This is a genomic window from Dysgonomonas sp. GY617 (assembly GCF_015233815.1).
Taxonomy (GTDB): Bacteria; Bacteroidota; Bacteroidia; order Bacteroidales; family Dysgonomonadaceae; genus Dysgonomonas_A.
This window is the reverse complement of record NZ_JADCLR010000029.1, coordinates 1-461,373: the sequence shown is the minus strand read 5'-3', so window position 1 is coordinate 461,373 and position 461,373 is coordinate 1. Positions and strand designations below refer to the sequence as shown.

Genomic DNA, 461,373 nt, shown 5'->3' with positions numbered 1-461,373 from the left:
TAAAAATATTTTCTGACCTCTTTGATGTTTAGATCAGAACAAAAACTATAATCTTTTAGAACAAGAAAACTGTTCATTTAAATACTTTCATCTACCGATTAACTCTTTTAAGATAAAAAATACAGTCTTTATAGTTATTTCTTTACCTTTGTGATACTAAAAAAACATATAATATGAAGAAACTTTTTGTAGCATCCGTTGCTCTATTGATAGCTGTATCAGCATGGGCACAAAACGATAACACGGGCTCATCCGGTTATCAGTTTTCTGTAGTAAAAGAAAACCCAATCACTTCTATAAAAAATCAGGGAAGTAGTGGCACATGTTGGTCATTTTCAGGCGTTGGCTTTTTAGAGTCAGAGCTATTGAAAATGGGAAAAGGAGAACAAGATATTTCCGAAATGTATATTGTACGTCGCAACTATGAAGACAAAGCTGTAAAATATATCCGTTTGAACGGAAGCCTAAACTTTGCACAAGGAGGTTCGTTTGCCGATGTTATCGAAACACTGAACGAATATGGAGTTGTACCCGAAGAAGCTATGCCTGGGCTTAGCTATGGCGAAACCGGACACAAGCATGGCGAAATGGCTGATGGTCTTACAGGATACATCAACGGTATCATGAAGAATGGTAACAGAAAGCTTTCAACTGCTTGGTACAATGGATTCACTGGAATACTTGATGCTTTTTTAGGACAAAAGCCTGAAAATTTCACATACAAGGGTAAAAGCTATACACCACAAAGTTTTGCTAAAGAGCTTGGCTTAAACAGCAATAACTATGCATCATTTACCTCTTTTACACATCACCCATTTTATACACCTTTTGCAGTAGAGGTTCCAGACAACTGGCGTTGGGCATTGTCGTACAATGTTCCTTTGGACGATATGATAAAGGTAATGGATAGTGCTATCGAAAAAGGATATACTATTGCTTGGGCTTCGGATGTAAGCGAAGTAGGCTTCTCTCGTAATGGAATTGCAGTAGTTCCAGATGATAGTGCTCCCGAAAATGTAGGTTCAGACCAAGCTCATTGGCTAGGATTATCTGCAACTGAAAAGACTTCAACCATAAAAAAGAAAATAGAGCAAGGTCCTGTTAAAGAACTTGTAATTACTCAAGAGATGCGCCAAAAAGGATATGATAACTATGAAACAACTGACGATCATGGTATGCAGATTTTTGGTATAGTAAAAGATCAAAACGGCACTAAATACTATTTAGTGAAAAACTCTTGGGGCGAAGCAGGAGCATACAAAGGTATCTGGTATGCATCAGAGGCTTTCGTAAAATACAAAACAATAAGTTTTGTTGTAAACAAAGAAGCTGTTCCTAAAGACATTGCAGGCAAATTAAATCTTAAATAAGCCATAACGTAGGACAATATATAAAAAGACCCTTTCTTTTAAAGATTGGGTCTTTCTTATTGTTCAATAAACTGCATATATTCTCTTCTTTTTCATCCATATTGTCTGTAAAGAAATGACTAAAGGTCATCTAAGATGGATGTATACACACACAATTTAACAAATAGGCTTTCCTGATAAATAAATCATTAATTTATGATAAAAATCTTTTTTTAGCAATATTGAAATTAAAAGATAGTTATTTGCCGAGCACCTTAGTCTAGTATTGATATTTTTTGCGTATTTTTGTAGCCGTTTTTTCAATTTATTCTATACATATTATGAGTTCAAAAGTTAGGGTGCGCTTTGCTCCCAGTCCTACAGGTCCATTGCATATCGGAGGAGTGCGTACTGCATTATATAATTACCTTTTTGCTAAACAACAAGGTGGAGATTTCATTCTTCGAATTGAGGATACAGACTCGCAACGCTTTGTGCCGGGTGCTGAGGAATATATCATTGAAGCACTTACATGGTTAGGTCTTAACTTTGATGAAGGAACTCATGTTGGTGGTCAATACGGCCCATACAGACAATCAGACAGAAAACATATTTATAAAGAATACGTTGATATTCTTCTCAACAAAGATGCTGCTTATATGGCATTCGACACTCCTGCTGAGTTAGATGCTAAAAGAGCTGAAATTGAGAACTTTCAATATGATGCTTCTACAAGAGGACTCATGAAAAACTCTCTGACTCTTTCGAAAGAAGAAGTTCAGGCATTAATTGACAAAGGCGATAATTACGTTGTCCGCTTCAAGATAGAGCCTAATGAGGACATTACAGTAGACGACCTTATCAGAGGAAAAGTAGTTATCAACTCATCTGAGCTTGACGACAAGGTATTATTCAAATCAGCAGATAATTTACCAACATATCATCTTGCAAATATTGTAGATGATCATTTAATGGAAATATCACATGTAATAAGAGGCGAAGAATGGCTACCATCTGCTCCTCTGCATGTTTTATTATACAGAGCTTTTGGATGGACAGACACCATGCCAAAATTCACCCACTTAGCACTTCTTTTGAAACCGGATGGCAAAGGTAAACTAAGTAAACGCGATGGTGACCGTTTAGGCTTCCCTGTATTTCCTTTGCTTTGGACTGATCCTAAGACTCAAGAAGTATCTTCGGGATATAGAGAAAGCGGATATTTACCAAGTGCAGTTGTTAACTTCTTAGCTCTGTTAGGATGGAATCCGGGCAACGATCAGGAGATTATGTCAATGGAGGAGTTGATCAAACTTTTCTCAATCGAAAGATGTAGCAAAAGTGGTGCAAAATTTGACTTCGAAAAAGGAAAATGGTTCAACCATCAATATATTCAAGCTACATCAAATCAAGAATTAGCAAAATTATTCGAACCAATCCTTCAAAAAGAAGGGGTTAATGCTAAAATTGAATATACTGAAACGGTTGTAGGTCTTATAAAAGAACGTGCTAACTTAATTCCTGACTTATGGGATCAATCTTCTTTCTTCTTCAAAGCTCCCGATAGCTATGATGAGAAAGTAGTAAAAAAACGTTGGAAAGAAGATTCGTCTGCTCAGATATCTGAACTGTCTGATGTATTGAATGCAATCTCTGATTTCTCAGCACATAACCAAGAAGAAATTGTAAAACAATGGATCGAAGATAAAGGATACCATCTGGGCAATATAATGAATGCTTTTCGACTGGCAATTGTTGGCGAATCGAAAGGACCTCATATGTTTGACATCACAGCAACAATCGGAAAAGAAGAGACTCTTAATCGACTAAAAACTGCTATTTCTAAAATTGAATACAAAGCTTAAGCATGTATAATTTCATCATAGGTCTTTACGCTTTTATTGTATATATCATATCGCCTTTTCACAAAAAAGCCAGATTGATAGTTAAAGGACACAGAGATGTGTTCAAAAAACTTGAGTCAGAAATAGATCCAAATGCTAAATATATTTGGTTACACGCCGCTTCATTAGGTGAATTTGAGCAAGGAAGACCAATTATTGAAAACATAAAGGAGAATCACCCATCCTACAAAATACTATTAACATTCTTCTCCCCTTCAGGCTACGAAGTACGTAAAGATTATGAGTTGGCTGATATAGTATGTTACCTACCTTTCGATAGAAAGAGTAAAGTAAAACGCTTCTTGAATCTGGCAAACCCTCATATGGCGATTTTCATAAAGTACGAATTCTGGTACAATTATGTAAACCAATTGCACAAGAGACAAATTCCGACCTATATGGTATCGGCTATTTTCCGTCCCAATCAGATATTCTTTAGATGGTACGGAAAATTTTACCAAAAGATGCTTCATTTTTACTCTTGTATTTGTGTACAAGATGAAAACTCGAAGCAACTACTCAACAATATTGGAGTAAATAATGTAGAAGTTTGTGGTGATACTCGCTTCGATCGGGTTTTAGATATTAAAGCCGGAGCTAAAACGCTTCCTATTGCAGAAGCATTTACCAAAAACGAAAAAGGCGAAAAACAGATAACGCTTGTAGCCGGAAGCTCATGGCCTAAAGATGAAGATATATTTATAAAATACTTCAATGGCAATCCAGACCTTAAACTTATAATAGCACCCCACGAAATACACGAAGCACACTTAAGCTACATAGAGAGTATATTGAAACGTCCTTCTATTCGCTATTCGAAGGCAACAGTAGAAAACATACAACAATACGACTGTCTTATAGTCGATTCTTTCGGCTTATTGTCTTCCCTTTACGAGTATGGCGAAATAGCTTATGTAGGTGGTGGATTTGGAGTCGGCATTCACAATATTCTTGAAGCTGCTGTATATGGTATCCCTGTATTCTTTGGACCAAATTTCAAGAAGTTCAGAGAGGCGCATCAACTCATCGAAGAAGGTGGTGGATATCCGATACAAGATGACGAAAACTTCTGGAGTCTTATGAATGAGTTTTTAGAATACCCTCAAGTACTAAGTTCTGCGGGTAATCTTGCAGGAGAATATGTAAGAAACAATGCAGGTGTAGTAGATAAAGTAATGCAGATTATTGATTTGAAGTAAAGGAGCCGAGTTAGAAGTTAAAGCATTTACTCGTTTATCATTAACTTTCCAATAATCTCTATTGCTTTAACAACAGCCTCATTCAAATTAAAAATGCTTTTCCCTGTTTTCCTTATAGGATTCTCCCAATCTTGATTATAGATTATAGAAACGATAAATCCTTCACTTGCACCATACCAACCAACATCTAACAAATAGCCTTTCGGATAAATAACCTGCAACATATCTTCACGTAAACTGTCTCGGGAAAAATCAGTTTCAATATGGGTTACACATCCATCTTTAAAATCAATATTTTCAAAAGGGTTAGATGGCATTCTCTCTTCGATTGGAGCTAAATTCTCATCCTGTTGTTCATGCCAGTTCAGTATCGCTCGAACATTATGAGTAGAAATAAATTCGTCCGCTATTGGTGAGAAGAAGCAATATAATCCTTTTTTCAATCTATTACTTTGCAGAACACTGATTTTCGGATGTATAAACTCATCACTGATTTGATTCACTCGATAGGCCAGACACAGCCGCCTGTCATCCGAAATGATATGCAAATAAGGTATACCATAATCTTCATCTAATTTCACAAACCAATAAAACAATTGATCGTTATAGATAAGCTTGCGTTTTCCTCTTTCACTTATCATGCTCTACATCTATTAAGAATGAAGTTGCTTGAAGAAATCCCATATTACAATTCCCGTAGTTACGGCTACATTCAGAGAATGCTTTGTTCCATATTGAGGAATCTCAATGCAGCCATCGCAAGCATCAACAACGGCTTGTTGTACACCTTTCACTTCGTTACCCATAACAATTGCATATTTCTTATTAGAATCGAGCTGTAAATCATCCAGCATAACACTGTTTTCTACTTGTTCGATAGCAAAAACAGTATAGTTATTTTCTTGCAATTTCTCCACAGCTTTTACCGTATCTTCAAAATATTGCCATGTTACAGAATGTTCTGCACCCAATGCAGTCTTATGTATCTCTGGATTAGGAGGAGTTGCAGTTATTCCGCACAAATAGATTGCTTCTACCAAAAAAGCATCCGAAGTTCGGAATACAGATCCTACATTATTCAGACTTCTAATATTATCTAACACAACCACTAAGGGTATTTTCTCTGTCTCTTTAAATTCTTCTGTCGAAATTCTATTCAATTCCGTTATTTTCAGTTTTCTCATGACATTTCAATCTATAATCACCACACTAGCAAACTCGACTTGTCCTCCTACGGGAGGGTTTCTCTTCGAGATTTTCAGCTCTACTTTCTCGATTTTGGAAAACTCGCTTTTTAACGCTCTAACGATCCTGCCAGCTACATGTTCTAGCAACTTGGACGGTATCATCATTTCTCTTTTTACAACATCATAAACCGAAGCATAACTTAGAGTTTCATCCAGATCATCCGATACGGAGGCTTTCTCAAAATTAACGTTTAGCTTAAGATTTATAACGAAATGATTTCCAACCAGAGTCTCTTGAGCAAACACTCCGTGATTGCCATATATCTCGACATTTTCAAGTAATATGTATGTTTCCATAACCTGTGATATACATTAGTAGAAAAATAGAGCTGCAAAGCTAAGTTTTTTTTTTACATTTGTTATCTGAATAAACTCAATTATAATTTGACATATGCTAAATCGTAAGGAAGTCGCACCAGCCCCAAGTGGCATGCATAATGTATTATCGACAGGAACCGTCCTGACAGGAAATCTAGTCACGCAAGATGATATTCGAATCGATGGAGTTATTGAAGGAAATATTATCAGCCAAGGAAAAATAATCATCGGTAATAACGGTCACGTTTCGGGTGATGTAGAATGTCAAAATCTTGATTTACTTGGAAAAGTTTCAGGCAACGTGTTGTGCGAAGACACGATAATACTTAGAGTTACAGCAAATCTGATTGGAGATATTACTACTCAAATCATAGAGATAGAACCGGGAGCCCGTTTTACTGGATCCTGCAAAATGAAAAGTTAAATAGAGTCCCCAACTACTACGCCGGACTCTTATAGTTTCACCATACTTAAATATTGCACGTCATGGCAAACACAATACAGCGCCATCTGGGAGCACTAAGAAAGTTTCTGGAAGAAAAACAATTACATGCGTTTATAATCCCCAGCACCGATCCTCATCTGAGTGAGTATCCTGCTGCACATTGGGCTTCGAGAGAATGGATTAGCGGATTCACCGGATCTGCCGGTACTGTGGTTGTTACACGAGATAAAGCCGGTTTATGGACCGACTCACGATACTTTCTTCAAGCTGCAAAGCAGTTAGAGAATACAAATATCGATCTTTTCAGAGAAGGCTTGCCTACTACCCCAACTATTGAAGAATGGCTGATTTCTGAATTATCCGAAGGTAATACTGTGGGCATTGATGGAAACGTATATGCAGCAAACGAAGCTTTTCAGCTAAATGTTAGATTGAATCTGAACGGATTACATCTAATAACTGATTACGACCCTTTTGCTGAGATATGGAAAGATAGACCTCAGATACCTTTGAATCCTATTTTTGAACTGCCCGTTAAATATAGCGGACTTGAAGCTTCTAAAAAGATTTCACAAATCTGTACTATTATAGACAAGCATGGTGCCGACTCGCTATTAGTAGCATCGTTAGATACCATTGCGTGGCTCTTCAATATCAGAGGAAACGATGTTCAGTGTAATCCCGTAGCAGTTTGCTTTGCTTATATTTCTAAAAAAGAAACTGTAGTGTTTATCAATCCTAAGAAGCTGACTCAAGAGATGGGTCAATACTTCAAACAGGAAAATATACAAGTAGCCGATTATGATAAGATATTTGATTATGTAAGTTCAATTCCTGCTCAAACCCGAATTTGCTTACAAAGCTCAAAAGTGTCTTTTACCCTGCATAATAAGATACCAAAGACTTGCCGCATCATAGATATTCCTTCTCCTGCTGATCTCATGAAAAGCAAAAAGAATGAAACTGAACAAGAAGGCTTCCGCAATGCAATGCAACGCGATGGTGTTGCTTTAGTAAAATTCCTTATGTGGTTTGAAAAAGCTGTACCAACCGGTGAAGTAGAAGAAATGACAATTGTAGAAAAACTAACCGAATACAGAAGTCAACAAGACCTTTATGTAGGAGAAAGTTTCGCTACAATAGCAGGTTATGGACCTAATGGAGCAATTGTTCACTATCATGTAACACCCGAAAGCTCAGCCAAAGTGATACCCGAAGGGCTTCAACTAATAGATTCGGGCGCTCAATATTTTGATGGTACTACCGACATTACACGTACTGTTGCTGTAGGACCTCTTACCGAGCAAATGAAAAAGGATTATACTATGGTACTCAAAGGTCACATAGGTATAGCAACATGCAAATATCCAGAAGGAACACGAGGCAGCCAGATAGATATCTTGGCTAGAAAAGCTTTATGGGATAATGGACTTAATTATCTGCATGGAACTGGGCATGGTATCGGTCATTTTCTCAATGTACACGAAGGTCCTCAAAATATACGGATGAACGAAAATCCGACTACATTACAACCGGGAATGGTAACATCTAACGAACCGGGACTTTATCGAGCTAATCAATACGGTATCCGTATCGAGAATCTGATCTTAACAAAAGAAGATTGTGTAACAGAGTTTGGAGCTTTCTATTCTTTCGAAACACTTACTCTTTGCCCGATAGATACAACCCCAATCGTAAAGGAAATGCTTACCGAAGACGAAATTTCATGGTTCAACAATTATCATCAATATGTATATGATAGATTGTCACCAAGCCTTTCGGCAGAAGAAAAAGAATGGTTGAAAGATAAGACTAAAGCAATTTAAGGCTATAACCTTTTTTGCAGCTCTTCGTATTACTTTATATTATATAGAAAAAGAACAATGGCTTTAATAAAAGAAGTTAGAGGTTTTACACCTCAAATAGGAAAAAATGCTTTTTTAGCGGACAATGCAACAATAATAGGAGATGTAATCATGGGTGATGATTGCAGCGTTTGGTTTAATGCTGTACTTCGTGGTGATGTAAATTCAATACGTATAGGCAACCGTGTGAATATTCAAGACGGTACTGTTTTACATACACTTTATCAAAAATCGACCGTTGAGATAGGCGACGATGTTTCGGTAGGTCACAATGTAGTAATACATGGGGCTAAAATCGAAAGCGGAGCTTTAATCGGCATGGGAGCAATAGTACTCGATCATGCAGTAGTAGGCGAAGGCTCTATTGTTGCTGCCGGATCGGTAGTACTCAGTGGAACAATTATAGAACCCGGAAGCATATACGCCGGAGTACCTGCCAAATTCGTAAAGAAAGTGGATGCTGAACAAGCTAAAGAAATGAATCAAAAGATAGCAAAGAACTATTTAATGTATTCAGGTTGGTTCAAAGATGAAGAATAAGGTTGCTAATCTTATTGTTAACTTTTACTTTCTTAAATAAAAGATAAACAATAATAAATCATCTCTAAAACATAAATACAAAACGAGGCTTTTTTATTAAATTGGCTTCGTTTTTATTTTAAACAAAACACTAAACTGATAAATAATGAAAACTAAACTTTTACTACTACTTTGCCTAGTGAGCTGTTCGTTTTTTGCGAATGCTCAGAAAATAACTGTTGCAACATACAACATTCGTAACGACAATGCGGATGATGTGAAAAACGGTAATGGCTGGCAGCAACGTCTACCCGTAGTATGTAACCTGATTAAGTATCATAATTTTGATATTTTTGGGACACAGGAAGGATTATATAATCAATTAGAAAATATAAAAGAACAATTACCCGAACTCAACTATATTGGAGTTGGGCGCGACGATGCTAAACAAGCTGGAGAATACTCTGCCATATTTTATAAAAAGGATAAGTTTAAATTGCTCGATTCGGGTAATTTCTGGTTAGCAAACAACTCTTCTAAACCTAATTTGGGATGGGATGCCGTTTGCATCCGTATCTGCACATGGGGTAAATTTAAAGAAAAAGCATCCGGAAAAGAATTCTACTTCTTTAATTTACATGCTGATCATGTTGGTGTAAAAGCACGTAAAGAAGGGGCAAAACTGGTTCTTGAAAAAATTAAAAAGATAGCAGGAAAACAATCAGCTATATTGACCGGCGACTTCAATGTTGATCAGCATAACGAAAGTTATTTATTTTTAGATACATCCGGTCTGTTAAGAGACTCTTACGACTTATCACCTATTAAGTATGCCAATAACGGGACATTCAATGCATTCAATTTGACGCGTGTTACAGATGAACGTATAGATCATATTTTTCTTACTAAGAAGTTCAGAGTTTCACGTTATGGCATCTTAACCGATATTTATTGGGATAAGAATGGAGTTCCACGCATACCTTCCGACCACTATCCGGTAGTTGCCGAAGTTGAATTTACGAAATAAAGGTCTCAGACCTCTATTTACTTTTGACAAGCATAACAAACATAAATGCTATAGCTCCAAAAACATATTATCAAATACTTTAATTTACTCAAAGTTATAGCCATAATGAAAGAAATTATCAAAGAGTGGAAAAACAGATATAAGAATGCCAAACTTAAATACAAAATAGCGATTCCTTTGTGCAGTATTTTAGTTATCTGGTATATATTCTGTCTACCTTCGCCACTTTTTGATGTTCCATATAGTACGGTGGTCTCCGATAGAGAAAACGAATTATTGGGGGCACGTATTGCTAACGATCAGCAATGGCGTTTTCCTTCCGTTGATTCTGTTCCCGAAAAATACAGAGTATGTGTTACTCAGTTCGAAGATCAGTATTTCAGTTATCACTGGGGTATAAATCCTATCTCGCTCTTTAGAGCTATTAAACAGAATATCTCTCAGAAGCGAATTGTAAGTGGGGCTAGTACCATTACCATGCAAACCATCCGTTTATCGAGAAAAGAAAAGCGGACTTTCGGAGAGAAGTTTATTGAAATGATTTTAGCTACACGGCTCGAATTCTCTTATTCGAAAGATGAAATTATAAATCTATATGCTTCGCATGCACCAATGGGCGGTAATGTTGTAGGAATAGAAGCCGCCTCATGGCGATATTTCGGGCATCAATCATCTACTCTATCTTGGGCAGAAGCTGCAACGTTGGCTGTACTCCCTAATTCTCCTGCCATTATGCACTTTGGGCGTAACAGAGAGAAACTTTTAAATAAACGAAACAACCTACTCAAGCGTCTGCAAGAAAAAGGTATTATTGATGAGATAGATTACGAGCTTTCGATAGCCGAGCCCCTACCCTTCGAGCCCTATGCATTACCTCAAGTTGCACCTCACCTTGTAACCAAGATATACATGGAACAGGGCGGAAAACATATACATTCGACTATTGACAAACGCCGACAATTACTGGTCGAGAATATATTATCGAGATGGAATGCCGAATTTGCACAGAATGAAATAAAGAACATCGCAGCGGTAGTTATTGATATAGAAAAGAACGAGGTTGTTGCTTACTGCGGAAATGTCAATTTCGACAAAAGTGTATCAGCCAATCAGGTAGATGTTATTCAAGCACCTCGAAGTACGGGAAGTATACTGAAACCTTTCCTTTATTGTGCCATGCTTCAAGATGGACAATTACTGCCCAATCAGTTACTGGCAGATATACCGATCAATATAAACGGTTTCAGTCCTAAAAATTTTAGTCTCAATTACGATGGTGCAGCTCCTGCTTCCGAAGCATTGGCACGATCTCTCAATATTCCCTTTGTGGTTTCACTCCGAAAATATGGAATACCTAAATTCTACTCCCTTTTGAAAGAAGCAGGCATGACAACTTTGTCACGTTCGCCCGATACTTACGGGCTTTCGCTTATTCTTGGAGGAGCTGAAGGTAAATTGTGGGACATCACGTCGATGTACGCACATATGGCACAATCTTTGAACGATTATAACAACGAACAACGTTACTGGAAACACAAACCGATCTCGTATATCTACAACGAGGATAATAACGAACCCATTGAGCGTATTAGGAGACCTTTATTTGAAGCTGGTGCTATCTGGCTAACCTTTGATGCTCTGACGAATGTAAATCGTCCTGAAGAGATCGATTGGAGGTCTATCCCATCCATACAAAAGATTGCATGGAAAACAGGCACAAGCTTTGGTTTCCGCGACGGTTGGGCAGTGGGTGTTAGCCCCAAATATGCAGTGGGCGTATGGGTTGGAAATTCAGACGGAGAAGGTCGCCCCGGATTGACGGGTGCTAGAACTGCGGGAATGGTAATGTTCGACATCTTCAATTCGCTACCCTCCTCTAAATGGTTTACAGCTCCTACGAGCGATCTTGTACGAGCTGAAACTTGTAGGGAAAGCGGAATGTTGACGGGTATAAATTGCCCTGAAACATCTATTGATACAACATGGATTACAAAAAAAGGTATGGAGACTAATGCCTGCGATTTTCATATAAGGATAAATGTATCCGAAGATTTCAAATACAGAGTGTATGAAAACTGCGCAGGAAGCAGAGGTATAATACAAACTTCGTGGTTTGTTTTACCGCCTTCGTGGGAATGGTTTTACAAAGAACAACATCCGTCTTATAAGATGTTACCTCCATTCTCGCCCGAATGTATGAACGAAGATCAAACCAAAACAATGGAATTCATATATCCGTTTGCAAATGGGGTTGTAAGCATTCCGAAGCAATTGGACGGATCGCCCGGAAAGGTAATCTTTGATTTAGCTCACCGCAATCCACAGACAAAAGTCTACTGGCATTTAGATGACACTTATGTGGGAGAAACTCAAAACTTTCACAAGAAAGAGTTAGCTCCTGCTGCGGGTAAACACCGATTGACTGTGGTGGATGAAACGGGCAACTCATTAGTTCTTAACTTTACTGTAAAGTAATTGGATAAACACCTTTTGTTACCTTTTGGAGTGAACGAATAAGTAGAATAAAGTGTTAATAACATACGGGTTTATACAGATTAAAAATGCATGGGTGTATTACGTATACTCCATAAGCAACAGAAAACCCTATAAATGGACGTATTTAATATGTCTATACAAGGAAAACAAGTTGTAAGAAAAATCGATAATCAGTACAAACTCTATAAACTAAATAAAATATGGCATTTATTGATTATTATAGCGTACTTGGGCTAAAGAAGGATGCCTCTGCCGACGATATCAAAAAGGCATATCGAAGATTAGCCAGAAAATATCATCCTGATTTGAATCCGGATGACAAGGAGTCACATCAAAAATTTCAGCAGATTAATGAAGCGAATGAGGTTTTGAGTGATCCCGAAAAAAGAAAAAAATACGATACATATGGCGAACATTGGCAACATGGCGAAGAATACGAAAAAGCCCGTCAACAACAATCTCAAAGTAGAGGTTTTGGAGGAGGCTTCGGCGGATTTGGAGGCGATGCCAGTTATAGCTACTCTAGTGACGACAGCGAATTTTCAGACTTCTTTGAATCCTTATTCGGAAACAGAGGAGGTAGAGGTTCGCGTTCCGGCAGATCGCATGGTTTCAAAGGGCAAGACTATACTGCCGAATTACATCTCAGCTTAAAAGATGCATCGGAAACACATAAGCAAACTCTTGCCGTTAATGGTAAAAATATACGTATAACCGTTCCCGCGGGTATTGCCGACGGACAAGTTATCAAACTACCCAAACAAGGAGGACCGGGAGTAAACGGAGGTCCTGACGGTGATCTGTATATCACATTTGTAATTGCAGAAGACCCTATATTCAAAAGATTAGGAGACGACCTATATGTAAATGAGTCGTTAGACTTATACACGGCAGTATTGGGTGGTGAGACTATGATAGATACTCTCTCGGGAAAAGTAAAATTGAAAGTAAAACCCGAAACTCAAAACGGAACTAAAGTTCGGTTAAAAGGCAAGGGATTTCCTGTATATAAAAAAGACGGACAGTTTGGTGACCTATACATCACCTATTCCGTGAAGGTACCAACAGGTTTGAATGATGAGCAAAAAGACCTCTTCAGAAAACTTGCAAGTTATCAATCCAAAGTCTAATATCTATTTATTACTTTAGTAAGTATAAGTACAATAAGCTGATATTATTGAATAATATTGTATTTAATATTTACTGTTACTTAAAGAATATCGTTATGAAAACAGGACTAATTATAATAGAAGAATACTGTAACAGTTCGCAAGTAGAACCATCTTTCATCGATCTGTTAGAGAACGAAGGATTGATAGAAATAGAGATAGTTGAAGGGGAACATTATATAAGAGAATCTCAATTGCAAGATCTCGAGCGTTTTGCTAATTGGTATTACGATCTTTCTATTAACATAGAGGGTATTGATGTAATACAAAATTTATTGCAGAAAGTGCAGAGCCTGGAACAAGAGCTATACTCGTTACGAAAACTAAAATCGCTCCATCATAAGGACTTGTGGGAAGAGATAGACGAATAAGAAAAGAGACATCAATACTGATGTCTCTTTTTATTTTAGAGAGAAGTATTTATTAAAAGGCAACCATTAACTATATTTTATTTTATTTACTAATGACTATTTAGTACATTTATACCTTATTGTTGTAAGACAGTTTATTACGAAATACTATAATAACCAATCTTTTTAGATGCTATGAAAAAAAACTTGATTTTGGCAAGAAACTTAATCTGCCTAATAATACTTTGCGGAATATCTGCAAGTTGTGAACAGAAAAGACCCATAAAAACGTGTGACACTTTTGCTGAAATGGCTGATCCGACAGCAGATACTCTGTCGAACTGGAGCCAGACACCTCCGGGGCTTAATGCTTCTTTTGTCAGCATAGACAATAAATATCCTAGGTCGGTAATGCCCGAAATTACAAATAGTCAATCATATACGGTAACCGGATGGAAAGGTGAAAAACTTTCGGGACAACTATTGCTTTGGAGTGCTGAAGATATTCAACAAGTAGAATGCGAATTCAGCGATTTTACTTCTCCCAACGGAAAACTATCTTCTGATATAGCTCAAGCCAGATTTGTTCGTTATGTTATGACCGATATATTCGAGCCGGGTTGCGGCTATCGTAAACCCGAGGATTTCCCTTCGTCACTAGCTGCCGATATGCTCGATAATTTGGAGTGCTTTAACATCGAAGCTAAAACGGTACGCCCAGTATGGCTTAGTATAAACATTCCTCAATCGGCAACAGCAGGAACTTATAATGGTAAGCTTAAAGTTTATGCAAGAGATCAAAAGACTCAGGAATTTGAGATAAGCATAGAGGTTCAAGACCGCACTTTGCCTTCTCCTTCCCAATGGACTTATCACCTTGATTTGTGGCAACATCCTTCGGCTGTGGCTCGTGTTCAGAACCTAGAAATGTGGAGCGACAAACACTTTGAAGCCCTTAAACCTCAAATGAAAATGCTTGCCGATGCTGGACAGAAGGTTATTACTGCAAACATCAACAAAGAACCTTGGAACAACCAATGCTTCGACCCATATGCAGATATGATTATATGGACTAAAAACACAGATGGAACATGGTCTTATGACTATACCATATTCGACAAGTGGGTACAACTAATGATGGATTTAGGAATCAATAAAATGATCAATTGTTACTCTATGATTCCTTGGAATAACGAGATACATTATACTGATGCTGCCTCTAAAGAGATTATAAACGTGAAGGCTGATCCGGGAACAAAAATATTCGCTGATATGTGGACTCCGTTTTTAACCGATTTCACCAAACATCTGAAAGAAAAGGGCTGGTTAGAGATAACTAATATTGCTATGGACGAGCGTTCGCCCGAAGCTATGAAAGCAACAGTAGACCTTCTACAAAAAGTAGCACCCGAGTTAGGAATATCATTGGCTGATAATCACAAAAGCTATAAAAAATACCCATTCATAAAAGATATGTGTGTAGCTGCCGGTGCAAAAGTAGATTCGGCTGACATAGCTATGCGTCGCGAAAAAGGTTTGATAACCACGTATTACGTTTGCTGTTCTGACAAATTCCCCAATATGTTTACATTCTCCAACTCAGCAGAGTCTGTTTATGCCAGTTGGTATGCTATTGCTGCCGATTTCGACGGTTTCTTGCGTTGGGCATACAACTCATGGGTAGAAAACCCATTGACCGATTCTCGATTCAAAACATGGCCAGCCGGTGATACATATATTGTATATCCTGAGGCACGCAGCTCTATACGCTTCGAACGTTTGATAGAAGGTATCCAAGATTTTGAAAAGATTCGCATTCTAAGAGAAGACTTGAAGAAAGCCAACACTCCCGAATCTTTAAGCAAGTTAGAAAAACTGAATGCCGAAGTTGCTAAATTCAAGACAATTGAACCAACAGAGCCTATTAATGATATGTTGAAAAAAGCGAAGATGACGATTAACGAAATCTCTAAGTAAAGAGAACGAGAAATAGAAAAGAGGCGATGTTTGAAATCAAACATCGCCTCTTTTTATTTTAGAACAAATTTGTTTAAGCTTTTTCTGCAAAATACTGCTTGATCTTATCTTCTAAGAATAGAATAGCAATTATGGCACTGAATATAATCAAAGTACCAACACTATATTCTTTGGAAATTACAAAACTAGCAATCCATGAAGCAACTACTGCTACAATTAAAAGGATTCGGCCGATTACTTTACCTTTCAATAATAACAATCCTGATATCAAGATTAGCGGACCTGCCACAAAATTTTCAATTATCACCTGAGTAATCAAATTAGGATTTTCAGCAAGAAAAGCTTGCAATCCTATAAGTCCCAATATTCCCGCAACTATTCTTATAATACCTAATACTATCAATACAATACTTACAACCCTTAAAGGTTTTGGCATATCCATTTTTTCAGAAAATTTAGTGTGTTTAATTTTATATCGAAGCTTTTTCTTCTGCCTCTTCTATGTTCTTTTCTGCCTCCTTCGATAATTCTGGATAGGCAATACGAGAATGGTATATAGTCATCAACTTCTCTTTGAATATATTCTTTGCAATCTCAATATCCCTAAAGGTAATAGGTGCATTCCTCAGTAATCCGTCATGCATTTGAGTATCAATTAGCTTATTTACCAATTGAGATATAGATTCTTCCGTATATTCTTTTAAGCTTCTCGATGCAGCTTCTACTGTATCTGCCATCATAAGAATCGCTGTTTCTTTTGTAAACGGATTTGGACCCGGATACGAAAAGTCAGCCTCATCTACAACCTCATCTGCATGCTCATTTTTATAAGAATTGTAGAAATATTTCACTTTTCCCGTTCCATGATGAGTAGCTATAAAGTCGATAATCTGTTGAGGTAGATTGTATTTTCGAGCAATCTTAATTCCTTCGGGTACATGGTTTATAATTATGCGTGCACTTTCTTTATATGAAAGGCCTATATGAGGATTCATTCCCGGAATCTGATTTTCGGTAAAATAAGCAGGGTTAGTCATCTTTCCAATATCATGGTACAATGCTCCGGTACGAACCAGCGGTGCATTTGCTCCAATACGTGTAGCTACCGCTGCCGCCAAATTAGAGACCTGCATCGAGTGCTGAAATGTACCCGGTGCAACCTCCGACAGTTGCTGTAATAAAGGTTTGTTGATATTCGATAATTCGATCATACTCACTCCCGATATAAAACCGAACACCTTTTCGCACATATACACCAATAGGTATGCAAACATTACAAACATAAAGTTGATCGCAAAATAAAGGAACATCAAAGGGTCAATCTGTTTGATATCGCCTTTCAGAGCCAATGTTACACCAATATAAAGAGATGTATAGGTAAGTAAGATAAAGAATGACGATTTTATAAGTTGAGATCTTTCCGACAAATCTTTCAAACTAAAGATACACATAAAGCCTACGGGTATCTGTAACAGAAGAAACTCCTGAGGAAACGGTACCATCAGCGAACAGATTATAGCCGTTATAAGATGTGTAAGCATGGCTGTACGAGAATCGATAAACGTACGTACCATAACCGTTGCCATAGCATAAGGGATTATATAGACATTGAATCCCAGCTTTACAAACAGTCCTGTAAGTACACACAGTACAACAATCATCATCAGCATGAAGACGACATTGCGACGGTCATAATATTCTCTTGGACGGAAAAATATCAAGTAAGTCATAAATGCCATAATAAGGGCGGTTATCAAAATAATATCCCCCACTATCATCCAATTTTTACGCGTACCCGACCCTTCTTTCTGTTCGGTTATTTTCTGTAAAGAGTTGAGTATATGCACTGTTTTTGCAGTTACAATTTCTCCTCTATCGATAATTTTTTGTCCTGCTAAAACATTCCCCTCCGCAAAAGGAACCCTCATCAATAATTCATCTTTTGCTTTCTTCGACAGTTCGCTATCTAAGATTATATTATCGTACAAGTAATTATTCAAGTTGAGAGACTGAATAACATACAATTGCAAATTTTCGGGCAGATCATTTATCAACTTCTCATAAGCAAGCTTCGAAGTATAGAATGAATTGATATTCCGGATAGAAGCCACATTATCCCCATTAATTAGGTAAAGCTGTTTCAAGGAGCTTTCCTCTATCTTATCATAATCAGTCGCAGCAATTAATCCTGCCTGATAAATTTCGTGCATTTTTCGCTGTACATACTGAATATATCCTTTAGGAATTTCAGCTGCCTGAGCATCATTGGTGAAGAGAGTTATTGCCCGTTCCGATCTGAATTTATCCAAGCTATAATAAGGGATATATTCCTTTAAAATACTATCCCTTTCCTGCTCTAACTGTGCTTCTGGCTTATAGATAGGAAAGTCCATAGGGGCTGTCACAAGTCCATACCGCCAAGGCTTACCTTCGCTTTCATTGTAACTTACAGTAGTCTCACGTGGAGCAAAGTAAGCTATCAGAATAATCGCAAATATAAAAAAGGTAGGGGTTGGTATTTTTATTTTCTTATTTAAATATCCCATAGTTATATAATTAAGGTCGCAGACCTCTTTACTTGTTTAATAGTATTTGTCGGAAGAAGAGTTTAAATCTGATCAATCCAATGATAAACACACATCGAAAAGATTGTCTCTACAATAACAACATGGCACTAAAACAGTTTAGTGTTACTCAACATATTAACTATTGAGCAATGACTTTAGTTCAAATTCACCAAGAAATTGAAATCATCTTTAGAAGTCAATTCGTATGGCTCTTTTCCGAATTTAAATATACGTGCAGAGCGATCTCCAATCAACGACAATTTTCCATTCTCAAAATGCAGAATAGTTGATTCTCTCAGACCCACTACATAAATATCTGGATTTTCGATCACAAATTCATTTATTCTCATTTCTCTGGTTTCTCCACCATGATTATCAGGATGAGCATCCAGATAATGTGGGTTCAACTGAAAAGGAACTAAATTGAGTGTTTCGAAACTCAAAGGAGCCACAATAGGCATATCATTTGTAGTTCTCAATGTTGGGCATGCCACATTAGAACCTGCACTCCATCCAATATAAGGTGTACCTGTATTTACTTTCTCGCGAATAAGATCTATTAAATCGTTTTCTTGAAGAGTTCGGGTCAATTTCCAAGTATTACCACCACCAATCATTATAGCATCTGCTGTGCGTATAGCTTCTTTGGGGTCTACAAATGTATGTATTCCTTTTACCTGAATACCCACTTCCTGCAAGCTATCGTTTACTTTCCCCGCATATTCGTCATACGAAAAAGTTACTGCTGCATAAGGTATAAACACTATATTGAGGGGTTTATCTCCTAAAAAAGATTTTATTGTTTGTTTAGGATAACCTAAATACGACTCACCCGGATTAGTTGAATTGCTCAGTAATAATAATTTCATCATTCTAATTATTGGTAATTTCTATACAAATTTAAGTATAATATGATTGATGCAGTGCATATTGCAAAACAAAGTTTAGATAAGTATTCCTATTTTAGAGATCATTGGGTCTTAAAACTCGTCAGAAAGGCTACTCTTAATAGTGGTTTTTTCTATATATTTGCTTACGAATAAATAACAAGTAAGTATTTAATGTTGCATTATTTAATTCTAAACATTGTGCATCTAATACTTTCAAAAAAACAATTACACCATGGTTAAACATATTGTGTTCTGGAAGCTCAAAGAAGAAGCTCATGGAAATGATAAGGCTACAAACGCTTTGCTAATCAAAGAAAAACTAGAAGCTCTTAACGGAAAAATAGATGGCCTGCTTAAAGTTGAAGTAGGTATCAATTTTCTTGATTCGGCTGCTAATTACGATGTAGCTCTTTATTCCGAAGTGGCATCTAAGGAAGCATTGGACTTTTATCAAAATCACCCATTACACCAAGCTGTATTACCTTTTGTAAAAGAAGCCGTAAATAGCCGAGTAGCTGTTGACTACGAGATTTAAGAACACATATCTATTTGTGCTCTATCTAAATATACATCAACTGCCGGTTACACTCTTGTAATACGGCATTAAGGTTGCAAGCCTTATTTACTGCTTTGCCATGCACACAACTAGAAATAGTTAGAGTGATAGAACATTGCATTAAGTATTAGCATTACTTACATACTTTCAGTTACTAAAATGATGCAGGAAGAAATTATAAAAGATATTCGCAAGCGATGCCGAATGACAATGAATGGTGTTGCTTCTGCGAGTATGAGAGGTTATGGGCTTAATTACAAGCTCAATTTTGGCGTATCTATACAAAAGATTAAAGAGATTGCCTCTCGTTATGAATCGGATAAAGATCTGGCTGAAACTCTTTGGTTAGACGGAACTCGTGAATTAAAGATATTGGCAACATTGTTATACCCTGCTGATCAGTTTTCAAAAGAAACGGCTAATGAGTGGGTGTCGCAAGTTCCTAATCAGGAAATAAGGGAACAGGTTTGTGTAAATCTTTTTCAGGTTCTCGACTTTTCTGATCAAATAGCTTTAGAGTGGATAAACGAAGAGGATGAGAATGTACGAGCAACAGGATATTGGCTTATTGTAAGACTTTTACTCGCGAAAAAATTTGCAGGAACGATAGAAATAGATACATTTCAGTATATATGGAAAGATATTGTTTCCGAAAACGTATCTCTACGCAATGCCGCCGTTTTGTTTCTGAAAAATGCAGGTAAGTTCTCCCCCACATTGGCTGAGAAAATTTTAGAAAAGGTGACAATATTCAAAGATTCGGAAGATCCGTTACTAAAAGAAATTTATGACAGCCTTTCTTTTGATTTCGAATTTTTCTACGATAACTAAAGAGATAAACAATTCTAAAAGAAATACTTTAGAGAATATATTTGATCTCTTTAAAGGCGAATTTTCGGATCATACCCGATTCGAGTTTTAAGACCAACAAGCCTGAATCTTCAACATCGTAAATCTGGGCAAGAAAAGTTGCCTCATTGTCAGTAAATAGATGAAACCCCTCTTTTCTGAATAAAGAGGCTTTATATTCAGCTTTTATTATTTCCGGAGAGTCTAGTTTTGCATAGTAAAAAAGCAGACGCTCTATTATTTGAGTCAGTATATCCTCTACATTATATGAATCGCCCGTAATCTGTTTCAACGATACAGGATTAGGGGCGTTACTCGTAAAAGTATCTTGATTAAGATTAAGCCCTACCCCTATAATCATTCGGTTGACTTCGTCTCCCATAATATCGTTTTCGATAAGAATACCCGTTATCTTCTTCTCGTTCCAATAAATATCATTCGGCCATTTGATAGAGATACCCAAGGTATAGTTATCCAACACATCTTTTATTGCAAGAGATATAATTTGAGATATAATAAACGGACGATCGGCTTTTAGTCCCTTGGGATATAAGATAGTACTGAACATGAGGTTCTCGCCTTTTGCCGACTCCCACGAATTGCCTCTTTGACCTCGCCCAGCACTTTGAAAATCAACATATACAGATGTTCCATCTCCCAAAGACTTTATGTCACTAAGGTTTTTCAGATAAGAATTGGTAGATGTTACTTCTTCCAAATGAATAAACAATGGCTTCTTCATATATTTCGATCCTCCATAACAGCATATTCCGCTTGTCTTTTTTTAGGCAATTTCTTGATTACTTCTTCTACCGAATGCATAATAAGCTCTTTTATTAAATCATCTGGAACATCACTCTCCAGATAAATAGAGTTCCATGTTAAGGTTTTAGTATGCTGACCATTTACAACGCCTTCATATTTTTCTCTCAACTCTACCGACCTTTCGGGATAACACTTCATACTCACTCTGAACATTGCATCTTTAGGTTCGATATTCACATAAGCAAACATTTTATCCATTACTTTAAATACCAATATTCTATCATCAAAGAATGGAAACGATTCACTCGCTCCTTTTACAGACATACAGAACTCTCTCAGGTCTTCAATATTCATAGAGTTTCTTTTTATAGAGAGTCCGACTTCATTTCAGCATATTCTGCCTGTTGTTTCTTGGGTAGTTTTTTAATGACTTCTTCGACTGAATGGTTAATCCAGTATTTAAGTTCGTCATCCGGCATATTTTGCTCAATAAAAATAGAGTTCCAATATTTCTTATTGGAATGGTAACCGGGAATAACACACTCATATTTTTCTCTAAGTTCTATTGCCTTTTCGGGATCACATTTCAGGTTTAACATAAAACCATCATCGCGCCTTTCTAACCCCATATAGGCAAACATTTTACCCATTACCTTAAATACAATTGTAGTTTCATCAAAAGGAAAACATTCTTCCGCTCCTTTTACCGAAAGGCAATATTCTCTTACATCTTCTATATTCATATCACTTAAGTAATGCTAAGTATTTATTTAATCCTATTCTCAACTATAATAAACTCTCGTAGCTCAATTTACCGGTGCAAAAAAAGCATCTTCTATATGATCTATTTCCTGCGTTTTCTTATTTATAACGATAGCTATTACATCAAATCGGGCAGGAGTTTCGATATTATGTTCTTTAAGATAAAAATCGGCAGCCTCCACTATTCGTTTGATTTTTGTTTTCGACACAGCCTCTTCCGGATTTCCCCAGTGATTGGATGTGCGGGTTTTCACTTCCACAAAAACAATAAATTCGGTGTTAGATGCAATTATATCTATTTCATATTTCCCGACACCCCAATTACATTCTATAATCTGATAACCATTCTTACGAAGATAGTCTTCGGCAAGATCTTCACCTTTTTTCCCCAGATCGTTGTGTTCTGCCATCTTCTTAGATTAGTTTGGTTATTAAGTATTACAAATATATGATTTATACTCTTCTTTATTAATAACCTTCTAAAAGAATTCTTCTAATTGAGGCTCGTAACAAATTGTTATTTTTATAATAATTAGCAGCTTTGATATTCACATTGGCTTGATTGTAACAAAAATTATTTAGTTTTGTATTTATTATTGTATAAATATTTAAGGTCTTGTACCTATTTAATATTTTGGCAAGTATAACAGATATAGTCTGTTATTACCCTAAGATGTATCACTAAATACTTTTATCTACTTAATAAATGGCAAAATATAAGCGAGTACTACTCAAACTTAGCGGCGAATCTCTCATGGGAGATAAACAATATGGCATCGACGAAAAACGTTTGTCGGAATATGCAACCCAAATTAAAGAAATTGCAGAAATGGGTGTGCAGGTCGGAATAGTTATCGGAGGTGGAAATATTTTTCGCGGACTGAGTGGTGCATCGAAAGGATATGACCGCGTAAAAGGCGACCAGATGGGTATGCTGGCAACTGTAATCAATAGCTTGGGACTCAGTTCGGCTTTGACTGCTATCGGACAGAAATCTCGTGTATTGACAGCCATACGAATGGAACCTATTGGCGAGTTGTATTCTAAATGGAAAGCTATAGAAGCATTGGAGAACGGCGAAGTTGTTGTTATCTCATGCGGAACGGGCAATCCATTCTTCACGACCGATACAGGTTCGGCACTTCGAGGTATTGAGATAGAAGCCGATGTTATGCTAAAGGGTACTCGTGTAGATGGTATTTATACCGCCGATCCTGAAAAAGACCCTACTGCAACCAAATTTGAGAATATATCTTACGACGATGTATACAACAAAGGGCTTAAGGTTATGGACTTAACTGCAACTACGATGTGCAAAGAAAACAATCTTCCGATCGTTGTTTTCGATATGGACACTGTTGGCAATCTGGCGAAGGTGATGAGAGGCGAAAACATTGGTACTTACGTTCACGCATAAGAGGTCGCAGACTTTTTTATGGCTTCGCTTGATATAATAAGCAGATAAGCTGCTAATGATACGCTCCATACAACCATATTTAATAAATAGAAAGAATAAACATATTTGTAATTTTCACAACAAATGACAGACATTAAAGACTTCGAAAAGAAAGCTGAAGCCAAAATGCAATCAACAATTGAGTTTTTAGAAGAAACTTTGGCTCACATACGTGCAGGAAAAGCAAATCCTCGTATTTTGGATGGTATCAAATTAGACTATTACGGAAATATTACTCCTCTTACAGGTGTTGCTTCTGTTAATACTCCTGATGCTAGAACTATCGTTATCCAACCTTGGGAAAAAAATATGTTAAGCGAAATAGAAAAAGCTATTATCAACTCCGATCTTGGATTAAACCCTGATAACAATGGAGAGATGATTCGTTTATCTATTCCTCCTCTTACCGAAGAACGCCGTAAAGCACTCGTAAAACAATCGAAACAAGAAGCCGAAGATGCTAAAATAAGCGTTCGTAATGCTCGTCGCGACGTTATAGATGCTGCAAAAAAATCAGTAAAAGAAGGTACTCCCGAAGACGTTGCTAAAGATGCAGAAGCTTCTATTCAAAAAATTCACGACAAGTATATCAAACAAATAGATGACTTGTTTGCTGCTAAGGAAAAAGAGATTATGACTGTATAAGTTTCAGTCTTTTCTTAAAAAGAAATAGGGAGTAAAGAATTTAGAGGTATAAAGCTCTTTATTCTTTACTCTTTTGCTATCTTACACACTTTATCAAATTGTCATACCTTATTAAAAACAGTAACAGCCAAAGGGTATTCTAAAATATATCCTTAAATAATTTAGATCAACTTAATACGCTTACAGGAAATAAAGAAACCTTTTATCCATTCCACTTAAAACACATCTCTTATGGCTACAATTAAACCATTTAAAGGCTTACGCCCTCCTAAAAGTATCATCAAAGAAGTAGCATCACGCCCCTATGATGTATTGAATTCTCTTGAAGCCAGACTTGAAGCAGAAGGTAACGAAAAGTCGTTGTACCGAATAATTAAACCCGAAATTGATTTTGAAACAGAAATAGACGAGCATCACCCCGAGGTCTATGAGCGTGCTGTGAAAAACTTTCACAAATTTCAGGAAAGAGGATGGCTTGTACAAGATGAGCAGGAAAATTACTATGTATACGCTCAAACAATGAATGGAAAAACTCAGTACGGTTTAGTAGTTTGCTCTCATGTTGACGATTACATGACGGGGAAAATAAAGAAGCACGAACTGACCCGAAAAGACAAAGAAGAAGATCGCATGTTACATGTTAGTGTGAATGATGCTAATATAGAGCCTGTTTTCTTTGCATACCCTGACAATGAAGAATTAAATATAATCATAAAGCGAGTTATAGCATCGCCTGCCGAATATGATTTTACGACTCCCGATAATGTAGGGCATCATTTCTGGATAATAAATGATAAAAAGGATATAAATAATATAACCGATCTCTTTGCTCGAATACCCTATTTATATATTGCAGATGGGCATCACCGATCGGCAGCCGCCGCATTAGTATGTGCTGAAAAGGCTCAGAAGAACCCCAATCACACAGGAAGCGAAGAGTATAATTACTTTATGGCGGTATGTTTTTCGGCAAGCCAGCTCAACATTATTGATTATAATCGTTTGGTAAAAGACCTCAATGAACTAACTCCCTCTGAGTTTCTAAAAAAGCTAGAAGCCTCTTTCGTAATTGAAGAAAAAGGATCGGATATAATCCGCCCAATAGGATTACACAACTTCTCTATTTATTTAGATCACAAATGCTATAGTTTAACTGCTAAAGAAAATACTTATAACGATGATGATCCTATAGATGTACTTGATGTAACCATTTCATCTAAATATATTCTCGACGACATTCTTGGTATCAAAGATTTGCGTACCGACAAGAGAATTGATTTTGTTGGAGGAATAAGAGGCTTAAATGAATTGAAGCAACGTGTTGACAGTGGTGAAATGGCTCTGGCAATAGTTCTCCATCCTGTTACTATGGAGCAATTGATGAGAATCTCAGATTCAAACAATATTATGCCTCCCAAAACTACTTGGTTTGAACCAAAGCTTCGATCAGGATTAGTTATTCACAAGCTAAATTGAGGTATGCATTCTTAAATCGCACAAGAATAAATCATTATTAGCACTTAATTTATACCTTTACAGACGAAAGAAAAGTAGAGGTATAACGTTATACACCTACGAAAGATTAATTAATATCAAAAAGGTCTAAGACCTTAAGAATTAGAAAACAATGAAAAAAGCTTGATGAGAGGATTGGTTATAAAAAATACAGGAAGCTGGTATCTTGTACGAACAGATGAGAACAAAGATGTTGAGTGCAAAATAAGAGGCAGTTTTAGGCTTAAAGATATCAGAAGTACCAACCCGATAACGGTAGGAGACAGAGTATCTATTGTTATGAACGAAGATAACACTGGCGTTATTACTGAAATTGAAACCCGTAAGAACTACATCATCAGACGATCGTCTAACCTATCGAAGCAATCTCATATCATAGCTTCTAATCTCGATCTGTGCTTTCTCATTGTCACCGTTTCAAAGCCTGTGACTACGACAGTCTTTATAGATCGTTTTCTAGCCTCAGCCGAAGCATATCGTATTCCAGTCAATCTACTATTCAACAAGATAGACATTTGTGATGAAGAGGAAATAGAATATATGGAAGCGCTGATAAACTTATATGAGTATATAGGTTATCCATGCTTCAAAATTTCAGCAAGAAACAGCACCGGACTAGATATTCTGAATGATAAGCTAAAAGACCAGATAACTTTATTCTCAGGACATTCGGGAGTTGGAAAATCAACTCTTATCAATGCCATAGTGCCCAATGCTACTTTGCGGACAGGTGATATTTCTAATTATCACGGAAAGGGAATGCATACAACGACGTTCTCCGAAATGCTCGAACTACCACAAGGAGGCTTCATTATAGATACTCCCGGTATTAAAGGCTTCGGAACAGTAGATATGAGTCCCGAAGAAATAAGCCACTACTTCCCCGAGATATTTAAATTCTCGCACAATTGCCGCTTCAACAATTGCATGCACACCAATGAACCGGGATGCGCTGTTAGAGAAGCCGTAGAGAATCATTATATAAGCGAAACCAGATATAAATCATATATCAATATTTTAGAAGACGAAACCAATGACAAATACAGAAAGTAAGGTCGCTATAAAATTTAGATTCGATCTTAAATCTTTTTTATGTTTTTTACTTATATTTGTTATTGAGGTTATTATAGCTTTATTTGTAAAAGATAGTATTATCCGACCCTATGGAGGCGATGTACTGGTTGTTATTTTGATGTACTATTTTTTCAAGACCTTTGTAAAGATGAATCCCTTACCTTTGGCTATCGGAGTTTTATTCTTTGCATACGCTGTAGAAATTGGACAATATTTCAACTTAGTTGAAGTTTTAAATATGCAGGACAATCGAATTATGCGAATCGTAATAGGTTCGTCATTTAGTTGGGGCGATATGCTTTGCTATACATTAGGAGCAATTATCTGTCTATTTTTAGATAGAAAAGAAATGAAAGCAATCACACAATAAGAGCACTAACCTTTTTATTGATAAGGTTAGTCTAATAAAAACAGTTAGTTATCGTTATCAAAAATAGCACTAAACAGTTGAAATTACTTACATGATTCAGCAAAGAAAAAAAGATTATTTACAACGACTTATCGAAGACTTTTTCAGCAAGCTACACGAACTGATAAATCAGGATAAGAATTTAGAATCTGTCACTACCGAGAAAAAACAGATTCTGCGTGAATGCTTTACTCTTTTTGATAATGATTTCAACATCAGCCAAGAAGATTCGGCAGAGACTATTATGATAAAAATAGGCGACAACGACCTGATTGAGCAATACGCCAAACTCTTGCTAACTAAGTACGAAATAAGTGATATAAAGGAAGTGTATCAACTGCATAGAGCTCTCGACCTGGTAGAGTATATCGAAGCTACAGACAAAACATATTCGTGGAACAGAACTATCTTAAAAGAAGATATACTTAGACTACTCGATGTATGAATAATATAATGGAAATCTTTTCGGCAAATAACTTCATTTTAGTATTCCAATTGCTATATGTACTTACAGCAATAGGAGTCGTAATAGTTGTTATTTCCGAGAATAGAAATCCATTAAAAACAATAGCATGGGTATTAGTGCTTCTGCTGCTGCCCTTAGTCGGGCTTATTTTTTATTACTTCTTTGGAGAAGATCACCGTAAACAAAGGTTGATCTCTCGTAAGATGCACAAAAAGATAAACCGAAAAACTCTTGAACGAATAGAATTACTAGAGACTCTAAATCCACCCATAGAGTACAAAGGATTAATCAATCTGCTCAACAAACAAAAAGATACACCACTTTACGGAGGCAACAAGATTACCTTTTATACAAATGGTATTGATAAATTTGACGCCCTTTTCGAAGAAATAAGAAAGGCGAAGAAATACATCCACCTCCAATATTACATCTTTATGGATGATGTTATTGGCAATCAGGTGAAGAGTCTTTTGATAGAAAAAGCACAAGAGGGTGTCGAAGTTAGAGTCTTATACGACGACGTAGGCTCTTGGACTGCCAAAAGAAAATTCTATAAAGAGATGGCAAAAGCAGGAATACAAGTTACCCCATTCCTTAAAGTTGCATTCCCCTTATTAACCAGCCGTGTAAACTATCGTAATCACCGTAAAGTTGTGGTTATTGATGGCGAAGTCGGTTTCATGGGAGGAATGAATATTGCTGACCGATACATCAATGGTGTTAAGGGTGGAGTATGGCGAGACAGCCACTTTAAACTCGAAGGGAAAGCGGTGCATGCCCTACAAACCTCTTTTGTTATAGACTGGTATGCCTCTCGTTCTGAATTTTTGGTAGCTAATAAATACTTCCCTCCCCTCTCTGCTAAAGGTGATAATCTGATGCAGATTGCAACAAGTGGTCCCGTTGGAGAATTTAAAGAGATACATCAAGGCATATTTCAGGCAATAACCAATGCAAAGGAATATGTTTATATACAAACTCCGTATCTGATACCTACCGATGCCATTATGTTGGCCATACAAACGGCTGCTATGAGTGGTGTAGATGTACGGATTATGATACCTAAAAAATCAGATACTACATTTGTGAATATCGCATCCCAATCGTTTATCAAGAACTTTTTAGACACCAAGGTTAAGATTTATTTCTTTACAGGAGGATTCATTCACTCTAAGATGATAGTTATAGATGATGCCCTCACCATAACCGGATCAGCAAATATGGATGTGAGAAGCTTTGAACATAATTTTGAGATTGATGCCTTTATCTACAACCAAGATACTGCATTGACTGCTAAAAATATATTTCTGGATGATATGGAATCTTCTGAGCTAGTCGACCCCGAAGAGTGGGACAAAAGACCTAGACACAGACGATTCTTCGAATCAATTTTCAGACTATTTACACCTCTCTTATAAAATGAACTATCAAGAAACTCTAGAATATCTATATAGCCAGTTACCCGTTTATCAGCATGTTGGCGGAAGCGCTTACAAGGAAGGCTTAGACAATAGTTTGGCATTAGACAAATACTTTAACCATCCTCATAAAAAGTATAAAACAATACACGTTGGAGGTACTAATGGTAAAGGCTCAACATCGCACTTGCTTGCGGCTATACTTCAACAAGCAGGACATAAGGTAGGACTCTACACGTCGCCTCATCTGGTAGATTTCAGAGAACGAATACGTGTAAATGGCAAGAAAATATCGGAACAATACGTAGTCGATTTTGTAGCTAATCACAAGAAACATTTCGAGCCTATACACCCATCGTTTTTCGAACTGACGATGATGATGTCTTTCTGCTATTTTGCAGAGCAAGAAGTAGATATTGCTATAATTGAAGTAGGTCTTGGCGGACGCTTAGACAGTACAAATATTATAACTCCCGAGCTATCGGTTATCACAAATATAAGCCTCGATCACACTCAATTTTTAGGAGATACACTCGAAAAGATAGCCTATGAAAAAGCAGGTATTATAAAACCCCATATTCCCGTAGTTATAGGCGAAGCCGAGGGAGAGGTACGCAAAATATTTGAATCGAAAGCTCAATCGGTTGATGCTCCTATTATATTTGCAGAAGATGAGAATCTTATATATGCAGCCGATAAATTGGACAACGGCTCGTGGCTGTTCCAGACAAATGCTTACCCTAATCTGAAAGGCGAATTGGGTGGTTTACCTCAGATCAAGAATGCGGCAACTGTACTTTGCGCTGTTGATGCCCTTCGTAAAAGAGGAATCCACACCACTATGCAATCGGTTTACACAGGCTTTTCGCTGGTAACAGAAATTACAGGCCTTATGGGCAGATGGCAGATAATCCAACAAGCTAACCCTAAAATAATTTGCGATACTGGTCATAATGTTGGAGGCATAAAATATGTCTCAGAGCAACTGCTTTCCGAGAAATACGACCGTTTGCACATTGTTATAGGAATGGTAAACGATAAAGATATTAGTCATGTATTAGCTCTCCTTCCCAAAGGAGCTATCTATTACTTCACAAGAGCAACAATATCGCGTGCATTGGACGAAAAAGAACTTGCTGATAAAGGTTCGGCTTTTGATCTGAAAGGAAATACATTTCACACTGTAAAAGAAGCTGTTGAAGCAGCTCTCACCAATGCCAAGCCCGATGATCTTATATTTATAGGAGGAAGCAACTTTGTTGTGGCAGAAGCTTTAGAATGCTTTTAAACTTACCTTATTGACTCTTAATTAAATCTTCGTAAGATAAAAACGGCTCCGAAATCTCGGAGCATATTTTTGTTGCAAATTTACATTTGTTACAACGAGAATCTTATGACTACTATTGGAAACTACCACATAAACTATAACCTTTAACTATAGTAATATCAGATAAATTAGAAACAAAACCCCTCAGTATCTGTTTATAATAATATAGAGTTCAGTTTGCAGGAAAACAAACAACTATTTAATGATGTATTCTCATATTACAGCTTTATATCGTTGTTTTACATGCCAAAGCGATAACACGGTCTTATATCTTAACTATATTCTTAACCATTTCGTAACATTTCCTTGACACCATTGTTGCAATTCTCCTCTAATATTGCAACAGATAAAAGTAACTAAAGAAAACGAAAATATGAAAAAATTACTATTCATTCTAGCAGCAGCTATCTCGCTGACAGCCTGTAACTCTAACAAAGGTGAAACAGCAAAACTATCGGGTGCAGGAGCCACATTTCCTGCTCCATTTTATAATATAGTATTCAAAAAGTTTGGAGAATCATCTGGTAACAATGTTACATACGGTGCTATTGGCAGCGGTGGCGGAATACGAAGCTTAAAAGACAAAACTGTGGACTTTGGAGCAACTGATGTCTTTTTATCAGATACAGAGCTTAAAGAAATGGGATCAGATGTAATACATATACCAACAGCACTTGGCGCAGTAGTTTTATCTTACAACCTGCCAGGAGTAACTGATTTGAAGCTGAATTCTGAAATTATCTCAGATATTTTCAGAGGTAAGATTACAAACTGGAATGATACTAAAATCAAAGCTATCAACCCAAACATTACATTCCCAAACAAAGAAATAACAGCTGTTTATCGTTCGGATGGCAGTGGTACAACCTCAGTATTCTCTGAATATATGGCTAAAACCAACGAAGCTTGGAAAAACGAAATAGGCAGTGGAAAATCGTTGAAATTCCCCGTGGGAGTTGCAGCAAAAGGTAATCCGGGTGTAGCTGGTATTATTTCGGGAACAGAAGGTTCTATCGGATATATTGGTTCTGAATATGCATTGGCACTGAATATTGCATCAGCATCACTACAAAACAGTTCGGGTAACTTTATCGCAGCTAATGATAAAAGTATCTCGGCATCAGCCGAAGCTGACCTTCCCGATGATACAAGACAAATCATTACCAACTCATCTAATCCTGAAGCTTATCCTATCAGTACTTTTACTTGGATTATTGCCTACAAAGATCAAGGCTACAACAAGAAAACCGAAGTTCAGGCTAAAGCATTAGTGGCATTGTTCGACTACATTATAAGCAAAGAAGGACAAGAGATTGCAGTGAAAACTCACTACGCTCCCCTACCTGCTAAAGCTTTAGAAAAAACAGAAGCTATCATCAGATCAATCACATTTAATGGTCAAGCAATAGAGGTTACTAAACCTATTGCTGCACCTCAGAATTAAATAATAAATAGATCTGCAACCTAAAGAAAGAAAAAAGACATTAATTAGTCGGAATGAAAGACAAGATTTTCAAATCAATATTATTCATAGCGTCATGCCTTATCTTGGTTCTGACAGCAGGGGTTATTTATGCTCTGGTCACCCAGAGCATAAGTGCTTTTTCTGCCTTTGGCTTATTCAACTTTATAAGTTCAACCAATTGGGATTCTGTCAATAACGATTTCGGCGCTCTCCCTTTCATTACAGGTACACTTATTACAGCACTCTTGGCATTGTTTTTTTGTATACCCTTTTCATTATCAATTGCATTGTTTAATGGAGAGTATTTCAAACAAACCAAAATAGCAACCATAGTCAGTTCCATAGTAGACCTCCTAGCAGGAATACCTTCTATTGTATTTGGTCTATGGGGATTCTATGTTTTACGTCCCATTCTTATAGATATGGGTGTAAGCGCTCAGGGATTTGGTGTATTGTTGGCTTCAATTGTTCTTGCGATAATGATTATTCCTTACGCATCATCGCTAAGTACAGAGTTTATTTCAATGGTTCCCAACGAGCTGAAAGAAGCTGCTTATAGCTTGGGTGCTACCAAAATGGAAGTCATAAAAACGGTTAGCTTACCCGTATCTCTATCGGGTATCTTTGCCGCATATATATTGGCATTAGGTAGAGCATTAGGCGAAACAATGGCGGTAACGATGCTTATAGGAAACACCAATAACATACCAACTCATATATCGGATACAGGAAATACAATGGCGAGTATCATAGCCAACCAATTTGGTGAAGCTGATGGCTTGAAGCTAAGTTCGCTTATGGCTATCGGATTATTATTATTCCTGATAACAGCAACGATTAACTTTATAGCCAAGTATATATTGAAACTTGTAAATAAATGAAAAAGACAATATTCTCAACATCCCGATACAGACAATTCAAAAGTAAATTGTTCTTTTACGCTGTTTGTACCTTCTGCGGAATCACAATGATTCCACTATTCCTCATCTTGTGGGAACTGGTGAAGAAAGGATATAAACAATTCAATCTAAGTTTATTTACCGAAGTATCGCCTTCGTCAATGGATGCCATGCTTGCCAAAATAAGCGACGAGGCTATTCCCGGAGGTATATTAAACGGACTGACAGGTACACTACTTATTCTTTTATTGGCTATGATTATAGCTATTCCAGTAGGGATTCTTACCGGAATATATCTTGCCGAAAATCAAAAGAAAACTTTCACTAAACTCATAAGAAGCCTTTCCGATCTCTTGCAAGGTATTCCTTCTATCGTAATAGGTATTATAGTATATGTATGGGTAGTAAAACCAATGCACAGCTATTCGGCACTTGCCGGTAGTATTGCACTTGCTATTATGATGTTACCCATGATTATCCGATCCACCGAAGAGAGTATTAAGATGCTGCCCACTTCGCTCAAAGAAGCAGGTTTAGCATTGGGAGGCTCATACACATCCGTAGTATTACAAATACTTGTACCGTCGGCTTTTGGAGGATTATTTACAGGTTCGCTGCTCGCAGTATCAAGGGTTATGGGAGAAACAGCCCCTCTGCTCGTTACCGTTTTAGGTGCATCTACTGTAAACTGGCATATAACCGAACCCACAAGTGCAATATCTTTACTAATCTGGGAATTTTACAACGACCCCAATCTTGCACCGCTTGTATGGTCTTCATCACTATTACTTTTGTTAGTTGTATTAGGTATAAATATATTTGCTAAAAGCATTGCTAAAAAATGGAAAATTCAATAAATAACGATAAATATATTCTGGAGCTTAAAGATGTTTCGGTATCTTACAACCCAGAAAAGAAAGCGATAAAAGACGTTAATGCAACTATTAAGGAGCATACAGTGACTGCAATTATGGGACCTTCAGGGTGTGGAAAGAGTACCCTTCTGAGAGCCATAAACAGAATGCACGAATTATATCCTGATATTAAAACAACGGGAGAAATTCTGCTTAAGGGCGAAAACATTTTCGATATGAACCCCATGCGCGTAAGACGTTTGGCGGGTATGGTATTCCAACGTCCCAACCCTTTTCCAACCATGAGTATTTATGATAATGTTTTGGCAGGGTACAAGCTGAACAATATTGGACTCAACAAAGCTGAAAAGGACGAAATTGTAGAAAACAGTTTAAAGAGTGTTGCTCTTTGGGATGAGGTAAAAGACTCGATGACTCAAAAAGGAAGTTTCCTTTCGGGAGGACAGCAACAACGTTTATGTATTGCTCGCGCCATTGCTCTGAAACCTGAAATATTATTGATGGACGAACCTACATCGGCACTTGACCCTATCTCGACAAACAGAGTTGAAGATCTAATTCTTGAACTGAAAAAGGAATATACGATAGTAATTGTTACGCACAATATGTCGCAAGCGGCTCGTATATCAGACAATTCGATGTTTATGTATCTAGGAGAACTGATAGAATATGGTACAACAAAACAAATGTTTACCAAACCTAAGGATAAACGCACCGAAGATTACTTAACAGGAGTATTCGGATAAGATTGCAGACCTTATTCATCTACAAATGGCTATAATATAAACGAGTTACAACTGAATACAATACAAATATGACAACCAATATAAAACTAAAACAGCTTAAGGTATTACTTAATGATTTTGAGTTACTCTCGCGAACAGCTTTGTTGCAAATGCAAATTGCTGAAAAAGTATTACAGGACCAGAGTTTAGTAGCACTTTATGAGGAAGCCGAAGCAAATGAGATAATCATGGACAGGCTCGAAATAAAGATACGTGAAGAAGTCGTTTTCTCTATCTTTCAGTTTTCGCCAAAGGCTGCCGATCTAAGATTAATCATTACCTATCAGGATATAACAACCAATCTCGAGAGAGTTGGCGATATGTTATTGAATGTGATTCATTACACAAAAACGACTTATCAAAATCAACCAGAATTTGAGGAAGAGAAGAAGCAAATATACAAGATGCTGAAATCGGTAGATGAGATGCTTCGCAATGCAATATTCTCATTTTCGAATGAAGATACACGTCTTGCTTATCAGGTGATAAAAGACGATGACAAGGTAGACCACCTTTTCTATCAAATAAGCGAATCGTTACAAAGTTCTTTTGCAAACAAGAGTTTAACGAAAGAGCAGATCATGAATATTATGAATACAAGCGCAATAGCTCAGAATCTCGAACGTATTGGAGACAGTGCTACGAATATTGCCGAAGCAACAATTTATCTAACAGAAGGTAAAGACATTAGACATGGAAACAACGAATAAAGATATTTCGATCTTAATTGTCGACGATGAAGTCGACATTAGGGAGATTCTACAATTCAACCTCGAAAATGAAGGTTATAAAATAGATTTGGCGGAATCTGCCGAAGAGGCTATAAAGAAGTTAACGCCCGATCATAAATTGATACTGCTTGATGTGATGATGGGTGGAATATCAGGATTCAAGATGGCAGATCAATTAAGAAAATCGGGAAATTATACACCTATCATATTTCTGACTGCCAAAGATACCGAAAATGATATGCTCACAGGATTCTCTATCGGTGGCGACGATTATATATCTAAACCTTTTTCGATAAAGGAAGTTATTGCCCGTGTTAAAACTGTATTGAAGCGTACAGCATTGCCTGTACAAACCAATCAAGGAGATACCTTAAGTATCGGCAGCTTAAATATAGACATGGATATGAAAACCGTTTCGGTAAGTGGTAAACCAATAGAACTGACTAAAACGGAATTTAATATACTTACTCTTTTAGTGAAAAATACGGGAAAAGTATTTTCACGATCCGATATCTTAGCTAAAGCTTGGGAGGGAGACGGCATCGTATTAGAAAGAACAGTAGATGTGCATATAGCCCGTTTGAGAAAAAAAATAGGAGTATATGGCGATCATATTGTGAATAGAACAGGCTATGGATATAACTTCGTCTCTGAATAATAAAACCTGATAACATATCTATCAAAAACAGCGATACTATATGAAACTAAATTATAAGCAACGGATATTCGGATTCATGCTAATCCTTTTTGCTATCTTCTCAATATGTATCATTATATCAGAACAAAAGCAGGAGAAAAAATACAGGACGGAAGCTCTTGAGTCGAAACTCGATGGCTATGTAGAAATTATCCACCAATATATTGCTCTGAACCAATCGGGCGATGGCAACTTGGCACATGTAGATGAATTGATTAAAATTCTACCTCAAGATATAAGGGTTACTATTATCAATGGAGAGGGAAATGTTCTTTATGACAAAGACGTTTCAGACCTTAAGACCCTAGATAACCACCTCAGCCGTCCCGAAGTAAGAAAAGCTCAATATCAAGATTTCGGAACCAATATCCGCATGTCGTCTTCCACACAACATGAATACTTGTATTATGCAAAATACTTTCAAACATATTTTATTCGTGTAGCTTTACCTTATAATGTAGAAACTCAAAGTTCACTTCAAGCTGATAACTTATTTATATACATCGTAATAATACTATTTATTATTATATTGATATTAGTAAATATAGCTGCTACCCGCTTCGAAAATTCTATCACTAAACTGAAAGACTTCACGTCACGAATCAAAACGGGAAAACCTCTTCCTGAGGATACTAAGTTTCCGGATGATGAGCTGGGAGACATAAGCAAAGAGTTGGTACATATATTCAACGAAATAGAGAATAGTAAACGAAATGTAGAAATAGAACGCGAAAAGCTAATTCAACATTTCCAATATTCGGAAGTTGGACTGTGTATATTCACCTCCGATTTTCAGAAAATATATGCCAATACACATTTCATTCAATTTCTGAATCTGATAGCAAATCGTCCTACATTCGATGTAAATTCGTTATTCGAAAATGAGGCGTTTAAACCCGTATTGCAATTTTTAAACACCAGAAGAAAAGATCAAAACTATTCGGCATCACAATACGAAGTCGGCGGAAAAATTCTTTCGATACAAGTTATTGTTTTTGATGACAAATCGTTCGAGATCACGATCAGAGATATAACCAGAATAGAGAAAAATCGTCTTTTGAAACAAGAAATGACCAATAACATTGCACACGAGTTAAGAACTCCTGTTACAAGTTTACGTGGCTATCTTGAGACTTTAAACGAACAGCATCTACCCGAAGACAAGCAAGCCTTCTTCATTAGTCGAGCTTATCTGCAATCGATACGCTTATCAAATCTGATAGAAGACGTAAGCCTTATCAGCAAGATAGAGGAAGCTCCTGCACAATTTGTGATGGAACAAGTAAACCTTTCTCTCTTATTGGACGAGCTGAGAATAGACATGGCCAGCAAGCTTAAAGACAATAACATTGCTCTTTCTATTTCAGTAGATAAAGATTTGGTTATACATGGTAATTACACTTTGCTATATTCTATATTTCGTAATCTTATGGATAACTCCGTAAATTATGCAGGAGCCAATATAGAGATTCATATCAACAATTATATGCAAGATGACAAGTACGTGTATTTCTCATTCTACGATACAGGAGTTGGTGTAGGCGAACAGTATCTAGGACGTTTATTCGAAAGATTCTATCGTGTAAATGAGGGTCGCACCCGAGATTCGGGAGGCTCAGGTCTTGGCTTGTCTATTGTGAAAAATGCCGTACTGCTTCACAAAGGAGAGATACAAGTAAAGAACAGATTGGATGGAGGCTTAGAATTTCTGTTCTCGTTGATGAAATGATAATTATCATTTATTAACACCTAAAGAACTTACTTATACGTTTCTGCTTAGATAAAATGTGTATTTTTATAATTGAGTTATATATGAATACACACCTTTAAATCTAATTAAGTATGAAACTTAGAAGTAAGTTCTTTTGGCTATTTTTGTGCATTATAGCCTTCTCTTCGACGGCACAAATACCCCTCGTCAGGGACGGAAAGCCACATTCTCGCATTATTGTAGACCCAAGTGACAGCATAGATATGCAAGCCGCCATATTGATGCAGGATTTTGTGAAACGAATATCAAATGCAGAACTACCTATTATTACAGATAGCCGTCAAATAAAAAAAGGCGATATTCTTCTTGGTAATTTTCAACTACCCATCCAAGGATTAGACCCTACAAAACTCACCGAAGATGGTTTTTACCTCTCCACCAAAGATGGCTATATAAGAATTGTCAAAAGAAAAGGAAAGGGTACAATCTATGGTATAGTCACACTTTTGGAAGACTATTTCGGCGTACGATATTATGCAGCCAATACGGCAGTATTTAAGTCTGATAAGAATTTGACCTTAGCGGAAAACATCACGCGCATAGATAATCCCTCCTTTCGTTATCGCCAAACACAGGCATACAGCACAAAAGATCCCATTTATAAAATGTGGCATCGTCTCGAAGAACCTTCTGAAGTATTTGCAGATCACTTATGGGTACATACCTTCGATAGAATATTACCATCCAAAGAATTCGGAAAGTCACATCCCGAATATTATGCACTCATCAATGGCGAGCATCGCCCCGGATGGGCCAGCCAATGGTGCTTGACCAATCCTGAGGTTTTTGATATTGTGGCTCATCGGGTAGACTCTATATTCAAAGCCAATCCCGACAAAAATATGATTTCGATCAGTCAGAATGATGGTCATGACACCTATTGTACTTGCGAGAATTGTACTGCAATCAACGAATACGAAGGGAGTTTATCGGGTAGTATCATTCATTTCCTGAATAAGCTAGCAGCTCGGTTTCCAGATAAAGAGTTCTCAACATTGGCATACATGTATTCGGTTGCACCACCTAAACACGTGAAACCGTTATCCAATGTAAACATCATGTTATGTAATATTGAATGTACACGTGAAGTTACGTTACCCGAAAATGAGATTGGACAAAAGTTCGTAAGCGATATGGAAGGATGGGCTAAAATAACTGATAATATTTTCGTTTGGGATTATGGCATTGACTTTGATAACTACCTCTCGCCTTTTCCTAATTTCCATGTATTACAACCAAACATGAAGCTGTTTAAAGACAATAAAACAACCATGCATTTCTCTCAGATTGCAGGAAGTAAGGGTGGTGACTTTTCTGAATTACGCTCATACGTAGTCTCTCAACTAATGTGGGATACATCGCTAAACTCTGATTCTTTAGTTGTAGAGTTCTTAGAAGGCTATTATGGAAAGCCTGCCTCACCTTACCTTTACGAATATATCAAACTGAGACAAGGTGCATTAATTGGTAGCAACATTCCTCTTAAATTGTACGATACTCCTGTATCTCATAAAACAGGAATGCTCAACCAACCGATGCTAACTATTTATAAGAACCTTCTTGAGAAAGCAGAGCAAGTATCAAAAGATGATCCAACTTTTTATAAAAGAGTAAAGGAAGCACACCTTCCCATACAATATTCAGAATTAGAGATAGCGCATACCAATAAAATAAACAACCCAAGAGAGTTAGAACGCAAACTTAACTTTTTCAGGCAGCGTGCTAATGAACTTAATGTTACTGATTTGAACGAGCAGAGTAGTAAAATAAAAGACTACTGTGATCTCTATAAAGAAAGGTATCTTACTAACAGAGATAACAACTTAGCCTTAGGAGCTAAAGTCAGTTATATTACAACACCCAATGCCCCTTACAATCATCTACCCGAGAGGACTCTCACTGATGGTATATTAGGAGCAGCGGCACCGAGTGAAGAATGGATAGGTTGGCAAGGGCAAGACGGAGAGTTGGTAATTGATCTGGGAGAGACAAAGAGTATCCAAACTATCCATTTCGATTTTTTGCAACGCCTTGGTTCTTGGGCTATATTACCCAAAAATGTAACAAGTTATACATCCGTTGACAATACTAGTTTCACAGAGATGGGCCGCAAAGATATTCCCGAAGATCGCGATATAAAAGCTAAGTTTGTGAATGTAGAAATACAATCGAAAGAAAAAGTTAAAGCCAGATATGTCAAGATAAAAATTGAAAATATCGGATTATGCCCTTCGTGGCATTTAGCAGTAGGACATCCTGCCTGGTTCCTCATCGACGAAGTCTTTATATACTAAGAAAACAACTTAGATAGATATTGTTTCCCAACAGATTTAAATTGTTAATTACCCAGGGGAACAATATCTATTTATAATCGTTGTATATTTGTATATATTTCAGAAAAAAAGAAAGCTCTATGATAATAACTATTTCTCCAGCCAAGATATTAGATTTTGAAACTCCTCCAACAATTGAGAAAAAAACAAAACCTGTTTTCGAAAAAGATGCGCATTATTTAAATGAAATTCTGAAAGATTTATCAGCAAATGAGATTGGTACACTAATGAATATCAATCCAAAGATAACTCTTGATGTTTATCAGTATGTGCAATCTTTCGGCATTGGCAGAGCTCCAAAGAAACAAGCAGCCTTGGCTTATAATGGAATGGTGTATCTGGGATTGGATAGTAAAACATTCTCCGAAGACGATTGGGATTTTGCGCAAAAGCATCTTACTATCTTATCGGGATTGTATGGAGCTTTGAAACCTTTCGATATAATACATCCCTACCGTTTAGAGATGCACACCAAAGTTGCTAACGACAGAGGTGTAGACTTGTATGCTTATTGGAGAAAGACTTTAACTGAATATCTTTCTAAACAACTTAAAGCTAATGGGAATATCTGGCTCAATCTAGCATCGAATGAATACAGCAAAGCAATCGATAAGAAAGCTCTGGATAAAAAGGTACGTATAATAACACCTTCATTCAAACAAGACACTCCTAAAGGCTACAAGCAAATAGTAGTATATGCTAAAAAGGCTAGAGGATTGATGAGTCGTTTTGTAATCCAGAATCAGATTACAACCATTGATGGTTTAAAAGAATTCGATACTGAAGGATATTCTTTCTCTCCTTCTTTATCAAATGGTGATGACTGGGTATTTATAAGATAGATGCTCGCAGAGCCTTTTGTAGTTCCGGACTATAAACCAAACTTAATAAAATGATTTTTGTGTCCTAACGTTTGCTCTTGAAGAAGTCTTGCATCAGTTGGGCACATTCTTGTTCTAACACTCCTGAAGCAATAGTTGTTTTAGGATGCAATGATTTTGGAGAAACCATCGAGTAACCTCTTTTCTGATCAGTAGCTCCATATACAATTTTTGTAATCTGAGCCCAACCTAAAGCACCTGCACACATAGGGCAAGGCTCTACTGTTACATACAAGGTGCAATCAATCAGATATTTTCCGCCTAACACATTTGCCGCAGCTGTTATAGCTTGCATTTCGGCATGGGCAGTTACATCATTCAATGTTTCGGTGAGATTATGTGCTCGGGCTATAATTCGGTTCTGACACACAACTACCGCACCAATAGGCACTTCGTCTTTTTCGTATGCATATTTAGCCTCATTAAGAGCCTGACGCATAAAAAACTCATCGTTAAGTATAGGTGTTGTCATCGGCGCATTTCGTTTTCGCCAAAAAGGGTAGGATAATCCAGTTCGAGATTCTTTAGGACATGAGCTAATACAGTCTCTCTCAACCACCGCGATTTATTCGATATTTTATACTTCTTCATGTATAAAGATATCAGATTGTACTCTTCATCACTCAATGAAAAGTTTGCTTGTTTGGTGCGAATCGCAGCCGTCAGTTTCGGTTTTGGCTTCATTGGTGCAAAAATAACTTGCTTTGAGCGAATATAAAAATAAATTGTTGTTTTTATACCACTAAGCCAGCTATATACTTAGCAAATATAAGAATGAGCTTATATAAACAGAAATATGTTTACCTTTATATCCTCAGTATGTCACTAACAGAAATCTTCTTTATGCGTTTTTCATTTAGCCATATCACTAAAGACCAAAGCTCTATAATAAAAGCAATAGCAATTATAATGATAGTGCTCCATAATTTTTTGCATTGGTCGAATAATATAGGCGAAAACGAATTAGACTTAGATCCTAATAAAATAAATCTGTTCATCAGTTCAATATACAACAGCCCTCTGATGATCTTTAATTCCATCTTTTCTTATTTCGGACACTATGGTGTACAATTATTTATATTCATAAGTGGCTATGGATTGGCTAAGCAGTATTCGCAAAAAAGCAAGATCTCATATTATAATTATATTGTACCTAAGCTGGTCAAAATTTATTCTTTGCTTATATTCGGAATAATCGTTTACTTTCTGCTTTTCTTCTATTCGATGGATATGCACTACGCTATATCTTTTGTCTCATCCACATTATTGATGTTCAACAATTTATATTCTTCGCGAATTTTCAGATTTGTGGGTCCATGGTGGTATTTTAGCTTAGCGATACAACTCTATCTTATCTTCCCCTTCTTATATAAATTCATAAACCGAAAAGAAAACACATCCAGGTATTTCGTTATATCTCTAATAGTTACTTATATTGTAATCTATTTGTTATTCCCGACAACACAAAAATATAACATCCCCATATTTGGCAATTTCATCGGACACCTTCCTGAATTCTTATTAGGTATATTTCTTGCAATATCGCCTAAAACAATATTATCGTGGAAAGTAATCCTTCCAACTTTGTTTATATTCGTCCTATCAAATAAAATCATATATCTTTTCCCCTTTAGCTTTTTATGTATTACCATATTATTGCTAGTAATATGCTATTACATATACACTTACTCAAAAATATTTATTTTGAAACTCCTGCTCTTCATTGGTTCTATTAGCATGATGATATTTGTAATTAATGGACCTTTAAGATATATATCCATACCTATTTTAGAAGGCACTTCTTTTTTAGATGGTCCTTTGAAGTTTATAAAAACGCCCTATTTTGAGGGAATACCTCCACTTGTAATTTTAGGCTTTTCATTTCTGCATTTAGCATTTGTAATAATAGTATCATTTATTCTTCAAAAAATTTATAACAAGTTCGTAACTCCCAATACTATAAAAGTCACAAACTTGCTTATTAATAAAAAGAATAAATAATATATACATACTTTAGTAGTCTCAAAGTTTTCTCTCATCTATTAAAATATTGGATACTTATATATAAAACCATTTTGGTAATGGAAAAAGCGATACTAAAACCCTTCTGGCGAAGCTTCCTTACATACAATTGGAAATTTGGCATTCTACTGATACTTCTATTCGGTATACCCCGATTCATCATAGTTCTTCAAGCTAACGTTTCAGGGAGTTACGGTTGGGTATCTATCATATTCATGCTTATGTGGATTACTCCGTTTATTCTTCTGAATAAAGACGGACGAAGATATATTGGCATAAAGAAGCCCCAGAGTTATAGATGGTTACTATATTCTTTTCTGATCGGGGTAGCTTTTTGTTCCTTTATGTTTATAAGTGCGAATCTATTATTTGGAGACTCCTTAAACAATAGCTTTATATACATTTCCAAATCATACACCCTTCCGGCAGGTGAACTAACAGCAACTAATAAGCTGATATTATTTCTTACATTCTCACTTACGGGCATGACTTTTAGTCCCATTGGTGAAGAGTTTTTATATAGAGGACTAATCCATGGCAGCTTTGTCGAGACATACGGTGAACAAAAAGCTTCAATATTTGATAGTTTGGCATTCGCTCTGACACATTTAGCCCATTTTGGAATTATTTACAACCTAGGTAAATGGGACTTCTTATTTATCCCTGCCCTACTTTGGGTATTGGGTATGTTTATTCTTAGTCAGTTATTCTTTAGATGCAAACAAATGACTGGATCAATATGGGGAGCAGTAGTCTCTCATGCTGGTTATAACTTTGGAATGATGTATTGGATATTTTATCATATATTTTAAGCCGATGAAAAGAGGACATGCCGATCTTCCCCTCCACTACGGAACTGTACCACCTTGGCTCGCACAACGCATGAGTCATCTGGGGGGAGCTATTGTAGAGGCTATTGTTATCGAATATGGACGTACTGCCTTGTTACAGAAATTGAGCGATCCGTTCTGGTTTCAGTCCTTAGGTTGTGTCTTAGGTATGGACTGGCACTCTTCGGGTATCACAACATCAGTGATGAATGCTTTAAAGAAAGCCATTAATGTACGTTCAGCCGAATTAGGCGTATATATTTGCGGTGGACGAGGAAAAGCATCGCGGCAAACCCCTACCGAATTATTAGCAGTTGCCAATAGAACAGGGCTAAACGGAGCTGAACTTGTTACTGCCAGCCGACTATCTGCTAAAGTAGATAATACAGCAATACAAGACGGTTTTCAACTGTATCTTCACTCATTTGTAGTTACCGTTGAAGGCGAATGGGCAGTTATACAACAAGGTATGAACCCTAATGAGAAAATGGCACGCCGCTATCACTGGATGTCGGAGAATGTAAAGTCATTTACTGAAGAACCTCATTCCTATATTTATGGGAAGAATCAAGGGCTAATTCTGAATCTCACAGACAAAGATGCTCAACCTCTAAAAACGGGTATACTCGATTTGACCAAAGAAAACCCAGATAAGTTAATGCGTGAAATATCGTTGATAATGCCTCGACACCACGAGGTGAAAGCAAAAGACGTTAACTTGAAACGTTTGGGGGCTGCGCTAGCATTGGCTCACGAAACAAACGTACAAGACATAGAATCATTGCTACTTTTGGAAGGTGTAGGACCTCGTACAGTACAATCTCTAACATTGGTGAGTGAAGTTATACATGGTTCGCCGTCACGATTTTCAGACCCTGCCCGATTTAGTTTTGCCCATGGCGGCAAAGACGGGCATCCGTTTCCCGTTCCATTGACTATTTATGACGAAACTATTGAGATATTCGATAAGGCTGTTCATCTTTCCAGTTTAGGCGAAAAAGATAAGTCGGATGCTCTTAAAAACTTATCAAAAATTGCTCAGGAGATGGAGCGCGGATTTACTCCAAACAATAATTTTGATGCAATTATTCAAAAGGAGAGAGATGAATCGTACCTCTACAAAGGAAAAACAGTCTTTGGAGATGCTAAAAAGCCCGATAAACCCAAAGGAAATATTCAACTCAACTTGTTTGATTGATCTGAGTAACAGCCCTTACCCATCGCCAACGAAAAGGATATTCGTTTTTGATGATTTTTTTCGGGTAAACATCTTGTTTGAGTAAAAAAAATATATATCTTTGCACCGCAAACAAAATGGTGATTGTAGCTCAGTTGGTTAGAGCGCCTGATTGTGGTTCAGGAGGTCGCGGGTTCGAGCCCCGTCTTTCACCCTTAAGCATAGAAGCATTCTTGATTCATTTCAAGAATGCTTTTTTATTTCACTATTTTTACATACGTTTGTAATCATTAAACCTTATAACTAAGGTTGTACACGTTTTTATAATTCTGATAAGTCTCAACTATAAGACCAGAGATGATTATAAAAACAATACTCAATGTCACTAAAAATTACACAACATATGACTAGAAAATTATTAAATCTGTCTAAAATAGCATTGCTAGTATTCTCAATTTCATTTTTATTTGGTTCATGTACAAAGGAAAATACTTATTTTGTAGATCCTCAAGGAGACTTTGCTATAGTACTTAATGAATTTGTTAATATCAAAAGAAGTGACTGGAATTGGAATGCTAATAATAATAGATATGAAGCTATTGTTAGTTATCCAGAGCTTAGTGCCGAAGAATTCAATGATGGCGCATTAGTTGCGGGTGTATTTATTCCCGTAGGTAGCTCTACCACTGAAAGACTGGAGTCTTTACCTTATGTAAAAACATGGTATGTTGACAGTGATGTTTTTACAGAAACTATATCATGTGCTTTAGAATATCCAACCAAATCTATTATTTTCTCAATACAAGCATCCGATCTAGCTAAAGACGATGATGCTCGTCAAGACTATGAGTTTAAAGTTGCTATTATAAAAAACTTCACTTATTAATTTAAGAATATATCGATTAAAGTCAAAAGAGCTCCTGTAAGGTTACAGGAGCTCTTTTGACTTTAATCGAATACCTTAACTTAAAATAGATTCTTATCTTAAATCTATTTGAATACATTTGCATTATATTAAATTTTTAACACAAACTATATGAAACATCTATTTTTTCTACTATTATCTATTTTTCTATTTGCATCATGCTCGAACGATGATGAGATTGTTGGTACTAATGATATCAGTAATCCATCTAGTAATCTCAATCAGGAGATAAAAACAATAGAATTTAGCTACAAAGGCAAACTCTATTCTTCTAAATACTATATGGAAGGAGACTCCACTGTTATTTTAGATGAAGAAATGCAAGAGGTTTACAATAAACTTCAGATGAATCACAATAAGTTATTGGTTGTTAATGACAACAACGAAATAACATACTTTGACAGTGAATCGGAATATCTAGGAAAATTAAAACTTCAATTGAGAAATACAGACGACGGTAGTCCTTATATGAAAGTCGTTGTAAGACTTGCCCATAATTTCAATATCCCTTTTGATCTAGGGTATGGAGCTCCAACTACCTTATTAATCGAGATTACTTTAAATCGCCGATCAATAGGAGTGTTTTCAGACCAGGATCCTATGCTAACATTGAATGGAATTCCTGATTTAAAACCTTACAACCATGATGATAATATATCTCATGCTTCAATATCTTTATACCTAGGTAATATGAGTCCAGAGTTCAACTATCGAGGAATTGCCGTGTTATCAATGTATGAACATCCAAATTATCAAGGAGAGTCAATAGGATGTTCTGCTGTAACAGCTTGGTACGAATCTTTTGCGATGAAGCCAGGTGAGGAGAGGGGGAACTCAGAAAAAATGCCACTCTCAGGGGGGAGATATAAAAAATCAAATGGTCAGAGTTTTAATGATATTATATCATCTCTAAAGATTGAAATTGTAACTCATAATATGAATTCAGAGACAGGAAGAACTTCCTCTGGAGGGAGAACGGACAATTCTTCTTCTAGCAATAATAGAGGAGGTGGGGAGACTACTCGAGAAGAAAGACAGGAAATACTAGGTATTACACTGATCGATGGTTCTGAGAGACCCAGTAGTGGTCAGAGATAAAAAACCTCTATTGAAAAAAGTAATATAGGTAATGGTATTCGCTGATAAATCGACAAATATTATTTTCTAAGACTTCAATACAAGAATTCGAAACCGAAAGATTTGCTTATAATCTCAAAGAAGTCCTCTTTTTCGAAAGAGGACTTTTTTATTTCAATACCATTTCTAATCCAATTCTAATGTTACCTTAACAAACTTCTAATACAACTCAAAAACGCCTCTAATCTTAGGACAATATATTTGTAAAATAAAATATTGACTCCTAAAGATGAAAAAATATCTATTACTTCTGCTGAGTATTTTCAGCCTGACAAATATCAAAGCACAAGAACCACAAGTGTTACAACTATCAGCCGAACAGGTTGAAGCATTATTCCTAAAACAAAATCTACAACTTATAGCCGAGCACCTGAATATAGATATTGCAGATGCTGCCATTGTACAAGCTAAATTATGGGACAACCCCGAAATATCTGTCGGGCAAATTAACCTCTGGAGTACTGACAGACAACGTGAAGGTGAGAAAGAGGCTATTCCTCCCTTATTCGGGTCTTTTGCCCGAAATACCCAATTCTCTGTCGAGCTTAGTCAACTAATCCAAACAGCAGGAAAAAGAGGTAAACTTGTAAAGCAAGAGAAAATATCGAAAGAAATAGCCATTCAAGAATTTGAAGAAGTATTCAGAGGACTTAAAGTTGAACTCAGAAAATCAATCAACGAAATAGTTTATCTACAAGCCTACCAAAAAGTTTTAGTACAACAAGAAGAATCTTTAGGGCAATTAACTGTTGCCTATCAAAAGCAAGTAGCACAGGGCAATATTGCCAAAAGCGAATTACTCAGATTACAATCGGCCTTGCTTGAATTGGAAAATGAATCTAATGACACTCAAATAGATATAAATGAACAGCAGAAAGAGCTTAAAACTCTGCTAAATGTTCCCCCTTCGATTATTATCGAAATAATAGATAATACAAAAAAGGTTCAAGATCCTACTAACTTATCATTAGCTAAACTGTTAGCTATGGCTTCGGAGTATCGTCCTGATGTAAAAGCATCCAGATTACAAACTCAATATCACGAAAAGTCATTAGCTTATGAAAAAGCGCAGCGCATTCCCGATCTTACAGTAAATGCAAACTACGACCGATATGGTGGTGTATGGAAAGACTTTGTTGGTTTTGGAGTTAGTTTCGATATACCCTTTTTCAATCGTAATCAAGGAAACATAAAAGCTGCCCGTATAAACAGAGACCAAAGTATTCATTTGGCAGAATTACAACAAAATCAAGCACAGCACGAAGTTGCTGAAGCATTCGGAAATTATGCTTTAGCATATCGATTTTATAAACGTGTAAGTGAAAATAGTTTACTATCGGAACTAGACGGAATGCTCACCATATACACAAAGAATCTATTAAATAAAAACATAAGTATGCTTGAATATATAGACTTTATGGATTCTTATAAGACAAACAAAGAAACCCTTCTTTCGGCACGCAAGAAAGTTGATACACAATTTGAGGAACTACAATACACAGTGGGCTCTGAAGTTAAATAAGATTACAACAAATAGAAAGAACTAAAATATATGATAAAGAGACAGATTACATTTACGATTGCTGCTTTACAAATTCTGCTTCTTGCTTCTTGCGGAAGTAAATCAAATGCAGATAACGCAGACGGAAAACCTGAGATCAAGCAAGCTTTTCTTCAGAATGTAAAAACAACCAAAGCCCTATTAAGCAACCAAGAAGAAGAGTTGACTTTGACAGGTAAGGTAGAATATGATCCTGACAAAGTAATCAACTATGTACCTATGGTTGGGGGGATTATAGAGCGTTCTTATTTTTCTCTTGGTGATAAAGTACAGAAAGGACAGACATTACTTGATATCAGAAGTACAGAGTTAAGCTCCCTACAATCGGAACGGGTTGGATTAGAATCGGATGTTAAGATTGCCGAGCGTGAATTAAAGACTGCTCAAACGATGTTCGATGATAATATGCTCTCCGAAAAAGAACTGATGGAAGCTGTAGCCAAACTGAGCCAAGCAAAAGCCGCATACAGTAAAATACAAACTGATATGGCAGTATTTGGGTCAGACAAAGGGAATGGAACATTTTCGATTAAAGCCCCTATGAGCGGATATATTGTTAGCAAAAATGCCTCATCAGGAAGCACCGTATCAGCCGATAGCGATCCTCTGTTTATTATTGCAGATTTGAGTACTGTGTGGATTACAGCAAATGTATATGCTAGTAATCTGCTGTTTGTAAAAGAGGGGCAAGATGTTAAAATCACTACCCTATCCTATCCTGGTGAAATATTTCAGGGTAAGATAAATTCTCTGTCACAAGTATTCGATCCCGAAGAAAAAGTACTTAAGGCTCGCATTGTAATGCCTAATAAAGACTTACGCCTAAAGCCTGAAATGTCTGCCGTGATCAGATTAAAAAATGAGACTCACAATAAATTGGTATCAGTACCATCAGAAGCTTTAGTTTTTGATAACGATCGCTATTATGTTGTAGTCGAAGAATCGCCAGATAATTTCAAATCGAAAGAAGTCACTCTCAGCGGACACCATAACAATGTAACCTATATAACCTCAGGGGTATCGGAAGGAGAGAATATTGTTATAAAGAATCAATTACTGATACACTCAGGTCTAAAAGATTAAGGTTTCATTCCTTTTTCACTATTCTGGTAAGCACAATAACAACAGACTGTTATAGCTTTTAAATATATCATTTAATATTACTAGTTATCTATATAGTATGCACAAGTTTGTCGAAAAAATAATAGCATTTGCCTTACGCAATCATATACTTGTACTATTTCTTACCGGTATACTCTTTATTGCAGGTATCATATGCTACATACATACGCCCATTGAGGCCTATCCGGATGTAACCAACACCCGAGTCAGAATTATTACACAATGGCAGGGACGGAGTGCCGAAGAAGTCGAAAAGTTTATAACCCTCCCCATTATGCGGGAAATGAACACTATTCCCCGTAAAGCAGATGTGCGCTCTACTTCACTTTTCGGTTTATCTGTAGTTACAGTAATATTCGAAGATGATGTTGACGATTTCTTTGCACAGCAATATGCTTCGAATCGTATGCAAGGGTTGGATTTGCCCGATGGAGCCGATCCTTCGATTGAACCACCTTCAGGAGCAACGGGCGAAATTTATCGCTATGTTCTCAAAAGTGACCTGCCAATCAGAGAAGTAGCAGCCATCAACGAATGGGTTGTGGAACGCGAGTTATTATCCGTACCCGGTGTAGCTAGTATCGCCAGCTTTGGAGGTGAAGAAAAGATGTTCGAGATAAAAGTGAACCCTGCTGAACTCAACAATTACGATTTGTCTCCTTTGGAAGTATTCGAAGCCGTATCGAATAGCAACATCAACGTTGGTGGAGATATAATACAGAAAGGTAGTCAGGCATTTGTTGTAAGAGGTGTAGGATTACTCGAAAGTGTAGAAGATATAGAGAATATACTTATCGAAGTGAAAGGTGGTACACCCATCCGAGTAAAACAGGTAGCATCGGTTAATGTTTCATCTAAACCGCGATTGGGACAAGTAGGTCTTGATGACGATGACGATGTGGTTCAAGGTATTGTTATAATGCTTCGTGGACAAAATCCGAGCGACGTAATTGTGAACCTCAAAGAAAAAATAACCGAACTTAATGAGAGAATATTACCCGAAAATGTCAAAATAGAACCATTTCTCGATCGTACAACTTTAGTGGATTCTACTGTGCATACAGTTATCAGAAACTTGCTGGAAGGCATCATCTTGGTTTCTATTGTAGTATTCATTTTCCTATTCAACTGGCGAACAACTTTAATTGTAGCCACAGTGATTCCACTATCGTTTTTATTCGCCATTGTAATGCTGCGTATCCAAGGGTTACCCGCCAATCTTATTTCGATGGGGGCACTCGATTTTGGATTGCTTCTGGAAGGGACTCTGGTCATAGTGGAGATTGTTTTTGTGGAGATGGAAAAACGATCCGTCTTACTTCAAGGCAGGTATGAAAACACGCTCAAGAGCGGACTTATCAAAAAGAGTGCAGGAACTGTTGCCTCACACATTTTCTTCGCCCAATTGATTTTGGTTGTAGCCCTATTCCCTATTTTCTCGTTCCAAAAAGTCGAAGGAAAGATGTTCTCTCCTTTAGCATTTACACTAGGATACGCGCTTTTGGGATCACTTATCCTTAGTTTAACTTATGTGCCTGTAATGTGTAAGGTTCTACTGACAAAACCTTTGAAAGAAAGAACTAATTTCATCAGCCGATTCTTTACATCAACATTGTATAAGATATATGAATTGAGTACACGATACCGTAAAGGAACTATTATTGCTTTCTGTATCTTATTATCGCTGTGTGTTGCCAGATTCTGTTATTGGGGTACCGAGTTTATACCCAGTATGAACGAAGGGGCTATTTATATTCGTGCCACTCTACCGAATAGTGTAAATCTGGAAGAGTCGGTAAAAATAACCAAACAGATGAAGAAGAAACTGAGAAATTTCGGCGAAGTTGAATTTGTTTTATCACAAACAGGTCGACCCAATGATGGCACCGACCCAACGGGATTTTTCAACATAGAATTTCACACTCAGTTAAAACCTGAAAAAGAATGGGATCGTAAGATCACCAAAGATGATCTTATAAACGAAATCAAAGATTCGCTCGATATATATCCCGGTGTAATCTTCGGCTTCAGCCAACCCATACAGGATAATGTTGAAGAATATGTAGCAGGAGTAAAAAGCTCATTGGTTATCAAAATATTCGGAAACGATCTGCATCAATTAGAAGACCTTGCCAATCAAACAGCAGCTTCCATTAAAGGTATTAAAGGCATCGAAGATGTAAACGTTTTTAAGAGTATAGGTCTTCCCGAATTACAAATCAAATTAGATGAAACCCGAATGGCTCGCTACGCAGTATCTATGGCGGATGCACAAGCCGTAGTAGAAATGGCAATCGGAGGAAAATCGGCAACTAAGTTTTATGAAGAAGAACGAACCTTTGACGTAAATATCCGTTTCCAAAAAGAATATCGAGACAATGAAGATAAAATTGGAAATATACTGATACCTACAATGGATGGTAAGCAAGTACCTTTAAAAGAGATTGCTGATATAACATTCATCACAGGACCCACATTTATTTACCGAGACGGAAACAGCCGATACATTGGTATAGGATTCAGCATACGCGATCGAGATTTAGGATCTACTATTGCCGAAGCACAGAAGAAGGTAGCTGACAATGTTCAATTGAAACCCGAAAACAAGATGCAATGGGCAGGCGAATTCGAAAGCCAACAACGAGCCACTAAACGTTTGATGGTTATTGTTCCTGCTGCGTTACTTCTTATATTGTTCCTTCTTTATATGAATTTTGGAACTATAAAAGATACTCTTATTGCAGCCAGTGCCATGCCTTATGCCTTTATCGGAGGATTTATATCTCTATGGATAACGAATACAACTTTCGGTATATCGGCAGGAATCGGCTTTATTATCTTATTCGGTATAACGGCAATTGACAGTATTCTGCTTATCGCATTAATGAAAAATAAAATGCAGAGGAGCCATAATCTTCGGTTAGCGATCGACGAAGCAGTACACAATAGAGTACGCCCAGTATTGATGATTGCCCTTATGGGATCGATGGGGTTATTTCCGGCAGCTATGTCAACAGGAATGGGTTCTGAAATACAAAGACCACTGGCAATTATGATTGTAGGGGGGATATTAATTTGTATGCTCTTATCATTTACCGTTTTGCCTCAAGTATTTTACTTTGCTTACAGACGTGACAAAAGGCTGAGATAACAGATCGTTTTATTGACACACCCAATATAATACCCAATGTAGGGTCAGCCCTATGTACCTATTCAGAGAAAAGGGGCGAACAAGCAGGTTCGCCCCTACCTCGAAATACATCATTAATTTTTATTGATTACTCAAAAGAGATTAAGCTCAATAAAAATTATTATTTTTAGATTTTAAACTAATATAAACCGCTTACTATTGTATTCTATAGTTAGAACTATCTTTATCTAGTATACAATAAAAGGTCTTCGACCTTAATCAAATGATTGTTCTTATGGAGCTACTTCTTGTTGAAGATAACATACGCATTAGTGAGTTCATGGTTAAAGGACTTACCGAAAGTGGATTTTCAGTTGTTCTGGCTGAAAATGGCACGGATGCACGAAGTTTGATAAGCCAACGGGAATGGGATCTGATTTTACTTGATATTATGTTACCCGATATTGACGGGATAGAGCTTCTACAATACACCCGTTACAAGAAGATAAACACCCCCATCCTAGTAGTCAGTGCTTTAGGAGAACCCGATGATAAAGTAAAGGCTTTAGATTATGGAGCTGACGATTATTTAGCAAAACCTTTTCATTTCAAAGAATTGATTGCGCGCATCAATGCTTTGACTCGTAGAGCTAAGCTGAATTACAATACACCTTCGGAAATTCTGGAATGTGATGATCTTAAACTCTACATAGATGAGCATCGCATAGAAAGAGGTAATACTGAAATAAAACTAACTCTTCAAGAATTTAAGCTGCTTAAAATCTTAATGGAAAATAAGAATAAAGTTCTTCCCCGTAGCCAAATTCTTGATTCGGTATGGGGTATCAACTACGATTCGAGTACCAATGTGGTAGATGTATATATATCATATCTGCGTAACAAAGTAGATCTTGAAGGCCATACCAAACTCATAGAAACTATTAAAGGAAGAGGGTATATGATAAGAACACATAACGAATGAGATTATGAAAGTTCAGACCCGTTTAAGCCTATTTTGTTCTATTGTATTTGGAGTGATATTTGCAATCTTATCTTTCCTTATATACGCTTTGTATTACAATAATCTAGAGAAATCGATCTATCAGGGCTTGCAAAAAACGGTTCAGATCACAGCTCTTTTTTATCTGGAAGAAGACGAGCTAAACAGTAAAGACTTTGCCAAGATCAGGAAGCAATTCGAAGAGGCAGTTTCAGATTCTCACTATCAAATATACAACGAAGAAAATAAAGTTAGCTATGGAGCTAAGCCCGCAAACATTCCGATTGACATACTCGATCGTATACGTAAAGAGAGACAATTGTCGTTTTCGACCGACGAGTTTCTCTGCACTGGTATCTTCTACGAAGATAATCAAGGAGACTTTGTGGTTATCACTAAAAAGAAAAAAGAATACCTCAACGAGCAGATGAATCAGCTTCTATGGGTTCTTCTGGCAGCTTTTATAATAGGATTGTTAACCATCATAGCATTGAGCCGATGGGTATCGCATATGGCATATCGTCCATTTAGAAGGATAATAAATCAGGTGAATAATATATCCACCAAAAATTTAGATGTTCAGATAGAGTCTCCTCAAACCAAAGACGAACTGCAAGACCTAACAGATACCTTCAATGTACTTTTAGATAAACTTTCAGAAACCTTTATCATACAAAAGAATTTTGTAAATTATGTATCTCATGAGTTTAAAACACCTCTTGCGTCAATACTTGGTAATCTGGAAGTATTTTCGATAAAAGACCGTACAGCAGAAGAATACAAACAATTATCTGATAAACTTATTCAACAGATTTATCAACTGGAAGAAATACTCAATATCCTGATTGTTATTTCCGATCTGAGAGAAGACTCAGATATTAGGGCACAGATACGGATTGACGACTTGATATGGGAAATAATAAGTAAGATATCCGATCGTTATCCCGACTCTAAAATAAAAGTCAATGTCGATATTTTACCAGAAGATGAGCAACTGCTATCTGTAAGCAAAGACAAAACTCAATTACTCATGGCGATGTTCAACCTCATAGAAAATGCGGTAAAATACTCTCAGGGAAATACTGTGGATATTCATTTATCTAAAAAAGGGGGCAATCTATCAATGTCAATTACAGACAAAGGTATAGGAATACCTTCCGACCAATTAGCCAATATAAGCAAACCTTTTTATCGGGCAGATAATACAAATAAAATACAAGGTAGTGGCATAGGCTTATCTATCGCTCTGCGCATTCTTGAAAAAAATAATATCAACTACGAAATAATCTCAGAAGAGAATAAAGGCACTACAATAATACTCACATTACCCAAAGCCTGATTTCGTCTTACATGGACCTCACATTAGACGATTTATGATAGAGATGACCGAGTTATTGATTTTAAAGGAAGACTTATTTATAAAGTCATCTTATCTATTGAACACAAATACTATCTAAGAAAAGCTGATGGGAAATAATTTAGTTTTCCATAAATATATGTTCTATCTTTAATGCTTAAATCTATCAAAACCGAATAAATAAATACTAATATCTATGAAGAAAATCTTTTCTCTATTGCTAGCTATGTGCTCTATTTTAGGGCTCCTTGCCCAGCAAAGCAATAATAACGAAGCAATATTAGCAGCAAAACACGAGCGTTTATCGTTAGATAAAGGGTGGCGCTTTCATCTGGGAGATATTCCCTTTCCAATAATCAAAGGTCATAATGCAACCTATAGCAGCACCAAAGCAGCTCGTGCTACAGGCGCAGCAGCTCCCGGCTATGATGATAAAGGGTGGCGCGAACTTGACTTACCACACGATTGGGCAGTAGAAATGCCTTTCGACTCTACTGAAAACCTGTCGCAAGGCTATAAGCAAAGAGGTTACGGATGGTATCGTCGTCACTTCAAACTAGATAATTCTGACAGAGGCAAACACCTCGAACTTCAATTTGATGGTATTGCAACACATGCTACTATTTGGGTGAATGGCACAGTTGTACATCGCAATTGGTGTGGCTATACCTCATCATACATTGACGTATCTCCTCTTGTAAAATATGGCGATGAAATAAATACAATCGCTATTCGGGTAGACGCAGTAGCACAAGAAGGATGGTGGTACGAGGGTGCAGGCATTTATCGCCACACATGGCTGGTAAAGCGTTCGCCTCTTCATATTATTACCGATGGAGTATATGCCAACCCTGTAAAAACAGTAAGCGGTAGCTGGGAGATTCCTGCCGAAATAACATTACAGAATTCAGGAAAAGGTGATGCCTCAAATATAGAAGTAGAGGTAAGTTTATTTGACAAGTCGGGAAAGCAAGTTGCACAGAACGCAACCAAAACCTCAGTTAAGCTTTTCGATCAGGCAGTGGCATCATTGTCTATACCCGTAAGCAATCCGCATTTATGGTCAGTAGATGATCCTTACTTATATACTGTAGAAACCAAGGTGAAACAAAATGGAAAACTATTGGATGAAGCTACAACTAAATGTGGTTTTCGCACCATCCGTTTTGATAAAGACACTGGCTTTTATCTGAACGACCAGCCTATGAAACTTAAAGGAACATGTAATCACATAGATCATGCAGGTGTAGGAGTTGCTATGCCTAATTCTCTTTGGGAATTTCGTTTACGTAAGCTGAAAGAGATGGGATCAAACGCTTATCGTTGTGCCCATAATCCGCCATCGCGCGAATTTCTGCAAGTGTGTGATAGTATAGGTATCATGGTTATGGATGAAAACCGTAACTTCAATTCTTCGCCCGAATATATACGCCAATTACAGTGGCTAATACAGCGCGACCGTAATCACCCCAGCGTTATCCTATGGTCGGTTTTCAATGAAGAACCTATGCAAGGAACCGAAATCGGTTACGAAATGGTGCGACGTATGTCGACCGAGGTAAAGAAATTAGATACAACACGTCCCGTTACTGCTGCAATGAATGGAGGACTATTTTCTGAAATAAATGTATCGCAAGCCGCGGATGTTGTAGGCTTCAACTACCAATCATACGCTTATGATGATTTCCGAAAAGCAAACCCACACATGTGTCTCACCAGTTCGGAAGATGTATCGTGCGTAATGCAACGAGGACAATACGTGACAGATCATAGTAAAAATCTATTAGATTCGTACGATACACAGCACCCAGATTGGGGCACAACTCACCGTAAATCGTGGAAAGATATTAATGAACGCCCGTTTCTGGCAGGTTGTTTCGTCTGGACAGGTTTCGACTACAAAGGAGAGCCTACCCCATTTGCATGGCCAACAGTAAGTTCTAATTTTGGAATCATGGATTTATGCGGATTCCCAAAATCGGCTTATTATATCTATCAGGCTTTCTGGTTAGATCGTCCGATTCTTCATCTGGAACCCCATTGGAACTGGCCTGCTGACAGTATTGGCAAGAATATAAAAGTAATGGCTATCAGCAATGTTGATAAAGTTAAGCTTATAGTGAATGGTAAAACAATAGCGGAAGAAGATGTAGATAAATACAATTTCAATTCGTGGGATATACCTTATCAACCCGGAAAACTAGAAGCTATCGGTTACCGAAATGGCAAAGAAGTAATTCGTACGAAAATAGAAACTACGGATGAACCCGTAAGCATTCAGTTAATTGCAGATCGCCCTTCTATAGACGGAGACGGATGGGATGCCATGCCCATCACCGTACAAGCTTTAGACAAAAAGGGAAGACCCGTACCTACAGCAAATATGCTTATTGAATTTGAAGTATCGGGAGATGGTAAACTGATTGGTGTTGGTAACGGAGATCCAAACTCACATGAATTAGATAAAGCTTCCACAAGAAGTCTTTACCATGGGTTAGCTCAGGCAATAATTCAAAGTAACGAGAATACAAATGACAAAGTGATAGTGACAGCTAAGAGCAAAGGTCTAAAATCGGCAACAATAAGTATTCCCGTCACACAAGTTACACAGATTCCCTTCGTAACAAGAGTATCACCTACTCTAGTACTAGATAAATGGCTCTTGTCTCCTAGTACAACATCACGACCCGATCCAAATCTAAAACTTTCGGATAATGATATGAATAGTTGGGAACCCATCCGTAATGGTCAGTTACAGACTTTGGAAAAAGGAAAGTATCAGGTTTACCGATCAACATTTACACCATACAAACTTCAACAAACCGAAGGAGGCAGAATTCTTTTCAAAAACCTAACTGGCAAAGCTGAGATCTGGCTTAATGGACAACTCATCGGAACCAAAAATAAAGCGGAGGCTTCTGATTTTGTTGCTGAATTCCCTCCATTAGCAGGAGACTATCAGCTTAATGTTCTTATCGAAGGAAATATAAGTGATAAAGTGGGATTAGGAGGAATGGTTTCTATTCTCGATAAAGCTACAATTACTAAATAGAAAATAACTTTTTAAAAATTTTCTATTAATTCAATTATAGAAAAAATAAAAAACGTCAGATTACATCTGGCGTTTTTTTTAGTTTAGAGTTGAGCCCTTATTTATAACTCCAGAATATGAATATTTTGAAAAACTTTACATCGTTTTCCTTTGTTTAGTATAAGGCTTCTAAATCGGAAGCCACAACAAAAGTGACCACTATTCAAATGAACATTATGAAATCTATTTTAATCTTAGCAGCCTTTTTTCTATTGGTAGTTTCTAACTCATTGGCACAAAGTTCAACACAGAATGATTCGGTTGAAAATATAATTCCATATGGCAAAATGCTGAAAATGTCACATGAAGAATTATTGAATCAAAAATTCAAGTATAATAGCGATAAGAACCAATATACCCTGAGAAAGAAAAACGGTCTGATGGTTGCCGCCAGCATCTTGGGAGCTCTCGCTGATAATCCGACTAACTATATTCCCGATGTCAATGACTATGAAGTTATTATTCAGAAGGGAGAAACAGGCGTGGCATCTATTGAAGTCATATTCTATGACCCAGAGTTATATCACAAAATAATGACATTCGCCAAAGATAATGGAGAGGCTCAACTCGAGACCAATTCCGGACTATTAAATAAGATGCAGTTTAATTACGACAAGTATTCGTTTGCATTGACCTATACTACAAGATCACAATCATCTACTCAATCCACAACACAAGATACCAGCACCAAATGGTCTCCAGCCAAAGAACAAACTAAATCTGCATCTCACGATGAATCTTATAATGTTTATACCTTTACACTTTACACAGGAATAGAACCAACTTCTAATTACATAAAAAAGTATCAGGATAAAGAAAGGAAAAGAGATGAAAAAGGTAAGAAGAAAAATAGTGCAGCCGATTTGATGTAATAACAATATGGACTAATAGAATTTTGACCTAATTTCATTTAGAATCGCTATATCTGCAGATTAGTTTTGTAGGTTTTTCAATAGGAAATACAATGAAGAAAAAAAGGAGAAAATTCAATTATTTGAGTTTTCTCCTTTTTAGCACTTTTAGTCCTTCTATTCTCAAACGAGTTAGAGATTTAGATCTCATTTCTGAACTGAGATAGCATACTCCTAAATCAAATATTGCATATATTTGTAAGAGAGAATTACTATGAAAAGACATATCCTTTAAGAATAAACATAATTCTTGTATTATAACTTCGTTAAGGTTTTTGTGTAGATAATCTTTTAGAATATAGACATCTCCTCAATACAAATAACAAATAGAAATAAAATGGAAAATAAAAATGGAGTTCCTATAATTGGAATAAACGTTGTGATAGATTGTGCTGATGCAAGCATTATGGCTGCTTTTTACAGTAAATTGATGAGTTGGGAATGGACGCATCCTCGTGCTAATGAAGGTTGGGCGGCAATTACTTCTCCAACAGGAATGATCTTTATATTTCAGGAAATCGAAGGATACCAACCACCTGTGTGGCCATGGCAAGAAGGAAAACAAGCGCAAATGCTGCATCTCGATTTATTTGTCAATAATCTCGAAGAAGGAGTGGAGCATGCGATCAAATGTGGAGCAAAAATAACAGATGAACAATATTTCAAAACATCAAAAACAATGATCGATCCGGCAGGTCATCCATTCTGCATTGGTACATACACACATGAACCCGTATAATATTTATCCATGACTTTCATCTATATAAAGTAATCTATAACAGTAAACGAAGCTTGTCTTAGTATTTTATGTAAAGAAGAGGAATTGCAAGCTGAATACTATCAATTGAAGCCAGTCGCCATTATTTTAATAATAGATGAAAGACGAACGACAGATACGTAAATACTACATAAAACAAAAATCTGACAGGTTTCTCTATCTATTTTCTTTAAGTACCCTTAGGCGTTCTATTCTCTGACCAAATTCTTGAAAATTGAGACTTAATTTTTGAAGTGAGGTAATGAATACCGAAACCGTAAATTACATATATTTGTATATAAAAAAGCGACATAAGTATGGAAAATATACTCATAAAAAAAGTAACTCTAAATAATATTAATCAATTACAAGAAATTGGTAGACGAACTTTTCATGAAACATTCTCATCAACAAATACAGAAGAGAATATGACGAACTATTTAGAAGAGAAATTTTCGATAGAAAAATTAACCACTGAACTTAGTAATAGTGATTCCTTACTTTATTTCGCAATCATTAACGATGACATAATCGGCTATTTAAAAATAAATTGGGGGCAAGCTCAGACGGAAATAAAAGATGAGCAAGGACTGGAGATTGAACGGATTTATGTTCTTCAAAAATTTCAAGGGAAATATGCAGGACAGTTACTTTATGAAAAAGCAATAGAAAAGGCAAAACAGAAAAACATCGACTACGTCTGGCTAGGAGTTTGGGAAGAGAACCCAAAAGCCATAGCTTTTTATAAGAAAAATGGTTTTATCGAGTTTGATAAACATATTTTCAAATTAGGTGATGATGAACAGACAGATATAATGATGAAACTACAATTAGCTAACAAAAATAAATCCTGACAGATTTCTCTATCAGGATTTCTTAGTACCCAGACCCGAAGTTCGCTATAATTACCTATTATGTGCGAAATAGGTAATTAAAAGAACGTTTGGCGATATCTTGTATTTTAAATTACCTATTTTTGCAATAATAAGGAACTTGTTTGTTCCGTAAAATGTTCCGTAAAATGAAAGTTGGATTCTACCTAGATAACGCAAAGAAAGACACATCTGCTCTTCGTGCTATAGTACGAAACAAAGGACAAAGATATACATTCTCTATTGGTGAGAGTGTAATCACTAAATATTGGAATGAGAATAAATATAGATGCCGGACATCAAGAGAATACCCAGAAGCATCACATATAAATATCCGGCTTGATGATTGGGTTAATCTAATTGAAGAAGCAATTAATAGTTTTGGTTTAATTATTCCTACTCAAAAAATGGTAAGGGATAAAGTTGATAGAATCTTTAGAAACCGAAGCATTGAAGCTGGTGGGGTTATCGAAAATGAAGATCAACAATATCTAGTTTCTTTTGCTCTCAAATATAAAGAGGAATCAAACAAAAGCCACAACACAAAGAAAAGCTACCAAACAACAATAAACAAGCTTATAGAGTTTGAGAAAGCAAATAAGATAAAGCTTCGATTTATTGATATTGATATTGATTTTTACAATAGGTTCAATAATTGGTTGTTGAATAGTACATACACCAAAGGTGAAGATGAAATAAACTACACTAAAAACTATATCGGAACTGTATTCAAAAATATATCCAAATTTATGACTGTTTCACAAGGTAAGGAACACGAATTTACAGGACATAAAGATGCAGAATTTAAAGTTCAATCCGAAGAAACAGATTCTATATATCTAACACAAGAAGAAATTCAAAGGATATATGATCTTGTAATAACGGAAGATTTACTTAAAATCAATGAATACAAAAACAAAAATCTAAAAGTTACTATAAAATCATTGAACGAAGAAAGAGATAGGTTTCTTTTTGGATGCTTTACAGCCCTTAGACATTCGGATTATTCCCGGTTAGATGCGTTGCATTTCAAAGATGATATTGTTCGTATATGGACACAGAAGAAGGATAAAAAGGTATATATCCCCATGCACCACCAACTAAGAGAATTATTAAAAAGAAGAAATAATATACTTCCTTTACCTATATCGGACCAGAAGCACAATAAGCAAATCAAAGCAATTGGCAAATTGGCGGGGATAAACGAAGATGTTATACTTGCTAAGACTAGAGGTGGAAAGCGAGTTGAGGTTGTAAAGAAAAAATGGGAATTCATTACTACCCACACAGCCCGGCGATCTGGTGCAACAAATATGTATCTAGCTGGAATAGATTTGAAATTCATCCAAGATATACTTGGACACTCAAAAGTAGAACAAACAATAAAATATATTAAGGTTACGGCAGAAGATAACGCTAAGCGTTTGATAAATCATCCGTATTTTAGTGGTAAATAACCGAAAGAAGATAAAACAAAGGATGCCTTGCTATCACAGCAAAGCACCCTTAAAAGTAAACTATAAATAAATTGAAGTATTTTTAATCCCTAATACTTATATATTCAGCATTGAGTATTTTAGTATTAGGGTTTTTAGATAATATCTCTTGTTTTCGCTCTTTAATTCCCCATTTGAAGAATAAGAACTTTTTAGGAACTATATGTTCTATATAAATTAAGCTATCCCTGCTTTCAAACGAGCCCGAAAAGTCGTTATTTCGGTTACTGCATCCTTTCAGATCGAACCAAGTATTATGAATAGTAATACATTTGAGAGTATCAATAATGTAATTATCCCGATAAATTAAACTATCCCTTACCGAACCTTTTAATTCATAAATAGTTTGTATTTGAGTTGAGGTTATTTGTTCCAATCTCTTTTTATCCACATTCAAACTGTTTATAAGCTTCAAATCATCCGAACGATATTTCTTATATTCTGATAACTTTAATTCCAACACACCAACCGAAACAACATTTAAACTATCCTTTGTTTGGTATGTTTCTATCTTATCCATCAAAACCGATGTGTTTTTTTTATACAGTTCTTTTTCTTCTTTCTCCTTTTTTAGTTGGTTTGATAGAAAAACAGTTGAACCGAAAAGTAAAGCAATAATACTTCCTATAATGAGATACACTTTTAAACTATTCATCTTTTATTTTTTAGTAGGCGTTTATATTCGGGTTCTGCATCAAAGCAGGGACAAGCTTTCAGCCATTCAAACGACTCAATAATCCCGTTTCCGTTTAAATCCGGTGAATAATCTCTATGCCCTTTTATTTCTTGGATGCTTGGATATTTTTCAATTAAGTTTTTCAATGTATCTTCAATTCCATCCTTTTGTCCTTCGGTTCGTGTATCCTTAGGTTTGCTATTGGTATCTAAACCTCCTATATAGCATATGCCAATTGAATCGGTATTATGCCCGGCACAATGTGCTCCAATTTGTTCAATAGGTCTACCAACCTCAACACTACCATCAAGTAACACAATGAAATGGTATCCTATATCTTTCCAACCATTGCCGCCTTGTGCTTTCGGGGTGGTGTGCCATTTCCTAATATCTTTCTCTGTGTAGTTTACACCTTCCTTTGTTGCACTACAATGGATAATCACCTTGTTAATCTTTCTCATTTTCTATTCCTTTTTCTGTTTGTTCAATTGCTTTATTTACACTTTCGGGCATCATCTTTGCAAATTGGAAGCTGAATAAATAATATACCACCACTATCCACTTTATCTTTGGGTACGCCTTTGATAAGTTTCTCAAACTATTCCTCACATAGAAATACAATGCCAACCAGACTAATATTTGCACCACATACACCGATTTTTCGTTGTGGTGCATCAAGTCCATAAGCATTTTTAGAAAGTAAGTAACTAATACAATTAGTAATAGTTCCTTTAAACTATCTTTAAACTTGTGACCGTCAAAATTGACAAGCCGCCACATCTGAAACTTTACCTCATCAGCCATTAACCCGGCTAAAATATTAAATGAGAATGCCAGAAACAGAGCAATCATAAATGTATAAGTACTATCGAAGTAGGCAGCAAATAGAGTAGAAACACCGATAAGTGGGGCTTGTATATCTTTCAAGAAGGGAAGTTTGTTCAATATTCTGTGCATGATATAGATAAATTACTATTTATATCATATATCATTTTGTGTATTATTTGGGGGTAAATTGTATATTTGTGGATACAAGTAAACTATACAATTATGAAACACTTAGTTATTATTCTGTTATTTTCGACAGGAATACTATTAAGTTCCTGCAAACAGGAATATAAATATGAAATTTTCGCAGGTCATACTAAAGTTAGTGACGAAATTATAAAAGCTTCTAATGATTCAGTAGCTTTTTGTGATGCACATCGTAGGTTTCTTATCTTAATGCAACTCCGATTTGATATGAAAACAGAGTTGCATCCCGAAATATATCATTATACACTAATTTCTCCAGAAGGAAAAGATATATCACTTGGTGAGTTTTTAAACGATCCAAATAAAATAATAAAAGAAAATTTAAATGTGTTTCTAAGTGATGAGTTTAAGACATATATAGCAAATGTGAAAAGATAAACTATACAATTATGAAAAAAATACTTACACTCCTTTTATTGACTGCTTTATTTATCGGTTGTTCATCCGATGATGATAAAGATGAAATCAATATTATCAACCCCAATGCTGAATTAATATTTAATGAGCCGCTTATTATGTTTGGCAAAACACTTGATGAAGTACGTGCTGCCGAAAAAAGGGAACTTGTTGAAGGCACAACTTCTACATACAAGGAAGTAAAAGGGGATTTACAATATATGATTATATATGGAACTACAAATGGAAAAGTAGATGAAATACAAGTGACTATTGAAAATCAACCTATAGATAGATATGATGAAACAGTTGCATCATTATCTAAGAAATATAGAAAAAACGAAAACAAGGATCAGTTTAACGCTGATACTTATTATATATATCCTCAAAAATATGGCGTTATAAATACAATATGGTTTTATTTTCCAAGAAATAAATAAAATAAATAGAGGGGTTGTTTATTCCCCTCTATTTATGTTTACAGACTCACCATCCATATACATTTCGGTAGCAAAAGAATCTTCATGACTTTGCGGTAAAGAATCCGCATCTATCCAAATCTTACTAGTTGCAACATCAGCACCAAAGAAACGTTTGGGTAATCCATTTTCTAAGAACCTATTGATAAGAATTGCTTCACCTGTTATTCTCACTTGACGTAATTTTTTATTTGTACTAGTATCCCAAAGATTAAATTCCATTTCGGGACCCACAAAGAAACCATTCACAAAGAAGTTTAGTTTGAATACTTCAAGCTCTTTATGAAATAGCGTTAAACTTCGGGTGACAGGATCAATAACAATTCTATTATCATCATCATTACTTTCAAATCTTCCTCTAGTTAGCAGATTACCCAAGGTATCCCACAAAATATTTCCTTTTGCCAATTGCCCCGATCCATCCATACGGAAAAGAATATTAGAAAGGCTATTAATAGCATCTTGAAAAGTACCACCAGCCCAAAACGCCGGATCGGCGTCACTTTCATAGATACCACTTATCCCAGCATGTTCCTCCCAATTATTCCCAGCTTTTGCTCCCATCCTCAACAAGGTTGTAAGTATCATCCCGTTATCTATTACCGTTTCATTCTCCATTGCAGTACGTAGATAGTTTAGGGCTTGTATGCTTTTACTTGTTTCCCGATATTGAACATCAATCAGCTTTTTTGTTTTATTCATGTTATCATCCACCTTTCGGGTAAGCGATGGGTTTGCCACATCACCCACAATGTAGGTACAGATGTATTTGTTGAATAAACTTTTTGTAAATCCAAATATCCGGCTGGTTCTGCTTCCATCCATAAATATGGGGCTAACCATTTGCACCTTTTGCCCTATATCTAAATCAATGTTATTTTGGTAGCAATAGCCCGGTACATTGGGACATGTATAAGTTGCGTTATCTTCCGTTATGCTTTTTAAGTATTTTGTAGATTCTTGTAGAAGTTCGGCTTCTGCATCCGGTATATATTGATTGCTTACAAGTGCAATATCAAAATTATATAGTACATACTGATCGCCCAAACTTGGTTTTAATATTTCGTTGGGGATTGTCATATCCGGATTGCTGGTATCATTGATTATTTCGAATTCGCCCGAAGAATCACTATATCCTACTTCGAAATCACGACCCTGTAATCTTCCACTTTCAAAAGCTATCATTAATGTTTCACCCGGAAGAATATACTCTTTTTTAAATTCGAGCCCCGAATCTTTGAAGAAATAAACAATAAAAGGATTGTTTGCCTCAACCGTACGGTCTACATTTCTTATTTCGGTGATTGTGCCAATACGTCTAGGAAAAACATTTTCAAAGATCATTACCTTTTCCAATATTTCACTTTGTACCATGTTGGGGATGGCATCAATAAAATCACCGTTAGTTGCTGGTAATCTTAATCGTTGTTGTACAATGGCATCCACTGCTTCACCACTTCCGGTACTTCTATAGTTTTTGGGTATATTTCGTGTTGATCCAAATGCAAACAAACGTGTACAAAAGTCCTCATTATTATCATTAGACCGGGTTATATCTCCCACAGAAACTTCACTCTCCAGAACTACAGGTTCACCAAACGAATGCCTTGAAACTAGATTTATAGTTTTTCCGGATACATACCATTCACAATCGAAAGTTTCGGAAATGGTGGTTAATGCATCAAATACATTGTCACCATTGAATGAAATATTCAGTATCTCGGTATCCTCAATCGTGCCAAGTATCCAAGAAGGATCATTTAAACACCGTTTAATATTTTCTAGGGCAATAGTCATAAAATCACGAGCACTAGAGGTCAACGTCCATTCCGATTCCTTCAATCCCTGCATGGTGTAAAACATAATAAAATCTTGAAAAAGCATATCAACACCCTCAAATATCAATTCGTAGTGATATTCATATAAACTTACCTCATCCGGTTGGTGGGGCTTCCTCAACATATATTTTTCACCTTCATACATTAAGTAATCACCCCGAACAAAATCACACACAACATTTAAGTTGAATTGAATTGAGATACTATTATCTTTCATCAATTCCTTTTTATGTTCAAAGTTTTCGGATATTCCTAGTGAAATTTTTGCTCTACCCAAAGCATTGTATATTATTAAATCATTTCCTATTGAAATCATAATCTTTATTCATTTATCTTATTACTCGATATTCTATAGTCTCAACATCTGCCATCATCTTTTGCGTCAAACCTGTTGGATCACTGTGAGGATGATAGCCATCTGGCATCACACATTGAATTTGAGTTAAATCACCTGTAACGGGATCAGCACCGTAACGTGGAAAAGAAGGATGTAGTCCGGATGTGCCTGCTACCCATTGGTTCGATAACCCCGTCTTTTCATAAAATTTAAAAACAGGCACACCCATATAATCAGCCACCATCTCTTGTGCCTCACATATTTCCTTAGCTGAAAATACGGTCATAGTGTTATCATAATGCGTTTGAATCATTATTCGCATTCTATAATCTACGTTTCTGATAATGTCGATCAAAGCAGCCATAGCACCCACAAACGTATCTTTGTTTCTATTTTGCAGATCAGTAAGAGTTCCTAATGCCAATCGGTCATTAAAGCCATGCTCGATAATTATTAAATCTACTTTATTAACTCCCGATAGATAAGGAAGTACTTTTATTTCGTATGATGTTGTTTTAGCCCATGCTAATTGTTCAGGAGTACATAGTCCAGACCATATTGAAGCTTTTTCAGCCTGTGTTTCTATAAGGCTTGACATTCTATGTCGGTTCGTATTATCAGCTAGTATAGGCGTTGTTGGGTTTTGCTCCCCACGTTTTATAAAGGATGCTCCCAATGCTTCATTATTAAGCGTTGCATTTACGGCTAATGCTGCGGCTTCATGATAGTCACCTCCAGCAGGGATTGAATTTCCAACTACTAAAATCTTCTTTCCGAACAACCATAGACTTTGTACTTTGAGGTTCAACGAGTCGATTTCAGAGGGGAAATTGTAGACGGGTACTATTCCTTTGCGTTTGATAGTAAGGTCGTAGCCTGTGCGTCCGTTTACCATAATCCAGAAGGCATTTGCAGGGGCTGTATAAGGGTAATCCTTGAATGTGCGCCCTGTGTTTCCGCTTTCTTTCAGTTCTAAAACCGTTCCGTTGATATCGGTAACTATAATGAGCGATACACTCCCCGTTAATGTTGAACTGATAAGAAATTGTTCCCCTGCAAAGGTTCTTTTTTTTGTGGCTGATTGTGCGGCGTAATCACCTGTTTGAAGTATACCGTTATTAGCATAGTAAGATGATACGGTTCTTACAATTGTTTGTTTATTGTAATCGGTCAACTGAGTGTTCAGATAGTCGGAAAGGCGACCGTTCGCGAATACTTTCAATCTTCCGTTAGATTTTTGACCGTTTAAAAAAACTTCAACGGCATCTTTTGGTATTGTCAGATTATAGAAGTTGTGATCGGTTCGGGTTAATCCTCCTTCGTAATCGAGTACATTACCACTTGCATCTTTATATACAGCTAAGGAAGCCCCAGCCGCAACCAATTTTGAGCTTATGGTTATAACATCAGATTGCTTACATGCTAGTTTTAGATAACACATATCAGCTACATCAGTAGAATTAACCGTTCCGTTATTTTGCATATACGCGGCATCTACATAGGCTGAAACGGGTATGTCCAATTGATTTAATGCAAACTCTGAGCTTTCGGTATTTTCAATCCATAGTGACATTTCTTCGCCTGTTTGCCCGTTGATGCCTACAAAGGCAGCCTTTGACATAGATGGGGTTAAGGGTACTTCTTTGTTAGCATATGCAGAACCGTCTTTGTAGTATTCGATAAACTGCATAGCTGCATTGAAGAATACGAGTGCAGGAACATCACCGCTTAGCATTGTGGTAATTTTCAGACGGTTGATGTTTCCACTAATCGGATAGATCGCACTTTTTTGCGCTGCATAATCACCCGTCGTACGTACGCCTGTGTAGTTGTAATAGTATCTTCTGTAATATTCTAGTACAGCTCTTGTATATAAGCCTGTTCTTACCTCTACTTTGAACGGTTTTACGTATATCTTTTTATTTTGATTTTCTTGCAAATAGGTAATGTCGGGTGATGGGTTATAACCTCCATACAATGCCATGTCAATGGAAAATTCTATATATCCTGCCCCATCGGTCAGATAAACTCTGTGAAGTGTATTTGATTGGATGTATTTTAAATCGATAGCATTGGCTAATAGGGTGTTTGGAGTAACTACTGTGCGTGTAGCTCCGACCATCTTTCCAACTCGAAATAAGGGTACTCCATTTGAGAACGCCCAGTTATATAGTCCGTATATGAAGTATTCGTTATTCTCATAGCCTTTAAACAGGACTAAGCGAAATGTTTTAAAGGCTTTTAAACCTGTAAGCATTTGGGTAGTTATAGTGTCGCTTTTCAATACATCTATTGGAAAGGCTCGGGATATGGATTGTTCATCTACTTGGAGTATCGTTTTTGGTGAACCGCCTGTTATGACAGCTAAGGCATCAAACACTGCTTTATTAGCTGGTATTGTTGATGAATCTTCGGTTATCAATTGGGTGATATCCGATTGTGAAAGCACATCACTAGGAAAAGCAGTTAATTTTGTATTATTCCATTGTACGGTAGTAACACCAGCCGTTGTTACTATTACAGCCGCATAAATATAACTTAATCCGGATACGGGGTCTTTTGAGTTTGTCACTATATATGCGTATCCCGTTTTAACCCCATTGGGGTCGGTGGTTGCATCAAATGGGGTAGTTGGTAAATCGGATACATTTGTTACCGATCCTTGGGGCAACATGCCGCTAACGAGATTGGATAGATCACTTTTAAATGCAAAATTATCCGATGCTGTTTTTACTGTTCGCCCACTTTTAACACCGAATACATCTATTCCATTAGGTGAACTTTCTCTAGGTAATAATGAACCCGGAACACTTTGTGTTTCTATATTTGTTGCCATCTTCTGTTTAAATTAAAATTGTTTTTCCTTCTTCTGTTAATAATAAGCTGCTTGTTTCAGTTGCTAAAGCTTCAAAAATGACCGGAACACTATTTGGCTCATTGAAACGAACTGATAGTTTCCCAAATTTTTCATAATATCCAAGACTTAAGAAACTAGCAACGGTTAATTTGAATGAATCTTCAAGGAATGATATTTTTAATGTCACCACCCCATTAAGTAATTCTTCCACAAAATTCTTGTAAGCAACCAAAAATTCTTGTCTGGTTTGTTTTAGTATGCAAAATTCGATTTGTACATCCCTTTCATCTATTCGAGGGCTGGCAATAAATACTTGTTTCCCATTCTGGCTTCTGAAATTATTTTCGGTGTATGCTTTGGGTGAGGCTGGGAGAAGAAGATTATCTATAGAATCCATAATCAAAAAAGCATTCCATGTTACCCAAGCATCTTTTCCATTTATTAATAATTGACCTGTCATAATTTGCTTGTATTTTTTTCTACTTTAGTTATCTGTTCTTCAATTCTTTTCATTGATTTTCCTGTACCTTCTATCTCATGAAAAGTGTTTAATTGGATGGTACGCATTTCATTAAAAATAGAAGTATGTTTTTTCAATTCATTGTCAATAGAAATATTTGTATTCAAAAGATTGCTAGAGGATAGTGATAAAGAAGAAAGAAACCCTTCCATCCTCAACCCAGACATTTGCACGGCTGATAATCGACCATCCAATCTACTCCCAGTATCTTCTGTTATAGTTTGAGATACACCCGTTGAAGCTTTTTGTGTTTTGCTGTTTTCAAAATCTAAACCAAGTGATTTATAAACGGCTTCTAACTTATCTGAATATTCCTTTGTAAGGTTTTCCAGATCAACACCCCATTGGCTTACATCTGTAGGATCAAGTGTATCTTCGCGGAACATATTAGCAAGCCTGTCATACATAGGTTTTAATGCATCTGCTAAAACCTTGTATTTAAAAGAACTCAGAACGGCATTTTTCAAAGTTTCCTCTGTGAAATCTCCCAAATCAGACACCCCCGATTTTAGATTGGTAAGTGCTGTCATTGTACTATCAAGAAAGCCATCAAGGTCCGTTCCCGTTACAAATTGATCCATCTGTTTAGATAGCTCAACCATTGAATCAGTCCATTTGTCGGTTTCCTCTTTTGCTCTATCAATTTGTTCGGCTATATCGGTTAATCCTTTATAACCCCTAGCTCCTAATCTCTTTAATGCTTCCTCTGTAGTCGTTATTCCATTCTTCCAATCTTCAATATCTTTTAGAAACCCTTTGTCTAGTCTCCCCAAACCTGCCCTATCATCGTACATAGATGATAATACTTTTTCACCATCACCGAAAATAGCATCATAAGACCTTCTAGCCGCATCTACATTTTTAGAAGCTGTTTTTGCATGATTTTCTAATTCTTCCCATACTGAGAAATCAGTATCAGACACAAAACCCTTTTCGATCAACCAGTGCAACGCTTCCATATTATCCTTGAAAGCACGTGCATAATCAATCGAGCTTATCAGATCGTAGTTTTGTTGACGTAAAGCAATATCATAGTCTTGTTGTAATTTTAATATTTCTCTTTGAATTTGGGCTTGTCGTTCCATCTTTCCGATAATACCAGATACAACCGTTGAAACAATACCTAATCCACTTGATGCAGCCCCCATAAAATCACCATTGGCAAACGAAGCAATACCACTTACAGCATTAGAAAGCATGCTAAAATCAAGCCCGGAAATATCCCCTAATGTTCCCACTATTTGGTTAAACAAGCCACTTATCTCCATAAGTTTTTGGGCTGGTGTTCGGGCAAACTCGTTATTGAATCCTTGCTGTTCTTGTTTTGCTCTTTTTATAGCATAAATCAAATCTGGGTAAGCCTTTGTTAAGTTGCTTAATGTAACCTCATCCAGCACATCAAAATTTAATCCGGTTAAAACCTTTAATTCTTTTTTAAGCGAGTCAATGTATTTTTGATTACTCTCAATTCGTTGTCTTAGTAGTGCTGAATCTTTGTCAGACTGAAAGAAGAATAATTCGCTAGTTAGTTCCACAGCTTTTTCTTTATACTCATTTTCCATTTGAATGAGTTTTGTGTTATGCTGTGACTTTATTGATTCAAGGGCTTTTGATTCAAGACTAAGCAATTCAAAATAATCATCCGAACCCTTTTTTACTAATCGCCTACGTTCATTAAAATAGTTTTCTGTATCATAAATCTTTTGCTCCATTTCGGATGCAAACTGTAATCTTTCCTCAATGATTGACTTTGAAATCTCGATATTTATCTGATCCAACCCCTTTTTATTGGCTTCCTTTGCACTCGCATATAAGGCATTAATTTGCTTTGTTACATCTTCCGGTCTTAAGCCTTCCGGCATTATTTTTGAAAGATCAGCTTTTGCATAGTAATCTTCAAAACCTGTACTAGTCCCAGAAGTACTTACATATTTGGTTTTGGCATAATCAAGTTGATCCTTTGCCGCTTTTTGTGCAAATTCTTTTATTGCTTGATCTTCTTTATCTGAATTCAATTTTAGTTGGCCGATACGCTTATCGTATCCCTCAACCATTCCATCTATTTCTTTTTGTCTTATCTCATTGTCAAAAGCTAATTTTTCAGTTTGTCTTTTTTGATCGGCTTCATCCAGCTTTCTCAATGCTTCAAGTCTTTTTTCGGCGGCAGCCTTTGCCCCTTTATCTGTCAAATTATTATCACCTGATGTGGTGGTAGAAGTAGCTTGATTAATTAAGCCACCATCCAATATCGCTTGTTCTAATTTTGCATTGGCATCTACTCTTACTTTATTGAGTTGATGAATCTCTTTTTGAAGGTTTTCCACTGTATCCATCCCCAGCCCCCCTACGATTCCATCTCCCAGAATACTTTTAGCTAATGATATCCCTGTTTTATTAGATTTATACTTATTCTTTTCAAGATCAGCTTTCTTTTTTTCAAGACTTTCAATTTTATCTTCCATTTCAACGATCTTAGGAGTATAAAATTCAACTTTAGCTTGTGCCTTAAGAAGCCCAAGCCTCTCTTCTATTTTCTTGTTTATATCACCTTGAATAAGTAATGATTTTGAATCAATAGTGTAGTTTGTCTTCAGTATTCCATTCAAGACATCTAATGCTGTTTGCCTATCTTTTAATGATTTATTTACATCCGTTGAAATAGATTTTAATTTTTCAAGTTGTGTTATTTCTATTGAATGTGTTATTTTTTCCGCTTCGTTTTTGTAATCTGTAAATATATTTCTAACCCTTTTTGCCTCATCATATACATTTTTCATATAACCTAGTAGTGCTATTATTGCTGATATGACAATAGCAGGTCCAAAAGAAGCCCACATTGACTTCAAAGCGTTGCCCAGACTCTTTATACTTCCGGATATGGCGGCATAAGCTGTAAGCCATGCCCCTCTTGATCTAATTGCAGCGGCTTGTGCGGCGGCTGCCTTTGCAGTCTCATGTGCTGCATTAACGGCTGTAGTTCTTGCACTTAGTAATTGTTTCGCCTTTTCCACTTCACGGGCAATAGCAATTTGTTGCTTACCACTAGCCTGTAAATATCTTAATTTGGCATTTTCTAACGCAATTTCGGCTTCAACCCTTGCAGCAATGGTTGCTCTTAATTTATTGTGAGTGGTTGTGGCATTAGCTACAATTTGCTGACCATTTGCAGCATAGCCCCGATAAACTTTAGTAAGAGAATTGGTTATGATGAATACTATTGTGGCAACAATACCGACAATGATATTTTTTATATTTTCCGTTGCTGATTTTATCAACTTAGTCAACCCGTCAACAAGGGCTTTATATTTATCTTGAAACCCGGTTGCATTAGTAAATTCACCGAATACATTTTCTAGTCTACCTAAAGAGGATTCTAAGTTATCAGTGCTTATTTCGGGAATCATTTCATTCAAAGCATCTGCAAACTTGGGTAAAATATCCGCACTCATTAACTTTCCTTGTTGAAGAAGCTTTTCAAGTCCAGCCATTGACACGCCTGCGGCTTTTGCCATTGCTTGCATAGCAACGGGCAACTTTTCCCCCATCTGTTTCCGCAGTTCTTCCGAACTAATCTTTCCCTTACCCATCATCTGAGAAAGAGCCAGCATTACCCCTTTATTCTCATCTGCTGTAAGACCAAAAGCAGTGGAAGCACGTGAAAGGGATTCAAATATTTTCTTCTGGTTATCCATTGACATCCCTGCTTGGGTTGCCGATGCTGTGAATTTTGTGAAACTGTCTGTTAAACCATTAACCTCAATACCGTACTTATCCGCAAGTTGATTAAGAAACCTTAAGTTATCAGCAAAACCTTGTGTACCACCGGATACATTTTTAAGAGCAGTAAGCACCCGGTTTGTTTCCCTAGCAACGTCTTTTAACCTAGAAATTAGACCAATTAACCCCATGCCTCCCACCCCAAGAGCGGCGGCAAAAGTCACAATCTGCATTTGAATGGATCGCAAAGAATTCTGAATGGTATTTGCTCCCTTTCTGAAATTCTCAGTTAATAAATTAACTGCTATGCTGAATGATAATCTTTTTCCCATGTCTTATTTATTTCTTGATTGGGTAAATACTTTGAATATTTCCCTTCCTTTTTTCAATTCTTCTTCGGAAATTTCCTTATCGGCTTCTATTTCCCAACTGAAAGGATATATATCTTTTGGAGATTTTATTTTCTTTGATAAGTGTGGGGATATTTGAATGAAAGTCCACAGCCGTTCAGATTCTAAGCGATTCTTAACTCTTTGATCGTGTGCATTTAGGAATATAGGCAATTCATAAATTTGCATCTCATTCAGTGCAAAATGAACATCAAGTCCATTCATTACCAAAGAGGATACAATGTCTTTGATATATATAGGCTCTGAATTATTTCTTTCATCACTACTATCTTCTTTTTCTTTGGTTGTATGAATTGGTTGAAATTGAGAAGCGAGATATGTTTGTCTCTCAAATTCATTACTCATTTCCTCCATTCCTTTATCGGATATATCTTTTTTAAATTCCTCTAAGGAAATATTCACCTCATCCGATAAGCTACATGTATAAAAAAAGGATACAATATCATCTATATTGCCATAATCTAATTTCGAGAATGGTTTTTGATTCAATTGTTCCCATCGAATGATTGCCCTTATAGTTAATTTCATAAATAGCCCCTTTTATAGATTGACATTATCTCCCGTTTTTGGGGGTAAAAAAAAGAGCCTGCTCGAATTGAACAGACTCTTTGTCATTTATAAAATAGTGAAAGCTTAAGTGGTAGGGGTGACAATACCCGGAGTCAATGCACCAACACCAGCAAAAGAAGCACTACAGGTTGCAATATCATTCACTGTTGACTTAAGATCAAGAGAGGTAATCATCACAGTACCTGTGTAATGTTTTTTCGTTTTGTCTATCTCAAATTTACCCCCCGTTGGTGTTTGCTCTGTGACTTTTGCAGACCCTAAGACGAATTCAAATGTCTGATCTGCTATTTGCATAGCTAACAATTTATCATAGCTATATTCGCCTTCTGTCTGCGTCAAAAATGATTCGCTAGAAATTGAAAAGCTTTTTTGTCCGGGCAAAGAAGCCTTCCAATTTCCAGACATCATTTTATTACTTATATCTACCTCATCGGTGGATGTGTTTAAAGATGCATCCGTTGCAAAAGCAACCGGATTGTCACCTATAAATAAAAACAACTGATCTCTAAATATGTCAGTGTTTGAATCATGTTTTATTGCTGCCATAATTTTTTAATTATTAAATTATTTCAAATAATAGAGTTTGTATATATTTTGCGTCCTCAAAATCTTCTGTAGAATCAAGAAGTCTAATTGTCATTTGAGGATTACTAAAAGTTCCTTTAAGGCATTCATTAATTTGATAGGCTAATTCCTGAGAAATACCATATTTATCCGATATAGCACTAATGTACACCTTGCATGATTGTTCATGAATACCCATTTTATTGTAAGATATTGAATATTCATCCCGGCGGTAAATAATAAAACTACCCGGTGTATCCTTTGGTGCTACGACCGGAAATATTTGGTCGCCAATAATTATTGTGATCTTTGGTTCACCAAGAAGTATATCCCGAATCTCTGTTGTAATCTTAAATTTACTATTTGCGCTCATTGCCTATTGTTTATTCGGTTAACAGCCCTTTCTATTCCATCATACAACGTCTCTAATGCTTTAGGATAGTCTTGTTCCTCGGTATCAGTCCAAAAATGATTCGCCTTTACCTTACCCACATATTTATGACTTTTCGTTTTCCAATATCTATCGGTGGTACCCATATCCACTAAATGAGCGTGTGATCCACCATCTTTTCCTTGCTTAAAACCGACTAAGACCCCCGGTTTGCTTTTCTTTACCCTCACATTGAAACTTCTAAGTAAATTACCCGTAACACCACGGCTTCCGCTTTTCATGCTTCTTTTCAATCTACCTTTGCCGCCTTTTTCAAACACTTTTCCAGCATCGCCAAGACCTTTTTTTATAGCCTTATCTTTACCAAAATCATCAAGATTACGAACTAAATAGTTTATAGTTCCACGATCTATTTGTTTTATTTCGATAACATTATTCATTATTTTTTGAGGCTGTTATTAAGTAAGTATTATCCCTTTGTTTATCGAGTAGAACTATCGAATAGAATCTATTGCCAAATTTGATATGCATATCTTCATTTAAGAAAGAATACACCCTTGTTTGAAAAACTATAGTATTGGCAATAAATTCCTCACTTGCATTTATACCACTACCCACCGATGCCGATAATTTTTTTCGATAGGCTTTGATGGTTCGTGTTTTAAAATACTCTTTACTAACTTCACCTGTAGGTAATGTTATTTTTCGAGGTTCATATATATCAATAGTTTCTGTCAACAATCCGGCTCTCATACTCAGGTGTATTTTATATAAGGTTGGATTAAGAATTTCAAAGTAAAGGGAACCGGCTTTACATCAGCGTATGCAACCGCTTCCCTGTTAGCATAAAGAGTTCCACCAAAGATTAATATGGCAGCTACCAACGAAGGATCAAGTTTCCCATCAGCATCCACAAATTCGGTGAATGGTTGATTGATTTCTTTTTCTATTCGGCTTTCACTTGCATCTAGTAATAGTTGCAAATAAGCTTCATCCCCGGTTTCTAAATAATCTATTTCAAGATGCTTTTGAAATTGCCCTAAGTTGGTGTATGCCGCCATATCAATATTTATGTAGTTGGTGTTTCTTTCGATAAAATACCAAATGCTTCCGTACGAAGTGTAAGCATATCGAAGTCAGTATTAAATACAAAATACACAAGGTTTCTTTTTGCACCTGTGTATGGATCAACGATCATACGCATTTGCCCGAATTGTCCTAGCATCTGATAGCTAAATATACCAAAACCAAGTGCATCATTTCCAATATGTTCCGTAATAAAAACGGGATAACCATTCATTAAACCATTTTCAATCAACATTAAACCTGATCCGGCATCTTTTGGGGTAGACTTCAAAGCGGCGTATGTTTTCCCCGAACAAACATAAGCCCCGGTACCATCAATAATCGCCCCGGTTGATATAACACCACCTTCCAAAGCAACCACATCTCTCCATGCAATATCCGTAGAATAGGTTAGTTTTGTTGTTGGATTTACAAAACAACCTTCCGATGCTTTGACCGTTATTTTTGTTCTTGAAAACATCCAACGGTTCAATAAACGTGTAACAGATAGTGACATTTGAGTTTTCACAATAGCGAGTATAACGTTATTGCTCTGATCAATGGCACGGTTTGATACAGGGATAGAAATAGCCACACGGCGTGGTGTTGGGTTAATTTTTGAAATGTCTATGGTAGTATCTGAGATTTCTACGTTCTCATCTTCCAATGTCGCTTCAACACCAGCCACTACCGGAAATTGCCACGCCCCGGTCATTCCATATTGCATTTTTAAACCAACCTTATTTAATATCAAACCTTGTTCCAAAGGTTCAATAATATCACCTATTGTTAAGGGGATAACGGGTTGAACTGATTCCGTATCTTGAATATCTCTATTCATAGGGATTGCCAAGCCTAGAACACCTTTATCTTCCACAATCAATGATCTGCATTCTTCCGGAACTTCACGATTAGTCATTAATCCCGACACTATTTGTGTAAATGCACGTTCGTTGGAAATTTCTTGAACAGGAAGTGTTCCTTGTTCGTCTTGTAATAGCCTTAGTTGAAGAAGGTCTTTTTCAACACTTATGGCGTCACGTTCATCGGCTTCTTCTTTAGACAATTTTCTTTCTTCTTTTGCTAAAGTATCCGCTAATTCCCCAATGCGATCATTGATTTCCATCATACGTGCACGCATTCTTTTTTTATCCGCTTTCTTTAATTTCATATCAAAAATTATTATTAATTAAACTTCTTAATTCTGCAATATCTTCTTTGTAACTCTCATCTTTCGGGGGTTCATCAAAAAACACATCAAGACTACGCACATTAACCTCTGTTCCAAAATAAGCGGGATCAGTTACTATTGATATATCAAATATTCGGTGTAATCGCTTCACCTTTCTGAGTAATACCCCATCTTCCTTTTTTCGGTAACTTACATTTTCCTTTTCATTGGCTTTGTATGCGAAGGATGAGCCAAAAAGGTCTTTTCGCCTAATCATTTCAACCGCATTATCGCCCTCTGTAGTCTTAGGGGCTTCAAAGCTATACTTAAGCCCATAATCATCAATGGTAAGTTTTAAAGTACCAACACCATTGAAGCTACGAGCCAATAACCTTGATGAATCATGTTCCGCTAGTGCTTTTATATCCCAAGTTTTCAAATCATCTTCTGTTACGGCACCTCTTTTGATTATTTCGGTAAAATATCGCCGCTTTTGAGGATCGAACATTAACCGACTCTCTTTTTCAAATACAATTGCATAGCCTTCAATGGTGCGTTCATCTACTATTGTAGGCATTGCCCTTTCTTCACAAAATGATCTTATTTCCATACAGCTTTTTATTATTATTGTTTTATTCGTTTTTTGGGGGTAAATTTTTATCCTCACCTCTTATTTTTGTTGAATTGATTGGGGCAACATTGCAAGAAATAAATAATTCATCACCACCTTCTTTTGGTAACTGTCCTTTCTTTTCTCTCCAATAATTAGGTGTATAAACCCCATTTTGCACGGTTTTTTCAATATAATTTGCTTGTTGTTCAAGGCTGGTTAACAGCAATGATTCAATATCAAATTCTATTTTCATCTTAGGTATCAAACTTTTGGGAATAAGTTTTGATCTGTATTCGGTTTCTATCTTCACTAACCTAGATTGTAGTGTATCTGAAAGATAAGATTCATTACTAACCGCCGAAGCTTTATAGTTTTGGCTTTGTCCGGCAAAAACTTTGTCCGGGTGGACTCCAAAGAAGCGGCATACATCCAGAATACCAAACTTTCTTGTTTCCAATAGTTGTAAATCAGTATATGGAATGGATAATTGACTAAACTTGGCAGCACCGGGTACTCGGAATATTCCTTTGCCGCTATTAACCTCATTGGTTATTCTCTTTTCAACATCTTCTAGTTGACTATCTTGCATTTCACCAAAACCTTTAACTCCGGCATCCCGATCCCCGGAAATAAAACCTTTTAATGTTTTACCCGGCTTGAAAGAATCCAGTGTTCTTTCATCTGCATTGGCTGAAATACCCAATACCCTAGCGGCATATTGAATTGTACTTACACCCGTATAACCACCATCTAATGAAATATTTCTTAAATGGATTATTTCGTCTGAATCATACTCATCTATTACTCCATTAATCATATCGTTAACATAATAACTATTCATTATTACATTATACGTTGTTGTGTTGGGGCTAAGAAGTATCAATTCATTCAATTCTCCAGACAAAGTATATACAGGAAGAATATAGGCATTTCCATACAAAACCATTTGGATAATAGCATTTTGCATCATATCAAAAGCATTTTGCCTTTGATTTGCCTTTACCGTTAACAAGTAATTAAGAGTGTTATTTTCTGCAATCTGAAAAACCCCTTCTTTTTTCACCTTCAATTGTAAAGGAAGGGAAGCAATGCTTCCCGAAAGAATATCAACACACCTGTAAACGGCTGAAATTTTCATTGCTAAGTTTGGACTTGTAACGTTAATTTCTCTGGAATCACCACCATTAACCCATTCGGTAACTAGATTATCCGCAGAATTTACAGTTTCGAAATATCCCTTGGGTGACGTGGGTTCGGGTGGGCTTACTGTGTTCCTTTCCCATATTTTATACCATTTTTTCATCGTACATAATTGTTAAATAGGTGAAAATTCATTGTATTTGTTATTGTGCAATCTATTTTATCATTTTCTGCTTTTTTGATAGGCTTTCGATTGCCAAGCCTATCTTCATCTATCATTGCATTTCCGAAGCAATACCAGATTATGGGGTTATTATTAAAAATTATACTACTTGTTTTAATAGCATATTCAATGCTTTCCACAGGAGATGTAAAAGAACCGTAAGTCTGACTTACGGGTTCGATATTTTCTTTTCCACCCAGTGCTATTACTGTATTTACAAAAGTTGCAGCTTTATATGGATCATAGCCAATTTTTAATATTCTTAAATGGCTTCCTCGCTTCATTATATCATTTGCTATTAACTTGTAATCTATCACATTGCCTTTTATAACCTTAAGGTGACCTTCTTTTACCCATTTTTTATATAATTCCTTGTTAGGATGATTTTCAATGGTGACTTCTGGTAAATAGAATTCATTATGAGAAAAAAAGGATCGACTATCTTCGTTATGTATAGTATATGTTACTGTGCTAAAATCATCAAATACCGATAAGTCCACAGATACCATGCATGGGTACTTTTTATCTATGGAATCAATAGTTATATTTCTGGCTAATGCTGATATCTCATCTTGGCTAAACCATTGTTTTGCTGTGTTTTGAACAAAAATATTAAGTAATTTGGTTCTAAAAGTCAACATATCATCACTAGTTAGTTGGGCTTTCTTCCATTCTTCTTCATAATAATCGCTTTGAACGGTTATACCAAAGTGTGGTTGTACCTTTTTCCATGTTGCCGGATCATCTTCGGCATCATCAACATCGGGTTCAAATATGTGTGCAAAAACGGCATCATTATCTAATTCACCCCTTAGTATTGTTTTGTAAGCTGTAAGTAATTCAACACATGGAGAATTCAGTTTTTCGGATGCTGTAGTAATTATTATAGTCAATGGATTTTCACGTGTTCCCATCGAAGATGTAAGTACATTCTTTAATTCGGCACTATCAGCTTGGGAATATTCATCTACTAATACTAAACTAGCCATCAATCCATCCAATGTATCCGCAGCCGATGCCAAACATTCAGCAAAAGAAGGTTGCCCCCTCCTTAAATTGTGAACTACCTCTCTATTTATTTTGAAATGCCTTAATTTTCGATCATGGGCTTTTAAGATTTCTTTTATAATTTTGAAGCATATTTGAGCTTGTTTGTAACTATTAGCAGCTACATACGCTTGTGCATTTCTATCACCGAAAAGAAGATCATAAATAGCAATTGCGGCAACGAATGTTGTTTTAGAAAACTTCCGAGGAACAAAAAGCAATACATCTCTTGTTACTCGTTTTCCATTTTCTTTGTAAAAAGCAAAAATATTTGCAATCTGGAATGTTTGCACCGGGGTTAGTTTATATCTTGTCAACCCCTTTGCTCCGGTAAATTTTAGCTTCTCATAAAAAACTACAAACTTTTTTACCTCGACTGATCTAAATTCATATTTATCGAGAAATTGAAAAAAACGTTTTATAGATAATTGTTCGTATATATTGTGTGCTTCGGGGTTATTGATAACAGAAAAGACATAAGTATTTAAACGTTCATCCGTATCTTTCAACCGATAGGATAAAACATCAATATCCTTCAATTCCCCAGATACTTTTAGTTTTAAATCTCTTAGTTCTTGTTTATCTATATTCATTTTACATTGTTCACCTCATCTATCAAATCGGTTAAATCATCTATTCCCATACCTTCGGCAGTGGCAATAGTCAATCTTAATTCCCTAAGTTGCTTTCTTACATTTTCACCTTGATCTCTAAGTGTTTTTATTGCAGGATGTTCTACTCTTTTTATGTTTTCTTCCCTTGTTTTTTCTTCAATGAATGAACTCGCTAAGGCTTCAACATCTCTACGTGCTAAATAGTAAGCATATAGATTTCCGGCAGTTATTTCGATGAGTGTATCAATTCCTTCGTTATAACTTCCTTGATTTTCTAATGTCTTTTTTAACCGTTTTTCTATTGAATTTATGCTTGTTATTTTCTTTGCCATTCATATTGATGCTTTATGCTATGGCATTTTGCTGTATTTTTGGGGGTAAAAATTTCTTCCCCCCGGAGATATATTTTTTTCGTGAATAAAAAAGGGGGAAGGAGTGGGTTTCAGTGATGGATGGGGGTATTCAAAAAACGACCGCCCCGGCTTTGCTTTTTTAACATTCAAAAAGCGATGTTTTAACATTTAATGTTTGGATATTTGAAAAGGTGATTCATCGCAAACCACCTTGATTTTCAAGCAATTTTAACATATTATCGGTACGGATATATCCGGCGTTGTAATTGAAGCATGGCATCTTGGGCTATGATTCCGATTACACACATAAGATCATTATAGGTAACTTGATTACGATCTAATATAATACCAAGTCCATCATTGCACTTGATGCTTAGTATAGCTCTAAGCACCTTGGATATTGGCAAACCTTGACGTTCTAACTGCAATACTTCTTGGGTTTGCAGCACTCCTTTAGCCCGGCATTGTTCTATGGCAATCTTCACTTGGTTATGGTCTGATCCAAGGTATGCACTAATATCTTCAATAAGTTTTTCAGCAATCATAATATATTATTTAGTTTATAAATACTTATCAATAAATCTTTTGGTTCGCTTTTCGTTTGCCTTCTTCACATTTACTTTTGAATGGGAAAACATTTCTTGATGAATCTTCACATGGCATTCATGGCTTACCGACATTAAGTTCTTGAAGGCAAACATCAAGGTTTCCATTTGTTCTATGTTATTAACTGATTCAACCGGAACAATATGATGCACTTCTGTAGCTGGTGTGATCTTCTCATTGGCTGTGCATTCGTCACACTCACATAGTGGTTGGGCTTGTAGCTTCTTAAGCCGTAATTGTCGCCAACGGGTGGTGTTTATTAGTTTGATATAGTTTGCATCTTTACTCATTTGCTTCCCTCCTTCTCTTTTTTTAGTTCGGTTACCATTCTACTCTTGTCATTGTTACTCCCATAGGGTCTGTGAATTTTGAGACTCTATACCCTAGTTCGAAAAGTCGCTGAAGGGTGTCGGGATTCATATTGTCATAAAAAACACTACTAGCTCCTCTTTCTTCTTGTTTCTTTATTTGATCTAAAACCTCGGTCAATGATACTCCGTATTGTTCTGTTATTTTTCTTGCTTCACTTGCTTTCATATTCTCTTTATTTAAAATGATTTATTAACTCGGTTACAGTGGCTTTGCGTAAATTATGATTCTCTATATACCACCTATTAAAATCGCTGCTATCACATATAATCCATTTCTCACTATCGGTGTATACCTGCATATAGTCGCTATCATCTCTCAAAGCTGCAATAGCTAGAAAGAGAGCTTCGTTTTCGGAGCAGTCGATACTTCTCTCTTTTATTATTAAATTATAGCTAGGATAATCGACGTTAGTTTCGTGGATAAATTCATCATTCACAAACAGTACTTGATTACCATATGAATGCTGATATCTCATACTATACCCTAACCCCTCTAGCTTATCCCTTAATTCGGGAGTGTTCTTTCTTATAAAACATGGTGTTGTAAACATAATTATTTAGTTTAATTTAGATTTCCCCTTTGCCCCAATCATAAAATGAAATACTGTTGGAGCAAATCGCTTTAATGGAATATTAAATAATTCACTAAGATTCCATACAATAGAAGCCAAGAATGATAAAGGCGTTTTAAAATTCCATATTTTCATATTAGTCCTTTTTCTTCCAACAAATTGCGAAGTTCTTTTTTCAATTTTTCTTTTGGAACTTCTATCCATGACCAGTGCATTGATCTGTTTAATATAGTTGTGCCAAAAGCACGAAGAAAAACCTTTCCGTCCTCAATTTTTACGAGGACTCCATTATATTCAATAGTTGTACTTATTGTTTTCATATCTTCTATTTATTAATTTGGTATAGGCATCCATTCGATGTAATTTTCTGCTAGTACATGAATATGTGAATGGCTCTGAATCTCTTGTGTATTATATTTTTTCTTAGCTTTATTTCGTACAGTTACTATTTGACCTATTTTAGGTAAATCGTCTGTAGCGAAACTTCTCCATCTAAAGAGAGATAGGGCTATTTGGAATCCAGATGAGAAATCAGCCTTTAAAGCAGGAATATCATGTAAGTCTTTTGGGCAAATCCTGTTTATCTGATCAATGTACTTTTCGACTTCCCTCTCAATGAGGGCTTTTATTTCTTCGTTCATAATTCTATTTGTTTTTATATCATTATACAATGTCCCAAAAGGTATCATATATGAGTGATGAAAAATCACTATCTAGTGGTTTACTATGATTACTGATCGATTTTTCAGATTCTCTTAATATCCATGCTATCTCTTCCTCTCTTGTGAGGTTGTCAGGTCGATTTTTTGCTTCTTCTCTTCACCATCCCGTACATTGAAATAACGATTCTTTTGTTTTATGGGTAACTGTTCCAGATTTGACGGTTAAGATGTTTCCTAATAGAGTTTTAATTATATCTCCTTCGTATATCTATTTTCCATTCTTATCGATTAGTCCTGTGAACTGACCTACTGTTTCGGATATTACGTCAAAAAAATCGAATATGAGTTCATACATATTTCCTCGAATTGGAGCAAATTCTGACTCTTTGCGTAATTTCAAGATAAGAGAGCCTCCACTATTTTGGAATAGAGCACCGAATACCCATCCATTAGTCGGCTGCTTTCCTTTTCCTCTAAACTTTATTTCTCTCATAGCTATTTTTTTTAATAAGCCTTCCCATGTTTATAGGGTCGGCTTTGGTTGATACTCTACTTTGTTTTTAAGACTCAGTGTGTGATATTCGGTATTTTCGACAGCTCCCCATTCTGAACAACCGAAGGATGAACACAGACCATTGAGAGTCCAATACATTTGCCTACGGGTCTTAGAATAGCCATTCGAGAAACATACTAAAACATCACTAGGATGATATAACTTTCCTTTGATCTTGATATATCCACTTTGAGTAAATATGCGATTCCAGAATAGTTTTTGTTCTCTGTATTCTTCCTTCTTGATTAACGCCTCTATCATATCATACCATTTAGAAGTGAGATTCAAATGAAGGATAGGCATATCTGCAAAATCTTTAGAGAGGGTGTTTAGATTGGGTCTATTCATGAAATGAAAAGTTTAGTTTGTATAAGCTCTGCTTTATTCTCTAATCTTATAATACCATGACATTCCTCTGCAAAATATTTCTCTTGATCTAAATAGATATCCTCGTCTATCTCTGTCGCATAGAAATCAAATCCAAGTTTATAGGCTGCACTTCTATTAGTTCCTGAGCCTAAATGAGTATCTAGTATTATCCATCCTTCCTTAGCGAATGTATTATATATCCACCCGTATAGAACCTCAGGTTTTTGTGTTACATGTCGCTTAATATATTTTCTAGCAAGCCTATCATTATTTGCTACTTTATTACCTATCAGAGCGCGACTGCAGCTAAACACTTTAGTACTAATATTAAATGAGGTATATGCTAGTTCAGCCATCGCGAATGACACACCCTCTGGCTGTTTCTTGTCCCAAATTATCCAGCATTTCGATGGGGGTAGATAGTTTGAGAAATAATTCCCTCCCCAGATAATTTGATTTTTCGAAACTCGAAATAGCTCTTTAAAGTATTCTTCCGAAGGGGGCTTACTATCCCAATCTTTTGACTTGTATTTTGTAAGTTTGCCTTGTCCCTTTTTTTGTCCTATGCTGCCTCTCCTTTTTGCGATTCCAATCCCATATTCAGGATCGACGATAGCTAAGTCAAAATAATTATCAGGCTTTGTTTTCATAAACGCTATACAATCCATATTAAAAACTTCGCTGATTGGTTCTTTCATATTCCTAGTGCTTTGTTTACAGTTTCTTTTGCTTTCTTGATTAATACCTCCAAATCTTCTATATCTATATTGCAATCATGATAATATGAAGCTCCACGTGCAGACTCTATTACAAATTCGCTATCTTTTATTATATCTATCAAAAGCTCTAGCAATTCGGGTGCTGTAGCTATGAGTTGAGCGTTGGCTAATGGTTCATCGGCACATCTATCTCTACCTCCAGTATAAGCACAAGCAACATAATGAGATTGACCACATCCGATCTGAACACCTATTCCCCCATGCTGACCTATATGCCACTCTCCTTGCGTTCCTTTAAATTGTTTCTTTTCCATGTTCTTTGTTTTATTTTAAATCATCCGGAGTTTTAATTTTTCTTTGATCTGGCTTTTGATATACTGTCATTCCTTCGGAGCTTCGCCAATCGGAATTTGTTTCAAACATATCTTTTATCTCATCTGCCATTTTTAAGCCTTGTTCGTTTATTATCACTTTACGTGTCCGTTTAGACACATATTCACCAAAAGGGATTAGAAGTTGAATTTCGAGCTTCTTCGAGTTTTTATTATTCTTCACTATCCTTTTTATCCTGCGATACTCACGAGGTGAAATAAACATTTCTTCGATAGCATGTGGAACGGGATTATTATTATCATCATTGGCAGGATCAGCGACACGAAGAAAACAATCCACCAAGTATTTCAATAGCTGGTATGTGCTACTAAAACCATATTCTTTGCATATCAACCCCAAACGGTTAATATCTTTTAGAGAAACATAAGTATCTATCTTTTGCTTCTTATATGTTGGTGATTTGGGTTGATTTTTCATGTCCTCTTATTTTAAATGATCTATATAAAACATTGGGTTATCATACCCTAAACGATAATCGTGGAATACATACACACCCTGCATAATTGCTAACTTTCCACCATTCGCTCTTACCTTATCGGTGAATTCTGAATCAAAACGAAGGCTATTGTCTGAAAATCTATATTTTTCCCATGTTTTCTTTTGGAAGATCATCAAGAACCCGGCGATGTTTAAATCTGTTTCTCTAACCATTGTATAATGATCCTGTGCGATCTTTGCATTTCTTTTGTGGGTCATTATATCAGTTTCATAAAACAAATCCGGAACGCCAAACCTTTGATGATGGGATGCTATTCTGTTTGTAAGGCATCCAAATACTTGGTAATCGTTTCCATGTCTAATAATCGTATCATGTATTTGCTTTTTGGTATCTGGGAGAAGAAATAATACATCTGAATCTGTGATACAAATCCAATCCTCCGAGTTTGGCACTATCTCGCAATGCTGGTTGTGCGATCTGCCAATATTTTTTTCTGAATCGAAGGGGGCAAAGTAGTATATTCTAATCTCCTTACTTTTATCATTATTATTGAGGGATTCCTTTTGTTTTTGAATTTCCAAAGCAGATCTTAAGGATACACCACACCAATCTAAATTTGCACCTTGCATTATTCCACGGTGAACCCAATTATCTTCATTCCATAGTGTTGTCCATCCTTTGCTAAAGAGATAATCTCTTTTTTCTTTTTCTGTCATGTCTTCCATATCCGTAACTATTTATGTTTAAACCAACTTACATTATTTGCTTTATCATCTTTGAAAACTGTATTTACTTGTGTACCATGTACCAACCGATCGGAGAAATGGGTACGTGCTATGTAGTTGAATAATCCCATATCATATATTCCACAATCTGGGCGATTTTCGTTAAAATGGCTATCACTAACAGATTGAAAATAGAATGCTAGGAACTTATTGATAAAAGAGATTACGACATCAACACTACCACCCAAAAGACCAGCATTAAGCAATACTTTATTTGCATTCTTATTGATAAACTTTTGTATCAAAGTATGTTGGTGATATTCAAATAGCCATTTACATCCGGTTCTTTCAGCTTCATCGCCAACATATATAACCCCATCTTGCATAGTGTCAAATGGATTATTCAACATTTGTACATCCGTACCATCCACAATAAATACTTGATTAATATTTTCTTTGTTGGCAAGAAGATATTGGTAGTAATTAACCCAACGTTGGAAATAAATATTGTTTAGCGATGTTTCAACATTAATATATTGAGTAGTACCTTCAATTTCATTGTCAAAGCAGTCTGTTATTACAACTAATTTTTGCCCCTTCATGGAATCAATAAGAGGATAAAGCAATTTTTTATTTGCTTGCATGGGCTGTTCACTCTCTCTTTGGTAATCTCTAAGTTTTGTAAAGAAGCAAGTAAGGATAATATTTTTCTTTTCTCTGAATTCTACATATTCAGTTATATCTTTTCTTGAATCGTAAATCTTACTATTTGCCTCTATACATGCTTTCCTGTCATTTCCTTGTACTGTAGAATTAGCATTTCCGGTGTGTTCATCTATAGAGCAAATGAGTTTGCCACTATCCGGCACATCCATGTATCGGAACGAAGTAAGTCCGGCATTGTAGATTCTATTGGATAGATCGGGGTGTTCAAATCCCCATTTCCCAAATAAGGGTGACATTCCACCACACACATCTAAGCAAATGCGTTTATAGTAACACATGCAGCCCCTAGCGTGGGAATAAGCTTTGATATTACTATTTGAATATAGAAGAAGTGTGTCATTCAACATGGGTTTATTATGACCTTTGAATTCTTCAAATATGTAGTTCAAATGTGGTTCTTGGCTTTCAATGTATGGTTTATGCCAATCTGCAACTACAGGATGGCAATCATCATCAAATAAGAAGAAGTGTTCACACCCGGCATTGTATAATAATTCAAAACATTTATTCTTTGCTTTTGCTATCCCTACATTCTGATTGAATCTATAAGTAGCTTCTGAAACGGGTTTTTCACTAGCATCATCAACTATAACTATTTTTGTATTTGCTGGGGCAAAATATTGTATTTGTACTAATGTTGAGGCGAACACTTCGTAACGGTTATGAGTAGTAATACCAATACCGATTATGGGTTGATTTGTATTTGTCAAATCTTCGGCTTTAATGGTTAGCTCACTAAATAGTGACCCTAGCTCTTTTATTCTTTCAACAAGTTCTTTACTCATGGTTTTGTGCTGTTATAATTTCAAACTCAAAATATTCTTTTCCTTTTTTCACTATTTCGGTTTCCACAATGGCTTTTCGAATAAGTTTGTCATTGAATCCGTATTTCTTACTCAAAATATCTTGGGTGGGTTTTACCGGATTATCCCAATCAGAAAGCGAGTTACTAAAACCGAACTTAAAATGAATCTCGTATGGTGGTAATGGTATTTCAATTTTCGGAAGAAGCCAAAGCAATGTGTTTTGATAGGTTAGATACTTTTCAGTTTTATATCTTCTTCCCTGCCATGCTTCATTTACGGATAAGGGTTTTATCTCAATTCGTATCATCTTCTTTTCCCCCTTCTATATTTAGGCACATTGTAATAAAATGGCTCGTTGATTGAAGCCCTTTTAAATTCTGGTAATGGAATTTCCTTTAATGATGAAAGTGCTTTATTAAGATTTTCAGTATCAATAGTAGCTTTATTGAATTGTTGGGTAGCTTGAATTATTGCTAGTTCAATTTGTTCCAACGAAATACCGGGCAATGATGCTTGAATAGCTGCTATAGCTTTTGCCGTTGAATATCTGTCTTCATTTCCAACTATTATTATTTTTGATTTGCTTAAATCTGTCATAGCCTTGTTATTTTACTTTTTCGTAAACCTTTCTACCCAAATAAGCATCATAAGCGGCACTATGTAGTTTTGATTCGTCTACCTCAATATCTAAATACTTGGCAACGGGGGCAAGGCTGAAACTTTCCATGAACGGGCGTTCATCAATCAAATGTTGAGTAGCCAATGTTTTTACGTCAATAGGGTTAGACCAGAAAAAAGAATCAAATGTTCCAAGCGAACTATTACGATCGAAAAATGCTTTCAAAAACTTAACATCAAATTCGGGGGCACGCCAACCAACTAAATAAAACTTGTCGTTATTATTGGAATAAGACTTATAATCCAACAATAGATTAGTTAGCATATAGAGAACTTGAAATTCTTGATTGTACTTCCTAAAATCCAAGACATTCGTGTGTGACACGTTTAATGCTTCGTTATCAATTTTGCAACCTTTAAATGGATTGATACGATAATCAAACTTTGCGACTACTTCACCATCTATTACTATTTCCCCGGCTAATTGATGCATACCATGCAGGTAGGGATCAATCCCGGTTGTTTCTGTATCAAAGAATATTAGTTTTGTTCTATGCTGACGATATTTAAGTTTTGCTAAGAGAGATATAGCTTTAATACTAGCTTCATTTGTACATCTTTCACAAATTCCATTCTTAGCACTTGTTTTTGAAAAGCAACCCTTGTTTCTGCATTTCTTTGTAAATCGTTCCATCTTCTTATCCTTTTATTTCTATTCCGTAAATCTTAGCTATCTGATATTCTGCATTGCAGCCTTTGGAGTGAACCCAACCCGGTGACATGTAAATCACATCACATTCAAGTAAGGCTTCTATGTCTTTACCCATGTAGTGTGAGTAGGGTTTGTTTTGTTCGGGGCATATATCAAACGGGGTAATCACTTCATACTTCTTACTCCATATGTTTCTATAAAATTCCGCTTGCTTCTTTACCTCATCTATCGGAAGCCCTGTAATGGGTAAACTGATATATAATTTCTTCTTTGCCATATTCTATTTATTTTTTATTCTTCGTTTTTTGACTTCCCTCTTAAAGTCCTTCGGACTTCCTATTCGGGAAGTATAAGACAAGTAACCAAGTAATATATAGGCACTATATAGTTGCCGCTTTGGATATACTTTTGTATCCATTTATACCCATTTGCATTCTCACCACACTCTAACATATTGATATATAATAAATTACCTACATTTTACTATTTGTTGATTTCATCATGTTTTAGAATAGTATGATTTACTTGTAATAATTGCCTAAATTCCTTTTCTTCTTCGCTCTGTATAAAAGTGATATACTTCTTCACCTCATCCCATTCCTTAGTGACAAACTCTCGAATGTTTCTATGTTCCCAATCGGTTAACGATCCGGTGTTGTGTCTGTCTTTAGCTTGCTTTAGCACCTCATGCTTGCCCTTATTCATTATTTCTAAGCAAAGCATTTGTTTAGCCCTTCCCGTGCCTTTGGGGGTGATGATGTCCTGTTGAAATTGAATAGTTCGCCAATCCCGGAAGAAAGCTTCTACCATTTTGTGTAAATTATCCGGGGAAAAGAAGTCAATAATCGAACAGTTGCTTAAACGTCTGTTTACCGTTTCTATCCTCAGTATATTGCCTTCCGGCATCACCTTTCTTTTCTTATCCATAGATTCAAAAACTTTATCGTACACCTTGAAATATTTGCGGATATTGGTATGAAATTCAGTAACCTTCATTCTTTCGTTTTTAAACTTTGGGTTGTTCCATAATACTTTTTCATTGCCCATAGCTCCGATGCTTTTAATCTTATCTAAGAAGGTGCGGCAATCCTTCGATAGATTGAGGTTTAAACCAATTTCATAGCTGTAAATACGTGCATCTTCTGATCCTATCCCTTTGTCATATAATAAGCTATCAATAGTCGCTTTAGCTTGTGACATAGAGAACATGTTATAATTGTTTCTATCGTTCCCTGATATTTCATTGTGATACTTGTGAAGGCTACCTTCTGCTTTCAACCTTCTGTTTGTTTCAATCTTTACATATATCCCCTTTTGCTGCTTTAGGTTCTTGGTATCTATGTTATCATAGAAAACAGCACCATCCCTTGAATTTGTTTGTAAACCATTACGCCAAACGATGTAATCAATCTTGTCATCTGTCAATGGTGGGGTTACTATTGTGATTAAATCAAACATCTATATTTTCCCTTCTGCTATTAATCTTTCAATCTCGGAACGTAGCACATATGCTTTTCCCTTTATCTTTTTTTGCTCGAATACCTTATGATCTAAATAGCGTATATATGTACTTTTTCCAATGTTTAGCAGTTTTTGGACTTCTTTTGGACTTAATGTTTCCTTTTGCTTCTCTGAAACTAAATAAGATACTTTTTCATCCAACTTTAAAATTTGGCTTTTAAGTTCGTTCCACTCCTTTGCTGGTATTGTTATTTCTGTCATGATCTTTTGTTATGGTAATTGGTCCAACTCTTTTTCCTTCTTTTTCCTCTCTAGCTCTTTTTTTTCGAATTCCATTTTCTTCACCTCATCCAATACAAAAGAGCCTTTACCGAGAAACAGAGCTTTACAATATTGAGGTTCTTCTTTTTCGGAATGCTTTCTTTTATAGCCGAATGAAACACAATACCCAAGTTCCTTACAATGCCACATGAATCTAAATTGCATATCTTCACCAGCATTATGTTTGCAATACTCGCATTTGGGTATTATTGCCATAATCTGTTTAGCTTAGATGGTGATTATTTTTTTAGCTTCGCCACTATATGGGAATACATCCATGATTTTGGTTTCTGCTAATGCTTCAACTTCATAGTCTGCCAAAGTTCCTTCCATGCCTTTATTAATTACTTTCTTAGCCTCATCAATATCACATGCTTGTGCTAACATTAAAACAGAAGTTTTCCTTTCCTTACCTGCTTTTACATCAATAGTTATGAAGTTTACTTTTGCTTTGAAATAGCGATCCCCATTTTCATTGAAGAATATTTCGGATAGTTTTGCCCTCTTAATTGCTGTGATTGTAAAATCACCCGATATAAAGGGTTTTAATTCTTCGATTGTCCGGGCTTCTGCTTCCGTAAAGGATAGAGCATCTACCAAATAAGGTTCTGTTACTTTCTTTGATGTTCCACTCTCCATTGTTTTATCGTACGAAACTTTACTTTCAAAATAATTATGCATAATGTGATTTTTTAATATGAATAAAATGTAACCTTTAAACCACGTCTCAACTTTCGTTCGAACTTATCAAGTCCTTTGGAAAAAGCTTTTTCTATCATGGTATTTACTTGATCGTTATCATCTACAATTTTTATTAAGCCATCCATCCCTACCAAAGAGTCAATCATTTTTCCATCATTGATTCCATATACTTTGATTTTGAATTGTTGGTTAACTTCTTTAGTGCTGTAGTTGATGCCTTCGTAGTATATACCTTGATAATCTGCCATGATTCTTATTTTAAGGAGTTTTTCGATTTACGGACGTTTTGCTCTATCCACGTGTCTTTGTGTAGGAATAAAATAATGATGCTTAAATAGCCTTTTAAATAGCTTAATCTTTTAATAGCCGCGGTTCTTTGCTCGTAGCTGTTTTTGCAAGTCTTTAAAGTCAAGTGCTAGGGCATAACTCAACCGGAATACATGGTGATCTTTTTCGCCAAGTTTCACCTCCGGTACTATCAAGCCATCATTTATGTAGTTCATTATAGTCCTAGGGTTTACACAATGCATATTGGCTATTTCATTAGTGCCAACAAGCACATTATCAAATCGACTAAGGAAGGCTTGCAACTTTGCGTTTCCTATTTCTTCATTTACAAGCATCTGCAAATCTTTGTATGATGCCATGATTAATGTATTTGATTGACTTATACCCATGATCTATATTTTTATGCTGTGTAATCGTTTCTTCTAGCAACTATTGTCCTGCCAGCTCTTGTTTCTGCATTTCTGTTTTCTCGCATTTGAAGATGATCGAAAGGAATGTAAAGGAGGAAGATCAACAATAGACATGATGCCATTACTCTTTTTTTTACCTCATCCATATCAGCACCAACCAGATTGCACCAAAAATGTGCTGTAACCTCTTTGTCCTTTTGTAAGTCAAGTTTTATTTTAATATTCTTCATATGGCTTTTTGCTGTTTCGTAGGCTATTCCCATTTTTTCGGCAATTTCCTTGATTTGAAAACCAAGACCATTGAGATTATAAAACTTATTCTCAGTAAGGGTTAAGGGTATTATTGTTTTATCCATTGGTATGTTGCTTTATTCTATTTTCTCTTTTCTGTTTTCTTTCATCCAGAACTACAATATGTTGTGATAATACTTCGAACTCTGAATCTGTCAAATCATCAATTGTTTCTCTTTTCATTGCATTATCATAAGTAGTTTCTGAAACGGAGGCTTTTTGATAAGCCTTTTTCTTGTCGCCGTGCTTTGATTCTTTTTGAATCCTTTCTTTCCAAATATGAAGAAGATCGTTTGCCATAATTTTGTATGTATGATGTTTTATATATTGCTTACATGTGGTATCCAAAATCGTAATCTGAGGCTAAACCGCTATTAATCTCATGCAACAATCTTGCTTCTAGGCATATTCTAGCATGCCTCATATTAAGTGCCTCAACCATCTTAATACGGTTCGGGTTTTCTATATTTATAAATACATATGTTGTCATTTTCTTGTAGGTATTAAGATTGTTTCTTCATCTAGTTTATATGAAGTATAGTGGCTTACTTCACTTGTAGGAGGATAGGACTTTTCGACTTTTTTGTATCGGTAATTATCGTACATTACCAATGCGAAAAATAAAGCTAGACCGAATCCGGATAATAGAGAATAGGGTTTTATCTTCTTCTCAATTGTGTTATTTATCGTTTTACCTTTCATAACTGTATGATTTAATTAAATAGAGAAATCAACTTTTTATAATAATGTCTTAATGAAAGCCATGTTCCTAAGAATTCTATATCTCTCAAATCTTTAGAGATACGCAGTTCAGATTTAATTACTCGATCTATGCCGCTTAACTCATTAAGCATTGCTTCTTTGGTGAATCTCTTGTTAAACTGAGGATTAGCGATGTATTTATTAAAAACTTCAATCGCCTTCTTTCTGTGATCTTCTGCTTTCATATCCTTATTATTTTTTAGCGTCTCCCCCTTTTTGGGGATTTTATTTGCTATATTTGTTAGTTTACTTTGCATTTGCTTTCCCTTTTATGGGTGAAGCACGATGCAAATATAACGTTATATATTCCGATACATCAACTATTATTCGGTATATATTTATGTTATTAGGTTTATTTAACAGTATATAACGTTTTATATAATGAGAAACTTCGACTTAAAGAGATTTAGAAAGGATAATAATCTAAAACAGAGTGATCTTCAAGAAATGTTGGGGGTGGCTCAGAGCTTTATATCTAAAGTTGAAAATGGGAAAGAAGCTTTTCCTCCACTTCATTATAAAACTCTTAAAGAAAAGTATGGTGAGGATATTGTGAAGAAGTATAAAATTGAAGATAGAAAGTTCAACAATCGGTTGGATATTATTGGTGATGGAAATATTGCCAATGCTGGAAATATCGGGGGTGATGCAATTTTCTCAATAAAGAAAGAAGGCAATGATAGTTTTGTCCTCTCATTTGAAGATGAAGATTTCGTAATACCGGAAGGTCTTCCTAGTAGTGTACATCAAAAAATAATACAAATTATTGCTCGCACAAATAGAATACAGGAGGAAAACGAGCAATTAAAAAAAGACAAGACGATTTTACAAGAATTCATAACTATGTTACAAAGCAAAAACAAAAACTAATTGACATCATATAGCATTCATTTATCTATACTTAAATAGATTGCTATGTCAGAAATCAATATCAAAGGGGATAGAAATATCTTTAACACCGGAACAATACAAGGTGATTATATAATTGACAATACAATTATTCACCGTTACGAAATTACGATATCAGACTTATTAAAAACATTTACCATGAGTAATGAAGATAAAGAACAAAGCTTGGTTAATATGACAGATGCCCAAAAGAAATTGGCAGAAGCAATAGATAAATTTTCACAAGCTGAATTGGTAAGAGCAGAATCCGGGAAGATTAGGGATGAAACTGATAAGTTGAGAGCAGAAGCAGACAAAAACAATTCTATTGCTAACCTCAACTACTCTAAAATCATGTTAGAAGATCGAGAGATAATAAAAATAATGCTGGATAAATTGAACTAAAAATTAAAAATACAAATAACATAAACTATGAAGAAATTAATATTTCCGATAATCGCAATGTGCTTGATGTTTTCATGTACTCCGAAGGTCTATATGAATAGCTATTCGGTTGATTTATCCAAACACTATGCAAGTGGAATGTTTATTACTGAAAGTAATTCAGTTGCATTTGATTATGAACCGATAGGACTTGTCGGAATTGAGGGTGGTGGTAAAGAATATAAAGAATCGAAGGTTGTAAAGCTAACACTAGATGATGTTTTCAATCAATTTGTAGATAACTGCAAGAAACTTGGAGCTAATGCAGTTATAAATATCAAAATCGAACAGATACACAATACCGGAGGAAACACTTATTACATATCTGGTATGGCAGTAAAGAAAAAATGATTTAATAGAAGTACCTGCCAAACGTTCCGCAATTTGTTCCGCAAAAGAAAAAACCCTTTGAAAATCTAGTGATAATCAAAGGGTTCTAAAAACAATCTGTACCCAGACCCGGGATCGAACCGGGATGGAAGTGAATCCACTGGTGTTTGAGACCAGCGCGTCTACCAATTCCGCCATCTGGGCATTTTTTGTGAGTGCAAAGATAGATATATTTTCGAGATTACCATACATCTGCTCTTTTTTTTGAAAAAAGAAGTATTTTTTTTTCTATGCATAAAATATATTACATTTGTTTACGTCTTAATAATGTTAGACGAACATATAAATATAAATTCATACCATATTTTAAACCATGGACAATAAAAACAGTTATTGTGTAATTATGAGTGGCGGAATTGGCAGCCGTTTTTGGCCTTTCAGCCGAGAAGCTCGTCCTAAACAATTTCTTGATTTCTTCGGTACAGGTCGTTCTCTCTTACAGATGACAGTAGATCGATTCAAAAAGATTCTGCCTCTTGAAAATATATTTATTGTGACTAATGAGAGTTATGCAGAACTTACAATGCAAGAAGTTCCTGAATTATCTCCCAGCCAAATACTTTTAGAGCCTCTGAGAAGAAACACTGCCCCTTGTGTTGCTTATGCTAGTTATCACATAAATTCGATAAACCCTAATGCCAATATAGTAGTAGCACCTTCTGATCACCTTATACTTAAAGAGGATGAGTTTGCTGCTGTAATAAACAAAGCACTGAGTTTTGTAGATAACCATGAAATTCTTTTGACTTTGGGTATTAAACCCAATAGACCAGAGACAGGATATGGATACATCCAAATTGACGAAGCAACTGTTGGAGATATCAACAAAGTAAAAGTTTTTACAGAAAAGCCAAATCTTGATTTAGCTAAAATTTTCTACGAAAGTGGGGAGTTTCTTTGGAATTCGGGACTATTTATATGGAATGTAAAAACAATAATAAAAGCCTTCAATGATAATCTACCTGAAGTAGCTACTATTTTCAACCAAGGAAAAGAAATATACAGAACCGATAAAGAACATGCTTTTATAAAAGAACAGTACTCTTATTGTCCTAGTATCTCTATTGATTATGGAGTTATGGAAAAAGCCAATAATGTATGTGTGATAATGGCAGATTTTGGATGGTCAGATCTTGGAACATGGGGTTCACTACACGACATCTCTGACAAAGACAAAGATGCAAATGTGTCACTTAAATGCGAAACTCTATTTTATGACAGTTCAGAAAACATAGTTGCTTTACCTGATGGAAAATTAGCTGTAATTCAAGGACTAAACAATTATATTGTGGCTGAGGTAGACGATATTCTTTTAATTTGTCAGAAAGAAGAAGAGCAACGTATCAAACAATTTGTAGCCGACACCAAGTTAAAATATGGTGATAGTTATATTTAATATATTAAAAGACTTATCGATATATAAAAAGTGGCATTATCTGTCACTTTTTTTCTTTAATTTTGTCGACAATGAATAAGATATCCATCATAACAGTAAACAGGAATAATGCTGAGGGTCTAGAAAACACGATCAAAAGCGTTATCGAACAAACTTATAGCAACTATGAGTTTATTATTATTGATGGAGATTCAACAGACAATAGTATAGAAGTTATTAAGCGTTATTCTTCCAAGGTATCTTTTTGGGTTAGCGAAAAAGATACCGGCATCTTTAATGCAATGAATAAAGGAATCGCACGCGCCACGGGAGACTATTGCTATTTTCTTAATTCGGCTGACAGATTTGCGTCTAAGAATGTTTTAACTAAGATTTTCAATAACCAAAGATATAAAGCTCCGTTTATTAATGGTCACCAAATTAATGACTTTGGAAGCTATACACAAAAGGTTCCCTGCCTAAACAGAAAACTAACTTTATTTGATTTCTATTGGGGAACTATAAAGCATCAAGCAACTTTCATCCGCAGAGACTTATTCGTAACCTATGGTCTTTATGACGAAAGCTTAAAAATAACTTCTGACTGGAAGTTTTTCCTTCAAACAATCGGATTACATAATGAGCAGCCTCTATTTATAGATGTAGATATTGTTCTTTTCGAATGGAATGGTCTAAGCACCAATCCTCAATTAACTGCAGCGCATGCAGAAGAAAGAACACATGTTCTCAACGAATGTATTCCAACATCAATACAGAGTGATTATGAACACTTTCACGAAATGAGCGATTATCAATACATCGTTAGAGTGATGAAAAAAAGCCGCATATTTAGATTCCTTGTAAAAGGGCTAGTGAAAGTATTCAAATAAAAAAACAACTAAAGCTATAAGTATCAAAGTATCTGCTTTAGATATCTAAGCAACGACACAATATAATACTTACACTCTCTACCCTTAAGATTTTAACTGAGTACTATCTATAATACACTTTTCTTCGATAGAGATACCAAACAAAGCAAAATCATACTTCACAGGATCATTAGCATCAAACAATCTTAGATTATCAGTCAACTCTATTGCAGCAGCCCAATCGGGCTTATCACGAGACAATATCCCTATTTTTTTAGCAGTACGCTCCACATGTAAATCTAAAGGGCATATCAAATCTTTTGGTTGAATTGTTTTCCACAAACCAAAATCAACACCTTGCTCATCGTTCCTCACCATCCAACGCAAATACATATTTAATCGTTTACATGCCGATTTTCGGGTAGGATTAGGAATATGTTTACGAGTACGGGAAGGTGCATCCGGTGCATTAAAAAAATACTCTTGAAAATGATTCAAACCCTGTTCTACAGTCATACCCTCATTCGGAAAGAATGCACTTTCCAAAGTAGCATATTTAGAATAATGTCTCTTGAAAAAATCGATACAATACAATAGGTCTGTATCATTAAACGTGCGATGCTTAAAGCCGAGTAATTGCTTTAAATCGTTGTCCTTATGTTGTGTTATAAACTCATAAGGAGCATTATCCATTCGTTGAGATAATTCTTTACATTTTTTTATGATAGTTGGACGTTGTCCCCACGCAAAAATAGCAGCAAAAAATCCCATAATTTCTATATCTTCGCATTTACAATAAGCATGCGGAATACAAATAGGATCATTTTCTATGAATTGTGGACGATTATATAGTAAGACCTTCTGATCTAAAAAATCTTTTAGGTATTCGAAATTAATTACAGCCATTATTATAGATTAATATATTTCTTCGTATCTTTAGTAAACAAGTAATGTATATGATACGTTATTAATAAATATGAACTAAAATTAATTATAAAAAAACAAAAGACATGAAAAACAAGGTTGAAATTCTCTTTCGGTCTACTATGATTGCATTATTTGCTGTCATATTAGTGTCGTGTAGTAGCAAATTAACACCCCTCTCTCCTTCACTTTTCAGTGTAACACCTAGCCCATTAGAAGTTCAAGGCTCTAAAATCCCTGCAACAGTTAATGGCAAATTCCCTGAAAAATGGTTCAATAAAAATGCAGAAATAACTATTACACCTGTATTGAAATGGGGTATTTCGGAACAGTTAGGAACAGCCGTTACTTATCAAGGCGAAAATATAGCGGGAAATGGTATTGTTGTCCTTCAAAAACAAGGTGCGCCTTTCACAATCAAATCTGAGTTCGACTATGACCCAGAGATGGCTAATCCTGCACTCTATCTACGATTTACAACTCTTGTAAAAAACAAACCTGTAACTCTTCCTGATGTAAAAATTTCAGAGGGACTTATTACTACGGCTGCATTAGCAAATGCTTTAACAAACACTCCAGCAGATGCTCCTGATGATTTCCAAAAATTGATAAAAGACGCTTATGATGCGAATATTCTTTTCCTTATTCAACAAGCAGAACTTAGATCAAGCGAATTGAACTCTAATAATCTTGCAGCTTGGAAGAGCTTAGTAAAAAGTGCAGATAACAACCCAAGACAAAATGTAAATGTAGAGGTTCTTGCTTATGCATCTCCTGACGGTGGTTATGAGTTAAACTCAAAATTAGCAGCACAACGTGAAAAAAACACGACTGGTTATTTGAATAAAGAATTCAAAAAAGACAACGTAAACACAAATGTATATGCTAATTATACAGCTCAGGACTGGGAAGGTTTCAAGAAACTGGTAGAGGCTTCAAGCTTACAAGACAAAGACTTAGTATTGCGTGTACTTTCTATGTATACTGACCCTGCGGACAGAGAGCGTGAGATTAAAAATATATCTGTAATCTACAAAGATCTTGCAGAAACTATCTTGCCTCAATTGAGACGTTCACGTTTAGTTGCTAATGTTGAAACAGTAGGAAGAACTGACAATGAGTTGATACAAGCATTCAACACAAATCCATCTTCTCTTACTGCAAACGAATTGCTATATACTGCAACATTACAAGGTACACCTCAAGAAAGAATATATACTGTGGTTACTCAAAGATTCCCTGCTGATTATAGAGGATGGAATAATTTAGGAGCTTTCTATTTTGCAAACGGTCAAATAGATGCTGCTCAAAAAGCATTCTTGAAAGCTCAACAAATAAATAACAAAGCTCCTGAGCCAAACATGAATCTAGGTTTATTAGCTATGGCAGACGGAGATATTGCTAAAGCTGAGCAACTAATTGCTAATGGATCGCAAGCAAACACTTCTAACGAAGCTCTAGGCTTGTTGTACCTAAAAAAAGGTGATTACAACAAAGCCATTCAAGCTTTTGGTGATACAAAATCGAACAATGCTGCTTTAGCTCAAATATTGACTAAAAACTATAATCAGGCAGAACAAACTTTAAATAGCATCAGCAACAAAGATGGTATGACTCATTATCTTGAAGCAATAGTAGCTGCACGTACAAACGATGCAACGGGTGTTGCTCACCATCTTGGAGCGGCTTTTGAAGCTGATCCTAATTTGAAACAAAATGCGATATATGATTTAGAGTTTGCTAAGTTTGCAAACAATACAACTGTATCTTTCCTTTTTAAATAATATAGAACAACCATTCTATACTATTATTAAGTAAGACTATAAAATAAATAAGGCTACCCAAGGGTAGCCTTATTTATTTTTGCAATCATTATTAGCATATCACATCGTGATTTCTCTTCCTTGATAGAAGTCTAATATCTTACTTCTGAATACAAAATCGTATTTAGCTTGTATCTGTTCCGATTTACTGCTTATCAATCTGGTTTGAGCCTCATTATATTCAAACACACTTGTTTTACCTATCTGATAACGTTCTTCGGCATATTTGAATGACTCTGCGGCTGCCTCATACGCTTTCTCTGTAGATATAAACTTAGCTTGCGATGCCGTAGCATTCTGATAGGCTTGTTGTATTTCCTTAAAGAGTGCCAATTTCACATTCTCCAGTATCAACTCTTGATTTTCGATACTTAAACGAGCCTGACGTACCTTATTGCGAGTTTGAAATCTATCAAAAATAGGAATACTTAAGTTTAAGCCCATTGCTATACGATAGTTATCTCTCAACTGATGAGCTATTCCTGCATTAGGAAATGCCTCATCTGCTCCGTAAACATGACTAAAACTATTATCATACGAAGCTCCAAAGCTAAGCGTTGGCCAATAACCTGCTTGAGCAACTTTGAGTGCTTTCTTTGTGCTTTCCACATTAAATTCAGCCTCTTTTACATGAGGTCTCGTTTGTACTGCTTGATCATATACAACATCAGGCTTTACCAAACCTGCAAGTACATCCTCCACCATCAAAGTTTCGGTCAATTTAGGAGCTTCAATATCAAACCCATCAAAAGTGGGTAGATTAAGTGCTTGAGATAAATCCAACAAACTAAGTTGAAGTTCATTTTCTGATGTAGTTACATTCAGCTCGTCTTTAGCAAGTTGTGCTTTTATATCATACAATTGAGATTCGGCAACCTTACCTGTCTCTACAAGAATAGAAGTCCTATCAACTTGCTTTTGAGTTAAAGATACCTGCTCTTTATACACTCTCAGTATTTCTTTTTTAAATAGAACCTCTAGAAAATAGGAGGTGACTTGTAACTCCATATTTTCTTTAGCCTTATTCAATCCTGCCATAGCAGCAAGCAAACTCAACTCATCCGCTTTTATCTGATTTTGTATCTGAAATCCGGTAAAAATCGGAACGTTAGTAGCAACTGAAAAGCTTGTAAGTGAAGCCGTTTTTGCTTCAAAAACACCAGTAGATGCATTAGGTGAGCGCCCGAAGTTAAAGCTTTGACCCGCCCCTCCCGTTAAATCAGGGAGACGTTGATTCTTGCTTGTATTTACGTCTACCTCAGCACCTTTTACCTTCAAGTCTTGCTGTTTTATTTCTATATTGTTTTTTATTGCATAATCAATACATTGCCTCAAATCCCAAGCCGATTGGCTTTGCATACTAAAGCTCAATAATAAACAACCTACAGCTATAATATATTTTTTCATAGAGTTATATCGTATTTTATAAGTAAAGTCTCAGACCTATTTATCATTTAGGTTGTTGTGGCATATCTGCCTTCTCATCTCTTTCGTTACCTCTTACTTTCTGACCTTTGGTTAAACCTGATTTAACTTCGATATTGATACCATTTGATAGTCCAACTTTTATAAATTGTTTATCAAATACCTGTTTGGGTGTTTCTTGTTTAAGTATATACACAAATGCAGAATCGTTACTGAAAGATACTGTACTCTCTGGTATTGTTAATACACCTTTTGCATTTGCTACAATAATTTGAGCATTGGCACTATATCCTGCACGTATATTTATAGTATCAGTAATCTGAGCAGCAGCTTTTATCTCGAAAAGGATTGCTCCATTCTCTTCAACACCTTTAGGAGCAACATACTCAAGTGATGCGTCAAATTTCTTATTATCAATAGCTCCGATCGACAATTTAATAGGCATTCCGGTATGGATACGTCCTACTTCTGTTTCATCTACTTTACCGATGAAGATCATATCGTTCATGTTTGCAACAGTAGCAATAGTAGTTCCCTCGTTGAAGTTATTAGATTGAATTACCGAGTTACCCACTTTTACAGGTATATCTAAGATCATACCATCTATAGTAGAACGGATCTGAGTATTACTGTATTTAGCGGTTTTCTTAGAGACCCCTGTCCGTATAATATCCAGATTATCTTTTGCATTTTCAGCATCTTCTTGTGCCTTTCTATAATCAGCTTCGGCTTTGTCCATTTCCTCTTTAGCTATTACACCCTTTTCAAATAATTGCTTTTGACGGTTATAATCAGCATTAGATAAATTCTGATTAATTTTAGCAATATTCAATTGAGATTCGGCAGCACTCAACGATGCAGATTCGGGAACAACTTGTATGGTAGCAATTACTTCTCCCGCTTTCACATAGTCACCAGCTTCTTTAAGAACCGTTTCTATAATACCTGCAATTTGCGGCTTAATAAGAACTTCGTCACGAGGAGAGACTTTTCCTGTAGCAACAGTAGCATTCTCAATATCCCCTTCTACAACCTCTACTATTTCATAAATAACCTCCTTCGGTTGGCTCTTTTGCCAAAGGAAAACAAAGATGCCAACAACTACAACTGCGATAAGAACTACTCCAAGTATACTGAAGATTTTCTTCACAGGACTTTTCTTTTTTGCGCTACTTTCCATATTTATTTGATGTTTATTTTTTTGCTTTTAAGGTTGTAAACCTGCTTCTTTTTATTTTATATATCCGTATTATATTGTACTTATCTATTCTTCTCGAATTGCATCGATTGCCTTAATATTCAGAGCTCGTAAAGCAGGTATCAATCCGGCAAACAAACCCGAAACAATAAGTATTGTCATCGAAATGATAGCTGTTCCGAAGGATATAAACGGAGGTATAAAGAACATATCGTCACTAGCTCCTCCCCTCATTGCTGTACTTATCATTTCCAAGATAACCACGCCCCAAAACAAGCCTCCAAATCCCGCAATGAAAGTGAGAACAAAACTCTCACTTACAATTTGAGATACAATTGCAACAGGTTTTGCTCCCAATGCACGACGCACCCCAATCTCTCGGGTTCGCTCACGTACAGTAACCAGCATAATATTACTTACACCAATAATACCCGAAAGTAAAGACCCTAACCCGACAATCCAGATAAGGGATCTTATGCCCAGAAATAAGTTGGCAAAAGTTTTAAACTCCTTTTCTATATTAAAGCTTCGCACAGCTTTCTCATCATTAGGAGCAATATTATGATTCGTTTTCAAAATTGTTTTAATTTGATCTTCCAAAACCGAAACTGCCATTCCGGGTTTAGCCGTAGCCCCTAGAAAGTGGATAACATCCCCTTGGTTAAAAGCTTTTTGCATAGTAGAGAATGGTATAAAAACCGAAGTTTCGGCATCTCCTCCAATCTGAGCCTTCGAGTTGGGACGAATTACCCCCACTACTTGAAAATATATACCATTCACCCGAATATACGCTCCAATAGGATCTTGACCACTATCGAACAAGTTTTCAGCAACTGTTTTACCAATCAAGGCAACCTTACTGACATTACGAATATCTAAATCATTAAATAATCGCCCTTTCAATATAGTCTGAGTTTGTATTTTGAATTGATCGGGGTAAACGCCCATTACCTGAGCCGATGTTGATTTACGACCAATTACCACATTCTTCGAAGAGCTTTCGCCAAATAACATTGGCGAGATATATTCAAGAGCCGTAGCCTTTTGTTTAATAATTTCGAGATCTCTATTATTCATATTCCACCAACGCCCCTTGCGAAAACCTTTGTAAGGCTCGCTTGTTACATTCGTAAAAAAGAAGCCCGAGTTAGTTGCAAAACCTTTTACGTTTTTCGCCATACCTCCCTCTAGAGCATTACCTGCACCTATAAGAATGACTAACATTAAGATCCCCCAAAAAACTCCAAAGCCGGTCATCACACTTCGCATTTTGTTTGCGGTGATGGTATTCCATATTTCCTGCCACTTATCTAAATCGAACATAGTCTACTATTTCTTTTTTATTTTTATTCGGAACGCATAGCTTCGATAGGACTAATACTAACAGCCCTTTTAGCAGGAATATAGCCTGCAAATACTCCAGAGACAATCAATACGGCAGTTGCTGCTAAAACAATACCCAGATCGACAGTAGGATCTTTGAAAATACTAGGTCCTCCATCCCCAGAAGCAGGAGCCATCTCCATTCCCTCACTAATCAACTCGGTAAGTCCGACACCAAATACCATTCCTATATAACCAAATGAGGTGGTTATGATTATCGACTCCAATAATACGAGTTTCAATATAGAATAGGGATTTGCTCCGATTGCTTTTCTAATACCAAATTCGCGAGTACGCTCCTTTACTGTTATAAGCATAATATTACCTACGCCTACAATACCTGCAATAAGAGAGGCAATACCCACAATCCAAATAAACATGGTTATTCCACCAAATATAGCCTCGGTTTGCACTGCATCTTCTGCAGTATTCCAAATCCAGATGGCAGATTTATCTTCGGGATCGAAATTATGCAGAGCGCCTAATTTTTCTCTTAATCTTTTAATGAAAGCTTCGTTCTCGGGCATTGTATTAAGCCCTTTTACTGTAAAATCGAGCCTATCTACATTGTAGCCTTTTCCGTAAAGACTTTGAGCTGTAGAAAATGGGACATAAGAGGGAACATTGGTACGTCCCGTTTCATCTTTATATACACCTACTACTTGATAAGCAATTCCATCGGAAGTTACATACTTGCCCAATGGATCTTCATCTTTAAAAAGAACTTGCTGCATCTCGGTATTAATGACGATAACCTTGCGTCTCTGATCCATATCTATCTGATTGATAAATCGACCTGTTCCTGTAGACATATCAATATTACTAATATAAGCAGCATCAGGATATACACCATTCATTCCCCAAGAACCATATTCTTTTTCAAATGAAATAGTTGATCTTCGTTCGATCTGAGCCGACACATAATCTATCTCAGGAATTTTATTTCGTAGTAAGTCGTAGTCTTTATTATCAAATTTAACTTGTCTATCAACAGGCAAACCTTTATAAGGCATCGAAACATATCCTGTTCCAACACTTACTGCATTTTTTGCCCGACTCGAAAAGTTAGCCGTTATTCCGTTTTTCAACCCATTGCCTGCTCCAAGCAAAACAATAAGCATGAAGATACCCCATGCAATAGAAAATCCCGTCAAAAAAGTACGGAGCTTATTCTTATTGATCGTGGCACCAATTTCTCTTAATGAATCAAAATCAAACATAGATTATTTTTTATTTATCTCGATCGATCCTATTATACCATCTTTTATATGTATCACACGATCGGTAGCATCAGCCACACCCTGCTCGTGAGTTACAATAATCATAGTCATGCCATCAATCTCATTGATTTCGCGAAGCAAACGCATCACATCTTCCGAAGTCTTACTATCTAATGCTCCCGTGGGCTCATCCGCCAGAATAATCTGAGGCTGAGCAATCAAAGCACGAGCTATAGCTACACGCTGTTTTTGTCCTCCCGACAATTCGTTAGGTAAATGTGTAGCATGACTGGCCAACCCCATTTTATCGAGATATTCCATTGCCATTATATTTCTCTTTTTGCGGCTCACCCCTTGATAATATAGCGGAAGAGCTACGTTTTCCAACGCGTTCTTAAATGTTATCAAGTTAAAGGATTGAAAGATAAAACCAATCTTACGATTACGTAGTTCTGCAGCCTTCGACTCACTAAGGTCTTTTATGAGGACATTGTCTAAATAATAGTCGCCGGTATCATAAGTATCCAATATTCCAAGAATATTTAACAAGGTGGACTTACCAGATCCTGAGGCTCCCATTATAGATAGAAACTCGCCTTTATCAACACTCATATCTATACCTTTGAGCACGTGCAAAGGTGAGCCTCCATAGTACGTTTTATTGAGATTTCTTATTTGTATCACTTTAAGTCTGTTTATATGTTTTTAGTAAGCCACACTTCTCTATTAGTATCATTTCGAAAGGAAATATCACAAAGTTCTAAATTATTTTTATTAAGCAAGCTTTTTAAGATTTTTTTTATTACAATAGCTTCTAAAAACTATATTTAATAGTCAAAATAGATGTTTTTAACCTCTCACTACATTGCTCAACATACATAAGACTCCATATTTTATTATTGGTTACAGAAAAATGTTAGTTTTTTTCATGACATCTCTTTTTTATCATATTTAAAATTATTCTTACTTTTTTTCATCCAAAATTCGCTGTATATTTGTAGTATCTTTTTAAAAGTATTAAAAGAACATTTCCACCTTAGAAAACTGTAATGACAGAAGCATTAAAGCACGAATGCGGGATCGCAATGATCCGTCTTTTAAAACCACTTGAATACTATCAGGAAAAGTATGGTACATGGAGGCACGGTCTTAACAAACTGTACCTGCTTATGGAAAAACAACATAACCGAGGACAAGAGGGAGCCGGACTAGCTGTTGTAAAGTTAGACGCACAGCCGGGTACTGAATTTATTTTCAGAGAAAGAGCAACAGGGTCGAGTGCCATTTCCGAAATATTCGGCAATGTACACAACCACTTTGGCAAAATCTCTTCTGAAAACCTCGAAGATCCTCTTTATGCAAAGGAGAACCTCCCTTTTGCCGGAGAACTATTTCTTGGACACCTAAGATATAGCACTACGGGAAAAACTGGATTATCTTATGTACACCCTTTCCTTAGACGTAACAATTGGGCTTCACGCAATCTGGCTCTTGCCGGAAACTTCAACATGACTAATGTTGACGAGTTATTCAACGATTTGGTAAAAGAAGGACAACATCCGCGTGATTATGCTGATACCTTTGTTCTATTAGAATCATTAGGTCATCATCTTGATCGTGAGGTGCAATTTCAATACGACAAATACGGTAAAGACAAAACTGTAAAAGGTACCGATCTTAATAAGCTTATCGAAGAGAATCTAGATATACCATTTATGCTACGTACAGCGAGCGAGAAATGGGATGGAGGATTTGTTATTGGTGGACTTATAGGTTGTGGCGACTCTTTTGTATTCCGTGATCCATGGGGAATTCGTCCAGCATACTATTATATGGATGATGAGATTGTGGTTGTTGCATCGGAACGCCCGGTTATCCAAACAACAATGAATTTAGATGTATCTGATATCAAAGAGCTGGAAGCGGGACAGGCTATCGTTGTAAAAAAAGACGGTCGTGTTATGTTCCCTCAGATATTAGAAAAGAAAGAATCATTTGCACCTTGCTCCTTCGAACGTATTTACTTCTCGAGAGGGTCTGACTCAGATATCTACAGAGAAAGAAAAGAGCTTGGAAAACTGTTACTTCCACGTATCCTAAAATCTATTGATTCGGATCTTCGCAATACTGTATTTTCATTTATTCCAAACACAGCCGAAGTTGCATTTTATGGTATGACCCAAGGCTTGGAAGAATATATGCAGGAAGTAAGATTCAAAAAGATCAGAGAAAAAGGTGAACATGCAACCAATGACGATCTTAAACGAATATTAGCAATGAAAGTTCGCACCGAAAAGGTGGCGATTAAAGATATCAAACTAAGAACTTTTATTTCCGAAGATAAAGGACGTAACGATCTGGCGGCACACGTATACGATGTAACCTACGAGTCGATCCGTCCATACAAAGACAATCTTGTTGTTATAGATGACAGTATAGTTAGGGGAACAACTCTTCAACAAAGTATTATCAAAATGCTAGATAGACTACACCCTAAGAAAATTGTAGTATTGTCTTCATCTCCTCAAATTAGATATCCCGATTGTTATGGTATAGACATGTCTAGGATGAGCGAATTTGCTGCTTTCAGAGCAACAATACAACTTCTAAAAGACAGAAATCTAGAACACATTATTGACGAAGTTTATCAAAAATCGGCAGCACAACGCAATAAGCCGAAAGAAGAAATAGTTAACTATGTAAAGGAAATATATGCACCCTTCACCGAAGAAGAAATATCTTCAAAAATAGCAGAAATGCTAACACCCGAAGGTACAGAAGCAAAAGTAGAAATTGTATTCCAAAGCATTGATAATCTTCACAAAGCATGTCCAAATAACAATGGAGACTGGTACTTCTCGGGTAACTATCCTACTCCGGGAGGAAACCGCATGGTAAACACAGCCTTCCTTAACTATGTTGAAGGTTTAGAAAAAAGATCATACTAATGTAGTAAACTTTAGATAGTACAATTCTATAAAAAAAGCGACAGATTATTCTTCAAGAATACGACTGTTGCTTTTTTTCGTATTAACACATTCTAATTTTGCATAAAACTGCATCTATTTAGTATTTAATACACAAAAAATTGTCTATCTTTGTATGATTATTTCTCAGCAATCACTTTGTATAGCTAAAACACTATTATACATGAAGATATTGGTAATAAACGGACCTAATTTAAACTTATTAGGAAAACGTGAACCTTCAATATATGGCAATACTACATTTGACATGTATTTTGCCGAATTGGTTTCATTATATACTGATAGTTGCAAATTATTCTATTACCAATCTAATCACGAAGGCGATCTGATAGATAAAATACATGAAGTCGGATTTGAATATGATGGTATTGTAATGAATGCGGGAGCATACACCCATACCTCAATAGCACTGCATGATGCAATAAAAGCGGTAACCACTCCGGTTATAGAGGTGCATATCTCTAACATACATGCAAGAGAAGAGTTTCGTCACAAATCGATGATAGCACCAGCCTGCAAAGGGGCAGTAGTCGGACTGGGACTCGAATCCTACAAATTAGCGATTGAATACATTATTAGAAATACAAAATAATTATTATAATTAAAAACTACTTTTATGTTTAAGAAAACGAAAATTGTTGCAACAATTTCAGACATGCGTTGTGATGTTGATTTCATCCAGTCGTTGTACAACGAAGGGATCAACGTAGTTAGAATGAACTCGGCTCACATGACAGAAGAAGGATTCGTTCAAGTAATCAGCAACGTACGTGCAGTATCAAAGACTATTGGTCTTATGATGGACACTAAAGGTCCTGAGATCCGTACAACTGCAACTGAGTCTGGTGAGAAGATTGTTGTAAAAACAGGTGATAGACTGAAAGTTATCGGAGACATCAATGTAAAATCTACTCCAGAACAAGTAGCTGTATCATACCCAAGTATCGTAAAAGATGTTCCTGTAGGAAATCTTCTTCTTATCGACGATGGTGAAACTGCTCTTAAAGTAATCGAAAAAGGAAATGACTATCTTCTTGTAGAAGTTCAAAATAACGGAACAATTGGTAGCCGTAAAAGCGTAAACATCCCTGGTGTAAGCGTAAACTTACCTTCAATCACTGAGAAAGATAAAAAATGTATTGAAATCGCTATCAAATACGGAGCTGACTTCATTGCACACTCTTTCGTAAGACATAAAGAAGACGTTCTTGACGTTCAAAAAATATTAGATGCTCACAACAGTGACATTAAGATCATTGCAAAAATCGAAAATCAAGAAGGTGTTGATAACATCGACGAAATTTACGAACATGCTTATGGTGTAATGGTTGCTCGTGGAGACTTAGGTATCGAAGTTCCTCAAGAAAACATCCCAGGAATCCAACGTTTGTTGATCCGTAAAGCAATCGAATATAAAAAACCGGTTATCGTTGCGACTCAAATGTTGCACACTATGATCGAAAACCCACGTCCAACACGTGCTGAAGTTGCCGATATTGCAAATGCAGTATATTACGGAACTGACGCTGTGATGTTGAGTGGTGAGACTGCTTATGGTAAATATCCAGTTGAAGCTGTTCGCACAATGGCTCAAGTAGCTCGTGCTGCTGAAATCTCTAAATTAGAAGAGAACATTATTCCTGTTCCATTCAAAGATTCAGAATACGATAATACTTCATTCCTTGCTAAACAAGCTGTTAAATCAGTAAACCAACTTGGTGTTAAAGCAATTATTACTGATAGTGTAACTGGACGTACTGCACGTACATTAGCTGCTTTCCGTAGCAAAAACCCAGTATTCGCAATCTGTAACAAAGAAGAAGTAGCTCGTTACCTTTCTGTTTGCTATGGTGTTGATGCTCGTTTCCAAGAGGATACCGGTTATACAACTAACAAACACAAACAATATTTCTTGAAAGCATTAAAAAATCTTACTGAAGCTAAATCTGTTAGCAAAGAAGATACTGTTGCATATTTAAGCGGAAGCTTCACTGAAGGTGGAGGTACATCTTTCCTTGAAATCAACAACGTAGGAAAAGTGCTTGAAGCTGGTGACAAATATGACGTTCCAGTAGAATAATATTGCAACTTTGTATAGAAACAAAATAGCATAACTGCAACTGATGAGATAATAGCGATATAACAATCGCCTATTATCTCATTCGTTTTTAGTATCCCATTCACATGCAAATAAGAGAATATATTCCGGAAGATTCTTCCTACTTGACTAAAATATTATATCTGGCAGTACATAATATCCCCACCGATATATATACTAGTGAGCAGCAAAATGCATGGGCACCCATTTCAATTCTTGAGCAGAATCTCAATCTGACTAAAACTTGGGTCTGCCTTATTGATGATACAATCGCAGGATTTATAGATTTCATCCTTTCAAAGGGACACATCAATTATTTATATACTCACCCCGATTATCAACGTAAAGGAGTTGCGTCTTTATTATATAAAAAAGTAGAGGCTGAAGCCATGAAACTGCAAATAGAAAAACTGACAACAGATGCTTCGAAAGTAGCACTTCCATTTTTCTTACATAAAGGATTTACTTTAGAAAGAGAAAACATTGTAGAACGAAAAGGCGTAGAAATGATTAATTTTACCGTCAGTAAGATTATCATATAAAAAGTATGGAGCAAGACAATATAGAACAATACATCCTATCGCATATAGATGAAGAGGGCGAATTATTGAGAAATCTCAACCGAGATGCTCATGTAAACTTGCTTCGTCCACGTATGATATCGGGACATCTGCAAGGAAGACTTTTGAAAATGTTTTGTAGAATTGTACAACCTAAATATATTCTGGAAATAGGAACATACACTGCATATGCAACCCTATGTTTGGCAGAGGGAGCTGATGATAATGCAGAAATCCATACGATAGAAGTTAATGATGAATTGGAGGATTTCATCATGAAACACCTACATAAATCGAAACTCAAAGACAAGATACACTTACATATTGGCGATGCAATACAAATAATCCCAACAATAGATTGTATCTTTGACCTTGTATTTATAGATGCCAACAAGCGGCATTACTGCGAATATTATGATTTGATATTCGACAAAGTACGTTCGGGAGGTTTAATCATAGCCGATAATACCCTTTGGGATGGGAAAGTTTTAGAAACCCCTCACCCCACCGACAAACAAACAATAGGCATACAAGCATTTAATGACATGCTTGAAAAAGATAACAGAGTGGAGAAAGTTATATTACCAATTCGGGATGGACTGACTCTAATTTGGAAAAAATAAGGTCTCAGACCTTTTTATCACTTTGGCGAAAAAGACAGCCAAACACAATTATAATTATAAAATGTAGTAATAGAATTGAGTATTACTGAACTAGGAAACATTCAAGATATACATAAAAAAAATGGAAACAACCAGACAACAAAAAATAAACAGACTGATCCAAAAAGAATTGGGTGAAATTTTCTTATTACAAACTAAAGCTATGCCCGGAATATTGGTATCGGTTAGTGGTGTAAGAATTAGTTCTGATTTAAGTGTAGCAAAAGCTTACTTAAGTATTTTCCCTTCTGAGAAAGGACCCGAATTATTAGTAAACATCAAGACTAATGTGAAAGCAATACGCTACGATTTGGGACAACGCTTAGGGAAACAACTACGCATTATTCCTTCACTGGTATTTTACATAGATGATTCATTGGATTATCTGGAGAATATCGACAGATTATTAAAACCTGAAGATAAGAAAGAAACCGAAGAGTGAATCTATCTTTTTACATAGCACGCCGATATTTATTCTCCAAGAAATCGCATAATGCAATTAATGTGATTTCGATGATTTCGGTGTGCGGAATAGCTATTGCTACTTTGGCAATGGTATGTACTCTTTCTATATTTAACGGGTTTACTCAACTCGTATCGAACTCTTTTAGTGTGATTGATCCTACTTTGCAAATTTCTCCTGCAAAAGGAAAAGTATTTGACCCCTCCGATCCTAATATTCAAATAATAAAGCAGCTACCCGAAATAGAAGTCATATCCGAGACTATTGAAGAACATGCCTTAGTGAGGTATGGAGAGAGACAAGACCCGGTTTTAATAAAAGGAGTGTCGGACAACTTCAAAAAAATGGCAGATATAAACCGAATTACAATAAATGGTGTTTTTGCCCTGAAAGAAGGCGATGTAGATTATTGTGTGGCGGGAGTTGGACTGGCTATGAATTTGGGATTAAGAGCAGATAATATCACCCCACTAGAGATATACTCTCCCAAGCGAGATGTAAAAATACAATTAGCTAATCCTTCAAGTGCATTCACACAAGTATATGCTTACCCTTCGGGAATCTTTTCTCTTAATCAGGCTAAGTACGATGAACAAATGTTGATTGTATCACTTAGTCTGGCACGACAACTTTTCAGATACGACAAAGAAGTTACATCATTAGACCTAAAACTAAAGGATGATGCTTCGGTGGATAACGTACAAAGTAAAATTCAAAATATACTTGGTGATAGCTTTATTGTAAAAAATAGGTTTGAGCAACAGGCAGACTCATTCCGAATGGTGAATATCGAAAAGTGGGTAACATTCCTTATACTTGCTTTTATCCTCATTATTGCAGTCTTTAATGTTGTGGGATCATTATCTATGCTGATAGTAGACAAGCACGATGACATTAAAATACTACAAAATATGGGAGCAAATAACAAACTGATCTCACGAATTTTCCTAATAGAAGGATGGCTTATTTCGATGACAGGGGCTATCATCGGGCTCATCCTAGGGCTTACACTTTGTCTTTTACAAGAGCATTTAGGTCTACTTAAACTAGGACAAACTCCTGGCACCTTTGTAGTTGATGCCTACCCCGTCTCAGTTTTGGCTTCCGATATATTATTTATATTCGTCACAGTTAGTCTTATAGGATTTTTAATTGTTCTATATCCCGTAAACACTTTGAAGAAGAAATTAAATACATATTCTTAACTGACAAGTAAATAGATTATCACAATGTTCAAATTGTTCACTTTTTAATGTTAAAAAAAGGTTAACTTTTTATTTTTTTACTATATCTTTGCACCAAAATATTCAAACCGAGTATCTAGACTTACAGGTTAAATAAACATATGAAGAATAACTTATTCGACAGATTTGTTCCAAAAGAAAACAAATTCTTTCCACTACTCAGTCAAATGGCTGATGTTATCCTAACGGCTTCTGATTTAATCATTGGATGTGTACAAGCAAAAAACCATGAAGAAGCAGTTGAGTTATACAAAAAAGTAAAAGATCAGGAACGTCGCGGAGATAAACTCCAAGCGAAGATTTTTGAAGAGTTAAACAACACGTTTATTACTCCATTCGACAGAGAAGATATCAACACACTGTCGAGCAGGCTGGATGACGTAATTGATCACATCAATAGTTGTGCTAAAAGAATCATGCTGTACAGCCCGAAAGTGATGCCCGAGAGTGCTAAATTACTAGCTCTATTGGTTCGTGAATCGGCTGAATACTTGACTAAAGCTATTGACGAGCTTGATGTTTTAAAGAAAAACCCTACAAAGGTTAGAGAGTATTGTAATAAATTACATGAAATAGAATCTAAAGCGGACGATGTGTATGAGCATTTCCTCATCGATCTTTTCGAGAATGAAAAAGATGCTATTGAAGTAATAAAGTTGAAGGATATCCTACATGAGCTTGAAAAAGCAACTGACACTCAAGAGGCTGTTGGTAAAATAATAAAGACTATCATCGTCAAATACTCATAAAATAAAGCAAATCAATGACGCTATTAATTATTATTATTGTTCTTGCTATTATTTTTGATTACATAAATGGTTTTCACGATGCTGCAAACTCTATTGCAACCGTAGTGTCAACTAAGGTCCTTACCCCTACTCAAGCTGTTATCTGGGCAGCATTCTTTAATTTCGTTGCCTATTTTATTGCGAAACATATTATTGGAGGATTCGGTATAGCAAACACAGTTGCAAAAACAGTAGATTTGTCTAATATCGCATCGCCTTCGCATGTTATCATAGCAGGATTGGTTGCAGCAATTACATGGAACCTTATCACTTGGTGGCTTGGTATTCCTTCCTCATCTTCGCATACTCTTATCGGAGGATTTGCGGGTGCTGCTATTGCAGGAGGTGGACTTAAAGCTGTTCATTTAGATACAGTTGGTGTAATAGCATTATTCATCGTCGTTGCTCCTTTAATAGGTATGATCGGTGGTAATATTATTACAATAATTACCCTTCATGCAATGAAGAAAGTAAAACCGGGCAAAGCCGACAGATGGTTTAAAGGATTGCAACTTATATCATCAGCTTTACTTAGTATTGGGCACGGACTGAATGATTCTCAAAAAGTAATGGGTATTATAGCTGCGGCACTTATTGCCAATCAGGGTATACCTGAACTTCCTCATTGGATGGCTATGTCTGACATGAACGAAATGCATGATTGGATTCCGTTGGTTTGTTTCTCTGCTATTGCAGTAGGTACTATGTCAGGAGGATGGAAAATCATGAAGACTATGGGTAACCGTATCACTAAGATAACTCCTGTTGAAGGCTTTTGTGCACAAACTGCAGGTTCTATTACTCTATTCATTTCTGAAATGTTACACATTCCGGTAAGTACTACTCACGTTATCACAGGTAGTATCATGGGTGTAGGAGCAGTTAAGCGACTATCAGCAGTTAGATGGGGTGTAACCAAAGATCTATTGGTTGCGTGGATTATAACTATTCCGGTAAGTGCTCTTATGGCTGGATTCGTATATTGGATATTGACTCTTTTCTTCTAATACTAGAGTTCTTATTTCTAAGAAGGAAACTTAAAGATATACCGAAAAGGGGAGATTTTACAATCTTCCCTTTTTAATTTTAAATAGCGTGATACAGTTCATTTAGATATGATAATGCTTCATCCTATTTGATGATTCTTTCTCTTATAACATCAAATGGTTGCCTTTAAAGTCATATCAAACCAACGCTCCATACCTTTATGCCAATTAAAATACAGATCTTGATTCATACAGACACAAAAAAAACGGTTTCAATTGATTGAATTGAAACCGTTTTATATTTTGTTCTATGGCTATTTCACTAACCATTTTTAGACTATCTACCTTTTAGTTCTCTGTTGTTTCTGTCCCCGGACTTCTCAGATCTGGATTTGCTAGAAACATACATCCTCTGGCATTGGTGTGATAATACAAAACATAAGGACCACAAGTAGCATCTGTTATCGTAAGACGCATATATCTGCGCGAAGGATTCGCTTGTGTACTTGTAAATACATAAGTTGTGGAAGTGGATTTAAATATCGGATTTGTCTCTCCAGCGATATCGTACCAAACTCCTGTACCTAAATTACTACTATTATATGCCCATTGGTATGTAAAGTTTTCACTTCCTCCGGTAGCAGCCTCTCCTAGCATAATTGCCTGATAGACACAGAATGTTGCTTCTTGAGTTTTTCCATGCAGATCGGCAACACTTACAGGGTCATACACTGAAATATCGATAGTATCTTTAACTGTTACACCACATGTTGTACTGGTAATTTCTACTATATACAATCCCTCTTCTTGGGGTGACGCATTAGGTATTACAGGATTTTTTTCCGTTGAGGTAAATCCATTCGGACCTGTCCACTTATATGTTGCATTAGTAACTGTAAATCCATTGAGACTAATAGGGCTACCATAACATACCGGAGTTTGCCCGTAAGCTAAGGCTGTTCTGTCTAATGAAACAAGTGTAACTTGCTGATTAAAAGCATTTCCACATCCATCTGAAATACGCACTGTATACGTCTCGTTGGCTATACCAAAATTACCGAGATCAATTTCATGGTCAGAAGTCATAGGTTCTGTCAGTCGTATTGTATTTGTCTCATCATAAACCGTATAAGTATACGGTAATACTCCGTTGGTAGCCTTTAGGGTTAGATACCCGGTATCACCCGAAGGACAAGAGTATGCACTTGTTCTGTCTCTGTCTAAAGCCAACGGCACTGGATTATAGACTATAGTATCTAACTTTATGGTACACCCTGAAATACTGTTTGATGTCATCATCCCCAGAATATAGGTACCTGCTGTAGTAAGCAAGAAAGAGTCATTGCTTGCACTGGATATCACTTTGGTGTTGGCTGCACTTCCGGACGGCACCTGAGTCATGCGGAAATAAACGGTACTCAAAGGGTTTCCATTATTAGAAATGACACCTGTAGGAAAGAGATTCATACCCATACAATCCCGCACGGTGGTATAAGTCAGTTTATCTCCAGTATACCCTCCTGCAATATTATTTCGTACCGTAAAAGTTTCACCACAAGATACAATTGTAGCAGTATACTCACCTGCAGGCATATAGGCTTCAGGAGTATAGTGGTAAGCACCATCAACATTATATGGATAAGTATAAGAATACCCTGCATACCCAGCCGGACCTGTAATTGTTATTGTTGTACCAGCTTTAAAACTTCTAGCACGAGCTCCGGTAGAGATAGATAATTGCCCTCTATTATCGAAACATGTAGAAGTCGCGTATTTTGTCATTGTGAAAGCGATAGGAAGAACATCTGCTCTATTCTGAAATGTAGTAGTAGAAACTGTACGATTATCCCAATTAGGGAAAACAACAGTAACTGTATATGTTACTCCGTACTGGAAATTATCAATTGTTCCACTTGTTCCAGTTGTCACCGTATCCGATTTAATTACATTTCCAGAGCCATCAGTTACCGTCAGATAGTGGGGTGAGAGCGATTGCCCATCACATGGAGTACCACCTAGAGAATAAACTCTTTTGTAACTGTCGCAGCTATTGTATTCAGGCCAAGTAGCTATAGAATTAAGCGAGATTGTTGGCAACGCAGACGTTGGAGTAGCACCGGTCATCGGATAATTAGTTTGTATTTTATATCCGGAAGCATCGGTTATATTCAAGTACTGGTCGTCTCCTGGGTTACAATCCCATGAGAAATTTGGATCTGTAAATAAATAATTAGCATTAGAATATTTTACATCTCCAGTCACCCTGTCAGTTATAGTAATAGTTAATGGATAACACCATACATGGTAGTAAGGATAGCTACTTTTCGAATAATTAAAAAAATAGTTTCTAACTCCTGAACATATATTCGTAGTCGAAGTTACACTTGTATTATTCTGATTGTTTGTAACATACGATACTATAGCAGAGGGGCAACTTTTTATCCTTGTATATACAGTTAAAGAATTTGCAGTGTAAAAGTCGGATACTTTCCTCGGACTAAGATCAACTAAATCTCGATATGTAGCACTAGAGCCAGAAAAGTATCTTACTCGAAACCAATTTTCCTCTTTTGGCATTTCTCCCACTGGTGCTACCCCGTACTCTAAAAGTCCATCATACATGTACCGATACCAGTCTGGATAAGAAGCCACAGGTGTATAATAATAATATGGCTGGGCATAAATTTTTGAGCAGTCCGTTCCATCTCCATATACATTAAAGAGATTAGAACTATTTGATCCGGAAGGAACAGCCGTAAGTTCTTCTATTATAAATGATGTAGCAGCAGTGTAACAACCATCGTTAACAGCCACCGTATATGTACCGGCAGGCCAGGTACCATCTAGTAAGTAACGCCAGCCGGCAGCAGCTGAACCACTGGTTGCCTTGGTAGCACCTACTGTTTGTGGTACTGTTACTCCTGTGGGAGCTGATGTGATCGTAAAAGTAGGCATATCAGTCTGATTACCGTTTTCAAGATTTACTACTATCAGTCCGGTACTACAACCTATATATGATTTACGTGAAGTCATCACAGATGCTGTATTAGCACTAGTACCTTGAGCAACAAACGACAACCGTGGTTCTTGATAAGAACCTGTAACTACAACATTATTAATAGTACGCACAATGCTTTCGCCGGTTATACTATTACAGAAACCTGCAGCTTCGAGATTATAGTTTCCCGGAGGCAGGTTCGTAAATACATTAGTGCTAACAGGTCCTATAGAAAGGCTTCCTGTTGTTGATCTCAGTGAGTATTGTTTATTTACCAGTTTATCTGCCGACGCACCGGCGAAGTTAATCGTGATAGTTCCGTTACTCTGACAAGTAGAAGGAGTCACAACAGCAGAGGCTGTAACATCGTTACAATCCTGAGCATATATGCTGGGAATGAAGAGTGTAAAACTCAAAAATAGATAAAGTAACTTTTTCATTGCTGATTTTCTGCTTTTAAGGTTTTACATAAATCATTTCGCACTTTCCTACCAGTGTTTGTCCCGGATAGTTAGAAGAGCCGTAAATAATCTGGTCGAAAGTCATTGTCAATTGATTACCCGATTGTCGGATGGTATATTCCGGAATATGAGATCCACTGATTGTCTCGGTAGCCTTCTTTTCGTCTAGGAAAAATCCTACGATTTCCTCCTTTTCGGGTAAAGCTTCCGATAGCGTCAATACATTAGATTCAGTATCTAGATTATACCTATTACCATTATCTAAAAGTTCTACCGACGTAATTCTATCACCTTCTAACATCACTGATTTAAAAACCGGTATTAGAGGAAAATTCCATTCATAAGAAACAATCTGTGCAGAATCATTTAGACTCTTCTCTAAAACCAAAGCCTTAGAATCATAATCGCGAATGTTCAATACTACTTTGTCTAAACTATAAACATCCTGCGAATACACAGCCGAAGTTGCTAGACAAACTATAATAAATATCAATAGTTTTTTCATTTTTCTTTCAACATTATATTCATAAATGTTTTCTCTGATACACTATAATCTGCAACAATGCTATAACTTAACACTCCTGCCGTAGATACAGAGACAGAAGTATATACTGAGGGATCATAGTAAAGAATAAAGTAATCGAGTGCAGAAGCTGCCGCTGCCACAGATAAAGCAGCCGAAGAAATACTCTTAGCCACTGGAGTACCATACTGATTTTTATAAAGGTTGAACAGATTAACTGTAAAAACTCCATTAGAGTATGTGTAGTATGTAGTATTGGGCAAAGCATCGCCTTTAATAGGTAGGACTACCGAGGGCATATAAAATTGCGGTTTTTTAACTCCCGAAAGAGGAATCCACAAACCCGAATTTGCTCCTGCTCCATTATTTGCTGCAGCATCGTAATAGTAGTACCCGGATGCTGTTATATTCAAAGTTTTACCGGCAGGCGCTGTAGCCGCATCTGTAACATATACGATAGCTCCATTTTGTGCCGCTACGTATAGTGCGTTTTTATCCGCCAACTGGTCTCCTGTCAATCGGGGTGCGATAAATCCTTCGGCAGTAGTAGCACCTGTGCTTCCTGCTACCACATCGAGAGTAGCTACAGGATTATCAGTATTTATTCCCACCTGCGCAAACATAAAACTGTTCACACAAAAAAGTGAGATTAGCGATAAATATAGTCTTAACCTTTTCATTGTTAGCTGAGTTTTTATTGTTGTTGTTTTTATTTTTCTCTGAATACTATATTCATAAATGTTTTTTCCGTTGGGGTATATCCAGTTAGAAGATAGTATGTCAATATACCAGCTGCACTTACTGAAACCGAATAATACACAGTAGTGTCGTAATAGAGTACAAAGTAATAGTAGTCACTTGCTGCTGTTCCTGTTCGCAAAGAAGATATGGGATTACTTGAAGCTTTAGGACTACCCAATTGCTCTTTATAAAGATTATACAAATTAACAGTGAACCTATTGGTTGACGGGGCTGTATAATTCACATTATCGGGCAATGTATACATATCAGTAGGTAAAAGAGTCGTCTGAATGTAAAACTGTTCTTTACTCGGGTCAGCAAATGGCACCCATAAACCTACCCCACTTTCGGCCGTAGCATCATAAAAATAATACCCAATGGTTTTCACATTCTTAGTCTTGCCCGTAGTAGCACTCGCTACCTCTGTAACGTATACGAAAGTTGCATTTTGAGCTACCCCATACTGTGCATTTTTGGCTGTTAGTTGATTCCCTGTCAATCGGGGTGCGATAAAACCTTCCACTGTTGAGCCATCGGTAGCAATTGCTGTTACATCTAACGTGGCAGATGAAGTAGTCTTACCTATCCCTACTTGGCTGTATATCGCCATCGAGAATAGAGAGAGTACAATCGAAAAAAACAATTTAACTTTCATCCTAATTTTCATTTATAATTAAACAAACTTTTCTCTAGGTTTGTTGCTAGTGTTATATCCTAATATTGGGGACTTTTATTTCTTAACGTATATAAATACATCCAAGACATTGCCGCAGGCTTCATTTTAACCATTTATATTACATATATTTATCATCGACATACTTTTATTGCCTAGAGAAGAGAGTCACACTAAAAAGTCGAAAAAAAAATCTCGTCCTCATAGTTTCTTTATCTGAAATCCATCCCCAATCTTTCAATTACAGATACTTATGTTGTTGTCTTTAGACTTATTAATATGCAAGAATAGACCTTAATTGTTAAATCAAAGTCTACACAATTGTTATATAGTAAATAAGTTGTTGTCATTCAAGTACTCTAAAGTCCCCCAGACTCCAGTAACACAAAACTAGTATAAATTTATTAAATGACAAAAAAAGCCTAAACCGAATTATGAATTATTGTGCTCTTTCTATAAAAATCTTTACAAAAAGCCTTTTTTCCTCATATTCCGCATCCATTTACGCAAAATACTCTCACAATTATGAATTATTAAAGCAACAGAATGTGTTAAAAGAAAATAGAGGTAAACAGTTTTTTTTCTCAATACCTAGTACGTCTTTTAATACATTTCACTCTTTCGTTTTTATTTATAACTATCTTTGTAAGATATCATTTATATCTATTATGGATTTCAAGATTACCTCAGCATATAAACCCACCGGAGACCAGCCCACAGCCATAAAAGCGTTAGTGGAAGGTATCAATGGTGAGATTCCTCATCAAACACTCTTAGGAGTTACGGGATCAGGAAAAACTTTTACAATAGCTAATGTTATACAAGAGGTTCAAAAACCGACATTAATACTTAGCCACAATAAAACTCTGGCAGCTCAGCTATATAGCGAGTTCAAAGGTTTTTTTCCTGAGAATTCTGTGGAATATTTTGTATCGTACTACGATTACTATCAACCCGAAGCATACATTCCTTCAACCAATACATACATAGAAAAAGACCTCTCTATTAATGACGAAATAGAGAAATTACGATTGGCCACCACATCTGCCCTACTATCGGGACGAAAGGATGTAATCGTTATATCGTCTGTATCTTGTTTGTATGGTATGGGAAATCCGGAGGATTTTGCGAATAACACTATACTTATCGAGAAAGGCAAAAAACTAGTTAGAGATAAATTCTTACGAGATTTAGTTGCTTGTTTATACTCAAGAAATGAAGTAGAGTTTTCGCATGGTAACTTTAGGGTAAAAGGTGACACTGTTGATATATTTCTGGCATATGCCGAAATAATTATTCGTGTTATGTTTTGGGACGATGAAATCGAAAGTATTGAAAGCATCGACCCTCTGACAGGAGCCAGAATAGAACGATTTGAAGAATACCGTATCTATCCTGCTAACCTGTTCGTTACAACAAAGGAAAGAATACACAGGGCAATAGATGAAATATCAATAGACCTTGGTAAACAAGTTGATTTCTTTCAATCGATAGGTAAACCTTTGGAGGCTAAACGTCTTTACGAAAGGGTAACCTACGATTTAGAAATGATTCGCGAAATAGGACACTGCTCCGGAATAGAAAACTATTCGCGCTATTTTGACAATCGTCCTCCCGGTACACGTCCTTTCTGCCTTTTAGACTTCTTCCCCGACGATTATCTGGTAGTAATAGACGAAAGTCACGTTACACTACCTCAGATACGTGCCATGTATGGAGGCGACCATTCGCGAAAAGAAAATCTAGTCGAATATGGTTTTCGTTTACCTGCTGCTATTGATAACAGACCTTTGAAATTTGAAGAATTTGAATCGCTTGTAAAACAGATTATATATGTAAGTGCAACTCCTGCCGACTACGAATTGATTCAATCGGAAGGCGTAGTTGTTGAACAGTTGATACGCCCTACGGGATTATTAGATCCGCCAATTGATATTCGTCCAAGTCTCAATCAGATTGATGATTTAATGGAAGAGATACAGATACGGGTAGATAAGGACGAACGTACGTTGGTAACAACACTTACTAAACGCATGGCCGAAGAGCTTACTACTTATCTGGCTAACAACGGTGTAAAATGTAACTATATCCACTCGGATGTAGACACCTTAGATCGTGTTCAGATTATGGACGATCTCCGCAGCGGAGTATTCGATGTGCTGATAGGTGTCAACTTGCTTCGTGAAGGGCTCGATCTACCTGAAGTTTCGCTTGTAGCCATTTTGGATGCAGATAAGGAAGGTTTTCTTCGATCGCATAGATCTTTAACTCAGACAGTGGGACGTGCTGCCCGTAATGTGAATGGAAAGGTTATTTTTTATGCTGACAAGATTACGAATAGCATGCAGCTAACGATAGATGAAACAAATCGTCGTCGAGAGATTCAGCTGGCTTACAATGAAAAGCATGGAATCACTCCACAGCAAATCAAAAAAGCAAGAGGATCAGCATTGGGAGGCAAAGGAACAGACAACGAGCCTAAACCATATATTGAACCAACTCATATGAATATCGCAGCAGAAGCAAAAGCCGGCTATATATCAGAAACCGATCTGAAGGCTGCTATTGCTAAAACAAAAAAGCACATGACAGAAGCTGCTAAAAAGCTAGACTTCCTCGAAGCTGCTCAATATAGAGATGAAATTATTCAGTTAGAAGATTTACTAAAATCTCACAGCAAGAAATAAAGCATATTTCCAGAAGACATTTTAAAGAGGCTATCCAAAAGGATGCAGCCTCTTTTTTGTGCTATTATCATTTAATGGTAATCTCTAAAACCAAAAAGTGACTATACCTTTTATTAGTATAGTCACTTTATATTTCTTTGCGTATTTATACGTCAAAATTACTTATTCAGCATCTTCATGCACTTTCACTTCATAGCCTAATTTTTCGATCGCTTTTTGAAGCTTCTCCTGATCGGTTTTGTTTGCCTGATAAACAACCATCACCGTTTTTCCAGGAAGATCTACTTTCATATCGCTGACACCTTTTTCGAAAGCAATATTTTTTTCAATCTTTTTCTTGCAGTTATCGCACGTCATAGACACATCAAATGTGATCTCTTTCTTCTCATTCTTCTTCTCTTTCTTATCCTGAGCATAAGTACTGAAGCTCAGAGATACCAGACACAACATAACGATTAAAACAATTTTTGATTTCATATTTCTAAGGATATTTATGTTAAACAATTATTTACCAATAGTATATCTAAATCCAAGATAAAAGCGGCGTCCTTGTGTTGGCCCCCATGCCATAGTAGCATCAAAATCGGGACTGAATGGGTTGTCTGCCGAAATTATCGGATTGTCCTGAATAAAATCTGTAAGATTCTCACCACCTAGGTACACACTCCAAGTTCGGAAAAATTTTGTAACCTGAGCATTCATTATCACAAAAGATTTGAATCTCTTGTCCCAAAGTGGAGTCTCTGCATCAGGTAAAGGCATTCTACCTCCCCCATTGAATTGCGATGTTAGATCAAATTGCCATTTTCTCAATGGAGTTTCGTAAGAAGCGGTTAGCAAAGCTTTATAATCACTCACTAAAGGCTTTTGCATTTCTATCCCTCCATAATTCACTTTAGTATTCATCCATCGGTACGAAGCTAATACATTAAATCCTCTGAACACGGGATATGTAGCTTCAAGCTGAATTACATGTGCATGCGATTTCCCATCCAGATTATAGAAACTAACAGCACGTGGATCAGAATCCATATCCATTACCACTTGTCGCGAAAAATCGGTATAGAACCATTCAGCCGAAAGAGTAAGTTCTTCGCCTTTAATCGGGATATGATACGTTCCACTTACACCATAATTCCATGCACTTTCTTGTTTCAAGTTATCCGCAATATTCAACGTTCTGCTACTAGCCAGCAGGTAACTATTTTCCGCTAAAGCAAATACCGAGCGATATCCTTTCCCTGCTGAAACTCTAAAATAAAGAGAAGAGTTCAGGTCATACTTCACATGTAGACGAGGTGTAACAAACCAATCATGAAGCGAGCTATAATCAGCCCTTAATCCGGCTAATACCGTAAACTTATCGTAATTGAATGTGTATTGGCCGTAAGCTCCCGAGACTGCTTCCCTATCAGGCTGCTTACCCGAAACTAACTGAGGAATATCATAAGATTGTCCAAAATTATCCCAATTGTAACTCAAACCTGTACTGATCTTATGCATAGGCGAAAAATCTTTCTCATACATCAACGATGCATAAGCATTACTCTCATAAAGATTGTAAATACTTTTGGCATAACGCGATTTTTGATCGTGATAAGATCCCGAAACGATTAGTGCTATACTTTCGTTTTTATCTGGATTTAAGACATAACCGTTTTTTGTAAAAAACTCAGCTCGGTTGGTAAAAATAGAAATCTTATACGGATCATGCATACTTTCGCTATTCATTGTATGGTCATCCTGTCCACTAAAACGCTCATCATTCAGAAACTTAATTCCTGTTTGAGAAATCAGTCTATCCTTTTGATAATGCCATCTATTCATCATATTGAATTGATGCTTCTTTGGCATATCAAGGAAACCATCATTATTGACATCATGACTTGTTTTCTCATTCGAATAGTGAAGAAAAATTCCCGTAGACAGATTCTCGTTTACTGTGATGGCTGCATCTGCATTACCCTCAACACGCCCCACATCTCCCAAGAATAAATTAAGACTCAAAGGATCAGCTGTTGTAGGTTTCTTATAATCTACGTTTACCTGCCCCGATATAGATTCAAATCCATTCTTAACAGAGGCTGCTCCTTTGGATATTTGGACTCCTTCCATCCAAGGACCAGGTATATAATCGAGACCATATACTTTAGCTGCTCCTCTGAAGTTAGGGAAATTCTCTGTCATTATCTGAACATACTGACCCGATATACCGAGTAATTGAATTTGCTTAGCTCCTGTAACGGCATCACTAAAAACGACATCCACAGATGGATTAGTTTCGAAACTCTCACCCAGATTACAACACGCTGCACGAGTCAATTCCTTTACTGTCAACTTCTCGGTCTTGAGCAAATCAGTACGCGAGCTTATACGCCCCGATACAGATTTGGTAACTACTACCTCACCCAATTCAGTATTTTCTTTTAGAATTATATTTTGAAGATCTGTGAAGCTATTTATATGAGTCACATTTTCGGCATACCCAATATAAGCGATATGCAACATATGATCTTTATGAGGTGTACCATCTATTTCGAAATAGCCATTCTCGTCCGTAACAACACCTTTCTTTGCATTCTCCCAATGCACTTGGGCCCCTATAATCGGGCTGTTATCTGTTGCATACACATATCCTTTGAGCTTTTGAGCTGCAAAAGTAAAAATCGGTATCAAGAATAATAATATTATAAGTTTAAACTTTCCCATTAAATTTTCATTTATTTGATAGGGTCTCAGACCCTTTTTATTGTTTTGATAAGTAAAACAACCATAATTGGTTATGATACAAAATAGCGGCAGTACGAGATAACTGAGTTATCTGTACAACAAAATTTTGCTTTACAAACAATAAAATCAAATAATGAGAACTCTGATCAGACTCAGATAGTTTCGGGGAGGGATAGGTATAGGATCTCGTGCTTCTGCAATCAGCAAAGGCTCGTTATTATCAGCTATTAAAAGAAAGTTGCTGATAAAAGAAGGAACCAATGTCCAAACCATTGAATGTAGAAGATTCGCTTGCTTTACTGTATAATTGATGTCAATAGAGACGCGTTTAGCTTCGCAGCATTTATCTGTATGCTCGCTTACTCCCAATGTAGCATCCTCTGAATGATTGTAATGCGAACAGCATGAAGGAGCTTCCGCCTTCATTTCTGTTTTCATACAATCGCCTTTATGAACATTAAGAGACATAACCTGCTCGATACATCTCGAACAGCAAAGATCTACAACAGTTACTCCAGCTCCAACAAAAAATACAATTGCAGCCAGAAACAAAACTAATATGTTACGATATTTCATCTCCATATTCCATTACAAATATATGGATTCGCTCCTATATAACAAAAGAATAGTAATTGTTTAGTATTTTTTATTCATATATTTGCAAAAAATATTTACACTTAGATAGCCATATATTATGAAGGTCTTCCAGAATTTATTTGCCATTTTTATTTTGTGTGCCCTTGTATCGTGTTCTGATAAAGGACCCAAATTTGTTATTGAGGGAAAGATATCTGACACAGCAGATACAACAATGCTTTATTTAGAAAAGCGTGAATTGAGCCAGATAACTCTACTCGATTCTGTGAAACTTGGCACTAAAGGTGAATTCAAATTTAAAGGGACATCTACTCCCTACCCCGAGTTTTATGTACTACGTCTCAACGGACAAGTTATTAATTTGGTTATCGATTCAACTGAAACTATTAAAGTAAATGCTTCGGCGGGAACCTTCGGAACTGAATATACCGTAGAAGGTTCTGAATATAATTTACAATTAAAAGCTATCACCTTAGCTCAATACAAAGCGACTCAGGCACTGGACGATCTTCAAAAAAGATTTGCTAATAAAGAAATTCAGGAACAAGAATACTTCGATCAAATACAGATTATAGCTTCTGAATATAAAGATACTGCCTTGAAGATTATATTTGCAGACACTAAAAATCCTGCATCTTACTTTGCTTTGTTCCAAAAGGTAAGAGGTTATTTATTTTTCGATCCTTACGATAAGTCAGATTATAAGCCTTTTGCAGCAGTAGCAACAGCATGGGATATGTATTATCCTAATTCGCCACGAGCTAAACATCTTCACGACTATACTTTGAATGCTATAAAAGTACGCAGACAAAGCGAAAAGCAACCTTTTGACATAAATAATGCTAACGAGATTGATGCTGCTAAATATTACAACATAGAATTACCTGATGTAAACGGTACTCTTGTAAGTTTAACTTCACTCAAAGGAAAAGTGGTTTTACTAGACTTCACAGTATACCAATCTGAAAAGTCACCCGAACATAATATTGTATTAAACAGATTATACAATAAATTCAAACCGAATCTCGAAATATATCAAGTTTCGTTCGATACCGATGTTCATGTATGGAAAAATTCAGCACTCAATATACCTTGGGTTGCTGTACACGAAAAAAACTCTTTAAACTCCGATCTGGTTGCCAGATTCAACATACAAGCATTACCTGCCTTACTATTAATTAATCGTAATGGTGAAATTGTAAAACGCTTAGTACCAGGAGAAAATATAGAAACTGAAATCCAAAAATTATTATAATTATGTGATAGGATTTTGTTTTGTCCGAAATTTAAGTATATATTTGCATCAAGCATAAAAAGAAAAGGAGTTCTGGTCTATACGACAAGGATTCTTTTTCTTTTTATCTCTTATAAAAAGTACTAATCTTTAATTAACATTTTGCTATGGCTGTTACTTACATGACCGCAGAAGGTTACGACAAGTTGAGAGAAGACATCAACTTATTGGAAACAGTGGAAAGACCTAAAATCTCAAAACAAATTGGAGAGGCTCGCGATAAAGGCGATCTTTCCGAAAATGCTGAATACGATGCAGCAAAAGAAGCTCAAGGTTTACTTGAGGCTAAAATAGGACAACTTAAAAATCTATTGGCTAACGCTAGACTAATAGACAAGAGTTCTATTGGCATAGACTCTGTACAGATTCTAAATAAGGTTACAATAAAAAACACAAAAAACAATCAGCAAATGACATATATGCTGGTTGCAGAAAGTGAAGCTAATCTTAAGGAAAATAAAATTGCTATAAACACACCGATAGCTCAAGGTTTAATGGGCAAAAAAGTAGGTGAGATTGCAGAAATAAAAGTTCCTAATGGGATAGTATCTTTTGAAATTATTGATATATCTATTTAAAAAAGAAGAAAGATGTCGACTATTTTCAGTAAAATAATAAAAGGAGAGATACCATGTTATAAGATTGCCGAAAACGACAATTTCTTTGCTTTTTTAGACATCAGACCGATGGCTAAAGGACATGTATTGGTTATACCGAAACATGAAACAGATTATTTATTCGATTTGGACGATCAGATATTATCTGAAATGATTGTATACAGCAAAAAAATTGCCAAAGCCATACAAAAGGCTGTGCCTTGTAAACGAATAGGACTTATGGTTATAGGAATGGAAGTTCCCCATGCACACGTACATTTAATACCGATCAATGCCGAAAAGGATATGAATCTGTCTAATCCAAGACTAAAGTTATCGGAAGACGAATTCCAACAAATCACTAAAGACATTACATCTGAATTGGAAAATATCTAGGTCAGAAATTTGCACAAATAACTAGAGAGTAAGCACAAGTGCCTACTCTTTTTTCTTTTATAACCAGTTCAATACTACTCATCCGGAATAGACACTCCTTCCTTATCTGTAAATATCTTTAACTGAAACTGTATAATTATTTTACACTCTATACATACATTCTCATCATAGAGTACTATTAACCAATAGACTATATCTTTGGCACGGGTTTAGTAGACTTTTCAATGAACGTTTTTATCCAAAAATATCATGAAAGCTATATTCCGCAATTTTCTGCATGTTATAAAACGCTTTAAGACAGCATCAGTATTGAATATACTGGGATTATCTGCCGCGCTTGTAGTATTTACTATTTGTGCGATACAGACCTATTATGACTTGACGTTTAACCATAGTCTAAAAAATGGGAACAGGCTATATCAACTTTCAATTTATCAAGATACTAACTATGGAAGATGGTCAAATTTTGATATGTATTATAAGTACTCGGAAATTATTAGGCTCAATCAACCAATGTTTAATACTTCTAATATGGTGAGGGTTCTCAATGCTTCCGACTTAAGTGTAAAGTATAAAAAGAATGGGGAACAATTTAATACAAAAGTATCTGTAACCAATGTAGAACCACAGTTTTTAGATATTATTGGATTGGATATTATTGAGGGGGATGGTTATAGTGCATTGGCAGATATAAACAAGGTACTTATCAGCGAGAAAACAGCTAAACTACTTTTTGGGGAGAAGAGTCCTATAGGTGAACTTATATCTATTTCAATGGCTAGAACTCATATCACAGAAGAAGGGGTAAGCAGTTCACGCGAAGATGTAGTAATGCCTGTATCTGCGGTTTACAAAGATTTTCCAACAAATACAAGCTTCGACAATGGAATATTTACTCGTCTGGAGCCAAACAGATTCGAGTTATTTACCTCCGAAGGTGGTAGTATTCAAATGGATGGCAACTTTGCAACATTCTATTTATTAGATAACAATCAAGAATTAGCCGATCTGGAAAATATTTTAACCGATAAAAGGCTGCTTGATTTGATTTACTTAAATCCTCCCCGAAAAGAAGAAATCAAAAATGCGGAAGGACAAGGTGAACTCGAAGTTATAAAAAAAGGCTTAAACCTCACTCCTTTATCTAACATACATATAAGTAACCCTGAAACAGTACCACAAAAAGCTAAAAGTTGGTCGAGTATTCTGTCACTCATAGCCATAGGCATAACAACATTGTTAATAGCCTATATCAACTTTATGAATTTTATTACAGCAATGGCTCCTATGCGGATACGATCTATTAATATTCAGAAAATATTAGGAGCAAGACGTGTTACACTTGGTATTTCAATTCTCTTAGAAACTTTGATATTTACATTCTTTTCTTTTGCTATAGCACTGCTGGTGATTTACTATATTAACAGCAGTATTATTGCAGAGTTTTTCACCGCCAGTTTGTTACTCAAAGATAATGTGGGTATCCTTGTTGCACTAGGTGTTATTCTTACGATAGTAAGTACGCTAGTAGCACTTTATCCATCGTTCTATTTGACTTCCTTTAACCCTGTAGCCAGCTATGGAGGTGCAGGAGTAGGAAAGGATGGTAAACGATTAAGGAATGTACTAACTACTATACAATTTGTAGCTGCAAGCATACTAATACTAGTTACACTATTTATAAAATTGCAACACGAATATTTCAAGTCATATAATTTAGGTCTAAATACTGAGAATATATTAGTTGTCAATAATAGCAATTTAGATCTGGAGCCTTTATTAAATGATGTTTATCCTTATATGGACGCAACTACAGGAGTAAACGGAATTGTAAATAGTACAGCCAGCAGTTTTCGTTTAGGTTTGGGAGTCCCGAGGTATGGACTAATGGTAGAAGATAAACAAGTCATGTATTCTGTTATTGAAGGGTCAAAAAACTTCTTAGACTTCTTTGGCGTAGACATAGTAGAGGGAAAGAAAAATCTCGATAATAAGGATAAAGAGAAAATAGAGGTAGTAAATCAAAAAATGATGAATCAATATGGAAGTGAGATTGTTGAAAACCATGTAACCAAGGGAAGTTCTGTTGTAGTCAGTGATTTTAATTTTATGCCTCTCCGCGAAGATATATCCTCTTTAAATATCGTATTGTACGATAATTCTAAATATTCGAATATATACTTTAAGGTAAACAGTAAGGGTATAGATCAATCTATCAAACATCTGGAAACTACGTGGAAGAAATACACTACAGCTCCTTTCGAATATTATTTTATGGATGAGTTAGTAGATGGTCTTTACAAACAGGAAAGTAATTTGGCATCCCTACTATCTATATTCTCTGTAACCGCAATCCTTATAGCTATCATGGGTGTTTATGGCCTGGTCTCCTTCAATTCAAAATACAGAGCCAAAGAAATAGCTATCCGAAAAGTACAGGGCTCTACTATTCAGCAGATCATGCTATTGCTAAACAAAGGTATGTTAACACAATTTGTTATAGCATTCGTCATTGCCATGCCAATAGCCTATTACATTGTTAATAAATGGCTTGAGCAGTTTGCGTATAAGACTCCGATATATTGGTGGGTGTTTCTGCTAGGAGCATTGATTGTACTACTGATAACTGTTTTGACAGTAAGTGTACAAAGCTATCGTGCCGCCAGTTCAAACCCAATCGGAGCTTTGAAAAATGAGTAAAAAAAGTCTAATCTACAATGAAAGCACAAAAGAGTAAGCATTACTGCCTACTCTTTTTTCTTTCTCCTATCAGAAGTCGCATATTGCTCTCGCATGAAAATTATAGCTCTTATCCTGCGGAAAACGTTCTCCATTTCCAAAATGTAAAACTAATGCTTTCGACTCGTCATACTCAGTTGATGAGACATATACCCCACTCCCCAGATTGTCACTTCGGAGCATAGTAGATAATACATGATTCAAAATTTCTTTTTGCTTATATATCATAAACAACTCATTAATAGCCGGAAGATACCAACCTTTACCCTTATTTAAACACCAACTGAGAGCTTTATATTGAGATAAAGAGCTAACTTTTTTACTTAAAATGACTTTATTACTAGCACCACTTATTCTACTTTTTGCTCCCGTTTCGAAGAAAGGTCCCCATTCCAGATCAATAGCCTCATCTAGTGATACCATTTTGCCATGTACTCCTTTATTATCGATGATGCTAAATACAACACCGATAGCCGACAGAGGGTCATCTGGAATGGGATAATAATCGCCCACTTTATAGATCCTTTCAGATACTGCAGCCATATTATCCGCTCCGCAATTTTTAGTTCTCGGATATTCTTCTGCTTCTACATGTAAGCCCGAATTATCAACAACTATATTGCACGTATACTGCATGCTAACCTCTACATTAACATCATACTTTGTTAGATAAGAATACTCCTTCGTTCCTATCCTTAATTTAAAAATAGGTGTATTACCCAGTATAGTTTGGGGGATCAGTATAGCTTCTAAGGTATAATTAAATCCAGAAGGCACTTTCTTCTTTCTTATAGGTTTTATATTACTTATATCATCAGATCCGAATAAAACTCCGGTACGTAGATTTATATTTGTAGAGGTTGCGACATTGGTGATTTCAAAATCAATATTCTCGGAATTCAAAAATCCAAATGTTTTTATATTAATTACAATTTTTGAAAACTTTGTCTTAAACGGAAGATTTATCTCATTTGAAGATGTTCCCTTACTATTGGTATTTGCATATAAAAAGTCACTAGCAATATAATTAGCCGAGTCTCTTTGATCCGAAGAAACTATTATATGATGATTAGTGAGGCTTGACTTAATATCTTTCCGATATGGAGCATAGGCATATATACTTACATTTTGGTTCTCCAGATCTTTGTGGCAGATCTCACTTGAATCAGCGAGTAAATACAAGCCTTCTTTATTTTCGTACTTCAGATTAATACACGATGTTGAAGAACTTTCGCTCTCCATATACACACCTATGGGCATAGAGTCACCCTCTTCATCCGGGAAATCAGCTTTAAAATGAGCTAAAGAAGCCAATTGTTGTAAACTCATTTGTTTTCTACTTTCGCAAGCCGCAGATAGTAAAATAAGTAGGAACACAGCAATACAAGAATAATAAATCGTAATGTTTTTCATATAGGCACACCAATTAGCACAAAGTTTATTTAAAACTCAATATTTAATATTCAACAATTTTATTCAATATAAATTGCTAGCTAATGTGCTTCAAAAGTGAGGGATAAACTTATTTTCGGCTTAATGCATTATTTTAAACAATAATTCGCGTAGAAGTTCTCCATCTGGAGTCGAGGGATTATCTACACCCTTGCATTTTGCATCATAAGTTCTTAAAAGTGACATGATTTCCATAGTCTTAAATGCATTGTAGCTCTTAAGCGCCAATACATAATCTTTCGCTTGATAACTGTTTCTAAAACCTAATTCGGCAGCAATACCATTCTCCGATTTGTCTTTTGCCCAATAACAAATCATCAGATTACTAAAGAAATTAAATAATACTACAAGCGTAACAATCAAAGGATTGTTCTTTGGATTCTTCTCGAAATAGTCTGCGATCTGATTCGCTTTAAACGTATTCTTTTCGACAACTGCTTTCAGTAATTCATAATTATTGAAATCCTTACTTATTCCAATATTATACTCAATCAGCTCTGCAGTAATACGTTTTTCGGAAGGAGGTATTGATAACAATAACTTTTCGATCTCATTTACAACCTTACTCAGGTCGTTTCCTAGATAATCGGTCAACATCTGAGCCGATTTCTGATCTATACCCAAACCTTTTGTACTTATAAAGGAGGTTATAAAAGCAGGCATTTTATAATCGGGAATCTTTTTTGATTCAAAGACAACTCCACATTTCTCTATACCTGCATAGAGTTTTTTACGTTTGTCTATCGTTCCATTTTTATAATTCAATACCAATATGGTACTACTCAAGGGATTTTTTAGATATATCTCCAAATCCTCGATCTTTTTTAGCGACTGTGCCTCTTTGACTACAATTAGTTGATGATCGGACATCATAGGAAAACTACGAGCCAACGTTATTACTGTTGCCACATCGGTTTCTGATCCGTATAATATGGTTTGATTAAAATCGCGTTCCGTCTCTGGGATTACTTTATCCAACAGACAGTTCGTGAGATCATCAATGTAATAAGATTCATCACCCATCAATAGGTAGATGGGGTGAAACTTACGTGATACTATATCTTTTTTTATTTGCTCGAATGACATCTTTTATCAAAAATCTTCGAAACGAAGATGTTTTACTGTAGAACCGTTATTTATTAATGTAGTCAAAGCTTTGATTCCGATCATTACATGCTCGTTCACAAAATTTTGAGTAACTACACTGTCACTTTTCTCAGTTTTTACTCCGTCCGAAATCATGGGCTGGTCAGACACCAAAAGTAAAGCCCCTGTGGGTATTCCATTTGCAAAACCGCAAGTAAATAGTGTTGCAGTTTCCATATCTACAGCCATAGCTCTTATCGAACGCAGATATTCTTTGAATTTATCATCATGCTCCCATACACGGCGATTGGTAGTATATACTGTTCCTGTCCAATAATCTTTATTGAAATCGCGAATATTAGATGATAGTGAACGAAGCAAATTAAATGCTGGTAATGAAGGAACTTCGGGTGGAAAGTAGTCGTTAGATGTACCTTCTCCTCTGATAGCTGCAATAGGTAGAATATAATCTCCTAATTGATTGTGCTTTTTCAAACCTCCACATTTGCCGAGAAACAATACTGCTTTGGGTTCTACTGCACTTAACAAATCCATCACCGTTGCAGCATTGGCACTCCCCATACCAAAATTAATAATCGTAATTCCATTTGCCGAAGCATTAGGCATATTACCATCTAATCCTAATATAGGAACATTAAAGTGATTGGCGAATATCTCAACATACTTCGAGAAATTAGTCAATAAAATATGTTTTGTGAACTGTTCTAACGGGCGTTTAGTGTACCGAGGTAACCAATTATCTACAATTTCTTGTTTAGTCTTCATAATAAACCTATTTTTGTTTTATACAAAGAAGCCTTATTTCCTCTTCGGAAACCATTTCTTCTTCTGGTGTTATTACTAAACAAAGATAGCAAAAATGTTAGAACTAAATTTACCTCAATATAATCCAAAAATAAAAAAAACGGATAAATTATATATATGGGATCAAATTCGTTCTAAGTATGTGGCTCTTACACCTGAAGAATGGGTGAGGCAACATTTTATTAACTATTTGATAACAGAAAAACAATATCCATCTTCTCTCATTGCTAATGAAACTCAGATATCTCTCAACAATCAGCGTAAAAGATGCGACTCGGTGGTTTATGATAATCATTTGAATCCTTTAGTGATTGTAGAGTATAAATCTCCTAATGTAAAGATTACCCAAGAGGTGTTTGATCAGATTGCCCGATACAACATTGTTCTCAGAGTGAAATACCTTATCATATCAAACGGATTGGAGCATTATTGTTGCTGTATAGATTATGAGAATCTCGGTTATGAGTACCTCCCCGATATTCCGTTGTATTCAGCATTAAATAAGAACGGTTAATAACAAAAATGAGGATAGTCATTGTTTATGGCTACCCTCATAGTATATATCCAATTTTGAATGGCTTAATCTAGAGGAAGTAGTGTACTCACCCCTATTCTATTCCACGCATTAATAGTCACAATTGCCATAATTACTTCAGCTAATTTTTCTTTGCCTAGCAATGCTTCTGCTTGTTGATATGTTTCCTCAGAAACTCCGCCTTCACTTATTAAAGTTATCTCCTCTGTTAGAGTCAGAATAATTCTTTCTGTTTCTGTATATAACTCCGTTTCATGCCAAACGTTTAACAGGTAGATACGTTGTTCTGTTTCGCCAAGCTTACGAGCATCCCTTGTATGCATATTGAGACAAAAGGCACACCCATTGAGTTGAGATGCACGAATCTTAATCAACTCTTTCTCGATAGGAGATAAAGTTGTTGTGTGCAAATATGCCTCTAATTTTAGCATTACTTTGTATGCTTCGGGAGCTACTTCGTGTATTTTTATTCTTTTCGATTCCATAATTCTTTGTTTATTAATGATAAACAAAGCTACATCAATTATGTTTCAATAAAATTAAACTGGTTTAAGAAAATCTCATAGCATAAGCTTTTAATAACCAACAAAAAAGAGGCTACCCTAAAAGGTAACCTCTTTTTATTTTTAGATAGAAAATCTATTTCTTATTTAACTGAAACCGGTCTGTCAGCTTTATCTACGCCAAAAGTTTTTGAAGGTTGAGGACCCATTTCAAATTCCAAAGTACCACCTGCAATTACATCTCTGTGATTGATATACGATTTAGTATAAGGTTTGCCATTCAGCTTAGCACTTTGAATGTATTTATTCTCTGCATTATTGTTTTTAGCAATCACTGTAAATGTTTTGCCTCCACCCAATTTTATGGTTGCTTCTTTCATCTGTGGGCTGCCAAATATATAGTCGCCGCCAGCAGGAGCCATAGGATAGAATCCAAGTGCCGAAAGGATATACCATGATGACATTTGACCAACATCTTCGTTTCCACTGATTCCAGCAGGTTTGTCAAAGTAGAGAGTAGTCAATACCTCACGTACCTTCTCAGCAGTTTTCCATTGTTGTCCTACAAATGGGTACAGATATAGAACATGGTGACTAGGCTCATTTCCATGTGCGTATTGTCCAATAAGACCGCTAATATCAGGAGACGCTTCTGCTCCTAGATCACCTTCGATAGTAAATAATGAATCAAGTTTTGTAATGAAAGCTTCTTCGCTTCCAAACAAACTAATAAGACCATTTACATCGTGAGGAACCAACCAGGTATATTGCCAAGCATTACCTTCTGTATAATCATCCTCGCGGTGAGTAGAATGCAATGGATCGAATGGCACACGGAATGTTCCGGTAGAAGAAAGACCTCTCATAAACTGAGTTTCTTTGTCAAAGTAATGTTTGTATGACTCGCTTCTTTTGATGAAATAATCATAATCTTCGGTCTTACCCATTTCTTTTGCAACCTGAGCAACACACCAGTCTGCTATTGCATATTCAAGACCTTTAGCTACCGATTCGAAAGTTTTTTCCTTATCGTAAGGTATATAGCCGTATTCTTTCAACCAATTAAGACCTCTTTCGTCTAACATAGCAGAAGTTTTCATAGCTTCGAAAGCTGCTTCTTTATCAGCATCAGCAACAAAACCTTTTAAGAACAAATCTCCCATAACAATGATACCTGGGTTACCCACCATACAGTCGGTTTCGTTAGACATCAAGTGCCATACAGGTAGTTTTCCTTGTTGTTTAAAGATTTGTAAGAAAGTTTTAGCTACATCTGTTGCCAACTCAGGATGGATAATTGTTTGCAATGGTTGAGCTGCACGATATGTATCCCATAACGAGAAGGTTGTATAGTTTGTGAAGTCGTTATTTGTATGAACTTTCTTGTCCGTTCCCCAATAGTCGCCATTTACATCAGCAAATACCGATGGTGCTACCATAGAGTGGTACATAGCTGTATAGAAGTTACGAAGATCGGTTTTGCTATCCGACTTCACGACTATCTTATTCAACTCTTCATTCCATGCTTTATCTGCATTTGCAACTGTTTGATCAAAATCCCATCCAGTAAGCTCAGCTTCCATGTTTTTCTTTGCGTTTTCAACACTTACAGGAGATAGAGCCACTTTAGCGTACACTTTTTCTCCGGCTTTTGTTTCATCAAAAAATACTTGACCATAGATTTTACGCATTGGAGTTTTTGAACCTTCGTATACAGCGGTAGTATCCGAGATTGTAAACTTAGATATTGGTTTTGAGAATACTGCTGTAAAATAGATACGTTGGTCGCTTGCCCATCCTTTAGAAAAACGGTAACCCGAAATTACGCTATCATTTTCTTGAACCAAAGCACCATCAACAGGCATATCCCATCCGATACCATGTTCTAAATCAATGATAACTTTAGGGTCTGTTGATTCGGGGAATGTATATCTATGGAAACCTACTCGTTTAGTAGCTGTCAATTCTACATCAATATTGAATCTATCTAAATGGACAGAATAATATCCTGCTTTTGCAGTTTCTTTATCGTGAGAGAAGTAAGAGTAAATACCCGTAGATTCGTCAGGTAATGTACCTCTCGTTAATTTAACATCTCCTGTTGCAGGCATAAATGAAATATCGCCCAAATCGCCGATACCTGTTCCGCTAAGATGCATATGTCCGAAGCCAATGATAGTAGAATCGGAGATGTGATATCCCGAACACCAGTCCCAACCCTGACTATGTTGTGTTGGTCCTAGTTGAACCAATCCGAAAGGAACATTTGCTCCCATAAATACGTGTCCATGATCACCGGTTCCGATGTAAGGATCAACATATTGAGTCAGATTCTCTAGTTCTGCATCTTTCTGCCCTTTGTCGCTACAAGCAATTGCACCGAGCATCAAACCCGTACAAAGACTCAAACCTAGAGCGTTTCTCATGATTTTTTTTGTTACCATACTTTAGTTAACTTATTTAAGATTTATGACAATGAAGGCCTTAGACCTATTTATTACATTGGTAAGTATAAGCATTACTGCCAGTTTTTACTGAATAGTATTGGATTAAATACTCACTGTTAATTATAATATTTGTTTTTGTGTTGTTAGTCATAAAAATGGCAGTTAAGCACCACTCTTTACTACTTCGTGTAAAAATAGCAATAATTTCTCAAAAGAGAATTACATATAATAGCCTCTCTTGAACTGAATCCTTAATTAAACTTTAGATTTAGGACTACTATCTCCGATATAGTACCTATACGATATTGAGGTCCTGCAAGTCCCAGCCCCGAAGTAACATAGATATGTGTGTTCTCTTTTTTCTTATATCCATGTCCCACTTCATATATTAGACTCATTATTAAATTATTTGGAAATAATTGTCCGTTATGTGTATGTCCATAAACTGCCAGATCTGCTTGCTCTGTCGATTCTTCCGATAATTGTTTAGGCTCGTGATTCATTACAATTACAGGTAATTGTTTATCTACATGCTGCATTATATCCGATAATGACTTTCTTTTTGTAGCATGATCGTCCTCTCTACCTACAATATAGAATTTGTCTGCCACCTTTATGGCAGTATCTCTCAGCATGGTCATGCCTGTTTCAGAACCCAACCAAGCTATTTTTTCTTCACCATTCAATCGGTACTCATGATTGCCTGTCGATACATACACCCCATAAGGAGCTTTCAATCGACGAAACTCTTCATCCATCTTTTGATCTATTAGTGGGGGAAGATCGTAATCTATAATATCACCAACCAAAAGGATAACATCTGGCTTTTGCTCCATGATCTTATCCACATACATGCTTAAAACTTTTTTATCAATCAGATGACCTGCATGAACATCAGCAACCATCACTACCCGTAGGCTCTTAAGCCCATCCACTTTTTTGTCTACTTTCAGATCGAGTTCCGTTACAACAGGATGCCAGAAACGATAGTGACCATATGTCATAGATGAGATAATGACTATCAACGATATTATAATGTATCTTCTTTTTACGGACCCCCTTTGCAAATTCAATTTCTGAATTTTATCAAACTTCCGTCTCAGAAATTTTATAAGATCATAAATAAGTAAAAGAGCCGTAGTATATCCTATAAACACCATCCACGATGTACCAATCAATAAAATTGGTTTTAGTATCGCAGCCGGTAAGCTGACATTAAAAATGAGTCCTATCAAATACACTATAAGCTCTACTATAAACAATAAAGCATAAGGTATTCTATATGCGTTTTTCTTTGGCAAAACCTGCCATCCTCGTATAAATACATATATATTCAGTATAATATGTACTATAAGTGCTTGATAGAAAAAAACTTTCATTTCGTTTTCACTTTAATTACTGTATATTCGGACTGTGTACCGATACGGAATTTTCCGCCCCAAAGCCCCATCCCCGAACTTACATAGACATTTGTATTCCCTTTCTTCAAATAACCATACGAATCTTCATAGATCATATCTGTTATAAGCGAAACAGGCCATATCTGTCCACGATGAGTATGTCCCGAGAATTGAATATCTACTCCATTATTTTCGGCTTCTTCCAGATTATAGGGTTGATGATCTAATAGAATAATCGGCTTCGACTTATCTAATGAATTGGTCAAAGCAGCCAATGGTTTACGATTAGGGTTTGACTTATCATCACGTCCCACCACATAAAACGTACTATCAATTAAAACAGCAGAATCTCTAATTAGTTTAATACCTGATTCTTCTATAAATTTAGCAGATGCCGCAGCGCCGCTTATATATTCATGATTGCCCATAACAGCATAGACTCCATACTTCGATCTTATCTTCCTCAAGTCCTCCGACATATTCTGAGCAATCAAAGGTCTTAGGCTACTATCTATAATATCTCCTGCAATCAGAACAATATCTGGATTCTCTTTATTTATAAGTTGCACCCATTGTTGAAGTTCGCTTTTTCCGATTCCATAACCTAAGTGCATATCACTAAGAGCTACTATTGTTAGAGAATCTCCGTCACCTATATTTTTAGCTATCTCAATAGGTAAGTCTACACGCTCCTTTATTCGATATTTTAGGTATCCGCATAACATCAACAAACCGATAAAGCCCACTGTAAGACCGAAGCTCAACCAATTATCTTTCGTATATTGATTCAATGTATCTCTTGGTACAAGACGAGATGCACGTATCAAATCGGTTAGCAAATTGAATATCAAAAAATAAAGGAATATAAAGAACCATGATGTTCCGATTGTATATAATACCGAAGTTACCGAAACTGGAAAATGTTCTCCAGCCAGGAACAACAAGAAAATAGATCCGATTAATATTACAGCTATTCCGATTAGTAATGAGCGTGTTATTATATTCAGGGGAATAACAGTCCAAGCCCTATAAAAAACATAATAATTACCTGCTAAGAAAAGCAAAATAAAAACAATAAAAAAAAGATACCTCATAACTATTCTGAGCTTGGTTTTTAAAGTGAAATCCTATCTATAAGTGTGAATGTGTTATCTAAAACTATTTCAACCTAAAAGGCGTTTAATTAAAATGTAAAAAAAAGAGTAACTATAAGGTTACTCTTTCTATTTTAGAGGGAATAAGGATTATCTCCTACTCCCCAATGCGATAAAGATATAATATATAAGAGTTGCCAAAGAACCTAAAGCAGCTACAACATAAGTGTATGCAGCCCATTTCAGAGCATCTTTCGCTTTATCTTTATTAGAATCTCTTACAATACCCGCTGTATTAAGCCATACTAATGCACGATTACTTGCGTCTATTTCGACTGGCAATGTTACAAAACTAAAGATTGTAGTCATTGCAAACAAAGCTATACCTATCCATATTAATATAGGAAAAGTATTGATCATAAATATACCTGCCAATAATACCCACATAACCCATTTAGATGCAAAACTAACTGTTGGCACTAAAGCCGATCTTAATGTCAAAGGTCCATATGCCTTTGCATGCTGCACCGCATGACCACATTCGTGAGCTGCAACTGCTGCCGCTGCTACACTATTGCTATGATATACACCTTCACTCAGATTGACAGTCTTATTACCCGGATTGTAATTATCAGTCAACATTCCTTGTGTAGAAACTACTTGCACATCATATATTCCATTATCATGTAACATCTTCAATGCAACATCTCTACCAGTCAAACCGCTATCTAATGGTACTTTTGAGTATTTTTTAAATTTGCTTTGTAAAGTAGCCGAAACAATCCAGCCTCCTAAAGCAATTATACCGAATAAAATCCATCCGAAATACATAATCTTACTATTTTAATTAATAACCTTTTCTACCTTATAATTATCTTTATCAAAAGATATGCCAAAGATATACATATTAATTGTTTGTAAATTTGATAATTACTTAAAAAAGGCTAATCACGGATTACACGAAATACTGACGTTTAATAGTCTGATCGCGATCAGGACCTACTGACACTATGCTGATAGTAACATCTAATTCTTCTTCTAAGAAATTGACGTACTCTATGAACTCCTGAGGAAATTCTTCCTCACTCTGCATTTTTGTCATGTCAATATTCCAACCCGGAAGTTCTTTGTATATAGGTTTTACATTATCTCCAATTTCGAAAGGAAATTCTGTTGTTTGTTTACCATCAATTTCATAAGCCACACATGCCTTGATCGTTTTAAACGTATCAAGAACATCACTTTTCATCATGATCAACTGAGTTACCCCGTTTATCATAATAGCATAACGAAGTGCAACCAAGTCAATCCAGCCACAACGACGAGGACGTCCTGTAACCGAACCAAACTCAAAACCTAATTTACGAAGTTCATCGCCTGTTTCGTCAAACAACTCCGTTGGAAAAGGACCACTTCCTACTCTTGTACAGTATGCTTTAAAGATACCAAACACCTCTCCAATATTACTAGGAGAAATACCCAAGCCAATACAAGCTCCAGAAGATATTGTATTAGAAGAGGTAACAAATGGATAAGAACCAAAGTCAATATCCAACATAGTACCTTGAGCACCTTCTGCTAATACCGATTTATTTTTTGACAATGCATCATTTATATAATACTCACTGTCTACAAATGTAAATTCTTTTAATTTTTCGACACCACTAAACCATTCTTTCTCAACTTCAGCTAAAGAACTACAATCGAAATTATATTGATTCAAAATATCTAAATGTCGAGTTCTGACTTGTTGGTATTTCTCATCGAAACCACACAAAAGATCTCCGACTCTCAGACCTCCACGACCTACCTTTTCGGTATATGTAGGACCAATGCCTTTACCTGTTGTACCTATCTTTGAATCACCTTTTGCTTTTTCATAACAAGCATCTAATAAACGATGTGTTGGTAAAATAAGATGAGCTTTTTTAGATATCAGCAAACGTTTAGTCAGATCGTGTCCTGATTTCTCCAAAGATTCAACTTCTCCTTTGAACAATGCAGGATCAAGAACAACACCATTACCTATGATATTGACTTTATCTCCTTGAAAGATTCCTGAAGGAACCGATCTTAAAACATACTTCTCTCCTTCGAATTCGAGCGTATGCCCAGCATTAGGTCCTCCCTGAAAACGGGCTACCACTTCATACTTCGGAGTCAATACGTCCACTATTTTGCCTTTACCTTCGTCACCCCATTGTAACCCCAGTAGTACATCTGCTTTCATTTCTTCTTATTGGTATTTATTTTATTTTCTTCTGTCTTTTTACTTTTCTTCTCCGCTTGCTGCCTCTCCTTTAAACACTTTGCACATGTACCATATATATACATACTATAATAAGCAATCTTAAACCTGGCAAACCTTTTTTGCTGAGTCTGAGTAAATGGATTGGCATTCTTATATTCTTTTACTTTTCCACAAGTTGTACAAATCAGGTGATCATGATTTTCGGCGCCGTATATACGTTCGTATTGAGAAATATTTTCTCCAAACTGATGCTTTACAAGCAAGCCACAGTCCAAAAGTAATTCGATTGTATTATACAACGTTGCTCTACTAACCCTGATACTCTGGGTGTTCATCGTTTGAAAAAGTGAGTCGACGTCAAAATGTCCTTTTGTGGAATAGATATGATCAAGTATGGCAAAACGTTCGGGTGTCTTGCGATGTTTATGCTGATTGAGGTATTCAGTAAACTTATTTAATACTTGTTCTTTTATCTTCTGATTATCCATTTTACCAGATCAAGAATAGCAAATATACGTTTTTTTTAAGTACGGAGCAATTTGAAACTTTATTATTGAGATTAATTAAAGGCATAAAAAAACACGAAGAGCAATTTCTTCGTGTTTTTACTATGTATGATATTTTTTATTAATATCCAGGATTTTGTTGTTCTCTGATTAATGGATTTGCTCTTACCTCATTATCAGGAATAGGCAATATCACTCTAAAGTAGTTAACATCAAACTTTCTAGATTCTGCTGATAGAGGCAAATGCCATCCCATATCTGCATCATTAGTATAACGTAGCACTTCTTTTCCATTTCTCATTAAGTCGAAGAAACGGTGTCCTTCACCAACGAACTCAATACGATTTTCTTGTAGAATTCTATCCAGAGTTGCTTCAGATGCAGAAACTGGTGTTGCATCAGGATTTCCTCTTAGAACAATTGCATTTAAGTATTTAGCAGCATTAGCTCCATCTGAAAGTTTTGCTGCAGCTTCGGCCGCAATCAAATAAACTTCTGACAATCTGAGTATAGAGATATTATTCACACGAATATCATCAAAACCTTCTCGTCCAGGATATTTATTTACAAAAACTTTATTCAAACCCCAAGGTTCTTTTTTTGCATCAGCATCAGGAAGATTGCTACGCAACATTACTCCTTGACGAACATCTTTTGAGTATTTAGCTCCTACTAAATCCACAAAAGCTTTAGTCATCAAAGCATCTGCATAACCATCTTCTGCATATAAGTAACCAATAGACTCTCTATCAACCCAGTCATCTGTATCATAGTTTATGATTTCGAATAAAACCTCAGAAGTACCGGCTTTCGCCCAAACTGATGTATATTCTTCATTTTTCCACAAAGAATAAGGACTATTATTTATAACATCTAAAGCTGTTTTATATGCATTTTCATTATCTCCTTTATAAAGATAAACTCTGGCCAAAAGAGCTTTCGCTGCCCATGTATTAAAGTAACCTAATGATTTAGCACTTTTCATTAAAGAAATTGACTCTGTAAGATCTTTTATAACTTGGGTATAAACTTCTTCAATTGAATTACGCCCTGCAACAAAGTCATACGATTCAGCTCTTAGCACAATAGGAATACCAAAACCTGCACCTTTTGTTACATAATATGGTAGTGAATATACTCTAACTAAATCAAAATGTGCCAAAGCTCTAATTGCTAAAGCTTGTCCTTTCAGATCATTTTGGTCAGCTTGAGCTGCATCACTAACTCTACCTTCATCAATAGCAGTTATTAGATTATTTGCTCTGCGAATAAGACGATAAGGAGCAAGCCATATCTGAGGCTCTCCTGTTATAGTATAATTCATTACATAAGAAGGACCGGTACGACCTGTAGCTTCTCTAGCTTGCATATCATCACCTCTCACATCTCCAAAATAAATCATTCTCGCTCCATAATATGAAGGTCCCTGAGTATTAGCATCACTATTTCCTTGAATAGCATCATAAACCCCTGTAAGAGCAACCTTAGCATCTGCTAGATTGTTTATGGCTTGGTCTTTAGGAAGTCCATCGCTGGGGGAAACATCTAACCAGTCACTTGAGCATGAATAAGACGTGGTTAAAAATAAAACTGTTAATATCCTAATTATATTTCTCATATCTTCATTTTTTTAAAAAGTAACTTCGATACCAAATGTAACTGTTTTCAATGGTGGAGTTTGGAATGTTACCACACCGATAGTTCTACTTGCAGGATTTGGATCTACAGGTAATTCTGGATCTACAATTAAATCACTTGATTTTATAGTAAACAAGTTGACAGCAGAAGCATATACTCTGGCATTACCTAAGCTCAATTTTCTAAGAACATTTTGAGGCAGTGTATATCCAAAAGTAACATTTTTTAATCGAACGTGGTCTGTTGAGTGCATCCATCGTGAAGATGGTGTATTAACATTACCTAATACAAACTGAGGTAGTCTTGCATTATCTCCTGGATTTTGCCACATTTCTCCTAGTTTGTTATATTCAGGAACGTTATAGTTAAAAGATCCACCATTAGAATTGATCCATGTTGCATTATCATACAGATTTCCTCCAAATGAATATGTAAATGTAAATCCTAAATCAAAGGCTTTATATCTAAAATTATTAGTAAGTCCACCCATTACATCTGGATCCACTTTACCTATAATAACTTGTTTTGCTTCTGCAGAGTTAGTAGTAGTTTCACGCTCGTGACCTTTTGTGTTTTTATAAAACATTTCTTTACCAGTAGCTGGATCTACTCCTGCATACTCATAAGCATATAAAGAATTAAAAGGCTGTCCTGTTCTATGTAGTAAACGAGTACTATTAGTTGTAAACTCACTTAAAACTCCATCAATTTTAGTCAACTCATTTTTATTATGAGCAATATTGAAGGATGTAGACCAGTCAAAATCTCTATTTGAAATATTAACAGTCTTTATTTCAAGCTCAATACCTTTATTGGTCAATTCTCCAATATTCATAAATGTTGAACTAAACCCTGTAAGCATTGAAACTCTTCTATCCAAAAGTAGATCTTTAGAAGTCTTATTATAAACATCTAATGTTACATTAATACGGTCTATAAATGTAAGATCTAAACCAATATTTAAAGATTTACTTTTCTCCCATCTTAGATCTGTATAAGCTAAGCTCGACTCAGCCGACCCTGGACTGCCATTATATTTATAGCCAAAACTAAAGACACTTAAATGTTCGTAATATTTCACTGGCATATTACCATTAGTACCATAAGAAAAACGGATTTTACCATCTGTAAGAACACTCTTTATAGGGTCTACAAACTGCTCCTGAGTAAATCTCCAAGATCCTGACACAGACCAGAAATCTCCCCATCTATTATTTTTACTAAATTTAGATGAACCATCACGTCTTAAGCTTCCACTTAAGTAGTATTTGTTATCATAATTATAGTTTGCTGTAACCAAATAAGATATCATACGACTCTCGTCGAAGTGACTAGAAGAACTTGTTGTTGCAGCATTTTCGATTTCAGGTTTAGAATAAGTTGGATAACCGGTACCACTAGCATATATGTAGTCATATTTAAACTTCTCTATTTCATAACCAGCCAAAGCATCAAAGCTATGTAACTTATCAAATGTTTTATTAAACATCAAGTGAGTTTGAGAAGTTAATGTTTTCTGATTACTTAATACTCTTTGGAAAACACCACCTGCAGTTAAACCATCATTAGATCTTGGATCCCACCATACTCGACTATTTGTATTTACAAAGTCATAAGTGAAAGTCTCTTTCAAAAACAAATTATCTAAAATATCAAATTGTCCATTCACAGATCCTAAGAAACGATTCAAATCATTCTTATTATAATTAAGTTCAGCTGTATACAATGGATTCGCCAAAGGCTTTCCTAATGCAGGGAACTTCTTAGTTAAATTAAAAGAACCATCAGGGTTAAATGCAAAATCCTGAGGAGTTGCACTCATCGAAATAGCCATAATGGGACTAGAATAAGAAGTACCTTCACTATTCACATTTTGTTTTGTATTTGAATAAGTTACATTAGCGCCAAAAGTAAATCGATCCATTTTATGGGTCAAATTTAAACGCCCTGTTATTCTTTGGAAATCAGACTGAAGAGTAATACCCTCCATGTCCATGTAAGTAAGAGATGAATAAAACTTCGTTTTATCATTACCTCCTTGCATATTCACTTCATAATTCTGCTGCTTACCTGTACGAAGTAAACGATCACGCCAATCTTCCCAACCTGTAGCTGGTTTTTCGGCATATCTGTCTATATTTTTATCTGCAAAAGCTGTAGCTGCTTCAGAAGTAGCACCTGCATTATTATTGTTATACTGATTTATCAAACCTTGATACATCAGTTCGCGTCTATCATCACCGCCTAATGTTGGGCGATAATTTATTGCCATATCAGAGAATCCCCAATTAGATCTTAAACTCACAAGAGTTTTACCAGCCTTTCCGCTCTTCGTTGTAATTACAATCACACCATTAGATGCACGTGAACCATATAATGAAGCTGCAGCAGCATCCTTTATAATAGTAATAGACTCGATATCATTTGTATTCAATGTAGACAAAACACTTGTTCCTGATTTTGAATAAGTGAATTCTGACATATTATTAGCTGACATAGGAACTCCATCTATTACATACAAAGGCTCGATTGATCCATTCACTGAACCTAGACCTCTAATACGAACAGATTCTACAGCACCAGGAGTACCCGAAGCAGCTCCAGCCTGAATACCAGCTGCAGCTCCAGCCAACTTAGCCTCCAATGATATAGCAGGTACATTTTCTAATTTACCTGTAGAAAGAACGGAGGCAGATCCTGTAAAACTAGCTTTCTTTATGTTTCCATAACCAGTCACAACAACTTCATCCATTAATCTAGAATCGTTTTCCATAACAATTCTCAAATTTGTTCCAGCAGCAACCTCTTTGGTTTTCATACCAATAAGAGAAATTACTAGTATTTTTCTATCTGATGGAATATTCAAAGAGAAATTTCCATCCACATCGGTTACTGTTCCAACAGTTGTACCTTTAGCTACGACCGAAGCTCCAATCACAGTTTCACCAGTATCATCTAAGACTGTACCTGAAACATGTGTAGTTTGAGCTACTGATAACCCGACACTTGCCAGCACGCAAGCCAAAATCATTATCAATTTTTTCATAAACACTACTTTAAATTACTCAATTATATTAATATCAATCAATTACCTAACAAACCAAGGGAAGCTATTTACATTCTTTCACAATGGGAGAGGCAAATGTATGTTTTTTTCACAAAATATACAAAACATGGGACGTTAAATGTTAGTTTTTCTTTATTTAAAAAAGATATTAGATATGAAGATAGAACTATTAAACATCTTTTAAGGTTCAAAAATTCAAAATAAACATCAATTTGTCAATAAAATCTCATTTGTATATTTATGCAAAGAAAAAACCGCCAGTCAAAAGACCAACGGTTTATATAATAAGTGCTTATCCGGAAAGTAGCTATAATAAACGCTTCTAGATGTTAATATAAGACAATATACAGTTCTAATACTTAATATTTTTATACAACAACCGACATTCATATGCCTCATTTAATCGGAGTAACAATGATTCTCGATTTGGTGTATCTGAGATGTCATTTGGATAAAAAACAGAGAAAATAGAAAACAGCGATTCATCATCGAAAGATTCAATACTAGTCTGAAATTTTTCTTTATCCCCATTTTCCATATACAATAACGCTAATTTTTCATGAGCACCAGCTGATTCTGTCATTTCAAACAATCGCTGTTGGCATTCAATAGCATTTAGCAACTCGTCTTTACGAAGATATACAGATACCAACTTCTCTAAAACCTCCTCAGCCTCATCTTCTCTTAGAGAAAGAGCCTTTTTATAGAAAATTTCAGCACCGGATGGAATATTCAGCTTTAAATACACCTCACCAGCAATCATATTGACATCGAAAGAGTCTGAATCTGCATTTAGAGCTTTATCTATAAACTCCACGGATTCATCAATCTTACCTTGAAGTAAATAAACATGTGCTTTTTTCGCCATAGACTCAGGGGTTTCCCCTGCATGCTCTTCATATGATAATATTGCTTTCAGCACATCTCCATACTTCTCTAAACTCATATAACATTCTGCTAAAGAAAGATACAAAAGGCTTTCGTCCGGAGACATCAAAAGACATTCTTGCAACATCTCAACAGCTTCTTCCGATCGCTCTGACAATAACAAACAATGAGCCTTTAACTTTAATATATTGATATTCGTTTCATCTAGAGCTAGAGCAAAATCAAAAGCATCGATTGCTTTCTCAAAATCCTCTTCTAATGAATATAATTTACCAAGCATAATCCAGCTATCTACTGAATAAGGATCAAGATCCAAAATCTGATTACAAACTATTATGGCAGAGGCAAAATCAGATCTCACTTCATAAGCGTATGCAAGATCATTCAAGACCTCCATATTACTAGGATCGTACTCAAGACTTTTTTCAAAATAAAGGATCGCCTCATCATAATATTCGGCTTCTACGTAAAGAAAACCTAACTCTGATAAAATCACATCTAAATCGGTATCTTCATCCCTAAGAATTTCAGCAGTCAACTCATATGCTTCCGCATACAAATCAAGATTCAGTAGACATTCTATCTTTAGCAGATAAAGCTCAAAGTCATACGACGAGAAACGAGAGTTCAAGTAATGTAACGCTGTGGTATATTTAGCATCATATACGAGATATTTGCCATATCTCAACATTAACGATTCGTTATCAGGATGAATACTTAGCCCAAGATCAACTATTTCTCTGGCTATTTCAATATCATCCAATTTATCATAGTACTCCGCCAAGTCGTCGTATTCGTCGGCATCAAAGTACACACTCTTTCCCGTCAAGAGCATCTGCTCATAACGAGAAAGTAAATCAGAGATATTTCGTTCTTCCATAAGACAATTTGTTATTATTTATATAAATACAAACAAATATTGTGCTACATTTTACAAAACAACAGGTTTTATCATACCTGCTATATATAATAAGGTGTAAACCTTATTTATCTTTCATTTTACTCCATGAATCTTTTAATGTAACTGTTCGGTTAAACACTAAATGATCTGGCGTAGAATCGGGATCAAGATTAAAATAACCGATACGTTGAAATTGAAAATGATCATACGCTTTAGCCTCTTTCAAGTACGATTCAGCTTTACAACCTGTTTTCACTATCAAAGATTCCGGATTCAGTAAATCTCTAAAATCCCCTTCTTTTTCGTCCGCTGGATTTTCCGACACAAAAAGGCGATCATATAAACGAACTTCTACATCAATAGCATCACTTGTAGATACCCAATGGATTGTACCCTTTACTTTTCGGTTACTTTCTGCCATACCACTTTTGGTCAAAGGATCATACTCAGCATATACCTCTATAACATTTCCAGCTTCGTCATGTTTACAGCCCGTACATTTTATTATATAACCATGCTTCAAACGAACTTCTTGTCCGGGAGTTAAACGGAAATATTTTTTAGGAGCATCTTCCATGAAATCGTCTCTTTCAATATATAACTCGCGAGAGAAAATAACAGAGTGACTTCCTGAATTTTCATCTTCCGGATTATTTTGAGCAGTAAGAACTTCTGTTTGTCCTTCGGGATAATTTGTCAGGATCAATTTTATAGGATCAATAACAGCCGAAACACGCGTTGCTCTTTTATTAAGATCTTCACGAATTGCATATTCCAACAGGGCAAAATCTATCATACCATCATATTTGGTATATCCAATACGATCGATAAAATTATGTATTGCCTCTGGTGTATATCCTCTTCTTCTAAATCCACTAATAGTAGGCATACGAGGATCGTCCCATCCGTTTACAAAACCTTCTTTTACCAATTGTAATAGTTTTCGCTTACTCATCATTGTATAAGTAAGGTTCAAACGATTAAATTCGTATTGAGCTGGTCTGTACTCGTTTGTAGCCAATTGATCTATAAACCAATCATACAATGGACGGTGAACCACAAACTCTAATGTACAAATAGAGTGAGTTACTCCCTCAAAATAGTCACATTGCCCGTGTGCAAAATCATACATCGGATAGGCATACCATTGGTTTCCTGTACGATGATGAGCTTGTTTAATTATTCTATATATAATAGGGTCTCTAAAGTGCATATTAGATGAAGCCATATCTATTTTGGCTCTTAACACCATGCTTCCTTCTTCGAAAACTCCTTGATTCATTTTTTCAAACAAATCCAGATTTTCCTCTATCGGACGATTCCTATATGGACTTTCGATTCCGGCTTGAGTAGGTGTACCTTTTTGTTTTGCAATTTCCTCTGCAGATTGCTCATCAATATAGGCTTTACCTTCTTTAATCAATTGAACGGCAAAATCCCATAGCTTAGGAAAATAATCGGATGCATAATATACATTTGCCCAATCGAAACCTAGCCATTTAATATCTTCCATTATAGCATCAACATACTCTACATCCTCTTTCACAGGATTAGTGTCATCAAAGCGTAGGTTACAAATGCCATTGTATTTCTGCGCCAAACCAAAATCTAAACAAATTGCTTTTGCATGTCCTATATGCAAATACCCATTTGGCTCTGGTGGGAAACGTGTCTGAATGCGTCCTCCATCTTTTCCCTCTTTTAAGTCTTTCTCAACTATTACTTCTATAAAGTTTAGACTTTTTTTGTCTTCTGCTGGCGTTATTTCTGACATTGCTTATGTTGATTATATTCTGTTTTTAATTATTGAGGAGTTGATTCCGATCCGGAAGACATAGACTTTTGATCATCCATCACTGCACTTTCTTCCAGATAGCTATTATATAGTTGATAAAACTCTTCAAATTTACCATTCTCTCTGTATTTATTCATTATTGTCTGGACTTCATTATACAGTTTTCCGGCATTACTCAAATCATTATCCATAGCTGAAGCATTTGACAATCTTGACAACTCAGCAGCTTTATGTGCGTCGTCCTGTATGCTTGGTTCTGAACAAGCCAGAAAGAACAAACTAAAAAAGAGACTAAACACTAAAATTAACCTAGATCCGTTCATTTTTATATTTTCTTTTTTACAAAGATAAATATTTTCAATAATAAACTACCTAGAATAACATTAGGGAAGTTACAATTATGCATATCAGCATACTTTTCAAACAACCAAACTTACCCATTAATAGAAATTATTTATCGCCAATACCTAGATTAAGCTATAATTTAGATAGAATATCATTATTTATGGTGATTGACTCTAAGGTCTCGAATCTTGAACTTTGCAACTCTTTTCTAATTTATATCAATTTTAACTAAACAATAAATAAAACCATGTTCAAAAAAGTCTATTTTTCACTCCTGTTGCTTTTCATATGTGCAACATATGCTTCAGCACAAAGGGTGAGAGGAAATGTTTATGACGAGAACGGAGCGCCGCTCGTCTCAGCAACAATCGTGATTGAAGGAACTAATTATTCGACTCTTACAAACGACGAAGGCGAATTCAAATTCAGAAATCTACCTAAAGGTACATTTACAATAGCTGCAAGTTTTATTGGATACAATTCACAAAGACAAGAAATTGCAGTAACAGAACATTCTCAACAAACGCTTCGCTATGACCTGAAAGTAAGTAATACTCTTAACGAAGTGGAAGTTTTTGGTGAGCGTTTTAAACAACCCGAAAAATTGGAATTGATCACTCGTATGCCATTGCGTCCAAGTGAGCAAATACAAACAATATCTGTAATTTCAGAAAAAGTAATAGCTGAACAAGGAGCTTTAACCATTACTGATGCATTAAGAAACGTACCGGGGGTAACCCTTTTCGGATCATACGGTGGTGTGAAAGAAAGTATGTCGGCTCGTGGATTCCGTGGTATTCCTGTTCTAAAGAATGGAGTACGTATAGACTCTCAGTTTCAAACAGCAGCCGGCGTGGCAGACATGCAAGGTGTAGAAAGCATACAGATGATAAAAGGTTCTGCAGCCGTTACACAAGGTGTTATTTCGGATCTAGGTAATGCTGGGGGTGTTATCAATGTAGTAACTAAAACACCTAAGTTCATCAATGCCGGTCAAGTTGACTTAAGAGCAGGCAGCTGGGGACAATTCCGTCCAACATTTGATGTACAATCTGTGCTAAACAAAAGCAAAACAGCAGCATTCCGTATAAACGGAGCATACGAGAGAGCGGACAACTACAGACCTGTAGTATCTATGAGCAGAGTTTATATAAACCCTTCTTTCGAATGGCGTCCTGACAGCAAGACAGTAATCAACCTTGAACTTGACTACTTAAACGAAAACAGAACTCCTGTTACTAGTACTGTCAATTTAGCACCAGATAGCATTGAAGCTCTATATGATATGCCTCACGACAAGTTCCTAGGCTTAAAAAATGACAATGTAAATACAGAAGTAACTACATATTCAGCTCGACTAAATCGTCAATTAACCGACAATCTAAGCATCAGAGCTGCTTATTTCGGATCTTCATACAATGTAGATAATACAAGTACAGGACTTGCGAATGCAAGTAAAACAGATTACAACAAAAGAAAAAGAACTCTTACTCGTAATCTTCGTGACGATAACAACTCTACATTCCAGTTAGATTTCATCGGAAAAGATGTTTATACCGGAACTATTAAGCATACATTCCAACTAGGATTTGACTATAGAATAGCAGAAGCTACTACCAGAAATCTTGGTTCTGCTGTAATCGATACAATAGATGTAACAGCAAATCGCATCGACAATTCAAGAAAAAACATTTCGTTTAAAAACCCAGAAAGTGTAACTCCTGCCATCAACAAATATACCACATACGGGTTTATGGCACAAGAAGTAATGACCATCAACAAATACCTTAAAGCTATTTTGGGGGCACGTTACAGCAGTATATCTACTATAAACGCTGTAGCAGCAGGAACTTCTGATGCAGGACCAACTATTGAAGATGCATGGGATCCAATGTTAGGAGTTATGATTACCCCTATTAAGAATGTAAATGTTTTCGGTTCATATACTACTAGTACAAGTTTGAGAAATGCAGGGTATATATTAACAGATAGTGTTACCAGAGCTGGAGCATCTAAAACTAAACAATTTGAAGTTGGTATTAAATCAGATTGGTTAAATAATAGATTACGCTTTAATTTCACTTACTTCAACATCCTTACTGACAACTTAGTAAATGCTTATTACCTAGAAGGAGCAACTGTACCTACAGATTTCTACCGTAAAGCTGGAAACCTAAGAAGAGACGGGGTTGAGGTAGAATTAAACGGTCGTGTGCTAGAAAATCTACAAGTAATGTTAGGATATGCGTACCTAAACGCTAGATACCAAGATAGCCCTTCTTACAAAAATGGTTCGGCACCAATGAATACTCCTAAGCATACAGCTAATGCGTGGGCACAATATACAGTTAACAGAGGAGTCCTAAAAGGATTCGCAATAGGAGCCGGAGCGTATTATGTAGGAGAACGTCCTGTAAATGATTTCTCTTTAAGTCCTGATGGACATGGATCTCTAATTGGAGCTAGACCATTCGATATGCCTGCTTTTACAACAGTAGATGTACAGCTATCTTATACTTATGGACCTGTAACCACTCGTGTATTCTTCAACAATGTATTTGATGAATTAGGTTACAATTCATATTACCGTGGTGGATACATAAATCAGGTTGACCCTCGCAACTTTTCAGCTATCGTATCTTATCAATTCTAAAAGAAAGAGAGATAAGCTATATTAATAAACAAAAAGAGTCCGCTGTAATTAGCAGACTCTTTTTTATTTCTATCACTATTAATAGTGATTAAGATGATAGAAATTCATCATTTCTTGCGATTGCCCCATAATGCGTTTAGACCTAACTTTGTCAATGTTATAATATAAATATACGACTTTAAATATAACTTACTGACTTAATGACAAAGTGTATCCGATGTTTTGAATAACCATTCATAACATCGGTTCATTTTTTTACGGTCACATACCATTTTATAACTCTGGCTATGAGCCCAATTAAAGCTCATATATCCAATTTTAATTTTTACTTAAACCCAATGACAACCAGAAAATTCTTCAAAAAAGTACACTTATGGCTTTCTTTGCCCGTAGGTTTAATTATTACAATAATCTGTATAACAGGAGCTATCCTTTCATTTGAAACAGAAATACTCGAATCATATTATCCTGAACGCTATTTCGTAAAAGAAATAAAAGAGACAAAAATACCCGTAGACCAACTTATACCAATTGTCAACGCACAACTCAAAGACAATACAGTGGCAAGCATAAAAGTAAGCTCAAACCCTGAAAGAACTTACATAGCATCACTTTCCGAAGGATTCCGCATCTCAGCTTTTGTAGATCCATACACAGGCGACTTGAAGGGAACATATAGTTTCAGAGACAGCTTTTTCTTTACCATGATGTCATTACATAGATGGCTTATGGATGGATCACGTACATGGGGCAAATACACTGTTGGCATTACAACCATATTATTTGTATTCATACTTATAAGTGGTCTTGTCTGGTGGTTTCCGACGGATAAAAAGAAACTGAAAAGCAGATTTAAGATCAAAACCAAATCGGGACTAAAACGATTCCTACACGATATTCATGTAAGCCTCGGTATATATGTATGTATATTCCTCCTAATATCGGCACTAACGGGACTAATGTGGTCTTTTGAATGGTACAGAAATGGAGTATGTAAACTCTTTGGGGTAGAAGTTCCTGCCGAGAAAGAAGGTAAAGGTGGAGGAGGCAAGGGTAATAAAGAAAGCAAAGGTCCTAAAGAAATAAACTACCAATCGTGGCAAGCTGCCTTGGATAACTTAACGAAACAAGTACCAAATAACGAATACATTACAATATCAGACGGGTCGGCAACTATTCTAGATAAGTCTGCACCGCATCTAAGAGCTACAGATAAATACTCTCTGGACAATACCTCTGGTGAAGTCTTGAAAACTGAGCTTTTTGCCGATCAAAAATCGGTATCTAAAATAATGTCATGGGCATATGCACTCCATGTAGGCGCATTCGGAGGTATTATTGTCCGTATCCTTACTTGCATAGCTTGTATTATAGGTGGGACATTACCTCTTACTGGATATTATATGTTTTATAGAAAAAGCCTGAAGAAATCAAAAAAGAAGAGACCCATCCCTTCTGCATCGTAAACAACGATAAAAAATATATCTGGCAGATACAGTAATATCCCAAAAAGATATTAGACTATTTGTAAATATTCCTTCTATATCCTAGAGGGAATATTTACATTTGCAGCGAACTTCAAAACAAACACTAATTAACAGCAATCGAAATGAAGAAATTATTTATTTTATTATTCGTAGCAACATCAGTTATACTTACATCGTGCGGAGACACAAAAAAAGCTGAAAAGACCGAAACTGAAAGTGCAGAGAAAGTATCGACCGAAGATTCAGGACAATCATCCGATAAGGAAGCGCTGGCAGTATTAGTGAAATTTGAAGAACAATTAGACAAAATGGCTCCTTTCGTTGAAAAAGCAAAAGCAGGAGATAAAGATGCAATTGCAGAAAGAACTAGAATAGGTCTGGAAATAACAACATTTCTACGAGAAGAAGGTACTATAATGTATAAGCTCTCTGATGCTGACACAAAAAAATATCAGGAACTAGGAGATAAATTCATTTCTTTTGTGGAATAAGTAACTCTAAACAGCACACCCTATTTTAACAGTGCTATAAAAACAATCATTACCATAAAAAGAACAGCAACAATTGCTGTTTTTCTTATTCATTTGGCTCAGTCTATCTTAAAGATAAACCACTAAAGTCTACGAGATAACGATTCCAACTCTCTATACAATTTCAAGGAAAAGGTATTAAGACCAAATAAAAAAAGAATAAGGTACACTCTCCTTATCCTAAGCTTTTATAAAAGTGAATCAATCTTTTGTGATATTTGATTGTTTTTGATTACTTTCGCACGGTTAAAACATCAATCGACAAATCGATTTTTATTTATGTTTTTAAGACTATATGAGTAAACAGGAAAAGAAAAAAGGGAAAAATACAAGTAATAAGTCCAATAAGATTGTTAAATTACTGTGGATAATATTCATAGCAATAATACTATTTACTGCTTCAATCTTCACCCTTATTGCCACAGGCACCATAGGCTACACGCCACCCATCGAAGATCTGGAAAACCCTATCGACAAATACGCCTCTCAGGTATACTCTACCGATGGTGAATTATTGGGAACATACTCTCAAAGTAAAGAAAACAGAATCTATTCGAGCTACGATGAACTATCTCCTTATTTAGTGGAGGCTTTAGTTGCAACCGAAGATGCCCGTTTCTATGGACACTCGGGAATAGACGTATATGCTGTAGGACGTGCTGTTGTTAAACGTGTTATTTTCCAGCAGGAAAGTGGCGGCGGTGGTAGTACCATTTCTCAACAACTAGCAAAACAACTATACTCTCCACCCGTTGATGATGTTATTGACAGAGTTCTGCAAAAACCAATAGAATGGGTTATTGCTGTACAATTGGAGAGAAACTATACTAAAGAAGAAATTATCAATTTGTATCTTAACAAATTTGACTTCCTAAATAATGCAGTAGGTATTCAATCGGCAGCAAAAGTCTACTTTAATAAAAAGCCTAAAGATCTTACAATAGAGGAGGCTGCAACACTTATAGGAATGTGTAAGAATCCTTCGCATTTCAACCCTAAAAGAAGACCTGATGCTACAAAAGGGCGTAGAAATGTGGTATTGGAGCAAATGTACAAATCGAACTACATTACTAAAGCCGAGTTAGATTCGTTAAAACAATTACCACTCACGCTTGATTATGTAAGAGTAGATCATAAAGATGGATTAGCACCTTATTTCCGCGAATACTTACGTCAGGTAATGACTGCAAAAAAACCCGATCCGGATAATTATGCTGCATGGCAAAAAAATCAATTTAGCCAGGATTCTCTTTCATGGGAAACAGATCCTCTCTACGGATGGTGTAACAAAAACAAAAAAGCAGACGGAAAACCTTACAGTTTATATACTGATGGCCTGAAAATATATGCAACCATAGACTCTAAAATGCAAACCTATGCTGAAGAAGCTATGAAGGAGCATTTAAGCAAAGATTTACAACCTTTATTTGACAAAGAAAAGAAAGGACGATCTTATGCGCCATTCTCTTCGAGTGTTGCAAAACAAGCTGATTCTTTGATTTACAAATCGATGAAAGTATCGGATCGTTACCGCAACATGAAGAAGGAAGGATATTCTGAGAGTGAAATACTCAGAGCCTTTAAACAACCTACTGACATGAAAGTATTTTCATGGTCGGGAGATGTAGATACAACGATGACCCCTTGGGATTCGATACGCTACCACAAGAGCTATCTTCGCGCCGGATTTATGGCTATGGAGCCAAGTAACGGACAGGTTAAAGCTTATGTAGGAGGAATAGATTTCAAATTCTTCCAATACGACATGGTGAATATCGGACGCAGACAAATCGGTTCTACCATAAAACCATTCCTATATACTTTGGCTATGGAAGAAGGTATGACTCCTTGCGACCAAATGCTACACGTACAGCAAGTACTTATTACTGAGGATGGAAAAGAATGGATTCCCCGTAATGCCAACTCTGCTAAAATAGGAGAGATGGTATCTATCAAATGGGGATTGCAGAATTCTGATAACTGGGTAACGGCTTATCTAATGAAGCAAACATCACCCTACTCTTTTGTACGCACACTGCACTCTTTCGGTATTACCGGAAAAATAGACCCTGTGGTATCGTTAGCATTAGGTACACCCGATGTATCTGTTGCTGAAATGGCAGGAGCTTACACTGCATTCGTTAACAAAGGAATAAGATCTCTCCCTACATATGTAACTCGTATCGAAGATACTCACGGAAATATTATTGCTAATTTCGAACCTCGAATGAGGGAAGTATTTAACGAATTAACTTCTGTCAAGATGCTTGATATGCTACGTGCAGTAATGGATGGAGGTACCGGTGGTAGAATAAGATGGAGATACAACCTACGAGCTCCTATGGGAGGAAAAACAGGTACTACTCAAAACAACTCCGATGGTTGGTTTATGGCATTTACCCCCAAATTAGTCACTGCAACATGGGTAGGTGGCGAAGACCGTTCAATACACTTCGATAGAACTGCTCAAGGACAAGGCGCAAGTATGGCACTTCCTATTTTCGGATTGTTTATGCAAAAAGTATATGCTGATCCAACATTGGGCTACTCTGCGGATGACCAATTCAGCAAAGTATCAGGAAACCCTAATCCATGTGCCGGAGCAACAACAGAAGAAGCTCTGATGAATGCAGCAGACATTCAGCAAGGAAGTGGAGGTATTGACGATATATTCAATTAAGATAAGGTATTGCTTTGATGAATGAGATCGCTATTTTAATTATAGCTCATAAGAATCAGGAACAATTAGAATTATTGATAAATAATCTGGTTAGTGATTTTGATCTCTACATTCATATTGATACTAAATCGACAATAAACAAAGAGGAACTTATCTCTAAATATCCGAATGTAAAGTTCTACTCTAAATACAATATTATTTGGAGCGGCTATACACAGATACTTTGTCCTCTTTTTCTATTTAGAGAAGCATCTAAAAGCAAATACCAGTATTACATATTAATCAGTGCACAAGACATACCTCTAATTTCGAATGAGGCTATCAAGCGCAGATTAAAGGAAGAAGATACAAGCTATGTTGTTTCAGACAAGCTCCCTCTTCCTCAATGGAAATTCAATGGAGGGTTTGACAGAGTTCAACTCTTTTGGGAGTCCGATGTAGTAGGAAATAGCCTTTGGGACAAACTGAAACGTAAGGTTATATGCAACATAAAAAAGAATCAACGAAAGTATAATTTACGCAGACCTTTATATAAAGGTGTAGAATATTACGGAGGTTCAACTTGGGTTATCTTGCGATATGATGCAATGGAATATCTTCTGAACTTCATAGATAAGAACCCGAAATATCTGAAGACATTCAAATACTCGTATTGTGCTGATGAACTGTGGTTGCAAACAATATTGGGAACGTCTGATTGTAAAACTAAAAATGAGCACATCACCTATCTAGACTGGTTTACAGGACCTGAATATCCCCGAACTCTCAGAATAGATGACTACGATGCCATAATAAACAGTCCACATTTTTTTGCCCGTAAATTTGACATTGACGTAGACAAAGAAGTTGTTCACAAAATACTGGAAAGAAGAAATTCAACAATATAAAAATAAAAGGCGATAATAGAATTCTATTATCGCCTTTTATTTTTATCAGCATATCTTTAATTTACGGGTTTTAGGCTCAGAGCCTCCGCCTTATCAACCAGATATTTATAAGCAGCATCGTATTCGTTAGGTATTACCCCATCGAGGATAGCATCTTTTATGGATGATTTTAAGCGACCAACTGTTGCCCCTTGAGGAATATTAAATATCTGCATAATCTCCTCACCCGATATAGGCGGCTGAAAATTACGAACATGATCTTTCTCCTCAATATCTTTCATCTTCTGACGTACAATCTCGAAATTTTTCAAGAAACGACGTACTCTATCAGGATTTTTTGAAGTTATATCAGCCTCACACAAAGTCATAAGATCTTCAATATCATCTCCGGCCTCAAACAATAGTCTTCTGACAGCCGAATCTGAAACTACATCTTCCACCAATGCAATTGGACGCATATGCAATCCTACAAGCTTTTGTACATACTTCATTTTCTCATTCAACGGCAATTTCATTTGGCGAAATATACCATGTGTCATTTTCGCTCCTACAAAGTTGTGATTGTGGAAAGTCCATCCCAATTTAGGATCCCAACGTTTTGTTGCAGGCTTAGCAATATCATGTAGAATAGCCGCCCAACGTAACCATAAATCGTCTGTCTTTCTCGATATATTATCAAGTACGGCAAGTGTATGATAGAAGTTATCTTTGTGCCCTATCCCATCCTTAGTTTCAGCACCTTTTAGCGCAACTAATTCGGGAAATATCAATTCGAGCAACCCTGTTTTATCCAATTGAATAAAACCGATTGAGGGCTTAGGTGATAGCACAATCTTATTCAGTTCATCAATAATACGCTCTTGCGAAACAATACTGATTCGTTCTCTATTTTTACTTATCGCATCAAATGTTTTACTTTCGATATCAAAACCCAATTGACTAGAAAAACGAATGCCACGCATCATTCTCAAAGGATCGTCACTGAAAGTTATATCCGGATCAAGAGGCGTACGGATAATACAATTTTCCATATCTTCCAATCCTCCAAAAGGATCGAGAAGCTCACCATATCTATTTTTGTTCAAACAGATAGCTAAAGCATTAATTGTAAAATCGCGTCGATTCTGATCGTCTTCCAAAGTACCATCTTCTACAAAAGGTTTACGCGATCCTCTTTCGTACGATTCTTTTCGGGCACCTACAAATTCTACTTCAATATCTTTATGCTTAACCTGTGCAGTCCCAAAGCTCTGAAAAACGGACAGTTTTGTAGGTCTTCCCAATCGTTTAGCAACAGCAGCTGCCAAATCGATACCTTTACCTACTGTTACAATATCTATATCTTTCGATTTTCGATGCAGGAATATATCTCTTACGTATCCTCCGATAGCGTAACACTCTAATCCCATCTCATCGGCACATTCGCTTATTATATCAAATATCTTCCCCGAAAAATGCTTATCTATATATTCTTTATCTAAATGCATCAAGTAACGTTAAATATTTAGTTCTCTATACTTTAATTTTGGGTAAGATGAACTGTTCCCTATACTAAAATAATAAAAAGGTCTGCGACCTTCGCTGCAAAATTACAACAATAAGACGTACTTGCCGCAAAATAATATTATTTTTGTAAAAAACACATCGGTTATGAAAAAGTCTATATATGCCTTTATACTATCTGCAATGATTCTGACAGTAGTTTCATGTGGAGATAAAAAAGATCCGCAAGCAATTCAGTATCTTGACAATATACGTGCCTTGTATGAACAAGGAGAATACAATACTGCTCTTCAACAAATAGATAGTATTCAAGTTTTATTCCCGAAAGCTTTTCAGGAAATAAAGGACGCCTTGGCTTTAAAGCAGGAAGTACGAAGAGCTTCGGACGAAAGACAAATAACCAGCTGCGATTCATTAATCGTTATATATCAGCCTAAGATTGATTCTATAAAGAAATTGTTTATTTACAGAAAAGAAAAAGACGATGACTATGGAGTCTATATACCTAAAACAGTTTCGAGCAACACTCCAACATCAATGATGTTACGATCAGGAGTTAACGACAATGGTTCCATGTACATAGAAAGTGTATATATAGGAGGACAACTACATAACACAATAAGAGTGAGCACCAAAGATGGTAACTTTGCAGAAAGCTTATCAATAGAAGGAGACGGTTTTGTATTCAGATTTAGCCATATGGGTAAGCAATATGAAATAATACAGGCAACCTCTATTCATGACAATGGTCTGGCCAATTTTATTTCCACAAATATAGATGCGCCGCTTACTGTTACCTTGAAAGGGAAGAATACAACAACGTTCTCTCTGCCCAATATTCAGAAGAAAGCTATCAAAGATTCTTATCAGCTTTCCAGACTAATGCTGCAACGCGATAGTTTAGCCACAGCAAAAGACAAAGCTCAGATGCGTATAAAATATCTGGATGCTAAAAGAGACAGTATACCAGTGGTGCTGCCTAATTCATTGAAGCAAGAGGAGTGATTTAACTTTCGCAACCTTATCGTCATCGAACAAAGTGGCATCTATCCAATGTATATGAAGTCCTCGTTTTTCCATACCCCTAAACCAAGTCATCTGTCGCTTGGCAAACTGATGTATGGCAATTTCGAGTTCTGAATACATCTGATTATAAGAGATTTCTTTTAGAAGATATTGAGTCACAAATTTATATTCCAAGCCATAATACAGAATATCATCAGGGGCAATACCTGCATCAAGCAGCGATTGCACTTCTTCGATCATCCCCTCTTCGAGTCTCGCTTTTAGTCGCATCGAAATCCGTTGCCGCCTGAGTTCCCTATCAATATCAACACCTACAATCAAACTGTTTAAGGGAGGATATTCATTACAATCAGCATTGTTTATTTTCTTATACTCTTCTATTTCAATTGCTCTTATTGCTCGCTGAGCCGTATCTACATCTGTATTATTATGCAAAGACTTATAAGAAGCTAATATGTCTGTCAATTCTGTCAACGATTTGCCTTCCAGTTGTTGACGCAGGTCTTTATTTTCAGGTACATTAATTAAGTTATACCCTTTCAGCACAGACTCAATATACAGACCCGATCCTCCACACAAAACGGGAATCTTATTACGTTCTTTTATAGAAGTATATGCTTGATAAAAGTCATGCTGATATTCGAAGATATTGTATTTATATCCTGCATCACGAATATCTATCAAATGATATGGTATTGGCTTACCATCAACAATATAGTCCGAGAGGTCTTTCCCTGTTCCAATATCCATTCCTCTATACACCTGACGCGAATCGCCACTAATGATTTCTGTATTCAAATCATCAGCTAGTTTACAGGCAAAAGAGGTTTTTCCCGATGCAGTCGGACCCACTATTGTTATTAAATCGAATGAACTCATACTTAACTAAACTATATTTTGATAAATCAAAGGTATCTATTTTACCCCAGATCATAAAAGTACTACAAAAAACAAACACAAAAGATTCGATGAAGCAACAAATAGCAACGAAAAGATTATAAATTACACACTCGCCAGCATCTACATAAATCTCTAATTATTAAACAACAATAGATAAAAAGACTACAAGAGTAACAACAGATATATTCAACTCTCACCATTAATTTAATCAGTGTCTTTTTCACTAAAACACAGAAACTGACCACACCCTTAAATCGCTCCGATATACCAAACTGATAAATACCCCTCATCTATCGCCTTTTGTAAACTTGTAACTGATTGCATCCATAGTATATAGATAAATGAAGCCTTGACTCGCATTAATAAAAAAAACAGTTATATTTGTATCCTATTAGGTCTCCGATCTATAAATTGCTATTTAGAGTATAACATATTCAAATTGTTATACTTGAAAATTACAGCATTAAAATTAAAACAATTGATCCTCAAATAATGAATGACGTAAAAAATTTAGTTAATCACATAATTGCTGCTTGTCAGGAAAAAAAAGCTAAAAACATTGTAACTATCGACTTATCCGAACTTCCGGGTGCTATCTGTAAATATTTTGTAATCTGTGACGGAAATACTCCGATGCAGGTTTCAGCTATTTCGGACGAAATTATTAGCAGTGTTAAAAAGAAAGTACAGGACAGACCTATTACTACAGACGGCTTGCGTGAAGCAAGATGGGTAGGAATTGATTATGGCACAGTTATTGTTCATGTATTTATACCAGAATTGAGAGATTTTTATGACTTGGAACATCTATGGGCTGACGCAAAGCTTGAAAGAATTCCGGACATAGATTAATCTCGACGAATGAACAATCATTTTTTTAGATGTTATTCATACACGGAACAGAACATCTAAAAAACATAAACAATTAGTTAGTTCCTGATTATACTATATGGAAAAGAAAGATAACAAAAATTTACTTCAGAAGGGCGGAAAAGGACCTAAAATTCCTGTATCAAGCTACTGGATATATATTATTGCATTAGCGTCTATCATAGGAATATACTTCTTCTCACAAGATGCTGTAGTGAAAAAAGTTGGTTGGTCTGACTTTCAAAAATACACTGAACAAAACTATGTAGAAAAAATTGTTGTATTCAACAAGAAAAATGAACTTCAGGCATATATACGCCCTGATTCTGCACAACATATTTTTCAGGAAGGTGCTGCAAAGATGGGGAAAAACCCTTCTATAATAGTTAGTATTCCTTCGGCTGACAAATTTTCTGATTTCTATGACAAAGTAATTGCAAACAGTTCTAATAAAATTGATGTAAGTTACGAAACAGGAAGCGATTTCACCGATATTCTAGTCGGATTACTCCCCTTTGTATTACTTATAGGTCTTTGGATTTATATTATGCGTCGTATGTCGGGAGGAGGTTCCGGAGGTAGTGGTGGAGTATTCAGTGTAGGAAAATCAAAAGCTCAGCTATACGATAAAGGTTCGCCCGATGCCAAAACTACATTTAAAGATGTAGCTGGATTGGCAGGAGCTAAGGAAGAACTCGAAGAAATGGTAGAATTCCTTAGAAACCCAACAAAATATACCGAAATTGGAGCAAAGATACCTAAAGGTGCACTACTTGTAGGCCCTCCGGGAACAGGAAAAACATTACTAGCGAAAGCCGTAGCCGGCGAAGCCGATGTACCTTTCTTCTCTATGTCGGGATCTGACTTTGTTGAAATGTTTGTGGGAGTAGGAGCTTCTCGTGTGAGAGACCTATTTAAACAAGCCAAAGAAAAAGCACCTTGTATCATCTTTATTGATGAGATAGATGCCATAGGTCGTGCCAGAGGTAAAAACCCTAACATGGGTTCTAACGATGAACGCGAAAACACATTGAATCAGTTATTGACAGAAATGGATGGTTTCGGAACAAACAGTGGAGTTATCGTACTTGCTGCAACTAACCGTGCCGACATTCTCGATAAAGCTCTGCTTCGTGCAGGACGTTTCGATCGTCAAATTTATGTTGATCTACCAGATATTAATGATAGAAAACAAATATTCAAAGTTCACCTTCGTCCTATCAAAATAGACGATTCGGTTGATTTGGAATTCCTTTCTCGTCAAACACCTGGTTTTTCGGGAGCTGACATAGCCAACGTTTGTAACGAAGCCGCCTTGATAGCTGCTCGTAACGGGAAGAAAGTGGTTACAGAAGGAGACTTCACAAGTGCTATTGACCGTATAGTTGGAGGACTTGAAAAGAAAAGCAAAATAACAACTCTCAACGAGAGAAGAACTATTGCTATTCACGAAGCAGGTCATGCCACATTAAGTTGGTTCCTTGAACATGCCGATCCTTTAGTGAAAGTAACAATCGTACCACGAGGTAAAGCCTTGGGTGCTGCTTGGTATCTTCCTGAGGAAAGACAAATCACAACCAAAGAGCAAATGCTTGACGAATTGTGTGCATTACTTGGAGGACGTGCTGCAGAAGAGGTTTTCATCGGACACATATCTTCGGGTGCAATGAACGATTTGGAACGTGTTACAAAACAAGCTTATGCCATGATTTCATACATGGGTATGAGTGATGCACTTCCTAACATTTGCTACTACGATTCTTCGGGTCAAGGTTATGGCTTTACAAAACCATATAGCGAAGAAACATCGTTATTGATTGACAAAGAAGTACAAGCGATGATCAACAGTCAATACGAAAGAGCAAAACAGCTTTTGAGAGAACATACTGAAGGTCATAATAAATTGGCTGATTTGTTACTCGAGAAAGAAGTTATTTTTGCGACCGACCTAAAAGACATATTTGGTACACGTCCATGGATATCTCGTTCAGAAGAAATCCAAAAGGAAGTAGAACATAATACTGCTAAAGCAGAAGAAAAAGAGAAACAAGAAAAAGAAACACAGACCGAAACAGAAGTCAGCTCTCCTCCGGGAATAATTGCTGAAGAGAACCAGTCCGAGTAACTTTTTAAAATAAACAAAGAAGGTATAGTTTTCACGAGCTATACCTTTTTTATTATATTTGCACTCATAATGCTCAAATCTTGAATCTTATATTGCTCAAAAGCATAATATACAGGACTAAGAGAGATAAAAGCATAGCATAATATTATTTTGTAATCTAATTACATATCACAAAAACTATCAAATAAGTGTTGAATATAAAGAATCTAGGAGTCCGTATTGCCACAGGCATCGTATTTATAGCCGTCCTAATGGGAGGCATCTTATATAATCAATACTCCTTTTTGATAGTATTTTCTCTAATCACAGCACTTGCTCTATATGAATTCTACGGATTGCTTTGTAAAACCCAAAATGCAGAGTTAAGCAGAATTCTAAATACTTTAGGTGGTTTATTCCTATTTATTGGTGGATACTTTTTCTTTTCATCTACTGAAAAATCTCTCATAACATTAGTTCCTTATGGAATTTATGTTCTATCATTATTCATTTCAGAACTATACTTAAAACGTACCAACCCTATTCAATCACTGGCATATGCGGTGTTGGGGCAGATATATTTAGCCATTCCCCTTTCATTACTCAGTTATCTCGCTTTTGGCTACGATATGGATAACGGAGGCTATCACTATGCATTCTTACTGGCTTTGCTTGTCTTCATATGGGTAAACGATTCGTTTGCATATCTTACAGGTTCGTTGTTCGGCAAGCATCGTATGTTCGAACGCATATCTCCCAAGAAATCATGGGAAGGCTTTTTCGGAGGTGCAATATTCTCTATTGGTGCGTCTGTTATATTTGCAAACTATTTCACACAACTTCCTCTATGGGGATGGATTGGATTCGCTCTTGTTATGATCACCTTTGGTACATTAGGCGATTTAATAGAATCTCTTTTCAAGAGAACTCTAAATGTTAAAGATTCGGGAAATATTCTCCCTGGACATGGAGGCATTCTCGATCGTTTCGATAGCGTTATCTTCTCGATACCTGCTCTATTTATATATATCGAGATTGTATCGTTCTTCATTTATAAGTAAGACATGAAAAAAATTACGTTACTGCCAATTCTTGCAGTATTTGCTATATCCTTGTTTTTTATTTCCTGCTCTAACTCTTCAAAAAATAGCAGCAGTCCCCAAACTCTTAATTTAGGAGTAATGTCATCGATGGATTATTTGCCATTGGCAGTTGCACAAAGAGAAGGATACTTCGAAAAAGTAGGTCTGGATATTAAATTGCACAAGTTTTATTCGGCGAATGATCGCGATGCTGCTTTTCAAAGCGAAAATATAGATGGTTGCATTATAGATTATACGGGAGCTATTCTGCAAAAAGCGGGAGGTATTGATCTAAAGCTAACCTCAAAATGCGATGCGCCTTTCTATATTGTTGCATCAAATAAAAGTAACATCAATACTCTCAGCAATCTAAAGGACAAACAAATTGCCGTATCAAAGAACACTGTCATTGATTTTATTACAGATATGGCTTTAAACTCAGTGGGTCTTACCGATTCGGATGTAAAGAAAGTTGAAATAAATAAAATTCCTGTACGATTCGAGATGTTACGCAATAACAAGATTGATGCAACAGGCTTACCTAATCCCTTTGCTTTGATGGCTCAAAATGCAGGTGATAAAATCCTAACATCAAATGACAGCTTAGGATTCAGCATCACAGGTATTGTATTTCATAAGAAAGCAATAACAGACAAATCGGCTTTAATTACAAAAATGTACGAAGCATATAACATGGGGGTTGAATATCTTAAAAATCATTCAGCTGAAAATGTTAAAGACATACTTAGTAAAGAACTCGGCTTTCCTGAGGAGATTATCAAAGAAACTCAACTTCCTGATTATTCGCCTACTCAACTTCCAGCAGATAAAGAAATAGTATCAACTATTGACTGGCTAAAGAATAAAGGTTTGATTAAATCAGACTTTGATCAATCATCTTTATTAGATGCACAATTTATAAGGAAGTAAGACAACTAATCACTCTCCATGATTTCAATAAATAACCTTTCAGCATCGTATGGAAAAACAAAAGTATTGGATAACTTTTGTTTGAATTTAGATGATGGAGAAGGTTATGCACTCATAGGACCATCAGGTTGTGGGAAATCTACCCTTTTGAAGATATTAAGTGGAATACATAAAGAGTATTCCGGAGATATTATTTACAATAATCAACCATTCTTTTCTCAAAAAATTTCCATCGGATATGTACCTCAATCTTATGGTTTGCTTGATTGGAAAACAGTAAAGGAAAATATTCTCTTACCCATAAAACTCAATAAGTCTAAAAGCTATAATAAGACAGAGGCAGAAGATATTATTGAAACTTTAGAAATTGAAGATTTACTGAACAGGTATCCTATTCAGCTAAGTGGAGGGCAACGACAAAGGGTTGCTTTGGCTCGTGCTTTTATATACAAACCCGATCTCCTTTTGATGGATGAACCTTTTTCATCTTTAGATTCCTTTACCTCCATGCGTTCACAAAAGCTATATTTAGAGTTATGGAGGAAGTATAATATTACAACCTTGTTTATTACCCACAATATATTTGAAGCCACAGCCACTTGTAAACACATATTATTGATGGATAAACAATCGGGAACGATAGTGGAACAAATAGAAAATAATACGCTAGGTGAAACAGATAATATCCAACAAATGCAATTGGCTAGCCACATATTAAACCTTTTTGAAGAAAGAGTGATAGAATGAAACAACAAACAAAAAACATTCTCCGTTATATGGGGTTCTTGGCACTTGGCTTTATATTGTTCCACGCAATATGGTATATAGCATCTATATATTTAGACTTAAAAGCCCTCCCCTCTCCTTTCGAGGTATATAAGTCGTACGAAATTGCTTTGGAAAATGGAATCTTAGATCATATTCTGGCAAGCCTGCGACGTATAGCAATAGCATTGGGAGTTTCTTTACTCATTGCTCTTACAATTGGTATTGTTATGGGATACAACCGAACAATTAATAAGATACTAAGCCCTTTGGTTTACTTTTCGTATCCACTGCCTAAGCTTGCTATTCTACCCGTTATTATGATATTATTCGGAATAGAAGATACTTCCAAAATCATTATCATAGTACTAATCATTGTTTTTCAGCTTACTATCAACATTCGTGATGCAGTGCGCAATATTCCCAAGGAAGATTATGACATACTAACGTCATTACATTCTACTAGCCTACAAAAAATAATACATATCACACTACCTGCCATATTACCCGAAACATTTTCATCTCTACGGGTCGCTTTAGGCATTGCTCTGTCAGCATTATTTTTTACTGAAACATTCGGCACAGATAAAGGTCTGGGTTTCTACATTACCGATTCGTGGATGAGAATTGATTATATCCAGATGTTTTTCGGAATACTTACACTTTCTTTTATGGGGTTAATTCTCTTTATCCTCCTAGACATTGCTGATCAATTGATCTGCAAATGGAGAAAATTGTAAGAAAATCAGATAAAATATTAAAAATCTAAAAAAAAGATAATAGATACTTCCTATATATCATAGACAATAAAAAAAGATAATAGTACTTTTGTACGTTCGCACACTTATTCATCTCATACCATACGATCATGAAAAAACTATTCATCATCTCATTCCTACTCCTGGCATTTACGACTATATATGCTCAGGATGCAGACACAACCTTACTTCGAAAACTAGTAGAAAAGCAAGTACTTACTCAGCAGGAGGCTGATGAGATTATACTAAAAAATCAGCCCAAAGAAGTAAAAAGTGAAACAGGATTAATTCCCCAAAAGATAAGAGAGGCTTTTAATACTCCTTACTTGAATTTTGGAGGTTATGCCCTTTTAATGTATAAGTATAGTGATGTTTCGCACATAAAGCATGACTTAAATCCCAGACTTGTTTTTATTAGTATGAACGGTAAATTATATAACAATATTGGATATACTGTTTTAGCTGACTTCGTAAATCCTTTAGTTCACGAGCTTTATGGTATCTGGTCTCCATCTAATGCATTCAACCTTAAGGTAGGACAAATGAAAGTTCCTTTCACTATAGAGAATCAATTTTCATTAACTCAACTTGAAACAGTTTATAACACAAGATCTATTTCGAGTCTTGCCAGTATGGCAGACGATGTTATGAAACTACAAAACGGAAGAAACAACGGAGGTCGTGATATAGGTATCAATGCGTCGGGTAGTTTAATCAATATGAAAGGTTATGACCTGCTGGAATACGGTATCGGAGTATTTCAGGGTTCGGGTATATCTTCTCCTGAAAAAGACAACAAGAAAGACTTTTCGGCACAAGTAATTTTACAACCTATAAAGGGATTCCGCTTTGGAGGTAGTGTTTATTTCGGATCTGCAACTTATACGCTGGATGAAAAGATAGCACCTGCGGCTACCCATACAAGAGACCGCTGGGCGTTGAGTACCGAATATCGTGGAAACAGATTTTATGGTCGAGCAGAATGGTTACATGGAAACGACGGAGGCATCAAAAAAGAAGGCTTATATGGAACAGTACTTTATAATGTTGTTCCCAATAAAGTGAATGTAACATGCAAGGTTGATTATTACAACAAAAATAAAGATACCAACGCAGAGGTTATTGATTATACAGTAGGTGCTAATTACTATTTCTTCCCACAATGTAGAGTACAATTAAATTATACATACTCTGACTATTCTTGCCAATGGGGAGCACGCAATTCTAACGTTGTATATTCTCAGCTACAATTCTTATTCTAAGAAGAGAAGAATCTAAGATTTAATATAAAGAGAAACCTGTACCCCTATAAACTGGAGATACAGATTTCTCTTTTTCACCTTTTATTCAAATAGTAAAATCACATTAAAATCAGGGATAATTTGCTACTTTTGCAATTCAATTATATCATTTATTTTCTGTTAAGGTTTCAGACCTTTTAATCTTCGGGTAGGTATATAACAATAGGTTGTAACAGCTCGAAAACAGATCATTAAATACTTTTGGTTACTTAATAGTTTAAGCCAGCAATGAAGAGATTCTGGAAATGGGTTCGCAATATTATTATCAGTCTTTTTATACTCAGCATACTACAAGTTGTAGTATTTAAATTTGTGCCCGTATACTACACTCCATATATGGTCTCTAATAATATAAGCCAGCTATTTACAGAAGGAAAGATAGAATGCGAGCACACATGGGTTCCTCTCGATAAGATCTCACAAAAGCTACCCTTGGCGGTGGTAGCCTCAGAGGATAATCTGTTTATGGATCATTCGGGGTTCGATTTTAAGCAAATAGAAAAAGCTCAGGACGAAGCCGAAAAAGGGAAACGTGTACGTGGAGCCAGTACCATCACTCAACAGACTGCTAAGAATGCTTTCCTTTGGCATGGGAAATCGTATATAAGAAAAGGACTCGAAGCCTATTACACAGTCTTGATAGAATTTATATGGGGTAAGAAACGAATAATGGAGGTGTATCTTAATTCCATAGAGATGGGAGAAAACATATATGGAGCAGAAGCCGTTGCCCAAAAACATTTCAACAAATCGGCAAGTAAACTTACAGCAGGAGAATGTGCTCTTATAGCAGCCACATTACCCAATCCGAAGAAATTTAACTCTGCAAAGCCATCCAATTATATCCAAAAGAGAAAAGCAAAGATACTAAGCCTTATGAGCAAGGTTCCTCCTGTAAATTTTGATTGAATGATGCGCTAATCTTTCTATATAGGAAAGCTTGCATTATACCCCGCATCCCTAAATAAACAATAAAGGCAAACCACAGAGCATTGTTTCCCCAATTATCGTACAACGAATAATAAATTGCAAAAAAGCAAGCAGCAGCTACAAACATAGAGTTTCGCATTTGCTTGGAAGCCGTTGCTCCAATAAAGATACCATCCCAAAGGAATGCCGAAAATCCTGCAATAGGTATTAGCAATACCCATATCTGATATTCTTTACAAGCTGCAATCACATCGGTCTTATTTGTCAGTAGCTGTAATATTTCGTCCGTAAACAATCCATACATAACGGTAAAGAACACAGCCAGTAATGCACCCCAAGCAAAAAGTCTTTTGACTAACGTCTTCAATACATCGTGCCTTTTTGCACCTATATATCTCCCTGTCAGAGCCTCTGCCGAATACGCAAAGCCATCCATAATATACGAGAATAGAGTAAACATTTGCATCAATAAAGCATTGGCAGCCAAAGTGATATTACCCATCTTAGCCGACGAAGAAGTAAAGAATGTAGTTACAATAATAAGCAACAGGGTACGCAGAAAAATATCTGTATTTACCCGAAAGAAGGGTATAAACGCCGCAACATTTTTCAATCGATGAAAATCGATATTAATTCTTACAACTTTGTATTTGAAGTACCAGATAGTAAATGCAATAAGAAAGCCCATAATTTGCGCAATAGTTGACCCTAAAGCAACACCTTCGATATTCATATTCAACACATATACAAATACCAGACTCAGACTTATGTTGATTATATTAACGGCTATTGCAATATACATGGGAGTTCGGGCATCTTGCATCCCCACAAACCAACCCGAAAAAGCATACATTCCCAATACAGCGGGTGAAGCCCACACATAAATATGAAAATAATTACCTGCATACAATCGAACATTGCTACTTGCTTTGATAACCTTAAAGGCTACATCAAAAATAATATTCTGGAAGAGTATGATTAATAATCCTGCTACAAAAGCTATCAACAACGAGCGTAACAATATAGTAGCCATCTCTTTATTATTCTCTGCACCATATGCCTGAGCCGTAAAGCCACTAGTGCCCATTCTGAGAAAAGAAAAACTCCAATACATAAAATTGAAGATGATACTAACTGTTGCAATAGCTCCAATATACACATCAAGGCTTAAATGACCTACAATAGACATATCTACCATACTCAACAGAGGTACTGTTATATTCGATATAATATTGGGTATTGCAAGTCTCAGTATATTCTTATTCATTTCTATAAAAGTAAGTTCTGCAAAAGTAAACAATATAAAATAGTTTTTTGACATATACTTCATCACTCACCTACTATTGCCTCCATTCTTACTAAGGTAAAAAAACGGTAACCCTAATATTTAGAAATGATCTTTCAATTTGTTAAAAATTAAGATTCATTCAAATAGCTTATATCTTAATACTGAAAAGATTTCAGAAAATCTTAATATCTTTGCAGTTAGATAAACCTGTTTAATTGTTATCTACCCTAAATTTTATGAATATAATTAAATTCGTTTCCACACTTATTATTATTTTGTCTTGTCATACAGCTTACGGACAGTCAGCAACTGATCCTGTATTGATGCGAATCAACGGAGAACAAATTACTGTATCTGATTTTAAATATGCTTACAACAAAGCCGATAATAATAACTCTACGAAAGGACAATCAATCGATCAGTTTTTAGAATCGTTTATTAACTTCAAGCTAAAAGTCGCAGAGGCCAAAAATCTGCGATTAAACGAAGATCAATCGTTCAAAAAGGAGTATTCCACATACCTAGATCAAACCCAAAAACTATACACAACAGATACAATATCTACGAATACAATTGCCCGAAAAATCTATGACAGATTAGGTCAAAATATTCAGATAAGTCAGTTATTTATAGCTTTTCCAAAAGGAAATATCTTACCAAAAGATACTCTTGAAGCATACAATAAGATTGTATCTATAAGAGAATCAGCGATCGATGGAGGTGATGAAAAATTTGAAGAGTTAGTTCTCCAATTTTCGAACGACAGCGTTAGCACAAACTCTAGCATACCGGGATATCTAGGGTGGAAGACAGCCTTAATGTTACAACAAGATATAGAAGAAGCTATATACAATGCAGACCTAAATACAATATCGCAACCCATAAGAACTAATGATGGATATTACCTAATAAAGGTATTCAACAAGAGAAAAGATTTAGGACAGTTACACCTTGCTCATATATTTTTACCTTATCCTTATGAGGATTCGGATCAAAATCAGAAAGACAGTGTTCGTAATCAAGCCCTCGAAGTATATAATAAATTAATATCCGGAGCTGATTTTGACCAGACGGTTTTTAGATACTCTGCTGATAAACAGACCGCCGATCGGGGTGGTGTATTAGGATGGTTTGGTGTAAGCAACCCAATACCCACAGTTTTTGAAGCTCCTCTTTTCAACCTCAATATAGGCGAGGTATCACCTCCTTTGGAAATGGATTATGGCTTTCATATTTTCAAAAATCTAAACAAAGTAGCTTTACTACCTTGGGAAGAGATGAAAAAAGACATTACAAAATCTGTCACGCAAACCGATAGAAACGAATTTGTAAAGAAATTGCAGAGAGAAAGATTATCACAAGAATATCCGTATATCGTAAATTCGCTTGTATATAATCAACTTCAATCAATAGCAAACAACTTTCACATTGCCGATTCTGCTTATTTTGAAAAGATTGCTTATCTGGATAATCAGGTTTTATTATCAATTGGTTCTCAAAACTACACAGTAGTTGACTTTATCGACTTTTTAGTAGAAGACCCAGAGACCAATTTTACATTGTCAACAGATATTTTATCATACAAAGTGAACGATTTTATTCTGGCTAAACAGCAAGAAGTTCAAAAATCAACGCTTGCGGATAGATACCCTGAATTTCGCCATCTTACCCAAGAGTATTATGAGGGAATTTTGCTATTTAATGTAATGAATCAGGAAGTATGGGAGAAAGCTCAAAATGATACAGAGGCATTACAAGAGTTATTCGATAAAGACCCGATGAAATACAAATGGGATTCGCCAAAGTATAAAGGATATGTAATTCATGCAAGAGATAAAGCCACCATACAAAAGGCTGAAAACTTGATAAAAGAGCATAAAGGTTCTCCCGATTTACAACAAATCTTAACCAAGAACCTGAATATAAATAAAGAGCCATCTGTTTATATTGAAAAAGGGTTATGGGGCAAGGGCGACAACGGGTTTATTGACAGGACTATTTTCAAAACAAAGAACAATAGAGAGATAATAGGCTATCCTAAATTTATAGTAGAAGGAAGATTAATAAATGCTCCTGAAACTTTAGATGATGCCAGAGGGCAAGTTGTTGCAGATTATCAATCTATGATTGAGAAAGAATGGATAAAGAATCTCCACAATAAATATAAAGTAGAGATTAACAAAGATGTGCTACAAAGTATAAAATAAGGTATATTTCTTACATCAGAAATATGTATCATACCATAAAAAACGGCAAAATGATTAAACAGAAAAGAAAATCAGAAGTTTATGTTATACTGATAATATCAGTCATAACATCAGTATTTGCTGCCTGCTCCTCTAAATCGGAGGCAAACCCAGACAAGGCAAACCATCCGATAGTTTCCGTTAATCAAAAAACGTTGTATCAAGCTGATATAGAAACTGCTATACCTGAGGGGCTAAGTGCTGCCGATAGTACTACTGCTGCTGATGCTTATATAAAAATGTGGATTAATGATGAGTTGATTTACGAAAAGGCTAAGCAGAATGTGACCGATCAGGACAGAATAAACGAACTTGTGGAGAATTACCGTCAATCGCTGACTGTCTTTACATATCTTGAACAATTACTGAAAGAGGAACTATCGAAAAAAATATCGGAAAGCGAATTGAAGGATTATTACGACAAACATCCTGAAAGCTTCGAATTAGAATCGAGTCTTGTTAAAGGATTATTCCTGAAAATTCCCCGCTCATCTAATGAGGTGAACAATTTCAGACAATGGTATCAGTCGAAATCAGAAAGTGCTAAAGAAAAAATAGAGAAAGCTTCATTCCAGAATGCTGTTATCTATGATTATTTTTACGATCGTTGGGTCAATTTTGATGATATTGCAACCAACATTCCTACTCCGATAAGTAATGTAGATCAGTTTGTGAAGACAAATAAGAATTTCGAGACACAAGACTCTCTATATGTTTATCTTCTCCATATCGAAGAATTTGCTCCATCGGGAACAACAGCTCCTTATGAATATGCCAAACCTCAAATAACCGATATTTTGATCAATAAACATAGAGAATCTTTCCTGAAACAGATCGAAACAGATTTGTATAAGAAAGCTACGGATGCAGATGAGATAAAATTCTATCAAAAAAAGGAGAATAACACCAAGAAATAGTAGGCTGACAAAGGCTTATAACTTCTTTTAATATATTCCAAATATAACTTCAACCTATTATTGCTATATTTACGCCTCTTTTAATAATATACAAGGATGACCGTTTTAAAGAAAGCATTACTGTTTTTTAGCTTAATAAGCTCTATTTCATTTAATTTGAAAGCCCAAGACAATGTTATTGATCAGGTGGTTTGGGTAATTGGAGACGAGGCCCTTCTCAAATCCGATATCGAAGGAGTAAAATTGCAAATGCAACTTGAAAAAGAGCATTTTGATGGTGATCCATATTGTATAATACCTGAGCAATTGGCAGTTCAAAAACTATTTCTGCATCAAGCCAAATTAGACAGTATTGAAATTAGCGCAGGCGATGTTTCAAGGATGGTAGAAAGAGAAGTAAACAGAAGGATAGCAATTGTTGGCTCACAAGAAAAACTCGAAGAGTATTCGCATAAAACGATAAGCGAATTGCGCGAAGAGCTAAGAGAGCCAATGCGCGATAATCAAATCATACAGGAAGTTAAGCAAAAAATAGTTGGTAATATAAAACTAACTCCATCTGAGATTAGAAATTATTATACAGAATTACCACAAGATAGTTTACCATTTATTCCAACAACAGTACAAGTTGAAATCATCACGATGCTTCCGACTATACCTGTTGCTGAAATAGATGCTGTAAAAAATCGATTGAGAGAGTTTACCGATAGAGTAAATAAAAAAGAATCGAGCTTTTCAACATTAGCTTTATTATATTCTGAAGATGTGGAATCGGCTAAAAGAGGTGGTGAACTTGGATATATGGGACGTGCACAACTTGTTCCCGAATATGCCAATGCTGCATTTATGCTAAATGACCCTCAGAAAGTATCAAATATTGTAGAGTCTGAGTACGGTTTTCACATCATACAGCTTATCGATAAAAGAGGTGACCGTATAAATACACGTCATATTTTATTAAGTCCTAAAGTTCCTGCTGAAGAATTAAAAAAGACTACAACTCGTATGGACTCCCTTCTTATGGACCTTCAGGCTAAGAAATTTACTTTCGAAGAAGCCGCTACACACATTTCGGCAGACAAAGACTCACGTAACAACAAGGGTCTTATGGTAAATAAGAACGACTACAGTAATTATGGAGGAACATCACACTTCGAGATGCAAGATCTACCATTACAAGTATCTAAAGTTGTAGATAAAATGGCAGTAGGCGAAATGTCTAAACCCTTCACTATGCTTAACAACAATGGAAAAGAAGTTGTTGCAATTGTAAGACTAAAAGGTAGAATTGATGCTCACAAAGCCAACCTTTCGGATGACTATCAGGTAATGAAATCGATTGTTGAAGGCAGAAAAAGAGATGATGTTCTTAAGAAATGGGTACAAGATAAAATTAAGACAACCTACGTAAGAATTAACGATGATTGGAAAAACTGTGACTTCCAATACTCGGGTTGGATTAAATAAATCAGTACCACAACTTATTACTTGCGAGTAATAGAAATCCTGAGATTTATTTTGTAGGACTTAAACAATTTACATCTTTGCTACATAAGAATAAACTTCTTGATAGCAAGTACAAAAAAGATGAACAACGATATAAAGAATTCTCCAAGAAACAGGCGCAAAATGCACATAGCAGCTATTTTGTGCCTGCTTGTTCTATATACCTCGGCTCAAGCTTGGGTACAACAGCAGAAGCCTCAACATCCTATAACCCCTCAAACGGCAGCCTCGGCAGCTAACAAGAAGGTTATACAACTAATTCAGGCAGAAACCCTAAATAAAAGAATTGGCTTCGACCCTCAAATCTTAATAGACAATGTAGTTCTGTATCACGATGGAGCTTTTATGTATTGTGACAGTGCTTATCTGGATGAAGCCACTAACCAATTTGAAGCATTCGGGACAGTACGTGTCGAACAAGGAGATACACTCTTTCTTTATGGCAGTTATCTTCAATATGATGGAAATACCCAATTGTTACGAGTAAGAAACAATGTGCGTCTGGTAAACAGAGACATAACATTATTTACCGATAGTTTAGATTATGACAGACTAAGCAACATTGGCTATTACTTTGATGGAGGTATGCTAGTAGATTCTTTAAATGAACTGACTTCATTTTGGGGACAATATGAACCGACTAAACAGCTTGCATTATTTAGAGACAGTGTGAAGCTTACAAATGATAAGTTTGTGATGTTTACCGATACTTTGTTGTATAATACAAACAGTAAAGTTGCTACCATACTGGGTCCTACACGAATAGAATCGGATAGTGCAACCATATATTCAACCAGAGGTTGGTATGATACCACCAATGAGCTTTCTCTACTTTTGGATCAATCACGTATTATCAACAAAGAAGGAAACAGAATACTCATAGGCGACTCTATCTCTTATCATAAAAAGGACGGATACGGAGAAGTATTCGGAAATATGTTCCTGCAAGATACCATAAAGAAGATAATACTTACAGGAAATTATGGTTACTATAACGAAATCACGAATTATGCAATGGCAACCGACTCAGCTCGAGCCATTGAATACTCACAACCTGATAGTTTGTTTCTTCATGGGGATACCCTTAAACTTATAACAGATTCGATATTTAGGGAAATAAAAGCCTATCATAATGTAAGGTTCTTCCGTACCGACTTGCAAGGAGTATGCGACTCATTGTTATTCAAAACAAAAGATTCGATTCTCTACATGTATAAGAATCCTGTTCTATGGAATGAAAATAATCAGATATTAGGAGACTCCATCAGTATATTCTTCAATGACAGTACTATTGACAGGGCTCACGTAAGACCTAACGCTTTTTCAATAGAACAGAAAGATTCCATACACTTCAATCAGTTGAAGGGGCGGAGTCTGAAAGCATTCTTTGACAATAAACAAATTAAGCATATTCTGGTAGAAGGAAATGCCGAGTCGATATTCTATCCCGAAGAAAAAGATCAATCTATGATGGGAATGAATCAGACCGAGAGCAGTTACTTGTCTATTGACTTTAAAGATAAAAAGATAGAAAAACTCAAACTCTGGCCTAAAGCAACGGGAAAGATGATTCCTCTCTCAGACTTAAAACCTGATCAGGGCAGATTACCGGACTTCGAATGGCTCGATTATTTACGCCCTCTTGATAGGGATGATGTATTCAGAAAAGTGAAGCGAAAAGGCGGATTCGATCCTCGTAAGCCAAGATCAAACGTACCTGCTCCACCTGCGAACTAGAAGAATACCTATATTTGCACTAGGTAAGCAGAATACACAATTACAGAAAGACTCTTACAGTTTTTTTGCAGAATCTTAGATAAAAGCAAACTCAACGACTAAAGCAATGAATGATATTATACATTTACTTCCCGATTCAATAGCCAACCAAATAGCTGCCGGTGAAGTTGTACAACGCCCGGCATCTATAGTCAAAGAGCTTCTCGAAAATTCGATTGATGCAGGAGCTACAAGCATACAACTTATAATAAAGGATGCAGGACGTACATTAATACAAGTCATAGACAATGGCAAAGGTATGTCGAGTACCGATGCACGATTGGCTTTCGAGAGACATGCAACCTCTAAAATCCGTACTGCAGAAGACTTATTCGCCTTACGCACCATGGGATTCCGTGGAGAAGCTTTGCCATCTATTGCTGCTGTGGCACATGTTGAGCTAAAAACAAAACGTAAAGAAGATCAAGTAGGTACACATCTTGTTATTGCAGGATCTACCGTAGAGAAACAAGAAGAAATTGTTTGTGCAGACGGAAGTAACTTTGCTATCAAGAATATTTTCTTCAATGTTCCTGCACGCCGTAAGTTCTTAAAATCGAACGAAACCGAACGTAAAAATATACTTACCGAACTCGAAAGGGTTGCTATGGTAAACTCCGAGATTGAATTTTCGTTTATCGAAAATGATATTGAAGTTATAAAATATCCTGCCTCTAATCTCAAACAACGCATTATCAATGTAATTGGTAAAAACTTCAATCAACAATTAATATCAATTGAGATAGAAACCACCATTGCTAAAATATATGGTTTTGTAGGCAAGCCCGAATCGGCTCGCAAAGCCCGTGCTCAACAATACTTCTTTGTGAATGGCAGATACATGCGTCATCCATATTTTGCAAAAGCTATAACATCAGCATTTGCACCACTAATACCCGTTGGAGAGAATCCTAACTTTTTTATTTATATAGAAGTTAGTCCTGATACTATTGATGTAAACATACATCCAACGAAAACAGAGATTAAGTTCGAAAACGAACAACCAATCTGGCAAATACTAGCAGCAACAGTTAAAGAGGCATTAGGCAAATTCAACGAAGTGCCTACTATTGATTTTGACACACTGGATGCTATTGATATACCAATACATACACCGGGAGTTACGAATGCTGCACGACCACAGGTTAACGTAAATCCTGCCTATAATCCTTTTAAATCAGCCTCATCGGGTGGTAACAACCAAGGAGGAGGAAGTAGCTATCAACGTCCTAATTTTGATTGGGAAAGCTTATATAAAGGTTTCGAAACAGACACCAATATAGATAGTTCGGAAGCAGGAGAAGCAATAGAAATAAGATCATCTGAATCTGATCTGTTTGAAGAAAGCTCAAACTCCCTACATTATCAATACAAAAACAGATATATACTTACCTCTGTTAAGTCGGGATTGATGATGATAGATCAGCGTAAGGCTCATGTACGCATACTCTTCGATCAGTTTCTACAAAATATAAAACTTAAAAGAGGTATCTCACAACGAACTCTATTTCCTGAAATAGTAGAATTTTCAGCTTCGGAGGCTGCCATGATTCCTTATTTGTTAGATGATATAGAAGCCGTAGGTTTCGATCTTAGTAATCTGGGGAATAACTCATACGCCATAAATGGTGTTCCTTCAGAGATTGATAAGATCAACTCGGTAGAATTGATTCACAATATGGTCACCAAAAGTATTGAAACCGGTAGTGATGTGAAAGACGAAATACAAGAAGCTTTAGCATTATCACTAGCCTATGCTGCTGCCATACCATACGGACACAGATTAACTAATGACGAGACTAGTGATATCGTAAATCGTTTATTGGCTTCACCATCGCACAAATACACACCTGATGGCAAACTCATAATTTCAATCTTTGATGATTCGGAGATTGATAGAAGATTTAAATAACTCAGCCTTTCTCATATAAAACAATAGCCTTACATAAAACCCTTTACACTTCCACTTATAGAAGTATAAAGGGTTTATTTTAACTAAAAAAACGTAAATATTTATTTCTTTTAGGTACTTTTGTATTCCAATACATACACAACTAACAATTTATGAAAAAATCATTCTTTTTTATTCTATTAAGCTGCTTTATTATTCTTGGATATTCTTGTAGTAGCGATGACAACAACGTTGTAGGCACTCAGTCCGAAAATGAATTGAGGGAAGTCTCATTTAACATTAGCAACTTTTCTTCTGAGACCTCAGAAATATCCACTAGATCGAGTTTAGCCGATAATAAGATAAAATACCTCCGCTATGTAGTATTTAATAGAGATCCAGCTCACCCAGAGATAGAAGGTGAAGTCGTTGAAAGCAATACGCTAGAGGGTTCTGATCTTGGTTCAGTCTTTAAACTTAAAATAAAGAAAGGTAGTTACAGAATTGCTATTTTTGCTTCTGAGTTACCAATAAGATCCGAGAAAGTCAATCCAAACGGAGGATCACTGGGATCTTCTGAACCTATTGAAGCAACTATTATTGAGGATATTACAAATCCTAATAAATTTCATGGATCAACAGATTTTGAAGTAAGCAATACTGATATACAAGAGACTGTCAAACTAAAAAGGTCTGTAGGTAAAATTACACTAGCAATATCTGATTTAGATAAAGCTCCAAGCGATGTACAAACAATCATACCCATCTTGTGTGTTACAGATAAGAATGCTCCACAACCATATGCTACGTATTTCCAACCTTCTTATAATCTGATGTATAATGGCGCTAGTGTTTTTTCTGGGGTCGATCCAGATCATTCACATCTATACTCTAGTATTTATATTGACAGAAATAAATTCAGCTCAATAAATGAAGAGAATCCTTTCAGTTTTTATATGCTGCAAAATATTAATATTAATTATAGTGTTGTTGGAATGTATCCAAGTGCTCCTTTAAGCTATGATTTGTATCTCCAAGGATCGAGAACGAATAAAATAGAAAGACAATATCTTATAGATCCTACCAGACCAGGAGAAGATGTGAAAAATATGGATGTAGTTTTTATGATCCGTATCAAGGAAGGCATTGTTATAAATCCAAATGAACAAATAACAATAAAAGGATTGTTATTTAAGAATAATCAAGGCTTTGACATTACTGTTGATCACGAATGGGGAAACAATACTGACGAAATAATAGACCAACTATTATAAAAAATCTCTTAAGTACTCACTTATAAAAAAGTGGGGTTATTCACTAATAACGAATAACCCCACTTTTTTTTATTATACCTAACTAATTATTCGCACCATTAAAATCTTTTACATTCACCACCGTAGCATAGAAATAATTTAACGCAGCAAGAAATGCATTATGTACATTTTCTCCACTAACCGTTTTTCCATTAATCTCTAAATTAGGAGCGGCACAAGCATCTCCTATAACTGTACAATTATAGCCAAAATCTTTAGCTGCACGAGTAGTTGCATCTACACACATACTTGTCATCATTCCACAAATAACAAGATCAGATATACCTAACTCTTTTAGATAATCCTGAAGTTCTGTTTCTCTAAAACTATTAGGAAAATGCTTTACAATTACCTTCTCTTTATTTAGAGGAGCTACCTCCGAATGAATCTCTACTCCTGGTGTTCCTGGCACAAAAAATGTAGCACCCGGACGATCTGATACATGTTGTATATGTATAACCGGAAGACCTTCGTTCCTAAATTGTTCTAAAACCAGCTTGGCATTTAAAACGGCTTCATCACTACGCACAAGAGGCATATTTCCTCCTGCAAAGTAATCATTTTGTATATCAATTATAACTAATGCTTTTTGTTGTGCATTCATCGTTAATGAGAAAATTAGTAATAGAATAAAACTTATTGTTTTCATCTTAAATAAATAATAGCATTTAATGGCATACGCAACCTTACAAACTGAAGTTGTTATGTTTACCAAAGCAACAAAAGTCTAAGACCTTAATCTATACCAAGTGTTAGTTTGCAGATTTCGATCTCACGCTCATTACCCGTATTCTTACCCATTACATCCGAAAGCTTAACTGCTTGAAGAAACTCACCCTTCGGATTAGCTTTTATTGCTGATAATTTAATTACAATATTCAGAGGCTTTACACCTACATCATTTGTAAAATAAGTTCCAATTCCATAAGTATCATGAACGCGATTACCTACGAAATCCTTTATACGTTTTACTTCTCCAAGATTCAACGAATCACTGTAAACTATTGTTTTAGATGCAGGGTCAATGCGATTTTCTTTGTAAAACTGGATAGCTTTTTCAGTAAACTCAATAACATCACCACTATCACAACGCACTCCGTCAAACAATTTAGCTTGTTTCAAACTAAATGACTTGAAGAAAGAGTCTGTTGTATATGTATCAGTAAGAGTAATACCTAGACTTCCTTGAAACACCTCTACCCAAGCTTCGAGAGCTTTAATATTTGCAGCACGATAGCCAAATAATGCCCCATGATACATAAACCACTCGTGCGGCATAGTACCGATAGGCGTAGTATTGTGTTTCATTGCCAGATATACATTACTTGTACCTTTGAAATGATCGCCTGAACTGTCACGAAGAGTACCTACTACTTCGTCATGTACATCGAATGAGAAACGGCGACGAGTACCAAAGTCCGAATAATCGGCTTCCATCTCAACTAGAGCTTTCGCCTTTTGTAATGTCTTTTCCTTTACTCCTTGAGGCGATTCTCCAACCATAATAAAATACAACTCAGAGATTATTGCCATAAGTGGCACTTCCCAAAGTACTGTACGATACCAATGACCTTCTATCACCACCTTAAGGTCGCCACCTTGTTGTGTTATCTGAACTTCTTCTGGATTATATTGATAACCTTCAAGAAAATCTATAAATGCAGGATCGAAGAAATAACAACGTCTTTCTATATACTTCTTTTCCTCTTTGGTCATTTTCAATTGAGTCATGGCTTGCACCTCTTGTTCAAGGCGTTCAGCAAACCCTTCAGGAAATTCGGTATGACCTCTGTTTATGAATTCATATCTTACATACGAACGTGGATATAACTTCTGTATAGCAAGCATTACAGAAAACTTATATAGATCGTTGTCCGTAAAATGTTTTATAATCATAATCGGTTGTGTTTGTTTATCAATGCAGAATCAAATTTCACTGATTCATATATTTAAAGGTCATCGACCTCTTTACTCTACATAAATAACACCGAAAATACGAAATTGTTATTTCTTAATCAATAAAACTACATTCTCAACATGATGTGTATGAGGAAACATATCCACTGGCTGAACTTTCTCCACCTTATATTTAGCATCAAGCAGATTCAAATCTCTGGCCTGTGTAGCAGGATTACAGCTCACATAAACCACTTTTTCGGGCTCAGCAAATAATATTGCTTCAATTACATTGTCGTGCATACCTGCACGGGGAGGATCAGTTATAATAACATCGGGCTTACCATGTTCATTGATAAAGTCTTGAGTTAAAATATCCTTCATATCACCTGCATAAAACAAGGTGTTTTCGATTTTATTGTTTTGAGAATTGAATTTTGCATCTTCAATTGCATCTTCTACATATTCTATACCTACTACCTTACGAGCATTGCGAGCCACAAAATTGGCAATAGTTCCCGTTCCTGTATATAAATCATATACCAGCTCATCACCTGTCAATCCTGCAAAATCACGGGTTATTTTATATAAGTTGTAAGCTTGCTCGCTATTGGTTTGATAAAATGATTTCGGTCCGATCTTAAATTTAAGACCTTCCATCTCTTCATATATATAGTCATTACCTTTCCAAGTTAAGACCTCTTGATCGGTTATCGTATCATTGGCTTTCTGATTGATGATATACAATAAAGATGTAATCTGAGGGAATTTTTCGGCAATAGCATTCAATACATCTTCATGCTTTTCTTTGTCATCGTCATAAAATACCACGATCACCATTAACTCTCCTGTACTTGATGTACGAATAATTAAGGTACGCATCAATCCTCCTCTATTTCTCAGATCGAAAAATGTATATTCTTTTTCATAACAATAATCACGGATGAAATTTCGAAGCTGATTCGACACATCTTCCTGCAACCAACATTTATTGATTTCTAATACCTTGTCAAAACAACCAGGAATATGAAAACCAAGTGCATTCATATTATCGAATGTCTCGCCTGATTTAACCTGATCCCAAGTCAGCCATTTTTTATTGGAGAAAGTATATTCTAGTTTATTTCTGTAGAATGTAGTCTTTTCTGAACCTAGAATCGGTTTTATCTCGGGTAAATCTATTTTACCGATACGAGTAAGGTTATCCTCTACTTGTTTTTGCTTATATCTTAATTGTTCCTCGTAAGGTAAGATTTGCCATTTGCAACCACCACATACCCCAAAGTGTTCACAAAAAGCTTCGGTACGTATATCCGAATACTTTTCGAAGCGAATAGGTTTACCTTCGGCATAATTCTTTTTCTTACGGCTTAATTGTAGGTCTACAATATCACCGGGAACTACGAAAGGGATAAACACGATCATATTATCGATCTTTGCAATAGCCTTACCTTCGGCTGCAATATCTACTATTTCGACCGAAGGATATATCGGTTGTGGTTTTCTATCTTTTCTCATTTCTATTTAGGTCGCAGACCTCTTTATTATTTTTGTAGTTGACATTAACAAGCCTTACCAAATAAACAATATAGCAACAGACTGTTATCTTCTATATACTTGTGCTGCAAAAGTAATATAAAAAATTAAGCCCATAAATCAATATTGATTCAATGGGCTAATTATTCTAAAAAATAAGTTATTATTATTTCTCGACTTCCTTATCACAAAAAAGTCCCCAAGTTTTTTACTTGAGGACTTTTCTTATATTAAATATAGTTCCTTATGCCATTTCTGCTTTCTCTGCTTCTAATTCAGCTTTCTTTGCATCCATCTTCCGAGTTATCTTTCCATAAATAACAAGGGCAATAGCCGAAACCAATCCTATACCAAAGAAGAATACCCAGATATAGTGCGCATTCTCAGTAGCCGCAGCATAGGCTTCGGGCGTTGAGAATCCTTTTGGATCGGGACAATATTTTTGCAAAAGGAATCCTGAAATACCAAATGCAAGCAACGAAGATACGAACGAATGCAAGTGACTAAAGCCAAGATAAAGCCCTTCTTCACCCTTAGGAGCTTGAAGAGAAAAATATTCCAAGAAACGAGGAGATATAAAACATTCAGCCAATGCTTGAAATGCAATACCCACAATCATCATGAAAGTCACAGGATGAATAGTACCAAAGAGCAAGTCATTTCCCATAAGAGAACCTCCAGCCATGATACATGCCGATATTGGGATAATAAACATACCAACAGTCATAGATGCCAAAGCCGAACGTTTTTGCATCACTGTAGTCACTAGGTTAACCAGAAGAAATACAACCAACGGATTTACGTTTGCAATCCATCCAGGAGATGCTTCTTGTCCTACCAAACGAATAACGTATTTAGGCATAGTAGCATACATCTGTTGTTGTACCATCCAGAAACCACTTACGATAAGGATAAGAGCAATTAAACGTCCGTTCTTACAAACTTTCACTAAAGCTTTAAATATATCTGAAAAGGTTTTTCCTTGTCCCGAAACATTCGATGATTGATAGAAGAAATAAACAGCAACTAAAGCTAGTAACGTCATAGATGCAGAAAAGTAATTTAGATATACTAAACCTATATCGCCTAAACTTTTACGAAGTGGATCTACCACAGTTTTACCCGTGAAAGCTCCAATATTCACCATCATATAGAATATAGCAAATCCACGTGCGCGTGTACTCTCTGTAGTTTCACGTGCTACCGTTCCCGATATTACAGATTTAATAAATGCTCCACCTATAACAATCAATAAGAGAATAGGAACAATAGACCAACGTTGAGAACTATCTAAAAGCCCAGTAAATTCGGTATCATATCCGAAAGTAACAAGCCCTCTCTCTTGAAAAAATGAAGAAAACATCCCTTCTCCCGTTCCAGCACCATAACTAACCAGTCCTGCATTTTCGAACATAGTTGGGAATATACCCAAACCAAAGTATCCGATTGTAAGAAGTGCAAAAGCTATAATAATAGATGTTCTGAAACCTATTTTATCAGCATAAGCACCAACAAAAGTAGGCAGAAGATAAAGTAATGCAGAGAATGTACCCGAGATCAATCCCGATTCAACATCAGAAAAGCCCCATACATTGGATAAATAAATAGTAAGAACGATAAAGACGGCATAATATGCCAACCTTTCCAATAATTCGACGGAATTGGCAACCCAAAAGGCTTTAGAGAATTTAGTCATAATAGTCTAGAGTCTGTTTTTATATTTAAGAATAGTAATATATTTAATAGTTAAACGGACATGGTACTTATGCAAATATTCTATATATCTGCATTTAGAAAGGTTTCATATAATAAGTTATAGCGGCCGACATAACTCGGTTGGCAGATCTCGAAAACGGATCTGTTTTATGGCTTTTGTAAATATCAGAAAAGCCCATATAATAACGTCCTTCTATTGTAAAATTACCTGCACCTGTACGAAGTTCAAACCCCATACCCGCAACTAGTCCATAATCAAATTTATTTTGAACCTCGAGGTCATATTGAGCTGACACCTTATCATCATTATAATCGGTATTTAATAGATGTTTTATTTTTCGGTCTGCCAATAAAAAACTAATCTGAGGTCCTAAATTAACAAAGACACGTCCTTTTCTTCCAAAATAAATATGGGTCAAGAAAGGTATCTGTAAATAAGCTAGTTCATGTATATATTTAGAGTTTGTTTCACCCTCAAACTTCTGCTCATATCCTTGTTGGCTGTAATTTAATTCTGCAATAAACCCTAAACGGTTTTCAGTAATATATCGAACAGATACTCCACCTTTATATTGTTGCAACATTTTTGTGTTTAACTCAAATCCTGGGGCTGTCGTAACAAAGCTCATTGTTGAGAATGTAGGACCGAAGTTTACCCCAAAATTCCATTCGGGAGTAAATTCGGATTGAGAATATCCTTTGATGCAAGCCAAAGCAAGCAATAAAACGGTGAGAGCTTTTTTTATCATTTGCCGTATTCTATTTTATCGACACTACCATCTATCTTATAATGAACTATATAAAATCCATTATTCATATAACCACCTGCCGAATTTACCTTACTAAAGGAAATGGGGGTTTGCAAAGTCGATACTGATATTGAATTTATATTAGATTCGAAGTTCTTTCCATATTTTAATAATCCTCTCAGAAAATAGATACCTGTATCATAACCTAAAGCTCCGTATTTAGGATAAGTATTAATCAAAGACTTATCGTTATACCATCTCTGATAATTGGAGATAAATTGCTTAGTCTTATAGTCATCATCCGACATATAGAATGGAGTATATATATACGTATCATTTTTATGAAAATTGGCAAAGAACTGAGGATAGGTTTGCCACTCTGGATGTCCAAATAAAGCCAAGTCAATATTAGGCTCTTCTTCTTTGATCAAATTTAATACCGGTAGCAAAGTCTCCAGTAACTGAGCAGAACCCGAAGCTGCAACTATTATATTTTTTCGATTCAGGTCTAATGCCGAAGCCAAATTAGTAACCAAGTTATCATTCAGTGCAATACTACTGGCACGCATTCCTCTTTGATTTAACTGACCATTCAAAGTTGTAACAAACTCTTTCTTGCTATTATTTCCATTCTCCATTATGTAGATAATGTTATCATTCCCAAAGAAATCAGCAAGAACTTGGGCAGTGTTATCATACAAAACATCAGAAGGAGCATTCAATTGCAATACCTGCGTATTTTTCTGTGCTTCGTTTGTTTTTGTAGGAAAAGGTATTACATACTTTATCCCTTCTTTCTTCGCAAAATTAGAAAGCACATCTACTTGTTCGGGAGAAAAGCCACCAATAATCAGATCCAGATCCCTCATTTCAGTGGTTTCTAATAAGCTCTCTAATTTAGTAGTTCCTTCTTCGGAACCCATATCAAAAACATATACATTGGCTGAAAAACCTTTAGCCTTCATCTCCTCCAATGCCAATAAAAAGCCTTCGTAATACTCTATAAAACGTGCACTTTTCCCCTCTGATTTATTTACAAAAGGAAGCACTACACCTACTTTTATTGCATCTACATCCTGCAAATTCCATTCGGGAGCAGACTCCGTTTGAGAATACCCATTAATGCAAGCCACAGCAAGCATCAAGAAAGCCAAGGTTCTTTTTATCATTTGCCGTATTCTATTTTATCGACACTACCATTTGTTTTATAATGCACTATATAAAATCCATTATTCATATATCCACCTGATCCACTTATTCTATTAAAAGAGATTGGTGTTTGCAAAGCTGGTACTGATATTGAATTTATACTAGATTCGAAATTCTTTCCGTGTTTAAATAATCCAGTCAGAAAATAAATACCTGTATCATAACCTAAAGCTCCATATTTGGGGTAAGTATTTATCAATGATTTATTATTATACCATTTTTTATAATTCGAGAGGAATTGTTTGGTCTTATAATCGTCATCCGACATATAAAATGGCGTATATATATAAGTGTCGTTTTTGTAAAAATCAGTAAAGAACTGAGGATAGGTTTGCCATTCAGTATGTCCGAATAGAGACATATTAGTATTAGGCTGTTTCTCTCTTATCGAACTTAAAACAGGCAACAAACTCTGTAATAACTGAGCAGAACCCGAAGCTGCAACTATCACATTTCTGCGATTTGCATCTAAAGCCAATGCCAGATTAGCAGATAAATTCTGATTTGCAGCAACACTCGTTGCACGCATTCCTCTTTGACTTAACTGAGCGTTTAAAGCTGTAATAAATTCTTTTTTGTCATTATTACCGTTTTCAGTAATATAGATCACATTGGCATTACCAAATAGGGTAGAAAGAGTTCTTGTTGTATTATCGTACAATATTTCATGAGGAGCATTTAACTGAAACACCTCATTATTTTTTTGAGTCTCATTTGTTTTAGTCGGAAAAGGTATTGCATATTTTATCCCCTGCTTCTTTGCAAAATTAGAAAGCACGTCTACTTGATCTGACGAGAAACCTCCGATAATAAGATCTAAGCTTTTCATTTCAGACGTTTCCAATAAGCTTTTCAATTTGGCTGTTCCTGTTTCAGAACCCATATCGAAAACATATACATTAGCCGAAAGACCTTTTGCTTTCATCTCTTCTAATGCTAATAAGAAGCCCTCGTAATACTCTATAAAACGAGCACTTTTCCCTTGTGATTTATTGAGGAAGGGAAGCACAACTCCTACTTTTATAGCATCTATATCCTGCAAAGTACTCACCGGAACTTGCCCACTTGGGTAAGAAGAACCAGCACTTTGAAGCGAAGGTATTAGAATAGTCATACCTTGCTTTAACCCATCCTTTAATATAGGATTAAAGTCAATCAAAGCTTCAGGAGTAGTGTTATATTGTCTGGCAATTCCATAAAGAGTTTCTTTTGGAACCACCTGATGTTCTATGAAACGACTCTTTGCCTGAGCAATGGATTGTGGGACTGGAGTATTTGAAACATTATTAGAAGAACGACCTCCTGATGATGGTATTAACAATGATTGCCCTTCACTTAATGGCTTTAACTTTAATTCGGGATTAGCGTTTATCAAATCGTCTACTTTCAGATCAAATTGTTTCGCTATCGAATATAATGTTTCCTTTGCTTTTACTATATAAGACCGTACATTTGAGTTTGCTGTTTGATTTAGTGAAGTATTACTCGTAGGTATTTTGATCTGCTCACCCAACTTCAAGCCTTTTTCGGCCTTTGGATTCAGAGCATAAATATCACTAACCGAAATATTATATAAGCGAGCTATCGAATAAGCAGTTTCTCCTTTTGCAACTGTATGTGTTGTAAATTTACCATTGCCTTGCAAAATTTCGACTTTGAGAGCCGATGCAGATACTCCTTCTGTCGCCGACAAAGAAAGAGTAGTTGCTAAAGCGAGATAACAACCTGCAAGAATGGATTTAACGTATTTAAAATTCATTTGAGTGTGTATTTATTATTCTAAACAAAGGTATAAAAATTAGTGGTATTTTTTATAAATATCGAGGTTTGTTCCTCAAAACACTATTTGTATTTATCCCAAAGTTGCGATTCTATGACTTCATGCGTTCTCTTTATCAAATCAGGGATATCAAGCTCGGTAAGCCCCTCAGTAGATATAGGATCATGCACTATTATTTCCATCTCTTTACCAAAACTCATTACTCTCGAATGTATTTTCAATATATCATAAGGTCCATTCAATGTTATCGGCACAATAGGCAACTTCATCTGGGTTGCAATTATATATGCACCTTTTTTGAATCGCCCCATTTTTCCGGTATAAGTACGTTGACCTTCAGGAAATATAGCCATAGAAACTCCTTTTTCGAGTTCATCCTCAGCCTTCTCTATTGTTTGTGCCAATGCTCTTGTATTTGAACTGTCTACAAATACATGACCAGCAATTTCGGATGCTTTACCTACAAATGGAATTTTACGCAACTCATGCTTTTGCACCCATTTAATATTATGCCCCAGATAACCATAGGTCAAGAAAATGTCAAATGCTCCTTGATGGTTTGCTATAAAGATATAAGACCCATTGGGATCTAACTTATCATTCTGTTTCACCCTAATCTTACATAAAGCAGCTCTACAAACTATTTTCGACCAATACTCTGGAGGAGTATATCCCCAGAATTTACGATTTCCGATCGAACAGCCTAGCATCACAAGGATTGCTGTAACTATACTAGTCACAACAAGAATAGGAATAAAAATAAGCCATTGGTACAAGAAAGAAAGAATACCCTTCATCTTATTCTAATATAGTTTTTCGGTTCAGATAAACAAAAATACATTTTTTTGTTCTCTTCTGAAACAAATGCTACACTTTAAGATAATGATGTACCGCTGCTATACTTTATAAAGGGTAAGGAAAAAGTTTTTAAAGCAGTAAAATAAAGTTGCAAATTAAATAATGGAAAACATTATTCTATTTTTTATTACAACATGCTGTCCTATCATAAAGGCTTAAATGCTTACATTTGTCTACTCGATGTTAATAGCAGATATGGAAGAAGATTTAAGAGAATATACCCCTGAAGGTTCAGACTTGAGAAAGCTACAACTCAAAATGTTTGAAATACTCCAAGTAGTAACCTCAATTGCAGACAAACACAGCATCCCCTATTGGTTAAGCGGAGGTACTCTGCTAGGCGCTGCCCGACATGGAGGCTTTATACCTTGGGATGATGATATTGATATTGAACTGCTTCTACCCGATTATAAGATACTACTTAAAATTCTGGAAAAGGAATTGCCATCGGATCTTTATTTACAAACGCCCAAAGACAAAGGCTATCGTCTGCTATTCTCCAAAGTAAGAGACAAGCATTCGGTTGTAGTTGAAGAAGATGACTTAATGGATAATTATTCGGAAAAAGGAATATACATAGATATATTTCCGGAAGAGAGAAGTTATAAGCCATTAAAGGATGTAGTTGATTTTTTTTATGGTAGATCGTTTCGCCGACTCAAACGAGGAAAGCCATTTCATTCTCTAAAATACTTTTACGAATATACATTATCTCTCCTACTCTACCCTATTGGCATTTCATTGATCTGGTTTGCCAGAGGATTATGTGCCATCACCCATCCTAATAATATACTGCATAGCTATGGTATTGGTAATACAACCAATCATAATGCGAGCTACATGTTTCCATTAAGTACAATCGAATTTGAAGGAAAAACATTCTCTGCTCCGGGTAATACCAAAGCTTATCTTACAAAACAGTATGGTGATTATATGAAAATTCCACCAAAAGATAAAAGAGCAACTCACTTTTTGAAAGTGAATTATAAGTAAAAGATTATTAAGGAAATAATATTACTGATTTTAAATTGTAAACTTATCTGAAATTTTAAATATTAATACATTTTTAAATATATATTTACTCTACCAAATCTTACACTTAACATCAACAACTAGACTTAAATAAAGGCTTTGAATTTCGTTCAGCTTTTCATAAAAAGGAGCTGAAGTTTCATCTACTATACTAATATCACTTAAAATAAACGAACAATACACAATAAGAGAGTGTTCAAGTTTAGTATTTTGATTCGGATTACTAATTTTGCACCCATTATAGAATTAAACATTTTCGAAATAACGATACTATTTATCTCAAGAAGGGAAATTTTATCACCCCTTGCTTGACTATGTTTCGCTTTATGTAATCAATGTCTCTTTATGAAAAATATCAGACCTATCCTTTTTATCTCTTCTCTATGCATACTGCTATTAGGCGCATGCAAAAAAAATGAAACACAGCCTCCTATTGTAGAAGTAGAAAATGTGAAAGTTGATAATATCCAAATCTTCGGAGACTATGTTGGTCTTATCAAAGCTGCCCGTAATGTAGAGATACGTGCACGGGTCGAAGGCTTCCTGGAAAGAATGACATTCGTAGAAGGTAAAAAAGTTTCAACAGATGAGCCTCTATTTTACATCAACAATGCAACCTATAAAGCCAGAGTAGAAAAAGCAAAAGCTCAACTAAAAAAAGATGAAGCTATGGCTGCCAAATCTAAAAGAGATGTAGAAAGGTTACGCCCTCTATATATGCAAAATGCAGCCAGTCAGCTAGACCTAGACAATGCCGAAGCGGCTCTCGACATGGCAAACGCCAGTGTATTGATGAGTCAAGCCGATTTAGCACAGGCTGAACTTCAATTGAGTTATACAATAGTAAGATCGCCCCTATCAGGCTATATAAGCGAACGTTATGTAGATATAGGAACACTAGTAGGCACATCTGGAACTTCGTTGCTGGCAACAATAGTTCAACGAGATACAGTCTTAGTCGATTTCAAACTAACATCTCTTGATTATCTAAGGAGCCAACGCCGTAATGTGCATTTGGGAGAACAAGATTCAACTCGATCGTGGCAACCAACAGTAGAGGTTACACTGGCAGATAATACTATTTATAGTGAAAAAGGAATTGTCGATTTTGCTGCACCTCAGGTAGACCCAAAAACGGGGACCTTTGGAGTACGTGCTGTTCTTCCTAACCCTAACCAAGTACTTCTTCCCGGACAGTTTACACGCGTAAAGCTACTACTTGACGTATTAGATAATGTAATTGTAGTCCCACGTAAGGCAATATCAATAGAAAAAGGTGGTGCATTTATATTTGTAATTCGCCCCGACAGCATTGCCGAAAAACGTTTTGTAGAAACCGGACCTGAACAAAACAACAAGATTGTAATAACAAGAGGACTATCTACAACAGAAAAAATTGTAGTAGAAGGTTATCAAAAGCTTACTCACGGTGAGAAAGTTATACCCAGAACTCTTGACGAGCAAAAGAAAATAGACGCACAAGTAAGACTAGATCAAAATAACAAGAAGGAGGAAAATAAATGAAAGCCGGATTTTTTATAGATAGACCCGTACTTTCGACCGTGCTTTCTTTACTCATCGTTATTGTCGGAATTATCGGGTTAGCACTTCTACCTATTGAGCAATATCCGCAGATAACACCTCCGGTAGTTAAAATCAGTGCATCCTATCCCGGAGCGAGTGCGACCACCGTATCTCAGGCTGTAGCAACACCCATAGAACAGGAATTGAACGGTACTCCTGGTATGATTTACATGGAGTCGAGCAGTTCCAATTCGGGAGGACTTTCCATTACTGTTACTTTTGATGTCAGCACCAATGTAGATTTAGCTGCAGTTGAGATACAAAACAGAGTAAAACTAGCAGAGTCTCGTTTGCCTGCTGAAGTGCTTCAAAATGGTATTTCAGTAGAAAAACAAGCAGCCAGCCAATTACTTACGATAGCATTAGCTTCGAACGACCCTAAATTTGACGAGATATATCTAAGCAACTATGCAACCATAAACGTTCTGGATGTTATCAGACGTATTCCCGGAGTGGGTAGGGTGTCCAATGTCGGAAGCCGTTATTATGGTATGCAAATATGGGTATATCCTGATAAAATGGCAAGTTTCGGACTCACAGTAAAAGACTTACAAAATGCTTTAAAAGATCAGAATAGAGAATCGGCAGCCGGAGAACTCGGCAAGCAACCTATAATAGATGTAGATGTAGCAATGCCCATCACTGCACGTGGACGTTTATCGACCGTTAGTGAATTTGAAGACATTGTAGTAAGAGCAAGTGGAGACGGGTCGTTTATCCGTATGCGCGATGTTTCACGTGTGTCTCTCGAAGCCTCATCTTATAGTACAGAAAGTGGATTGAACGGAAAAAGTGCAACTATCCTCAGTATATATATGCTACCGGGTGCTAACGCCATGGAAGTAGCCAATCAGGTAAAAGCTACGATGGTAGATCTTAAGAAAGATTTCCCCGAAGGTATTGATTACCTGATCCCTTTCGATATGACAAAATATATTTCTGAATCTATTCACGAAGTATATAAAACACTTTTCGAAGCTTTATTTTTAGTGATACTTGTGGTTTTCTTATCACTACAAAACTGGCGTGCATCTCTCATACCTATTGTGGCTGTTCCAATATCCTTAGTCGGAACATTTGGTTTTATGCTTATGATGGGATTCTCCCTCAATATGCTCACGCTATTAGGACTGGTTCTCGCCATTGGTATCGTTGTTGATGATGCCATAGTCGTCGTAGAGAATGTGGAGCGGATTATGGAGGAAAAGGGAATCAGCGCAAGAGAGGCAACTCACATCGCCATGAAAGAACTTGTAGGAGCATTGGTAGCAACAGCTCTCGTGTTGGCAGCCGTATTTGTTCCCGTAAGTTTTCTGGATGGTATTACAGGCTCGCTTTATCGACAATTCTCAGTAACAATAGTTGTCTCAGTAATTATTTCGGCAATAGTAGCTCTTACTCTGAGTCCTGCTATGTGTGCCATAATATTAAAACCATCTCATAAAGAAAAAAATGTAGTATTCCGCAAGATTAATACATGGCTAGCCGCCGGAAATTCTAAATACGGAAATCTTCTGGTTAAGGTAATTAATAATCCTCGCCGAATTATGGCAGGATTCGGAATGGTACTCATCCTCATATTTGTATTCAATAAAATAACACCTACAAGTTTTATCCCGCAAGAAGATCAAGGTTACTTTACAGTAGAACTTGAAATGCCCGAAGGTACAACTCTTGAACGTATGCGTACTGTTACCGAACGAGCCATAAACTATCTGGATCATCACGAATCCGTAGATTATGTACAAAATGTAACGGGATCGAGCCCTCGTGTAGGAACTAACCAAGGACGGGCTACTTTGACCGTTATCCTTAAATCGTGGGAAGAACGAAGCGAAGGTGTTAATGATGTAATAAGAGATGTACAAAAAGAATTCTATAATTATCCAGAAGCACGGGCATTTGTTAGTAGTCCGCCAGCCATACCCGGATTGGGGGGAGCAGGAGGTGTAGAAATGAAACTACAAGCACGATCGGATGCTACTTGGGATGACCTTGTTGCTGCTAGCGATACATTTGTATATTATGCTTCTAAAGCTAAAGGTATTGCCAACGTATCATCGTCATTACAATCTGAAATACCTCAATTATACTTTGATGTAGACCGAGATCAGGCAATGTTATTGGGAGTACCCATGTCAGATATTTTTTCTACGATGAAAGCTTATCTTGGATCGGTTTACGTGAACGATTTCAATATGTTCAACCGTATCTACAAAGTATATATCCAAGCTGATCAATCGTTCAGAGCTACAGCCGATGATATAAACCTCTTTTTTGTAAAGACTGAAAACGGTTCTATGGTTCCTCTAACAGCATTGGGGAAAACAAGTTATACAACAGGCCCCGGTAATATCAGCCGATTCAATATGTATACATCGTCATCTATGCAAATAACGCCTGCACAAGGTTACAGTTCGGGACAAACGATGGAAACAATAGAACAAATAGTCAAAGAGAGACTACCCGAAAATATAGGTCTCGCTTGGAGTGGATTATCATTTCAGGAACAAAAAGCAACGGGACAAACCGGCATCGTTTTAGGATTGGTGTTCTTGTTTGTATTCCTTTTTCTTGCCGCTCAGTACGAAAGCTGGACAGTTCCTATCGCCGTATTGCTATCTATGCCTATTGCGTTGTTAGGTGCATTTTTAGGAATTACAGCTCTGAGGCTCGATAACGATATTTATTTTCAAGTTGGTTTAGTTACTCTTATAGGATTGGCTGCCAAAAATGCGATTTTGATTGTTGAGTTCGCAAAAATACAGGTAGACCAAGGCATGCAACCCGTATTTGCAGCCATACAAGGTGCAAAATTACGTTTCCGACCTATCTTGATGACATCTTTTGCATTTATACTTGGTATGCTTCCTATGGTAATGGCTTCGGGACCCGGTTCAGCAAGCAGGCACTCAATAGGTACAGGTGTATTCTTTGGTATGATAGTAGCAAGTACACTTGGAATTGTAATGGTTCCTTTCTTCTTTGTAATGGTATATAAAGCAAAAGAGAAGTTCAAGTTACCCGATATAAAATATCCCAAGATATTTAAAAGAAAAAAATAATCAATAAATATCATAAGTACTTATTGATAACCTTTAAACAAAGATAAATGAGCAAACTCAAATATATATGTAGTGTATTAGTCCTCTGTAATGTTATATTCTTCTCTTGTAAGATAGGAAGCAAATATCAACGACTGGTGATGGATGGCATGCCACATTCTTTTGAAGCCAAAGGACTTGAGGAAGGAGAAGCTGCCGACATAGGATGGAGTACATTATACAAAGATTCTGTTTTACAAAACATGATCACAAAAGCTCTCGACCACAACAGAGATGTGCTTATTGCAACTGCCCGTATCAATGAAATGATAGCCAATAAACGTATTTCTTTTGCAAATATATTTCCCGAAATAGGCATTGACGGAGTTGCTCAAAAAGAGCATCTAAATTATGGTGGAAATAATCCGAAATATACTCCCGAAATACATACTAACCTTACTTTTGGCTGGGAAGTAGATATTTGGGGCAAACTCCGATGGGCAAACGATGCTGCAATTGCATCGTATATGCAATCGGTAGAAGCCCAACAAGCATTGCGCCTGACTATTATTGCCGAAGTGGCACAGAGTTATTTCAAGCTAAGAGCTTTAGATCGCGAATTAGAAATAGTAAAGCAAACGCTGGAAGCTCTTCAAGAGAGTGCCCATTTTGCTAAACTAAGATATGAAGGAGGTTTAACTTCGGAGATGCCATACCGTCAAAGTTTGGTAGAGGTAGCACGTACCGAACCTCTTATACCAAGCTTAGAAAACGAAATTAAACTAATGGAGAATGATATGTCTGTTCTTTTGGGAGAATTTCCATCAGGTATTCCACGTAGTAATACAGACATAAGTACTCACTCTATATTACCGAGCTTACCAGTAGATGTTCCTTCGTCATTACTTGAACGTCGTCCGGATGTAATACAAGCCGAACAGAAACTAATAGAAGCCAATGCCAAAGTAGGTGTAGCTTTAACCAGTATTCTCCCCTCCTTAAATCTTACGGGGCGATTAGGTGCCGAAAACTCGGAGTTAACAGACTTCCTTAAAAGTCCGGCATGGTTTATTGGTAGTTCCCTTGCAGGACCAATATTCAATATGGGTAAGAATAAAGCAATTCATCAAGCTGCAAAAGCTGCTTACGAACAAGAGGTTTACAGCTACGAAAAAACAATTCTAACTGTATTTATGGAAGTAAACAATGCCATTAATACTTATCAGAAAACGCAAGAGGTACGCAAATCGCGAGAAACTCTATATAACTCTGTACGCTCTTACCAAAAGCTTGCCCGACTACAATACGTAAATGGCATTGTTACCTATATGGATGTATTAGATGCTCAACGTCAGATGTTTGATGCTGAGATTACTCTCAACAACGCAATTCTGGATGAGCTTACGTCAACCGTACAGTTATACAAAGCTTTAGGAGGAGGACTCGTTAAATAAAAGAATACATATCTTTTCGATATTCAAGTATCTCTTTAGTTGTTAAACTTTAGGGATGCTTTTTTATGTGTAACTGATACAAAGGTGTACTCAATCTAATAAAGACACAAAACTCGAGCACATAAACCATATATATATCTTATCGTTTTTAATAGACAAAAACATGGCTATCTCGGCAGCAATTCATATATTTGAATATCACTATTTATTGTAAACAAACAGCAATTGAAATTTATTTACAAAAAGATTGCTAGCTTGACGAAATATCTCGAATAATAAAGATCATCCACCACAAATACATTAGTGACTAGGCAAAGACATTATACTAAGCATAACAGAAGAAAAAGGAGAAAACAGCATAACCAATTCTCAAAACTTTAAACGGATGCTATTGATTAAACGATTACTTGATAAAAACTACATTTAAATTACTGCTACAACTAAGCCCAAGTGGAATAGAAATGATATAAAATATGCGAAAGAGACAAAGAAATAGTTTCCTGAAAATATATCGGAGCGAAAAGGCTTCCTATCATTTAATTGCGTAATTTTGAGGCTTTAATTATGGTCTCAGACCTAATTTGTGTATCTGGTAAATGTCATAACCAGAAATCACTATTATTGAATAATATGACAATAATTATTTGGCTATATTTATTTCAAATACACTATGGATTTTCTTGAACTCGCAAGTAGAAGACAAAGCACACGCAAGTACGACACAACCAGATTGGTAGAAGCCGAAAAGATTGAACGAATCATAGAAGCCGCACGTTTGGCCCCCTCTGCTTGTAATGCACAACCTTGGCACTTTGTGGTAGTAAACGACGCTGAATTAATGGATGAAACGCTTGATGCAATTGAACATCCTACAGAAGACGAAACACAACCCGTACATCTTGTTATAGTAGACGAATTAGAGTTGAAGAACAAGGTTGCCGATGCTGCTTCTGCGCGTTTATTGGGTATGAATCACTTCACAAAACAAGCACCTATACATATTCTTCTTGTCGAAGAAAAAGTTAATCTAAGTTCCGGAATTGGTGGAGTTATCAAAGACAAGCATTTTGCCTATGTTGATATAGGTATTGCCGCTTCTCATATTTGTCTGGCTGCCGAAGCCGAAGGTTTGGGTAGTTGCATATTGGGCTGGTTCAATGAATCTAAAATAAAGAAACTATTAAACATACCTGATTCTAAACGAGTGATACTCGATATCCTCATCGGCTATCCTGCTCAGGAGCTAAGATCTAAAAAACGAAAATCAACAAACGAAATTGTATCATACAATACATATAAAAAATGAAACTTTCTCAAAAACAGGTTGGACATATAACTATGTTCAGTGTTGTTACTTTTTTTGCAATAAACATTCCCATCAGTAAATACCTTCTTCAATCAGGCTATATCAGTCCTTATGGACTTACTATTGCTCGAATGACTTTTGCCACTATTACATTTTGGATAGCATCTCTCTTTGTAACTAAAGAGCGTATTGAGCACAAAGATCATTTCACGATTTTTCTTGGAGGACTTTTAGGGATTACATTTAATCAAGGATTATTTATCTTCGGATTGAATAATACGTCCCCCGTTGATGCATCTATAATCACAACAAGTACCCCTCTTTTTGCAATGGTTATAGCAGCTCTTGTTTTAAAAGAGCCTATCACAAGCAAAAAGGTTTCGGGTGTTTTATTGGGCGGACTCGGTGCTATATTCTTGGTCTACACAAGCCACCACGGAGACATTACCACCGACTCGAGCATGAAAGGTAATATGGCCGTAGTATGCAGTTCTCTTAGTTATGCTTCATACTTGGTTGTAACACGCCCCTTAACATCCAAATATTCCTCTATAACCCTAATGAAATGGATGTTCTTATATTCAACTGTTATACTACTTCCATTTTTATATAAAGATTTGGTTAATGCTCCCCTGTTCTCACAATCAGAAGTATTACCTTATGTGCTTATAAGCTATACATTGCTGTTTGCAACATTCATTGCATACACCCTTATACCTGTGGCTCAGAAAAGAATCAGAGCAACAACAATCTCTATGTACAACAACCTCCAACCACTTATAGCCTCATTTATTGCTATTGGCTTGGGGCAAGATCATTTCTCTGCCACTAAAGCTTTATCAGGCATTATGATTTTGATTGGAGTATACCTGGTTACTCAAAGTAAATCAAGAGCAGACGTGGAAGCTGAACAACAAGCTACAATACAAGAAAGCAAATAACTTGATTCATTCTTTTTAGGCATTTTAAAATACAGTCTACTGTAATTAAAAAGGATAGTAAACGTTTAAGCTACTGAAAGTATAACAACAATTGCAGTTATACTTTATTGGATAATAAAAGGTCTGAAACCTTAAATAAAAAAGCCGTATACAATTGATTGTATACGGCTTTTCTTATATAGAGTATCGCTTTTACTGTTTCACCTCAACCCACATACCCGAAGTACGACTCTGAGTTTGTGGTTTATACATTGCTTCACAAGATACTGCAGGAAGATAGAATCGACCGCAATAGGCTGCCTGTAAACGAACTTTAACTGCTGTTGAATATCCATTACCCAGATTGAAGAATGTCATCACTCTGTCATCTCGTATATCTTGATAATTAAACGACCCACTGGTAGCATCAGCCGCTGCATTAAACAATCGGTTATTGAATATTTCCCAACCTGATGGGAATATTTGAGTAAGTGCCAAATCGGTGATAGATTCGCCCGAAACATTCTGTATAATCACATTTGCGAAAAACTCTGTTCCCTGTTGAAGCGAAGTGATATCTACATCATTATTATTATCATCAACATATTTCACATACAGATTTATACCATCATTTTTAGGATGAGATCTATCGACTAAAGATTGAGTGCGCCCAATCAAACGAACATACAATTGCCCTTCTCCCTTATTGGTGAAATTGATATTTACAACTTCTTGGGGCTTAATCGTATATTCACGGAACACCTGAGCCGAATTTTCGACTTTCTGAGGTACACCATTCAAACTCCAGTCATAAGCTATTGCTCCTTTACCCATCTTTTCAGCCAGTTGAGACATGGCTATTAAACCATAAGCTGCTGTTTGAGTAGAAATATAATCGGAACTCAATTCTGCTGACACCTGAGGAGCTAGAGATAAAGCTTTTTCTGTTCTGCCAAGAAGCAAGTTAGTTTCCATTATCATGGCAACGTCACGAGCCGGACTACCGTAAGTATTATTAAATGCTGAATAATTATCAACAGTCAAAGGAGCATTCGATATTATCTGTTGTGCTGCATCCTTTTTACCTGTAATAGCGTACGCTGCTGCCAATCTCCAACGGGCTTGTATCGAAAGATCTTTCATTTCTTTCAATCTATTCATTGCTCCCAATTCGGGATCACCTGCCAGAGCCAAAGTATATAAACGATAGGCTTGTTGCAAGTCGGTCATCGAATATGAGTAGTAAGAACTGTAAAGATCTCCCCTATTCCATCGTTGTGCGGATTTCTTCTGGAATTGCTTCCATTTACTGATAACAGATTCAGGAACATTGTATCCTTTGTTTTTAGCCTCTACCAAGAAGTGTCCCGCATAAGTACTCACCCACTCTGTTGGGTATGAGCTACCCGGCCAATACACAATACCACCATCACCCAACTGGCGTGACGATAATATCTTGATCGCTTCATTGATATTATATTTCATCTTCTCTGTTTCTTTATCCGAGAATTTTCTGAATGCACTTACATACAATAGGGGGAATACACGCGAAGTTACTTGCTCCGAACATCCATAAGGATAGTCGTATAGATAAGCCATATTCTTGCTTAGATCAACAGCAGGCATACGCGACACCTCAAGTTTAACCCAATCATCTGAAGTTGGCGAATCAAGATTAATATTTAACTCGTGTGAATCACCAGCCGAAACCAAAGCATCAGAAGTTAATGTAATCGGAGGATTAGGATTTCTCACCTCTATATCTATGGTTTCATTTGAGCTTTCGCCTCCACCACTTGCTTTAATAGTTACTTTTTCAGCTCCTGTTCTTTTAGCAACTTTCACTTTAAAGTAAATCACCTTATCACCTGTTTCAGTAAACGTAACCGATTTTGTTGTTCCATCTGTAAACTGGAATAATCCGTTTGCTGCCTGAACTGTTACATTTACAGTCTTCACTTTTTTATCCATTGCAAAGACATTTACAGGAAGTAATATTTCCTCATCAGGTCCCGCAACTCTTGGGAGGGTAGATAAAACCATCAATGGGTTTTTCACCGCCACTGTTTTTTCGGTGTTTCCATATGCTCCCTCTTGTGATCCAGCCACTACCATCACACGTACTGAACCGATATACGGATCGAGTTTTATTTTATGAGATTGCGTTTCGCCCTTTTTCATTGTAAATGGTCCTAAGAACTTCACAACTGGTTTGAATCTATTCAAAGGATTGCTTGAAGGTTTAAGTGTTTCATCACCCCCAATACTCAACAATGGACCTAGTTTTCCTGCTTGCGCTCCTACTACCATATCGAACATATCCCATGTACGCACACCCAATGCTTGATAAGCATAGAAATCAGTCCACGCATTTGGTGTTTTAAATGAAGTAAGATCAAGAAGACCTTCATCCACAACAGCCAAAGTATATGTCATAGCCTTTTTATTTTTCTCTGATACTGCAACTGTAAATTCCTTTTCAGGTCTAAGTTCATCAGGCATAGTTATAACCGGAGTCAATATCGTATTCTTATTCTCTACCTTAATATTCAACACTCCATATAAACGGATAGGCAAATCATTATCGGTTTGAGCATGAGGTTGTAAAAGTGTTGCAAAGATGAAAAAGTTAGGATTCATTTCGTCCGTTACTTCAAATGTATATTTTGTATCTTCCTTAGCACTTGTTTTCGCCCAATCGCGTTGTATTACTTTCGTGCCATCTTCAATACTTATTAATACTCTACCATCCGAACTTTTAGGAATAGTTACTGTAACTTTTTCACCCACATTGTAAGGAGTCTTTTTATCAGTAGAAAAAGATAACATAGTTAATCCCGAAGCATCTTCTTTATCCGAACGCCCTTTCCATGCAGGCCAGTCAACATAAATAATCTTACCTGCTATATGCCCGCCTTGCTTGTCGGTAGCCATTACAAGATAACGTCCCCATTCAGAATCTTCTACTTTAAAATTAACCTTAGCTTTTCCACCAACTGTTGATACATCTTTATCCAATACCACGCTAGCTGATGTATTGTTGACATAAGAAGATAAATCGTCATTATTGCGATTCCACCACCACGACCATTTAATTTTATATATTTTCACATTGATGTCCGATCTATTAAGAAGCTTTCCATCAGGAGACAATGTTATAATATCCATCGCATTATCTTTTCCTGTTTCCAACATTTCATAGTCAGATTCATTAGGCGATTTTATACCGACATACGCCGAGTAAGGAGAATAAGCCGCTGTTTGCGAATAGATACTTGCATCACCTCCGGTTTCGAACACCCTAGACACCAAAGTCGCTTTAAGCATTCCCGGCGCATTAGATGCCGGAGGTAGTTTACCTGCAACATTAGCATTGCCACTTGCATCGAGCCTACCTTCAAATATGGTATATGTATCGGTACTGAAATTACTTGCAGGATTATTAAACGAATATGCCTCATATCCTTTAAATGGATTTCCAGCGACAGACAGAGTCATTTCAACACTTGCTTTCAGATTAGATGCTGCTGCTCCATGAAGCCATTGCGATGACAGAGTGCTATTCAATACACCTCTACTCGCATCAATCAGTTCTCCAACATTCAACCGAACTTTAAGTCTGTTAGGTTTTACTGTTTCTATTTTTATAGTTTTTGAGAAAGTTGCTCCCCCTACTTTGATTGCTACTCGCCAGTTACCGGTAATAGCTCCCGGATCAGTCGCTAGCTTGAAAGTATAGAAACCGTCTTTGCCCGATGTATTTACATGTTTTTGATAAAGCTGACCTGTTGGCGTAAATAAATCTAATGACACCGGATGTCCTTTAGGCAGGGGATTGACTTTATCGTCCAATATAAATGTCAGATAAATAGAATCTCCCGGACGCCAAACACCTCTTTCGCCATATATATAACCTTTCAGTCCTTTTTGTATTTCTTTTCCACTGACATCGAAATTACTTAGCGATAACGAAAGATTAGACGTCAATTTCAGATAGCCTTTGTCTTTATCCTTTAAAGCAACTACCACAAAAGGAACTCCACCTTTATAATCTATTGAAACAAACCCATCTCCGTCAGTTTTTCCCGAACCAATTCGTTGCATCTGGAAGTTATACACATCTACCACCGCTCCCGATATAGGTTGAGTTGTAAGAATATCGGTCAATGCTACCGTAACTTTTTTATCTGAACCAATTTTGGCTACTAAACCAATATTTGATGCAAAAACAATGCAATCGGATGAACGGTTGGTATAATAACTGCTTTTACAAGGATCTTCTCTTTCTTCCCAATTATAATCCTCCCAATCCATAGGATCGTAATAATAGGTTTGCGGGATATCCCAAATAGCTTCATCCTCCTCTGTCATACGATTATCGAATCTCTCCAAACCTGCTTCTTGAGGAATTTGTGGAACTATTCCACTACATGGGTATAATGAGTATTCTTTCTTCATTGTAAACTTAACCCGATATATTGCACCCGGATCTTGTTTAATAAGAGTAGATAAATCTATTGAAAAATTATTCCATTGATCCAATCGTAGAGTATGGTCTTCATCGAGTCTGATTTGCTTTTTAAGCACCAAACGTCCAAAACGTCTCAATTCATTATCCCCTCCAAAATCATTCGATTGAAGATATCCTAACACATTGTTTTCAAATATCTTGACAATTGTAATATCCACAGCCCATAGATTGACTGCTTGAAAAGGTATATTCAGATTATCGGAACTTGGAAGAATATTACCTGAGTTCAGCAACTTAATTTCAGGCTTATTCTTTTCAAGAGATAACTGATAATTGTAATTCTTATCTAATGTTTTATTTTCTGAGCTTTTCAGTTCTTTAAAAATATTCAGATCAACACTTGTATTGCTACTGTTGCCATCTAAATAAAGCTTCAATACATTCTTTTGAACTTCATACGAGAAGTTTTCAATTCCATTTGGATTAACCAATCCTTGTATATTCTGATTATTAGATAACGGATCACTAAATGTGATACGGATACATTCCGATGGCTCGTAAGCTGTTCTTACATCAATCACCGAAAAAGAAGAAGCATTTATAGCAGGAATTACAATCGAAAGCTTTTCCGCATCTCTCTTTGCTCCGATAGATGAACCATCTACTTTCAGCGTATAAGTCAAATCTTGTGTTGTTCTCTTGAGGCTATCAATAGTAAAAGCATATCTACCTTTTACGCTCGTAGCTTCTATTTTTACAACTGCTGTATTAGAATTTCCTTCTACCGACAGCATTTTTTCGATATCAGGCATCGCTGCTTCGTCTGCCAGAGAGAGAGTTCCTCTCACCGTATTCCAGGTAAGATCATTATCTTTAGTTGGAGAATAAGGAAGTACATCTACCGCAAAATTTTGCTCAGGCACTTTAAAATAGAAGTAAAATTCTTTGAAGTCTTTCTCAACTTGAAGCACTTTATCGAGTTTAAACCAAGCATCGTAAGTTTCACCTTGCTTTAACTCGCCGGGGTCGGGTACAAATTTGATTGTTCGTGTATTAACCCAATAAGCTTTCCCTTTAATTTTAGGCGAAAACTCGAATAAATCTTGGTCAACTTCGGCATTCAATTCCACAGTAGGCATATCCTGATTCAATTCAATCTGGATAGAAGATACAGAGGAAACCGATCCGTAAGTAAAAGCTGCAATATAACGTGCAAATTCGGGGTCGATAGTACGTGATCCCTTGCGACTACAAGCATTTGTCAATAACAGAAACCCAATTGTCAGCATTAAGACCAATATGGGGTTTATTTTTTTTCTCATGAAGTGCTATTTTTAGTAAATGTGTAAACTAAAAACAAATGTAAGTAAACTTTATAAAGTCTATATTGTTTCTTTAAGGAATAAAAAGTTAAAACTGGATATTTGAGATATACCCTTTTATACTAACTTTGCTAAAATAGAGCTTGAAAACCACTGTATGAGAAATCTTTGGCTAAAATTACGAAAAGACTACAAAAAGAAAAACCCGAAGTTAAAATCGGGAGCTTTCGAATTATTAAAATACATAGGTCCCGGACTATTGGTTACCGTAGGCTTCATTGATCCCGGAAATTGGGCGTCTAATTTTGCTGCAGGATCTGAATTTGGCTACACTCTCCTATGGGTCGTAACTCTTTCGACTGTTATGCTGGTTATACTCCAACACAATGTGGCTCACTTGGGCATTGTTACCGGCTTGTGTTTATCTGAAGCCGCCAATAAGTATCTATCTCGCCGAGCCTCACGAGTCACCCTCTGGTCTGCTATCGGAGCATCTATATCAACCTCTCTTGCCGAGATACTGGGAGGAGCTATTGCCCTTCAAATGCTTTTTGATGTTCCTATAAAAATCGGAGCTATACTCGTTACCATTTTTGTGGCTTGTATGATGTTCTCCAACTCATACAAAAAAATAGAACGATACATCATAGCCTTCGTTTCTCTTATAGGTTTATCTTTTATATACGAACTTTTTTTAGTCGACATTCAATGGCAGGAAGCTGCTGTAGCTTGGGTTACTCCTTCTATGCCCGATGGAAGCATCCTTATTATTATGAGTGTATTGGGAGCAGTGGTTATGCCTCATAACTTGTTTCTTCACTCGGAAGTGATTCAAAGTAGAGAATGGAATCTGAAAGATGATAAAGTTATTGAGAAGCAACTGAAATATGAATTTTTCGACACCTTATTCTCGATGGTTATCGGGTGGGCAATCAATAGTGCCATGATTTTACTTGCTGCTTCTACATTCTTTAGAGAAGGATTGATAGTAGACGACTTACAACAAGCTAAAAGTCTTTTAGAACCTCTATTGGGGGCAAATGCGGCTATTGTTTTTGCCATAGCACTTTTATTTGCCGGTATCTCTTCTTCTATGACTTCGGGAATTGCCGCAGGATCCATCTTTGCCGGTATGTATGACGAACCCTATAACATCAAAGACATACACTCGCGTACAGGTGTCGCAATTTCTTTAGGGGTAGCTCTCTTAATTATATTCGTTATTAACAACCCATTCAAAGGGCTTATTATTTCACAGGCAATACTGAGTATGCAATTGCCAATTACAGTATTTCTTCAAGTACGTTTGACCTCATCTAAAGAAGTAATGGGTAAGTACGCAAACAAACCCATGACAAAATATATGTTATATCTAATAGCTAGTATTGTTACAGCCCTAAATCTCTGGCTGCTTTACAGCTTAGCAACAGGATGGGTGGTAACCGACTAATTGTTTATCAATCTTTTTTGAACAAGCCTAGCTTAGATGCTAAAACAATACATGGCTCATAATTAAAAACAAACAGAAAAAGATTGTACTTCCAAGAGTAAGCAGCCTTAGGCAAAGGATATAATTTGCGAATTCTTAATTCGTGAAGCTTATCTGCAACCATTTCTTTATCTACTCTAAAGCGAATGAGATTAACAATAAAATCGACAGAGAGGGTGGTAATTTTTCGCCTCAATCCTTTTATTTGTAATTCATTTAAGTGTAATCTCTTTTCTAAAGAAACAAGCTGATCTAAGACGAATATGGTATCGCTGATTCTTTTACGTATCTGTTTTTCTTCTTTATTATTTGTGATCGAACCTTCTCGTTGATAATAGGCATATACCAATTGATTTACAAATACAATCTGATGTGCGTATGTAAAAGTCTCCGATAGAAACAGTTCATCTTCATGATAAATGCCCTCAGGCATCAAGATTGACTTCTCTCTTAAAAGAGAGGCTGAGAATAAGTAAGGACAAACACCTCCACTTAGATTAAACTTACTCAAATATTCAGCTCCTGACATTAGAGAATTATAAGTAGAAGACTTTCTCTCTTTTCGAGTCACAGAACCATCAGAATAAACTTCCGCCCAATCAAGACCTATTATATCATAAGAAACTGATGCTGCATATCCGAAAAGATTCGGCAACGAGTTATCAAAAAGGTAATCGTCCGAATCAATAAAAAAGATATACTTGCCTTGAGCAATATTTAGTCCTCTATTTCGAGCAGCTCCCAATCCCAGATTTTCGGAATCTATATATTTGATAGTATTTCTATCTTTCGACAGATTCGTTATTATTTGAGCTGAACTGTCTGTCGAACCATCATTGACAATGATAATCTCAAACAAATCCTCATCTATTCCTTGGTTTAAAATACTGGACACACAGTTATCCAGATAACGTTCGGTATTATAAACAGGTATTATAAAACTTATTGTCATACTCTTTCAAATGACGATTTATTGGGAAGAATATCATTAAATGCGTCCTGTATTTTACGGCTCACACCCTCGAAGTCGGGAATATCCTCACCATCATTAATACAAACTTGCATATACTTTTGAGTGCGGATAGCCTCACATATATCATCAATCGTAGAAGTTGCTATTTCAAAAGTTTGTCCTTGAGATAATATATCTGTTGGGGAGAATTCCCCCTTCGCTATATGCCAGAACCTAAATAACCACTGATTGACATCCGTATGTGAACGAAAACGAGAATAACCTGTTTTATGTAAGACATCGGGTTCAGCTTTCCAAACCTCTTCTAATGTTGCCTTACAATACGAGTGTGCTAAATGTGCATCAAGCATCCCCGGAAACTTTTTCCAAGGCAAAAGCAATATACTTTTAAGTAGATATTTTCCATATTTCGGATTTATCCATTTTAGTATATTCTTATTTATCACTTCTCTTTTCGAAAAATGACGATTAATTATCTTTATATCATTCACAAATATTTCAGGATACTCTTCCGGAAAGATCGGATCAAGAATAGCAAAATCACAAGGCAAATTATTTCGAAAAAAATTAGTAACCCTAGTCGTATTTGTCAAAAACACATCATCGTTGAAAAAAATAAACTGATCGCTTAACCCTTCTATCCGATGCAGATTAGTCTCTATTGCATTAATATTAAAAGTAGGCAGAAATTCTTTAGGGATAAATTCCTCGTGTTTTACCCAATTTAATTTAGGATGATTTATATCAAGCCAGTCAGGGCGTTCTCCAGAAGTAACAAAATGTATTGTTCTAACCCAGGGTGCAAATTCTTCTATACCCCTAAACCAATATTTAAGTAAACCCCAATCTCTAAAGCGAATATTTCTTTTATCGCCTATCGAAAACTCGTTACTATATTTTTGATAAAGAGCCTTCCATTCGGAATTGTCACCATCTACCCATGTTAATACGATATCTATCTGGCTAGTATCCTGCATACTTTTCTATTGAAATAAGATAATGTAAAAATACATTTATTTTAATAATTAGGCTCATTTAATGTCAGATGTATTTTCTCGATTTTATTTTAGAATATTTTTCACAAAAAGCTTGTTTTATTAAATATTAGATTTATCTTTGTACCCGCTAACACAATAGCAGCCGCGGATGTGGCGTAATTGGTAGCCGCGCCAGACTTAGGATCTGGTGCCGAGAGGCGTGGGGGTTCGAGTCCCTTCATCCGCACTGAAAGCGACAAATTGAATTTTTATTCTTTTTTGTCGCTTTTTTGTTGATGCAAGTTAAGAAACCCTTACTACAATCTAACAACCAGATAAGAAACAATATGTTACAACACAACGAAGGTTGCCTCAGCAAACCTGAGACAACCTTTGTTATATTTTAAGCTACTTATTTCTAAAAGGTATCAATTACCATCAAAAGAACTTGTCGGTGCTTGATCAATCAATTCCATAAACTGATCTAGTTCTGGAGTAATGATTATCTGAGTTCTACGGTTACGAGCTTTTCCTTCAGGAGTGCTATTACTTGTAATTGGATTATACTCCCCGCGTCCACCAACAGTCAAACGTTTAGGATCAATTCCATAATTATTTTGCAATGCCTGAACGACAGAAGAACCACGTAGAGCACTTAAATCCCAGTTATTACGAATATTAGGACGAGAAATTGGATCTGTATCTGTGTTTCCTTCCACCAATACGCCATAATCTTTATAATCTAAGATGATTTTAGCAATCTTGCTAAGTGTTTCACCTGCTTTATCACTGATTTCATAGCTTCCTGAACGATACAGCATATTGTCTGATAAAGAAATATAAACAACACCTTTCAACACTTGAATATCCATATCTCGCATTTCTTCGCGAGTAAGCGAACGGGTAAGATTATTAACCATCACAAGATTCAAAGAATCAGATCGGTTTTTTGCTTGCACCAAATGCTGGATAAAACGATTCGAAGCATTGATCTCATCTACCAATTTTCCAATATTCGCATTACCTTGTGAGTTATGTGAAAGGCTCTTATTCAACGAATTTTGCATTTCAGCCAAAGCTCCACGCAACTCTTCATTATTTTTTCGAGCTTCTGCTAAAGTCTCTTCAAGGCTCGACACACGAGTGCGACTCTCGGTCAATTGCAATTGACTTCCTTGAAATTCTGTTTGCAGTTGTTTGTAGTCTGTTTCTAAATTTCGAAACTTTCCCTTAGTTACACAACTCGTAAACATTATACCTGCTACTAATATTAATAGCGACCAAAAAGAATACTTCATAAACTAAATCTCATTATTAAATTTAATGTACAATTAATATATATAACAACAGTATTTACTAATTGTTTGAGACAGTATAGTTTATATCCGTTAATATTTTATTAGATAAGTAAAAGCAATAAGAAAGAATAACTTCCATATGTAGCTAACTTAAAAGAAGAAAGTTCCTATTCGGAAATTTTCTTTTTTAGGATATGGAATACGATATAATAATCAGCTAAATACATCCATTATAGTAAAAACACATTCTTTGCGCTGATACTTATTGATTGCAGGAACAATCCTTCTAAAATGCTCTGTCTGGCAATGTCTGTCAAGCGCATCATGATCGGGCCATTCTTCGATAAAAACAAAGTGAGTTTTATCATCTTGGTCTACATACAAATTATACTCGATGCAATCTTTCTCTTCTTTTGTTTTAGCAACTAACTCGGCATAAAGAGGTTTAACGATTTCTAGATACTCTTCTTTAATAAAATCTTCCGCAATTACCTTAATCATACTATCTTCTTTTTTTACAAACACATTTCTTAATTAGTAAAGTTAAGAAGAGTAAATGACTTTACTCTACAATCTGTTTATAACATTTTGCGAATTAACATCGAACCTTAGTCTATGTTTTTCCACAATAAAAACAAAGGTATTGCATTCAAACAATACCTCTGTAACTTAAAACATTATATATGCTGTTTTCCTTTCCTAATTCAGAGTAAATTAGTCATGTATCTGTGGCATACGAGCAGGGTCACCACTAACTTCAAAGAAATTATTCTCACCTCTTTCGAGTAATCGATAAGTAGAATTCTCTCCACCCGATGTCCACCAAGCAGGAGTATCTTCAAATGGAGTTTGATAATTCGTTTCCTGAGGTTGTAAAACACATCCTGCATCATCATTATCGCACCCAAAATGTATGGTCTCATCCCAAAGATAGTCTTTGATTAGTGCATACCATTTTTCAATGCGAGGAATACTTTTACTAACATGAAATGGTCCATCAGTAGAATTAGTAAGTTCATGGAAAGCATTTATATACATATGCTTGAATTCGGCAATTGTCAGAAGCCTTTGAATCAAAGGATGATCAAAATTACCCCAGTTCAAAGGATCTTGTCTTGCGGCATCCTTAGCCCATGCTGTACCCAATGTAGTATCAAAATCATTAGGAATGAAGAAGAACTTACCATGCGTATTGAAATAAAAATTATAGTTGTTTGCATTAGACCAATAGTCATCTACATTACCACAAATAACATTTATAAGGTACGATTTCATCAGCAATCTAACATCTATTGTTTTGTTTGCCCATACTTTCAACGCTTCTCCTTCCAATGTTACCAGATTACGAACGAAAGATGTCAACTGCGCATTAGCCTCAGCTCTTTTATTAGTATTTGTTCGAAGATCATAAACAGTACGATCTTCGATAACGCTGGGATCGTAATTATTTAGAGCAGAATCATTGTCTCCTTTCCAGAGGAAAGGGGTAAAATCACCTGGTTGATCATCTCCGAAAAAGGCTTTACGATTCTCTAGATAATCGTCCTCAATAAATTCTTTTAATTTGTAAAGTCCAAAATACGCCGGTGTAGAAATTCCGTCAATAATACTGACATAAAACCGACACATGCTGATTAGTGGACCAGAGTATACACCTGCCTCTTGATATAAATCGAAACTGTATACTTCGCGAATACGCGCCGGATCTTCTCTGATAAACTTAAGGTCGAGTCTTGATAATCCTTCAAACGTTTGTCCCGGTACATTTCTAGCAAATTGAAGGGCGAAACTTGCCTGACGCCAAACCGGATTTACGGGATTGTGGTGTTCGCCTTTTTCCCCTTCAGGACGATTACGGCTACTATTACCTCTAACCCTCAAAGCAACATTTGATACTGTTTGGCTTGGAATCTGAGGATTGCCTCCAAACACAAAATCACCCGGTATCCAGTAATTATCTCCGGGGGCTTCATCGAAGGCATCAAGTAACCGATTCCAATCAGCTACTTTTATCTCCAGAGTTACCACGGGAAGGGATTCCAAGTCGAAAATTTTTTCGAGCTCAGCATTTCTTAATGCATCTTTTTTCATTTTGTAAAGTTTTAATTAATAAACGAATGCATCTTATTTAACAACAATCGGATGCTTTGTGTTCAATGAATTTGTTAAGATTTTTAGATACAATAAGAAATGGGCTGAGTTCGAATTATAAGACTAGTAATCAGCTATTCAGTAAAGATGTATAATACGCTTCAACATCCTTCCAATGATAGTAAGGTAGTATATCACTTTTTATCGGAGGGATAAGAGTTTCCTTCTCTTGAAGGAGAAATTTCACAAGGATATCATCCGAATTTTTCTTCTTAAAGAATATCATCTGAACGTTTCCTGCCATTGGCACAATTTTAAAATCACTCCATGCTTTATAAAATTCTGAAGGTTCAGCTACACTTGCATAACAGTCCTCTAAATGCAGAAGAGCTGCCAAAGGCATCAAGTTACCATCGTGACCGAAGCGAAAAGTTGCTCCTTTACCTCCTCCTTTAATTACTTCATTTGCACTATCAAGTATATTCTTAAGAAGGGGCTTAGCATTCCCCATCATTATACCTCCATTTTGTGCTGATGTTGCATCACACACGTAATGACGATAGTTCACACATTGCCAAAGGTCAAAAAGTTCCTGTTTCTCAAACAAGTCATAAAAAGACAGCTTGGTTTCCATATTCTGCATATCGCTGGCAATCCAATACAAAGCCCACATAAAAGAAAAAGGATTTACCTTTTTAGTAATATAGGTACTATCGGAAAATAAGGAAGATACCAATCGTTGTGGCTTTGTATGACCTTCTTCAAATTTGCGATATTCCTCACGCCAGATCCCACCATTCTTTGCTCTGAAAGATAAAGCAGCTTCTGTATGATAATTCATATATTTCATATACTTATTACTCGATTCGCGTTCAATATCCAACGTAGGATTCAATTCTTTCAAACGCTCACTAAAAGCATCCATACTAAGCACGCAACGGATAATAATTGTTGAACGAGCCGACATCTTAACATTATCGGTGAATACTTGCGGAAATGACTTATACATACGTTCGGCAATACCTCTCTGTTGACGCACTCCCAGAGGAGAAAGATCGCCTCCATGTCCTTCAGCTTCTATCCAAACCTTAGCCAAACGATTATAGGCATCTACGCCTAGTGGTGTAAGAGCATCTTTTTTATAGGCATCTTCCAAAAGATCGAGTACCCATTTGTAATCCTCGTCACTTATTAGATAACGCGAGCCATGACGACCATAATGGCTTATATAAAAGGGTTCGTATCCTTTTGGAACTGGAGTCTGAGCCACTATTTCGTCTGACGGATAGGCATAATATACGCTACCTGTTTTTTCGGGTGTTGCAAACATTTCCTCTTTCGTTGTTTGTGCCGACACGGAACAAATATTGAGAAACAAGAGGAAAGAAAGGAAATAGCAACTCTTTTGATTTAATCTTTTCATTCTTTACATTTTAGGAATAAGGTCTCACAGACCTATTTATTAATTCGTAAGTATTAAGTATATTATATAAGCATCTCTTAGAGATATCAATATTATATAGAAATACTTACAGTTACTTGGTTTACTTCTTTAAAATTCAATCTATTCAGATTAAAAGCCTATCATAATCAAAATCTGTTACTAAAAGCTGCCTCAAAATTCAAGGCAGCTTTCGTCACATGAAAGGACGCATCACGCGCCCTAAAAAAAGGATATCGTGCTTTTATCTTGTATTATATTTGCCTGTTTATTTTGAGTAATCCGGATTCTGAGTTAAATAAGGATTCACAGAGAACTCATCTTGAGGAATAGGAAAGAGGTTGTATTTATCATCAACATCTTTACCCACATAGGCTCCTATTGATCCGTCTCCACCTTTCCAGTCCCAATTGTACCCTTTGGTAAATTTATTAAAACGGATAAGGTCTGTACGACGTACAAGTTCGGTATGCAGTTCACGTGCACGTTCGTCCAAAATAAAATCAAGAGTCAATTGACTGTCATTTATTCTTCCCGAAACTCCATCACCATAAGCTCCCGACATGTAAGCTCTGTCTCTAATCTCATTTACGTACTTCAATGCATCCGAACGGCTGCCACTAGCTCCTCTCAGAACTGCTTCTGCTGCCATTAAGTAAGCATCTGCTGTACGGAACATTGGGTAATCAATAGAGCTATATGTAGTACCCTCTGCCTCCAAAGGCTTTCTATCCTTAGTCATATTACGCCACTTTATAGTAGCATAACCATTCTCAAACTTTGTTGCTTGAAAGTTGCTACCTACTATCCAAGTTTCTTTAGTATGCTTGGTGCTATAAAACTGAGCTCTCTTGTCTTTCTTTTTATCACCCCACGTATCTTTTTCATCGAATGTTTGGTCAGACACATCGAACATATCTACCAACTGAGTTTTGATACGAGCATTGCCCCAAGAAGAAGAAAGTCCTGTGTGAACATTCATCGAACCATTCGTCAAAGCCTTAAGAATAAAATTTGTACCTGCACTATTAATGGTATTCACCCCATCTTGTGGCAAATTCCAAATAATTTCTTTACACGTATTATTGTCCGCAAGGAAAATATGACGATAATCGGAAGCCAAAGGATATGTATTGCTATCAATAATCTTTTTTGAGTATTGATATGCTTTTTCGTATTCTTTCTTGCCTACCCATGCCTCTGCATTTAGATATACACGAGATAATAAAAACCATGCTGCAGCCTGATCGATACGTCCATATTGATTTGTTCCCGGAGCCTTTAGATCAGCAGCTAACGCTTCCGTTTCTGCAACCACATAGTTGTAGATGTTCTCACGGGTCGATTGTTGGGGAATAGTTCCGATTGCCATTGTTTCATCCACAAAGGGAGCCGATCCGTAAAGATCGCAAATCATACTATAACAATACGCACGTATAAAGCGTGCTTCTGCACGATAATAAGGCATTTCGTCTTTTAGGTCCTCATATAATCCCCTACTTTTCAAATTACTGTCTGTCGATTCACGCAGAAACTCATTACAATAATTAATAGACATAAAGAGACGATAATATGAGTAACTGATAATCTTAGTTGATGCATTCCAATTCATAAACAAAAGATCCCAACTACCTTGTGAACTTCCTGAATGAAGAACTATTTCGTCTGTCGAACATTCCTGCAAATAAAACAACGATCGTGTATATCCGCTATATCCGGTATCCATACCTCCTACATCACCATCTTTATCAGGTCCATCCTGTCCGTTTAAGATTAGAGAACCGTAACATTTTGCCAGTACTCCTCTATAACCGTCTACCGTAGTATACACATTGGTATTTAGAGGCTTCTTTTTATTAAGAGGTTCAGTATTCAAGTCGTCAAGACAAGAGGTAAATAGTAATCCCATAAGAACTACTGTACATATATATTTAAATGATTGTAATTTCATAAATGATTCCTCCGATTATTAAAAGTTTAGGTTTAATGATAAAGTATAAGTTCTCGGACGTTGGTATGTATTGTTATCAATACCGTTGTATATCTCAGGATCTGCTCCCGAATAATTAGATATTATAGCTATGTTTTGTGCACTGAAAGCCATACGTAAAGAACTTGATGTGTTCCAAAGTTTATTGAATGTATAACCCAATGTTATATTATCAAACTTAAAGAATGCGCCACTTTCAAGAAAATGATCTGAGAAATATTGTTCTTTAGAAAAACCTCTCTCTAACGCCACTTTAGATATGTTACTCGATATTCCATCACCATACACACCGATTAACGATTGTTTTGCTTGTTGATAGTTGAATACATAATTTCCGAAGCTACCATGTCCGTTGATACCGAAATCCCATTTTTTGTAAGTCAAGTGAGTAGAAAGCCCATAGTAATAAGGCGTTCTCGAACTCTTACCCGTCACATACTTATTATCATCACTCTGAATAGTTGTTATAGAACCATCTTTTGCAATATATTGTCCTTCCAGAGGTTTGCCGTCTTCACCATACGCTTGTTTAAGTAAGAAGAAGGTATTGGGTGTTTCGCCAATTTTATGGATTTGAAGATCGTTTCTGCTTACACTTCCTGTTTTCACATAGCTGTCTTCACTATCAATCGTATTCAGTTTTGTAATCTTCGATTTTCCATAAGTGAAGTTTCCGCTAATAGTCCATTCCCAATCTTTAGTTTTGATAGGTATACCACTTAAAGCAAACTCGAGCCCTTGCCCTTCCATATCTCCAATGTTGGTTTCCAATTTATTGGTGAAGTTGCTTCCTGCGGGAACATAAATGTTATTCAACAAATTTTTGGTGTAACGCTTATAAACATCTATACTACCATAGATACGGTTATTAAGGAATCCATAATCCAAACCGGCATTATAAGTACTTGTTGTTTCCCATTTTATATTCGGGTCGTATCCGTTTGGTCTGTACATATATAGCCACTCATCTCCAAATGGATATTTAGCTGCATCCGACGATATGGTATAAAGAGATAGGTAAGGATGGTATCCACCAATATCCTGCTGTCCGGTTTGTCCATAACTTACTCTAAGTTTCAGATCCGATAGAGGTTTGATGTCACGAATAAATTTCTCTTCGGTCAAACGATACCCCAATGCTAGAGAGGGAAAATATCCCCAACGGTTATCGGGAGAGAAACGAGACGATGCATCTCCACGCAATGTTGCTGTAAAAAGCAGCTTCTGATCGAACGAATAGTTAAAACGGCCGAAGAACGAAAGTAGATATAACACATCCTCATCAGGAAGCGAAGTATCAACCACATCTTTCACTACATCTCTAGGATTGGTACTATACCAAAATCGTTGCCATTCGTAACCTGCCATCGCACTAATATTATGTTTCGGATTTATATCCTTAACATAGTTGGCATAGGTAGAAAGTATATAGTTAGTGTTTTTGTTATCTTCTAAATGAAACTTACCTCTTCCGTCACTTCTGTTTGACGTGTACATAGAAGGGGCTAGATCGGGAATTGTTTCTTCTTCTTTATTTCGGCGTATATCATATCCTAAATTCATATTCAGATGAAGATCTTCAAAGCCGTGAATTTTGTAATCAATAGCCATATTACCAAGAGAACGGTTTATGGTATTTAGTTTACTGGTTAGCTCAAGTTCTGATACAGGATTAGTTGCAGCCAGATTTTTGGGTTTTCCGGCATCGTCCATCCACATATAATAGCCAAGACCTACGTTACCCGCATAATTTTCATGTACGGGACGGGTTGGGTCAAATGAAATTGCACTACCGATTGCACCCGTTGATACCGGATGGCTGCGCTCCATACTTCCTTTAACATTAATATCCACAGATAGATGTTTATTGAAGAATTTTGGAGATAAGCCAAATCCACCGTTAAAACGTTTATAATTATTTGCATGCAATACTCCATCTTGACTCAGGTATCCTACTGATACACGGTATGGAACTTGTTTTGCAGTACCTGTTACAGAAAGATTATGTTCATTACCAAATGCTGTTCTGTAAATTTCTTTCTGCCAATCTGTTGATGCAGCTCCTAATTTAAAATCAGATGGTGCGCTAATTTGTCCGCTCTTGTATATTTCGCGGTATTCGTCGGCAGACAAAACTTCATAATAACTCGGTATTTTACTTACCGTGAAATTTGAGCTATAATTAATCTGAGGTTTAGAACTACCCCCAAGGCTTCCTTTTTTAGTTGTAATGATAATTACCCCATTAGAAGCACGAGACCCGTATATTGCAGTAGCCGAAGCATCTTTTAGTACCGTAAAGGTTTCTATATCGTTAGGGTTAATAAAACTGATAGAGGTATTACTTACCGGAACTCCATCAATTACAATCAAAGGATCGTTGTCTGCAGATAAGGATGCTCCCATACGAATACGTATAGTTCCGCCACTACCCGGAGCTCCATCGCCCGGAACAATATTTACACCGGCAACTCTACCGATTAATGCATCTTGTGCTGTTATTTGAAGTCCTTTGTTCAGCTCATCGGGTTTTATAGAAGTTAATGCACCCGTAGCATCGCCTTTTCTTACTTGTCCGTAACCAATAACAACAACTTCACTTAACAACTCTGAGTCTTCATCCAGAATTATTGAGAGTTTCGTTTTATTACCGACAGCTACTTCTTTTGTTTTATATCCTAAAAATGAAACTACTAAAGTTGCATTTGCAGGCGCATCCAGCTTAAAGTTTCCATCGTAATCAGTTATAGTTCCTGTAGAACTGTCTTTCACTTTCACACTTGCTCCGATTACTGTTTCGCCAGATTTATTATCTGTTACAGTTCCAGAGACCTGAATGGCTCCCGAATTTTGAGCTAAGGAAGTAGAGAATGTAAATATTCCTACTAACAAGAGCAAGAACATCTCCCTTGTTCTTCTTCTTTTGTTTTTAATCGACTTTTCTTTCATCATGGTTAGATTAACATATTTCTGGTTATTAGATTTTCTCTCGGCTTCTCTTAAATCTTCGAACTGGTAATTAGATCCTCTTGGTATAACGAATGAGTGCTTTTAAGATTTGTGAGTTAACGAAACACAAATCTATTATACCTTTTATCGCTTTGTATAGCATAGTAGAAGCTATAAGTAAACGGAATACCTCAAATTAAAAAAGCAATCACCTATAATATAGATGATTGCCTAATTAGTTAAAACGAAACAAAGTAGATTGTATTTAGTGTATAGGTATAATATTTTCAGGTATTATTTGCCTATTTGCTGAATTGCGACTGCAAATTCGTCCTTCGAGACTACGAGTTTATTGTGTACTTTAAGTCGATAATTGTATACCGTTTGAGGAGAGTAGTGTAAGAAACTTGCAATCTTACTACTATCTGTTATACCAAGTCGAACGAGTGCAAAAACCCTAAGTTCGGGAGTTAAAATGTCACCTGCCTTAGGTACTATCTGTTCGTTCTCTAACAACAACGAATTAAATTCTTCTACGAAATTGGGATATATATTTAAGAATATTGCATCAAAATTGCGGAAGAACTCTTTCAGCTCGTCGGAAACAAGCGACGTAGAATTTGTCATCTTCGTAGCCTCGGCTATTTGTCCCGATTTTAATTTGCGATTGATGTCTATTCTATACGCTTCCATCTTGTCAATGTACGTTGAGCAAAGATTAAATACCGAGCCAATGTATTCTTCTTTCACTAAATTAGATTCGGATAGCTTTTTATTTAGATCATTCAAATCTCCATTCATGCGCTTTACATCTTCATACATCTTATTTATTGACTTTCGGGCTGCGGAAAGCTTCTTCAATTGCTTGTAAATATAAAACAAGCTAATCACCAGAACAACAGAGAGTATAGAGATTAGAAACAGATATTTTATGAGATTCTCCTTTTCTTGCTTCACTTTCTTATCATAGGCAGCAGCAATAATAGGCAGTGTTTGTGAAATTTCAAGAGTCCGAAAGCGTGCTTTACAGAAAATAGCATCTTCCATAGCACACTTTATGTAAGTATATGCTCTATCCAGATCGCCCTCTTGATAAAGTAAAATTGCCAGTTTGCGCAATGCAATATATCCTTTTACAGCCTTTCGTTGATCTCCAATTGCGGAGATTATCAGATATTTTTTTTCCTGTTCATGATCTCCTATTCTTCTATAAACATCCGACAAACCATATGCTACCGTTCCTACTAGCGATTGATCTTCTCCATATTTCTGAAAACACTCTCTCATCAACGCCAGAGCTTCATCATACTTGCCTTTTTCCACCAACTTTCCGTTCCAGACAAGGGCGTACCCTAATGATTGCGGATCATTAACTAACAAAAGTGAGTCTTTATATTGGCTAAGTAGATTCTCGTAGTGCGTTTTTTCTTTTTGCGAAAACGAATTTTCGAACATTAACGTATATATCGAATGATAGAGGTGAAAATAATATGCCCTCTGCTTATCGTCTAACTTCTGACTATCTACTTGATCTATTATATCGAGCGATTCTTTATACATTCCCATTATACCCAATATCTCTGCAATATTCATATTAGCAGTAGAAATGTATTCCGTTTTATTTAATTTCTGAGCAATCTCCAGCCTCTCATTAGCTATCCATAAAGCAGAATCCATATTGTAGTTACGGTACTCTCTCAGAAGTTTCTGATACAGGTTAAAACGCTCATCAAGGTTTGCTATCTTCTTTAATTCTATGTTTAGACTGTCTATGCGAAGTTCTCTTTTTTGCTCATACTTAGGACGTTCCTTTATCGTAGCGTCCAGCACTTTTAATAAAGAATCTATTTCGTTAGAAGCAAATCCACAGATATTCAGTAATAAAAAAAATGCAAGTAGTATGTTTTTTCTCATTCAGGGTAATTTAAAGATACAAAGCGAAGATATATAGAATCGGCTTTCTATCAATATTTTTTATATTAAAAGAAGTCATCTTATTGTCAAATACACTTTCTTACAAAAGCAGCTCATACAGCTTAAACCATTTGAGATGAGCGTAATTCAAGCCCAGATCAACAGTTCCCATATACTTATATCCCAGTTTTTCATACAAGGCAATTGCAGGCATATTGTGTATAGAAACATCAAGACGTATTGATTTCATATTCTGTTTGAGAGCATATTCATGTGCAAAGTTCATCAATTCACAACCTACACCTTGCTTCATATAATGTGGACTCACTACGAGGGTATGTATAACAAAAATCTCCTTATAGTCAGCATCAACACCCCACTCTACTTCTTCGTATGCCTTTTCGGGCTCATTATTTAAAATAATGCTTCCTGCAATCGTATTATCTATTCTCAGTACAAATAGATTATCGCCTTCAATTCCCTTTATAGCAGTTTCTCGAATGGGATAAACGCCTTTGATCCATCCCGAATAATTAACATTCGCCTCTAAATAATCATTCAAGTTATTATAGAGAGCTTCTAGTTCGTTTATGTCTTCTTGTGTCGCTTTTTCAACAATCATAATTTCAGGTAGATGAGAGTATTTAATGGTGTTTTCTTGTTTGAGGAAACAATGTCATATGTGCACTCATAGTCGGTAAGCACATAAATTCACCCCTACTCTAGAACATTAGACAGGTCTGATATTCCTCAAAAAGAAAGCGAATATACTACATTCTGAGCAGAGATTTCGTGCCTACCAAAATATCTATGTATACAGAAAACCATATTACGTATACAAAAAAGCGGACTCTGTATATTCTTTAAATATCCCTTTAGCTCAAACCCTACTTTCGTATCATAATTAAAAATAAAACAAGATAACAAGATGAATAAAGCAGAAGTAGTTTTAAAGGTTTCAGAGAAATCGGGTATTGATGAAGATGATTGCAGAAAAGTTCTAGATGCTTTTGAGGAGGTGGTAAGTAACCACTTATCCGATTCAAAAGGAGTAGGTGCAGCTTTCGAAACAGTATATAAAATGATGAGCTTCATCAAAAACAAAAAAGACAATAAATAAAAACATGAGATCAAAATCTCAAAAAACAAGATATTATGTATTATAATACAAAACTAATAATTATACTAGGCTTACTTCTCTCTTCAATAGGAGTATTTGCCCAAAAAGGGAGTAATCAACTTACTCAAACTATCAGAGGTATTGTTATTGATAAAAATTCATCAGCACCTTTGTCGTATGTCTCTATTGGTCTTTTAGATTTGCCAGAAATAGGTGTAACAACAGACGATAATGGAGAGTTCGTATTAAAGAATGTTCCTTTAGGAAGGCATAATTTACAGGCAACATCAGTAGGATACGAATCGAATATTTTCCGTGAGATACTGGTAACCTCAGCCAAAGAGATCTATGTAGAAATACCTTTAACCGAGAATATAAATGAGCTGGGAGAAGTAGTTGTTCATGTACAAACAAATAAAAATGCACCTCTAAACAATATGGCTACAACAGGAGCGCGTATGCTTAGCGTGGAGGAAGCCAGCCGATTTGCAGGAGGAATGGATGACCCTGCACGTTTAGTAAGTTCTTTTGCGGGAGTTGTATCGAGTGTATCCAACAATGGAATATCCATACATGGTAATGCTCCTCATCTATTGCAATGGAAACTAGAGGATGTAGAAATACCAAACCCAAACCACTTTGCAGATATTTCGACCTTAGGAGGAGGCATATTATCATCATTAAGTAGTAACGTTCTGGGTAATTCGGACTTTTTCACAGGAGCTTTTCCTGCCGAATACGGCAACGCAGTATCAGGCGTATTTGATATGAAACTGCGAAATGGTAACAATCAAAAAAGAGAAAACACATTTCAGATAGGTATATTAGGTATCGATGCAGCATCAGAAGGTCCTATCAGTAAAAAGAATAACTCGTCTTATATATTCAATTATCGTTATTCCACAACAAGTTTATTAAAACTGGCGGGTAATTTAGATTATCAAGATTTGAATTTCAAGATGAACTTTCCTACAAAGAAAGCAGGTACATTCTCGGTATGGGGAACTGGATTAATAGACAAATACTCGGACGATCTTGAGAAGAATCCTGACAAATGGGAATTTATCGATGACAACAAAAAAGCTAGAGCCAAACAGTATATGCTTGCTGCGGGGGTAACCCACCGTTATTTTTTCAACAACAATGCACAATTAAAAACAACATTGGCTACAACTTATTCGAGTAACGATGCTGATGAAGATGTGTACGACAGAGAGCTCAACTCAACACCAAATTTAGCTTTAAAGAACCGTTATACCAATCTTATTTTTTCGACTTATTTGAATTGTAAATTCAGTTCTAAACATACCAACAAAACAGGTTTTACATTAACCAAGATGTATTATAATATGGATCTCGCTCTTGCTCCTTACAGAAATCAACCCCTCGAAACTATTTCTCAGGGAGACGGAAATACGAATCTGATTTCGGGCTATACCAGTTCTTCGATAGGACTTAACGATAAGGTTACTTTAAATCTGGGAGTAAATGGTCAATTACTTACTTTAAATAATCATTTTACTATAGAACCTCGTCTGGGTATAAAATGGCAAACAAGTACTAAAACTTCATTTGCATTAGCCTATGGTTTACATAGCCGTATGGAAAAAATGGATGTATTTTACGTAAAAACAGCAGGCTCGGAAGGCAAACCTATCAATAAAGATCTTGACTTTACAAAAGCTCACCATCTTATGCTTACTTTCAATTACAATATATCAGAAAATGTGAACCTTAAGATTGAACCCTATTTTCAATACTTATACGATGTTCCCGTAATGGCAGACAGCTCTTTCTCGGTACTTAATCGCAGTACATTTTATGTAGAGGATGCTCTAGTAAACAAAGGAAAAGGACGTAATTATGGTATTGACATTACTCTTGAGAGATATTTGGATAAAGGACTCTATTATATGGTAACAGGATCGGTATTCAATTCTAAATACCGAGGTGGAGATGGAGTCTGGTATAATACCAAATTTAATCGCAACTTTGCTTTCAATGTCTTAGTGGGTAAAGAGTGGACTATGGGGCATAACGAACAAAACACATTTGGAGCTAATCTGAAATTTACGTTACAAGGCGGAGAACGTTATTCCCCTGTTGATGTCGAAGCTACATTAAATCGCCCCGATAAAGAAACTCAGTATGACGAAACCAGAGCTTATTCGAAACAGTTTTCACCCATGTTTGTAACAAATGCAACTATCAACTTTAGAATGAACAAGAAAAAGGTGACTCATGAGTTTGCTATCAAATCGATTAATACAACAGGGTTCAAAGAATATTTCGGACACCAGTACAATCTGAAAACAGGAGAAATAAAACCTCACAGACAAGCAACATCTATACCCAACATCAGTTACAAATTAGAGTTCTAAAGCATTATCCCTTATTATTTAGAAGGTAAACAAAGACGACATTCACAGATCGTTACAGTCATAAAAAGCAGCAATAAACATTGCACATTGCACAAGTAAAACATAAAAAGACTAATTTCGAGGTTAAAATCAACAGTATATGTCAGAATCAATAAAAACAACATTCTTATATAGCTTTCTTACCAATTCTAAATACAGAATTTTAAGACATGCACTGTTGATTGTCTTTGTACTGATTGTCATATCTTTTAATCAGACATACATTACTTATCAACCCAATCAGGAATTATTAGGTTCTAAAATATATTTACTCGCATTCATCACCACTGTTGTATATATAGTTATTGTCTACTTAAATCTATATATACTAGTACCAAGATTACTTTTAAAGAAAAGATACTTTTCATACATTACTATATTATCGGCTTTGGTATTACTACTTGTTTTAGGAATGAGCGCTCAAGAATATATTGTATACACTTTGTTAGACATACCTCATATACGCAGTTCGTATCTCAATCACGTAGCATTTCTTGATACCATATCCAACTTTACGATTAACATGTTGTGTATATCAGGAGGTTCGATGGTTATTTTACTAAAATACTGGATGGAAAACGAGCAGGTAGTCAATCAACTTCGAAATGAACAGATACAATCAGAAGTCGAACAATTAAAAGATCAGATAAATCCGCAGTTTCTTTTCAACATATTAAACAGGGCAAGTACATTAACAAAAAGCAATCCTCAATTGGCTTCAGATATGCTTCTAAAATTAAGCCATCTGTTAAGATATCAGCTTTATGATTGTAGCAGAGACAAAGTCTTATTAAATTCCGAAATCAACTTCCTCAGCAATTATCTTGCTTTAGAAAAATTATATTTTGATAGGTTTGATTACTCTATATCCTCAGAAGGAGATGTACATCGGGTATTTGTTTCGCCTCTGTTATTCATTCCTTTTGTACAAAACTCAATAAATCAGATACAAACCCAAGATAGAGAATCAACTATACAATTACACTTTAGGTCAGATAGTGGTATCGTCTATTTCACCTACCAGCCAGACAATTATGAAATACCATCAGTAAACGAACTTGCAGGTATCAGACAACGGCTAGAGGTGCTGTACAATGGTAATTACACATTATCAACAACAGATGGTATCATAAAACTAGAGTTAAGATCGTAGGCTGCGAATAGACCTGTTTAACATATTGATGCAGACACCTATTTTCACCTAAATATGAAGATATAATGATAAAAAAGATAGAGGATACTTTAAACGATTTTTTACTAAAGCCTCAATTCCAAATTTATAGGCATTTAGTTCTATTGCTCATCTCTATAGTTGTTGCAATGAATATATTATGGGATGTACCCGACAAGATTGTTTGGACAGGTGACCGTATTGGTATCTCTATTATATATTTAGGTATAACTATGCTGATGATATACTTTAATATCTATGTACTAGTACCCAAATTTTTGATAAAGAATAAATTCACCCAATATATTCTATCAGCCATTGGTTTAGTAACATTTTCTATAATCGCAATTGTGATGATGCAAGAGGTACTATACAGCACACCAGGTATTGCTCGCGAACTATCTATAGAATCCGAAGGAACCCCCATTGATCACCAGCCAGAAAAAGATAAACCTCAATTAGCCTTAGCTGTTTTATTTGGAGTAACCTCATCTATATTCGGGACATCACTTCTTATTGCCGGAGTGTCTGCATTTATGCTCTTCCGACACTGGATAATCAACAATCAACGTATCAGCGACTTGAAATCGGAAACATTGCAATCGGAACTCAAGTTCTTAAAGAGTCAGATAAATCCACATTTTCTATTTAATATGCTGAATAACGCCAACATAATGGTAAGTGAAGATCCCGAGATAGCTTCACAGATATTAAATAAATTGGACGATATGCTTCGTTATCAGATCAACGACAGCACAAAAGATAAAGTAAATTTGGAAGAAGACATACTATTTCTGACCAGTTTTCTGGATCTTGAGAAAACACGTCGCGATCACTTCGAGTATAGTGTTATAAAGGAAGGTGATTTGGATAATATAGAAGTACCTCCATTATTATTTATTCCCTTTGTAGAAAATGCGGTTAAACATAATCCTGATAATAATAATCTATCCTATGTTCATCTTTATTTTGAACTAAAGAACAATGAGCTAACATTTAAATGTGAAAACTCGAAGCCTTCTAAAGCCATTCAGCAAAAAGTCGGAGGACTAGGCTTAACCAATATCAGAAGACGCTTAAACTTATTGTACGGGGATAATTATTCTTTAGAGTCAAGTGAAACAGACACCACCTATACTGTCAATTTACAATTTAAGGTCTAAGACCCTTTTATTGCTTTGGCAGTATAACAACCAGAAATAGTTATGCCGATAAATATCGCATACCTATATAATATTACTTATATTATGAGATGTATTATTGTTGACGATGAGCCGATAGCTCGAAAAGGTATACAAAAAATAGTTGATCAGATTTCTGAATTGGAATTGCTCGAAAGCTTTAACAGTGCAGAAGCAGCCTCAATGTTTATGATGCGTAATCAAGTCGATCTGGTTTTTCTAGATATTCAGATGCCGGGTATAAACGGAATAGAATTCGCGAGAAACATACCTAAAAACACACTAATTATTTTCACCACAGCTTATTCCGAATACGCATTAGATAGCTATGAAGTAGAAGCAATAGATTATCTGGTAAAACCAATAGAAACAGATAGACTAAAAAAAGCGGTAGACAAAGCCCTTTCGTATCACAGTCTTTTACTATCGGAGGAAAATAAAAGTGAAGGAAACATAGAAGATGAATATATTTTCGTGAAATCCGACCGGCGATATTTTAAAGTAAGCCTAAAAGACATCCTTTTTATTGAAGGTTTAAAGGATTACGTCATTATCCAGTTAGCTGAACAACGCATTATTACCAGAATGAATCTGAAAACAATGCACGAGCTACTTCCCAAAAACATATTCTTAAGGATAAACAGATCGTATATTGTAAATACAACCCATATTGATTCGTTTGATAACAATGATATTTTTATCCAGAAATACGAGATTGCAATAGGCAGCTTTTACAGAGATTCATTCTTTGACGAATTTGTAGCAAAAAGGACATAAATGTGTGACCGAGCATCCTTTACTACTTTAACTCCAGTATGGTACAATTAGAAGTCCTTTATCTATTTTCCGACACAGAAAGTTTTTATATATCATATACTTACTAATAATCAATAACTTAAATATGAAATACGGGGATTGAGTAGTAAATTTACCGTAAATATTGATTATTAATAACTTATAAAAGGTAAACTATTAATGCACGATACACATTATGGCAACATCCTATATTAATTATATACGTGATAATTTCTCCTTTTATTTCTCCAAGATGGTACATGAACTAACTGATGTTATTTAATTCAAAATCAATTCCTAATTTGTCAGTTATTATTTTTGCGACTCTATATGCGTTTACCCATCCACCACAACAACTTGGGCTTAACGCAATAGTAAGAATTGAGACACTGTCCCATACTGCAAGAAGATTATCGCAGAACATAGTAATCTCTTCATCTGTAAATAATATACTATAGACATCATCAAAAAAGTAGTCGATATCTAGATTCACAATCCATTGTTCCTTTGAATTTCTAAGCCCATCAAAAATATTATCTGTCTTAAATGGAATATTTTCATTTACAGTAAATGGATCAGGTATAGGTCTATCATCCTCTATAAATTCATGACAAGCAAAAGAGTTATATGTAAACCAATTAGGATATATGGATCTTATATTATTTATGTAATTATCCCATGTGAATAATTGAGAATTAAGTATATAAGGGTTCTTGAGACTCAAGAAGCGACTTAAATCCATTTTAGGATTTGTTCTTAGTTCATCCATTGCCCTATCGCCTGCTCCTAGTAGATCAGAATGGCGATCAATATGTATGAAATTATGGCTTTCATTTGGAGATAGACCATTCAACCAAGAATAAGCAGCTGCTAAATGATTGTCCATCACATAGATTTTATCTTGATGATATAGAAAGTTAAGATCGTAATTACTTTTTCCTATACCTGTATATAGTGTTTCATCAATAGTTTTAGGCGGTTCTTTTATCCACATAGTACAGTTGTTTATGATATTAGTCTTACAAAATTTTGCCAAAGTATGTCTTTTATTTCATGATAATCTAGATTTTTCATTTGAGCTAAACTTTCCACAATATGACCTATATCTTTCGGAGAAAACACACATTTGTTGATAAATGTAAATGGGCTATCTGTTTCTATTAATAATCTATCATTCGGAATGTTAGTTATTATTTTCCGTCCAGATTCTGAGTTTAACATAGTATAATTTACAGAAAAATAAAAGCCAGATTCTAAAGCCTTCTCTTGAATCCTTTTTGTTCCAGAATACCAATGAAGTACTATTTTTCCATTAAAGTTATCTCCAATAATTGATGTAACTTCTGATGCAGCAGATCTTGAATGGACAGAAAGTATCTTTCCCCCTAGCACATTACATCTATTAATAAGTTCTTCAAAAAAGGATATTTGTAGATTTTTATAATCTTTTCCTGTTTTCAAATCCACTCCTACCTCTCCAATATATTTTGCATTGGGGAGTAATCTCCACATATCTGGAATATATTTTTGATATTGCCCAATTAGTTCAGGGTGAAAACCTAAAGCAATTCTTATGTATTTATTATCAACCTCCCTGCTTAATTTTTCATACAAAGGAGGGAGATTGGTAACTGCAATAGTATATACTTTATTGATTTCAATCAAATTTAGAATATCATTCCTTGACTCTTGAAGATCTAAATGAAAATGGGTATCGTAGAGGTTAGCCATTGTATTTATCAAGTAATGTCTTCAATTCATTTATACCCCTTCTATAAACACCACAGTAATTATCAATTTGATCAACTATTGGTCCTGATATTTGAACGGAAAGGGCTGTGTCTATTTTACTATTTACATAATCTCTAATTCCTAATTTGAAAGAACGCAAGTTTTCGGACGCACCAGTATTTTTAAAATCTTTATCTCGATAATTTGAAGTGTCATTTTTGTAAGCATATTCTATTGCTGCTCTACGAATAACACAAGGCAAACAGTTTCCGCAATGAGAAGGAGGTTCTTTTGTATATCTAGCCAAATCAGGATGTGAACATGACATTGTTTCCGAAATATTTACTTCTAAAAATGTAAGGTCATTACATTTTTCTATCATTTCTCCTTTTGTTTTGAATTGATATGGGTTATACAATTTTACTTTTATTTCCAAATTCACAAGTAATTGTTGTAATAATGTCATGTAATAAGGATGAGTAGTCCTTGTGCTGCTACTTCCTAGCCTAGTATTGGTCAGAGGAATATTTAGGGAGATCAATCCGTTCTCTGGAATATATAATGTAATGTTGTCATTTGTCATAGACCCTAAAATTATAGCATGAGCAAAGAACATAAAGGAACGTGTTCGTGTTGTGTCTTCAATACCATTAAGAGGTGAGGCGTAAAAATTAAAAAATTGTTGGTCTGATAATTGATATTGAGAAATAAGCTTTTCAATTACATTTTTCTGATAATTTATCACACCTTTTCCTCCTCCATAGTGACCAACAAACCAGACATCTTTTTCTTTATTAAGTATATCTATAGCACCAATAAACGAATCCAAACCTCCAGACAACATGCAAATTGCTTTAGGTTCGTGCTTATTTTTCTTGTAAAGTTTCATACCTTTTTCAACAGTGGTCTCCTTTTCGTTTAATTCTCTTTCTCGAAATTCAAATACCCATATATCTCCACTTAAAAAAGATAGCATTTTCTCCAGAAGTAGTTTGTTCTGATTCCATTTGTTTATCTCAAGTACAGGCATATAAAGTTTTATTTGCCTTGTCCATGCGTCATCCTCTTTTCTTCTCAAAATTTTCCTATCTGCATAATAAACCATTAGGGATATATTTAACAAATCTATAGCAGATCTACTAAAGGAATTACATTGATATAACTTTCTCCGATTATCATCCCAAAATGTATAACGATATTGATTTTTTGAGAATAAATCTACAGTAATATCTGCATCTTCTTTTGAAAATGTATCATCTTGATTCAATCTACATACTATGCTTTTCATAATTGATCCTCCAAAACTTTATAACACTGTTCATATAAACCTTCAACTAATACATATACATTTTTCGTTTGAGAATTAATCATGGTAAGTGGTTTATCTTTTAATGTTGTTGAGACTTTTGTTTCAATATAATCTTTCAATTCTTTTTCGATTTTGGCTGCTGTACCAGAATTTTCCGCTTTCCTCTCGATTCGGCTACCAAGATCATGTATCAATCTTTCATATATAAAAGTTTCAATATATTTTGTTATAAGCATTTTTGATATATTAGAGTCAAATGAATCTAAGAGTGAAATATCTTGCTTTTCATTATCAAATTTTTCGTAGATAATAGACATTGTATTTATCAATGCTTTACGAGCGACTGAATCATCATTTAGATCTGGCGTAGGAGCAAGTATATTTATAACATCATTTAAAATTTCCTTAGGTTTTCTTCCCTCTATTGGAATTTGATATTCTTCTAAAACCTGAGTTATCCCTTTCTTTGATACATCATCAAAGAAATTACCGATATTAATAGTTGTTCTTATTGCAGATTTTGCGGATTTAGCTGCATTCTCTGAACCTCCACGACTTTTCACGTAATTAGAAAGAGTATTTCTTTTAGCATTTTGTCCACCTTTGCCCGATGCATATTTAGACATAGAGTTTTTTGCAGATCTCCATGAAGAATATTGAGGTTCTTGAGATGAAAGTTCTTGTGGTGTTGACTCCTTTTCACTAGGTTTTTCCAATGGATTCTCCTTTTCTGGCTGATTGTCTCCATCCGAATTATTATTTTCTTGTTCTGGATCTGGATCATTTGGCGGAATAGGATTATTGTCAGGACTCCCCTCTCCGTCATTAAAATCAGATGGCAATAAAGGAGATCTATTTGATCCACCATACATACTTGATGTTCCCATACTTTATCTATTTTATGTTTTTCAGTTCTTCTTCAATGGCACTTTTTAATGTTTTCTGAGATTCCCACTTAGATAAAATTTCTCTTATTTTGGTTTTGTCTGTTAATTTATTTGCAAACGGAGGTATTAACGGTATAAATGCGAACTTAATTCGATCCATTGAAAGGCGTTCTAAAATAGCGATAGTATCAATATAAAGCTCAGAACGAGAACCTCCCCACTCGATAAAAGATTGAAACAATGATTTTTCTATTTCTGTAGAAGATTCCATTTTGACAGCTATTTCATTCAAAATAGACGCAGCTTCAAAATCAGATACATTTGTCGCAGATTTCATAGCTTCATTACGTAAAGTATCAGTTCCACTTAATAGATTTTGTATTATTTTGATTGCATTTTGACTGAGATTTTGGGATTTAGCAAACGACATATTCTTTTGACTTTCTCTCGAAAAATAGAAATAAGGTCTCAAATCTACATTTGCCAATAATGGTTCAATATTGGTTAGCCAATCAACAATCCAAGCATCATCTTTCCATGTGTTTAAGATATTTTCCTCTTCCCATTTTCCACCCTCAATTTGAACTAATTCTTTCGGTTTTCCATTTTCATTAGCTTGAAGTTGTGCAAGTCTTTTATAAAATGGATCTTTAAAATACTCAATAAGCATTAATTTCGCCAAGACTCTTCTATCCAAAGGTATTTTACGATAATTTGCCATCATAATTCTCAATTCCATTGCATTAAGAAAACGTTTACAATGTCTTGGATTTCCATTCAATCCTTTAGCAAGGACTGATGAGATTTGTTTTGATAAAGAAATTGTATCTTTTAATTTTTCTGCTAAATCTTCTGATTCAGTTTTTATTAGTTCATACGTTAATTCAAAATCAAGAAAATTTTCTTCTTTCTCTTTATTAATAATACTTCGTATTACAACAAGATCATTATTAAAATCTTTCTCAAACAATAAATACATGATGTAAGATTCAACTTCTTTCTGTCCTAACTGAGGAATACGAATAGGATACTGAATTAGTTTTTCCAGATACTCTTTTCCGATATCCATTTGGTTTCCTTCAACATCAGGGTATTTCATTTGGACAGCATATCTTATTTGTCTTTCATCCGCTCCAATAACAAAGGACGTTCCTTTAGCAAATAAGAATAAGCGAATAGCCTCTAATGTTTCTAAGATAGTATCGTGTTTACACCGATCCAATTCGTCTATAAACACTATAAGTCTTTTTATATTTGTTTTTTCTAATAGTAATGCAAAGTCTTCATGAAAAGATTTTATACTTTTTCTTACTTCTTTACTTTTAAATGCCTTAAAAATACCTTCTATTTCTTGCTCCTCAACTTGCGTGCCTTTAGATGCTAGCGCATTCTTAATATTATCAATCGTAATGTCGGATATAGTAAGTAATCCCCCTGTTAACAAAAAATCAATTCCATATTTAGCCAATTTACTTGTTAATTTGATAAAATCGGTGTTGTCATATAGATTCTTTAATATGCCCTTTGCCTTTGCCGTTAGCCGTTTCTTCTTTCCAATTTCATCAAGAATAGAACCAATTAAAGCAACCTTAGCATCTTCGTATCCTTCAAATAACCAACCATTAAATTTTAAGCACAGTACATTATCTTCTTTTGATAGATCACTCATAACCATATCCATCAAACTAGATTTACCACTACCCCAATCCCCATATATACCTACAGTTGAAGGTGTTAAATTATTATCCATGATGATGTTTTTTGCCACATCAACTAAATAATCAAAATCTAAAAGGTCTATATTGGTTTCACAATCTTTCCACATAGTTTCAGAACTTAAGTTTATGCTTTCCTTTTTTCAAAATTAACAAAAAATATCACATATTACCTCTTGATAATTAATTAATTGACAATAGTAATATAAAATTACCCTTAAAAGATTTCTTAAGGGTAATTTGGATCAAAACCAAATAGCTAATACTAACAATATACCAAAAGCCGTAATCACTCCATATGTCAGCCAACGAATATACTCCCTTATCGGCTTATTCGCTTCCTGAACAGCTTGGATAACTTTGTTTAGTGAATCAGGTTCGATGCCAATCCCTTCTTTATCAATTTCCTTCAATTCCTTAGCCATACCTATCGAAAGTTCTGTAAGTTTTAGATATTGGTCTGTTGAAAGCTGCATATCACCAATACATTTGACAATAGCTTGGTCTCGTCTTTCCATCCGTTCAATAAGCACCCCAATATCATTATACCGACTGAGAATCTTTTGTGTACTCTCCATTATCAACTCATGCGAGTTAGTGAACTTCTCTAGTTCTGCTACAATTATTTCAGCCATCATTGCATTTTGTGCTGAATTTGTACGTGGATTATTGTTGTCTGCCATAACCTCTTTTCTTTTTTCTTTTTTTCTTACGTTGTTCTTCTGTTAAATATTCGTCCTCAAGATTCCCATGAATAGTAGGAGTAAAAATACTACCTAATCCAGATATGACTTCTCCGACAATAGAAGCTCCTCTATTCCCTGTTTGACTTTGATGTTGAAGTTGGTTTTCCTGTAATCTATTCTCGGAAAATGTATTCAATAGAGTTCTATAACCAAACTCTTTACCAATCTGCGAAGCTTTGAATGTCTGCCCATATCCAAAAAAGCGTAGCCCATAAGTATTTCCTTTCTTGTTTTTGGCTTCAGCTACTTCAATTCCTCGCTTTCTCATCTCTTGTGCAAAATCGTTAAGGCTCTTTGGCTTCTTACTTAAAGTAGCCAGAGACGCTTTTTCGATTCTACTTCGTGCCATCATCCGCTCAAAAGATGTTACTTCAGGTCGGTACTTCTCTTTTCGTTGCACCTCATTGGCAATGGTCAATCCCATTTTTCGGCTAATCTCTTCAGCAATCTTGCCTGCACGTTTGCTGATAAAGCTCGTATCATAGACTTTGTTATCTATACTGACTCGATTTACTATCATATGCACATGCAAGTTATCTGTATCCCTATGTGTACAGGCTATCCATTGATTATTTTCAAATCCAAATTTTTGACTAAACACCCTACAGATTTCAGCCAATTCTTTATTCGTCAACTTGGCTTCATCCTTTGGAGCAATACCAATCTCGATGCGTATAAATTTATTTTTGCATCTATCATTGTATTTCTGTGCTTCGACAAATTCCTTATAAATTTTGTTAGGCACATTATTTTGGATTAAGTTTGATGCAATCAAATTGCCTTTCTTAGATTCACGCATAGCATACTCTATAGCTCTGCTACCGTGAGATATTGCTTTAGCTTTGGCTATCATAACATCAAATTATTCGTTGTTGTAACAGGGTTAACTTGTTTACCAATTCCCGAATATTATCTACCAACTGTGGATCTTTATCCCGAATCAAATTTGCTATTCTATTAAAATTGGAACAGTACATTTTCAACAGATGGAAGTAATCAATCTCGTCTTTCGACAATTCGGGTATAGCATTTACCTCTCCATGCATAGCCTGAGATCGACAATATTCCGATAAATTTAGACCGCATTTTTTAGCCATCTCCGAGATAATTTTCTTCTCAACGATGGAGCATCTTAATATAATTATCTTAATCTTTTTCATATAAGAATAATGTTAAACGGAAGTGGGTAGCGGAAGCGGTAAGAGCAGTTTGTTTATACAAACTGACATCTTGCAATGTTAGAATATTATAGTGCTTCGCACCCACCTCCGTGGTTAATAAATCAATTTATTTCCTTCGGCTTTCGCCTTTCAACTCGATGAAATTGAACATGGATTTTAGCCTATCTCCTGTCATTTTACCATATTGGTTTTCTGAACTGAGTGTGTCGAGTGTGAAGTTACTTACCCCATGAGTCCATGCTCCTGTATCATAACGTTCGCACAAAAGCTCAATCATAGGACTTCGTAAATTTCCAAACTCCATAACTTGTTTGGGTTCTCGTCCAAACTCATCAATAACCAATGGCATCCGTGAAAAACTTTTGATAGATTTACTTCTAAGTATATCCTGTAATTCCACTGACTTGAAAAACTTCAGAAGAGGTCTTTGTATGTGAAGCGAATGGACGACTGAATTGTACATTTCTGTCACAGCCTGCATAATTAAAGTCTTGCCACATCCATATTTACCAACAAGCATAATACCTTTCTGTAAATCGCCCGAAAAACGGTCATCAAGGGTGAGATATAAGTATAGCTGTTCAATCACAGATTCGTTTAGCTTATCGATAGAAAATATAACTTCTTCCCTTCGTTTTTCAAGAATTGTATTTGCACTTTGGGCTAGCAGCTTTTTATAGTCAGCATAGTCAAAAGGAAACACAAAGCGGAGGCTTCCATTATCTTTTCTTTCACTAGCAAAACGATTTTTCAAGGAATCCATACATATATCGAATTTATTCATCGAAGTCGCTGCCTGAGGCAACAAATTCTCTTTTTGAAAATCTTTCATTAGAATTATTATTTTTTGTTTTTGTATTATTATATAATGGCTTTGAGCTAGGTGTAGATTTAGATTGGCGATTAGTATTGGGTTTAGGTAATAAAATATGATACCTAGTTTTAACCCTGTATCCTCGTCCACCAATAATAAAATCTATAAGCGAAGCTTCTTTTAGTTTTTCTCTGGCAGTACGCAACGCACCTTCCGAGATTCCTACATTAGCCATTATTCGCTCATTACTTTGCTCAATCCATTCTTTCTCCCAAAATAACCTATTGGCAAGATGAAGCAGATAGAAATATAGCCGGGTTTCATTACAGCTAAAACCCCACTGCTCATCTTCACGCCAAAAGTTATTTATCAGATCAATGTAGCACATTGTTAACGCCTCCTATGCCGAGCCACAACATAATCAGTTGTCTCTTTATCCTTTTGCTCGGCTGTCTTTACAGGATTCTGCATTAACCACTTTTCCAGTTCTTCACGGCTGAAGTAGATATTCTTACCGTGAGGTTTAAAGAATGGTATCTTATTCCGATGGGTTAGTTTATACATATAGGTTTTCGATAACCCTGTAAATTCACACCCCTCATCGAAAGTCAAAACATTCTTTTGCCCCAATAAGAGCCTTTCAATAGAATTTAATTTTTCTTCTATATCCATTTGAATACAATTTAATTGTTTAACAAAAGGCGTTGCAACGTCTGTTTTTGTAATTACAATCGCAAATTTGAGGATATAAAAAAGGGGGTAGATTGTGTTCCAATGTATTTACATTATTATCCAATGTGTAGATTTATTATTATATTCATTTCCGATTTTACTAATGCTTTAAATACTAATATTATGAAAATTTACAATTCAGAAGGATATCTTGGAATTATAAACGAATTTGATGAAATCTATCAAAAGATTCGTAATGAAGGAGGGTTTCATCTTAGAATAAAATATGCTTTATATTGTACAATCTACCTTTTGCTGTTCTTATTGGTACTATATGTATATTTTTGGAGGATTTGTGTGTTACAAACTGAGTACATTATTTTTTTTATTTCACTCTGTACTACTATATGTATAGCTTTTATAGTCTATATCCTAAAAATTAATAATAAGATGTATCAATTTTATGATATTGAGTTAACAAGCCCACTCTGGTTTAATTTTCAAACTGAAGCTCAAAATTCATATAATCAAATTATTGGGAATATTTTTGAGAATGAGATGATAAAGGAAGGAAAACTCTTTAATTCAGAAAATGACATAGAGCTATTGAATAGATATATTAAGCTCGTAGAAGAAGAAATCAGAACAAAGCGTAAAGAGTCCTTGTTTGAAACTCAAAAAGTTGCTATTGTAATAGCATTATTAACTTTGGGATGTTGGTTTATTAACTTAATTTGTTCACATTACGATTTATATATCTTATCCCTTGAATTTTTATTGGTCATCATTCTGACTACTATATCCCTTTGGTGTGTCCTTTATTTATTAACGCAGATCTCCAAATTATGTATTGATATTCAAAATCGAAAGATTTACAGACTAGAACAAGTATCTAGATTTCTTAAAAGTATTCTTATTAAGCGAGGAATTGAGAGGAGTAGACAACTGGAGGAATATAAATCTCTAAACTTTCTTCAAAAACTCAAAAAGAGGTTATTGAAATAAACTTATTCTAGGCTACTGTATTATTTCTTCAATACATTCTTGTATCATATCATATATTTTCTGCTCTATAAGTCCCGATGTTTGATTCGTCATGTATAAATCGTTTGAATTAAGGACTTTATTTTCGGATGATACAAAACAATTATATCGTTCAGCAACACTTTTCCAAGTTTTGCAGATAAATTTGTTTTTCGATAATTCAGTAAAAAGGAATGCTACGTATTTATTCACAGTAACTTTCAATGGTTTAGTATGAGTGCAAAGCAATATATCTTTCATCTCCTGTAACTCAATATCCCTATCAAATACAGGAATCTGATTGCAATAGCTCGTTAATATTTTTATTTGATTTTCTGATAGAGCCGATTCGAAGGAGGTCAACTTCTTCCCTTTTTCCCTATTGTAAGCTGTCGTTTGGCGTTTTTCTTGCTCTTCTCGTAAGGTCTGTTCTCTTTTTAGTTCGGCAGCCTCTTTTTGCTGTCTCTGTTTCGTATAGGTTGCGACCTTACCCACAGAGTCAAGAATATTTAGAACTTCTCCACTTGTACTTTTTGATATGGAGGCTATTTCTTCTATTTTATTATACGAACCTTCAATAGTCAACTTCGTTTTATGAATATTCTCATTTACAATGCCTGCCTGCTCATTTATGTCTAGTTTTAGGTTTGAAAAATATTCCGACGCTATGTTTCCTTGTTCTTTTACAAAAGAATGTAGTTCTAGCATTGAGGTATTACCTTTTTCTATGGCTTGATGGGTGTTTGATAAACCATTCAAGATTGCGTTATTGCCTTTGTCTATCGATATTGCCGTATCTGATGCTATCGAAAATATTTCCTTAATCCCGTTATTTGATTTATCGACAGAGGTTTGTATATCAGAGATATTGACGGAAATATCTTTAACATCTTTATTGGAGTTATCAACGGAGATCTGTATATCTGATAATGCTGATGTTATTTCCTTGTGCTGATAATCTATTGGTTTAGGTAATTTGTATTCATCATATAGCAGGCTAAACGTTGTGTCGATACTGTTTTTCTCTTTTAGAGAGATATTACCATAGGATAATCGTTTTTTGTATTCCAACAACTGGGAATCAAGGTAGTCATTAGCTTGTACAGCACTCATGTAATTGTGTTCAATAACAGTTTTCATGTAATGTGGGGTAAAGCGAATATCTTGAAAGAACATTGCTAAACGATACATAAAACTTACAATTGCAATGGAGCTAAACGCAATATAGGAGAATAGGAAATATAAATACGCCAATATGCTACTTTTTTGTTTGATGCGATTATAACGTTCAAACAATAGTTGTTGAAGCTTCTTATTGGCTTCATGTTGAGATATTTTCAGATAGGTAGACTTCTTCATAAGCGATGAAATAACTAATATCAAATCAAAGCTATAAAAAAGTTAACCAACTACAAAACAATGCGTTGATTTGTCCGAAATTGTCTTAGCAATGTCTCAGAACAGGTGGTAAATTGAATATTTTTTTCTTTTTACATCTTATATACACCCCAAATATGGAGAGATAAATAAACAAGACTTTCGGCAAAAATACTCTTTGAGGTACGAAAAGGAAGATTTTTGCACGAAACAACGCTTGGTCTTGTGTTTTATCTCGGAATATATTTTTGTATGAAGATGAAAAAAGAAAATACTAATCTTCTTTGAATGGTTTATAAAACATGAAGCAGATTTCTTTGTCTATGGTCTTTATCGACAAATAGCAGTTTGGTAATATCCAACCGCTTCGAATATAATCATAATCGTATGTATTATTAAAATAGCTGATATAAAAGTCTATGTCATCCATGTCATCAGTAAACAAGAAAGAGCAGTTACATTTATTACTTTTATCGAAACTACAACTCAGTGTTGCATATTCTTCGTCGAATCTTATTTCAATTATATGTTCATGTACACCTTTCTCAATATACTCCATCAGGCAGATTGGAGCATCGGAAAACTTATCTCTAATTTCTTGTTCTGAGAGTTTTAAAACTGAGCTAGCATAGTTAATTAGATTTGAAAAGCGATTTTGAGGGGATTTGTGACGATTTTCCATAGCTGTTATACTTTATGTTTACCGCCCCAAGCAAACCGATTATACAAAAAACAAGCGTGGGACTCACCAATCCATAGTAGAGGTACTGCCATACCTAACAAACGAAATCGGCGAGCCCACGCTATAAGATACAAATATAGCATGAGCTCAGCACTTTTCGTCTCGTTTGTTCTTGAAAATTGGCAGTTTTCTACTATGAGACTTATGCGACGCTATGTTATAACCAATTATGTTGGCTATTATTCCGCTTCAAATATATAAATAATTATTGAAATATTCCAAAATGGAATAGTAAAATTATATATATAATATTGCATAATGGAATTTTATCGTTTTGTTATATGAATAAGCAGGAGTACACAAAGAAAAGAAGGTTACTATCTAAGAAGTTAGTGGAAGCTAGAGAAAAAGCAGGACTGACTCAAAAACAGGTAGCTGACACAAAAATAATTGCCCAAAGCGAACTATCTAAGCTGGAAAATGGTTCGAGAAAGATTGAATTTCTATTTCTTCTTGAATTGGCTGAGCTATATAATCAGCCTATCACTTTTTTTGTTCCTGAAACTAGAAGCAACGTATCATAATTATTGATTACCAATAAGGAATTATTTATCTACCCATTAATAAAATATCTTTAGCATCTTCTCTATTAATACCAAATTCTCGTAGATTACTATCATATTTATCCCAATGGAGTTTTAGTGTATTACTATATTGAGTAATTTGTTCATTTATACCTAAATTAATTGAAGCTAAATAGTTTAGTTTATTAATTGTGTTTGGCTCTAACAAAGATAAGTATATATCATAAATATCTCTTTGACGTTTTGCATTGTGACATGAAGTCAATTTGGATATTACTATTCCAGCTCCATCTAGAACATTTATTTCTTTTCCGTTAAATTTCAATGGGTCAATAAGATTCTCTGAATATATCACATCTCCATACTGAATGCATATAGAAGCAATTTGCTTAACTTTTATCCCATCATAAGTAACATCTAAGTCCATTATTTCAACAAAATCAACTTTATCCAGTTTTCCCATAGTTGGATGTAGTAAATCAATATTGAATATATACTTTTGTTGTCCTATTTTATATGCTCTACAAAGCTGAAAATCATGCTTCGCACTAATGTAGAATTCATTTTCTAAGAATTTATTAAGGATTTCCACCATTTCTTCCTTAGAGTAACTTTCTGGAAATAAAATATCCACATCTTTCGTTCCTGGATGCTCATTTATATGTCGTAAGTAAGGTCCCCAGCCACCAACAAATACAATATTATTAATCGAATCTCCTAAAATATCAATAGACTCTTCTAATAGTCGTTTAGCTCCATCTAAAATATTATCCATAAACTAATTTTATTATTTTGTTATAAGATTTCAAATATAGGCAATATTTGAAATAAATATAATTATTCTAGCTCAGGCATTTTTTTAACCGCCTCCCTCTTCTTCTCATCTAAAATACGAGCATAGATTTGAGTAGTTTTCAATTCTTTATGTCCTAATAGTTTAGATACGGTATAAATTTCAGTGCCTAAATTCAACTGTATAACTGCAAATGTATGCCGTCCACAATGAAAGGTAATATTTTTTAATATGCCTGCTCGCATACACCATTTTTCCAACGCTTGATTATGCCAAGCTGAATATTTTAATCCCATAAATACTCGCTCATTTGGCTCGCCTCGTTCTCCCAGATAACGTGCTGCCTGATCTGATATATCCAGATATTCAAAACCTTTGGTTTTCTTCTGACGAAAAAGGATTCGGGTCTGACCGTTCATTTCCTGAACTTCGCTCCAAGTCAGTTTTTGAATATCGCTCCATCGCATACCTGTAAGGCACGAGAAAAGAAAGGCTTGTTTCAATATAGGGAATTTACATTCTTCTTTTACTAGCTTCTGTAATTCCTCGAATGTTAAGTATTCTCTGTGGGTATCTTCTGTTTTGGCTGGCTTTACTGTGGATGCAGGGCTATGGGGGATAATACCGTCCTCAATGGCTTGGTTCAATGTGGCTTTCAATTTAAGAAAATAGCTACTTTGACTATTGGCTGAAAGGTTTGTTCCACTCTTTGTCTTAGCTGTATTGGCTAAATAGTTTTTGAAGCCTTCTACAAATGCTTTGTCTACTCCTTCAAAAGTGGTGTCATGCCCAGCATAAGCTATCAGATGTTTGAGTGAACTATCCCAATTACCATAATTGCCTGGAGAGTTTTTGCGTTGGTCTATCAGCCCTTTTATGTATTCGACTAGGTTGGTTCTTATCTTGTATTCTACGGTAAAGCCGTATTGCTTATTTTGCGAAGCAAGTAGGCGTTTGGCTTTTACTGCTTCTGCCATTTCTAGGTAAACCTTATTATGGTCTTTGTCTGCTTTTGTACGTGCAGGATCTATTAAGTAATACTCTAGGGTTTCATACTTACGATTGTGCTTAATCTTACCTTCATCAGTTTTGGTGTATCCCAAGTAATATTCAAGAGATAACGAAACTCTGTTAGTTGTCTTCGATTTACGTTTGATTAGCTTGATTTCCATAGCTGTAATGTTTTTACATTTATTTACGGAAAATATAATCATTTGTTGGAATATTGCAGCAAATATTTACGGTAAAATTAGAAAATAAAGTTTTCGTTAAATCTAAATTGTATATATAATTAATTGTATTACAGCATATTTATACTCTTTTCGTTTACCAATATTTGACATCGCTACTTTCCCGATACAACAAATATAAAATATATTATATCAATAACTTAATACTTTATCGGTACAAATAGATTTATAAGTTCTGTTTGCGTTCTATTCTGTATCAGAAAGTTACGCGTTTTTCACTAATATGCAAAGTTTTAATCAAAAAGATGAAATATTAGTTGAGAAGTTTTTAAAATATTATCTAGAATTTCATTCGTAAATTAATATTTAGATTTAGTTTCTTTATTGGGTAGTACCACCCAATAAAACTACCCTGTTAACTACCCTAAATTGATAATGAAAAACCTAAAAATTAACAAGAGAATAACCTTTCATGTTGCTCGCCACAGTTTCCGTACTACAATGACTTTCGAAAGTATCTATCTGTAAAACAGGCTATTGAAAAGAGTGCAAACCTCAATAGGTAATGACATAGAAACGAGCGAAGTTCTTTGCTCTGCTTTGTATTTCCATTGATTCAAATAACTCTAACACAAAGATAAACAAATATTTTATAGTCTATTTACTTGCTAGCTTTTTATATACTACTGAATTGAGAAAATCTACTCTCCTGTGCTTTGAAATAGGTAATTCAACTCCATTGATAAAAAGTCTCCCTCCAGAGATTTTATCTACATGGCTACTATTAATTAGAAAAGACTTATGTATTCTGAAAAAAGAATCTTTTGGTAATAGCGCTTCCAAGGAGGACATTGTTTGATGAATGACTAATGTATTATTTTTGAAATGCAACTTTAGATAGTTTTGCATAGCTTCAACAAAAAGAATATCCTCACAATTTATCTTTTGGAATGAATCAAGTTGACGAATATATAAGCTCCCAATGTTTTCTTTTTCATCCTGTTGGAGCAGAATCTGAGAATGAAACAAATTCTGAGCCTTCTGAACTGCCTGAAAGAAACGTTGAAAAGAAAACGGCTTTAGCAGATAGTCCACTACATTTAGCCTGAATCCATCTAACGCATATTCAGAATATGCGGTTGTTAAGATTGTCAAGGGGGTGTTCTCTAAAGATTCCAAGAACTCCAATCCCGACAAATAAGGCATATTAATATCAAGGAACATCAAGTCAATTTCCTTCTTCTTTAGAACTTCCGCAGCTTCGATGGCAGAGCAACAAGTATCTTCAATGACAATGAAATTCAATTGCTCCAAATAATCTATAATGATTCTAATAGCAATCGATTCGTCATCCACTATTAAACATTTTAAAGCAACATCTGTCTCTTTTTTCAATACAATATTTGCCATCTATATATGAATTAGTAGTTTAGAGTTATAAACATTATCTGTTTCCTGTATTTGTAAATCATATTTGTCACTATACAAGATATCAAGACGATTCCTTAAATTCTCCAAGCCTAAGCCCGAATTTTCATCCTCCTTCTTTCGCCGAGAATCCAATTTAGAATTTTCCACTTCTAAATAAACCCGATCTTCTTTTTGCTCCAAAAGAATATTGATATAGCCTCTCTCTTTCAGACCTTTGGATACATGCTTAAAAGCATTTTCGATCAATGGAATTAGCATAAGGGAAGGAAGCCTTTTTGTTGGATCTCCCATACTCCAAGAGCAACTAATATTTATCTTATCTTCCCATCTCATTCTCTCAATATCAATAAAGTTCTTTAGAAATTGTACCTCTTCGTCTAAGGAAACCGTTTCCTTTTTCCCGCTATAAAGCTGATAACGTAATATATCTGAATATTTCAATAATAATGTAGTTGCCAAGTCATCCTTTTTAGCCACATAATAGTGAATATGGTTCAATACATTGAACATAAAATGAGGATTAATTTGAGATTGCAGAGTATGTAACTGCGATTCCAAGTGGGTTTTCTCCAATTTATTATGCTCATAATAAAACCGCATACCACAGAAAGCTATATTTATAATAGTTGCAGTAAGCCATTGATCTACAAAATCAGAAAAGAACGTATCATAAGGAGATACCAAAGCAGAAGGTGCAAAAAAACCAATATACTCAAGATGTCTGATTCCTAAGAGGACTAATGTAAGAATAAGTGCCGTTACAAGAGTTAATACAATAAATTGAATAACAAAAGCATTGATTCGTTTTGTCTTAATAGCCTTTGGCAATAAATAATTGCACAAAATGAGATTTACGATAACTATTGGAGTAATATAACCAATAGTCACCAATATGACTTCGGATAATGGAGCTTTATTAAGCAACTTTATCCAAACGAAAACCGCTAATATTATCCATAATATAATAATAAATCGATTGTAATCTTTTGATTCATGCTTTTTCATACTACAAAGATAACGGTTTACCCTATTAAGTTATTGCCACTTGTCAAAAGCAAATGCCCATTTATCAAAACAGTTACCCACTAATCAAAGACATTCTTTCTGAGAGTTCTAATTAAAGGATATTTACTCAAAAATTAGAGTATTTATCTTTTTAATTAAAACCAAAATGAAAGTTACACCATTTTTATTAGTTATGCTCCTATTGGTAATAGGAACGAAATTGAATGCACAAATTTCCCTTAAAACTGAATATTTCGGTTCATCAAGTTATTGGCATGAAACAGGAGGAGATTCGAGAGAGAGGATTGGAGATTGCAAAGGAAGTGCAATCGTTTATCAGGGGGATATAAACCTACCGGTGTCAATTAAAAATACGAAATATAATAGACCTTCAATATGGGGTGTTGGTATTAGTGGCTCATATGCAAAACTTGATAATAAGAATTTCACAGGCGAATTTGAAGGAATGGTTATAGATGAAATATTGAATGGGACATTCGGTATTTCTCATATTCGCCCAATAGGAGAAAAATGGAATTTGATAGCAAGCGTTGGTATTGGACTATTTACACCGACTACTAAGTTCTCAAAAATGAGAAGCAAAGAGTTGATGGGAAATGGTGCTGTTATATTTGTCAGGCAAATAAAGCCAAACCTTGAACTTGGAGGAGGTATTGCAGTAAATAACTCGTTTGGCTACCCTATGGTTTTTCCTGCAATTTATTTTAATTGGAATCTCGAAGGTAAATTCGACTTCAAAGTCTCGGTAGTGAACGGCTTAGAAGTTTCAGCAGGATATAACATTAACAAATACATTGATTTATCTCTCATTGTCGAAATGTCGGGACAATCTGCTTATGTAAAAAAAGATGATAAAGAGATGGTATTCGGACACCAATATTTTATAGCAGGATTGCGACCGAATATTAAATTAGGAAATAAAGTTTCAATACCTATAACCGCAGGAATGCATCTAATCAGGTCAGGCTTTTTTAGTGACAGAAGCTTAAAAGGAATGTTCAGCAACGATGATTATTATTTTCAGGCTGCACCTTATGCATCCATCGGGTTGAAAATAGGTTTTTAAAATTCTAAAGTAAAAAGATACATAATAATGAAGTACCTAATAAAGAAATATCCTGTTCTCCTATTTTCCATTGCGAATTTAATCACATCCATTTTTATGGTGTTATGTTTTTCTTTTAGCGATATACCTCAATGGTCACCAGCTTTGTATGCAATTATCATTGTAATAGTGGTTAAAGGAAAAACTGGGCTTTTAGAACTATTCAAGAGGCTATATTTCAGGAAAGAGTTTGTTAAATGGAACATTGTAGCTCTTGTATTGCCAATAAGCGTTTGCTGGCTCTCTTATATTATGTTCTCATACATAGAATATAAACAGATTGTACCTTTTGGAATCAATCATACTTTGCAAGATTATTGCTTGATGCTGTTATTTGTGATTTTAGGAAGCATTGGGGAGGAAATTGGTTGGAGGGGTTTTCTATTACCACAGCTCCATAAAACACATTCTTTATTTGTGAGCAGTGTAATTATTGGTTTATTGTGGGGAGTGTGGCATCTGAATATCCAATTAGTTTTTTTAGTATTCATAACTTATCTCGGACTTGTCCTTATGTTTTCTTTCATTACATCATGGTTGTATGAGAAGACAAACGGGAATATTATAAGTTGTATCATTTTACATTCCACAATAAATATTTGTTCAACATTGTTTTTTGAAGTAATAGTCCTTTCAGACAGAGGATTATCACAGGAAAAGTTCCAAGCTATGTTTCTAATTTTATTAATATTCTTTGCTATACCATCTATTTTCATTGTTAAAAATATGTTATCGAAAAGCAGTGATACAAAAACATCTGATTAAGATTCTCTTAATCGAAGGCATAACAAAAATTAATTTTAATTTATTAATAATTAATTATTTATGCTTATGAATGAGATTCTAAAAACGGAGTTATTCAGTTTATTAACTGAAACTTCACCTGTATCTAACAACCAAATGGAAGACGCCTATGGGGATTTTATGAAGCAAATAAGAGCAGTCAGCCAATCCGAACAAGATTATTCAAGAGTCTTTCGGGTGCTGGATACTACTCGTATTGAGTTGGCATTCCTAAAATCGCTTTATCGGTACGAGCAGGGGGAAAAATGCGCTAAAATTAGCCTATATCCAAAAAGCTTTAGCCCTTGCTAATTCTGAACGGGAGCTGCTTAATCTCAAAATTCGGCATCCCGAACAGTTCCACCAATTCGACCAACCTACATTTGAATCCGAGCTATACATAATCCCTAAGTCGAAAGACTTGGGGATTGTTGCTTTAGCGGAAATTATAGTCGCCCTGTTTCTATCAAAGAAAGTATTTCAACGGAACGGAAAACCCGCACACTTGAACCAAATTGCAGATGTCTTTCAAAAGATATTTAATTGTAGTTTCGGGAGTATCTATGACCAACAGGAAAAGGTATTTGACCGTAAGCCGTTCAATCGGACGAAAGCCCTCGATTTCTTGAAAAATCTCATCATCCGTAAAGATAAAGAGGGCATAAATAGACAAAATGAAAAATAATCGTTTTGCAATATATTAAATATTAATATGTTGTGAGAAACTTTTGGGGGAGTAGTTAACTACTCCTCTATTTTTGTGTCATCTATTGTCCGAGCTTTGCTTTACCAATCGATTGGAATTAATCAGAATATTAATTTCAAAAACAACGTATTATGTATTTAGACAATAACGATTTTGTGTCTTGGATGGAGAAATTATCCTCCAAGCTCAATGAGATAGGCAAAGACCTCAAATCTTTTACCCAAACCAAAGATATATTGGAAGAGGACGAGAAGATTATGGATAATCAAGATTTAGCGTTTCTACTCAAAGTATCTTATCGGACTCTCCAAAGATACAGATCAGCAAAGAAACTTCCTTATTTTATGATAGGTCATAAAACCTATTATCGAATAAATGATGTTCGCTCATTTGTTCATGAGCATATGGATTTGGGTACTTACAAAAGCTTCGAAGAGAAGCATCCGAAGGATAAAACCCCAAATGATGCATCTGTGTAGTTTGATGCAAAGTAATGAAGGCTATGCTTGGTCAAGCACCTTGCATTACTGCTCCGCATTCAGCTTAAAACAACATCGCTTACCGCTCTTTTTGTTTTTGCTGAATTAAGCAAGAGGGAACTGGACTATCGTCCTATTCTCCTCTTGCCCTTCGGGGCAAAGCCTTCGGCTTTAGTGCTTTAAGAATAAGCACTGTAATTACACTTCTAATAAGCGTGTTTAGTTAATCTTTGACAATCAATAATTTAACAGTATGGTTTCCCATTAAAAAGTAATTATTATGCAAAATCAAGATAGAAAAATCATATATACCACCGTTTCCATAGACAAGGAAACAGGACGTTTAATAGATAAAATATGTAAACGCTATTCGCTGAAAAAGAGTGAAGTTGTAAAATTGGTATTTCGGTATATTGACAAGGCACACATCAATCCTGCCGATGCTCCCGAATCTGTCAAATCGGAACTTTCCAAAATCAATAAACGGCAGGATGATATAATCCGTTTCATTCGTCACTACGAAGAGGAACAGCTCAATCCGATGATACGCACAAGTAATTCAATCGCTGTCAAATTTGATGCTGTTGCCAAAACTATATCCGAAAGACTGGATTCTGAAATAGCCAATTCAAAAGATACGCTTGTAAACGTATTGAGAAAGTTAGATGAACAGTTTGGCAAAATTGCGGATGTTGTAACAAACCATTCCAAAATTATCAATTCCCTATCACAAGCAGGGCAAAGGGATAATAAGAAAATATTGAAGCTAATCGCTTTGTATGCAGATTTGGCAGCCTGCGGAGTAATGGACAGCAAGCGGAAAGAGAACCTAAGAAGCGAGATTATAGACCTGATTAACGAAACCCAATAACGAAGCCATGAATATAGATTTTCCGCCACCATCCAAAGGCACATACAATAATGCAGGCAGTAGCCGAAGATTGGCATCGTACCTCGAACACGAGGATATGGAACGTATGGAGCAAGGAATCTATACAGAGGGCTTTTTCAATCTCACGGAAGATAACCTTTATAAATCGCAAGTAGTTAAGGATATTGACAATAACAAAGCCCAGCTTCTTAAAACGGATGCTAAGTTTTACGCTATCCATGTTAGCCCATCGGAAAAGGAACTCAAAGCGATGGGTAATACCGAACAGGAGCAAGCCGAAGCTATGAAGCATTATATCCGAGAAGTGGTTATACCCGAATATGCCAAGAACTTCAATAAAGGCTTATCGGCAGAAGATATAAAGTTTTACGGGAAGATACATTTTGATAGAGACAGGTCAGAAAATAGCGAGAATAATATGCACTGCCATTTGATTGTGAGCCGAAAAGACCAATCCAATAAAATAAAACTTTCTCCGCTCACTAATCATAAGAATACCAAGAAAGGAACGGTTAAGGGAGGTTTTGACAGGACAAACCTATTTCGACAAGCAGAACAAGGCTTTGATAGCTTATTCAACTATGATAGACAGCTTACAGAAACTTTTGAATACTGCAATACCATGAAGAACGGCAGTATAGATGAGCAGATAGCCTTACAGGAAAAAATGCTTACCCGTGAAAAAGAGAATATGGAGATTGGCTTGAATGCAGATGTGCAGGTAGGCAAGGATGAAAACTTAAAGCGGAAGAAACAGAAAAAAGAGAAAAAACAGAATCCAAAACGAGGGCTTTGAAGAGGAATATCAAATTTGATCAGAATTTAAATGTAACGAGAAGAATAGTCTTAGATTCTCTAAAAAGGATGAAAAATATGGTTACTTTTAGATTCTATAAAAGAGTAATAGCTATGAAATTATATATCCTTGGTAACACCAATGACGATAAAGGGACACAATTAGAAATTCTTACAAAGGAAATGCTTGAAAAACAAGGGTACAGCAATATTGCTGGAAATGTAATTGTTTCAGGAGGAAGTGAATTTGATGCTGTTGCCTCATATAAAATGCCACTTGCTACAAATTATATTGAATATCAAGTTATATGTGAATGTAAAGCACATAGTAACCCTATAAATATTACTGATTGGATGAAATTTATAGGAAAGGTTTATGTTGAAAAATTAAAAAATGATCACACTACAGGGTTAATGATAGCATTATCTGGGGCAAATGGCAATGTTATAGGTTCTTATAATGAAATAAAAGATAGAGGATTAGTTAATCTGATGGTCGGTGACGATATAATAGAATTTCTAACAAAGGAATACAACCTAACTTCTGCACAGTCTATAGAATCATATGTAAAAAGATTTACGGACAAGAGTATCTCTATCATAAGCTTGGCGTATTATGATCAAGCTATATACTGGATTGTAGGTTTCATTGAAGGAGGGTTTACCGTATTGAAGAAAAATGCTACCCAGCTAAATAGCAAAGAATTAGAGATCATTGTAGAATTATTGAATAAAAACACAGAATATACAGGTTATATTGATATTGAACAGGAGAATGAGGCACGTAACAGGCGTATCAATATTGAGAAAGTGGCATTAAGTATTCTTATGGATGCGTCAATACCACTAAGTATAGATGAAGTTTTTGCACAATATGAAGATATAACTACACAAAAGTCAAATGAGAAAGCAGCCAAAGATGAAATAGGAAATGCACTTAGGAATAATAGTTTTGCGATTGAATCAGAAGAGAAATATTATTTGAAGGAGTTTGATATAGATAGCTTAATTGAGTTCTTCAAATATATATACTCAGAGATATTACCTGTAAGATTGCTCGGGAGAAAGTGGTTTTCAGAAAAAATTAATGAAGAATTATTTACTAAAGTTTTGGATATTCAGTGTAAGATAAAAGTGTCTGAAAAACAAAGAAGAGAATGTCTTTTTTTAATAAAACATTCACCCTCTGCTCTTGCCTATGCTATACATCCTGATGAAGATTTAACTCGTTATCGGTCACCAAATGGAACGACTATCGCTGAGAATGTAGATAAGGGGCATACTCAAATGTTTGTCCAAAAATTAACAGATTTATTTATTAAAGACTTTCATAATCAAGCACTCCATGAGTTGTATTTCAGTGATTATGGGATCTTTGATGTGAGAATAGAACAAACGTTAACTGTTTTAAACGAAGGTGAGAATGTACTTTCTATAGTAAACAATAGAAATATGTCTTTGGGACGATTAGATAAAGAATTTGGAAACCAAATTATCCTTATTTCAAAACTTCCTGAAGATTAGAAAAGAAGCAACCCTTGTATCTAAAGCCCCCAAGCAGGGATATTAGTACGACTGCTTCAAAAGTTATTTACCGTCCAAGTTCGGTTATTTCCGCTTATAGCTACCCTGCCGTTTTGAGGGGCGGTAGCCCGCAGAATAACCGCTTGTCCGATAATAACTTCTGCCGAGAAAGCCACTTAGTATTATAATATATATATATATGAAGTCGTTGCCAAAAATACTATATTTGTAATAAATTGATTAGCAATTGTCAAAATCAATAATCATTCATAACATGAACATATTAACTGAAATAGTAGATTTGCTTTCTGATGGACAAAACTCCTTATCCTCAGCTCTCTTAAAATTGAAAGTATTATCATCTAGACTGAATAATAGTGAATTGTCAAAATGGATTGACAAAGAAATTAATGGTTATGCTGATGGAGACAAACTTCCAGAATACCGTAAACACTCTTGCGTTATAAAATGTAACTATATGAATGGTAATTGGAAGATGACCAATCAAAATGTTCCTCTATCTGTATTTCCTAAAAGTATTAGAGATATTGTGAAGGAGATTAAGTTTTTTCAAGATATTGCATCATTAGAAAGTGTCTCTAACGAAAAGTCTATACGTTACTCAGTTCCACCATCTATAGGACAATATATTGATAATTACTATATAGGTCAAGGAAACCATTATTTTTCAACATACTCTGTATGGGCAGAAACGAGTATTACTTCCGTTAAAGAATTATTGGCAGGGGTACGTTTTTATGCTTTAAATTTAGTATTAAAATTGGAAGAAACTTTAGGTTATGAAATTGAAATGAATGAGTTGATAAATAAAAAAGACATTGCTAATAAAACTATAAATAATATTATGAATCAAACGATTATAACAAATACAGGAGATGGTAATCTTATAAATACAGGAAATAAGAATAAGATAGAAAATACCGTAACAATTACCAAGTCTAACATTGAACATCTCAAAGAAACCCTTCGGAATAATGGAATTCAAGATGAAGATATCGAAGAGCTAGAATGTATTTTAGTTGAAGAGCCGACTGTGTCCTCTAATAATCAATTTGGCACGAAAGTTAATGATTGGATAAAAAAAATGGTTGGAAAAGCTGTAGATGGAACTTGGCAAATAGGAATTGGTGCAGCAGGTACTTTACTTGCTGATTCACTAATGAAATATTATGGACTATAACTATGAATAAAGGATGAATATATTAACAAATATCATTAATCTATTATCTGATGATAGTAAGCCTTTGACATCTTCTTTTTTACAAATTAAAGTTCTGGCATCAAGGCTACAAAATACTCAATTGTTAGAATGGGTCAATAAAGAGTTATCAGGCTATAATAAGGGAGATTCTATACCTGAATATAGAATTTGTACAAGTTTGCTGATGGGTAACTATTTGAATGGAAATACAGAATGCAAGAATCATCCTTTCGCCTTACTCGGTCTAGATGCAAAGATTAAAGACATATTAGAGCATGTTGACTTTTTCAATGGTATTGGAGCTTTAGAATCATTTGTTTTGAAAAATGAGAATTTACAAATAGCTGTTCCCACAGAGGTTCTTGAACTAATAAATGATCTATACAGACAAAAAGGGAATCCTTACTTTTCTGCCTATTCTGTATACAAAAGCGTTACAATAGATCAGATAAAACAAATAACTACTAATATCCGAAACACTGCTCTAGATTTAATACTAAGTTTAGAAAATGAATTTGGATATGAAATAGAGTTGAATGAATTGATAAAAAAGCGAGATGAAGCGAACAGTATAATTCAAAATATAATTAATAATAGCGGGAACAACAACATTATTAATATTGGAAATAATAACAACCAAAAAGGAAATTTGTAGTGTAGATAAAAGAGCTATTTGATTATAATTGCTTCTTTCGTCTTTCATAATCTTTTCCTTCGCCCCTTTCGATATAGACAACCCTTCCAGCTTCTTTGTCAAAATAATACTGATTATGCGTAAATTCGGGTATATCATCTTTTGGCATTTCGTATTTATTCTCAATCCGATTAGACAGGATTTTCATGTCCTCATTGACCTTTTGATTTGTGATTTTAGCATAAATTTGAGTAGTCGTAATTGACCGATGCCCCATCATTTTAGAGAGTGTTTCAATCGGAACTCCCTGTGAGAGACAGACTTGGGTCGCATAGGTATGTTTCCCCATGTGATAGCACAGATTAGACTCTATGCCACAGACAGTTGCAATCTTTTTCAAGTTCCGTTCAATATTTGATAGAGTTATCATATTGAATATTTTATCCGTTTTTCGTTCGGATTTGTATTTTTCAATAATTTGGACAGCAGCACTCAACAGTCTGATATTACATTCGGTCTTAGTTTTCTGCCGTTCTATCTTAATCCACAAAGAATCATCTGTTTCTCTTATCAAATGCTTCTCTGACAGATTATTCATATCCGCATACGACAATCCGCTGAAACAAGCAAAGAGAAACATATCACGAGTGCGACTTAATGATTTGTTTTCAATGGAAGTATTCAGCATCTTTTGAAATTCCTCCGCTGTTAAATGCCGTCTTTTCTTTATTGGCATTTCTGGTACATAATTGATAAAAGGGTCACGTTTGAGTGTGTTTTGGCTAATTGCCCTCTTTATCATTTTTCGAAGAGGGATAATATGGTTTAGTACAGTGTATGCTGTCATTCGTTTATCCACACGCAGGTAAAAATCAAAATCATCGATAAAGCGTTGGTTCAATTGGCACAGAGCTATATCATCCATTTGGTAATGTTGCTGAATGAAATTTTCCAAATGTTTATAAGTCAGTAGGTATAGATAATAAGTGTCGTATACACGGTTTACACCTACCCGAAGTTTAAATTCTTCGTTATGCTCTCTAAACAACTGTAGTAGATTGGTTGCTTTTGCCCCGACACCATTCAAGGCATTTTTCACACTTTCGGCTGTAATGAAAGCATCTTCCAATACCATGCGATTGTAATGTTCTCTAATCTGTGTCTCCAATTTTTCTAACTTTCGATTAATCGCTGTGACATCTTTAGTCTTTCCTGTTGCTCTGCCCGATTTGGCATCCCAGAGAGCAGGATTTACCTCTGATTTGGCACTAAATTGAGTAATTTCGGAGTCTATCGTAATACGTCCCATTATTGGACACATACCATTTTTCTTCACTTTGGATTTATTGATATAGAAAAGTACAGCGAATGTACTTCGTTTTGCTATTTGTTTCATGACATAAATATTTTAAGATAAATTTATTCTACAATTTGAAATTTGTCTTTGATACGTTCTTCCAATGCTTCCATATCTTCGGCAATCTTGTGATTGGTTATTTTGGCATATATCCGAGTAGAACGTAAATCCCGATGACCGAGCATTCGGCTGACACTTTCAATCGGAACTCCTTGTGAGAGACAGATTTCCGTGGCGTAGGTATGTCTTCCGCAATGGTAGACCAGATGTCGCTCAATATTACACAGTTTGGCGATTACTTTCAGATTTTTGTTGAGTCTGCCACAACTCAACATCGGCAACAATTTTCCCCCTTTGCCAAGTCCCTTATATTTCTCTATAATTTGTTTGGGTAAATCTAACAGCGGGATATCGCAAGGTGTACCGGTCTTTTGACAACTTGTTCTAATCCATAAGACACCGTCACTCGCTTTTACAATATGTTGGGGAGTGAGATTACAGATATCTCGATATGCCAAACCTGTAAAAACCGAAAACAAAAACATATCTCTGGTTATGTATCGGGACGGATGGTCTAGTTGAGTGGTCATAATTTTGCCTAATTCTTCTCTTGTCAGGTACTTCTGTTTCGGAGTAGGTCTTTCGGGTGTATATCCTTCAAATGGGTCACGGCTGATAATGCCTTCATTGATAGCCAATTTTATCATTTTGCGAGTATGTCGCATAATCCCGAGAATCGTATTGGGCATACGTTGTAGTTCTACACGCAAGTAGAAGTCAAAGGCTTCGATGAAAGAAAAGTCCAGTTTAGAGAAAGGGATATCTGATATCTTATATTTTTTGTCGAGAAAATTGGTAAGATGTTTTAGAGAGATTTCGTATTGTTCGGCAGTAGATAATTCCCGATTCACTCCAACACGTTTACTAAATTCTTGATTGTGCCGATTGAAATAACGAACAAGGGTTTCTTGTGTAGACGCTATTCCTTGAAAAGTGTTCTTGACTTCGGTTGCAGAGACAATGTTACCTTTCAATCCAACAAGCCGAGAATACTGTTTGTTAATTGACAGGCTGATTTTATCCAACGCTCTGTTAATGTCAACAGCTTGTTTGCTTTTACCCGATACTCGGTTTGCTCTGGTATCCCAAAGGGATACCGATACGGTTAATTTCGTGCTGAACTGTGCCATCGTTCTGCCGATGGAAATACGTCCCATGATGGGAGAAGTTCCGTTCTGTTTTACTTCGCTCTTTTTGATGTAGAAGAGAAGTTTCAATTCTGTATTCATACTCTGTTACTTTAAGTGATAAAATTACTTCTAACAGAGTTATTTGAGTGTAGCCAAACATAAGACAGACAAGGAACAAAGAAGCCTAATAAGGTCAGCTAAAATCAAATCCTGAACGACAAACCCTAAATTGATTCAACTGCCGTGTTTTACAGACTTTTGCTTAATCAAAAACAGGTAATGGATAAGTAACTGAACTGTTTCTTATATCTGCTCATTTCTGTATTTTAGCTTGAAGTCAGTAAAAGACAGCTTGAGACTCAATGTTTTGGTTTATTGCCAATTACCTCTATTTGCTATGCTTTGCTTTTTAGGTTCACACATTCCGAACTTTAGCTGCAAAAAAGGTATTAGGAATGGTATTGCAGAACGTATTATGGGGCATGCCGAAGGGAATGATATTAAAGATATTTATACGCATTTGCATGATGAGGATATTGTGCAGGAAATGAAGGATAAATGGGTGGCGGAATAAAATAGACTTTATTTCAACATGAGAGACAAACAGAGTATCATATTTCGATAATAAAACAAATAAAATAGAAAGCCTATAACTCAAAAAATCTGTATCTTCGAGGTTTAAATAAATGTAAAATAACTAAAAGAATGGCTAAACAGAAAATAGTAAAAGAAGAACCTCTCGAAAAGCAATTGTGGAAAGCTGCGGACAAACTTCGTAAAAATATAGATGCAGCTGAATACAAACATGTTGCCTTAGGACTAATCTTCTTGAAATATATTTCAGATGCTTTCGAAGAACTATACAACAAACTAAAGGAGGACGAGGAAAACGGAGCAGACCCCGAAGATATCGATGAATACAAAGCTGAAAATGTGTTTTTCGTACCACCTTTGGCGCGATGGACATATCTTATATCTCAAGCCAAACAGCCAACCATTGGTAAAACTATAGATCAGGCTATGGATGCCATAGAGTCGCAGAACTCTTCGCTCAGAGGTGTTTTGCCTAAAGTATATGCTCGTCCCAATTTAGACCCTACCTCTTTGGGTGAGTTGATCGATTTGGTCGGGAACATCGCCCTAGGTGATGCCAAAGCTCGAAGTGCAGATGTCTTGGGGCATGTATTCGAATATTTCTTAGGCGAATTTGCACTGGCAGAAGGTAAAAAAGGAGGACAGTTCTACACACCACGAAGCGTAGTTGAGCTATTAGTTGAAATGTTAGAACCATATAAGGGACGCATCTTCGACCCCTGCTGCGGGTCGGGAGGAATGTTTGTACAATCCGAAAAGTTTGTGGAGCAACACCAAGGAAAAGTTAACGATATATCTATATATGGACAAGAAAGCAACCAGACCACTTGGCGACTCTGCAAAATGAACCTTGCCATACGTGGCATCGACAGCTCGCAAGTGAAGTGGAACAACGAAGGTTCTTTCCTCAACGATGCACACAAAGACCTGAAAGCTGACTATGTGATAGCCAATCCGCCATTCAATGTTAGCGATTGGGGAGGCGACACACTCCGCACCGATGGGCGTTGGCAACACGGTGTTCCTCCTACGGGAAATGCCAACTTCGCGTGGTTGCAACACTTCATCTATCACCTATCGCCCAGCGGACAAGCTGGTGTGGTACTGGCAAAAGGGGCTCTGACCTCCAAAACATCGGGCGAGGGAGAAATACGCAAGGCATTAATAGAAGTAGGACTGATAGATTGTATTGTCAATCTGCCTGCCAAACTGTTTTTGAATACACAGATACCTGCTGCCTTGTGGTTCTTGAGTCGTAATAGGACTAACGGAAAATTCAGAAATAGGAGCAAAGAAATACTCTTTATCGATGCTCGCAATTTGGGACATCTTATAAATAGACGTACCCGTGAGCTTTCCGATGGATCGGTAGACCCTACGGATAACGATATAAAGCAAATAGCAGATACCTACCACAACTGGCGAAACCCCGATGGGAAATACGAAGATGTAGCCGGATTTTGTGCTTCGGTACCTATCTCCCGTGTGGCAGAATTGGACTATGTACTCACTCCCGGACGATATGTGGGATTGTCCGACGAAGACGACGACTTCGACTTTGCCGAACGATTCGCAACACTAAAAACAGAATTTGCAGAACAACTGCAAGAAGAAGAACGCTTAAACAAGCTGATCGTCGAAAACTTGGCGAAAATTGTTATACCTGAAAGCAAGGAGGTACAATAATGGAGGAATGGAAAGAAACAACACTAGAAAATTATATAAAAGTAACAAATGGTTATGCTTTCAAATCTGATAATTTCTTAGAATCAGAAATAGTAGATGCACTTCCTGTTATAAAGATTAAAAATGTAGCCAATGGGGATGTTAATATCAATAATGTACAATATCATCTATATAATGAATCACTTGCTAGATATCTAGTTACTCAAGGTGATATATTGATGGCACTGACAGGAAATCATCCAGATGCGATGAGCCAAGTTGTTGGTAGTGCTTCTAAATATAAATTAAAGAAGAAATCTGTAATAAATCAACGAGTTGCTAAAATAGATACAGAAGACTCTTTAAATAAAGAGTTTCTATATTATTTCTTAAGGGATAAGGATACACAAGACTATCTTGCAAATCAATCGTCAGGTAGTGCAAATCAAGCAAATATATCCAAAAGTGATATAGAAAATATACCAATCCTTCTTCCTTCACTCCCCGAACAAAAAGCAATAGCCGATGTATTAAGTAGTTTAGATAATAAAATAGACCTGCTGAACCGACAAAACAATATACTCAAAAAAAAGGCTAAGACGTTGTTTCGTCAATGGTTTATAGAGGAAGTAAAAGAGGATTGGGAAGAAAAACCTTTAAGTTCAATAGCTACATTTTTAAATGGTTTAGCATGTCAAAAATATCCACCTAAGAACTTGCAAGAAAGATTACCTGTATTGAAAATTAAAGAGTTGAATAGTGGCTTTACAGAAAATTCAGATTGGGCTACGCAAGATATACCATCTGAATATATAGTAGAAAGAGGAGATGTTATCTTTGCATGGTCTGCATCTTTAATGGTGAAAATATGGAATGGTTCTAAATGTGTATTAAATCAACATCTATTCAAAGTAACTTCTGCTGATTATCCCAAGTGGTTCTATTATTTATGGAGTAAATATCATTTAGATGAATTTATAGCAATAGCAGCAAGTCATGCTACTACAATGGGACATATTAAAAGAAAGGATTTGGATAATGCTATGGTGACTATACCCACAAATGAAGAGATGAATACAATGGATTTATTTTTCTCTCCATTGTTTGAAAAACTTATAACTAACAACAAACAAATCCAAACTCTCACTTCACTTCGTGATACACTATTACCTAAGTTGATGAGTGGTGAAGCACAAGTTAGAATATAAAAATGATATGGAAAAATTAAAAAAGATAATAGAAAAACATAGTAGATGGAATATCTTATCTGATTATATTTTTCGTATCGAAGCATATGTTGATTCTGATTTTAGTATGGCTTTTGAAAATTCAAAAGCATTACTCGAAAGTGTAGGTAAAGAAATATGTAAATCTGGAGGAGTTGAATTGAATGATAAATCAACAATCAATGGAGTACTCAAAAATGCAGCTAAAGTATTGGGATTTAAAAATCAAGATTTCGAATTGCATATTTCTGCATCTTTAGGGACTATTGGACAACATTTAGGTGATTTAAGAAATAAGATTGGATCTACCTCACATGGAAAAACATTAGAGGAATTAGAACAGCGAAATGATAATGTCAACGAGTTAACCAAAGAATTTCTATTAGGAAGTGTTGAAATCCTATGTTGTTTTCTCATCAGAATATTTGAAAGTCAGATAATAAAGAATCATGATAATAATAAGCACGTTAATTATCAGGACAGTGAAGGATTTAATGAGTATTTTGATGACTTGTTTGGTGAATTCGAAATGGGAAGATATTCTTATCCTGCCAGTGAGATTCTATATAATGTAGATAATGAAGCTTATATTAATGAGTATAAAAGTTATTTAGAGGAACAAGAAGTGATGGAGGATTAAATAATGATACATATTACAGAAAATCATATCGAAGAGTTTGCAATAAAACTGCTCGAAAAACAAGGCTACCAATACGTCTATGCACCGGATATTGCGCCCGATGGCGAAACACCCGAACGCGATAGTTACAATCAGGTATTGCTCATCGAAAAGCTTCGCCATGCAGTCAGACGTATCAATCCCACCATTCCGCCCGATCAGCAAGAGGAGGCCATCAAGGAGATACAACGCATCAGTTCGCCCGACTTGATAGCCAATAACGAAACATTTCATCGCTACCTCACCGAGGGTATTACAGTTGTCAGTGTACAAGATGGTAACGAACGGGGCGATTTGGTATGGTTGATAGACTTCAACAATCCGCTCAACAACGAATTTGTAGTTGCCAATCAGTTTACAGTTGTAGAAAACGATCACAATCGCCGACCCGATATATTACTCTTTGTCAATGGTATTCCGCTGGTACTCATAGAGCTTAAAAATGCAGTCAGCGAGAGCGCAACGCTCACATCAGCCCACAGGCAAATAGAGACATATAAGGCTCAGATACCAAGCCTTTTCACATACAACAATATTCTCATCATCTCCGACGGATTAGAAGCTCGCTCGGGTTCGCTATCGGCAGGGATGAGTCGTTTTCTTGCGTGGAAATCGGCTGATGGGAGAGCCGAAGCATCACATCTGGTCAGTCAGTTAGAAACCATGATTGCGGGTATGCTCAATAAGCAAACCCTGCTTGACCTGATCCGTCACTTTACAGTATTTGAGAAAACGAAAAACGAAGACCTTAAAACAGGAATTGTTACTATTAGTACAGTAAAAAAGATCGCTGCTTACCATCAATATTATGCCGTTAATCGAGCCGTAGAATCTACACTTCGAGCTTCGGGGTATGTAAAGACTCAAAAAATAGATATAGTAAGCGAGCCTCCCGCCGAATATGGGCTGAAAGATACGCAATCCCAACCTATTGGTGACCGCAAAGGAGGCGTGGTGTGGCATACCCAAGGCAGTGGAAAATCGCTATCGATGGTTTTCTATACTGGCAAATTAGTTTTGGAAATGGACAATCCTACCGTTGTGGTGATAACAGACCGTAACGATTTGGACGATCAGCTATTCGATACCTTTGCTGCATCCAAGCAGTTGCTACGACAGACACCTGTTCAAGCTGAAAGTCGCAGCAACCTCAAAGAATTATTGACTGTAGGCTCAGGGGGTATTGTATTTACTACAATACAAAAATTCAGCCCCGAAGAAGGAAATATTTATGATCTGCTTTCTGAAAGAGAAAATATTATCGTTATAGCTGACGAGGCACACCGCACCCAGTATGGATTCAAAGCTAAGACAATCGATGACAAGAACGAAGCTGGCGAAATTATTGGAAAAAAGACTGTGTATGGATTTGCTAAGTATATGCGAGACGCATTGCCCAATGCCACTTATTTGGGTTTCACAGGCACACCGATCGAGGGTTCGGATGTGAATACACCAGCTGTGTTTGGTAACTATGTAGATATTTATGATATATCTCAGGCTGTAGAAGATGGTGCAACAGTACGCATCTATTACGAAAGCCGATTAGCAAAAATAAATCTCAGTGAAGAAGGACGTAAACTGATAGAGGCTCTGGATACAGATTTGGAGCAAGAGGACATGGACGACACACAGAAAGCTGTAGCCAAATGGACTCAACTCGAAGCACTTATCGGTAGCGAAAATAGAATAAAAAATATAGCTCACGATATCATTTTACATTTCGAACAACGGCAAGAAGTGTTTGAGGGAAAAGGAATGATTGTAAGCATGAGTCGGCGAATAGCAGCCGAACTATACAAAGCTATTATAGAACTTCGACCCAAATGGCATTCCGATGATCTGAACAAAGGTGTAATAAAAGTAGTGATGACTACCAGCTCGTCTGATGGTGCTGAAATATCGAAACATCATACGACCAAAGAACAGCGACGACGATTGGCTGATAGAATGAAATCTCCGACTGATGAATTAAAGTTAGTTATAGTGAGAGATATGTGGCTCACAGGTTTTGATGCACCCAGTATGCACACTCTGTATATAGATAAGCCTATGAAAGGGCACAACTTGATGCAAGCCATAGCTCGTGTAAATCGCGTCTACAAAGATAAGCCGGGAGGTTTGGTTGTCGATTATCTGGGTATTGCTTCCGATCTAAAACAGGCACTATCTTTCTATTCCGACTCAGGAGGGAAAGGAGACCCAGCGATAGCACAGGAACAAGCAGTAGATTTGATGCTTGAAAAGTTAGAGGTAGTATCTAATATATTGGATGGTTTCTCATACGATACATATTTTGAAGAAGATACATCCATAAAGTTAAGTGTAATACTGGAATGCGAAGAGCATATCTTAGGCATAGATGATGGAAAAAAACGTTTTATCAATGAAGTCAATGCTCTTTCTAAAGCTTTCGCTATTGCCGTACCTCATGAGCAGGCTATCAATGCCAAAGAAGAGATTGCCTTTTTTCAAGCAGTAAAAGCCCGATTAGTTAAATTTGACAGCACAGGATCAGGAAAAACAAATATAGAAATAGAGACTACTATTCGCCAAGTGATAGATCAAGCATTAGTCAGCGAACAAGTTGTTGATATTTTTGATGCAGCCGGAATAAAAAAACCGGACATATCTATTCTTTCAGAAGAATTTATGTTAGAATTAAAAGGTATGAATCATAAAAACTTGGCTGTTGAAGTTCTTAAAAAGATTCTGAATGACGAGATACGAGATAGAGCTAAAAAGAATCTAGTAAAAAGTAAATCGTTAATGGAAAACTTAGAAGAGTCTATCAAACGATATCATAACAAAATCCTAACAGCTGCCGAAGTTATCGAGGAACTTATCTCACTCGGAAAAGATATAGTTTCTATGGATAATGAAGCAAAAATGATGGGGCTAACTGATTTCGAATATGCTTTTTATACGGCTGTAGCCAATAATGATAGTGCCAAAGAACTAATGCAACAGGATAAATTAAGAGAGTTGGCAGTCGTTTTGACAGATACAATTCGCCAGAACGCTTCTATCGATTGGAACATAAAGGAAAGCGTAAAAGCTAAACTTAAGGTTTCAGTTAAACGACTTCTTCGTAAATATGGATATCCCCCTGATATGCAGATGCTAGCTACAGAAACTATATTAAGGCAGGCAGAAATTATCGCAGAAGAATTATCTAAATAATCTTCCCCTTTCTAAAACTGTTATACACCTCCCATACAACAAGAATAAAAAATGCAAGACTTTTCCTGAAAATACTCTTTTGAAAAAAGGAAGATTTTCAGGAAAACCGTCAGGCTTGGTCTTGCAGATTTATTCTTGGTATATACATTTGTATGGCAGATAGAGAAAGATTACTTTGATTTTAGTTTGCTCGCCTCATCCTGAAGCTTTTCAGCTTCTTCCTCTTTTAATTTGGCCTGCTCCATACGTCTGGCTTTATCTATGACGTCCTGCTCATATTGCTCGACAGATTGGCGGATCTCTTTAATAACCTTAGTGTCTCGATTATACTCAAAGATATCTTCTAGTTTATAAATACTGACAGAATCTGCTTTATTAAAGGCTTTGACATAACGGTATTTCAGATCATTATCTGACAAACTACTGATAACCTCTCTTTGCTTATAATGGAAGAACAAGGAAATAAGTAGCATAAGCCCTATTACGATAATTGTAATAAATACCCACGAAGAAGTAATATCTATAGAAATCCTATGATATGTTTTCTTTGGAGCTGTTTGAGCTTGCTCAATTTGCTCTAATTTCTGTATAATCAGTTCTTCCGATTGGTTGACTTTATTAGTTATATTTGCCAGATCGGATGTACTGATTATATCTTGCTTTACAGAACTCTCTGGTTTTGTAGAATTAAATTCTACTCGTTTTAGTATCTGTTTTAATTCTTCAAACATGACACTTATAGTGGATAAATCGCTCATAATGTTTTAATTTATAGGTTTAAAACTTAGGTCTGAATTGTCGTTTCTTCTTACGTTTCTCTTCTTCATATTCCATCCTGTCTTTGAATGCTTCTTCTTCATAATCATCACCGTGAACTTGCATGCTGCCAATTCCAGATAAAGCATCCAAAGTCGATTCGATGATATCTTTCGTTGGACTTTGCTGTTGGCTCTTGTTTTGGGTTTGATTCAGTGAGAATACATTTTGTTTTAACTGATAGTCTATTTTGGAATAGCTCAACATCCGATCAACTTTAGAGCCTGTAAATGAATATCCATTCTTCGTAAAAGTTATTCCTTGTATTTCACCTGTTTGCCCCTTATATTTAAATTGAGAATCAACACCATATCTATTAAGGTTATGCAGTAATTGATTCCAAGTCTTACATTTAGGAACAAGAGCGTTGAGATAATAATATATCTCATATTTCGTTTTATCGGGTTCTCGCAACCGCTGAGTTTTTACATTCTCTTTTCCTGACGAAAGATATAAGCCATATTTAGCAGTCAATTCCTTACAAATTTTCTCACTTCGATATCGGTCATTATTATCTGATATAGTTTTACCATTATTATCCACACGATTAAAGCATAGATGAACGTGCGGATGCTCCTTGTCGAAATGACGGGCAAGTATATATTGGGTATTTGTAATTTTCATTCTCAACATATATTCCCGAACAACCTTTACCATCATTTCATTGGTCAATTTATCTTTGTCCTGTACGGAAAAGTTCAAAGAGATATGACCGACCGACTTTCCTAAACTAGGCTTTAGTTTTGCCTGAGCAACGAAACTTTGAATAATAGAAGCCTTGCTTTTCAGTCTCACTCCATCGGCATCAAGAATGGTTGTTCCTTTCTTTGGGTCGAGAATATAATTGACAGTTCCTTTAAAACCTGCACCCTTAACTATTTTCGCCATCATCGCTCAATCAGTTTTATTACATCGTCAATTCTATTTGCTAAGGATTGGTATTCGGAACTCGCCCTGCTATATCCTTCGGTATTTGCTCGTTTGGCTATCTGATTTAGATTATTCGCCATTCCGCAAAGTTTACGGATATAGTCCACTTGCTCTACTGAGATTCGTTCTTTCACATATCCTTTTTTCAGGCAATCACGAACAAAATCGCTGATTGTTACCCTTGCATTTTTTACTTTTGAAACCAGAGAATAGTACTCTTCTGTTATCAATTTTATATTGATTCGGTAGGTCTTCTTTTGCCCCAAATCTTTTTTAGGGCGACCTCCTTTTTTATTATATTCTGCCATAATACATATTTTAAAAAGTTATACAAACAGACCAACGGGATGAACCTCACCACGCCATCGGAAGTGGGGAGCAAGTGGTTTTGGGCATACCAAAACATAAACTTGCTCCGCTAACTTTGGATGGGTAGGTGCATTGTCTCATCAGTCGGATCTTTACAGGTTATTTTCGTCTGCTATCTCCTTTTAGGGTGATAAAATTGAACATCATTTTAAGCCTGTCGCCAATCATTCCACCATAAAATTCATCTGAAGAAAGAGTCTCCAAAGTGAAATTTGTAGTGCCGTGAGTAATCACACCGAGGTCACTTCGCACACTCAGCAATTCGGATATCGGACGGGAGATATTCCCATAGTCTTGTACAGTTTTCAACTCCCGACCAAACTCATCGATGAGCAATGTTTTTTGAGTAAACGACTGAACCGACTGCTTGATAATCTGCTCTTGGAGAGTGACCGATTTTATAAAAGTGAATAGCGGTAATCTCAATCCGAACTTCTTCACAATATGATTATGCAATAGTGAATAGGTTTCGAGAATGACGGTTTTACCACAGCCATATTTTCCTTGCAGCATAATTCCTTTATCCAGATCTCCGTCAAAGGATGGGGCATTCGTAACATAATAGTAAAGCTGTTGAATCAGCCATTCATTATTTTCGTCAATGACAAAACCGTGGGATTGGTTCCGCCGAAATATACAATAGGTTCCGAAAGCGATGAACAGATCGCAAAAGTCAGGATAGCTAACAGGTAATGAGAAACGCTGCTGCTCTATTTTTTCTTTTTCACCAGCAACGATATTCTGAATACCATCTTTCAGCGTATTATAAAGTGTTCTGTTAGTCGAAGTCACTTCCTGAATGGATAAAGCCTTTCTTTTTTCCATAAGTGTTTGTATTAATGTTTTTGTCTTTAGTCTTTATATTAGTATAGGGAGAGGGTTTAGATGTGGAGCTAGGTATTAAAATCTGATACTTAGTTTTAACCCTGAATCCACCTCCTGCGACAAAGTCAATAAGGTTGGCGTTCTTCAGCCGTTCACGGGCAGACTTCAAGACCTGTAAAGAGATATTGGCATTAGCTACCATCTTTTTATCAGCATACTCGATCCACTCTGCCCAGAAGGAACGATTGGCTAGATGAATAAGGTAAAAGTATAAGCGTGTTTCATTTCCGCTAAAATTTTCATACTCATCTATCCGCCAAAAACTGTTTTGTAATTCAAACAGGTTCATTTCCTTCGGGTTCTTGAATACAGGTCGGCTTCCATCTCGGCTTTAATATCCAGAATGGTTTTCTTTTTTCCGTTTTTTATCCAGTCCAGAAGTTCTTCTTCGTAAAAGAATAATTTTTTGCCTCGCTTGTAACTAGGGATTAATCCCTTTCGGACAAGGGCGTAAATTATAGGTTTGGCTTTTTGAATAATGCGACAAGCATCATCGATCCCGATAGGGAGTCGTCTTTCGGTAGGTTTTGACGTGAAGTTTTCGACTAAGGTTTTAACCTCTGCAATTTTCTCAATAAGATAGGCTACCGCCTCGGGTAACTTATCAAAAGTAATGTCATTGTACATCATAATAATGGGTTTTAATTAATGATGTGCAATTTTAGATGATGATATTATGGGGAAAAATATCACCGAAAAGTCTCCTTTATTTTGTAATTATCTCAAAATATGCGTTGATAATCAACGGTGTAACACTTGTGATTTTATGATGATAAACATAAACAGGCAAGATTCTTAAAAACCTTGCCTGAATTATAGTAGAAAATCTATTATTAGTAGAAGGACTTAAAGCAAATATCGTCTTCTGTCTTTTCTATAGATACGAAAGAATCAGGTAATACCCAGCGGTTCCGAATATAGTCATATTCATACTTATCATTGAGATAAGTAATATAGTAGCCCAACTCGTCCAGATTGTCAAGGAATATATAAGAAGCATTGCAGGTATTATTCTCATCAAAAGTACAGGATAAAGTCGCCCTCTCATCATCGAACAGAATATCGATTATATTTTCCTTCACTTCTTTTGCAATGTATTCCTTAACATACATCGGATTATCTGAATAATCTTCTTTTATTTTGTCATGTGATAGTCGTAAGACTAAATGAGCGCAGTTTATCAATATTGCACAATATTCGTTTGAGGTTATTTCTTGTATTGTCATATATATGTCCACATTTAAGCCTGATTAGTGAATCAAGCCGATATAAATATTAAATGATTAATTTATATCTCTGCGGTTTTCATTCGTCAGTCAGCATCTAAAACCCAACCAACAATAACAGGATGTTGACACAAATATACAATTAAGTATGAAAAGTTAATTTCTATTTTCCTATTTTGTATATCTTTATGTTCTTAACTTTAAGGTTATAAATAAAATCCGAATGAAAAAGTCAATATCATATTTACCATCAACCAATCAGCGGGATTTGCATTTCCTTGTTGAGTCTATCTTGACACGCATCAAGCAGACAGAAATGATAATCCTCTTTGGAAGCTATGCCCGTAACGATTATGTAGCGTATGATGAGAAATATGAGTTTGGCAAAATACAGTTCTATGTAAGCGATTACGATATATTAGTTGTTACAAGCGGAGTTTCGGACGGAGTAGCAATAAAAGCCCTCGGTAATATAGAAGATTTGTACTATGACAGGGCGAAAGATCCCGATAGGCAACCACCTGTTCAGTTTATCAGCGATGATATGAAAAAGCTAAATAAGTACCTGAATGAAGGTCGATATTTCTATACGCAGATAAAGCAGGAGGGGGTTATATTGTATGATAGTGGAAAGTTTAAGCTTGCTCGCAGACGAAAACTTAGCTTTGAAGAAATAAAGCAACAGGCTCAGGAATATTTTGATAGTAAATTTGTTTATGCTGATGAGTTTTTAGAAACTGCAAAACTTACCTCTGAGAAAAAATATTACAATTTGGCTTCTTTTCTATTACACCAAGCTTGCGAAAGTTATATTTATGCTATTCGTTTGGTTTTTACATTAGAAAATCCCAAACAACATAATCTCACAAAACTATTAAACTCGGTAAAGAAATACTCTAGCGAGTTTATAAAAGTCTTTCCACAAAACACACCTGAAGAAAAACGGCTTTTTGAACTTATCAAGGCTGCTTATGTAAATGGTCGCTACGATCCTGATTTTGTGGTAACGAAAGAGGATATTGATGCTCTTATTCCCAAAGTGGAGTTGTTGAGAGATATTACAAAGAGGATTTGTGAAGAGAAGATTGGGGAGTATGGTGAAATGGAGTGAATGTATTTATTAGACTTAAATTCTATTAAAAGACAAATATTGGAAACTGAAAAATCATTACTTGAGCAATTATCATCTAAAGATAATTTATATCAAGCTTGGGAACTATTAAATAAGGAGAATGAATATTCCCGTGGTTTATCTGGATTAACAATAGAAAAATTCAGAGAAAATCTAGAGTCAAATATTGATGATTTAAATAAAAAAATCAAAGAGGGTACTTTCCAATTTTCAAAAACAAGAGCTGCGATAATAAAAAAAGGTAATGGTAAATACAGACCTTTACAGATTCCTGAAATTGGAGATCGAGTTGTTTTAAAGACAATCTCTATTTTATTAGAAGAGCAATTAGCTGAAATATTAAAAGAGAGCGATAATGTAAGCTTTGCTTACCAAAGGGATAAAGGAGTTAGAGAAGGAGTACTAAAAATGAAATCTTGTTATCAACAAGGAAATGTTATACTTAAAGCTGATATTATAAATTTCTTTGAAGAAGTACAAATAGATAAATTGCTAAATGAACATATATATCCAAATCTAAAAGACAACTCATTAAATAAATTAATAAAGGAATCGATAACTCAGAAATTAGGAGGCCTAAATTATTTTAATACAGAGCAAAAACAGTTGTTTAAAAATGCTGGTACTGGAATTCCGCAAGGAAATCCACTTTCTCCATTACTATCAAATATTTATTTATCTGATTTTGACAGATATCTTATAAAATCAGATTATTCATTAATTCGGTATGCAGATGATTTTGTGGTTATATTTAAATCTGAAGAAGAAGCAATAAAAGGATATGAAGTAATTTCAACTTACTTAAAAGATAAATTTTCATTACAAATTCACCCATTAGAAGCCAATAATGGCAAGACGCAAATTATTGACCCTACAAAAAAAGAAATGTCATTCTTATCAATAAAATTTGATGGAATAAATATATATCCATCAAAAGAAGCCGTAAGAAAACTAAAGGGTATAATTACGGATATAGTAAAAAACGGGAATTTAAATTCTAATCTTTTTGATGATATATATCAAACAATAAACAAATGGGTTTCCATTTATTCCTATTTAGATATTGAAAGATATTTCAATGATATTGATACTTTTCTCATTAATCAACTTTCCAAAAAATTTGGAAAAATTGATTATAAGACAAAGAAATGTAAACATTTAGCAAATCAGGTAAGAATTAATCAATGTACAAAGAGTAGCAAAAGCTTTTGGCGAAATTTTAATTTAAGGCATATCCTTCCAAAGATTTCTTGGAAAAGAAAGAAGAAAGGATAACTTATATATCAGATGCTGTTTATAAGAACAATTTCCTTTTCTAATCCAATCTTAACCTTCCCTTCATTAAAAGTCAACTTTTTTCTTATAGTATCTGTATCAACATCTTTAAGATTTTCAGCAAAAACGATTTTAAGAAATAAGGCAATATCCTCTTGTTTATTCATCCGAAAATGATTCCAGATATTCCACCCGAAATGGTATAAATCTATGTTCTGTAAATCTTTCACTTTGACTGGTTCTACATCCTTTAGTTCTGTTCCTGTGGAATATTGAATGACATATTCACATAAGCGATTTATATTCTGGTCATCCGCAAAGGGAGCAAAGGTTGTTCTGGTATATTGAATAGCAACTTCTAGTGTTTCTTGTTTTCTTGTAATTTCATCTTGTTGATGCTTTTCTCTTATTGCATCCAGATCATTGATAACAGGTGTTTCATTTGCAATAGGTTCTTCTGGCTCTGACTCAATGATGGGTTCAATATCTTCAACCGTATCGGATTCGGGTATTATATCCTGATTTTCTATTGTTTGTTTTCGCCTTTTGAATAATGGAGGGATAACTTTCTGAATGATTTCCAGATAAGAAATAAAAAAGACTAATCCGACTATAAATATAATAAGGAATACAAGGTTTGCCCCGAAAGCATCAAATCCCCATTTCACAATAAAAAGATAGCGAAATATCAATGCAAGTGCTGCTATTCCCGTGCTTCCGCATAGGATGAGTAATATATTTTCAGGGTCTTTGTAATTCATATTGTCAACTTTAATATTTCTGTAAACTCTTTCCTTTTTGCATTGCTTTCAGGATATTCTTTCGGACAGCTTGTATAGACGGTACTAAATCGCCTTCCAGCATTGCAAGCATTGTTTTTAACTCTTGCATCAATTCCGGAATAGGACGACATAATTCATAAGCGATTTTCATGCAAAGCGATTGTACTCCGGGCAATTCTTCGCCAGACATCATTCGCTCTAAACAAAAATCCAGAAAGTCTACTCTTGGTGGATTCGGGAATGGTTGTCTATAAAGTAGGTTGAGCATGACTCTTCGTTTTCCTCCATGCTTACAGACTAGTACTTCATCAATCAATTGGTCTTGCTTATTATATAATCACTCGTTATCTTGTGACGAAAAATGTGTAAAGATCCAAGCTGCATGGTATCCAATAATTTCATCTTCGCCAATAACTAAATTATATAACTCTTGCTTTCGGCTGTCACTATCATGTGTTAAACGAAGTATATCATTGATATCTTCCATTCCGATACGCTTAGAAAGCCTAGCTTTAAAATTCATATTTAGTTATTCTTATTGATAAGATTAACAACCACTTTTACCATCATGTCTTTTTCTTCAGTTCGGCTTTCGGCAATCATCAAAGTAAGCGCAACAAGTGTATTATTCTCGATAAGTCTGGTACTGTCGCTTCTGTATAAAATACCGTTGTTCTCTAAAAACCACAGGAACAAAAATGCGGCAATACGCTTGTTGCCATCACTAAACGAATGGTTTTTAGTAACCAAGTATAGTAGCATTGCTGCTTTTTCTTCTATGCTAGGATATAGCTCTTCTCCTCCAAAGGTTTGATAAATGGTGCTGATCGAACTTTTGAATGATTGGTCTTTTTCGTTTCCAAATAAACCTCCGCTTCCGAATTTATCCCTCAACACATGAATAGCTTCCATCGCATTGTCATAGTTGGCTTTGAAAGGTTCTTCTGTAGTAGTCTTTTCTATTTCGAGCTTTTGGAAATCGTATCTATCTAATGTATCAAGAGCATAGGTGTAATCTGTTATCACACGCAATAGTCCAGTAGCTTCATCAGCCGACAGAGCCTTAGAGTCTATCACATTAGAAAGAAGTTTGACTGTTTTCTTTAAGTCTTCCAATTGCTCATTTTTAGCATACTGATTTATAGCGTAACCTTTGATAAGATATTCTTTTAGAACGCTGTTTGCCCAAATACGGAATTGAATACCTCTATTAGATTTTACTCTGTAACCTACTGAGATAACCATATCCAGATTGTAGTATTCCATTTGATAGGTTTTACCATCAGTGGCAGTTGTCGCAAATTTTGCGACAACTGAAATGTCGTTCAATTCCTCCTTTAATGCATTACTAATATGTTTACCAATTGTTTTTATATCCCTGTCAAATAACTTAGACATTTGTTGTCGATTGATCCACACATTTTCATTGTCTAGCTTTACATCTAATTGGGTATCACCATCAGGTGTTTGATATATTATAATTTCTCCCTTATTCATAGTATTTCATTTTAAACTTATTTTATTTGCTGACTCTCTTTTCTTAGCATTCACCAAATCAGCATAAATCTGTGTTGTAGATACATTTTTATGAGTAAGCATCTTACTTACAGTATAGATATCTGTACCTAAAGCAACCTGCAAGGTAGCAAAAGTATGGCGAAAACAATGAAAGGTTATGTGCTTTGTTATCCCTGCATTGGCTACCCAATCTTTCAAAGGTTGTTGAGTCATGGACTTTGTCAATCCTTTAAATACTTTGCCTTTACCTCTTTCCCCGCATAATTCCAATGCTTCATCGCTGATGGGTAAGGTGGTTTCTGTTTCTGTCTTTTCGGTTCTTAAACGCATACAGTAACCACCATCGGAGGCAGGAAGTATTTCTTTCCAGTCCAACTTTAAAATATCACTTATCCGCAAGCCTGTGAAGCACGAAAATATAGATGCAGATTTCAATATAGGGAAGTCGCAAGGTGTATTGGCTAATGTTTTTAATTCATCCAAAGTCAGGTATTCTTTCTTTACATCTGTGGTATCGATTGAATCCAGATATTCATTGAGGTTCTCCCTGAAGAACTTCTCTTTGTATGCTACTTTCAGTAAGGCTCTGAATGTAGAAAAATATCCTGATGCTGAATTTTGTGATATGCGAAGGTCTTTGTGCTTCAATTGTTTTGCATCCATCAGATAATCCCGAAAGCGGTTGCAGAGATCAACGTTTATATCACCAAAGGTACATTTGCCTTTCACAAAATTAGAAAAGTGCTGATAGACTTTCATCCACTTCTGGTCTTTCTTTTCAGCTTTCAGTTTGTAATAAGCGAGAAAGTCAGCTTTCTTTTTATTCTTATCCAGAAAACCATACTCCTCATTAATTATTGCCTGTACTCTCATGCTGCGGATTACTTCGGCTTTCATCAGCATCTCATTGTTATACTCCTTTTCTATTTCGTTGCGTGGTCGTCCATAAATATAGATGCCTAAATATTCCCTTCGTATCATCTTCATCGAATGAGGGTCACGAATGGCAGAGTAATAGTCGAGATACAGACTTTTTCTTCCTGCTGTAATATCACGCTGTCGAAGTGCTACTTTGCTTACTCCCATAGTTACAGTGTTATTTGAGGTTGAAACAATTTATCTAAATCAGGCTTGGATATTTTCACATATCGTCCTTCTTTTACTTTAGGTATATTATGATATTTCACATAATGATAGAGAGCATCACGAGTGAGGTTATACTTTTGCATGGCTTCTTCTGTGGTATAATATTCGGCTTCTTTGGGTTGCTCATAACCTTTGGCTATGTCGAAGTCTTTTTTTGAATACAGCACTTTGCGTCCGTCTTTCTTTCGGGGAATATTCTGCTCGGATACAAAACTGTATATGGCTGCCGTTGAGAGATTATATTTCTCGTGAATGTCTTCCACTGAATACCATTCTTTTATATCCTGACTTTCATTAAATACTTTCTTTTCAAAATATTTATCGATATGCTCTTTACTGAAATATGACTTACCTCGGATCAATGTTTTAGGGATATTGTTTTCTCGGGTAATCTTGTAGAGCCATGATTCTTTGATGTTAAATTTATCTTTAATCTCGGCTACTGTATATAATTCGGTTAATGGTTTTGGCTCTTGACTAGGCTTGGCTCTATATTCATACTCCTCAATATTATCAAACATATTATCTATGTCCGCTTTTCGGATAAATGTTTTTCCATCCATTTGTACAGCTTTAAGATTACCTCTGTGTAAATAACGGTAAACGGTTGTTCGCTCAATACCAAGAAGAAAGGCTGTCTCTGATGCCGAGAGATATTCCTTATCTTTTATTTTATCGTATTTATCACTTATCTTTTCTATCTCCTGCATGGTAGAAAAATTTATACCTACCATCTTGAACTGTCTCTTACCTTGCTTGTATGCTTTGGAGTTGCACTTATGCGAACAATAACGTGTAGTCGTTTTTTGTGCAGTGAAAGTTTTTCCACAGCACTCGCATTTCTTTTTTATTTGCATTTTACTACTCATAATTTCTCCTTTATTTCTCCCTGTTTTTGTTGCACTATGTTGCATGGTGTTGCACAGCGTTGTAATCATACATTATCTATTAACAAAAATTATGCCTATTTTGAATTTTGACAAAAACGGTACAATTGTGACACAAAAATTGTCACATCATTCACTAGTATTGATCTTCAAAGATAAAAACAGAAAAGAAAAATCGCTATAAAATAGCGACTTAGTTATACTTTATAAGTATTATTGATCAATGTTGATTAGTCATTATTTGCCGATACAGAACTTACTAAAAATATTACCCAATATATCATCCGTGGAAATTTGGCCAGTAATTTCACCCAAATAATGCATACATTCACGAATATCCTGAGCAAGAAAATCACTAGATAGACCAGACTCCATTCCATCAGAAACACGAGTAATAGCAGCCAAAGCATTTCGTAAGGCTTCATAATGGCGCATATTAGTAACAATAACGTCTTGCTCTCCAAATTCGGGAATATTCGCAGCCTCTATCAGAACATCCTGCAAATTTTCAGTACCCTGATGATACTTTGCCGAGATAAAAATTCGATCAGGGATCAAATCACTTAACAATTGCTCTTTATATTCTTTACGAGCAGCTGGAATTATATCTACTTTATTGAATACCAAGATCAACTTCTTGCCTTCTGTTAGTGGTAGTATTTTTTGTGATAACGCAATAGTACGTTCATCTTCCGTTTCGGCATCTATAACCCAAAGGACTATATTAGCCTGTTCTAGTTTCTTAAAAGTACGCTCTATACCCAAACTTTCCACTACATCATCCGTATCACGAATACCTGCAGTATCAATCAAGCGAAATATAAGTCCATCAATATTTATAGTATCTTCAATTACATCACGAGTAGTACCATGAATATCCGAGACAATCGCTTTTTCTTCTCTCAACAACAGATTGAGCAATGTAGACTTCCCTGCATTTGTCTCACCTATTATTGCCACGGGAATACCCGTTTTCACCACATTACCTAAAGAAAAAGAATCTGCTAGCTTTTCTATCACCTCATGAATATGACTAGCCAGTTGCTTGAGGTTATCTCGATTTGCGAACTCAACATCCTCTTCTGAAAAGTCTAACTCTAATTCTACTAATGATGCAAAGTTAAGTAAGTCCGTGCGAAGCTCTACCAACTTGTTACTAAACCCTCCTCGCATTTGATTTAATGCTAAACGGTGAGTCGCAGCAGATGTCGAGGCAATAAGATCGGCAACCGATTCAGCCTGAGACAAGTCCATCTTTCCATTCAAAAATGCTCTTTGGGTAAATTCTCCTGCAGTTGCTAAACGTGCTCCTTTTTCAAGAAGCAACTGCAAAATACCTTGCTGTATATAAATAGACCCATGACATGAGATCTCAACACTATCTTCTCCTGTGAAAGAGCTTGGATTGTGAAACACACTGACCAACACCTCATCAAGTGCAGCATCATCTTTTACAATAGTGCCAAAATGAATTGTATTAGCTTTCTGATCTATCAATTTCTTCCCCGATGGAGAGCGATAAACCGTATCAACTAATCCAATACACCCTTTACCTGATAAACGAATAACAGCAATCCCCCCTACCCCTGCTGGAGTAGAAATAGCTACAATAATATCCGACTGTTGCATCATAAGTTTAATCTTTAGAGTTACTATATTACGTTCATTTTTTCGGACTTTTAAAACTATATTACTCTAGAAAAGAATAACACAAAACATTCAAAAGAGAAACAACAACCTTAAAAAGAATAGACATAAACAAATAATTAAGAGCAAGTTGAAAACACCCAAAATAAAACCACACAGATAGAATAATGATTTATTCTATTTTAGAAAGGATGAATATCCTTAAACCTACCCACTTTGAATGCCTCTAATCAAATCAAGACTGTTTATCAAAGATAGAAATATTCTGGTAATTTAAGGAAAGTATAATGTACTTAATACCGAACAACCTCTGAGCAAAGGTCGAGAACTTCTAAAAATAAAAAAGAGGAACGAATATTCTCGCTCCTCTTTTCCTCCGTAACCAAATAATCTAATTACCTAAAATTTTCCTGAACCTAAAAGTTATCTTTACTATTTGAGACAACCTATCAGAAATAGTATTCTCTCAAATGATTTTCAATCTTGAATTTTAAAATTCGAGAACCATTACATCTCTCGGAGCAATAGTCAATGAAGCTCCACTAACATCAACCGTTTTTCCGGTTATAACATCTTTCGATTGAGTTTTGGGCAACACCTCTCTATAATTCTCCAAATCTAATGTTTTCTCACTATCTGAACCACTTAAAAACACAACTACCGATTTGCCATTATATTTACGTTCGTAAACATAAACTCCATTAATCGGCACATAATGTTTCAAAGAACCTTTAGCTATTACATCGTTACCTTTACGCCACTGAAGCATCTTTTGAGTGAAATCGTATGCAGCATTTTGCTTATCAGTTCTACCTTCACGAGAGAAAGCATTTTGCTTATCACCAGCCCATCCACCGGGAAAATTCTCACGTAAAGTACCATCTCCATTTGCTTTATCAGCAGCCATAAGAATCTCAGTTCCATAATAGATTTGAGGTATGCCACGAGTTGTCAATAAAAAGGTTAGAGCTTGCTTGTATTTTTTCGTATTATCAGCCTCTTCATCGGTTTTGAAAAAACGAGAAGTATCATGATTATCCAAAAACGTTAATAAATTCGAAGGATCAGCATATACAATATCCTGACCTAAATAATCATGAATACGAGCTACACCTTTATCCCAATCCGATTCTTCATCAAAAGCAGAATTCATAACTCCCATCAAAGGGAAATCCATCACAGTTCTTAGATGTGAATTACGAGGATAAGCCAGCTTACTGTCTTTTTGCCAAAACGAAACAGCTACATTACTATTCAACCAAGTCTCTCCAACTATATTAAAGTCAGGATATTCTTCTGTAACTTGTCTACACCACTCCGCCATCATATCGAAATCGGCATATGGATGCGTATCTTGGCGAATACCATCTATCCCCACATGCTCTATCCACCAAATACTGTTTTGAATAAGATATTTAGCAACATGAGGGTTTCTCTGATTAAAATCGGGCATAGGCTCTACAAACCATCCATCTAATGCCATCTTCTTGTCATGAGCCGAGGTATAAGGGTCATATTGAGTAGTGGTTCTATATGTAGTTTGTACATATTTATCGGGAAAGTTAAACCAATCCTTTGCAGGCATATCTTTAAACAAGAAGTTTTCGCTACCACAATGATTAAAGATCATATCCATTACTACCTTCATGCCTTTAGCATGAGTTTTATCTACTAACGAGATAAACTCGTCATTCGTCCCAAAACGAGGATCAGCCTTGTAATAATCTGTTATTGCATATCCATGATACGAACCATGAGGCATATCATTCTCTTGTGTAGGATTCAACCAAATAGCAGTAACGCCTAGGTCTGCAATATAATCCAGATTATCGGTAATACCTTTAAAGTCTCCACCATGACGACCATATTGGTCATTACGATCAACCTTATTATCAATCATTCCTTTTATTACATCATTCGACGGATCGCCATTTGCAAATCTATCTGGCATAATAAGATACAAAACATCGCTAGTATTAAAGCCTACCCTTTCGGCTGACCCTTCTTTTCGTTGTTTTAATTCATAAGGTACAGTTTTCTTTTCCTTGCCTCTTTTCAGAACTATATCAAATTTCTCTGGTTTTGCATTCGACAAATCTACATACACTAATAAGTAATTAGGATTATCAAAACGTACTAGTTCTTTTATTGTAGCAGTTTGAGAAGTTATTGTAGCATCACACTTGGCAATATTATCGCCATACATCAGTATTTGCAACTCGGTGTTTTTCATTCCTGCCCACCAAAATGCAGGTTCTAGTTTTTTTACGTCAATGGCATTAGCTGTTCCGTAAATCAAAACTGTTAAAAGTAAAATTAAATACGATTTCTTCATTCTCTCTTGGTATTATAAAGGTCGCAGACCTATTTTATTGCTTTGATCAGTGTATAACTTAAACCTCTCAGAATAGAAGTTTAGAAAACACGAAGTATCTGATGTTAACAAAACTAGAGAATAAAAGATAAACTTTTGTGTGAAATTTTATTTTTCACATATAAAATTCTTGCAATCGTTTGCAAGAATACTCCTATTCCCATTTCAAAAATACATCTATTTATCAATTTAAAAGAAAAACACACTATATTTACATGTATGAAAATATTTGAAAACATTAATGATTTCTATACTCGGCAGCAAACCGATTTTTCATCAGAAAATAGAGGATTATCTCCCAAACATGGGCATTTCAATGTCTTTGAGAGAAAATATTGTAGTAATAATAATTCGACCTATAGCAGACGAGATTTCTATAAAGTGTCTCTGGTAATAGGAGAAGGGAAACTATTTTATGCTGATAAATGGATTCTTATCGACCGCCCTGCACTGATGTTTTCCAATCCGTTAATTCCTTACTCATGGGAGGCTACCAGTGAGCAGCAAGATGGGTATTACTGCTTATTTACCGAAGAATTCATACAATCATCCGAGCGTAACGATAGCCTTGCAGATTCTCCCCTGTTTAGGATTGGAGACAACAAAATATTTTTTCTCGATGACAAGAAAGTCGAAGAGATAAGTACCATATATCGTAAGATGATAGAGGAGATTAATTCCGAATACACACATAAATATGATATACTGCGTAATTACCTCCACTTGATTATTCACGAGGCAATGAAGATGCAAGCACCTAACAACGAATCCTTTCAAGGCAGTGCATCAGAACGAATATCAAGTTTATTCATGGAACTTCTCGAAAGGCAATTTCCTATAGATATACCCGAACACACCCTCAACATGCGATCGGCGAACGACTTTGCCCGTCAATTATCGGTACATGTCAACCACTTGAATCGCACCGTCAAAAAGATTACAGGAAAAACAACCTCTGAACATATCTCTGAACGAATAACGAAAGAAGCTTCCGCGCTCTTAAACCATACAGATATGACCGTATCTGAAATTGCTTTTGGCCTGGGGTTTGAGCATCCCAGTTATTTCAACAATTTTTTTAAAAAGAATACAGGATTTTCTCCCGGATCATTGCGAAATCATAATAAACAGACTTAAGCCTATTGTTTGAATTTTATAACATCTTCTTTGAATTTCGCAACAACGAATAGGTACTTCATCTGTACTTTTGACTTATCAAATAATTAAAAACAGAAGATTATGAAGTACAGAAAACTAGGAAAGACCGACGAGCAATTATCATCCTTAGGATTAGGTTGCATGGGAATGAGCTATGCTTATGGACCTACAAACGAAACCGAAAGCTTAGCTACTTTACATAAAGCCTTGGATTTAGGAATTAACTTCTGGGATACGGCAGATGTCTATGGTGCAGGAGCAAACGAAGAGCTTATTTCCAAAGTATTAGTTGAGAACAGAAGTAAAGTATTTATTGCAACCAAATTTGGATTCAGATACGACAAGGAAGCCAAACTTGGAGCAGCCGATGTAGATTGCTCTCCAAAATGGATCAAACAGGCTATTGAAAAAAGTCTGAAACGATTAAAAATAGATACAATAGATCTTTATTATGCACATCGTATAGATCCTAATATTCCTGTTGAAGAAACCATTGGTACAATGGCTGAGCTAGTAAAAGAAGGCAAAGTACGCTATTTAGGACTTAGCGAGGCGTCAGCCGAATCAATACGCAAGGCAAACGCAGTACATCCAATCTCAGCTCTACAATATGAATACTCGGTATTGACCCGTGATGTAGAACGCGAAATACTACCTACTGCTCGTGAACTGCGAATCTCACTTGTTCCTTATTCTCCATTATCCAGAGGATTAATTACAAATAGGCTGGATGTTTCGAAAATGGATCCCAGCGACGACTTCCGCAAGCACCTTCCCAGATATCAGGGTAAGCATCTTGAGAACAATAATAAGCTTGCAGCAGCATTTGCTCAATTTGCCGAACAGAAAGACATTACAGCTTCACAACTGGCTTTAGCATGGATATTGGCTCAGGGAGAAGATATTATTCCGATTCCCGGAACGAAAAGAATAAAATATTTGGAAGAAAATGCGAAAGCAGCAGATGTTACACTTTCCAATATCGATCTGAAAACAATTGACGATATACTAGCTAAATATCCCGAAGTAGGTGATCGTTATAATGACGAACAGTTTAAATACACAAATCATTAAGTTTACAGATATTCTCTCATTACTTTAGTTAGCATAAAAGGCGGTTATAAAAAAATAAGCACGTATCTATTCAGGTACGTGCTTATTTTTTATCAAAAGCTTTAATTCTTCATCAGTCAACAACTCGAATTCGAGTAAATCCGAATATGGGTTTTCTAAATTCAATAATTTGCCGAATGCAGGCTCAGTTTTATAACCCTGTTCTTTTAATCTGATTATTTTTTGCCGAAACCCATCACCTGCTAATTTCATTATCCGATCTTCAACCACCATATGACGATATCCATTCTGATCTAATGTAGGTCTGGATTCTGCATATATTTCGATCGGTAATCCCGAATGCTCAAAATTAGCGACGTACACATCTCTTAGTTTATCTGAAAACATATTATATGTAGAATAATGCAGACGGACTACATCTCTAATTTCTGGCAAATTTTCTGCACAACAAACAATATCAATATCGCTTTCATCAACATCTATTGCAATAGGAATTGTTCCTACAGCGATAGGATTGTAGTCATAGAGAACATCAAGCACCTTTATCTCTTTAAGAATCCGATAACAAAGCTTTTGCTTATCAGTTCCTGCTTTAAGATATTCTATATCTCTAAAGTTCATTCTTTCACAATCTCTTTTCGATAGATTATCTTCTTATTCGGAACATCATATATTTCCATAATAGCTCCTTTGTCACTTATTCCATGCTCTTTTATATACTTATCAATCTGAGAATAAACTTTCATTAAACCAAGCATTATAGACATATGTCCCTTAAAAGGAAACTCTGCCGTCACATAATTTACCTTTGAATATGTACGCACTTTATATTTACCTGCCAAGTCTGCTATTTGGGTACTATTTAAGCCTTCAACAATACAGCCAATTTCGGAACGAAGCTTACTTTTTTCTACTTGCTGTGGATTATCATAAAAGACTCCAAACCCTTTAGTCGTTGAAATTCCTTCATTATTAAGCAACTTATAATATACTTTATCCGTATATTTCCCTGTTTGGGCATAATCACCTATAACCTCTTCATAGACCAATACTTCGCCGCCTTGTATTTCTTCTTTTACTTCCACTTTACTTAATCCGCCATAGTAGATATAAATTATTACAACAATTGCTATAAGTACTACAATTACAACCAAAATAATTTTCAACATTTTCATAGTATTAATTATAAGACAAGACAATTCTATCAGGAATACTAAACTCTTTATTTAGTTTACCCCTCAGAATACCAATTTTTTAATTTCACATTTGAGGCTGTTAGTTAGCGGCTAATTCTTAGATTATAAAAAATCGTTTAGTTATTTCAACTGGAAACGGTATACGTTAGTGTCTCTTTTTACAAATCCTATTTTCTGATACAATGCGTTAGCGGCAATACGGGAAGGGCTAGATGTTAAATCTACTTTAGAAACCCCAAGCTCAGCACGAGCATAATCAAGTGCAAATCGGATCATCTTCTCTCCAATTTGTTTTCCTCTCATACTTACATCTACAACCACATCCTCAACTGAGGCCTTACGCCCTGTTGGTATTTTATAAAGCACCAAAGAGAAAGTACCAATTATTAGTCCTTCTTCCTTAGCTACAAAAAGATAAGTATTAGAGTTCACTATATCTTGAAGATATTCTTTTGTTGGAGGCTGGCAATCTTCAGCCAATTGAATCATCAGCTTTCCTAAAGACTCAACAACTTCATCTGGCACATCTACTAATCTTTCTATATCCATATCCAGTTTGCTTTTTATTTTATCTCTATCGGTTCACCCAAAAATTTAGGCTGCTTATTCAATATAATATCAACAAAGACTTTTACTCGTGCAAATTTTTCTCTCACAATCGTTTTATAAGACACACGCCCCAAAGCTACATCTTTAGCATTATAGCCATACGCAGTATATCCATAATATTGAGCTAGAAAAACAGCCCTCTCGTTATGAAATTTCTGCGATACCACAATAAACGAATCCTGACCGAATATCTCATTGATCCGTACAACCGAATCCAATGTACGAAATCCCGCATGATCAAGATAGATTATACTATCGGGAACACCCAATGCAACAAGAGCATCACGCATATCTTCGGGCTCACTGTATCCTTCATAACCATTATCGCCACTCATCACAAAAGCCTTCACTTTGTTGGCAACATATAACTCATGAGCGGCAGCAATACGATTATCGAAGTACGGATTAGGCAATCCACCGCGTATATACTTAGATGCACCCAATACCAATGCTACCTTTTGAGGAGGAATACTATCTACATCATTATACAGCCATTCTTTTGTATCGTGAGGTATTTTCCAATTGGCAAAAACAAGCACTACCACAATAGACAAAAGAGCAACCGCTAAGCAAACGGCTACTCTTTTTATTATTATTTTAATTTTCCGTTTATTCATCAAATTCGATCAAGTACTGTTTTAATTAGATCTTCTATCGAACCATTGTAATTAGAGTTTGATTCTCCAGCCAAACGATTCGCAATTATTGTACAAACAGTCATAGCCTTATGCCCCATCAAACGACCTAGTCCTGCAAGAGGAGCACTTTCCATCTCGTAATTGGTAATTACATCCGAGCCAAACTTAAAGCTTTCGATACGACTATTCAGGTCTGGATTTGCCAAAGGAATACGAACAGTACGTCCTTGAGGTCCATAAAATCCGATTGCCGATATAGTTACTCCTTTAATCATATCGTGACCAATTTGCTGTACTAATCCCTCATCTGCTTTCACAACATAAGGAGCACAATGTAAAGGAGACCAGTTTACATATTTCTTAAAGGCTTCTTCAAAATCTAGTTCAGCTACCGAATTGCGACCCTCATAGTAATTTAACACACCATCAAATCCTATTGATTTTTCAGAAACCACATACGAACCGATAGGACAATGAGGCTGTAAGCCACCAGACGTTCCAACACGCACCATTATTAGCTGTTTGAAATCTTTCTTTACCTCCCTTGTCTTAAAATCTACATTTGCTAGCGCATCAAGTTCAGTAATTACAATATCTATATTATCAGGACCTATTCCATGAGACAAAGCCGTAATACGCTTGCCTTTATAAGTTCCGGTAATGGTACGAAATTCGCGACTTTGCACCTCACACTCTATACTATCAAAAAATGAAGCGGTAAGTGTAACACGATCAGGATCACCCATCATTATTATTTTGTCCGCCAGTTGCTCTGGCTTTATATGTAAGTGAAATACACTCCCATCACTATTGATAATCAGTTCCGATTCTGGTATTATACTCATATCTATTCTTTTTTATACGTTTAAATACAAATATATGGAATATAATTTTATTCAACGGCAGTTGTAGACCTATCACTCACCTAACCTTATAATTTTCGCCCTTTAAAATCTAGAAACTACATTATACCACTTCAAACCCAAAGAGGCAAAACTTAAAGCAAATAGAGCAACAGACCTACATTACTTACTATTTACTTTTGTTGATGAATATTTTCAGATAAGATCTAATACAAACAGAAAAGCCTTACGAATGCATCCAAGCATTAAATTCTCGATCTTTTCTCTACAACCTTAAACCATTTAACAACAAACGGCAAAACATCATAATTATTCACCATTTTAAACTAATCCAACATGAAACACAATTTTTCACGTAAAACATGTATAAGGGTATTTTACCTATCCATGATCTTTTCCCTATTTGCATCATTACCCTCTTGTGAAGACACAAGCACGATGACAGTTACCAACAGTTTAGTTGCAGGATCTGAAAATGTTTCTTTCGGATCAGGAGCGTCCTCTACCGAATTGAAACTTGAGACGAATATAGAAATCTCAGAGCTAGCAACATCCGTAGCTTCTCAAGGCAAGTCGTGGTGCAAAGCGACTGTTGTAGACAAAGCGTTAACAATAGAAGTAGAAGACAACAATTCGGAAAAAGAACGAACTACAATTGTAACGATAGTAGGAAAAAGTCAAAAGCAAGATATTATTGTAACGCAAAGAGCCACCGGTTTTGTAAAAGACAAATTGGTTAAAGTAACCCGTGTCACCACAACTTCGGAAATGGCCACCGAACACGAAGCTAAAGATATGATAGATGGCGACTTTAGCACCTATTTCAACTCGAAATCAGGGGCAATTACAACATGGCCATTTCTATTCGATTTTTATTTCGAGAAAGCCGAGAAGATAGACTATATTATACATACACCTCGCCAAGATAGCGGAAATAAATGGGGAGCCATAGGTAAACTCGAATTATGGATTGCGACAGAATCGGCACCCGAATTGAAAAAATATGGGGAATATGATTTCGGAAAAGTTTTAATAAAGCCATCAATAATAACCTTAGAGCAACCTATCGAAAAACCAACACAGATTCAATTTAGAATAATGTCGGGATACGAAGACAGGGTAAGTTGCGCAGAAATGCAATTCTTCCAAAAAAGTACCGAAGAAGATTATGATTACCTCCAAATATTCGCCGATAAATCATGCTCTGAGATTAAAGAAGGTATTACCGAAGATGATTTAAATAAAATACCCGATCTATTCTACAAAAATATAGCCCTTGCAATATTTAAAGGAACATACGATAAAGAATTTAGAATTCAGGAATACAGACCCTACCAACATCCCGATATAATAGCTAAAATAAATAAAACAGAAAAATACAGCCTAAAAGATAACGCCACCGGAATGTATGTAGCAAATGCAGGAGATGAACTAGTTGTTTTTGTAGGAGATGCAAAAGGACAAGAATTAACCTTGAACATTAGAGATTATCAAACAAATGCTGAAACCTCTTTCTCTCTCCAAGAAGGGTTGAACGTATTTTATCCATCTATTTCGGGATTAATATACATTTACAACCATACTCAAGAGGATATTCCATTGCTATTGACTACAGATGCAGAAAAGAAAAAAGCTGCAACAAAGACAGTGAAAATACATATTGCTACGGGCGAAATCAATGGATATTTTGATATACAAAAACACACCGCAGATGACTGGACTCGAATTCTTACTAATTATGGTAAACATACTGAAATAGACATTTTAGGAAAACACTCTCATATCACATGGAGAACATCCGACTATCGGACAAACAATACAGATATTATACTAATGACCAATTATCTGGATGCAGTTATAAAACAGCAAAACGAGATTATGGGTTTATTTTACTACAAAAAGGAATTTAAGAACAGAGCCTTTATACATGTCGACTATTCTGCTCCGGCGGCTTATGCAACATCATATAGAACTGCTTATAGCTTAGGATATATAAATGTATTTTGTACAGAGGAAGGATTCTTATCCCGAATGTGGGTTGTAGGTCACGAAATAGGTCACGTGAATCAAACCCGTCCAGGGGTAAAATGGGCTGGGACAACAGAAGTAACCAACAATATGTATGCAATGTATAATCAACAGCAAATATTGGGAGACGCCGTTCGCCTCAACACGGGTGCTGATAGTTATGAGAATGCTTTTAAAGCCATAATCCAAGATCAACAACCATGGATACTACCTAATGACTACAATAAGCACATGCTAAAACTCCCCCCATTCTGGCAATTAAAACTATATTTTGTAGATATCCTAAAACAAGAACATTTTTATCATAACTTATTCGAACACTACCGAGTTACAGAAGATTTGAGTCAGGCATTACTAGGAGATAATTACCATGGTATGCTTCAGCTTGATTTTGTACGACAAGTATGTAATACTGGAAAAATGAATATGATTGACTTCTTCGAAGCTTGGGGTTTTTTAAGACCGGTAGATGTTGTTGTTAATGATTATGGTAACAAGACAATGAAAGTTACACAAAAACAGATTGATGATCTAAAAGCTGAAATCGTTGCCAAGAATTATCCAAAACCAGCGATTGTTGTTCAAGACCTTACCGATTTAAACTATCGCCAATATATTAGATAACAAAGTATAAATTCCACTAGAATATAAATATGAAACAATATCCAAATTATCTATTAAGTATATCTATCATCTTATGCTCAATACTTATAAGCTGCGATGACAAGGTAGAGTATGTAGACTCGAAAGAGCCGCAAAGTATCACCATTCTCAATATAACAGATAACATTATACCGATACATACCACCGAAACATATCAGGTAGAACTTGCTGTACTTCCCGAAGATGCTGAGTTTAAAGATCCGCCATTATATGAGTACATATCGGGAGATGAAGAGGTATTTACCATATCCGACAAGGGTTTAATTACCGGAATAGGTGTTGGTGAAGCGGTTTTGTATATCAATTCAACAAATTACCCTGCTTTAAAGACAAAAAGCATAGTAAGTATTACTGATCGAACTTTTGATGTTGAAGAAATAATTATAGACGATAAGTTTAAAGATCTTACTATAGCCGTAGGTACAACTATTGATTTCAGCACTAAAATCAATATTAAACCCGAAAACGCTACAAATAAAAAACTAGGTTACTCGTCATCTAATACCGAAGTGGTTTCTATCACAGAAGCAGGCATCATACAAGCCTTAAAGAATGGAGCATCAACAGTAAAAATCAGCGCAACAGATGGTAGCTCCAAGTTTATTGAATGCAAAATTACAGTAAAGGAAGCCACTTATACCGATCTTGACAGAGCGGGCTGGATTGTGATACCATCTCATAAACTGCCTAAGGATGCTTCTATAAACAATGCTGCCGAAAGCCTCATTGATGGAGATTTAAAAACATGCATGTCTATGGTAAAACCCGGTAAGTCTTACGATGGAGTAACTGTTTCTGCCGATGAGCAAGTATTCTTTGTAATTGATATGCAAAAAGAGGTCGAATTTGATTACTTGGGCATACAACACCGCACAAGTAATACAAATGAGTATTTAAGACCTTACGGATTCTCTATCTATGGAAGTAATAACGGAACAGAATTCAGCACCATAGAAGAGAACCTCGTCGGAGAGCCTTCCCAACCTGAGTACAAGCTAAATCTGCCAACCAGTGTTAAGTATAGGTATATTAAAGTAGTATACAGTCTTTGGGATACTAAGACTGGAAGCACAATACAATTAGCAGAGCTTAATATTGGAGCTAAACGTTTTTAACAAAACAAAAGACCAATAAACAGTTAATAAAGAAGGCTGTCGAAAATAAATCGACAGCCTTTTTCTTATCCTTAAAATATATATTCTATTTTATTTATCCCACCAAACTCTTGATGTCATCTTATCACCATCCGCAAGATTAGCAATTGCAGCCTGATAGTTTGCAGCATTGATAGTTGCTTCCGATATTGGATATGTAAAACGACGTGGAATAGTTCCATTGGTAGCATTACCATAATAGTTGATTTCTTTCAACACTGGGTAACCCGATCTTCTCCAGTTAGCCCAAGCTTCATATTCATCAATAAAGGTAACAACCCAATATTGAGTGTTGATTTGATTCAAAGCATCAGCATCATTATAAGGATTGTCCTGCAAATATTTTGCAATCTGCTCTGAGCTGATTCCCCTTACTCCATAATCCGAAATTTGTTCCATTGCAGCTTTAACAGCAGCCTCGTAATAAGTCTTTGCACTTCCGGCAATCCAACCACGATAAGCAGCCTCAGCCATCAACAATAAATTTTCGGCATGGGTAATCACCAAAGTTGGTGCATCCAATCGAGAATAAGTATAACGATTTACAACCGAGTATTTATTGATATCACCTGGCCAGTTAGGAGCTTTTGAGATATCTGTTGCACCTCCCAGTTGATCGAATCCATTAGGCATACCCAATTGAGCCACAGCTGTAGTGTCTCCGAATTCAAATTTCGAATCCAAGACCCCATATTTAGGATTTTCACAAACTGTTGTAGTATAAATAAGACGTGGATCCTTGGTATTTCTCAAATGATTGAGAAAGGTTAAGCTTACACGAGAAGCATCGGGATCAAGATGGCAAAGCACTTTACCCGAAGCTTGTGCTGCATCATCCGTTGTTGCATCATGCTCTATAGTTGCACTTTCGGCATTATTAGCATACACACCACCATCTACTGCCTTTTTCACCCATTTCTGAGCCTCCGCAGGATCTACTTTCGATAATCTCATACCTAATCTAAGCATTAGCGAATAAGCTGTTTTTCTCCAACCATCAACATCACCTTTATACATAATATCAGCAGCTTTAATATTGTTGGGTTTCGAAGCATCCAATGTTTGAGCAGCCTCATCCAACTCTTTCAACATATCCATATAGATACTTTGCTGAGTGTCGTACTTCGGATATTTAATTCCTGAGATATACCCCTGACCTGCTTCCGAATAGGGAACATCACCATACATATCAGTCATTCTATGCATCAAAAGCACTCGCACAATACGAGTCATCTGAAATTCGTTCACTCTTGTTGCATCATCTTTCCATGCAAAGTACACCTCCATCAATGTTTTTATTCCTGAATCATACGAATCGAAATAGGCGGCATTATAACCTGCATCAAACGTATATTTATCTCCTGCCCAATATCCTTGTGTAGAAGACAAGTGCTGCATCATGGTACTACAATATATGAGATTGTTACGCCAAGCTGCCCAATCGCGTCCTGCAACAAACACCTGCGCACCTGTAAACATCATCTCGAACTTCATTTTATCTCCTGTAACGTGCTGAGGATCGCTGTTTACATCACCAAAGTCTCCGCAACTCGATGAGCCGAACAACAAAGTTACAGCGGTCAGTATATATAATATTTTACTTTTCATATTGTTTCAATTTAAAACTGTTTCATTTAAAATCTGCTATTCTTGTTTCTTAGAATTTCACATTCACATTAAAACCAATGCTTCTTGTTGGTGGATAACCATTCAATTCTAAACCTTGTCCATTTGTGTTATTATAAGCAGATTCAGGATCAATATTAGGAGTATGTTTCAATAGTGTCCAGATATTACGACCAACCAACGATAAGCTCAATGCTTTTACGAAAGAACCGCGAATCATAGATTGAGGCACACGATAAGCAATAGATAATTCCCTCAATTTGATAAAACTTGCATCATATACGAATTCCTCATCAATTGGACTTTCTGACGAAATTCGTCTCCAATACAATTGCGCATCCACAGCTTTAGTATTCGGAGTCCAAACAGGATTACTTGTTGTTCCCGTATTTACAACACCCTTACCAACATAACCACCTTCGCGTCCACCCAGAGTTTCTTTCTGTAAACCTGCGGAATACAAATTGAGATTTGTTCCTGAGAATATTTTAGCTCCAAATTTATAGTCTAACAAGAATGCCATAGAGAAGTCTTTATAACTAAATTCGTTACGGAAACCTCCAGTCACTTTAAAGATACCATTGCCTAGCACTTCTTGGTTATCGCTACGTACTGCATAACCATCTTTATCGTATATTCTGTCTCCATTCTCGTTGGTTTTGTATTTGTACCCAACAATTTGTCCATATGGGTCTCCTACAATATTCATAACCACAGCAGTACCGTTACGAGCCTGTGCACCATCTATCGACAGCGATTTAACGCCTCCCAGATATTTAATTTCACTATTGTTATAAGCAATATTAAAAGACGTATTCCACATAAAGTCTTTCGTTCTCACGGGTACAGCATGTACCATAGCTTCGATCCCTTTATTTTGAATCTCTCCAATATTCATTACAGCACCATAATAGCCCGAAGTATAACTTGTAGATACTGTTGTAATATCGTCTGTTGTTTTCTTTTTATAAACAGCCATATCAAAACCTAAGCGATTGTTTAAGAATTGAACATTCAGACCTGCTTCCCATTCCTGAATTTTCACAGGACGTAAATCCGCATTCGGAATATTACGATTAGTTACCTTACCTACCGATTGTCCTTGAATTTTGAATGTCTCCAATGAATACGTTAAGTAGTTTTGATATGGAATAGTTCCATTCGACGCCTCTGCATAAGATGCTCTGATTTTACCTGAATAAACCCAGTCTGGTAATTTAAAAGCTTCACTAAACATAAAACTAGTACTTACCGATGGATAGAAATAGTGGTTGTTATTAGGATTAAGTGTAGAGAACCAGTCGTTACGACCTGTAAAGTTCAAGAACAGATAATCTTTAAAGCCGAAATCGGCTGTTCCATATACCGAGTTTACACGATACTCGGAGTAAGTTTGTGTATAAGGTCGGTTTGCCACATTATTAGCTGAATAGAAAAAAGGAATAATAAATGGGCCTATTGAACCATCTGTACCGAACGATTTATTTACGGTTCTTTGTGTATTCCCTCCAAATGTAGCATTAATAGAGAACGATTCACCCACTTTTTTATTAAATCCAAGTAAGTAATTACCATTCAACTCATAGTAATTTCTTTCCCACTCCTCAATCTTACCACCTGGATCGGCTCCCGACCCCGTTGGTATTATCAACTGATAATCCATTATATATCCATCGCGAGTTACTTGTCCTTGAGCATACAACCAATCGGTTATATCATACTTAAGAGTTGCACCGGTAGTCAAACGATTGCGGCGGGTAGAATTACTACGCTCATGTGTCAAGAAGTAAGGATTATTGAAATATACGTTATTACCAGGCAACAATTCCGAACGGTCTGTATCAACAGCAGGCTTCAACCATCTTACATCATAAGAGTTTGCTAAATAAAGCAATGTGGCATTTACGTTGGCATTACCATCCGAAAGGTTGGCTCTGTTTCGAACCTTTTCGAAAATATAGTTCGCTGTAACATTAAGGTGTAATTTAGGGGTTATATTATATGTTGTATTCATATTAATCCCTTGTTGCCTCAAGCCTGAATTAGGTATAATTGATTGATCCGTAATATTAGAAAAACCAATACGATATACTATTTTATCTCCACCTTTTCCGCTTAAAGCTACCGATGTCTGATTTGTAATACCCGTATTATAAAACTTTTTCCAGTTATCAACAGGATTGTATGCATATTCATTTCCAAGGAAGTTGATGGCTTTACCACCATCCATTTTTTCTCCCCAACTTGACGAATATGATTCTATCGCAGCAGTCTGCGACATGGGTCTATTATTTTGGGTACCTTGTCCGTACACTTTTTGAAATTCACGATGGTCATAAATAGAATTGAAAGTTAAGTTATTATTAACCTCAATACCTATTCCATCAACAGCTTTCGAACCCGATTTGGTTGTAATCAGAATTGCTCCATTACCTCCTCGATAACCGTACAAGGCAGATGCAGCAGCCCCTTTCAACACTTGAATATCGGCAATATCATCGGCATTAATATTAGATAGCCCGTCGCCCATTTCGGCACCACCCCATGTTCCTGAATTACCTTGTGTACTGTTATCAAACGGAATTCCATCTATAACATACAAAGGTTGGTTATTTCCGGTTAATGAGGCATTACCACGAATTACTACACGACTACTACCACCTGGCCCTGTTGCATTATTGGATACACTTACCCCTGCAACTTTTCCGGTCAAAGCATTTCCCAGATTAATATCACGAGACTCGGTAAAGTCCGACCCTGAAACTTGTGTAGTAGAATAACCTATAGATCGGGCTTGTCGTTTTATACCAAGAGCTGTTACTACAACCTCTCCCAAGACTTGGCTATCCTCATTCAACGTCACATTGACAGTCGTTTTTCCAGCAACGGCAACTTCTTGCGTTCTGAAACCTAGATAACTAAACACAAGAATTGCATTCTGATCGGGAATATTGATAGAATACTTACCATCCAGATCTGAAATAGTTCCACTGGTAGAGCCTTTTACAGTGATTGTTACACCCGACAAAGGCTCTCCCGTCTTATCAACGATCAGCCCTTGTATGGTCTTTGCTTGTTGCTGCTCAACAACTATCAGACTACCCTCATAAGAATTTACAGGGGCAGTCGATGAAGCAAACAAAAGATTACTTGAACAACAGACGGATAATGCTAAGGTTGCAAATGCGGTCCGTTGAAAACTTTTTCCTAAATGAAGATAGGATAATTGAAATTTGTGCATCATAAGATGAAAAGTTAGAGTTTATTTACACGTTGTTTTTCAAAATTTTCGGAGTTATTAGAAATAAAGTAATAGCTATCCGAAATATATTCCTGATTAACAGAATATAGCTTTAAGAAGTGTTTATCATGGTTTGAATTATATTAAGAAATAAAAATCACTACGTAAGTCAACGAGTACAAATTACGGAATATTTCAATAAAAATTGTATCATTATGACAAAAACATCTCAAAAACTACACAAATCACAATCTATCAACAATTTACACACAACACAATAACAAACAATAATTTAATTAACACAAATGAGTAAAAAATAAAGAAAAAAGAGAACTTTTAGAGATTAAAAAAATGACACAATGATATAAAATATAAAAAATAAAGTTTTCCTAAAATATACTATGACAGCCAAACAAAGTCACTGGAATAATCTTATTTTTGTGTTCAAATTCTCTTTTATATGAAAATAAGTCTTCTTGTTATAGGTAAAACTGATGCCGGATATTTTGTGGATGCCATTCGTGAATATGAAAACAGATTAGGACACTATATCCCTTTCGAAATGCAAGTAATACCTGACATCAAAAACACAAAAAGCCTTACCGAAGATCAACAAAAAGAGAAAGAGGGAGAACTAATAATCAAAAACTTACAAGCAGGAGACTATATTGTATTACTAGATGAGCGTGGCAAGGAGCTCTCCTCTATGCAATTTGCTTCGTACATAGAGAAGAAGACACACACAGTTGCAAAACGCCTTGTATTTATCATAGGAGGACCTTATGGTTTTGCTGAAAAAATATACGGTAAAGCTTCCGAAAAAATTTCATTATCCAAGATGACTTTTTCCCACCAAATGATTCGCTTGGTTTTTATAGAACAACTCTACAGAGCAATGACTATACTAAACAACGAACCTTACCATCACGAATAAGACTCAATTTCGGAGCATTTGAAATGTTAATTATTTTAGCGTATGGGTAATTATTTTATTATTTGTTCAGGATTAACTATAAAATACCTTACCTTTGTTACTCATTTAAGTTATCTGTATCGTTATGTGGAGCCATCTCTCCAACAAATGCGTTTTTTTATTGTTTAGATCTCTAGTTTTGCGAGTCTACAAGCCTTGTCGCCTGCAAACTAATCTGGATAAACACAAGTCCCATCATTATATCTCTACTGAATGAATTACTTGTGGAAACATAATAAGAACCTTACAGTTGAGCAACTCAAGCCTCAGCTATCCCCCCTACAGCGTAAAGAAAATCTATTCCTTTTTATAATCCCTAAACTATCAAATTTTATCATGAGGAGAAAACTGCTTTTTCTGCTTTTCACTATTTTATTTAGTTCGATCTCGGCCTTTTCGCAAAATGTGATAAAAGGTACAGTAGTCGATAAAGACACCAAAGAACCCTTAATTGGCGTATCGGTGTATTCTGAAGGAGCCAAAGTTGGAACATCAACAGATCTTGACGGATCGTTCAGTTTAAATGTTTCAACATTACAAGGTAAAGTAACATTCACTTATGTTGGATACAGTCCTCTAAAGCTAGATGCAAAAGGCGATTTAGGTACTGTTGAATTAGAAAGTAGCTCCATAGGTCTTAGAGACGTGGTGGTTACATCTTCTGTTGCAATCAGACGTAAAACTCCGGTAGCAATGTCGGTAGTTGAACCTGAAATGCTAGAAGCTAAATTAAGCTCTCAGGAATTTCCTGAAATTTTGAAATCTACACCGGGGGTATATGCCACTAAACAAGGTGGAGGTTACGGAGACTCGCGTATTACTCTACGTGGATTCGAATCAGCTAATATTGCCGTAATGGTAAATGGCGTTCCTGTTAATGACATGGAATGGGGAGGCGTTTACTGGTCTAACTGGGCTGGGCTTTCAGACGTAACACGCTCGTTACAAGTACAACGTGGTCTTGGAGCATCTAAAATAGCTGCACCATCAGTTGGAGGGACGATTAATATCCTTACTAAATCGACCGATGCTCAAAAAGGAGGATCTGTATTATATAGCTTAGGTAATGACGGATATAACAAAGTTCTTTTCAGCATATCAACAGGTCTTAGCAAAAACGGATGGGCAATGAGTTTTGTTGGAGGTAAGAACTGGGGTAACGGTTATGTAGTAGGTTCGGAATTCGAAGCATATACATGGTACGCTAATATCTCTAAGATAATAAATGCCGATCATCAATTGTCTTTCACTGCTTTCGGATCGCCTCAATGGCACAATCAACGTTATAATAATGACAAAATGTTGATTACAGAATGGCAACAACAAAAAGATAAATACCAATTCAATCCAACTTACGGATTCGATGCTCAAGGACAACGTGTAAATGCTAACCGCAACCGTTATCACAAACCTCAAATTTCATTGAACCACTCATGGTCTATCAATGAAAAATCGAGCTTATCATCTGCACTTTATCTATCTATCGGTGATGGAGCAGGTAATGCATGGAGAGGTAATTCTGCTGTATATTCGAACCTTTATGGAACAACAACAGCAACAGGGACATTAAACCATGCTTACCGTAATCCGCTTACCGGTTATATGGATTACACCAAACTACAAAAAGATAACTCTGAGAATGTGAATGGCTCACAAGCTATATTAACTGAATCTCGTAACAACCATATCTGGACAGGTTTAATCTCAACTTATACAAGTCAACTTACCGACGAAATTAATTTTTACGGAGGTATAGACCTACGTTATTATGCAGGTTTGCACGATGGTAAGATTGTAGATTTGATGGGAGGACAATTTTACATTGACCCTGCTCGTGCCAACATCAAGGATCCCAACAGTACTGTAAATAAATATGATAAATTAAAAGTTGGAGATGTTGTGTATCGTGATAACACAGGATATGTTGTTCAAGAAGGAGTATTCTCTCAAGCAGAATATAACAAAGACGCATTAAGTGTATTTATCTCTGGATCTGTATCAAACAACACCTATTGGAAAGTTGACAGATTCTATTACAGCAAAGGAAATCAGAAATCGGAAGTAAAAAGCTTCCTTGGATTCAACATCAAAGGAGGAGCCAACTACAACATAAGCGAAGAACATAACGTATTCTTTAATACAGGATATGTATCTCGTGCTCCATTTATGAGTGGTGGTTATTTTACATCTATACACACCAGCAATGCTGTGAATAAGAATGCGATTAACGAAAAACTATTCTCAGCAGAGGTTGGATATGGATATCGCTCTAAAATCTTCACAGCTAACCTGAACGTGTATTACACAAAATGGATGGACAGAACTTCTGTTAGATCGTTTGGTAATGATCAGAATGCATTTGTCAATCTGGGAGGACTTGATGCACGTCACCAAGGTATAGAACTTGATATGGTGTTTAAACCAACACATAATCTGGAACTAACCGGTATGGTATCTCTTGGAGATTGGATATGGGATAGTAAAGCTTCGGGGTTAGTTTATGACGCATATGGACAACCAAGTGATGGAAAGAATGTAATCACTCCTGAAGAGCAACTTCCGATCACAATCGACATGAAAGGCGTTAAAGTAGGTAACTCTGCTCAAACAACTTTTGCTGCAGGAGCAAGCTACAAATTATTAGATGGTCTTACTGTTGGAGCAGACTTTACATTCTTGGCTAATAACTACGCTGATTATGCAATAGAAGTTCCCGATATTGGCGGAACATATAAATACTATACTCCTTTTAAAGTGCCAGATGTAGGATTATTGGACTTACGAGCAAATTACCGATTCAAGATGGGACCTTTCGATGCCAATTTGATGGGTAATGTGAATAACGCTTTAAATCAGGTATACATTTCAGATTCCAGAGATTTAAATCCTAGAAATCCGGGAACTCACAATGACTGGACACAGGTTGCTGTGATGTATGGTTTTGGAAGAACATATACTACTACCTTGAAAGTGAATTTTTAATCGGAAATAGAAAATGAAAATGAATAAATATATATTATTATTGGTAATAATACTCACAGGTATATTTTCATCTTGTGATTATAATGATCGATTCGACGGATTCGACGAGCTTTCGAGACCTAAAAATGTATTGCAAGAAAACTATACGTTTGCAGCGGAAGATATTGCCACCATTGCAAAGGCATTAAATGCGAATAAGAATGCAAAAGATTCGGCAACCGCAAAAATTCTGAATGCTGATAAGATGTTTTCTGAAGCAGCTGATGCAAAACTACTTATGCCCTATTTGCTAGCAGCGAGGTACTACTCGGCAGACGTTAAATCGTCGGTAAAAGTGACTTACGATTTCAAAGAAGGACGAAACAAAGTTGTGACCAACCTATCTACTGCTCCTTATGTAGTTACAGAGAGCGATTACAAACTAATCTGGGGTGATAATTTTGTAACAGCTTTTACACCTAGCAAATCTCCTGAAAAATCGATACCTGTAATTCTAACAAAGAATGTAGCTTCTCCTAAAGAAGGAATGTTCAAAAATGTAGAGTATTATTATTCAGCAGAAGAACCAGTAACAACTATCGTAGAAAGTAAAATTTTCGAAGAAGATTTTGATAGCCATCCTGCCGGATCGGGAGTATTAGTAGCTATCGACGCTTGGATTAATAAAGACCTGAAAGGCTCTATTGGCTGGCAAAACAGAACATATTCTAACAATAATTATGCTCAAGTTTCGTCTTACAATACTAAAGCTGTTAATGATGTTAGATTAATCACCAAAGTTATTGATTTGACAGGAATGAATAGCCCTAAATTTACATTCGACATTGTTGTTGGTAATTTTACTGCCAGCTGTTTATCAATAGAAGTTTCTGACAATTTTGATGGAAAAGAATCTAATATAACAGCTGCAACATGGAAAGATGTTACAAGCAGCTTTACCATACCTCAACCTGCTAGTGGTTACACTACATGGGCAAGTGCGGGCACCTTAGATTTGAAAGCATACAAGGGCAAGAAAGTTTATATCTCATTCAAATATTCGGGAGATGATACTTCAACTCCAAAGAAAACTACAACTTATCAATTAGATAATGTAAGAGCCTTTGATGAGATAATGGGCATAGATGTAAAAAACAAAGAATTACAATATACAGCTTACAAGTACAGAAATGCTAAATGGCAATCGGCTGCCGACTCGGTAGTTAGCCTTCAGCCAGCAGATTATGATGCTATGGGTCTGAAGTTCTTAACTACAGCACAAGCACCCAATTTCTTACCTGCATTCCTGAGACTTAAATTTCCTTTTGCACAAGAAGGATTCACTAAAACAGTTGTATACAAAACATCTGCAACCGCATGTTATGCCGATGAATACATATTTTCTAAAGGAACATGGTCTGCTAATACTTTCGTTCTTACAATAACAGATCAGTTCCTTCTTTCGAACCAAGGATGGGTATTCGATCCTACTCTTCATTTCCTTTTGAAAAAGGGAAAAGAACCAACAGATGGTTATATGATGGTAGTAAATTATGTAGCAGCTCATCAAGCAATAGCAAATCCAGCATTAGTAAGTAGTTACGGGGATTCTGAATTTTATTACGGTTTCAATGCTAACTATGGTAATATAACCTATCGCGATAAGGACAGATCTATAGATCCTGCATATCCAGCATCGGGAACCATTCAGGAGAAAGTTGCGTTTATGGATCAACGTACTATTGAAGCTATGCAGTTAATTCTTACACTTAAATACCCTGATGCGCAACCTCAGGTAAATGGAATTGATCAAATGGCAGAAGTCACAGGACTTATCTATTCGAATCCTTCGAGTAATAACTCTAACGAAAACTGGACATACACTCTTCAATGTGTAGGAAATAAAGAATGGAAATATATCCAAAGAGTATCTGAATACGGAACTATTGAGAAAGCTGAATAAGAAAAGCTAATTCAATCACTATATACTTAAAGAGCTTGCCCGAAAAGGCAAGCTCTTTTGTTTTTCTTATTTTATTCGGATAGGTCGAGAAATTTATATTCCTTTGCAACTCATTTATTTTATGTTATGGAACGAATTACTAGTCTGCAAAATAATCGTATAAAAAATATAGTAAAATTGAGTAAAGCTAAAGAACGCAAAGCTCAGAACCTTTTTATATTAGAAGGTGCACGAGAACTTTCCCTCGCACTTTCTGTGGGTTACATAATAGATTCGGTATTTATTTGTCCTGAATTATTTGATAAAACAGACTATCCACAAGTTTTGAACACTATCAATGATGATGTTAAATATGAGGTATCGGAACAAGTATTTGAGAAAATAGCTTACCGTGAAGGCTCGGATGGACTCATTACACTAGCTAAACCAAAGTCTCATACTTTATCAGACCTTAAGCTGAACGACAATCCTTTTATTATTATACTCGAGGCTGTAGAAAAACCCGGAAACTTAGGGGCTATACTTAGAAGTGCTGATGCAGCGCAAGTAGATGCAGTAATTATTTGTGACCCATTGACAGATATATATAATCCCAATGCAATAAGATCGAGTGTAGGATGTATCTTTACCGTACCCACTGCCATTTGCTCCTCTGACGAGGCTCTAATATGGCTAAAAGCGAACAAGATCAAATCGTTTGCAGCCGAATTACAAGCATCAAATTGGTATCACGAAGAAAACTACACACAACCTTCTGCAATTGTTATGGGAACAGAAGCTGATGGACTCACTTCCTTCTGGCTGAATAATGCTGATCGTAGGATTAAAATTCCGATGAGGGGTAAAATTGACTCCCTGAATGTATCAGTCTCTACGGCAGTTATAACCTTCGAGGCTATGCGACAACGAGGTTTTTAATCTATTACTTATATTTTACGTAATCTAACAATAGCAATGATCGGGTATTCTTTATTCTTATCCACCTCTTCTATAAAACCATCCATTACAAATCCCACTTCGAAACATTGTCGCAGTAAGTCATTTAAAGGTCTGTGATAATAGTAATGCAATACAGGCTGCCCTTCTATTGCAATATCTTCGTGAGCATAAGCTGTCATATACCTCCCTTCAGGTCTTTCGAAACAAGGATGATGTGTAGCAAAAACAAATACACCTCCTGTTTTCAACATTTCGTAAACAGCTTTTAGTAATGGTTCTATATCAGAGATATCCATTATTGCCATATTAGAAACAGCCTTATCAAAAGGTCGCTTTCCCCTTAATGATAATAGTTGAGAATAGTCAGTTGCATCACAAACATGAAAGCTAATTTTAGACAACCAATCAGCGCGTCTTTTCTTAGCATGAGCAATGAGCTTTTCACTATAATCAAGAGCAATAACATAAGCCCCAGATTCGGCTAACCGCTCAGAAAAATTACCATTACCGCAAGCAATATCCAAAATCAGATCATTTTCTTTACTATCTAATAGCTTTTCTACTGATGGTCGTACTATATTGCAATGAAAATAGTTAGATTGCTGCCCCATGACTGAATCCCAATAATCAGCATTAGTTTCCCAGCGCTGTTTACTATCTTCATTAGTTTCACTAAAATTACTCATATCTTCCTTTTTTAAAATCGCTCAACTACAAACAAAAAAGAAGAGAAAAGCAACAGTTACGAAGCTTTTCTCTTTATATATTTAAGGACTCTTATTAGCTTAGACTAAAATTAATTAGCTGGCTCTGGAGTTGACTCTGGCGCTTGTGGCAATTGAGGAACCGCTGTTGGTTGTGGCGATTGCATATCAGGAGCTTCAGTATTATCAACTGGTGCTGCTATCTGAAGTGGTTGTCTATTTTGAGTATTGCTAGTTATCACTTTTGTACTTACCATACTTAAAAGAATAACTGTTCCAGCCAAAACCCATGTAGTTTTTTCCAAAACGTCAGCTGTTTTAGGAGCTCCCATAAATTGGTTAGACGATGAAAAATTAGAAGATAAACCTCCACCTTTTGATTTTTGAACTAAAACAACCAAGACCAAAACAATAGACACTATAATGGTCAAAATAGAAAGAACAATTTCCATATCTTTTATTTATTTTTATTCGAATTTTTTATTACTTTTTCTAAAAATGATAATTGGTCTGCAAAGTAAATATTTTTTTCGGGATAATTCAAGCTCAAACGCTTAATAATTTCATATGCACGGTTATATTTCTTCTGTTTAATATAAATATTAGCAAGAGTTTGCGTAAAAAAGAAATCATCATCCAATTCCTCCTCTGTTTCATCCTGTAAAGGCACATCGTCTCCATCATATAAATTATCTTCGATTGATGGATCAAAAGTGATTCGCAGGCTTTCTTTATCCTGAGCTTTAGTCATAAAGCTATCAATAATACTCTGATGCTTCAGTTGAACAGTATCTTCAAAAGATTCAAGTTCCTCTACAATTTCAAGTTCTGTCTCTATACTATCAGATACAATAGCCTCTTCCGTTCCTTTATTATGAATATCTATATCCTCTATCGAAAACGAAGGGATACTATCAACATTAACCTTCTCATCAAGTGCTGTATCTTCAGAGGACTCGAGATATGAAAAGTAATCAAGAGAAGCCATGCTCGAATTTATTATAGCATGCTCCAACTCTCGTTGTTCATCCACGTTATCCAGAGTCTCAAAAAATGCGCTTATTAGCACATTGGTACGGCTCTCGGATAAGGTATGCCCCGTTTGTTTCTGAAATTCTTTATATTCGGCACTCATTACATAATAAAACAGCGCCTTCCTATCCATTACAAAAGGAGCTAATCTATTTAGTTCCGAGGAAAAATTATCCGATTCGCAAACATGCAAACACTTTATATAAGTATATAATCCGGCTTGAAAAAAGGGGTATTTTTTCGTCAATAGTTGCAATTTAAGGAGCATAGAAGCATCTGGCTCTTTCTTCAATTCAACCAATTCATAAAAATCCTTTATATTCATAGCCTTCTCGTATTTTCAGGTATTATATATATTACCAATTTGCCATTGTCGCATTAAATATCTGGTCTACAATCTCCTTATTCAATTCTTCTACCAGCTCGGCCTCTATGTCCGTCAACATCTTATTACTATCGAAATTCTGATAAGCAGAGAAAGTTTCCTCTTTATCCTCTTGAGGATTTACGTTATTATGAAAACGCATCCTTACGGTCATCGTCAAACGCGTTTGCGATGCAAATTGACCATCCTGCACGGCCAAAGGCATAAGATCATAACCTATAATCTCTCCTTCTATCTCAAGGTCAGCAACTCTGTTTGTAACTAACTGAAGTTTTGTATTTCGAAGAAACACATCTCTCATATGCTCACTAAACTCTTGTGACAACTGAGGATATACTAGTCTGGCTTGATTCTGAAAATCTTTAATTTCTAAAGTCTTTATCTTACTATAATCAATCGATGCACCATTAAACTGGTACGAAATACGACACGATACAGCAACTACTAATATTAATAAGCAAGAAATCAGTTTTCTCATAAATTCTCTAAATTGTATTCTTTGATTTTTCGATACAATGTACGCTCCGATATTTTTAAATCCTGAGCCGCATATTTACGTTTTCCACTATGGCGCTCAAGAGCTTTTTTAATCATATCCTTCTCCACATCCTGAAGCGAAACAGCTTCCTCTTCATAATCGTTGGAGTCTATATCCTCTGCATCTTTCGATATAGGAAGAGAGGCTACAGATGGATTCTCATTATATTTAACGGGAACTGTTATGTTCGTATTTGTATCTTTATCAATCACAGTAAATGCAGATGATGTAGGAATTACCGATTCACTTCCTAAATGAGAAGAATCTTTACCGGCAATCAGATCATGCACAACCTTCTTTAATTCATTCATATCTTTTCTCATATCAAAAAGCACTTGATAGAGAATTTCACGCTCGCTATTAAACAACTTATTATCAGTTCCGCCTGCATTGATAGTCCCTATGGGTACGATACCTACTTCGTTTGCAGGAAGATATTGTTTTAATATATCAGAGCCAATTTCTCTCACCTGTTCGATAATGGAAATTTGTTCTGTTATATTTTTTAGTTGACGCACATTTCCCGGCCATCTGTAATTCTTCAAAACTTCGCGTGCATCAGCAGTTAAAGCAATAGATGGCATTTGATATTTTTCGGCACATTCGCTCGCAAATTTCCTGAATAGTAGAGGAATATCATCCTTACGCTCTCGTAATGCTGGTACACGAATCGGAACAGTATTTAAACGATAATATAAATCTTCGCGAAACCTTCCGTTTGCCGTAGCTGTCACCATATCCAGATTGGTTGCAGCAACTACTCGCACATCGGTTTTCTCCACTTTCGAAGAGCCTACTTTCATATACTCTCCACTTTCCAGAACACGTAACAAACGAGCCTGAGTAGATAAAGGAAGCTCCCCTACCTCATCCAGAAATAGAGTTCCTCCATTGGCAACTTCAAAGTATCCCTTACGTTCGCCTGTAGCTCCTGTAAAAGAACCTTTCTCATGCCCGAATAACTCTGAATCGATTGTTCCTTCCGGAATAGAGCCACAGTTTACTGCGATATAAGTACCATGCTTACGGCGACTAAACTGATGGATAATCTGCGGGAAACTTTCCTTTCCGACTCCACTCTCTCCTGTCACCAACACAGACATATCTGTGGGCGCAACCTGCAAAGCTATATCAATAGCTCTGTTCAAATCGGGACTATTGCCAATAATTCCAAATCGTTGCTTTACCTGTTGCATATCGGGTTTTGCCATATCGTATAATTATAAGTGCTTTGTCAGCTATACTGACAAATTTACATATTTAATTTGATCTCAAACAAACGAACCTCCTAAAAAGAAGCTTCTTTAAATAAGGCAGAATATTTATCGGAAAACATCACAGATGATAATCCATTCCTGTTTCATCAGAGTATCACCTTATATTTCTATATGAAAAATAAAACATTTGACTCTTTATATTTATTCTCCGTCTTTAGCCAAAGCATAAGTTTTATCCTTTAGAAAGTTACCAAGCTCTTCCAAATCGGCATGCTTAGCTATTTCATCCGGCATAATGGGTTCTCCAAAAACAACACGAATTGTTTTTCCTTTCTTATTATATACCTCATGCCCTAAGCGCAAACTACGTAATCGCCAATCAATAAGATCAAGAATGTTGAAAAACCAAGAATTCTCCCCACTAAAATACATAGGTACAACAGGAACTTTAGATCCCTTAATCAGCTTTATAACTGATGGTTGCCATTCTCTATCTCTAACAATCATTTTACCTTTTCTTATCTTAGTCTTTGATACTGCACCTGCGGGAAAAAAACCAAGTGGATGACCTCCTTTTATATGGCTTATACATTGCTTTACACCATCGAGACTTGACTTACTAGCAAGCTTTCCACTCTGATAAGGATTAACCGCAATAAAGTGCATCGACATAGTATCTATCATCCCTAAAATGAAATTAACCATCATCTTGTAGTCTGGTCGTATAGAACCCACAACATCAATTGCTGTAATTCCATCAATATGTCCGTATGCATGGTTAGATACAGTAATAAATGCCTGCCCCTCAAATTGATTCAAGACTTCGGGATTCTCAACTACTATATTTACACCAACATCTTTTAAAAGATGATTGCAAAAATCAACACCTTCATATTGCTTAGATGTATCATAAATTCGATTAACCTTATTTAAACCTGTAAGGCTCATCGCTATCTTAATAAGAATATTCCCAAAGCGTCCTCTAAAGATAGGATGTATGTTGCGAATTTCGTCGACACTGATTAGTTTCTCCTTCATCTAATTTAACCTATTATGTTTCTGCAAGTTTCATTCAATACTCCTTTTACATCCGAAATATAACATTAAAAACTTATGGAGTGAGTAAGTATTTGTAATAATATGCCTGTCTTTTCAGACGGAAAAATCGACCTGTATCATTTTTGTAATGATACAAGCCGATTCTATTTACTTTATCGAAAGTCTATTTCGCTAACGATTTTATAATTTCAATAATTTCAGCACCAGCAATTTCCGCATCCTCCATTGTTGAAGCCTCTGAATAAATACGAATAATCGGTTCGGTATTCGACTTACGCAAATGCACCCATTTATCAGGGAAATCAATTTTCACCCCATCAATATCAGTTACATCATAAGACGAAAACTTCTCTTTCACAGCTTTCAATATGGCATCAACATCAATTTCGGGAGTTAACTCTATTTTTTGTTTTGCAATATAGTATTCGGGATAAGTTGCACGCAACTCGCTTACCGTTTTTTTCTCATGAGCCAAATGAGTTAAAAACAATGCAATACCGACTAAAGAGTCACGTCCATAATGGCTAGCAGGATATATAACCCCTCCATTACCTTCTCCACCAATTACAGCATTGGTTTCTTTCATCTTTGTAGTTACGTTCACTTCTCCCACTGCGGCTGCATTATACTGCATACCATAGCGATTGGTTACATCACGCAATGCGCGACTTGAACTTAAATTGGATACCGTATTACCCGGAGTATGCTTCAACACATAATCGGCAACAGCAACCAAAGTATATTCTTCGCCAAACATTTCACCTTTTTCATCCACTAATGCCAAACGGTCAACATCAGGATCCACAACGATACCAATATCCGCTTTGCCAGACTTCATCAAACCCGATATTTCAGTCAAATTTTCAGCCAGAGGCTCAGGATTATGAGCGAAATCACCTGTAGGCTCACAGTTGAGCTCTACTATATCATTTACACCTAAAGCTTTAAGCAGCTTAGGTACAACTATTCCTCCAACTGAATTTACACAATCTATAGCTACTTTAAAGTTAGCAGCTTTAATTGCAGCAACATCTACTAATTTTAGATCGAGCACTGCCTTAATATGTGCATCCGTATAGTCTTTTTGGGTTATTTTCCCCAAATGATCAACATCTGCAAAAACAAATTCCTCAGCTTCAGCAATGCGCAGCACTTCAGCACCTTCTTCAGCATTAAGGAACTCTCCATTTTGATTAAGAAGCTTCAAAGCATTCCATTGTCGTGGATTGTGACTCGCTGTAAGAATAATCCCACCACAAGCACCTTCCATTGCAGTAGCCAATTCTGTTGTAGGAGTTGTTGCCAACCCTATGTTTACAACATCAAAGCCTATTCCCATAAGCGTACCTACAACGACTTGCTCCATCATAGTTCCCGAAATACGGGCATCTCTGCCAACTACTATTTTATTACTAATAGCTGTTGTGTTTTTCCGAATAAAAGTGGCATAAGCCGACACAAATTTAACAGCATCAAGAGGATTCAGTCCTTCACCAGCATATCCGCCAATGGTACCTCTGATACCTGATATTGATTTAATTAATGCCATAATAACCTATAGATTAGTTGTTAATAATTCTCGTATAATGCACTTGAGCATAATACATAGCTCTAAACGCAGCTAGTTGGTAAGTAGAACCACTTGCAAAAGGAACAATCAATCGCACCCTCGCACCTTCACCTACATACTGCAAAGGAGCAGTTATTCCGGTGGATAAGAAAAAATAATCGGGTAGATTCTGGTTAACACTCGTGTAAGTACTAACAATCCCATAATTAAATATCATAGGCTGTAATCTTGGCAGGTTATTAGTGGAAGTATCCAATTCGTTTACAGGCACTGTCATTGCCCCAGAAAATCTCACATTCACCTCTGAGCGCTTAACCGTACTTGCTCTATTGCCATTACCTGAGTCTACAACATTCATATATACTCCAGTAAGAGGATCTCTAAAAAACTCATTTTCAGCAAAAACTCCACTAGCAGGATAGTCACTTCTTACAGTTATATTATTCTCATTGATAAAACGAGCAATATTTTTACGCTCATTTTTTAATTTATCTGCGTATGTCTCAGTACTACTACAAGCCCCAAAAACAACACACAATCCGATAATAAAGCAAACCAGACCTAGTACTTTTCTCATTTTTTCTCTAGATTATTCTTATTATTTATCAACAATTCTGCATATTCAGGCAAGGTACATTCAAAAAGATCCATTGCCTCCACTAATGAACCGACAAATTCACCACCGGATGCATTTAAATGTCCTCCACCATTAAAACACTGTGAAGCAAATCTATTACAAGGGAAATCACCCTGCGAACGAAGCGAGACTTTAATCATATCATCATCTTCACGTAAAAAAACGGCGAAAGTTACTCCTTTTATATTTAACGGAAGATTGGCAAAGCCTTCGGTATCTCCTTTTTGAGAATTGAATCGCTTTTGATCTTCATTATCTAACCATATTAACCCAGCACCATACTCTTCATAAATCTTCATACGTTCCGACAGCATATGCCCCATCATACGATAGCGATCGGCTGTATAACTATGATATACTTTAGAGTAAATATAATCTTTATCTATTCCTTTATTAAGAAGCTGTGCTATAATATAATATATCTGCGCATCATTCGAATTATATGTAAATGCACCCGTATCGGTCATCATTCCCATATAAATAGCCTCTGCCGAATCTTTGCTCATCATTTCAAAATCGCCCATACGACATATCAACCTAAAAACCAATTCGCTGGTTGATGAAATCTCAGGATGAGAAATACATACATCACTAAATTCTGATGGATATGGATGATGATCCACTAATACTTTCTTCGCCTTAGAAACCTCAATAGCAACTCCAACATTTTTGATACGGCTCAAAACATTAAAGTCTAAACAGAAGATAAGGTCAGTTTCGCTAATCAGTTTTTCTGCGAACTCTGAATATTTCTCATAAATAAGAATATCCTTTGCCCCTTTAAGCCATTTCAGGAAATAAGGAAATTCGTTAGGCACTATTATGGTTGCATCCAATCCCTGATCGATCAGATAATGATATAACCCTAAAGAAGAGCCGATAGCATCTCCATCCGGCGAAACATGTGTCACAATGATAGCCTTGTCTGCCTTATCAATTAAATCCGCGACTTTAGTTATCTTATCCTGATCTATTATTTTTGTAAACATTGCAAGTAAAGTGATATATTTTGCTACTTAAATTCAACTACAACAAACTGTGTTTGCTATACTTATTAAAATAGCAAATAGCCTACGGCCTTAGTTAAAACACAATTGTGCAAAAATACTAAAAAAATATCCGTAAAACTCCTTTATTCCTTACATCGTAATACAGAATTCATAATTTTTCACATTCTAATACATTTCCAATTAATTCCAGACTGATAATGTGCTATTATTATAAGTTCAAAAGAAACAATTAAGATTTATTGCTATAAAATTCCTGTAATTAAGATTTTTATTATACATTTGCCTCTTAGTCTTTTTTAACAAACTATTAACAAACTATTATTATGAGAAAAAAAAATCATTATTTTTTGTACCTTTTAAGTCTCTTATTTTTAGCTGCGTGCTCAAATGAGGATCTAGATTCTGGAAAACCCGATTCACTACACACAGAGCGAGATGGATCAATTGAATTTATTTATATGGGAAAATTGTATTCATCGACATATTCTTTAACCCCAGACTCTTTGATTGTTCTAAATGACAATATAGCTAATGAAGTGTATCGCGATTTAGGTTTGAGACCAAATCTAGCCGTAGTTGTTAACGAAAATGGCATACTAACTTATTATGATAGCTATAATGAAATTCCTTTTTCAAATTCCATAGATTCCACATCAACACATTCCAGCCTAAGAAGTAGCGATGGTTTACCTAGACCAACATCCTTTTCTGTAGACATGTTTGAGGATTCAAGCTATAATGGTAAAAAGATAAGCTTTACAATTGATGAAAATAAAGCTATAATTTATATTCCATCATTAGGAGCACATGGAATGAATGATAAAATATCATCTTTAAAATATAGAGTTACAAAAATTAACTCTACACTCTCGCCTGATAGATACCCATGGGCTTTAATCCCTTCTTTCACCTTATTTGAGCATAATGATTATCAAGGTAGATCAATTACTTTTACATCTACAAAGATGTTAGCAAATAATACAGTAAGCCTTGAAGATGCAGTAAGACGCCTAAAAGAAGTTCCTATGGGTGGTGATAATTGGAACGATAAAGCCAGCTCTGCTATAATTGGGAAATAAGTAATTAATACCAATAAATAATATAAATAAGACCAAGCGTTGTTAAGATGACCACTTGGTCTTATTTATTTAGATTGTATATTGTAAAATATCCGTAAAACTCCATTATTACTTACATCGTAATACGGAATTCGTAATTTTTCACATTCTAACACAAATCTTTTTAAAGTTTTCTCAGATAAGGAACTATCCAATATAACCTTATCAAAAGCAAACACCTGATTCAGAGAATATAAAGACAAAGAATTATTTTCGACCAGATGCAGGTAATCCACCCTCATTTTTTGAGAAGACACCTTATTTTTCCATGTATTTTTTGAGACTATCAAATATTTCAATCCATTCAAACATATAAGTTGATGACCGTCTACACCGGTTATCTCTTCTGCTGAATATCCAATATGATATATTATTTGTGTTGATTTTGCTCTATTATATACAACTAACGTATTCTTATCATCAATAGTACGCTTGATTCCTAAACCTATAAGGACTAAAACACAGATCAAAGATGTAATCAAGGCTTTTGATTTTCTCTTTACTAAAAAGTAGCTCATTGATATAACTATAATCCATAACAAAATCAGACCTATAAAAGACGGCTTTAACCCCTGCAACGAAGCAAAAGGTAAATGCTCAAAGAATGAAGCAACAGCAGTAGTACCCTTTACAAATAATTTGAAGAATTGAATCGGCAGATAACACAGAAAACTAGCCACAGAAGTATTAAAAAGCCCTATTATAGATAAAAACAAAACAAGAACTGCATCATAAATAGCAAGTGTTATGAGAGGTATAATAATGAGATTGGTTATAAAGAAATACACAGGAAAAGTTCCGAAATAGTATAAACATAGAGGAAATACTCCCAATTGCACAGATAACGACACACTAAATATATCTCGGAAGTATCTTAGATACTTATTTCTAACTGGTATTATTTTAGAGAATATAGGCATAAAGAAGAGCATTGATAATACTGCAAGAAAGCTCAGTTGAAATCCCATATCGAAAAGCCAGAGAGGATTCCATACGAGCATCAGAAAAGCTGTTACGAAAAGTGTATTATACGAATAACTCCTTACCTTTCGGATAGAAGCGACACAAAACACGGTAAGCATAATACAAGCCCGAAGAGCCGAGGGTGGAAAACCAATCACAAAGACATACATCCACAAAAGCAAGATAATAATTGCCTGCTTTAGCCAATGGTATTTAGAATGTCGCGAAATAAAACCCAATAATGAAGTAATGACTGTAAAGATAATCATCACGTGCATACCACTTACAGCTAAAATATGTGCAACACCGGTAGCTCTAAATGATTCGACGACTTCATCCGACAAGGCATCCGTGTATCCCAATGTAAGAGCAGAAAGCATCGCATATTCATCAATCGTCAAGTCGAGCGATTTATATATACTAAGAATATATTGGCGACATTGCGTTGCTTTAATAAATAAGCTATTAGAAGAGACCTCTCCTTTTTCCCATCTATCGGATCTTACAAAAGTCACCCCCGAATATCCTTTATTATACATGTAACGTGCATAATTAAACTCATCGGGATTACCCCTACTTTTGAAAGGCTGCACTTGAGAAAAGAAAGTAAAAGTATCCCCTACTTTGAGATTTTCAGGAAGATTATCTTCCGAAAAATAACACACAATAAGTTTACCTGAATCTTTTAGCTTTACTTTATAGGCATATGATCGGGGCTTTTTCTGAGGTAGATCAACAATAGTAGCAGTGTAGGATTCACTAACTTCAGGAAAAGTAAAAGCTGATATTTGCTGCCTCAACATAGTAGAAGTTATTCCTATGCCCAACAATATCATATAAACACCATAACCAAATACAAATTGAGAACTTAGCCTTTTGACTTGGGGTACAAAATAAGAATAGAGCATAATTCCAAGTCCTAAAACTATCGGAATTATACTCCATTTCCCTATATGATAATAATATTGAATTACAATACCTAAGAGTAGAGGTAATAACAATCGGAAAAACGGTGATTTCATCATTTTATCCATACCTCAACCTCAGAAACAAGTCTTATAAATTCTTCAATTGATGAATCATCTGAGTAGGATCCGGTGCAGAGAATACCGCATTACCTGCAACAAGAACATCGGCTCCGGCATCAAGTAAACGTTTTCCAGTTTCAAGATTTACTCCTCCATCCACTTCTATCAAAGTAGAAAGATTACGCTCATTAATCATTTTTCGAAGACGTGATACTTTAGACAACGAATGTTCGATAAACTTCTGTCCGCCAAACCCAGGATTTACTGACATAATCAAAACCATATCAATATCTTCTAGAATATCCTCTAAAAGTTCAACCGGTGTATGAGGGTTAAGCGTAACTCCTGCCTTCATTCCTGCTTCATGTATTGCACCAACCGTACGATGAAGATGCGTACATGCTTCATAATGAACAGTCATCATATATGCATTTATATCTTTTACCTGCTGAATAAATTTCTCGGGTTGTACAATCATCAAATGTACATCCAAAGGCTTTTTCGCGATTTCTTTAACTCGCTCCAAAACAGGAAATCCAAAGGAGATATTAGGAACAAATACACCATCCATTACATCGCAATGCAACCAATCGGCTTCACTATTATTTAACATTTCAATATCTTTTTGAAGATTCAGAAAATCCGCAGAAAGAAGTGAGGGTGATATTTTATGACTCATAATGCAATTAGGCCTCAGACCTGTTTAATGTTTTGTTAAGTATAAAAACCATAGCCTGTTATAGCTATAAACAGTTTATTAAATACTTTTTAATTACTTATCTATCTTATGTAAGCAAAGATAATAAAAAAACAGTCTTTCCTGCATTTAGAGGAAAGACTGCTAGCTTCTGTTTCTTAGCTACTGTTTTAATTTAAACATGTAGCGTTGAGTGATTCCGGCAACGATGGTTCCACATAATAGCTATGCGCAAACATTCTCAAAAAATTCAAAGTTTCTTCTGATGGTCCTTTTTTATTCTCCAACATTTCCACTAACTTTTCATCGCCCGTTACTTGTGTAGATTTTTCATCCATAGGCTTTCCCCAATTTTATTACTTTTTGATTCCCTTATTACTAATTACTCTTTATAAACGTTACTTAATTGAACTTATTATGTATAGATTACGTTTTTATCTTACATTTGTTCTTAATAAAACATAAATCATCTCAATCATGAAAAAAATAAGCTTAGCTCTTTTATTAGTAATTATTGCGATCACCTCTTGTAAAAAAACACAACCTGACGCTCCTGTCAGCGAAAAATGGAAATTTGACAAGTTAAGTCTTGAGAAAAAAATATTCCTGGATAACGATTCTACAAAAGGAGGTATAAAACTTAGTTTCGAATTCAACTACCCATCAAAAGTGGGGAATGACTCGCTTCTTACAATTATACAATCTCAATTTGCAACCGCTTTTGCAGGTGACGATTATAAAAATCTCACACCACAAAGCGCCTTTGATACGCTCACCAAGAGATCTATCCAAGAGAGTATCGATATAGCCAAATTGGCCACAAGGGACAAAAGCGACCTCTCTGACTATTACAAGAATGTAATAACATCGGTATTCGACACCACAGATATTACAATAACAGCCAGAACCGAAACGAACGAATATATGGGAGGTGCACATGGCTCTCAATATATTTCTTACTATAATATTGATACTCGAAACGGCTCTATTATAAAAGAAGATAAACTCTTCAAAAGCGGATCAAAGGAAAAAATAACTCAATACATCAAAGATGAGTTAGCCAAAACTTTAAATTCGCAGGGTGACACTATTACATTGCTTGAACCCGAAGCAATAGTACCCAGTGTAAACTTCTACTTCGACAACCGAGGAATTGTATATGTTTATAACAGTTACGAAGTAGCTCCTTATTCAGATGGTCTAGTAGAAGTAAGCTTACCATACGCTAAGATCAAGGAGCTTCTTACTAATGAATACTTGACTATATTGGATTTAAAGACTAAAGAAAAAACAAAATAAATTCAACTCGCTGCAAGCCACGCAAGTGACCGACAGCAAAAGATAAAATAAAAGGACTTCGGATATAATGGCTTATTATCCGAAGTCCTTTTATTTTTTAGGCAATAACAAATATAACACACCCCACATCAACTCTTTATTACAAAAAGAAACACCCTGACTAAAAGAATCTTAAAGACAAAAAACAGAACTATTCTCTCTTGTTACTTGTTTAATACAACAACATTGCATTAATACTTACTGTTACTTAATATAAAATAAGAAAACCATGCCTTCATTAGCAGCAATCTCCAAAATAGATTTCCCTTTCAAAACAGATCAGCAAGACGTAAAGGAATATGCGAAAAAATTATTTGCAGTGTCCTTTCCCGAAGTAGAAAGAATGTTGAGTACGTTCGATCACACAGAAATTGCAACAAGAAATCTTTGCAAACCACTCGACTACTATTCCCAAGTACATACTTTTCAAGATCAGAATCTCGAATATATTCGGCTAACCCTCGAATATTCCATTGATGCCATTGAAAAATGTATATCTTCTGCACAAATCAACAAAGATGATATTACCGATATTATTTTTGTGTCTACCACCGGCCTAGCCACGCCTAGTATGGATGCACTTATAATCAACAAAATGAGACTTAATCAGCATATCAACCATATGGCTGTTTTTGGGTTAGGTTGTGGAGGCGGTGTTTCAGGGTATGCAAAAGCTTGTACTTTAGCAAAAGCCAATAACGATGCTGTAGTACTTTTGGTTACTGCCGAATTATGCTCTTTGACTTTTCTGCGTGACGATTTTAGTAAAAGTAACTTTATAGGAGCCAGCTTATTTGCTGATGGAGTTGCAGCCTGCCTCATCATGGGAGACAACCATACAAAAATAGAAAATGAAATTACATTCGTAGATAATCAAAGTAAGTTGTATTTTGACACTCTTGATATTATGGGATGGGACTTTGGGAACAATGGCTTTAAAGTTTTATTTTCATCCGGCATTCCCTCTATTATTGCTCAGAATGTAAGAAACGACGCCACTTCATTCTTGGCTAAGAATCAATTAGAGTTAGCGGATATTAAGAACTTCATCTTCCATCCGGGAGGTAAAAAAGTACTCACAGCTTATCAGGAAGCACTTGCCATAGAGGGCGATTTTCTGAAAACCACACGAGAGATAATGCAAGGTTATGGTAATATGTCAAGTTCGACCGTATTGTATGTATTAGAGAAATTCTTTAGTGAAGGTTTTGAGAATGGTTATGGCTTAATGATGTCAATGGGCCCTGGCTTCTCTTGTGAGATGGTTTTACTTCAAATGAGAAAATAAACTTCACTACACTTTACAGTATGATATTTACCTTTTTTATCTTATTTATTATCCTATTACGGATTGCAGAACTACTTCTTGCCCGAAAGAATGAACAATGGTTGTTACAAAATGGGGCAATAGAATATGGACAAAAGCACTACCCTTTCATTGTAGCACTTCACATCCTTTTTATTATCTCTTTAATTATTGAATACTCCATTGTTGGAGTGTCATCTTATAGTTTGCCGCTGCTTATTTTATTTTTTGTGCTCTTGGCTTTAAAAGTCTGGGTTATTTTTTCACTGGGTAAATTCTGGAATACAAAAATCTATCGAGTAGCACATTTTCCTTTGGTAAAGAAAGGTCCTTATAAATATATTAAACATCCTAATTACATTATAGTCATTGCCGAAATCGCAATTATACCCCTTATATTTCATCTGTATTACACAGCAATTATCTTTACTTTGCTCAATGGATTAATGTTAGCTTTAAGAATCAGAGAAGAAAACAAAGCTCTGAATCTTTAATCTTATAATTTGATCAAAAGGTAATCTCGGAAATAGTAGAAACAGATACAATTGAGAATTAAGAATATTGGAACAAGAATTTTAAACTTCACATGCTTAGTCTTGTGATGAAAGACATACATTCCTAAAAAAGCTCCTATAGCTCCCCATAAAAAGGAACTAAGGAGCAATGTTTTTTCACTAATTCTATACTTATTAGTCTTTGCTTTACGTTTATCCGATCCATATAGAAAGAAAACAACGATATTCCAGATAATCAGAAAATAGAAGATATACATATAATTAAATTATACGGATTTTAGACTTTCGTCCCAATTAGCTCATTCTATTCTTGTAATCTGTATAATCGAATTCCTTATATATCTCAAGTTTGTTATCTTGATGCCACAAAGCTAGAGCCGGATGAGATATTCCATTAAACATTGTTGTCTTAACAATGGTGTAATGTATCATATCTTCAAATACAATTTTATCTCCTATTGCCAGAGGTTCGTCAAAAGACCAATCACCCATAAAATCGCCACTTAAACAGCTATTACCTCCCATTCGATAAGTAGGCTTACCTTCAACCGGATCGTGGTATGCTCCTCTGATTTTTGGCTTATATGGCATCTCTAAACAATCGGGCATATGACACGCAAAAGAAACATCCAGAATTGCAGTTTTAATTCCTTGATTCTCCACTACATCTATAACCGTTGAAACCAAAACACCGGTTTGCCAAGCAAAAGCACTTCCCGGTTCCATTATGATTTCAAGATGCGGGTACTTCTCCTTTAAAGCCAATAACAACTTAACAAGATGCTCTACATCATAATCATCACGAGTCATTAAATGTCCACCACCCATATTCAACCATTTAGCTTGCTTAAGCCATTTATCAAATTTAGCTGTCACTACATTTAATGTCTTTTCCAAATCATAAGAAGAAGACTCACACAGTGTATGGAAATGCAATCCCTCAACACCTTCAGGTAAACAATCACCCAAAGCTTCAGGTGTCACACCAAAACGAGAGCCGGGAGCACATGGGTTGTACAAATCTGTCTCAACTTCCGAATATTCGGGATTGATACGTATTCCACACGACACTTTATTTCCATCAGCTTCAACCTGAGGATAAAATCTCTCAAATTGAGTTAAAGAATTAAATGTAATGTGATTACTATATTTTAGAAATGTTGGAAAATTTTCATTTGTATAAGCAGGTGAGAATGTATGTGCCGGACTCTTCATTTCCTCATAAGCCAACTGCGCTTCAAACACCGAGCTAGCAGTAGAATATGGTATATATTCTCTGATAATAGGAAAAGACTTCCACATAGCAAAAGCCTTAAATGCCAATATTATATTGACACCTGTACGATCTTTTACCGATTTTATCAACGATAAATTCTTACGTAACAATTCCTCTTCCATCACAAAACATGGCGAGGGTACTTTATGTATTTCTATCATTTTTTATTTATAACTTATTTGAGAATACAAAGATATTAATAAAAAAATTGCTTTATCCTTTTGATCGGATAAAACAATTTTGAGGCTTTATTCAGCTATTACTATTATGAAGCAATAACTATATATTAGATTCACAATCTATAATTATTCTTTCACCTAGGTAAGGAATAAAAAGATACATAAGCATTTATCTCACATTCGAAATACTTATAATATCTGAAAATACTCCGGCAGCAGTAACGCTTGCTCCCGCCCCATATCCTTTTATAATCATAGGATACTCGTTGTAACGTTCGGTTGTAATCTGAATTATATTGTTGCTTCCCTCCAGTTCATAGAACGGATGGCTCATATCTACTTCTTGTAAACCAACTTCGCATTCGCCATCTTCATATTTAGCTACAAAACGAAGATGTTTCCCTTCAGCTTCTAAATTTTGACGTCTTTCTTCGAAGCCTTTATCAACTTCATTGATGGTACTCCAAAATTCATCGAGTGTTCCATCAAAATACTTCTGAGGCACAAAAAGTTTCACTTTTACATCTTTTTGTTCCACTTTATGACCAGCTTCACGACTCAGAATAACCAATTTACGGATTACATCTTGTCCACATAGATCAACACGAGGATCGGGCTCGGCATATCCTGCCTCCTTAGCCATCTTTACAGCCTTACTGAATGGAATATCTTTACTTATAGTATTGAATATAAAATTAAGCGTACCTGATAATACTGCTTCTATTTTTATAATCTTATCTCCCGAATTGGTAAGAGAATTCATTGTGTTTATAATAGGAAGACCTGCTCCTACATTTGTTTCAAATAAAAACTTCACATTCCGCTCACGAGCCGTATTTTTCAATTTCAAATAGTTCTCATAAGGAGAAGATGCGGCAATCTTATTTGCAGTAACAACCGATACATTATTTGCCAACAAACCATCATATAACGACGCAACAGCCTCACTTGCTGTACAGTCAACAAATACGGCATTAAAAATATTCATATCCAATATCTTATCCTGTAAGATACTTGGAGAACTGGTTATGCCCTCTTTATCCAAAAGTTCTCTATAATTATCCAGATCAATACCCTCACGACAGAACAATGCTTTACGTCCGTTTGCTATACCAGCCACATTCAATTTGAGAGAATATTGTTGTTTCAATTTAGGTTGCTGCTTTTTTATCTGTTCAATTAAATGACCTCCGACAATACCCGTACCTCCAACAATAAACAAATTCAAAACCTTATATTCTGATAGGAAGAATGAATCGTGAATAGAATTCAGAGCTTTCCTCAAATATTTATTTTTAATAACAAAAGAGATATTTACCTCCGAAGCTCCCTGAGCACAAGCAACTACACTAATACCGCTTTTACCTAAAGTTTCGAATAGTTTCCCTGCAATACCGGGAGTATATTTCATGTTTTCTCCAACAATAGAAACCGTTGCCAGATCTCGCTCCAACTGTACTCTATTGATACTACCCAAAGCTATCTCGTTCGCAAATTCATCTTCCAACACTTGTGCCGCCAAATCGGCATCCACAGAACGAACTCCAATTGAGGTGCTGTTTTCGGATGATGCCTGTGATACTAAAAAAACACTAATCGCATTTTTAGCCAAAGCTCTAAATATACGGTAGTTGACACCAATGATACCAACCATACCCAGTCCTTGAACCGTAAGCAGACAGGTGTCATCAATGGAAGAAATCCCCTTTATTAATGCCTTACGCTTATTTTCACCCCCATCATGAGATATGAATGTTCCAGGTAATTCTGGATGGAAAGTATTCTTTATACGAATAGGGATATTCTTATGATAGACCGGAAATATTGTAGGCGGATATATCACCTTTGCACCAAAATTACATAATTCTGTAGCTTCGGTAAATGTCAGATGTTCTATCACATAAGCCCCACTAATCACCTTAGGATCAGCAGACATAAAGCCATCCACATCTGTCCATATTTCCAACACATCAGCATCTAAAGCCGAAGCGAATATAGCAGCTGTATAATCTGAACCACCTCTACCCAGATTGGTAATCTCATTTCGAGATTTGCATGCTGAGATAAAACCGGCAACTAATACTTTACCCGACGAAGTAGCAAAGGCATTCTTTATCAAAGAACTCGAAAGTTCTATATCAGGGGTATGTTTTCCAAAAGCTGAATTCGTTTTTATTAATTGAATAGCATCCAGATATTCAAAATCACCTAAAACATAGCTCACAATCAGAGAAGAAAGTCTCTCTCCATAACTTGCTATTTTATCAGATGTACGTTGCGACAAATCATTTATCAGATAAACCCCCTTGAATATATTACTAAGCTCATCCAATAGAACGTTAATTTTCGATACCAAATCAGCCTCAACCTTCTTATCAAAGTGTATCTCCTGAATTATCGTAAGGTGTCTTTCTATTATTTCTTTAAAGCTAGTCTCATACAAGGCATTACCATCTGCAGCAAGCAAAGAGGTAGCCATCAGCTTGTCCGTTATTCCTCCAAAAGCAGACGCGACAATCACTAAAGAGCCTTTCTCGGCATCTATTATCTTCTTTACATTCAATATGTTTTGAGCAGAACCTAAAGACGTTCCGCCAAATTTCATTACTTTCATAGCTCTGTCTTGTCTAAAATTTTATTCTTTTTTCTTTCAAAGATTCTGATAAAAGGTCTCAGACCTATTTATTTCTAAGGAGGTATAACAATTGTATTGTTACAACTCTAAAATATAGTATTAAATGATTCTATTTAATTCCCTTTATTGCTTATCAGTTGATAAGCTGTTGGTTTATGCTCTAAGGAAGAGCCTGGTAATTTTTTATAACTACCGGTACTTGCTGCTGCCGTTCGAGTTCTGCTAGCTCCTGTAATACTCGAAATTGCAACATTTAGCATGGTTTCATTCCTGTCACCTAAAGGTTTCATTCCTCCTTGAGTAAATAACAACTCAAAGTCATCTGCATCTATATCCGGATCAAATCCGGCATCATAATTAGACTCCTTATCTTTGTTATATGTTTTAAATGAAATTGGATGCAACACATAAGTATTTCGAGTATCATTATCTTTAGAAAGAGGAGATGAACCTACATTTTTACCCATTGTTGTTTCTCCTACAAGAACAATTTTCTTACCTGCTTCTTTAATGTACGGAGTCAGTGCATTTATAGTCATCTCACTTGCTGATGCTGTATTACCCGTTCCGATGATATAGATATTCTTCAATTGGTCTCCTAGCTTAGGTATCGAAGTTAAAGTGCCTCCGGTATTGAAATTTACAACATTATCAGTAAAATAGTCACATAAATAACTGTTTTTTGCAGCTGTAGACATAGCTTCTATTTGTGCTTGCTTAACCGAGTTATAACCACTTATCTGAAGTATATTCTTAGTACTTCTATTAGGAACCAATGCACTACACAAAACTTTGGCAGATTCGAGATAGCCTCCTAAGTTGTAACGTAAATCTAATACTAAATCTGTAACTCCCTGTTGCTGGAACTTAGTTAATATCTGAGCCATCTGTACATCATAAACGCGAGACGACTTATCTCCCATCTTATAGGAGTTATAAACCAAGTAACCTATTTTTTTATTATTCTCAACATAAATAGAATCCAAAAATATCGGATTTTCTTCATAATTATAAGTTATCGTTATTGTTTTAGCTGGCAAATTATTGCCAAAGCCCAATTTATAACTAGACTTATTTTGATACAAGATTGTCTGATAGTTATTCATCGTGATTGCCTGATCATCCACTTTAAAAATAACATCTCCTCTCTTGAGCTCTCCTTGAGCCGCCACATTGGTTCCTTTATTTATATAAACCACAATAAAAGCAATTGGAGAATCAGCTAAAGATGTTCTAGCCGGAATATATTCAAAACCCAGATCAGATGATACTCCGTTATTATCAAGACTGGCTGATTTCAACATATTATCATGAGTGCTTTCTATTGTCGAAAATGTATACCCCTTTGTACTTTCACGGGCATATAATAGGCTATTGAAAAAAGCAGTCGGATCCTGATCTAAATTAAGCTTACTTTCGTTCGGCATCTGATCACGCCACAGGTACCACTCATCCATCTGCTCATAAATCCATTTATTGACATATTCATTATCTGACAATGAAGGATTTCCTCCTTCATTATTGTCTTCATCATCCTTATCTTCACAAGAAGTAAAGGTGATCAGGCTCATGCAAGCCATTAATAATAACGAATATCTGATCTTCATAAATATTTTTTTTAGAATGACTCTTCGGATTGATTATATCTGCTGTCTTGTGATTTACAGACTATCGCAAATATAAAGATTTAATCTTTGTTTACAAAATTAAGAAAACGATACACTTAGAAACACAAAAAGTGGCGAAATCAATAAAGATTCCGCCACTTTTCTATATTACTTAAATTCTAAGTCTTATTTTATTAATTAAGATCGATCAATTCTACTGAAGTTTCATTAGATCCTGGTCTTCTAGATAATGAAGTTTTCACTTCTTTGTCAATTCCTGCAGATCTTGTACCTGAAGCAGCTTCAAACTGATTTCCTTTGATCATATTAAGGATTTGAGAAAGAATAATCTCTTTGTCGGTACCCAATTCTCCTAAAAGAGTTGTATTCTCATTTAAATCAGCATTTGCTTGTACCTCTTTAATGATATGATTTGGAGTAAAACCATTCGCATAATTGTAGGTCTTATTTACATCTGCTAAATAGGACAAAGCAATTCGTAGATTCCACTGTTTTGTAACATCTTGAGTATTACTAGTTGCAACAGGGCGTCCTTTAGTCTGCTCTCCAACCAATATAATTTCTTTATTATATGCTTTCAAAGCATTAATAAGAGCTTCCGATGCACCTGCAGTAGATTGCCCTGTAATTATATATATCTTTTCTAATTGATCGCCCAACTTAGGTATAGCAGTATTTCCGCCTGTTTTCTCTAAAAATTTTAAAGGAATATTTGGGTTAGCTAAATCAGCTCGGAATAATTGCTCTATAAAAGCTTTACTAGTATCACGATTCTTTACTAAAGCACTTCCTAAAGCCTGAATAGCAGAAACACTTCCGCCTGAATTATAACGAACATCAAATACAAGAGTGGTAACCTTATCTGTTGCAAATTTATTTAACTGCGTGGCTAAAGCATTATCATAAGTATAATCTCCAGTCTTTGTTCCCGAAGAAAAATGATTATATAGTACATAACCTACTTTTTGAGCCCCTGCAGTTAATGTTTTTGCAGTGTGCAATGGAGCTTCAACATAATTACCATATGGTTTTATAGTGATCTTTCTCTCTGCTACAATCTGAGGGGTTCTGATCATTAAATCAACGTCTTTTCCATCTTTGTATGCATCATATAATAATGTTGGTGCATTAGCAGCAGTAACAGCTACGCCGTTAACAGTTGTAATATACAACCCTCTTAAAAGGTAGTCAGCAGCAACAGTACGTGGTTTTACATATAAAATTACGTAATAAGTTATTACTTTACCTGGATTTGCATCATCTCTATAATTGTTAATCGCATACTCAAACCCTGGATCATAAACAGTACCTACTTGACCACTTACCGGTGATATTTTTGAATATGTATATTTATTTCCATTATCAGTGTAAACATCTTTTGCATTTAGCAATGACCCAAAGAAAGGCTCTGTTGCCTGATACAGATTAGGTTCAGTAGGTAATGCCCAAAGGTAATTTCTGGTCATTATCTTCAAAATGTCTTCATTAACAACTGGAGTAATTGGTTCTGTCTTTGGCTCATCACTGCCACAAGACACCATAAACATAGTCCCTAAAACAATAGTAAGTATTGTAAAAAGTTTCTTTCTCATATTTTCTTTACGTATTATAATTAATGCTGGGTGTAAAAATACGTATTTTATTTATCCCTACCAAATTAGCTCCCCTTTTCCCTGACGGGTTATAGTAGGCTCTCCATCAGTACAATCAACTATGGTTGAAGCATCTAAACCTCCATATCCCCCATCAACAACAAGATCTACTATTTTTTCATATCTTTCTTCTATAAGTTCTGGATCTGTTGAGTACTCAATAATTTCATCGTCATTTTTAACAGATGTTGTCAAAACCGGATTACCCAGAATCCTTACAATTTCTCTGATTATATTATTATCGGGTATCCTTATTCCTACTGTCTTCTTATCCTTATATATCTTAGGTAATGATGAAGTTGTATTAAGCAGGAAAGTAAAAGCCCCAGGAAGATTCTTCTTCATAAGCTTAAATGTAGAGGTATCCACTTTGGCATATTCACTGATATTACTTAAATCATAGCAAATAATAGACAAATTACTCTTTGCCGGATTGATACCTTTCATTTTACAAATTTTCTCTACAGCCCTTACATTCAGAGCGTCGCACCCAATAGCATAAACAGTATCGGTCGGATAAATAACCAACCCTCCATCCTGCAACACCTTCACAACTTTATCGATTTCCTTCTGATTCGGATTCTCGGGATATATCTTTATTAACATAATTATTACTAAACTTTTTCTTATTACCGAAAAGGAATCCTTTTCAGACTGTTTTACATTTCTTTACAACTTCGCAAATATAATAAAAAAAGAGACAGAAAACGCTTGTTTTCTGTCTCTTAAGGCTTACAGCCTTTTATTCTTTTTATAGGAAGGAATAAATCCTAGCTTATTTGTTTGCATTAAACTCGTCCATCACGGCAGCAGTTAATCCCATATTAGAGAAACCTCCATCGTGAAACAGATTTTGCATAGTTACCTTGCGAGTCAAATCCGAGAACATAACGATACAATAATCGGCACACTCTTCAGCATTAGCATTTCCTAGAGGTGACATTTTTTCGGCAAATTCAAGAAATCCACCCATACCTCCAATACCTGCTCCAGCAGTAGTCATTGTAGGAGATTGCGAGATAGTATTCACACGTACACCTTTATCACGTCCATATACATAACCAAAGCTACGACCGATTGATTCTAGCAACGATTTTGCATCAGCCATATCATTATATCCTGCAAAAGTACGTTGTGCAGCAATATGAGTAAGAGCTAAAACTGAACCGCCTTCTGCAATCGCATCCATTTTTTTCGCAACTTGCATCATTTTGTGAAATGATACAGCCGAAATGTCTAATGTTTTATCTAAAAACTTATAATCTAAATCATCGTAATCGCGTCCTTTACGTACGTTTGGAGACATACCTATTGAGTGAAGAACAAAGTCAATTTTACCACCAAGAATCTCTTGTGATCTAGCAAAAACTTGCTCTAAATCTTCTACAATTGTAGCATCAGCAGGAATCACTTCTGTTTTTAACTTGTCAGCCAACGCATTAGTTTCTCCCATTCTCATAGCCATAGGAGTATTTGATAATGTAATTGTTGCTCCTTGCTCTACAGCTTTTTCTGCAACTTTCCATGCTATTGACATTTCATTTAGAGCTCCAAAGATGATACCTCTTTTGCCCTTTAATAAGTTATGACTCATTTTTATTTTTCTATTAGTGAATAATATTCTTTTTTGATTGTTGAATGGCACAAAAATACTAAAAATGTGCAATTATAGATTGCTTTTTTTACAAAATTTCATAAACAAATACATATCAACATCTTACACCCACAATATATGTACATATCATATATATTATTACATTGCAATTAAGGAGAATCTATATTTTTATTAAAGAAAAAGAGAAAGTAAGTTTCGAATCAATTTTTATTCAATAGAGTCATCCTAAAAATAAAATATCTCAATACTTATATTACGAGCTAAAAAAGCTACAATAATTAATATATCAGTTCTTACTTTCTCTATTATACATAAGAGGAAAGTGAATATTTTATATTTTCAAAAAATAGAAGAGTCACTTATTGGCATTATCCAAAATTGAAACATATACTCTTAATCAATCAGCAGCAGCAGTTTTTATCAATCCTTAGAATAAAAGCTACCAACTGAAACAAACTTAATGACAGACACAAATCCTGATATATCTACTCCAAATAAGCTAGCATAGACTGAACATAATTCGCTCTATTCTACAAAAGAAATCAATAGATATATTTGCATATGCAATAAATTAATATTTATCTTTGTCTCTGTAAAATACCTTTTTACGCTACTAATGAAATATCGATTAACAAATATATTAAGCAACAGCAATCTGGAATTTAACTTTTTAGATTTGGATATTTGCGTCGAAATACTAGAGAGAGAGAGAGAGAGAGAGAGAGAGAGAGAGAGAGAGAGAGAGAGAGAGACTAGATAACAAACAGGTTTACTATAAAAAATTTACAGACGGAGTTTTTCGTCTTTTTTTGTTTGCGCATAAAAATAGCGCATCCTTTCAAATTTTACAATATCTCCCCAATAAATACATTTCAAGTTGTTTCGGTAAACGTTTTCGTTTAGCTGGTTTGTTTTTTGTTGTCGTTCAAAATCAAGACGAATCGACCGTTTACCCATGTCACAACTATGCTCGACAGCAGCGTGTAGCGATTACACGCTGCTGTCTTTCGTATTCAACTCACACTAAAAACATTATAAAAATGAAAACATTCTTTTCAATCATCTTCAGCTTGCTCCTCACTGGGCTTTGCCAAGCTCAAGTGGGGATTAATACTAACACCCCTCTAGCAATGCTTGACGTAATCACTACAGGAAATACTGCTTCAAGCAAAGCTCTAAAAGTTGTAAATTCTGATGAAAAAGAAATCCTAACAATCTTCAACGATGGAAAAATTGGGATAGGAGTCGCCAATCCTATAACCCACTTAGATGTTAGAGATGGAGGAATTGCACCCATAATCGCCGTAGGAGAAACAAACCAAAGCGCATCTGATGCCAAAGCCGGAGCTTTGATGTATAAATCCGACGCTAAAACTCTATCCTATTCAAACAACACTCAATGGAATGATCTTTCCGCAAATGCTCCTCGAGCCTATGTCATAGCCAACCTTGATGGCTCAACCCAAACTTTCACTCAAAATACAAGAACACAAGTTCAATATTGGAACAAATCAGTAGACAACACCAACAACTTCAATCCAACAACTGGAGTGTTTACGGCTTCCAAAACTGGAATCTACACGGCCACCCTTATTCTAACCTTGAACGATGGAGCTATTGCTGCCAAAAGCTATATCGAAGCACAATGGCTAGCATCAAATGGCATGAGCATGAAAAGTATCACAACCTTCAACACAGCAGCAACGAGTCTACCCGGAAGTGTTTTATGTTCGGCAAGTTTTCATCTGACGACTAACGAAACTCTAACTGCATCTATTTGGCAAAATCTTGCAGCAAGCAAATCATTAAAGAGTGGCTACAACAACTTAACCATAATAGAAAATTAATATGAGACACTTCCTTTTTATTATCAGCACAACCTCAATGCTACTAATTGCAACTAATTCAATAGGACAAACTGTAGGCATCAACACAATCAATCCACTAGCAACATTAGACATTATTGCATCTACAGAGAAGACAGCTTCTGCTAAAGTTCTAAAAGTAACCAATTCGAATGCTACAGAAATAGCGACTACCACTAATCTAGGTAGATTTGGCTCTCTTAATTCATCACCAGCTACACGACTCGACATTCGTAACCCTTCCAACAACTCAAGCATAGGTATTGGCACCACATCAATCACAGCCGCTACTATTGGTGCAGGAGCTATAAGATATGACCCTAGCACAGAAATGCTACAATACTCAGATGGCGTACAATGGATGTCGCTAGTTACATCAGAAGCTAGAACCTGCATTATAGCTAACAATGGGAATGCGACCGTACAATTTCCAAATAACACTTCTACCACTATCACTAAATGGACTACAACATACGACGCCAATAATAATTTCAATCCAACGACCGGCATATTTACTGCACCAAAAGATGGTGTTTACACTGCCTGCTTTATGATATTGTGCCGAACAATAACTGTGAATGCCAATAGTTATATTCAAGCCACATTGATATCTGAAAGAAGTAGTTTGAAATGGATCAACGCATACTCGTCTAGCGGAAGTATTTACCCAAGCATAGTAGGCTCAGGCTCATTCGCCCTGCAAAAAGGTGAAACTTTACGCATAAATGTATCTCATAATGTTGGCGCCACTTGCCAGATATGGACTAATGAGCGATTTACAAACTTGGCTATTGTTGCTGAATAACCAGACAGTCCGAAAGAAATAATCAAATTAAAAGAATAATATGAAACGATTAGTTTGCTCTTTTATCATAGTCATTATAATAGCATTCAATATTAATGCTCAAATAGGGATAAACACAGAAGACATTTCTGCTGCAACAATAAATATTGTATCACAAGGAAATACATCCACAACAAAGGCCATAAAAATAACTGACTCTAACAATATGAATATTCTAACATTAACCGATGAAGGAAATTTAGGCTTAGGCATTGATAATCCTAGTACAAAAATTGATCTGCGATCAACCTCACGAATAGACAATGCAATTGGCATTGGCTATACAACAATGACAGCCAGCGACGCGATGGCAGGCGCAATAAGATACAACCCCTTAATAACTAATGGAGCAATACAATACTCCGATGGCAACAAATGGATAACATTACAAAACCAACCACCTAAAGCATTGGTTATTGCTCAAAATAGCACACAGCAATCCTTCATTAATTTAGGGACAGCAGGTGTTCCTATTACAAATTGGACAAAAACATTTGACCAAAACAATGATTTTAACGCCGCAACCGGCATCTTTACAGCTAGAAGGTCAGGAATTTACTCTGTATCATCGTCTCTAGTTTTCAAAATCGGTAATATCACCGCAGGACCAACTAGCCAAGTCGAACTTTCTCACGATGGAGGAGCTTCTGCTACCGCTTCCACTCTTGTAGGATATACAAGCAGTGTAAACGGTGTACCATTGACCATATCCTGTAAAAGTTTTCATTATCTGGCTCAAAATGGCACCTTGAAAATAACAATTTATCAATCAACCGGATATACTCAAGCTTTATCAGGAGATAAAACTCAAAACACCTTAACAATTTCCGAAATGTAATAAATTGATCTTTTTTTTGTTTTTATCATTGAAACTCTTACCTTTGCCTCCCGAAAAAGAAAGGAGGTTTTGATTAATACTTAGAGTAACATATAATATAAGGTATAGAAGTGCATTAGAAACACAGCACATCTAGGGCTATTCATTAATAATGATGAATACCTCGTTATTTTAAAAAATCAAAACAAAATTTTTCTCAAATCGAAATTTAAAACAAAAAATTATGATAGTTGTTCCTATAAAAGAAGGTGAAAACATCGAAAAAGCACTTAAAAAATTCAAAAGAAAATTCGAAAAAACTGGTGTTGTAAAAGAATTGAGACGTCGTCAAGCTTTCGAAAAGCCTTCTATTACAAATAGAAAACAAAGAATACACGCTGCATACGTACAAAAGCTTCACCAAATCGAAGATTAAAACATTTGTATTTATAACAACGATTGTATAACTTCGTCACTCATCCCATAAAGGAAAAGAATGGCGACAGTCGATAAATATATAGAATATCTCCGTTATGAAAAGAACTACTCTTCTCATACGGAGATTTCTTATTATACAGACCTCGTCCAGCTCAAAAACTTTATAGAGACGTATTATCCAGAAGTAGAATTAGAATCCGTAGACGGAGATATTGTTAGGGCATGGATTATTTCCTTAATGGAAAACAAAACATCTGCCCGATCAGTAAATAGGAAACTTAGTTCTTTGAAGTCATTTTATCGCTATCTCCAAAAAATGGGGCAAATAACAATAAGCCCACTCAAGAAGATTAGCGGACCCAAAGCTAAAAAACCGATACCTTCGTTCGTAAACTATTCGGATATGGAAAAAGTGCTTGATCTCGAAGTTCAAGACAATGATTACGAATCGTTCCGAGATAAAGTAATTCTTGAACTATTCTATGTAACAGGAATGCGGAGAGCCGAACTTATTGGATTAACAGATAAAGATGTGGATCTTTACACAGGAAACATACGAGTCACCGGAAAACGCAACAAACAGCGTATCATACCTATTAGTAAAAACACAATAGCATTGATCGACTCCTATATAGAAATTCGCAATAATAATTTCGAGAACCAAACCGCCGCCTTCTTTGTTAAGAAAGATGGAGAGCCAATCTACCCCATGCTAATCCACCGGGTAGTCAGCAACCACCTCAAATGGATTCCCACTTTAGCGAAAGCGAGTCCACACGTATTACGTCATTCCTTTGCAACAGGAATGCTTAATAATGGAGCTGACATAAATGCTGTAAAAGAATTGCTAGGGCACTCGAGCCTAGCATCAACAGAAATTTATACACATACGTCTTTTGACGAACTGAAAAAGATATACAATAAAGCTCATCCTCGAGCATAAATTATTAAAACAAAAGGAGGAATCATGATGGACATTAAAATTCAAGCTCTACATTTCGATGCTGCTGATAAACTTAGAGAGTTTATCCAAAAGAAAGTTACTAAACTTGAAAAATATTCAGACGACATATTAAGTGCAGATATTATACTTAAAGTTGTAAAGCCCGAAACTAGCAATAACAAAGACGCTTCAATAAAGCTAAACGTCAAGAGCGATGAGCTTTACGCTAACAAAACAGCTGAAAGTTTCGAAGAAGCAATCGATTTATGCACAGAGGCTTTAGAGAAACAACTCATCAAGTACAAAGAAAAAGTGCAGTCTAAGTAAAAATTACTGATATTTTCTTGGGACTTAAGAAATTTCTTTCTATTTTTGTCGCCGTTTCGCATAAAGCACATCTGCGAAGCGGCGATTATTTTTTAAGAATAATCAAGCCTATGCCTCTTTAGCTCAGTTGGCCAGAGCACGTGATTTGTAATCTCGGGGTCGTTGGTTCGAATCCGACAAGAGGCTCAAAAGAAAGGGCAGTTACCAGAGTGGCCAAATGGGTCTGACTGTAACTCAGATAGCGTAAGCTTACGGTGGTTCGAATCCATCACTGCCCACTCTTTTTATCGCGAAAGTAGCTCAGTTGATAGAGCATCAGCCTTCCAAGCTGAGGGTCGCGGGTTTGAGCCCCGTCTTTCGCTCTCATCGCCAATGTAGCTCAGTTGGTAGAGCACTTCCTTGGTAAGGAAGAGGTCACGGGTTCAAGTCCCGTCATAGGCTCTAGAGATTGCGGCAGGCAATGTTATAAAAAGTGATTTATTGTCACTTATAGAAAAGAATTTAAAAAGCAATCATTAATTAATAATAAGTACACTTTATTATGGCAAAAGAACATTTTAACCGGTCGAAACCACACGTTAATATCGGTACAATCGGTCACGTTGACCACGGTAAAACTACTCTTACTGCTGCTATCACTAAAGTATTAGCAGATAAAGGGTTCTCTGAAGCTAGATCATTTGACCAAATTGATAATGCTCCTGAAGAAAAAGAACGTGGTATCACTATCAATACTTCTCACGTAGAATATCAAACAGCTAATCGTCACTACGCTCACGTTGACTGTCCAGGTCACGCTGACTACGTAAAAAACATGGTTACTGGTGCTGCACAAATGGACGGTGCTATCATTGTAGTTGCTGCAACTGATGGTCCTATGCCTCAAACTCGTGAGCACATCCTTCTAGCACGTCAGGTAAACGTACCTCGTCTAGTTGTATTCATGAACAAATGCGATATCGTTGAAGACGAAGAAATGTTGGAACTAGTTGAAATGGAAATGAGAGAACTTCTTTCATTCTACAATTTCGACGGTGACAATACTCCAGTTATCCGTGGATCTGCTCTTGGAGCATTAAACGGTGTTGAGCCTTGGGTTAGCCAAGTTATGGAGCTTATGAACGCTGTTGATACTTGGATTGAATTACCTCCACGTGATGTTGACAAGCCATTCCTTATGCCAGTTGAGGACGTATTCTCGATCACAGGTCGTGGTACTGTAGCAACAGGTCGTATCGAAACAGGTATCATCAAAACAAGTGAAGAAGTTCAAATCATCGGTCTTGGATCTGAAGGAAAAAAATCAGTAGTAACTGGTGTTGAAATGTTCCGTAAAATCCTAGACGAAGGTCAAGCTGGTGATAACGTAGGTTTATTACTTCGTGGTGTTGACAAAGACGATATCAAACGTGGTATGGTTATAACTCACCCTGGAAAAGTAACACCTCACACGACATTCAAAGCTGAGGTATATATCTTGAAAAAAGAAGAAGGTGGACGTCACACTCCATTCCATAACAAATACCGTCCTCAATTCTACATCCGTACATTAGATGTTACAGGTGAAATCACTCTTCCAGAAGGAACAGACATGGTAATGCCTGGTGATAACTTAACAATCAATGTAGAATTGATTTACCCAGTAGCATGTAACGTAGGTCTACGTTTCGCAATCCGCGAAGGTGGTCGTACAGTAGGTGCTGGTCAGATTACAGAAATTATTGATTAATTATTTAATCAAAAAATAAAGCCAAGTCGGCTATAACCATATAGCCGACTTTATTTACGGGTTTAGCTCAGTTGGTAGAGCACTGGTCTCCAAAACCAGGTGTCGGGAGTTCGAGTCTCTCAACCCGTGCAAATCTCTTAATGGGTAATGAAAAAAATAATTCAATACGTAAAAGACTCATATAACGAACTTGTACACAAGGTTTCTTGGCCTACACGTACAGAGCTCACGAGCAGTGCTGTTGTTGTTATGATAGCTTCCTTTATTATGGCACTAATAGTATTTGGGATAGACTCTGTTTTCGAATGGGCACTTAAGTATTTTTACAATCTTGTATAATAATCCTCTTTAATTTATTAAAATGACTGAAATCGAAAAGAAATGGTACGTATTGCGTGCTGTTAGCGGAAAAGAAAATAAGGTCAAAGAGTATCTTGAGGCGGAAATAAAGAAAACCGAGTTAGGAAAATACATTTCTCAAGTTCTTATACCTACCGAAAAGACTTATATCATGCGTAACGGGAAGAAGGTTCTTAAAGAAAGAGCTTACCTCCCTGGATATATTTTGATAGAAGCTGCTTTGGTGGGTGAAGTTGTGCATGAACTTCGCAACATTAATTATGTTGCCGGTTTTCTTCCAAATGCCACTAATCCGCAACCGTTGAGCCAATCTGAGGTAAACCGCATTTTGGGAACAATGGATGAGTTAGATGAGCAAGCCGAAGAAATGGATGTTCAATATATCGTTGGTGAAACAGTGAAGGTCAATAATGGACCATTCAATGGCTTCTCAGGTATTATTGAAGAAGTGAACGCAGAGAAAAAGAAACTCAAAGTGATGGTGAAAATATTCGGACGGAAAACTCCTCTCGAATTGAATTACTTACAAGTCGAAAAAGAACAATAAATTTGGTTACGCATTTTTTATTGATTTTCCACTAAGTTTTAAACAAAAACAAAAAAATTTAAAACAAAAATGGCTAAAGAAATTGCTGGACAATTAAAATTACAAATTAAAGGCGGTGCAGCAAATCCATCTCCTCCCGTAGGACCTGCTTTAGGTTCTAAAGGGATCAACATCATGGATTTTTGCAAGCAATTTAATGCCAGAACTCAAGACAAAGCAGGCAAGATATTACCAGTTGTAATAACTTACTATGCTGATAAGTCATTTGATTTTATAATCAAAAATCCTCCTGTAGCAATACAACTACTTGAGCTGACTAAGCTTAAAAGTGGTTCTGCTGAACCTAACCGTAAAAAAATCGCTGAAGTAACTTGGGATCAAGTACAAGTTATAGCAGAAGATAAAATGGGTGATTTGAATTGTTTTACAATCGAATCGGCTATGAAAATGGTTGCTGGAACAGCAAGAAGTATGGGGATCACTGTAAAAGGGGCTTTCCCTGATGTTAAATAATAAACTTCAATTGAGAAATGGGTAAACTTACAAAAAATCAAAAGTTAGCTTTTAGCAAAATTGAAGCAGGGAAATCTTATTCACTTAAGGAAGCATCTGAACTTGTAAAAGAAATTACTACAAGTAAATTTGATGCATCTGTTGACGTAGATGTACGTCTAGGTGTAGATCCACGTAAAGCTAACCAGATGGTAAGAGGTGTAGTATCTCTTCCTCATGGAACAGGAAAACAAGTTAGAGTTCTTGTATTATGTTCGCCAGACGCCGAAGCTGCTGCTAAAGAAGCTGGTGCAGACCATGTTGGTCTTGATGAATATATCGAAAAAATAAAAGGTGGCTGGACTGATATTGATGTTATCATCACTCAACCTGCCATTATGGGTAAAATCGGAGCTTTAGGTCGTGTATTAGGTCCTCGTGGTCTTATGCCGAATCCAAAGAGCGGTACTGTAACTGTTGACGTAGCGAAAGCCGTTACTGAGGTTAAAGCAGGTAAGATTGACTTTAAGGTTGATAAAACAGGTATTATCCATGCATCTATAGGCAAAGTATCATTTACTGCTGATCAAATCAAAGATAATGCTAAAGAATTTATCAATACGCTTATCAAATTGAAACCTAGTTCGGCAAAAGGTACTTATGTGAAGAGTGTATTTCTTTCTAGCACTATGAGTCCGGGTATTAAAATCGACCCTAAATCAGTAGACGAAAACTAATTAAAACTACGGAATTATGAGAAAGGAAGACAAAAGCACCATTATAGATACCATTGCAGCTACGATAAAAGGATATGATTACTTTTATTTAACTGATATCTCTACACTAAATGCAGCTAAAACCAGCGCTTTAAGAGCTGAATGCTACAAGAGTGATATCAAACTAATGGTAGTAAAAAATACCTTGTTGCAAAAAGCACTAGAATCATTAGATACTGATTATTCTGAATTGACTCCTGTCTTGAAAGGTAACACAGCTATCATGCTTTCTAACGTAGCAAATGCTCCTGCTAAATTAATAGATAAATATAGCAAAGAAGGTATACCAAGTCTTAAGGCTGCATACGTGCAAGAAAGCTTCTATATTGGAGCTAAAAATCTTAAGGCATTAGTAAATGTTAAGAGTAAAAATGAACTTATTGGTGAAGTTATCGGATTGTTACAATCACCAATCAAGAACGTTGTATCTGCTCTTCAATCAGGTGGTAACACCATCCACGGAGTACTTGAGACTCTATCGAAAAGATAAATTAAACAAAAGAAGTAATAACAATTTTAATACATACAAAAATGGCAGACGTAAAAGCTATTGCTGAACAACTAGTAAATTTGACAGTTAAAGAAGTTAGCGAATTGGCTGAAACTCTTAAAACAGAATACGGTATCGAACCAGCTGCTGCAGCTGTTGCTGTTGCTGCTCCTGCTGCTGCTGCAGAGGCTGCTGAAGAAAAAACAGCATTTGATGTTGTTTTGAAATCTGCAGGTGCAAACAAACTAGCTATAGTAAAAGCTGTTAAAGAACTTACAGGTTTAGGTTTAAAAGAAGCTAAGGATCTAGTAGATGCTGCTCCTTCAGAATTGAAAAAAGGTGTTAGCAAAGACGAAGCTGATGCATTGAAAAAACAACTGGAAGAAGCGGGAGCTGAAGTTGAACTTAAATAAAACAAAAAGATCCTGTTAATCAGGATGTTGGTTGAGAACCTTCTTTGAAAGGAGGTTCTTGACCTTTTTGCGTCAAAAGTAATTAGTTCAAAAAAAAGAGTATTCCATGTCTTCAACTACAACAAATCAAAGAATCAACTTTGCTTCAATAAAAAATCCTCTTCAGTACCCTGATTTTCTTGAAGTACAATTAAAGTCTTTCAGAGACTTTTTACAGCTTGATACACCTCCTGAAAAAAGAAAGAAAGAAGGCTTATATAAAGTTTTTGCTGAGAATTTTCCAATTGCTGATACTCGCAACAACTTTGTACTAGAATTTTTGGACTACTATATCGATCCTCCTCGCTACACTATTGATGAGTGTGTTGAGAGAGGCTTAACGTATAGTGTTCCTCTTAAAGCAAAGCTAAAACTTTACTGTACGGACCCCGATCACGAGGATTTCGATACAGTAATTCAAGACGTATACCTTGGACTAATTCCATACATGACAGAGAAAGGTACTTTTGTCATCAATGGAGCTGAGCGTGTAGTTGTATCGCAACTTCACCGTTCGCCAGGTGTATTCTTTGGACAAAGTGTACATGCCAATGGTACTAAACTGTATTCTGCACGTATCATTCCATTCAAGGGTTCTTGGATAGAATTTGCTACAGACATCAACAGTGTCATGTATGCGTATATCGACAGAAAAAAGAAATTACCGGTAACTACTCTGCTTAGAGCTATCGGTTTTGAAAGTGATAAAGATATTCTCGAAATATTTGACCTTGCCGAGGAAATTAAAGTTAATAAGCAAAATCTAAAAAAGATAGAGGGACGCAGGCTTGCTGCTCGTATCCTTAAGACGTGGATGGAAGATTTTGTAGATGAAGATACTGGTGAGGTTACTTCTATTGAACGAAACGAAGTTATCATTGAGCGTGAAACCATCGTTGAGAAAGACCATATGGATGCTATTCTTGACTCTGGTGTAGGTTCGATACTATTGCATAAGAGCAATCAAAATGCTTCGGATTATACAATAATCTATAACACTTTACAAAAAGACCCTAGTAACTCAGAAATCGATGCGGTTCGTCATATTTACCGACAACTGCGTAGTGCTGAGCCTGCTGATGATACTAGCGCACGCGAAGTTATCAACAGTTTATTCTTCTCTGAGAAACGTTACGATTTAGGAGAAGTAGGTCGATATAGAATAAACAAAAAACTTGGTTTAAATACGAGCGTAGATGTTCGTGTTTTGACTAAAGAAGATATAATTGAAATTATAAAGTACTTAATTGAGCTTATCAACTCTAAAGCAATTGTAGATGATATTGACCACTTAAGTAATAGACGTGTACGTACTGTAGGAGAACAACTTTACAACCAATTTGGAGTTGGTCTTAACCGTATGGCTCGTATCATTCGTGAAAGAATGAATGTCCGCGACAATGAGGTATTTACTCCTATTGACTTGATCAATGCGAAAACAATTTCATCTGTTGTCAATACATTCTTCGGAACGAATGCTTTGTCTCAGTTCATGGACCAAACCAATCCTCTAGCTGAGATTACTCACAAACGTCGTATGTCGGCACTTGGACCAGGTGGTCTTTCTCGTGAAAGAGCAGGTTTCGAGGTGCGTGACGTTCACTTTACTCACTACGGTCGTTTGTGTCCTATTGAAACTCCTGAGGGACCTAATATCGGTCTTATCTCTTCTCTTTGTGTTTATGCAAAAATCAACGAGCTTGGATTCATTGAGACTCCATATCGTAAGGTTACTAATAACAAAGTAGATCTTTCTGAAGATGGTATCATATACCTTGCTGCGGAAGAGGAAGAAGAAAAAATTATCGCTCAAGGAAATGCTCCTTTAGATGATAACGGTAGTTTCATTAATACTCGTGTAAAAGCTCGTCAGGATGCCGACTATCCCGTAGTTGGTCCTGAGGAAATCGAATTAATGGACGTATCACCAACTCAGATTGCATCTATTGCAGCATCTTTGATTCCTTTCTTGGAGCATGATGATGCCAACCGTGCACTGATGGGATCTAATATGATGCGCCAGGCAGTTCCTTTACTTCGTACTGAAGCTCCTATTGTGGGTACAGGTATCGAAGGTTTGCTTATTAAAGATTCTCGTACACAAATCGTGGCCGAAGGTCCTGGTGAAATTGTGTATGTGGATGCGAGTACAATCAAAATTAAATATGACCGTACAGATGACGAAGAATTTATAAGCTTCGATAGTGCTGTTAAGACATATATAGTACCTAAATTCAGAAAGACTAACCAGAATACAACTATTGACCTTAGACCAACATGTCAAAAAGGACAACGTGTAGTAGCAGGTGATATTCTTACCGAAGGTTATTCTACTGAAGATGGTGAACTTGCAATCGGAAAGAACCTTAAGGTTGCTTTCATGCCTTGGAAAGGTTATAACTTTGAGGATGCTATCGTATTGAATGAGCGTATCGTTCGTGAAGACGTATTTACATCTGTTCACGTAGAAGAGTTTTCTCTTGATGTACGTGATACTAAACGTGGGGTTGAAGAATTAACTTCTGATATTCCTAACGTTAGCGAAGAAGCAACTAAAGACTTGGATGAAAGAGGAATTGTTCGCATAGGAGCTCGTGTAGGTCCTGGTGACATTCTTATCGGTAAGATTACTCCTAAAGGAGAATCTGATCCTTCACCTGAGGAAAAATTACTTCGTGCAATATTCGGTGACAAAGCCGGCGATGTGAAAGATGCTTCTTTGAAAGCTTCTCCATCATTGAAAGGTGTTGTTATTGGAACCAATTTGTTCTCTAAAGCGGCTAAAAAAGGAAAAACAAAACTTTCGAGTAAAGCGTTACTTCCTAAATTAGACGAAGAGTACGAAGAAAAAATGGCTAAACAAAAAACTATTTTAGTTGATAAGCTATTGGTTCTTACTGAAGGTAAAGCATCTCAAGGAGTAAAAGATTATTTGAATACAGATGTTATCGCTAAGGGTGCTAAATTCACAAAATCGGCACTTGACAGCATCGACTTCGAATCGATTCAAGTTAGTAACTGGACTACTGATGATAATAAAAACGAGCTTATAAAGAGCGTAATTGTAAATTATCTACGTAAGTATAAAGAACTTGACGCTGAACTGAAACGTAAACGTTTCGATCTTACAATCGGAGATGAACTTCCATCGGGTATTGTACAGATTGCAAAAGTATACGTAGCTAAAAAACGTAAAGTACAAGTTGGTGATAAGATGGCAGGACGTCACGGTAATAAAGGTATCGTGTCTCGTATCGTTCGTCAAGAAGATATGCCATTCTTAGCAGATGGAACAGCTGTTGATATCGTATTGAATCCACTGGGTGTACCTTCTCGTATGAACCTTGGACAGATATTCGAAACCGTACTTGGTTGGGCAGGAAAAGAGTTAGGTGTGAAATTTGCAACTCCTATCTTTGACGGTGCTAGTCTTGATGATCTTAATGATTGGACAGACAAAGCTGGTGTGCCTCGCTACGGTAAAGCATATCTGCACGATGGTGGTACAGGAGACCGTTTTGACCAAACTGCAACTGTAGGTATTATCTACATGCTGAAACTAGGTCACATGGTTGAAGACAAGATGCACGCTCGTTCTATCGGACCATACTCACTTATTACGCAACAACCTCTTGGAGGTAAAGCTCAATTCGGGGGTCAACGTTTCGGAGAGATGGAGGTTTGGGCACTTGAAGCATTTGGTGCTGCTCACATCTTACAAGAAATACTTACAATCAAGTCGGATGACGTTATGGGACGCTCTAAAGCTTATGAAGCTATTGTTAAGGGCGAACCAATGCCACAACCGGGTATACCTGAATCATTAAATGTATTACTACATGAAATGAGAGGTCTTGGTTTGAGCGTAACTCTTGATTAATAAAATATAGGATTGTGGAGTATTTCTCGATGGAATACTCCACATACTTACAATATACTTTAACTCTTTATATAATTTGATATATGGCTTTTAGAAAAGATAGTAAAGTAAAGAGTAGCTTTTCAAAAATCACTGTCAGTCTTGCCTCTCCTGAAGAAATTCTAGAAAGTTCAAGCGGTGAAGTCTTGAAACCCGAAACTATAAACTATCGTACATACAAACCCGAACGTGACGGCTTGTTCTGCGAACGTATTTTTGGTCCGGTAAAAGACTACGAATGTCATTGCGGTAAATACAAACGTATCCGATATAAAGGTATCGTCTGCGACCGTTGTGGTGTAGAGGTTACTGAGAAAAAAGTTAGACGTGAACGTACCGGTCACATCCATTTAGTGGTACCTGTTGCTCACATCTGGTATTTCCGTTCTTTACCTAATAAAATGGGTTATCTTCTTGGTATACCAACCAAGAAACTTGATATGATCATTTATTACGAACGCTATGTTGTAATACAAGCTGGAGTAAAGGAAGAAGAAGGCGTTGCCTACAAAGACTTACTTACTGAAGAAGAATATCTGAACCATTTAGATACACTTCCTAAAGACAATCAATTATTGGATGATATGGATCCCAATAAGTTTATTGCTAAAATGGGAGCTGAAGCTGTTTACGATTTATTGGCTCGTTTGAATCTTGATTCATTAGCTAATACACTTCGTCACAGAGCTAATACAGATACTTCTCAACAACGTAAAAACGAAGCTCTTAAACAACTTCAAGTTGTTGAAGCTTTCCGTGGTTCGAAGGCGAAAAACCGCCCCGAATGGATGATCGTTAAGATTGTTCCTGTAATACCACCCGAACTTCGTCCTCTGGTTCCTTTGGATGGAGGTCGTTTTGCAACATCTGACTTAAATGACTTGTATCGTCGTGTTATCATCCGTAACAACCGTTTGAAACGATTGATCGACATTAAAGCTCCGGATGTAATTTTACGTAACGAAAAACGTATGCTTCAAGAGGCAGTAGATTCATTGTTTGATAACTCTCGTAAATCGAGTGCAATCAAAACAGAATCAAACCGTCCTCTTAAGTCACTTTCTGATAGTTTGAAAGGTAAACAAGGACGTTTCCGTCAAAACCTTTTAGGTAAACGTGTTGACTATTCTGCTCGTTCGGTAATCGTCGTTGGTCCTGAATTGAAGATGCACGAATGTGGTCTTCCTAAAGATATGGCTGCTGAGCTATTCAAACCATTTGTGATTCGTAAATTGATTGAACGTGGTATCGTGAAAACGGTAAAATCTGCGAAGAAAATCGTTGATCGCAAAGAGCCTGTAGTATGGGATATTCTTGAGCATGTGATGAAAGGTCACCCAGTATTGCTCAACCGTGCCCCTACCCTGCACCGTTTGGGTATCCAAGCATTCCAACCTAAAATGATCGAGGGCAAAGCAATTCAGTTACACCCACTTTCATGTACTGCCTTCAATGCTGACTTTGATGGTGACCAAATGGCTGTTCACTTACCTCTTGGTAATGACGCTATATTGGAAGCCCAAATGTTGATGCTTGCGTCTCATAATATCTTGAACCCTGCTAACGGTGCTCCTATTACAGTACCTTCTCAGGATATGGTATTAGGACTGTATTATATTACAAAAATACGTCCGGGAGCACAAGGTGAAGGTCTTACTTTTTACGGACCGGAAGAAGCTATCATTGCTTACAATGAGAAGAAAGTTGATATACATGCCCTTATCAAAGTGTATGTAAGAGACCTTGATGAGAATGGACAAGTGGCTACAATTATGCGCGAAACTACGGTAGGACGTGTACTTGTAAACCAAAACACTCCAATCGAAGTAGGATTTATCAACGAAATCTTATCTAAAAAATCTCTTAGAGATATTATCGGTAATATCATCAAATTGGCTGGAGTTGCTAAAACGGCTCAGTTCCTTGACGATATTAAAGATCTTGGATATACAATGGCATTCCGTGGAGGATTGTCGTTCAACCTTGAGGATGTAATTATCCCCGCAGAAAAAGAAACGCTTGTTAAACAAGGATATGATGAAGTTGAGCAGATTCTAGGAAACTACAATATGGGATTCATCACCTATAACGAACGTTACAACCAGATTATTGATACCTGGACACACATCAACTCTAAGTTGTCGAACATTTTGATGAAACAACTTTCAGAAGATAACCAAGGTTTCAACTCTGTATATATGATGCTTGACTCTGGAGCTCGTGGATCGAAAGAACAGATTCGTCAGTTGTCAGGTATGCGTGGATTGATGGCAAAACCTCAGAAAAGTGGAGCGGAAGGTGCTCAAATTATTGAGAATCCTATCCTTTCTAACTTTAAAGAAGGTCTGTCAGTGTTAGAGTACTTTATCTCTACCCACGGTGCTCGTAAAGGTCTTGCCGATACAGCATTGAAAACAGCCGATGCAGGATACCTTACTCGTCGTCTGGTTGACGTATCACAAGATGTGATCATCAACGAAGAAGACTGTGGTACACTTCGCGGACTTGTTTGTACAGAACTTAAAAACAACGAAGAAGTTGTAGCTTCATTATACGAACGTATATTGGGTCGTGTTTCTGTTCATGATATTCAACATCCTCTAACAGGAGAAATCCTTGTAGAGTCTGGTGAACAAATCAGAGAAGAAGCTGCTACAATTATTCAAAACTCACCAATTGAGCGTGTTGAAATCCGTTCTGTATTAACTTGCGAATCTAAAAAAGGCGTATGTGCTAAGTGTTACGGTCGTAACCTTGCTACTGGTCGTATGGTTCAAAAAGGAGAAGCCGTTGGAGTTATCGCTGCTCAGTCAATCGGTGAGCCAGGTACACAGCTTACACTTCGTACGTTCCACGTAGGGGGTATTGCTTCGAATATTGCTACTGAAAACAGCATCATGACAAAATACGATGGTATTTTGGAAATTGATGACTTGCGTGTTGTTGAGACTATCGACGAAACAGGCAAAAAAGTACAAATCGTAGTAAGCCGTCTTGTAGAAATACGTGTTGTAGATCCTAATACTAAAATCGTATTACTTACTCACAATATTCCTTATGGTGCTAAACTTTATTTCAAAGAAGGCACATCGGTTAAAAAAGGTGATGTAATTTGCGAATGGGATCCATTTAATGCTGTTATCGTATCAGAGGCAACAGGTAAGATCAAGTTTGAAAACGTTATCGAAAATGTAACTTACAAAGTAGAATCGGATGAACAAACCGGTTTGAAAGAAAAGATCATTATTGAATCGCGTGATAAGACTAAAGCTCCTGAGGCACACATTCTGGATGAGAAAGGCAACATAATCAAAACATACAGTTTACCTCTTGGTGCTCACGTTATCAAAGAAGATGGCGATACAATGAAAGCCGGAGATGTACTAGTTAAGATACCTCGTGCAGTAGGTAAAGCCGGTGATATTACGGGGGGTCTTCCTCGTGTTACCGAGTTATTCGAAGCACGTAACCCTTCTAACCCTGCTGTTGTATCTGAAATTGATGGAGAGGCTTCGTTTGGTAAGATCAAACGTGGTAACAGAGAAGTAATTATTACATCTAAAACAGGTGAAATAAAGAAATACCTGGTACCTCTTTCTAAACAAATTCTGGTACAGGAGAATGACTTCATCCGTGCAGGTATGCCTCTATCGGATGGTGCTACCACTCCTTCGGATATTCTTGCAATTATGGGACCAACCGCAGTACAAGAATATATCGTAAACGAAGTGCAGGATGTATATCGTCTGCAAGGTGTGAAAATCAATGATAAACACTTCGAAGTTATCGTACGTCAGATGATGCGTAAAGTAGAAGTGGTTGATCCGGGAGACACTCGTTTCCTTGAACAACAAGTTATTGACAAGCATGTTGTAATGGAAGAGAACGATCGTATCTGGGGTAAAAAAGTCGTTGTAGATGCAGGAGACTCTTCTACATTCGAACCAGGACAGATTGTTACAGCACGTAAACTTAGAGACGAGAACTCGATGTTGAAACGTCGTGACCTTCGTATCGTAGAGGTTCGTGATGCTATCCCAGCAACTGCTAACCAAATACTTCAAGGTATTACACGTGCAGCTCTTCAAACAACCAGCTTCATGTCGGCTGCTTCGTTCCAGGAAACTACTAAGGTTCTTAACGATGCTGCTATCCATGGTAAGGTTGACAGATTAGAAGGTCTAAAAGAAAACGTTATCTGTGGTCACTTGATTCCTGCAGGTACTGGTCAACGAGATTTTGATAAGCTTGTTGTAGGTACTAAAGAAGATTTTGACAGAGTAATGGCTAACAGAAAAACTGTTGTAGACTTTGACAGTGTAGAGTAGTAATCACTCATACATCATAATATTGAAAGAGGACGAATAAATTATTCGTCCTCTTTTTTTAGTTATACAATAAGGATTAACAATATCTTCTTAAAACTTTATCGTTTACTTATACGTTTATATAAAAAACCTGACTATTATGAAGATAATCAACAAGCCAACTAAAGCGAAAGAATTTAAGTCTTATGAAACTGCCAGAATAGTTCAAGATTCGAGTAAAGCTCCCGAACCTGCAACAAAGAAGGAAGTAAAGGCAGCCACAAATAAAATAAACCCTGACGAGGAAAGTATGGAAAGTAGAGGATAATATGCTATCCTTTAATTTCGAACCTGCATAAAAAGAATTTATTGTACTTTGAAAGGATAAGACAATATTTGCTTATACTAAATCTATATTACGAACTTAATATCTATACCAATGACTAATAGGCGTAATGAACTTGAAAAAGAAATTGAGATACTACAAGACAAAATTGATAATCCACCAGCCGCTACACCAAAAGAGATACGCGAGTTGTGGATAAAAGAATATGACAGTTTATCCTTTGAATTGAACAATCTATATGATGACGACGATGACAATGATTAAATAGTTACCTTTTATTTCATCTACATTCAGCATCTAAAGTAAGATGATTGACCTAACTCAAAAGACGAATAAATTATTCGCCCTTTTTTATCTGTGCAAACTCTCAGAAGCAATCAATTTCAAATTCGATCTATTTATAGCTTCTATCACAATTAATCATTCCTTATCTTTCTTTTCTTATAATATCCTCAGATTATTGAGGGAATAGATTTTATTCGAATAAAAAGCTGTGGAGATACCAACATTACAATAATAGATCTTATTTTTGCATATAGAAATTCACAAGACTTATCATGCAAAAATCCAAAGCATATTGGTATCACATAATAACAATCTTAACAGTAGCTATATGGGGTACTACTTTTGTATCCACTAAAGTCCTTATTGGATATGGACTATCTCCTATTGAGATTCTATTCTATCGTTTCCTCTTAGCATACGTTTGTATTTGGTTTATATGTCCACGCAAGCTCTTTGCGAAAAACATCAAAGACGAATTACTATTTGTTGGTACAGGTTTAAGTGCCGGATCACTGTATTTCGTCCTCGAAAATACAGCCCTTAAAATCACCCTTGCATCTAATGTATCTCTTATCATTTGCACAGCTCCTATATTCACAGCATTTTTATCGCATTTCATTTATAGGAAAGAGCATATCAAACCACATCTTATTTTCGGGTCTATAATAGCCTTATTAGGTGTTGCTCTGGTTGTTTTCAATGGTAGTTTTATTTTACAGATCAATCCATTAGGAGATATTCTTACAATTTTGGCAGCATTATCATGGGCTTTCTATGGGATAATACTCAAACGACTTAACGGTCATTACTCTACACTTTTTATTACCCGTAAGGTATTCTTTTATGGTATTATAACTTTGTTGCCTTTTATTTTATTCAGTTCTGATGTTTTTCACACGCATCTACTAACTGATCCTACAATAATTGCAAATTTACTTTTCCTTGGAGTAGTCGCATCATTATTATGCTATATCATGTGGAATAGTGCGGTCAAAGAACTGGGAGTAATACAAACTTCAAATTATATCTATTTTGTTCCACTAGTAACTTTGCTAACTTCTGCCATTGTCATAAATGAGCAAATTACAACTATAGCTCTACTTGGTTCAGTCTTTATACTCTTTGGTGTATACATAGCCGAAAGAGGGCTTAAACTAAGACAAAGGACTGCCTAAACAACTCTACAGTTAGATTCGATACTATATAATTCGAGATATAAAACCAGAATTTCTCGCAGAGTAAACAGATACATACTTAAGCCATACAAGATTAAAAACTGAATTTCAACCTTAAATTATGCCCTACAACATAAAATAAAAAGGGTATAAATAGTTTTAGTTAAATTTATTTTCCCGTACTTTGCTATCCATACTTATCAAAATACCCATTTTGTGATATTTAAAGATTATAAAACACCACAAAACTAAATATAGAGATAAGAGACCTAAACTATACTATTCTATGGAAAAAGAAAGTTATATATCTGAAATCAGATCTAAAGTGGGAGTGAATGTCAACCGCTGTTATCAGTGTGGCAAATGCTCGGCGGGTTGTGCTTTAGCTGAAGATATGGATTATCCGCCCAGTCTGGTAATGAGAATGCTGCAAACCAATGACATTTCTAATTACAATAGCTTACTACAATCCGAAACTATATGGCTATGCGTATCTTGTCAAAATTGCTTGACCCGCTGTCCTATGGAAATAGATATTCCTCAATTGATGGATTATATGAGAGAGAAATCTATTGAGAAGAAATCCATAAATAAAAAATCAAGTCAAATAGTTTCTTTCCACAAAGCTTTTCTAGACTCGGTAAAATTTACCGGACGATTATATGAAATAGGTTTGGTTGCAGGTTATAAAGCTCGCACCTTGAATCTATTACAAGACATGAACATAGCTCCTAAAATGTTTTCGAAAGGAAAACTTCCTATCCTACCCGAAATGGTCGAAGACAAAAAACAAATTGCTTCTATTTTCTCCAATACGAAGAAATAAGCAGGCCAAAGATTAACTAAGAAAACACGCCGACTTTCAATGATTCGGAAGTCTGGCAAGATCAATTATAAACTATGGAAATAGGATTCTATCCGGGATGCTCTCTGAAAGGGACTTCTTCAGAGTACGCCCAATCGACATTAGCTCTCGCTAAAGCTTTCGATATCAACTTAAAGGAGATTACCGACTGGAATTGTTGCGGAGCAACTGCTGCTCACAATCTAAATCACGAATTGGCAATGGCGCTTCCTGCTCGGGTACTTGCTCTGGCTGAAAAAGACGGTATGACCGAAATAGTTGTGCCTTGTGCTGCTTGCTATAACCGACTGACAGTTACTCAGCATGAGCTAAATCAAAGCGAAGAATTAAGAGATAAAGTTTCCGAGATTTTACAAATGCCTCTTCCGGGAAATCTTCAGATTCTCAATGTGATGCAATTTATAGACAAATACATTACCAATAGAATAGAAGAAAAGGTAGTGAAACCTTTCGAGCATAAAGTAGTATGCTACTATGGATGCCTGCTTGTTCGCCCTCAAAACATATTGAAATTTGACCGCTTAGAAGACCCGCAATCAATGGATACACTAATGAAAAAGATAGGTGCTGACTCTATGGATTGGGGCTATAAAACCGAATGCTGTGGTGCAGGATTCTCTGTTTCACGAACAGATATTGTAGCCAAACTGTCAGGTAAGATTGTAAAAGATGCTTCGGATAGAGGAGCAGAAGCGATAATTGTTGCATGCCCTATGTGCCAATCGAATCTGGATATGCGCCGCCCTCAGATTAATAGTTACTTACAGATGAATATCAAAACGCCTGTTATGTATATCACTCAGGCTATGGGTTTAGCCGTGGGATTAAGTAAAGAGGAGGTTGGACTTAAGAAACTATTTGTAGCACCAACGTTTGCATAAACGACCAAAACAGAAGAAATTATGTCAAAAATAGGAGTATTTGTTTGCCACTGCGGAGAGAATATAAGTGCCACTGTCGATTGTGAGAAAGTAGCCGAAGAAGCTTCTAAAATAACAGGGGTAGAAGTCAGTGTTGACTATAAATATATGTGTTCGGATCCCGGACAAACAATGATAAAAGAGGCTATTAAAGAAAAAGGTCTCACAGGAGTTGTGGTTGCTGCATGCTCTCCCCGTATGCACGAACCGACCTTTCGGAAAGCTTGTTCCGAAGCAGGACTAAATCCATATATGTGCGAAATGACCAACCTGCGTGAGCATTGTTCATGGGTACACGAAAAAGGAGATCAAACAACAGAAAAAGCAATTGATCTGGTGAGAATGCTTGTTGAAAAGACAAAACTCAACAAACCTCTCAATTCGATAAAAGTTCCGATTCATAAAAAAGCTCTTGTTATAGGTGGAGGTATAGCAGGTATTCAATCAAGTTTGGATATTGCCAATGCAGGGCATCAAGTTATTCTGGTAGAAAAAGACCCATCTATTGGGGGACACATGTCTCAGTTATCGGAAACATTCCCTACCCTCGACTGTTCGCAGTGTATTCTTACCCCACGAATGGTGGAAGTAGCTCAACATCCTAATATTACACTATATACTTATGCTGAGCTGGAGAAGTTAGAAGGTTTCATCGGAAACTTCAAAGCAACTATTCGTCTTAAAGCAAAAAGTGTTGATCCTAAACTCTGTACAGGCTGTGGTGTTTGCTACTCGAAATGTCCCACAAAGAAAATCCCCAGTGAGTTTAACGAAGGACTTGGTTTACGCACAGCTATTTACACGCCATTTCCTCAGGCTGTACCTAATAAGCCTGTTATTGATAAAACAAATTGTACTTATTATACGAAAGGAAAATGTAAGGTTTGCCAGAAAGTGTGCCCTACAGGAGCAATTGACTTCGACAGACCCGATGAATTTATAACCGAAGATATTGGTGCTGTAGTTACAGCAACAGGATTCAATGTTCTGAAACCCAATTTCTTCCCCGAATATGGCTACGGTAAATACAAAGATGTAATTACAGGATTACAGTTCGAGCGTTTGGCATCTGCATCAGGTCCTACTTTGGGTGCAATCCGTCGCCCTTCGGATGGTACTGAACCCAAGAAAATAGTATTTATTGCTTGTGCAGGCTCACGTGATCCGGCTAAAGGATTGCCATATTGCTCTAAGATATGTTGTATGTACACTGCAAAACATGCTATGTTATATCAACATAAAGTACACGATGGCGAATCGTATGTATTCTATATGGATATTCGGGCAGCAGGTAAGAATTACGAAGAATTTGTTCGCCGTGCAATTGAAGACGATGGAGTAAACTACGTCCGTGGTCGTGTAGCTCGTGTGTATGAAAAAGACGGTAAACTGATTGTAAAAGGTGTAGATACTCTTTTAGGAGGTAAGCCCGTTGAAATAGAAGCCGATATGGTAGTGCTTGCCAGTGCGGGCGTCGCCAGTCACGGAGCAGAAGAACTGGCTCAAAAGATGCACATTTCTTATGATCCCTATAAATTTTTTGCAGAGGCTCACCCTAAATTAAAACCCGTAGAAACTAACTCCGCAGGAATATTTTTGTGTGGAGCTTGTCAAGCTCCAAAAGACATTCCAGAAACAGTAGGAATGGCATCAGGAGCAGCAGCCAAAGTAATCGGATTATTCTCGAATAGCGAATTAACACGTGAACCCGTGGTTGCAGTTGTGAACCGTATAGCGTCGCACGAAGTATCTACTTGTGTCGGTTGTTTCTTATGCGAAACCGCTTGCCCTTATCAAGCAATAGTACACGAGGAAATTAAAAACCGAGCGGGTGAAGTTATCAAAACAGTAGCTCAGGTAAATCCCGGATTATGTCAAGGGTGTGGTACATGTGTTTCTTTCTGCCGCTCTAAATCTATTGATATACAGGGATTCTCTAACGAGCAGATGTATGCTGAAGTAATGGCTGTATTAGAAGCATAAGTCACAAAACAGACTTTGTTGTATTTGAAAAAACAAACAATATGAATAACGAATTTGAACCTAAAATATTAGCCTTTGTCTGTAACTGGTGTACCTATGCCGGAGCAGATTTAACAGGTACAAGCCGGATAAAATATGCTTCTAATGTAAAAATCGTTCGCTTTCCCTGTACAGGACGTATCGACTTCATGCTGTTGCTCAAAGCCTTTGCGAATGGTTCGGATGGGGTAATAGTATCGGGATGCCATCCTAATGACTGCCATTACACTTCGGGTAATTTTCATGCCCGACGCCGTTGGATACTTTTCAGGAGTCTACTCGATTTTATGGGAATAGATATACGCAGAATCCAGTTTTCGTGGGTATCGGCTGCCGAAGGAGCAAAATGGGCAGACATTGTAAATACTACGGTTGCATCTATCCGTGAACTTGGACCCTATACCGAATACCAAAGAGCTGGTGATTTTCTAGCCAATAACGAGGAAGAATTAGCCAAAGAAATGGAGGTGAATAATGGATGAATTGAGAACCAAAGCCAAAGAACTATTCGAAAAAGGAGAGATTGATATTTTTATCGGATATGAAGAAGGCACACGAAATCCAAGACCTCTTTTTGCGAATAATGCGGATGAGACTCAAAAACTGGTGTTCAATGATATGTGTACCGGAAATCTCGCTGTTTATTTAACCCGAAAAGATTTAGTAAAGGGTAAGAGAGTCGGAATATCAGCATCTTATTATGCATTGAAAAGTATAGCTCAACTTTTTGTCGAAAATCAGCTAAAAGAAGAGAGCTTAAAAGTATTTGGATTATCGAGTGATAGAAAAATTCAAGCTCTTAATTCATTAGAAGAAATAAAACAATACCTCAAAGATACTCCTCCACCTCCCAAGCTCAAAGATGATGAATTGATCAAGCAAATAGATGAAATGTCGTCTGCCGAACGTTGGGCATTTTGGTCAGACGAGCTATCGAAATGCTTCAAATGCTATGCTTGCCGTGCAGCTTGTCCGATGTGTTATTGTACTAAATGTATAGTGGAGGTAAATCGCCCTCAATGGATTCAGCCATGGGCAAGTACTCTGGGAAATATGGAATGGCAGATCAATCGTGTAATGCATATGGCTGGTCGTTGTTCCGACTGCGGTTCATGTGGAACAGCGTGCCCGATCGGCATTCCAATACATCTATTGACACACAAAATGTCGGAAACTGTAAAAGTCAATTTTGGCGATTCGAGTGAAAAAGGCAATGTACTGTCAACATTCAAACCCGAGGATAAAGAATCTTTTATACTGTAAGCTATGGAAAGAAAATACATAAGCCACAATTCATTAATGAATTGGCTCACCCAATTGAATGATGAAGGAAGTCAGATTTATGCTCCTGTTGCTAAAGGAAATAAAACTGACTACAAACATATAACGTCTGTGGAAGAAATTTCTATGGATCATATACAAACTACACAATCGGCTAAAGCGATAGCATTTCCTCGTACTGAGAAATTATTCTCCTACACAAAAAAAGAGGGTGATGTAACGCTTCAAAATTTTGACACAACTACTATTCCCGAAACTGTTGTTTTTGGCATTCATCCATGTGATGCGGCAGGATTCAAACCTCTCTCAGGTATTTTCAATTGGGATACTCCCGATTTACCTTTCAATGAGAGGATGAAACGCACTACACTAATTGCAGTTAGTTGTACTCAATGCGATGAGTTTTGCTTCTGCACATCTGTAAATGGTAATCCCGGAAATACAGAGGGAAGCGATATTCTATTAACGCCCATAAAAGAGGGTTATCTAGTGGAAATAATTACCGAAAAAGGAGAGAATCTGGTCAATAAACACATCAGCTTTTTCGAAGCTGATCCGAATGTAAATAAAGAAGAATATCTCGCAAAAGTACCTGTTCAGTTTAGCTTAGAAGAATTACATGAAAAGATTTCCAATATGTTCGAAAGTCCCGTTTGGAAACAACAGTCCGAACGCTGTTTAGGGTGCGGAGCATGTGCCTACGTCTGCCCTACTTGTGCCTGCTTTGATATTCAAGAAGATGCTCACGGAAGTTCAGGAAATAGACTTCGTTGCTGGGATTCATGCGGTTTCTCACTATTTACAATGCATACTTCGGGGCACAATCCGAGAGAGGTACAAAGTCAGCGATGGAGACAACGCCTGCTACATAAATTCTCATATATGCCCGAACGTATTTCCGTAAGAGGTTGTACGGGCTGTGGCAGATGTTCACGTGCTTGTCCTGTGGATATGAATATTGCAGAACATTTAAGTGAAATAGCCACCCTGTAAATCATAACCCTTTTGACTAAGGTCGCAGACCTTTTATTACTTTGACTAGTGAAACGACAATGGATACTTATGCTTTTAAAATGATTCATTAAATAGCTGAAATTACTTAATATGGATAATTCTAATATATATCTTCCAAATCTGATGCTCATCGAGAAAATTACTCAGGAAGCTCCCGGAGTAAAAACTTTCCGTTTGAAATTTAAAGATGAAGAAGCAGGAAATAATTTCGAGTTTAAAGCAGGACAATTCGGTGAATATTCTGCCTTCGGTGAAGGGGAAAGTACTTTTTGTATAGCCTCCTCCCCCACCCGCAAAGGATATATTGAATGTACTTTCCGTGAAACGGGGAAAGTGACATCAGCCTTAGCTAAACTGGAAGAAGGTCAAACCATGGGATTCAGAGGTCCTTTTGGTAACACTTTCCCGATGGATGAATGGAAAGGCAAAAACCTTCTGTTTATTGCAGGAGGTATTGCTCTACCTCCGATGCGTTGCGTGATATGGAATGCTTTAGATACACGTGAAAATTTTGGTGACATAAGTATTCTATATGGAGCTAAATCGGTAGCCGATCTGGTATATAAACATGAACTAAAGGAATGGGAAGAAAGACCTGATGTACGATTGGTTACAACTGTCGATCCGGGAGGTGAAACTTCCGACTGGAAAGGTGAAGTAGGTTTCGTCCCCTCTGTTTTAGAGAAAATGAATCCTTCTCCCGAAAATACAGTAGCCATTGTTTGTGGTCCTCCAATTATGATAAAATTTACTTTTCCAGTATTAGAGAAGTTAGGATTTACCGACGAAAATATCTATACCACTTTAGAAAACCGTATGAAATGTGGAGTCGGCAAATGCGGACGCTGTAATGTTGGGAGTCAATATGTATGTAAAGACGGTCCTGTATTTTCTAAGGTTGAATTAGAGGCTTTACCTGCTGAATATTAAAACATCAAGGTTTATAAATAGATGAAAGAAGGAGTTATTCTATAGGAATAGTTCCTTCTTTCATTTTTGTCTACTATGCAATTTAACCCTACCTTTAAAGTCTAAGACCTATTTAGTGCTTTGGTTAGTATAAAATCAGAGCCTGTGAACTTTATAAAATGTAATATTAAAATTGCATATTACTTATAAAATAAAGCAAAAGCTAGATGGAAAATATATTATCTGAGATTCGGCAAGCTTTAAAAGATAGTGTTGACGAGAAAACTAAAAGCAATAGTCAAAACTTCTTCAAAGAGAAGATAAAGTTCTATGGGATACGAGTACCTCTGGTCAATAAGATTAGCAAAGAGTCATTCGCAATTATCAAGGATAAGCCTAAAGAATACATTCTCGGATTATGCAGTGAATTATGGAAATCGGAGTATTTGGAAGAATCATTTATTGCCTGCAATTGGTCGTATAACATTCGTTCCAATTATGAAACTAAAGACTTCGACATTTTCGAAGAATGGGTAAATACATATGTAAACAATTGGGCTTCGTGTGATATGTTGTGTAACCATACAATCGGAACATTTGTAGAAATGTATCCTCAATATATAACCAAGTTAAAAGAATGGGCAAAATCGGATAATCGGTGGGTGAAACGGGCTGCTGCCGTAACACTCATAATTCCTGCCCGAAAAGGTTTATTTCTGAATGAGATTTTTGAGATCGCAGATATACTACTCCTTGATAACGACGATTTGGTACAGAAAGGATACGGATGGATGCTGAAAGCAGCAAGCGAAGCACATCAAAACGAAGTATTCGATTATGTGATATCAAAGAAAACCATTATGCCCCGAACGGCTTTACGATATGCGATAGAGAAAATGCCTCAGCATTTGAAAATTGAGGCCATGAAAAAATAATGCATAATAACTTAGAGATTGAATAAATTTTACTCATAATTAATTTAAGTGATTGACATCCTTAAATCCACGAACAAACCATAACTTAAACAACTAACGAACAGCTAGTTTACGACAATTCAATAAAATTTAAACAAGCTCTTAGAAAAAATGCAATACGAAATATTTGAACCAAGCAATCTCCTTAAGTCATTAGTTAAATGTTACTGGACGTTGGAAGTTCCTGCCGAAAACAACACAGACAAACAACGAATTGTACCCGACGGCTGTTTGGAAATGGCTTTCATTCTCGGAGACGATATTAGACGTTTTACTTCCGAATGTGAATTTATCCTTCAACCTCGTGCAATGGTTCTTGGTCAGACCATCGACCCTTTTTACATTCAACCAACAGGCTATGTAAATACTTTTGCTGTTCGTTTCTATCCTTATGGTTTTGCAAATTTTGTAAAAACATCTATCAAAAATCTTGCAAATAAGGAAACCCCGATCACTGAGCTTTTTGAAGCAACAAAAGCAAACGAGTTGGAACAAAACATCATTCACGCAACCGGTACGCAACAAAGAATTAAGATTGTCGAAACTTTTTTATTGAACAAAATCAACGAAAAAATCACAATCGACAATATTGTAAAATCAACTATTGATACACTTTTCTTAACAAATGGAAATTCATCGATCAGTACAATCCTCAAAGAAAATTTATCCAAACGCAGACAATTGGAAAGAAATTTTATGAAGCAAATCGGAATCAGCCCCAAACAATTAGGAAAAGTAATCCGGTTGCAAACTGCCCTAAAAATGTTACTTAACCATGAAACCGAAACACTCACTCAAATCGCTTACGAAAACGAATATTACGACCAGGCCCACTTTATTAAAGACTTTAAGGAATTTACGGGAACCAATCCTAAAAAGTTTTTAGGAGACAAACAAAATGTGCTTTCATCCCTTTTCTACCAAAAAGATTAAGGCTGTCGTATTTTTACAATTTTGAAGATTAACTGTATTTTATCTTTGTAAGATATAATCAATTTAATTAACTAAAATAATAAAATTATGCGTAATTTAATTTCAATCGTAGAAATTCCAACAACAGACTTCTCTAGAGCGGTTTATTTTTATCAAACGATCTTAGGCATTACAATCGAAGAAGTCGATATGGACGGAACACAAATGGGAGTGTTTCCCAGTGACGGAGAAACCGTAAATGTAGCTTTAGTTAAAGGCGACGATTACAAACCGACAAGTGATGGAGCGGTTCTTTATCTGAATGCAGGAAATGACCTACAACCAATGCTCGAAAAGGTTAGCAAAAATGGAGGGCAAATCATTGTACAGAAAACCCAAATCAGTCCTGAAATGGGTTTTTTTGCACTGTTTATGGATACAGAAGGAAATAAGTTAGGACTTCATTCAGCTCAATAAGCAGATGAAATAGAAAATATAAATTAACAACTAAATAGATATGAGAATAGGACATATAGCCATCTGTACAGAGAATCTGGAAGAAATGAAAACATTTTACACTACTTATTTTGGAGGTATTTCGAATGCAAAATATGTCAATCCTGTAAAAAAATTTGAATCGTATTTCATCACTTTCGAAGGTGATACAACTCTCGAAATAATGAGACGTAAGGATATAACCAACAAAGTAGAAGTTGAATCTCTTGGTTTATGTCATTTCGCTTTTACGGTAGGTACAAAAGATCAGGTATTGGAGCTGACCGAACGCTTAAGAGCCGATGGTTATAAAATAGTAGGCGAGCCCAGAACAAGCGGAGATGGTTACTTCGAAAGTGTTGTACTTGATGTAGATAACAATAGGGTTGAGCTCATTGCCGAATAGTTTATCAGCTACTACTTATTCTTTTTGAGAATCTGCAAGACTGACTCCTTTAATTTATCTTCTTGCATAATAACATTGAAGTGTCCCCAGAAGTTAGGGTCATATTCGAAAGAAGTATCCGAAAATATATTTTGGGTAGATAACCTTTCGTTACGTGCAAAACGTGAATTATCAGAGGTATCGGTTTCACAATTCACTAATTCGAACCACATATGAAGAGGCGTGCTGAAAATTCGCTTCTTCTTTCTTACTCTGAAATATAAATCGCCACGAACATGGCTTAGGTAATAAATACCATCTAACGATTTATAAGATACCACATAAGTAATATGCTGAGGAGTAATATTTATATCGCGGCTTTTACGAACAATAAACATATCAGTAGCCTTTTTTACATAATCGGGTAGAATTTCGAAATTCGCCTGAACCAAGGCATAACTTTCAGCATCTATGTACAGTTCGCCTTTGTATAGAGGCTCTGCTCCCGATGTTGGTTCAAAAAAAATTACATTTACCCGCCTCCCATCAAGCACCGTTATATCCGTATGTCTGTATATATAATGCCCGTTATTTATAGGATTCAGAAAACCGGGTGTATCACTCTTTATCAGATCGAGTAGCAAACTGGAGTTTATACCCGACTTCATTTTGGTTATCAATGTATCAGGGCTCTGCCTATCTATAATTCGCCTCATCTTTAACAACTTCACTTGATCGCCCTTTTCTCCACTTTGGAAACCGATCTTGTATATATCAAGAACAGCTTCGGTAAGGCTAACATTTGTATTTTTGTGCTCTATACCTTCTCTATAAAAAGCTGTAATATGAACAGGTGAAGATGAATAATTTTCGCTCCGCTTAAGCCACATATTACGCAAAACATCTGCTGGATTTACGATACGTATAACCACTTCCTGCAATGGAATAACCTTTGGGTCAAGAGTAAATATTATATGCTGATCGGCTAAAAAGGATAATTCGACCTCTTGAGATTGATAACCGACATGTGATAGTTTTATTTTAGAATGCCTCAACGAATCGGGAAGTATGAGCCTAAAGTCTCCATTCTGATTTGTGATAGTACCTATTGTTGAAGTTAGAATGCCCACAGCAGCATAAGGAATAGGGTCTCCACTAATACCATCAACCAAAGTTCCGCCTAAGGTGATATATTGTATAATACTGTCTTTCTTTTCTGCCTGCAACTTTACAACGGGTTCAATAACCACATCTTCCACAGGTTGCAGATTCAAAAGAATATGGTTTCCAACAATGCGTATATTAAGGCTTTTATTACCCGTTATTGCATAGATAGCCTCACGAAGTGTGTATTCTTTCTTGGGAACTTTTACTGCCTTGTCATTATTTACAATCTGACTATCGTAGATAAACAGGTAGCCCGATTTATCGGAGACTTCTTTTAATAGTTGATATACTGTTCCCTTATTTTTGCTTAACTCAATTTTACGACTCAAAATATCACCATCATTACCAAAAGCGGTTGCAGCTATAGAAAACAGCAACAACAAAGGAATGACATAATGAAAAAGGTATTGAGTCGTCCTTTTCATATTTACGGTTTATTTTAGTTCCGAAATGCGTATTTTATCTTGTTGTTGCACGCACTCCAAATTGAGAGCCATACATATAAGTTGAGCCATTGAATATGGAGAATCGTTAGAGAAAGTTACAGTAAGTAATCTGTCTTCAAGACCCGGAGCAACCTCTAACTCTACGCCATCTGCATTCTTATTGATTACCCGAACGACATCCACCAAACGTTCATCTTTAAATTGTATTTGTTTGGTATATCTTTGGAACTGATTCATATCTTTCGTTGCGACAGTTTCCAATTGATTAGAATGAAGTAAGCCTGTCTCTCCTGCTTTTATATGAATGCTTTGTCCCGTCTTTTTCAATGTCACCTTTACTTCTCCACGATCTACAGACAAAGAAAAATTATCTACATCTTTTCCTTTTACATTAAAAGCTGTTCCGAGTACTTCTACTTGAATCTGGTCTGTTTCTATAACGAACGGACGCTCTCTGTTTCCCTTTACATCAAAGAATGCATTTCCTTCAAGAAAGACCTCTCGTTTCTTCTTTTCGAAATGCTTCGGATAATGTAACGAGGTTTGATCTGCCAAATATACTATTGACCCATCTTCTAAAGTTGTCACAAGCGTAGCCTCATCCTTTTCGTTGTGCAAAGAGAGTAATTGTTGTTCTTTCAAATTGTTGTTGATAACAATAGAAGCAACAGCCATACTCATTAAAAGCACTGCTATACTTGCTACCCATTTAAACGTTGCTGAACGTAAAAAGGTTCTTTTGTTTCCTTCTGTGTCAGGCAATAACCCATCTTGCTCCAAGCGATTGTAAAGCAGATCCCAAGCCTGATCAGTATGTGTTTTCTTTTTTTCTATCTGAGTCATAATATCTGAGTATAATTCTCTATTTCTTTACGTAACGATTGAAGTGCTTTTGTCATTTCAGCCTCCACTGTTTTAATCGATATAGAGAGTATGGTCGCTATTTCAGCGTATTTTTTCCCTTCAAAACGCTGCATCTTAAATATGCGAAGTCGTCTTTCGGGCATTTTTCCAAGAGTTTTATTTATTAGCTCTTCCAATTCTTTGTACTCCAATTGTTCTTCGGGAGTAGCGTCTGAAATCTCTACACTTTCTGAGAATGTTTTATCCTTGTGACGATCTCGAACACCCCGATGTTCGCAATATTGAAGTGAGCGATTACGGACAGCGCCATACAAATATCCATTTAGAGAAGTAAATATTTGAAGACTCTCCTTGTCTCGCCATAATACATAGAATAAATCTTGTATAATTTCTTCTGCAATATCTGTCCTTCCTGTTATTCCGGCAGCATAGAGACAAAGGGGAGAATAATAGCGTCTGAACACTTGCTCAAAGACTTTTATATCTCCCTCTTTTATCTTTCTAACTATAAAAAAATCGTTTAACATAAAGGCAGTAGATAAGAGATTGTTACAAACATCAGATTGCTAGCCTGATTCTTTTCGGTCTTCCCTATCTTTCTTTCATTGAAGCAATTATTACTTCCGTTATAGAAAGAGTGGGAGAAGGTGAATATAGTAATAAATATCTCTTTGCATTTATTCTCAATGCTGTTTTTTCAATTTGGTTACTGCTGATTCCAAAGACTCCGAAGGTTCTATTATATTATAGTCTTCCCAGAAGTTGGCATCTCTAAAGCTACTCACATTATCAGATAACGACTGACTTTGTTTGAATGCTAGTTTCGACGGAATATTATCAACATTACCTACTTTTCCACTTGTTACTACCATCTCCGAAACAATACTGTAATTGGTATAAAATAATTTCCGTTTCCAGTCACATTTAAATCTGAATTCACTTCTTATATAATTCAAATAACTTACACCATCACGCAATTTATAAGTTACCATAAACGAAACCTCTTCGGGTTTGAACCGTAGATTAAATGGTTTCTTTTTCAGAATAGCCTGAGTTGCTTTGTTACGATCGTCCATACTTAAGCTAAACTCTGCACGTGTAAAAGCAATGCTTTGCTTATCAATATACAGTTTTCCAAAATACAAGGCATAAGGCAAGTTTACTTGCGGAGCAAAGCTTACTACAAAATGCGGGCGCTCGTCTATCATAACCGATTCTTCCATCTTGAATTTGTAATTTGCCAACGCTTCTTTATCAAGCAAAAGATCCTTGTTTTTAGCTATATCAAGATATACCGAAAGATTAGGCCCCCCTATCAGTTTCACCGCAAGTGTATCCCCTGATTTTTGGCTCAATAGTTTACGTCCTTTTTCTATTTGTATACGATCGTCATCCACGGCACCCTTGTCGTAAGGAGTTTTGTAGATGTCAATCACAGCCTCCGAAATATTGATGTAGTTACGTCCTTTCTTAATCGTCTCACGATAAAATCCTGTCATAAGATTAGTCTCTGGACAGTAATTATTACCAATCCGGTCAATTGCTCTCTTCACCAATTCGAGAGGATCCATAGATTCTACTATAACCTCATCCAGCAAATTGACATTGGCAGTTAGAAATATCTCTGCTTTCGGAGTTCCACGTTTGTCAATCGGAAATTTGTAATTAAAATACCCAAGATGCGATATTTCCAATTCCTTTGCATTGATAGAATCATTTATCTTAATCAGAAATTCGCCGTCTTCGTTTGTTATTGTTCCTATGCCTGTTCCCGGAATAGAGACATTCACATACTCGAGTTTCTTTTTCGATTTCTTATCCTTTACCACCCCACTTACCGATGTATAATGAGATTCATTTTGTGCCGATACAGAGGAAACACTCAAAGCCAAAAAGAGGATAATCAGAAATCCTGCTATTTGTTTACCTGTCGTTTTCATATTGGTATTATTTAATTGTTGATATAATCATCTGCTTGTACTAAGGTCGCAGACCTATTTATTGCTTTGGCTAGTATAATTACAACTGAGAGTTATATTTAACAATATTGCATTAATACTTGCTTGTACTAATATGATCGGTCAGGAAATAAAAACCCTATGTTAAATCTCATTTATTTTCGAGATTATCTATTTATATAAGAAAAGAGGCTATCCTAGATATGGATAGCCTCTTTTTTCTATTTTAGATCAATTATTTATAAATATGTATTTAACAGCTCCTCAAAACGATTATCTTTCTGCATATTTATAAAATCCTCATCAGATTCAATAAATGATCTGTCTAATGGATTATATTTTAGCATTACTTCAAACCATTTAAAAGCATTTTCCATATCATTTATTAAAGAATATACACATGCCATAGTATAAGAAGAAACACCTTTTTGCAGCTCTTCTCCACGCATCAATATCGGAATCACCTCTGCTTTTTTATCCTCTAGATTATTATCCAAAACTCCTAGTTGACATATGTATATACCTAAATTAGCATAATACAACCCTTCTTTCGGATCTAGTTCTACTGCTTTATTACCTACCTCAATAGCTTCTAATAAACATTTCCGTTTTTCATTCTCCTCTATATTCCATCCATAGCGAAGTAACGCAAGTCCCCAATCATTATATATATTGGCATCAGGTGTTTCTTGTTCTGCATATTTTTTGTAATGCATTATAGCTTTCTCATAATTTCTGTTTCTAAATGCTCGTTTTGCTTTAGTTAAATCCTCACTTCCTTGAGAAGATGAAGCTGATGTAGTTATCATAGAAGCAATACGCCCTTGAGAGAACCATTTTTGAGATAATTCATTGGCTTTAGTTATATACTCTTCACTTTTTTCCTTATTTCCTAATTTTGAGTATAAACCACTAATGGAACGTAGACCATCTAGATAATCTTCATTATGACTTTCATTCAATGCTTTAGAAATATACTCTATACCTTCTTCATAACGTTCCAATTTGTTGAGCGCACGATATTTCTCAAATACATAGTAACAATAATTATCCGAATTTTGTGGCAACAAATCATACGACTCCAACGCTTCGTCTTCTTTATTCAAATTTTTCAAAATAGATATTCTCTCCGTAACACTTCGTGCATACACATCAGAGGTCTTATGTATTTCACTCAATATGGTAAGTGCTGTACTTATATCGTCTTTCTTTTTGGAATAAATTAATGCTTTACTAATCAAAGCTTTTCCAAACGCAGCATCTATTTTATCTATTGATGAATACATTTCAATAGCTTTATCAAGTTCACCTAATTCTTCTAAACCGTAGCCTATAGCATATAATACTTCGCCATAATGTTCATAAGTCTCGGGTATCTGTTTACTTAACTTTAAGGCTTCGTCAACCTCGCCTTTTCTAATCATATTAGAAATTATGGCAAGCAAAGCTGTCATGTATTCTCCTGAATTTACAGAAACCCTTCTTAGCACTTCAATAGATTTATCATAATTCTGGTAAGTGGCGTGCAGATTAGCTAAACTAAATAAGCTCGATTCATATAATTTATCATGTGCAGGTATTTTAGTGTAACTCTCAACAGCCTTATCATAGTTATCAAGAGCTTTATATATTTTTGCACAATACAACATTGCTTCGGCATATTTTTGTTCTTTTTCAGGTAAGGATTCAAAAGCCTCAATAGCTTTTTCTGAATCATTCTCGTTAAGGCTTTTCAAACCTTTTTCATACAAATTATTGAATTTAAAATTCGTAATAAAGTCTTTTAATCCCATTAGGTGTTAGTTTATGATTTAATCCTTTTATTAAGTAGTATACGGTATGTGTTGCATATGTGTGTACACAAAGATAATATAATTGAAGAAAATCGCAATATACGCCAGTGAGCTTAATATCCTTATCTATTGGTACATAATAGAATTTCAAATGAATGCTTTTCTATATTAATCTTAAAACGCCCCTCATTATATATATGAAAAGCCTATAAATGTAAGAGTTAAAATCTTTTCACTTATAGGCTTTTAGATTCAATGAATCTCTTCTATATATATCTTTTTAAACCTTAAGGTTTCATACCTAAAGCTAAAATATATCCTTTATTAATACTACAATTTGCGAATTTCATATTTTCAAGAAAATCGATCATTGCTTTTTTCACAAGTGCTTGATCGGGTCTTACTGTGCGTATCTTGGTGAAATTACTTCTATCTTTAGTAGTATAGTCTATAATCAGGTTCCAGTTTTCAGGCGCTTTTATAGAAACCATACCTCTTTCAGAATCCATCTTTTTATAAGGCCAATAATGCCAACCTATATTGTTGCGTTCCATCAGACGAGTCCAAGCTGCAATCCATTGGTCTGTATTTTCTCCTGTTTCTCCCATATACATAGGAAGATTTACACTGTCTCTGAAATTTACCAAATCCTGAATATTGGTTTGTAATGTATCGCACCAATAACGATGGCAGGTATACATCATTTTATCGTCAAACTTAGAGTCTTTGAACACATTGAAATTACCATTCCATTGTGCACCTCCCAACAATACGATATGATTGTTATCTACGGTACGGATAGAATCTACACATCTTTTATAAAGAGGTTCGAGCGAATCATTCAAGTGTGCATACTCTTCCAAAAAGTAATGGGCAATAGGTTCATTCAACAAGTCATAACCTAATATGATTGTATCATTAGCATAGTGTTGAGCCACTTTTTTCCAGATTTCACAGAACTGAACCTTACTTGGTTCGCTATCCATCAACCAAGGGTATCCGTAGCTATCATCTATATTATCGCCTGTTTGTCCACCTGGAGCATCGTGCATATCAAGAATCACATATAGATTTTCTTGACGACACCATTCTACTACTTGGTCTATCATTTCAAATCCGTTCTGATTGGCAGTAAGCCCCATATAGTCTTCGTCCGTAAACATTTTGTAATGAAACGGAATACGAAGTGAGTTCATTCCTGTTTGTTTGATATACTTTATATCATCTTGAGTAATGTAGTTTTTCTTAAACTCTTGCCAGAACCAAGCAGTAAAGTCGGGACCTACCATTTCGCAAAAAGCTTCATTTATCAACCGATAAGAACTTACATCTTGAAAATGAAACATGTATCCTTCGGGATTGAGCCAATTACCAAGATTAGTACCCTGAATGAGAATCTTCTCTCCATTTGATTTTATCAGATCAGGACCTTCTACACGAATAAACTTCGAAGCGTCTGTTTTCTGGACTTCTTTTGGTGAGCAACTAAATAATACCAGAGGTAAAATTAAATACAATAAATTTTTCATAAAACATTATTTTGAGGTCATAAGACCTGTTAGTCATTAAATAAAAACGATCTAAGCCATATCTTTAATTCTAGCTTAGACCGTTTTCCAGTTTATCCCTACATATTTATTTCTTCTGTGAACCATTAGATGAGAATCACTTCAATTACTCTATTGAAAAAGAATTAACAGTAATGATTCGGAATCCATGATTAAAAGTCTCAGCTATGAAGTTTACTCGAAAAAGTGAGTACCGCGATAACTCATCTAAGATCCACATTTAATAAATTATATGGCGTTATAGAACATTTCCTCCGAAATGCTGTAAGAATAAACGAAGGTCTCAGACCTTTTTATTTTTCAAGTGATTATTGAATCGAAAATTTAGCTTTCAAACCATCTTTACTACTCGAACCTATCCATAAGTCGAAATCTCCGGCTTCTGCTTTTTTCACAAGATCCCTACCAAAGAAAGCTAAATCGTCAGTTGTCAATTTAAATTCCACTGTTTTAGATTCTCCAGCTTTCAAGTCTACTCTTTGGAAACCTTTCAACTCTCTTACAGGGCGAACGATAGAACCAACTAAATCTCTTGTATAAAGTTGTACTACTTCCGTTCCGTCTACATTGCTCGTATTCTTAACTGTAACCTTAGCTGTCAACTCTCCACCCATTGGAATAGATGATGCTGATAAAACCAGATTAGAGTAATCAAACGTACTGTATGATAAACCATAGCCAAATGGATATAGAGGATCTTTTCCCGAATCAAGGTAGAAAGAAGTATTACCCAATGATGTTTGTCCGGCTTCGGTAGGTATCTGATCTAGTGTCATTACATTCTCAGGAGCTGGACGCCCTGTATTGAAATGATTATAATACATCGGTATCTGTCCTACTTCTCTTACAAATGTTGCAGGGAGTTTTCCGCTTGGGTTAGCTTTCCCGAACAACAGATCTAAGATAGCAGGTCCCCCCATTGTTCCAGGATGGAAGTTATAAAGAACTGCGTCTGCATACGGCAAATCGCGTTCGATAGTCAATGGGCGACCTGCCATAATAACCAAAACAACTGGTTTACCAACACTTTTTACAGCTTTCAACAGTTCCGACTGCACTCCTATCAAATTAATATTCGATAAAGAGTGAGCTTCGCCCGATAGAATAGCTTCTTCACCTAAAAATACGACCGCAACATCAGCCGAAGCTGCTGCTTCTTTTGCTTTATCAAAGTTTGCTGTACTTTTATCACGACTAAAAGTCAATGCAGGTTCATAAACATAGTTTATATTACTATAAGTAGTCTGCAATGCTTTAAGAGGTGTCACTGTATGATTTTTGTCACCATCGAATACCCAAGTACCCATTTGATCGTGAGGAGCATCAGCCAACGGTCCTATAACTGCTATTTTGATATTTTCTTTTAGAGGCAATATATTGTCATTTTTCAACAAAATTGCAGATTTGATAGCTGCTTCTTTTGCTGCTTGCAAATGTTCTGCCGAATATAATACAGATGCTTTATTGGTATCAACATACGGATTTTCGAATAATCCCATGCGGAATTTAACTCTCAAGATATTACGTACCGAGTTGTCAACATCAGCAATAGAAACTTCACCTGATTCAACCAATGCTTTCAAATGTTGTGAATAAGCACCACTTACCATCTCCATATCAAGACCTGCGTTTGCTGATATTTTTGCTACTTCTTTGGCATCTTTAGCAAATCCATGAGCAAGCATCTCTGTCATCGAAGCCCAATCTGAAACTACAAATCCATCGAATTTCCAGTCTTTACGAAGTACATCTTTCAATAAATATTCGTTTCCTGAAGCTGGTATACCATCATTGTCGTTAAAAGAGGTCATCAATGTTGCTGCACCTGTGTCTATCGCTTTTTTGAATGGTACTAAATATACATTGTGCAATAAGTGAGGAGGTATGTTAGTACTGTTGTAATCGCGACCACCTTCTGCTGCACCATAACCGATAAAGTGCTTCACGCAAGCTGCAATTGATGTAGGGTCTGATAGGTTCTTTCCTTGAAAACCTTTTACCATAGCTGCACCCAGTTGACCCGCAAGGTATGGATCTTCACCCAAACTTTCGGCAATACGCCCCCAACGTGCATCACGAGAAATATCTAACATAGGAGCAAATGTCCAATTAACACCCAATTCGCGAGCTTCAGCAGCCGATACATGGGTTCCATCTTCTACCGTTTGGGGATCAAATGACGCTGCCTGACCTAGAGGTATAGGAAATATAGTCTTAAAGCCATGAATTACATCACGCCCAATAATCAAAGGAATACCCAAACGGCTATTCTCTAAAGCGACCTTTTGCAATTCGTTTACTTCCTTAGGATTAATTATATTGAGTAGAGATCCTACTTCCCCATTTTTTATCTGTTGAACAAGATTATCACTCATACCATTGAAGTTTAACTGGTTCATCTGACCAATTTTCTCTTCAATAGTCATCTTTGATAATAACTGCTCGATCTCTTTATCGTAATTTTTTTGCTGTGAATATCCCATAAACAGGTTTAATAAGCATAATACACTTAATAATTTGATCTTCATTTTTTCTATATTAATGATTTTGAATAATAATCTTTTCCCAGACTTAGCATTCTTTCAGAGCTAACAATGACCTATCTAACAGAACTAAACCTTAATTTATGAATTTATAATTCTCCTGAGTTTTATTACCCTTCAAGGTTAGTATGTATACGCTGTTTCGAGGTAAATCAGAACAATCGATGCTAGTATAATCTTCTTCTATCGATTTTGTTTTACACAACCGACCTTGCATATCTGTTATATTGAAACTCGTTATATTTCCGTTTTTAGCATGGAGTGAAAGTGATTTGCTCTCTTTATTAAAAGTAAAAGGTATATTCTCAACCTCCTCCTTTTCGATAGAGGCTACCGCTTTTTTCTGGTAAACCCTTACATAATCTATTTCATATTTTGACGGAAATATATCTTCTGCAACACCTTGCAATCCGCCCCAGTCACCACCTATCGCCAAATTTAATTTCAGATAGAAAGGTGCATCAAAAGGCCATGTTCTTTTGTCTCCTAAATGATCGTTTTTGAATGTAAAATATGCAACACCGTCAACATACCCTATAATCTGATCTTCTGTCCATTCCAGTCCGTAAACATGAAATTCTGTTTCTGCGTTTTGAATATCTTTTGTTGCTGTTTTCTCAGTACCTATTTTATGATTGTATAAATCGGTATGGATTGAAGTCTGTGTTACATTAGGACGATAACCTACATATTCCATTATGTCAATTTCGCCATCAAGTGGCCATGCAGTAAAGTTTTTAGGCATCATCCAGAATGCAGCCCAAGTACCTTTACCTCCCGGCACTTTTGCTCTAGCTTCGAAATATCCATACTTCCAAGATTCGGTTGTATTCATTCGTGCCGATACATAGTTCATTCCATAATATGGTTTCGGGCGTTTTATGGCTGTAATAATTAGATTACCTCCTTTAATTTTGGCAACAGTATCGGTTCCTGCAACACGGTCTGCATAATATTGGAGCTCATTATTTCCCCAACCATTACCTCCGGTTTCAAACCACCATTTATCCCCCGGAAGAGGCAAAGAGCCATCAGAATTGGGAGCCTCATTAAATTCTTCCTGCCACACCAAATCATATCCTGTCGGAGCTTGTGATTTGCAAAGTAATGTGCTGCAAAACAAGAATACTATACCTATAAATATATGTTTGTTTTTCATGCGCATACTATTTTTTTTAGGTGAAGCAGATTACCTTTTATACTAATTCAGGTAATCTGCTCTCCTGCTTAATGATTTACTGTTTAACTTTAAATCTCATATACCAATTGATACCAGAGCCTTTCCATTGCAGTTGTAATGTATTTTCGGTAAGCTCTAATATTTCGTACCGTACATTACCCAATACATCAGGATGCGCTACATAACTTGGAAAACCTTTATTAGAGAACGTCAAATAAAGCTTGCCATCAGCATCTCTATCCATAAACCAAGTCTGACCCTTAGGCTGTGTGTAAGGAACTGTTACAGCAACGTCCGATCCGTTAGGAAATAAATCGGGAGCCATTGTTTTCGCAGCAGCCTCATTCACATAAATATCGTTGTTGGTTTTTAGAGAATAATCACGTGTTGAATTAAGAATAAATGTCAATTCATCATCATAAATACCTCTGCCTTTTAATTCGTTAGGACCCGCACTCCACCAATTAGGAGTAGTTGTGCTTGGCTCTCCACATCCTAAGTGACCCGCAACAGAAGAATCCCATATCCAAACTTTAGGTGTATCCTTTCCTGTCAATATATAGATTATCGGATCATTATTAGGAACACTCACTTTGAATGCCTTAGGTTCACTTAAACCGCCTCTACCAAATGCTTGTATAGAGCCGTCATATTCTCCAGCCCACATATACTTCATAGAGAATGATCTTTTGTTTGTTGACATTACAGAGCCATCCAATTTCTTGATTGCCCAATAAGGAGAAATAAGATCACTCGTGAAGTCGAACTGAATTGTATTGGCATCTTGAGCGCTAGGTGTCATCGTGAATTTAATATCATCCACCGATGGTGCATTGCCAATACCTGGTTTATCTCCTACATCGGGATCGCATGCCGTAAAAAACAGAGCCATACCTAGAAGACCTAATATATATTTTTTTGCTTTCATGATTTTCTAAAATTAAAGTTTCAATTAAGGTCTGAGACCTTTTTAATACTTTGGCAATTATATAGTATATAACCGATTAGTATGGATTTTGAGTTAATGTACCTTGAGCCTTATCAATTTCTGATTGAGGTATAGGTAAATGTTTTTTGTTGGGTGTAAAGCCTCTTTCTCCCAATACTTGCTCAGCCTTGCCAAAGCGAACTAAATCCCAAAAGCGGTGTCCTTCCAATGCAAACTCCAAACGATTCTCCATTAATAGATTGTCAAGCGTTGCTACTTTTTTATAATTACCTGTATTATTATACGCTCTACCTCTTACTTTATTTAGGTATTCATCAGCTAGAGTTTGACTTCCTCCTGTGCGAACAAGTAATTCCGAAGCAATCAGTAATGTTTCAGAGAAACGGTATACACGATAATTATTTCTGTAATTCAAATCTTTATCCCCCGCACTCTTGCTGTTTCCTCCTTGACGAGGCAGATATTTACGATTGAAAAATCCGGTATCATCGTAACGTGGATCATAACTTGCTTCTGGAAATTCTTTTTTATGTTGATCAAAGCTCAAAATACCTCCATCTTTACGTTGGTCAGCCTCTTGATAACTATCATACAATGCTTTTTCAACAGGCTCAAAACCCCATCCTCCTGCAAACTCAGGGCTTTTTAAGCTATTAATACCTATTAGAGTAGGATATACGCTACCACCAGTTGCTAAAGGATTACCCCAGCTACGTCCACTCAAATCATCCGAATAATTAACCTCGAAAATCGATTCTTTATTCCACTCTCCTTTATCTTCCCATATATCAGCAAAAGATGCGGTAAGATCATATAATCCTGTTCCAATGATTGCTTGCATATCTTTCAAAACAACTGCATATCTGGTTTCATCATTTTGATACATAACAGTATTAGCTCTCAACATTTGAGCACCAGCCTTCGTTAAACGTCCAATCTGATTGCTAGCAACTGTTGCCGGAAGTTTATCGCCATCCAGAGCAAAATCCAGATCTTGAATAATCTTAGTATACAGTTCGTCAGCAGTTATCTGAGGTACAAGGAAAGGTGGTGTTGATGGATTTACATCATAATAAGGTACATTGCCCCATAGTTTCCATAACCAGAAATAATAGTATGCTCTCAAAGTATGAGCTTCTGCTAATATTCTATCTTTTGTTGCAGGGTTTAGATTTGGCACATCATCTATACGTTGTATTACAATATTCGAACGGTTAATACCTGAGTAAAATACTGTCCAAAGCGCATCACATACATACACGGGCGTTGCATTAAAGAAACGCATACGTTGCAAATGCTCGTTATCCTTGGCGTTTCCACCTCCTACACGTGCATCATCAGACATTACATCTGATACAAACTGAAGGGGGTTATACTGCCCGAATGCCCAATCGGGCCATTGAAGCGGAGCATAAGCTGCTATTAAACCTTGAGTGATTCGTTCTTCCGAATTATAAAATTCTTCTTTGGGTATTTGTGCTGTTGGCGAAGACTCCAGAAAAGAGTCTGTACAAGAGCTTAACACTAATAGTGAAGTCAAGCCAAATATCAATATCTTTTTCATTGTAATTTCTTTTTAATAGTTAGAATGTAATGTTTGCACCTATAGAAACTGTTCTAGCCTGAGGATATACGCCTCGGTCTACACCTAATGAGGTACCTCCTGATGAAATTTCAGGTTCAAAACCGTCATAAGAAGTGAAAGTCAATAAATTTTCAGCTGAAACATAAACTCTTACACCTCCTAAGTATGCTTTTTTCACCATAGTTGCAGGTAGGTTATAACCAATTTGCAAATTCTTTACTCTAAGGAAAGATCCATCTTTCACGTATAGATCAGAAGATTGCCAGTTGCCGTTATCATCGGTTAAAGTTAAACGTGGTATTCTATTTGAAGATCCAGGTCCTGTCCATCTATCCAGCATATATCCGGGTAAATTGATGCTTGCAAGATCAATTCTTCGAGTACCATCGAAAATATCATTACCCGATGTTCCTTGAAGTATTATATTAAGATCAAAACCTTTCCATTGCGCTCCAACATTAAATCCAAACATCCAATCAGGCATACCTTTACCCAATTTTGTACGATCTTCATCATTAATTACTCCATCTCCATTAATATCCACAAATCTCACATCACCGGGCTGTGCCTTTGGTTGTATCAGCTTCCCATCTTTATTTACATATTCGTTTATCTCTTGTTGAGTCTGGAATATTCCATTTGTCTTAAGTCCATAGAAGAAAGGGAATGGCTCTCCGTTTGCAGCTCTGGTTATTGTTCCGATACTTTGTATAGCATCATAATTGGCCCATCCATTGCTATTACCTAATTCTATCAGTTCATTTTTGATATAAGAAGCATTTCCACCTACATGAAGAGATACATCTCCAACTTTAAATTGATAAGAAGCATCAAACTCAATCCCTGTATTTTTCATATCACCTACGTTACCCATTGGAGGGGTGTCGCCAATATAAGCAGGTAAAGGCATTTGCATCAACATACCGTTGGTTCTTTTATCAAACCAATCCACAGTAAATGATAGAGCACCATTAAAGAAACGAGTATCAATACCTATATTGGTTTGTTCTGACTCCTCCCAACCAATAGTTTCATTAGGATACCCATTCGGTTTAGAGCCCGGAGCAACTATAATAGCCCCCTCTTTACCTAATATGTAGTTGTTTCCACCATCAATCATTGTAGTATATCTGAAATCTCCGATTTGGTCATTTCCATTTTGTCCCCAGCTACCACGCAATTTCAACGATGTAATAAAATCGGGTCTGTTAGCCATGAACTTTTCATTTGTAATATTCCATCCCAGTGAAACAGAATAGAAATTAGCCCACTTATTACTTGGTCCGAATTTGGTTGAACCGTCTTTACGGAACGTAAATTCACCCATATATCTTTCTTGGTAATTATAGCTTAAACGACCAAAATACGAAGCAAGTCTATAATAAGGACTCATTCTACCACTTGCCTCTCTAGCTTTTTGAGGTTGATCTGTAAAGTCAATATTAGCTCTATCAGGATTAGTATCTCTCAATAAATAACTTTGTCCCCACAAAGAACGAGATCTACTAGATAAAGCTGATTGACCTAACAATACTGTAAAACTATGATCTTCAATTTGTTTTTGATAAGATAATGTATTCTCTATTTGCCAAGTAAATCCTCTGTTCATAGATGACCAAACTCTTGATTCATCCACATGATTACTCTTTCCTAAATAATAAGGTTGAATGTATCCATCAGTACCCCAAAACGCAAGGTCAACACCATAAGATGATTTGAACTTAAGATTCTTATATAGTTCTAGTTCTCCCCAAAAATTAGCTAAAATTTTATCTGAGTTATTTCTTTCTGGAGGTAACGACAAATATGCCAGAGGGTTAGTAATTTCGTTATACTGATCACCAACAATTGTAAATACGTTTCCGTTTCTATCTCTTACCGCTGTTGGATGAGCTGCTAATGTAGCTTCGGGGTCTTGTGCCAATACGGGTAACATTGGAGAAATAGATAAAGCACTACCTAAGACCGAACCAAACTCACTATTTGTTCCAATACCGGTAGAATTAATACGACCATATGTAAGGTTGCTACCTATCTTAAGAGTAGAAAGAATACTGCGTGTTTTCGATTCGTCGAATACAGTATAATTATTATTCAAACGAATAGAATACCTTTCGTAATTAGATCTTCCGAAGTTACCACCTACGATACCTTCTTGATTGAAATAACCCAATGATAAATAGTAGTTTCCTTTGTCACTACCACCTGCTACACTCACTTGATGTTCGTACATCGGAGCATCAGCATTAAATACTTCTTTTTGCCAGTCGGTACCTCTACCATATGATTGAGGGTCGCTATAAATAGGAGATTTACCCGAGTTCATATTCTGCTCATTCATCAAGATAGCATATTCAGTAGCATCAAGTACAGCTCTTTTCTTAGCTGCATTTTGCCATCCGTATGTAAAGTTGTAATTAACTACAGCTTTTCCTGATTTACCTTGCTTAGTTGTTACCAAGATTACACCATTTGCTCCACGTGTACCATAAATAGCAGCAGAAGCCGCATCTTTAAGTACTTCTACCGAAAGTACGTCAGCTGGATTGATGTTATCGATACCTCCCGAAATAGGCATTCCGTCTACAATGTATAGAGGGTCACTATTGTTGATAGTACCGATACCACGGATACGAACTTTAGATCCGTCGCCGGGCTGTCCTGATGCTTGAGTAATGTTCACCCCTGATACCATTCCTTTCAGAACATTATCAATACGTGTAGGAGCTTTTAATGCTAAATCGTCTCCTTTTACACTACTGATAGCTGCAGTTACTACGCTTTTCTTTTGAACGCCATAACCTACAATAACAACTTCATCGATAAGTTTTGTGGCTTCTTTTAGTCTTACATTTAAAGATTGTGAAGAGGCTTTAACTTCCAGATTTTCATAACCTAGATAGCTAAATACAAGATCCGAATTTATAGGTGCATTTATTTGAAAAGCTCCATCCAAATCGGTTACGGATCCATTAGTGGTGTTTTTCTGAATAACAGATACTCCGACTAGAGCTTCACCCGTTTGGGCATCTGTAACAATTCCTTTGATTTGATTGCTTTGTGCGAAAGCAATCATCGGGAAAAAGATTAGGAACATAGTAAGTCCTAATAATTGCCGATTGATAGCAAACATTTTTTTCTTCATGGTTTGATTTTTTAAAGGTTGGGCAGATATTGATAATCTGCAGAAAACTTCTTTTCGGTGGATGAAGATATTGTGTCATCTATCTTTCTTAAAAAAATTAACTACGTCAAAAACTCAAAAATCAAAATCTTATATACGACAAGACTACTACACACTAAACATAATTAGCTTACAACTAATTTTTTATAGATAAAAAATATACTTCAAAAAACTTTTCTTTACATTTAAAAATGTTTTATAACTTAGTGTGCTTTTAACTATTAGAAACTATGCGATATCGACTATATATAATTTACGGCTTATTGTTGTTTTCATTACCAACTTTTGCATCCTGGCAACGGAACATAATTAACCACGAAAGAAATACCTATAAAGGTGGTTTTCAGAACTGGATGGTTGAGCAGGCAGACAATCAATGGATGTATTTTGCCAATACAAACGGATTACTTGAGTTTGATGGGGTAAATTGGAACTTATATCCCATAAAGAATAAGATTGTGAGATCAGTAGAAATCGCAGGTAAGAGAATATATGTAGGCGGAAGCTCCGAATTTGGCTATTTTGAGGCAAATAGTATTGGATTACCCACCTATCATTCTCTTTCGGATAAACTTTCTAACTGGTGGGGCGAAGTTTGGAGCATATACACAATAGATAATCAAACCTATTTTCTAGATGATGGAAATATTCTCATCTATAATAACTCAAAAGATACAATTGAGAAGATAGCCACTAATTACAAAATAGATTGTTCTACACTTATAAACAACAAGGTATACTTAGGAACAACCGATGGTATATTTTTTCTAAACCATAGAAATAAGATCGAACTTCTTGCTCCATCTGAAGTTTTAAAAGGAAAAAAGATTGTAGAATTACTTCCTTATGATAATAAAATATTAGTAGTAACCGCACGCAGTGGGCTGTATTTGCTTGACAACTCGTGGTGTGAAAATATACACTCAATAGCAGATAACTTTATTGCTAAAAATCAATTATTTTGTGCATCACTTGCAGAGTCGCAAGTGGCACTAGGATCAGTTCAGAATGGAGTATTCCTATTCGATTTGCAAAAGAAAGATTACCATGAAGAGTTTAATCTGGCAAACGGATTGAGCAACAATACCGTTTTAAGCTCTACTTTCGATCGAAATAACAATCTCTGGCTAGGGCTCGATAAAGGTATTAGCTACATCGATCTACAATCACCCATACGCCCTATGTTTGCCATAAATTCACCTATTGGTACAGGATATTGTTCCGCCTTATTTAATAACGAATTGTATTTGGGTACCAATCAAGGATTATATAAGATGGACAAGAATGGAAACTATCAACTCATAAAAGATTCGGAAGGGCAAATATGGTCACTAACAATTTATGACAATACTTTATTCTGTGGAGGCGATAATGGCATTACTGTTATTTCGGCACAATCAACCTATAAGATAAATCTTACAGGCATATGGGAAATACATCCTTTGGCATCTAATCCCAATCGTATGATTGCAGGGGCTTATTCGGGATTCAGGATTCTTGAAAAGAAAAACGGTATTTGGCAATTCTCTCATAATGTCGCTAATTTCTTTAATTCATCCAGAGGATTTATTGAAGATGAGATAAATAATACTTTCTGGGTAGTAAACATGGGTACTTCCATACAAAGAATTACATTGAATAGCACTCAAGATTCTCTGATCAACCGTAAAGAATATAATCTGAAAGATATAATAATAGGAGAAAATACCACTTTCAGAAAGATCGATAATAACCTTGTTATATGTGCCTTGGACGGCATTTATCAATACAGTCGTATATCCGATAACTTCGACCGTTATGCACAACTTGAAAAGCTACTTGATGGAAGTAGGTATTATGAATACCTAAAGGTTGACGAACTGAAAAACATATGGTACGTATCAGATAAAAGCCTTAAACTACTACCATACGGAAAGGATGGATACAATCAAAACACCTTTAATATCGGACTGGCAAATGACCTTATCAGTGGTTATGAAAATGTTACCTTATTAGATTCAGTATCTGCGATTGTAGCTGTAGATAAAGCTTTTGTCAAAGTAGACTTATCATCAGATCATAATAGGAATACGAGCCTGAATATAGCCATACGTAAACTTGTGGCAACAAGCAATGATAGTACTCTTTTTTATGGTAACTCGTCCGAACCAATCACAATACCTTATTCACTTAACTCAATCAACATTCATTTTGCAGCGACTGAATACTCTAAGAACGAAGACATTCTTTATTCATACCGCCTCAAAGAAATAGATGATAAATGGAGTACTCCCGCACCCAAAACTATTAAAGAATACACCAATCTAATAGAAGGGGAATATACCTTCGAGGTTAAAGCTATTATAAAAGGAGATAGCAAAGCAGGGGAAACGACTTACATTAAATTCAAAATACTATCGCCCTGGTATCGATCTATGTGGGCATGGATTGTATATGGCTTGTTCTTACTGTTACTATCATACATTATATATAAAAGAACGATAGGAAAACAGAAAAAAATAATCAACGAAAAGGGTGAATTGCTTATTGCTCAAAGCAAACAATATGAAGAAGAACGTATGCTTAAGGATAAGAAGATATATGAATTACAGAATGAGAATCTAAAAACCAAACTTCATTATAAGACTCAAGAACTATCGGGCTATATATTGAATATTGTGCGTAAGAATGAAATGCTGGAAGATGTCAGAAAAAATGTGATGAGTATTTCTAAATCTCTCGACGAAAATAAACAGCCCAATATTATAAAACAGAAAGTAGTACGTTTAATTACTCAAATTAATAACAATATAGACCACGATAAAGATTTTGAGGTATTTCAATCGAACTTTAACCTTATACATAAAGACCTCTTTACATTATTAGATAACAAATATCCTCATCTGACAAGAAACGATAAAATTCTATGCGCTTACTTGAAGATGAATCTCACATCGAAAGAAATAGCTCCTCTTCTAAATATTTCGATTCGTGGAGTAGAAGTCAGCAGATATCGATTGAGAAAGAAAATGAATCTGGATAAGGATCTCAATCTCTCTGACTTTTTACATAATTTGAAATAAGGTCACAGACCTTTTTAGGACTTCAAGTATAGAACAATCTTGACTCATTTCAAGTAAAACCGAGTCTACAAATAAAATATACAATACGTAGTTGAAAGGTGGTAAAATTGAATTTTATCACCTTTTTTTATTGAAAAAAAGTCAACATTTCAGAGTTCACCATAACACGCTAAAAAACAGCACGGTGCCACCGTTTTAACGAAATAAAAGCACACCTATATTTTTAACTAAATTTCAATTAGAGACATTAAAGTCCTGATATTTAATTGTTTTTTTATATCTTTGCATTAATGGAGAGAGTATTCTCTCATTATTCAGATTAGGTCAGCCGTGTATTTTTTGTCAAAAAATCGTTTGACAAAGACCATTCGAAAATCTGAATTCTATTTGTTTTTAGCATAGCATCTTTGGACTCTAATAATCATTTGACATGATTTGTCCTAACATGTGTTGTTATGCGCCTAATGTATAATAGTTGTTTTATTAACACCCGAACCAATTATTTAAAGATCCTTATCAAATAAGGTTCCAGTTGGTTATTTGGCTATAATGGCAAGTCTATTATCGTATAATTTAATCATAATAAGCTTTGGTCTAAACAAATACTAGACCAAACATAAGGTATAAGACCTTAAACATTCGAATTACATGTATAAAATATGTATTAATATTACTTGCTTCTTTGTTTTCTGTGCATCTGCTGTATGTGCAGAAAATGACAGTATAAAAAAAGATTTTTTCAAACTTGGTGGAGCTGTACGTTTCAATGCAGTTATGGAAAATTACGAAACAAGTAACAACGACTTAGATACATACGTAAGGATGGATACGTGGTTTTTATCTACTGAAGCTCACCAAAAGGGATTCGACCTAAGTTTCCAATACCGTTTCTTCCCCGAATTTAAGACCCATTTTCTACATCATGCTTATATCGGTTATCAAATCGATAGCGATTGGTATGTCAAGTTAGGAGTATTTCAGAAACCATTTGGAATTGGAGATTTTGCATCACACTCATGGTGGTTTCAAGTACCTTACTATATGGGATGGGAAGATACCTATAATACAGGAATCGGATTCTTTTATAAACGAGACAAACTGACCATCGATGCAGCTTATTTCAGACAAGCCGCACCCAAAGGATCAGTATCATCCAATGCAGAAGACAACTCGGTAGGAAACGGTAGATATTCGTACGCCATAGTTCCAACATATGGTTATAGTAATGGAAAGAAGCTAGATGCTTATATCAGAGAGCTTGATCAATTCAACGGACGCGTACGCTATCAAATATCACCGGAGGTAGAATTAGGTTTTTCCGGAGAAATGGGTAGTATATACAACGAAACACTAAACAGACGAAATTGGGGGTTTAGCTGGGCTGCACATACCTTAATAAATTGTGACAGATGGAATTTCAAAGGAGAAGTTATAAGCTATAATTACAATGCACAGTCGGATAATGACGAACGTCTTGATATTGTGCAAATGGGAGCATACGGCTCAGCATACGATGTTGCCGCAAAAGGTACTATTTATGTAGCCGGTCTTGCTTATACAATACCCATCAACAGACGATTTATTTCGAGCATACAACCTTATCTCGACTACTCAATTGTACACAAAAGCGAGAACAGGTTTCACGATACTCAACAGTTCGTACCGGGAATGCTAATCACATCAGGTCCCATATATACATACGTAGATTATGCATTGGGCAAGAATCATCCATGGCTAACATCCGATTTTGGTGAAGGCTTGGGAGAAGGCAGTAGCGATGCACGTTGGAACAGCCGTCTGAATATAAATATAGGGTACTACTTCTAAGGTATCATCCTCATTTACATAACAGGTAAAATATAAAATAGAAACACAAGCAGAAAGTATAATCAATAGGTCTCAGACCTTCAATTACATTCTTAAAATATGAGTAAAATAGAAATAAAAGATTTGTATCTGGTATTTGGTTCAGCCAAAAAACAGGCAATCAAAATGTTGAAAAGCGGAAGAAGCAAAAAAGAAATTCATTCAAAAACAAGATGTACCATTGCAGTAAACAATGCAAACCTATCTATAAACGAAGGTGAGATATTTGTTATTATGGGGTTATCGGGGAGCGGCAAATCGTCACTCTTAAGATGCTTCAATATGCTGAATGTACCAACATCTGGCTCATTAGTTATAGATGGAGAAGACATTACAAAAATGGATAAAGATGCTCTCCTCAATCTACGCAGAAAAAAGGTTGGAATGGTTTTCCAACATTTCGGATTACTCCCTCACCGTACCATTTTAGATAATGTTGCTTTCGGGTTAGAAATACAAGGTCTACCTCAGGAAGAAAGACATAACAAAGCAAAAGAGATACTTAATATGGTAGGACTTTCGGGCTACGAAAGTTCATTTCCACACCAACTAAGTGGAGGTATGCAGCAACGTGTGGGTATTGCCCGTGCTATTGCTACCGATTCGCAGATATTATTGATGGATGAGGCATTTAGTGCCTTAGACCCTCTTATAAGGACACAAATGCAGGATGAGTTGGTCGAGATTCAACAATCCCTAAAGAAAACAATCATATTTATTACTCACGATTTGGATGAGGCAATCAAGGTAGGTAATACAATTGCCATAATGAAAGATGGGGTAATAGTACAACAAGGCACACCTGAAGATATATTGCTTAATCCTGCTGATGATTATGTGAAAGCTTTCATTGGAAATGTGGATATGGCAAAAATCATTACGGCCTCAGCTATAAACGAACCTTTCAAAGCTCGAATATGGCAGGGAAAAGATGGTCCTGCATCTGCACTCAGGTTGATGGAACGTCATTTACTGAAATTTCTCCCTGTTGTCGATCACTTAGGACGTCTTATCGGATATGTAGGAGAGAAAGATGTACGCAAAAAGATTACCAATAAAGAAAACAATATTGATTCTATCATAACAGATATACCTAAAGTTTCGATGGATACTTCTATAACTGACTTATTACCCTTATTTATTAATCAGAAATACCCTTTGGCTGTGGTTGATCACAAAGACCGTCCAGTCGGTTATATCCGACATTCGGATGTCGTATCCATGGTAACAGGTTATGACGATGATAAGGTACAATCTATTATAGAAAGTGCCAACTAAGGTCTCAGACCAATTTACAACTTAATCGGAATAAGAAGAATCAATATTTACAATACTAAAAAGAAGAAAATATAATATGGAAAATTTAAATATAGGAAAATATGTGGAACACTTTGTCGATTGGCTTTCTGATGCTGGAGAGCCTATTTTCCGACAAATTACCATCATCATAGAAAATTGTGTAGATGTGATGCAAGGGGCATTACTATCCATCCCTTTTTATATACTCATTGCATTATTTGCACTACTTACATTCTTTATCAAAAACAAAAGCTGTCGTAAGTCTAATGTAACAAAAGCAAATGCAAAAGATATATTCGATCTGCCTATCTTCTGCATTTTGGGATTCCTCCTTATCTATTGGATGGGATTTTGGGAAGAAACAATCAATACTTTAGTGTTAGTAATAGTTGCCACATTTATAATTCTGCTCATTGGTATTCCTTTAGGAATATGGTGTGCTCGTAATAAAAATGTGAATGCTATTGTTAGACCCCTACTCGACCTCATGCAAACGATGCCTGCTTTTGTATATCTCATTCCCGCAATCTTGTTTTTCTCGGTAGGAAACGTTCCGGGAGTAGTAGCTACAGTAATATTCTCTCTACCTCCCGCAGTTCGTATGACTGCTCTGGGTATACGTGATGTACCTAAGGAAATAGTAGAAGCTTCCGTAGCTTTCGGATGTACAGGTAGACAAACCTTGTTTAAAGTACAAATACCATTAGCAATGGCAACCATATTGGCAGGAGTAAATCAGGTGATAATGTTAGCGTTATCTATGGTTGTTATTTCGTCTATGGTAGGAGCCGGAGGGTTAGGAGAAAGTGTATATGCAGGTATTCAGCAAGCAGACGTAGCTCTTGGCTTCGAAGCTGGGTTATGTATTGTAATTCTGGCTATTATACTTGATAGAACAACACAATCAATAGGACAGAAGAAGGAGGTAGCAAAATAATGAAAAAGAATATACTATTTATATTATTGGCTTGCCTTATCGTTATGCCCTCTTGCCAACGTATAAAAAAACAAGACGTATTATTACTCTACCCCAATTGGGCAGAAGGTATAGCCATTACTAATCTCGCACAGATTATTCTGGAAGAAAAAGGATATACAGTCACTATCAAGCGCTTGGAGTTAGGTCCGATCTATGCCTCGCTATCACGCGGTGATGCCGATGTATGTATGGACACTTGGTTACCTAATACTCATAAAGATTATTGGATTCGCTATGGCAACAAGATTGACATCTTAGGCACTACCTTCGACGATGGTATAACAGGCCTTGTTGTTCCAACTTATGTAGACATTAATTCGATAGAAGAATTAAACACCAACAAAGACAAATTTAATGGAAAGATATACGGAATTGCATCGGGCGCTGGTATTTACAGAACTACAGAAGATGCAATCAAAGAATATAATCTGGAACTGACTCAGATTTCATCTTCCGAAACATCAATGATTACAGCTCTAAAAAAGGCTATTGCTCATAAAGAGTGGGTAGTTATCACAGGATGGAAACCTCACTTTATGTGGGCCGAGTATGACTTGAAACCTCTGAAAGACCCTAAGAATATTTATCCGAAAGATGAAATAAAGATTATTGCACGAAAAGGATTCTCGACAGACAAACCTGAACTTGCCAAATTCTTCACAAACTTCAGTATGGATGAGAAAATGCTCAATGAACTGATGAGTGATGTTTTAAAAGACAACGACCCAACTATTGGTGCTCGGCTCTTTTATAATAAACACAAAGAACTCTTGCAATCGTGGGTAGTAGAAAAAGAAACAGCAAAGCAATTATAATCTTTATAAGGCGAGATACAACTCATTAGAGACTTGCATCTATTCAATACAGAAATAGCAGTTCTTAAGACTGCTATTTTAGGTAATATAGGAATCCCATGGTAACAAAGAGTTACAATGGGATTCTTTTCTATTTTAGCTCGTAAATACTTTACGAAATCAAGGTTGTTTTCCGATATAAGCAAGAATACCTCCATCAACGTACAGAACGTGTCCGTTTACGAAGTTAGAAGCATCTGATGCAAGGAATACAGCTGGTCCTGCCAAATCCTCGGGAGTTCCCCAACGAGCTGCTGGTGTTTTTGCAATAATAAAAGAGTTGAAAGGATGTCCTTCTTCTCTTAATGGTGCTGTTTGAGGTGTAGCAATATAACCCGGTCCTAATCCATTACATTGAATATTGAATTCTCCATATTCTGAGGCAATATTGCGTGTCAACATTTTCAAACCACCTTTTGCTGCTGCATAAGCCGATACAGTTTCACGTCCTAGCTCGCTCATCATCGAACAGATATTAATAATTTTACCTGCTCCTTTTTTGATCATACTAGGAATAACTGCTTTAGCTACAATAAATGGGCCGTTCAAATCAATATCGATTACTTGACGAAATTCTGCTGCCGACATTTCTATCATTGGGATACGTTTAATAATTCCTGCATTATTTACAAGAATATCAATTACTCCCACTTCTTTTTCGATCTGAGCTACCATTGCATTTATCTGATCTTCGTTGGTTACATCGCTTACATAACCTTTGGCATCTATTCCTGCTTCTTTGTAGGCAGCTAAGCCTTTATCTACAAACTCTTGTTTCAAGTCATTGAATACTATTTTTGCTCCTGCACCTGCTAGAGCCGAAGCAATAGCAAAGCCTATTCCGTAAGAAGCTCCTGTAACAAGGGCTACTTTTCCTTCTAAACAAAATTGATTTTTCATGTTATAAATTTATTTAAAGTCCTATTTTTTTTATCCTTTTGAATATGCTTCAACAAACGATATTATACCAAGTTAACGCATGCAGCTCCGATTACTTTCCAGCCACCTTCAACCTTTTTCCATGTACGGAGATTTCTTGTTTCACGTTATCTTATATTGTGTGTTTATATCATTCAATTTAAAACTTCACAACTAGTGGTTGTTTTAAACCTTTAGAAAAATTACTTGTATATGTTTGGAATGCTGCTTCATCAGCAAAACCAAATTTGCTCCAGCCATAACCTGTATAATATACTATTGGTTGGTTAGCTTTATACGTTGCAACAGCTAAAACATGAGAGAAGGTATCCTCTTTTTTAGTTTTAGCATTAGCTACTTTGTAAGTATCTATAACCATAGAGTCGATACCTGTAGGAAATACTAGTCCTAAGTAAACAGGACCTGCTTTTTCGCTAGGCTCTCTATAAATGATATAGTCTTTTTCAGGTGAAAAAATGATAGTATCATTTGCTGCACGCTTTGCAATTCCGGCAGCAACTGTCATATCTTCAGTTACACCATATTCTTGTATTACTTTCGAGTATTGAGAACCTGCATCAATAGAGAAAGTACGTGTTTCGCTATATGCTTTTCCATCTACATTAAGATCTTTATATGTTAACTTCAATGTAGTACGAAGTGGTCCGTTTTCTAATAATTCTTGAGAAGCAAAATTTTCGTTCAACCATAGTTTTCCATTCACAAATGGAGCCATAGCACCTGCACCCAACGAACGACCTACTTTATAATCATCTAAGCCTTCGCCATGATCTTCGTGGTAAGAAGCTGTTCCTGCAATATCGTCTTTGTACCATTGGTCAATTTTCATATCATTAGTACGTTTGTACCAAATATCCAAACCATTGCTTGGTCCATCCGAAGCAATAAGAGCCGGTCCGTAAATACGGAAAGCAACACGATCGTTTTCCCAAGCAAAGTCATCCTTACGCTCAGTAATGAAACGACCATAAGTTTGCGCTTTAAATTCTTGTTTCTCTCCTGCTGAAACTGTAAAAGATACTGTTTCTTTTGCTTTTACGCCTGATTGAAAAATAAATTTTCCATCATAAGTTACTTGTGAAGGAATGATTTCTCCTTTAGTATTCTTTACAACATAAGTCTGACCTTCTGCCAAAGTTACTTTTGCTTTCACTGCATCTAACGATAGCTCTACTAAATCGGTAGTTCGATCAAAATCACTTGGGTTTTCGACTGTTACAGTCATTTCTTTTGGTTTACTGTTGCAAGATGCAAGCAGAACCGCTGCGAATAATAAATAAATTACTCTTTTCATCTTTTATAATTTTATTTTTAAATAAGTAGTCATTCGTTTTTGTCTAAAGTCAACACATGTGTGCCCGAACACACTCTCGTTTATTGAAACAGAGATGTCCATTTTTAAATAATCTTATGCGGATATTACTCTAATATGCAGATATTTAGAAATGTTTTTCATCTTCTCAGAAAATAGATTCGGTTTATTTAGCTCCTAAAGTTAGCAATAAGTGGCAAATCTCATAGTATTTCTATCAGAAAAAGGCGATATAGATATTTCAAACACATAAATAACATTGAAAAGATGAAATAACAAGACAAGTCGTTTAAATAAAAAAGTTGCATCTGACTAGATGCAACTTCGATAAAAAGCTAAAACAATTTATTTAAAACTTATACCCGATAGAGAATACTGCATTTCTATTCTTCCAAGTTGAAAAATCTCCACCAGTATAACTATTTTTTCCTGTAGATAGTTCACGTAAACCCAACTCATAATTGGCATTAAGTGAAAATTTCTTATACTCAATACCAAGTCCTCCTATCAATCCATAATCAGTATCGCCAGATTTGGAATCTTTAGTCTTCTCATAAGAAGTATTAGCTGTTCCATCTGTATTCAAAATCTTCGTCCATGTTTCATATGTACCTTTAGCATCGATACCATAAGCAAAATAAGCTCCAGCATTAAAAGTTACATTCACATCTTTAGAAACAGGAATTCTATATCCTATTGTCAGTGGCACTTGAAGGTACTTAAACCTTCGCGAATCTTTCGAAAAGCCAGTTGTCAGGAAGCTTTCACCCTCCTCTGAAGGGTAATAAGCGGGATAATTAAAGACCCGGTTATCAGCTCCTTTAGTCGTAAATTCGAGACCGGAACTCAAAAAGAAGCCCTTACGCAAAGCGTACTCCACGGTCACTCCTCCATTAAACCCAATAGTCCCATCTGTATTACCTGGAGTACTATGAGTATCAACATTGAAGGTTGATGCATTAATACCTGCCTTGACACCGAATGTCCATGGTGATTCAGCCTTTTGTGCCTTAACTACGGGAGCTGCGCACAGACTGATTCCCGAGATAGCTAGTAGTGTAAACGTTTTCATAAATCTAGGTTTAGTGATTTTAACGCTGCAAATCTAAGAGAAGTTTTAACAAACCAATACTGTTAAAAAAAGAATCATTGTTAAAGATTTAACCCAATTTACCCGAATTATATAAAAATGGGAATACCAATCTCTTTTTATAAAAAATTTCATAATTCAAGATTTGGCATCCACGAAATTCGACATTACTCATTTCATATTATTACAAGTTATTTAAGGGATAAGCTTCTTTTGAGAGGACAGAAATACATCAGTAAATTTTAGTGATAAAAGAACATAACACAAGAAAAACAAGGTAATAACCTATTGATAATAAACCCATCCTATAACAAAAGGAAACAACTAATACGCAAAAGTATTACCTCTTGTGTATTAGTTGTTATCAATATGAGAGAAATGTGTATACTAGTTTTACCTTGTCACCTCATCAATCAAATAAAATATCGATTTGAAGTTTACATCACTATACTCTGTCATTCCGATCTCGCAAGTACGACTAGTTGAAAATCCATCTTTACAACCCGCAGGAATTTGTTCTGCTAAATGCCTTTGACCATGTTTGTTCAGTTCAGGATATGTGAATCCTCGATCTCCAGCAAAACCACAGCAATTACTTTCTACCATGGCAACTTTGTTAGAACACATTTTTGCTAACTTATATAAGTTCTGCTCCATGCCGATTTTCTTAACCGAGCAAACAGGAAATACACTGACCACTTCACGAGGGTTCTTAACGGGAAGCTTTGGCATAACAAAATCAAGCATAAACTCTATGGGGTCATATATCTTGATATCTTTATTGGTGTATGCTTCGTGGAAGGTATAAAAGCAAGGACTCATATCAAATAGAACAGGATACTTTCCTCCCTCGGATGCTTTGTACAAAGCATCCTCTAACTCCTGAGACTTGCGTGATCCTTCCTCCTTCAACCCTTTACTGCTAAATGCCATACCACAACAAAGAGCATTAAGTCCTTCAGGGTAGATGATTGTAAAGCCTGCACGTTGAAGTAGTTCTTCTGTCTTACGAGTCAATTCAACATCTTCCTTCTTATAGTCCTTAGATTTACCCATCGTACGGTTAATACAAGAAGGGAAATAAACGACCTTATTTTCTTGCCCTGGATTTGCTATTGTATGCTTGATCTTACGTGCTCCTTTAGGCATATATTTATTCCACTTTGGAATAGAATTTCCGGTCAGATAACGCATACTTCCGGCAATTCCTCCCATCAAGCTATCACCCAATATTGTTTGGAAGAAGCTCACGGTATTAAGACCGACCCGACCTATATTAGTAATACCCGGCATATGATCGCCAATATATTCAGCTAAATCTATGGCTGTTTCGCTAGCCTCACGATGGCGTAAATCTTTGATAAATTTACCCGTATCTATCTTCACCGGACAAGCCAATGCACAAAGTCCATCGGTGGCACAAGTTTCGTTCGAGAAGTATTGTGCATCGTGTAACATCTTCTTCAATCTATCAGGATCTTCTCCTGCGGCTTTCAATCGCGATATCTCACGAGCAATTACAATTCGTTGACGTGGCGAAAGAGTCAATCCTTCCGAAACACAATTCGGCTCACAGAAACCACACTCCATACATTTGTCAACCAATTCATGAGTTTCGGGAAGAGGTTTAAGATTCTCTAAGTGAATCTTCGGATTCTGGTTTATAATAACTCCCGGATTAATCAACTTCTTAGGATCGAATATATTCTTAATGCGCAGCATTATCTTGTAAGCTGCTTCTCCCCACTCTTTTTCTACAAACGGAGCCATATTACGACCTGTTCCATGCTCTGCTTTTAATGAACCATCGAACTGATTCACTACAATATCCGACAAGTCGTCCATCAGTTTAGCATATCGTTCCACCTCAACAGGTGTAGAGAAGTCCTGAGAGAAAACAAGGTGCAAGTTACCTTCTAAGGCATGACCAAACAGAACAGCATCTGTATATTCTAATCGTTTGAAAAGGTCTTTTATAGCAATACAAGCTTCTGCTAAACGAGGTACGGGAAAAGCCACATCTTCGATAAGGCAAGTTGTTCCTGTTTTTCTTAAACCTCCCACAGAAGAAAGTAATCCTTTACGTGCTTTCCAATTGAAGTTATATTCCTTAGGATCGGATGTGAATACATAGGGTTGATAGGTAGGAATAGGAGCAACCGCTTGTCGAATTGCAGCTTCCTTCTGATCCATCTCTTCCTTTGTATTTGCTTGAATCTCTACCAATAATACACAAGTAGTTTCGGGTAGCTCCTTGAAATAAGCAGGTGCGTCGGGATCGTTTTCTACCGAACGGATAGAATCTCTATCTAATAGTTCGACAGCAGAAACAGGGCTTTCTTTTAATAAAGGAGTTGCTTCGCATGCTTTCTCAATAGTATCGAAAATCATCAAAGTACAAGCCTTGTATTTCTCATCTACTACCGTATGATAGGTAAGATCCGATATAAAGGCTAGAGTACCTTCTGCTCCAATCATCAAATGCTTGATTATCTCAAATGGATCTTCGAAGTCGACTAAAGCATTTATACTATAGCCTGTTGTATTTTTAATTTTAAACTTTCGTTTTATTCTTTCATCTAAAACGCTGTCCGCTTTTATATCATCTCTCAATTGTTCTATTTCTCTGATGATCTCAGGATGTTTCTGCATGAAAGCTTGTTTACTTTCATTATCAGCTGTATCCAGTATCGTTCCGTCATACAGTACGATGCGAATATCAGCTATTGTTTTATATGAGTTTTGCGATGTTCCGCAACACATACCACTAGCATTGTTAGAAGCAATACCTCCAATCATAGCTGCATTTATAGAAGCAGGATCGGGTCCTATCTTACGACCATATGGAACGAGAAATATATTAGCTCTCGAACCGGTAATACCCGGTTGAAGCCTTATTTTCAAGCCATCATCAAGAATAGAATACTTCTTCCACTGATGCGTTGCTACCATTAATACCGAATCGGTAATTGCCTGCCCCGAAAGGCTGGTGCCTGCTGCCCGGTATGTTACCGGAATATTGAGTCTACCTGTTTGACGGATTACCTCTACCGCCTCTTCTTCGGAATGTACCTGTACTACGAGTTTAGGTATAAGCCTGTAAAAACTTGCATCGGTGCCATATGCCAAAAGTTGAAGAGGATTTGTTATCAGGCGTTTTGGGTCGATCTTTTTCGACAACTCGCCTACTAGCTGTTCGTAATTTGGGGGTAACATAGTATTTCGTGTTTTAGTTGATCTTAGTTCGGTCTTCTTATAATGAATCGTTCAGTGAACTTAATACCATGCAATTTATAAAACTTATCTGTATTTATTCACTAAAAAGAGTTATTATTCCATACTTTCTAAAAAAAAGTATCTAACATCTAAAAAGAAAAGGCACATAACAACCTATAATAAGAAGTAGCTTCTCGAAGTAAAAACATAGGCTGTAACATTTGATACAAATTTCTGGATAACAATAGTATTAGCTTTGTATACATTCAAATAACAAATACAATTGAGCCATGAGCGAACTTATAAATAATTCAGAAAAAAAGAGAGAACTTCTAAAACACCTAATTCTTCAATTACACAAAGGAGAAGCTCCTGATATTGTACGAAAAAGACTTGAAGAACTACTTCGAAGCATTCCTTACGACGATGTGGTACAAGTAGAACAAGAACTTATAAATGAAGGATTACCAACTGAAGAGGTACTCAAACTTTGCGATATACATACAGCCGTCTTGGATGGTCATATCGACCAATCGGCAGCACGCCCCGTTCCGGCAGGTCATCCTGTTGATACATTTAAGAAAGAAAATCAAGAGCTGGCAAAAGTAATAGCTCAAACCAGAGAGTCATTTATAAAAGCCCCCAATTTAAAAGAAGAGGAGATAAAAAGCTATCTGATTGAGTTGAAAGGATGCTTCAACGCTTTATCGGATGTTGACAAACACTACCTCAGAAAAGAATACTTGCTATTTCCTTTTCTAGAAAAGCACGACATAACAGGTCCTCCCAAAGTAATGTGGGGTAAACATGACGAAACACGTGCCCTACTCAAAGCGGCTCACGAAATATTAAGTATACCCGAAAGTCTGTCTGTTGGCGATTTATGCACCGCCATAGCCTATACGTTAGAGCCTGCATTATCTGCCATAGAAGGTATGATTATGAAGGAAGAAGAGATACTCCTACCCATGTCTATGGATACACTGACCGATGAGGAGTGGTATCAAGTATATCAACAGACGACTGAGTTCGGATTTTGTCTTTATGACCCTACGGACAAATGGACTCCCGAGAATATCGAAATAAGTAAGGTTACTTATTCGGGTAACGGAAGTATGCAACTACCAACTGGAAGTTTCTCGGTAGAAGAACTAACTGCTCTATTTAATATCTTACCGATGGATCTTACATTTGTGGATAAAGATGACAAGGTTAAATTCTTCTCATTAGGACCTCACCGTATTTTTGACAGAAACAGAGCCATCATAGGACGCAGTGTACAACTGTGCCACCCTCCACATAGTGTTCATATAGTTGAACAGATATTAAGTGATTTCAAAAGTGGTAAAGAAACCAACGCTGCATTCTGGATTAATTTTAAAGGTCGTTTCATATACATCGAATATATTGCAATGAGAAACGAAGAAGGAGAATATCTAGGAGTTATAGAATGTACTCAGGATCTTACCGAATATCGTAAACTGGAAGGAGAACAAAGGTTACTTTCTTATACGTCGAAGTAATATGGAAAAGCCACTGGATATAAATCTTCAGACAAAGGTTGCGGAAATGCTCGATCATTATCCTCAATTAGAAGAAATATTATTAGAATTATCACCCTCCTTTGCTAAGCTCAAGAATCCAATTCTCAGAAAAACAATTGCAAGGGTCGCAACATTAAAGCAAATATCTGAGATTGCAGGGCTCAATCCGGGAGAAATGATTTCTACCTTGAGGAAAAAAGTAAATCTATGCCCAGCTAATATAGATATTACTCAATCCGATAAGTTTACACCTAAACCAGAATGGGTGAATGAGAATACGATTGTTGAGGTATTCGACGTCTGTCCTATTATAGACGAAGGCAAAAGCCCCATGAAACAAATTATTGATAAAGCTCAATCATTACAAACAGAGCAGATATTGAAATTGATAACACCATTTGTACCTACTCCCATCATCGATATTTTACAAACCAAGGGATATGTTTGCTGGAGCAAAAATGAGAATAACAAAATAGAAACTTATATTATAAAAAAATAAAGACATGACTATAAAACAAATACTAAAAGACCTAGAGTCTGCTAAACGCCCTATTGCAAAAGTGTTGCAAAGCGGAACAAATTTCAAAGTAATAGCTATTGGCTTTATCAAGAATATGATTCTAGATGATCACAAAACCGATATTTCTGCCAAACTGGTAGTATTAGAAGGCAAAGTAGTATATAAAGAAGGAGATAAAATGGTAATGCTATCTCAATATGAAGAAACTCCAATTCCTGCGGGTGTTATTCATTCAGTTACAGCATTAGAAGATAGTATCTGCTTAGTTATTAAAGGATAATCGCTTTCTCGCACTTTTAAGAATCAAAATGAGGCATCAGAAGTTATTTCTGATGCCTCATTTATTAATATTAAGATAATCGCTATACAGATAATCTGAAAATCAAGATCAAACTGTAATCTGAAAGTGCTTATCTGTAAGCAGTAGAAAACCTGATAGAACACAACATATCAAAGCATTATAATAATGATTATACTCTTGATGAGCAAAATGTGCAGTCAGTGCACCAATTGCGAAGGGAGTCAAAAACAAAACTCCTATATTTCTCACCCCATGATGCCAAAAGCCCACTAATAACAATATAACCCCAATTAATTCGGCTACACCTATTATTATTGTAAAAGGTTTATTGAATCCTAGAGATAACATACTATCCATCATTGTCTTTTTTTGAAAAACTTTGTAAAGACTGGCATATCCAAATATATAGATATAATAAACGTAAGCACACCAATGTAAAACACTAATTAATTTTCCCATATTCTTTTTTTTTTACAAATGTATTGCATTACTTAGCGCTAATCAATTACCTACAAAATTGTAGGTACTACACACCGTAAAATGAAAAAAGAAAACTCTACTAATTCAATCAACAAAAACTATCTGAATGAAAATTGCGGAATGTTTTTCACATTATCCCTAATTGGCGGAAGATGGAAAATAAGTATACTTGCCGTACTCCTAGATAATGGCAGCATGAGATATGGAGAATTGAAAAGAAAAATTCCGGGTATAACAGAGCGTATGTTTATTGCACAACTCAAGGAACTAGAATCTGATGGACTTATTACAAAAACAGTATATCCAATAAAGCCTCCACACGTTGAATATCAATTAAGTGAATGGGGATTATCTTTAAGAAACATATTGGATCAAATGAACGAATGGGGAGAAAAAAATAAAAATCATCCAAATTTGTAACCATTTCAAAGTTCGTCTAGTCATATTCATGAAAACAAATTAATAACAACTAAAACAACCAATAATTATGGACTTTATAGAAGATGGTTTAATACCAATTATAGCAATCCTATCAGCAGTTGCTCTTCCTATAGGATTTGGAATGTATCTCGGACTTGTAGCATTACGAACAAGAAGCAAAGAAAATCTGGAGTTGATCAAACAAGGCATCGTACCTCCACCTAAATCGAAACCTACGCCAAACAGATACAGGTCTTTGAGAAATGGATTCCTATGCATTGGTATCGCTCTAGGTTTGATTATAGGAAATATAGCAGAAACATTCCTTGCCTTACAAGAAGGTTACACCATGGCAGCTTGCGTGCTTCTGTTTCTTGGACTAGCCTATGTCTTATTCTACCTTGTGACTAAAGATAAAGATTTAGAGGAATAAAACCAATGGATGAAAAGCTACAAATAAAACAGGTTTTAAAGGGGGATACGTCCGCCTTTGCCTATTTTGTAGATACCTATCAGGATATGGCAATAACCATAGCCTTTCGTATCTGCGGAAATAAGCAGGATGCCGAAGATATCGTGCAGAATGCTTATGTAAAAGCTTTTCATAACTTGCATACATTCAGAACCGACAGCAAATTCTCGACATGGTTTTACCGAATAGTATACAATACTGCCCTAACCCACATAAGCAGTTCGGGCTTCAACACCGAATATGTTGACTACCAACATATGGATACCGAAAGTTCTTTCTCCGAATGGGATACATTAGAGAGGATAGACGAACAAGAAAGAAAGGCCGTTATCAACGAAACTTTAGAAAAGATGCCTAAAGACGAGAGTCTATTACTCACTCTATATTATTTGGAAGAGAACTCCATTAAAGATATAGTTCTGATAACGGGATTGGGTGAATCGAATATTAAAGTAAAACTACATCGGGCACGAAAGCGATTTGCTGATATTATAGGAACAATGATGCATTATGAAAAAGTTTAAAGTCATGACCTTATTGGACATAAAAAAAATAGTACATTTATAATATGGAAAAGGATATTAAAAATAACATAGAAGATAGCCAATTCCGTGATTTACTATCCGGAACAAGGCTTGAAGCAAGTGACAATCTGAAATTCAGAATTATGCAACAGATTGAAACAGAAAAAGCTTTATCGAAACAGCAAGCGTCGAAGACACGTTCGGGTTTCGGAAGTATATTGTCTATACTTGGAGTAATGTACTCCTTGATAGCCATACTTGGTATTGGAGTATATTTCACTTACGGAAGTGAGGCTCTAACATCTCCCTCACTTTATATGCCTTTTATATTAATAACATCGGCATGCAGTGTATTTCTGTTTATATCTACTTTTGACGACAGAAGACATTCTAAGCACAAAAAATAAGACTGTAGATATTTTAATTGCTTTGGTAGTATAAAATATTGCTATAATATTTAGCATACCACATTACAAAAGAAGAGCTCTCAATCCGAGAGCTCTATTACTTCTAAGTCTTTGATATTTCCTTCATCAAGCACAAACCTCAACAAAGTCCGTACTTTATGAAAGCCGTACTTGCCGGCAGCACCGGGATTTATATCCAAACAATTGTATTTTTTATCGTACATTACTTTCAGAATATGCGAATGTCCGCAGATAAATAACTTCGGTGGATCGGTCTGCAAAATAGTACGTACCCTAGGATCGTACCTTCCGGGATAACCACCGATATGAGTCATAAGGACATCTACCCCTTCAAGAGTAAACCTTAAAAATTCAGGGTATGCAGCTCTTATATCAGCACCATCTATATTTCCGTATACAGCCCTAAAAGGTTTGAAAGCTTCAAACTTCAAAGTCAAATCGAACGAACCTATATCACCGGCATGCCATACCTCATCACAATCAGCAAAATGATGCTTATATTTTTCATCCCAATAACTATGGGTATCCGACAACAATCCTATTTTTTTCATGTTCTAATCTTTTTTATAATGATGAGATTCCTTATAAGGCACACCAAATACTTTTCCGGTCATTTTATCAACAGGGATTTTCCAGATCTTTACATTTCGAACAGCTGGATCTGAATATTTAAAAGGTCGGTCTGTATATTGTTCCATCAAGATGTTAAGAATCTCCACCTTCTCATCAAAATCTTCTACAAAAGTTACTTTACCTCGGCAGATAACACTGCTTCCTTGTACACGGTAGCTACAAGCAACTTCTTCATGTTGATGTGTGATTTCAGAAGGTGTACAAAATGTAATACAGATATTCGGATTATTCTCGAGCGAACGAACGGCAGTACCTTCGGGTCCTGAATGCAAATAGACTACATCATCTTTATATCCAAAATTCATTGGAATAACATAGGGTAAACCATCGGTATCTATCATTCCTGCAAAACACTCTTTACACTCTTTTATGGTGCGTTCAATAAATTCCCTCTCCTCAATTGTAATAGTAACCATCTCTTATGTTTAATTATATCAGATTTAGACCAAGTATAAAATTACAAAAAAAGCACGACTCTATAAAGTGCCGCGCTTTTAAAATGAGATGCCCTTAGCTTCTTCTATTTTTTCACTGTAATATATTCAACAGTCAAGAGAAACTTATTTTCGCCATCCACTTCTACACTTATCGGATAGTTTACATCATTGTATTTGCAAGTAAATATGTCTGCACTTCCATCTGCATGCAATTCTTGCAGAGTATTATTTACAAAACATAAGGGGAACCCTTGCCCTTTTATAAAATACCAAGATGGTATTTTTATATTCTTAAATAAGCCATTCTTATCATCGTACGTTAAGGTTGTCACAGAAGTCTGCCCTCCAAGCATTTCTTTTCCAATATATTGCATTAAATTTCCTTTCGAGTCATACTCATAAGTATAAAGGTATTCTGCACTATATAATTTAAGAAGTTCACCATTACTTCCCAACTCTAATGTATCTCTATAATAAGTGTTGGCATTATTTTGTACACAAAATACTTTATTGCCACTATACGTAAACCTGGTAGTATCAAATGGAGTCACAACAGAAGATAAACGTCCTTGAGTATCGTATACGAAACTAAGGGTATCACCTTTTTCAACAGGAGCTTCATTCATAGACTGAATTATATAAGTCACTCTATTTTCCTTATCATAACGAAAATAAAGAGCTACACTCCCTTCATTGCCTTCTTCCAACGATTTATTAATAATTTTTCCAGGCAGATAAATAGTCTCAGATTGTCCATTATCATTGTGATCATCATTACATGACACCCAAAAAAAAGACACTAAAGTGATTAGTGTTAAGAAGTAAACTTTCATAAGATGATTTTTTAGTTTTGTATTTGTTTGTTAAGAATAAGCACAAAGATATTCTTTTTGTCTTTTTGATAGATAAATTTCTCCTATACTTCTTTATTTCGTTTGTTCCATCTCGCATATTCAAGTCAATATTTTATCTTTGTTTTTGTTATGGAAAAAGATATTGACGAATTATTTTATGATGCAGTAGATCTATTAAAAAATATGATCCGCATCCCCTCATATAGCAGACAAGAGAACGAAGTAGCCGACATGATCGAATCATACATTCGGGATATGGGCTTCACACCTCAACGAAAAGGGAATAATATATGGATAAAGTCTCCCGATTTTTCGGAAACGAAACCAACCATATTATTAAATTCCCACATTGACACAGTAAAACCTGTTTCGGGATGGAACAAAGATCCTTTTGGAGCGCTAGAGGAAAACGATCGCTTATACGGACTAGGTAGTAATGATGCCGGAGCTAGTTTAGTTAGCCTTATGCATACATTTTTTCTATTGACACAAAAAGCCCAAGACTATAATCTTATATTTCTGGCCTCTTGTGAAGAGGAAGTATCAGGTAAAGAAGGTGTAGAATTGGCTTTAAAAGAATTACCTACTCCTAATTTTGCCATTGTAGGAGAACCAACCGGAATGCATCCTGCCATCGCAGAAAAAGGCTTGATGGTATTAGATTGCGTAGCAACAGGAGAATCGGGACACGCTGCTCGTAATGAGGGTGTAAATGCCATCTATAAAGCAATAAAAGATATAGAATGGTTCCGCACTTTCGAATTTCCAAACGTTAGCGATTTACTTGGCCCAGTAAAAATGTCTGTAACAATGGTTAATGCAGGTACACAGCATAATGTTGTTCCCGACAAGTGTTCGTTTGTTGTAGATGTACGCAGTAACGAATGTTATAGCAACGAAGAATTATTCCATATTATCAATAAGCATACAGAGTGTGAAGTTACACCCCGTTCATATCGTCTCAATTCTTCCAAAATTGCAATTGAAAATCCTTTTGTTCAACGGGCAATAGTAATGGGCAGAGAACCTTATGGATCTCCTACACTATCGGATCAAGCTTTGATGTCGTTTCCATCTGTAAAAATGGGTCCGGGAGATTCGGCTCGCTCACATACTGCGGACGAATACATTAAACCCGATGAAATAAGGGAAGCAATAGAATATTATTACAAACTATTAAATGGCTTAAGTATTTAAGACCTCAGATTACATTGCTATCCTTCGTAATAAAAAGGACTAAGCCTCTTGATCTTGCTCCGCCTGATCCGATTGACTTATCAATCTGTCCAGAATATCATCTTTATGATGCACATTCACTAACGGAACAGTTTCTACAACCGCAAACGAAGGGTCAAGATCGAGCATTTGAGTATCAGATGTACTAAATCTCTTAATCAGATTATACCAAGCTAATGTTATTCGTTGGCGTGGTTCAAGTTCAATATTACGGAAGATACGATCTACTACAATAAAAGAAAAATCGCCTTTTGCTTTATGCATAGATGGGTAACGAGACGATAAATCGACTTTTTTATCCCGTTCCATATTGTAGCATATCAAACGAACATATTTATCTGCATGTACCCCAACTTTAAAACCAACCCTTAGGTCGATTCTGAATATTTTACCGGGAACAAAAGTCTTAACCTCATAATCAAACTCATAAGGAGCATCTGTTCTTTTAATACGGACAAACCAATATGTATCTGCCCTTTTGGGAAATTTCTTAAATAACGAATAGGTAATTTTACTCTCCAAAGCATGTTTGTTATTGGCTTTGGTGATATATACTAGATTAGTTGCAGTCTTAGGAATTGTAGTATCCTCACTTATTTCTTGAATATGAGCTAAATAAGGCTCATTTATCTGATCGTAAGTTGTATAGTGGCGTTTGATCCGACGACCATTGAACCACGAATACATCATAAAGAAAATAATTCCGGCTATAAGGATAGATGCAAAACCTCCATGTGCGAATTTTTGCATATTGGCAACAAAGAAACTAAACTCTATAATGAAGAAGAATAACGAAACAGGAACACTAAACCAAATAGGCTTCTTCGTTTCTTTAAAGTATAAGTAGAGCAACATGGTAGTCATCAACATACTCAAAGTAATAGCCAGCCCGTAAGCCGCTTCTAGTCGCGACGAAGATTGGAACATCATAATAATGATAGCACAAAATATCATCATCGTAAAGTTAACAGACGGAATATACATCTGTCCTTTGATATGCGTAGGGTATTTTATCTTCACATTAGGCCATAGATTCAGAGAGATAGCCTCGCTTATTACCGTAAATGAGCCACTAATAAGAGCCTGACTGGCAATAATAGAGGCAACGGTAGCCATAGCCACACCAATGAAGCTAAACCATGAAGGCATCATGCTAAAGAAAGGATTGATACCATGTTGTACAAGAGATGGATTATCGATAATCCATGCAGCTTGTCCTAAATAATTAAGTATCAAAGTTATTTTAACGAAAACCCAAGAAATACGAATATTCTTAAGTCCACAATGTCCCAGATCGGAATATAAGGCTTCGGCTCCTGTCGTACAAAGGAAAACCGCACCTAGTATAAACATCGTATGAGGTGCTTCTATCAGAAATCGAATAGCATAAAGAGGATTAAACGCTTTTATCACACTTAAATCTAAAACGAATTGACTGAGCCCCATAACCCCAATCATAACAAACCAAGCTAACATAGCCGTACCAAAATACTTACCCAACGAGCTTGTACCCAGAGGTTGTATGAGGAATATACCCATAACAATAAGCAGAGTAGCAGGTACAATAGGAACTTCGGGAACTATATTATTCAACCCCTCCATGGAGGTTATAACAGTCATAGCAGGAGTTATTACACCATCAGCCAATAAAGTAGCTGCACCTAGGGCAGCAACCACATAAGCCCAACGATATTTCTGTCGAATGAGTGCATAAAGAGCTAAGATTCCCCCCTCACCTTTATTATCGGCTCTTAAAGTAAGAATTACGTATTTAAGTGTAGTTTGGATAGTTAAAGTCCAGATTACACAAGAAACCGCTCCAATAATATACTCAGGACGAGAGAGTTGATTGTCGGGAAGTGCCTCCAATACAGATTTCATCACATATAGTGGGGACGTTCCTATATCGCCAAACACTACTCCGATTGCCATAATTATACCTATCGGTCCGAAAGGTACTTTATGCCTTTTATTGCTACTCATAAGTTAAGTAAAAATTAGAATTTAGTGCCACATTTCTCAATTACAATCATCAGTCGTTCTTATCTTTCGATTGACAATAAATAGGTCTGTGACCTTATTCGTTAAAAATAGCCAAATGTATAGCTTTTTTCGAACACAACACATTTCTTAACCATAAAATAAGCAGAACATATCTGTAGTTATACATTATTAAGCTCCAAAATTTGCTGGTTCCTTGTGCCAATATGAGTACAGTTACGAGTTACAACCTTACAATCGCACAGCTTATTTTTACGAATAATTAAAATTTATTCACGACATCAACTATCTCAGTTATTTCAGAAAAAGTTAAAGCTGTATTTAAGGGCAAGCTTAATACCTCATCATGGATTCTTTCTGTTATAGGAAACGAAAGATTATTCCACTCTTTATAAGCTTCTTGTTTATGGGGTGGTATAGGATAATGAACCTGTGTTTGGACACCTTGCTCTAATAGATATTTTTGTAGTTCGTTTCTTTTTTGGCAACGTATAACAAACATATGGAAGGCATGCTCTTCAATAATGCTAACAAAAGGCAGTACAATATGATTGTTTACTATTTCATTTAAATATTTTGAGGCTAGCTCTTGTCTGTATATTGTATCGTCTTTCAAGTATTTTAATCTTACAGCTAGTATAGCTGCTTGCATTTCGTCCAAACGAGAATTAAAACCTTTGTATTTATTTATATACTTAGTTTCTGTTCCATAATTAGCCAATGCTCTGATAACTTCTGCCAATTGTTTATCATTTGTAGTAATAGCTCCTGCATCACCCAATGCTCCCAGATTTTTAGTGGGGTAAAAGCTAAAAGCAGTGGCATCACACAACCCTCCGACTGGCAATCCTCCATACACTGCTCCATGAGCTTGAGCAGCATCGTCAATTACTTTCAGGTTGTATTTTTGAGCAATTTTATTAATCTCATCCATAGGACAACATAATCCATAGAGATGAACGGGCAAAATCGCTTTAGTTCTTGATGTTATTTTCTCTTCGATCTTTTTCGGATCGATATTGTATGTCTTGATATCTGGTTCTACCAATATTGGAGTCAGTCCACTTTCGGTTATAGCTAATATTGTAGCAATATATGTATTGGCTGGCACTATTACCTCATCGCCATCACTCATTAATCCAAGTTCTTTATAAGCACACAGAATTAATTTAATAGCCTCTAAACCATTGCCAACCCCTATACAATATTCTGCCTGACAATGCTCTGCAAAAGAGTTCTCAAATTGTTTTACTTCTTCACCAAGTATATACCAACCCGACCGAACTACACGCAAAACGGCTTGCTCAATCTCCGACTGATATTTTTCATTTACTTTTTTGAGGTCAAGAAAGGGAATCATACGCTTATACCTTTTAAAGTCACAGACCTTTTTATCTCTTAATAATGGTGGCTAATTTACTCTTTTTATATCCATATAGGAAATAGATAGTCAAACCAATAGCTAACCACATTAAAAACATCAACCAATTTGACCATCCTAATTCGGTCATAAGATACAAATTAGTAAGGATACCCAATGTTGGCAACAAAGAAAATCTAAATTTATAGGCTGCAACAGAAAGTCCAACCCATGCTATCCAAAAAACAATCAATAATGGTTTTTCTTCTAGAATAGTCTTATAGTCTAACTTCAATATAAAAAGAGCGAAAGCTACAAGGAAGAAAATCGACACTATATATTTTCCATTCACATAAGGCACTTTAAACTTAGCTTTCTTGCTGTATCCTTTATAGTCGAGATATAAAACTCCTGAACAAACAAGGATAAAAGCAAAGAATGTACCTACACTTGTAAGGTCTACGACAAATTGCATATCCAGAAAGAACGAAGGTACGCTCACCAATATCCCTGCAATAATAGTTGCAAAAGCAGGAGTTTTGAACTTTTTATGAATTTTTCCAAACTTAGGCCACAACAAACCATCGCGACTCATCGTCATCCAAATACGCGGTTGTCCAATCTGAAATACTAATATCGCACTCGTTATAGCTATTACTGCACTTACAGATATTACACCTGCAATAAAATCCATATTGACTAGTTGAAAAACATAGGCCAAAGGATCATCTACACCTAATTCTTTATAGCTTACCATACCCGTCAGGACTAGCGTAATCGCAATGTACAAAACTGTACATATTGCCAAACAGTAAAGCATAGCACGAGGCATATCGCGTTGTGGGTTCTTACATTCTTCGGCAGTAGTAGAAACTGAGTCGAATCCCACAAATGAGAAAAAGACAGCAGCAACCCCACCTAATACTCCGCCTACTCCATTGGGAGCAAATGGCGACCAGTTTGCCGGTTTTACAAAAAAGAATCCAGCTAAAATTACGAATAAAATAATTCCGACTTTTAGATAAACTAATAGATTATTTACCGTTTTAGATTCTTTAATCCCAACAAAAACTAGTGAGGTAAGCAGTATAATAATACCTCCTGCAGGTAAATTGATTAATATCTTATATCCGAAAATTTCGGGAGCATTACGATATATTTCAGCCGATTGTAATACATTGGTCGGAAGATCGGGCAAACCAGCCATCACCTTCTGGTATGACTCGTAAGCATTTAGATAACCAATGGACAGGTAATGCGGAAAATGTATTCCAAATCCTTCGAGCATTGTCATGAAATATCCCGACCAAGAAATAGCAATAACCATATTGGATACTGAATATTCGAGAATAAGAGCCCAACCTATTGCCCAAGCAAAAATCTCGCCCAATGTAGCATATGTATAAGTATAAGCACTACCACTGGTAGAAATCATAGAGGCAAACTGTGCATAACACAAAGCTGTAAAAACACATGCTATGGCTACAAACACAAACAGTAACGAAACGGCAGGCCCTCCATGAAAGGCGGCACGACCGATAGTACTGAAAATACCTGCACCAATTATTGCCGCAACACCAAAAAGTGTAAGGTCTTTTACTCCCAATATTCTTTTAAGTCCATGATCCTGAATCTCTCCAACATGTCCTTCGTTACTAATATCTTTTCTTCTAAATAAGGAATTAAAATTCATTTCTATGTAGTTAAGGTCTCAGACCTTTTTTATCGTTTCATGAAACACAACAACTCTGCTATGATTCTAAAACATATCATTAAACACTTTTTATTTGGTTAGTTCTATTTGGTAGGTATCATACACGACACCTCTGGCTCCAAAGCCTTCTTTTTGGGATATCAACCCTTCGTTGAGAAAATGTCCGTTATCCTCGGTAGATGTACCGAAGTCGAAATACCTCTTTTTATCGAAAACGTTATTTATCAAGTGATCGAATAGAAAATCTAGTGCACCATTCTCTTTACCTTCTTCCAAAGCAGATATATACTGAGTGTGAGCTACCGTATCGGTTTCAAATATTACACATCCAGCTACTATCTTATCATCTTTTAAGGTACAAAACAATCGGATATTTTCACGAAACTTATCTCTAAGATATTCTATTTCGGATAATGAATGAGTAGCTACTGCCTGATGGTTCTCTTTTAGATTCTGTTCCAAAACAGTCCAAAACTCAGCAAAGGATTCAGATTCACAAACTGTAAGATTCAGCTTATCGGCCTTTTTTATTTGTCTCTTTCTCAATTCGGCATAATCAAGCCTATCAGAGAGATCAATCGTTGAAGATATAGTTCTTGACAGCAATGTCGCATTACTTCGAAAGAGAGCATACAAATCATCTTGTGATGGATGACAATGGTATATATAGGGAATCGATTTATATATAATTTTATTTACTCCGCATTGTTGAAGATATTCAATACCTCTACCCAGTATTTCAATAGTTTGAGAAGTCTTTGTATTACATGACAGAACCAAACCACCATAAGTTAGTCCCTGATGAGAATAAAATACATTCTCTTGAATATTTGCAGGCAACAATGCCACAAGTTTATCTTTCTCAAAAAACATCAATGAGTAATCTGTGAAACGATCAGAATGATACTCCATATAATCCCGATAAAACAAAAAAGTTCCGTTTCGGGAAGAAGACACAAAGTCATCCCAAACGGACTTATATTCAATATTATATTTTTCTATTCTAAGTAACATCAAATGTCAATCGTTAGAGTTATCATAGGGGTTTGTGACCTCAATTCCCATACATCTTTTTAAAATCGCTATACTTCCGTATATAATCTTCTTCGGTATAAGCCTCAGAAGCCAGTACCAGACAAATAGCTCCTGATGAATAATTATATTCTTTAGACCATATTCCGGGCAGAACATGTATACCTTGCGTAGGTCTGTTTACACTTATCGATCTTTTACTCTTTCCATCATCAAGCTCAACGTCAAAACTACCACTGGCAGCCAAAAGAAACTGATGACACTTTCTGTGTGCGTGCATCCCTCTAGTTTTACCGTAAGGAATATCATATACAAAGAAAACACGCTTCACATCAAAAGGAATATCCAAGGAACAATGTATTGGCGTTAGATTTCCTGCCCTGCTTTTTATTGCAGGCAATTGAATCTGAGAGCATCCCAAAACTGTATTATCCTGGACTATAGTTTTACTTTCTTGAATAGATTCAGACTCCAAAGGGTTCGCCTCTGTCTGACCTTCTTCTATTTTTAGAAATTGTTTAAACTTTTTGAAATTACGAATATATTCAACCTCATCATAAGCTCCGGACGAAATAACAAGGCAAACCGAATTCGTTGCAAAGTTTTCTAATGTGCGCCACATTTTTGCAGGAACATACAATGCTTTATAGGCTCTATTGAGTTGATAAGTTCGCGTTTCTTTGCCATCATTCAAAACAACGTCAAAACTTCCCGAAAGGGCAATTATTATTTCTTCCTGCGTTTTAAAGGCATGGCTGCCTCTCTTCTGTCCTGCAGGAACATCGGATATCCAATAAACACGCGCTATTTTGAACGGAATTTGTCCGCCTTCTTCAATAAAAGAAAGATTGCCTCTTGAATCTTCCACTTTTGGTAGATCCAAGATTTGCTCTTTTACTTTTATTTTTGAAGCCATGGCTCAGGATTCAATTTGGTTGTTCCTTGCCACAACTGAAAATGCAGTTGAGAGTTCCCTGTATCCGAATCGGTATAAACCGTCCCTAGAGCTTGTCCAGCAGATATTTTTTGCCCTTGCTTGACAAAAATCTGCTGAATATTTCCATAGAACGAATAATACCCTCCATGTCGTATAATAATACAGTTATTAAATCCGGGGAATGCTACCACACGTGATACTTCTCCTCCAAAAACGGCACGGGCTTGGGCTCCCGATCGTGCTTGTATATCTATACCATTACTATTGGTAGTTACTCTCCACCTACTGTTCTGCTGCGTACCAAAACGTCCTACAATACTATAACTACCAGTTACGGGCATTGGTAAGCGTCCTTTATTGGCTGCGAAGTTAGATGAAAGCTTGAAGTTTTCAGCTGTTACCGTAGGTGTAGCCATCGCAACTTCTTCTCGCTCTCTTGGCGATTCTCTTTCTATCTTTGGAGCAACTTCCTCTTCTTTTGGCTCCTCTGATTTTACAGGTGGCTTATTCGCATTTCTTGCAGCTTCACGTCTGTCTCGTTCAGCCTTTGCTGCTCGCTCTGCCCTTTCTCTTTTAAGTTTTTCTCGACGAGCTTGTTCTTCTGCCAAACGTCTGGCTTCGCGTTCTTGTCGCTCAACTTCCTGAGCAATCAGTTTCTCAATCTGAGCATTCAGATTATTAGCTTGCTTCTGTTTGGTTTGTAATATACTTTGCAGTTCCTTTTGCTTCTTACTGGCATCCGAAACCTCTTGTTTATGAACCTCCTCTTCCTTTTGTAAATTAGTTTGTTCTTTCTCTCGATTACCTAACAAAGCATTCTTTTCGGCCTTCGATTTTTCAAGAGCCGCTTTTTTCTCCTCTAGAGTTTTCTGCTTTTGTTTGATGTCAGAAATCTGATTATCTCTCCATTCCGAATAATCTTTTAGATACTTCATACGGCGAAGCGATTCAGCCAAAGAACTCCCCGACAAAACAAACAATAATTTATTACCGCTTTGTTTTCTCAAAACAATACCTTGTACTGCTCTGGCATACGATTTTTGTTGATTTTTGAGATTGGCAGAAAGAATAACTATCTCTTTTTCGGTCATTGCCTGCTGTTCAGAAATAGCGGCAACTTCTTGATTAAGCAAAGAAATCAATCGCTGACGAGAACTTATTTGTTCAGTCAAAAGATTGATTCTACTTAGTAATGTGGAAGTATTTTTTTTAGTCTCATTCAGTAACAAGGTTGTACTCTCTATTTCGCGTAGAGCCAGTTTCCTCTTATTCTCCAAGTCTTTTATTTTATTTGACTGGGGAAAGACAACTATAGTCGAGAGAAATAATATAAATACAACAAGTACTGATCTCATCTTATCACTTAAAGGTCGCCGACCTATTTGTTGCTTAGGTAAGCTCACTCACCAAAAGCTTGTTATAACTAAACAATCTAATGACAGTATTTTAGCTTACTTAATGTAATTTTTCAGAATATCTAAGACCGAAACCTTAGTATATTTAGAAGGCAGGCTATTATCTACTGTCAACTCTTTATTAAAATCCAATCCTGAATTGGACATAATTAATTTGACTTTCTTCTTATTGATGTCAACATTCGCTTCCATCGTAGTAGGATACAAAGATGCAGATTCTTTTACAAAATCGCTATACATCCATCGCAATGAATATTTTCCATCCTTAGCTGTAATATGGGTAGCTGACACTCTATCGTTCGGATCGATAACAAATCGATACGATAATCCTGTTTTATCTTTTGTTTCCAGATGGTATTTACCTCCATTCATCGAAATATCGTATGTATTGTAGTCACTTGCTACTACACGGCTTTTTCCGGGAATAAATAAAGCATCTGTAAATAAGGCTTGCAAATTATTATAATTGAATTGGATACCACGTTCCTGCTCCAAATCTTTAATGTTTTCGACTGCATATTTCTTCGATAAGCGATCTATAACATACACCGAGTCGGGTGTAATGCTCACTCTGAAAACTTCTGAATTGATAAATGGGGCACGTATCGACAATTGAATAATTTCGTCTCTTACAATCTTAAGTTGACTATTGACCTTCATCCCCGATGTTTTCGAGCCCAAAATCATTTCCAAAGAAATCTTTCCGCTTATCGTTTTATAGTCAGTTTCGGCAGACAATACGTCTTTCACAACTTGGTCGTGCGTTTTAGAAACTACTGACCCATCGTTGCTTACGATCGTTTTCGACGATTTACAAGATGAAATCGCAGCTACCAAACAAAAGAATAAAACTAGCTTATAAACATTTCTTACGTTACTTGTATTCATCATTTTTCGGGATTAGGGGCAATAAACGTTTTTGTTTTAATCTTTTGATCCAGAGTTTTCGATTCGCTACCTTTTTCTTTGGCTTTTTCCCAATACACAACAGCGTTCTCTTTATCGTCCATCATATACAAAACATCACCATAATGTTCTAATACTTCTGCACTAACCTCTTTTTCTTTCTCTTCGCTATACTTTACAGCATTCTCCAGATATATTTTTGCAGTAGTATATGCTCCCTGCATAAACAGTATCCAGCCATAAGTATCCAAGTATGTAGGATTAGTAGGTTCAGCTTTAATAGTAATGCTACTCATATTTTCAGCTTTATCAAGCTCCTTATGAGCTAATGACAGATAATAACTGTAATTATTAAGCACTCCCAGATTCTGAGGATTGTATTTCAATGCCTGATCGAACTCTACAAAAGCACTATCCTGCTGTTTCAGCTCATAATATATACTCCCTTTCTGTCCGTAAAACTCAGACAATAAACGAGGATTATCTTTTGCAAAAACAATTCCATTCTCTAAAGTCTTTAAAGCTTCTTTAAATTCCTTTTTCTGATATTGACCTACCGAAAGGTAAAAATAGAACAAAGGCTCTTCAGGTAAATATACGATTGCCGACTTACAAACATCAATCAATGCATCTATACTATCTACATCTGTCGATTGTAACAATTGCTCCCAACCTACAGGATTTGTAGGGTCAGATTCAGCATAAACTCTATATTGGAAATTAGCTTCTTTCTTTTTGTCTTGTAACATCAACAAGTTACCATACAGCAAGTTGAACTTTGCTTCTTGTGGATGCTCCACCATTAAAGAGTCCAAAAGCAAATGTGCAGGTTCTAAATCTTGTTGACCCTGTTGAAGTATCCCAATATATTGGCTAAGTATGCCAATTTTAGTATCTATGTCTGTTTTCTCACTAAAAAGTGCTGCACGAAGTTCTGCTTCGGCTTTAGGCTGATCGTTTACCGTTTGGTAATAATTAGCCATAGAAGTTATTAAATAAGGATCTTCGGGATCAATCGATTTAGCCTTACTCAATGAAGCATAGGCCTCTTTATTTTTCCCATCCTGTAAATAGAGGTTTGCCAACAAGATATAATATCTGATATCATCGGGGTATTTGTCTATATACCTCTGAACCTCAGCATACGCCTTTTTCTTATCGTTGAGAGCCGAATAGAGTTTAAACTTCTGGATAGTGATTTTCTCATTCATACCCATAGTACGCTCCAAATCGTTCAACGCCTGAATAGAGTTCAACAAATCCCCATCAAGGCGATACACCTCCGACAAATACATATACAATTCTATTTTTAGCGGATTCTGATTGATCAGCTTTTGATAAATTAAAGCAGCATCTTTATAATCTTGTCTCTCAGCAGAGGAAGCTGCCAAAGCCATATTATAATAGAAATTATCGACATCATAGCCAACAGCTCTTTTGTAATACGTATATGCCCGATCTTTATTCTGAATAGAGTTAAAGAAATTACCCAATTCAAATAAAACATTGGCATTTGTAGAATCTATCTTCATGCAGTATTGCAAGAAATCGTACGTTGAACCGTACTGCTCAATAGATTTAGCATTCAAAGCATTGTAAAAATAATAATCAAACTTACGTTGATCATCTAAGCTCAGAATCGGATGCTTGACATCACCCTTAGCTTTCTGTGCAAATATATTACTGATGCCTAAAACAAATACTATAAAAAATAGGATCGGGAATTTATAGTTTGACATATATGTTATGTGCTTAGTGTTTAGCTGATTTTCATTTTCCGGTATGACCAAAACCGCCTGCTCCTCTAACCGTTTCGTCTATGGCATCTACAACATCCCACTCTATAGTAGCATGAGCAGCAATAACCATCTGACAAATACGCTCTCCATTCTGGATTGTAAAAGGTTCGTTAGATAAATTTACAAGTATTACACGTATCTCGCCTCTGTAATCTGCATCAATTGTTCCGGGCGAATTCAAGACTGTAAGCCCATGTTTCAAAGCCAATCCACTTCGCGGACGTATTTGAGCTTCATATCCTTTGGGCAACTCAAGAAACAAGCCTGTTGGAACAAGCGTTCTTTCGAGAGGTTGTAATACTATATCGGCATCTATATTTGCTTTTAAATCAAGCCCTGCCGAATATTCTGTTGCATATTCAGGCAGTGAGTGAGCCGATTTATTTATAATTTTCACTTTCATATCTTGTGTATTCTGCTGTTCAATCTGTTGCGAAATTAATTAATTCTTTATCAAAGATAGTGTAATTGACTAAAAACTTAACATTTAATTAGGTTTCAACATTTTGATAAAGGAAATGTTCATTAATGCTATCGCAAAAAGAATTAAGACAATCCCAATCCACTGATAAACGTTGACCGATTCGTTAATAAAAAGATAAGCCATAGATACCGAAACGGGTAATTCAACAGAAGCTATAATACCCCCAAGACCGACACCAACCAATGGCATTCCTTTTGTAAAAAGCAGAGGAGGAAGGATCGTCCCGAAGAAAGCAATTATAAGCCCCCAAGTCCACAGCACACTCGGATCGAATTTCTCAAACAGAGAATACCCCCAGACTAGCGAAACAACTACCAAAGAACCTATTAACATAAACATACTACGCACCATCGGACGATAGCCTGTTGCTATATTATTCGTAGCCAAAAATGTGAGACTATATGAAATCGCAGCCAGAAATCCCCAGAAAATACCTCTCCAATCTAAATCGGCTTCTGCATTTAATACATTTGTTGCTAGAACAGTACCAATCAAAACAATAATAATTGAAACCAACTTTATAGGAGTCGGCTTAATTTTATTTACCACCAGATCTACAACTACACCTATCCATACCGACTGCATCAACATTACAATACATACCGAAACGGGTATATATCTCAACGATAGGTAATAAAACGTACTTGTTAAACCCAACGGAATACCTCCAAGTAACAATCTTACAATATCCTTACGATGGGGGCGATCGGCAACACTTGAAGGAGAGAATCTATTAAATATCAAATTCAACAAAATCATACATGACGCTCCAATCAGCGCCTGTGCAAATGTCAGTTCAGCAGTTGTGTAGCCATCTGCTAACCCTTTTTTTATAAACGTAGCTACAATTCCGTAGCTTGAAGCTCCAATCGCAACAAGCAAAATACCTTTTAGTGACTTATTCATCTTTATCTCTTTCTCAACTCTTCCTACGAGTGTTCTTAAGGTCACAGACCTGTTTATTTATTTTTGGCAAGTATAAATGCAATTGACAGTTGTAGTAAAATTGCACCTTACTAAATACCTACCATTACTTAAAGTATTACTTTTTCTTCTATATGCTTCATTAACCCATCACAGGCGTCTTCCAATAAATCCAAAACCAACTCGAAGCCATCAGCCCCCATGTAATAAGGATCGGGGATATGATCGTAACCGTGTTTTTGAGAAAACTCAACCATTCGGTGTACCTTTTTTTGCGATTCAAGATCGGGACTAAGCCTCATTATATTACTATAATTACTATCATCCATTGCTAGAATAATATCAAAATCATCAAAATCGTTTACAGTAAATTTTCGTGAAAGCGAATCAAACACATAATCTCTACGTGCCCCATGACGGCGCATGCGATGATCGGGCAAATCTCCATCGTGATAACCTGATGTTCCGGCAGAATCTACCTCCAACTTATCTTCTAGGCCTTTTTCTGAAATAATATGTTTCATTATACCTTCACCCGCTGGAGAACGACAGATATTCCCTAAACAAACAAATAATATTTTATATTTTTCCTTTTCCATTTTATACTATTTTGAGTAAACAAACCTATTTAATGATACGTTTAGAGCAATAGCCGATTACAGTTATTAGATCAATCCAAGACATTAAATAAATCTGAGTCTTTATTTACAAAATGACACAAATATACAACTCTTACGCGAATAAATCGCCCTCACTCTGATGTTCTAAGTAGCGATCTACCAGCCGCGAGATGGCAAAATTAAATAAATTAGCTTTATCAATCTTCAAGAATTGCTCTTGAATAGCCACATCATCAGTAATCGTAATAGTATAAAAATTTGCATAAATTATACGATGCGATAGTACATGTTTCAATGTCATACCCATCGGATGGATAGATATATTTCCTGCCTTTTCAAAAATCCGGCGAAAAGCCTCTGTCTCCTGCAATTGATCTAAAGTTAATTTCTCCTCAGTTTCAATAAGAGGCAACTCATATAGATTTTTCCATATATCATTACCCGTACGTTTATTAAGAAACATCGAAGAACCAATTCTTATATCCAGATAATTAAAATAACGCTCTTTCACTTTAACCTTTCCCTGCTTTACAGGATAAGCAGATACTTTATTCTGACTATACGCCAAACAGATATCAGACAATGGGCAAATTCCGCAATTGGGAGAAACAGGCACACATTGCAATGCCCCTAATTCCATTATAGCTTGATTGTGCTCTCCAGGATGCTCTGGATCCAGTAACTCATTTGCCAGATCGGTAAAAACTTTCTTACCTTGAGTCGTATCTATTGGAGTATCTATACCAAAAAGACGAGACAGAACTCTAAATACGTTCCCATCAACTACTGCATGTGGCAATTCAAAAGCAAAAGAACCCACCGCTGCCGCTGTATATTCGCCTACACCCTTTAGCGACAAAATATCTTTATAAACAGATGGGAATACTCCGCCAAAATCTGAAATGATCATTTTAGCTGCTGTATGCAAATTTCGGGCCCTACTATAATACCCCAATCCTTGCCACAATTTTAAAACCTCATCCTCATGAGCATTAGCAAGCGAAGCAACTGTAGGGAATGTTTGTGTAAAACGCATATAATAATCATACCCCTGCACCACACGCGTTTGTTGCAGAATTATTTCGGATAGCCAAATAAAATAAGGATCTTTAGTTTCACGCCACGGTAAATCTCTTTTATTTTGGTCGTACCACCTTATTAATATATGGCTGATAAAAAAAGCCTCTTTATCGTTAATTAAATTACCTGTTTCCAATCGTCAAAAATTAAACTTAAAATATCGTTAAATAAAGACAAAGATACTTCATTATTAAAGCCTAGTGAGAAAATAATTAGTTTTTAATGAAAAATGCCTTTCAATTATTTTTAAAGGAAATAAAAAAGCTATATATTTGCAGTCCAAAAAATTAGTAATTAACAATAAAAGGAAATACAAAAATGACAAAAGCAGATATCGTTAACGAAATTGCTAAAAATACTGGCATCGATAAGGCAACCGTTCTAACAGCCGTGGAATCTTTTATGGAAGTAGTGAAAGACTCTCTAAGTAAAAGCGAGAATGTTTATTTGAGAGGTTTTGGCAGCTTTGTTGTAAAAAAACGTGCTCAAAAGACTGCTCGTAACATCTCTAAGAATACAACAATCATCATCCCAGAGCACAACATTCCATCTTTTAAACCTGCTAAAGTTTTTGTAAATCAAGTCAAAAAATAAGTAGAATAACGTAGAGTATTAATTTCTAAATATAAAAGATATGCCAAGCGGTAAAAAAAGAAAAAGACATAAAATGTCTACGCACAAACGCAAAAAAAGACTTAGAAAAAACAGACATAAAAAGAAAAAATAATCTTTTTCACGTCTTATTTTAGAAGAAGTAACAAGAACAAACTTAAATCTATCATAAAATTTTAAGTTTGTTCTTTGTGCATTTCAGAACATCATGATTCTTTAAATACAGCCTCACAACTGTATTGGTACAAATTTTAATAGTCACAAGTAATAGAAAATGAATAGCGAACTTGTAGTTGATGTTCAATCGCAAGAGATTTCTATTGCCGTGTTGGAAGACAAGAAACTTGTCGAACTTCAGAAAGAGGCAAGAGACATCTCATTTGCAGTTGGTAACATTTATGCCGGGAAAGTAAAGAAACTTATGCCCGGATTAAATGCTGCATTTATTGACATTGGGTACAAAAAGGATGCTTTTCTTCATTACTTAGACTTAGGTCCTCAATTTAAATCTGTAGATAAATTTTTCAAACAAGCCTTAAGCGACACAAAACGATTTCCGCTAATACCTAAGATGCCCCTCGAAGCGGACATCGACAAAGATGGCAGTATCAGTGATGTACTGAAAGTGGGACAGGAAATTTTGGTTCAAATAGCCAAAGAACCCATCTCAACCAAAGGTCCAAGACTAACATCGGAATTGTCGTTCGCAGGCAGGTTTTTAGTATTGATCCCCTTCAATGATAAGGTATCAATCTCTCAGAAAATAAAATCCAAAGAAGAAAGAGCCAGACTTCGTCAACTTATTCAAAGTATAAAGCCTAAAAACTTCGGCGTAATAGTTCGTACAGTAGCTGAAGGAAAAAAAGTTATCGAATTAGATAACGAACTAAAAACGTTAGTGAAGCGTTGGGAGGATAATCTTCCTAAAATTCAGAAGGAAAAACTTCCTACATTAATATATGAAGAAACTGGGCGTATTGTAGGTCTCCTGCGAGATGTATTCAATCCATCGTTTCAGGCTATTCATGTAAATGACAAGGAGGTACATAACCAAATCAGGGATTATATCAGTATTATAGATCCTGAGAAAAAAGATATTGTTAAGCTTTATACAGACGAACTCCCTATTTTCGATAGTTTTGCTGTCACAAAACAAATAAAAGCACTTTTCGGAAAAACTGTAACCTTCCGGAACGGAGCTTATTTGATCATTGAACATACCGAGGCTTTACACGTAATAGATGTAAACAGCGGGAACAGATCAAAAAATAAAGAAGCAGGACAGGAAAACAACGCATGGGAAGTTAACTCAGCAGCAGCCGAAGAAGTTGCCCGACAATTAAGACTCCGCGATCTGGGAGGAATTATTGTTATCGACTTCATCGACATGTCGGAAGGCGAACACCGCAGCAAGCTGATTGCAAGAATGCAAGAACTGATGGCTAATGATAGGGCAAAACATAATATATTGCCTTTGAGCAAGTTTGGACTGATGCAAATCACACGTCAACGCGTGCGTCCCGAGATGGTAGTAGACACTACCGAAACATGCCCTACATGCTTTGGAAAAGGAGAGATTAAGCCCTCTATACTATTTACAGACTCGTTAAGATCTAAGATAAGTTATTTAGTACAAAAACTAAATGTGAAGAAATTCACCTTACATGTACACCCTTATGTCGCAGCGTTTATAGACAAAGGATTCCCATCCTTAAAATCGAGATGGAAGTGGAAGTACAGCTTCGGGATGAAAATTATTCCCGACCAAAGCTTGGCTTTCCTCGAATACCGATTTTTTGATCAGAACAAAGAGGAAATAGATCTCAAACAAGAGATAGAACTCAAATAATATAAACGGGTGCATTCAACAGAAGATTGCACCCGTTTTTTATTCCCCTAAGAGAGCCTATTTTATACAGAACTTAGTATATTTGCAAGTCTTTTTCGAAACAAAAAGATCAACTAAGGTCATAGACCTATTTTATTATGTTTTTCAGCGAAAAAGCATCCATATTATTTTATAACAACTACTAATATTCTATGAATAAAAAGTATAACCGAACATTAGTTACTTCTGCCCTACCTTATGCAAACGGACCTGTACATATTGGTCACTTAGCAGGAGTATATATTCCTGCTGATATATATGTCAGATATTTGCGTCTTAAAGGCGAAGAAGTAATACATGTCGGAGGATCTGATGAACACGGTGTACCTATCACCATACGTGCAAAAAAAGAAGGAGTAACTCCTCAGGATATTGTAGATAAGTATCATGGCATTATCAAAAAATCATTTGAGGATTTTGGTATTGCTTTCGATATATACTCACGTACCAGTTCTGAGATACATAAAGAAACTGCATCCGACTTTTTCCTTAAATTATACAACAAAGGAGAGTTTGAAGAGCAAACGAGCGAACAATATTACGATGAAGAGGCTAAAATGTTTTTAGCTGACCGTTATATAACCGGAGAATGCCCACATTGTGGAAACCCAAATGCTTACGGAGATCAATGCGAATCTTGTGGAACATCTTTAAGTCCTACCGATTTGAAGAATCCTAAATCTAGCATTACAGGTAATGCTCCAATCATGAAAGAAACAAAACATTGGTACCTGCCTCTTGACAAACATGAAGCATGGTTAAAACAATGGATTCTGGAAGATCATAAAGAATGGAAGTCAAATGTATATGGCCAATGTAAATCGTGGCTAGATATGGGCTTGCATCCTCGTGCCGTAAGTCGTGACTTAGATTGGGGTGTACCCATTCCATTGGAAGGCGCAGAAGGCAAAGTACTATATGTATGGTTTGATGCTCCAATTGGATACATATCGAATACTAAAGAACTTTTTCCTGATAGTTGGGAAAAATGGTGGAAATCGGAAGACACAAAACTTCTTCATTTCATAGGTAAAGACAACATCGTATTCCATTGCATTGTATTTCCTGCGATGCTTAAAGCTGATGGTTCGTATATTCTTCCCGAGAACGTTCCTGCTAATGAATTCTTAAATCTTGAAGGTGATAAAATTTCTACCTCACGCAATTGGGCAGTATGGCTTCACGAGTATTTAGAAGAATTTCCGGGTCAACAAGATGTTTTACGTTATGTATTAACAGCTAATGCCCCCGAAACCAAGGATAACGATTTCACTTGGAAAGATTTCCAGGCTCGCAACAACAATGAATTAGTAGCTATACTTGGCAACTTTATAAATAGAGCACTGGTTCTTACTCAAAAATATTTTGATGGCAAAGTCCCTGCAATTCATGAGCTGACCGACTACGACAAAGAAACTCTTGCTGAGTTTGCTGATGTTAAACAAAACGTAGAAAAATATCTCGACAATTATAGATTCCGAGATGCTTTGAAAGAGGCTATGAATCTGGCTCGTATAGGAAATAAATATCTGGCAGATACCGAACCTTGGAAAACGGCTAAAACAGATATGCCACGTACTGAGACTATTTTGAATATCGCTTTGCAGATAACTGCCAACCTAGCGATTGCATTCGAACCATTCCTTCCTTTTAGTGCTAAGAAAATAAAAGAATTCTTGAATATCGAGCATCTAGAATGGAACCAATTGGGACGCACTGATATACTTTCGGTAGGTCATACATTAAACCAACCTGAGCTACTATTTGCTAAAATAGAAGATGAAACTGTTGAACAACAAATACAAAAGCTTCTAGATACTAAAAAAGCAAACGAAGCTTCTGAATATAAGGCTACGCCTATAAAACCGTCTATTCAATTTCCTGATTTTGAGAAAGTAGACATTCGTGTAGGAACAGTTCTTGAATGTATTAAAGTTCCTAAAGCAGATAAGTTACTTCAATTTCTCATCGATGATGGTATTTCTAAAAGAACTATTATATCTGGAATTGCTCAGTGGTATAAACCTGAAGATTTAGTAGGTAAACAAGTATGCTTTATAGCTAATCTTGAGCCTAGAAAATTACGAGGAATTGAATCGTGCGGAATGTTACTTTCAGCAGAGAACAGCGATGGTAGTTTATCTCTCATCCAACCCTCTGCAACTATTACTCCTGGCAGTAAAGTAGGATAAGTTACGCAATGTACGATTATACGAAAGAGTTAGAGCTAAATATTGCTCATGAGCTATAGAAACAGCTCTGATTAAAAGCAATTAAAGTTGCTGATATAAAACAAGAAGAACCAATTTATTTCAAATTGGTTCTTCTTGTTTTATATAGATAGACTTATCAGTCTTCTTCTGATAATGAGTTCCAGCCTTGAGCCTTCAACTCGATCTCAGTACTATCTCTTGTTTCCAAAGCCAGTCCTAAAGATTCGTTTGTGATATGTCCTATTACACGCACACCTTTCATCTTCGACACTTTATCGTGTAGATGTAGTGGTACGGTAAATAACAGTTCATAATCTTCACCTCCATTAAGGGCTACAGTTGTAACGTTCAGATTAAATTCTTCTGCCATCACAGCTGTTTGGTAATCTAGAGGAAGTCTTTCTTCATAGATTCTGCAACCTACCTTACTTTGTCTACAAATATGAATAAGTTCTGATGATAAACCATCAGAAATATCCATCATCGAAGTAGGTACAATACCTTCATTTGCCAAAGCTTCTATTATATCCTTACGTGCCTCTGGTTTTAATTGTCTTTCGAGCAAATACTCTCTTCCCGAAAAATCGGGAGTAAAATCGCTTTTGCCATCAAAAACAGCTTTTTCCCTTTCGAGAAGTTGAAGCCCCATATAAGCTGCTCCTAAATCTCCCGAGACACAAATAATATCATTTTCTTTTGCTCCATCGCGGGTTACTATCTTGCCTTCTATACCTTCTCCAATGCAAGTAATAGATATACACAAACCGGTTAGAGATGCCGAGGTATCTCCACCTACAATATCTACCCCATATTGCTCACAAGCCAATTCTAAACCTGCATAAAAGTCCTCCAGATCTTCTACAGAGAAACGTTTCGACACACCCAAAGATACCGTGATCTGTTTAGGTTGTCCGTTCATCGCATAGATATCCGAAAAATTTACTACAGCCGATTTGTAACCTAAGTGTTTTAAAGGAACATATATCAGGTCGAAATGTATTCCTTCAAGCAATAGATCTGTTGTAACCAACACTTTTTGATTTGCACTATCAGCATATGACAGAATGGCTGCATCGTCCCCCACTCCTAAAACAGAGCTTGAATGCTTTAGTTTAATATTTTCAGTTAGATGCTTTATTAGACCAAACTCTCCAAGTGAAGCAATTTCAGTACGTTGTTGCATTATTTATTCAATCTTTTGATAACTTCTTTAATAATAAATGCCATTTTAGGCTGAGCTATTTTAGCTGCTTCCTGCACTTCTTCGTGGGTTACTTCTACTATTTTTCCTATTACCCCTAAATCTGTTATAATAGAAAATGCAAGCACTTTCATTTTAGCATGGTTTGCAACAATTACTTCGGGCACTGTAGACATTCCCACAGCATCGCCACCCATAATACGGAAATAGTTATATTCTGCTGGTGTTTCAAATGTAGGACCTTGCGTTCCCACATACACACCATGTTGTAGTTTTATATTATTTTCTTTTGCAATTTCCATCGCCAATCTGCGAAGATCTTTATCATAAGCATTACTCATATCAGGGAAACGAGTTCCTAGCTCATTAAAATTCTTACCATGTAATGGATGCTCAGGGAACATGTTGATATGATCATCAATAAGCATGATATCTGCAATATCAAAACTTCCATTCATTCCACCGGCAGCGTTAGAGACAAACAAATATTTCACATCTAAAGCTTGAAATACACGAATGGGAAATGTTACTTCCTTCATTGTATAGCCTTCGTAATAATGGAAACGACCTTGCATGGCAATCACTTCATTATCTCCTAATTTTCCAAAAATAAGCTTTCCGCTATGTCCTTCTACAGTCGATACAGGAAAATTCGGTATTTCAGTATAAGGTATTTCTCTTTTATCCGTAATGGCATTAGCAAGTTCACCTAAGCCTGTTCCAAGAATAATAGCTGACTGGGGTATATCTCCGACTCTGCTTTTTATATAATCGGCCGTTTCACGAATTTTCTCTAACATGATCTATGATTTTATTATTAAATAGTTTTTTTTCTTCTTCATTTACAAAGCTTACCCGAATAGGCAAATAATAGAGTATCGATTTTACTTCCTCATCGAGATTACTCATCGAACGAAAACGTGCTGCATCTTTTTCGGTTACAATAATTACCTTTTCTTTATCTCCCATACTTTTTAGACTCGACTTCATATCCGAAATATCTTTAGGTGTGAATTGATAATGATCAGAATATTGAAGTGTCTCGGCTTTCTTTATGTATCTTTTTACTTTTTTGAAAAATGGACGGGGATTTGCAATACCCGCAACAAGTAGAACGTCCTTATTTTGAAGTTTCTTTAAAGACAATTCTTCTTCATTTTCTGTAAAGACAGGCATTAACGCTCCATATCTAAACGATGTATAGAATAAATCTTGATAAGGGTATGCTTGAATATCTTTTGCTAACAACCTCAAGTCTAAAGGTGTTATACCATCAGGACATTTAGTTACTATTATTATATTTGCTTTCTCGGCATAATGTACAGGCTCACGCAAACGTCCGGCAGGCAGCAATTTATCACGAGTCATTAATCTATTATAATCGGTAAGCAATATTGTAAAAGACGGCTTCACATACCTGTGTTGAAAAGCGTCGTCTAATAAAATGACATTCGGTTTTTCATTTTTAGGTAAGGCAAGTAGATTCTCGATCCCCCTTTGCCTTTCGCCGTCTACTGCAACTAGAATATTAGGGTATTTACTTTTTATTTGATAAGGCTCATCTCCTATCTCATCAACAGTAGAACCTTTCTGTGCTAATACAAAGCCTTTGCTCTTGCGCTTATAACCTCTACTTAAGACAGCTATACGATAATCGGATTGTAACAGTTCTATTAAATACTCGGTGTGTGGCGTTTTACCCGTACCACCAACTGTAATATTACCTACACAAATAACAGGAACGTCGTATTCCTTTTGTTTCAAGATCTTACACTCGAACATTTTATTCCGTATAAACACAACGAACCCATACAACCACGATATAGGCAGCAACCATTTTTTTATATGTAAGTTATTATGAGGCATTGATGTTCTAGCTACTTCAAGTAATATTTATATTAATTGATACATTTAAGTTAAACAACCCAGATAGATTAACCTATCCAGGCGATAAAGGTCTGAGACCTTAATTTAACTGTAAACTGTAAGGCATACGTGCTTGTATAAAATCTTGCTCTTTCAAGTCTTTTATATCCTTTATTGTTTTCAGCAAGAGAAAGTCTGAACCTAAATACTCTTTTAAAGCACGAGTAGCAATATCTTCAGTTTGAGTCTTGAAAAGAGCTTCAAAAGGACTTACTTGTTTGGGGTATTCCCTTATTGAGAAATCGGAAACACTCGCAAGTTTAGCGGCTTCTTTAAGAGCATCATCCAGACCTCCAATAGCATCAACAAGACCTATTTCGAGAGCTTGCTTACCTGTCCATACTCTTCCTTCCGCAATCTTCTCAAGCGTTTCTCGTGGAATATTCCTTCCTTCCGAGCAACGGCTCAAAAACAGATTATAACCTCGTTCTATATATTGTTGCAAAATAGCTTTTTCCTGCTCGCTCATAGGACGAGTAATATCTCCGTAATCCGAAAATTTGTTTGTCTTTACATTATCAAAACTCAGACCTACCTTATTAGTGAGTCCTGCCACATTAGGAAACATTCCAAATATTCCTATCGACCCAGTAAGCGTTGTAGGTTGAGCATATATCTTAGAAGCATTACTCGATATGTAATATCCTCCTGATGCTGCATAGTCGCCCATCGATACAACAATAGGCTTCTTAGCCTTAAGATCAGTTACAGCTTTCCATATTTGTTCCGAGGCATATGCACTTCCCCCCGGCGAATTAACTCTAAATACAACAGCCTTTATATTATCGTCATCCTGCAATTTCTCTATTTCTTTAATCAGGTATTTATCATTAATATCCGTTGGCTTAGTTCCACTTACTATTGAACCCTCAGCATATAGAATTGCAATTTGATCGGTCGATTTCGATTTTTTGATATCTTTCACTGTAATCATATCGGCAACCGAAGCCACATTCAGATTCTTCGAATCATCAACACCAAGCAAAGTCTTCAAATACTGGCGAACTTCCGATTCATACATCAAAGTATCAACCAAATGATTTTTGACACTAAACTCACCCTCTTGAAATGCAGGTAATGTATCGGTCAACTGATTGAGTCGTTCAACTGAAATACCTCGAGATTCGGAAACTTTACCTAAAATAGTTGACCATATATCATTCATATAAGAACCAACCTGCTCTTTACTGGCATCACTCATCTTATCTAGGATGAAAGGCTCAACGGCAGACTTATAAGTCCCGACTTTAAATATTTGCATCTCTACTCCAATTTTATCAAGCAGACCTTTATAAAAGGTAGGATTAGCAGACAAGCCTTGTAAATTGAGCGAGCCTTGAGGATTCATTATTACTTTATCGGCTACCGTAGACAGGAAATAACCACCCTGCATATAATCATCAGCATAGGCAATTATAAACTTGCCACTTTCCTTGAAATCGGACAATTGATCTCTAATCTCAGTCAGCGAAGCACTCGAAGCCATAAAATAGCCCGAGCTTATATATATTCCTTTAATGTCGTCATTCTCTTTGGCTTTCTTTATGGCAGATAGAATATCTGTCAATGCCATTTCTTTGGCTTCTCCTAAATTAAAAAACTCTATTATCGGATTCTCTAAAACCCGATCTTTCATTACTCCGGTTAGACGAATCGTCAGAACCGAATTATTTTTTAGAACAAATGTATCTGAAGAACTACTTAATAATACTCCGATAAACCCAAAAAACAATAGGACAAGAACTCCTCCTATAATAAAGCTGCTGATAAATATTCCTACTATCGAAGCCAATACGCTTTTAAAGAAATCTTTCATGCAAGAAAAAAATTAAGTAATTCGTGAAAACACATTACCACAATCTAACAAATATAGACAAAAATATTTTAGGAGAAAGCGATATTAACCTAAAATAGTGCCATCCAGCGTATCTATCAAAACAAAAGGATCGAACCATCAACGGCTCGATCCTCTCTAATTGATTGAATAAATCAAGTAATTATTTGTTTGCAGGATGCGGATTCCCTACACTCCTTACATCCCAAAACATTTTGCTGTAATAGTTATTACTTCCATCAGTAAGTTTAGATACAGCATCTTTAAACCCAGTTGGGTTTAGAGTACTTTCATTGGTCGGATATTTCACACGAGCAGGTATATCTCCTTTAGTCTCAGATAAAGTTGTAAAATCTAAGACTGCACCTCCAACAACATACGAATGTTCTCCCGGTTTCAATAATGTAGTGGGATATCCTGTCCGGCGATATTCAGACCACGCTTCAGTACCATTCATGTACAAGTGAATATATTTTTGTGTTGCTACTGTTTCGGCATCAACTCTTGCACTTACCACAGCTACATAATCGGCAATACTAGCACTGCTTAAAAGAGCTTTACCCATTACTTTTGTATAAAGATCATTCCAATATTCCAAAGATGCTTTAACCCCTTCTTTATATTCTGGTACTGAAAAACCTTTATATTCGGAAAGAATAAAACAGATTTCGGAGTATGATAATAAGGAAATAGCAAAGTTCGGTTGTACAACCAAAGGTTCATCAGCATAAAAAGAAGGAGCAGCATTTCTAATAGCCGATGTCATTTGCGCACTTGTTAATCCATAAGGCAGTCCAATATACTTTCCATTACGAGCAGATGTATAAATAGGTAAACGTGGGTCTACTACACCTTTCCATGGGTGAGTTTTCACATTCAAAGTATCAGCTTGTCCTTTCAGTAAGTCAACAAAAGGCTTAGCAACTGAAAAATCATTTCTTCCGTCCTCAAAAAAGCCTTTATAAAAATAGCTTTGATTGGGAGCTGTTGCTGAATAGTTAAACACTGCATTATCGCTATTGCTTGTAAAGATTCCCGACGTTACAGCTTCTGCAATATATGTCTTCCATTTAGGATCAACCTTTGATAAACGGAGAGCAATTTTACACTTCAACGAATTTCCAAACTTTTTCCAGGCCGTAGCATCTCCATTATAAATTAAATCGCCTTCAGTAAATACTTCGGCATCTTCATTAATCATCGCTGTTGCTTCATCCAATTCTGTAATAAATTGATAATACAAAGTATTCAAATCATCATACTTGGGATACAACACACCTTCCTCTAATTTAAATGCCTCATTGTAAGGTATAGCCCCCCAAGTGTCAGCCATAAGCTGCATCAACCAAACTTTCAGAATTTTAGCTGCTGCAATCTGATTATTATTATCACCATAGGTAGCCATTCCTTTTTTTGTAGCCTCATCGGTATTTAATTTCTCAATATTATTTAAATTGCCTGCCACTCGGTATAAATAATTGAAATAATTATTATTTACACTCTCGCGAATTTGATAGCGATCTTCCTCGGTATAAGTTCGTTGTGCCCAGTATTGAGAATATACTAATGCTTGTCTTCCACTAAACCAATTATCGTAAATATAATCTAGCATACTTTTTTGAGCTCCCGTCATCAACGTCGCCGTTGAGACCGAAGAAGGTTGGTTCGGATCAATATTCAACTCTTCCAAATCTTTACAAGAACCAGCCGTAAAGATCAAAGTCGCAAATAATAAACCTTTTATAATTGTTTTCATATCTTTCTTCAAATCTTAAATAATTAATACTCGCGGAATTAGAATTGAACTCCGACATTGAAACCAAAGTTTGCTACCGAAGGAAGTGCTCCACCTTCGATACCTTGTACGTTTCCTGAACTTGTTGTTGCCATTTCAGGATCAAAGCTGCTGTTATCTAATCCAAACATGGCAAGATTACGTCCATAGGCAGAAACTTTCAATGCTTTGATATACTTTGTTGATCGAAGAGGGATATTATATCCAAGAGTAATTTCCCTAAGTTTTATAAAGTCGCTCTTAAAGACGCTTTGTGCAGCAGGACCACTATTAATTGCTCCAGCCCAGTCTTCGGCTTCCAAACGAGTTGTATTAGGAGTACCATCAGCATGCACACCAGCCAGTAACACACCTCCACCATCTTCAACCGCATCACGTATTGGATTTCCAAGTTCATTATTACCCACAGTTCCTGCAAGCATACCCGAATACATACCAAACATATATGAAGTGGAAAAGAATTTTCCGCCAAACTGAGCATCAAATAAAATACTTAGGTCGATACCTTTATAAGAGAAAGTATTAGAGAATCCAACTAATGCTTTAGGATAAACACTACCCAATGGAACATTGCCATCAGTAGAAGCATAGGTTCCATTGGCATTTATGATTCTATTTCCATTGTCATCATATACAAAATCAGTACCCATAAGCACTCCGTATCTATCCCCAACAAGAGCACCAACTTCTACTTTGAAAGGAGCAGCTGCCAATCTAAAATAACCTTCTTCTCTGTTACCTAACAACTCTTTTACTCTATTCTTATTTGCAGAAAGAGTACCTACAACACTCCATTCAAAGTCATTTGTTCTTACGGGCACACCTCGTAACATCAACTCAAAACCCTTGTTAGTAATAGTTCCACCATTAACAACCATAGATGTATAGCCAGTTGCACCTGATAGAGACAACGGTATAATCTGGTCTTGGGTTTCTGAATTATAGTATGTAAACTCAACTCCTACACGATTTTTAAGTAAATTAAGTTCAAGCCCAAGCTCTACAGAATACGTTGATTCAGGTTTCAAATCAGTACTATTCTTTTTATATGGCAATGTATAAGCATGCGAACCATCAAAAGAAGTATAAAATCGGTAGGCGTCATACACATTGTAAGGATCAGTATCACTACCTACTTTAGCCCAACCTAAACGAACCTTACCTAAATCCAACCAATCTTGCTTCAACAATTCAGAAAACAAGAAGCTACCCGTTACCGAAGGATATAGGTATGAATTATTTCCTTTAGGTAAAGTCGAAGACCAGTCATTACGTAAAGTAGCATCCACAAAAGCAAATCCTTTATAACCGAAAGCTGCACTTGCGAATACACTATTAATTGATTTTTGACTTAAGAAATTAGTCGATTTAGCTTGACTTCTTGAGTTATCGAGATTGTAAAACTCGGGTAACACTAATCCTCCTACGCTTTCACCAATCAATCTTGTATATTTACGATACATAATATTACCTCCGGCATTTACATCCAAAGTCATATTATCATTCATTTTTTTAGAGAACATCAATAAGAACTCATGATTTATTTCATGTTGCTGTCTATGTGTCTCACTATAAGAAGATAATTCCTGAGAATACACTGCGTTTCTCTCGTATTGTTTATCACTAAAGTAATCTAGATTTACTTTATATTGTGCTTTTAAGTTAGGTAGTATATTTACTTTTATACCCACATTACCATACAAACGATCACGCGTATCGTTTTGATAATTCATATTACGCGACCAATAAGGGTTATTAGAGTATTGAAGTGTAGGATCATCCCATGCACCTCTATTCCATCCGGCTTGAGTACCATCAGGGAACCTGTAAAGATCTTTAAGCTCTTTCATATCCAACTGACGCTGTCCCCACTGAATAAATTTCTGCATAACGTTATTGTCTCCATATCCTGTATCGGGACGACCTTTAGCCGCTTGGTTCAGATAGGTTACATTTGTAAATAGCTCGTAATACTTACTTGTATTAATACTTCCTGCTACATTAAAGCTGTTTTTATCCAAGCTACTGTTGGGCATATAACCGCTCAATGTCATATTCGTATACGAAACACGAAGACTTGTTTTATCCGTTGATTGTGATAAACTGATATTATTAGTAAACGAAACACCTGTTTCGAAAAAATCATCAATATCGTGTCTAGGACTTACCCATGCTGACGTTGTTGGATCTCCAACTTTACCTCCGGCTTCCCATCTAGCAACATCGTACCACGAAAGATACTGTACACTAGGATCATATTTAGGTCCCCAACTTTCATCAATACCATAATCAGGCACTAAATAAGTCTTTCCATTAATTAGTGTAGGAGTTAAACTATAACCGCCACCATATTCTTTTTGCATCTTGGGCAATTTGTTCACAGTCTCAAACCCGATAGAAGAATTTACGCTAATACCTAACCCTTGATTTTTTTCGCCCTTTTTAGTTGTAATCATAATCACCCCATTTGCTGCACGAGAACCATAAAGAGCCGATGCATTAGGACCTTTCAATACCGAAATATTGGCTACATCATCAGGGTTTATATCCTGAATTAAGTTACCATAATCATAACCTCCGCCACCACGTTGGGTATCGGTACTATTAAAATCTGTTCCTTCAATAGGAACACCGTCAATAACGAATAAGGGCTGATTATTTCCTGAAAGTGATTTTATACCACGAAGCAGTACTTTTGTTGAACCACCCATATTACCTGTAGCACCTGTTATTTGTAAACCGGCAACTTTCCCTGCTAGTGAATTTATTGGATTTGCAACTCCTCCACGAGACTTAAGCATTTCGTCACCATTCACTTCAGCCACAGCATACCCCAACGCTTTTTTCTCGCGAGAGATACCCATTGCTGTGACCACAACCTCATTCATTAATTTGGAATCGTCTTCTAACATGATTCGCAGATCACTACCTACTGCTACCTCTTTAGTCTTCATACCGATCAAAGAAACAACCAACGTTTTTCTTTCAGATGGAACATTCAATGAAAACTTTCCGTCAACATCGGTAACCGTACCAACCATACTTCCTTTAGCTACAACTGAAGCTCCTATTACTGCTTCGCCGGTATCGTCTACGACTACCCCGGATACTCGCGTAGTTTGAGCTAGAGATAACCCCACACTTGCCACTATACAAGCAAAAATCATCATAAATCTTCTCATAAATACCTCTTTTATTAAACTCAATTTGATAAAATAACTTAAAATAAAATTTCAAACAACTTTAGACTACATTATGCAAATGTATTTATATATTCCAAACAGAAAAACACACATCCACAAAACAAGAGCATAAACTATCTATTTGAAACATATTAAAGATAAAATCAATCATATTCATTAATAAAACAATCATATAGTTTCAAAAGAAACTATATCAAAATAAAAGGAAAAGAAAGTAAGAAGAGTAGAAAATAAAAGAATTTTTATAAAAAATACGTTAATTCACTCAGATTTCGTAGAAAGATTTTTTTTGACAAAAAGAAAAGAAAGTATCAGGAATATTTTCTTTTTGGAATAAGGCAATAGAAAAAATCAATGTAAATGATAAAGTTATTTATCCCATATGAGCCTTTTTGAGAGCTATTAACCAAAAAATAAGGTCATAAAAAAAGGAGCCGACAAAAAGTCGACTCCTTTTTCATAGATTATCTATAATTATGCTTTAATCAGCCAAATATCTTTCGGCTTCTATGGCTGCTTGACATCCAGTACCAGCCGCAGTAATAGCCTGACGATAAATAGGATCGGCAACATCACCAGCAGCAAATACCCCAGGTATATTTGTTTTGGGGCTATCGGGTACTCTTTTTATGTATCCGGTCTCATCCATATCTAACTGACCTACAAAAATATCTGTATTGGGTTTATGACCAATCGCCAAGAAGAAACCATCAATATTGATATCAAATTTTTCTTCATTAGCCTCTCCCATATTTCTTACTAAATGAGCTCCTTCAACACCATTCTCGCCAAAAAGACCTAGTGCATTGGTATTAAACAAGACTTCAATCTTTTCATGTTTCATCACTCTATCTTGCATCACTTTTGATGCTCTCAAGAAAGGCTTACGAACGATAAGATATACTTTACTTGCCATTCCTGCCAAATAAAGCGCTTCTTCACAAGCAGTATCTCCACCACCTACTACACCTACCACTTTTTTACGATAGAAAAATCCGTCACAAGTTGCGCAAGCAGATACACCCATACCTGCATATTTAGCTTCATCGGGTATACCCAGATACTTAGCTGTTGCTCCTGTAGATATGATTACCGTATCGGCTTCGATTTCGGTTTTCCCATCTACTGTTATTTTTTTAGGTGTTGACTTCAAATCTGCTGCAGTTACTATTCCAGTACGTATATCGGCACCATAGCGAATTGCTTGCTTTTTTAGATCTTCCATCAATTCTGTTCCGCTTATACCTTCTGGGTAACCCGGGAAATTTTCGACCTCTGTAGTAGTTGTTAACTGACCACCGGGTTGTATTCCTTCATACAAAACTGGAGCAAGATTTGCTCTCGAAGCATAAATTGCAGCAGTATATCCTGCCGGTCCTGAGCCTATAATCAGGCAACGTACTCTTTCACTCATAGCAATTATTTTTGTTTTGTTATTTCAATATTAACCACAAAGATATAGACACCATTTATCAAAACAAACCCTTATTGTTTCTTATTTTCTATTTAAACATAAACAGAATCTATAGCAAATGCGGTTATTAACGCAAATCTATGACTTCAATCTGAGGGTATTCTTTTTTATTAAAAACAAATAGATTATCCAGCAGATTAACGCCTGTTTGAAGTTTGGTTATTATCAATTGATTATTTACACCATCTTTACCAAATGTATTGACCGAGGTAAATATATTGGTTGCTTTATCGATGTGAATAACCATCTTTGTAAATTCGGTTTTCTTCCCTAACGGAATCATTTCTACAACATAGACAGTTTTAGCTTTTTCTTTTTTCTCACCCTTATAATTGAGTTTAAAACCTGCTTTGTATAAGCTCAACAAAACGGATGGACTAACTCCGGCAAGCTCTTCTCCCGTTGGGTTACTCACATTCACCTCATCGCCACCTTTGGCATACACCCACTGTGTTTTTCCGTCAAACCAAGTAATTCCGTCAGGTACATCAATCTTAAATTTATTGCCTTTAAGATAGGCTTTTCCATCTTGGCTATAAACAGTCTTACCTTTTACATCTTCTGTATTTATTGTAAAAGATGCAGTAATACCTCCTGCTTGGTTATACGCAAGATTCGCTTTATCGAGAATACTTTTAGCATCCTGAGCATTTAAACCCAGAACCGAAAAAAGAAATACAAGTATCAATAATTTTTTATTCATAATGTCCTTTTAACTTTTCTCCTTAGACTGATCTTAAACCAAAACGTTTAATTCAACACTTATAGGTTGCAAATCATATCCAATTCGAGTTCCTCAAATATATTACTTATTGAAGAATCTGACAATAATTCGCAGTGAAGAAATCAACTCTTTAGTTAAAAAAGATCAGCAGCAATTAACTCCCATTATTGATAGAGGGAAACCAATAGACTAAAATATCGTAAAGTTTATTTCTCTTTCAGACAATCTTCTAAAGAAAAAATTCGCTCCATCAATTGCCACTTTTCTTCGGAAGTTCCACCTTTCTCAACATCCTGAAACTGCAATACAAAATTTTCCCATTCTGCCTGACGCTCATAGGTCGCTAATTTTCCAAAAGCTTCATCCCAATTAAAATCAAGAGGTGTTTCAACAATCATTACCTCCATGTTTCCAATGAGATAAATTTCCATATCTAATATCCCAGCCTTACGAATACCTTGAGGAATTTCTTTCCAGATATTTCGACTATTGTGCCAGTATTTATACTGTTCCACTTTATCCCCATCCAGTTTCAGCTTAAGAAACTGACAGTAACGTTTAGTTTGAGTTGGGTAAGGCTCTTTAACATACCCTTCTTTAAGGTTTTCCATAGAAACTATCTTGTGAGATTAACGATCTATCAAATAGAACTTAATTTCTGCTCTAAACTATATTCATCCATAATAAGCACTTCTCTTGGCTTACTACCTTGAGTACCTCCTACTATTCCGGCAGCTTCAAGCTGATCCATCAATCGTCCAGCGCGATTATACCCTATTGAGAATTTTCGTTGGATAAGTGATGTAGAACCTTGCTGATGAACAACAATCAAACGAGCAGCTTCTTCGAAAAGAGGATCCTTATCACTCAGATCAACCGAGCCTACTTTATCATCACCTCCTCCATCTCCAACAAATTCAGGCAATTCAAACGCATGAGAATACCCTTGTTGTTTTCCAATATATTGTGTAATCTCCTCAACCTCGGGCGTATCCACAAAAGCACACTGTATGCGCACTAAATCACTACCTTGCGAGAACAACATATCTCCCCGACCGATCAGTTGATTTGCCCCTGACATATCCAAAATAGTACGTGAGTCAATCTGAGACGTCACACGGAAAGCCATACGAGCAGGGAAATTCGCTTTAATAGTTCCCGTGATAATATTGGTTGTAGGACGTTGAGTCGCAATAATCATGTGCATACCCACAGCACGCGCTTTTTGAGCAATACGTGCAATCGGCATTTCTATTTCTTTTCCGGCAGTCATTATCAGATCGCCGAACTCATCTATTATCACAACGATGTATGGTAAGAAGCGGTGACCTTTTAACGGACTTAATCTTCTTTTTCTGAATTTTTCGTTATACTCCTTTATTGTTCTCACACTGGCAGCCATCAACAACTCATACCTATCGTCCATCTCCTTTGTTAGAGAATTCAACGTTTGAGTTACTTTACTTACATCAGTAATAATTGCTTTCTCTGCATCTGGTAATTTAGCCAGATAATGCTTTTCGATAGTTGAATAAATATTAAACTCTACCATCTTAGGGTCTACCAAAACCATCTTCATTTCTGCCGGATGCTTTTTATACAACAACGAAGTTATAATAGCATTCAATCCAACCGATTTACCCTGACCTGTTGCTCCTGCCACCAACAAGTGAGGCATTTTACATAAGTCGAACATGAATATTTCATTGGTGATAGTTTTTCCAAGAGCTACTGGCAAATCATAATTACACTCCTGAAAACGCTTCGAAGCAATAACCGATTGCATGGATACAATCTGCGGATCTTTATTCGGAACCTCAATTCCGATAGTTCCTTTACCCGGCATAGGGGCTATAATACGAATACCCAAAGCTGATAAACTCAAAGCAATATCATCTTCCAGATTTCGAATCTTAGAAATACGCACTCCAGCTTGAGGTACAATTTCATAAAGCGTAATAGTAGGTCCTACTGTTGCTTTAATTGATGTTATCTCAATTCCATAGTTACGGAGGGTATTTATAATTTTATCTTTGTTCGCCTTCTGCTCAGCCATATCAACTCCTTTTCCGGTGTTGTCATAGACTTTCAGTAAGTCTGACGAAGGAAAATGGAAGTTTGATAAATCTTTTGTAGGATCATAATCCTCCATCTCTTCAACATCCGATGCAGTCAACTCATCACGTTCTTCTCTATTTTGAATCGGTTGAACAGGGGGACTACTTCTTTTTTCTTGATATGCTTCTTCTTGAGGAATAACTACCTCAAAATCATCTTCAACATCAATAGATCTAGGCTGTCTGTTCAAAATTGGCTTATTCTGAACAGGAGGCGTATAAACCGGAGAAGAAGACTCTCTTTGCAAATCATTATTTAAAGGAAGGTAGTTATCCTCCTCTAAGCTATCTTCTGCAGCATCTGCCTTGTCTTTTTTTCGTTTAAACCAATTGAAGATTTTACTTAATACTGAGTTCTTCTCAATAATTTCGTTATCCTCTTCTGTTTCCTCAAAATCATCTTCCTCAACCAAATCGCTTTTAGGAACGCCATTCGATCCTGGAAATAGATTTTTAAAGAATCCAACCGATGTTTGTTTCGTTATTATTATAAAAACAACAAGCAGTAATATAATAATAAGTGATACACCAATGCCACCCAAGGCTGTTTCGAGAAGTTGTTCCAAAACCGACCCATGGCTTCCACCCCAGATTATGTGACTATCGGGAAATATCTTGGTCAGGATAAACGAACTAAAAATCGACCCCCAGATAAGAATAAAGGAACATAGAATAAATGCACGAAGGATAGATATTGTTTTAATACCAATCAAGCGAACCCCTATTATTCCTATAAATATAGGTATAACAAAAGAAAATACTCCACAATATTTATTGATAAGCGCCTCAGCAATAAAAGCTCCTCCGACACCTGTCCAGTTACTTATATCCTGCTTATGGATTATTAAATCTATAAAATACTTATTTGCAACCTTGCTTTGATCAGCTGCACCAGTAAAGAAAAAAGAAATCATTCCAATAAGCATAAACAAGGCGATAAAGATCACACATACCCCCATCAGGAAATGTCCTCTTTCGCTACGCAGAAAACGAAGTATATTTGACGTCGCTTTAGCACTCTTTTTTTTCTTTTTACTCTTTTTTGCAGGCATATACATTTCTTAAATAAGAAACAAAGATACATTTTTTCATTGTAGAATCAATATAGATAAAACATAGATCGTTCAGCAAAACTTCGAAGACATTTATGAGCATTTCCTTGAACCTTGTTTTATATGTTTAATAACATGCCTGCTCAGCAAACCAAAAGCAATAGCGTCATCATAACACCCACCAAACATCTCACATGCAATAAGATGCAATAAAAAAAGTGATCACAAAACATGACAAACAACAACAATATCCGGGAATGTTAATTAACAGTTCTAATTTTGTAAAAGATAAGAAGCTATATAGTTTTGTCACACAAATATAAATAGTAGTTAAAATAATCAATAATACCAAGCAAACAACACCAATCTAATCTATTTAAAACAAAACAATTAACTCACCAAAAGGAAATCTTTAATTTATATATTTTCACTAAAAAGCGGCGTTATGGAAAACAGTAAGCACATTAAACAAACAAAAGTACCCAAAAGAAGAGGGCTCAGTCTACTCTATCCTATTGCGATGGTACTAGTCATGCTACTTTCAGGCATGACATTAAATGCACAAACAGGAGGAAAGATTACAGTATCAGGTATTGTAACTGATGCCACAGGCGAAACTCTTATTGGAGCAAGTGTAGTTCAAAAAGGAACGACTAATGCTTCGATGACAGGACTAGATGGCGACTATAAACTTACAGTACCATCTGATGCTACATTGGTTGTAACTTATGTAGGCTTCAATCCTCAAGAGATTCAAGTAAACGGAAGAACTAAAATCGACATTATTGTATCTGAGAATACCAAACTTCTTGACGAAGTTGTTGTTACTGCCTTAGGAATAAAAAGAGATAAAAAGGCATTAGGATACGCAATGCAAGAGCTAAAAGGTGATGCTCTATTAGAAACCGGAGAATCTAACATTGTAAATTCTCTATCAGGTAAAGTTGCAGGTCTTCAAATCGTACGTTCGAGTAACGGAATGGGAGGATCTTCAAAAATCCTACTTAGAGGAAACAACTCTTTAACCGGAAACAACCAACCTTTAATTGTTATTGACGGAATACCGATGGATAACTTTACAGGTGGTGTTGATGATCCTTTTGGTATGAACGGAATGGACATGGGTAACGGTCTTTCGGATATTAACCCTGATGATATCGAATCAATGTCGGTACTTAAAGGTGCATCTGCAGCCGCTCTTTACGGATCGCGTGCAGGTAACGGGGTTGTTCTTATTACCACAAAATCAGGAAAAAAGACACAAGGAGTTGGAATCACAGTTACTTCGGGATTAACCGCAGAAACTATTTTCATGAAACCTGAAATGCAGAATTCTTTTGGTCAAGGGACCAGAGGCGTATTTGATAGCCAAGACAGAAATAGCTGGGGACCACAAGTGGGTGTAGACAATGACTTAAGCACATACGATAATATAGATGCTTTCTTCAACACAGGTTTAGCATTTAACAATGGTGTAAGCTTCCAACAACAAGTAAATAAAACTTCAATATTTACATCTATAAATCGTCTAGATGACAAAGGAATGACTCCTGAATCTAAACAAAACAGAACCAGCATCACAATGCGATTAACATCTGCACTAGATGATTCTGACAAATGGATATTGGATGCAAAAGCAAATTACATCAATACAAATACAAATAACAGACCAATACAAGGAGTAAATCCTGCCAACCCATTTAACACTATCTACACATTACCCAGATCTATCAATATCAGAGATTGGGAACAAGCAGTAGATGCAAATGGCAATATGATATGGTACGATGAAGGCAAAAGCCCACAAGAAAACCCATATTGGGCTACCAGATACAGAAGAAATCAAGATAACAGATACCGTCTACTAGGTACTGTTTCTTTAAAATACAAACCTACTGACTGGTTTGATATTGAAATTAAAGGAGGAACAGACTATTATACAACGAATGCCAATGAAAAAGTATTTACAGGAGGTCCTACCAAACCAAGAGGTACTTATGGCGAGAATTCGGAAACTTTCTATGAAAACAACTACAGTTTCTTATCTTCTGTACATAAAGACAATGTAATTGATCGTCTAGGTGGATCTTTCTCTTTTGGAGGAAATCTTATGATTCAAAATAGAAAGAAATTAGTAGTAAGCCCTGAAGAGTTACTTGTTCCTAATGTATTTACTCTTACAAACTTAATCAAGTTACCAAAATCTTCGAACACGATTGTTCAAAGAAAACTGAATTCATTTTATGGCATGTTCCAATTAAACTGGGATGGTTATCTGTTCTTAGATGTAACAGGCAGAAATGATTGGTCATCAACTATGAGCAAAGAAAACAGATCATACTTCTATCCATCATTCAGTTTCTCTGGTGTAATTTCAGATATGCTTCCAAAACTTGGCAGTAGCCTACCTGAGTTCATTTCTTTTGCAAAAGTAAGAGCTTCTTATGCAGAGGTAGGTAATGATTTAGATCCTTATCAATTATACAATAATTTCCAGGTAAATCTAGATCCTAATGGAAACCCTATTGCAAATACTAACAATGTACTTTATAATGACAATCTGAGAAGTGAGTTAATTAAGTCATACGAAGTTGGACTTGACTTAAGATTCTTCAACAACAGATTAGGCTTAGATGCTTCATGGTACAAAATGAACTCAACTCGCCAACTATTGAATATCGCTTTAGACCCATTCTCTGGATATGCTTCTAAGAAAATCAATGCAGGAGATATTCAAAACGAAGGTTTCGAGTTAACTCTAAATGGTACAATCTTACAGAACCAAAAAGGTCTTAACTGGGATGCTACTGCTAACTTCTCTACAAACAAGTCTAAAATTAAATCTTTGACTGATGGTGTTACTCAATATTCGCTTGCAGACCGCTTCTCTGAAATGAGAATTTATGCAGAAGTAGGTGGTGCTTACGGAGTAATGTATGGAACAAAATACCAACGCGTTGAAGATGAATCAAGCCCATACTTCGGACAAATCATTACAGACCAACAAGGACTTCCTCTTACAACTAACACCCAAGGTTATTTAGGTAACCAAAGTCCTGATTGGATGTTGGGTATCACTAACAATTTCGAATATAAAGGATTTAACGTAAGCTTCTTAGTCGATATGCGTGTTGGAGGTAAAATATTCTCGGGAACAACTGCAATCTTACATGCCAATGGTAATGCTAAAGGAACAGCTGTAAACGGAAGAGAAGACTTTGTTGTGCCAAACACTGTAACATCCGACGGTAAAGGTGGATATGTAGAGAACACTACACCTGTAAGTCCTCAAGACTACTGGGGTCGTCTAACTCCCGGAAACTTTGGACTTGGAGAAGCCTTCACATATGATGCTACAAACATCCGTCTTAGAAATCTAACTTTAGGCTACAGTTTCAATAAAAACTTCCTAAAAAACACACCTATCCAAAAACTACGTGTATCTGCTACATGTAATAATGTATGGATGATCCATAGTAACATTCCAGGAATTGACCCTGAATCTGTGGCTTCAACAAACACAAATGCGGTAGGATTCGAAAACTTAGCTTCACCTACGACTCGTTCTTATATGTTTAATTTAGTTGTAGGATTTTAATTTAAAAAGAAGATAAAATATGAAAACAAAGAATATAATATACACAGGACTATTTTGTCTGGCATCTCTCTTCTCAGCATGTAGTGATTTTGAAGACATAAACAGAGACCCAGGAGCAGTAGGACAAGGTGACGTAAAGCCTCAATGGCTATTGAACAGATCTATAATTGAAACACAGATGGACCCAAACATAGCTGAACGTATGTTTGTTCTAACATGGAAAGGCGCTGCACGTTTCGATCGCAATGGAGGTATCACAACGGGTTCGGACGACAACTCATGGATCACAGAATACCTTTCTACAGGTTACTCAGTGGGATGGCTTAGAGATGTAAACCAATCTATATCTGTGGCAAACTACCATATTGCAAACAATATCAACTCTAGCTCTGCCAATAATGTAATCCAGATGGCTCGTATATGGAGAGCATATCTACTATCTGAAGTAACAGATGGATTTGGCCCAATACCTGCACTTGATGCATTTCAAGGTGTAAACCCAGAATACAATAGCGAGGAGCAGATCTATACATTTATCCTAAAAGAATTAAAAGAAGCTGAAGCTGCTTTATCGGACAAAGATGCCAATGGCAATACTATTGACATGTCAGATGTAAAAGAGTCAGATCCTTTCTTCGGTGGAAAAGTTGCCAATTGGAAAAAATACGCTAATTCTCTTCGCATGAGACTATCTATGAGATTATCTGTTGTAGCTCCCGCTGTTGCTAAAGAAAATTTTGAAGATGCTGCTTCTAAATCATTTATTTCAGAAAGTGCAGATATTGCACAAGTAGCCGAGAGAGACGGATGGGATGCACTTACAGGGGTAATGAGTCGTTCGTGGAACAGACAAGTAATGTCTACTACATTCAACAATCTTACTGTAGGATTAGGTGGTGTTGACTTTCCTGTACCCGCTTCATTAAAACCTTATTTGAAAGATAGTAAAAACTATTTAGGATTAAAACTTGATCAACATTTACCGGCAACAACTAATGATCCTGTGGCGATCTATTTCCTTGATGGAATTCCTCAAAAGATAGACCCTAGAGCTGCTAAATTAAATCACATACCCGGATATGATGATGGTGTAATTTATTCTGACATAATAGGCTTAGCAACAACTGCTAAACTATATCCTACTGAAACTATAAAAGACACTATTGTTCTTACAACAAAGTATACATGGAATACATATGTTTCGGGTTCATGGGATAAAAAATCAGCTATATCTTCAAATTTAATATCTCAATACAAGAACTTCCCTTGTTTATCTAAAGTGTATAGAACAAGTACAAGCAAACGTGTATTCTTTGGACCATGGGAAAGCTACTTCTTGCTAGCAGAAGCTGCAGTATATGGATGGACAGTACCAGGAAGCGCACAAAGCAATTACGAAAAAGGTGTTGCTGCCAGTCTTGAATATCACAATTTGAGTAGCACTTATGGTGCATATATCACGTCTACAGATTATAACAGAATTGGAACTTCAGTGGCATTTAATCATACTACAGAAGCTCAAAGCTATACTGCTAACTATGTAGATGGATATACAGGACAAGCTGGAACAACCACTTACAACTATCCTAAGAACAGCATTTACAAAGATGGCGTAAACAATGACCATTTGACTAAGATTATTACTCAAAAATACATTGCTCAAGTGCCTTGGTTGCCTCTTGAAGCGTGGTCTGACCACCGTCGCTTAGGACTTCCATTCTTTGAAAACCAAGCTGTTGAAAAAGATTATGACCCTACAACTCAAGTGCCTTTAACAACGGCAACATCGAGAGAGTCTAGATTAGAATTTTTCCCAAAACGCTACAGATACCCTGCTAACCTAAAAGCTAGCAACTTGGCGGGCTACGAACAAGCTCTTCAATTATTGGGTGGCGAAGATAGAACAACTACTCCTTTATGGTGGAATAAGAGATAATACTCTTTAATCAATAACAAAAACGGCTGTAGGAATATTCTTACAGCCGTTTTTTATTTAAGGCATTATCTTACTTTAGATATATGGTAGTAATTCCCGAAAAATAAGAGGCATTAGATACAAACAAAGAACAAAAACAAGACGGAATCCACGCAAACCGAAAAGTTAATTAACAAATAGAAAATTTTAATAAGTGATCAGATTATAAAATAACCCAAGATATTGACAGTCATATACACAGTATCACAAAAAAGTACCTAATTTTCATTATAAAGATGAAAAATAGCTTTAATCGAACGAATATTCTGAACATTAAAATGCCTATCTTTGTTAGAGATGGTTCAATCTTAAATATAACCGAAATAAAAAAAGATATGAAAACAGATTTAAGCTCTCAGATTACGTTAGAACGGATACCTCAGAGATATTATCATCCGACTAATGCTTTTGAGCAAACAGCATTGACGCGCTATGAAAAAATTGACACACAAATCTACGAGTCATCAAAAGCAGCATCTAATTATGTTGCCCGTAAAATTGGCGAAGAGATTAGAAGAAAGCAAGAAACTAAAGAGTATTATGTACTGGCTCTTCCCGGAGGACATTCGCCACAAACCATTTATCAAGAACTGGTAAGATTACACAAAGAGGAAAAACTAAGTTTCCAGAATGTTGTAATTTTTAGTGTGTACGAATATTACCCCCTTCAAAAAGGATCAGACAGCAACCTACAATTATTAAAAGATCTTCTTTTGGATCACGTTGATATAGATTGGACTAAAGTATTCTCACCTGATGGTGAAGTTGCAAAAGACCAAATCTTCTCACATTGCAAATCTTACGAAGATAAGATCGAAAGCTTTGGGGGAATAGATCACCTATTACTAGGTTTAGGTAGAGGTGGAAATATTGGTGTGAATATCCCCGGATCGAACATCAATTCTCAAACTCGCCTTATTTTACTTGACAACCAATCACGTAAAGAAGCTACAAACACATTCGGATCGTTAGATAAAGTTCCCGAAAGTGCTATTACTATGGGTATCTCAACCATGCTAAAGGCGAAAAAAATCACCTTGATTGCTTGGGGAGAAGATAAAGCTCACAGTGTAAAAGATGTAGTAGAAGGCAAGAAGAGTGATGCAATACCAGCTTCATGGTTACAAAATCACCCTAATGTAAAAATATTTACAGATCTTAATTCAGCATACGATCTTACAAGAATAAGCAAACCTTGGCTTGTTACAAGTTGTGATTGGACAAATCAACTAATCCGTCGTGCCATTGTATGGTTATGCTTCGAAGTAGACAAACCAATCCTTAAACTGACAAATAAAGATTATCAAAATAACAGCCTTGGCGAACTGTTAGCATTATATGGTTCTGCATACAATGTGAACATCAAAGTATTTAACGACCTTCAACACACCATCACTGGATGGCCTGGAGGAAAACCAAATGCAGATGACACAAATCGCCCAGAAAGAGCAACTCCATATCCAAAACGTGTAATTATATTCAGCCCACACCCTGATGACGATGTTATTTCGATGGGAGGAACATTCCAACGTTTGGTAAATCAACATCACGATGTGCATGTAGCTTATCAAACTTCGGGAAATATAGCCGTAGGTGACGAAGAAGTTATTCGTTATGCATCTCTTATGGAGAATGTTCGTGCTAAATATAATCCGAATGACACGATTTTAAAGGAAGAATTAGCAAAAGTTCTCAACTTCTTAATGAAGGAAAAGAAAGCAGGAGATGAAGATACTGCAGATGTATTATTCATGAAAGGACGTATCCGTCGTGAAGAAGCTACTGCCGGATGTCGCTTTGTGGGAATAAAAGATTCAAAAATCAAATTCTTGGATCTTCCTTTCTACGAAACAGGTAAAGTAAAGAAAAATCCAATATCTGAAGCCGATGTTAAGATTGTCAAAGAATACTTGCAGCAAATCAAACCACATCAAGTATTTGTTGCGGGAGATTTAGCCGATCCTCACGGAACACATAAAGTATGTCTTGATGCAATTCTTGCTGCGGTTGATGAATTGAAGAACGAAAAAACAGAATGGTTAAACGACTGTCGTTTTTGGATGTACCGCGGAGCTTGGGCTGAGTGGGAAATTGACTTCATAGAAATGGCTGTTCCAATTTCTCCTGAAGAGCTACGTTCAAAACGTTTATCTATCCTTAAACACCAATCTCAGATGGAAAGTGCTCCATTCTTAGGTAATGACGAGCGTTTGTTCTGGCAACGTTCTGAGGACAGAAATCATGCTACAGCTGAGTTATATCGCAGACTGGGATTAGCATCTTACGAAGCTATTGAAGCATTCGTGGAATACAAGCCTCTTTAACCCTCAATAATAAGAAAGAAAGATAGGCTTGCATAAAGTCTATCTTTCTTTGTAATATGAAAACCATAAACACTATACAACATGAGATTAATTATTCAGTCAGATTTTAGCAACCTATCGCAATGGGCGGCAAATTATGTTGCAGCAAAAATTAATGCAGCAAAACCAACGGCAGACAAACCTTTTGTATTAGGATTACCTACCGGATCGTCTCCGCTTGGGATGTATAAAAGCCTTATTGAATTAAATAAAAAAGGAATTGTTTCGTTCGAAAACATAATCACATTCAATATGGATGAATATGTAGGTTTACCACAAAACCATCCACAAAGCTATTACACATTTATGTGGGATAACTTTTTCAACCATGTGAATATCAAAAAAGAAAACGTAAACATTCTGAATGGTAATGCGGCAGATCTTAACGCAGAATGTGCAGCATACGAAGCAAAGATGAAAGCAGTAGGTGGTGTTGATCTATTCTTAGGAGGTATAGGTCCCGATGGACATATCGCTTTTAACGAACCCGGATCATCATTATCTTCGAGAACCCGTATAAAAACATTGACAAAGGATACAATTATTGCTAATTCAAGATTCTTTGATAATGACATTAATAAAGTACCTAAAACTTCTGTTACAGTAGGAGTAGGAACGATATTAGATGCAAAAGAAGTATTAATCATGGTAAATGGTCACAACAAAGCAAGAGCATTGGCTCAGGCAGTAGAAGGATGCATTAACCAAATGTGGACTATTACAGCATTACAACTTCACGAGAAAGCAATCATTGTATGTGATGAAGCTGCAACCGAAGAGCTTAAAGTTGGAACTTACAGATACTTCAAAGATATAGAAGGTGAGAACCTTAACCCTGCTTCGCTATTGAAATAAGGTTATAAACCTTTTACAAGATATCTATAAAAGCAGTTCTACATAATATAGAACTGCTTTTTTGGCAAATACCATACTTATGGGATTTTATTTTACAAAATTCAATCATATATTTGCATTTCGGTCAGCCTTTCCAATTAGAGGTTTACGAATTACTATATGTATGTAAAATACACAAAATAGATAACAATGAAAAAATATTTAATACTGGGATTATCTGCTGCAATAGGACTAGCCTCTTGCAAGAACGATAAACAAGAGACTACAAAATTAAAAGACGGGAAATGGCATGCCGAATTCAATGCAAAAGACGGAAGTATTCCTTTTTCGTTTGAAGTAGAAAAGGGCAATTCAGATAGTTTAGCTGTTGTCACCCTAATAAATGGAGCCGAACGTGTTCCACTAGAAGGTATAACATACAGAGGAGACAGCGTATTTATCCCAATTAAAGCATACGATACTGAACTTAGAGGACAAATAAAAGGAGATACTATTACCGGATTATTCAGTAGATTATTCTCCGAGAATGACAAAGGGGTAGAATTCAGAGCTGTATATGGTGATAATCCACGTTTCTCTACAGAAGGTACTTCAGCTGATTCTTTAGATGGAAAATGGGATATTCAATTCATCACCGAAACAGAGACAAAAAATAATGTTGGTATATTCAGCCAAAAAGATGGTATTCTTACAGGTTCTATCTTAACTAATTCGGGCGACTTCCGTTACCTTGAAGGAGTATCCGACAAAAACGGATTCAGACTCTCTGCTTTTGCAGGCTTAAGCCCATATCTTATTCAAGGTAAATTCATCGATAAAGATAATTTTGAAGGTGAATTTATTACTGCAAGAGGTAGCCAAAAAATCAAAGGAACTCGCAATGCAAATGCTCGCCTTGCAGATCCTTACGGACTTACTCAACTGAAAAAAGGATATAACTCTATTGATTTGAAATTAAAAGATCTGAAAGGTAATGAAGTTTCGCTGACTGATCCAAAATTCAAAGACAAAGTAGTTATCATTTCCGTATTAGGCAGTTGGTGTCCTAATTGTTTAGACGAAGCTGAATTTTTAGCTCCTTGGTATAAAGAAAATAAAGATAGAGGTGTAGAAATTGTTGGTCTTGCATTTGAACGTAAAGATGACCCCGAATATGTACAAAAAGTTCTATCTAATTTAGTTAATAAATACGGTATTACTTACGATGTTCTATTTGGAGGAAAGATAGCTGACTCAGAAAAAGTATTAGCTGCACTAGATGGAGGATTAAAAAGTTATCCGACAACTATATTTATAGATAAAAAAGGTGTTGTTCGAAAAATCCACACAGGCTTTAACGGACCTGCAACAGGATTATTCTATGACGAATTTAAAGCAGATTTCAACAAACTAGTAGATGAGTTGCTAGCTGAAAAATAATAGTGTTTTAGGTTTTATGGGTAAAAAGAGAAAGGGAGAAGTTGCGCAACTTCTCCCTTTTATATTTTCAAGATAACTTCAATTATTTTCTTGAAAGAACATCATTATAAGATTAGTACTTAATCGTTTTTTTAGCCATTCTTCTATCTTATCCTTTTCTTTCGTATTAAGAGGTTGCTTCTTTTTCAGGGTAAATATAACCACATTTGTTTTCAACCGCTGCACCGCTGTATCTTTTGAATAAGTAAAACCTTCGGAATAATTGCATGATTCTATTTGCGGATATAAAGGAGCAATCTCCAGAAGTAATTGCTTACCTAATAAAAACCTATTTTTTATACTATCTGTCTTTAATTCGTTTTCTTTTAGCAATATAGTTAATCGATTAATCTCCTGTCTAAGGCTATTTTCTTGTATAAGATTTTTATCCTTCTGGTCAGGCTCAAAAGAAAGCCCCTGCTCTACCTTAACACCGACAGTATCTATCTGAAAGTCGAGAGCTCTATCAATAATATTTTTTTTATCCTCATCAGTAAATGAGGTTCCTCCATATATTAAATGTATTTGCTTCTTGTCTGCTTTAATTTCATTCTTTAGCAAATAATTTCCTTTATATATACTCACACTCTCTGTGTATCTTTGAGCATTGATCGTAAATTTTTCATCCTGAACCAATTTATACCCCAAGTATATACTCGGAAGAATTGTAATAGTCAATATTACTGATATTATCTGGTTAATTCGTTTCTTTCTTATATCCTCAATATTGCTGCGTATCGGAAACTTCAGAAGCTGGGCTACCACCGTAGATGCTAAGGCAATACACACAGTATTGATAGTAAAGAGATAAAAAGCACCAAAGAAAAAGTTAAGCTGTCCCGTTGCCAAGCCATATCCGGCAGTACAAAGAGGAGGCATCAAAGCCGTAGCAATAGCAACTCCGGGAATAACATTCCCCTTGTTTTTACTACTTATGGCTATAATTCCTGCGAAACCACCAAATAAAGCAATCAACACATCATAGATTGTAGGACTTGTTCGAGCTAACAATTCAGATTGAGCATTTGATACAGGGCTAATCATAAAATAAAGTGTAGATGCAACTAAACTCGCTCCTACTGCAAATGTGAAGTTCTTTATAGAACGCCTAAAAAGTACATGATCGTTTATTGCAATACTGTACCCCATTCCGGTTATTGGTCCCATCAAAGGAGAAATAAGCATAGCTCCTATAATTACAGCTGTTGAGTTTGTATTCAAACCAACGGAGGCTATAATAATAGCAAACACTAAAATCCAAAGATTAGTACCTTTAAATATGATACCTTTCTCGATACTTTGATGAATTTCATCAAAATTCTCAATTTCACTTTGTAGGTTTACGTATTTCAATAATTTGCGAATCATACTTCTGAATATTAGATGTCATTCCAAATTTTCCACGCTGCTATGGCTTGTAATTGAAGCATTTCTCCACCATTCTTTATTTTAGCTCCCTGCTTTTGTCCTAATTCCAGAAATTTTGTAACTGGAGGATTATACACTAAATCATAAAGCAAATGAGAATCAGTCAGATATTCATACGGAATAGCAGGACATTCTTCTACATTTGGAAATGTACCCACAGGAGAACTATTCACTATAACTTTATACTCGGATAATATTTCCTCAGTAAGATCATCATAGGTGAAAGAATCCCGACGGGCCGTACGTGAAACAAATTTAGATTCTATCCCCAAGCGTTTGAGTCCATACTTTACAGCTTTCGATGCTCCACCCGTTCCTAAGATCAAAGCTTTGGTATGTAGCAGAGGGTCGATCATCGGCTCTATCGAATTCTGAAATCCTATCAAATCTGAATTATAACCTTTTAGGATTATACTATTCTCTTTTCTTATTACCTTAATAACATTAACAGCCCCTATAGCTTTAGCTGTATCATCCAATTCATCTAGAAATTGAATTACCTGCTCCTTATAGGGGATAGTTACATTCAAACCCTTTAGATATGGATCTGAGGTTATGATCGAAGGAAGAGTATTTATATCAGATATTTCGTAATTAGAATATTCTGCATTAATATTTTCTGTCTCAAACTTTTCTCCAAAAAATTTAGAAGAAAAAGAATGTTTAAGAGGATAGCCTATAAGTCCGTATTTTTCCATTAGATAATTATTTGTAAGCAAAAATAATCATTTACTGCTTATATGGAAAGATAATAGCGTATTTACTAGTTTCAAGAGGAAAGACACCCACACAATAGAAAAAATTGAGTTAAATATGAGGTTTTTCAAAATAAAATATAGCATTCTATAATAGACTTAGCCAATTCTACATAGATAAAAAAAAAGGATTCTCTACCATTAAATAAAAAGAGAAAATAATGATTAAAAATCTTATTAATAATGTAATAAAGAAAAGACAACAGAAAAACTAGAATTCTAGAGTTTTTAAATATTGATTCTACTCTGCTTTAATTTAACACTTTTTCGGGACAAATCCAAATAAAACACTCGCTATTTTCACGAAAAAGAAGGAAACTTCAATTTTTGTCCGAATTCACCTCTTTTTAACCGAACAATCCCCCCTTTTTTTATTTATAAACAAGAAATCTACCTACAAGTAAATATATCAATAACCTCCCCGTGACTATTAGTTGCCAAAAGAAATATACCACATCTATGGTATTTTCCAATTAGCATATATTGGCTTCTTTTGTGAAAGAATTTTAATACTCAGTTTTAAAGGTTTATCATTAATAGTTTACAAGGTATGAAATCATTATTTTTCACATCAATAAATCAAAATTATTCAACACAAGAGGACGCGTCTCTATCTTGTTTATCATCGGCTAATCAAGCTGTGGAAGCTTTACTTACCGATATATATTGTTGTCCGCATATGCGAATGTGCATGCCTTGCTAATCAACTTCCTCCAATTTATAAGGTCATTTTATACCGACCATTTTATTTTATCAAAAAACAAAAAAAGAATCAATATGAAAACTTCAAGATATATAAAACTAACATTTATTGCTACTTTACTATTAGTAAGTACATCTATACTAGCTCAGAATTCAGATAACACGCTATATATAAAGGGAGCTAACTTTACTCACCCAATATTAAATGCTTGGATAAACGAATATAGCAAAGTTAACCCTAATGTAGTTATTAAAGTGGCTGATCGCAATACAAACAGCGAGGCAATAGATATAAGTGTAGTTACAAATGAGAATCAAATAAAGAATCCTGCACAACAATCATTGCAAGTTGCAAGATATGCTATTCTGCCTGTAGCAAATAAACAAAATCCTCTTTTCGAAGAAATAAACAACAAAGGTTTGGACAGAAATAAGCTCAAACAATTGTTTTTCGAAAAAGATATTGATGATTCGGGCAAATATCCTTTTAAAAACGAAGTTACAATCTACTCAGGAAGCTTAGAAGCATCTAACTCTGAAGTAATTTCGGGATATTTTGGTAAAACCGGAGATCAGCTAAGAGGCAAAAAAATAGCAGGAGATGATATTTTCCTTATCAATGCATTGAAGAAAGATGAATCAGGTGTTGCTTTCAATTATCTTTCATACATATATGATACTAAAACCCGCGAATTAAAAGAAAACATTGCAATACTTCCAATTGATTTGAAAAAAGACCAATGGCAAGCAGTGAATTCGGGTATAGATGCAACGCTTTCTTTATTAGAAGGTGAAAAAATAAATCTTATTCCAATCGAAACTGTTAGTTTGGCTTTTGACGAAAAACTACCTAAAGAAGTTCAAAGCTTTATTGAATGGATTGTTACAGATGGTCAAAAATTGAATCATGTTTACGGATTTCTTAATATCGACTCTAAAGAGAAAAGGAACATCCAACAACAGATTATCAACTATGCCAGCTTAGAGAAATAAACCGATTTTACTACTTGACTCACGAATAAAAAAAAGACTAAATCATATGCTGTACTCACAATCTCAATCGCTATATAACATAGCGAAAGCACTCTTACTGACTCTATTTTTACTTGGAGGAACTGTAATTTATGCTCAGACAACAATACACGGAGAGGTTTACGACAGAAGCCGCCTACCTCTACCCGGAGTTTCTATAACATTAAAATCATCGGCTAAAGTAAATACTGCAACCGATTTTGATGGCAAATTTTCAATAAAAGTATCAGAAGAACTTCCCGTTACTCTAGTTTTCAATTTTCTTGGATACAGAACTCAAGAAGTGGATGTTTATGATAGCAACGAACCTATCAGTGTAACTTTATCTGAAAACAACAATCTTCTGGATGAAGTTGTAGTTACTGCTTTAGGTATTAACAGAGAGAAGAAATCATTGGGTTACACCACGCAAGAGCTAAAAAGCGATGCATTACAAGGCAATAAAGAGCCTAACTTACTTAATTCATTAGCTGGTAAATTGGCAGGTGTACGTATCACTAACTCTCAAGGAGATATGGGATCGTCGCGTATCGTTATCCGGGGTGAAACATCTATTGCCGGAAACAATCAACCTCTATTTATCGTAGACGGTATACCTGTAGATAATTCGCAATTGAATTCTGGTGGAGCTACTCGTGACTTTAGAAATGCAATAGCCGACCTTAACCCTGAAGATATAGAATCGATGAGTGTACTTAAAGGTCCTAATGCAGCAGCATTATACGGATCTCGTGCAGCACAGGGTGTTATTCTGATTACTACTAAAACAGGTAAAGGACAAAAAGGAATTGGTGTATCGTTCAATTCTGGTGTAATTGTTTCTACGGTAGCAAGTCTTCCTGAGTTCCAAAACTCATTCGGACAAGGATCGAATGGCTTATTCAGCTATGTTGATGGTAAAGGTGGAGGTATAAATGATGGAGTAGACGAAAGTTGGGGTCCAAGACTTAACGGACAACTTATTCCACAGTTCTTCTCAAATGGTGTAGCTGTTCCCTTTGTAGCTCATCCAAACAACGTAAGAGACTTCTTTAATACTGGTGTTACATTTAACAATGGTGTATCGGTATCTGGATCTGATGATAAATATAATTTCCGCTTAGGTGTAAATCACGAAAATCAAAAAGGGATAGTACCTAACACTCAGATTAAGAAAACCAATTTCACGATTAATACAAATTATCAAGTAACTAAAAGAATCAAAGTAGGAGCTACTGCAAATTACATTATAAGCGATGTTCCTAACTTACCGGGAGGTCCATCGGGAGGACGTGCTGCAGGCGTAATGCTTCAATTCCTATGGTTTGGTCGACAAGTTGATATAAACGAATTAAAAAACAACAGAGAGCAAAACTGGAACAACAGTTATTATAGCAACCCTTATTGGAATGCATACTATAATACTGTTGAACAAAAAAGAAACAGAATTATTGGGGATGTACATGCAGACATTAATCTTGCTAAAGGTTTAGATTTTAAATTCCGTACAGGAACTGATTATTATAACGATCGCCGCAAATACCAAATTAAATATGGAACTAACGGTACTCCATACGGATCGTACGCAGAAGATGCATATACTGTAAGCGAAAACAATACAGAAGGTATATTGACATATACGCGTGATCTGACTAAAGATCTAAAATTGGATGCTCTTGGTGGATTCAATATCATGAATAATACTTTTGAGAATAATTATCAAAAAGCTCCAAGATTAGCTGTTCCTGATCTATACACACTTACCAATTCAAGAGATCAGTTAATATCTACAAATGAATTTAGAAAGAGAAGAATATATAGTGGATACGGCTCTATTCAACTGGGTTATAAAGGATATGCATATTTGAATATTACAGGTCGTAATGATTGGTCATCAACATTACCTCGTGATAACAGATCATATTTCTATCCTTCGGTAAATGCCAGTTTTGTTTTGACTGAAGCTCTAAATATTAAAAGTGATGTATTGAACTTCCTTAAATTACGTGGAGGATGGTCTGAAGTAGGTAAAGATGCAGATCCTTATCAATTGGCTACTATCTATAATTTCGAACCTGCTTTTGAGGGAAATCCTATTCAAACATCATCTAAAGAAAAAAACAATCCTAATCTTAAACCAGAAACAACTCGTTCTACTGAGTTTGGATTAGAAACAAGTTTGTTTAAGAACAGAGTTCGACTTGATGTTGCAGTGTACAATACAAATAGTTTTGACCAGATTCTTAAAATAAAAACATCTGCAGCAAGCGGATATACTTCTCAGTTACTTAATGCAGGTAAAATTAACAACAAGGGTGTTGAAATACAATTAGATGTTATTCCTGTTCAGACAAAAGACTTTAAATGGAATATTGGCTTAAACTATTCTAAAAACAAAAGTAAAGTTGTAGTTCTTGATCAAGACGGTTTAATTGAAAATTACGAAATCGGAGCATCGGGAGGTGTACAAGTATTAGCATCCATAGGTCAAAAATATGGTATCCTTTATGGTACTGGTTATTTGAGAGATGGCAGTGGTAATATTATAGTGGCATCAAACGGTTTACCTAAAGCCGACCCTGAAAAGAAAGTATTAGGACAATATACTCCTGATTGGTTAGGTGGTATCTCTAATACATTCACATACAAAAATATCGACTTTTCATTCCTTATTGATGCCAGCATTGGTGGAAGCATTTACTCTGGAACTAACAGAACAGGTAATTACACCGGAGTTTTAGAACAAACTCTTACAGGTCGTGGTGCAGAATATGGAGGTATTCAATACTACTACGCAGGCAATGATACTAAAGGAAATAAAATTCCGGTAAATGGTGGTCAAGCTCCAAGCGGAGTAAATGTATATGACGATGGAATGATATTCGGAGGAGTTCTTGAAAATGGTAATCCAAATACAACTATAATCAGTGCACAAGAATACTATAAAGCTTCTTACAATATCAACGAAGCTTATGTATATAAAGCAGATTATATAAAGTTCCGCGAAATAAAACTGACATATACTTTCACCAAGAACTTTACCAAGAGTATAGGTTTACAAGGTGCTAATATATCAGCATTTGGTCGTAACTTATTCTTTATATACAAAGATGCACCAAATATCGACCCCGAAACAGCATTCAATACAGGAAATGCACAAGGGTTAGAAAGTTTAGCATTACCTACAACAAGATCTTTTGGTCTTAATCTGAACTTACAGTTTTAAGATTGAACATCTGAATATTACAATGTATAATTAGAAAAAACAGAACTTATGTTTAAAAATATATTATCACTCATATTAGTTGCATTTGCTCTTAGTTCTTGCAACGACCAATTGGATGACATAAACAGAAATCCAAATGCAACAGAGACACCTCTGGCTCCATTCCTCCTTACAGGTAGTTTAAAACATGGAGCAGATTTATATTGGGGATCAAATAGTAGTTTCAACTCGTCTTTACTGTTTATACAACATTGGGCAAAAATCCAATATACAGAACCTGATAGATACGAATTATCAAACACAGCTACTGAAATAACCACCCTGTGGAATACCGGTTATGCTACTTTAATTACAGACTTGAATACAATTCTGGCATTTCCCGACGCACAGGCAAATTCTAACTTTAAGGGTGTTGCTCTAGCATTACGTTCATGGACATTTTTATTACTGACTGATACTTACGGAGACATTCCATACAAGGAAGCTGGGCAGATAGTAACCCCTGCATATAATACTCAAAAAGAAGTATACACTGGTCTATTAGAAGATTTGACTCAGGCTCAACAATTGTTGGATCCATCAAAAGATGGTATCACAGGAGATGTAGTGTATAAAGGTGATATCTCGAAATGGAAAAAGTTTGTAAATTCTCTACGCTTACGTATTGCTTTGCGAATCTCCGACCGTGAACCCGATTTGGCAAAACAAACTTTAGCAAGTATTACCAGCGATCCATCTGGTTTGATAAGCAATAATAGCGAAACATTCCAGTTTATCTATACAAGCTCTCCACAACAGAATCCTGCAGCAGCATGGTTCGAAACTAGAGATGATTATAGGATATCTAAAACTATAGTAGATAAATTATCGGAACTTTCCGATCCTAGATTGTCAGTATATGCACAATTACCATCAGATCCTTCTGTCGGAAAATATGTAGGAGCTGCTAATGGTTTGTCTAATAGTGATGCTAATAATCAAGGATTTGCAAAAACATCTAAACCTGGAACTTATTTCTTGACATCTCAATCTCCCGCTGTTATATTTAGTTATGCTGAAGTGCAATTTGCTCTTTCAGAAGCGGTAGCAAGAGGTCTTATTACAGGTAATGCAGAAACATATTACAAACAAGCAATTACAGCTTCTTTAAATCAGTTTGGAATTACAGATACCAAAACTATTAGCGACTATCTGAATCAACCATCTGTACAATATAATCCTGCAAACTACAAAAAATCGATTGGAGAGCAAAAATGGATTGCATTTTATGGTCAAGGGTTAGATGCTTTTGCTGAATGGAGACGTTTAGATTATCCTGAGCTAAAAGCAGGAACAGCCACAGTATTGGAAGGTAAAATGCCTTTACGCTTCTTCTACCCTGGTAGCGAACAGTCTCTGAATGGTAAAAGCTACAAAGTTGCTATTGCAAACCAAGGGGAAGATTTGCTAACAACAAGACTTTGGTTTGATGTAAAATAAAAGATGAAAACATATCTTATTATAAAAATGAAAAGGGATAACCACAATGGTTATCCCTTTTCATTTACCTCTTATTCGATAGGAATATAAATCTCCGTTTTTAATTTATCGGGAGATGTGCGTTCTGGGTTATTTAAATATTTTTCAAACCCCGATGTATTTCTTAACTTGCAATCACTCTCTGGAAGCCATTTCCCATAAATAGTATCATAAACACTTCCTAGATTTTCATAAGATCCTTGATAAGAAAACACAGCATATTTACCACCTTTTATCTCTTTTACTCCTATCTGCCCTTTAGCTTTTACTTTATCAGTATTTTCATTAAAAACACAAATATCTTCAACATTAGGTATAGTCTTCGCTTTTTGAGGAATTACCAAGCAAATATCTGTACGAAGCTTATCTGCTTCTGTCACTTTAGGGTCATCATAGTAAACACACAGATGTTCTATACCTGCTGAGAACAATTTATTTTCTTTCACATATTGCCACAATTTATTCCACGATCCACAGAAATCTACATCCGAATATTTACCAAAGATCTGTAGATAAATAGCTTCTTTCGATTCTATTTCTCGTATTTTGGGAGCTTTTAAGTTAAGATCATTATTTAATAGCAAAGGTCTCATAATAGTGTAATTTTTATTGTTTCTAAATTCTGTTGGCGAAACATTATAAAACAGCTTAAAGACTTTAGATAAAGAAGAGGGAACATCATAGCCAACCTGATAGGCTATATCTTGAATAGGCAAATCGGTATAGCGCAACAATCGAGCTGCAGTCTCGACTCTTATCCTCATTATGAATGCTCCGAGAGACTCTCCTAAAAAAGATTTCATAATCCTATGAAAATGAAATGAGGAGAAGATTGTTTTCTCCGCTAAAGTGAGCAGGTCTAAATCTTCATTCAGATTATTATTGATGTATTCGATAATAATATTTACCTGCTTTTGATACTCTTCCTTTGTCGTTGTTCTTTGTTGCATGTGTTTAATTGTTTCGTTACAAAACTAGAAACAAAAGCCTGTTTAGACTTTTCCGATCTTGCTAACATCAAGAGTTATATATTATCAGGTGCTGATTAATAATAAATATCTATTATCTTCCTGATAAAGAAAGGTTACTTTATCGACAAAAATACTCGTTTCATCGATATTCTGTTTCTTGTCATATTATATACAGTTACATTTGTTACAAATAAAATTTACAATTATGAAAAATGAATTAAAAATAGATCAACGCAATCATAGCAACGGATCAAAAATAAGCTTTGCAATACTGCTTGTATTGGCGGGCATACTTCTTCTTTCGTTTAACTTGGGGCTTTTGCCAGCAATATACAAACCCATACTTATATCATGGCAAATGCTTTTGATAGCCTTAGGAGTTACCTTTTTATTTAACCGCCAATTTACGAGTGGAATTATCACTACCTCCGTTGGAGTCTTTTTTATATTTCCGGTTGTTACCTTAACTTTCCCCGATTTATTTGATGGTGTACTTATTAAAGCACAAGATTGCTGGCCTATACTACTGATTATTGCAGGGTTTTTATTCCTTTTCAAAAAGAATGATCGCGGTTGCTGCCAAAAGAAATGGTGTTCAGAAAAATCTGAATCAGCTACGACCGAAGCTTTTTCAAATACAAACCAAACAATAGATGACTGTATAGATAAGTCAGTACTATTTAATGGCAGCGAGCAAATCGTATTTTCGTCGGACTTTAAGGGAGGAGAAGTTAACTGTGCCTTTGGAGAAATAAAACTTGATCTTCGAAAAGTAAGCGGTTTAAATAAAAATAATAAATTGGAAGTCAATTCGATGTTTGGATCGGTAATTATTTATGTGCCTAGCGAATGGCAAATAAATATGAAATCGAGTGTCATGTTTGGTGATATTCAGGATAAAAGAGTAATAATAGACATACCAACTAATGAAGATAATATCTTTTTTAATATGAAAGCTTCTTGCCTTTTCGGGAGTATCGAAATAAGAAACTAAACAATAGGCTCGAGACCTTATCATTTTAAATATGAATAATAGTCGTTTTAATTTAATAATAGGCCCATTGATTATTGCCATCACAACTTTAATCATAATGGTCATAGCAATGGCTCCCTTAATACCTTTACCCACCTCTTACTTAGTTCTAGATGGGGTTGTATCAGGGTTATTGTTAGCTACTCTGACTTTCTTGCTAAGAGAAGTTATGAAGTATGCCAATTATAAATCATCACAAGTTCAGCAAATAATTAATTCTGGAGCATTAGCAATACTCTTTGTACTTTGTTGGGTAGGTATAAACTTATTGATTCTTTACATTCTACTTTCGGAAGATATACTTAAACTCTTCTTTCCAACAATACCTGTACGTATTTTCATTGCTCTGCTTGTATCTGGATTGATAATATTATTTTATGGATCTATCTTTAGACGAAATCAAGAGGAAGAAGACAATCCTATAGAAGCAACCCTTGAAAAAATAGTAGCTACTGAACCTCTGGAAGAAATATCTGAAACAGAAGATAATTGCGAAACTGAAGTATTAGAACATATAGCTGTAAAAAATGGGCAAAAGATTGATCTTATATTTATAGGTGAGATTATATCTATTCAGGCTGAAGGAGATTATGTAATGATTTTTACAGCAAAAGGGAAATACTTGAAAGAACAAACAATGAAGTATTTTGGAATACATCTACCCAAGAATAAATTTGTTAGGGTACATCGTTCCAGCATTATAAATATAGATTATATACAGCGGATAGAACTCTATGAAAAGCAAAGCCAAGTCTTAAAGCTTCAAAACAATCTACAAGTAAAGATGAGCCTTGCAGGCTACAAAGAACTAAAGAAAGTGCTAAATCTGTAATAGATTACTTGTTTCACAAAGAAAGCCTCGGAGAATTGTCTCCGAGGCTTTCTTATATAAATAGATAAATATCTTATTTTGCTTTTAATGCAGCAAAAATCAATTGCTCTAGTTCATCTGCCAATTCAGGATTGTCTCTCATCATATCTTTAGCTGCTTCGCGACCTTGTCCTAGTTTAGTTTCATTATAACTATACCACGAACCACTCTTTTTGATGATGCCCAAATCAGAGCCTAAATCAACAATTTCTCCTGCACGCGAAATTCCTTCACCATACATTATGTCGAATTCAGCTTTACGGAATGGGGGTGCAACTTTATTTTTCACAACCTTCACACGAGTTTGGCTACCTTTTACTTCTTCGCCATCTTTCAATTGACCTATACGGCGAATATCAAGACGAACCGATGCGTAAAACTTCAAAGCATTACCACCTGTCGTAGTTTCGGGGTTACCAAACATTACGCCAATCTTATCACGCAACTGATTGATAAATATACAAGTTGTATTTGTTTTATTGATTGCAGCAGTTAGCTTACGAAGAGCTTGCGACATTAAACGAGCCTGAAGACCCATTTTTGAGTCACCCATATCTCCTTCAAGTTCTGCTTTTGGAGTAAGAGCCGCAACCGAATCAATCACTACAATATCAATTGCTGATGATCTGATCAATTGCTCTGCAATTTCTAAAGCTTGCTCACCACTATCAGGTTGAGAAATCAATAGATTGCCTATATCAACGCCTAATTTTTCGGCATAAAAACGGTCAAAAGCATGTTCAGCATCCACAAATGCAGCTATACCACCCGCTTTTTGAGCTTCTGCAATAGCATGAATTGCCAATGTTGTTTTACCTGATGATTCTGGTCCATATATTTCGATAACACGTCCACGAGGAAAACCTCCTACACCCAACGCTGCATTCAAACCGATAGAACCGGTTGGTATAACAGCTATATCATCTATTTTCTCGTCACCCAATTTCATGATTGAGCCTTTGCCATAGCTCTTCTCAATCTTATCCATCGCTGCTTGTAAAGCTTTTAGCTTTTCGCTATTAGGAGCTACAGCATCTTTTTTTGCTTTTTCTTTTTCTTCAGCCATTATTATTTTTTGTTTTTGTTTTTTAGCTCTGTCAACCAATCCAATATTTGTTCCGCATGTTCCTTAGCTTTGATGTCTTTAGGACTAAAAGAATGTTCTATTACGCCATTTTCATCTATCAAGAATGTAGAACGCAAGGTACCCATATATTTTTTACCGGCTAACGTTTTTTCGGCCCATATTCCAAACGCTTCGACTAATACTTTGTCTTTGTCCGACACCAAACGGAAGGGAAGCTCATATTTCTCTATAAATTTAGTATGTGATTTCTCATCATCCACACTCACCCCTACAATTTCGTAGCCTGCCTGACGCAATTCATAGAAGTTATCTCTAAAATTGCAAGCTTCGGCTGTACATCCGGGGGTATTGTCTTTGGGATAGAAATACAAGATAAATTTACGACCTTTAAAGTCACTTGTTTTCACTTCATTTCCTGCCTGATCCGTACCTAAAACCTCAGGTATTTTATCGCCGATAGTTAGAGCCATATTCTATATATTTATTTTGAAACCAAAGATAAGATTTAATTCTTTCGACTGAAAATATTTTTCTTGTATCACACTTCCAAAGAAAACATCACATTTTCTTATTGACAGCTTTTAATAGAAAAAGAGTGACAATAAAACATAAAAACAATCTCTTTTTAAATATTTTGTATAATTTAGTGTTTTAGTAAAAACAGAGACCAACATTTAAGGATTCTCTAACAGGGGAATTGCAATTTAGTTAAGGTATGAAGACAATTATAATTTTAGGAGACGGAATGGCCGATGAGCCTATCGAAGCTTTGGGTAATAAAACACCACTACAAGCAGCACATAAACCGTACATCGATTTACTTGCAGCAAAAGGTAAAAGCGGACTATTAGATACAATACCTGCGGGATTTAAACCCGGTAGTGAAATTGCAAACTTATCGGTTTTGGGTTACAATGTCCCTCTCGTTTTTGAAGGACGTGGCTCATTGGAAGCAGCCAGCATGGATGTTGATATTGAACCCGGAGAAATGGCTATGAGATGTAATGTTATCTGCATTGAAGATGGCAAAATTAAAAACCACTCTGCCGGACATATTTCAACGGAAGAGGCAGCCGAACTCATCCATTTTTTGGAGAAAGAATTGGGTGATGATATTGCCAGTTTTTATCCAGGAGTATCTTATCGCCATCTATTGAAAATAAAGGGTGGAAACAAGAATTTAGACTGTACAGCTCCACACGATGTATTGGGTACACCTTTCGAAGACGTACTTATAAAAGCTACAACACCTGATGCTCAGGAAACAGCAACATATCTCAATAATCTTATCATTAAATCACAGGAGTTATTGAAAGATCATCCTATAAATAAGAAACGTATTGCAGAAGGTAAAGATCCAGCTAATAGTATTTGGCCTTGGTCACCCGGATACAGACCCAAAATGCAGACGTTGCAAGAGCTTTACGGCATAAAAAGCGGCTCAGTAATATCGGCAGTTGATCTTATTATGGGAATCGGTAAATATGCAGGATTAAAGCTTATACATGTAGAAGGTGCAACCGGATTATATGATACCAATTACGAAGGCAAAGCACAAGCTGCTATTGATGCACTCAAAAATGATGATTTTGTATATCTTCATATCGAAGCTAGTGACGAAGCCGGTCATGAAGGAGATTATGAGCTAAAGAAAAAGACTATAGAATACCTTGATTCTCGTGTAGTAAAAACTATTTACGAGGCTACAAAAGATTGGGATGAGCCTATTACAATAGCTATTCTCCCTGATCACCCTACCCCATGCCATTTACGTACTCATACCAATAAGCCTGTACCTTTCCTTATATACAGATCGAACGGAGAGACAGATAATGTACAAGTATATGACGAGTTTGAGTCTGCCAAAGGCGACTTCGGCATTTTAGTAGGTCACGAATTCATGGATACTTTGTTCAATAAATAAGGTCATTGATTCTATTTTTTTTAAATACTTTATTACTTAGAAAACTTACTTTTTTAAACATGAAATATTACAGTACAAATAAACAAGCACAGGAAGCAACATTGCAGGAAGCTGTGGTAAAAGGTTTGGCTTCAGACAAAGGCTTGTTTATGCCCGAAAATATAAAACAATTACCTCAGTCTTTTTTTGACAAGATAGATACACTTAGTTTTCAAGAAATAGCTTATGTTGTTGCCGATGCTTTCTTTGGTGAGGACATAGAAGCCAATACTCTAAAACAAATTGTATATGATACGCTTAACTTCGATACGCCTTTGGTTCACGTAAATGATAACATCTATAGCTTAGAACTATATCACGGTCCTACATTGGCGTTTAAAGATGTGGGAGCACGTTTTATGGCTCGTTTGCTAGCCTACTTCATCAAGAAGCAAGGACAAAGCGATGTTAAAGTATTGGCTGCAACTTCGGGTGATACAGGAAGTGCCGTAGCTAATGGTTTTTTAGGTGTAGATGGCATTCATGTCTATGTTTTATATCCTAAAGGAAAAGTCAGTAACATTCAAGAATGTCAGTTTACTACTCTCGGTCAAAACATTACAGCATTAGAGATTGATGGAACATTTGACGATTGTCAGGCATTAGTGAAAACTGCTTTCATGGATGAAGATTTAAATAAAAAGCTAAACCTTACTTCTGCTAATTCTATAAACGTTGCCCGTTTTCTGCCTCAGGCATTTTATTATTTCCATGCTTATGCACAATTGAAGAAAATAAATAAGGCTGAAAATGTAGTAGTAAGCGTACCAAGTGGAAATTTCGGTAATCTTACTGCGGGACTTATTGCTAAACAAATGGGATTACCCATCAAACGCTTTATTGCAGCCAATAACAGCAACGATATATTTTACGAATATTTGCAGACTGGCAAGTATAATCCTCGCCCATCGGTACAAACCATTGCCAATGCAATGGATGTAGGAGACCCGAGCAACTTTGCACGTATATTAGATTTATACAATCATTCTCTATCTGAAATTAAGAAAGATATCTCAGGAGAATGGTATGACGACAATACAATTAAGGATGTTGTAAAAGAAACTTATCAAAAAACGGGTTATTTACTCGATCCACATGGTGCATGTGCATATCAGGGTTTGGCTGATTATTTGGAAAAAGACGAGGTTGGTATATTCTTAGAAACAGCCCATCCTGCTAAATTTTTAGAGACAGTAGAATCTATTCTTGATAAAAAGATAGAAGTTCCATCTCCCTTACAAGCCTTTATGAAAGGGGAAAAGAAAAGTATTGCTTTAAACAAAGAATATGAAGGATTCAAAAATTCTTTATTGAAATAAGATCTTGTGTAAAATAAAGAAAAGCCAACTAAAATATGATTTAGTCGGCTTTTCTTTATTATATATGAGCTACTTCAAGAAGTCGCATACTAGATCAAACGTACGCTTAAATTGCTCTGTTACATCTTTCTTTATTCCTTCTAATGCAGGAAAAGGATCTTCATGCTTGTATCTATAAGGAAAGTCTAATATATCTACTTTAATGGGGATATCGCGATTAACCCCTTGCAATGTATTTATGACTTCATATGCAGGAACTACAGTATCTTCCCTTAAAGTAATTGCATATATACGATCACTCATTTCTCTAAATTTATCCTCTCTATACTTAGTAAGTGTTTTATAATTGAGCATACTTCTAAAATTGACACCTTCCGGGTGAATCCCTCCCAAATAATGTCTTAGAACTTCGTCTCGCTTCATATGGCTTTCTAAGTGCTCTACAACGTACGAATAAAGGCTTACATTAGCTTCACTATCTAAGATGAATTTAGATACGGGAGATAACCTGTTAAAGACAGCTCCTCCACAAAATGATATAAATTTCGATTTAGAGAAGTAATCGTTCTTATTAGTCATCATCAATATCTCAGATAAAAAACTACCAATTGAATAAGAGAATACATCAATAGAGGCATTCGGATCTATATCTGGATGATTATCAGCTTTGATATCTTCAATTAAATCAATTACGTCATAATATGTTTGTAAACCAGACCATATAAACCGTTGTGGCTTATTATGCAATCGGGTACTAATTGCAACATTAGACAAGCTAGAGCCTATTACATCCGGATGGCGTTGCTTTCGCTGCTCGCTTATCGAGTACATTTCACGCATATCGCTCCATGCTGCCGGAGCCCTGTTCATATGAAATGCAATGGGGAATAAAACTACAGCCTTACCTGTCTTTTCTACAATATATTTTGCCCAAGGAAGGTATTTAGCCCAATGTTTCTCATTAAACCCATGAAACATAAATAATATCCCCTTCACTTTAGGTGTATTCTTTGGAGCTATTACATGATAACGAAATTTGATATTCTCCAAGATTTCTGCATCCTTTTTATTCAACATCTCTTGAATAATATCCGGCTCATATTCATGCTCCGACCCCGAAGGGATATATTCGTAGTCATCATTATTACCCGATCCTCCGGGCAAGATAAAACGGTATTTAGATTCAAAATTGTAATTTCTCAACACCGTATTCTCATCGAGATCAATCTCATTAGCATCGTAGCATTCGATATTTTTCAAATGCTTAAACAAATCACAATATTCCATTTTCTTTCTATTAAGTACAGTAAAAAAAATAATTATTACATTCGTTAATCTAACTCAAAACAATCAAATAACAATCCTTATATATCTATTTCTCCGATAAAAGTCGATATCCTATTCTGCAATATAAACATTTTCTTTTTTCGCAATACTCTCTTTTCAATTGTATCAATGCTTGAGTATCATAAGCATTTCTAGATCTTACTCCATACAAAGCAAATTGCTTGATAATTGAATTGGATTCAGGTTTTATCAAATCTAAGAAATTTAAAGCTCTATCGACATACGATTCGTCATTAATTCTTCTCCCATATGCAAAAACAATAGGAACAATTGCATTAATAATCATCACATCGAGTGAAGCGTCACCTATAAACTTACTCTTACGCGGCGATTCTTCTCCCAATTGATAGTGAGTCTGCCAATATTCTGATGCATTTACATGAAGAAGCAAACGTATTTGTCCCAAATCTTTACACTCTAATACTTTTGAGAATAGTCCCTGTATATTTAATAATAAACTAGCTAATTGTGCTAGTCTAATATGTGGAGTACTTGTTGGACGCACTCGTAACTTTCTGAATATCTCTTTATCCAAAGGCGTAAGTGAATATTTATTCTTTAAGAAATTATATTCATTTTGAAGCTTTTCGGTGTATACATCAGGGACAGTTATATCATCCAACATTCCTGCTTGCCCTAAAAGTAAAGCTTCTATTTGTAATGGATTATCACCCTGCTTCAAAATATAATGTAGAGGCAGGCTTAAAGCTAATCGCTGAAAAGCTTCAGAATTAAGCCCAAACCCCATAGACCTTGCTAACAAGACATAAAAAACATCTGCCCATGAGTTATTGAATCTCTCTAATAATTGCTGTATATCGCTTGATTTTCGCTCCAAACGCTCCATAAGCAAAGCATTTAACCAACCTTGCAAGTGTATTGAAGGAAACTCCTTTAAATAATTACAACAAGGAAGTGAAACATCCGAATTTAATAGAAACTCAATATTATCTCTTACATGTTTAGGGTATTGTATCTCACACTGAGGTATAGGAAGCTTCGCTTCATTATATACTTCTTTGGTAGCAAACTCTACAACATGCAATATCACCGAATTATATACTTTATTTTGATCATGCTGATGCTTAAACCATTCATCCGAAGATCTGTGTATTTCGATATTACCACTCCAAACTCTCTCTCCAACTTTTACTTTTGCATTAAAAAAATCGGGACCTTCATCCGTATTATGTAAACCTACATCTAATATTTCAATAGGAATACCATCTGTCGTTTTTAAATCCGTTTGAAAAAGTCGATGTTTCCATACATAGTGCAATAGTTGTTCCATTTGTAAATTAGTATCAAGAAAATATTCAGATTAATTAGCTTCGCGAATTTTACACCTATAAAAATAGAAAATATAAACTCTAATTGACGCATGACAAGCCAATATATTCAATAATTCACTAATAATTTGAGAAAATCATTCAATCACATAAACTAGAAAATAAAATAACAAAGGCATACAGCAAATTTCAATTATATTTGTCTTATAAGAATAAACAAATTAACCTAAAAAAATATCTTTATAAAACGTATTACATACCTACTAGGAATAATGCTCCTTTTTTCATCTTGTGCACCAACTTATTTCTTTTCTACAATAGATTCAGTAAATAAAGAGACAGTAAAAGATGAGCAAGGACGCCTCATAACACAAAACGATAGTCTGGATATTTATTACTCTTTTGATGGAAGTGATGGACCTATTTTGATTACTGTGTACAATAAAGGAAAAGAACCTTTATATATTGATTGGAAACGATCGTCTATTATTATTGATGATATGGCAACTAGTTATATAGGAAAAACTATGGTATTATCTGGTTCGGCAAACGTAACTACAATCGGAAACTCATTCTATAGTAATACTTCTAGCCAATCTTCTGCATCGTTCAACGGGGCTATAACTAAAGAACCCGAAAGCATTAGTTTCATCCCTCCAAATTCTAAGATTCAGTATAAAACAATAAACTTAGCAAGCCTCAATTTTAACAAAGTAGATAATAACATATACAATAAGAGAACTAATGTGGATAAAAATGGGAATATAGTACCTGTTAAAGCAGCTAGTTTCACGAGTGGAGATGCTCCTTTACGTTTTAGAAGCTATTTGACACTATATAAAGACCCTCAGAAGCCTTTTTTCATGGAACAAGAGTTCTCATTTTCCAGCTTAATAAAAACTAACAGAATTCACCCTTCAAATATGTCTAGTTTTTTCTCTGAAAGCAGTGACCTTTTCTATAGTAAAGCAAAGTAATAACTTTATATAATAATTAAAAGGAGGTGTATCAATTACACCTCCTTTTATATTTCTAGTCTACAACATTAATAAAATTACATTATACACTTTCGTTTATTCCTTATACAATATAAAGTTTGCAAAGAATATGATAACTACTCTCTTCTTAATTGTAGTGATTGCATTATATTTCATAATCTATAATATCTCGTACTCTTTATGTCTTGATGGTTCATTCGTTAATCTAATGGCTGTATTGTGTTTGGTTATTGTCAGATCCTTAAACTAATCTCAATACAATCCTACATTATATTTACTTTTGCCCAATTCGGGAACCTTACTGATTTCTTCTTTTGCTAATGCTATCTTTCTATTCGTATTTGATATGTTTAAAAACAAAAAAAAAGACTCTGACTAGTTTGCACTAATCAGAGTCTTTTAAAAAGAGGGCGGCTATCTACTCTCCCACCTAACGGCAGTACCATCGACGTGGTTGGGCTTAACTTCTCTGTTCGGAATGGGAAGAGGTGGATCCCC

At 36.0% G+C, this 461,373-nt stretch carries 403 protein-coding genes, 8 tRNA genes, 1 rRNA gene and 1 pseudogene (1 of these 413 only partly in view); 197 read left to right on the top strand and 216 right to left on the bottom strand.

Annotated features, from left to right (window positions below; all coding sequences use genetic code 11):
• The 4 genes from IR022_RS17765 to IR022_RS17750 form a co-directional block, all read left to right on the top strand.
• A protein-coding gene (locus IR022_RS17765; RefSeq protein WP_194204742.1) for a glycosyltransferase crosses the window boundary here: on the top strand, positions 1 to 3 show its end. 1,092 nt of this gene lie to the left of the window's left edge; only the last 3 of its 1,095 coding nucleotides appear in the window; the start codon falls outside the window, past its left edge; it ends in the stop codon at positions 1 to 3.
• A gap of 170 nt (positions 4 to 173) precedes the next feature.
• Entirely contained in the window at positions 174 to 1,370 is a 1,197-nt protein-coding gene (locus IR022_RS17760) for an aminopeptidase C (RefSeq protein WP_194204741.1), read from the top strand.
• 317 nt (positions 1,371 to 1,687) lie between these two features.
• Complete coding sequence (gltX, locus tag IR022_RS17755) at positions 1,688 to 3,214, top strand: glutamate--tRNA ligase (protein WP_194204936.1); 1,527 nt, start codon at positions 1,688 to 1,690, stop codon at positions 3,212 to 3,214.
• A gap of 2 nt (positions 3,215 to 3,216) precedes the next feature.
• A complete protein-coding gene (locus tag IR022_RS17750; protein WP_194204740.1) occupies positions 3,217 to 4,452 on the top strand; it encodes a 3-deoxy-D-manno-octulosonic acid transferase in 1,236 nt (411 codons plus the stop codon).
• A 26-nt stretch (positions 4,453 to 4,478) separates the two neighbouring features.
• On the opposite strand, the gene IR022_RS17745 is transcribed toward IR022_RS17750, so the two are convergent.
• Genes IR022_RS17745 through folB form a run of 3 tightly spaced genes read right to left on the bottom strand, consistent with a single transcriptional unit; the run spans position 4,479 to position 5,996 of the window.
• Entirely contained in the window at positions 4,479 to 5,093 is a 615-nt protein-coding gene (locus IR022_RS17745; protein ID WP_194204739.1) for a hypothetical protein, read from the bottom strand.
• 12 nt (positions 5,094 to 5,105) lie between these two features.
• The gene (locus tag IR022_RS17740) at positions 5,106 to 5,636 is read right to left on the bottom strand and encodes an RNA methyltransferase (protein ID WP_050710954.1); all 531 of its coding nucleotides are present in this window, start codon (positions 5,634 to 5,636) and stop codon (positions 5,106 to 5,108) included.
• 6 nt (positions 5,637 to 5,642) lie between these two features.
• A complete protein-coding gene (folB, locus tag IR022_RS17735; RefSeq protein WP_194204738.1) occupies positions 5,643 to 5,996 on the bottom strand; it encodes a dihydroneopterin aldolase in 354 nt (117 codons plus the stop codon).
• 94 nt (positions 5,997 to 6,090) lie between these two features.
• Between folB and IR022_RS17730 the strand changes: the two genes are divergently transcribed.
• The 8 genes from IR022_RS17730 to IR022_RS17695 all read left to right on the top strand — a co-directional run bounded on the left by IR022_RS17730 (position 6,091) and on the right by IR022_RS17695 (position 15,865).
• Positions 6,091 to 6,441 (top strand): polymer-forming cytoskeletal protein, encoded by a 351-nt coding sequence (locus tag IR022_RS17730; RefSeq protein WP_050710956.1) that lies wholly within the window; start codon positions 6,091 to 6,093, stop codon positions 6,439 to 6,441.
• A 62-nt stretch (positions 6,442 to 6,503) separates the two neighbouring features.
• Entirely contained in the window at positions 6,504 to 8,288 is a 1,785-nt protein-coding gene (locus IR022_RS17725; RefSeq protein WP_194204737.1) for an aminopeptidase P family protein, read from the top strand.
• 57 nt (positions 8,289 to 8,345) lie between these two features.
• Complete coding sequence (locus IR022_RS17720; protein ID WP_050710958.1) at positions 8,346 to 8,867, top strand: gamma carbonic anhydrase family protein; 522 nt, start codon at positions 8,346 to 8,348, stop codon at positions 8,865 to 8,867.
• A gap of 145 nt (positions 8,868 to 9,012) precedes the next feature.
• Positions 9,013 to 9,873 carry an endonuclease/exonuclease/phosphatase family protein gene (locus IR022_RS17715; protein ID WP_050710959.1) on the top strand — a complete coding sequence of 287 codons (861 nt, stop codon included), beginning with the start codon at positions 9,013 to 9,015 and terminating at the stop codon, positions 9,871 to 9,873.
• A 105-nt stretch (positions 9,874 to 9,978) separates the two neighbouring features.
• On the top strand, positions 9,979 to 12,348 hold the full coding sequence (gene pbpC, locus IR022_RS17710) for a penicillin-binding protein 1C (RefSeq protein WP_194204736.1): 2,370 nt from the start codon (positions 9,979 to 9,981) through the stop codon (positions 12,346 to 12,348).
• A 221-nt stretch (positions 12,349 to 12,569) separates the two neighbouring features.
• Entirely contained in the window at positions 12,570 to 13,499 is a 930-nt protein-coding gene (locus IR022_RS17705) for a DnaJ C-terminal domain-containing protein (RefSeq protein ID WP_194204735.1), read from the top strand.
• Positions 13,500 to 13,594: 95 nt separating this feature from the next.
• A complete protein-coding gene (locus tag IR022_RS17700; RefSeq protein WP_050710962.1) occupies positions 13,595 to 13,909 on the top strand; it encodes a chaperone modulator CbpM in 315 nt (104 codons plus the stop codon).
• A gap of 174 nt (positions 13,910 to 14,083) precedes the next feature.
• Positions 14,084 to 15,865 (top strand): DUF4091 domain-containing protein, encoded by a 1,782-nt coding sequence (locus IR022_RS17695; RefSeq protein WP_194204734.1) that lies wholly within the window; start codon positions 14,084 to 14,086, stop codon positions 15,863 to 15,865.
• Positions 15,866 to 15,938: 73 nt separating this feature from the next.
• Here IR022_RS17695 and IR022_RS17690 read toward each other — a convergent pair whose 3' ends face one another.
• The 3 genes from IR022_RS17690 to pepE form a co-directional block, all read right to left on the bottom strand.
• Entirely contained in the window at positions 15,939 to 16,307 is a 369-nt protein-coding gene (locus tag IR022_RS17690; protein WP_194204733.1) for a hypothetical protein, read from the bottom strand.
• Between the two features lie 28 nt (positions 16,308 to 16,335).
• Complete coding sequence (locus IR022_RS17685; protein WP_194204732.1) at positions 16,336 to 18,411, bottom strand: HD family phosphohydrolase; 2,076 nt, start codon at positions 18,409 to 18,411, stop codon at positions 16,336 to 16,338.
• A 176-nt stretch (positions 18,412 to 18,587) separates the two neighbouring features.
• On the bottom strand, positions 18,588 to 19,301 hold the full coding sequence (pepE, locus tag IR022_RS17680; protein WP_194204935.1) for a dipeptidase PepE: 714 nt from the start codon (positions 19,299 to 19,301) through the stop codon (positions 18,588 to 18,590).
• Between the two features lie 253 nt (positions 19,302 to 19,554).
• On the opposite strand from pepE, the gene IR022_RS17675 reads away from it, so the two are divergent.
• Together IR022_RS17675 and IR022_RS17670 are read left to right on the top strand one after the other, a co-directional pair.
• Positions 19,555 to 19,857, top strand: coding sequence for a Dabb family protein (locus tag IR022_RS17675; RefSeq protein WP_194204731.1), 303 nt, complete (start codon positions 19,555 to 19,557; stop codon positions 19,855 to 19,857).
• A gap of 180 nt (positions 19,858 to 20,037) precedes the next feature.
• The gene (locus tag IR022_RS17670; RefSeq protein WP_242053294.1) at positions 20,038 to 20,709 is read left to right on the top strand and encodes a DNA alkylation repair protein; all 672 of its coding nucleotides are present in this window, start codon (positions 20,038 to 20,040) and stop codon (positions 20,707 to 20,709) included.
• Positions 20,710 to 20,737: 28 nt separating this feature from the next.
• On the opposite strand, the gene IR022_RS17665 is transcribed toward IR022_RS17670, so the two are convergent.
• The 4 genes from IR022_RS17665 to IR022_RS17650 all read right to left on the bottom strand — a co-directional run bounded on the left by IR022_RS17665 (position 20,738) and on the right by IR022_RS17650 (position 22,664).
• On the bottom strand, positions 20,738 to 21,469 hold the full coding sequence (locus tag IR022_RS17665; protein ID WP_194204730.1) for a biotin--[acetyl-CoA-carboxylase] ligase: 732 nt from the start codon (positions 21,467 to 21,469) through the stop codon (positions 20,738 to 20,740).
• A complete protein-coding gene (locus IR022_RS17660) occupies positions 21,466 to 21,846 on the bottom strand; it encodes an MmcQ/YjbR family DNA-binding protein (protein ID WP_050710969.1) in 381 nt (126 codons plus the stop codon). Before IR022_RS17660 ends, IR022_RS17665 begins: the two co-directional genes overlap by 4 nt.
• A gap of 11 nt (positions 21,847 to 21,857) precedes the next feature.
• On the bottom strand, positions 21,858 to 22,235 hold the full coding sequence (locus IR022_RS17655; protein ID WP_110309395.1) for an MmcQ/YjbR family DNA-binding protein: 378 nt from the start codon (positions 22,233 to 22,235) through the stop codon (positions 21,858 to 21,860).
• A 63-nt stretch (positions 22,236 to 22,298) separates the two neighbouring features.
• Positions 22,299 to 22,664, bottom strand: coding sequence for a YraN family protein (locus IR022_RS17650; RefSeq protein WP_194204729.1), 366 nt, complete (start codon positions 22,662 to 22,664; stop codon positions 22,299 to 22,301).
• A gap of 296 nt (positions 22,665 to 22,960) precedes the next feature.
• On the opposite strand from IR022_RS17650, the gene pyrH reads away from it, so the two are divergent.
• The 17 genes from pyrH (at position 22,961) to yaaA (ending at position 40,962) form a co-directional block, all read left to right on the top strand.
• Positions 22,961 to 23,671, top strand: coding sequence for a UMP kinase (pyrH, locus tag IR022_RS17645; RefSeq protein ID WP_050710972.1), 711 nt, complete (start codon positions 22,961 to 22,963; stop codon positions 23,669 to 23,671).
• A 123-nt stretch (positions 23,672 to 23,794) separates the two neighbouring features.
• Entirely contained in the window at positions 23,795 to 24,355 is a 561-nt protein-coding gene (frr, locus tag IR022_RS17640) for a ribosome recycling factor (RefSeq protein WP_050710973.1), read from the top strand.
• A gap of 231 nt (positions 24,356 to 24,586) precedes the next feature.
• Positions 24,587 to 25,831: a DUF1015 domain-containing protein gene (locus tag IR022_RS17635; protein ID WP_194204728.1), complete on the top strand. Its 1,245-nt coding sequence runs from the start codon at positions 24,587 to 24,589 to the stop codon at positions 25,829 to 25,831.
• Between the two features lie 165 nt (positions 25,832 to 25,996).
• Complete coding sequence (rsgA, locus tag IR022_RS17630; RefSeq protein WP_194204727.1) at positions 25,997 to 26,923, top strand: ribosome small subunit-dependent GTPase A; 927 nt, start codon at positions 25,997 to 25,999, stop codon at positions 26,921 to 26,923.
• Positions 26,904 to 27,314: a DUF2809 domain-containing protein gene (locus IR022_RS17625; protein WP_194204726.1), complete on the top strand. Its 411-nt coding sequence runs from the start codon at positions 26,904 to 26,906 to the stop codon at positions 27,312 to 27,314. Before rsgA ends, IR022_RS17625 begins: the two co-directional genes overlap by 20 nt.
• Before the next feature lie 91 nt (positions 27,315 to 27,405).
• The gene (locus tag IR022_RS17620) at positions 27,406 to 27,798 is read left to right on the top strand and encodes a hypothetical protein (RefSeq protein WP_194204725.1); all 393 of its coding nucleotides are present in this window, start codon (positions 27,406 to 27,408) and stop codon (positions 27,796 to 27,798) included.
• On the top strand, positions 27,795 to 29,237 hold the full coding sequence (gene cls / locus IR022_RS17615; protein WP_242047185.1) for a cardiolipin synthase: 1,443 nt from the start codon (positions 27,795 to 27,797) through the stop codon (positions 29,235 to 29,237). Before IR022_RS17620 ends, cls begins: the two co-directional genes overlap by 4 nt.
• 1 nt (position 29,238) lies before the next feature.
• The gene (locus tag IR022_RS17610) at positions 29,239 to 30,525 is read left to right on the top strand and encodes a bifunctional folylpolyglutamate synthase/dihydrofolate synthase (protein ID WP_194204724.1); all 1,287 of its coding nucleotides are present in this window, start codon (positions 29,239 to 29,241) and stop codon (positions 30,523 to 30,525) included.
• A 412-nt stretch (positions 30,526 to 30,937) separates the two neighbouring features.
• On the top strand, positions 30,938 to 32,008 hold the full coding sequence (pstS, locus tag IR022_RS17605) for a phosphate ABC transporter substrate-binding protein PstS (protein WP_194204723.1): 1,071 nt from the start codon (positions 30,938 to 30,940) through the stop codon (positions 32,006 to 32,008).
• Positions 32,009 to 32,061: 53 nt separating this feature from the next.
• Positions 32,062 to 32,910, top strand: a complete 849-nt coding sequence (gene pstC / locus IR022_RS17600; RefSeq protein WP_050710979.1) for a phosphate ABC transporter permease subunit PstC — start codon at positions 32,062 to 32,064, stop codon at positions 32,908 to 32,910.
• A complete protein-coding gene (pstA, locus tag IR022_RS17595; protein WP_050710980.1) occupies positions 32,907 to 33,785 on the top strand; it encodes a phosphate ABC transporter permease PstA in 879 nt (292 codons plus the stop codon). The genes pstC and pstA overlap by 4 nt, the downstream gene beginning before the upstream one ends.
• Positions 33,770 to 34,549, top strand: a complete 780-nt coding sequence (pstB, locus tag IR022_RS17590; RefSeq protein ID WP_194204722.1) for a phosphate ABC transporter ATP-binding protein PstB — start codon at positions 33,770 to 33,772, stop codon at positions 34,547 to 34,549. Before pstA ends, pstB begins: the two co-directional genes overlap by 16 nt.
• Before the next feature lie 68 nt (positions 34,550 to 34,617).
• A complete protein-coding gene (gene phoU / locus IR022_RS17585; protein WP_050710982.1) occupies positions 34,618 to 35,298 on the top strand; it encodes a phosphate signaling complex protein PhoU in 681 nt (226 codons plus the stop codon).
• Positions 35,282 to 35,977, top strand: coding sequence for a response regulator transcription factor (locus IR022_RS17580; protein WP_050710983.1), 696 nt, complete (start codon positions 35,282 to 35,284; stop codon positions 35,975 to 35,977). Before phoU ends, IR022_RS17580 begins: the two co-directional genes overlap by 17 nt.
• 40 nt (positions 35,978 to 36,017) lie before the next feature.
• Positions 36,018 to 37,745 carry a sensor histidine kinase gene (locus tag IR022_RS17575; RefSeq protein WP_194204721.1) on the top strand — a complete coding sequence of 576 codons (1,728 nt, stop codon included), beginning with the start codon at positions 36,018 to 36,020 and terminating at the stop codon, positions 37,743 to 37,745.
• Positions 37,746 to 37,858: 113 nt separating this feature from the next.
• Entirely contained in the window at positions 37,859 to 40,081 is a 2,223-nt protein-coding gene (locus IR022_RS17570; RefSeq protein ID WP_194204720.1) for a DUF4838 domain-containing protein, read from the top strand.
• Between the two features lie 119 nt (positions 40,082 to 40,200).
• Positions 40,201 to 40,962 (top strand): peroxide stress protein YaaA, encoded by a 762-nt coding sequence (yaaA, locus tag IR022_RS17565; protein ID WP_194204719.1) that lies wholly within the window; start codon positions 40,201 to 40,203, stop codon positions 40,960 to 40,962.
• 64 nt (positions 40,963 to 41,026) lie between these two features.
• Here the strand turns inward: yaaA and IR022_RS17560 are convergent, their stop codons facing one another.
• Both IR022_RS17560 and IR022_RS17555 read right to left on the bottom strand, forming a co-directional pair.
• Positions 41,027 to 41,473 carry a nucleoside deaminase gene (locus IR022_RS17560; RefSeq protein ID WP_194204718.1) on the bottom strand — a complete coding sequence of 149 codons (447 nt, stop codon included), beginning with the start codon at positions 41,471 to 41,473 and terminating at the stop codon, positions 41,027 to 41,029.
• Positions 41,470 to 41,685, bottom strand: a complete 216-nt coding sequence (locus tag IR022_RS17555) for a hypothetical protein (RefSeq protein ID WP_050710988.1) — start codon at positions 41,683 to 41,685, stop codon at positions 41,470 to 41,472. Before IR022_RS17555 ends, IR022_RS17560 begins: the two co-directional genes overlap by 4 nt.
• Before the next feature lie 135 nt (positions 41,686 to 41,820).
• Here IR022_RS17555 and IR022_RS17550 point away from each other — a divergent pair, with 135 nt between their 5' ends.
• The 16 genes from IR022_RS17550 (at position 41,821) to IR022_RS17475 (ending at position 62,350) form a co-directional block, all read left to right on the top strand.
• Entirely contained in the window at positions 41,821 to 43,002 is a 1,182-nt protein-coding gene (locus IR022_RS17550; RefSeq protein WP_194204717.1) for an acyltransferase family protein, read from the top strand.
• 80 nt (positions 43,003 to 43,082) lie between these two features.
• Entirely contained in the window at positions 43,083 to 43,835 is a 753-nt protein-coding gene (locus IR022_RS17545; RefSeq protein WP_194204716.1) for a CPBP family intramembrane glutamic endopeptidase, read from the top strand.
• A gap of 4 nt (positions 43,836 to 43,839) precedes the next feature.
• Complete coding sequence (locus tag IR022_RS17540; protein WP_194204715.1) at positions 43,840 to 45,051, top strand: DUF763 domain-containing protein; 1,212 nt, start codon at positions 43,840 to 43,842, stop codon at positions 45,049 to 45,051.
• Positions 45,052 to 45,169: 118 nt separating this feature from the next.
• Positions 45,170 to 45,245: transfer RNA gene (locus IR022_RS17535), tRNA-His, on the top strand.
• 188 nt (positions 45,246 to 45,433) lie between these two features.
• A complete protein-coding gene (locus IR022_RS17530; protein ID WP_194204714.1) occupies positions 45,434 to 45,916 on the top strand; it encodes a hypothetical protein in 483 nt (160 codons plus the stop codon).
• 150 nt (positions 45,917 to 46,066) lie between these two features.
• Complete coding sequence (locus IR022_RS17525) at positions 46,067 to 47,053, top strand: hypothetical protein (RefSeq protein ID WP_194204713.1); 987 nt, start codon at positions 46,067 to 46,069, stop codon at positions 47,051 to 47,053.
• Positions 47,054 to 47,321: 268 nt separating this feature from the next.
• Positions 47,322 to 48,614 (top strand): TolC family protein, encoded by a 1,293-nt coding sequence (locus tag IR022_RS17520; protein WP_194204712.1) that lies wholly within the window; start codon positions 47,322 to 47,324, stop codon positions 48,612 to 48,614.
• A gap of 30 nt (positions 48,615 to 48,644) precedes the next feature.
• The gene (locus IR022_RS17515; RefSeq protein ID WP_194204711.1) at positions 48,645 to 49,736 is read left to right on the top strand and encodes an efflux RND transporter periplasmic adaptor subunit; all 1,092 of its coding nucleotides are present in this window, start codon (positions 48,645 to 48,647) and stop codon (positions 49,734 to 49,736) included.
• Positions 49,737 to 49,833: 97 nt separating this feature from the next.
• Entirely contained in the window at positions 49,834 to 52,926 is a 3,093-nt protein-coding gene (locus IR022_RS17510) for an efflux RND transporter permease subunit (RefSeq protein ID WP_050710995.1), read from the top strand.
• 274 nt (positions 52,927 to 53,200) lie between these two features.
• Positions 53,201 to 53,887 carry a response regulator transcription factor gene (locus IR022_RS17505; RefSeq protein WP_194204710.1) on the top strand — a complete coding sequence of 229 codons (687 nt, stop codon included), beginning with the start codon at positions 53,201 to 53,203 and terminating at the stop codon, positions 53,885 to 53,887.
• 4 nt (positions 53,888 to 53,891) lie between these two features.
• Positions 53,892 to 55,244 carry a sensor histidine kinase gene (locus IR022_RS17500; protein WP_194204709.1) on the top strand — a complete coding sequence of 451 codons (1,353 nt, stop codon included), beginning with the start codon at positions 53,892 to 53,894 and terminating at the stop codon, positions 55,242 to 55,244.
• Between the two features lie 214 nt (positions 55,245 to 55,458).
• Positions 55,459 to 58,314, top strand: coding sequence for a beta-galactosidase GalA (gene galA / locus IR022_RS17495; RefSeq protein ID WP_194204708.1), 2,856 nt, complete (start codon positions 55,459 to 55,461; stop codon positions 58,312 to 58,314).
• A 215-nt stretch (positions 58,315 to 58,529) separates the two neighbouring features.
• Complete coding sequence (locus IR022_RS17490; RefSeq protein ID WP_194204707.1) at positions 58,530 to 59,225, top strand: hypothetical protein; 696 nt, start codon at positions 58,530 to 58,532, stop codon at positions 59,223 to 59,225.
• Positions 59,226 to 59,601: 376 nt separating this feature from the next.
• A complete protein-coding gene (locus tag IR022_RS17485; RefSeq protein WP_194204706.1) occupies positions 59,602 to 60,003 on the top strand; it encodes a VOC family protein in 402 nt (133 codons plus the stop codon).
• A 335-nt stretch (positions 60,004 to 60,338) separates the two neighbouring features.
• Positions 60,339 to 60,875: a GNAT family N-acetyltransferase gene (locus IR022_RS17480; RefSeq protein WP_194204705.1), complete on the top strand. Its 537-nt coding sequence runs from the start codon at positions 60,339 to 60,341 to the stop codon at positions 60,873 to 60,875.
• 167 nt (positions 60,876 to 61,042) lie between these two features.
• Positions 61,043 to 62,350, top strand: coding sequence for a site-specific integrase (locus tag IR022_RS17475; protein WP_194204704.1), 1,308 nt, complete (start codon positions 61,043 to 61,045; stop codon positions 62,348 to 62,350).
• 82 nt (positions 62,351 to 62,432) lie between these two features.
• Here the strand turns inward: IR022_RS17475 and IR022_RS17470 are convergent, their stop codons facing one another.
• Genes IR022_RS17470 through IR022_RS17460 form a run of 3 tightly spaced genes read right to left on the bottom strand, consistent with a single transcriptional unit; the run spans position 62,433 to position 64,022 of the window.
• Complete coding sequence (locus IR022_RS17470; protein ID WP_194204703.1) at positions 62,433 to 63,044, bottom strand: DUF6549 family protein; 612 nt, start codon at positions 63,042 to 63,044, stop codon at positions 62,433 to 62,435.
• Positions 63,041 to 63,526 (bottom strand): N-acetylmuramoyl-L-alanine amidase, encoded by a 486-nt coding sequence (locus IR022_RS17465; RefSeq protein ID WP_194204702.1) that lies wholly within the window; start codon positions 63,524 to 63,526, stop codon positions 63,041 to 63,043. Before IR022_RS17465 ends, IR022_RS17470 begins: the two co-directional genes overlap by 4 nt.
• Positions 63,513 to 64,022, bottom strand: a complete 510-nt coding sequence (locus IR022_RS17460) for a hypothetical protein (protein ID WP_194204701.1) — start codon at positions 64,020 to 64,022, stop codon at positions 63,513 to 63,515. The genes IR022_RS17465 and IR022_RS17460 overlap by 14 nt, the downstream gene beginning before the upstream one ends.
• Before the next feature lie 93 nt (positions 64,023 to 64,115).
• Between IR022_RS17460 and IR022_RS17455 the strand changes: the two genes are divergently transcribed.
• Together IR022_RS17455 and IR022_RS17450 are read left to right on the top strand one after the other, a co-directional pair.
• On the top strand, positions 64,116 to 64,478 hold the full coding sequence (locus tag IR022_RS17455) for a hypothetical protein (RefSeq protein WP_194204700.1): 363 nt from the start codon (positions 64,116 to 64,118) through the stop codon (positions 64,476 to 64,478).
• A gap of 11 nt (positions 64,479 to 64,489) precedes the next feature.
• Positions 64,490 to 64,936, top strand: a complete 447-nt coding sequence (locus IR022_RS17450) for a hypothetical protein (RefSeq protein WP_194204699.1) — start codon at positions 64,490 to 64,492, stop codon at positions 64,934 to 64,936.
• Positions 64,937 to 64,954: 18 nt separating this feature from the next.
• Here the strand turns inward: IR022_RS17450 and IR022_RS17445 are convergent, their stop codons facing one another.
• The 42 genes from IR022_RS17445 to IR022_RS17240 form a co-directional block, all read right to left on the bottom strand.
• The gene (locus IR022_RS17445; protein WP_194204698.1) at positions 64,955 to 67,129 is read right to left on the bottom strand and encodes a phage tail protein; all 2,175 of its coding nucleotides are present in this window, start codon (positions 67,127 to 67,129) and stop codon (positions 64,955 to 64,957) included.
• Positions 67,130 to 67,142: 13 nt separating this feature from the next.
• The gene (locus IR022_RS17440) at positions 67,143 to 69,986 is read right to left on the bottom strand and encodes an SGNH/GDSL hydrolase family protein (protein ID WP_194204697.1); all 2,844 of its coding nucleotides are present in this window, start codon (positions 69,984 to 69,986) and stop codon (positions 67,143 to 67,145) included.
• 7 nt (positions 69,987 to 69,993) lie between these two features.
• Positions 69,994 to 70,467, bottom strand: coding sequence for a hypothetical protein (locus IR022_RS17435; protein ID WP_194204696.1), 474 nt, complete (start codon positions 70,465 to 70,467; stop codon positions 69,994 to 69,996).
• Entirely contained in the window at positions 70,464 to 74,576 is a 4,113-nt protein-coding gene (locus IR022_RS17430) for a tape measure protein (protein WP_194204695.1), read from the bottom strand. Before IR022_RS17430 ends, IR022_RS17435 begins: the two co-directional genes overlap by 4 nt.
• A gap of 3 nt (positions 74,577 to 74,579) precedes the next feature.
• Complete coding sequence (locus tag IR022_RS17425) at positions 74,580 to 75,182, bottom strand: hypothetical protein (protein WP_194204694.1); 603 nt, start codon at positions 75,180 to 75,182, stop codon at positions 74,580 to 74,582.
• Positions 75,183 to 75,287: 105 nt separating this feature from the next.
• Complete coding sequence (locus IR022_RS17420) at positions 75,288 to 75,770, bottom strand: phage tail tube protein (protein WP_194204693.1); 483 nt, start codon at positions 75,768 to 75,770, stop codon at positions 75,288 to 75,290.
• Positions 75,771 to 75,783: 13 nt separating this feature from the next.
• Positions 75,784 to 76,161, bottom strand: a complete 378-nt coding sequence (locus IR022_RS17415; protein WP_194204692.1) for a DUF3168 domain-containing protein — start codon at positions 76,159 to 76,161, stop codon at positions 75,784 to 75,786.
• A complete protein-coding gene (locus IR022_RS17410; protein WP_194204691.1) occupies positions 76,158 to 76,619 on the bottom strand; it encodes a hypothetical protein in 462 nt (153 codons plus the stop codon). Before IR022_RS17410 ends, IR022_RS17415 begins: the two co-directional genes overlap by 4 nt.
• The gene (locus IR022_RS17405; RefSeq protein WP_194204690.1) at positions 76,612 to 76,932 is read right to left on the bottom strand and encodes a head-tail adaptor protein; all 321 of its coding nucleotides are present in this window, start codon (positions 76,930 to 76,932) and stop codon (positions 76,612 to 76,614) included. The genes IR022_RS17410 and IR022_RS17405 overlap by 8 nt, the downstream gene beginning before the upstream one ends.
• Positions 76,933 to 76,934: 2 nt before the next feature.
• Positions 76,935 to 77,240 carry a head-tail connector protein gene (locus tag IR022_RS17400; RefSeq protein WP_194204689.1) on the bottom strand — a complete coding sequence of 102 codons (306 nt, stop codon included), beginning with the start codon at positions 77,238 to 77,240 and terminating at the stop codon, positions 76,935 to 76,937.
• 8 nt (positions 77,241 to 77,248) lie between these two features.
• Positions 77,249 to 78,415 (bottom strand): phage major capsid protein, encoded by a 1,167-nt coding sequence (locus tag IR022_RS17395; protein ID WP_194204688.1) that lies wholly within the window; start codon positions 78,413 to 78,415, stop codon positions 77,249 to 77,251.
• A 1-nt stretch (position 78,416) separates the two neighbouring features.
• Positions 78,417 to 79,025 (bottom strand): HK97 family phage prohead protease, encoded by a 609-nt coding sequence (locus IR022_RS17390; RefSeq protein ID WP_194204687.1) that lies wholly within the window; start codon positions 79,023 to 79,025, stop codon positions 78,417 to 78,419.
• A gap of 22 nt (positions 79,026 to 79,047) precedes the next feature.
• Positions 79,048 to 80,331: a phage portal protein gene (locus IR022_RS17385; protein WP_194204686.1), complete on the bottom strand. Its 1,284-nt coding sequence runs from the start codon at positions 80,329 to 80,331 to the stop codon at positions 79,048 to 79,050.
• On the bottom strand, positions 80,328 to 82,031 hold the full coding sequence (locus IR022_RS17380; RefSeq protein ID WP_194204685.1) for a terminase large subunit: 1,704 nt from the start codon (positions 82,029 to 82,031) through the stop codon (positions 80,328 to 80,330). Before IR022_RS17380 ends, IR022_RS17385 begins: the two co-directional genes overlap by 4 nt.
• A complete protein-coding gene (locus IR022_RS17375) occupies positions 82,028 to 82,384 on the bottom strand; it encodes a P27 family phage terminase small subunit (protein ID WP_194204684.1) in 357 nt (118 codons plus the stop codon). The genes IR022_RS17380 and IR022_RS17375 overlap by 4 nt, the downstream gene beginning before the upstream one ends.
• Before the next feature lie 257 nt (positions 82,385 to 82,641).
• Complete coding sequence (locus tag IR022_RS17370) at positions 82,642 to 82,950, bottom strand: hypothetical protein (RefSeq protein WP_194204683.1); 309 nt, start codon at positions 82,948 to 82,950, stop codon at positions 82,642 to 82,644.
• Between the two features lie 15 nt (positions 82,951 to 82,965).
• Complete coding sequence (locus tag IR022_RS17365) at positions 82,966 to 83,301, bottom strand: HNH endonuclease signature motif containing protein (protein ID WP_194204682.1); 336 nt, start codon at positions 83,299 to 83,301, stop codon at positions 82,966 to 82,968.
• 31 nt (positions 83,302 to 83,332) lie between these two features.
• Positions 83,333 to 83,548 carry a hypothetical protein gene (locus IR022_RS17360; protein ID WP_194204681.1) on the bottom strand — a complete coding sequence of 72 codons (216 nt, stop codon included), beginning with the start codon at positions 83,546 to 83,548 and terminating at the stop codon, positions 83,333 to 83,335.
• A 7-nt stretch (positions 83,549 to 83,555) separates the two neighbouring features.
• Positions 83,556 to 83,933, bottom strand: coding sequence for a hypothetical protein (locus IR022_RS17355; RefSeq protein ID WP_199330328.1), 378 nt, complete (start codon positions 83,931 to 83,933; stop codon positions 83,556 to 83,558).
• Positions 83,934 to 84,085: 152 nt separating this feature from the next.
• On the bottom strand, positions 84,086 to 84,274 hold the full coding sequence (locus IR022_RS17350; RefSeq protein WP_194204680.1) for a hypothetical protein: 189 nt from the start codon (positions 84,272 to 84,274) through the stop codon (positions 84,086 to 84,088).
• A gap of 12 nt (positions 84,275 to 84,286) precedes the next feature.
• Entirely contained in the window at positions 84,287 to 84,595 is a 309-nt protein-coding gene (locus IR022_RS17345; protein WP_194204679.1) for a hypothetical protein, read from the bottom strand.
• A gap of 289 nt (positions 84,596 to 84,884) precedes the next feature.
• Entirely contained in the window at positions 84,885 to 85,109 is a 225-nt protein-coding gene (locus tag IR022_RS17340; RefSeq protein ID WP_194204678.1) for a hypothetical protein, read from the bottom strand.
• Positions 85,110 to 85,139: 30 nt separating this feature from the next.
• Positions 85,140 to 85,517 (bottom strand): hypothetical protein, encoded by a 378-nt coding sequence (locus IR022_RS17335; RefSeq protein WP_194204677.1) that lies wholly within the window; start codon positions 85,515 to 85,517, stop codon positions 85,140 to 85,142.
• Positions 85,514 to 86,236, bottom strand: coding sequence for a DNA methyltransferase (locus IR022_RS17330; RefSeq protein ID WP_194204676.1), 723 nt, complete (start codon positions 86,234 to 86,236; stop codon positions 85,514 to 85,516). Before IR022_RS17330 ends, IR022_RS17335 begins: the two co-directional genes overlap by 4 nt.
• Positions 86,233 to 86,571 carry a hypothetical protein gene (locus IR022_RS17325; RefSeq protein WP_194204675.1) on the bottom strand — a complete coding sequence of 113 codons (339 nt, stop codon included), beginning with the start codon at positions 86,569 to 86,571 and terminating at the stop codon, positions 86,233 to 86,235. Before IR022_RS17325 ends, IR022_RS17330 begins: the two co-directional genes overlap by 4 nt.
• A 10-nt stretch (positions 86,572 to 86,581) precedes the next feature.
• Complete coding sequence (locus IR022_RS17320; protein ID WP_194204674.1) at positions 86,582 to 87,067, bottom strand: hypothetical protein; 486 nt, start codon at positions 87,065 to 87,067, stop codon at positions 86,582 to 86,584.
• A gap of 6 nt (positions 87,068 to 87,073) precedes the next feature.
• Entirely contained in the window at positions 87,074 to 87,814 is a 741-nt protein-coding gene (locus IR022_RS17315; RefSeq protein WP_194204673.1) for a hypothetical protein, read from the bottom strand.
• Between the two features lie 8 nt (positions 87,815 to 87,822).
• Complete coding sequence (locus IR022_RS17310; RefSeq protein ID WP_194204672.1) at positions 87,823 to 89,325, bottom strand: glycosyltransferase family 2 protein; 1,503 nt, start codon at positions 89,323 to 89,325, stop codon at positions 87,823 to 87,825.
• Positions 89,318 to 89,653: a hypothetical protein gene (locus IR022_RS17305; RefSeq protein ID WP_194204671.1), complete on the bottom strand. Its 336-nt coding sequence runs from the start codon at positions 89,651 to 89,653 to the stop codon at positions 89,318 to 89,320. Before IR022_RS17305 ends, IR022_RS17310 begins: the two co-directional genes overlap by 8 nt.
• Entirely contained in the window at positions 89,650 to 89,943 is a 294-nt protein-coding gene (locus IR022_RS17300; protein ID WP_194204670.1) for a hypothetical protein, read from the bottom strand. Before IR022_RS17300 ends, IR022_RS17305 begins: the two co-directional genes overlap by 4 nt.
• Before the next feature lie 7 nt (positions 89,944 to 89,950).
• A complete protein-coding gene (locus IR022_RS17295; RefSeq protein ID WP_194204669.1) occupies positions 89,951 to 90,658 on the bottom strand; it encodes a 3'-5' exonuclease in 708 nt (235 codons plus the stop codon).
• A 4-nt stretch (positions 90,659 to 90,662) separates the two neighbouring features.
• Positions 90,663 to 90,953 carry a DUF4406 domain-containing protein gene (locus tag IR022_RS17290; RefSeq protein WP_194204668.1) on the bottom strand — a complete coding sequence of 97 codons (291 nt, stop codon included), beginning with the start codon at positions 90,951 to 90,953 and terminating at the stop codon, positions 90,663 to 90,665.
• Between the two features lie 206 nt (positions 90,954 to 91,159).
• Entirely contained in the window at positions 91,160 to 92,134 is a 975-nt protein-coding gene (locus IR022_RS17285) for a hypothetical protein (protein ID WP_194204667.1), read from the bottom strand.
• Positions 92,135 to 92,398 carry a helix-turn-helix domain-containing protein gene (locus tag IR022_RS17280; protein ID WP_194204666.1) on the bottom strand — a complete coding sequence of 88 codons (264 nt, stop codon included), beginning with the start codon at positions 92,396 to 92,398 and terminating at the stop codon, positions 92,135 to 92,137.
• A 9-nt stretch (positions 92,399 to 92,407) separates the two neighbouring features.
• Complete coding sequence (locus tag IR022_RS17275; protein ID WP_194204665.1) at positions 92,408 to 92,674, bottom strand: hypothetical protein; 267 nt, start codon at positions 92,672 to 92,674, stop codon at positions 92,408 to 92,410.
• A gap of 12 nt (positions 92,675 to 92,686) precedes the next feature.
• A complete protein-coding gene (locus tag IR022_RS17270; RefSeq protein ID WP_194204664.1) occupies positions 92,687 to 93,139 on the bottom strand; it encodes a DUF4494 domain-containing protein in 453 nt (150 codons plus the stop codon).
• Between the two features lie 11 nt (positions 93,140 to 93,150).
• The gene (locus tag IR022_RS17265) at positions 93,151 to 93,408 is read right to left on the bottom strand and encodes a hypothetical protein (protein WP_194204663.1); all 258 of its coding nucleotides are present in this window, start codon (positions 93,406 to 93,408) and stop codon (positions 93,151 to 93,153) included.
• A gap of 111 nt (positions 93,409 to 93,519) precedes the next feature.
• Positions 93,520 to 93,807 (bottom strand): hypothetical protein, encoded by a 288-nt coding sequence (locus IR022_RS17260; protein WP_194204662.1) that lies wholly within the window; start codon positions 93,805 to 93,807, stop codon positions 93,520 to 93,522.
• A 41-nt stretch (positions 93,808 to 93,848) separates the two neighbouring features.
• Positions 93,849 to 94,214 carry a helix-turn-helix transcriptional regulator gene (locus tag IR022_RS17255; protein WP_194204661.1) on the bottom strand — a complete coding sequence of 122 codons (366 nt, stop codon included), beginning with the start codon at positions 94,212 to 94,214 and terminating at the stop codon, positions 93,849 to 93,851.
• Positions 94,207 to 94,449, bottom strand: a complete 243-nt coding sequence (locus IR022_RS17250) for a hypothetical protein (protein ID WP_194204660.1) — start codon at positions 94,447 to 94,449, stop codon at positions 94,207 to 94,209. Before IR022_RS17250 ends, IR022_RS17255 begins: the two co-directional genes overlap by 8 nt.
• Before the next feature lie 186 nt (positions 94,450 to 94,635).
• Positions 94,636 to 94,851 carry a hypothetical protein gene (locus IR022_RS17245; RefSeq protein WP_194204659.1) on the bottom strand — a complete coding sequence of 72 codons (216 nt, stop codon included), beginning with the start codon at positions 94,849 to 94,851 and terminating at the stop codon, positions 94,636 to 94,638.
• A gap of 11 nt (positions 94,852 to 94,862) precedes the next feature.
• Complete coding sequence (locus IR022_RS17240) at positions 94,863 to 95,168, bottom strand: hypothetical protein (RefSeq protein WP_194204658.1); 306 nt, start codon at positions 95,166 to 95,168, stop codon at positions 94,863 to 94,865.
• A gap of 124 nt (positions 95,169 to 95,292) precedes the next feature.
• Between IR022_RS17240 and IR022_RS17235 the strand changes: the two genes are divergently transcribed.
• Genes IR022_RS17235 through IR022_RS17225 form a run of 3 tightly spaced genes read left to right on the top strand, consistent with a single transcriptional unit; the run spans position 95,293 to position 96,594 of the window.
• Complete coding sequence (locus IR022_RS17235; protein WP_194204657.1) at positions 95,293 to 95,781, top strand: helix-turn-helix domain-containing protein; 489 nt, start codon at positions 95,293 to 95,295, stop codon at positions 95,779 to 95,781.
• Between the two features lie 45 nt (positions 95,782 to 95,826).
• Positions 95,827 to 96,204, top strand: coding sequence for a hypothetical protein (locus IR022_RS17230; RefSeq protein ID WP_194204656.1), 378 nt, complete (start codon positions 95,827 to 95,829; stop codon positions 96,202 to 96,204).
• Between the two features lie 27 nt (positions 96,205 to 96,231).
• On the top strand, positions 96,232 to 96,594 hold the full coding sequence (locus IR022_RS17225) for a hypothetical protein (protein ID WP_194204655.1): 363 nt from the start codon (positions 96,232 to 96,234) through the stop codon (positions 96,592 to 96,594).
• Between the two features lie 99 nt (positions 96,595 to 96,693).
• Here IR022_RS17225 and IR022_RS17220 read toward each other — a convergent pair.
• Positions 96,694 to 96,777 (bottom strand) — tRNA-Leu (locus IR022_RS17220).
• Between the two features lie 169 nt (positions 96,778 to 96,946).
• Here IR022_RS17220 and IR022_RS17215 point away from each other — a divergent pair.
• Together IR022_RS17215 and IR022_RS17210 are read left to right on the top strand one after the other, a co-directional pair.
• Positions 96,947 to 98,029 carry a mannose-1-phosphate guanylyltransferase gene (locus tag IR022_RS17215; protein WP_194204654.1) on the top strand — a complete coding sequence of 361 codons (1,083 nt, stop codon included), beginning with the start codon at positions 96,947 to 96,949 and terminating at the stop codon, positions 98,027 to 98,029.
• 71 nt (positions 98,030 to 98,100) lie between these two features.
• A complete protein-coding gene (locus IR022_RS17210; protein ID WP_194204653.1) occupies positions 98,101 to 98,898 on the top strand; it encodes a glycosyltransferase family 2 protein in 798 nt (265 codons plus the stop codon).
• Between the two features lie 84 nt (positions 98,899 to 98,982).
• On the opposite strand, the gene IR022_RS17205 is transcribed toward IR022_RS17210, so the two are convergent.
• Positions 98,983 to 99,783, bottom strand: coding sequence for a TIGR02757 family protein (locus IR022_RS17205; protein WP_194204652.1), 801 nt, complete (start codon positions 99,781 to 99,783; stop codon positions 98,983 to 98,985).
• A 104-nt stretch (positions 99,784 to 99,887) separates the two neighbouring features.
• Here IR022_RS17205 and IR022_RS17200 point away from each other — a divergent pair, with 104 nt between their 5' ends.
• The gene (locus IR022_RS17200; protein WP_194204651.1) at positions 99,888 to 101,585 is read left to right on the top strand and encodes a tetratricopeptide repeat protein; all 1,698 of its coding nucleotides are present in this window, start codon (positions 99,888 to 99,890) and stop codon (positions 101,583 to 101,585) included.
• A 99-nt stretch (positions 101,586 to 101,684) separates the two neighbouring features.
• Here the strand turns inward: IR022_RS17200 and IR022_RS17195 are convergent, their stop codons facing one another.
• From IR022_RS17195 to IR022_RS17175, 5 genes are all read right to left on the bottom strand, one after another.
• Positions 101,685 to 103,031, bottom strand: a complete 1,347-nt coding sequence (locus IR022_RS17195) for a TolC family protein (RefSeq protein WP_050711005.1) — start codon at positions 103,029 to 103,031, stop codon at positions 101,685 to 101,687.
• Between the two features lie 43 nt (positions 103,032 to 103,074).
• On the bottom strand, positions 103,075 to 104,229 hold the full coding sequence (locus tag IR022_RS17190; protein ID WP_050711006.1) for an efflux RND transporter periplasmic adaptor subunit: 1,155 nt from the start codon (positions 104,227 to 104,229) through the stop codon (positions 103,075 to 103,077).
• 84 nt (positions 104,230 to 104,313) lie between these two features.
• On the bottom strand, positions 104,314 to 105,570 hold the full coding sequence (locus IR022_RS17185; RefSeq protein ID WP_050711007.1) for an ABC transporter permease: 1,257 nt from the start codon (positions 105,568 to 105,570) through the stop codon (positions 104,314 to 104,316).
• Between the two features lie 23 nt (positions 105,571 to 105,593).
• A complete protein-coding gene (locus tag IR022_RS17180) occupies positions 105,594 to 106,850 on the bottom strand; it encodes an ABC transporter permease (RefSeq protein ID WP_194204650.1) in 1,257 nt (418 codons plus the stop codon).
• 3 nt (positions 106,851 to 106,853) lie between these two features.
• Positions 106,854 to 107,534, bottom strand: coding sequence for an ABC transporter ATP-binding protein (locus tag IR022_RS17175; protein ID WP_050711009.1), 681 nt, complete (start codon positions 107,532 to 107,534; stop codon positions 106,854 to 106,856).
• Positions 107,535 to 107,899: 365 nt separating this feature from the next.
• Between IR022_RS17175 and IR022_RS17170 the strand changes: the two genes are divergently transcribed.
• The 9 genes from IR022_RS17170 to IR022_RS17130 all read left to right on the top strand — a co-directional run bounded on the left by IR022_RS17170 (position 107,900) and on the right by IR022_RS17130 (position 116,659).
• Positions 107,900 to 109,798 (top strand): amidophosphoribosyltransferase, encoded by a 1,899-nt coding sequence (locus tag IR022_RS17170; RefSeq protein ID WP_194204649.1) that lies wholly within the window; start codon positions 107,900 to 107,902, stop codon positions 109,796 to 109,798.
• A gap of 202 nt (positions 109,799 to 110,000) precedes the next feature.
• Entirely contained in the window at positions 110,001 to 110,429 is a 429-nt protein-coding gene (gene aroQ / locus IR022_RS17165; RefSeq protein ID WP_050711011.1) for a type II 3-dehydroquinate dehydratase, read from the top strand.
• A gap of 24 nt (positions 110,430 to 110,453) precedes the next feature.
• The gene (gene pyk, locus IR022_RS17160) at positions 110,454 to 111,917 is read left to right on the top strand and encodes a pyruvate kinase (protein WP_050711012.1); all 1,464 of its coding nucleotides are present in this window, start codon (positions 110,454 to 110,456) and stop codon (positions 111,915 to 111,917) included.
• Between the two features lie 104 nt (positions 111,918 to 112,021).
• Complete coding sequence (locus tag IR022_RS17155; RefSeq protein WP_194204648.1) at positions 112,022 to 112,477, top strand: GNAT family N-acetyltransferase; 456 nt, start codon at positions 112,022 to 112,024, stop codon at positions 112,475 to 112,477.
• A gap of 5 nt (positions 112,478 to 112,482) precedes the next feature.
• Complete coding sequence (locus IR022_RS17150) at positions 112,483 to 113,118, top strand: O-methyltransferase (RefSeq protein WP_194204647.1); 636 nt, start codon at positions 112,483 to 112,485, stop codon at positions 113,116 to 113,118.
• Positions 113,119 to 113,239: 121 nt separating this feature from the next.
• Entirely contained in the window at positions 113,240 to 113,599 is a 360-nt protein-coding gene (gene rbfA, locus IR022_RS17145; protein ID WP_050711015.1) for a 30S ribosome-binding factor RbfA, read from the top strand.
• Positions 113,596 to 114,825, top strand: coding sequence for an ABC transporter permease (locus IR022_RS17140; protein WP_194204646.1), 1,230 nt, complete (start codon positions 113,596 to 113,598; stop codon positions 114,823 to 114,825). The genes rbfA and IR022_RS17140 overlap by 4 nt, the downstream gene beginning before the upstream one ends.
• A 140-nt stretch (positions 114,826 to 114,965) precedes the next feature.
• The gene (locus IR022_RS17135; protein ID WP_050711017.1) at positions 114,966 to 115,613 is read left to right on the top strand and encodes a DUF47 domain-containing protein; all 648 of its coding nucleotides are present in this window, start codon (positions 114,966 to 114,968) and stop codon (positions 115,611 to 115,613) included.
• Between the two features lie 14 nt (positions 115,614 to 115,627).
• Complete coding sequence (locus IR022_RS17130; protein WP_050711018.1) at positions 115,628 to 116,659, top strand: inorganic phosphate transporter; 1,032 nt, start codon at positions 115,628 to 115,630, stop codon at positions 116,657 to 116,659.
• Between the two features lie 327 nt (positions 116,660 to 116,986).
• On the opposite strand, the gene IR022_RS17125 is transcribed toward IR022_RS17130, so the two are convergent.
• The 4 genes from IR022_RS17125 to IR022_RS17110 are packed head-to-tail and all read right to left on the bottom strand — an operon-like array spanning position 116,987 to position 122,016.
• Entirely contained in the window at positions 116,987 to 120,076 is a 3,090-nt protein-coding gene (locus IR022_RS17125) for a hypothetical protein (RefSeq protein WP_194204645.1), read from the bottom strand.
• A 16-nt stretch (positions 120,077 to 120,092) separates the two neighbouring features.
• Complete coding sequence (locus IR022_RS17120) at positions 120,093 to 120,602, bottom strand: hypothetical protein (protein ID WP_194204644.1); 510 nt, start codon at positions 120,600 to 120,602, stop codon at positions 120,093 to 120,095.
• The gene (locus IR022_RS17115; RefSeq protein ID WP_157258335.1) at positions 120,599 to 121,300 is read right to left on the bottom strand and encodes a hypothetical protein; all 702 of its coding nucleotides are present in this window, start codon (positions 121,298 to 121,300) and stop codon (positions 120,599 to 120,601) included. The genes IR022_RS17120 and IR022_RS17115 overlap by 4 nt, the downstream gene beginning before the upstream one ends.
• Positions 121,301 to 121,329: 29 nt before the next feature.
• Positions 121,330 to 122,016: a hypothetical protein gene (locus IR022_RS17110; protein WP_194204643.1), complete on the bottom strand. Its 687-nt coding sequence runs from the start codon at positions 122,014 to 122,016 to the stop codon at positions 121,330 to 121,332.
• 686 nt (positions 122,017 to 122,702) lie between these two features.
• On the opposite strand from IR022_RS17110, the gene uvrB reads away from it, so the two are divergent.
• Positions 122,703 to 124,721, top strand: coding sequence for an excinuclease ABC subunit UvrB (gene uvrB / locus IR022_RS17105; RefSeq protein WP_194204642.1), 2,019 nt, complete (start codon positions 122,703 to 122,705; stop codon positions 124,719 to 124,721).
• A 162-nt stretch (positions 124,722 to 124,883) separates the two neighbouring features.
• Here the strand turns inward: uvrB and IR022_RS17100 are convergent, their stop codons facing one another.
• The 3 genes from IR022_RS17100 to IR022_RS17090 form a co-directional block, all read right to left on the bottom strand.
• A complete protein-coding gene (locus IR022_RS17100) occupies positions 124,884 to 125,198 on the bottom strand; it encodes a heavy-metal-associated domain-containing protein (RefSeq protein ID WP_050711024.1) in 315 nt (104 codons plus the stop codon).
• Between the two features lie 27 nt (positions 125,199 to 125,225).
• Positions 125,226 to 127,430 carry a TonB-dependent receptor gene (locus IR022_RS17095; RefSeq protein WP_194204641.1) on the bottom strand — a complete coding sequence of 735 codons (2,205 nt, stop codon included), beginning with the start codon at positions 127,428 to 127,430 and terminating at the stop codon, positions 125,226 to 125,228.
• 147 nt (positions 127,431 to 127,577) lie between these two features.
• Entirely contained in the window at positions 127,578 to 128,027 is a 450-nt protein-coding gene (locus IR022_RS17090; RefSeq protein ID WP_194204640.1) for a hypothetical protein, read from the bottom strand.
• Positions 128,028 to 128,145: 118 nt separating this feature from the next.
• Here IR022_RS17090 and IR022_RS17085 point away from each other — a divergent pair, with 118 nt between their 5' ends.
• The 4 genes from IR022_RS17085 to IR022_RS17070 all read left to right on the top strand — a co-directional run bounded on the left by IR022_RS17085 (position 128,146) and on the right by IR022_RS17070 (position 133,034).
• Complete coding sequence (locus IR022_RS17085; protein ID WP_050711027.1) at positions 128,146 to 129,303, top strand: DUF4369 domain-containing protein; 1,158 nt, start codon at positions 128,146 to 128,148, stop codon at positions 129,301 to 129,303.
• Between the two features lie 146 nt (positions 129,304 to 129,449).
• Positions 129,450 to 129,920, top strand: coding sequence for a transcription elongation factor GreA (greA, locus tag IR022_RS17080; protein WP_050711028.1), 471 nt, complete (start codon positions 129,450 to 129,452; stop codon positions 129,918 to 129,920).
• A 12-nt stretch (positions 129,921 to 129,932) separates the two neighbouring features.
• Entirely contained in the window at positions 129,933 to 130,334 is a 402-nt protein-coding gene (locus tag IR022_RS17075; RefSeq protein WP_194204639.1) for an HIT family protein, read from the top strand.
• A gap of 249 nt (positions 130,335 to 130,583) precedes the next feature.
• Positions 130,584 to 133,034 carry an ABC transporter permease gene (locus IR022_RS17070; protein ID WP_194204638.1) on the top strand — a complete coding sequence of 817 codons (2,451 nt, stop codon included), beginning with the start codon at positions 130,584 to 130,586 and terminating at the stop codon, positions 133,032 to 133,034.
• A 69-nt stretch (positions 133,035 to 133,103) separates the two neighbouring features.
• Here IR022_RS17070 and IR022_RS17065 read toward each other — a convergent pair whose 3' ends face one another.
• The 3 genes from IR022_RS17065 to IR022_RS17055 form a co-directional block, all read right to left on the bottom strand.
• Positions 133,104 to 134,486, bottom strand: a complete 1,383-nt coding sequence (locus IR022_RS17065; RefSeq protein ID WP_194204637.1) for a fimbrillin family protein — start codon at positions 134,484 to 134,486, stop codon at positions 133,104 to 133,106.
• A 120-nt stretch (positions 134,487 to 134,606) separates the two neighbouring features.
• A complete protein-coding gene (gene holA / locus IR022_RS17060) occupies positions 134,607 to 135,611 on the bottom strand; it encodes a DNA polymerase III subunit delta (RefSeq protein ID WP_194204636.1) in 1,005 nt (334 codons plus the stop codon).
• 6 nt (positions 135,612 to 135,617) lie between these two features.
• Positions 135,618 to 136,397 carry an AMP nucleosidase gene (locus IR022_RS17055; RefSeq protein ID WP_050711033.1) on the bottom strand — a complete coding sequence of 260 codons (780 nt, stop codon included), beginning with the start codon at positions 136,395 to 136,397 and terminating at the stop codon, positions 135,618 to 135,620.
• 94 nt (positions 136,398 to 136,491) lie between these two features.
• On the opposite strand from IR022_RS17055, the gene IR022_RS17050 reads away from it, so the two are divergent.
• On the top strand, positions 136,492 to 136,950 hold the full coding sequence (locus tag IR022_RS17050) for a type I restriction enzyme HsdR N-terminal domain-containing protein (protein ID WP_194204635.1): 459 nt from the start codon (positions 136,492 to 136,494) through the stop codon (positions 136,948 to 136,950).
• Between the two features lie 65 nt (positions 136,951 to 137,015).
• Here IR022_RS17050 and IR022_RS17045 read toward each other — a convergent pair whose 3' ends face one another.
• The 12 genes from IR022_RS17045 to IR022_RS16990 form a co-directional block, all read right to left on the bottom strand.
• A complete protein-coding gene (locus IR022_RS17045) occupies positions 137,016 to 137,456 on the bottom strand; it encodes a carboxymuconolactone decarboxylase family protein (RefSeq protein WP_194204634.1) in 441 nt (146 codons plus the stop codon).
• A gap of 161 nt (positions 137,457 to 137,617) precedes the next feature.
• The gene (locus IR022_RS17040; RefSeq protein ID WP_194204633.1) at positions 137,618 to 139,900 is read right to left on the bottom strand and encodes a GH92 family glycosyl hydrolase; all 2,283 of its coding nucleotides are present in this window, start codon (positions 139,898 to 139,900) and stop codon (positions 137,618 to 137,620) included.
• Positions 139,901 to 140,172: 272 nt separating this feature from the next.
• Complete coding sequence (locus tag IR022_RS17035; protein WP_194204632.1) at positions 140,173 to 141,300, bottom strand: metallophosphoesterase; 1,128 nt, start codon at positions 141,298 to 141,300, stop codon at positions 140,173 to 140,175.
• Positions 141,297 to 142,415: a metallophosphoesterase gene (locus IR022_RS17030; RefSeq protein ID WP_050711038.1), complete on the bottom strand. Its 1,119-nt coding sequence runs from the start codon at positions 142,413 to 142,415 to the stop codon at positions 141,297 to 141,299. Before IR022_RS17030 ends, IR022_RS17035 begins: the two co-directional genes overlap by 4 nt.
• 150 nt (positions 142,416 to 142,565) lie before the next feature.
• Complete coding sequence (locus IR022_RS17025; protein ID WP_050711039.1) at positions 142,566 to 143,246, bottom strand: zinc metallopeptidase; 681 nt, start codon at positions 143,244 to 143,246, stop codon at positions 142,566 to 142,568.
• 124 nt (positions 143,247 to 143,370) lie between these two features.
• The gene (locus IR022_RS17020) at positions 143,371 to 144,645 is read right to left on the bottom strand and encodes an adenylosuccinate synthase (RefSeq protein WP_050711040.1); all 1,275 of its coding nucleotides are present in this window, start codon (positions 144,643 to 144,645) and stop codon (positions 143,371 to 143,373) included.
• Positions 144,642 to 145,154 (bottom strand): Fur family transcriptional regulator, encoded by a 513-nt coding sequence (locus IR022_RS17015; protein WP_050711041.1) that lies wholly within the window; start codon positions 145,152 to 145,154, stop codon positions 144,642 to 144,644. Before IR022_RS17015 ends, IR022_RS17020 begins: the two co-directional genes overlap by 4 nt.
• 139 nt (positions 145,155 to 145,293) lie before the next feature.
• The gene (locus tag IR022_RS17010; protein WP_194204631.1) at positions 145,294 to 146,790 is read right to left on the bottom strand and encodes a RagB/SusD family nutrient uptake outer membrane protein; all 1,497 of its coding nucleotides are present in this window, start codon (positions 146,788 to 146,790) and stop codon (positions 145,294 to 145,296) included.
• A gap of 12 nt (positions 146,791 to 146,802) precedes the next feature.
• Entirely contained in the window at positions 146,803 to 149,856 is a 3,054-nt protein-coding gene (locus tag IR022_RS17005) for a SusC/RagA family TonB-linked outer membrane protein (protein ID WP_194204630.1), read from the bottom strand.
• Between the two features lie 373 nt (positions 149,857 to 150,229).
• Complete coding sequence (locus IR022_RS17000; RefSeq protein WP_050711043.1) at positions 150,230 to 151,645, bottom strand: tetratricopeptide repeat protein; 1,416 nt, start codon at positions 151,643 to 151,645, stop codon at positions 150,230 to 150,232.
• Between the two features lie 103 nt (positions 151,646 to 151,748).
• Complete coding sequence (locus tag IR022_RS16995) at positions 151,749 to 153,440, bottom strand: glutamine--tRNA ligase/YqeY domain fusion protein (protein ID WP_050711044.1); 1,692 nt, start codon at positions 153,438 to 153,440, stop codon at positions 151,749 to 151,751.
• Positions 153,441 to 153,469: 29 nt separating this feature from the next.
• The gene (locus IR022_RS16990; protein WP_050711045.1) at positions 153,470 to 153,784 is read right to left on the bottom strand and encodes a hypothetical protein; all 315 of its coding nucleotides are present in this window, start codon (positions 153,782 to 153,784) and stop codon (positions 153,470 to 153,472) included.
• Positions 153,785 to 154,053: 269 nt separating this feature from the next.
• Between IR022_RS16990 and IR022_RS16985 the strand changes: the two genes are divergently transcribed.
• The 5 genes from IR022_RS16985 to IR022_RS16965 all read left to right on the top strand — a co-directional run bounded on the left by IR022_RS16985 (position 154,054) and on the right by IR022_RS16965 (position 162,043).
• Positions 154,054 to 156,459 carry a TonB-dependent receptor gene (locus IR022_RS16985; protein WP_194204629.1) on the top strand — a complete coding sequence of 802 codons (2,406 nt, stop codon included), beginning with the start codon at positions 154,054 to 154,056 and terminating at the stop codon, positions 156,457 to 156,459.
• A 338-nt stretch (positions 156,460 to 156,797) separates the two neighbouring features.
• Positions 156,798 to 157,925, top strand: coding sequence for a PepSY-associated TM helix domain-containing protein (locus IR022_RS16980; protein WP_194204628.1), 1,128 nt, complete (start codon positions 156,798 to 156,800; stop codon positions 157,923 to 157,925).
• A gap of 143 nt (positions 157,926 to 158,068) precedes the next feature.
• Entirely contained in the window at positions 158,069 to 158,437 is a 369-nt protein-coding gene (locus tag IR022_RS16975; protein WP_194204627.1) for a hypothetical protein, read from the top strand.
• A gap of 334 nt (positions 158,438 to 158,771) precedes the next feature.
• Positions 158,772 to 161,156: a transglycosylase domain-containing protein gene (locus IR022_RS16970; RefSeq protein ID WP_050711049.1), complete on the top strand. Its 2,385-nt coding sequence runs from the start codon at positions 158,772 to 158,774 to the stop codon at positions 161,154 to 161,156.
• 17 nt (positions 161,157 to 161,173) lie between these two features.
• Positions 161,174 to 162,043, top strand: coding sequence for a beta-1,6-N-acetylglucosaminyltransferase (locus IR022_RS16965; protein WP_194204626.1), 870 nt, complete (start codon positions 161,174 to 161,176; stop codon positions 162,041 to 162,043).
• A gap of 56 nt (positions 162,044 to 162,099) precedes the next feature.
• Here the strand turns inward: IR022_RS16965 and IR022_RS16960 are convergent, their stop codons facing one another.
• On the bottom strand, positions 162,100 to 163,530 hold the full coding sequence (locus IR022_RS16960) for a CCA tRNA nucleotidyltransferase (RefSeq protein WP_194204625.1): 1,431 nt from the start codon (positions 163,528 to 163,530) through the stop codon (positions 162,100 to 162,102).
• A 163-nt stretch (positions 163,531 to 163,693) separates the two neighbouring features.
• Between IR022_RS16960 and IR022_RS16955 the strand changes: the two genes are divergently transcribed.
• Entirely contained in the window at positions 163,694 to 164,551 is an 858-nt protein-coding gene (locus IR022_RS16955; protein ID WP_194204624.1) for a hypothetical protein, read from the top strand.
• Here the strand turns inward: IR022_RS16955 and miaA are convergent.
• Complete coding sequence (gene miaA, locus IR022_RS16950) at positions 164,531 to 165,451, bottom strand: tRNA (adenosine(37)-N6)-dimethylallyltransferase MiaA (RefSeq protein ID WP_194204623.1); 921 nt, start codon at positions 165,449 to 165,451, stop codon at positions 164,531 to 164,533. The two genes, IR022_RS16955 and miaA, sit on opposite strands and share 21 nt — an antisense overlap.
• Before the next feature lie 513 nt (positions 165,452 to 165,964).
• Between miaA and rsfS the strand changes: the two genes are divergently transcribed.
• The 8 genes from rsfS to mtgA all read left to right on the top strand — a co-directional run bounded on the left by rsfS (position 165,965) and on the right by mtgA (position 174,191).
• Positions 165,965 to 166,324 (top strand): ribosome silencing factor, encoded by a 360-nt coding sequence (gene rsfS / locus IR022_RS16945; RefSeq protein WP_050711054.1) that lies wholly within the window; start codon positions 165,965 to 165,967, stop codon positions 166,322 to 166,324.
• Between the two features lie 97 nt (positions 166,325 to 166,421).
• Positions 166,422 to 168,467: an ATP-dependent zinc metalloprotease FtsH gene (ftsH, locus tag IR022_RS16940; RefSeq protein ID WP_050711055.1), complete on the top strand. Its 2,046-nt coding sequence runs from the start codon at positions 166,422 to 166,424 to the stop codon at positions 168,465 to 168,467.
• A gap of 188 nt (positions 168,468 to 168,655) precedes the next feature.
• The gene (locus tag IR022_RS16935) at positions 168,656 to 169,507 is read left to right on the top strand and encodes a phosphatidate cytidylyltransferase (protein WP_317174090.1); all 852 of its coding nucleotides are present in this window, start codon (positions 168,656 to 168,658) and stop codon (positions 169,505 to 169,507) included.
• Between the two features lie 3 nt (positions 169,508 to 169,510).
• Entirely contained in the window at positions 169,511 to 170,458 is a 948-nt protein-coding gene (locus IR022_RS16930) for an ABC transporter substrate-binding protein (protein WP_194204622.1), read from the top strand.
• Positions 170,459 to 170,476: 18 nt separating this feature from the next.
• The gene (locus IR022_RS16925) at positions 170,477 to 171,205 is read left to right on the top strand and encodes an ATP-binding cassette domain-containing protein (protein WP_194204621.1); all 729 of its coding nucleotides are present in this window, start codon (positions 170,477 to 170,479) and stop codon (positions 171,203 to 171,205) included.
• Positions 171,202 to 171,963: an ABC transporter permease gene (locus tag IR022_RS16920; RefSeq protein WP_194204620.1), complete on the top strand. Its 762-nt coding sequence runs from the start codon at positions 171,202 to 171,204 to the stop codon at positions 171,961 to 171,963. The genes IR022_RS16925 and IR022_RS16920 overlap by 4 nt, the downstream gene beginning before the upstream one ends.
• 128 nt (positions 171,964 to 172,091) lie before the next feature.
• Positions 172,092 to 173,243, top strand: a complete 1,152-nt coding sequence (locus IR022_RS16915; RefSeq protein ID WP_194204619.1) for a porin — start codon at positions 172,092 to 172,094, stop codon at positions 173,241 to 173,243.
• A gap of 267 nt (positions 173,244 to 173,510) precedes the next feature.
• A complete protein-coding gene (mtgA, locus tag IR022_RS16910) occupies positions 173,511 to 174,191 on the top strand; it encodes a monofunctional biosynthetic peptidoglycan transglycosylase (RefSeq protein ID WP_194204618.1) in 681 nt (226 codons plus the stop codon).
• On the opposite strand, the gene IR022_RS16905 is transcribed toward mtgA, so the two are convergent.
• Positions 174,157 to 175,479, bottom strand: a complete 1,323-nt coding sequence (locus IR022_RS16905; RefSeq protein WP_194204617.1) for an MATE family efflux transporter — start codon at positions 175,477 to 175,479, stop codon at positions 174,157 to 174,159. The two genes, mtgA and IR022_RS16905, sit on opposite strands and share 35 nt — an antisense overlap.
• A gap of 257 nt (positions 175,480 to 175,736) precedes the next feature.
• Between IR022_RS16905 and IR022_RS16900 the strand changes: the two genes are divergently transcribed.
• From IR022_RS16900 to IR022_RS16875, 6 genes are all read left to right on the top strand, one after another.
• Complete coding sequence (locus IR022_RS16900; RefSeq protein ID WP_194204616.1) at positions 175,737 to 177,707, top strand: peptidylprolyl isomerase; 1,971 nt, start codon at positions 175,737 to 175,739, stop codon at positions 177,705 to 177,707.
• Positions 177,708 to 177,757: 50 nt separating this feature from the next.
• Positions 177,758 to 178,663, top strand: coding sequence for a peptidyl-prolyl cis-trans isomerase (locus tag IR022_RS16895; protein WP_050711062.1), 906 nt, complete (start codon positions 177,758 to 177,760; stop codon positions 178,661 to 178,663).
• A 96-nt stretch (positions 178,664 to 178,759) separates the two neighbouring features.
• A complete protein-coding gene (locus tag IR022_RS16890) occupies positions 178,760 to 180,130 on the top strand; it encodes a peptidylprolyl isomerase (RefSeq protein ID WP_050711063.1) in 1,371 nt (456 codons plus the stop codon).
• 120 nt (positions 180,131 to 180,250) lie between these two features.
• Positions 180,251 to 181,906, top strand: coding sequence for an OstA-like protein (locus tag IR022_RS16885; protein ID WP_082204205.1), 1,656 nt, complete (start codon positions 180,251 to 180,253; stop codon positions 181,904 to 181,906).
• A gap of 106 nt (positions 181,907 to 182,012) precedes the next feature.
• Positions 182,013 to 183,857 carry a DNA mismatch repair endonuclease MutL gene (mutL, locus tag IR022_RS16880; protein WP_194204615.1) on the top strand — a complete coding sequence of 615 codons (1,845 nt, stop codon included), beginning with the start codon at positions 182,013 to 182,015 and terminating at the stop codon, positions 183,855 to 183,857.
• 152 nt (positions 183,858 to 184,009) lie between these two features.
• Entirely contained in the window at positions 184,010 to 185,110 is a 1,101-nt protein-coding gene (locus IR022_RS16875) for a hypothetical protein (protein WP_194204614.1), read from the top strand.
• An 82-nt stretch (positions 185,111 to 185,192) separates the two neighbouring features.
• Here IR022_RS16875 and IR022_RS16870 read toward each other — a convergent pair whose 3' ends face one another.
• The 8 genes from IR022_RS16870 to IR022_RS16835 form a co-directional block, all read right to left on the bottom strand.
• Complete coding sequence (locus IR022_RS16870) at positions 185,193 to 185,798, bottom strand: cysteine hydrolase family protein (protein ID WP_199330327.1); 606 nt, start codon at positions 185,796 to 185,798, stop codon at positions 185,193 to 185,195.
• Positions 185,799 to 185,884: 86 nt separating this feature from the next.
• Entirely contained in the window at positions 185,885 to 187,045 is a 1,161-nt protein-coding gene (pncB, locus tag IR022_RS16865) for a nicotinate phosphoribosyltransferase (RefSeq protein ID WP_194204613.1), read from the bottom strand.
• Between the two features lie 108 nt (positions 187,046 to 187,153).
• Positions 187,154 to 188,563 carry a 23S rRNA (uracil(1939)-C(5))-methyltransferase RlmD gene (gene rlmD / locus IR022_RS16860; protein WP_050711068.1) on the bottom strand — a complete coding sequence of 470 codons (1,410 nt, stop codon included), beginning with the start codon at positions 188,561 to 188,563 and terminating at the stop codon, positions 187,154 to 187,156.
• Between the two features lie 262 nt (positions 188,564 to 188,825).
• Positions 188,826 to 190,277, bottom strand: coding sequence for an MFS transporter (locus IR022_RS16855; protein WP_194204612.1), 1,452 nt, complete (start codon positions 190,275 to 190,277; stop codon positions 188,826 to 188,828).
• A 94-nt stretch (positions 190,278 to 190,371) separates the two neighbouring features.
• Positions 190,372 to 191,046: a porin family protein gene (locus IR022_RS16850; RefSeq protein WP_194204611.1), complete on the bottom strand. Its 675-nt coding sequence runs from the start codon at positions 191,044 to 191,046 to the stop codon at positions 190,372 to 190,374.
• On the bottom strand, positions 191,043 to 192,215 hold the full coding sequence (locus IR022_RS16845) for an ABC transporter substrate-binding protein (RefSeq protein WP_194204610.1): 1,173 nt from the start codon (positions 192,213 to 192,215) through the stop codon (positions 191,043 to 191,045). The genes IR022_RS16850 and IR022_RS16845 overlap by 4 nt, the downstream gene beginning before the upstream one ends.
• Positions 192,212 to 194,014 (bottom strand): LysM peptidoglycan-binding domain-containing protein, encoded by a 1,803-nt coding sequence (locus tag IR022_RS16840; RefSeq protein WP_194204609.1) that lies wholly within the window; start codon positions 194,012 to 194,014, stop codon positions 192,212 to 192,214. Before IR022_RS16840 ends, IR022_RS16845 begins: the two co-directional genes overlap by 4 nt.
• Positions 194,015 to 194,097: 83 nt before the next feature.
• Positions 194,098 to 194,832: a lysophospholipid acyltransferase family protein gene (locus tag IR022_RS16835; RefSeq protein WP_194204608.1), complete on the bottom strand. Its 735-nt coding sequence runs from the start codon at positions 194,830 to 194,832 to the stop codon at positions 194,098 to 194,100.
• 241 nt (positions 194,833 to 195,073) lie between these two features.
• Here IR022_RS16835 and IR022_RS16830 point away from each other — a divergent pair, with 241 nt between their 5' ends.
• The 6 genes from IR022_RS16830 (at position 195,074) to IR022_RS16805 (ending at position 204,254) form a co-directional block, all read left to right on the top strand.
• Positions 195,074 to 195,886 carry a phosphorylcholine transferase LicD gene (locus IR022_RS16830; protein ID WP_199330326.1) on the top strand — a complete coding sequence of 271 codons (813 nt, stop codon included), beginning with the start codon at positions 195,074 to 195,076 and terminating at the stop codon, positions 195,884 to 195,886.
• A gap of 384 nt (positions 195,887 to 196,270) precedes the next feature.
• Positions 196,271 to 197,449 (top strand): efflux RND transporter periplasmic adaptor subunit, encoded by a 1,179-nt coding sequence (locus tag IR022_RS16825; RefSeq protein WP_194204607.1) that lies wholly within the window; start codon positions 196,271 to 196,273, stop codon positions 197,447 to 197,449.
• Entirely contained in the window at positions 197,446 to 200,574 is a 3,129-nt protein-coding gene (locus tag IR022_RS16820; RefSeq protein WP_194204606.1) for an efflux RND transporter permease subunit, read from the top strand. The genes IR022_RS16825 and IR022_RS16820 overlap by 4 nt, the downstream gene beginning before the upstream one ends.
• Before the next feature lie 47 nt (positions 200,575 to 200,621).
• A complete protein-coding gene (locus IR022_RS16815) occupies positions 200,622 to 202,007 on the top strand; it encodes an efflux transporter outer membrane subunit (protein ID WP_194204605.1) in 1,386 nt (461 codons plus the stop codon).
• 670 nt (positions 202,008 to 202,677) lie between these two features.
• Positions 202,678 to 203,313, top strand: a complete 636-nt coding sequence (locus tag IR022_RS16810; RefSeq protein WP_194204604.1) for a nitroreductase family protein — start codon at positions 202,678 to 202,680, stop codon at positions 203,311 to 203,313.
• Positions 203,310 to 204,254, top strand: coding sequence for a DMT family transporter (locus IR022_RS16805; protein WP_194204603.1), 945 nt, complete (start codon positions 203,310 to 203,312; stop codon positions 204,252 to 204,254). The genes IR022_RS16810 and IR022_RS16805 overlap by 4 nt, the downstream gene beginning before the upstream one ends.
• Before the next feature lie 192 nt (positions 204,255 to 204,446).
• Here IR022_RS16805 and IR022_RS16800 read toward each other — a convergent pair whose 3' ends face one another.
• Positions 204,447 to 210,026 carry an alpha-2-macroglobulin family protein gene (locus IR022_RS16800; protein WP_194204602.1) on the bottom strand — a complete coding sequence of 1,860 codons (5,580 nt, stop codon included), beginning with the start codon at positions 210,024 to 210,026 and terminating at the stop codon, positions 204,447 to 204,449.
• Positions 210,027 to 210,183: 157 nt separating this feature from the next.
• Here IR022_RS16800 and IR022_RS16795 point away from each other — a divergent pair, with 157 nt between their 5' ends.
• Positions 210,184 to 211,476: an Nramp family divalent metal transporter gene (locus IR022_RS16795; RefSeq protein WP_194204601.1), complete on the top strand. Its 1,293-nt coding sequence runs from the start codon at positions 210,184 to 210,186 to the stop codon at positions 211,474 to 211,476.
• Between the two features lie 7 nt (positions 211,477 to 211,483).
• On the opposite strand, the gene IR022_RS16790 is transcribed toward IR022_RS16795, so the two are convergent.
• Together IR022_RS16790 and IR022_RS16785 are read right to left on the bottom strand one after the other, a co-directional pair.
• Entirely contained in the window at positions 211,484 to 212,467 is a 984-nt protein-coding gene (locus tag IR022_RS16790; protein WP_194204600.1) for a glycosyltransferase family 2 protein, read from the bottom strand.
• Complete coding sequence (locus IR022_RS16785; protein WP_194204599.1) at positions 212,464 to 213,465, bottom strand: stealth conserved region 3 domain-containing protein; 1,002 nt, start codon at positions 213,463 to 213,465, stop codon at positions 212,464 to 212,466. The genes IR022_RS16790 and IR022_RS16785 overlap by 4 nt, the downstream gene beginning before the upstream one ends.
• Before the next feature lie 165 nt (positions 213,466 to 213,630).
• Between IR022_RS16785 and IR022_RS16780 the strand changes: the two genes are divergently transcribed.
• Positions 213,631 to 213,712 (top strand) — tRNA-Leu (locus IR022_RS16780).
• A 181-nt stretch (positions 213,713 to 213,893) separates the two neighbouring features.
• On the opposite strand, the gene IR022_RS16775 is transcribed toward IR022_RS16780, so the two are convergent.
• The 8 genes from IR022_RS16775 to IR022_RS16740 all read right to left on the bottom strand — a co-directional run bounded on the left by IR022_RS16775 (position 213,894) and on the right by IR022_RS16740 (position 225,770).
• Positions 213,894 to 214,763 carry a flagellar motor protein MotB gene (locus IR022_RS16775; protein ID WP_050708595.1) on the bottom strand — a complete coding sequence of 290 codons (870 nt, stop codon included), beginning with the start codon at positions 214,761 to 214,763 and terminating at the stop codon, positions 213,894 to 213,896.
• Between the two features lie 213 nt (positions 214,764 to 214,976).
• Positions 214,977 to 215,264 (bottom strand): putative quinol monooxygenase, encoded by a 288-nt coding sequence (locus tag IR022_RS16770; protein WP_194204598.1) that lies wholly within the window; start codon positions 215,262 to 215,264, stop codon positions 214,977 to 214,979.
• A gap of 213 nt (positions 215,265 to 215,477) precedes the next feature.
• A complete protein-coding gene (locus IR022_RS16765) occupies positions 215,478 to 216,854 on the bottom strand; it encodes a CotH kinase family protein (RefSeq protein ID WP_194204597.1) in 1,377 nt (458 codons plus the stop codon).
• A 130-nt stretch (positions 216,855 to 216,984) separates the two neighbouring features.
• Positions 216,985 to 218,277 carry a histidine-type phosphatase gene (locus IR022_RS16760; protein ID WP_410492824.1) on the bottom strand — a complete coding sequence of 431 codons (1,293 nt, stop codon included), beginning with the start codon at positions 218,275 to 218,277 and terminating at the stop codon, positions 216,985 to 216,987.
• A 286-nt stretch (positions 218,278 to 218,563) separates the two neighbouring features.
• Positions 218,564 to 220,246, bottom strand: coding sequence for a RagB/SusD family nutrient uptake outer membrane protein (locus tag IR022_RS16755; protein WP_194204596.1), 1,683 nt, complete (start codon positions 220,244 to 220,246; stop codon positions 218,564 to 218,566).
• Positions 220,247 to 220,264: 18 nt separating this feature from the next.
• A complete protein-coding gene (locus IR022_RS16750) occupies positions 220,265 to 223,237 on the bottom strand; it encodes a SusC/RagA family TonB-linked outer membrane protein (RefSeq protein WP_194204595.1) in 2,973 nt (990 codons plus the stop codon).
• Positions 223,238 to 223,528: 291 nt separating this feature from the next.
• A complete protein-coding gene (locus tag IR022_RS16745) occupies positions 223,529 to 225,148 on the bottom strand; it encodes a DUF6377 domain-containing protein (RefSeq protein ID WP_194204594.1) in 1,620 nt (539 codons plus the stop codon).
• A 100-nt stretch (positions 225,149 to 225,248) separates the two neighbouring features.
• The gene (locus IR022_RS16740; RefSeq protein ID WP_194204593.1) at positions 225,249 to 225,770 is read right to left on the bottom strand and encodes a GNAT family N-acetyltransferase; all 522 of its coding nucleotides are present in this window, start codon (positions 225,768 to 225,770) and stop codon (positions 225,249 to 225,251) included.
• A gap of 306 nt (positions 225,771 to 226,076) precedes the next feature.
• On the opposite strand from IR022_RS16740, the gene IR022_RS16735 reads away from it, so the two are divergent.
• The 5 genes from IR022_RS16735 (at position 226,077) to IR022_RS16715 (ending at position 231,817) form a co-directional block, all read left to right on the top strand.
• On the top strand, positions 226,077 to 226,268 hold the full coding sequence (locus tag IR022_RS16735) for an HU family DNA-binding protein (RefSeq protein ID WP_050708587.1): 192 nt from the start codon (positions 226,077 to 226,079) through the stop codon (positions 226,266 to 226,268).
• A gap of 35 nt (positions 226,269 to 226,303) precedes the next feature.
• Positions 226,304 to 228,649 (top strand): TonB-dependent receptor, encoded by a 2,346-nt coding sequence (locus IR022_RS16730; protein WP_194204592.1) that lies wholly within the window; start codon positions 226,304 to 226,306, stop codon positions 228,647 to 228,649.
• A gap of 139 nt (positions 228,650 to 228,788) precedes the next feature.
• Positions 228,789 to 229,841, top strand: a complete 1,053-nt coding sequence (locus tag IR022_RS16725; protein WP_194204591.1) for a sensor histidine kinase — start codon at positions 228,789 to 228,791, stop codon at positions 229,839 to 229,841.
• Between the two features lie 65 nt (positions 229,842 to 229,906).
• Complete coding sequence (locus tag IR022_RS16720) at positions 229,907 to 231,022, top strand: sensor histidine kinase (RefSeq protein WP_194204590.1); 1,116 nt, start codon at positions 229,907 to 229,909, stop codon at positions 231,020 to 231,022.
• Between the two features lie 84 nt (positions 231,023 to 231,106).
• Positions 231,107 to 231,817: a LytR/AlgR family response regulator transcription factor gene (locus tag IR022_RS16715; protein WP_194204589.1), complete on the top strand. Its 711-nt coding sequence runs from the start codon at positions 231,107 to 231,109 to the stop codon at positions 231,815 to 231,817.
• Positions 231,818 to 232,100: 283 nt separating this feature from the next.
• On the opposite strand, the gene IR022_RS16710 is transcribed toward IR022_RS16715, so the two are convergent.
• From IR022_RS16710 to IR022_RS16660, 11 genes are all read right to left on the bottom strand, one after another.
• Positions 232,101 to 232,829, bottom strand: coding sequence for a hypothetical protein (locus IR022_RS16710; RefSeq protein WP_194204588.1), 729 nt, complete (start codon positions 232,827 to 232,829; stop codon positions 232,101 to 232,103).
• A gap of 11 nt (positions 232,830 to 232,840) precedes the next feature.
• The gene (locus tag IR022_RS16705) at positions 232,841 to 233,566 is read right to left on the bottom strand and encodes a TatD family hydrolase (protein WP_194204587.1); all 726 of its coding nucleotides are present in this window, start codon (positions 233,564 to 233,566) and stop codon (positions 232,841 to 232,843) included.
• Positions 233,559 to 234,854, bottom strand: a complete 1,296-nt coding sequence (gene qatC / locus IR022_RS16700) for a Qat anti-phage system QueC-like protein QatC (RefSeq protein ID WP_194204586.1) — start codon at positions 234,852 to 234,854, stop codon at positions 233,559 to 233,561. The genes IR022_RS16705 and qatC overlap by 8 nt, the downstream gene beginning before the upstream one ends.
• Positions 234,851 to 235,762 (bottom strand): hypothetical protein, encoded by a 912-nt coding sequence (locus IR022_RS16695; protein WP_194204585.1) that lies wholly within the window; start codon positions 235,760 to 235,762, stop codon positions 234,851 to 234,853. The genes qatC and IR022_RS16695 overlap by 4 nt, the downstream gene beginning before the upstream one ends.
• A 7-nt stretch (positions 235,763 to 235,769) precedes the next feature.
• Complete coding sequence (locus IR022_RS16690) at positions 235,770 to 237,587, bottom strand: P-loop NTPase fold protein (RefSeq protein WP_194204584.1); 1,818 nt, start codon at positions 237,585 to 237,587, stop codon at positions 235,770 to 235,772.
• Positions 237,588 to 237,722: 135 nt separating this feature from the next.
• Positions 237,723 to 238,160 carry a hypothetical protein gene (locus IR022_RS16685; RefSeq protein ID WP_194204583.1) on the bottom strand — a complete coding sequence of 146 codons (438 nt, stop codon included), beginning with the start codon at positions 238,158 to 238,160 and terminating at the stop codon, positions 237,723 to 237,725.
• The gene (locus IR022_RS16680; protein ID WP_194204582.1) at positions 238,144 to 239,076 is read right to left on the bottom strand and encodes a relaxase/mobilization nuclease domain-containing protein; all 933 of its coding nucleotides are present in this window, start codon (positions 239,074 to 239,076) and stop codon (positions 238,144 to 238,146) included. The genes IR022_RS16685 and IR022_RS16680 overlap by 17 nt, the downstream gene beginning before the upstream one ends.
• Before the next feature lie 4 nt (positions 239,077 to 239,080).
• A complete protein-coding gene (locus IR022_RS16675) occupies positions 239,081 to 239,383 on the bottom strand; it encodes a plasmid mobilization protein (protein WP_194204581.1) in 303 nt (100 codons plus the stop codon).
• A 127-nt stretch (positions 239,384 to 239,510) separates the two neighbouring features.
• The gene (locus tag IR022_RS16670; protein WP_194204580.1) at positions 239,511 to 240,236 is read right to left on the bottom strand and encodes a hypothetical protein; all 726 of its coding nucleotides are present in this window, start codon (positions 240,234 to 240,236) and stop codon (positions 239,511 to 239,513) included.
• The gene (locus IR022_RS16665) at positions 240,181 to 240,606 is read right to left on the bottom strand and encodes a hypothetical protein (RefSeq protein WP_194204579.1); all 426 of its coding nucleotides are present in this window, start codon (positions 240,604 to 240,606) and stop codon (positions 240,181 to 240,183) included. The genes IR022_RS16670 and IR022_RS16665 overlap by 56 nt, the downstream gene beginning before the upstream one ends.
• Positions 240,607 to 240,608: 2 nt before the next feature.
• Positions 240,609 to 240,890: a helix-turn-helix domain-containing protein gene (locus IR022_RS16660; RefSeq protein WP_194204578.1), complete on the bottom strand. Its 282-nt coding sequence runs from the start codon at positions 240,888 to 240,890 to the stop codon at positions 240,609 to 240,611.
• 183 nt (positions 240,891 to 241,073) lie between these two features.
• On the opposite strand from IR022_RS16660, the gene IR022_RS16655 reads away from it, so the two are divergent.
• Positions 241,074 to 241,895 carry a hypothetical protein gene (locus tag IR022_RS16655; RefSeq protein WP_194204577.1) on the top strand — a complete coding sequence of 274 codons (822 nt, stop codon included), beginning with the start codon at positions 241,074 to 241,076 and terminating at the stop codon, positions 241,893 to 241,895.
• Between the two features lie 12 nt (positions 241,896 to 241,907).
• On the opposite strand, the gene IR022_RS16650 is transcribed toward IR022_RS16655, so the two are convergent.
• Positions 241,908 to 243,272 carry a hypothetical protein gene (locus IR022_RS16650; protein ID WP_194204576.1) on the bottom strand — a complete coding sequence of 455 codons (1,365 nt, stop codon included), beginning with the start codon at positions 243,270 to 243,272 and terminating at the stop codon, positions 241,908 to 241,910.
• Positions 243,273 to 243,564: 292 nt separating this feature from the next.
• The gene (locus tag IR022_RS16645) at positions 243,565 to 243,972 is read right to left on the bottom strand and encodes a hypothetical protein (RefSeq protein WP_194204575.1); all 408 of its coding nucleotides are present in this window, start codon (positions 243,970 to 243,972) and stop codon (positions 243,565 to 243,567) included.
• Positions 243,973 to 244,313: 341 nt separating this feature from the next.
• On the opposite strand from IR022_RS16645, the gene IR022_RS16640 reads away from it, so the two are divergent.
• A complete protein-coding gene (locus IR022_RS16640) occupies positions 244,314 to 244,556 on the top strand; it encodes a helix-turn-helix domain-containing protein (protein WP_194204574.1) in 243 nt (80 codons plus the stop codon).
• A 25-nt stretch (positions 244,557 to 244,581) separates the two neighbouring features.
• Here the strand turns inward: IR022_RS16640 and IR022_RS16635 are convergent, their stop codons facing one another.
• The 4 genes from IR022_RS16635 to IR022_RS16620 form a co-directional block, all read right to left on the bottom strand.
• Positions 244,582 to 245,331, bottom strand: a complete 750-nt coding sequence (locus tag IR022_RS16635) for a nucleotidyl transferase AbiEii/AbiGii toxin family protein (RefSeq protein WP_194204573.1) — start codon at positions 245,329 to 245,331, stop codon at positions 244,582 to 244,584.
• A 62-nt stretch (positions 245,332 to 245,393) separates the two neighbouring features.
• Complete coding sequence (locus tag IR022_RS16630; protein WP_194204572.1) at positions 245,394 to 246,521, bottom strand: tyrosine-type recombinase/integrase; 1,128 nt, start codon at positions 246,519 to 246,521, stop codon at positions 245,394 to 245,396.
• Between the two features lie 675 nt (positions 246,522 to 247,196).
• A complete protein-coding gene (locus IR022_RS16625) occupies positions 247,197 to 247,949 on the bottom strand; it encodes a LytR/AlgR family response regulator transcription factor (RefSeq protein ID WP_194204571.1) in 753 nt (250 codons plus the stop codon).
• Entirely contained in the window at positions 247,950 to 248,975 is a 1,026-nt protein-coding gene (locus IR022_RS16620) for a sensor histidine kinase (protein ID WP_194204570.1), read from the bottom strand.
• 166 nt (positions 248,976 to 249,141) lie between these two features.
• On the opposite strand from IR022_RS16620, the gene IR022_RS16615 reads away from it, so the two are divergent.
• From IR022_RS16615 to IR022_RS16570, 10 genes are all read left to right on the top strand, one after another.
• Positions 249,142 to 250,062 carry a DUF6268 family outer membrane beta-barrel protein gene (locus IR022_RS16615; protein ID WP_194204569.1) on the top strand — a complete coding sequence of 307 codons (921 nt, stop codon included), beginning with the start codon at positions 249,142 to 249,144 and terminating at the stop codon, positions 250,060 to 250,062.
• Between the two features lie 27 nt (positions 250,063 to 250,089).
• The gene (locus tag IR022_RS16610) at positions 250,090 to 250,866 is read left to right on the top strand and encodes a CPBP family intramembrane glutamic endopeptidase (RefSeq protein ID WP_194204568.1); all 777 of its coding nucleotides are present in this window, start codon (positions 250,090 to 250,092) and stop codon (positions 250,864 to 250,866) included.
• A gap of 60 nt (positions 250,867 to 250,926) precedes the next feature.
• A complete protein-coding gene (locus IR022_RS16605) occupies positions 250,927 to 251,196 on the top strand; it encodes a hypothetical protein (protein ID WP_194204567.1) in 270 nt (89 codons plus the stop codon).
• 109 nt (positions 251,197 to 251,305) lie between these two features.
• Positions 251,306 to 251,569, top strand: a complete 264-nt coding sequence (locus tag IR022_RS16600) for an RteC domain-containing protein (RefSeq protein ID WP_242053293.1) — start codon at positions 251,306 to 251,308, stop codon at positions 251,567 to 251,569.
• 152 nt (positions 251,570 to 251,721) lie between these two features.
• A complete protein-coding gene (locus tag IR022_RS16595; protein ID WP_194204566.1) occupies positions 251,722 to 252,069 on the top strand; it encodes a helix-turn-helix domain-containing protein in 348 nt (115 codons plus the stop codon).
• A 280-nt stretch (positions 252,070 to 252,349) separates the two neighbouring features.
• Complete coding sequence (locus tag IR022_RS16590; protein ID WP_194204565.1) at positions 252,350 to 252,940, top strand: BfmA/BtgA family mobilization protein; 591 nt, start codon at positions 252,350 to 252,352, stop codon at positions 252,938 to 252,940.
• 7 nt (positions 252,941 to 252,947) lie between these two features.
• Positions 252,948 to 253,757: a DUF5712 family protein gene (locus tag IR022_RS16585; RefSeq protein WP_194204564.1), complete on the top strand. Its 810-nt coding sequence runs from the start codon at positions 252,948 to 252,950 to the stop codon at positions 253,755 to 253,757.
• Between the two features lie 113 nt (positions 253,758 to 253,870).
• Positions 253,871 to 255,280 carry a hypothetical protein gene (locus IR022_RS16580; protein WP_194204563.1) on the top strand — a complete coding sequence of 470 codons (1,410 nt, stop codon included), beginning with the start codon at positions 253,871 to 253,873 and terminating at the stop codon, positions 255,278 to 255,280.
• 274 nt (positions 255,281 to 255,554) lie between these two features.
• Positions 255,555 to 256,481: a hypothetical protein gene (locus IR022_RS16575; protein WP_194204562.1), complete on the top strand. Its 927-nt coding sequence runs from the start codon at positions 255,555 to 255,557 to the stop codon at positions 256,479 to 256,481.
• A gap of 13 nt (positions 256,482 to 256,494) precedes the next feature.
• Positions 256,495 to 257,157 carry a hypothetical protein gene (locus tag IR022_RS16570; protein WP_194204561.1) on the top strand — a complete coding sequence of 221 codons (663 nt, stop codon included), beginning with the start codon at positions 256,495 to 256,497 and terminating at the stop codon, positions 257,155 to 257,157.
• Positions 257,158 to 257,179: 22 nt separating this feature from the next.
• On the opposite strand, the gene IR022_RS16565 is transcribed toward IR022_RS16570, so the two are convergent.
• Positions 257,180 to 258,532 carry a site-specific integrase gene (locus IR022_RS16565; protein WP_194204560.1) on the bottom strand — a complete coding sequence of 451 codons (1,353 nt, stop codon included), beginning with the start codon at positions 258,530 to 258,532 and terminating at the stop codon, positions 257,180 to 257,182.
• A 23-nt stretch (positions 258,533 to 258,555) separates the two neighbouring features.
• Complete coding sequence (locus tag IR022_RS16560) at positions 258,556 to 259,782, bottom strand: site-specific integrase (RefSeq protein WP_194204559.1); 1,227 nt, start codon at positions 259,780 to 259,782, stop codon at positions 258,556 to 258,558.
• A 298-nt stretch (positions 259,783 to 260,080) separates the two neighbouring features.
• On the opposite strand from IR022_RS16560, the gene IR022_RS16555 reads away from it, so the two are divergent.
• From IR022_RS16555 to IR022_RS16535, 5 genes are all read left to right on the top strand, one after another.
• A complete protein-coding gene (locus IR022_RS16555) occupies positions 260,081 to 260,257 on the top strand; it encodes a hypothetical protein (protein ID WP_194204558.1) in 177 nt (58 codons plus the stop codon).
• Between the two features lie 131 nt (positions 260,258 to 260,388).
• Positions 260,389 to 261,963, top strand: a complete 1,575-nt coding sequence (locus IR022_RS16550) for a type I restriction-modification system subunit M (RefSeq protein WP_194204557.1) — start codon at positions 260,389 to 260,391, stop codon at positions 261,961 to 261,963.
• Complete coding sequence (locus tag IR022_RS16545) at positions 261,963 to 263,150, top strand: restriction endonuclease subunit S (protein ID WP_194204556.1); 1,188 nt, start codon at positions 261,963 to 261,965, stop codon at positions 263,148 to 263,150. Before IR022_RS16550 ends, IR022_RS16545 begins: the two co-directional genes overlap by 1 nt.
• Positions 263,151 to 263,157: 7 nt before the next feature.
• Positions 263,158 to 263,808: an abortive infection family protein gene (locus IR022_RS16540; RefSeq protein ID WP_194204555.1), complete on the top strand. Its 651-nt coding sequence runs from the start codon at positions 263,158 to 263,160 to the stop codon at positions 263,806 to 263,808.
• A gap of 3 nt (positions 263,809 to 263,811) precedes the next feature.
• On the top strand, positions 263,812 to 267,030 hold the full coding sequence (locus IR022_RS16535; RefSeq protein WP_194204554.1) for a type I restriction endonuclease subunit R: 3,219 nt from the start codon (positions 263,812 to 263,814) through the stop codon (positions 267,028 to 267,030).
• A gap of 170 nt (positions 267,031 to 267,200) precedes the next feature.
• Here the strand turns inward: IR022_RS16535 and IR022_RS16530 are convergent, their stop codons facing one another.
• The 7 genes from IR022_RS16530 to IR022_RS16500 form a co-directional block, all read right to left on the bottom strand.
• Positions 267,201 to 267,788 carry a hypothetical protein gene (locus IR022_RS16530; RefSeq protein WP_194204553.1) on the bottom strand — a complete coding sequence of 196 codons (588 nt, stop codon included), beginning with the start codon at positions 267,786 to 267,788 and terminating at the stop codon, positions 267,201 to 267,203.
• A gap of 19 nt (positions 267,789 to 267,807) precedes the next feature.
• On the bottom strand, positions 267,808 to 268,737 hold the full coding sequence (locus IR022_RS16525; RefSeq protein ID WP_194204552.1) for a relaxase/mobilization nuclease domain-containing protein: 930 nt from the start codon (positions 268,735 to 268,737) through the stop codon (positions 267,808 to 267,810).
• Positions 268,734 to 269,084 (bottom strand): plasmid mobilization protein, encoded by a 351-nt coding sequence (locus IR022_RS16520; protein ID WP_194204551.1) that lies wholly within the window; start codon positions 269,082 to 269,084, stop codon positions 268,734 to 268,736. Before IR022_RS16520 ends, IR022_RS16525 begins: the two co-directional genes overlap by 4 nt.
• A 160-nt stretch (positions 269,085 to 269,244) precedes the next feature.
• Positions 269,245 to 269,937 carry a hypothetical protein gene (locus IR022_RS16515; protein ID WP_194204550.1) on the bottom strand — a complete coding sequence of 231 codons (693 nt, stop codon included), beginning with the start codon at positions 269,935 to 269,937 and terminating at the stop codon, positions 269,245 to 269,247.
• A complete protein-coding gene (locus IR022_RS16510) occupies positions 269,924 to 270,319 on the bottom strand; it encodes a hypothetical protein (protein WP_194204549.1) in 396 nt (131 codons plus the stop codon). The genes IR022_RS16515 and IR022_RS16510 overlap by 14 nt, the downstream gene beginning before the upstream one ends.
• Positions 270,316 to 270,660: a helix-turn-helix domain-containing protein gene (locus IR022_RS16505; RefSeq protein WP_194204548.1), complete on the bottom strand. Its 345-nt coding sequence runs from the start codon at positions 270,658 to 270,660 to the stop codon at positions 270,316 to 270,318. Before IR022_RS16505 ends, IR022_RS16510 begins: the two co-directional genes overlap by 4 nt.
• 203 nt (positions 270,661 to 270,863) lie before the next feature.
• Entirely contained in the window at positions 270,864 to 271,256 is a 393-nt protein-coding gene (locus tag IR022_RS16500; RefSeq protein ID WP_194204547.1) for a hypothetical protein, read from the bottom strand.
• A gap of 223 nt (positions 271,257 to 271,479) precedes the next feature.
• Here IR022_RS16500 and IR022_RS16495 point away from each other — a divergent pair, with 223 nt between their 5' ends.
• Both IR022_RS16495 and IR022_RS16490 read left to right on the top strand, forming a co-directional pair.
• Positions 271,480 to 272,367 (top strand): HEPN domain-containing protein, encoded by an 888-nt coding sequence (locus tag IR022_RS16495; protein ID WP_194204546.1) that lies wholly within the window; start codon positions 271,480 to 271,482, stop codon positions 272,365 to 272,367.
• 39 nt (positions 272,368 to 272,406) lie between these two features.
• Positions 272,407 to 273,663 (top strand): reverse transcriptase domain-containing protein, encoded by a 1,257-nt coding sequence (locus IR022_RS16490; RefSeq protein ID WP_194204545.1) that lies wholly within the window; start codon positions 272,407 to 272,409, stop codon positions 273,661 to 273,663.
• A gap of 8 nt (positions 273,664 to 273,671) precedes the next feature.
• Here the strand turns inward: IR022_RS16490 and IR022_RS16485 are convergent, their stop codons facing one another.
• The 7 genes and pseudogenes from IR022_RS16485 to IR022_RS16455 form a co-directional block, all read right to left on the bottom strand.
• Positions 273,672 to 274,424, bottom strand: coding sequence for a hypothetical protein (locus IR022_RS16485; RefSeq protein WP_194204544.1), 753 nt, complete (start codon positions 274,422 to 274,424; stop codon positions 273,672 to 273,674).
• 10 nt (positions 274,425 to 274,434) lie between these two features.
• A pseudogene (locus IR022_RS16480) lies at positions 274,435 to 274,968 on the bottom strand (hypothetical protein).
• A 2-nt stretch (positions 274,969 to 274,970) separates the two neighbouring features.
• Positions 274,971 to 275,942, bottom strand: coding sequence for a RhuM family protein (rhuM, locus tag IR022_RS16475; RefSeq protein WP_194204543.1), 972 nt, complete (start codon positions 275,940 to 275,942; stop codon positions 274,971 to 274,973).
• Between the two features lie 6 nt (positions 275,943 to 275,948).
• Positions 275,949 to 277,049 carry a site-specific integrase gene (locus tag IR022_RS16470; RefSeq protein WP_194204542.1) on the bottom strand — a complete coding sequence of 367 codons (1,101 nt, stop codon included), beginning with the start codon at positions 277,047 to 277,049 and terminating at the stop codon, positions 275,949 to 275,951.
• A 2-nt stretch (positions 277,050 to 277,051) separates the two neighbouring features.
• Positions 277,052 to 277,978 (bottom strand): helix-turn-helix domain-containing protein, encoded by a 927-nt coding sequence (locus IR022_RS16465; RefSeq protein WP_194204927.1) that lies wholly within the window; start codon positions 277,976 to 277,978, stop codon positions 277,052 to 277,054.
• Positions 277,979 to 278,233: 255 nt separating this feature from the next.
• Positions 278,234 to 279,625, bottom strand: a complete 1,392-nt coding sequence (gene mnmE, locus IR022_RS16460; protein ID WP_194204926.1) for a tRNA uridine-5-carboxymethylaminomethyl(34) synthesis GTPase MnmE — start codon at positions 279,623 to 279,625, stop codon at positions 278,234 to 278,236.
• Positions 279,626 to 280,133: 508 nt separating this feature from the next.
• Complete coding sequence (locus IR022_RS16455; protein ID WP_194204541.1) at positions 280,134 to 281,978, bottom strand: glycoside hydrolase family 13 protein; 1,845 nt, start codon at positions 281,976 to 281,978, stop codon at positions 280,134 to 280,136.
• A 258-nt stretch (positions 281,979 to 282,236) separates the two neighbouring features.
• Here IR022_RS16455 and IR022_RS16450 point away from each other — a divergent pair, with 258 nt between their 5' ends.
• Both IR022_RS16450 and IR022_RS16445 read left to right on the top strand, forming a co-directional pair.
• Positions 282,237 to 283,154, top strand: a complete 918-nt coding sequence (locus tag IR022_RS16450; protein ID WP_194204540.1) for a helix-turn-helix domain-containing protein — start codon at positions 282,237 to 282,239, stop codon at positions 283,152 to 283,154.
• 102 nt (positions 283,155 to 283,256) lie between these two features.
• Positions 283,257 to 284,249: an aldo/keto reductase gene (locus IR022_RS16445; protein WP_194204539.1), complete on the top strand. Its 993-nt coding sequence runs from the start codon at positions 283,257 to 283,259 to the stop codon at positions 284,247 to 284,249.
• Between the two features lie 66 nt (positions 284,250 to 284,315).
• Here the strand turns inward: IR022_RS16445 and IR022_RS16440 are convergent, their stop codons facing one another.
• The 5 genes from IR022_RS16440 to IR022_RS16420 all read right to left on the bottom strand — a co-directional run bounded on the left by IR022_RS16440 (position 284,316) and on the right by IR022_RS16420 (position 287,537).
• Positions 284,316 to 284,870 (bottom strand): DUF4269 domain-containing protein, encoded by a 555-nt coding sequence (locus IR022_RS16440; RefSeq protein WP_194204538.1) that lies wholly within the window; start codon positions 284,868 to 284,870, stop codon positions 284,316 to 284,318.
• Positions 284,867 to 285,418 carry a GyrI-like domain-containing protein gene (locus IR022_RS16435; RefSeq protein WP_194204537.1) on the bottom strand — a complete coding sequence of 184 codons (552 nt, stop codon included), beginning with the start codon at positions 285,416 to 285,418 and terminating at the stop codon, positions 284,867 to 284,869. Before IR022_RS16435 ends, IR022_RS16440 begins: the two co-directional genes overlap by 4 nt.
• A 147-nt stretch (positions 285,419 to 285,565) precedes the next feature.
• Positions 285,566 to 285,994, bottom strand: coding sequence for a GNAT family N-acetyltransferase (locus tag IR022_RS16430; protein WP_194204536.1), 429 nt, complete (start codon positions 285,992 to 285,994; stop codon positions 285,566 to 285,568).
• Positions 285,995 to 286,008: 14 nt separating this feature from the next.
• Complete coding sequence (locus IR022_RS16425) at positions 286,009 to 286,671, bottom strand: vancomycin high temperature exclusion protein (RefSeq protein ID WP_194204535.1); 663 nt, start codon at positions 286,669 to 286,671, stop codon at positions 286,009 to 286,011.
• The gene (locus IR022_RS16420; protein WP_194204534.1) at positions 286,671 to 287,537 is read right to left on the bottom strand and encodes a nucleoside phosphorylase; all 867 of its coding nucleotides are present in this window, start codon (positions 287,535 to 287,537) and stop codon (positions 286,671 to 286,673) included. The genes IR022_RS16425 and IR022_RS16420 overlap by 1 nt, the downstream gene beginning before the upstream one ends.
• A 354-nt stretch (positions 287,538 to 287,891) precedes the next feature.
• On the opposite strand from IR022_RS16420, the gene IR022_RS16415 reads away from it, so the two are divergent.
• Complete coding sequence (locus tag IR022_RS16415) at positions 287,892 to 290,207, top strand: M60 family metallopeptidase (protein ID WP_194204533.1); 2,316 nt, start codon at positions 287,892 to 287,894, stop codon at positions 290,205 to 290,207.
• Between the two features lie 29 nt (positions 290,208 to 290,236).
• Positions 290,237 to 291,361, top strand: a complete 1,125-nt coding sequence (locus IR022_RS16410; protein WP_194204532.1) for an Ig-like domain-containing protein — start codon at positions 290,237 to 290,239, stop codon at positions 291,359 to 291,361.
• A gap of 90 nt (positions 291,362 to 291,451) precedes the next feature.
• On the opposite strand, the gene IR022_RS16405 is transcribed toward IR022_RS16410, so the two are convergent.
• Both IR022_RS16405 and IR022_RS16400 read right to left on the bottom strand, forming a co-directional pair.
• Entirely contained in the window at positions 291,452 to 293,008 is a 1,557-nt protein-coding gene (locus IR022_RS16405) for a SusD/RagB family nutrient-binding outer membrane lipoprotein (protein WP_050708356.1), read from the bottom strand.
• 49 nt (positions 293,009 to 293,057) lie between these two features.
• Positions 293,058 to 296,270 carry a SusC/RagA family TonB-linked outer membrane protein gene (locus IR022_RS16400; RefSeq protein ID WP_242053292.1) on the bottom strand — a complete coding sequence of 1,071 codons (3,213 nt, stop codon included), beginning with the start codon at positions 296,268 to 296,270 and terminating at the stop codon, positions 293,058 to 293,060.
• A 457-nt stretch (positions 296,271 to 296,727) separates the two neighbouring features.
• Between IR022_RS16400 and rlmH the strand changes: the two genes are divergently transcribed.
• The 4 genes from rlmH to IR022_RS16380 all read left to right on the top strand — a co-directional run bounded on the left by rlmH (position 296,728) and on the right by IR022_RS16380 (position 303,082).
• Positions 296,728 to 297,201: a 23S rRNA (pseudouridine(1915)-N(3))-methyltransferase RlmH gene (gene rlmH / locus IR022_RS16395; protein WP_194204531.1), complete on the top strand. Its 474-nt coding sequence runs from the start codon at positions 296,728 to 296,730 to the stop codon at positions 297,199 to 297,201.
• A 375-nt stretch (positions 297,202 to 297,576) separates the two neighbouring features.
• Positions 297,577 to 300,222, top strand: coding sequence for a TonB-dependent receptor (locus IR022_RS16390; RefSeq protein WP_050708369.1), 2,646 nt, complete (start codon positions 297,577 to 297,579; stop codon positions 300,220 to 300,222).
• A 19-nt stretch (positions 300,223 to 300,241) separates the two neighbouring features.
• On the top strand, positions 300,242 to 302,164 hold the full coding sequence (locus IR022_RS16385; protein WP_194204530.1) for a choice-of-anchor J domain-containing protein: 1,923 nt from the start codon (positions 300,242 to 300,244) through the stop codon (positions 302,162 to 302,164).
• A gap of 126 nt (positions 302,165 to 302,290) precedes the next feature.
• Positions 302,291 to 303,082 (top strand): TrmH family RNA methyltransferase, encoded by a 792-nt coding sequence (locus tag IR022_RS16380; RefSeq protein ID WP_194204529.1) that lies wholly within the window; start codon positions 302,291 to 302,293, stop codon positions 303,080 to 303,082.
• A gap of 8 nt (positions 303,083 to 303,090) precedes the next feature.
• Here the strand turns inward: IR022_RS16380 and IR022_RS16375 are convergent, their stop codons facing one another.
• From IR022_RS16375 to IR022_RS16335, 9 genes are all read right to left on the bottom strand, one after another.
• Entirely contained in the window at positions 303,091 to 303,789 is a 699-nt protein-coding gene (locus IR022_RS16375) for a class I SAM-dependent methyltransferase (RefSeq protein ID WP_194204528.1), read from the bottom strand.
• Between the two features lie 110 nt (positions 303,790 to 303,899).
• Entirely contained in the window at positions 303,900 to 304,259 is a 360-nt protein-coding gene (secG, locus tag IR022_RS16370; protein ID WP_194204527.1) for a preprotein translocase subunit SecG, read from the bottom strand.
• 5 nt (positions 304,260 to 304,264) lie between these two features.
• Positions 304,265 to 305,164, bottom strand: coding sequence for a hypothetical protein (locus IR022_RS16365; RefSeq protein ID WP_194204526.1), 900 nt, complete (start codon positions 305,162 to 305,164; stop codon positions 304,265 to 304,267).
• Between the two features lie 31 nt (positions 305,165 to 305,195).
• Positions 305,196 to 305,702 (bottom strand): LptE family protein, encoded by a 507-nt coding sequence (locus IR022_RS16360; protein ID WP_050708348.1) that lies wholly within the window; start codon positions 305,700 to 305,702, stop codon positions 305,196 to 305,198.
• Positions 305,699 to 306,973, bottom strand: coding sequence for a sigma-54 interaction domain-containing protein (locus IR022_RS16355; RefSeq protein ID WP_050708347.1), 1,275 nt, complete (start codon positions 306,971 to 306,973; stop codon positions 305,699 to 305,701). The genes IR022_RS16360 and IR022_RS16355 overlap by 4 nt, the downstream gene beginning before the upstream one ends.
• Before the next feature lie 207 nt (positions 306,974 to 307,180).
• Entirely contained in the window at positions 307,181 to 308,017 is an 837-nt protein-coding gene (locus IR022_RS16350; protein ID WP_194204525.1) for a lysophospholipid acyltransferase family protein, read from the bottom strand.
• A 184-nt stretch (positions 308,018 to 308,201) separates the two neighbouring features.
• Complete coding sequence (gene glmM / locus IR022_RS16345; protein WP_194204524.1) at positions 308,202 to 309,587, bottom strand: phosphoglucosamine mutase; 1,386 nt, start codon at positions 309,585 to 309,587, stop codon at positions 308,202 to 308,204.
• Positions 309,588 to 309,600: 13 nt separating this feature from the next.
• The gene (locus IR022_RS16340; protein ID WP_194204523.1) at positions 309,601 to 310,185 is read right to left on the bottom strand and encodes a DUF4827 domain-containing protein; all 585 of its coding nucleotides are present in this window, start codon (positions 310,183 to 310,185) and stop codon (positions 309,601 to 309,603) included.
• Positions 310,182 to 311,234, bottom strand: a complete 1,053-nt coding sequence (locus tag IR022_RS16335; protein ID WP_194204522.1) for a DHH family phosphoesterase — start codon at positions 311,232 to 311,234, stop codon at positions 310,182 to 310,184. Before IR022_RS16335 ends, IR022_RS16340 begins: the two co-directional genes overlap by 4 nt.
• Positions 311,235 to 311,758: 524 nt before the next feature.
• Here IR022_RS16335 and IR022_RS16330 point away from each other — a divergent pair.
• A complete protein-coding gene (locus IR022_RS16330; RefSeq protein WP_194204521.1) occupies positions 311,759 to 312,334 on the top strand; it encodes a hypothetical protein in 576 nt (191 codons plus the stop codon).
• Between the two features lie 65 nt (positions 312,335 to 312,399).
• Here IR022_RS16330 and IR022_RS16325 read toward each other — a convergent pair whose 3' ends face one another.
• The 3 genes from IR022_RS16325 to IR022_RS16315 all read right to left on the bottom strand — a co-directional run bounded on the left by IR022_RS16325 (position 312,400) and on the right by IR022_RS16315 (position 315,399).
• On the bottom strand, positions 312,400 to 314,358 hold the full coding sequence (locus IR022_RS16325; RefSeq protein WP_194204520.1) for a ComEC/Rec2 family competence protein: 1,959 nt from the start codon (positions 314,356 to 314,358) through the stop codon (positions 312,400 to 312,402).
• Between the two features lie 34 nt (positions 314,359 to 314,392).
• Positions 314,393 to 315,043, bottom strand: coding sequence for a ribulose-phosphate 3-epimerase (gene rpe, locus IR022_RS16320; RefSeq protein WP_194204519.1), 651 nt, complete (start codon positions 315,041 to 315,043; stop codon positions 314,393 to 314,395).
• A gap of 188 nt (positions 315,044 to 315,231) precedes the next feature.
• Positions 315,232 to 315,399 (bottom strand): hypothetical protein, encoded by a 168-nt coding sequence (locus tag IR022_RS16315; protein WP_194204518.1) that lies wholly within the window; start codon positions 315,397 to 315,399, stop codon positions 315,232 to 315,234.
• Positions 315,400 to 315,538: 139 nt separating this feature from the next.
• On the opposite strand from IR022_RS16315, the gene IR022_RS16310 reads away from it, so the two are divergent.
• The 3 genes from IR022_RS16310 (at position 315,539) to IR022_RS16300 (ending at position 318,199) form a co-directional block, all read left to right on the top strand.
• The gene (locus tag IR022_RS16310; protein ID WP_194204517.1) at positions 315,539 to 316,360 is read left to right on the top strand and encodes an RsiV family protein; all 822 of its coding nucleotides are present in this window, start codon (positions 315,539 to 315,541) and stop codon (positions 316,358 to 316,360) included.
• 268 nt (positions 316,361 to 316,628) lie between these two features.
• The gene (locus IR022_RS16305; protein ID WP_194204516.1) at positions 316,629 to 317,687 is read left to right on the top strand and encodes a type III polyketide synthase; all 1,059 of its coding nucleotides are present in this window, start codon (positions 316,629 to 316,631) and stop codon (positions 317,685 to 317,687) included.
• 20 nt (positions 317,688 to 317,707) lie between these two features.
• Positions 317,708 to 318,199 carry an isoprenylcysteine carboxyl methyltransferase family protein gene (locus tag IR022_RS16300; RefSeq protein WP_194204515.1) on the top strand — a complete coding sequence of 164 codons (492 nt, stop codon included), beginning with the start codon at positions 317,708 to 317,710 and terminating at the stop codon, positions 318,197 to 318,199.
• Positions 318,200 to 318,201: 2 nt separating this feature from the next.
• Here IR022_RS16300 and IR022_RS16295 read toward each other — a convergent pair whose 3' ends face one another.
• The 7 genes from IR022_RS16295 to IR022_RS16265 form a co-directional block, all read right to left on the bottom strand.
• Positions 318,202 to 318,477: a DUF1294 domain-containing protein gene (locus IR022_RS16295; protein WP_082204031.1), complete on the bottom strand. Its 276-nt coding sequence runs from the start codon at positions 318,475 to 318,477 to the stop codon at positions 318,202 to 318,204.
• A 37-nt stretch (positions 318,478 to 318,514) separates the two neighbouring features.
• Complete coding sequence (gene nspC, locus IR022_RS16290; protein WP_194204514.1) at positions 318,515 to 319,657, bottom strand: carboxynorspermidine decarboxylase; 1,143 nt, start codon at positions 319,655 to 319,657, stop codon at positions 318,515 to 318,517.
• Between the two features lie 187 nt (positions 319,658 to 319,844).
• Positions 319,845 to 322,289, bottom strand: a complete 2,445-nt coding sequence (gene thrA, locus IR022_RS16285; RefSeq protein WP_194204513.1) for a bifunctional aspartate kinase/homoserine dehydrogenase I — start codon at positions 322,287 to 322,289, stop codon at positions 319,845 to 319,847.
• Between the two features lie 134 nt (positions 322,290 to 322,423).
• Positions 322,424 to 323,917 (bottom strand): S41 family peptidase, encoded by a 1,494-nt coding sequence (locus IR022_RS16280; protein ID WP_194204512.1) that lies wholly within the window; start codon positions 323,915 to 323,917, stop codon positions 322,424 to 322,426.
• Between the two features lie 194 nt (positions 323,918 to 324,111).
• Positions 324,112 to 325,530: a S41 family peptidase gene (locus IR022_RS16275; protein WP_194204511.1), complete on the bottom strand. Its 1,419-nt coding sequence runs from the start codon at positions 325,528 to 325,530 to the stop codon at positions 324,112 to 324,114.
• 57 nt (positions 325,531 to 325,587) lie between these two features.
• Positions 325,588 to 326,196 carry an L-threonylcarbamoyladenylate synthase gene (locus IR022_RS16270; protein WP_050708333.1) on the bottom strand — a complete coding sequence of 203 codons (609 nt, stop codon included), beginning with the start codon at positions 326,194 to 326,196 and terminating at the stop codon, positions 325,588 to 325,590.
• A gap of 169 nt (positions 326,197 to 326,365) precedes the next feature.
• Entirely contained in the window at positions 326,366 to 327,184 is an 819-nt protein-coding gene (locus IR022_RS16265; protein ID WP_050708332.1) for an enoyl-ACP reductase, read from the bottom strand.
• 1,061 nt (positions 327,185 to 328,245) lie between these two features.
• Between IR022_RS16265 and IR022_RS16260 the strand changes: the two genes are divergently transcribed.
• The 34 genes from IR022_RS16260 to IR022_RS16095 all read left to right on the top strand — a co-directional run bounded on the left by IR022_RS16260 (position 328,246) and on the right by IR022_RS16095 (position 357,115).
• Positions 328,246 to 329,052, top strand: a complete 807-nt coding sequence (locus IR022_RS16260; RefSeq protein ID WP_194204510.1) for a hypothetical protein — start codon at positions 328,246 to 328,248, stop codon at positions 329,050 to 329,052.
• 1 nt (position 329,053) lies between these two features.
• Positions 329,054 to 329,875, top strand: coding sequence for a hypothetical protein (locus tag IR022_RS16255; RefSeq protein WP_194204509.1), 822 nt, complete (start codon positions 329,054 to 329,056; stop codon positions 329,873 to 329,875).
• A 40-nt stretch (positions 329,876 to 329,915) separates the two neighbouring features.
• The gene (locus tag IR022_RS16250) at positions 329,916 to 330,752 is read left to right on the top strand and encodes a hypothetical protein (protein WP_194204508.1); all 837 of its coding nucleotides are present in this window, start codon (positions 329,916 to 329,918) and stop codon (positions 330,750 to 330,752) included.
• 223 nt (positions 330,753 to 330,975) lie between these two features.
• Positions 330,976 to 331,167, top strand: a complete 192-nt coding sequence (rpsU, locus tag IR022_RS16245) for a 30S ribosomal protein S21 (protein WP_050708328.1) — start codon at positions 330,976 to 330,978, stop codon at positions 331,165 to 331,167.
• A 60-nt stretch (positions 331,168 to 331,227) separates the two neighbouring features.
• Entirely contained in the window at positions 331,228 to 332,112 is an 885-nt protein-coding gene (locus IR022_RS16240) for a tyrosine-type recombinase/integrase (protein ID WP_194204507.1), read from the top strand.
• A gap of 27 nt (positions 332,113 to 332,139) precedes the next feature.
• Positions 332,140 to 332,439, top strand: coding sequence for a ribosome hibernation-promoting factor, HPF/YfiA family (hpf, locus tag IR022_RS16235; RefSeq protein WP_050708368.1), 300 nt, complete (start codon positions 332,140 to 332,142; stop codon positions 332,437 to 332,439).
• A 112-nt stretch (positions 332,440 to 332,551) separates the two neighbouring features.
• Positions 332,552 to 332,625, top strand: a tRNA-Thr gene (locus tag IR022_RS16230).
• Between the two features lie 9 nt (positions 332,626 to 332,634).
• Positions 332,635 to 332,717, top strand: a tRNA-Tyr gene (locus IR022_RS16225).
• 11 nt (positions 332,718 to 332,728) lie between these two features.
• A tRNA-Gly gene (locus tag IR022_RS16220) sits at positions 332,729 to 332,801 on the top strand.
• Between the two features lie 6 nt (positions 332,802 to 332,807).
• Positions 332,808 to 332,880, top strand: a tRNA-Thr gene (locus IR022_RS16215).
• A 100-nt stretch (positions 332,881 to 332,980) separates the two neighbouring features.
• A complete protein-coding gene (gene tuf / locus IR022_RS16210; protein WP_050708326.1) occupies positions 332,981 to 334,168 on the top strand; it encodes an elongation factor Tu in 1,188 nt (395 codons plus the stop codon).
• A gap of 56 nt (positions 334,169 to 334,224) precedes the next feature.
• Positions 334,225 to 334,297, top strand: a tRNA-Trp gene (locus IR022_RS16205).
• An 18-nt stretch (positions 334,298 to 334,315) separates the two neighbouring features.
• On the top strand, positions 334,316 to 334,507 hold the full coding sequence (secE, locus tag IR022_RS16200; protein WP_050708325.1) for a preprotein translocase subunit SecE: 192 nt from the start codon (positions 334,316 to 334,318) through the stop codon (positions 334,505 to 334,507).
• Between the two features lie 22 nt (positions 334,508 to 334,529).
• Positions 334,530 to 335,075, top strand: coding sequence for a transcription termination/antitermination protein NusG (gene nusG / locus IR022_RS16195; protein WP_050708324.1), 546 nt, complete (start codon positions 334,530 to 334,532; stop codon positions 335,073 to 335,075).
• Between the two features lie 69 nt (positions 335,076 to 335,144).
• On the top strand, positions 335,145 to 335,588 hold the full coding sequence (gene rplK / locus IR022_RS16190) for a 50S ribosomal protein L11 (protein ID WP_050708323.1): 444 nt from the start codon (positions 335,145 to 335,147) through the stop codon (positions 335,586 to 335,588).
• Positions 335,589 to 335,605: 17 nt separating this feature from the next.
• Positions 335,606 to 336,304, top strand: a complete 699-nt coding sequence (rplA, locus tag IR022_RS16185; protein WP_050708322.1) for a 50S ribosomal protein L1 — start codon at positions 335,606 to 335,608, stop codon at positions 336,302 to 336,304.
• 16 nt (positions 336,305 to 336,320) lie between these two features.
• The gene (gene rplJ, locus IR022_RS16180) at positions 336,321 to 336,833 is read left to right on the top strand and encodes a 50S ribosomal protein L10 (protein WP_194204506.1); all 513 of its coding nucleotides are present in this window, start codon (positions 336,321 to 336,323) and stop codon (positions 336,831 to 336,833) included.
• 41 nt (positions 336,834 to 336,874) lie between these two features.
• On the top strand, positions 336,875 to 337,246 hold the full coding sequence (rplL, locus tag IR022_RS16175) for a 50S ribosomal protein L7/L12 (protein WP_050708320.1): 372 nt from the start codon (positions 336,875 to 336,877) through the stop codon (positions 337,244 to 337,246).
• 106 nt (positions 337,247 to 337,352) lie between these two features.
• Positions 337,353 to 341,165, top strand: coding sequence for a DNA-directed RNA polymerase subunit beta (gene rpoB, locus IR022_RS16170; RefSeq protein WP_050708319.1), 3,813 nt, complete (start codon positions 337,353 to 337,355; stop codon positions 341,163 to 341,165).
• Between the two features lie 83 nt (positions 341,166 to 341,248).
• The gene (gene rpoC, locus IR022_RS16165; RefSeq protein WP_050708318.1) at positions 341,249 to 345,532 is read left to right on the top strand and encodes a DNA-directed RNA polymerase subunit beta'; all 4,284 of its coding nucleotides are present in this window, start codon (positions 341,249 to 341,251) and stop codon (positions 345,530 to 345,532) included.
• A 139-nt stretch (positions 345,533 to 345,671) separates the two neighbouring features.
• Positions 345,672 to 345,839: a hypothetical protein gene (locus IR022_RS16160; RefSeq protein WP_185099933.1), complete on the top strand. Its 168-nt coding sequence runs from the start codon at positions 345,672 to 345,674 to the stop codon at positions 345,837 to 345,839.
• Positions 345,840 to 345,950: 111 nt separating this feature from the next.
• Positions 345,951 to 346,121, top strand: coding sequence for a hypothetical protein (locus tag IR022_RS16155; protein WP_185099932.1), 171 nt, complete (start codon positions 345,951 to 345,953; stop codon positions 346,119 to 346,121).
• 293 nt (positions 346,122 to 346,414) lie between these two features.
• Complete coding sequence (locus IR022_RS16150) at positions 346,415 to 347,317, top strand: DMT family transporter (RefSeq protein WP_194204505.1); 903 nt, start codon at positions 346,415 to 346,417, stop codon at positions 347,315 to 347,317.
• 286 nt (positions 347,318 to 347,603) lie between these two features.
• Positions 347,604 to 348,143: a 4Fe-4S dicluster domain-containing protein gene (locus IR022_RS16145; protein WP_050708316.1), complete on the top strand. Its 540-nt coding sequence runs from the start codon at positions 347,604 to 347,606 to the stop codon at positions 348,141 to 348,143.
• Positions 348,144 to 348,217: 74 nt separating this feature from the next.
• Positions 348,218 to 349,063, top strand: a complete 846-nt coding sequence (locus tag IR022_RS16140) for a CoB--CoM heterodisulfide reductase iron-sulfur subunit B family protein (protein ID WP_194204504.1) — start codon at positions 348,218 to 348,220, stop codon at positions 349,061 to 349,063.
• A gap of 21 nt (positions 349,064 to 349,084) precedes the next feature.
• Positions 349,085 to 351,085: a CoB--CoM heterodisulfide reductase iron-sulfur subunit A family protein gene (locus IR022_RS16135; protein ID WP_194204503.1), complete on the top strand. Its 2,001-nt coding sequence runs from the start codon at positions 349,085 to 349,087 to the stop codon at positions 351,083 to 351,085.
• A 41-nt stretch (positions 351,086 to 351,126) separates the two neighbouring features.
• Positions 351,127 to 351,606, top strand: coding sequence for a hydrogenase iron-sulfur subunit (locus tag IR022_RS16130; protein ID WP_050708313.1), 480 nt, complete (start codon positions 351,127 to 351,129; stop codon positions 351,604 to 351,606).
• Positions 351,599 to 352,387, top strand: a complete 789-nt coding sequence (locus IR022_RS16125) for a 4Fe-4S dicluster domain-containing protein (RefSeq protein WP_194204502.1) — start codon at positions 351,599 to 351,601, stop codon at positions 352,385 to 352,387. The genes IR022_RS16130 and IR022_RS16125 overlap by 8 nt, the downstream gene beginning before the upstream one ends.
• A gap of 3 nt (positions 352,388 to 352,390) precedes the next feature.
• The gene (locus IR022_RS16120; RefSeq protein WP_194204501.1) at positions 352,391 to 353,398 is read left to right on the top strand and encodes a 4Fe-4S dicluster domain-containing protein; all 1,008 of its coding nucleotides are present in this window, start codon (positions 352,391 to 352,393) and stop codon (positions 353,396 to 353,398) included.
• 111 nt (positions 353,399 to 353,509) lie between these two features.
• Positions 353,510 to 354,349 carry an FAD/NAD(P)-binding protein gene (locus IR022_RS16115; RefSeq protein ID WP_194204500.1) on the top strand — a complete coding sequence of 280 codons (840 nt, stop codon included), beginning with the start codon at positions 353,510 to 353,512 and terminating at the stop codon, positions 354,347 to 354,349.
• 206 nt (positions 354,350 to 354,555) lie between these two features.
• On the top strand, positions 354,556 to 355,263 hold the full coding sequence (locus IR022_RS16110; protein ID WP_194204499.1) for a DNA alkylation repair protein: 708 nt from the start codon (positions 354,556 to 354,558) through the stop codon (positions 355,261 to 355,263).
• A 150-nt stretch (positions 355,264 to 355,413) separates the two neighbouring features.
• Positions 355,414 to 356,235, top strand: coding sequence for a helix-turn-helix domain-containing protein (locus IR022_RS16105; protein ID WP_050708308.1), 822 nt, complete (start codon positions 355,414 to 355,416; stop codon positions 356,233 to 356,235).
• A gap of 87 nt (positions 356,236 to 356,322) precedes the next feature.
• A complete protein-coding gene (locus tag IR022_RS16100; protein ID WP_050708307.1) occupies positions 356,323 to 356,691 on the top strand; it encodes a VOC family protein in 369 nt (122 codons plus the stop codon).
• Between the two features lie 40 nt (positions 356,692 to 356,731).
• A complete protein-coding gene (locus IR022_RS16095) occupies positions 356,732 to 357,115 on the top strand; it encodes a VOC family protein (protein WP_194204498.1) in 384 nt (127 codons plus the stop codon).
• An 11-nt stretch (positions 357,116 to 357,126) separates the two neighbouring features.
• On the opposite strand, the gene IR022_RS16090 is transcribed toward IR022_RS16095, so the two are convergent.
• From IR022_RS16090 to IR022_RS16040, 11 genes are all read right to left on the bottom strand, one after another.
• Positions 357,127 to 358,686, bottom strand: coding sequence for a carboxypeptidase-like regulatory domain-containing protein (locus IR022_RS16090; protein ID WP_194204497.1), 1,560 nt, complete (start codon positions 358,684 to 358,686; stop codon positions 357,127 to 357,129).
• Positions 358,687 to 358,695: 9 nt separating this feature from the next.
• Entirely contained in the window at positions 358,696 to 359,550 is an 855-nt protein-coding gene (locus tag IR022_RS16085; protein WP_194204496.1) for a FecR family protein, read from the bottom strand.
• A complete protein-coding gene (locus IR022_RS16080) occupies positions 359,547 to 360,098 on the bottom strand; it encodes an RNA polymerase sigma-70 factor (protein ID WP_194204495.1) in 552 nt (183 codons plus the stop codon). The genes IR022_RS16085 and IR022_RS16080 overlap by 4 nt, the downstream gene beginning before the upstream one ends.
• A gap of 156 nt (positions 360,099 to 360,254) precedes the next feature.
• On the bottom strand, positions 360,255 to 361,511 hold the full coding sequence (locus IR022_RS16075) for a carboxypeptidase-like regulatory domain-containing protein (RefSeq protein ID WP_050708302.1): 1,257 nt from the start codon (positions 361,509 to 361,511) through the stop codon (positions 360,255 to 360,257).
• Between the two features lie 257 nt (positions 361,512 to 361,768).
• On the bottom strand, positions 361,769 to 363,322 hold the full coding sequence (locus IR022_RS16070) for a tetratricopeptide repeat protein (RefSeq protein ID WP_194204494.1): 1,554 nt from the start codon (positions 363,320 to 363,322) through the stop codon (positions 361,769 to 361,771).
• Between the two features lie 287 nt (positions 363,323 to 363,609).
• Entirely contained in the window at positions 363,610 to 364,851 is a 1,242-nt protein-coding gene (locus IR022_RS16065) for a glycoside hydrolase family 5 protein (protein ID WP_194204493.1), read from the bottom strand.
• A 347-nt stretch (positions 364,852 to 365,198) separates the two neighbouring features.
• Entirely contained in the window at positions 365,199 to 367,418 is a 2,220-nt protein-coding gene (bglX, locus tag IR022_RS16060) for a beta-glucosidase BglX (RefSeq protein ID WP_194204492.1), read from the bottom strand.
• Positions 367,419 to 367,509: 91 nt separating this feature from the next.
• Positions 367,510 to 368,592, bottom strand: coding sequence for a family 16 glycosylhydrolase (locus tag IR022_RS16055; RefSeq protein ID WP_242053291.1), 1,083 nt, complete (start codon positions 368,590 to 368,592; stop codon positions 367,510 to 367,512).
• Positions 368,593 to 368,668: 76 nt separating this feature from the next.
• Positions 368,669 to 369,541 (bottom strand): hypothetical protein, encoded by an 873-nt coding sequence (locus IR022_RS16050; protein WP_194204490.1) that lies wholly within the window; start codon positions 369,539 to 369,541, stop codon positions 368,669 to 368,671.
• A gap of 76 nt (positions 369,542 to 369,617) precedes the next feature.
• Positions 369,618 to 371,126 carry a RagB/SusD family nutrient uptake outer membrane protein gene (locus IR022_RS16045; protein ID WP_194204489.1) on the bottom strand — a complete coding sequence of 503 codons (1,509 nt, stop codon included), beginning with the start codon at positions 371,124 to 371,126 and terminating at the stop codon, positions 369,618 to 369,620.
• Between the two features lie 19 nt (positions 371,127 to 371,145).
• Positions 371,146 to 374,292 (bottom strand): SusC/RagA family TonB-linked outer membrane protein, encoded by a 3,147-nt coding sequence (locus IR022_RS16040; RefSeq protein ID WP_242053290.1) that lies wholly within the window; start codon positions 374,290 to 374,292, stop codon positions 371,146 to 371,148.
• Positions 374,293 to 374,561: 269 nt separating this feature from the next.
• On the opposite strand from IR022_RS16040, the gene IR022_RS16035 reads away from it, so the two are divergent.
• From IR022_RS16035 to IR022_RS16015, 5 genes are all read left to right on the top strand, one after another.
• Positions 374,562 to 377,393: a triple tyrosine motif-containing protein gene (locus IR022_RS16035; RefSeq protein WP_194204488.1), complete on the top strand. Its 2,832-nt coding sequence runs from the start codon at positions 374,562 to 374,564 to the stop codon at positions 377,391 to 377,393.
• A gap of 648 nt (positions 377,394 to 378,041) precedes the next feature.
• Positions 378,042 to 379,220: a hypothetical protein gene (locus IR022_RS16030; RefSeq protein WP_242053289.1), complete on the top strand. Its 1,179-nt coding sequence runs from the start codon at positions 378,042 to 378,044 to the stop codon at positions 379,218 to 379,220.
• A 99-nt stretch (positions 379,221 to 379,319) separates the two neighbouring features.
• Entirely contained in the window at positions 379,320 to 380,537 is a 1,218-nt protein-coding gene (locus IR022_RS16025; protein WP_050710715.1) for a glycine betaine/L-proline ABC transporter ATP-binding protein, read from the top strand.
• Positions 380,538 to 380,613: 76 nt separating this feature from the next.
• Positions 380,614 to 381,495: an ABC transporter permease gene (locus tag IR022_RS16020; RefSeq protein ID WP_194204487.1), complete on the top strand. Its 882-nt coding sequence runs from the start codon at positions 380,614 to 380,616 to the stop codon at positions 381,493 to 381,495.
• A complete protein-coding gene (locus IR022_RS16015; protein WP_194204486.1) occupies positions 381,495 to 382,352 on the top strand; it encodes a glycine betaine ABC transporter substrate-binding protein in 858 nt (285 codons plus the stop codon). Before IR022_RS16020 ends, IR022_RS16015 begins: the two co-directional genes overlap by 1 nt.
• A gap of 159 nt (positions 382,353 to 382,511) precedes the next feature.
• Here IR022_RS16015 and IR022_RS16010 read toward each other — a convergent pair whose 3' ends face one another.
• From IR022_RS16010 to IR022_RS15995, 4 genes are all read right to left on the bottom strand, one after another.
• Positions 382,512 to 383,291, bottom strand: a complete 780-nt coding sequence (locus tag IR022_RS16010; RefSeq protein ID WP_050710712.1) for a gluconate 5-dehydrogenase — start codon at positions 383,289 to 383,291, stop codon at positions 382,512 to 382,514.
• 178 nt (positions 383,292 to 383,469) lie between these two features.
• The gene (locus tag IR022_RS16005) at positions 383,470 to 384,624 is read right to left on the bottom strand and encodes a DUF4861 family protein (RefSeq protein WP_194204485.1); all 1,155 of its coding nucleotides are present in this window, start codon (positions 384,622 to 384,624) and stop codon (positions 383,470 to 383,472) included.
• A 367-nt stretch (positions 384,625 to 384,991) separates the two neighbouring features.
• A complete protein-coding gene (locus IR022_RS16000; RefSeq protein ID WP_194204484.1) occupies positions 384,992 to 385,714 on the bottom strand; it encodes a porin family protein in 723 nt (240 codons plus the stop codon).
• Positions 385,715 to 386,125: 411 nt separating this feature from the next.
• Positions 386,126 to 388,948: an FAD-binding and (Fe-S)-binding domain-containing protein gene (locus tag IR022_RS15995; RefSeq protein WP_194204483.1), complete on the bottom strand. Its 2,823-nt coding sequence runs from the start codon at positions 388,946 to 388,948 to the stop codon at positions 386,126 to 386,128.
• Positions 388,949 to 389,238: 290 nt separating this feature from the next.
• Here IR022_RS15995 and IR022_RS15990 point away from each other — a divergent pair, with 290 nt between their 5' ends.
• Genes IR022_RS15990 through IR022_RS15980 form a run of 3 tightly spaced genes read left to right on the top strand, consistent with a single transcriptional unit; the run spans position 389,239 to position 391,292 of the window.
• Complete coding sequence (locus IR022_RS15990; RefSeq protein ID WP_194204482.1) at positions 389,239 to 390,471, top strand: DUF438 domain-containing protein; 1,233 nt, start codon at positions 389,239 to 389,241, stop codon at positions 390,469 to 390,471.
• 1 nt (position 390,472) lies between these two features.
• Positions 390,473 to 390,991 carry a DUF1858 domain-containing protein gene (locus IR022_RS15985; RefSeq protein ID WP_242053288.1) on the top strand — a complete coding sequence of 173 codons (519 nt, stop codon included), beginning with the start codon at positions 390,473 to 390,475 and terminating at the stop codon, positions 390,989 to 390,991.
• Between the two features lie 4 nt (positions 390,992 to 390,995).
• Positions 390,996 to 391,292, top strand: a complete 297-nt coding sequence (locus IR022_RS15980) for a hypothetical protein (protein WP_194204481.1) — start codon at positions 390,996 to 390,998, stop codon at positions 391,290 to 391,292.
• A gap of 108 nt (positions 391,293 to 391,400) precedes the next feature.
• Here the strand turns inward: IR022_RS15980 and IR022_RS15975 are convergent, their stop codons facing one another.
• A complete protein-coding gene (locus IR022_RS15975) occupies positions 391,401 to 391,772 on the bottom strand; it encodes a DoxX family protein (protein WP_194204480.1) in 372 nt (123 codons plus the stop codon).
• Between the two features lie 81 nt (positions 391,773 to 391,853).
• Between IR022_RS15975 and IR022_RS15970 the strand changes: the two genes are divergently transcribed.
• The 4 genes from IR022_RS15970 (at position 391,854) to IR022_RS15955 (ending at position 393,616) form a co-directional block, all read left to right on the top strand.
• The gene (locus IR022_RS15970; protein ID WP_194204479.1) at positions 391,854 to 392,213 is read left to right on the top strand and encodes a winged helix-turn-helix transcriptional regulator; all 360 of its coding nucleotides are present in this window, start codon (positions 391,854 to 391,856) and stop codon (positions 392,211 to 392,213) included.
• Positions 392,214 to 392,280: 67 nt separating this feature from the next.
• On the top strand, positions 392,281 to 392,646 hold the full coding sequence (locus IR022_RS15965) for a DUF6249 domain-containing protein (RefSeq protein ID WP_199327783.1): 366 nt from the start codon (positions 392,281 to 392,283) through the stop codon (positions 392,644 to 392,646).
• 5 nt (positions 392,647 to 392,651) lie between these two features.
• Positions 392,652 to 393,209, top strand: a complete 558-nt coding sequence (locus IR022_RS15960) for an RNA polymerase sigma factor (RefSeq protein ID WP_050710703.1) — start codon at positions 392,652 to 392,654, stop codon at positions 393,207 to 393,209.
• A gap of 44 nt (positions 393,210 to 393,253) precedes the next feature.
• Positions 393,254 to 393,616, top strand: a complete 363-nt coding sequence (locus IR022_RS15955) for a hypothetical protein (RefSeq protein ID WP_194204478.1) — start codon at positions 393,254 to 393,256, stop codon at positions 393,614 to 393,616.
• Between the two features lie 80 nt (positions 393,617 to 393,696).
• Here IR022_RS15955 and IR022_RS15950 read toward each other — a convergent pair whose 3' ends face one another.
• The 3 genes from IR022_RS15950 to IR022_RS15940 form a co-directional block, all read right to left on the bottom strand.
• Positions 393,697 to 394,188, bottom strand: coding sequence for a metallophosphoesterase family protein (locus tag IR022_RS15950; protein ID WP_194204477.1), 492 nt, complete (start codon positions 394,186 to 394,188; stop codon positions 393,697 to 393,699).
• A gap of 3 nt (positions 394,189 to 394,191) precedes the next feature.
• The gene (locus IR022_RS15945) at positions 394,192 to 394,686 is read right to left on the bottom strand and encodes a pyridoxamine 5'-phosphate oxidase family protein (protein WP_194204476.1); all 495 of its coding nucleotides are present in this window, start codon (positions 394,684 to 394,686) and stop codon (positions 394,192 to 394,194) included.
• Positions 394,687 to 394,790: 104 nt separating this feature from the next.
• Entirely contained in the window at positions 394,791 to 395,540 is a 750-nt protein-coding gene (locus tag IR022_RS15940; protein WP_194204475.1) for a hypothetical protein, read from the bottom strand.
• 150 nt (positions 395,541 to 395,690) lie between these two features.
• Here IR022_RS15940 and IR022_RS15935 point away from each other — a divergent pair, with 150 nt between their 5' ends.
• Entirely contained in the window at positions 395,691 to 396,758 is a 1,068-nt protein-coding gene (locus IR022_RS15935) for a M20 family metallo-hydrolase (protein WP_194204474.1), read from the top strand.
• Positions 396,759 to 396,797: 39 nt separating this feature from the next.
• Here the strand turns inward: IR022_RS15935 and IR022_RS15930 are convergent, their stop codons facing one another.
• The 12 genes from IR022_RS15930 to mutY all read right to left on the bottom strand — a co-directional run bounded on the left by IR022_RS15930 (position 396,798) and on the right by mutY (position 411,205).
• Positions 396,798 to 398,780: a KUP/HAK/KT family potassium transporter gene (locus IR022_RS15930; protein ID WP_050710697.1), complete on the bottom strand. Its 1,983-nt coding sequence runs from the start codon at positions 398,778 to 398,780 to the stop codon at positions 396,798 to 396,800.
• Positions 398,781 to 399,060: 280 nt separating this feature from the next.
• On the bottom strand, positions 399,061 to 400,158 hold the full coding sequence (locus tag IR022_RS15925) for a DegT/DnrJ/EryC1/StrS family aminotransferase (protein WP_194204473.1): 1,098 nt from the start codon (positions 400,156 to 400,158) through the stop codon (positions 399,061 to 399,063).
• A gap of 31 nt (positions 400,159 to 400,189) precedes the next feature.
• Entirely contained in the window at positions 400,190 to 401,851 is a 1,662-nt protein-coding gene (locus tag IR022_RS15920; protein ID WP_194204472.1) for an amino acid permease, read from the bottom strand.
• 90 nt (positions 401,852 to 401,941) lie between these two features.
• Entirely contained in the window at positions 401,942 to 402,886 is a 945-nt protein-coding gene (locus tag IR022_RS15915) for a GNAT family N-acetyltransferase (RefSeq protein WP_194204471.1), read from the bottom strand.
• A gap of 40 nt (positions 402,887 to 402,926) precedes the next feature.
• Positions 402,927 to 403,820 (bottom strand): WxcM-like domain-containing protein, encoded by an 894-nt coding sequence (locus IR022_RS15910; RefSeq protein WP_242053287.1) that lies wholly within the window; start codon positions 403,818 to 403,820, stop codon positions 402,927 to 402,929.
• The gene (locus tag IR022_RS15905) at positions 403,805 to 405,196 is read right to left on the bottom strand and encodes a murein hydrolase activator EnvC family protein (RefSeq protein ID WP_194204470.1); all 1,392 of its coding nucleotides are present in this window, start codon (positions 405,194 to 405,196) and stop codon (positions 403,805 to 403,807) included. Before IR022_RS15905 ends, IR022_RS15910 begins: the two co-directional genes overlap by 16 nt.
• A 96-nt stretch (positions 405,197 to 405,292) precedes the next feature.
• Positions 405,293 to 406,147, bottom strand: coding sequence for a DUF4292 domain-containing protein (locus tag IR022_RS15900; protein ID WP_194204469.1), 855 nt, complete (start codon positions 406,145 to 406,147; stop codon positions 405,293 to 405,295).
• A complete protein-coding gene (locus tag IR022_RS15895) occupies positions 406,144 to 407,901 on the bottom strand; it encodes a tetratricopeptide repeat protein (protein ID WP_194204468.1) in 1,758 nt (585 codons plus the stop codon). The genes IR022_RS15900 and IR022_RS15895 overlap by 4 nt, the downstream gene beginning before the upstream one ends.
• Before the next feature lie 31 nt (positions 407,902 to 407,932).
• Positions 407,933 to 408,364, bottom strand: a complete 432-nt coding sequence (dut, locus tag IR022_RS15890; RefSeq protein ID WP_050710690.1) for a dUTP diphosphatase — start codon at positions 408,362 to 408,364, stop codon at positions 407,933 to 407,935.
• An 84-nt stretch (positions 408,365 to 408,448) separates the two neighbouring features.
• Positions 408,449 to 409,351 carry an EamA family transporter gene (locus tag IR022_RS15885; RefSeq protein ID WP_194204467.1) on the bottom strand — a complete coding sequence of 301 codons (903 nt, stop codon included), beginning with the start codon at positions 409,349 to 409,351 and terminating at the stop codon, positions 408,449 to 408,451.
• 128 nt (positions 409,352 to 409,479) lie between these two features.
• Entirely contained in the window at positions 409,480 to 409,968 is a 489-nt protein-coding gene (locus IR022_RS15880; RefSeq protein ID WP_194204466.1) for a low molecular weight protein-tyrosine-phosphatase, read from the bottom strand.
• Positions 409,969 to 410,101: 133 nt separating this feature from the next.
• Positions 410,102 to 411,205: an A/G-specific adenine glycosylase gene (gene mutY / locus IR022_RS15875; RefSeq protein WP_199330325.1), complete on the bottom strand. Its 1,104-nt coding sequence runs from the start codon at positions 411,203 to 411,205 to the stop codon at positions 410,102 to 410,104.
• Positions 411,206 to 411,387: 182 nt separating this feature from the next.
• Here mutY and IR022_RS15870 point away from each other — a divergent pair, with 182 nt between their 5' ends.
• From IR022_RS15870 to metG, 3 genes are all read left to right on the top strand, one after another.
• Entirely contained in the window at positions 411,388 to 411,663 is a 276-nt protein-coding gene (locus IR022_RS15870; protein ID WP_026627129.1) for an HU family DNA-binding protein, read from the top strand.
• Positions 411,664 to 411,955: 292 nt separating this feature from the next.
• The gene (locus tag IR022_RS15865; protein WP_050710687.1) at positions 411,956 to 413,530 is read left to right on the top strand and encodes a ribonuclease E/G; all 1,575 of its coding nucleotides are present in this window, start codon (positions 411,956 to 411,958) and stop codon (positions 413,528 to 413,530) included.
• Positions 413,531 to 413,721: 191 nt separating this feature from the next.
• Entirely contained in the window at positions 413,722 to 415,761 is a 2,040-nt protein-coding gene (metG, locus tag IR022_RS15860; protein WP_194204465.1) for a methionine--tRNA ligase, read from the top strand.
• Positions 415,762 to 415,918: 157 nt separating this feature from the next.
• On the opposite strand, the gene thiL is transcribed toward metG, so the two are convergent.
• The 10 genes from thiL to IR022_RS15810 all read right to left on the bottom strand — a co-directional run bounded on the left by thiL (position 415,919) and on the right by IR022_RS15810 (position 431,108).
• A complete protein-coding gene (thiL, locus tag IR022_RS15855) occupies positions 415,919 to 416,965 on the bottom strand; it encodes a thiamine-phosphate kinase (RefSeq protein WP_194204464.1) in 1,047 nt (348 codons plus the stop codon).
• On the bottom strand, positions 416,965 to 417,783 hold the full coding sequence (locus IR022_RS15850; protein WP_050710684.1) for a purine-nucleoside phosphorylase: 819 nt from the start codon (positions 417,781 to 417,783) through the stop codon (positions 416,965 to 416,967). Before IR022_RS15850 ends, thiL begins: the two co-directional genes overlap by 1 nt.
• A complete protein-coding gene (gene lpxK, locus IR022_RS15845) occupies positions 417,764 to 418,849 on the bottom strand; it encodes a tetraacyldisaccharide 4'-kinase (RefSeq protein WP_194204463.1) in 1,086 nt (361 codons plus the stop codon). The genes IR022_RS15850 and lpxK overlap by 20 nt, the downstream gene beginning before the upstream one ends.
• A 100-nt stretch (positions 418,850 to 418,949) precedes the next feature.
• On the bottom strand, positions 418,950 to 420,725 hold the full coding sequence (gene sppA, locus IR022_RS15840; protein WP_194204462.1) for a signal peptide peptidase SppA: 1,776 nt from the start codon (positions 420,723 to 420,725) through the stop codon (positions 418,950 to 418,952).
• Positions 420,726 to 420,906: 181 nt separating this feature from the next.
• Entirely contained in the window at positions 420,907 to 422,499 is a 1,593-nt protein-coding gene (locus IR022_RS15835; RefSeq protein ID WP_194204461.1) for a SusD/RagB family nutrient-binding outer membrane lipoprotein, read from the bottom strand.
• Positions 422,500 to 422,537: 38 nt separating this feature from the next.
• Positions 422,538 to 425,720, bottom strand: coding sequence for a SusC/RagA family TonB-linked outer membrane protein (locus IR022_RS15830; RefSeq protein ID WP_242047194.1), 3,183 nt, complete (start codon positions 425,718 to 425,720; stop codon positions 422,538 to 422,540).
• Between the two features lie 502 nt (positions 425,721 to 426,222).
• Positions 426,223 to 427,155 (bottom strand): thioredoxin-disulfide reductase, encoded by a 933-nt coding sequence (trxB, locus tag IR022_RS15825; protein ID WP_050708535.1) that lies wholly within the window; start codon positions 427,153 to 427,155, stop codon positions 426,223 to 426,225.
• A 127-nt stretch (positions 427,156 to 427,282) separates the two neighbouring features.
• Positions 427,283 to 427,918 carry a LolA family protein gene (locus tag IR022_RS15820; RefSeq protein ID WP_194204460.1) on the bottom strand — a complete coding sequence of 212 codons (636 nt, stop codon included), beginning with the start codon at positions 427,916 to 427,918 and terminating at the stop codon, positions 427,283 to 427,285.
• 227 nt (positions 427,919 to 428,145) lie between these two features.
• Positions 428,146 to 428,550: an L-rhamnose mutarotase gene (locus IR022_RS15815; protein WP_194204459.1), complete on the bottom strand. Its 405-nt coding sequence runs from the start codon at positions 428,548 to 428,550 to the stop codon at positions 428,146 to 428,148.
• Between the two features lie 29 nt (positions 428,551 to 428,579).
• Positions 428,580 to 431,108: an FtsK/SpoIIIE family DNA translocase gene (locus IR022_RS15810; RefSeq protein WP_194204458.1), complete on the bottom strand. Its 2,529-nt coding sequence runs from the start codon at positions 431,106 to 431,108 to the stop codon at positions 428,580 to 428,582.
• A 532-nt stretch (positions 431,109 to 431,640) separates the two neighbouring features.
• Between IR022_RS15810 and IR022_RS15805 the strand changes: the two genes are divergently transcribed.
• The 5 genes from IR022_RS15805 (at position 431,641) to IR022_RS15785 (ending at position 441,318) form a co-directional block, all read left to right on the top strand.
• A complete protein-coding gene (locus IR022_RS15805) occupies positions 431,641 to 434,706 on the top strand; it encodes a SusC/RagA family TonB-linked outer membrane protein (protein WP_242053297.1) in 3,066 nt (1,021 codons plus the stop codon).
• A gap of 19 nt (positions 434,707 to 434,725) precedes the next feature.
• Positions 434,726 to 436,642 (top strand): SusD/RagB family nutrient-binding outer membrane lipoprotein, encoded by a 1,917-nt coding sequence (locus tag IR022_RS15800; protein ID WP_050708531.1) that lies wholly within the window; start codon positions 434,726 to 434,728, stop codon positions 436,640 to 436,642.
• Between the two features lie 374 nt (positions 436,643 to 437,016).
• Positions 437,017 to 439,005, top strand: coding sequence for a glucosamine-6-phosphate deaminase (locus tag IR022_RS15795; RefSeq protein ID WP_050708537.1), 1,989 nt, complete (start codon positions 437,017 to 437,019; stop codon positions 439,003 to 439,005).
• Between the two features lie 81 nt (positions 439,006 to 439,086).
• The gene (gene nagB, locus IR022_RS15790; protein WP_050708530.1) at positions 439,087 to 439,899 is read left to right on the top strand and encodes a glucosamine-6-phosphate deaminase; all 813 of its coding nucleotides are present in this window, start codon (positions 439,087 to 439,089) and stop codon (positions 439,897 to 439,899) included.
• Positions 439,900 to 440,088: 189 nt separating this feature from the next.
• Positions 440,089 to 441,318, top strand: coding sequence for a peroxiredoxin family protein (locus IR022_RS15785; protein WP_194204457.1), 1,230 nt, complete (start codon positions 440,089 to 440,091; stop codon positions 441,316 to 441,318).
• Positions 441,319 to 441,396: 78 nt separating this feature from the next.
• Here the strand turns inward: IR022_RS15785 and IR022_RS15780 are convergent, their stop codons facing one another.
• Positions 441,397 to 442,725, bottom strand: coding sequence for a TIGR00341 family protein (locus tag IR022_RS15780; protein ID WP_194204456.1), 1,329 nt, complete (start codon positions 442,723 to 442,725; stop codon positions 441,397 to 441,399).
• A gap of 11 nt (positions 442,726 to 442,736) precedes the next feature.
• Positions 442,737 to 443,483: a shikimate dehydrogenase family protein gene (locus IR022_RS15775; protein WP_194204455.1), complete on the bottom strand. Its 747-nt coding sequence runs from the start codon at positions 443,481 to 443,483 to the stop codon at positions 442,737 to 442,739.
• Positions 443,484 to 444,317: 834 nt separating this feature from the next.
• On the opposite strand from IR022_RS15775, the gene IR022_RS15770 reads away from it, so the two are divergent.
• Genes IR022_RS15770 through IR022_RS15760 form a run of 3 tightly spaced genes read left to right on the top strand, consistent with a single transcriptional unit; the run spans position 444,318 to position 449,958 of the window.
• Positions 444,318 to 445,235, top strand: coding sequence for a hypothetical protein (locus tag IR022_RS15770; protein ID WP_194204454.1), 918 nt, complete (start codon positions 444,318 to 444,320; stop codon positions 445,233 to 445,235).
• A 46-nt stretch (positions 445,236 to 445,281) separates the two neighbouring features.
• The gene (locus IR022_RS15765; RefSeq protein ID WP_082204044.1) at positions 445,282 to 448,479 is read left to right on the top strand and encodes a SusC/RagA family TonB-linked outer membrane protein; all 3,198 of its coding nucleotides are present in this window, start codon (positions 445,282 to 445,284) and stop codon (positions 448,477 to 448,479) included.
• 48 nt (positions 448,480 to 448,527) lie between these two features.
• Positions 448,528 to 449,958, top strand: coding sequence for a SusD/RagB family nutrient-binding outer membrane lipoprotein (locus tag IR022_RS15760; RefSeq protein ID WP_194204453.1), 1,431 nt, complete (start codon positions 448,528 to 448,530; stop codon positions 449,956 to 449,958).
• 71 nt (positions 449,959 to 450,029) lie between these two features.
• Here IR022_RS15760 and IR022_RS15755 read toward each other — a convergent pair whose 3' ends face one another.
• On the bottom strand, positions 450,030 to 450,947 hold the full coding sequence (locus tag IR022_RS15755; protein ID WP_194204452.1) for a GyrI-like domain-containing protein: 918 nt from the start codon (positions 450,945 to 450,947) through the stop codon (positions 450,030 to 450,032).
• 226 nt (positions 450,948 to 451,173) lie between these two features.
• Between IR022_RS15755 and IR022_RS15750 the strand changes: the two genes are divergently transcribed.
• Both IR022_RS15750 and IR022_RS15745 read left to right on the top strand, forming a co-directional pair.
• Positions 451,174 to 451,962, top strand: a complete 789-nt coding sequence (locus IR022_RS15750) for a LiaF transmembrane domain-containing protein (protein WP_194204451.1) — start codon at positions 451,174 to 451,176, stop codon at positions 451,960 to 451,962.
• Between the two features lie 109 nt (positions 451,963 to 452,071).
• On the top strand, positions 452,072 to 452,833 hold the full coding sequence (locus IR022_RS15745) for a LytR/AlgR family response regulator transcription factor (protein WP_194204450.1): 762 nt from the start codon (positions 452,072 to 452,074) through the stop codon (positions 452,831 to 452,833).
• A gap of 73 nt (positions 452,834 to 452,906) precedes the next feature.
• On the opposite strand, the gene recA is transcribed toward IR022_RS15745, so the two are convergent.
• Entirely contained in the window at positions 452,907 to 453,938 is a 1,032-nt protein-coding gene (recA, locus tag IR022_RS15740) for a recombinase RecA (RefSeq protein ID WP_050709943.1), read from the bottom strand.
• 2 nt (positions 453,939 to 453,940) lie between these two features.
• Positions 453,941 to 454,429 carry a thioredoxin-dependent thiol peroxidase gene (bcp, locus tag IR022_RS15735; protein WP_194204449.1) on the bottom strand — a complete coding sequence of 163 codons (489 nt, stop codon included), beginning with the start codon at positions 454,427 to 454,429 and terminating at the stop codon, positions 453,941 to 453,943.
• 245 nt (positions 454,430 to 454,674) lie between these two features.
• Here bcp and IR022_RS15730 point away from each other — a divergent pair, with 245 nt between their 5' ends.
• Both IR022_RS15730 and thrC read left to right on the top strand, forming a co-directional pair.
• Positions 454,675 to 455,883, top strand: a complete 1,209-nt coding sequence (locus tag IR022_RS15730; protein ID WP_194204448.1) for a cofactor-independent phosphoglycerate mutase — start codon at positions 454,675 to 454,677, stop codon at positions 455,881 to 455,883.
• Positions 455,884 to 455,942: 59 nt separating this feature from the next.
• Positions 455,943 to 457,241, top strand: a complete 1,299-nt coding sequence (gene thrC, locus IR022_RS15725) for a threonine synthase (protein WP_194204447.1) — start codon at positions 455,943 to 455,945, stop codon at positions 457,239 to 457,241.
• Positions 457,242 to 457,310: 69 nt separating this feature from the next.
• On the opposite strand, the gene IR022_RS15720 is transcribed toward thrC, so the two are convergent.
• Positions 457,311 to 458,528, bottom strand: a complete 1,218-nt coding sequence (locus tag IR022_RS15720; protein WP_050709946.1) for a DUF6051 family protein — start codon at positions 458,526 to 458,528, stop codon at positions 457,311 to 457,313.
• An 85-nt stretch (positions 458,529 to 458,613) separates the two neighbouring features.
• Complete coding sequence (locus IR022_RS15715; RefSeq protein WP_194204446.1) at positions 458,614 to 459,879, bottom strand: DUF2851 family protein; 1,266 nt, start codon at positions 459,877 to 459,879, stop codon at positions 458,614 to 458,616.
• Between the two features lie 270 nt (positions 459,880 to 460,149).
• Between IR022_RS15715 and IR022_RS15710 the strand changes: the two genes are divergently transcribed.
• A complete protein-coding gene (locus tag IR022_RS15710; RefSeq protein ID WP_194204445.1) occupies positions 460,150 to 460,854 on the top strand; it encodes a hypothetical protein in 705 nt (234 codons plus the stop codon).
• A 426-nt stretch (positions 460,855 to 461,280) separates the two neighbouring features.
• Here IR022_RS15710 and rrf read toward each other — a convergent pair.
• A 5S ribosomal RNA gene (gene rrf / locus IR022_RS15705) occupies positions 461,281 to 461,373 on the bottom strand; the annotation flags it as partial.

What these genes read in the sequence shown, in the direction of transcription:
- IR022_RS15775 (WP_194204455.1), bottom strand. Translation starts at nt 443,483, where the DNA reads ATGGAAAAATACGGACTTATAGGCTATCCTCTTAAACATTCTTTTTCT.
- IR022_RS16550 (WP_194204557.1), top strand. Translation starts at nt 260,389, where the DNA reads ATGGCTAAACAGAAAATAGTAAAAGAAGAACCTCTCGAAAAGCAATTG.
- IR022_RS16840 (WP_194204609.1), bottom strand. Translation starts at nt 194,014, where the DNA reads ATGAATTTTAAATACGTTAAATCCATTCTTGCAGGTTGTTATCTCGCT.
- IR022_RS17445 (WP_194204698.1), bottom strand. Translation starts at nt 67,129, where the DNA reads ATGATTTCAATAGGAAATGATTTAATAATATACAATGCTTTGGGTAGA.
- IR022_RS16005 (WP_194204485.1), bottom strand. Translation starts at nt 384,624, where the DNA reads ATGAAAAGAGTAATTTATTTATTATTCGCAGCGGTTCTGCTTGCATCT.
- IR022_RS17465 (WP_194204702.1), bottom strand. Translation starts at nt 63,526, where the DNA reads ATGAGAAAGATTAACAAGGTGATTATCCATTGTAGTGCAACAAAGGAA.
- IR022_RS16520 (WP_194204551.1), bottom strand. Translation starts at nt 269,084, where the DNA reads ATGGCAGAATATAATAAAAAAGGAGGTCGCCCTAAAAAAGATTTGGGG.
- IR022_RS16000 (WP_194204484.1), bottom strand. Translation starts at nt 385,714, where the DNA reads ATGAAAACGTTTACACTACTAGCTATCTCGGGAATCAGTCTGTGCGCA.
- IR022_RS17655 (WP_110309395.1), bottom strand. Translation starts at nt 22,235, where the DNA reads ATGAATATAGAAGATGTAAGAGAATATTGCCTTTCGGTAAAAGGAGCG.
- IR022_RS16680 (WP_194204582.1), bottom strand. Translation starts at nt 239,076, where the DNA reads ATGATAGCCAAAGCTAAAGCAATATCTCACGGTAGCAGAGCTATAGAG.
- rpsU (WP_050708328.1), top strand. Translation starts at nt 330,976, where the DNA reads ATGATAGTTGTTCCTATAAAAGAAGGTGAAAACATCGAAAAAGCACTT.
- IR022_RS17705 (WP_194204735.1), top strand. Translation starts at nt 12,570, where the DNA reads ATGGCATTTATTGATTATTATAGCGTACTTGGGCTAAAGAAGGATGCC.
- IR022_RS16565 (WP_194204560.1), bottom strand. Translation starts at nt 258,532, where the DNA reads ATGAAACAAATAGCAAAACGAAGTACATTCGCTGTACTTTTCTATATC.
- IR022_RS16325 (WP_194204520.1), bottom strand. Translation starts at nt 314,358, where the DNA reads ATGAAATCACCGTTTTTCCGATTGTTATTACCTCTACTCTTAGGTATT.
- mnmE (WP_194204926.1), bottom strand. Translation starts at nt 279,625, where the DNA reads ATGCAACAGTCGGATATTATTGTAGCTATTTCTACTCCAGCAGGGGTA.
- IR022_RS17050 (WP_194204635.1), top strand. Translation starts at nt 136,492, where the DNA reads ATGTTAGAACTAAATTTACCTCAATATAATCCAAAAATAAAAAAAACG.
- IR022_RS16045 (WP_194204489.1), bottom strand. Translation starts at nt 371,126, where the DNA reads ATGAAAAAGATATTGATATTTGGCTTGACTTCACTATTAGTGTTAAGC.
- IR022_RS16355 (WP_050708347.1), bottom strand. Translation starts at nt 306,973, where the DNA reads ATGGCAAAACCCGATATGCAACAGGTAAAGCAACGATTTGGAATTATT.
- IR022_RS17530 (WP_194204714.1), top strand. Translation starts at nt 45,434, where the DNA reads ATGACTAGAAAATTATTAAATCTGTCTAAAATAGCATTGCTAGTATTC.
- IR022_RS17200 (WP_194204651.1), top strand. Translation starts at nt 99,888, where the DNA reads ATGAAAAACAAGGTTGAAATTCTCTTTCGGTCTACTATGATTGCATTA.
- thrA (WP_194204513.1), bottom strand. Translation starts at nt 322,289, where the DNA reads ATGAAAGTAATGAAATTTGGCGGAACGTCTTTAGGTTCTGCTCAAAAC.
- IR022_RS17155 (WP_194204648.1), top strand. Translation starts at nt 112,022, where the DNA reads ATGCAAATAAGAGAATATATTCCGGAAGATTCTTCCTACTTGACTAAA.
- IR022_RS16450 (WP_194204540.1), top strand. Translation starts at nt 282,237, where the DNA reads ATGAAAATATTTGAAAACATTAATGATTTCTATACTCGGCAGCAAACC.
- IR022_RS16075 (WP_050708302.1), bottom strand. Translation starts at nt 361,511, where the DNA reads ATGAAAACGACAGGTAAACAAATAGCAGGATTTCTGATTATCCTCTTT.
- IR022_RS16350 (WP_194204525.1), bottom strand. Translation starts at nt 308,017, where the DNA reads ATGAAGGAGAAACTAATCAGTGTCGACGAAATTCGCAACATACATCCT.
- IR022_RS17295 (WP_194204669.1), bottom strand. Translation starts at nt 90,658, where the DNA reads ATGGAACGATTTACAAAGAAATGCAGAAACAAGGGTTGCTTTTCAAAA.
- IR022_RS16885 (WP_082204205.1), top strand. Translation starts at nt 180,251, where the DNA reads ATGAACAACGATATAAAGAATTCTCCAAGAAACAGGCGCAAAATGCAC.
- IR022_RS15940 (WP_194204475.1), bottom strand. Translation starts at nt 395,540, where the DNA reads ATGAAAGTTTACTTCTTAACACTAATCACTTTAGTGTCTTTTTTTTGG.
- IR022_RS17185 (WP_050711007.1), bottom strand. Translation starts at nt 105,570, where the DNA reads ATGTTCGATTTAGATAAGTGGCAGGAAATATGGAATACCATCACCGCA.
- greA (WP_050711028.1), top strand. Translation starts at nt 129,450, where the DNA reads ATGGCTGTTACTTACATGACCGCAGAAGGTTACGACAAGTTGAGAGAA.
- IR022_RS16050 (WP_194204490.1), bottom strand. Translation starts at nt 369,541, where the DNA reads ATGAAAGCAAAAAAATATATATTAGGTCTTCTAGGTATGGCTCTGTTT.
- dut (WP_050710690.1), bottom strand. Translation starts at nt 408,364, where the DNA reads ATGAAAGTGAAAATTATAAATAAATCGGCTCACTCACTGCCTGAATAT.
- IR022_RS16645 (WP_194204575.1), bottom strand. Translation starts at nt 243,972, where the DNA reads ATGGAAAATCGTCACAAATCCCCTCAAAATCGCTTTTCAAATCTAATT.
- IR022_RS16855 (WP_194204612.1), bottom strand. Translation starts at nt 190,277, where the DNA reads ATGACTAAATTCTCTAAAGCCTTTTGGGTTGCCAATTCCGTCGAATTA.
- IR022_RS16640 (WP_194204574.1), top strand. Translation starts at nt 244,314, where the DNA reads ATGAATAAGCAGGAGTACACAAAGAAAAGAAGGTTACTATCTAAGAAG.
- IR022_RS16275 (WP_194204511.1), bottom strand. Translation starts at nt 325,530, where the DNA reads ATGAGAAAGAAACTTTTTACAATACTTACTATTGTTTTAGGGACTATG.
- IR022_RS16720 (WP_194204590.1), top strand. Translation starts at nt 229,907, where the DNA reads ATGATAAAAAAGATAGAGGATACTTTAAACGATTTTTTACTAAAGCCT.
- lpxK (WP_194204463.1), bottom strand. Translation starts at nt 418,849, where the DNA reads ATGCCTCATAATAACTTACATATAAAAAAATGGTTGCTGCCTATATCG.
- IR022_RS17250 (WP_194204660.1), bottom strand. Translation starts at nt 94,449, where the DNA reads ATGGCAAACGATCTTCTTCATATTTGGAAAGAAAGGATTCAAAAAGAA.
- pbpC (WP_194204736.1), top strand. Translation starts at nt 9,979, where the DNA reads ATGAAAGAAATTATCAAAGAGTGGAAAAACAGATATAAGAATGCCAAA.
- IR022_RS17470 (WP_194204703.1), bottom strand. Translation starts at nt 63,044, where the DNA reads ATGAATAGTTTAAAAGTGTATCTCATTATAGGAAGTATTATTGCTTTA.
- IR022_RS16260 (WP_194204510.1), top strand. Translation starts at nt 328,246, where the DNA reads ATGAAAACATTCTTTTCAATCATCTTCAGCTTGCTCCTCACTGGGCTT.
- IR022_RS16850 (WP_194204611.1), bottom strand. Translation starts at nt 191,046, where the DNA reads ATGATAAAAAAAGCTCTCACCGTTTTATTGCTTGCTTTGGCTTGCATC.
- IR022_RS16130 (WP_050708313.1), top strand. Translation starts at nt 351,127, where the DNA reads ATGAATAACGAATTTGAACCTAAAATATTAGCCTTTGTCTGTAACTGG.
- IR022_RS16745 (WP_194204594.1), bottom strand. Translation starts at nt 225,148, where the DNA reads ATGAGAAAAAACATACTACTTGCATTTTTTTTATTACTGAATATCTGT.
- pyrH (WP_050710972.1), top strand. Translation starts at nt 22,961, where the DNA reads ATGGCAAAATATAAGCGAGTACTACTCAAACTTAGCGGCGAATCTCTC.
- IR022_RS17305 (WP_194204671.1), bottom strand. Translation starts at nt 89,653, where the DNA reads ATGATACGAATTGAGATAAAACCCTTATCCGTAAATGAAGCATGGCAG.
- IR022_RS16295 (WP_082204031.1), bottom strand. Translation starts at nt 318,477, where the DNA reads ATGTATATCTTCTATTTTCTGATTATCTGGAATATCGTTGTTTTCTTT.
- IR022_RS16090 (WP_194204497.1), bottom strand. Translation starts at nt 358,686, where the DNA reads ATGAAAAGGACGACTCAATACCTTTTTCATTATGTCATTCCTTTGTTG.
- IR022_RS16895 (WP_050711062.1), top strand. Translation starts at nt 177,758, where the DNA reads ATGATTAAACAGAAAAGAAAATCAGAAGTTTATGTTATACTGATAATA.
- miaA (WP_194204623.1), bottom strand. Translation starts at nt 165,451, where the DNA reads ATGAGTTCATTCGATTTAATAACAATAGTGGGTCCGACTGCATCGGGA.
- IR022_RS16255 (WP_194204509.1), top strand. Translation starts at nt 329,054, where the DNA reads ATGAGACACTTCCTTTTTATTATCAGCACAACCTCAATGCTACTAATT.
- IR022_RS16500 (WP_194204547.1), bottom strand. Translation starts at nt 271,256, where the DNA reads ATGACAATACAAGAAATAACCTCAAACGAATATTGTGCAATATTGATA.
- nspC (WP_194204514.1), bottom strand. Translation starts at nt 319,657, where the DNA reads ATGATAGAAATACATAAAGTACCCTCGCCATGTTTTGTGATGGAAGAG.
- rsfS (WP_050711054.1), top strand. Translation starts at nt 165,965, where the DNA reads ATGAATGACGTAAAAAATTTAGTTAATCACATAATTGCTGCTTGTCAG.
- IR022_RS17490 (WP_194204707.1), top strand. Translation starts at nt 58,530, where the DNA reads ATGAAATCTATTTTAATCTTAGCAGCCTTTTTTCTATTGGTAGTTTCT.
- IR022_RS17315 (WP_194204673.1), bottom strand. Translation starts at nt 87,814, where the DNA reads ATGGAAGACATGACAGAAAAAGAAAAAAGAGATTATCTCTTTAGCAAA.
- IR022_RS16795 (WP_194204601.1), top strand. Translation starts at nt 210,184, where the DNA reads ATGAGAAATCTTTGGCTAAAATTACGAAAAGACTACAAAAAGAAAAAC.
- IR022_RS15885 (WP_194204467.1), bottom strand. Translation starts at nt 409,351, where the DNA reads ATGAATAAGTCACTAAAAGGTATTTTGCTTGTTGCGATTGGAGCTTCA.
- hpf (WP_050708368.1), top strand. Translation starts at nt 332,140, where the DNA reads ATGGACATTAAAATTCAAGCTCTACATTTCGATGCTGCTGATAAACTT.
- IR022_RS16105 (WP_050708308.1), top strand. Translation starts at nt 355,414, where the DNA reads ATGCAATACGAAATATTTGAACCAAGCAATCTCCTTAAGTCATTAGTT.
- IR022_RS16385 (WP_194204530.1), top strand. Translation starts at nt 300,242, where the DNA reads ATGAATAAATATATATTATTATTGGTAATAATACTCACAGGTATATTT.
- IR022_RS17415 (WP_194204692.1), bottom strand. Translation starts at nt 76,161, where the DNA reads ATGAGCGCAAATAGTAAATTTAAGATTACAACAGAGATTCGGGATATA.
- IR022_RS17715 (WP_050710959.1), top strand. Translation starts at nt 9,013, where the DNA reads ATGAAAACTAAACTTTTACTACTACTTTGCCTAGTGAGCTGTTCGTTT.
- IR022_RS17440 (WP_194204697.1), bottom strand. Translation starts at nt 69,986, where the DNA reads ATGGCAACAAATATAGAAACACAAAGTGTTCCGGGTTCATTATTACCT.
- IR022_RS16070 (WP_194204494.1), bottom strand. Translation starts at nt 363,322, where the DNA reads ATGGGATTAAAAGACTTTATTACGAATTTTAAATTCAATAATTTGTAT.
- IR022_RS16040 (WP_242053290.1), bottom strand. Translation starts at nt 374,292, where the DNA reads ATGAAGAAAAAAATGTTTGCTATCAATCGGCAATTATTAGGACTTACT.
- rplA (WP_050708322.1), top strand. Translation starts at nt 335,606, where the DNA reads ATGGGTAAACTTACAAAAAATCAAAAGTTAGCTTTTAGCAAAATTGAA.
- mutL (WP_194204615.1), top strand. Translation starts at nt 182,013, where the DNA reads ATGAATGATATTATACATTTACTTCCCGATTCAATAGCCAACCAAATA.
- pstS (WP_194204723.1), top strand. Translation starts at nt 30,938, where the DNA reads ATGAAAAAATTACTATTCATTCTAGCAGCAGCTATCTCGCTGACAGCC.
- IR022_RS16870 (WP_199330327.1), bottom strand. Translation starts at nt 185,798, where the DNA reads ATGAAAACAATAAGTTTTATTCTATTACTAATTTTCTCATTAACGATG.
- IR022_RS16765 (WP_194204597.1), bottom strand. Translation starts at nt 216,854, where the DNA reads ATGAAAAAAGATGCATTAAGAAATGCTGAGCTCGAAAAAATTTTCGAC.
- IR022_RS17065 (WP_194204637.1), bottom strand. Translation starts at nt 134,486, where the DNA reads ATGAAAAACATTACGATTTATTATTCTTGTATTGCTGTGTTCCTACTT.
- IR022_RS16815 (WP_194204605.1), top strand. Translation starts at nt 200,622, where the DNA reads ATGAGCAAACTCAAATATATATGTAGTGTATTAGTCCTCTGTAATGTT.
- IR022_RS17570 (WP_194204720.1), top strand. Translation starts at nt 37,859, where the DNA reads ATGAAACTTAGAAGTAAGTTCTTTTGGCTATTTTTGTGCATTATAGCC.
- IR022_RS16655 (WP_194204577.1), top strand. Translation starts at nt 241,074, where the DNA reads ATGAAAATTTACAATTCAGAAGGATATCTTGGAATTATAAACGAATTT.
- IR022_RS17525 (WP_194204713.1), top strand. Translation starts at nt 46,067, where the DNA reads ATGAAACATCTATTTTTTCTACTATTATCTATTTTTCTATTTGCATCA.
- IR022_RS17205 (WP_194204652.1), bottom strand. Translation starts at nt 99,783, where the DNA reads ATGGCTGTAATTAATTTCGAATACCTAAAAGATTTTTTAGATCAGAAG.
- IR022_RS15955 (WP_194204478.1), top strand. Translation starts at nt 393,254, where the DNA reads ATGGAAAAGGATATTAAAAATAACATAGAAGATAGCCAATTCCGTGAT.
- pstB (WP_194204722.1), top strand. Translation starts at nt 33,770, where the DNA reads ATGGAAAATTCAATAAATAACGATAAATATATTCTGGAGCTTAAAGAT.
- IR022_RS16365 (WP_194204526.1), bottom strand. Translation starts at nt 305,164, where the DNA reads ATGAATATAAAGGATTTTTATGAATTGGTTGAATTGAAGAAAGAGCCA.
- IR022_RS16610 (WP_194204568.1), top strand. Translation starts at nt 250,090, where the DNA reads ATGAAGTACCTAATAAAGAAATATCCTGTTCTCCTATTTTCCATTGCG.
- IR022_RS17110 (WP_194204643.1), bottom strand. Translation starts at nt 122,016, where the DNA reads ATGAAAGTTAAATTGTTTTTTTCGATTGTACTCTCTCTATTCTCGATG.
- IR022_RS16115 (WP_194204500.1), top strand. Translation starts at nt 353,510, where the DNA reads ATGGATAATTCTAATATATATCTTCCAAATCTGATGCTCATCGAGAAA.
- IR022_RS16955 (WP_194204624.1), top strand. Translation starts at nt 163,694, where the DNA reads ATGAAAAAGTCTATATATGCCTTTATACTATCTGCAATGATTCTGACA.
- IR022_RS15750 (WP_194204451.1), top strand. Translation starts at nt 451,174, where the DNA reads ATGAAAAATGAATTAAAAATAGATCAACGCAATCATAGCAACGGATCA.
- IR022_RS16725 (WP_194204591.1), top strand. Translation starts at nt 228,789, where the DNA reads ATGTCAGAATCAATAAAAACAACATTCTTATATAGCTTTCTTACCAAT.
- IR022_RS16455 (WP_194204541.1), bottom strand. Translation starts at nt 281,978, where the DNA reads ATGAAGAAATCGTATTTAATTTTACTTTTAACAGTTTTGATTTACGGA.
- IR022_RS17580 (WP_050710983.1), top strand. Translation starts at nt 35,282, where the DNA reads ATGGAAACAACGAATAAAGATATTTCGATCTTAATTGTCGACGATGAA.
- IR022_RS17045 (WP_194204634.1), bottom strand. Translation starts at nt 137,456, where the DNA reads ATGGAATCGAAAAGAATAAAAATACACGAAGTAGCTCCCGAAGCATAC.
- IR022_RS17070 (WP_194204638.1), top strand. Translation starts at nt 130,584, where the DNA reads ATGAAAGCTATATTCCGCAATTTTCTGCATGTTATAAAACGCTTTAAG.
- IR022_RS17560 (WP_194204718.1), bottom strand. Translation starts at nt 41,473, where the DNA reads ATGACAACACCTATACTTAACGATGAGTTTTTTATGCGTCAGGCTCTT.
- IR022_RS15710 (WP_194204445.1), top strand. Translation starts at nt 460,150, where the DNA reads ATGCTCCTTTTTTCATCTTGTGCACCAACTTATTTCTTTTCTACAATA.
- IR022_RS17365 (WP_194204682.1), bottom strand. Translation starts at nt 83,301, where the DNA reads ATGAGTAAAGATGCAAACTATATCAAACTAATAAACACCACCCGTTGG.
- IR022_RS16360 (WP_050708348.1), bottom strand. Translation starts at nt 305,702, where the DNA reads ATGAGAAAACTGATTTCTTGCTTATTAATATTAGTAGTTGCTGTATCG.
- ftsH (WP_050711055.1), top strand. Translation starts at nt 166,422, where the DNA reads ATGGAAAAGAAAGATAACAAAAATTTACTTCAGAAGGGCGGAAAAGGA.
- IR022_RS15985 (WP_242053288.1), top strand. Translation starts at nt 390,473, where the DNA reads ATGGAAAAGCCACTGGATATAAATCTTCAGACAAAGGTTGCGGAAATG.
- IR022_RS16605 (WP_194204567.1), top strand. Translation starts at nt 250,927, where the DNA reads ATGCTTATGAATGAGATTCTAAAAACGGAGTTATTCAGTTTATTAACT.
- rpe (WP_194204519.1), bottom strand. Translation starts at nt 315,043, where the DNA reads ATGAGTCATAAAATATCACCCTCACTTCTTTCTGCGGATTTTCTGAAT.
- IR022_RS16585 (WP_194204564.1), top strand. Translation starts at nt 252,948, where the DNA reads ATGAATATAGATTTTCCGCCACCATCCAAAGGCACATACAATAATGCA.
- IR022_RS16685 (WP_194204583.1), bottom strand. Translation starts at nt 238,160, where the DNA reads ATGGCAGACAACAATAATCCACGTACAAATTCAGCACAAAATGCAATG.
- IR022_RS15920 (WP_194204472.1), bottom strand. Translation starts at nt 401,851, where the DNA reads ATGAATTTTAATTCCTTATTTAGAAGAAAAGATATTAGTAACGAAGGA.
- IR022_RS16280 (WP_194204512.1), bottom strand. Translation starts at nt 323,917, where the DNA reads ATGAAGATCAGATATTCGTTATTATTAATGGCTTGCATGAGCCTGATC.
- IR022_RS15805 (WP_242053297.1), top strand. Translation starts at nt 431,641, where the DNA reads ATGCTACTTTCAGGCATGACATTAAATGCACAAACAGGAGGAAAGATT.
- IR022_RS16155 (WP_185099932.1), top strand. Translation starts at nt 345,951, where the DNA reads ATGACTAATAGGCGTAATGAACTTGAAAAAGAAATTGAGATACTACAA.
- IR022_RS15925 (WP_194204473.1), bottom strand. Translation starts at nt 400,158, where the DNA reads ATGATTCCCTTTCTTGACCTCAAAAAAGTAAATGAAAAATATCAGTCG.
- IR022_RS17015 (WP_050711041.1), bottom strand. Translation starts at nt 145,154, where the DNA reads ATGGATAATCAGAAGATAAAAGAACAAGTATTAAATAAGTTTACTGAA.
- IR022_RS17675 (WP_194204731.1), top strand. Translation starts at nt 19,555, where the DNA reads ATGGTTAAACATATTGTGTTCTGGAAGCTCAAAGAAGAAGCTCATGGA.
- IR022_RS16425 (WP_194204535.1), bottom strand. Translation starts at nt 286,671, where the DNA reads ATGAATAAACGGAAAATTAAAATAATAATAAAAAGAGTAGCCGTTTGC.
- IR022_RS16445 (WP_194204539.1), top strand. Translation starts at nt 283,257, where the DNA reads ATGAAGTACAGAAAACTAGGAAAGACCGACGAGCAATTATCATCCTTA.
- IR022_RS16835 (WP_194204608.1), bottom strand. Translation starts at nt 194,832, where the DNA reads ATGAAGGGTATTCTTTCTTTCTTGTACCAATGGCTTATTTTTATTCCT.
- IR022_RS17685 (WP_194204732.1), bottom strand. Translation starts at nt 18,411, where the DNA reads ATGGGATATTTAAATAAGAAAATAAAAATACCAACCCCTACCTTTTTT.
- IR022_RS16690 (WP_194204584.1), bottom strand. Translation starts at nt 237,587, where the DNA reads ATGTGGAAAGATTGTGAAACCAATATAGACCTTTTAGATTTTGATTAT.
- yaaA (WP_194204719.1), top strand. Translation starts at nt 40,201, where the DNA reads ATGATAATAACTATTTCTCCAGCCAAGATATTAGATTTTGAAACTCCT.
- IR022_RS17240 (WP_194204658.1), bottom strand. Translation starts at nt 95,168, where the DNA reads ATGCAAAGTAAACTAACAAATATAGCAAATAAAATCCCCAAAAAGGGG.
- IR022_RS16715 (WP_194204589.1), top strand. Translation starts at nt 231,107, where the DNA reads ATGAGATGTATTATTGTTGACGATGAGCCGATAGCTCGAAAAGGTATA.
- IR022_RS17385 (WP_194204686.1), bottom strand. Translation starts at nt 80,331, where the DNA reads ATGAAAAAATGGTATAAAATATGGGAAAGGAACACAGTAAGCCCACCC.
- IR022_RS17325 (WP_194204675.1), bottom strand. Translation starts at nt 86,571, where the DNA reads ATGGAAAAGAAACAATTTAAAGGAACGCAAGGAGAGTGGCATATAGGT.
- IR022_RS16545 (WP_194204556.1), top strand. Translation starts at nt 261,963, where the DNA reads ATGGAGGAATGGAAAGAAACAACACTAGAAAATTATATAAAAGTAACA.
- IR022_RS17515 (WP_194204711.1), top strand. Translation starts at nt 48,645, where the DNA reads ATGATAAAGAGACAGATTACATTTACGATTGCTGCTTTACAAATTCTG.
- IR022_RS16145 (WP_050708316.1), top strand. Translation starts at nt 347,604, where the DNA reads ATGGAAAAAGAAAGTTATATATCTGAAATCAGATCTAAAGTGGGAGTG.
- IR022_RS16340 (WP_194204523.1), bottom strand. Translation starts at nt 310,185, where the DNA reads ATGAGAAAAGTACTAGGTCTGGTTTGCTTTATTATCGGATTGTGTGTT.
- nusG (WP_050708324.1), top strand. Translation starts at nt 334,530, where the DNA reads ATGACTGAAATCGAAAAGAAATGGTACGTATTGCGTGCTGTTAGCGGA.
- IR022_RS16675 (WP_194204581.1), bottom strand. Translation starts at nt 239,383, where the DNA reads ATGAAAAAGATTAAGATAATTATATTAAGATGCTCCATCGTTGAGAAG.
- rplK (WP_050708323.1), top strand. Translation starts at nt 335,145, where the DNA reads ATGGCTAAAGAAATTGCTGGACAATTAAAATTACAAATTAAAGGCGGT.
- IR022_RS17275 (WP_194204665.1), bottom strand. Translation starts at nt 92,674, where the DNA reads ATGGCAATAATACCCAAATGCGAGTATTGCAAACATAATGCTGGTGAA.
- rbfA (WP_050711015.1), top strand. Translation starts at nt 113,240, where the DNA reads ATGGAAACAACCAGACAACAAAAAATAAACAGACTGATCCAAAAAGAA.
- IR022_RS16905 (WP_194204617.1), bottom strand. Translation starts at nt 175,479, where the DNA reads ATGAATAAGAATATACTGAGACTTGCAATACCCAATATTATATCGAAT.
- IR022_RS17480 (WP_194204705.1), top strand. Translation starts at nt 60,339, where the DNA reads ATGGAAAATATACTCATAAAAAAAGTAACTCTAAATAATATTAATCAA.
- IR022_RS17625 (WP_194204726.1), top strand. Translation starts at nt 26,904, where the DNA reads ATGACAAATACAGAAAGTAAGGTCGCTATAAAATTTAGATTCGATCTT.
- IR022_RS16830 (WP_199330326.1), top strand. Translation starts at nt 195,074, where the DNA reads ATGTTAATAGCAGATATGGAAGAAGATTTAAGAGAATATACCCCTGAA.
- bcp (WP_194204449.1), bottom strand. Translation starts at nt 454,429, where the DNA reads ATGGCTCTAACTATCGGCGATAAAATACCTGAGGTTTTAGGTACGGAT.
- IR022_RS17180 (WP_194204650.1), bottom strand. Translation starts at nt 106,850, where the DNA reads ATGTTTGATTTTGATTCATTAAGAGAAATTGGTGCCACGATCAATAAG.
- IR022_RS15880 (WP_194204466.1), bottom strand. Translation starts at nt 409,968, where the DNA reads ATGGAAAAGGAAAAATATAAAATATTATTTGTTTGTTTAGGGAATATC.
- IR022_RS16465 (WP_194204927.1), bottom strand. Translation starts at nt 277,978, where the DNA reads ATGAGTAGTAAAATGCAAATAAAAAAGAAATGCGAGTGCTGTGGAAAA.
- IR022_RS16055 (WP_242053291.1), bottom strand. Translation starts at nt 368,592, where the DNA reads ATGAAAAACAAACATATATTTATAGGTATAGTATTCTTGTTTTGCAGC.
- IR022_RS16335 (WP_194204522.1), bottom strand. Translation starts at nt 311,234, where the DNA reads ATGTTTACAAAAATAATAGATCAGGATAAGATAACTAAAGTCGCGGAT.
- IR022_RS16125 (WP_194204502.1), top strand. Translation starts at nt 351,599, where the DNA reads ATGGATGAATTGAGAACCAAAGCCAAAGAACTATTCGAAAAAGGAGAG.
- rsgA (WP_194204727.1), top strand. Translation starts at nt 25,997, where the DNA reads ATGAGAGGATTGGTTATAAAAAATACAGGAAGCTGGTATCTTGTACGA.
- IR022_RS16035 (WP_194204488.1), top strand. Translation starts at nt 374,562, where the DNA reads ATGCGATATCGACTATATATAATTTACGGCTTATTGTTGTTTTCATTA.
- IR022_RS15930 (WP_050710697.1), bottom strand. Translation starts at nt 398,780, where the DNA reads ATGAGTAGCAATAAAAGGCATAAAGTACCTTTCGGACCGATAGGTATA.
- IR022_RS16265 (WP_050708332.1), bottom strand. Translation starts at nt 327,184, where the DNA reads ATGAGTCATAACTTATTAAAGGGCAAAAGAGGTATCATCTTTGGAGCT.
- IR022_RS15900 (WP_194204469.1), bottom strand. Translation starts at nt 406,147, where the DNA reads ATGATGAATACAAGTAACGTAAGAAATGTTTATAAGCTAGTTTTATTC.
- IR022_RS16580 (WP_194204563.1), top strand. Translation starts at nt 253,871, where the DNA reads ATGAAATTATATATCCTTGGTAACACCAATGACGATAAAGGGACACAA.
- IR022_RS16065 (WP_194204493.1), bottom strand. Translation starts at nt 364,851, where the DNA reads ATGAAAAATTTATTGTATTTAATTTTACCTCTGGTATTATTTAGTTGC.
- IR022_RS15785 (WP_194204457.1), top strand. Translation starts at nt 440,089, where the DNA reads ATGAAAAAATATTTAATACTGGGATTATCTGCTGCAATAGGACTAGCC.
- IR022_RS16705 (WP_194204587.1), bottom strand. Translation starts at nt 233,566, where the DNA reads ATGGCTAACCTCTACGATACCCATTTTCATTTAGATCTTCAAGAGTCA.
- rpoC (WP_050708318.1), top strand. Translation starts at nt 341,249, where the DNA reads ATGGCTTTTAGAAAAGATAGTAAAGTAAAGAGTAGCTTTTCAAAAATC.
- IR022_RS16310 (WP_194204517.1), top strand. Translation starts at nt 315,539, where the DNA reads ATGAAAAAAATAAGCTTAGCTCTTTTATTAGTAATTATTGCGATCACC.
- IR022_RS16240 (WP_194204507.1), top strand. Translation starts at nt 331,228, where the DNA reads ATGGCGACAGTCGATAAATATATAGAATATCTCCGTTATGAAAAGAAC.
- IR022_RS16110 (WP_194204499.1), top strand. Translation starts at nt 354,556, where the DNA reads ATGGAAAATATATTATCTGAGATTCGGCAAGCTTTAAAAGATAGTGTT.
- IR022_RS16785 (WP_194204599.1), bottom strand. Translation starts at nt 213,465, where the DNA reads ATGCAGGATACTAGCCAGATAGATATCGTATTAACATGGGTAGATGGT.
- IR022_RS16505 (WP_194204548.1), bottom strand. Translation starts at nt 270,660, where the DNA reads ATGATGTACAATGACATTACTTTTGATAAGTTACCCGAGGCGGTAGCC.
- rhuM (WP_194204543.1), bottom strand. Translation starts at nt 275,942, where the DNA reads ATGAATAAGGGAGAAATTATAATATATCAAACACCTGATGGTGATACC.
- IR022_RS16085 (WP_194204496.1), bottom strand. Translation starts at nt 359,550, where the DNA reads ATGACTCAGATAGAAAAAAAGAAAACACATACTGATCAGGCTTGGGAT.
- IR022_RS16315 (WP_194204518.1), bottom strand. Translation starts at nt 315,399, where the DNA reads ATGGATGAAAAATCTACACAAGTAACGGGCGATGAAAAGTTAGTGGAA.
- IR022_RS17450 (WP_194204699.1), top strand. Translation starts at nt 64,490, where the DNA reads ATGAAAAAAATACTTACACTCCTTTTATTGACTGCTTTATTTATCGGT.
- rplJ (WP_194204506.1), top strand. Translation starts at nt 336,321, where the DNA reads ATGAGAAAGGAAGACAAAAGCACCATTATAGATACCATTGCAGCTACG.
- IR022_RS17290 (WP_194204668.1), bottom strand. Translation starts at nt 90,953, where the DNA reads ATGGCAAAGAAGAAATTATATATCAGTTTACCCATTACAGGGCTTCCG.
- IR022_RS17540 (WP_194204715.1), top strand. Translation starts at nt 43,840, where the DNA reads ATGAAAAGAGGACATGCCGATCTTCCCCTCCACTACGGAACTGTACCA.
- IR022_RS15975 (WP_194204480.1), bottom strand. Translation starts at nt 391,772, where the DNA reads ATGGGAAAATTAATTAGTGTTTTACATTGGTGTGCTTACGTTTATTAT.
- IR022_RS17555 (WP_050710988.1), bottom strand. Translation starts at nt 41,685, where the DNA reads ATGAAGCCAAAACCGAAACTGACGGCTGCGATTCGCACCAAACAAGCA.
- IR022_RS17375 (WP_194204684.1), bottom strand. Translation starts at nt 82,384, where the DNA reads ATGGCAAAGAAAATAACAAGCATAAATTCAATAGAAAAACGGTTAAAA.
- IR022_RS15730 (WP_194204448.1), top strand. Translation starts at nt 454,675, where the DNA reads ATGAAGACAATTATAATTTTAGGAGACGGAATGGCCGATGAGCCTATC.
- IR022_RS16805 (WP_194204603.1), top strand. Translation starts at nt 203,310, where the DNA reads ATGAAACTTTCTCAAAAACAGGTTGGACATATAACTATGTTCAGTGTT.
- IR022_RS16015 (WP_194204486.1), top strand. Translation starts at nt 381,495, where the DNA reads ATGAAAAAGAATATACTATTTATATTATTGGCTTGCCTTATCGTTATG.
- IR022_RS15915 (WP_194204471.1), bottom strand. Translation starts at nt 402,886, where the DNA reads ATGTTACTTAGAATAGAAAAATATAATATTGAATATAAGTCCGTTTGG.
- IR022_RS16845 (WP_194204610.1), bottom strand. Translation starts at nt 192,215, where the DNA reads ATGATAAAAAGAACCTTGGCTTTCTTGATGCTTGCTGTGGCTTGCATT.
- IR022_RS16620 (WP_194204570.1), bottom strand. Translation starts at nt 248,975, where the DNA reads ATGAAAAAGCATGAATCAAAAGATTACAATCGATTTATTATTATATTA.
- phoU (WP_050710982.1), top strand. Translation starts at nt 34,618, where the DNA reads ATGACAACCAATATAAAACTAAAACAGCTTAAGGTATTACTTAATGAT.
- IR022_RS17730 (WP_050710956.1), top strand. Translation starts at nt 6,091, where the DNA reads ATGCTAAATCGTAAGGAAGTCGCACCAGCCCCAAGTGGCATGCATAAT.
- IR022_RS17170 (WP_194204649.1), top strand. Translation starts at nt 107,900, where the DNA reads ATGACAGAAGCATTAAAGCACGAATGCGGGATCGCAATGATCCGTCTT.
- IR022_RS17075 (WP_194204639.1), top strand. Translation starts at nt 129,933, where the DNA reads ATGTCGACTATTTTCAGTAAAATAATAAAAGGAGAGATACCATGTTAT.
- IR022_RS17085 (WP_050711027.1), top strand. Translation starts at nt 128,146, where the DNA reads ATGAAGGTCTTCCAGAATTTATTTGCCATTTTTATTTTGTGTGCCCTT.
- IR022_RS16890 (WP_050711063.1), top strand. Translation starts at nt 178,760, where the DNA reads ATGACCGTTTTAAAGAAAGCATTACTGTTTTTTAGCTTAATAAGCTCT.
- IR022_RS16810 (WP_194204604.1), top strand. Translation starts at nt 202,678, where the DNA reads ATGGATTTTCTTGAACTCGCAAGTAGAAGACAAAGCACACGCAAGTAC.
- secG (WP_194204527.1), bottom strand. Translation starts at nt 304,259, where the DNA reads ATGGAAATTGTTCTTTCTATTTTGACCATTATAGTGTCTATTGTTTTG.
- IR022_RS16595 (WP_194204566.1), top strand. Translation starts at nt 251,722, where the DNA reads ATGTATTTAGACAATAACGATTTTGTGTCTTGGATGGAGAAATTATCC.
- IR022_RS17360 (WP_194204681.1), bottom strand. Translation starts at nt 83,548, where the DNA reads ATGAAAGCAAGTGAAGCAAGAAAAATAACAGAACAATACGGAGTATCA.
- IR022_RS15865 (WP_050710687.1), top strand. Translation starts at nt 411,956, where the DNA reads ATGAATAGCGAACTTGTAGTTGATGTTCAATCGCAAGAGATTTCTATT.
- tuf (WP_050708326.1), top strand. Translation starts at nt 332,981, where the DNA reads ATGGCAAAAGAACATTTTAACCGGTCGAAACCACACGTTAATATCGGT.
- IR022_RS16570 (WP_194204561.1), top strand. Translation starts at nt 256,495, where the DNA reads ATGAATATATTAACAAATATCATTAATCTATTATCTGATGATAGTAAG.
- IR022_RS16740 (WP_194204593.1), bottom strand. Translation starts at nt 225,770, where the DNA reads ATGATTGTTGAAAAAGCGACACAAGAAGACATAAACGAACTAGAAGCT.
- IR022_RS17720 (WP_050710958.1), top strand. Translation starts at nt 8,346, where the DNA reads ATGGCTTTAATAAAAGAAGTTAGAGGTTTTACACCTCAAATAGGAAAA.
- IR022_RS16970 (WP_050711049.1), top strand. Translation starts at nt 158,772, where the DNA reads ATGAGTAAACAGGAAAAGAAAAAAGGGAAAAATACAAGTAATAAGTCC.
- IR022_RS15895 (WP_194204468.1), bottom strand. Translation starts at nt 407,901, where the DNA reads ATGTCAAACTATAAATTCCCGATCCTATTTTTTATAGTATTTGTTTTA.
- IR022_RS16375 (WP_194204528.1), bottom strand. Translation starts at nt 303,789, where the DNA reads ATGAGTAATTTTAGTGAAACTAATGAAGATAGTAAACAGCGCTGGGAA.
- IR022_RS17235 (WP_194204657.1), top strand. Translation starts at nt 95,293, where the DNA reads ATGAGAAACTTCGACTTAAAGAGATTTAGAAAGGATAATAATCTAAAA.
- IR022_RS17310 (WP_194204672.1), bottom strand. Translation starts at nt 89,325, where the DNA reads ATGAGTAAAGAACTTGTTGAAAGAATAAAAGAGCTAGGGTCACTATTT.
- IR022_RS17475 (WP_194204704.1), top strand. Translation starts at nt 61,043, where the DNA reads ATGAAAGTTGGATTCTACCTAGATAACGCAAAGAAAGACACATCTGCT.
- IR022_RS16420 (WP_194204534.1), bottom strand. Translation starts at nt 287,537, where the DNA reads ATGAGTATAATACCAGAATCGGAACTGATTATCAATAGTGATGGGAGT.
- IR022_RS16735 (WP_050708587.1), top strand. Translation starts at nt 226,077, where the DNA reads ATGAATAAAGCAGAAGTAGTTTTAAAGGTTTCAGAGAAATCGGGTATT.
- galA (WP_194204708.1), top strand. Translation starts at nt 55,459, where the DNA reads ATGAAGAAAATCTTTTCTCTATTGCTAGCTATGTGCTCTATTTTAGGG.
- IR022_RS15970 (WP_194204479.1), top strand. Translation starts at nt 391,854, where the DNA reads ATGAAAAAAGAAAACTCTACTAATTCAATCAACAAAAACTATCTGAAT.
- IR022_RS15795 (WP_050708537.1), top strand. Translation starts at nt 437,017, where the DNA reads ATGAAAACAGATTTAAGCTCTCAGATTACGTTAGAACGGATACCTCAG.
- IR022_RS16665 (WP_194204579.1), bottom strand. Translation starts at nt 240,606, where the DNA reads ATGTGCTACATTGATCTGATAAATAACTTTTGGCGTGAAGATGAGCAG.
- IR022_RS17650 (WP_194204729.1), bottom strand. Translation starts at nt 22,664, where the DNA reads ATGGCAGAACACAACGATCTGGGGAAAAAAGGTGAAGATCTTGCCGAA.
- IR022_RS17150 (WP_194204647.1), top strand. Translation starts at nt 112,483, where the DNA reads ATGGAGCAAGACAATATAGAACAATACATCCTATCGCATATAGATGAA.
- holA (WP_194204636.1), bottom strand. Translation starts at nt 135,611, where the DNA reads ATGTCATTCGAGCAAATAAAAAAAGATATAGTATCACGTAAGTTTCAC.
- glmM (WP_194204524.1), bottom strand. Translation starts at nt 309,587, where the DNA reads ATGGCATTAATTAAATCAATATCAGGTATCAGAGGTACCATTGGCGGA.
- IR022_RS17280 (WP_194204666.1), bottom strand. Translation starts at nt 92,398, where the DNA reads ATGACAGAAATAACAATACCAGCAAAGGAGTGGAACGAACTTAAAAGC.
- IR022_RS17405 (WP_194204690.1), bottom strand. Translation starts at nt 76,932, where the DNA reads ATGAGAGCCGGATTGTTGACAGAAACTATTGATATATATGAACCTCGA.
- IR022_RS15850 (WP_050710684.1), bottom strand. Translation starts at nt 417,783, where the DNA reads ATGTTAGAGAAAATTCGTGAAACGGCCGATTATATAAAAAGCAGAGTC.
- IR022_RS16900 (WP_194204616.1), top strand. Translation starts at nt 175,737, where the DNA reads ATGAATATAATTAAATTCGTTTCCACACTTATTATTATTTTGTCTTGT.
- IR022_RS16630 (WP_194204572.1), bottom strand. Translation starts at nt 246,521, where the DNA reads ATGGAAATCAAGCTAATCAAACGTAAATCGAAGACAACTAACAGAGTT.
- secE (WP_050708325.1), top strand. Translation starts at nt 334,316, where the DNA reads ATGAAAAAAATAATTCAATACGTAAAAGACTCATATAACGAACTTGTA.
- IR022_RS17320 (WP_194204674.1), bottom strand. Translation starts at nt 87,067, where the DNA reads ATGAAAAATCAACCCAAATCACCAACATATAAGAAGCAAAAGATAGAT.
- IR022_RS17330 (WP_194204676.1), bottom strand. Translation starts at nt 86,236, where the DNA reads ATGAAAGAACCAATCAGCGAAGTTTTTAATATGGATTGTATAGCGTTT.
- IR022_RS17125 (WP_194204645.1), bottom strand. Translation starts at nt 120,076, where the DNA reads ATGAAAAAGTTACTTTATCTATTTTTGAGTTTTACACTCTTCATTCCC.
- rpoB (WP_050708319.1), top strand. Translation starts at nt 337,353, where the DNA reads ATGTCTTCAACTACAACAAATCAAAGAATCAACTTTGCTTCAATAAAA.
- IR022_RS15870 (WP_026627129.1), top strand. Translation starts at nt 411,388, where the DNA reads ATGACAAAAGCAGATATCGTTAACGAAATTGCTAAAAATACTGGCATC.
- IR022_RS17460 (WP_194204701.1), bottom strand. Translation starts at nt 64,022, where the DNA reads ATGCACAGAATATTGAACAAACTTCCCTTCTTGAAAGATATACAAGCC.
- qatC (WP_194204586.1), bottom strand. Translation starts at nt 234,854, where the DNA reads ATGAAAAGCATAGTATGTAGATTGAATCAAGATGATACATTTTCAAAA.
- IR022_RS15945 (WP_194204476.1), bottom strand. Translation starts at nt 394,686, where the DNA reads ATGGTTACTATTACAATTGAGGAGAGGGAATTTATTGAACGCACCATA.
- trxB (WP_050708535.1), bottom strand. Translation starts at nt 427,155, where the DNA reads ATGAGTGAAAGAGTACGTTGCCTGATTATAGGCTCAGGACCGGCAGGA.
- IR022_RS17665 (WP_194204730.1), bottom strand. Translation starts at nt 21,469, where the DNA reads ATGAAGAAGCCATTGTTTATTCATTTGGAAGAAGTAACATCTACCAAT.
- aroQ (WP_050711011.1), top strand. Translation starts at nt 110,001, where the DNA reads ATGAAGATATTGGTAATAAACGGACCTAATTTAAACTTATTAGGAAAA.
- IR022_RS17420 (WP_194204693.1), bottom strand. Translation starts at nt 75,770, where the DNA reads ATGGCAGCAATAAAACATGATTCAAACACTGACATATTTAGAGATCAG.
- IR022_RS16650 (WP_194204576.1), bottom strand. Translation starts at nt 243,272, where the DNA reads ATGAAGAAGTCTACCTATCTGAAAATATCTCAACATGAAGCCAATAAG.
- IR022_RS17575 (WP_194204721.1), top strand. Translation starts at nt 36,018, where the DNA reads ATGAAACTAAATTATAAGCAACGGATATTCGGATTCATGCTAATCCTT.
- IR022_RS16380 (WP_194204529.1), top strand. Translation starts at nt 302,291, where the DNA reads ATGGAACGAATTACTAGTCTGCAAAATAATCGTATAAAAAATATAGTA.
- IR022_RS15980 (WP_194204481.1), top strand. Translation starts at nt 390,996, where the DNA reads ATGACTATAAAACAAATACTAAAAGACCTAGAGTCTGCTAAACGCCCT.
- IR022_RS16020 (WP_194204487.1), top strand. Translation starts at nt 380,614, where the DNA reads ATGGAAAATTTAAATATAGGAAAATATGTGGAACACTTTGTCGATTGG.
- IR022_RS16100 (WP_050708307.1), top strand. Translation starts at nt 356,323, where the DNA reads ATGCGTAATTTAATTTCAATCGTAGAAATTCCAACAACAGACTTCTCT.
- IR022_RS17130 (WP_050711018.1), top strand. Translation starts at nt 115,628, where the DNA reads ATGACGCTATTAATTATTATTATTGTTCTTGCTATTATTTTTGATTAC.
- IR022_RS16710 (WP_194204588.1), bottom strand. Translation starts at nt 232,829, where the DNA reads ATGTGGATAAAAGAACCGCCTAAAACTATTGATGAAACACTATATACA.
- IR022_RS16990 (WP_050711045.1), bottom strand. Translation starts at nt 153,784, where the DNA reads ATGAACGGATCTAGGTTAATTTTAGTGTTTAGTCTCTTTTTTAGTTTG.
- IR022_RS17690 (WP_194204733.1), bottom strand. Translation starts at nt 16,307, where the DNA reads ATGGATATGCCAAAACCTTTAAGGGTTGTAAGTATTGTATTGATAGTA.
- IR022_RS15965 (WP_199327783.1), top strand. Translation starts at nt 392,281, where the DNA reads ATGGACTTTATAGAAGATGGTTTAATACCAATTATAGCAATCCTATCA.
- IR022_RS16920 (WP_194204620.1), top strand. Translation starts at nt 171,202, where the DNA reads ATGAAACAACAAACAAAAAACATTCTCCGTTATATGGGGTTCTTGGCA.
- IR022_RS17400 (WP_194204689.1), bottom strand. Translation starts at nt 77,240, where the DNA reads ATGGCGGCATACACCAACTTAGGGCAATTTCAAAAGCATCTTGAAATA.
- IR022_RS16660 (WP_194204578.1), bottom strand. Translation starts at nt 240,890, where the DNA reads ATGGATATAGAAGAAAAATTAAATTCTATTGAAAGGCTCTTATTGGGG.
- IR022_RS16925 (WP_194204621.1), top strand. Translation starts at nt 170,477, where the DNA reads ATGATTTCAATAAATAACCTTTCAGCATCGTATGGAAAAACAAAAGTA.
- IR022_RS17750 (WP_194204740.1), top strand. Translation starts at nt 3,217, where the DNA reads ATGTATAATTTCATCATAGGTCTTTACGCTTTTATTGTATATATCATA.
- IR022_RS17020 (WP_050711040.1), bottom strand. Translation starts at nt 144,645, where the DNA reads ATGAAAGCAGATGTACTACTGGGGTTACAATGGGGTGACGAAGGTAAA.
- IR022_RS17700 (WP_050710962.1), top strand. Translation starts at nt 13,595, where the DNA reads ATGAAAACAGGACTAATTATAATAGAAGAATACTGTAACAGTTCGCAA.
- IR022_RS16135 (WP_194204503.1), top strand. Translation starts at nt 349,085, where the DNA reads ATGTCAAAAATAGGAGTATTTGTTTGCCACTGCGGAGAGAATATAAGT.
- IR022_RS17455 (WP_194204700.1), top strand. Translation starts at nt 64,116, where the DNA reads ATGAAACACTTAGTTATTATTCTGTTATTTTCGACAGGAATACTATTA.
- IR022_RS17195 (WP_050711005.1), bottom strand. Translation starts at nt 103,031, where the DNA reads ATGAAAAAATATATTATAGCTGTAGGTTGTTTATTATTGAGCTTTAGT.
- IR022_RS15935 (WP_194204474.1), top strand. Translation starts at nt 395,691, where the DNA reads ATGGAAAAAGATATTGACGAATTATTTTATGATGCAGTAGATCTATTA.
- IR022_RS16540 (WP_194204555.1), top strand. Translation starts at nt 263,158, where the DNA reads ATGGAAAAATTAAAAAAGATAATAGAAAAACATAGTAGATGGAATATC.
- IR022_RS16635 (WP_194204573.1), bottom strand. Translation starts at nt 245,331, where the DNA reads ATGGATAATATTTTAGATGGAGCTAAACGACTATTAGAAGAGTCTATT.
- IR022_RS17100 (WP_050711024.1), bottom strand. Translation starts at nt 125,198, where the DNA reads ATGAAATCAAAAATTGTTTTAATCGTTATGTTGTGTCTGGTATCTCTG.
- IR022_RS16730 (WP_194204592.1), top strand. Translation starts at nt 226,304, where the DNA reads ATGTATTATAATACAAAACTAATAATTATACTAGGCTTACTTCTCTCT.
- IR022_RS17425 (WP_194204694.1), bottom strand. Translation starts at nt 75,182, where the DNA reads ATGAAATTAACTATAAGGGCAATCATTCGATGGGAACAATTGAATCAA.
- IR022_RS17215 (WP_194204654.1), top strand. Translation starts at nt 96,947, where the DNA reads ATGGACAATAAAAACAGTTATTGTGTAATTATGAGTGGCGGAATTGGC.
- IR022_RS16390 (WP_050708369.1), top strand. Translation starts at nt 297,577, where the DNA reads ATGAGGAGAAAACTGCTTTTTCTGCTTTTCACTATTTTATTTAGTTCG.
- IR022_RS16525 (WP_194204552.1), bottom strand. Translation starts at nt 268,737, where the DNA reads ATGATGGCGAAAATAGTTAAGGGTGCAGGTTTTAAAGGAACTGTCAAT.
- rlmH (WP_194204531.1), top strand. Translation starts at nt 296,728, where the DNA reads ATGAAAATAAGTCTTCTTGTTATAGGTAAAACTGATGCCGGATATTTT.
- IR022_RS16440 (WP_194204538.1), bottom strand. Translation starts at nt 284,870, where the DNA reads ATGAACTTTAGAGATATAGAATATCTTAAAGCAGGAACTGATAAGCAA.
- IR022_RS16300 (WP_194204515.1), top strand. Translation starts at nt 317,708, where the DNA reads ATGATATTTACCTTTTTTATCTTATTTATTATCCTATTACGGATTGCA.
- IR022_RS15995 (WP_194204483.1), bottom strand. Translation starts at nt 388,948, where the DNA reads ATGTTACCCCCAAATTACGAACAGCTAGTAGGCGAGTTGTCGAAAAAG.
- IR022_RS17090 (WP_194204640.1), bottom strand. Translation starts at nt 128,027, where the DNA reads ATGAAATATCGTAACATATTAGTTTTGTTTCTGGCTGCAATTGTATTT.
- IR022_RS16010 (WP_050710712.1), bottom strand. Translation starts at nt 383,291, where the DNA reads ATGAAAAATCAATTTTGTTTAGAAGGAAAAGTAGCCCTTGTTACAGGA.
- IR022_RS15770 (WP_194204454.1), top strand. Translation starts at nt 444,318, where the DNA reads ATGAAAACTTCAAGATATATAAAACTAACATTTATTGCTACTTTACTA.
- IR022_RS17745 (WP_194204739.1), bottom strand. Translation starts at nt 5,093, where the DNA reads ATGATAAGTGAAAGAGGAAAACGCAAGCTTATCTATAACGATCAATTG.
- IR022_RS17620 (WP_194204725.1), top strand. Translation starts at nt 27,406, where the DNA reads ATGATTCAGCAAAGAAAAAAAGATTATTTACAACGACTTATCGAAGAC.
- pncB (WP_194204613.1), bottom strand. Translation starts at nt 187,045, where the DNA reads ATGATTATAAAACATTTTACGGACAACGATCTATATAAGTTTTCTGTA.
- bglX (WP_194204492.1), bottom strand. Translation starts at nt 367,418, where the DNA reads ATGAAGATCAAATTATTAAGTGTATTATGCTTATTAAACCTGTTTATG.
- uvrB (WP_194204642.1), top strand. Translation starts at nt 122,703, where the DNA reads ATGGATTTCAAGATTACCTCAGCATATAAACCCACCGGAGACCAGCCC.
- IR022_RS16825 (WP_194204607.1), top strand. Translation starts at nt 196,271, where the DNA reads ATGAAAAATATCAGACCTATCCTTTTTATCTCTTCTCTATGCATACTG.
- IR022_RS15950 (WP_194204477.1), bottom strand. Translation starts at nt 394,188, where the DNA reads ATGAAAAAAATAGGATTGTTGTCGGATACCCATAGTTATTGGGATGAA.
- IR022_RS17010 (WP_194204631.1), bottom strand. Translation starts at nt 146,790, where the DNA reads ATGAGAAATATAATTAGGATATTAACAGTTTTATTTTTAACCACGTCT.
- IR022_RS16670 (WP_194204580.1), bottom strand. Translation starts at nt 240,236, where the DNA reads ATGAAAGATTTTCAAAAAGAGAATTTGTTGCCTCAGGCAGCGACTTCG.
- thrC (WP_194204447.1), top strand. Translation starts at nt 455,943, where the DNA reads ATGAAATATTACAGTACAAATAAACAAGCACAGGAAGCAACATTGCAG.
- IR022_RS16820 (WP_194204606.1), top strand. Translation starts at nt 197,446, where the DNA reads ATGAAAGCCGGATTTTTTATAGATAGACCCGTACTTTCGACCGTGCTT.
- IR022_RS17040 (WP_194204633.1), bottom strand. Translation starts at nt 139,900, where the DNA reads ATGAGAAACGCTCTAGGTTTGAGTCTTTGTACGGGTTTGATGCTCGGT.
- IR022_RS16430 (WP_194204536.1), bottom strand. Translation starts at nt 285,994, where the DNA reads ATGGATATAGAAAGATTAGTAGATGTGCCAGATGAAGTTGTTGAGTCT.
- IR022_RS16415 (WP_194204533.1), top strand. Translation starts at nt 287,892, where the DNA reads ATGAAACACAATTTTTCACGTAAAACATGTATAAGGGTATTTTACCTA.
- IR022_RS16965 (WP_194204626.1), top strand. Translation starts at nt 161,174, where the DNA reads ATGAATGAGATCGCTATTTTAATTATAGCTCATAAGAATCAGGAACAA.
- IR022_RS16530 (WP_194204553.1), bottom strand. Translation starts at nt 267,788, where the DNA reads ATGAGCGATTTATCCACTATAAGTGTCATGTTTGAAGAATTAAAACAG.
- IR022_RS17550 (WP_194204717.1), top strand. Translation starts at nt 41,821, where the DNA reads ATGTCACTAACAGAAATCTTCTTTATGCGTTTTTCATTTAGCCATATC.
- IR022_RS15780 (WP_194204456.1), bottom strand. Translation starts at nt 442,725, where the DNA reads ATGATTCGCAAATTATTGAAATACGTAAACCTACAAAGTGAAATTGAG.
- IR022_RS17270 (WP_194204664.1), bottom strand. Translation starts at nt 93,139, where the DNA reads ATGCATAATTATTTTGAAAGTAAAGTTTCGTACGATAAAACAATGGAG.
- IR022_RS17635 (WP_194204728.1), top strand. Translation starts at nt 24,587, where the DNA reads ATGGCTACAATTAAACCATTTAAAGGCTTACGCCCTCCTAAAAGTATC.
- IR022_RS17740 (WP_050710954.1), bottom strand. Translation starts at nt 5,636, where the DNA reads ATGAGAAAACTGAAAATAACGGAATTGAATAGAATTTCGACAGAAGAA.
- rlmD (WP_050711068.1), bottom strand. Translation starts at nt 188,563, where the DNA reads ATGAGAAAAGATAGAAAACCACAACCGATATATCCTTCGGTCGAAATA.
- IR022_RS16575 (WP_194204562.1), top strand. Translation starts at nt 255,555, where the DNA reads ATGAACATATTAACTGAAATAGTAGATTTGCTTTCTGATGGACAAAAC.
- IR022_RS17210 (WP_194204653.1), top strand. Translation starts at nt 98,101, where the DNA reads ATGAATAAGATATCCATCATAACAGTAAACAGGAATAATGCTGAGGGT.
- IR022_RS17355 (WP_199330328.1), bottom strand. Translation starts at nt 83,933, where the DNA reads ATGTTTACAACACCATGTTTTATAAGAAAGAACACTCCCGAATTAAGG.
- IR022_RS17245 (WP_194204659.1), bottom strand. Translation starts at nt 94,851, where the DNA reads ATGAAAGGTAAAACGATAAATAACACAATTGAGAAGAAGATAAAACCC.
- IR022_RS16510 (WP_194204549.1), bottom strand. Translation starts at nt 270,319, where the DNA reads ATGAACCTGTTTGAATTACAAAACAGTTTTTGGCGGATAGATGAGTAT.
- IR022_RS16750 (WP_194204595.1), bottom strand. Translation starts at nt 223,237, where the DNA reads ATGATGAAAGAAAAGTCGATTAAAAACAAAAGAAGAAGAACAAGGGAG.
- IR022_RS17190 (WP_050711006.1), bottom strand. Translation starts at nt 104,229, where the DNA reads ATGGAAAGTAGCGCAAAAAAGAAAAGTCCTGTGAAGAAAATCTTCAGT.
- rplL (WP_050708320.1), top strand. Translation starts at nt 336,875, where the DNA reads ATGGCAGACGTAAAAGCTATTGCTGAACAACTAGTAAATTTGACAGTT.
- IR022_RS17300 (WP_194204670.1), bottom strand. Translation starts at nt 89,943, where the DNA reads ATGACAGATTTAAGCAAATCAAAAATAATAATAGTTGGAAATGAAGAC.
- IR022_RS16080 (WP_194204495.1), bottom strand. Translation starts at nt 360,098, where the DNA reads ATGTTAAACGATTTTTTTATAGTTAGAAAGATAAAAGAGGGAGATATA.
- IR022_RS16030 (WP_242053289.1), top strand. Translation starts at nt 378,042, where the DNA reads ATGTATAAAATATGTATTAATATTACTTGCTTCTTTGTTTTCTGTGCA.
- folB (WP_194204738.1), bottom strand. Translation starts at nt 5,996, where the DNA reads ATGGAAACATACATATTACTTGAAAATGTCGAGATATATGGCAATCAC.
- cls (WP_242047185.1), top strand. Translation starts at nt 27,795, where the DNA reads ATGAATAATATAATGGAAATCTTTTCGGCAAATAACTTCATTTTAGTA.
- IR022_RS16985 (WP_194204629.1), top strand. Translation starts at nt 154,054, where the DNA reads ATGTTCAAAAAAGTCTATTTTTCACTCCTGTTGCTTTTCATATGTGCA.
- IR022_RS17430 (WP_194204695.1), bottom strand. Translation starts at nt 74,576, where the DNA reads ATGGGAAAAAGATTATCATTCAGCATAGCAGTTAATTTATTAACTGAG.
- IR022_RS17610 (WP_194204724.1), top strand. Translation starts at nt 29,239, where the DNA reads ATGAACTATCAAGAAACTCTAGAATATCTATATAGCCAGTTACCCGTT.
- IR022_RS15990 (WP_194204482.1), top strand. Translation starts at nt 389,239, where the DNA reads ATGAGCGAACTTATAAATAATTCAGAAAAAAAGAGAGAACTTCTAAAA.
- IR022_RS16495 (WP_194204546.1), top strand. Translation starts at nt 271,480, where the DNA reads ATGAAAAAGTCAATATCATATTTACCATCAACCAATCAGCGGGATTTG.
- IR022_RS16535 (WP_194204554.1), top strand. Translation starts at nt 263,812, where the DNA reads ATGATACATATTACAGAAAATCATATCGAAGAGTTTGCAATAAAACTG.
- IR022_RS17005 (WP_194204630.1), bottom strand. Translation starts at nt 149,856, where the DNA reads ATGAAAAAATTGATAATGATTTTGGCTTGCGTGCTGGCAAGTGTCGGG.
- IR022_RS16875 (WP_194204614.1), top strand. Translation starts at nt 184,010, where the DNA reads ATGAAAAAATCATTCTTTTTTATTCTATTAAGCTGCTTTATTATTCTT.
- IR022_RS15820 (WP_194204460.1), bottom strand. Translation starts at nt 427,918, where the DNA reads ATGAATAAAAAATTATTGATACTTGTATTTCTTTTTTCGGTTCTGGGT.
- IR022_RS15720 (WP_050709946.1), bottom strand. Translation starts at nt 458,528, where the DNA reads ATGGAATATTGTGATTTGTTTAAGCATTTGAAAAATATCGAATGCTAC.
- IR022_RS17285 (WP_194204667.1), bottom strand. Translation starts at nt 92,134, where the DNA reads ATGTTTGATTTAATCACAATAGTAACCCCACCATTGACAGATGACAAG.
- IR022_RS16160 (WP_185099933.1), top strand. Translation starts at nt 345,672, where the DNA reads ATGAAGATAATCAACAAGCCAACTAAAGCGAAAGAATTTAAGTCTTAT.
- IR022_RS16560 (WP_194204559.1), bottom strand. Translation starts at nt 259,782, where the DNA reads ATGAATACAGAATTGAAACTTCTCTTCTACATCAAAAAGAGCGAAGTA.
- IR022_RS15835 (WP_194204461.1), bottom strand. Translation starts at nt 422,499, where the DNA reads ATGAAAACAATTATAAAAGGTTTATTATTTGCGACTTTGATCTTTACG.
- IR022_RS16485 (WP_194204544.1), bottom strand. Translation starts at nt 274,424, where the DNA reads ATGAATTACAAAGACCCTGAAAATATATTACTCATCCTATGCGGAAGC.
- IR022_RS17520 (WP_194204712.1), top strand. Translation starts at nt 47,322, where the DNA reads ATGAAAAAATATCTATTACTTCTGCTGAGTATTTTCAGCCTGACAAAT.
- IR022_RS17095 (WP_194204641.1), bottom strand. Translation starts at nt 127,430, where the DNA reads ATGGGAAAGTTTAAACTTATAATATTATTATTCTTGATACCGATTTTT.
- IR022_RS15910 (WP_242053287.1), bottom strand. Translation starts at nt 403,820, where the DNA reads ATGGCTTCAAAAATAAAAGTAAAAGAGCAAATCTTGGATCTACCAAAA.
- IR022_RS16695 (WP_194204585.1), bottom strand. Translation starts at nt 235,762, where the DNA reads ATGGGAACATCAAGTATGTATGGTGGATCAAATAGATCTCCTTTATTG.
- IR022_RS16775 (WP_050708595.1), bottom strand. Translation starts at nt 214,763, where the DNA reads ATGAAGTATTCTTTTTGGTCGCTATTAATATTAGTAGCAGGTATAATG.
- IR022_RS16120 (WP_194204501.1), top strand. Translation starts at nt 352,391, where the DNA reads ATGGAAAGAAAATACATAAGCCACAATTCATTAATGAATTGGCTCACC.
- IR022_RS17670 (WP_242053294.1), top strand. Translation starts at nt 20,038, where the DNA reads ATGATGCAGGAAGAAATTATAAAAGATATTCGCAAGCGATGCCGAATG.
- frr (WP_050710973.1), top strand. Translation starts at nt 23,795, where the DNA reads ATGACAGACATTAAAGACTTCGAAAAGAAAGCTGAAGCCAAAATGCAA.
- IR022_RS15960 (WP_050710703.1), top strand. Translation starts at nt 392,652, where the DNA reads ATGGATGAAAAGCTACAAATAAAACAGGTTTTAAAGGGGGATACGTCC.
- IR022_RS17345 (WP_194204679.1), bottom strand. Translation starts at nt 84,595, where the DNA reads ATGAACGAAGAAATAAAAGCCCTCATTGAGAGGGAAGTCGAAAAGTAC.
- IR022_RS17390 (WP_194204687.1), bottom strand. Translation starts at nt 79,025, where the DNA reads ATGGAAATAAGATCATTTTGTGAAGAAAGGGCAATGCCTACAATAGTA.
- IR022_RS16615 (WP_194204569.1), top strand. Translation starts at nt 249,142, where the DNA reads ATGAAAGTTACACCATTTTTATTAGTTATGCTCCTATTGGTAATAGGA.
- mtgA (WP_194204618.1), top strand. Translation starts at nt 173,511, where the DNA reads ATGAAGAGATTCTGGAAATGGGTTCGCAATATTATTATCAGTCTTTTT.
- IR022_RS15905 (WP_194204470.1), bottom strand. Translation starts at nt 405,196, where the DNA reads ATGAGATCAGTACTTGTTGTATTTATATTATTTCTCTCGACTATAGTT.
- IR022_RS17350 (WP_194204680.1), bottom strand. Translation starts at nt 84,274, where the DNA reads ATGAAAACAATAAGTACAACTATTGAATATAATGGAGTCCTCGTAAAA.
- IR022_RS16435 (WP_194204537.1), bottom strand. Translation starts at nt 285,418, where the DNA reads ATGTTGAAAATTATTTTGGTTGTAATTGTAGTACTTATAGCAATTGTT.
- IR022_RS16770 (WP_194204598.1), bottom strand. Translation starts at nt 215,264, where the DNA reads ATGATTAAGGTAATTGCGGAAGATTTTATTAAAGAAGAGTATCTAGAA.
- IR022_RS17760 (WP_194204741.1), top strand. Translation starts at nt 174, where the DNA reads ATGAAGAAACTTTTTGTAGCATCCGTTGCTCTATTGATAGCTGTATCA.
- IR022_RS17230 (WP_194204656.1), top strand. Translation starts at nt 95,827, where the DNA reads ATGTCAGAAATCAATATCAAAGGGGATAGAAATATCTTTAACACCGGA.
- IR022_RS17025 (WP_050711039.1), bottom strand. Translation starts at nt 143,246, where the DNA reads ATGTATTTCGGATGGATTTTATTCGGTATAATTGCTTTAGGAGGCTGG.
- IR022_RS17335 (WP_194204677.1), bottom strand. Translation starts at nt 85,517, where the DNA reads ATGAATAGACCCAATCTAAACACCCTCTCTAAAGATTTTGCAGATATG.
- IR022_RS15815 (WP_194204459.1), bottom strand. Translation starts at nt 428,550, where the DNA reads ATGGAAAACCTTAAAGAAGGGTATGTTAAAGAGCCTTACCCAACTCAA.
- IR022_RS17115 (WP_157258335.1), bottom strand. Translation starts at nt 121,300, where the DNA reads ATGAAAAGGTTAAGACTATATTTATCGCTAATCTCACTTTTTTGTGTG.
- IR022_RS15810 (WP_194204458.1), bottom strand. Translation starts at nt 431,108, where the DNA reads ATGCCTGCAAAAAAGAGTAAAAAGAAAAAAAAGAGTGCTAAAGCGACG.
- IR022_RS16980 (WP_194204628.1), top strand. Translation starts at nt 156,798, where the DNA reads ATGACAACCAGAAAATTCTTCAAAAAAGTACACTTATGGCTTTCTTTG.
- IR022_RS16960 (WP_194204625.1), bottom strand. Translation starts at nt 163,530, where the DNA reads ATGCATTTAGATAAAGAATATATAGATAAGCATTTTTCGGGGAAGATA.
- IR022_RS16760 (WP_410492824.1), bottom strand. Translation starts at nt 218,277, where the DNA reads ATGAAAAGATTAAATCAAAAGAGTTGCTATTTCCTTTCTTTCCTCTTG.
- IR022_RS17120 (WP_194204644.1), bottom strand. Translation starts at nt 120,602, where the DNA reads ATGAAAAAACTATTGATATTTATTATAGTTTGTCTAGCAACTTCGGCT.
- nagB (WP_050708530.1), top strand. Translation starts at nt 439,087, where the DNA reads ATGAGATTAATTATTCAGTCAGATTTTAGCAACCTATCGCAATGGGCG.
- IR022_RS15745 (WP_194204450.1), top strand. Translation starts at nt 452,072, where the DNA reads ATGGCTCCCTTAATACCTTTACCCACCTCTTACTTAGTTCTAGATGGG.
- pepE (WP_194204935.1), bottom strand. Translation starts at nt 19,301, where the DNA reads ATGAAATTATTATTACTGAGCAATTCAACTAATCCGGGTGAGTCGTAT.
- IR022_RS17500 (WP_194204709.1), top strand. Translation starts at nt 53,892, where the DNA reads ATGAAAGTTCAGACCCGTTTAAGCCTATTTTGTTCTATTGTATTTGGA.
- IR022_RS16150 (WP_194204505.1), top strand. Translation starts at nt 346,415, where the DNA reads ATGCAAAAATCCAAAGCATATTGGTATCACATAATAACAATCTTAACA.
- IR022_RS15755 (WP_194204452.1), bottom strand. Translation starts at nt 450,947, where the DNA reads ATGCAACAAAGAACAACGACAAAGGAAGAGTATCAAAAGCAGGTAAAT.
- IR022_RS16625 (WP_194204571.1), bottom strand. Translation starts at nt 247,949, where the DNA reads ATGGCAAATATTGTATTGAAAAAAGAGACAGATGTTGCTTTAAAATGT.
- IR022_RS16305 (WP_194204516.1), top strand. Translation starts at nt 316,629, where the DNA reads ATGCCTTCATTAGCAGCAATCTCCAAAATAGATTTCCCTTTCAAAACA.
- IR022_RS17505 (WP_194204710.1), top strand. Translation starts at nt 53,201, where the DNA reads ATGGAGCTACTTCTTGTTGAAGATAACATACGCATTAGTGAGTTCATG.
- IR022_RS16995 (WP_050711044.1), bottom strand. Translation starts at nt 153,440, where the DNA reads ATGTCAGAAATAACGCCAGCAGAAGACAAAAAAAGTCTAAACTTTATA.
- sppA (WP_194204462.1), bottom strand. Translation starts at nt 420,725, where the DNA reads ATGAAAGATTTCTTTAAAAGCGTATTGGCTTCGATAGTAGGAATATTT.
- IR022_RS16270 (WP_050708333.1), bottom strand. Translation starts at nt 326,196, where the DNA reads ATGTTAATAAAGATATATCCCGAGAATCCGAATCAGAAGGAAATCGAT.
- IR022_RS17395 (WP_194204688.1), bottom strand. Translation starts at nt 78,415, where the DNA reads ATGAAATTAAAGAAAGCGGATAAAAAAAGAATGCGTGCACGTATGATG.
- IR022_RS15765 (WP_082204044.1), top strand. Translation starts at nt 445,282, where the DNA reads ATGCTGTACTCACAATCTCAATCGCTATATAACATAGCGAAAGCACTC.
- IR022_RS17030 (WP_050711038.1), bottom strand. Translation starts at nt 142,415, where the DNA reads ATGAGGTATCTTTTTTTTATTGTTTTTATTTTGCTTTTCTTAGCAGGT.
- IR022_RS16410 (WP_194204532.1), top strand. Translation starts at nt 290,237, where the DNA reads ATGAAACAATATCCAAATTATCTATTAAGTATATCTATCATCTTATGC.
- IR022_RS16915 (WP_194204619.1), top strand. Translation starts at nt 172,092, where the DNA reads ATGAAAAAACTATTCATCATCTCATTCCTACTCCTGGCATTTACGACT.
- IR022_RS16755 (WP_194204596.1), bottom strand. Translation starts at nt 220,246, where the DNA reads ATGAAATTACAATCATTTAAATATATATGTACAGTAGTTCTTATGGGA.
- IR022_RS17340 (WP_194204678.1), bottom strand. Translation starts at nt 85,109, where the DNA reads ATGAGAGAAATAAAGTTTAGAGGAAAAGGAAAGCAGCCGACTAATGGA.
- IR022_RS17135 (WP_050711017.1), top strand. Translation starts at nt 114,966, where the DNA reads ATGAAGAATAACTTATTCGACAGATTTGTTCCAAAAGAAAACAAATTC.
- IR022_RS16025 (WP_050710715.1), top strand. Translation starts at nt 379,320, where the DNA reads ATGAGTAAAATAGAAATAAAAGATTTGTATCTGGTATTTGGTTCAGCC.
- IR022_RS17370 (WP_194204683.1), bottom strand. Translation starts at nt 82,950, where the DNA reads ATGATTGCTGAAAAACTTATTGAAGATATTAGTGCATACCTTGGATCA.
- IR022_RS17510 (WP_050710995.1), top strand. Translation starts at nt 49,834, where the DNA reads ATGCACAAGTTTGTCGAAAAAATAATAGCATTTGCCTTACGCAATCAT.
- pstA (WP_050710980.1), top strand. Translation starts at nt 32,907, where the DNA reads ATGAAAAAGACAATATTCTCAACATCCCGATACAGACAATTCAAAAGT.
- IR022_RS15760 (WP_194204453.1), top strand. Translation starts at nt 448,528, where the DNA reads ATGTTTAAAAATATATTATCACTCATATTAGTTGCATTTGCTCTTAGT.
- IR022_RS16555 (WP_194204558.1), top strand. Translation starts at nt 260,081, where the DNA reads ATGCTTTGCTTTTTAGGTTCACACATTCCGAACTTTAGCTGCAAAAAA.
- IR022_RS16800 (WP_194204602.1), bottom strand. Translation starts at nt 210,026, where the DNA reads ATGAGAAAAAAAATAAACCCCATATTGGTCTTAATGCTGACAATTGGG.
- IR022_RS16975 (WP_194204627.1), top strand. Translation starts at nt 158,069, where the DNA reads ATGAAGAAATTATTTATTTTATTATTCGTAGCAACATCAGTTATACTT.
- IR022_RS17055 (WP_050711033.1), bottom strand. Translation starts at nt 136,397, where the DNA reads ATGAAGACTAAACAAGAAATTGTAGATAATTGGTTACCTCGGTACACT.
- IR022_RS17225 (WP_194204655.1), top strand. Translation starts at nt 96,232, where the DNA reads ATGAAGAAATTAATATTTCCGATAATCGCAATGTGCTTGATGTTTTCA.
- IR022_RS17260 (WP_194204662.1), bottom strand. Translation starts at nt 93,807, where the DNA reads ATGGCATCATACAAAGATTTGCAGATGCTTGTAAATGAAGAAATAGGA.
- IR022_RS17255 (WP_194204661.1), bottom strand. Translation starts at nt 94,214, where the DNA reads ATGGATAAAACAATAATACCCTTAACCCTTACTGAGAATAAGTTTTAT.
- thiL (WP_194204464.1), bottom strand. Translation starts at nt 416,965, where the DNA reads ATGCAACAACGTACTGAAATTGCTTCACTTGGAGAGTTTGGTCTAATA.
- IR022_RS17000 (WP_050711043.1), bottom strand. Translation starts at nt 151,645, where the DNA reads ATGGAAGAACGAAATATCTCTGATTTACTTTCTCGTTATGAGCAGATG.
- IR022_RS15800 (WP_050708531.1), top strand. Translation starts at nt 434,726, where the DNA reads ATGAAAACAAAGAATATAATATACACAGGACTATTTTGTCTGGCATCT.
- IR022_RS16590 (WP_194204565.1), top strand. Translation starts at nt 252,350, where the DNA reads ATGCAAAATCAAGATAGAAAAATCATATATACCACCGTTTCCATAGAC.
- IR022_RS17380 (WP_194204685.1), bottom strand. Translation starts at nt 82,031, where the DNA reads ATGAATATAGATAAACAAGAACTAAGAGATTTAAAACTAAAAGTATCT.
- IR022_RS16250 (WP_194204508.1), top strand. Translation starts at nt 329,916, where the DNA reads ATGAAACGATTAGTTTGCTCTTTTATCATAGTCATTATAATAGCATTC.
- IR022_RS15715 (WP_194204446.1), bottom strand. Translation starts at nt 459,879, where the DNA reads ATGGAACAACTATTGCACTATGTATGGAAACATCGACTTTTTCAAACG.
- IR022_RS16095 (WP_194204498.1), top strand. Translation starts at nt 356,732, where the DNA reads ATGAGAATAGGACATATAGCCATCTGTACAGAGAATCTGGAAGAAATG.
- metG (WP_194204465.1), top strand. Translation starts at nt 413,722, where the DNA reads ATGAATAAAAAGTATAACCGAACATTAGTTACTTCTGCCCTACCTTAT.
- IR022_RS17660 (WP_050710969.1), bottom strand. Translation starts at nt 21,846, where the DNA reads ATGAATATTGAAGACCTGAGAGAGTTCTGTATGTCTGTAAAAGGAGCG.
- IR022_RS17265 (WP_194204663.1), bottom strand. Translation starts at nt 93,408, where the DNA reads ATGGCAGATTATCAAGGTATATACTACGAAGGCATCAACTACAGCACT.
- IR022_RS17435 (WP_194204696.1), bottom strand. Translation starts at nt 70,467, where the DNA reads ATGACAGGTCAATTATTAATAAATGGAAAAGATGCTTGGGTAACATGG.
- IR022_RS17695 (WP_194204734.1), top strand. Translation starts at nt 14,084, where the DNA reads ATGAAAAAAAACTTGATTTTGGCAAGAAACTTAATCTGCCTAATAATA.
- IR022_RS16400 (WP_242053292.1), bottom strand. Translation starts at nt 296,270, where the DNA reads ATGATGCACAAATTTCAATTATCCTATCTTCATTTAGGAAAAAGTTTT.
- IR022_RS17035 (WP_194204632.1), bottom strand. Translation starts at nt 141,300, where the DNA reads ATGAAAGTTTTTTTCTATCAAGCACTTATAGTACATATTATACTGAAT.
- IR022_RS15830 (WP_242047194.1), bottom strand. Translation starts at nt 425,720, where the DNA reads ATGAGAAGATTTATGATGATTTTTGCTTGTATAGTGGCAAGTGTGGGG.
- IR022_RS17485 (WP_194204706.1), top strand. Translation starts at nt 59,602, where the DNA reads ATGGAAAATAAAAATGGAGTTCCTATAATTGGAATAAACGTTGTGATA.
- IR022_RS16140 (WP_194204504.1), top strand. Translation starts at nt 348,218, where the DNA reads ATGGAAATAGGATTCTATCCGGGATGCTCTCTGAAAGGGACTTCTTCA.
- IR022_RS16930 (WP_194204622.1), top strand. Translation starts at nt 169,511, where the DNA reads ATGAAAAAAATTACGTTACTGCCAATTCTTGCAGTATTTGCTATATCC.
- recA (WP_050709943.1), bottom strand. Translation starts at nt 453,938, where the DNA reads ATGGCTGAAGAAAAAGAAAAAGCAAAAAAAGATGCTGTAGCTCCTAAT.
- pyk (WP_050711012.1), top strand. Translation starts at nt 110,454, where the DNA reads ATGTTTAAGAAAACGAAAATTGTTGCAACAATTTCAGACATGCGTTGT.
- pstC (WP_050710979.1), top strand. Translation starts at nt 32,062, where the DNA reads ATGAAAGACAAGATTTTCAAATCAATATTATTCATAGCGTCATGCCTT.
- IR022_RS16470 (WP_194204542.1), bottom strand. Translation starts at nt 277,049, where the DNA reads ATGGGAGTAAGCAAAGTAGCACTTCGACAGCGTGATATTACAGCAGGA.
- IR022_RS16790 (WP_194204600.1), bottom strand. Translation starts at nt 212,467, where the DNA reads ATGACAATAAGTTTTATAATACCTGTTTATAATACCGAACGTTATCTG.
- IR022_RS16405 (WP_050708356.1), bottom strand. Translation starts at nt 293,008, where the DNA reads ATGAAAAGTAAAATATTATATATACTGACCGCTGTAACTTTGTTGTTC.
- IR022_RS17545 (WP_194204716.1), top strand. Translation starts at nt 43,083, where the DNA reads ATGGAAAAAGCGATACTAAAACCCTTCTGGCGAAGCTTCCTTACATAC.
- IR022_RS17410 (WP_194204691.1), bottom strand. Translation starts at nt 76,619, where the DNA reads ATGAATAATGTTATCGAAATAAAACAAATAGATCGTGGAACTATAAAC.
- IR022_RS17725 (WP_194204737.1), top strand. Translation starts at nt 6,504, where the DNA reads ATGGCAAACACAATACAGCGCCATCTGGGAGCACTAAGAAAGTTTCTG.